Below are 450,885 nucleotides of genomic sequence, written 5' to 3' on the forward strand. Positions count from 1 at the left end.
CATCGGGAACCTGACGGCCGACCCGGAGCTGCGGTTCACGCCGTCCGGCGCCGCCGTCGCCAACTTCACCGTCGCCTCGACCCCCCGCACCTTCGACCGCCAGTCGCAGGAGTGGAAGGACGGCGAGGCGCTGTTCCTGAGGTGCAACGTCTGGCGCCAGGCCGCCGAGAACGTCGCGGAGTCGCTGACCCGCGGTTCGCGGGTCATCGTGTCCGGTCGCCTCAAGCAGCGTTCCTTCGACACGAAGGAAGGCGAGAAGCGCACCGTCATCGAGCTCGAGGTCGACGAGATCGGCCCCTCGCTCCGCTACGCCACGGCCAAGGTCACCCGCGCTGCCCGCTCCGAGGGCGGCGGCGGCGGTGGCTTCGGTGGCGGTGGCGGCGGCAACAGCGGCGGTGGCAGCTTCTCCGGTGGCGGTGCCAGCGACCCCTGGTCGACCCCGCCGGCGTCCTCCGACGAGCCCCCCTTCTGATCCACCTCCCTGTACTGATCTCTGGAGAACCCAGTGCCCAAGCCCCCCGTTCGCAAGCCCAAGAAGAAGGTCTGCCAGTTCTGCAAGGACAAGGCGACCGGCGTCGACTACAAGGACACGACCCTGCTGCGGAAGTTCATCTCCGACCGCGGCAAGATCCGTGCCCGCCGCGTCAGCGGCAACTGCAGCCAGCACCAGCGTGACGTCGCCGTGGCCGTGAAGAACAGCCGCGAGATGGCCCTGCTGCCCTACACCTCCACGGCGCGCTGACATGAGCGCGACGAAGCTGATCCTGACCCAGGAGGTCAACGGCCTCGGCTCTGCCGGGGACACCGTCGAGGTGAAGGGCGGGTACGCCCGCAACTACCTCCTGCCCCGCGGGCTGGCCATCGTGGCCACCCGGGGTGCCGAGAAGCAGGTCGAGAGCCTGCGCCGGGCGCGTGCCGCCCGGGACGTCCGGACCCTCGAGGAGGCCCAGGCGGTCGCCGCGCGGCTGTCCGGGCTCACCGTCACGCTGCCGGCCCGCTCCGGAGACGGTGGCCGGCTCTTCGGCCGGATCACCACCGCCGACGTCGCCGCTGCGGTCACCGCCGCTGGTGGCCCGGAGCTCGACCGCCGCCGGATCGAGCTGCCCAGCAGCATCAAGAGCGTGGGCACCCACACCGTCACGGTGCGGGTCCACCCGGAGGTCAACGTCCCGGTCACCCTGGACGTGGTCGCCGGCTGACAGCGCCAGCACTGCCCACGAGGGGCGTCGGACTCCGGTCCGGCGCCCCTCGTGGCGTTCCCGGGACCGTCCGCCGCCACCGGCGGCCACCGGCCGTCCACAGCCCTCGCGGGTCGTCTGCCCGCTGACCGGGCCGCCGGTCGACATGTCCACAGGCTGTGCAGATCGACGTGCACAGCGGCGGTGGACGGCGGCCGGGCCGGGGGGCCGCCGGCGCGGTGCGTGGGGCCGGTGGGACGACACGACACGCCCGGGCGCAGGCGACACGGGGGCAATCCAGGACTTTCCCGCGTCCACAGGGTGGGAGTGGTCGCCGCGCAGGTGGAGGCCGGGTTGCCGGGAGGTGTCCGGCGTCCGTCCCCCCGGCCCTCCACACGGTCACCGTGCTCGTCCACCGACATGTCCACATGTTGTGCAGAACCCTGCGCACAGGCGGTGTTGGACCTGGCCGCAGAAGCTTCCTAACGTCCACCCCGCTGCCACCGGGCGCGAACTGTCGGCGCCCGGTGGTAGGTACACGTCGAACAGTTGTTCGACAGGGACATGCGCCCACCCGGCCGGCACACCCGCCGGGTCCTGGGCGAAGAGGGAGGAACGTCAGTGGCGGTCGTCGACGACATCAGCAGGCCGAGGGCCGCGGCTCCGGAGTACGACCGCCAGCCCCCTCAGGACGTCGCAGCCGAGCAGTCGGTGCTGGGCGGCATGCTGATGTCCAAGGACGCCATCGCCGACGTGGTGGAGGTCCTGCACGGCGCCGACTTCTACCGCCCGGCCCACCAGGTCGTCTTCGACGTGATCCTCGACCTCTACGGGCGCGGTGAGCCGGCCGACGCGATCACCGTCGCCGCCGAGCTGAACCGCACCGACCAGCTGTCGAAGATGGGCGGTGCGGTCTACCTGCACACGCTGATCGCCTCCACCCCCACCGCGGCCAACGCCGGCTACTACGCCGCGATCGTCGCCGAGCAGGCCGTGCTGCGCCGGCTGGTCGAGGCCGGCACCCGGGTGGTCCAGCTGGGCTACGGCGCGGCCGGCGGCAAGGGCGACGTCGACGACATCGTCGACCGGGCGCAGCAGGAGATCTACGACGTCACCGAGAAGCGGATGAGCGAGGACTACTCCCGGCTGGCCGACGTCCTGCAGCCCACGATGGACGAGCTGGACGCGATCGCCTCCCGCGGTGGCGTCAGCCGCGGTGTCCCGACCGGCATCCGCGACCTCGACGAGCTGACCAACGGCCTGCAGGCCGGCCAGATGGTCGTCATCGCCGCCCGTCCCGGTGTCGGCAAGAGCACCCTGGGGCTGGACATCGCCCGCTCCGCGACGGTGAAGCACCACCTGCCGGCGGCGATCTTCTCGCTCGAGATGAGCAAGCACGAGATCACCATGCGCCTGCTGTCGGCGGAGGCGAAGGTGCCGCTGCACCACATGCGCGCCGGCACGCTGTCCGACGAGGACTGGTCGAAGCTGGCCCGTCGGATGGGCGAGATCGCCGACGCCCCGCTCTACATCGACGACTCGCCGAACATGACGATGATGGAGATCCGGGCCAAGGCGCGGCGGCTCAAGCAGCGCAACGACCTCAAGCTCATCGTCATCGACTACCTCCAGCTGATGACCTCGGGCAAGAAGGTCGAGAGCCGCCAGCAGGAGGTCTCGGAGTTCTCCCGTGCGCTGAAGCTGCTGGCCAAGGAGCTGGAGCTGCCGGTCATCGCGATGAGCCAGCTGAACCGCGGGTCCGAGCAGCGTCAGGACAAGAAGCCGATGCTGTCCGACCTCCGCGAGTCCGGCTCGATCGAGCAGGACGCCGACATGGTGATGATGATCCACCGCGAGGACATGTACGAGAAGGAGTCCCCGCGGGCCGGCGAGGCCGACATCATGCTGGTCAAGCACCGCAACGGCCCGACCGCGAACGTCACCGTCGCCTTCCAGGGCCACTACTCGCGCTTCGTCGACATGGCCAACTGACCGGCCCGTCCACCCGACCGCCGCGCGACACGGCCGTCCGAGGTCCCCGGGGAGCGCCGCTCGCGCGCCTAGCGTCGAGAGCCGACCGACTCCCCGGGGGCTCCACGTGAAACAGCGCTACGCCGCGCTCGCCGTCCTGGCGGTGCTGGCCACCGCCGGCTGCCAGCCCGGCGAGGTGGGCGCCACCCCGCCGGCTCCCGACGCGGTGTCCGAGGCCGCCGAGCAGGCCTCGGCGAGCGCCCCGGTCGCCGGGCAGGCCGCCACCGACGTCCTCGCGACGCTTGCGGTCAAGGGCCGCGCGCCGAAGACCGGCTACGACCGCGACCAGTTCGGCCCGCAGTGGGCCGACGTCGACCGCAACGGCTGCGACACCCGCAACGACGTGCTGGCCCGCGACCTGACCGCCGAGGCGTTCAAGCCCGGCACCCGGGACTGCGTGGTGCTCAGCGGCACCCTGGCCGACCCGTACACCGGCACCACCATCGCCTTCGAGCGAGGCGACGGCAGCAGCGTGGACATCGACCACGTGGTGGCGCTCAGCGACGCCTGGCAGACCGGCGCCTTCGGGTGGGACGAGGCCCGGCGGACTGCCTTCGCCAACGACTCGCTCAACCTGCTGGCCGTCGACTACTCGGCCAACCGGCAGAAGGGCGACGGCGACGCCGCGACCTGGCTGCCCGGCAACCGCGGCTACCGGTGCGCCTACGTCGCGCGCCAGGTGGCGGTCAAGGCCGCCTACGAGCTGTGGGTGACCCCGGCCGAGCACGACGCCATCGCCCGGGTGCTGGGGGACTGCCCCGGTGAGCCGGTGCCCGCGCCGACCACGCCGGCCCCGGCCCCGGCCCCGGCGGACGTTCCCGCGGGAACGCCGGCCCAGCCCTTCGAGAACTGCGCCGCCGCCCGCGCAGCGGGTGCGGCACCGCTGCACCGCGGCGACCCCGGCTGGTCCGACGGCATGGACGGCGACGGGGACGGCGTCGCCTGCGAGTGAGGCCAGGCGGCGCGAGTGGCTCAGTCGTGCAGGTTGAGCTGGTCGTGCTGCAGCGCGAACGCGTCGATCTCCGCGGTGGTCGGCGTCCGGCCGTCCGCGTGGAGCTCCAGCAGCCCGGTGAAGTACTCCTCCCGCGGGATCCCCGGGGTGAACAGGATGAGGAAGCGAGCCCCGACGTCCGGCCCGGCCGAACGGAACGCGTGCACCCCGGACCGGGGCACGTAGACGAGGTCGCCCGCGTGCGCCGTCGTCCACCCGTCGTCGGCCAGCACGTCCAACGAGCCCTCGAGCACGTGGAAGGACTCGCTGAACGTGCGGTGCAGGTGCGGGCCCGGGCCGCTGCCGCCGGGGGCCATGGTGACCTCGAACAGGCCGTAGTCGCCGCGGGTCTGGCTGCCGGTGGCGACGAACCGGGTGCGGCCGGCCGAGGGCTGGTCCGCGCGCCGGGAGAAGGTCGCCGGGTCGGGGAGGAACGTCATGCCAGGTGCCTACACCCGGCGGAGCACCGCCACCAGGAAGTCCCCGTCCGGGGCGTAGGGCCGCAGGTCCCAGGTCGACAGCAGGACGTCGGGCACCAGCCCACCGGCGCGGGCGTCGTCCAGGAACTCCTCGAACGGGTACCCGCGCCCGGCGCCGAAGCCGATCGCCGCCCGCCCGTCGGGGACCAGGTGCGCCGCGAACCGCCGCAGCACCTCCCGCCGGGTGCTGGGGGCCAGGAACGCCATCACGTTGCCGGCGCAGACGATGCCGTCGAACTGCTCGCCGAGGTCGAGCTCGGCCAGGTCGCCGACGATCCACCGCGGTCCGGGGTGGTCCTCCTCCGCGGCGGCGATCAGCACCGGGTCGCCGTCGACGCCCACCACGGTGTGCCCGGCGTCGGCCAGGACCGCCCCGACCCGGCCGGGCCCGCAGCCGGCGTCCAGCACCCGGGCGCCGCGCGGCAGCAGGGCGTCGACCAGCCGGGCCTCACCGGCCAGGTCGGCGCCCTGGGCGGCCAGCGTGCGGAACCGCTGGACGTAGGCGGCCGAGTGCCCGGGGTCGGCCTGGGTGATCTGCGTCCACGCGCTGGGTTCCGTCACGGGTCCATCCTCGCCTGCGCGCTCCCGTTGTACCGGCGGGGCATCATCGAGGGTCGGGTCCGGCGACGGCGGGACGGGTGACGGCGGGGAGGTGGGGACGGCGTGCGGCGCGAGCCGAGCATCATGCACCTCGACCTCGACGCCTTCTTCGCCGCCGTCGAGCAGCGCGACAAGCCCTCGCTGCGCGGCCGGCCGGTGGTCGTCGGCGGCACCGGCGGTCGCGGCGTGGTCTCCACCGCCTCCTACGAGGCCCGCGCGTTCGGGGCCCGCAGCGCCATGCCCACCGCCGAGGCCCGGCGGATCTGCCCACCCGGCACCGCCTTCCTCGGGCCGCGGTTCGCCGCGTACAAGCGCACCTCGGACGTCGTCATGACGATGCTGCGCGAGCTGTCCCCGCTGGTCGAGCCGGTCTCCATCGACGAGGCCTACGTCGACCTGGCCGCCGGCGACCACGACCTGTCCGTGGCCGGGGTGACCGCGCTGGCCGAGGACCTCAAGGCGCGGCTGGCCGTGGCCACCGGCGGGGTCACCGGGTCGGTGGGCATCGGCACCTCCAAGTCGCTGGCGAAGATCGGCTCGGAACTGGACAAGCCCGACGGGCTGACCGTCGTCCCGGCCGGCAGCGAGCTCGACGTGCTGCACCCGCTGCCGGTGCGCAGCCTCGGCGGGGTCGGCCCGGCGACCGCCGAGCGGCTCGCGCAGGTGAAGGTGAAGACCGTCGGCGACCTGCACCGGATGACGCTGGTCGACCTCACCACCCTGGTCGGCCAGGCGCACGGTGCCGGCCTGTACCGGCTGGCCCGGGCCGACGACGACCGCCCGGTGATCACCGACCGGGAGGCGAAGTCGGTCAGCGCGGAGGAGACGTTCGCCCGCGACCTCACCGACCCGGCCCGGCTGACCGCTGAGATCGACGCGCTGGCCGAGCGGGTGGGCTCGCGGCTGCAGCGGTCGGGCACCTCCGGGCGCACGGTCACGCTCAAGGTCCGCCGCTACGACTTCACCACGCTCACCCGCTCGCTCACCCTGCCCCAGCCCGTCGACGACCCCCGGCAGATCGCCGAGGTGGCCCGCCGGCTGCTGGCGGCGGTCGACCGCAGCGGTGGCCTGCGGCTGCTCGGCGTCGGCGTCTCCGGGCTCTCCCCGTACGCCCAGGGCGACCTGTTCGCCGAGGCGGTGGAGCAGGCGGAGGAGACCACCGAGCTGCCGGCCGAGCCGGTGCCCGCCGACCCGGCGCCGGGGCCCGCGGTCGTGGCCTGGTACCCCGGCCAGGACGTCGTCCACCCCGACCACGGTGCGGGCTGGGTGTGGGGCAGCGGGCTGAACCGGGTCACCGTGCGGTTCGAGGGTCCGCGGACGCCGCCGGGCCGGGTGCGCACCCTCGCCGCCGACGACCCGGACCTCCAGCCGGCCGACCCACCCGACTGGACCACCCCTGTCGGGGGGTGACCCCCCTCAGGTCGTGGGCGGACGCCCCTCGGCACGGCAGACTCCCTGCCGTGCCCGCACCCCGAGACGACGACGACCTGGACGTCGACGCACTGATCGACCGCGGGTGCGAGCTGGCCGACCTCGGCGAGCACGAGCAGGCCGTCGTCCTCTTCCGCCGCGCGGCGGTGGGCGGCGACCCGGTGGCCCTGTTCGACCTCGGCAACAGCCTGAGCGCCCTGGGCCGCTGGGCGGAGGCCGTGGAGGTGCACCGGGAGGCCGCCGACGCCGGTGAGGACGACGCCTGGCTGAACCTGGCCCACGACCTGCGCCGGCTCGGCCGCTGGGCGGAGGCCGAGCACGCGGCCCGCCAGGCGGTCGACTGCGGCGACCCGAACGGCTGGGCGGTGCTGGCCGACACCCTGCGGGTGCAGCGCGGCGCCGCGGAGGCCGAGCGCCAGCTCCGCGGGGCCGCCGGTCGCGGGAACGCCTCGGCGGCCCTGGAGCTGGCCTACGACCTGCGCGAGTCCGGGCGCCAGCTGGAGGCCTGGCACTGGGTGCAGGTGGCGGCGGACGCCGGTGACGACGTCGCGGCGGCCACCCTGGCCTGCTGGCGCTGGGACGAGACCCGCGACCCCTCGCTGGAGCCGCTGCTGCGCGCCGGCGTCGCCGTCTACGAGCACGCCCGCACCAGCCTGTCCCACCTGCTCCGCGGCACCGACCGCGTCGAGGAGGCCCGGGCGCTGCTCGAGGAGGGCGCGCTGCACGGCGAGGTCGCCAGCTGGCTGCCGCTGGGCAACCTCTACCGCGACGAGCTGGACGACGACATCGCCGCCGAGGCCGCCTACCGGGCCGGCATCGAGGGCGGTGACCTGCACTCCCACCACAACCTGGGCGTGCTGCTGCTCGACGCCGGTGACGTCGACGGCGCCATCGAGCACTTCTCCATCGCCGCCGCAGGCGGCGACGACCTGGCCGCCCGGGTGCTGCGCGAGGTCCTGGCCGAAGAGGACTAGCGCCTCAGGCCGGCCACCAGCCGGCGAAGTGGTGCACCGGGCCGTGCCCGGACCCCACCTCCAGCGCTGCGCCGGCGACCAGCGCGGCCTGCAGGTAGTCGCGGGCGCCCTCGACCAGCGGCGCCCACTCGGTCGGCTGGTCCGGCGCGGCCAGCCGGGTGCGGGCGGCCAGCGCCGCCAGCGCCGAGGAGAGCGTGCAGCCGGTGCCGTGGGTCGACGTGGTGTCCACCCGCGGCCGGCGGGTCTGCAGCACCCCGTCGGTGGTGACCAGCACGTCGACGCTCTCCGCGCCGCCGAGGTGCCCGCCCTTGAGGAGCACCGCGCCCGGGCCGAGGGCCAGCAGCGCCTGGGCCTGGGGCGCCAGCTCCTCGACCGTCGTCGCCGGCGCCACGTCCAGCAGCGCGGCGGCCTCCGGCACGTTCGGCGTGATCAGGTCGGTGACCGGCAGCAGCACCGTGCGGACGGCGTCGACCGCGTCCTCGGAGATCAGCCGGTCGCCGCTGGTGGCCACCATGACCGGGTCGCAGACCACCGGGCCGGACGGGCGGTCGGCGAGCACCGCGGCCACCTCGCGCACGACCTCCGCCGTCCCGAGCATGCCGAGCTTGGTGGCGTGCACGGTGACGTCGGCCAGCAGCGTGCGCAGCTGCTCCCCCACGAACTCCGCCGGGACGGCGTGCACCCCGGTGACGCCGCGGGTGTTCTGCGCGGTCAGCGCGGTGAGCACCGCGGTGCCGTAGGCGCCCAGCGCGCTGAAGGTCTTCAGGTCGGCCTGGACCCCGGCCCCGCCGCTGGGGTCGCTGCCGGCCACGGTGAGCGCGACGGCCGCCGTCACGCCGGCACCCGCTCCCCGGCGAGCGCGGCGCGCAGCGTGCGGGCGGCGGCCGCGGGGTCGGCGGCCGCGCAGACGTCGGAGACCACGCAGATGCCGTCGACCCCGGTCGCGGCGACCGCGGCGGCGGTGTCCGCGTGGATGCCGCCGATCGCCACCGACGTCAGCCCGCCGGCCCGGGCCCGGGCGGCGAGCGCGCGGGTGCCCTCCAGGCCCAGCGCCGCCCCGGTGTCGGGCTTGGTGGGCGTCGACCACACCGGGCTCAGGCCGACCAGGTCGACGGTGCCCGCGGGGAGCGCCAGCACGTCGTCCAGCTCGGCCGCCGAGCCCACCGACACCCCGATCAGCGCGTTCGGCCCGAGCAGGTCCCGCACCTCGGGCGCGGGCAGGTCGTCCTGGCCGACGTGCACGCCGTCCGCGCCGGTCAGCAGCGCGACGTCCACGGCGTCGTTGACGATCAAGCGCACCGACGGCGTCGCCGCGAGCACCGCCTGCACCGCGCGGGTGAGCGCCAGCAGCTCGCGGCGGCTCGCCGTCTTGTCCCGCACCTGGACGGCGGTCACCCCGCCGGCCACCGCAGCGGCCACCACCTCCGGCACCGACCGGGGCGCGCACAGCGCGGTGTCGGTGACCAGGTAGAGCGTCGGGTCGAACGGGCGGGACATCAGGACAGCTGGGCGCGGAGCAGGGTCTCGCCGTCCACGGCGTCCAGCGCGTCCAGCCAGCGGATCGCGAACGTGCCCGGCCCGTCGGCGAGCGCGGCCGCGGCCTCGGCCGCCAGCGCGACGTGCGCGTGGGCGGCGACCGTGGCGGTCACCAGGTCACCGGCGGTGGCGACGTAGGCGGCGACGATCGCGCCGAGCGCGCAGCCGGCGCCGGTGGTGCGGGTCAGCAGCGGCGAACCGCCGCCCACCCGGACGACGGTGTCCCCGTCGGTGACGACGTCGACCGGACCGCTGACCGCGACCACCCCGCGGGTGCGCCGGGCCAGCTCGCCGGCGGCCTCCAGCGCGTCGTCCGGGTCGGCGGTGCTGTCGACGCCCCGCCCGCCCTTGCCGGCACCGGCCAGCGCCAGCACCTCCGAGGCGTTGCCGCGGACGACCGTGGGGCGCAGCTCGACCAGGTCGGCGGCGAGCTCGGTGCGGAAGGTCAGCCCGCCGACCGCGACCGGGTCGAGCACCCAGGGGGTGCCGGCCTCGTTGGCCGCCCGCGCGGCCAGCCGCATCGCCTCGGCGGTGCGCTGCTGCACGGTGCCCACGTTCACCAGCACCGCGGAGGCGATGGCGGCGAACTCCCCGGCCTCGGCCGGGTCGTCGACCATGGCCGGCGCGGCCCCGATGGCCAGCAGCGCGTTGGCGGTGATGGTCTGCACCACCGTGTTGGTCAGGCAGTGCACCAGGGGTGCGGAGTCGCGCAGCGCCGTGGAGGCAGCACGCAGAGAGGTGGCGTCCATCGCCGGGCCATCCCTTCGCCAGTGTCAGCTGGAGCAGGTTCGACGGGTGTGATCTCAGTCCCCGGTGGGACACCCCGTGCCGGCCAGCGACGCTAGCACCGCTCGCCGTCACCCGGTCGGGTGATGCCCGGGCTCAACGTCGCGCCCCGACCGGTCGATGGGTGGGCGTGAGGTCCCGTCTGCGCCGCCACCGGCGGCCGCGCTCTGCGCGCACCGCGGCAGCCGTCGCCGCGGGCAGCTCGCTCGTGCTCGCCGCGGGGCTGGTCTGGCACTCCGCCTACGCCGGCTTCAGCGACTCGACCACGCCCAAGGCGCTGCCCACGGTCAGCACCGGCACCCTGACCCTCACCGACGACGACTCCGCGGTGCGGATGTTTACCGCCACCGGCCTCAAGCCCGGCGCCACGGCCACCGAGTGCATCGCCGTCACCGCCAGCGGGTCGCCGTCCACCGTGCGGCTCTACGGCACCGGCCGGAGCACCACCAACGGGCTGGCCGGCCAGCTGGCCCTCACCGTGGCCGTCGGCACCGGCGGCAGCAGCAGCACCTGCGCCGGCTTCACCACCTCCGGCGCGGCCGCCTACACGGGCACCGTGGCCGCCTTCCCGACCGACAGCTGGGCGGTCGGCGTCGGCAGCTGGACGACGACCGGCGGCGCCCCGACCACCCGCGTCTACCGGATCAGCTACACGCTGCCGGCGTCCACGCCGAACAGCGTGCAGAGCGGTACCGCCACGCTCACCTTCGTCTGGGAGGCCCGGACCCGGTGACCGCTCCCCTGCCCCCGACCTGGCGCGCCTCCCGTGCCGCCCTCGTGCTCAGCACGGTGGCCCGCGCGCTGCTGGGCACGCTGGCGTTGCTGCTGCTCGCCTCCGTCGCGCCCACCGCCGTCGGCTGGGAGACCAGCGTCGTGCTCTCCGGCTCGATGGAGCCAGGCGTCTCCCCCGGTGACGTCGCCGTCGTCCGGCCGGTGGCCGCCGCGGAGCTGGCGGTCGGCCAGGTGCTGCTCGTCGACGACCCGGCCGCGCCCGGCCAGCTGCGGCTGCACCGGCTCGTCGGCATCGAGGACGGCGGCCTGCAGCTGCAGGGCGACGCCAACGCGTCCCCGGACCCGCAGCTCGTCGACCCCTCCGCCGTCCACGGGGTCGGGGCCCTGCGGCTGCCCGCTCTCGGCCTGCCGGTGCTGTGGGCCACCGAGGGGCAGCTGCTGCCGCTGGCCGGCAGCGCCGCCGTCCTGGCCGCGCTCGTCGCCCTGGCCCTGCTGCACCGGGCACCCGAGGACCCCGACCGCCCGGCTCCCCCGGCACCCCGCGGTCGCCGGCGGCTCGGCCGGGCCGGCCGCGTCGTGGTGCCGGCGACGGCGCTGGGGCTCACCGCACTGCTGGGCGTGCTGCCCGGGCTCTCCGCCGCCGGGGCGACGTTCACCGCGACCACCGCCAACGACGCGAACACCTGGGCCGCCGCCCGGTACTTCAGCTGCACCTCCGCCGGCGCCAGCGCGCCCGCCTACCTGGCCCTGCAGGAGTCCGCCGGGCCGACCGCGGTCAACAGCGGGATCTACGCCGGGTCGGTGAACGGCTTCTACAGCAGCACCGGGGTGACCTACCGGGTGCCCGGGCCGGTCTGCGGTGGCGACGGCAAGGCGGTCCGGCTCAACGGCAGCTCCGGGTACGTGTACTCGACGTCGGCCGTCTCCAACCCGCAGGTGTTCAGCGTCCAGCTGTGGTTCGCCACCTCCACGACCAGCGGCGGCAAGCTCATCGGCTTCGGCAACGGCACCAACGGCGCGGCGTCCAGCCAGTACGACCGGCACGTCTACATGACCAACTCCGGCAAGCTGACCTTCGGCGTGTACGACGGCGACCACGAGACGACGACGTCGCCGGGCTCGTACAACAACGGCGCCTGGCACCAGATGACGGCGACCTTCTCCCCCGACACCGGGCTGCGGCTCTACGTGGACGGCGCCCTGGTGGCCTCCCGCCGGCAGGCGACCAGCGCCGAGGTCTTCACCGGGTTCTGGCGGGTCGGCTACGACACGATCGGCACCAACTGGGCGGGCACGCCGGACAGCCCGTACTTCGCCGGCTCGGTCGCGCACGTGGGCGTCTGGACGACGGTGCTCACCGCCGACGACATCGCCGCCCAGTACGCCGCGGTCGGCTGAGTTCCCGCCGTCGGCTGACGTCCCCGCGGTCGGCTGACGGTCCCGCGGTCGGCTGACGTTCCCGCGGGAACGCCCGGCGCCCCGCTGACCAGCGGTCCTGTCGCACCCCGGTCCTAGCGTCGGGCCATGGGAGCAGTCATGGCGTTCGACGGAGCACCGGCCGTGCGGTCGGTCGAGGAGCTGGGCCGGGAGATCAGGTCCGGTGCCGTGCGGCTGGCGGCGGCGACCGCAGCCTGGTTGGAGCTGGTCGCCGAGTTCGACGAGCGCGAGGGCTGGGGCGAGGTCGGCGTCCAGAGCTGCGCGCACTGGCTGGCCTGGCAGTGCGGGATGAGCCCGGGCGCCGCACGGGAGCACGTCCGGGTGGCCCGCTCGCTCCGCGGGCTGCCGGTCACCGCGGCAGCGTTCTCGGCGGGCCGGCTCTCCTACTCCAAGGTCCGGGCGATCACCCGGGTCGCCGATGCGGGCACCGAGATCGAGCTGGTCGAGCTGGCCACGCACGCCACGGCCTCCCAGGTGGAGCGGGTGGTCCGGGCCTGGCGCCGCTCCGACGAGGTGGACGAGGGCCGGGTCGCCGAGAAGCGGTCCTTCCAGTGGCACTGGGACGCCGACGGCATGCTGACCCTGCAGGTCCGGATGGACGGAGAGTCGGGTGCTGCGCTGCTGGCGGCGGTCGAGTCGCTGGCCGAACGGGACGCCCGCCGGGAACGGGCGGCTGCGACGCGGGCGGCGGCAACGGACCAGGCGCCGGTCGACGACTGCCCCGCCGACCCGGACGCGTTCCCGCGGGAACGGATGAGCGCCCGGCGCTGCCGGGCGCTGGGCCAGCTGGCCGAGGCCGCCGCCGACGCCGACCGGCGGGCGGGCGACCCGCCGCGCCGGGAGGTCGTGGTGCACGTGGACGCCGACGTGCTGGCCGACGACGCCGCCGCGGGGCGGGCCCACCTGGAGGGCGGTCCGGCGCTGGCGCCGGCCCAGGTGCGGCGGATGGTGTGCGAGGCGGCCCTGACGGTGATCGTCGAGCGGGACGGCCAGCCGCTCGCGCTGGGCCGGCGCCGCCGGCTGGCCACCAGGGCGCAGCGCCGCGCGCTGCTGGCGCGTGACGGCGGCTGCGCCCGCCCGGGCTGCACCGAGACCCGGATCGAGCGGTTGCACGCCCACCACCTGCGGCCCTGGCGGCTGGGTGGCCGCACGGACGTCTCGGGGATGGTGCTGCTGTGCGACGTCGACCACGGCCTGGTGCACGACGAGGAGCTGGTGATGACCCGCCGGGGCCGCGAGCTGGTGGTGCACGACCGCACCGGTCGGCGGGTCTGGGCACCGGCCGACACGGCCTTCCTCGACGGGGTCCCGGCAGCGGCGCGGGGTGCAGGCCCGCTGCTGACCCTGGTCCCGGGCCCGGCGAGCGGGACGGAGATGCCGGCCGGCGGGGAGCGGATAGACCTGCAGCACGTCGTCTGGGCGCTGCTGGTCCACCGGGACCACCTCCGGCGAACGGCTGCCTGAGGCTTGCGACGATGGGCGGGTGACCGCTGCACCCCTCCTGCGCGAGGCGCCCTTCACCGAGCTGACCCCGACCGAGCTCTACGGCATCCTGCGGCTGCGGGTCGACGTCTTCGTGGTCGAGCAGAACTGCCCGTACCCCGAGCTCGACGGGCGGGACACCGAGCCCACCACCGTGCACCTGTGGCACGAGGCGGCCGACGGCACGGTGCTGTCCACGATCCGGGTGCTGGTCAACGGCGAGGACCGGGCGATCGGCCGGGTCGCCACCGCCGAGAGCGCCCGCGGCCAGGGCCTCTCCGCCCAGCTCGTACAGCGGGGCATCGAGCTGTGCGCCGGCCGGACCATCGACATCGGCGCCCAGGCGTACCTGGAGCGCTGGTACGAGCGGTTCGGCTTCCGCCGCTCCGGCCCGGACTACGTCGAGGACGGGATCCCGCACCTGCCGATGCGGCTGGCCGGCGCCGCCCGCTGACGGCTCCGTCGCCCCCGCTGGCCGCTCAGTCGCTGCCGGTGAGCGACGTCGCCGGCAGCCAGTCAGCCTCGAGCAGCTCGGCGATCTGCTGCAGCCCGGCGGTGTCGCCGCCGGCGGTCGACCCGGTGACCGCCAGCCGCTCCACCATCACCCGGGCGACGTCCTCCTCGACCGTGTCGGAGGCGAAGGCGACCCGCCACGGGGACACCTGGTGGTCGCGGTGGGTGCGGCCGGTGACCTGGCGCGCGGCGATCCCGGAGAACCGCGGCTGGTGGAACAGCCCCACCCGCGGGGTGGTCGACGCGGTCTGCCCGCCGGGCAGCAGCTCGCCGGCGTGCAGGCTGATCGAGGCGGTCACCGTGAAGACGCAGACCGGCGCCTCGCCGGTCTGGAACCGCAGCCGCTCGGCCTCCACGTCGAAGCGGTCCCGGCCGTAGATGCCGGCCACCGCGATGCCGCCGTCCAGCAGCGCCTCGCGGATCGGGTCGGCCGCCGTCTCCACGAACTCCACCGAGACCGCCACCTGCCGATCGGCCTCCACCTGCGCCTTCACCCAGTCGACGGTGGCCGCCGCCCGGATCAGCCCGGCCTTCTGCCGGAACCGCAGCAGCGCTGCGCGGCCGCGGGCGGTCTCCCGCTTGCGCCGGGCCAGCTGCATCTCGGCGCGGAACTCCGACCACTCCGCCTCGTACTGCGCGCGCTCGGCCGGGGTCAGCTCGACCGGGGTGCCGGTGACGCTCACCGGTCCCCACGGCGCCGGCCGGTGCAGGGTCGCCGGCGGGTCGGTGTCGGCGAGCCAGCGGCGCAGCGTGGCCAGGTCGGCCCGGCGCTCGTCGGCGTCCTCGGTCCAGCTCCACCCGTAGCGCGCACGTTCCACGTGGAACCCGTGCGCGGCCAGCCGGGTGGGCAGGTCCGACCACTCCTTCAGAGGCTCGCCGTGCACGGCCGCGAAGTGTGGCGCCAGGTAGGGCAGCTCCAGCGGGGTGTGCGCCGGGGTCGCCGTGGCGAGCAGGACGAACGGGGCGTCCTTCACCCGGCCGGCCCCGGACACCGCCTTCCAGTGCTTCCAGCGCTGCGTCGTCGTGTGCCGCACCATGTGCGCCTCGTCGGCGATCACCACGTCGAACCGGGTGCCGGTCGCCTTCATCAGCCCGGCCACCTTGCCCAGCCGGTCCCAGGTGGTCACGCACCAGCGCAGCCCGCCGTCCCCGAACGCGGCGATCGAGCGCGCCCAGTGCGGCACGGTGATCGCCGCCGGGCGGTCGGCCACCACGAGCACGGAGCGCACCGGGCGCTGGTCGGCGACCTGCTGCACCGCGAGCACCGCGGTGCCGGTCTTGCCCACGCCCGGGTCGTCGCCGAGCAGGAACATCCGCCCCCCGGCGGCGGCGTGTGCGGCGATCACCCGCGCACCGGTCACCTGCTCGGCCCGGGGGGTCATCGGGCGGGCCGGCGGAACCGGGCGCGGCTCGGCGTTGAGCTCGTCCTCGACGAACCGCTCGTAGGAGTACGGGCCGGGGTCGTAGGGCGCCAGCGCGGCCGGCAGGGACGGGCCGACGTACACGTGCGCGGACAGCCCGGCGTGCCAGCTCGCGCCCGGCGCCGGGGCGCGGAACGGGACGGCGAGCACCCACACCCGCTCCCCCGCCCGGGCGACCGGCAGCTCGGCGCCCGGCTTGGCGGTGGGCTTGGCGGTGGGCTTGGTGGTGGGCTTGGTGGCGGCCTTGGTGGCCGGCTTGGCGGCCGCCCGGGTCCGAGGAGCAGCCTTCTTCGGTGCGGCCTTCTTCGCGGTGGCCGTGGTCGAGGCAGCGGACCGGGTGGTGCGGGACGAGCTGGACGAGCGCCGGCGGCGTCCGGGCACAGAGGTCTCCAGGGGAAGTCGGCGGCGTACCGGGAGGAGGCTAGGCGTGCCCACCGACGATCCCGGGGAGCGACATCGGCAGCGGCCGCGCGTCTGGTGGGATGAGGGCATGACCGACCCCATCCGGCTGGCGGCCCGCACGCTCGGCGACTCCGGGCCGCGGGTCGTCTTCGTGCACGGGCTGTTCGGTCAGGGCAGGAACTGGACGACGATCGCCCGACGGCTGGCCGAGGACGGCCACCGGGTCACCCTGCTGGACCTGCCCAACCACGGGCACTCGCCGTGGACCGACCGGGTCGACTACGGCGACATGGCCGAGTATGTCGCCGCCGAGCTGGCGGTGCTCGGTGACCCGGTGACGCTGGTCGGGCACTCGATGGGCGGCAAGGTCGCGATGCAGCTGGCGCTGCGCCGTCCGGAGCTGCTGCGCGCGCTGGTCGTCGTCGACATCGCCCCGGTCGACTACCCGGAGACCGGTGGCCGCACCGACGACCCGGACGAGGAGGCCTCGCCCTTCGCCGCGTTCATCGCCGCGATGCAGGCGGTGGACCTCGACCAGTTGCAGACCCGGGAGGAGGCCGACGCCGCGCTGCGCGACGCCGTCCCGAGCACGATGGTCCGGTCCTTCCTGCTGCAGAGCCTGGTGCGTGACGGCGTGGGGGCCGACGGCGGCTGGCGGTGGCGGCTGAACCTGGAGACCCTCGCCCGCGACCTGGGCGAGCTGCGCCGCTGGCCCGACCCGCCGCCCGGTGCGACCTTCGAGGGCCCGGTGCTGTGGATCGCCGGCGCCGGCTCCACCTACGTGCTCGACGAGGACCGGCCGCGGATGGACGCGCTGTTCCCGTCGACCCGGCTGGTGCGGGTCAAGCACGCCGGGCACTGGGTGCACTCCGAGCAGCCCGAGGTGTTCCTGGAGGCGGTCCGGCGGTTCCTCGCCCAGGTCGAGGGGTGACCTGGCCCCGGCCGGTCCCGCTCATCGGCGACGGCACCGCGGCCTCCGAGCGGGCCGCCGACCCGGCCGGCTGGGCGCTCCCCGAGGCCGACCGGGCGGGCCTCTACCGGGCGATCGGCGCGCGCCGGGACGTCCGCCGGTACCGCCCCGACCCGGTGCCCGACGAGGTGCTCACCCGGGTGCTCGCCGCCGCCCACCAGGCGCCGTCGGTGGGGCACAGCCAGCCGTGGCGCTTCGTCGTCGTCCGGGACGCCGCGCTGCGCGACCGGGCCGCCGTGCTCACCGACCGGGAGCGGCTGCGCCAGGCCGCCCAGCTGGAGCCGGAGGCCGGCGCGCGGCTGCTGGACCTGCAGCTGGAGGGCGTCCGCGAGGCGCCGCTGGGCGTCGTCGTCTGCTGCGACCGCCGGACGCCGGCGACCGGGGTGCTCGGCCGGGCGACCTTCCCCGACGCGGACCTGTGGAGCTGCGCCGCCGCGATCCAGAACCTCTGGCTGGCGGCCCGCGCCGAGGGGCTGGGTCTGGGCTGGGTGACCCTGTTCCGCCCCGACGAGCTCGCCGAGCTGCTCGGCCTGCCGGACGGCGTGGTCACCCTCGGCTGGCTGTGCCTGGGCTGGCCCGACGAGCGCCCGCCCGCGCCCGGGCTGGAGCGCGCGGCGTGGTCCCGGCGGCTCCCGCTCGCCGACGTCGTCCTGGCCGACCGCTGGCCGGCGGACGACGTCCCGGCTCCCCCGTCGCGGCTCCGGGCACCGGACCAGGCCAACGTGGTCGGCGCCCGGGACGACGCCGACCGGCTGCTCACCCCGCCGGGCTCGCTCGGTGTGCTGGACCGCGCCGTCGACCGGGCGGTCGCGCTCGGCCGGGCCGACCTGACCGGGGGCGTGCTGGTGCTGGCCGGTGCCGACCACCCGGTCGCCGCCGCCGGCGTCTCCGCCTACCCCGCCTCGACCACCCGGGACGTCGTGACCGCGGCCGTGGCGGGCGTGGCGCTGGGCGCGACGGCGGCCCGCTCGGCGGGGCTGGACCTGGTCGTGGTGGACGCCGGGGTGCTCGGCGGGCCGGTGCCCGGTGCGGTCGCGGCCCGCCCGCGGGACCCGCGCGGCGACCTGGCCGGCGCCCCGGCGATGACGGCGGCGGACGTCACCCGGCTGGTCGAGGCCGGGCGGCGGCTGGGCGTGGAGCACGGCGCCCGGGGGCTGGTGGCGCTCGGCGAGGTCGGCGTCGGCAACACCACCGTGGCGGCGGCGCTGGCCTGCGCGCTGTTGCACGTGGAACCAGCCGACGTCACCGGGCTCGGGGCCGGCGCGGACGCCGCGATGCTGGCCCGCAAGCTGCAGGTGGTGGCCGCCGCGGTGCACCGGGCGGGCACCGGGCTCGACCCGCGCACCGCCCTCGCCGAGCTCGGCGGCCCGGAGCTGGCCGTGCTGGCCGGGGTCGCGCTGGGTGCCGCGGAGGCCCGGGCGGTGGTCGTGGTCGACGGCTTCGCCACCTCGGTGGCCGCGCTGGTCGCCGTCCAGCTCGAACCAGCCGTGCAGTCCTCTCTGGTCGCCGGTCAGCGCAGCCGGGAGCGCGGGCACGACGCCGTCCTGCAGGCGCTGGGCTGCGAGCCGCTGCTGGACCTGCGGCTGCGGGCCGGGGAGGGCGTCGGCGCCGTGCTGGCCGCGAGCCTGCTGCTGCAGGGCCTCGCGCTGCGCCGCGGGACGGCCAGGGTCGACCGCTGACCCGCCCCAGGTCACCGGGTCGGGACGGATCCGCCAGGGGTCCATCGCCCGTAGCATGATCCGCGTGACCACGGACGAGGCAGGCGTGGTGCCGACCGACACCCGTCCGCTCCCGGTCATCACCCCGCTCCCGGCGGTCCCCGACCCCGCGTTCGAGCGCTTCGTCCGGCTGGTCCGCCGCCAGCTCGGCGTCCCGGTCGCGCTGGTGAGCCTGGTCGACGCCCAGGAGCAGGTGTTCCCCGGTGCCGCCGGGCTGCCCGAGCCGTACGCGTCCAGCCGGCGCACGCCGCTGACGCACTCGTTCTGCCAGCACGTGGTGACCGCGGGCGAGCCGCTGGTGGTCGAGGACGCCCGGGTGCACCCGCTGGTCCGGGACAACCTGGCCATCCGCGACCTCGCGGTGGTGGCCTACGCCGGGATGCCCCTGGTCGACGCGGACGGCGTCGTCGTCGGGTCGCTGTGCGCGATCCACGACCGGCCGCACCGGTGGTCGACCGACGAGCTCGCGGTGCTGGCCGACCTGGCCGACGCGTGCTCCTCGGAGCTGCAGCTGCGCACCATGCGCGACCGCGCCGACCAGGCCGCCCGCCGGGCCGCGGAGCAGTTCCGCCGCACGCAGGAGCTGCTCGAGGAGCGGTCCGGCGTCGCGGAGCAGCTGCAGCGGGCGATGCTCACCCGGCTGCCGCAGGGCGACGGGACGGCACTGGCCGCGCGGTACGTGCCCGCGCACTCCGGGGACGCCGTGGGCGGTGACTGGTACGACGCCTTCGGGACGGCGGACGGCGCGCTGGTGGTCGCGGTCGGCGACACGTCCGGGCACGACATCACCGCGGCGTCGGACATGGGCCAGCTGCGCACCCTGCTGCGCGGGTACGCCGTCGACCGCGACGAGCCGCCGTCGGAGACCGTCCGCCGGCTGGACCGAGCCATGGCGACGCTGTCGGTCGACACCCTGGCCACCGTCGTGCTGGGCCGCATCGAGCACCGCCCGGCCGGCGGTCACGTGCTGCGCTGGACGAACGCCGGGCACCCGCCGCCGCTGCTGCTGCACGCCGACGGGCGGGTCGACGTGCTCGGCACCCGGCCGGAGCTGCTCGTCGGCGTCCTCCCGGAAGCTGCCCGGACCGACCACCTGGCCGAGCTGCCGGCCGGCAGCACGCTGCTGTTCTACAGCGACGGCCTGATCGAGCAGCGCGCCGCCGGCCGGGACATCGACGCGGGCACCGCGCAGCTGGTGGAGGCGCTCGGCGGGCAGTCGCAGCTGCCCCTCGACGCGCTGCTGGACCGGGTGCTGGCGCGGGTCGTCGAGCCCCGGGACGACGACATCGTCGTCCTCGCCGTCCGGACCGACCCGCTGGCCTGACCCCGTGGGCAGCGAGTGGGTGGAGCACCGGGTGCACCCAGCGCTGCGCCGGTACGTCGCCACCGCCGTGGGCTACCGGCAGGAGGGGCTGGCGCCGGGGGTGCACCGCGGGCTGCCCTCGCCGCACCTGACCTTCGTGGTGACCTTGGACGAGCCGCTGGTGGTGGCCGCCCACCCCGATCCGCAGCAGGCGCCCGGCCGCTACGACGGCCTGGTCGGCGGGCTGCACACCCGGCCGGCGCTGATCGTCCACCCCGGCCGGCAGGTCGGCCTGCAGCTCGCGCTCACCCCGCTGGGTGCCCGGGCGCTGCTCGGCGTCCCGGCCGGTGCGCTGGCCGGCCTGGACGTCGCGGTCCCCGACCTGCTGGGCGCGAGGGGGGCCGAGCTCGTCGACCGGGTGCGGGCGGCGACGGACTGGCCGGGCCGGTTCGCCGCCGTCGAGCAGGTGCTGCTGCGCGGCGCTCACCCCCACGCCGCGCCCGCCCCCGAGGTCGCCGAGGCGTGGCGGCTCACCACGGCGGCCGGCGGCCGGCTGCGGGTCCGCGAGGTGGCCGACCGGGTCGGCTGGTCCGACCGGCACCTGGGCGAGCGCTTCCGGGCCGAGACCGGGCTGACCCCCAAGGCGGCCGCCCGGGTGGTCCGCTTCGACCGCGCCCGGCGGGCGCTGGCGGCCCGGGCCGGCGCCGGCCGAGCGCTGGACCTCGCCGGGTTGGCCGTGGCCGCCGGGTACGCCGACCAGGCGCACCTGACCCGCGAGTGGCGGGCGCTGAGCGGGCTGCCGCCGACCGGGTGGCTGGCCGCCGAGCTCGGGTTCGTCCAAGACGGGACGGCGGCCGGGGCGGCAGGGTCGGGCCATGACCACCTCTGATGCACCGCCGCCCACCGTCTGGCCCGCGTTCCGCGCCCGGGACGCCCGCGCGCTGATCCGGTTCCTCGTCGACGCGTTCGGGTTCGAGGAGACCGCCGTGTACGGCGAGGGTGACGCCGTGGCCCACGCCGAGCTGTCCTGGCCGCTGGGCGGCGGGGTGATGCTCGGGTCGGTGCGGGACGACGGCGCCCAGGGGTGGCACGTGCAACCGGGCAGCACCGGCTGCTACGTGGTCACCGACGACCCGGACGCGCTGTTCGCCCGGGCGGTGGCCGCCGGCGCGGAGGTGCTCCGGCCGCTGGAGGACACCGACCACGGCTCGCGGGAGTTCGCCGTCCGGGACCCCGAGGGCAACCTGTGGAGCTTCGGCACCTACCGCGGCGAGCCGAGGCGGGTCAGCTGAACAGGCCGCGGACGTCGTCGGCGGTCAGCGCACCGGAGGCCAGCGCACCGTCGCCGACGACCCGGGAGAACAGCGCCTGCTTGCGGGCCTTGAGCTCCATCACCTTCTCCTCGATGGTGCCGGCGGCCACCAGCCGGTAGACGATCACCGTCTTGTCCTGGCCGATCCGGTGCGCCCGGTCGACGGCCTGCGCCTCGCTCGCCGGGTTCCACCAGGGGTCGAGCACGAAGACGTAGTCGGCCTCGGTGAGGGTCAGCCCGAAGCCACCGGCCTTGAGGCTGATCAGGAACACCGGGGCGGTGCCGGTGCGGAACTCCTCGATCCGGGCGTCCCGGTCACGGGTGCGCCCGTCCAGGTACACCCAGTCGACGCCCTCGGCGGTCAGCCGGTCGCGGATGCTGCCCAGGAACCGGGTGAACTGGCTGAACACCAGCACCCGGTGGCCCTCGGCGACCACCTCGCGCAGCTGCTCCAGGAAGGCGTCGGCCTTGCTGGACCGGACGTCGGCGTAGGCCGGGTCGACGAGGGCCGGGTCGAGGCTCAGCTGCCGCAGCAGGGTGAGCGACCGGAAGATCGTCATCCGGTTCTTCGACATGTCCTCGACCAGGCCCAGGACCTTGGACCGCTCGCGCTGCAGGTGGGTCTGGTAGAGCTTCTCGTGCCGCGGGTTGAGCACCACCTCGAGCACCTGCTCCTGCTTGGGCGGCAGCTCGGCGGCCACCAGCTCCTTGGTCCGCCGGAGCATCAGCGGGCGGATCCGACGGCGCAGCACGGCGAGCTTCTCGGCGTCGCCGTCCCGCTCGATCGGGACCCGGTAGAACTCGGTGAACCGCTCGGGGTCGGGGAACAGGCCGGGGGCGACGATCGACATCAGCGCCCACAGGTCCATCACGCTGTTCTCCAGCGGGGTTCCGGTCAGCGCGAACTTCACCGGCGCCCGGAGCTGCCGCGCGCACTGGTAGGTGCGGGCCTGGTGGTTCTTCACGAACTGCGCCTCGTCGAGCACCAGCCCGCGCCACGGCAGCCCGGCCCACGCCTCGGAGTCGATCCGGAACAGCGCGTAGGAGGTGACGACGACGTGCGCGCCGGTCACCTCGCGGGCCAGCCGGGTGCCGCGCTTCCGCTCGGTCTCGGCCACGGTGACCACCCGCATCCCGGGGGCGAAGCGCGCGGCCTCCCGGGCCCAGGTCGACACCACGCTGGTCGGCGCGACCACCAGCACCGGGGCGTCGTCCAGCTCGCCGGCCTCGTGCGCCCGGCAGAGCAGGGCCAGCGTCTGCAGCGTCTTGCCCAGCCCCATGTCGTCGGCGAGCACCCCGCCCAGCCGGTGGTCCCAGAGGAAGGACAGCCAGCCGTAGCCCTCGCGCTGGTAGGGGCGCAGCTCGGCGGTGAGCCCGGCCGGCAGCGGGGGCGGCTCGGCGTGCTCGGCGTCGATCAGCCCGCGGACCTCGCGGGTCCAGCGCTCGCTCTGCTCCTCGACCACCCCGAGGCCGAGCAGCTGCTCCCACAGCCCGGCCTGGAAGCGGCTGACCTTGACGCCGTCGCCGGGGACGTCCTGGAGCGCCCGGGCCTCCTCGATCAGCAGCCGCAGCTGCTCGAACTCCGGCCGCTGCAGCGAGAAGTACGTGCCCGACAGCAGCACCAGCCGGGTGCGCCCTGCGGCGAGGGCCTGGAACAGCGTGGCGAACGGGACGTGCTGGCCGTCCATCGTCACGCTGACGCCCAGGTCGAACCAGTCGGACTCCCGGCTGTCGCGGGCGGTGAAGGAGATCTGCGGCGCCGAGGTGGTGTGCCGGTAGGCCGTCGGGGTGCCCACCACGGTGACGTCGACGTCCGGGTCGGCGTGCAGCGCGGGCAGCACCTCGGTGGTGAGGTCCATCGCCTCCGTGCCGGTCAGCTCGACGGTCGCGGCGAGCCGGCGCTCGGCCGTCCAGAGCTCGGGCAGCCCGCCGACCGGGCCGGGCAGCGCCTCGACCAGCTGCTGCTCGGCGGCGGCGTCGCGGCCGGGACCGGGTGCGGTGTCCAGCGCGAACACCCGGTCGGGGCCGTAGCGCACCGACCAGCTCAGGCAGACCGTGGCGTCGCCCGGGTAGCGCACCTCGACGGCCAGCCGCGGCGGCACGACCTCCGGCAGCTCCATCGAGCCGTCGGCGGAGATCACCGGCACCGCCTGCCGCAGCCCGGGGTACCAGTCGCGCAGGAACCGGTCGACGTCGCCGGCCGGGATGCCGATGGCCTCGCCGCGCGCCACCAGCCCGGCCAGCACCGGCGGCACCGGCCGGCTGAGCCGGGCGAGCACCAGGCCGGGCGCGCCGTCGGGCGCCTCGTCGCGGTCCGGCCCGTCGATCGTGACCCCGTGCGGGGGCACGCCGAGGAAGGAGAGCGCGGCCGGGTCGACCGCGCGGCCGCCGAGCCGCAGCACGGCGTGCAGGGCGGTGGAGCGGCCGTCGCGGCGCAGGTCGACGGCCACGTCCGCGTCGCCCTCGGCGAGCAGCACCGGCCGGGGAGCCCGGTCGGCGGTCATCAGCGGGACGCCGTCGGCCACTGCCTCGGCCAGCAGCCGCCACAGCCCCGGGCCGAACTCGTGCAGGTACACGTCGACCGGGGCGTACGAGTAGTACTGGTTGCGGGCGGCCTGGTGGGTGGCGTGCAGCGCGCGCATCGCGGCCAGGTGCAGCGGGTCCCAGGTGGCGCGGCTGGTGTCGTACTGCAGCTGCCGCCAGGAGACGCCGGTGCGCACCCACCGGCCCTGCCGGCCGGGGACGACCGGCCGGAGCCGGACCAGCCGCTGCCGCGTGCCCGGGGCACCGATCGACGCGCGCCCCCGCCCCGGCTCGGGCTCGACCAGCTCGAACTGCAGGCCGATCGGCACCGCGGCGCTCGTGGCACCGCCGGTGGCCGCGCTCACCAGCTCCTCGAGCTGCTCCTCCCAGCCGGGGGCCGCCGCGTGGCCCCGGAGGCGACCGCCGGGCGCGGCCAGCACCGACGGGCGCAGCGAGAGCAGCACGGCGACGGCGTGCTCGCAGTCGTCGCCGACCGGGCAGGTGCAGGCGCCGGCCCAGCCGACCCGGCCGCCGTCGGTGCGCACCACGATGGTCCGGTACGGCTCGGGGCCCTCGCCCTGCACCAGGCCGGTGAGCCGGCGGGCGTCCTCCGCCAGCCGGACGTCGAGCACGCTGCGCGCGACGAGGGGCCGGGCGCGGGCGAGCACCTCGGGCCCGACGGCGGCGGTCAACGCGGCGTCGGTGACCATCTCCCGCCAGTCCCCGAGCACCGGCCCAGGCTACGGCGGGGCACCGACAGACCGGCCCGGGTCGCGTCCAGCGGGGCGTCGGCGCGAAGATCAGCTCATGAGCTCCGATCGCGCCGGCCAGCCCGCCCAGCCCAGCGACCTGGTCGACGTCCCGCACCTGCTGACCGCGTACTACACGGTGCAGCCGGACCCGGCCGACGTCGCGCAGCAGGTCGTCTTCGGCACCTCCGGGCACCGCGGCTCGTCGCTGGACGGCGCGTTCAACGAGGCGCACATCCTCGCCACCACCCAGGCGATCTGCGAGTACCGGGCCGGCCAGGGCTACGACGGGCCGCTGTTCATCGGCCGGGACACCCACGGGCTGTCCGAGCCGGCCTGGGCCAGCGCGCTGGAGGTGCTCGCCGCCAACGACGTCACGGTGCTGGTCGACTCCCGCGACGGGTACACGCCCACCCCGGCGGTCAGCCACGCCATCCTCACCGCCAACCGCGGGAAGACCAGCGGGCTGGCCGACGGCATCGTGGTCACCCCGTCGCACAACCCGCCCCGGGACGGCGGCTTCAAGTACAACCCGCCCTCGGGCGGGCCGGCCGACACCGACGCCACCGGCTGGATCGCCCGCCGTGCCAACGAGCTGCTCGCCGCCGACCTGGACGGCGTCCGGCGGGTGCCCTTCACCCGGGCCCGCGCCGCCGCCGGCAGCTACGACTTCCTGGGCAGCTACGTCGACGACCTGCCGAACGTGCTGGACCTGGCCGCGGTGAAGAGCGCCGGCGTGCACATCGGCGCGGACCCGCTCGGCGGCGCCAGCGTCGCCTACTGGGGCGAGATCGCCGAACGGCACGGGCTGGACCTCACCGTGGTGAACCCGCTGGTCGACCCCACCTGGCGGTTCATGACGCTGGACTGGGACGGCAAGATCCGGATGGACTGCTCCTCCCCCAGCGCGATGGCCTCGCTCATCGGCCGCAAGGACGAGTTCGCCATCGCCACCGGCAACGACGCCGACGCCGACCGGCACGGGATCGTCACCCCCGACGGCGGGCTGATGAACCCCAACCACTTCCTCGCCGTGGCGATCTCCTACCTGTTCTCCCACCGCGACGGCTGGGACGCCGGCACCGCCGTGGGCAAGACGCTGGTCTCCTCCAGCCTCATCGACCGGGTGGTCGCCGACCTGGGTCGCCGGCTGGTCGAGGTGCCGGTCGGCTTCAAGTGGTTCGTGCCCGGCCTGCTCGACGGGTCGGTCGGCTTCGGCGGCGAGGAGTCCGCGGGCGCCTCGTTCCTCCGCCGCGACGGCGGGGTGTGGACGACGGACAAGGACGGCATCCTGCTCGCGCTGCTGGCCAGCGAGATCCAGGCGGTCACCGGGTCCTCGCCGTCCCAGCTGCATGCGTCGCTGACGGAACGCTTCGGGTCCTCCGCCTACGCCCGGATCGACGCCGCGGCCACCCGCGAGCAGAAGGCTGCGCTGGGCAAGCTCTCCCCCGAGGCGGTCACCGCCACCGAGCTGGCCGGCGAGCCGATCACCGCCAAGCTCACCCGGGCGCCGGGCAACGACGCCGCCATCGGCGGGTTGAAGGTCACCACCGAGAACGCCTGGTTCGCCGCGCGCCCCTCCGGCACCGAGGACGTCTACAAGGTCTACGCCGAGTCGTTCCTCGGGCCCGAGCACCTGGCCCGGGTGCAGGCCGAGGCGCAGGAGGTGGTCAGCGCTGCCCTGCAGGGGTGAGCCCGGCGGCCTGTCGGGTGTCTCCGCCGTCCACCGGTTGGCAGACTCCCGGCCGTGACCGAAGGCGGGCAGTGGCAGCAGGGGCAACCCCCGGAGTGGCAGCCGGCGCAGCCGCAGTACGCGCAGCCGCAGTACGGCCAGCCGCCGTACGGGCAGCCGGGGTACGGCTACGCCCCGGCGTACGCACCGGGCTGGCCGCAGCAGCCGCCGGTGTGGCCGCACGGCCCGGGCCGGCCGGGCCTGGCCACCGCCTCGGCGGTGCTCGGCATCGTCACCGGCTCGCTCACCGTGCTGGGCGGGCTGGTCTTCCTCGTCGCCGGCCTCACCGACGACGGCGACCCGTCGACCTGGCTGCTCTCCCTCGGCGTGCCGGTCGGGGTCGCCCTGCTGGTCGGCGGCATCGGGCTGCTCGGACGGCGGCGGGCGGCGCTGGTGCTGTGGTCGGCGGTGGCCGCCGCGGTGCTGCTGCTGGCCAGCCTGGTGGCGGGGCTCGCCTGGTACTCCGACGACGAGGACGCCGTCCAGGCGCTGCTGGGGTTCACGGTCTTCGCCTGGGTGCTGCCGGTCGTCACCGCGTCGCTCGCCGCGCAGCGGGTCGTCCGGGAGTGGGCGGCGAGCGACCCGGCACCTCGCTGGTGATCATCGGCGTGTGACCGGCTCCGCCGGCGTGGCGGGCAGCCCCACGCCGATGATCAGCGCAGCGTGGGCTCAGCTGACGTCGTCGTCGACCCAGTCCAGCGACTTGGTGACGGCCTTCTGCCAGTTGCGGTAGTACCGCTCGCGCTCGTCGGACGCCATGGTCGGCTCCCAGCGCTTGTCCTCGGCCCACTTGGCGGTCAGCTCGTCCAGGTCGGACCAGAAGCCGACGGCCAGGCCGGCCGCGTACGCCGCGCCCAGCGCCGTCGTCTCGGCGATCTTCGGCCGGATGACCGGGACGTCGAGCAGGTCGGCCTGGAACTGCATGAGCAGCTCGTTGCCGACCATCCCGCCGTCGACGCGCAGCTCGGTCAGGTCGACGCCGGAGTCGGCGTTCATCGCGTCGAGCACCTCGCGGGTCTGGTAGGCGGTCGCCTCCAGCACGGCCCGGGCGAGGTGGCCCTTGTTGACGAACCGGGTGAGCCCGACGACGGCGCCGCGGGCGTCCGAGCGCCAGTGCGGGGCGAACAGCCCGGAGAACGCCGGCACGAAGTAGGCACCGCCGTTGTCGTCGACCGACTTCGCCAGGTCCTCGATCTCCGGCGCGTTCTTGATCATGCCGAGGTTGTCCCGCACCCACTGCACCAGCGAGCCGGTGACGGCGATCGAGCCCTCGAGGGCGTACACCGGCTTGGCGTCGCCGAGCTGGTAGCACAGCGTCGTGAGCAGGCCGTTCTTCGACGGGACGGCTTCCTCGCCGGTGTTGAGCAGCATGAAGTTGCCGGTGCCGTAGGTGTTCTTGGCCATGCCCTTGGTGAAGCAGACCTGGCCGAAGGTGGCCGCCTGCTGGTCGCCGAGCGACCCGGCGATCGGCACGCCGGCGAGGAAGCCGGACTTGCGGCCGACGCCGTACTCCTCGGAGTTGGAGCGGATCTCCGGCAGCATCGAGACCGGGATCTTCATCTCCTCGGCGATGCTCTCGTCCCAGGCGAGCTTCCGGTAGTCCATCAGCATCGTCCGGGAGGCGTTGGAGACGTCGGTGAGGTGCTTGCCGCCGTCGGTGCCGCCGGTCATGTTCCAGATCAGCCAGGAGTCGATGGTGCCCATGACCAGGTCACCGGCCTCGGCCTTCTCCCGGGCGCCCTCGACGTTGTCCAGGATCCACCGGACCTTGGGGCCGGCGAAGTAGGTGGCCAGCGGCAGCCCGACCCGGTCCTTGTACCGGTCGGCCCCGCCGCCCAGGGCGCCGAGCTCCTCGCAGATCTTCCCGGTGCGGGTGTCCTGCCAGACGATCGCGTTGTAGACCGGCTCGCCGGTGGTCCGGTCCCAGACCACCGTCGTCTCGCGCTGGTTGGTGATGCCGACGGCGACGATGTCGGCGTTGTTGGCGTTGCCCCGGGCCAGCGCCTGGGCGACGACCTCGCGGGTGTTCCCCCAGATCTCCATCGGGTCGTGCTCGACCCAGCCGGCCCGCGGGAAGATCTGCGCGTGCTCCTTCTGGCCGACCGACACGACGGCCCCGTCGTGGTCGAACAGCATGCAGCGGGTGCTCGTGGTGCCCTGGTCGATGGCTGCGACGTACTTCGACATCGGAGTTCCTCTCGGTTCGGTGCGGTCAGAGGGAGACGTGGGAGAACGCGCCGGCCAGCACGGCGCCGATGATCGGTCCGACGATCGGGACCCAGGCGTAGCCCCAGTTGCTGCCGCCCTTGCCGCGGATGGGCAGGACGGCGTGCGCGATGCGGGGGCCGAGGTCGCGGGCCGGGTTGATGGCGTAGCCGGTGGGGCCACCGAGGGAGGCGCCGATGCCGACGACGAGCAGCGCGACGGCCAGCGGGCCGATCTCGCTCGGCGTGTCACCGAACCGCAGGATGATGTAGACCAGCACGAACGTGCCGATCGCCTCGGTGACCAGGTTGTCGACCGTGCTCTTGATGGCCGGGCCGGTGGAGAAGGTGCCCAGCTGCGTGCCGGCCGCCTCGGGGTCGTTGTAGTGCGCGCGGTAGGCGGCCCAGGCGAGCACGGCGCCCAGGAAGGCGCCGACCAGCTCGCCAGCGAAGTAGACCAGCGTGCTGCCGAGGGTGACGTCGACGCCCGGTGCGTACTCGTCGGCCCCGCTCACCAGCAGGCCGACGGTGACCGCCGGGTTCAGGTGGGCCCCGGACGACGCGGCGGCGTACACGCCGGCGAAGACCGCCAGCCCCCAGCCGAAGATGATGACGATCCAACCGCCACCGTTGCCGAAGTTCTTCGGCAGCGCGACGTTCGCGACGACCCCGACCCCCAGCAGGATCAGGATGCCGGTGCCGGTCACTTCGCTGAAGAAGACGGTCCAGAGACTCGTCGTGTCCACGTGTGGTGCTCCTCCGGGAGGGGCCCGCTGCTCTGCGGGCCGTTCGTGCGGACCGTAGGAGCCCCGGTGTGACCCGGACAACACACGCGGTGCGACATGGTCGGACTCGGGGTCAGGGCGCCCCCCAGGCGATGCTGAGCTGCACCGCCCGCTCCCACTTGGGGTACTCGTCGGACAGCGCCCGCGCCCGGGCCGGGGTCGGCGTCCACTGGGCGGCCCGGTGCCAGTTGCGCCGCAGCGCCTCGATGTCGCTCCACACGCCGACGGCCAGCCCGGCGGCGTAGGCCGCACCCAGCGAGACCGTCTCCCCGACCATCGGGCGGACCACCGGGGTGTCCAGGGCGTCGGCGATGAACTGCATGAGCAGGTTGTTGGTGGTCATCCCGCCGTCGACCCGCAGCGCGGGCAGCGACAACCCGGAGTCCGCGGCCATCGCCCGGACGACGTCCCGGGTCTGCCAGCCGGTCGCCTCCAGCACCGCCCGGGCCAGGTGCCCCTTGGTGACGTAGGAGGTGAGCCCGGCGACCAGCCCGCGCGCCTCGCCCCGCCAGTGCGGCGCGAGCAGGCCGGAGAAGGCCGGGACGACGTAGCAGCCGCCGTTGTCGCCGACCGTGCGGGCCAGCGTCTCCACCTCGGCCGCGGACCCGATCAGCCCCAGCCCGTCGCGCAGCCACTGCACCAGCGCGCCGGCGACGGCGACCGACCCCTCCAGCGCGTAGTGCACCGGCTCGCCGGCGAGCTGGTAGGCCACCGTGCTGATCGAGCCCGACCGGGTGTGCACCAGCTCCTCGCCGGTGTTCTGCAACAGGAAGCTGCCGGTGCCGTAGGTGCACTTGGCCTCGCCGGGGGCGAAGCAGGCCTGCCCGAACAGCGCCGCCTGCTGGTCGCCGAGCGCGCCGGTGATCGGGATGGCCGGTGACAGCGCGGTGGCGACCCCGAGCAGGCCGACCGAGGGGCGGATCTCCGGCAGCATCGCGGCCGGGATGCCGAAGAAGGCGAGCAGGTCGGGGTCCCAGCGGCAGGTCCGCACGTCCATCAGCAGGGTGCGGCTGGCGTTGGTGACGTCGGTGACGTGCACGCCGCCGTCCGGGCCCCCGGTGAGGTTCCAGATCAGCCAGGTCTCCATGGTGCCGAACAGCAGCTCACCGCGTTCGGCCCGCTCGCGGGCGCGGGGCACCGAGTCGAGGATCCAGCGCAGCCGCGGCCCGGAGAAGTAGCCGGCGATCGCCATCCCGCTGCGCTCCTCGACCAGCGCGGCGTCGGGCCGGGCGGCGAGCTCGGTGACCAGGTCGGCGGTGCGGGTGTCCTGCCAGACCAGCGCGCGCAGCACCGGCCGGCCGGTCTCCCGGTCCCAGACGACGGTGGTCTCCCGCTGGTTGGCGATGCCCAGCGCGACGACGTCGCCGGCCGAGCCGATGTCGCCCAGCACCTGCGCGGCCGTCCGCTGGGTGTTCGCCCAGATCTCCATCGGGTCGTGCTCGACCCAGCCCGGCCGCGGGAAGTACTGCCGGTGCTCGCGCTGCCGCACGGCCACCATCCGGCCGCCGCGGTCGAAGACCAGCGAGCGGGTCGACGTCGTCCCCTGGTCGACGGCGAGCACGTACCGGTCAGCCACCGCCGTGCCCCAGCTCCCGGGAGACGGCGTGCGCCGCGTCGGTGACCATCGCCAGCACCAGGCTGCGGGGCACCCCCTTGGGGTCCAGCAGGGCGCTCTGCGGGCCGCTGATGCCCAGGGCGGCGACCACCAGCCCGCCGGCGCCGCGCACCGGGGCGGCGATGCCGGCCATCCCCGGCTCGACCTCGCCACGGGCGGTCGCCCAGCCGCGGGCGCGCACCTCGGCCAGCTCGGCGGCGGCCAGCGTCGGGCGGTGCCCGGAGCGGTGCCCGGTGTGCGGGTGGCTGTGCGCGAACAGCACCTTGCCCAGCGCGCTGGCCGGGCTCAGCGCGGTGCCGACGTCCAGCGTCTGCGCCGAGTCGTCGGGCCGGAAGACGTGGTGGACGACGACGACCTCCTCGCCGGTGAGGGTGGCCAGCCGCACCGCGTGGCCGCTGCGGGCGGCCAGCGCGTCGGCCCAGTTCGAGGCGCGCGCCCGCAGCTCGTTGACGTCGAGGTGGGAGCCCAGCCGGAGCAGCCCGGAGCCGAGCGCGTAGCGGCCGGTGGCCCGGTCCTGCTCCACGAACCCGACCAGCAGGAGGGTGCGCAGCAGGCTGTGCGTCGTGGTCTTGGCCAGCCCGACGGCCTCGGCGATGTCGGTGACGCCGAGGGTCCCGCCGGAGCCGGCGACCACCTGGAGGATGGCCGCCGCCCGCTCGATGGACTGCACGCTGCCCGGCACGGCGCGACCGTAGGCCATCCGCGGGCCCAGCGGAGATCCCCCGGCTGTGCGACATGGTCGGACGGCGCACCTCGTCGGGGACCCCGCACCCGACCTACCGTGGAGTCCAGAGGCCACATCGAGGTGCGCCGGCCCGGCGCGAGGAGTCCACCCATGACCGCAGTACGCCCGCTCGGACCCGCGCAGCGCGCCCAGGCCTGGGCAGACCTGGCCGCCGGTGAGTACGAGGTCCTCGTCGTCGGCGGTGGGGTCACCGGTGCCGGCGTCGCCCTCGACGCGGCGACCCGCGGCCTGAAGACCGCGCTGGTCGAGGCGCGCGACTTCGCCAGCGGCACCTCCTCCCGCTCCTCCAAGCTCTTCCACGGCGGGCTGCGGTACCTCGAGCAGTTCGACTTCGGGCTGGTCCGCGAGGCGCTGCACGAGCGCGACCTCTCGGTGAACCGGATCGCGCCGCACCTGGTCAAGCCGGTGCCGTTCCTCTACCCGCTGACCCACCACGTCTGGGAGCGGCCCTACGTCACCGCCGGGCTGGCGCTCTACGACGGCCTCGCCCGGCTGGGCGCGCTGTCCGAGCCGATGCCCGGGCAGAAGCACCTCACCCGCACCGGCGCCCGGCGGCTGTTCCCTGCGCTGAGGCCCGACGCGCTGGTCGGCGCCGTCCGCTACTACGACGCCCAGGCCGACGACGCCCGGCACACGCTCACCGTGGCGCTCACCGCCGCCGCCTACGGCGCGACCGTGCTCAACTCCGCCGAGGTCGTCTCCTTCACCCACGCCGGCGGCCGCGTGGTCGGCGCCCGGGTGCGCGACGTGGAGACCGGGCAGGAGGTCGACGTCCGCAGCGAGGTGGTGGTCAACGCGACCGGCGTCTGGACCGACGACGTGCAGACCCTGGTCGGCGGCCGCGGCCGGTTCCACGTGCGGGCCAGCAAGGGCGTGCACATCGTCGTCCCGCGCGACCGGATCAACGGCGAGACCGGCCTGATCCTGCGCACCGAGAAGTCGGTGCTCTTCGTCATCCCGTGGGGCAGCCACTGGATCGTCGGCACCACCGACACCGACTGGGCGTTGGACAAGGCGCACCCGGCGGCCAGCAAGGCCGACATCGACTACATCCTCGAGCACGTCAACCGGGTGCTCTCGGTGCCGCTGACCCACGACGACATCACCGGCGTCTACGCCGGGCTGCGCCCGCTGCTCTCCGGCGAGGAGGAGTCGACCAGCCAGCTGTCCCGGGAGCACGCCGTCGCCCGGCCGATGCCCGGCGTGATCGCGGTGGCCGGCGGCAAGTACACGACCTACCGGCCGATGGCCGCCGACGCGGTGGACGCCGTGGCCGAGGACGTCACCCGGACCGTGCCGCCCAGCGTCACCGAGAACATCCCGCTGGTCGGCGCCGAGGGCTACGCGGCGATGGTCAACTCCCTCGACGGGCTCTCCGAGCGCTGGGGCATCCCGCGGTTCCGCGCCGAGCACCTGCTCAACCGGTTCGGCTCGCAGACCCCCGAGGTGCTCGCGCTCGCCGCCGATGACCCGGCGCTGCTCCAGCCGGTGCCCGGCGCCGAGGAGTACCTGATGGTGGAGATGGTCTGGTCGGCCACCAACGAGGGCGCCCTGCACCTGGACGACCTGCTCGCCCGGCGCACCCGGATCTCCATCGAGACCGCGCACCGCGGCGTCGACTCCGCCGAGGCCGTCGCCCGGGTGGTCGCGCCGGTGCTGGGCTGGGACGCCGAGCGCACCGCCAGCGAGGTCGACAGCTACCGCGCCCGGGTGGAGGCGGAGCGGCGGTCGCAGGAGGCCGCCGACGACCAGGAGGCCGACGCCGCCCGGGTCGCCGCCCCCGACACGCGCGCGGTCGCCGTGGGGCGCGCCCTGCAGTAGCGGTCCCGATGCAGGGCTGCATCCAATACAGTCCTGCATCGTGACCGACGTCGACCTCGAGCGGCCGAAACGGCGGCGCGAGGTCACGGTCGAGCGGCTGCTGGACGCCGCGCTGGAGACCTTCGCCGAGCAGGGCTTCGCCGCGGCGAGCATCGAGGACGTCTGCAGCCGCGGGGGCTTCACCCGCGGCGCGTTCTACTCCAGCTTCGCCAGCAAGGACCAGCTGTTCGCCGCCCTCTACACCCGCGAGGCCGGCCGCGACCTGGCCCGGGTCGAGGAGCTGGTGGCCGGTCTCGCCGCCGAGCCCGACCCGCTGGCCTTCGTCGTCGAGCGGTGCATCGCGCTGTTCCGGCACGACCGCGCCTGGTCGATCGTCGCTGCGGAGTACGCCCTGCACGCCGCCCGGCACCCGGCCGCCGCCGAGCTGCTGCGCCGGCACCAGAGCGGGTTCCAGGCCCACCTGGTCACGTTGATCGAGCGTGCCGTCGCCGACACCGGGCTGCAGCTGGCGGTCACGCCGGCCCAGCTGGCGCGTGCCCTGTGCGCCCAGCACGACGGGGTCACCCTGCGCGGGCTGACCGACCCCGCGCACGCCGACGACCTCGAGCGCTCGGCCCTCCGCCTGCTGCTCAACGGTGCGGTCGCCGGCCGCGCCGCCGACTGACGCCTCCTGGAGCACCCCGATGTCGACCCTGCTCCACCGGATGGGCCGCGCCGCCTACCGCCACCGGGTGGCCGTCTCGGCGGCGTGGGTCGCGGTGCTGGCGCTCGTCGTCGTGCTCTTCGTGACCGTCGGCGGCGAGTTCGACGACGAGTTCACCATCCCGGGGTCGGAGTCCCAGGCGGCGCTCGACCAGCTGCGCGAGGCCTCCCCGGCCGCCGCCGGGGCCGGCGCCGACCTGGTGTTCATCGCGCCCGACGGCTCCGCGGTCACCGAGCCGCAGTACGCCGCGGCGATCGGGGACGTCGTCGCGGCGGCGGGCCGGGTCGACCAGGTCGCCGCCGTGCAGGACCCGTTCACCACCCAGCAGGTCAGTCCCGACGGCCGGGCCGCGCTGGCCACCGTGCAGTACGGCGTGCCGGCCGAGCAGCTGGACGCCGACGCCCTGGAGACCCTGCAGGCCGCCACCACCGCGGCCGCGGACGCCGGGCTGCGGGTCGAGGTGGGCGGCGGCGCGTTCGCCACCGGCGCGGTCACCGTGGGCCCGACCGAGCTCGTCGGCGTCGTCGTCGCGGTGCTGGTGCTCGTGCTGACCTTCGGCTCGCTGCTGGCCGCCGGGATGAACCTGCTGGTGGCGCTGGTCGGCGTGGCCATCGGGCTGGTCGGGCTGCTCGCGCTCTCCGGGGCGATCACGCTGTCCTCGACCGCGCCCACGCTGGCGCTGATGATCGGCCTGGCCGTCGGCATCGACTACACGCTGTTCATCCTGTCCCGGCACCGCTCCCAGCTGGCCGCCGGCATGGCGCCGGAGGAGTCGGCCGGCCGGGCCACCGGCACCGCCGGGTCCGCCGTGGTCTTCGCCGGGCTCACCGTGGTGATCGCGCTGTCCGGCCTCTCCGTCGTCGGCATCCCGTTCCTGACCGTGATGGGCCTCGGTGCCGCCGGCACCGTGCTGGTCGCCGTGCTCGTCGCGCTCACCCTGGTGCCGGCGCTGATGGGCTTCGCCGGTGCCCGGCTGGTGCCCGCCCCGGGCTCGCGCGCCGCCCGCCGCGAGCAGGCGCTGGCCGAGCACGCCGGGGCACCGGCCCGAACCGGCGGCGCCCGCTGGGCCGCGCTGGTGACCCGCCGCCCGGCGCTCACCGTCGCCCTCACCCTCGTGGCGCTGCTCGTGGTGTCGATCCCGGCGCTGCAGCTGCGGCTGGCACTGCCCGACGCCGGCACCGCCGCCGAGGACAGCACCGAGCGGCAGGCCTACGACGCGGTCAGCGAGTTCTTCGGCCCCGGCGTCAACGGGCCACTCGTGGTCCTCGTCGACGGGCTCGACCCGGCCACCGCCGAGCAGACCGCCGGCGCGGTCGCCGCCGCGATCGGCGAGGTGGACGACGTCGTCTACGCGGTGCCCCAGCTGCTGGCCGACGGCAGCTCGGCGATCGTGCAGGTGGTGCCGGAGAGCGGCCCGCAGGACGAGGCCACCAGCACCCTCGTCGGCGACCTCCGCGACCTCGCGCCCGACCTCGAGCGGCAGACCGGCGTCGCGGAGATCGCGGTGACCGGGCAGACCGCGGTGGCCATCGACGTCTCCGACCGGCTGGCCGGCGCGTTGCTGCCGTTCGCGCTGGTCGTCGTGGGGCTCGCGCTGGTCCTGCTGCTGCTGGTGTTCCGCTCGGTCCTGGTGCCGGTGAAGGCCGCGCTGGGCTTCCTGCTGTCGGTCGGGGCCAGCTTCGGCGCCGTCGTCGCGGTGTTCCAGTGGGGCTGGCTGATGGACGTCCTCGGCGTGCCGGCCACCGGCCCGGTCATCAGCTTCATGCCGATCCTGCTGATGGCGGTGCTGTTCGGCCTGGCGATGGACTACGAGGTCTTCCTGGTCTCCCGGATGCGCGAGGAGCACGTGCACGGCGGCGCCCCGCGGGCCTCGGTGGTCGCCGGCATGCGGCACGCCTCGCGGGTGGTCGTCGCCGCGGCGCTGATCATGTTCGCGGTCTTCGCCAGCTTCGTGCACATCGAGGACGTCACGGTGAAGGCGATCGCGTTCGGGCTGGCGGTCGGCGTCCTGGTCGACGCCTTCGTCGTCCGGATGACCCTGGTGCCCGCGGTGCTCGCGCTGCTCGGCCGGTCGGCGTGGTGGCTGCCGCGGTGGCTGGACCGGCTGCTGCCCGACCTGGACGTCGAGGGCGCGAAGCTCACCCCGCCGGCGCCCGCCGGGCGGACGCTGGAGGCGGCCGGGCAGAGCTGAGCGCGTTCCACGTGGAACCAGGGGGATGATGCGGGCATGAACGAGTTCGACCTGGTGCTGCCCACGGCGGTCGACGTCCGTGAGGTCGGGATGCGTGACGGGCTGCAGCTGGAGGACCCGCTGCCGCTGGCCGTCAAGCTGGGGATGCTGGAGGCGCTGGTCGCCACCGGTGTCCGGCGGATCGAGGTCACCTCCTTCGTCTCCCCCAAGGCGGTCCCCGCCCTCGCCGACGCCGACCAGGTCGCCGCCGAGCTGCACCGCTTCGACGGCGTGCACTTCTCCGCGCTGGTCGCCAACCCCCGGGGCGCGGTCCGCGCGGTCGACGCCGGCATCGCCTCCCTGGAGTACGTGGTGTCGGCGTCGGACTCGCACAGCCGGGCCAACGCCGGGCGCTCCACCGCCGAGGCGGTCGCCGCCGTCGGTGAGATCGCCGAGCTCGCCCACGGCGCCGGCGGCTCGCTCGAGGTGATCGTCGCGACCGCGTGGGACTGCCCGTTCGACGGCCGCACCCCGATCGCCCGCACCGTCGACGTCACGCGGGCCGCCGTCACCGCCGGGGCCGACCAGCTGTGCCTGGGCGACACCATCGGCACGACCACGCCGGTGCGGGTGGTGCGGCTGCTGGACGCCGTCCGCCGGGCCACCCCGGGCGTGCCGCTCGGCGTGCACTTCCACGACACCCGCGGCACCGGCCAGGCCAACGCGCTGGCCGCGCTCCAGGCCGGGGTCACCCAGCTCGACGCCTCGGTCGGCGGGCTCGGCGGCTGCCCGTTCGCCCCCGGCGCCAGCGGCAACATCGCCACCGAGGAGCTCGTCTACTGGCTCGCCGACGCCGAGGTCGCCACCGGCATCGACCTGGACGCCGTGCTGGCCGCCGCCGCGGTCACCGAGCGGGCCGTCGGCCACGAGCTGCCCAGCTCGCTGCACCGGGCCGGGGGCCGCAACGTGCCGCGCGGGGCCGTGATGGGATCGGCGGTGTGAGCGCAGGAGCACCCGACGTCCCACCGCAGGTCGTCGACCCCCGGGTCATGCGCGACGTCCTGGGCCACTTCGTCTCCGGCGTCACCGTGGTGACCGCGATGGGCGCCGACGGCCCGGCGGGCTTCACCTGCCAGTCGTTCAGCTCGCTGTCGCTGGACCCGCCGCTGGTCGCCTTCGCGCCGTCCCGCACCTCGACCACCTGGCCGCGGCTGCGCGAGGCCGGCCGGTTCTGCGTCAACGTGCTCGCCGAGGACCAGCACGGCCTGTCCGGGCAGTTCGCCCGCTCGGGCACCGACAAGTTCGCCGGGGTCGGCTGGGCGCCCAGCCCGCACGGCTCGCCGATGCTCGACGGCGGCGTGGCCTGGATCGACAGCGAGCTGTGGGCCGAGTACGACGGCGGTGACCACACCATCGTCGTCGCCCGGGTGCTCGACCTGGGCGCCGACGCCGCCCGCTCGCCGTTGCTGTTCCACCGCGGCGGCTACGGCCTCCGGGCCGCGGGCTAGCCGAAGCGGAGCGCGATGACCGCGACGTCGTCGCGGCGGTCGGGGTCCGAGCCCACCGCGTGCACGCAGAGGTCGGCCGGCGTGGCGTCGACCGGGGCGCTCTCCAGCCGGGCCGCCAGCGAGGCGATCCCGGAGTCCAGGTCCTCCCCCGGCCGCTCGATCAGCCCGTCGGTGTAGGCGACCAGCGTCGACCCGGCCGGCAGCTCGACGGTGACCGACGCCCGGCGGTGCAGCGCGTCGACGCCGATGAGCAGGCCGGTGACGCCGTCCAGCAGCTGGACCGAGCCGTCGACGCCGCGCAGCAGCAGCGGGGGGTGCCCGGCGTTGCCCAGGGTCAGCCGCCACGGCCCGCCCTCGGCCGCGGGGCGCTCGGCCCGGCCGTAGACCATCGTCGCCATCGGGGCGACGTGCAGCCCCTGCACCAGCCGGTCGACCCGGCCGAGGACCTCGCCCGGGTCGTTGTCGGGGGCGTCCCAGGCGCAGGCGCGCAGCAGGCCGCGCAGGTGCCCCATCGCGGCGGCCGCCGCGACGTCGTGACCCACCACGTCGCCGATCGCCAGCCCCACGGCGCCGTCGGGGAGGTGCAGCAGGTCGTAGAAGTCGCCGCCGACCTCGGCCGCGGTGGACGCGCTGAGGTAGTGCGCGGCAGCGGTGATGCCCGGGATCTCCGGCAGGTCGGGCAGCAGCGAGCGCTGCAGCGTCTCCGCGACCGTGTGCTCCTGCTGGTACAGCCGCACGTTGTCCATCGCCATCGCCGCCCGGCGGGAGAGGTCCCGGGCCAGGTCGACGTCGTCGGTGGTGAACCGGCGGCGCTCGTCGGTCATCACCAGGGCCATCGCCCCGAGCGTCCGGCGGCGGGCCACCAGCGGCACGGTGATCGCCGACGCCCCGCCGAGCGACCGGAAGAGCTCGGCGGTCGCCGGCAGCGGGAACACCCGGTCGATGTCCTCCGGGGTCAGCTCCGCCATCAGCACCGGCTCGCTGGTGGTCAGCGAGCGACGGGTGGGCGAGCCCTCGGGCAGGTTGGCCGCGTGCAGCACGGCGAGCTCGGCCAGCTCCTCCTCGCGGCCGTCCTTGTGCCGGTGCGCGGTGTCGTGCACGACGCCGTTCTCGTCGACCAGGGTGAGGAACACCCAGTCGGCCAGCAGCGGCACGCACAGCGAGGCGAGCCGGTCGAACAGGTCGGACATGTCCAGCGTGGCGCTCAGCGTGCTGGTGGCCTCGGCCATCAGCGCCAGCCGGCTCTGCGCCCGCTCGGCCTCGACCCGGGCGGCGTCGGCGGCGGCGTGCGCCTCCTCGGCGTCCCGGCGCGCGGCCTGCTCGGCGGCGAAGGCGGCCTTCCGGTCCTCCTCCACCCGCACCCGCTCGGTGACGTCGGTCTGCACGCCGACGAAGCTGACCAGCTCGCCCGCGCCGTCGAAGACCGGCGTGACGGACAGCTGGTTCCAGAAGGCGGTGCCGTCCTTGCGGTAGTTCAGCAGCGTCGTGGTGACCGGCCGCCGGTCCTGGAGCGCCTGCCGCAGGTCCGCGACGGCCTTCTGCTCGGTGGCCGGCCCCTGCAGGAACCGGCAGTTGCGCCCGACGCTCTCCTCGTAGGGGTACCCGGTGATCCGCGTGAAGGAGGGGTTGACCCAGACCAGCGGGTCGTCCTCCTGGCGCGGGTCGGTGATGGTGAAGGCGATGTCGGTGGCCACCACGGCCCGCTCGCGCAGCGCCTGCAGCTGCGCCTCGGGGTCGACCTCGGCGCCCGGCTTGTCCAGCTCCAGGAACACCACGAGGGACAACCGCTCGGGCCCGCCGTCCTGGGAGAGCGGGAAGCCGGTCACCCACAGCACCTGGTCCGACCCCGGGTCGGCGTCCGCGGCGCGCAGCTCGTCGGAGCTGCGCCGCGGCTGCAGCCGCACCGCCTCGCCGGCCACCGGCCGCCCCTGGGCGACCAGCGACAGGGGGCTGGAGGTCCGCGCCAGCGGGGCGTTGTTCAGGTCGGTCAGCCCGGCCGCGGCGCCCCAGGTGTCGACCGGCACCGGGAGCCGGACGTTGCCGGCGAGCTCGATGGCGGCGGTGTTCGCGTAGGTGACCGTGCCGGCGGCCTGGTCGATGACCAGGACGGCGACCGGGACGTCGGACAGGACGCCGGGCAGCGCGGCGCGCGCGCCGCGCTCGTCGGTGCCGGAGACGACGGCCTCGGCGGCGCCGACGATGTTCGCCTGCCGCTGGACGGTCGCGGGCTCGTGGTCGACGGTCACCTGACCCCCGGCGAGGGCTGCGGTGGCCTCGGACGGGACGGTGGCCACAGGCGTCTCACCTGGGTGTCGCTGGGACGGCACCCCGACGATCTTACCGGCCGGTTCGGTTGCGCACCATCGAGAGGGGGTGGCGCGGCCTCCGCGCCGGTGCGTCGGCGCTCCCGCGGCGGGGTAGGGGCAGGGACGTCGCCACGAGAGAGGACGCGCCATGGGACTGCTGAGCCGGCTCTTCGGCCGTGACCGCGGGCAGCGCTCGCCGTACGGCCCCGGGTACACCGACCCCTACGCCGACCAGGGCTACGGCTACGCGGCGCGCCCGGAGCCCGCTCCCCGGGCGGCCCGGCCCGCGCAGAGCGAGGACGAGCGCGCCATCGAGCGGTACCGCTACCTGCTGCGCACCGCTCCCCCGGACCAGGTCGAGGCGGCGCACGCCGAGGCCTTCGGCAAGCTGACCCCGGAGCAGCGGCGGCAGGTGCTCGAGCAGTTGTCGGCAGCGGTCCCGGCCGGTGAGCGACCGCGCGGCGACGACCCGCAGAGCCTGGCCCGGGCCGCGACCCGCGCCGAGTTCCGGCAGCCGGGCTTCCTGGAGCGCACCTTCAGCGGCGGCGGCACCGGCGGCGGGTACGGCGGCGGCTACGGGCCCGGGGGCTACGGCCGCGGCGGGGGCGGCTTCGGCATGGGCGGCGGCATGGGGATGGGCAGCATGATCGGCGGCAGCCTGCTGGGCACGGTCGCCGGCGTGGTGGTCGGCTCCGCCGTCGCCGACGCCCTCTTCGACACCGGCATGGGCGACGGCGGCCTGTTCGGTGGCGGTGACGAGGAGGCCTACGCCGAGGGCTACCAGGACGGCGCGCAGGACGACGCCGGTGGTGACGCCGGTGGTGACGCCGGTGGTGACGCCGGTGGTGACTACGACGCGGGCGGCTACGACGGCGGGGGCTTCGACGGCGGGGGCTTCGACGGCGGCGGGTTCGACGGCGGGGGCTTCGACGGCGGCGGGGACTTCGGCGGGGAGTTCTAGCCCCTCCGGTCGGCCACCTCGGACTGGTGCCGCAGCCACAGCAGGCCCAGCACCGGCAGGGCGAGCGGGATGAACCCGTAGCCCTGCCCGTAGCCCGACCACACGGTGTCGTCGGGGAAGGCGGCGGGGTCGGCCAGGCTCAGCGTGCCGACCACCAGCACGCCGGCCAGCTCCACCGCGCAGGCCACCAGCGCCGTGCGGCGGCCGCCCCGGCCGCCGCGGGCCAGCCCGATCGTCGCCGCCACGTAGACGACGGCGGCCAGCGCGGAGAGGAGGTAGGCCAGCGGCGCCTCGTCGAACTGCACGGCCAGCTGGACGGCGGCCCGGGCGCCGGCGGCCAGAGCGAACACCCCGTAGACCGCGACCAGCACCCGGCCCGGCCCCCGGGCGGTGTCCGCGGTGGCGCTGGTCGGCTCCGGCGGCGGGCCGCCCAGCGCGTCCTGGTCAGGCACCGGTGACCTCCCACAGGTCGAGCAGCCGCCACAGCATCACCGCGACGGCCAGCCCGGCGACGCCCACCACCGTGCCCGCCCAGCGGGTCGGCTCGGTGCGGGCCCACAGCAGGCCGGCGACCGGCAGCAGCACCACGCTGACCAGGTAGGCGAGGAACGTCGCCAGCTCGGCGGGGCGGTGCCCGCCGGCCATCGCGACGACCGTGACGACGGCCTGGGCCACCAGCAGCAGCTCCAGCAGGCCGACCCCGGCCAGGTGGGCCGTGCCGATCCGCCGGCGCAGCGCCGTGCTCAGGCCGCCGAGCACGGCCAGCGCGACGGCGACGACGGTCGCCGCGACGACGAGCGGGGTGCTCACCCCTGGGAGGGTAGTGAGCGGCTCACCGGTGCACGGAGGACATGTCCGGGTAGCGGTCGCCGACCGCGGCCCCGGCCGGTGCGGCCTCGTCCAGCGCGCGCAGGTCGTCGTCGGTCAACTCGACGTCGGCGGCGCCGGCGTTCTCCTCGAGGTAGCTGACCCGCTTGGTGCCCGGGATGGGCACGATCGACGGGTTGCCCGCCCGGCCGGACTGCGCCATCACCCAGGCCAGCGCCAGCTGGGTGGCGGTCACGCCCTTGCCCTCCGCCAGCTCGCGCACCCGGTCGACCAGCTCGAGGTTCTTGCCGAAGGCCTCGCCCTGGAACCGGGGGTTGTGCCGGCGGAAGTCGTCCGGGGCGAGGTCGTCCACCGAGCGGATCTGCCCGGAGAGGAAGCCGCGGCCGATCGGTGAGTACGCGACGAAGCCGATGCCCAGCTCCGCGCAGGTGGCCAGCACCCCGTCGTCCTCGGGGTCGCGGGTCCACAGCGAGTACTCGGTCTGCACCGCCGTCACCGGCTGGACGGCGTGCGCCCGGCGGATGGTGTCGGGGGCGGCCTCGGAGATCCCGGCGTGCCGGATCTTGCCGGCGTCCACCAGCTCCCTGAGCGCGCCCCAGGTCTCCTCGACCGGCACCGCGGTGTCGACCCGGTGCTGGTAGTAGAGGTCGATGACGTCGACCCCGAGCCGCTGGAGCGAGGCGTCGCAGGCGCGGTGCACGTACTCCGGCCGGCCGTTGATGCCCAGGAACGAGCCGTCCTCGCCCCGCTCGTTGCCGAACTTGGTGGCCAGCGTGACCTCGTCGCGACGGCCGGCGATGGCCTGCCCGACGAGCCGCTCGTTGGTGAACGGGCCGTACATGTCGGCGGTGTCCAGGAAGGTGACGCCGAGGTCCAGGGCGCGCTGGATCGTCCGCTCGGCCTCGGCCTGGTCGCCGGTGCCGTAGAACTCGCTCATCCCCATGCAGCCCAGGCCCTGGGCGGAGACGGTCAGGTCGCGCAGCGTGCGTGTGTCCATGCCCCTCCCCTGCCCGGGGCTGCTCCCGGTCAACCGGGGTGGTGGCCGGCCACCCGGCGCACCGGGCAGACGACGGGCGTCCCGGTGGTCGGGTCCGCCAGCACGACGGCCTCGACGCCGTACAGCTCGCGGACCAGCTCGGCGGTGACCACCTCGGCGGGTGTCCCCTCCGCGACGACCCGGCCGTCGCGCATCGCGACGAGGTGGTCGGCGTGCCGGCAGGCGGTGGAGAGGTCGTGCAGCACCAGGACGACGGTGCGGCCCTGCGCCGCGAGGTCGTGCACCAGGTCCAGCACCTCCAGCTGGTGGCCGAGGTCCAGGGCCGACGTCGGCTCGTCGAGGAGCACCACCGCCGTCTCCTGGGCGACGACCATCGCGATCCAGGCGCGCTGGCGCTGGCCGCCGGAGAGGGTGTCCAGCGGCCGGTCGGCGAGGGCGTGCAGGTCGGCGGCGGCCAGCGCCCGGTGCACCGCGGCGGCGTCCTCGGGCGACCACTGCCGCAGCAGTCCCTGGTGGGGGTGCCGGCCGTAGCGGACCAGGTCGCGGACGGTCAGCCCGTCGGGCGCCTCCGCCTGCTGCGGCAGCAGGCCGATCCGGCGGGCGGCGTCCCGGGTGCGCATCGTGGCGAGGTCGCGGCCGTCGAGCAGCACCGCGCCGCCCTCCGGCTGGTGCACCCGGGCCAGCGCGCCGAGCAGCGTCGACTTGCCGCAGCCGTTGGGCCCGACGACGGCCGTCACCCGGCCCGGCGGCAGGCGCAGGTCCAGGCCGTGCACGACCCGGGTGCCGTCGTAGCCGAGGTCCAGCCGCTCGGTGGCGAGGTCCGCCGGGTCGGCGGGGCGCTGCTCCCGGGTCGGCGGGGGTGCGTCCACGGTGCTCACGGGATCCTCCTGGTCCGGGTGGTCAGCAGCAGCCAGAGCAGGTACGGGCCGCCCACGACCGCGGTGACCAGGCCCGCGGGCAGCTCCAGCGGGGCGGCGACGGTGCGCCCCAGCAGGTCGGCGAGGAGCACGACCAGGGCGCCGGCCAGCGCCGAGCCGACCACCGGGACACCGCGGGGGCCGGCGGCCCTGCGGGCGATCTCGGGAGCCAGCAGCGCGACCAGCCCGAGCGGGCCGGCCACCGCGACGGCGAGCCCGGCGGTGACGACGGCGGTCGCGATCACCGCGAGGCGGACCCGCCCGACCCGCGAACCCAGCCCGATCACCACGGCGTCGGCGAGCCGGAGCAGCCGCAGCTGCCGGCCGAGGACGACGGCCACCGGGAGGGCGACCGCCAGCCCGACGGCGAGCACGGCGACCGACGTCCCGGAGCGGCTGTTGAGGCTGCCGATGGTCCAGGGGAACGCCCGGTTCGCGCTGTCGATGTCGGCCCGGGCCAGCATCAGCTGGGTGAGCGCGCCGAGGGCCGCGCCGACGCCGAGGCCGACGACGAGGAAGCGGTGACCCTGCCGGCCGGCGCCCCCGGCCAGGCCGAGGGCGAGCGCGGCCGCGGTGGCCGAGCCGACCAGCGCGAAGGCCGACGGGGTGACGGTGGTGGACACCGCCACGACGCTGGCCACCGCGAAGGCGGTCGCACCGTCGTTGAGGCCGATCGTGTCCGGGGTGGCCAGCCGGTTGCGGGCCAGGGTCTGCAGCAGCACACCGGAGACGCCCAGCGCCGCGCCGACGGCGAGCCCGGCGGCCACCCGCGGCAGCCGCAGCTGCTGCACCAGCAGGACGTCGCGGGGCTCGCCGTCGCCGAGCACCGCGGGCAGGGTGTCGGCGAGCGGGAGCGGGATGGTGCCGACGGAGAGGCTGACCGCGACCGCGAGGAGCACCAGCGCGCCGAGCACGCCGGCGGCCAGCACCGCCCGGCGGTCGAGCAGCAGCGAGCGGCCGAGCAGCGCCGGCCGCCAGGTGCCCGGTGGCGCCGGCGCGGTGCCCGGGGCCGGAGCCGGGAGAGCCGGGTGCGCGGTGGCGGTCACAGCGCGGGCAGCCGGTTCGAGCGGACCACCGCGACCAGCACCGGCGCGCCGATCAGCGCGGTGACGACGCCCAGCGGCATCTCGTAGGGCCGCACCAGCAGCCGGGAGGCGACGTCGGCGAGCAGCACCACCGCCGGCCCGAGCACCAGCGCGACGGCCAGCACCCGGCGGAGGTCCGGGCCCACCAGCGCGCGGGCGACGAACGGCACCACCAGCCCGACGAAGGCGATCGGCCCGGCGGCGGCGACCGCGCCGCCGACCAGCAGGGCGACCGCGGTCATCGCGGCGGCCCGGGACCGGGCGGGGCGGTGGCCCAGGCCGACCGCGACGGTGTCGCCGAGGGCGAGGGCCGACAACGGGCGGCTGGCGAGCACCGCCACCAGGAGGCCTGCCGCGAGCACCGGCCCGACCTGGCCGAGGGTCGCGACGTCCCGGCCGGCCACCGAGCCGACCGTCCAGAACCGCACCTCGTCGGCGGTCCGCTGGTCCAGCAGCAGGACGACGGAGGTCGCCGCACCGAGCAGCCCGGACAGCGCCGCGCCGGCGAGCACCAGCCGGACCGGGTCGTCACCGGTGCCGCGCAGCCGGGCGGCACCCAGGGCCAGCGCGCACCCGGCGCCGGCGCCCAGCACGGCGGCCCACGGGCCGAGGGTGGCCGCGCTCGCGCCGGAGGCGATGACCAGGACGACGGCGAAGGACGCGCCCGCGCTCACCCCGAGCAGCCCCGGCTCGGCCAGCGGGTTGCGCGCGGCCGTCTGCAGCACGGCCCCGGCGACCCCGAGCGCGATGCCCACGGCGACGGCGACCACGGTGCGCGGCAGCCGCAGGTCCAGCACGGCGAAGCGCGCGTCGGCGTCCCCACCGCCGGCCAGCACCGGCAGCGCGCGGGCCGGACCCACCTCGCCGGCCCCGAGCACCAGGCTGAGCAGGACGGCGACCGCGAGGACCGCTCCTGCCGGCACGAGACCGCGCAGCAGCACCTGGCGCACGGACGTCCTCCCCCACCGCGGGCCCTCGGCAGGCCCTCGTCGACCACGAGTCAGGTGAGGCTAACCTACCCTCCCGGCACCGACGGACGGTGCCGTTCCTGATCTTCCCGGAGGACCTCCGTGACCCATCTCCCCGCGCTGCGCCGGCGCCCGGTCCTGTCGACCGCCACGGTCGCCGCCGTCGCCCTCGTGCTGACCGCCTGCGGTGGCGGGAGCGACGACTCCACCGCGGATCAGCCCTCGGCGGGAGCTGCCGAGGAGGTCACGGTCAGCACCGCCTACGGCGACGTGACCGTGCCGGCCGACCCGGAGCGGGTGGTGACGCTGGCCGAGAACGCCCTGGACGTCGCCCTCTCGGTCGGCGTCACCCCCGTGGGGACGACGGCCAGCCGCGGCGGCAACGCCGCCCCGGCCTACCTGGGCGACGCCGCCGCGGGCATCCCGGTCGTCGCCACCGTGGCCGAGCCCAACCTGGAGGCGGTCCTGCAGGCCGAGCCGGACCTGATCCTGGCCGCCGCCGGGCTGGAGCAGGACCAGTACGACCAGCTGGCGGCGATCGCGCCGACGGTCGTCCCGGACACGACGACGGGCGGGGACTGGCAGGAGCCGCTGCACGTCTACGCCCAGGCGCTGGGCGCGGACGACGAGCTGACCGAGGAGCTCGACTCGATCACCGACCGCGCGACCGCGCTCGCCGACCAGGGCGCCCTCGACGGCTCCGCGGCGGTGCTCCGCTGGATGGCCAACGGTCCCCTGGTGATGAACTCCGCCCTCATGCCGGGCGCGCTGCTGCAGGCCGCCGGCGCCGACCCGGTGCCCGCCGCCGACCTCGGCGGCAAGCCGCACAGCGACCCGCTGTCCCTGGAGAACCTCGCCCAGGTCGACGCCGACCGGTTGTTCGTCGCCGCGTTCGGGGCCGACGGCACGGGGGCGCTGGCCGCGGCCCGGACCCAGCCGGCCTTCACCCAGCTGACCGCGGTGCAGAGCGGGACGACGACCGAGGTCGACGGCTCGGTGTGGAGCAGCGCCTCCGGCCCGATCGCGGCCGACCTGGTGATGGACGACATCGAGGCCGCCGTCTCCTGACCACCCGTCCACGGGCCGGCCGGTTCCACGTGGAACCGGCCGGCCTCGCCCTGACCGGGACGCCCGCGCGCCGGACACCGGCATGGAGCGCGGAGACCCCGCCCCGACGGGGCGCTGCGCGCCCTGGGCTGACCCGGTCGGGCATGCTCGCCGCGTGCCGCTGCCGAGCCGGGCCCTCCCCTACGCCGCCGCCGCGGCCGGCGGGGTGGTCGGCGCGCTGGCCCGCTGGGGCGTGGCCGAGGCCCTCCCCTCCCCCGCCGGGGGCTGGCCGTGGGCCACGCTGCTGGTCAACGTCACCGGCTGCGCGCTGATCGGGGTGCTGGTCGCGGTGCTGCTGGCCCGCGCACCGACCCACCCGTGGCTGCGCCCCTTCCTGGTCACCGGCGTGCTCGGGGGGTACACCACCTACTCCACCTTCACCGTCGACGTCGTCCGGCTGGTCGACGCCGGCGCCGTGGCGACGGCGGTCGGCTACCTGCTGGCCTCCGTGCTGGGTGGCCTGCTCGCGGTCGTCGCCGGGCTGGCCGCCGGGCGCGCCCTCGTGCGCCGGCCCGGGGCGGCACGGTGACGGCGCTGTGGGTGGCGCTCGGCGCGCTGGTCGGCGCACCGCTGCGGCTGCTGGCCGACCGCACCGCGGCCGCGCGCCGGGGCCCGGGCAGCGTGCTCGGCACGCTGGCGGTCAACGTCGCCGGCAGCGCCGTCCTCGGGGTGCTGCTCGGCCTGGGTGACGCCTCCCCCGCCGTGCTCGCCCTGGTCGGCACCGGCTTCTGCGGCACGCTGACCACCTTCTCCACCTTCGGCTGGGACGTCGTCCGGCTGGTCGAGGAGCGGGCGGTGGGCCGCGCGGCGGCCTACCTGACCGGCAGCCTGGTGCTCGGGCTGGCGGCCGCGGCCGGAGGCTGGCTGGCCGTCCGCTGAGCAGCGGGTGAGCGCAGCGGGGCCGCCGTCGCCTAGGGTCGGGGAGCAACGGACGACGTCGACGGCGACTGGAGGTCATCAGGTGGGGGCGGACAGCCCGGTGGTGGTGGTCGCCAACCGGCTCCCGGTCGACCAGGTGACTGAGCCCGACGGCACGACCCGGTACCAGCGCAGCCCCGGCGGGCTGGTCACCGCGCTCGAGCCGTTCGTGGCCGGCCGCGGCGGCGCGTGGGTGGGCTGGTCCGGCGCGGCGGGCGATGCGCCCGAGCCCTTCGAGTCCGGCGGGATGCACCTGGTCCCGGTGGCGCTCTCGGAGGAGGAGGTGGACCGCTACTACGAGGGGTTCTCCAACGCCTCGCTGTGGCCGCTCTACCACGACGTCGTCGAGAAGCCGGAGTACCACCGCACCTGGTGGGACACCTACGTCCAGGTCAACAAGCGCTTCGCCGACCGGGCCGCCGAGGTCGCCGGCGAGGGCGCCATCGTGTGGGTGCACGACTACCAGCTGCAGCTGGTGCCGGCGATGCTCCGCCAGCGCCGTCCCGACCTGACCATCGGCTTCTTCCTGCACATCCCGTTCCCGCCCTACGAGCTGTTCACCCAGCTGCCCTGGCGCTCGGCGATCATCGAGGGCCTGCTGGGCGCCGACCTCATCGGCTTCCAGCAGCCCGCCGGCGCGACCAACTTCGTCAACCTGGCCCGCCGGCTGCACGAGCTGCCGACCAAGGGCAGCACGGTCAGCTACGAGGGCCGCACCGTCACCGCCAAGGCGTTCCCGATCTCGATCGACGTCGCCGCCTTCGACGAGCTCGCCCGGTCGCCCGAGGTGCTCGCCCGCGCCGCGGAGATCCGCCAGGAGCTGGGCGAGCCGGAGAAGATCGTGCTCGGCGTCGACCGGCTCGACTACACCAAGGGCATCGGCGTGCGGCTGGAGGCCTTCCAGGAGCTGCTGGAGGACGGCGCGCTCGAGGCCCCCTCGACCGTGCTGGTGCAGGTGGCCACGCCCAGCCGCGAGCGGGTCGAGCACTACGTGACCATGCGCGAGACGATCGAGCAGCAGGTCGGCCACATCAACGGCGTCTACGGCTCGATCGCCGGCCCCGCGGTGCAGTACTTCAACCAGTCGATGCCGCGCGAGGAGCTGGCCGCGCTGTACCGGGCGGCCGACGTCATGCTGGTGACCCCGTACCGCGACGGCATGAACCTGGTCGCCAAGGAGTACGTCGCCGCGCGCGGCGACCTCGGCGGGGTGCTGGTGCTCAGCGAGTTCGCCGGCGCAGCCGCCGAGCTGAAGCAGGCGCTGCTGGTCAACCCGCACGACATCGCCGGGGTGAAGTCGCAGCTGCTGCGGGCGCTGCGGATGGACCCGGCCGAGGGGGCCAGGCGGATGCGGGCGATGCGCCGGCACATCACCAAGCACGACCTCGACCACTGGGCCACGTCGTTCTTCGACTCCCTGCAGCAGCAGGTCTGAGCGTGCTCGACGAGGCGCTCGCCGCGGCGCTCGACGAGCTGGCCGCGCACCGGCCGCTGCTGCTGGCCAGCGACTACGACGGCGTGCTGGCCCGGCTGCGCGACGACCCGGCCGCCGCCGTCCTGGAGCCCGGCACCGCCGAGCTGCTCGGCCGGCTGGCCGCGGTCGACGGCGTGACCGTCGCCCTGGTCAGCGGCCGCGGGGTCGACGACCTGCAGCGCACCAGCGGGCTGAGCGGGCCGTTCCGCTGGGTCGGCAGCCACGGCGCGGAGTTCGACGGGCCGCTCAGCGGTGAGCTCGCCGTCCGCCGCGACCAGCTGGCGGCCGCGCTGGCCCCGCTCGTCGACGCCGTCCCCGGTGCCCGGCTGGAGGTCAAGCCGGCCAGCGCGGCGGTGCACGTGCGCACCGTCGCCGACCGCGCTGCGGCGCAGCGGCTGCTGGACGACGCCGCCGCCGGCCCCGGCGCCGCCGCCGACCTGACGGCCAAGCCGGGAAAGGACGTGCTGGAGCTGGCGGTCACCGACGCGGACAAGGGGTCGGCGCTGGTCCGGCTGCGCGACGAGCTCGGCGCCCGCGCGGTGCTCTACCTGGGCGACGACGTGACCGACGAGGACGGCTTCCGGGCGCTCGGACCCGGCGACGTCACCGTGAAGGTCGGCGACGGCGAGACCGCCGCGGCCCACCGGCTGGCCGACCTGACCGGCGTCCGCGAGCTCCTCGACCGGCTGGCCACCACGCTCTCCCGCTGACCTGACCTGACCGGTCACCGGTTCCGTCGCTGACGGAACCCGCGTCGACCCCTCGCTGCACGGCCGCACCCCGCGCCCCCGCCGACCTCATCCGTCGCAGGCGCCCCACCAGCGCGTTCGCCTCACTCACCCCCCACTCCCCCGGCGGGCCGCCGTCACGGTGCCCGGAGCCGCTGCCGATCACCTGCTCACACCGGTGCCTCGGGCCCTGTCCCGAGCCGGCGGTGGCGACGAGGAATTGTCGACATGTGCATGAAGAACCATTTATCGCACATGGCCGACAATTCCAAGAATTGTCGGCGCGCATCGTTTGTTCACCTGCAGTGGTGCGAGACGGTGCCGAAGAACCAATCGCTGTGCGGGGCAGGCCCGTCACGGCATCAAGGGGATGAGGCAGGCGTGGAAGGTCTGGACGACATCGTCGAGGAGTTCCTCGTGGAGAGCCACGAGAACCTCGACCAGCTGGACCAGGACCTGGTGGCCCTGGAGCAGGACCCGCGGTCGCGGGAACGGCTCTCGAGCATCTTCCGGACCATCCACACGATCAAGGGCACCAGCGGCTTCCTCGCCTTCAACAAGCTGGAGGAGGTCGCGCACGTCGGGGAGAACCTCCTCTCCCGGCTGCGCGACGGCGCCCTGGACCTGACCCCCTCGCGCACGAGCGCGCTGCTGCTGATGACCGACACGATCCGGGCACTGCTCGCCGAGATCGAGGCCAGCGGTGGCGAGGGCTCGACCCCGGTGGCCGACACGGTCGTGGTGCTCAGCGCCGCGCTCGAGGACGCCCCGGCCGAGGCGGCCGTCGAGGCCGCCGCAGCCGTGGTCGAGGCAGCCGAGGCGGTCGTCGAGGCCGAGGCCGAGGTCGTCGCCGAGGCGCAGGCCGCCGCGCCGGCGCCGGTGAAGAAGGCCGCGGCCAAGAAGCCGCCGGCGAAGCGCGCCTCCCGCGCCAAGACCCCCGTGCCGGCACCGGCCCCGGTGCCCGCCGTCGAGAACGTCCCCGTGCCGTCGCCGCCGGTCGCCGCCCCGGCGCCCGTCGCCGAGCTCCCGCAGGAGGTCCCCGTGCCCGAGGTCCCCGCCGCCCCGGCCGCGCTCGCCCCCGAGCCCGGCACGCCGGAGGCCCAGCCGAAGGGCCGCGGCGTCGCCGACAGCACCATCCGGGTCGACGTCGACCTGCTGGACAACCTGATGCTGCTGGTCGGCGAGCTGGTGCTGACCCGCAACCAGATCGTCCAGTACGTCGGCCGGCAGAACGACCAGGACCTGATCCGCGCGTCCCAGCGGCTCAACCTGATCGCCAGCGAGCTGCAGGAGAGCGCGATGAAGACGCGCATGCAGCCCATCGACCACATCTGGTCCAAGCTCCCCCGCGTCGTCCGCGACCTGGGCCTGCAGTGCGGCAAGGCCGTGCGGCTGGAGATGGAGGGCAAGGACACCGAGCTGGACAAGACCCTGCTCGAGGCGGTCAAGGACCCGCTGACCCACCTGGTCCGCAACTCCGTCGACCACGGCATCGAGGACACCGCCGGCCGCGCGGCCGCCGGCAAGCCCGCCGAGGGCGTGCTCACGCTGCGCTCCCGGCACGAGAGCGGCCAGGTCGTGGTCGAGGTCGCCGACGACGGCGCGGGCATCGACCCGGCCAAGATCGGCCGCAAGGCGGTCGAGAAGGGCCTCATCACCGCCGACGCGCTCAGCCGGATGAGCCCCCAGGACCTGCTGCAGCTGATCTTCCTGCCCGGCTTCTCCACCGCCGCCGCGGTCACCAACGTCTCCGGGCGCGGTGTCGGCATGGACGTGGTCAAGACCAACATCGAGGGCATCGGCGGCACCATCGAGGTCGAGTCGGTCGCCGGTCGCGGCACCTGCATGCGGCTGCGCATCCCGCTGACCCTCGCGATCGTCCCGGCGCTCACCATCGAGTGCGCCGGCGACCGCTACGCCATCCCGCAGATCAGCCTGCAGGAGCTCGTGGCGCTGGACGCCGAGAAGGCCGCCGCGGCGGTCGAGGACGTCGGCGGCGCCTCGGTCTACCGGCTGCGCGGCGAGCTGCTGCCGCTGGTGCACCTGGCCGACGTGCTCGGCCTCACCTCCGACCGGCACGACGGCCACGTGGTCATCGCCGTGCTGAGCTCCGAGGGGCGCCGGTTCGGCCTGGTGGTCGACCGGGTCATCAACACCGAGGAGATCGTCGTCAAGGCGGTCAGCGGCCAGCTCAAGCAGATCGGGCTGTACTCCGGCGCGACCGTGCTCGGCGACGGTGCGGTGGCGCTGATCCTCGACGTCCAGGCGCTGGCCCGCCGCGCCCTGCGCACCGAGACCACCGACCGCCAGGAGCACCGCCTCGCCGCGGCCGCGGCGGCCGCCTCGGTCTCCGAGCGCCAGCGGATGCTGCTCGCCGCGATCGGCGGCGGCCGGCGGGTCGCGATCCCGCTGGACACCGTCACCCGCCTGGAGCAGGTGCGCAGCGACACCGTCGAGCGGGTCGGCTCCCGGGAGGTCGTGCAGTACCGCGGCGCGATCCTGCCGATCGTCCGGCTCGACCGGCACCTGGGCGCCTTCGGCGACTCCGACCGCGAGGTGCTCGAGGTCATCGTCTACGCCGACCACGGCCGCAGCGTCGCGATCGTCGTCGAGGAGATCCTCGACATCGTCGACGGCGAGGCCGCGGTGCAGAGCGACATCGACGACCTGGGCCTGCTCGGCTCCGCCGTCATCGGCGACCGGGTCACCGAGCTGCTGGACGTCCGCGCGGCCATCCTCGCCGCCGACCCGGCGTTCTACTCCCCCGCGCCGGGCGCCCTGCCCGGCGGCCTCGGCTCGATGCCCGACATCGACACCAGCGCCTTCGGCTTCGAGGGCACCTCTTCCCCCCTGATGGAGGTCTGACGTGAGCAGCGCCACCGCCACCGCCACCCGCACCATGCCGGCGACCAGCCAGCTCGCCACCTTCTGGCTGGACGGCGACCTGTTCGGCGTCGAGGTCGAGCACGTCCAGGAGGTGCTGCGCAGCCAGAGCATCACCCGGGTGCCGCTGGCCCCGCCGGCGGTCGCCGGCCTGATCAACCTCCGCGGCCAGGTCGTCACCGCGATCGAGCTCCGCGAGCGGCTCGGCCGCAAGCCGCGCCCGGAGGGGCAGGAGGCGGTCGTCATCGTCGTCCGGCTGCACGGGGAGGCCGTGAGCCTGCTCGTCGACAGCATCGCCGACGTCGTCGACGTCGACGTCCGCGACTTCGAGGCCCCGCCGGACACCCTGGACGGCGTCGGCCGCGACCTGATCCGCGGCGCCTACAAGCTCTCCGGCCAGCTGCTGCTCGCCCTCGACGTCAACCGCGCCGTCGGCACCTGAGCACGACCCGGTCACCCCCGACCCCGGTGACCGGCCGCACCCCCACGACCACCGCCCCGGTACCGCCCCTCCCCTGGAGACCTTGACCATGAGCAGCACCGCACTCCCCTCCCGGCGGCTCGGGTGGTTCACCGACCGGCCCATCGGCGTGAAGATCGGCGCGGCCATCGCCCTGCTGGTCATCGTGGTCGCCGGCACCAACGTGCTGTCGATCAGCCGGATGCGCGACATGCGCGCGGTCCAGGAGCAGATCTACACCGAGAACCTCAAGCCGCTGAACTCGCTGGCCGCCATCCAGCGGGCCGTGGCCGCCTACCGGTCGCGGGTGCTGCAGTACCCCGTCTACTCCGTCGCCGACCGCCCGGAGATCCTCGCTCAGGCGCAGGAGAAGCTGGCCGACCTGCAGGCCGCCTCGGACGAGTACGAGCCCTACGTGGTGAACCAGGCGGCCGTCGACACCTTCGAGGCGTCCTTCGCCCAGCTCGTCCAGCTCAACGAGACCCGGATGGTGCCGGCCGCCGACGCCGGCGACCTGACCACCTTCGGCCTGCTCTACAAGGACACCGCCGCCGAGATCATCAGCACCTTCTCGCAGGCGATGGAGGACGAGGGGCTCGCGCAGTCGGAGGTCGCCGCTGCCCGCAACGCCGAGGCAGCCGCAGCCGTCGACCGCGCCGTCACGACCCTCCTCGTCTCCGCCCTGCTCGGCATCCTGGTCGCCGGCGGCCTGGCCTTCCTGGTCGTCCGCCGGGTGCTGGCCACCGTCCGCTCGGTCCAGACCTCCGTGCAGGCGATGGCCGACGGCGACCTGACCGTGCTGCCCACGGTCCGCGACCGCGACGAGATCGGCCAGATGGCCGAGTCGCTCGCCGCCGCCCAGACCAACCTGCGCTCCGTGATGGCCTCCGTGGTCGCCTCGTCCGACGCGGTGGCGGCTGCCTCGGAGGAGCTGTCGGCGTCCTCGGCGCAGATCTCGGCCTCGGCCGAGGAGACCTCCGCGCAGTCCGGTGTCGTCTCTGCTGCTGCGGAGGAGGTCTCCCGCAACGTGGCCACCGTCGCCGCGGGTGCGGAGGAGATGGGTGCCTCGATCCGGGAGATCAGCCAGAACGCCAACGAGGCCGCCCGGGTCGCCGCCCAGGCCGTCGCCGAGGCCGAGACCACCAACGCCACCGTGGTGAAGCTGGGCGACTCCTCGCGGGAGATCGGCAACGTGGTCAAGGTGATCACCTCGATCGCCGAGCAGACCAACCTGCTGGCGCTCAACGCCACCATCGAGGCGGCCCGGGCCGGCGAGGCGGGCAAGGGCTTCGCCGTCGTCGCCAACGAGGTCAAGGAGCTCGCCCAGGAGACGGCGCGGGCCACCGAGGACATCGCCCGCCGGGTCGAGGCGATCCAGGGCGACACCTCCGGTGCCGTCGACGCCATCGGCCGCATCTCGGAGATCATCGGCTCGATCAACGACTTCCAGCTGACCATCGCCTCGGCGGTGGAGGAGCAGACGGCCACCACGAACGAGATGTCCCGCTCGGTCCAGGAGGCCGCCGGCGGCTCCACCGAGATCGCCACCAACATCACCGGGGTCTCGACCGCGGCGTCCTCGACGACCCAGGCGCTGGGCCAGACCCGGCAGGCCGTCGACGAGCTGTCCCGGATGGCCAGCGACCTGCGCACCACGGTGGCCCGCTTCTCCTACTGAGAGGACCCCCTCGCCCCCCACGCCTCGCTCCGCTCGACGCGGGACCCTGCGAGGGGGCCGTTCCAGCCAGTCACCATCGACCCCCACGGCCGCTGCCTCGTCCCCTTCCCCGGGCGAGGTGGCGGCCGTGGTCGTTTTCCCGGGCCATTCCCGCCGCCCTATCAGCGTCCTTTCTGGTACCGATTGCACGACACGCCGCGAAAAGCGGTAATCGCAGTTTCCGCAACCCCCACCATGACTCCTGCACCACCGGTGCCACGCCATTCCGGCAGGCGCCGGCAGGGCGACCCAGGCCACTCCGCGAAACCGTCGTCGTCGACTCGGGGAATGGTCACCACCCCCCGTTCCGCACCCACCGGCGATCCGCTGATCGACCGCCCTGCCCGACCCGCCGCCTCCCAGGAGACCCGCCATGCGCTCCCCCGCCTCGACCCGCCGCTCCGGCTGGTTCGCCGACCGGCCCCTCGCCGTCAAGTTCGGTCTGCTCGTCGGCGTCGTCGTGCTGACGTTCGCGGTCCTGCTCGGCACCCTGCTCAGCTCCAACGCCGACGTGCACGAGGCGGAGGTGGACAGCGGGCACCTGAACCAGGCGCAGAACCTGGCGCTCCAGCTCGACACCCGGGCCAGCGAGTTCAAGGTCGACGCGTTCCGCGCGCTGGTCCGCCCCGACCCGGCCGCCGAGCTGCCCAACCTGGCCGACGACGTGGCGACCGCGCAGGGCCTGCTCGACGAGCTCGCCGCCGTCCCGCTCACCGGGGAGTCGGCGGTCGCGGTGGCCGCGCTGCAGGACAGCTTCGCCACCTACACCGACTCCATCGCGGGCATCGTGAACGCGGCCGTGGGCAACCAGCTCCAGGCCCGGGCGTCCTACGAGACGATCCAGACCGCGAACGACGTCACCGACGCCGCGGTCAGCGAGGCCAAGGACGCCCTGGCGGCCGACTACGCGGCGGCCGACGAGCGGATGGAGTCCGCGATCAGCCGGGCGAACACCCTCGGCACGGTCGTGGTGGTCGTGGGCCTGCTGCTCATCGTCGGGATCAGCCTGCTCACCCTCCGCTCGCTGCGCGGGCCGATCACCCGGGTGAAGGCGTCGCTCGAGGCGATGGCCCGCGGCGACCTCACCGTCGACTCGGCCGTCACCGCCCGGGACGAGGTCGGCCAGATGGCCACCGCCCTGGGCACCGCCCAGCAGCACCTGCGCACCGTGGTGGCGGGGGTGGCGGCGTCCGCCGACGCGGTGGCCGCGGCGTCGGAGGAGCTCTCGGCGTCCTCCGCGCAGATCTCCTCCTCGGCGCAGGAGACGTCGGCGCAGTCCGGGGTGGTCTCCGCCGCCGCCGAGGAGGTCTCCCGCAGCGTGGCGACCGTCGCCGCCGGCGCCGACGAGATGACCGGGGCCATCCGGGAGATCTCGCAGAGCGCCAACGAGGCCGCCCGGGTGGCCGCCCAGGCGGTCACCGAGGCGCAGGCGACGACCACGACGATCACCAAGCTGGGCACGTCGTCGCAGGAGATCGGCGCCGTGGTGAAGGCGATCACCAGCATCGCCGAGCAGACCAACCTGCTGGCGCTGAACGCGACCATCGAGGCGGCCCGGGCGGGGGAGGCCGGCAAGGGCTTCGCCGTGGTCGCGAACGAGGTCAAGGAGCTGGCCCAGGAGACGGCGCGGGCCACCGAGGACATCGCCCGCCGGGTGGAGGCCATCCAGGGCGACACAGCGGGCGCCGTCGACGCCATCGGCCGGATCAGCGAGATCATCGGCTCGATCAACGACTACCAGCTGACCATCGCCTCCGCGGTGGAGGAGCAGACGGCGACGACGAACGAGATGTCCCGGTCGGTCCAGGAGGCCGCCAGCGGGTCGACGGAGATCGCCACGAACATCACCGGCGTCTCCACGGCCGCCGCCTCGACCACCCAGTCGCTGGACCAGACCCGCCAGGCCGTCGACGAGCTGTCCCGGATGGCCAGCGACCTGCGGGGGAGCGTCGCCACCTTCACCTACTGACCTGCGCCCGGCCCGACGGCCGCCACACCTCCGACGACCGGGGGAGTGGCGGCCGTCGCCATGTCCGGTCGCCATTCCGGCGGCCATTCTCGGTGTCCGGCAGAAATGGTCGCGATGTCGACATGCGGACTCCGGGAAACGGTAGTCCGACGTTTTGGGACCGATTCCAGCGACACGCAGGTGATGTGGTACCCGCCGCTTCCGGAACCACTCACCATTGCCCTGCACCGGGACGCTGGAACAGCACCGGTCGCCCTCCGCTCCACCATTCCTCCCGCTCGTCACACCCTGGAGAACGACCATGGCACGTACCGCCGCTCCCGCCCGGCCCACCGCGTGGTGGGGAGACCGCAGCGTGCGGGTCAAGGTGCTCACGACCGCCGGGATCGCCGGGGCGGTGGCGGCCGGCATCGGCGTGCTGGGCCTCACCGCGCTCAGCGACGCGGCCGGCTCGGCCGACGCGCTGTACGAGAAGAACCTCATCGGGGTGGCCGCGGCCGCCGACATGGACGGGCTGCTCGGCGACATCCGGGTCAACGTCCGCGACACCATCCTGGGTGCCGACCCGGCCGCCGCCGCGGCCGCGGAGGAGACCCTCGCCGCCGACATGGCCGACGCCATCGCGGTCTACGCCGACGGTGGGCTGGAGCCGGAGAAGCAGGCGATCGTCGACGACATCGAGACGCAGCTGGCCGACTACGTCGCCTTCCAGCAGCAGGTGCTGCTGCCGCTGTCGGCGAAGGCGGACTACGGCACCTGGATCACCCAGAACGCGACCACCGGCGCGCCGCTGGCCACCGCGATCAGCGACGGCATCCAGCAGCTGCGCGACATGGAGGCCGCCGAGGCCGAGGCGGCCGCCGCGCAGATCCGCGGCGACTACGAGTCCCAGCGCACCACCTCGCTGCTGATCATGCTGGTCGGGATCGCGGTCGCGCTCGGGCTCGGCTGGCTGGTCGCCTCCGGGATCGCCCGGTCGACGGCCAAGGTCAAGGCGGTGGCCGAGGGGCTCGCCGAGGGCGACCTGACCCGCACCTCCGGGCTCACCAGCCAGGACGAGCTCGGCCAGATGGGCCAGGCGCTCGACTCCGCGGTCGTCGGCCTCCGCTCGGTGATGGCCTCCGTGGTCGCCTCGTCCGACGCGGTGGCGGCTGCCTCGGAGGAGCTGTCGGCGTCCTCGGCGCAGATCTCGGCCTCGGCCGAGGAGACCTCCGCGCAGTCCGGTGTCGTCTCCGCCGCTGCGGAGGAGGTCTCCCGCAACGTGGCCACCGTCGCCGCGGGTGCGGAGGAGATGGGTGCCTCGATCCGGGAGATCAGCCAGAACGCCAACGAGGCCGCCCGGGTCGCCGCCCAGGCGGTGGGGGAGGCGGAGGCCACCACCCAGACGATCACCAAGCTCGGCGTCTCCTCGCAGGAGATCGGCAACGTGGTCAAGGTGATCACCTCGATCGCCGAGCAGACCAACCTGCTGGCCCTCAACGCCACCATCGAGGCGGCCCGGGCCGGCGAGGCGGGCAAGGGCTTCGCCGTCGTCGCCAACGAGGTCAAGGAGCTCGCCCAGGAGACGGCGCGGGCCACCGAGGACATCGCCCGCCGGGTGGAGGCCATCCAGGGTGACACCGGCGGCGCCGTGTCGGCCATCGGCCGGATCAGCGAGATCATCGGCTCGATCAACGACTTCCAGCTGACCATCGCCAGCGCGGTGGAGGAGCAGACCGCGACCACCAACGAGATGTCCCGCTCGGTCCAGGAGGCCGCCGGCGGCTCCACCGAGATCGCCGCCAACATCACCGGCGTCTCCTCGGCGGCCAGCAGCACCACGCAGGCGCTGGGCCAGACCCGGCAGGCCGTCGACGAGCTGTCCCGGATGGCCAGCGACCTGCGGGGGAGCGTGGCCCGCTTCACCTTCTGACCCCAGCAGCACGACCCAGCAGCACGACCCAGCAGCACGACCGAGCCGCGCGGACCCCTGGTCCGCGCGGCTCCGTCGTTCCCGGGCCGGTGACCGCCCTTGTCGACACGTCGCCAGCTGCGCGCGGTCACCGGTGTTTCTGCAGGTGGGAGGCGCGACACGCCTTGCGCCTGCGCGTCGGGGAGCCGGCGGCTGCCGCACGATCTGTGCCACCACGCCGGTCCCACCGGCCCCAGCAGTCCCAGGAGGCACGTCCCGTGAGCGCACCATCCGTCGTCGCCCGGTTCCGCGACCGCGGCATCATGGCCAAGATCGTCGCGGCCGTCCTGGTGGCCGTCCTGGTGGCCGTGGGCGTCGGGCTGGTGGGCCTGCGCAGCCTCGGCAGCTCGGCCGCGGCGACCGAGAGCATGTACACCGACGAGCTGGTCGGCACCGTCGACGTCGAGGCCGTCCGCGCCGAGCTCTACGCGCTCCGGCTGTCGTCGGTGAACTACGCCGTGGCCACCGAGCAGTCGGCCAAGCAGTCCTACATGGGCGACCGCCAGGAGGCCTACGAGGGCCTGGCCAAGGCCGCCTCGCACTACCTGGCCACCCACCCCACCGCGGAGAGCCGGGAGCTGATCGACCACGCGCTGGGGCAGGTCAACCACTACAAGCAGGCGATGCCCGCCCTCGACGAGCTGGCCGACGCCGGCGACCTGACCGCCTGGTCGGAGATGCGCGAGACCGTCGTCGCACCGATCGCCGCCTCGATCATCTCCGACCTCGACCGGCTCGCCACGCTGCGCCAGGAGGCCGCCGCCGGCAGCGCCGACGAGGCCAGCGCCTCCTACGACCGCACCCGCTGGGTGCTGATCGCCGTGATCGCCGCCGGCGCGCTGGCGGCGCTGGGCTTCGGGGTGCTGGTGGCCCGCCGGATCACCGGCGCGCTGCGCCGGGTGCAGTCGGCGGCCGAGGGGCTCGCCGAGGGCGACCTCACCCGCACGGCCGGCGTCACCACCCGCGACGAGGTGGGCCGCACGGGTGCCGCGCTGGACGGCGCGATGGCCGAGCTGCGGGCGGTGATGAGCTCGGTCGTCGCCTCGGCCGACGCCGTCGCCGCCTCGTCGGGGCAGCTGTCGGCCTCGGCGGCGGAGATCTCCACCTCGGCGGAGGAGACCGCGGTGCAGTCCGGCGTCGTCTCCGCGGCCGCCGGGGAGGTGTCGCGGAACGTGGCCACCGTGGCGGCCGGCGCGGAGGAGATGGGCGCCTCGATCCGGGAGATCAGCCAGAACGCCAACGACGCCGCCCAGGTCGCGGCCCGGGCGGTCACCGAGGCCGAGCAGACGACCGCCACGATCACCCAGCTGGGCGTCTCCTCCCGGGAGATCGGGGCGGTGGTCAAGACCATCACCAGCATCGCCGAGCAGACCAACCTGCTGGCGCTGAACGCCACCATCGAGGCGGCGCGGGCGGGGGAGGCCGGCAAGGGCTTCGCGGTCGTCGCCAACGAGGTCAAGGAGCTGGCCCAGGAGACGGCGCGGGCGACCGAGGACATCGCTCGCCGGGTCGAGGCGATCCAGGGCGACACCACGCGGGCGGTGCAGGCGATCACCGGGATCTCCACCGTCATCGGCTCGATCAACGACATCCAGCTGACCATCGCCAGCGCGGTGGAGGAGCAGACGGCGACGACGAGCGAGATGTCCCGGTCGGTGCAGGAGGCCGCCAGCGGCTCGACGGAGATCGCCACGAGCATCACCGGCGTCTCGACGGCCGCGGCGTCCACCACCCGGTCGCTGGGGCAGACCCGCCAGGCCGTCGACGAGCTGTCCCGGATGGCCGGCGACCTGCGCGGCAGCGTCGCCCGCTTCACCTTCTGAGTGACCCGGTTTCGACTCTGGGTAGTCGGGTACTGACGCTGTGATCTGAACACGCGTCCGTCGTCCGTTCGCTGTCCTGCGAGCGGGTGACGGCCGCGTGGCACATGGTGGTCGGTGCGCCCACGATTGCCTGACCACTTCCCTGGAGGCGACGTGCCCTACTCCCTGGTCAGCGCAGCGACGCTCGGCTTCGACCTGGTCCGCCTGCCCGCGGGGCGGCAGGTCGCCGACGTGCTGCTCACCGGACTCGGTGCCGACGCCCCGACCCTGCACCGCCTGGCCGCCGGCCACCCCGCCGCCGGCCGCTCGGCCACCGAGCGCGCGGCGCACGCCCTCCGCGCCCGCCGGGCCCACGAGCTGGCCGCCGCCGGGGTCCCGCAGCTGCGGGACATGTCCGACGCCGGGAGCGAGGGCGAGGGCGAGGACCGCTCCGCCCGGCTGGTCGCCCTCCTCGAGCGCGGCACGATCGGCAGCACCCCGGCCCTCGAGCGGCTGGTGCGCGACGACGTCCTGGGCCCCGAGCACCCCGTCGTGGCCGACCTCGACCCGGCCGTCGCGACGCTCGCCGCCGACGTGCTGGCCGATGCCGCCACCGGCTGGTGGGCCGCCGAGGCGCTGACCGACCCGGTGCGCACCGAGCTGACCGGGCCGTACGCGACCGTCGCCGCCTGGGAGCCCCTCGCCGGCCCCGACCTCGGACCGGCCGCCCCCGCCCTGGACGAGCTGCTCGGTGAGCTGCGCGGGCTGGAGGAGGCCGGTCGCCGCCGCTGGCGGCTGGCGGTCGACGCCACCCGCGCCCAGCGCCGCCCGTGGGCGGCGGCCATGCACGGTGCTGCCTGGGCAGCGCACGTCTCCGGCCGCACCCGGACGCTGGCCGCGGCGCAGCTGATGGCGGTCCAGGCCTTCGCCGACAGCGGGTTCTCCTCCCGCGACGGCGCGGAGGGCGTCTGGAACGCGCTGGCCGGCTGCGTGCAGGGCCTGGCGATGAGCGACCTGCTCGACGAGGAGTCGCTGACCGTCCTGGGCACCCCTTGGCAGATGGTGACGGGCAGGTCGCTCCCGCTCGTGCGGTGATGCCCACTGATCCACCGCGATAGCGCTCAACTTGTCCTCGGCGGATGCCGATGAGGTTGTGAGCGGCCCAACCGGCCGGACCATCGGCTGCGGGGGAACGCGTGGAACAGATCAAGGTGATGGTCGTCGACGACTCCGTCGTCGTCCGCAAGATCGTGACCGACGTCCTCTCCGAGGACCCGATGATCACCGTCGTCGGCACGGCGCCCAACGGCCGGCTGGCCGTGACCAAGCTCGAGCAGCTCAAGCCCGACCTGGTCACGATGGACATCGAGATGCCGGACATGAACGGCATCGAGGCGGTGCGCGCCATCCGCGCCACCCGCAGCCGCGTGCCGATCATCATGTTCAGCACGCTGACCGAGCGCGGGGCGTCCGCCACCCTGGACGCGCTGTCGGCCGGCGCCAACGACTACGTGACCAAGCCGGCCAACGTCGGCAGCGTCGCCCAGTCGATGGAGAGCGTGCGCCAGCAGCTCGTCCCCAAGATCAAGGCCCTCACCGGCCGCCCGATCAGCAGCGGCCCCGCGGCCGCCCCGGTCGCGGCCCCGGTCGCCGTCCGCCCCCCGGTGGCGCGCACGGGCCCGGCCAAGGAGCCGGCCGTGCTCGTCATCGGCTCGTCCACCGGCGGGCCCGAGGCGCTGACCAAGGTGCTGCCGCTGCTGCCGGCCTCGCTGCCGGTGCCGGTCCTGCTCGTCCAGCACATGCCGCCCGTCTTCACCCGCCAGTTCGCCCAGCGGCTGGACCGGCTGTGTCCGCTCACCGTGGTCGAGGCCGGTGACGGCACCCCGCTCGCGCCCGGCACGGTGCACATCGCCCCCGGCGACTTCCACCTGACCATCGGCACCAGCGGTGCCGCCCGGCGGACGGCGCTGAACCAGGCCCCGCCGGAGAACTTCTGCCGCCCCGCCGTCGACGTGCTCTTCCGCTCCGCCGTCGCCGCCTACGGCGGTGCCGTGCTGGGCGTCGTCCTCACCGGCATGGGCTCCGACGGGCGCATCGGCGCCGGCCAGATCCGCGAGGCCGGCGGCACCGTCATCGCCCAGGACCAGGCGACCTCCGTCGTCTGGGGCATGCCCGGGGCGGTCACCCAGGCCGGCTTCGCCGACGAGGTCCTCCCGCTGGGCCGGGTCGCCGAGGCGATCATCCGGCTCCTGCCCACCCCCCGTCCCGCGGCCGCCTTCGCCGCAGCCCGCACCGGCGCCGCAGCCGGAATCGGAGGCACCCGGTGACCCTCACCGCCACGAGCTTCGACTGGGTGCGCCAGCTGGTGCACCGCGAGAGCGCGATCGTCCTGCAGCCCGGCAAGGAGTACCTGGTCGAGGCCCGGCTGCTGCCGATGGCCCAGCAGCTGGGCTGCGCCGGCGTCAGCGAGCTCGTCGAGTCCGTCCGCAGCCACCCCGACCCGGCCAAGACCCGGCGGATCGTCGAGGCGCTGACCACCAACGAGACGTCGTGGTTCCGCGACGGCGACCCGTTCACCGCCTTCACCGGCACGGTGCTGCCGCAGCTGCTGGCCGCCCGCCGCCCGGACGAGCGGCTGCAGATCTGGTCGGCCGCCTGCTCCAGCGGGCAGGAGGCGTACACGATCGCGATGCTGCTGTCCGACGCGCTGCCGAACGCCGCGACCCGGGTGTCGATCACCGCCACCGACCTGTCGCGGCAGATGGTCGAGCGCACCCGGGCCGGCCGGTTCAGCCAGCTCGAGGTCAACCGGGGCCTGCCGGCCTCGATGCTCGTGCGGCACTTCACCCGCGCCGGCAACGAGTGGGAGATCTCGCCCACGCTGCGCCGGATGGTCACCGCCAGCGAGTGCAACCTCGCCGCACCGCTGCCGCGGCTGGGCCCGTTCGACGTGGTCTACCTGCGCAACGTGCTCATCTACTTCGACCTGCCCACCAAGCAGCAGATCCTGACGCGCGTGCGCCAGATCATGCGCCCTGACGGGTGGCTGTTCCTGGGCGCTGCCGAGACCACGCTCGGGGTCGACGACAACTGGGAGCGGGTCGTCCTCGGCCGCGGCTCCGCGTACCGCCCACGGAAGGGAGCCTGACGATGAGAGCTCTGGTGATCGACGACTCCCGTGCCATGAGGCGCATCGTCGGCACGATCCTCAAGGACTTCGGATACGAGGTGCGTGAGGCCGGCGACGGCCGCCAGGCCCTCGACGTGCTGGAGGAGGGGTACGTCCCCGACCTCTGCTGCATCGACTGGAACATGCCGGTGATGGACGGCCTGCAGTTCGTCTTCGCCGTCCGCGCCAACCCGGCCTACCGGCAGGTGACGCTGATGATGGTCACCACCGAGAGCGAGACCGGCCAGATCGTCAAGGCCCTGGCCGCCGGCGCGCACGAGTACCTGATCAAGCCCTTCACCGCCGACGCGCTGCGCGACAAGCTGGCGCTGCTCGGCCTTCTCCCCGAGGAGGTGACCGCGTGACCCTGTCCCCCGCCCAGCCCATCACCGAGCTGCTCGACGCCGAGACGGTGCAGAGCATCGCCGACGAGGTGTGGCCGTCCTTGGTCGGCGACGGCGAGGCGTTCGTGCCCGTCCCGGTGCCGCCGCCGGCCGACGTCGTGAGCGCGTGGGTCGACATCGTCGGCCCCTGGACCGGCTCCGTCGTCCTCACCTGCGCCCCGGCCACGGCCGAGGCGCTCACCGAGAGCGTCCTCATGACCCGGCCGCCGACGGTCGTGGACGACGAGGACGTCGCCGACGCGCTGGGCGAGCTCGCCAACGTGCTCGGCGGCAACATCAAGAGCGTCCTGCCGGGTGAGTCCAAGCTCGGCCTGCCGCAGATCGGGGCGGCCCCGCCCCGGGGGCGGCTGGACGACGTCCGTTCCCTCGTCGGCCAGTGGCGAGGGAACTTCCTGACCATCACCGTGCAGGGTGCCGCTCCGGCACCGCACGCCGAGCGGAACGAGGTGCCGCTGTGAAGATCCTGGTTACCGACGACAGCCGTGTCATGCGGCAGATCGTCATCCGCACCCTGCGCCAGGCAGGCTACGACGACCACGACATCATCCAGGCCGAGAACGGCCGCGAGGCCTTCGAGATGGTCGGTGCCGAGAAGCCCGACCTGGTCCTCTCGGACTGGAACATGCCCGAGATGAGCGGCATCGAGTGCCTCGAGGCGCTGCGGGCGTCGGGCCAGCAGGTGCCCTTCGGCTTCGTGACCTCGGAGGGCTCCCCGGAGATGCGGGAGAAGGCGGCCAACGCCGGCGCGCTGTTCCTCATCGCCAAGCCGTTCAACGAGGACACCTTCAAGGACGCCCTGGACGGGGTGATCGCGTGACCTCCGTGCTGCCGGCGCTGCTGCCGACCGCCAAGGACGTCCGGGACATGCTCGAGGGCCTGTTCGGCAAGGACGTCACCGTCTCCCCGGGTGACCCGGTCTCGCTCAACGACAAGCCGGCCGTGGCCGTCTACGTCGACCCGACGATGGCCACCACCGCGCTGTGCCTGCTCGACATCCGGCTGGCCGCCTGGTTCGCCGGCGCGCTGGCGCTGCTCCCCAAGGGCGGGCTGGAGGACGCCATCGACGAGGGCGAGCTCTACCCGATGCACCTGGAGGCCGTCTACGAGGTGGTCAACATCGCCGCCTCGATGTTCAACGGCGAGGGCCGCAACCACTCGAAGCTGCACGCGCTGCACGCTCCGGGCGAGGCCGTCCCCGGCGACATCGCCGGCCTGGCCGCCGCCTTCAACCGGATCGACCTGGTGGTCGACGTCGACGGCTACGGCAAGGGCAACCTGTCGATCGTGATGGCGCACTGAGCACCAGCTGACAGCAGCACCCGGACGGGGGAGGAGGACCGCAGCGCGGTCCTGCTCCCCCGTCCGTCGTCCCGGGCCCGCCGGCTCACCCCGCAGGGGGACGCCGACCGGCCGGCCGGCCGACGGTCGGCGGGGATGCGCCGGGCATGCGGCAGAGTGGGGGCATGACCCCGGACGGCGCGGCGCCGCCTGCCGACCTGCTGGTGCAGGCCGTGCAGGGCATGGCGCGACCGCTGTTCGTCCTGGACGGGGAGTGGCGGTTCAGCTACATCAACCCGGCCGGTGCCGCGGTGCTGGGGCGGACCGTCGACGGCCTGCTCGGCCGGGGCATCTGGGCCGAGTTCCCCGAGGCGGTCGGCACGCCGTTCAGCGAGCACTACGAGGCCGTCGCCGCGACCGGTGAGCCGGCGGTCTTCGAGGCCTGGTTCGAGCCGCTGCAGACCTGGTTCCAGGTGCACGCCTTCCGCACCGGGGCCGGGCTGGTCGTCACCTACGACGACGTCACCGAGCGCCGGCGGGTGGAGCAGGCCCGCACCGAGGCGGTCGCCGCCCGCGAGGAGGCCGCCGAGCGCGCCGCGGCCGCCGCCGGCGCCGCTGAGCTGGCCGGGCGGCACCTGATGCTGCTGGGCGACATCAGCCAGGCGATGACCTCCACCCTGGACCCCGACGAGGCGGTGCAGCGGTTCGCCCAGCTCGTCGTGCCGCAGCTGGCCGACTGGTGCCTGGTCAGCGTGGTGGAGCACGGCCGGCGCCGGGACGTCGGCCGCGCCCACCGGGACCCGGAGATGGTGGCGGCGATGCACCGCTACGCGGACCTGCGGGCCACCACCAACCAGTCGACCGCCCCGGTGCCGACCGCGCTGCGGGAGGGTCGGCCCGTGGTGATCCAGTCGCTCACCGCCGAGCAGGTCGAGGCGATGACCACGCCGGAGGCGCGCGCCGCGCTGGAGCCGCTGCGGCCGACCGCGGTCGCCACCTTCCCGCTGCTGGCCCGCGGCGAGCTGTTCGGGGCCATCACCCTGGTCACCGGACCCGACCGGGGGCCGTTCACCGACGCCGAGCTGCGCACCGCGGACATCGCGTCCCGGCGGGCGGCGCTGGCGATGGACAACGCCCGGCTGGTGAGCGCGCAGAGCCGGGTCGCCGAGCGGCTGCAGCGCAGCCTGCTGTCGGCCCCGGTGCAGCCGGACAACCTCGAGCTGGCCGTGCGCTACCGGCCGGCCACCCAGGACGTCTCCATCGGCGGCGACTGGTACGACGCCTTCCTCCAGCCCGACGGCTCGACCGTGCTGGTCATCGGCGACGTGATGGGCCACGACCTCGAGGCCGCCGCGGTCATGGGGCAGCTGAAGACGCTGGTCCGGGCGATCGCCTACGACCGGCAGGACGCGCCGGCCGACGTCATGCGCCGGGTCGACCTCGCCGTCGTCGGGCTGGACGTCGCCACCCTGGCCACCGCGCTGGTCGCCCGGATCGAGCAGGACGACGACGACCGGGTCGCGGGGCTGCGCCGGCTCCGCTGGGCCTCGGCCGGGCACCCGATGCCGATGCTGCTGCAGGCCGACGGCAAGGTGGTCGACCTGGAGTCGCCGGTCGGGCCGCCGCTGGGCATCGGCTGGTCGGGGTTCCGCTCGGACGGGGTGGCGGTCATCCCGCCGGACAGCACGCTGCTGCTGTTCACCGACGGGCTCTTCGAGCGGCGCACCGGCGACCTGGACACCGGCCGCGAGGCGCTGCGGGCCGTCGTGGCCGACCTGGCGGGGGAGTCGCTGGAGGAGCTGTGCGACGGGCTCCTGGCGGCGCTGCTGGCCGACGGGGCCGAGGACGACGTCGCGGTGCTCGCCGTCCGGGCGCACCCGGTGGACGCGCCCCGGCCGCTCGCGGCGGGGCCGCGCTCGCTGCCGCCGGCCCTGCCCAGCCTCGGCTGAGCCTCACCGGGACCGCTCGGCGGCCTCCCGGACGGCGGCGGTGACCGCCTGCACGCCCTGGTCGGACCAGAGGATCGACCAGTGGTCGGTGCCGGGCACCTCGCGGGCGGTGACGTGCGCGTCCTGCAGGCCCATCCCGGCCAGCCGCACCTCGTCGTAGAGGCCGGGCACCTGGCCCTGCATGCCCCGGGTCGCCCACAGCAGGGTCGCCGGCACCGGCAGGTCGGTGGTGGCCTCCAGCACGGCCTCGTTGCGCAGCATGTCCGCGCCGTCGACCCGGACCGCCTCGTACACCACCGCGCTGCGCAGCTCGGGCGCCTCGCCGGTCAGGTCGCGGGCGAGGAAGGCGGCGACCGCCGGGTGGTCGACCCAGGGCCCGACCGCGGGGTGCCCGGACCAGAAGGACCGCACCGCCGGCAGGTCCGGGAAGGTCAGGTCCAGCCGCTCCAGCGACGGGCCGAGGAAGACGGCGAGCATGTCGTCGGTGTCGGCCGCCGGGGGGACGGCGAAGGGCAGGCCGCCGTCGACCAGGACCAGCCCGTGCACCAGGTCGCGGGCGCTGCCCGCCGCGGCCAGGGCGGTGACGAACCCGCCCATCGAGTGCCCGACCAGCACTGTGGCGTCCGCGCCGCCCTCCGCGTCGGCGCCGAACCGCTCCAGCAGGGCGGTCAGGTCGGCGGCGTGCGCGGACAGCCCGTAGGGGCCGGGCAGGCCCGCGCTGCGCGCCCGCCCGCGCAGGTCGGGGGCGACCACCTCGCACCCGCCGGCCAGCGCCGCGGCGATCGGCGCCCAGGCCATCGCGTTGCCGGTGATCCCGTGCACCAGGACGACGAGCGGGGCGGCCGGGGCGTCGGCGGCCCAGTACAGCGCGGCCAGCTCACCTCCCTCGACCGGGATGCGGATCTCCTCGGGGGTCACGACGTCCTCGGCGGGGCTCACGCCGCCACCCTGCCCCGGGACGCGCGACGTTGCACGTGGAACACCGTCGGCGGGCGGCTGACGTGCGTGCGTCCGCCGGGCGGCTGGTCCCCGGTTGACCAGCGTCCGCGTTGCACGCTCTTCGTTCCCGTTGCTCGCGCTGCAGCGCGGGCGGTGCGCACGAAGGACGTGCAATGCAGCAGCGTCGACGGCGACCGAGCTACTCCGTGGCGTGCCGCAGCAGGTAGCGCCCGAAGTGCGGCACGGTGAAGGCGATCTGGCCGCGCTCGGCGGAGTAGACCAGCCCCTTCTTGATCAGCGAGTCGCGGGCGGGGGAGAGCGAGGCGGGCTTGCGGCCCAGCGAGACGGCGACGTCGGAGGTGCCCACCGCCGCGCCGGCCGGGCCGCCCAGCTCGGCCATGGCGTGCATGTACTCCCGCTCGGCCGGGGTGGCGCGGTCGTAGCGCGAGCCGAAGAAGCCGACGGCGAGCTCGGCCTCGGCGGCCGGGGCGGCCATCGCGACGTCGGCGGCGGTGATGGGGGAGGAGGCGGCGACGTCCCAGGTGACCTTGCCGTAGGCCTGCACGAAGTAGGGGTAGCCGTCGGCGGCCTCGTACAGCGCATCGAGCGCGTCGGTGTGGAACTCGACGTCCTCCCGCTCGGCGGGGGCCAGCAGCGCCCGGTCGGCGGCGGCCCGGTCCAGCCGGTCGATCCGCAGGTAGCGGAAGAGCCGCTCGGAGTAGCTCTTGGAGGCGCTGAGCACCGCGGGGAGGTGGGGGAGGCCGGCGCCGACCACGATCAGCGGCGCGCCCTGCTGGGAGAGCTCGTGGCAGGCGGCGCAGATGGCGGAGACGTCGTCGGCCTGCACGTCCTGCATCTCGTCGATGAACAGCGCCACGCCCTTGCCGACGTCGGCGGCGATGCCGGCCACGTCGGTGAGCAGCTCGACGAGGTCGATCTCCATGTCACCGGAGTCGGCCCGGCCGGTGGTGGCCGGCACGTCGATGCCCGGCTGCCAGCGGTCGCGGACCTTCGCGTCCGCGGGCGCCTGGCGCTGGGCGAAGGCCTTGAGCGTGCCGAGGACCGCGTCGGTGGACTCCTGGTCGGGGTGCCGCAGCTCGCGCAGCGCCATGTGCAGCGCGGCCGACAGCGGCCGGCGCAGCGACTGGTCGGGCCGCGCCTCGATCTTCCCGGTGCCCCAGCCGCGGCTGATCGCCGCCGAGCGCAGCTGGTTGAGCAGCACGGTCTTGCCGACGCCGCGCAGCCCGGTGAGCACCAGCGAGCGCTCGGGTCGGCCGCGGGCGATGCGCTCGAGCACCACGTCGAAGGCGGAGAGCTCCGTGTCCCGGCCGGCGAGCTCGGGCGGGCGCTGACCGGCGCCGGGGGCGTACGGGTTCCGCACGGGGTCCATGTCGAGCAGGTTATGCGCTCGTCTAGCTCCGGCGATAGACATGCGTAGACCGAGGCATGGAGCCGCGACTCGACCCTGGTCTCAGGCTGTCTAGCCACAGCACTAGACAGCGGCAGACTCTCTCAGAGGAGTAGCTGGGCCTCCCTGGTCGACGTCGTCCACGCTAGCACAGCAGTCGAACACGTGTTCGAACAACCGCCTGGCCGCGGACAGCGCAGCGCCCCGTCGGGAGATCGTCCCGGCGGGGCGCGCGATGGCCGGCCCGGCAGCCGCCTCTCGGCGAGTGGTCGCTCGGAGCGACGAAGGGGTGGAGCCCGGGGGTCTGTCCGGGCCGGCATGCTCTACAAGCACCGTAGCCCCGCGGTTGTTCCCGGAGGGTCAGCCGGCGAGCTGCTCCAGCGCGCCGGGCAGCTCGGTCCGGCTGTTGATGCCCAGCTTGCTGAACGCCGACTGCAGGTAGCTCTCCACGGTGCGCACCGACAGGTGCAACGCGGCCGCGATCTCGGCGTTCGACTGGCGCTGCGCCGCCCGCTCGGCCACCTCGCGCTCGCGCCGGGTGAGCGGCCCGGCGGCTGCGTCACCGGCGCCGGGCGCGGTGGGTCCGGCGAGCTGCCGCCGGGCGAGGTGCAGCACCTTGGCGGCGCTGCGCACCGTCTCCCGGCCCGCGTCCGGGACGTCCAGCGCGGCCGTCGCGGCGTCGACGGCGAACCCGGCGTCTCCGGCGGCCAGCAGCCCGTGCGCCGTGCGCGCCAGCAGGTCGGCGTCCCCGGTGGCGACCCCCTCGGCGTGGTCGCGGGCGGCGCGCATCCACGGGCCGGGGGAGTGCATCGGCATGCTGCGCAGCAGCGCCACGGCGTCGGCGGAGCCGTGCCGGGCGGCCTGGGAGAGCACGACGGCGGCGTTGCCCAGGTGCCCCCGCTCCAGCAGCACGCGCCCGCGGGCCACCACCTCCTCCCGCACGTCGTCACCGAGCGCGAGCCGGGCGCCGGAGAGGCTCAGCTGCGGGGTCACCGGGCCGTCGTAGTCCAGCCACATCGTGGGGGCGTAGCGCGAGAGCTCGGCGCGGGCGGCCGCGGTGTCGCCGGCCAGCGCCTCGGCCCAGGCCAGTGCCGCGCGGGCGAGGCCCTCGAGCCGGTGCGGGTCGCGCAGCACGAAGCCGGCCAGTGCCGAGCGGAGCAGCGGCCGGGCGCGGTGCCCGTTCCCGCAGAGCACGTGCACCAGCCCGAGCCCGAAGTCGTCGGAGGTGCCGTTGCGGGCGTCGCGGTGCGGCCCCGGGAGCGCGAGCTGGTCGCGCACCACCGCCCACTCGCCGCAGGTCAGCAGGGCGACGTTCAACCCGGAGAGCACGACCATGCTGAGGTCCGGCGGCAGCTGCCCCTGGTGCCACACCTCCGCGACGTCGGCAGCCACCGCCCGTGCCTCCTGCTGGCTGCCGAGCGCCGCCAGGGCCGCCGCCAGCAGGGAGCCGCTGACCGCCCACCGCTCGACGCCGGCCGACGTGCCGGCCCCGTGCACCGGGCGCAGCCGCTCGACGAGCTCGGCGTACCGGCCGCCGGAGAAGGCGAGCGAGGCCCAGGCGATGTCGAGCATCGCCTCCGGGTCGGCGTCCGTCACCGGGCCGTCGGTGCGCAGGGAGTCCAGCACCTCCAGGGCCGTCTCGCGGACCGGCGTCGGGGCGTAGCGGGCGGTGTCGGCCCGCTCGATCGCCCAGAGCACGCGCTCGCCGGCGGGCATGGCCGGCCAGCGGCGGGCGCGCAGCTCCTCGAGGACGGCCACCGCGTCGTCGGTCCGGCCGAGCATCCGCAGCGCCTGGGAGCGCAGCACCGTCGCCAGCGCCTCGTGGTCGCCGGCCGGGACCGCCTCGGCCAGCCGCAGGGCCAGCGGGGCGTCCTGCTGCAGGAGGGCGGTGCCGGCGGCGCGCAGCGCCAGCGCCGGGTCCAGCACGGCGCCGGTGTCCAGGGTGAGCGCCGCCAGCCCCAGCTCCTGCGCCGCGCTCGGGTCGCCGTCCCCCACGCCGAGCTCGACCGCCGTCTGCAGCACCGCCCGCCGCCGGGCCCAGGGCACCTGCTGGCCGATGGCCCGGGCCAGCGCCGGGCTGGCCAGCCGCGCGGTGGGCGGACCGGCGACGCCCCCGGCGCGACCGGGCTCGACCACCACGACCCCGGCCCGCTGCAACGCCTCCAGCTGGTCGGGCGGCAGCAGCCGGTCGACCGCGGTCAGCGGCACGTGGTCGGTCAGCGCGACCAGCTCCAGCAGCCGCCGCTGCGCCGCCGTCCAGCGGGCCAGCGGCGCGTCGAGCAGCCCGCCGGCCTCGGGGGCGGACCAGCGGAAGGCGTCGACGGTCCAGCTGCCGTGCGAGCGCACCAGCCCGCCGCTGTGCACGCCGAGCTCGAGCAGGTGCCGCAGCAGCATCGGGTTGCCGTCGCTGGACTCCCGCAGGTGCCGGCGCACCCCGGCGCTCACCTGCCCCCCGAGCCGGGCCTGGACAGCGGCGTCCACCTCCTCGTCGCTCCAGGGGTGGACGACGACGGCGCCGAGCAGCCCGTCGCGCCAGAGGTCGACGATCGCGTCCGGGCCGGTCGTGACGTCGTCGGCCACCACCAGCAGGCGCAGCGCGCCGGACCCGGCCAGCGCGCCGAGCACGCCCGCGCTGTGCTCGTCCACCAGGTCGACGTTGTCGACCACGACGAGCGGGGCGGTCGCACCGCCGAGGCCGCGCAGGCGCTGCTGCAGCACCCGGGTGACGACGAGCGGACCGGGCGGCCCGTCGCCGAGGTCGTCGGGCAGCCCGTCGAGGTAGGGCGACAGCGCGCCGTAGGGGTGCGGGGCGGCCAGCGCCGTCCCGCGGACCAGCAGCACGGCGCTCCGTGCGCCCACGGCGACGCCGACGTGGGTGGCCAGCGTCGTCTTGCCCGAGCCGGCCTCGCCGGTGACGGCGATGCCGACCACCCCGGGGCGGGCCAGCTCGGCGAGCGCCTGGGCCACCAGGCCGGCGCGGGGCCGGACCACCCACTCACCCTGGGGCACGCCGCGGAGCGTAGGGCAGCTGCCACCCCTCAGCCAGCCCCGCGGAGCCGCAGCCCGGAGGCGAGCGCCAGCCCCGTGCCCAGCAGCTCGGTCACCGCGCCGAGGGAGGGTGGGCGGTCCCGCAGGACCCAGACGCCGAGCGCCTCCCCGCGCACCGCGTACCGCATCGGCACCGGGCTGCCGGTCAGCCGCACCCCGCCGGGCGGGGTGGGGGCGTACGGCCCGCCCACCAGCAGCGCCGTCCGGCCACCCCCGGCGGGCAGCGGCGCGTCGGTGTGCAGGGCGATCCGGGCGGTGCTGGTGGCCGGACCCACCGGCAGGGCGCCGCGCAGCACCGCCCAGGCGCGGCCGGGCACCGGGGTCGTGGGGAAGGTCCGGTGGTAGGCGTCGGGGTCCTCCAGCTGCATGTCCAGCCGTCGGCTGAGCCGGTGCACCTCCTCCAGCAGCGGTGAGGGGGGCCACGGGCACCCGGTCGCGGTCTCGGTGGTCGGCCAGGCCACCGCCGGCAGCGGCCGGGCGAACGGCGCGGGGGTGTGCAGCGGCGCGCAGACCTCGGCGAGCGCCGCCGCGCAGACGTCGAGCGCCGCCAGCAGCTCGTCCACCCCGGCCGGACCCGCGTAGCCGTTGCGGCGCAGCACCAGGACGCCGTGCCCCCAGGCCAGCTCGAAGAGCGCGAACCGGGACCCGGCCGCCACGACCGCACCGAGCGGGCCGGCCAGCAGGCGGGGGAGCAGCCCCGGGACCGGCTGGGCGGCAGGGGCATCGGGGTCAGGGGCGCCGAGCGTGAAGGGCGCCAGCAGGGCCGCCTCCGGGACGGCGACCGCCGCGGCGGTGACCGGCACCCCGACGAAGCGCCGCCCGCCGGCCCGGGGCAGGCCGCGCAGCGGGGACTGCACGGTGAGGTCGTGGTGCGGGCGGCCGCGCAGCGTGGGGCCCTGCGGTCCGTCCGCCACCGGCACCGGCTCCCGCCAGTGCCACAGGCAGCAGTCCCAGCCGCCGGGGGTGGTGCCCCGCACCACGTTGGCCTGCAGCTCCGGCTCGCCGGGCAGCACCCCCGCCCAGCCGCCGGCGTTCGCGCTGCCGTGGGCGTCGAAGCCGCGGTCGGCGGCCCAGGCCGTCAGGTCGACGTCGGGACGCCGCCGACGGGCATCGGCGACGTCCCGGACGTCCCAGGCGGCCCAGCCGACCACCGCGCGGGCGGTCCCTGGCGTGCCCATGGCAGCGCGGTCAGCCGAGGAGGGTCGGCAGCAGCACCGCGAGCGCGGCACCGCCGGCGAGCACCACCCCACCGAGCAGACCGGCGGGGGTCGGCCCGCGCAGCCCCAGGCCCGGTCGCGGGGCCGCCGTCCGGAGGGGCACCCGGTCCAGCGGCGGCAGCGCCCCCTCGCCGGGTTCGTGCCGGGCCTCGGCCCGGGCGGCGGCCAGCGCGTCGGCCGGTGGCGTCGCCACCACCACGACGTCGGGCTGGGCCGGGTCGGGCTGCGACACGACGATCACCGAGCCGGGCTGGAAGGACGGGAGGGTGACCACGTCGAGGACGGCGCGGGTGGTGGTGGCGTAGGCCGGCCCGGTGCCCTGGCGGAGGGTGCCCGGACCGACGACCACGGTGAGCTCGCACTGCGGTTGGTCGTTGACCTCGAGGCCGGTCCGGGCGATCGACTCCACCCGGGCGAGGGCCAGCCGGCCTCCCGGCGGCGGGGCACCGGGCAGCGCCCGGTGGACCGCCCCGAGGACGCGGGCCAGGGTGACCAGCAGCCAGAGCGTGAAGCCGACGCAGAAGGCGACCACGTACCAGCCGCGCGGGTCGGCCAGCATCCCGGCGAACCCGCCGGCCGCGGCACCCGCCCCGGACCAGTGCAGGGCCCGGCCGAACGGGGTGGCTCTGCCGGCCGGGGTCGGCGGCCGCTCGCCGAGGGCCGGGGCGGGGGTGACCGTGGCGCTCACTCCGCCACGCCCTCGAGCGAACCGGTCAGCGGCTCCATCGTCCGGCCGGTGGCGTAGCAGAGCGCGGTGCGGTCGCCGTCGGCCCAGCTCTCCTCGGTGGGGTACACGACGGAGAACATGTTCACCGACTGGTCGACCGGGATGCCGACGAAGTCCTCGAAGCCGGTCGTGCAGTCCCGCTTGGTGTGGTCCTGCATCTCGGACGTGCCCGGGAAGGACGGGCCCAGCTCGTCCAGCGGCACGGCCAGGTAGACCTCCGCGTCGTGCTCCTCGTCGCAGTCGATGGAGGGGAGGCCGGCGGCGGGCGTCTCGTACCAGATCGTCTCGGCGCAGTCCCCGACGGCCAGCGGCTCGTCGGGCGCGTCCGGCTTGCCGGACACGCTCTCGGCCCACTCCTCGACGGCGGCCTCGACGTCCTCGTCGCTGGTGCCGACGGCGTCCTCCACGGCTGCGGCGACGGCGTCCTCGTCCGGCACGTCCGAGCCGCTGCCGCCGCAGGCGGCCAGGGTCAGGGCGAGCCCGGCGGCGGCCACGAGGCCGGAGACGGTGGACGCGGGACGGCGGGGCGGACGCGGGGCGCGGTGCTTGCCACGGCGGCGGGTCAGGGTGGTCACGGGGTGCTCCAGATCAGTGCGGCCGGGGTCGTCCCCGGCTCCAGCAGGACGAGGTCAATGCTGGAGACGCGCTGGTCGGGCGGGCACCGTACCGGCTACGGGATTGCGGCCGCGCACTACGGCACCCCGCTACGGCACCGCGGTACGGGAACGCCGGGCAGCACTCTCTAGGCCTGTCTGCCGACGACGCGAGAGCGGGTTAGACGACGCGAGCCACGTGCTGCTGATCTTCGGGCGCTAGCCTCCGCGCCGTGGCCACGATCGGGAAGTTCGCCGTACGCGTCGTCGTGCTGGCGGTGATCATCTACGCCGTCACCCGGCTGGTCGACGGGATCAGCGTCGACACCGCGGGCGGCCGGTACGGCGAGGCGGGCACCTACCTCTGGGTGGCGCTGCTGTTCGCGCTGGTGAACTCGATCGTCGGACCGGTCGTGCGGCTGCTCGCGCTGCCGTTCGTCGTCCTCACGCTCGGGTTGTTCCTGCTGGTGATCAACGCGGCCATGCTCGGCCTGACCGCCGCGCTGTCGGACCGGTTCTCCGTCGACGGCTTCGTGCCGGCGGTGCTGGGCGGCCTGCTGATCGCCGTCTTCAGCTGGATCGCCGAGCTGCTGCTGCCGCTGAAGGTCCGCGCCTGACCTGCTGACCGCGGCGTGCCCCCGACGGCGCGCCGATGTACGTGCGGGGCGGCACCCGGGTGACTAGCGTGGCCGGACATGGTCGGCACGGAAACCCTCTCGGACCGCATGCTCGACCGGGCGGCTGACGTCCCGGTGGACATGGCCTCGCTGGAGGCCGCGCAGGACGAGAAGCGCCGCCTGCTGGACGACGCCGCCGCGGCCGCCGGCGGGCTGATGACCGGCGGCGCCGCCCTGCCCGCGGGGGTCCGTGCCGAGGACGGCGCCGCGCTGATGCACCGGTTCTACGCCGGCGAGCCGGCCGCCGAGGTGGTCGGCCACGAGCCCGCCGAGCTGGCCGCCCTGGCCCTGGACCACCTGCGGCTGGCCGCCCGCCGCCGGCCCGGCACCCCGGTGGTCGACGTGCACCGGGGCGAGGGTGGGCGCGCGGTGCTGCGCGTGGTCGTCGACGACATGCCGTTCCTGGTCGACTCGGTCACCGCCGAGGTGGTCCGGCAGGGGATCGTCGCCCAGCACGTCGTCCACCCGATCGTCGTGGTCCGCCGGGACGCCGAGGGCGAGCTGATCGCCTTCTGCGACAGCGCGGACGCCGCCGCCTGCGGCGCCGACGCGCTGGCCGAGTCCTGGATGGCCGTCGTGCTGGCCGGTGCGGTCGACGACGAGGCCGCCGAGGACCTGGTCGCGGGGTTGGCCACCGTGCTCGCCGACGTCCGGCGCACCCACGAGGACGCCGACGCCCTCACCGCCCGCGCCCGGGAGGTGGCCGACGCGCTGGACCGGGAGCCCGCCGCGGCGGACGCCGGTGAGCACGCCGCCGACGACCCGGCCGAGGCGGCGGCGCTGCTGCGCTGGCTGGCCGACGGGAACTTCCTCTTCCTCGGCGCGCGCACGGTCGAGCTGGTCGGCGACACCGCCGACCCCTCCGTGGTCGAGGGCTCCGAGCTGGGCCTGCTGCGCGGTTCGCCGCAGCGCACCACCTCCGTCGCCCCGGCCGCGCTCGCCGCCCCCGGCGCGGTGGGCAGCCGCCGGGTGCTGGTCACCAAGGGCGACGCCCGCTCCACCGTGCAGCGCCCGGCCTGGCTGGACCTGGTCGTCGTCGACCTGCCCAGCGACGTCCCGGGCAGCCGCGGCCGGCAGCACCTGCTGGTCGGGCTCTTCCCGAACGAGGCGTACACCAGCAGCGTCCGCGACGTGCCGCTCGTCCGGCGGACGGCCGACGCGGTGCTGGAGCGCTCCGGGGTGCCGGCCGACAGCCACTCGGGCAAGGAGCTGCTCGACGTCCTGGAGACCTACCCGCGCGACGAGCTCCTCCAGGTCGACGTCGACGAGCTGCTGCCGGTCGCGCTGGCCGTGCTGCACCTGCGCGAGCGCCGGCAGACGCGGCTCTTCCTGCGCCGCGACCCCTTCGGCCGGTTCTTCTCCGCGCTGGTCTACCTGCCCCGGGACCGGTACACGACCCAGGTCCGGCTGGCGATGCAGCGGCTGCTGCTGGAGCAGCTCGGCGGCACGAACGTCGAGTTCACCGTCCGGTCGAGCGAGTCGGTGCTGTCCCGGCTGCACTTCGTGGTGCGGGTGCCGGTCAGCCGGCGCAGCGGCGCGACGCTGCCCGAGGTCGACGTCCCGGCGCTGGAGGCCTCGCTCGCCGCCGCCGCGCGCAGCTGGACCGACGACCTCGCCGACGCCCTGGCCGCCCGGTACGGCGACGACGCCGCCCGGATGCTGGCCCGGGTCGCCGACGCGTTCCCGGCCGCCTACCAGGAGGACTTCCCCGCCGCGCTCGCCGTCGAGGACCTGGCCCGGCTGGACCGGCTCACCCCCGGCGGGATGGACCTGCGGCTGTGGGCCACGGCCCAGGGCCCGGAGGGCGAGCGCCGGCTGACGATCTACCGGGTGGGGGAGCGGCTGCTGCTCTCCGACGTGCTGCCGGTGCTGCAGCACATGGGCGTCGACGTCCTGGACGAGCGGCCCTACGAGATCGATCGGATCGGCGCGCCGATGGCGTGGGTCTACGACTTCGGGCTGGCCTCGCCGACCGGCGAGGTGCCCTTCGCCGGCACCCTGCCCGAGCGGTTCACCGACGCCATCACCGCGGTGTGGGCCGGCCGCGCGGAGGACGACGCGCTCAACTCGCTGGTGCTGCTGGCCGGGCTGACCTGGCGGCAGGTGGCGGTGCTGCGGGCCTACGTGCAGTGGCTGCGGCAGGGCGGGCTGCCCTTCGGCGAGGGCTACGTGCAGGAGACGCTGGCCGCGCACCCCGGCATCGTCGCCCGGCTGGTGGCGCTGTTCGAGACCCGGTTCCACCCCGACCGCCAGGCCGGCCGGGAGGCCCGCACCACCGCGCTGGTCGCCTCCCTGGTCGAGGCGATCGGGTCGGTGGAGTCGCTGGACGCCGACCGGGTGCTCACCTCGCTGCTCGCCGCCGTCCAGGCCACCCTGCGGACGACGGCCTACACCGCGGGGGTCTTCACCGGCGGCGCCCCGCTGGCGATCAAGCTCGACCCGCACGCCGTCCCGGACCTGCCCGAGCCCCGGCCCGCCCGCGAGGTCTGGGTGAGCTCGCCGCGGGTGATGGGCGTGCACCTGCGGTTCGGCGCGGTCGCCCGGGGTGGGTTGCGCTGGAGCGACCGCCGGGAGGACCTGCGCACCGAGGTGCTCGGCCTGGTCAAGGCGCAGACGGTGAAGAACACCGTGATCGTGCCGACCGGTGCCAAGGGCGGGTTCGTGGTGCTCCGCGGGCCGGGGGAGGGGGCCTCCCGCGATGAGTTGCTGGCCGAGGGGAAGGCCTGCTACACGCTGTTCATCGGGGCGCTGCTCGCGCTCACCGACAACCTGGTCGAGGGTGCCGTCGTCCCGCCCGAGCGGGTGGTGCGCCACGACGGCGACGACACCTACCTGGTGGTCGCGGCGGACAAGGGGACGGCGACCTTCTCCGACCTGGCCAACTCCGTGGCGATCGAGCGCGGGTTCTGGCTCGGCGACGCCTTCGCCTCCGGCGGCTCGGTGGGCTACGACCACAAGGCGATGGGCATCACCGCCCGCGGCGCCTGGGAGTCGGTGACCCGGCACTTCCGCGAGCTCGGCGTCGACGTGCAGAGCCAGGAGGTCACCGTCGTCGGCATCGGCGACATGTCCGGCGACGTCTTCGGCAACGGGATGCTGCTGTCGGAGCACCTGCAGCTGGTGGCCGCCTTCGACCACCGGCACGTCTTCGTCGACCCGACCCCGGACGCCGCCGTCTCCTTCGCCGAGCGCCGCCGGCTGTTCGAGCTGCCGCGCTCCTCGTGGGCCGACTACGACCGGTCGCTGATCAGCGCCGGGGGCGGGGTGTGGCCGCGGACGGCGAAGTCGGTGCCGGTCTCCGAGCCGATGCGGGTCGCGCTCGGCCTGGCCGAGGACGTCGACGCGCTCAGCCCGGCGGAGCTGGTCCGGGCGGTGCTGCTGGCCCCGGTCGACCTGCTGTTCAACGGCGGGATCGGCACCTACGTCAAGGCGTCGTCGGAGAGCGCGCTGGACGTCGGCGACAAGGCCAACGACGCGGTGCGGGTCGACGGCGAGCAGCTGCGGGTGCGGGTGGTCGGCGAGGGCGGCAACCTGGGGCTGACCCAGCGCGGCCGGATCGAGTACGCGCTGGCCGGCGGCCGGGTGAACACCGACGCGATCGACAACTCCGCCGGCGTGGACACCTCCGACCACGAGGTCAACATCAAGATCGCGCTGAACCGGGTTGTCGACGAGGGGCGGCTGGACACCGGCGGCCGGGCGCGGTTGCTGGTCGAGATGACCGACGAGGTGGCCGCCGACGTGCTGTCCGACAACTACGCGCAGAACGCCACGCTGGCGTCCGAGTCCTCCGCCGCCCGCGGCCTGCTGGACGCCCACCAGCGCTACCTGCGGTCGCTGGAGCGGGCCGGCCGGCTGGACCGCGCGGTCGAGGCGCTGCCCGACGACCGGGCGCTCGGCGAACGGCGCCGGGACGGGCAGGGGCTGACCAACCCCGAGCTCAGCGTGCTGCTCGCCTACGCCAAGATCGAGGCCAGCGACGCCGTGCTGCACTCCGGGCTGCCCGACGACCCGGCGCTGGCCGGGTTGCTGCAGGACTACTTCCCCGCCGCGCTCCGCCGCCGGTTCCCGACCGCGCTGACCAGCCACCCGCTGCGCCGGGAGATCGTCGCGACCGCGCTGACCAACCGGGCGGTGAACGTCGCCGGGGTCACCGGGTTGTTCCGGCTGGCCGAGGAGACCGGCGCCCCGCTGGCCGCGGTGGTGCGGGCGCACGCGGTGGCCCGGGCGGCGTTCGACGTCGACCGGCTCTGGGACGCCGCGCGCGAGCTGGACAACCGGGTGCCGGCCGCGGTGCAGGTGCACCTGCGCACCGAGGCGACCCGGCTGGCCGAGCGGGCCACCCGCTGGCTGCTGCGGGTGCCCGAGCTCACCGCGGAGCCGGCGGCCACGCTGGGCGCCGTGACGGAGCGGTTCGCCGCACCGGTGGCGACGGTCCGGGCGGGGCTGCCCGGCTGGCTGCTGGGTGCCGACGCCGAGGCCTACGCCGACCGGTCCGCGGAGCTGCGCTCGGCGGGGGTGCCGCCGGAGCTGGCCGCCGAGGTCGCGGCCGCGCCGCTGCTGCCGACCGCCCTCGACCTCACCGTGGTCGCCGAGCGCACCGGTGCGCCGATCGCGCTGGCCGGCCAGGTGTCGCAGTGCCTGGCCGAGCGGCTGGGGCTGGTGCCGCTGCGCGAGCTGGTCACCGGCCTGCCGCGGGACCGGCGCTGGCCGTCGATGGCCCGGGCGACGCTCCGCGACGACCTGGCCACCGAGCAGGCGACGCTGACCGCGGACGTGCTCGGCCTGCGCAGCTCCGACGAGGAGACCGCCGGTGAGCTGGTGGCCCGCTGGGTCGACGCGTGGGACCTGTCCCAGCAGCGGTCGGCGGCCCAGCTGGCCGAGCTGGCCGGTGGTGACCGGCACGAGCTGGCCGAGCTGCTGGTCGCCGTCCGCACCCTGCGGGGGCTGCGCTCGCGCCGCTAGCCCTGCTGCCAGCGGACCTGGGCCAGGGTGCGGAGCCGGGCCCAGCCCGACGGCACCCCGGGTCCGCCGGCGTCCGCCCCGACGGTGGCCGGCAGCCGGTCGACGGCGGCGAGCTGGTCCAGGTCCAGGCCGGTGAGCGCGGCGACGTCGGCGACCGGCACCTGGAAGGTGCGGAACGGCCCGAGCGGCGGGGCGTCGTCGGTGGCGGCCGTGCCGGGCAGCTCGCCGACCAGCGGCGTCTGGTCGAGCAGGTAGCCGGTGGCGGCCAGCTCGCCGCGGTGCACGAACGCCGCCACCTTGACGAACCGCAGCGGGACGCGGATGCCGCGGTAGGGCGGGTCGGCCGGGTCGAGCACCGGCGCGGTGAGGACGACGAGCTTCCGCTGGGCCGTGGCGGCGTTGGTCAGCAGGTACTCCTCCAGGCCGAGCCACAGCTGCTCGCCCTGGTTGAACGAGGCGGCCTGCGGCGCGGCGTTGGTGTAGTGGAAGGTGTCCTCGTTGCCCTGCTGCGCCTCGGCGAGGGTGGTGCCCCAGACGGCGTCGGCCCGGCGGACGAGGTGGCCGCGGTCCAGGTCGTTGCGGGTGTAGACCTCCGGCCCGGTCTGCTGGCCGGCGGGCAGCCGCGGGTCCAGCCGCCACTCGATGCCCTCGCGCGGCAGGTCCTGCAGCAGCGCCCCGTCGATGCCCACCCCGGTGACCGCGGCCAGCCGACGGTCCGGGCGGTGCAGCACGCTGAAGTGCGTGTAGTCGAGCCGGACCGTCGCCGGCCCGTCCCGCAGGGCCGGGAGCCGGACCGGGACGCCGAGCAGCTCCTCGTCCAGCCCGGTCCGGCCGGCCAGGTCGTCAGCGGGGGTCGTCATGCCCCCATGCTGCGGGGAGGGTCCGACGATCGCCCCGCCACGCCCGTACCGCGTGGTTCCGCATGGGCGACCACCCGGCGGGGCACAACGGGTCCATGAAGACCGTCGCCATCGCCGTTCTCGGCGGCCTGCTCACCCTCGCCGGCATCGGGCTGCTCGTCCTGCCCGGCCCCGGCTTCATCGTCATCTTCGCCGGTCTCGCCGTGCTGGCCACCCGCTTCAGCTGGGCGAAGAAGCCGCTCGACTACGCCCAGGACAAGGCGCAGCAGGGGATCGAGGAGGTCGGCAAGAGCCCGCTGCGGGCTGCCGGGGCGCTGCTGGCCGCGCTGGCCCTCATCGCGGTGGGCGTGCTCACCCTGGCCGGGCTGGACCTGCCGTTCCTCAACGCCTTCACCGCGGTCATCCTGATCCTGTCCGGCCTGTTCCTGGTCGGCAGCGTCGTCATGGCCCGCCGCCAGGAGAAGCGCGAGGAGGCCCGGGCGCACCTGCCCGCCGCCACGCCGGGCACCGCCGGCGCGTACCGCGTCGCCGGCCCCGAGGCCGACTGACCCTCAGCCGAGGTCGGGCCGGCGCCGGCCGAAGCCGGTGGCCTGCTCGAACGCGTGCCCGACCTCCAGCACCCGCCGGTCGGCCCGGGGCGCCGCGACGACCTGGAGCCCCACCGGCAGCCCGTCGGGGGTGAACCCGCCGGGCACCGACAGCGCCGGGCAACCGGTCGCCGAGACCAGCGTGCAGGAGCGCATCCAGCCCAGGTAGTCGTCGAACTCGACGTCACCCACCGAGGTCGGGTACTCCTGCTCGACCGGGAACGGCAGCACCTGCGTGGTCGGCGCCAGCAGCACGTCGAAGCGGTCGAAGAAGGCGACCACCCGCTCGTACAGCGCCGTGTGCGCCACCTCGGCCCGGCCGACGTCCGCGCCGGTGAGCTCGGCGCCGCGGGCGGCGTTCCACCGGATCGTCTCCTTGACCCGGTCGGGGTTGCGCCGCACCAAGTCGCCATAGCTGGCCTCGAACAGCCACGCCCGCAGGACGCCGAACGCCTCGTCGGCGCCGGTCAGGTCGGGGCAGTCCTCCTCGACGGTGGCGCCCAGGTCGGTGAAGACACCCAGGGAGGCCTCGAGGACGGCGGTGATCGCCGGGTCGACCGGCACCCGCCCGCCCAGCGTGGGGGCCCAGGCCACCCGCAGCCCGGTGAGCTCGGTGGGCAGCGGAGCGGCGAAGGGCGCACCGGGGTCGCCGAGCGAGATGGGCACCCGGGGGTCGGGGCCGGCGAGCGCGGACAGGCCGAGCGCGACGTCGGCGACCGTGCGGCCCATCGGGCCCTGCACCGACAGCTGCGACCAGCCGATCGCGGCGGGGTGGGTGGGCACCCGGCCGGGCGTGGGCCGCAGGCCGACGACGTTGCAGAACGCGGCCGGGTTGCGCAGCGAGCCGCCCATGTCGCTGCCCTCGGCGATCGGCACCAGACCGGCGGCCAGCGCGGCGGCGGCACCCCCGGAGGAGCCGCCGGCGGACAGCCCGTGCCGGTAGGGGTTGTGGGTGGCGCCAAACAGGGTGTTGAAGGTGTGCGAGCCGGCCGCGAACTCCGGCACGTTGGTCTTGCCGAGCCGGATCGCCCCCGCGGCGCGCAGCCGGGCGACCACCAGCTCGTCGTGCGCCGGCACGGTGTCGGCGTGCAGCGGCGAGCCCCACGTCGTCCGCATGCCGCCGGTGGCATGGGTGTCCTTGTGCGCGATCGGCAGGCCGTGCAGCGGTCCGACCGGCTCGCCGGCGGCCAGCCGGGCGTCGGCGGCGTCGGCCTCGGCCCGGGCGCCCTCGGCGTCCAGCGTGACGATGGCGTTGAGCGCCGGGTTCAGCCGCTCGATCCGGTCGAGGTGGGCGTCCACCAGCTCGCGGGCCGACACCTCGCGGTCGCGCACCAGCGCAGCCAGCTCGGTCGCCGGGCGGGTGCACAGGTCGTCGTCCACACCGCGACCGTAACGGCTGTCTCAGCGCTGAGGTATCGCGGCGGCCGGGACGACGAGGGTCAGCTCGGTGCCGCCGGCATGTTCCACGTGCAACCCCGCCCGCCGAAGCAGCGCCCGCAGCCGGACGACGGAGTCCGGCTCACCGGTGGTGGTCGCCAGCAGCCGGGCCAGCCGACCCTTGTGCGCCTTGTTGAAGTGCGACACCACCGCCCGCGTCCCGTCCGGCCGCTCGCTGAGCACCTGCACGGTCACCGCACCGGGCACCGGGGCCAGCTCGGCGTACGCGCCCGACCGCAGGTCCACGACCAGGTCGTCGATACCGGCCAGCACGTCGGTGAGCACCGGCTTCCACAGCGACCGCAGGGTGGGCAGCCCGGGCAGCGTGCTGCCCGCCGACAGCCGGTAGCCCGGGACGGCGTCGTCCGCGCGCAGCACGCCGAACAGCGCCGAGCCGACCGCCAGCCGCTGGTCGGCCCGGCGCCGCTGGGCACGGGTCAGCGACCGGACGTCGAGGGCGTCGTAGAGGACGCCGGTGTACCGCTCGATCGCCGGCATCGTCGGGCTGGTGCGCAGCGCGGCGTTGCGGGCGATCTCGTCGTCCTGCTTCGGCGACAGGTCCAGCGCGGCACGGGCCGCGGGGACGTCGGCGGACAGCGACACCACGGCGTCCACCAGCTGCTCGCGCAGCGGGGTCAGCTCGGGTGCCGCGAGGGTGGTCAGGTCGAGCGGGGCGCCGTCGCCGCCGGGGTGCTTGGTCTCCGAGGGGGGCAGCAGCACGAGCACGACAGGGCACGGTACGTGCTTCCTCATCTGCCCCATCCGGCACGTCTCGGGACCGTTCGGGAGCACCGCGCAGCCGCGTCATCTACCGTCCCCTGGATCGGTGCACACGCGCACCGGCGGTGGGGTCAGGAGGTGGGAACGGTGTTGGTGCTCGACAGCGCGGCCGTCTCCACCCGCGGACCGCGCCCGGACAACCAGGACTCCGCGGTCGGCGGACCGCTGCTGATCGCCATCGCCGACGGCGTCGGCGGCAACGTCGGCGGGGCCGTGGCCTCGTCGCTGGTGGTCAACTGGCTGGCCCCGCTGGCCTCCGGCAGCCTCGGCGACGGCGCCGACGACCCGGTGCGGGTGGTGGCCAGCGCGAACGAGCGGATCCGCGCGGCCTACACCGAGCGGCCCCGGCTGCGCACGATGGCGACCACGCTGTCGGCGTTCCACGTCGACGCCGAGGGCATCGCGCTGCTGCACATCGGCGACTCGCGCGCCTACCTGCTGGCCGGTGACGAGCTGACCCAGATCAGCACCGACCACACGCTGGTGCAGGCGCTGATCGACGCCGGCTCGCTGACCCCGGCCGAGGCCCGGGTGCACCCGCAGCGCTCGGCGGTCTACGCCGCCCTGCACGGTGCGGACGACGACGTCGCGGCGCTGGACGTCATCCGGCTGGACGCCCGCCCCGGCGACCGGCTCATGGTCTGCTCCGACGGGCTGTCCGACGTGGTGCCGCCCAGCGTGATCCGCGACCTGCTCGTCGCCGGCCCGCCGGCCCAGGCCGCCGCGGCGCTGCGGGACGCCGCCCTCGCCGGGCCGCCGACCGACAACATCACCGTCGTGGTGGCCGACGTCCGGGAGACCACCCGCGAGGACACCCCGGCGCGGATCTCCACGGTGGGCGCCGCGGGGGAGCTGCGCGAGGAGACCGCCGAGGCGCTGGAGGCCGTCTGGCCCGGGCCCGTGCCGGTCGGCCTGGTGCAGCACCGCCCGCGCTGAGCCCTACGTCCAGTAGAGGACCCGCGCGGTGGGCAGCCGATCGGCGAGCGCCGTCTCGAACCAGCCGCGCAGCTCGGCCATCGTCTCCCTGGGGTAGACGTGCTTGACCGAGCCGAACTTGCCGCGCTTGGTCGTGCGCGCCGCCTCGTCCATCTCCAGCTTGGTGCGCGGGTACCAGTCGGTGAGCGTCGCCTTGCTGCCCGGGGTGAAGCGGTGGGTGATGCACTCGACGGTGAGGTCGGCGCCCGGCGGCAGGGCCGCGGCCACGGCGTCCAGCAGCTCGCCGTACTCCTCCCGCCACCCGTCGGTCGGCATGATCGGCGCGATGGTCAGCCCCACCGGGTAGCCGGCGGCGGCCACCGCGGCCAGCGCGGCGACCCGGCCGGCGACCGGTGAGGTGGCGCCCTCGAACCGGCGGGCCACCGAGGCGGCGTTGACCGAGAAGCGGAGCCGGGTGCGACCGCCGTGCGGCAGGTCGAGCAGGCCGGCGACGTCGTCGAACTTGGTCGTCGCGCGCAGCTGCACCGGCCCGGGCCAGGCGTGCGTGCCGAAGAACTGCACCGCGGTCGCCAGCCCGCCGGTGAGGTGCTCGAGGGCGAGCGGGTCGGTGTAGCAGGACGCCTCGAACGTCGTCCCCTCGTCGCCGCGGGCGGCCGTGCCGGAGGTGACGGCGCCGCGGCCGACGTAGCCGGCCAGGTCACCGAGCACCTCGTCCAGGTCGGCGAAGACCCGGGTGATCGGCGGGCCGGACAGCGACCCGGCGAGGTAGCAGTACTGGCAGTGCGCGGGGCACCCCTCGGCGAGGTCGAAGCGCCAGTCGGCGGACGGCGGGATCGGCTGCAGGCGGCGCTTGGACGGCGGGGGGACGACGACGGCCAGCGTCTGCTTGGCGGCCATGAACGCCGCCCGGTCGCCGTCTCCGCGCAGGTTGGGCAGCCGGTCGCCCGGCAGCAGCTCGACGGCGTCCACCCCGGCGGCCTCGAGACGGGCCAGGATGCGCTGCCCGTGCGGGCGCTCGGCGGCGGAGCGGGTGACGAGGACGCGGGACGGGGTCCAGAGGCGGGTGGGTGCGGGGACGGCGGGTGCGACGGCGGCGAGCGCGGTGGTCATCGCCTGGTGCAACGACCCCGGCTGCGCCGTCCTTCCGGCTCGTGCGCGCGTCGGGGAGCTAGTCGGCCAGCTCGACGACGACCGGGGCGTGGTCGCTGGCGCCCTTGCCCTTGCGCTCCTCGCGGTCGATCGAGGCACCGGTGACCCGGCGGGCCAGGGCGGGGGAGCAGAGCGCGAAGTCGATGCGCATGCCCTCGCGCCGGGGGAACCGCAGCTGGGTGTAGTCCCAGTAGGTGTAGACGCCGGGTCCCGGCGTGTAGGGCCGGACGACGTCGGTGAACCCCGCCTCGACGACGCCCCGGAACGCGGCCCGCTCGGGCTCGGAGACGTGCGTGGAGTGGCTGAACACCGACATGTCCCAGACGTCGTCGTCCTGGGGTGCGATGTTCCAGTCGCCGACCAGGGCCACCGGCGCCTCGGCGTCCTCGGTCAGCCAGCCGGCGGCGCTCACCCGCAGCGCCTCGAGCCACTCCAGCTTGTACTGCAGGTGCGGGTCGGTGAGCGTGCGGCCGTTGGGCACGTAGAGGCTCCACACCCGCACACCGCCGCAGGTCGCGCCCAGCGCACGGGCCTCGGGGGCGGGCTCCACGCCCTCCTTCGACGACCAGGAGGGCATGCCGGGGAAGCCCACCTGGACGTCGGTGAGCCCCACCCGGGAGAGCAGCGCCACGCCGTTCCACTGCGAGTGGCCGACGTGCACGACGTCGTAGCCCAGCGCCCGGAAGCGCTCCTCCGGGAACTGCTCGTCCTTGCACTTGGTCTCCTGCAGCGCCAGGACGTCGACGTCGCTGCGCTGCAGCCAGGCCTCCACCCGGTCGGCTCGGCTGCGGATGGAGTTGACGTTCCAGGTGGCCAGGCGCACGACTGCGACCCTACGAGCGTGCTGGAACGGCCATCCTGCAGGGGCCCGCCCCGAGCTTGCGAGGGTCGGGGGGCAGGGTGGTCCTTCTACTGCGGGAGCGGCGTCAGCTTCTCGTCCATCCGGGCCTGCATGCGGGCGCGCATCCGGTCGCGGCTCTCCACGAACTTGGTCGCCTGCGCGTCCAGGCCCACCATGAACTGGGCCAGCTCCTCCCGTGCCTTCTCGCCCTCCGGGCCGAGGTCCGTGCGCTCGAACACCTTCCAGGCACGCAGCACCGGCGAGATCACGTCGTCGTGGTGCAGCCGCAGGTCGTAGATGCCGGCCTTGGCGATGATCACGGAGTTCTTGCGGAAACCGGCCATCGAGGCGCCGGGCATCTCGAACCGCATGACCTCGTCGGCGACGGCGCGCATGGTGGCGTCCGGCTCGATCTCGAAGGCCGCCGAGACGATGTTCCGGTAGAAGACCATGTGCAGGTTCTCGTCCTTGGCGATCCGGGTGAGGAGCTTGTCCGCGATCGGGTCGCCGGTGGCCTTGCCGGTGTTGCGGTGGCTGACCCGGGTCGCCAGCTCCTGGAAGGAGACGTAGGCGACCGCCTCGAGCGGCGTCTTGTCCCCCGAGTCGTAGCCCTCGATCATGTAGTCCATCCGGGCCCGCTCGAGCTCGACCGGGTCGACGCCGCGGGTGACCACGAGGTAGTCGCGCAGCGCGATGCCGTGCCGGTTCTCCTCCGCCGTCCAGCGGCCGACCCAGGTGCCCCACGCGCCGTCCCGGCCGAACCGGGTGGCGATCTCCCGGTGGTAGCTGGGCAGGTTGTCCTCGGTCAGCAGGTTGGTGAACATCGCCGCCTTGGCGGTCTCGTCCAGCCGGGACTGCTCCGGGGACCAGTCCTCACCGCCGAGGAAGGCGAAGTCGCGCCCCTCCGACCACGGGACGTAGTCGTGCGGGTGCCACTCCTGGGCGAGCTTGATGTGGCGGTCGAGGTTCTCGGCCACGACCGGCTCGAGCTCGGTCAGCAGCGCTGCCTCCAGCGGCGTCCGGGACACGATGGCTCCTCTGTTCGGTACCTACGGTGTCGTAACCTACGGTGCCCTGACCCACGGGCCGTGGCAACGGCGCTGCCGGACGGCGGTTCCGGGTCGCCCGCCGGTCAGGACGCCGTCAGGGGTGGCTCCCCCGTCGGGTACCCAGCAGGTGCGGGTCCAGTCGCCCGGAGGTGACCCGGGTCACGAACTGCCGAGCCGGTCCGGCTGTGGCAGGCTGGTCGTGACGGTCAGAGTCACGACACGTTCGCACGGTGACCACCGCCCGTGGGTGGCGTACGGCCCGATCAGTGCGATCATGGCCTGATGACCGGCTTCCGGGACCGAGCGTCCGCCGCGTGAGCGACGGACGCACGCCTGGGCAGGGTCGGCACGTGTGGTCCCCGGGCGACACGGAGTGGATCGACCCGACCGCCGTCCGTGACTACACCGGTCTCCCGCTGGCGGGGGAGTCCCGCGGGAGCCGCCGCACCTACGGCCGGCACGCGGCCCCGGGCTTCGGCTCGGCCCTCGGCTACACCGTGCTGGGGGCGCTGCTGCCCGGCACGGCCTTCCTGGCCAGTGGCCGCCGCCGGCTGGGTGCCGTCGTCCTCACCGTCTTCCTGCTCCTCCTGGCCGGAGGGGTCTGGCTGGCCACGGCCGGCCGGGGCGAGGCCATCCGGCTCGCCGTCGACTCGACCGCGCTGGTGGTCGCCATCGGCGGGGTCGTCCTGCTGGCGCTGGCCTGGCTGGTCGTCGTGGTCGGCGGCTACCGGGCGGTGCTCCCCCGCGGTGCCCGCGGCTGGCAGCACGCGCTCGGCGTGCTGGTCGTGCTCCTGCTCTGCGCCGGCGTGGTGGCCCCCGCCGCGAAGGTGGTGCAGATCGCCTCCGCCCAGCGCGACCTGGTCGACACCGTCTTCGCCGACGAGGACAGCGCCACCGTCACCGCACCGGTCGACGAGTCGCGCCCCTTCGGCGACAAGGAGGAGGTCAACATCCTCCTGCTCGGCGGCGACGGCGGGTCCGACCGCGAGGGCGTGCGCACCGACACGGTCATCGTCGCCAACGTGCAGACCGACACCGGCGCCACCACGCTGTTCAGCCTGCCCCGCAACCTCGAGGACCTCCCCTTCCCGGCCGACAGCCCGCTCGCCGCGGTGTACCCCGACGGGTTCGACGCCGGCAGCGAGAGCGAGAGCCTCCTCAACGCGGTGTACCGCAACGGCCCGGCCGCGCACCCGGACATCCTCGGCCCCACCGCCGACCCGGGCGCCGACTTCCTCAAGCTCGGCGTCGGCGAGGCCCTCGGCCTGCACATCGACTACTACGTGCTGGTCAACCTCGACGGCTTCAGCCGGCTCGTCGACGCGCTCGGCGGCATCACGGTCAACGTGAACTACTACGTGCCGATCGGCGGCGAGCCCACCCTCGGCACGCTGCCCGACGACTACATCGCGCCGGGGCCCGACCAGCGGATGGACGGCCCGACGGCGCTGGCGTACTCCCGGGGCCGGTTCGGCCTCACCGACTACCAGCGGATGGACCGCCAGCGCTGCGTGCTCAACGCCATCGTGAAGGCGGCGAACCCGGTGACGCTGCTGACCCGGTTCCAGGAGCTGGCCGCCACCACCCAGGACATCGTCTCCACCGACGTCCCGCAGGACCTGCTGGGCGACGTCGTCGACGTGGCGATGAAGGTGAAGGACAACGCGATCCGCAGCGTCGTCTTCGACGACACGGTGATCCGCCCCGCCTACCCGGACTACGGCCTGATCCGCACGCTGGTGCAGCAGGCGCTGGCCCCGGCCACGGACACCGGGAGCACGGCGTCCGCGCCGGCGCCGTCCTCCTCGTCGGCGGCCCCCGCGCCGCCCGCGCCGAGCACGCCGGCCGGCAACACCGCGGCGGGTTCGGCCGACACCGTCACCGACGCGTGCGCCTACGACCCGGTGCAGGCCCAGGCAGCGCTCGCGGCGGGCGAGCCCCCGACCCGCTGATGCTCCCCGGCGCGGGGTGACCCGTCAGCCGGCCAGCACGACCACGAGGGTGCGGGGCCCGTGCACGCCCTCGACCCGCTGCAGCTCGATGTCGCTGGTCGCCGACGGCCCGCTGACCATGGTCAGCGGGCGCAGCGGGTCGAGCCGGGCCAGGCCCTCGGGCACGCTGCCCACCACCTGGTCGGCGGTGACCACGCAGACGAGGCAGTCCGGCAGCAACGACAGCGCCCGCCGTCCGCAGGCCGCGGAGCCGTCCAGCACGAGCGTGCCGGTCTCGGCGATGCCGACCGCGACCGCGGTCACCGAGGCGGCGCGGTCGGCCAGCTGCACCGCCGGGCGGTCGTCGTCCACGTCGCAGCCCGCCGGGCGCCACGCCTCGGCCAGCCCGGGGGCGACGACGACGTCGCCGGCCGTCCAGCCCGCGCCGAGCCCCTGGTCCAGCGCGGCGCGGACGGTGGCGCCGATCGCCGCGGGCGAGCAGCGCAGCACGGTGGCCCGGTAGTCCTCGACCCGGTCGACGAGCAGCTCCAGCAGCGCCGGGTCACCCGCGGGCCGGCCGTCGGTGAGCCGGTAGTCGCGGGTCACCTCGGCCGGGGTGGCCCGCTCCGGCCCGAGCGCCTGGCGGATCCGGCCGAGGACGTCGTCCCGGGCGCTCACCGCCGGCCACCGCGGTCGCACGTGGGACCTCGCCCGGTCACGACCGGCCCCCGCGGTGCTCCCGCGTCCACTGCTCGACGAACGTCTCCCGCGGCGGGGTGGGCAGGTCGCGGCTGCGGGTCCAGGCCGAGACCGGCGGCGGCAGCGCGTTGGGCAGCGTCGGCCTGCCCCGGGACAGCAGCCGGCCGAGCTTCCCCGCCCGCTGCGCGAGGTGCCAGAGCCGCGGGTTCGACATCGCCCGGGCCAGCGCCTTGAACGCCACGCCCTCCGCCGTCGGCCGCTGCTGGGCCTCGACGTGCTCGGCGCGCAGGTGGACCAGGATCGAGGGGATGTCGATGGCCACCGGGCAGACGTCGTAGCAGGCGCCACAGAGGGAGGAGGCGTAGGGCAGCGAGGCGTTGTCCTCGACCCCGGTCAGCTGCGGGGAGAGGATCGCGCCGATCGGGCCGGGGTAGACCGAGCCGTAGGAGTGGCCGCCGGCGCGCTCGTAGACCGGGCAGACGTTGAGGCAGGCCGAGCAGCGGATGCAGTGCAGCGCCTCCCGGCCCACCTCGTCGGCGAGCACCGCCGTCCGGCCGTTGTCCAGCAGCACCAGGTGGAACTCCTGCGGCCCGTCGCCGGGTGTGACCCCGGCCCAGGTCGACGTGTAGGGGTTCATCCGCTCGCCGGTGGAGGAGCGGGGGAGCAGCTGCAGGAAGACCTCGAGGTCGCGCCAGGTCGGCACCACCTTCTCGATGCCCATCACGGTGATCAGCGTCTCGGGCAGCGTGAGGCACATCCGGCCGTTGCCCTCGCTCTCGACCACGGTGAGCGTGCCGGTCTCGGCGACGGCGAAGTTCGCCCCGCTGACCGCCACCCGCGCGCGCAGGAACCGCTCGCGCAGGTGGGTGCGGGCGGCCATCGCGAGCTTGCGCGGGTCGTCGGTGAGGCCGGGGTCGACGCCGGGGATGGTGCGGGCGAAGATCTCCCGGATCTCGGCCCGGTTCTTGTGGATCGCCGGCACCAGGATGTGGCTCGGCTGGTCGTCGCCCAGCTGCACGATCAGCTCGGCCAGGTCGGTCTCGAAGACGTCGAGCCCGGCGGCCTCCAGCGCCTCGTTCAGCCCGATCTCCTGGGTGGCCATCGACTTGACCTTGACCACCTCGGACGCGCCGGTGGCCAGCACCAGCCGGGTGACGATCTCGTTGGCCTCGTTGGCGTCCCGGGCCCAGTGGACGACGCCGCCGCGGGCGGTCACCTGGCGCTCGAGCTCCTCCAGGTGGTCGTCCAGCCGGGCCATCGTGGCGGCCTTGAGCGCCCGGCCGGCCTCGCGCAGCTGCGCCCAGTCGGGCAGCTCGGCGACCACCCGGGCGCGCTTGCCGCGGATCGTGCTGGTCGCGTGGCCCAGGTTGGCCCGCAGCTGGCCGTCGCGCAGCGCGCCCCGGGCGGCGTCCGGGAAGGACTGGTCGCCGCGCAGGTGGCCGACGCCCCGGGGTGCGGTCGGCAGGCCCAGGAAGGTCGGTGCCTTCGGGGGCACGGTCGCGGTCATGCGGTCACCGCCGGCTTCGTGGACTGCTGGGGGGTCACGGCTTCCTCCGTGGAGGCGAGGATCTCGGCCAGGTGGACCGTGCGGGTGCCGGCGCGCAGCCGGGAGAGGCCGCCGCCGATGTGCATCAGGCAGGACGCGTCGCCGGCGGTGCACACCTCGGCGTGCGTCGACAGCACGTTGGCCATCTTGTCGGTGAGCATCGCCGTCGAGGTGTCGGCGTTCTTCACCGCGAAGGTGCCGCCGAAGCCGCAGCACTGCTCGGCCCCGGGCAGCTCGACCAGCTCCAGCCCGCGCACCGCCCGCAGCAGCTGGTACGGCCGGTCGCCCACCTGCAGCAGCCGCAGCGAGTGGCAGGTCGGGTGGTAGGTGACCCGGTGCGGGTAGTAGGCGCCGACGTCGGTGACGCCCAGGACGTCGACCAGGAGCTGGGACAGCTCGTAGGTGCGCCCGGCCAGCTCCTCGGCCGCCCGGGCCAGCCCCTCGTCGCCCGCCCGGCGGGCCACGGCGGCCTGCTGGTGGTGGATCGAGGCGACGCACGAGCCGGACGGCGCGACGATCGCCTCCGCGCCCTCGAAGGCCCGCACGTGGTTGGCCACGATGGACACGGCCTCCCGGCGGTAGCCGGTGTTGACGTGCATCTGCCCGCAGCAGGCCTGCCCGCGGGGCACCACGACCTCGTGCCCCAGCCGCTGCAGCAGCGAGGCGGTGGCGTGGGCCACCGACGGGGTCAGGGTGTCCACCAGGCAGGTGGCGAACAGCGAGACGCGCATCACGCCATCTTGCTCCTCCCACCGGCCGGGGGCAGGCGGGACGGTTGCCGGTCAGCCGGCGGTCACATGGCGACGAGCTGGATCAGGTTCCCGCAGGTGTCGTCCAGGACGGCGGTGGTGACCGGGCCCATCGCGACCGGCGGCTGGGTGAAGGCCACGCCTGCCGCGGTCAGCCGCTCGTACTCGGCCTGCACGTCGTCGACGGCGAACGCGGTGAACGGGATCCCGTCGGCGACCAGCGCCTCCGTGTACGGCCGGACCGCGGGGTGCCCGGCGGGCTCGAGCACCAGCTCCACGCCGTCGGGCGCCTCCGGGGAGACGACGGTGATCCACCGGTGCTCGCCCATCGGGATGTCGTGCTTGGTCACGAAGCCGAGCACGTCGGTGTAGAACCGCAGCGCCCTGTCCTGGTCGTCCACGTGGATGCTGGTCATGGCGATCTTCACGGCGGGCCCTCCGGGGGCGTCGGGGGCCAGCGCTCGGCGATGGCCCGCAGGGGTGTGGTGTCCAGGTGCAGGAACGTGAATCGGCCCTCCCGGCGGCGGTGCACCAGGCCGGCGTCCTCGAGCACGTCCAGGTGCTGGGAGACGGCCTGACGGCTCGAGCTCAGCCCGTGCCGGCTGGCCAGCCGGGCGCAGAGCTCGAACAACGTCTGGCCGTCCCGTTCCTGGAGCTCGTCGAGGACGGTCCGCCGGGTCGGGTCGGCGAGGGCCTTGAACACGTCGCCCACGCCGCCACCATAGGCAAGTGGTCACTTGCCTGACAAGGGGGCAAGACCATTGACAACATTTCTTGTCAATGCCACCGTGGGCCCATGCAGGACGTCGAGGTCATCGAGGACGCGGGAGCGGCCGCCGCCGCGCTGGACCCGGTCCGGGCCCGGCTGCTCGGCGAGCTGGCCGTCCCGGCCTCCGCCGCCGGGCTCGCCGCCCGGGTCGGGATCCCCCGCCAGAAGGTCAACTACCACCTCAAGGCGCTCGAGGCGCACGGCCTGGTGGAGCTGGCCGAGGAGCGCCGGCACGGGGGGATCACCGAGCGGGTGCTGCAGGCGTCGGCGGCGTCGTACGTCGTCTCCCCGGCCGTCGTCAGCGCGTCCGCGGCCGACCCGGGCGCCACGGCCGACCACCTGTCGGCGGGCTACCTCGTCGCGCTGGCCGGCCGGCTGGTGCGCGAGGTCGGTGCGCTCGCCCGCCGCGCCGGCGCGTCCGGCGGGCGCCTGCCGACGCTGACCATCGACACGCAGATCGGCTTCCGGTCGGCCGCCGACCGGGCCGCCTTCGCCGACGACCTGACCGCCGCGGTGCTCGACCTGGCCGCTCGGTACCACCACGACGACGGGCGCCCGCACCGGCTCGTCGTCGCCGCCCACCCCCTTCCCGAGGAGAAGCCATGAGCACGACCACCGACGTCCCCTACCGCCTCGAGTTCAGCGTCGAGGTCCCCGGCACCCCGGAGCAGGTCTGGCAGGCCATCGCCACCGCCCGGGGCATGAGCGCCTGGTTCCTGCCGACCGAGCTGGAGGAGCGCGAGGGCGGGGCCCTGCGCTTCAGCATGGGCCCCGAGATGGGCTCGGACGGCCGGGTCGTCCGGTGGGACCCGCCGCGGCGCATCGTCTACCAGGAGGACTGGGCCGCCCTGATGGGCAAGGACCCGGCCGAGCTGAGCTCGCTGACCTCGGAGTTCGTCGTCGAGGCGCGGTCCGGCGGCACCTGCGTCGTGCGGGTCACCAGCAGCGGCTTCGGCACCGGTGCCGCCTGGGAGCGGGAGTGGTGGGAAAGCATGGGCCCGAACTGGATGCCGTACTTCGACAACCTGCGCGTGTACCTCTCGCACTTCCCCGGTCAGCAGGCCACGCAGCTGGAGGCCACCGCCTCGCACGCCGTCGACGCGAAGGTGGTCTGGTCGGCCCTGCACGACGCGCTCGGGCTGGGCGACGAGGGCTCGACGGTCGAGGTGCGCGGCGCCGCCGGGACGGTCGAGCGCGTCGGCGAGCGGCAGGCGCTGGTCCGGCTCACCGCGCCGGTGCCCGGGATGCTCACCGCCTTCACCTACGGCGAGGACGAGGGCATGGACGAGGGCACGGCGACGGCCGGCGTCCGGGCGTACCTGTTCTCCGCCGACGCGGCCGGCTACGTGCAGCGCGAGCAGCCGGCCTGGCAGGCCTGGCTGCAGGAGCTCTCGCTCCCCGCCTGACGTCGGCCCGGTCAGGCGGTCTCGCGCAGCACCAGCTCGGACGGGAACAGCGTCCGGGCGCCCGGGACGACGCCCAGCGCGATCCGGGTCGCGGCCGTCGCGATCTGCTCGACGGGGTGGGTCGCGGTGGTGAGCCCCGGGCCGCTGAACTCGGCGGCCGGGATGTCGTCGAACCCCATGACGGCGACGTCGCCGGGCACCTGCCGCCCCGCCGCGCGCAGCGTCTGCAGCGCGCCGAGCGCCACCTCGTCGCAGATCCCGTAGACCGCGTCGGTGTCCGGCCAGCGGCGGAGCACCTCGGCGGCGCCGGCGCGCCCGTGCCGGGCGCTGAAGTCGCCCGGGACGACGTGCGCGGGCAGGCCGGCGGCCCGCATCGCAGCGCGGTAGGCGGCCACCGGGCGCTGGGCGCAGGGCATCCAGGCGGGTCCGGCGAGCAGCGCCACCCGCCGCCGGCCGGTGGTGAGCAGGTGCTCGGTGATCCGCCGGGCGACGGTCAGCGTGTCGACGTCGACCTCCGGCACCCCCGGACCGCCCACCCCGATCGACGCCACCCGGCCGGCGAGGTCGCGCGGCAGCAGCTGGAGGGTCAGCTCCGTGGTGTTGACCAGCAGGACGCCGGCCACCGACCGGTCGCGGGCCAGGTCGTCGAGCACCGCGCCAGGGCTGTCGACCGGCACCCAGCGGAGCGCCACCCCCAGGCCCTCGGCGGCGCACACCTGCGCGGCCGCGGAGACCACCCGGGACGTGTACGCGCAGTGCTCCACGTCGTCGGGGCACTGCGCCGAGGCGGCCACCACGAGCCGGGTGCCGCGCCCGCTGACCAGCGCGCGGGCCACCGGGTCGGCCACGTACCCGAGCTGGACGGCGGCCTCGAGCACCTGCCGGCGGGCCCGCTCGCTGGCCACGCCGGAGCCGGTGAGGACCCGGGACGCCGTCGCCCGGGAGACGCCGGCGGCCAGCGCCACGTGCTCGAGGGTCACCGCCGGTCGGCTGCGCATGGGCACCGTCCTACCACCGGAGGACCGTCCCTGGGCGCCTGCGCACCACTGGAACCGCTCCCAGTGCGCCGTCGTAGGGTCGCCGCATGCCCTCACCCGAGCCCGGCAGCCCCCTGGCCCGCCGCGAGCGGCTGGTCGGCCTGCTCGTGCTGGGCATCGCCGTCGTCCTGCTGCTGTCGTCGGTGACCTGGTTCGGCAGCGACCGCAGCGGTGTCGGCATCGGCCAGGTCGCGCTCGGCCTGGTGCTCGCGGCGGTCGGCGGCTTCCTGGTGCGCCGGGCGCAACCGCGCTGACCTCCGCCCTCCTCGCGCCTCGGCCGCGAGCTGCCGCATCGCGGTCACCGACGCCGGCTCGACGGTCACGAGCCGAGCTCGCGGACCCCGACCTCGGCCAGCACGGTTCCGTCGGCACCGCGGAACCGTGCGGCGGTCGCCGTCGACCCCGTGGTGCCCACGCCCGAGCCCGCGCTGAGCGGCACCGTGGCCAGCGGCGCGCCGTCGGCACCCAGCAGTTCGGCAGACACCGCGTCCGCGGGGCCGCTGAGGGCGACGCGCCCGCCGAGCGGGACGGCCAGCACCTGGTCGGGCAGCGGCGTCCCCGCGGGCTGGGTGCCCGTGTGGGTGCTGACGCTCGACTGGTCCGACGTGACCGCCGAGCTGCCCACCGACAGGAGCGTTGCGCCCGAGGGGAAGGTCAGCCCGACCAGCACGGTCCCGCCCTGCCCGTCGCTGGACGGCGCGGCGGCGAGCAGCACGGGCGTCGACACGTCGGTGTCGATCCCGTAGAGGCTGACCGCACTCCGGAGGGTGGACTGCAGCAGCTCCTCGGAGACGCGCCCACGCAGCCCGCGCGGATCGGCGAGCGGCTCGACGGGGGCCTGGACGAACGCCTCGGCGCGGTCGGTGAGCGCGTAGCTCATCGAGCTGAGCTCCTGACCGCCCCGGAGGACGGCGACGCGCGGCCGGCCCGCCAGGGCGCGCGGGTCGCCGATCGCACCGGCCGCCGCGCCGTCCGCCCCGGGCAGCTGCCGCCGGTCCACCTGCTCCGTGCCCGCCGCGGTGACGGTGGTGCCGGCCACGTACTCGACGGTGTCACCGGGCAGGCCGACGACGACGAGGAGGCCGGACGCTCCGCCGTCCGGGGCGTCGACCAGCGTCAGCGGCTGGTTGCGCAGGACGCGGTACGCGCCGGTCGCCTGGGTCATCCCGCCCGGCTCGGCACCGGCGGGGCCGGTGAACCACGTGCCGCTGAGCCGGCCGTCCTGGTCGCCCAGCACCAGTGCGACCCTGCTCCCGGCCACGTCGCCGGCCCAGGTCACCCGGTGGCTCCCGACCGGCGGGGAGGTGCCCTCCTCCAGCTCGTCGGCCCGCCACGGGAGGGCGGCGACGCCCTGCAGCCAGGCCGCGTCACCGGCCAGCGACCCCCGGGTGGGCAGCTCGTACAGGCTCTGCGTCGCCACCCGCGGCGGAGCTGCGGCGTCGTCCGCCGTCCCGACGTCGGGCAGGGCGGCGCGCAGCACCGGCACCGACCCGAAGAGCAGGGCGACGGCGAGGCCTGCCCCCGCGACGGCGGCCTGGTGCCGGCGGCGGCGCCGGTGCAGCACCCGGGTGCGCTCCACCAGGCCCTCCGGCGCGCGCGGCGCCGGGCGGGTGGTCAGGTGCGAGCGCAGTTCGCTCTCGACGTCGAGCAGGTCCATGTCAGTGCTCCTCGAACGCGGGGGAGGGCAGGGTGTCGCGCAGCCGGGCGAGGCCGCGGGTGGTCTGGCTCTTGACGGTGTTCACCGAGCAGCCGAGGACCGCGGCGGTCGCGGCCTCGCCGAGGTCCTCGCCGTAGCGCAGCACCAGGACGGCGCGCATCCGCGGCGGCAGGGTGGCCAGCGCGGTCGCCATCCGGTCGCGTTCGGCGAACACGTCGGTCTGGTCGGGCTCGGGGGAGTCGTGCGGCGGGAGGGCGACGATCTCCTGCGTCGTCCGGCGGCGCCGCCAGCTGGCCGCGCTGGTGACCAGCACCTTCCGGACGTAGGGGTACGGGTCGTCGCCGGAGATGCGGCCCCAGTGGCGGTAGGCCTTCAGCAGGGCGGTCTGCAGCAGGTCCTCGGCGTGGCCGCGGTCGCCGCTGAGCAGGAAGGCCACCCGCAGCAGGTCGTCGGAGCGCGCAGCGACGAACGCCTCGAACGCCGCTTCGTGCGCTGCTCTCACCGGTCGCTCCCCGTCACACCCTCTATGACGCGGTGGCCCGCCCGGGAGGGGTGCGTCCGTGACCGGATCGAGATCTCTGGCGCTGACCGGGGCGAACGGGCACTGTGACCGCCAGCACACCGAGGTCGGGAGGGACCGTGCACATCGAGCGCGCGAAGCTGGTGCAGCTGCTGCACACCGAGGGCGACAACGCCACGGCCGAGAAGGTCGAGGCGCAGCTGCCCGAGCAGATCGACACCGACCGGGACGGCGACGCGCTGGCCGCCGTCGGCCTGGACCGCACCCAGCTGATGGCGAAGCTGGCCGGCGGCTCCTTCGGGGGCACGCTCACCCCCTGACCGAGCCGCCGGCCGGTGCTCAGCCGGCGAAGGGGCGCTCCCGCGCCAGCTCCTCCTTGGCGACCCCGCGGATGTGCACCGCGTCGGGGCCGTCGACGATGCGCAGGGTGCGCGCGCTGGCGTAGAAGCGGGCCAGCACGGTGTCGCCGCTGACGCCGGCGCCGCCGTGCAGCTGGATGGCCCGGTCGATGACGTCGAGCGCCACCCGCGGGGCGGCGACCTTGATCGCGGAGATCTCGGTCTTGGCGCCCTTGGCGCCGAACCGGTCGATCAGGTCGGCGGTCTGCAGGACGTAGAGCCGGGCCTGGTCGATCTCGATCCGGGACAGCGCGATCGACTCCCGCACCGTGCCCTGCTCGGCCAGCGGCCGGCCGAAGGCGACCCGCGACTTGGCCCGCTCCACCATCAGCGCGAGCGCCCGCTCGGCCATCCCGATGGCGCGCATGCAGTGGTGGATGCGGCCGGGGCCCAGCCGGGCCTGGGCGATCATGAAGCCGTCGCCCTCGCCGGAGAGGATGTTGGACACCGGCACCCGGACGTCGGTGAAGCGCAGCTCGGAGTGCCCGTGCTGGTCCTGGTACCCGAACACCGGCAGGTGCCGGACGATCTCCAGGCCGGGGGTGTCGCGGGGCACCAGCACCATCGACTGCTGCCGGTGCGGCGGGCCGTCGGGGTCGGTCTTGCCCATCACGATGAAGATCTCGCAGCGCTCGTCGGCGGCACCGCTGGTCCACCACTTGCGGCCGTTGATGACGTACTCGTCGCCGTCCCGCACGATCGAGGTCTGGATGTTGCGGGCGTCGGAGCTGGCGACGTCCGGCTCGGTCATGGCGAAGCCGGAGCGGATCTCGCCCTCCAGTAGCGGCTCCAGCCAGCGGGCCTTCTGCTCCTCGGTGCCGAAGAGCATCAGGGTCTCCATGTTCCCGGTGTCCGGGGCCCCGCAGTTGGTCACCTCCGGCGCGATCGTCGGCGACCAGCCCATGATCTCGGCGATCGAGGCGTACTCGAGGTTCGTCATCCCGCCGAGCTCGTGGTGGAAGAGGTTCCACAGGCCGCGCCGGCGCGCCTCGGCCTTGAGGTCCTCCAGCACGGGCGGGTGGGCGTGGTCGTCGTGGCCGCGCGCGGCGCGCCACTCCTCGTACACGGGCTCAGCGGGGAAGACCTGCTCCCGCATGAAGTCCCACATCCGGCCACTGACGTCCTCGGCCTTGGCGGAGAGGGTGAAGTCCATGTCCGGACGTTAGCGCCGGACGTGACCTGCACCGCACCGGGGTGCGGACGTGCGACCGCCCCGGACGCCAGGGGCGTCCGGGGCGGTCGGTGGTGCAGGGACCAGCGGTGCGGGGTGGGTCAGCCGTTGCGCAGCGAGACGTCGGGGCCGCGGCCCGTGGCGACGGTCTTCACCGGGCCGAAGGCGATCGCCGCACCGACGATGGCCGTGACCAGGTGCAGGATGTTGTCCGCCCAGTTCAGGTTGAGGAAGTCCCACTCCTCGTCGATGGCGATCAGGCCGTAGACGAAGGCCGCGCCGTAGCCCACGAGCAGCAGCAGGCCGTAGGTGCGGGCGCCCTTGAGGGTGCGGGACAACGCGATGCCGGCCGCGCCGATGAGGATGTGCACCACGTTGTGCATCGGGTTGATCATGAACCCGAGCAGGGTCTCGTCGTGCTCCATCGGCATGCCGTTCGCGTTGCCGAAGAAGTCACCGAACCCGGTGATGAAGAACCCGATGATGCCGATCAGCAGGTACACGACGCCGAAGACGAGGGCGAGGAGCTGAGGCCAGCCGCGCTTGCCGGCGCCGGGGAGATCTGCAGTGGACACGTTCGTGCCTCCATGTCGTTCGTGCTCGCTGTTGTCTCAGCGGCAGCGCATGGATTGCCCACAACCGGACGACGGAAACGCCCCGTCACCCTCTCGGGTGACGGGGCGTCCCGTGGTCCGGCTGCCCGGGCTCGGCTCAGGCCGGGCGCGGTGTCGCCTTCGGCCGGCGGACGACGAACGGGCCGATGGCCAGCAGGTCGACCGGTGCCGACCCGAAGCACTCCAGCGCGTCCCGGGGGTCGTCGACCATCGGCCGGCCGGCGGTGTTGAGGCTGGTGTTGACCACGACCGGCAGGCCGGTGCGCCGCTCGAAGGCGGAGATCATCCGGTGCACCAGCGGCTGGGTGTCCGGGTCGATGGTCTGGATCCGCGCCGTCCCGTCGACGTGCGTGACGGTCGGGATGCGCTCCTTCCACTCCGGGGCGACGTCGTGGACGAAGAGCATGTACGGCGAGGGGATCGGCCCGCGGCTGAAGATCTCCGGCGCCTTCTCCAGCAGCACCATCGGGGCCACCGGGCGGAACTGCTCGCGGCCCTTCACGTCGTTCATCCGCTCGAGGTTGGCCTCGAACCCGGGGTGCGCCATCAGCGAGCGGTGGCCCAGCGCGCGGGGGCCGTACTCGCTGCGCCCCTGGAACCACGCGACGATGCCGTTGTCGGCCAGCACCTCGGCGACCGCCTCCGCGACGTCGTCCGGGCGCTCGTAGTCGATGGCCGCGGTGACCAGGACCTGCTCGATCTCGTCGTCGCTCCAGCCGCGGCCCAGCGCCGCACCGGGCATCGGCTGGGTGTCCTCGCCGAGCTCGCGGGCCACGTGCAGGGCGGCACCGAGCGCCGTCCCGGCGTCACCGGCGGCGGGCTGCACCCAGACCTGCTCGAACGGGCTCTCGGCCAGGATCCGGGTGTTCGCGACGCAGTTGAGCGCGGTGCCGCCGGCCAGGGTCAGCACCTTGTCGCCGGTCTGCTCGTGCACCCAGCGGGCGAGGTCGATGAGCACCTCCTCCAGCCGCTGCTGGACGCTGGCGGCCAGGTCGGCGTGGTCGGAGGTCCAGTTGTCGCCCTTGCCGAGGCGGGGGGCGAACTCGGTGAAGTCGATCTTCTCCGTGCGGAAGCCGCCGTCGTCGGTCGCCCGGATGAGCTCGGTCAGGTCGCCGACGAAGCGCGGCTTGCCGTAGGAGGCCATCGCCATGACCTTGAACTCGTCGGAGCTGCGCAGGAACCCCAGGTGGTCGGTGAGGTCCTCGTAGAGCAGGCCGAGGGAGTGCGGCAGCGCCTGCCCGGCGAGCACCTCGAGCTGGCCGTCGACGTAGCGGCCGGCGAGGTGGCTGTGCGCCTCGCCGCGGCCGTCGAGGACCAGGACGGAGTTGTCCCGCCGGCCCGCGTGACCCGGGGCGGCCAGGCCGGCCGAGGCGGCGTGCGCGACGTGGTGCTTGACGAAGCGGACCTTCGCCGGGTCGAGCCCGGGGAGCGCGTGGGCCAGGAAGTCCGGCGCCATCTCGGCGTACTTCTTGCGCATGACGTCGCCGTCGTCGAACAGCCCGGACTCCTCCGGGGTGCCCATCAGCGCCGGGTCGAAGGAGTAGGCGACCGCGTCCAGCTCCTCCGGGCGGATGCCGGCCTCCCTGAGGCACCACGCGGCGGACAGCTCCGGCAGCTCCCAGGCGCTCCACGGCAGCGGGCGCTTGCCGTGCTTGCGCCGGCTGAACCGCTCCTCCTCGGCCGCGGCCACGACCGTGCCGTCGACGATCAGCGCCGCCGCCGGGTCGTGGTAGATGGCGTTGATGCCCAGGACCTTCACGTGCGCACTCCTCCCGGCCGGGCTCCAGTGGCCCGGTCCACAGTCGATGATCAAGCCTCTTCGGCGCTCCCGCACGGCGAGTCGGACGTCGTGGTGCCGGGTCACACCCCGCGGGGACCCGGCCCGCGGGCGCGTCAGGGAGCCGGACCGAGCAGGACCTCGGTGCCGTCGGGTCGCCAGGTGCGCCATCGACCGCCGGGATCTCGTTCGATGCGGAACCCGTGGTGCACCTTCGTGTGGTGGCGTTCGCACAGGAGCCCGGAGTTGCCCAGGCTGGTCTCCCCGCCGTGCAGCCAGTGGACGAGGTGGTGGACGTCGCACCACCAGTGCGGGGCGTCGCAGCCGGCGAACACGCACGCCCGGTCCCGGCGCACGACGGCCTTGCGCAGGCCCGGGGTGACCACCCGGTGGTCCCGGCCGAGCTCCAGCGGGACTCCGTCGGGGCCCATCACGATCCGGGAGATGCTGGCGTCGCAGGCCAGCCAGCGGGCGCGGGCGGCGGAGATCTGCGCGCCGAACCCGGTCTGCGCCGCGCCGGGACCGGTGGCCGGGTCGACCACGTCGTCGAGGTCGACGCCGAGGACCACGTGCGGCTTGACCGTGCGCAGCGTGGGCAGGGTGCCGGCGGCGAGCTGGTTGTCGCACAGCTGCACCAGCGCGTCCGCGTTCTGCTGCCCGCGGGTCCGCTCGTCACCCTTCGGGCGGGAGGCCTGCACGATCGACTCGATCGCCGCCTGCACCTTCTCCCCACCCACCGCGTCCAAGTCGAAGCGTCCGGTCACCGAGCCGTCGGCGTGCCGGGCGATCGACAACCGCCGGCCCTCGGTGGGATCCGGCTCCACGCCATCGGGGTCCAGCGCGGCCTCGAACGCCTGCACGGCGGTGATCAACGTCGAGTGCGGTGACTCGACAGCGACCGCCGTCCAGGCCTCGTCGAACGGCGCCAGCTCTACGCCCTGCTCCGCCGCCTGCGCCCGTTCGCGCTCGCCCACCGCGCCGGCGACGACGTCGAACTGTGCCGCGGTGACCGCACCCTCGGCGAACCCGGCGGCCAGCGCCGGGAAGTGCTCCAGCGCCCGACCCGACCGCACCACCCGCGACGCGTCGGCCGGGGCCAGCCGGGCATGGCCGATCAGCCACGACCGCATCGACGTCAGCCCGTCGTGCTCCGCGGCCTGCCGGACATCGGCATGCCGCACGGTCCGGGTCAGCTCGGCAGCGACCCGGTTGCCCACCGCCACCAGCAGGGCGACCCGCTCCAACACCTCACCGTCGGCCAGCTCGTGCAGGTCGGCGCCAGCGAGCGCATCCAGGACCGACCGCAGCTCGCTCACGACACCTCCCGACCGACCCGAACAGGTGTACGAAGTCTAGCCGAGCAGGAGTGTCACGACCACCCGTATCCCCAGGTCAGAGCCCTGTCCACAGATGGGCGGCAGGCCTTGACGTGGCGTCAGCCGGCGCGCTCGCGGAGCAGGTCGTGATCGATGACCGCCTGCAGGCCGAGGGTCTTGTAGCCGACCTCCTCGAACAGCACGACGATCCGGTCCTCCTCGTGGCGCATGACTATCCCCAGGCCCCACTCGGTGTGCTCGACGGCGGTGTCAACGGCGAACGGGTGGTCGCCGTCGACGACCGGTGCGGCGTGCTCGTAGGCCGACCCAGAGGTGCAGGTGTCGCAGTTGCCGCAGGGCTCGTCCAGCTGCTCGCCGAAGTAGCCGAGCAGGAACTGGCGGCGGCAGCCGGTGGTCTCGGCGTAGCCGCGCATCATCTCGATCCGGCTCTCGTCGACCTTGGTGTGGTGCTCGGCCAGCTCGCGGGCGGCCGCGGCGGCCTCCCCAGGGGCGGGGCCATCCGGTGCGGGGGCGGCCGCGCCCTCGTCGTCCAGCACGACGGCGCCCGCCTGCTCCAGCAGGTTCAGGTCGCGGACCAGCGGCGTGGCGGCCAGGCCGGTCTCCTCGCGCAGCTCCCTCACGTCCACGCCGTCCATGCCGGCGGCGGCACCGGCGCGCACCAGCCCGGCCACCTGCTGCAGCTCCTCCTCGGCCGGCGCCCCGGCGGCGAAGAACTTGCGGATGCCGAGGTCCTCGGGCCGGTAGACCAGCACGGCGATGGCCGGCTCGCCGTCCCGGCCGGCGCGGCCGATCTCCTGGTAGTAGCTGTCGACGGAGTCGGCGGGCTCGGCGTGCACGACGAACCGGGTCTGCGGCTTGTCGATGCCCATGCCGAACGCGGTGGTCGCGACGACGACGTCCAGCTCGTCGTCCATGTACGCCCGCTGCACCTCCTCGCGGTCGCTCTTCCGCAGCCCCGCGTGGTACGCCCGGGCCCGCAGCCCGCGCTCGGTGAGCGCCGCGGCGAACTCCTCGGTGCCCTTGCGCGTCGCGCTGTAGAGGATGCCGATGCCGTCGGCGGTCAGCGCGGTGACCCGGTCCAGGACGGCGGTGTGCTTGCCGTGCGCGTCCGCGTGCTGCTCGACCTCCAGCCGGATCTCCGGCCGGTCGAAGCCGGCGACGATCACCGCCGGGTCGGTCATCTCCAGCCGCTCGACGATCTCGGCGCGCACCGGGGGAGCGGCGGTGGCGGTCAGCGCGAGCACCGTCGGGTGGCCGAGCTGCTGCACGACCCCGCCCAGCCGCAGGTAGTCCGGCCGGAAGTCGTGGCCCCAGGCGGACACGCAGTGCGCCTCGTCGACGACGAACAGCGCCGGTGCCGACGTCCGGATGGCCTCGACGACCTCGGTCTTGGCCAGCTGCTCGGGCGCGAGGAAGCAGAAGCGGACCGTTCCGTCACGCATGCCGTCCAGCACTGCCTGGTGCTCGAGCACCGACAGGCTGGAGTTGAGCACCGCGGCCCGGCCGACGGCGTCCTCACCGAGCTCCTCCAGGCGCTGCACCTGGTCGCGCTGCAGGGCGATGAGCGGCGAGACGATGACGACCGGACCGTCCAGCAGCAGCCCGGCGACGGTGTAGACGGCGGACTTCCCGGCGCCCGAGGGCAGCACGGCCAGGGTGTCCCGGCCGGCGGCGACGGACTTCATCGCCTCCTCCTGGCCGGGCCGGAACTCGGTGTACCCGAGGACGTCGCGGGCCGTCTCGCGGATGCGCCTGGTGCGCACGGACGCCGAGCCGCCCGCCTTCGTGGTGGGGTCGGCAGGGCGCTGGTCGGTCGCGGTCACCGACGCCGTCTGCCCGGGCCCCGAGATCGGCAAACGACCCACGGGGTCGGGTCGCCCACCCCGTGCCGGGTACGTATGGTGCACAACCTGGTGCGTGCGCCGAGCCGCATCTGCGGGACCCGAGCCCGTTGATCCTCCGCACCTGCGGCCGTACGGTGCCCCTCGTGCCCACCTCCTACCGGATCGCCGAGGCCGCTGCGCTGCTCGGCGTGAGCGACGACACGGTCCGCCGCTGGATCGACAGCGACCGGCTGCCGGCCACCCGGGAGGCCGGACCGGCGCAGGTCGACGGCGTCGACCTGGCCCGGGTCGCCACCGAGCTGCACCCGGCGCCGCAGCCGGGCACCACGCGCTCGTCCTCGGCCCGCAACCGGCTGACCGGCATCGTCACCCGGGTCGTCCGGGACACGGTGATGGCCCAGGTCGAGCTGCAGGCCGGGCCCTTCCGGCTGGTCTCGCTGATGTCCCGGGAGGCCGCCGACGAGCTGGGGCTGGAGCCGGGCGTCCGCGCCGTCGCCACGGTCAAGGCCACCCAGGTCAGCGTGGACATCTCGTGAGGCGGCTGGTCGCTGCCGCGGCGGTGCTCGCCCTCGCCGGCTGCGGAGCCTCCGACGACGGCGGATCGGGCGACGAGCTGAGCGGCACGGTCACCGTCTTCGCGGCCGCCTCCCTCACCGACGTCTTCACCGAGCTCGGCGCGCGGCTGGAGGCCGAGCACCCCGGCCTGACCGTGCAGTTCAACTTCGCCGGCAGCTCCGCGCTGGCCACCCAGCTGACCCAGGGCGCGCCCGCCGACGTCTTCGCCCCCGCCGACACCGACCAGATGGACGTCGTCACGAACAACGGCATCGTGTCCCGGGCGCCGGTGCTGTTCGCCACCAACCAGCTGCAGATCGCCGTCCCGCCGGGCAACCCCGGGGGCATCACCGGCCTGGCCGACCTCGCGGACCCGGACAAGACCATCGCGCTCTGCGCCCCGGAGGTGCCCTGCGGCGCCGCGGCGGAGGAGGCGTTCGACGCCGCCGGGCTGACCGCCGCGCCGGACACCCTGGAGGAGGACGTCAAGGCGGCGCTGACCAAGGTGCAGCTCGGCGAGGTCGACGCGGCGCTGGTCTACGTCACCGACGTCCGGGCCGCCGGTGACGCGGTGGAGGGCATCGCGTTCCCCGAGGCCGCCGAGGCGGTGAACGGCTACCCGATCTGCACGCTGACCGACGCCCCCAACCCGGCCGGCGCCCTCGCCTTCGCCCAGCTCGTCACCTCCGAGGAGGGCCGCGAGGTCCTCGACGCCGCCGGTTTCACCAGCCCGTGAGGCGCCGGGACGCCGGGGTGCCCGCGCCGCTGCTGGTCCCGGCGCTGCTGGCCGTCGCCTTCCTGGTCCTGCCGCTGGTCGGGCTGGTCGTCCGGGCGCCGTGGGGCGACCTCGGCCCGCAGCTGAGCCGGCCCGGGGTGGGGGACGCGCTGCGGCTGTCGCTGGTCTCGGCGACCCTGGCCACGCTGGTCTCGCTGCTGCTCGGCGTCCCGCTGGCCTGGGTGCTCGCCCGCTCGCGGGTCCGCGGCCGGTCGGTGCTCCGGGCGCTGGTGACCGTCCCGCTGGTGCTGCCGCCGGTGGTCGGCGGCGTCGCGCTGTTCCTGGTGCTGGGCCGGCAGGGGCTGGTCGGCGAGTGGCTGTACGAGACCACCGGCTTCGCGCTGCCCTTCACCACCGCCGCGGTGGTGGTGGCCGAGACGTTCGTGGCCATGCCGTTCCTGGTGATCAGCGTCGAGGGCGCGCTGCGCGCGGCGGACGCCCGCTTCGAGGACGCCGCGGCCACCCTGGGCGCCGACCGGTGGACGACGTTCCGCCGGGTCACCCTCCCGCTGGTGGCCCCTGGGATCGCCGCCGGCGCGGTGCTCTGCTGGGCCCGCGCGCTGGGGGAGTTCGGCGCCACGATCACCTTCGCCGGCAACTTCCCGGGGACGACGCAGACCATGCCGCTCGCCGTCTACCTGGCCCTGCAGCGCGACCCGGACGCCGCGATCGTGCTCAGCCTGGTGCTGCTCGCGGTCTCGCTGGCCACCCTGCTGCTGCTCCGCGGCCGGTGGCTGGGGCAGCGCGGGGTCGCGGCGTGAGCCTGGACGCGCACGTCGTCGTCCAGCGCGGGTCGCTGGCGGTCGACGTCCGGCTGGCCGTGGGCGATGGCGAGGTGCTCGCCGTGCTCGGCCCGAACGGCGCCGGCAAGTCCACGGTCTTGCGGGTGCTGGCCGGCCTGCTCGCCCCGGATGCCGGGCAGGTAGTCGTGGACGGCGGCGAGGTCTGGGACTCCGCCGACCGGCACGTGCCCGCCCACCAGCGGGCCCTGGGCATGGTCTTCCAGGACCACCTGCTCTTCCCGCACCTGTCGGTCACCGAGAACGTCGCCTTCGGGCTGCGCACCCGCGGGATGAGGCGGCCCGCGGCCCGGGCGGCCGCGGGGCAGTGGCTGGACCGGGTCGGGCTGGCCGGGCTGGGCGACCGGCGCCCCGGCGAGCTCTCCGGCGGCCAGGCGCAGCGCGCGGCGCTGGCCCGCGCGCTGGTCGGCGACCCGCGGGTGCTGCTGCTCGACGAGCCGCTCTCGTCGCTGGACGCCCGCACCCGGCTCACCGTCCGGGCCGAGCTGCACCGGCACCTCGCCGACTACGCCGGCAGCGCCGTGCTGGTGACCCACGACCCGATCGACGCGATGGCACTGGCCGACCGGGTGGTCGTCGTCGAGGACGGGCAGGTCGTGCAGTCGGGCACCGCGGCCGAGGTCGCCCGGCGGCCGCGCACCGACTACGTCGCCCGGCTGGTCGGCCTGGTGCTGCTGCCCGGCACGGGAGCTGGGCAGCAGGTCGCGCTGGACGGCGGCGGGGTGGTCGCGGTCGCCGAGGAGGCCGCCGGGCCGGTGTTCGTCGCCGTCCGGCCCGAGTCGGTCTCGCTGTACCTCGAGCGCCCGGCGGGCAGCCCGCGCAACGTCTGGCCGCTGCGGCTGGTGGCGGCGACCCCGCACGGGTCGGTGGTGCGCTGCGACCTCGCCGGGGAGGTGCCGCTGACCGCCGACGTCACCGCCACCGCCTTCGCCGAGCTGGGGCTGGCCCCCGGCGCAGCGGTCTGGGCGTCGGTGAAGGCGTCGGAGATCGCCGTCTACACCCGCTGAGGCCGCACCCCGTCAGACCCCCGGCCGGGTCGGGCGGCGGGTGTGCAGCGCGCGGCGCAGCGGCCAGCGGAACGGCGGCGTGCCGGCCTCCACCGCCTCGCCGGGCTCGGGCCGGGCGGCCCCGGGTGGACGTCGGGTCCCTCGTTCGGGCTCGGTCATCGCGATCCCCTCTCCTGTGCTGGTGTGCCGCTGACCGTACTAACTTGCGTGCGTGCACGCAAGCAAGTTGCCCCAGGGCCGGTGGCACAGTGACCCCGTGGCGGAGCAGGACGGACGGCGGACGCAGCTCGAGCGGCGCACCGAGGCCGAGCGGCGGGTCATCGACGCCGCGGTCCGGTTGATCGCCCGGAAGGGGTCGCGGGCGGTCACCCTCGGCGAGGTGGGCCGGGAGGCGGGCTACAGCCGCGGCATCGTGCACCACCACTTCGGCAGCCGGGAGCAGCTGCTGGACGCCGTCGTCCGGCACGCCCAGCGCTTCGACGTCCCGGCCACCGAGGGCACCGCGCTGGACCGGCTGACCGCGGTGGTGCGCGCATACCTCGACATGGCCATGAGCCGCACGCCGGCGACCGGGGCGTTCCTGCTGCTCTGGGCCGAGTCGGTCGCCGCCGACCCGGTGCTCGAGCCGCTGTTCGCCGAGCGCGACACCGCGTTCCGCGCCGACCTGGCCGACGTCGTGGCGCAGGGCGTCGCCGACGGGTCGATCCGCGCCGACGCCGACCCGACCGCCACCGGCGCCATGCTGGTGGGCCTGCTCCGGGGGCTGGGCATGCAGCTGCTGTCGTCCACGGGGACGTCGTTCGACGACGGTCTCGCCGACCGGACGGCGGCCTTCGTCCGGGCCGCGCTGGCCGGCCCGACCCCGCCCGGTGGCAGGGTGGCGCCGTGACGTCGGACGCCCCGGTCGCCGGGCTGGTGCTCGCTGCCGGAGGGGGTCGCCGCTACGGCATGCCGAAGGCGCTGGTCGAGTTCGAGGGGAGCCTGCTGGTCGAGCGGGCGGTGCGGACGGCGGCCGCGGTCTGCGACCCGGTGCTCGTCGTGCTCGGTGCCCAGGCGGTCGAGGTGTGGCGCAGCGCCGACCTGTCCGAAGCTGTCGTCCTGGCCAACGCCGACTGGGAGACCGGGATGGCCTCCAGCCTGCGCACCGGCCTCGACGGGCTGCGCGGCTGGCCGGGCCGGGTCGACGCGGTGCTGGTGCAGCTGGTCGACATGCCGGGCATGACGCCGGCCGCGCTGGCCCGGATGGCCGAGCACGCCGCCCCCGACGCGCTCGCCGTGGCCGCCTACGACGGCGTCCGCGGGCACCCGGTGCTGCTCGGCCGCGAGCACTGGGCCGGGGTGGCGGCGACGGCCACCGGTGACGAGGGCGCCCGGCGCTACCTCGCCGACCACGACGTCCTGGAGGTCGACTGCACCGGGCTCGCCGACCCGACCGACCTGGACGTCCCGCCGGCCGGGTGAGCGCGCGTACCTTCACCGCCGTGGACACGCTCTTGGCCCGGGTCACCGAGGAGCCGCTGTCGGTCGCCGAGCACGAGGCCGCTGTCGCCGACAAGGCGGCCGGGGCGGTCGTCTCCTTCTCCGGGGTCGTCCGCGACCACGACGGCGGGCGCTCGGTCACCGAGCTGGAGTACGTCGGCCACCCCACGGCGCCGGACCTGATCGCCGAGATCGCCGCCGAGTTCGCCGCCCGGCCGGACGTGCAGTCGGTCGCCATCTCGCACCGGGTCGGGCTGCTGGGCATCGGCGACGTCGCGCTGGCCTGCGCGGTCAGCGCCGCGCACCGCGGCCAGGCGTTCACCGTCTGCGCCGAGCTCGTCGACGAGGTCAAGGCCCGGCTGCCGATCTGGAAGCGCCAGGTCTTCGCCGACGGCGAGGAGGAGTGGGTCGCCTGCCCGTGACCTGTGGGTCCGCTGTGACCACGGTCCTTGCCTCGGCTCACCACCCGTGGCATAACTGAACCGGCTCGACTCCAGAACCGGGGCGAGCGCTCCTCCGGTGTGCCCGCGGTGAGCGATGGCGACGGGAGCCCGCGACGTGCCGGACGACCACCTGTTCGACTCGGTCCCGATCGGCGTGCTGAAGGTGGACGCCGACTGGCGGGTCAGCTACCTGAACCCGGCCGGTGCGGCGGTCGTCGGCTACACCGCCGAGCAGCTGGTGGGCCGGGACTACTGGACTGCGTTCCCGGCCAACGCCACGAACGAGTTCGGCCGCGCCTACCGCGACGCCGTGGCCACCGGACGGCCGTGCACGCTCGAGGGCTTCTACCCGGCCCCGCTCAACGCCTGGTTCGAGGTGCAGGCCGTCCCGGAGGGCGGCGGCCTGGCGATGTACTTCTCCGACGTCACCGAGCGCCGCACCGCCCAGGAGCGGCTGGCGATGCTCGCCCGGGTGAGCGCCGAGCTGGCCGGCACGCTGGACGTCGACACGGCCGCCACCCGGGTGCCGCGGCTGATCGTGCCGGTGATGGCCGACTGGTGCATCCTCACCGTCCTGGACGACGAGGGCCGCCCCGCCGACGTCGGCTGGTGGCACACCGACCCCACCCGCCGCGCGCTGGTCGAGCGCTACGCCGGCGTGCGGCTGGACGCGATGCCGGTGACGTCGCCGGTGGTGCGGGCGCTGCTGGGCGAGACGGTCGCCGCGGACACCGCCGAGGTGCTCACCGTGATGGCCGTCGGCGAGGCCCGCGAGCTCCTCGAGCTGCTGCACCCCACCGCCGCGATCACCATGCCGCTGCGCGGCCGGGGCCGGACGCTGGGTGCGCTGACGCTGTACTTCGAGGGCGACCGGTGCCTGAACGAGGCCGAGCAGGCCACCGCGCAGGAGATCGCCGACCGGGCCGGCCTGGCCCTGGACAACGCACGGCTGTTCTCCCAGCAGCGCCAGCTCGCCGAGGAGCTGCAGCGCAGCCTGCTCACCGGTGCCTTCACCCACGACCACGCCGAGGTCGTCGTCCGCTACACCCCGGCGGCCGAGGCGGCCCGGGTCGGCGGCGACTGGTACGACTCGTTCACGCAGCCCTCCGGTTCGACCATGCTGGTCATCGGCGACGTGGTCGGTCACGACACCGCGGCGGCCGCCGCGATGGGCCAGCTCCGCTCGCTGCTGCGCGGGATCGCGTCCTACAGCGACGGGGGACCGGCCGAGGTGCTCCGCGGGTTGGACGCCGCGATGCACCAGCTCGAGGTGGGCACCTACGCGACCGCGGCGGTGGCTCGGTTCGAGCAGACCCACGAGGAGCGCAGCCGGGGGGTCACCCGGATGCGGTGGAGCAACGCCGGGCACCTGCCGCCGCTGGTGATCAACCCCGACGGCTCGCTGGCGGCGCTGGCCGACTGGCGGGGCGAGCTGCTGCTCGGCGTCGACCCGGCCACCCCGCGGGGCGAGCAGGTGGTCGTGCTGGACCGCGGGACGACGGTGCTGCTGTACACCGACGGCCTCATCGAGCGCCGCGGCGGTGACCTCGACGAGGGGATGGCCCGGCTGCGCCAGGCCGCCTCCGAGCTGGCTGGCCTGCCGCTGGGCGAGCTGTGCGACCAGCTGGTCGACCGGCTGGTGCACGGCCAGCCCGAGGACGACGTCGCCCTGGTCGCGATCCGCCTGCTGCCGCAGGGCTGACCGCGGGCGGTCGGCAGGGGCGGTCAGCCGGTCGGGTCAGCGGGCGCCGGCCAGCCCGTCGTCGTCGGGGTGCCGCTCGGCGCGCTCGGCCTGCTCCTCCTCGGCCTCGCCCTCCAGCCGGCGGGCCTCGCCGTCCAGCGTCGCCGCGGCGTCGCCGTGCGACTGTCCGTAGACCTCCTCGGCGTGGCCGAGCAGCTCCTCCGCCTTGGCCTTGGCCTTCCCGAACAGGCTCATCGTGCTCTCCTCATCCGCCGTGCACTGGGTCGGCTTCCGCGCCCCGGTCCGCTCCTCGCTCGTTCCTCGCTGCGATGCTCCCGGGGCTGTCAGCCTCCGGCGAAGGGCGGCAGGACGTCCACCACCGCGCCGGGCGCCAGCACCAACGCGCGGTCGCGGGTCGTGGTTCCATCCACCAGGAACGAGCAGGCGGTGAGCACCCGCTCCAGGCGGTCGCCGTGGGCGTCGACGAGCTGGCCGACGAGCTCCTCGAGGCTGCCGGCCTCGCGGGTCTCGGTGTCGACGCCGACCGCGGCGCGGGCGCCGGCGAAGTACCGCACGGTGACCGTCGGGGTGGCGGGCTGGGTGGACGACACCGTCAGCCCCCGATCGCGGACATCGGCCGGGACGGCTGCAGGAAGCTCGGGTCGTCGATGCCGTGCCCGGGCAGCTTGTTCAGCGTGGCGATCCGCCAGCGGTCGGCGATCTCCTGGTCGGTGGCGCCCTCGCGCAGCGCCGTCCGCAGGTCGGACTCCTCGCGGGCGAACAGGCAGTTGCGGATCTGCCCGTCGGCCGTCAGCCGGGTGCGGTCGCAGGCACCGCAGAACGAGCGGGTCACCGACGCGATGACGCCGACGGTCAGGCCGGTGCCGTCGACCAGCCAGCGCTCCGCCGGGGCGGCACCGCGCTCCTCGACGTCCGGCACGAGCGTGTGGGCGGCGGTCAGCCGGGCCAGGATGTCCTCGGCGGTGACCATCTCGCCGCGGGTCCAGGCGTGGTGGGCGTCCAGCGGCATCTGCTCGATGAAGCGCAGCTCGTAGCCGTGCTCCAGGCAGTACTCCAGCAGCGGGACGGCGTCGTCCTCGTTGATCCCGCGGAGCAGCACGGCGTTGACCTTGACCGGGGTGAGGCCGGCGTCCTTGGCCGCCTGCAGCCCGGCGAGCACGTCGGGCAGCCGGTCCCGGTGCGTCAGCTGCTGGAAGCGCTCGCGGTCCAGGGTGTCCAGGCTGACGTTGATCCGGTCCAGGCCGGCCGCGGCCAGCGCCGGGGCCATCCGGGACAGCCCGATGGCGTTGGTGGTGAGCGAGACCTCCGGCCGGGGGCGCAGGGCGGTCGTCGCCGCGACGATGCCGGGCAGCCCGGGGCGCAGCAGCGGCTCGCCGCCGGTGAACCGGACCTCCTGGATGCCCAGGTGCTCGACGCCGATCCGGACCAGCCGGACGACCTCCTCGTCGGTGAGCTGCTCGACCTTGGGCAGCCACTGCAGGCCCTCGGGCGGCATGCAGTAGGTGCAGCGCAGGTTGCAGCGGTCGGTCAGCGACACCCGCAGGTCGGTCGCGACCCGGCCGTGCCGGTCGACCAGCCCGCCGGAGCCCGGGCTCACGGCGCCCACCTGCGGGCGGACCGTGGGGTCGGGCAGCGGGCTCGGAGTCGTCACAGCCCGAATGTAGTGCGCGATCGCCCCCGGCGGCCCGACACCGGACGCAGCGAGGGGGCGACCGGGGCTCCGGTCGCCCCCTCGCGGTGGGCAGGTCAGCCGATCGGCGTCGGGGACGTCGGGTCCGGCGGCACCGGCAGCGAGCCCTGCACCCGGTTGCGGGCCTGGCAGTCGCTGGTGCAGTTGGTCGCCCCGGCGGAGAGCTCGATCGCGTCCTCGCCGAGCACGCCGCCCATCCGGCCGACGGAGGTGACCGTCCAGCGGGTGACCGTGGCGGTCTGCTGGGTCCTGGTGGCGACCTGCGGGCTGTCCTTGCCCAGCAGCATCTGGTGCGTGGCGTCGCCGGCCACCCCGTTGCCGAAGTTCACCTTCCCGGTGAACTCGTTGACGAAGTAGAAGAGGCCGGCGCCGAGGGTGTGCACGAACTCGACCGGGCCGCCGAACTCCTGCTCCATCTGGAAGATCCCGCCCTGCGGTGCGTCCTTGGACTGCACCTTGAGCGTGCCGGCGGCGGTGCTGAAGGTGACCACGAGCGTGTCGTCGCGCAGCCGCAGCTCGCTGATCCGCACCCCGGAGAGCTGGGCGGGGGTGAGCACCGGCACCTTGGAGGCGAAGACGACGGTCGGCGCGGTGACCATCCGCTGCGCGTCCGGCGCGCCGGACAGCGTGTAGTCGTAGACGCCCAGCGTGGTCGGGTCGATGCGGTAGCTCACGTGCCGGCCGGTGACGACGACCGGGGACGTCGGGGTGATGTCCTGCACCCGGTGGTCCTTGCCCGGCGCCGGGTTCGAGGTGCGGCCGTTGACCGTGACGGCGAAGTCGCCGCTGACCGAGCCGCCGCCACCGCCGTCCTCGACGGTGCCGCCGTCGTCGCCACCGCCCTTGGCCTGGGCGAGGCCGGGGACCAGCAGGACGGCGGTGCCGAGCGCGAGGGCGGCGAGGAGCCGGCGCGGGGTGCGGTGGGACACGGGGTGGGCCTCCGGGGTCAATCTGATCACCGTGCGTGTGCAGCGGCTCACACATTGATCCATGAAAGTTCATGCAAGTCCAGCCGAAATGCGCGTGGCGGAGCCCGGCCCGGCTGTTACCGTCGCCGTGCCACCCGAGGGTCCGGCGGGCATCCCCGCACTCGCCTGTGGCCAGGAAGCGCGAGAAGCAGCTGTGTCACCCCGCACCGTCCTCACCCCGTACACCGATCTCTTCGCCGTCCCGGGCGCCCGCGCCTTCTCCTCCGCGGGCCTGCTGGCCCGGGTGCCGATGTCGACCGCCGGGCTCGGCTCGGTGCTGCTCGTCGAGGGCGAGAGCGGCAGCTACGCCCTGGCCGGCGCCGTCGCCGGCACCAACGCCCTCTCCTTCGCCATCGGCAGCCCGCAGTGGGCCCGGGCGATGGACCGGGTGGGCCAGAGCCGGGTGCTGCGGGCCACCGCGGTGCTCTCCCTCGTCGTGGGCCTGGCCTTCGTCGCCGCGGTCGTCTCCGGCGCGCCGCACTGGACCTGGTTCGCCCTGGCCGCGCTCGCCGGCGGGACGGCGGCCAACGTGGGCTCGGTCGTGCGCAGCCGGTGGGCCAACGTGCTGCCCGAGCAGGGTCAGCGGCAGACGGCGTTCGCGTTCGAGTCGGTCGCCGACGAGGTGGTCTTCGTCGTCGCGCCTCCGGCGGTCACCTTCCTGGCCGCGCTGATCGCCCCGCCGCTGGGCTTCCTCACCGGCATGCTGATCGGCGTCGTCGGCGCGCTGGTGCTCTCCCGCCAGGAGGCCACCGCCCCGCCGGTGGCTCCCCGGGTCGCCGGCCAGCCGCGCACCCGCTCCCGGGTGCTCACCCCCGGGCTGGTCGCCATCGGCATCACCTACCTGGCGGTGGGCACGGTCTTCGGTGCCGTGGACGTCGTGGTTGTCGGGTTCGCCGAGGACGAGGGCGCTCCCGCCGCGGCGGGCATCGCGCTGTCGGCCTACGCCGCCGGCAGCCTGCTCGCCGGGCTCGCCTACGGCATCGTGAAGCTGCCGGGCACCCTGGTCACCCGGTTCCTGGGGGCGGCCCTGCTCTTCGCCGCGGCCGCCCAGACGCTGCACCTGGTCGGCTCGCTGACGACGCTGGTCGGGTTCGCCTTCCTGGCCGGGCTGGCGATCGCGCCGGTGCTGATCGCCGGGATGTCGGTGGTGGAGTCCCGGGTGCCGCGCGCCTCGCTGACCGAGGGCCTGACCTGGACCTCCACCGGCCTCACCGTGGGCCTGACCGCAGGCTCCGCGCTGGCCGGCATCGCGGTCGACCACTGGGGTGCCGAGTCCGCGTTCGCCGTCCCGGCCCTCGGGGCCGCTCTCGCCGGGCTGCTCGCCGTCGCCGCCTGGCTGGTGCTCCGGCGCACGCCCGCCCCCGCCGGCTCGCCGGCCGAGGCCGAGGTGGACGCCGGGGCCGACGCCGGGGCCCCCGCGTGACCCTGACGGTGCGCGCCCTGGCCACCGACGAGCTGGCCGGGGCCTGGGAGCTGGGCCGGCTGGCGTTCGGCGGCCCCGCCGAGGCGCCGGCGTCCGCGCTGCGCGACGTCCCCGGCGTCACCCGGTTCGGCGCCTTCGACGACGCCGGCCGGCTGATCGGCAAGATCACCGACCTGCCGCACGAGCACTGGTGGGGCGGCCGGCGGGTGGTGTCCGCCGGCGTCAGCGGGGTCGCCGTCCGGCCGGAGAGCCGCGGCGGCGGCGTGGCCCGCACGCTGCTCGGCGCGCTGCTGGCGCACGCCCGCGAGCGCGGCGCCGCGATCAGCACGCTGCACCCGACCGTCTCCGACGTCTACCGCGCCGCGGGCTGGGAGGTCGCCGGCACGCTGGACGCCGTCGACCTGGACACCGCCGGGCTGCCCCGCCCCCGGGGCGACGGGGCGGTCGACCTGACCCCGGGCGGGCCGGCCGACCTGCCGCGGGTCACCGACCTCTACCAGCAGGTGGCTCGGGTGCACGACGGGCTGCTGACCCGGCGGGGCGGCTTCTTCGACGAGCCGCACGAGGGCCCGCTGCCGCGCGACGTCGACGCCGTGACCCTGGCTGAGGTCGAGGGCGAGCTCACCGGCGCGCTGCTGCTGGGGCGAGGCCGCGGCTACGGCACCGACGCCCGGCTCGACGTCCACACCCTGCTGGCCCGCGACCCGGCCACCGCCCGGGCCCTGGTCGGCGTGCTCGCCGGCTGGCGCACGGTCACCCGCACCGTCCGGGTGCCGCTGCTGGCCGGCGACGCGTTCTCCGCCGTCCTGCCGCTGGAGCGGGCCGACGCCCGCTCCGGGCAGCCGTGGATGCACCGGCCGGTCGACGTGGTGCGGGCGGTCGGCACCCGCGGCTGGCCGGCGCACGTGCGCGGCCGGGTGGCGTTCCGGCTCACCGACGCGCTGGCCCCGTGGAACGACGGCGCCTGGGAGCTGACCGTCGAGGACGGCGCGGGCACGCTGGCCCGGGCGGCCGCCGAGCCCGACCTCACCCTCGACGTCCGCGGCTTCGCCGTCCTGTACTGCGGGGCGGCCACCGGCCGGGCGGCCGCGCAGGCCGGGCTGGCGGGAGGAAACGGCGACCCGGCGGCGTTGGACCTGCTGGCGAGCGGGCCCCCGGCCCGGTTGCTCGACTACTTCTGACCGATCCCCGCCGTACAGTCGCGGGGTACACCGGTCCCACCCGAGGAGATCCCGCACGTCCATGAGCAGCCCTTCGAGCACCGTCTCCGCCGTCGCGGCCGAGGTGCTCCCGCAGGCGGCGCGGCGGCGCACCTTCGCCGTCATCAGCCACCCGGACGCCGGCAAGTCGACCCTCACCGAGGCCCTGGCGCTGCACGCGCGGGTCATCGGGCAGGCCGGCGCGGTGCACGGCAAGGCCGGCCGCCGCGGCACGGTGTCGGACTGGATGGACATGGAGAAGGCCCGCGGCATCTCCATCACCTCCGCGGCGCTGCAGTTCGAGTACCGCGACGCGGTGGTCAACCTGCTCGACACCCCCGGGCACGCGGACTTCTCCGAGGACACCTACCGGGTGCTCACCGCCGTCGACGCCGCGGTGATGCTGATCGACGCCGCCAAGGGGCTCGAGGCGCAGACCATGAAGCTCTTCGCGGTCTGCCGGCACCGCGGCATCCCGGTGATCACCGTGGTCAACAAGTGGGACCGCCCGGGCAAGGACGCCCTGGAGCTGATGGACGAGGTCAGCGAGCGCACCGGGCTGGTGCCCACCCCGCTGACCTGGCCGGTCGGCATCGCCGGCGACTTCCGGGGCGTGCTGGACCGCCGCGACGGCAGCTACCACCGGTTCACCCGCACCGCCGGCGGCGCGACCATCGCCCCCGAGGAGGTCCTGCCGGCGACGGCGGCCGCCGCGCGCGAGGGCGACGTCTGGGGCCAGGCGGTCGAGGAGTCCGAGCTGCTGGACGCCACCGAGGCCGACCACGACCAGGAGCGCTTCCTGGCCGGTGAGACGACGCCGGTCATCTTCGCCTCGGCCGTCTCGAACTTCGGCGTCGGCGCGCTGCTCGACGTGCTGGTCGACCTGGCGCCCGCGCCGTCCGGCCGGCCCGACGCCGACGGCGCCGTGCGCAAGCTCGACGACCCGTTCAGCGCCTTCGTGTTCAAGGTCCAGTCCGGCATGGACGCCGCGCACCGCGACCGGCTCGCCTACATCCGGATCTGCTCCGGGGTGTTCGAGCGCGGCATGGTCGTCACCCACTCGACCTCCGGGCGGCCGTTCGCCACCAAGTACGCCCAGCACGTGTTCGGCCGCGACCGGGAGAGCGTCGACGTCGCCTACCCCGGCGACGTCGTCGGCCTGGTCAACGCCAACGCGCTCAGCGTCGGGGACTCGCTCTACGTCGAGTCCAAGGTGGCCTTCCCGCCGCTGACGACGTTCGCGCCCGAGCACTTCGCGGTGATGCGGGCCCGCTCGACCGCCACGTTCAAGCAGTTCCGCCGGGGCATCGGCCAGCTGGGCTCCGAGGGCGTGGCGCAGATCCTGCGCTCGGACCGCCGGGGCGACCAGGCCCCGGTGCTCGCCGTGGTCGGGCCGATGCAGTTCGAGGTCGCCCAGCACCGGATGGAGAACGAGTTCGGCGCGCCGGTGGAGCTGGACCACCTCTCGTACACGATCGCGGTGCGCACCGACGCCGCCTCGGCGCCGGCGGTCGGCGCGGCCCGCGGGGTGGAGGTCATGGAGCGCGAGGACGGCGAGCTGCTGGCGCTGTTCCGCGACAAGTGGGACCTGCGCACGCTGCAGCAGCGCAGCCCCGAGCTCACCCTCGAGCCGCTGGTGGCCGCCCAGCTCTGAGCCCCCGGTCGATGTCGGCCAGGTGGTGCCGGCCCTCGTGCGCGGCGTTGCGCAGCAGCCAGCGCACGGTGCGCTCCTCACCGGGCAGCCGGGCGACGCGGCGGTCCCAGCCGTCGGGCTCGGTCCGGCGCACCTCGTCGGCGACCCCGCCGACCGCCGCCGCCAGCTCGTCCAGCACGGCCGCGACGTCGCAGTCGGCGTAGCGGAAGCGGCGGGCCCGCAGGTCGTTGAGCATCGGCTCGACCACCGGCAGCTCCTCGGTGCGCGCCCGGTGCAGCCGGATCGTGGTGGTCACCTGCACGTCGCGCAGGTGGCAGAGGTACTCGACCGCGGACCAGGTGCCCGGCTCGGGACGGCGGCGCAGCGCGGCGTCCGGCCGGCCGGCGACCGCGGCCCGGGCCAGCCCGGGCACCGCGGTGACGAGCGCGGCCGCCGTCGCGACCGGCAGGGCGGCGTAGGCCAGCCCGCACGGCGGGCAGACGTGGTCCTCGGCCGGCAGCGCCGGGACGGCTCGGGCCATCCCGGCATCTTCCACCCGGTGCGCCGTCGGGCAGCATGAGGCCATGGGCAACGGGGAGATGGAGCTGTACGACCTGCGGGTGGTCGTCGACTCGATCGGCGGCCGCTCGGTGTGCGGGCTCGCCGTCGGCGACTCCTTCGAGCTGGTGAACTCCGCCGAGCTGCGGATCCCCGACGGCAAGCACTTCTGCGTCTACGCGCTGCAGTCGGTGCTGCCGCTGCTGCCGGCCAAGCAGCGCCGGCTGGCGGCCACCGACTGGCTGGAGCGGGACAACCTGGTCGCCTGCCCGGACCCGGAGGAGCGGCTGGTCATGCGGATCGAGCGCACCCGGACGGTCCGGCTCGACCCGGAGGACCTCACGTGAGGACCGAGATCGGCCTGGGCCTGCAGTCGGACAAGGCGCCCGGCGACTACGCCCGGCTGGCCGCGGCCGCCGAGGAGCACGGCGTCGACGTCCTGTCGGTCTTCGGCGACCTGCTCTACCAGCCGCCGGTCGTGCCGCTGCTGGAGATGGCGCGGGCGACCTCGCGGGTGCGGCTGGGTGCGGCCTGCTGGAACCCGTACACCACCCACCCCTACGAGCTGGCCGGGCAGTTCGCCGCCCTCGACCGGGCCTCGAGCGGCCGGGCCTACCTGGGGCTGGCCCGCGGCACCTGGCTGGGCGCGCTCGGCGTCGCCCAGCCGCGGCCGGTGGCGCACCTGCGCGAGGCGGTGGCGCTGGTCTGCGCGCTGCTGGCCGGCGACACCGGCGGGCTGGACGGCGAGCTCTACCCGCTCGCGCCGGGGACCGCGCTGCGCTACCCGCTCCCCGAGCAGCCGCCCCGGGTGCTGCTGGGCACCTGGGGCCCGACGACCGCCGCGCTGGCCGGCGAGGTGGCCGACGAGCTGAAGGTCGGCGGCTCGGCGAACCCGGCGATGGTCGCCGTCATGCAGGAGTGGACGGCGGTCGGCGCGCGGCGGGCGGGCCGGCCCGAGGACGCCGTCGGGATCGTCGTCGGCGCGGTCACCGTGGTGGACGAGGACGGCGACGCCGCCCGGGCGCGGGCCCGCACCGAGGTGGCGATGTACCTGGCGGTGGTGGCCGGGCTGGACCCGACGGTGACGCTGCCCGAGGGCCTGCTCGACGAGGTCGCGGCCCGGGTCGCCGCCGGCGACGACGCCGGCGCGGGCCGGGCGGTGCCCGACGACGTGCTGGACCTGTTCGCCTTCTCCGGCACCCCGGAGCAGGTCGCCGCCCAGGCGCAGCTGCTGGTCGACGCGGGCGCCGCCCGGGTCGAGTTCGGCACGCCGCACGGTCTGACCGACGCCCGCGGCGTGGAGCTGATCGGCACGCGCGTGCTGCCGTTGATCGACAGGGAGCCGACGCCGTGACCACCCGCCGCCTGCCGAACGCCCGCCCCGAGCCGCCCGCGGCGATCCGGCCGGCCGCTGCTCCTGCTCCGCTGGACGCCGGCACCCGTGCCGAGCGCGCCGCGGCCAACGAGGGGCTGCCCACGGTCGAGTTCGCCGAGGCCACGCCCTACGAGCAGTACGTGGGCGTGCGGCAGCTGCAGGCGCTGGTGCGCCCGGTGACCGACCACCCGGCCGAGCCGGCGTTCCTGGTGGTCACCCAGGTCATGGAGCTGTGGTTCACCCTGCTGCGGCGGGAGTGGGAGCTGGCCCAGCAGCAGCTGCGCGCCGACGACCTGGACGGCGCGGTGGCCTCGGTCCGCCGGTCGGTGCACCACCTGCGCTCCCTGGACGCCAGCTGGGGCTCGCTGCTCTGGCTGACCCCGGCGGAGTTCAACGGCTTCCGCGACTCCCTGGGGGAGGCGTCGGGTTTCCAGTCCTACGAGTACCGGCACGTGGAGTTCCTGCTCGGGCTCAAGGCGGAGTCCGTCGTCCGGCCGCACCGGGGCCTGCCGGTGGTGCACGCCGACCTGCAGCGGGCGCTCGCCGGGCCCTCGCTGGAGGACGACGTGCTGGCGTACCTGGCCCGGCGCGGCCTGCCGGTGCCGGCGGCCGTGCTGGACCGGGACCGGTCCGTCACGCACGAGGCCGATCCCACCGTGACGGAGATCTGGGCAGCGGTCTACCGCGACCCGCGGCCGGGGAACGAGCTGTTCGGCCTCGGTGAGGCGCTCACCGACGTCGCCGAGGTGTACACCACCTGGCGCCAGCGGCACGTGCTCGCCGTCCGGCGCTCGATGGGCGCCAAGCCCGGCAGCGGCGGCTCCGCCGGGCTGGCCTGGCTGGAGCGCAGCGCCGCCCGCGTCGTCTTCCCCGACCTGTGGGCCGCGCGCACCGTGCTCTGACCGGTCAGCGGCTGCCGGCCGCCACGGCGCGCAGGGCCAGCACCAGCACCGCCACCGAGCCGAGCCCGGCCAGCACCAGCAGCCAGCCGCCGGCCCCGACCGAGGAGCGGCCGTCCTCCTGGGTCACCGCGCTCACCACGTCGGCGACCAGGTACACCGCCGAGCCCAGCACCATGCCCGCGCCGGTGGCGAGCAGCGCCGCGCCCACCGGCCTGCCCCGGCCGGCGAGCAGCACGACCGCACCGGCCACCAGCACCCCGCAGGCGAGCAGCAGCGCCAGCCCGTGTGCGAGGAAGAGGGAGTCGCCGCCGAAGTCGGGCCCGGTGAAGCGCTGCTGCCAGCCGGAGTACTCCAGGAAGCTGCCGTCGGTGATCTCGACCCGGTAGAAGGGCAGCAGGGAGGCGACCAGCGCGACCAGGGCGACGGAGGCGCCGAGCACCGGCAGCACCGGGCTGCGCCGTCCGACGGGAGCCGCGCCCGGGCCCGGTGACCAGCCCGGCTGGGGCGCCCAGCCGGGCGGCGGGGCTCCCCACGGCTGCTGCGGCGGGCCGGCCTGGGGTGGCCGGGCCTCCCAGTCGGTCCCGTTCCACGACGGCTGCTGACCGGTGCTCCACGGCTGGTTCGGGTTGCCCACGGCGACAGTCTGCGGCACTCAGAGGCGGGGGAGGACCTGCTCGCCGAGCACGGTCACCGCGGCGACCGGGTCCGGGCCCAGCGGCGGGCCGAAGGAGAGGTGGGTGGCGCCCTGCTCCTGCAGCCACCGGCAGCGGCGGACCACCTCGTCGGCGTCCCCGGCGATGCCGAGCTGCAGCATGGCGGGGGTGACCAGGTCGGTGGCGCGCTCGGGCTCCCCGGCGGCGAGCGCGGCCTGGATGCCGGCGAAGTCCTCGACCGCCAGCCCGGCGCGGGACAGCAGGTAGGGGGAGAACGAGGCGCCGTAGTAGGCGATCTTCTCCGCCAGCGCCCGCTCGGCGCGGGCCGGGTCGTCGTCCACCGAGACCCAGAAGGCGGCCGCGACGTCGACGTCGGCGGGTGACCGGCCGGCGGCGCGGGCACCGTCGTGCACCAGGTCGCGGGCGACCGGGAAGTGCTCGGGCGGGTAGAGCAGCGGCAGCACGCCCTCGGCCTCCGCGCCGGCCATGGCCAGCATCTTCGGGCTCATCGCGCCGACGTACACCGGTGCCGGCGCCCCGCCCGGGAAGCGCAGGTGCCCCTCGGGCAGCCAGCCCTCGCCGGCCCCGGGGACGTCGGCCGGGCGGTCGCCGCGCACCAGCGCCCGGACCGCCCGCACGGCCTCGCGGGTGCGGGTCAGCGGCAGCGGCCGGGGGATGCCCGCCCAGCCGAGGAACTCCTCCGCGCCGGCTGCGACCCCGAGCAGGAACCGCCCGCCGGAGAGCTCCTGCAGGGTGGCCGCGAGCATCGCCAGCTCGGCCGGGTGCACCGAGTACGGGTTCATGATCCCGATGCCCAGCCCGATCCGGGTGGTGCGCACCGCGGCGGCGGTGACCATGACCGGCGCCGAGCGCAGGAACAGGTCGTCGGAGACCCACACCTGGTCGAAGCCCAGCGCCTCGGCGGTGACCACCAGGTCGACGTACTGGGCCACGGTGAGGTCGTTGTTCAGCCGAAGGCTCGTCGTCACGACGTGGCCCCGGTGCAGGCGTCCAGCTCGACCTCGACCAGGAAGCCCTCGCCGACCAGGCCGGCCACGAACAGCGTGGTGTTCGCCGGGGCCACCTCGCCCAGCACCTCGGCGTGGGCGCGCGCCGCGCCGCGCCAGTCGGCGCCGGGCGCCAGCAGCAGCCGGGTGCGCAGCACCTGGTCCGGCCGGGCGCCGAGCGTGCCGGCCGCGGTCAGCGCCCGCTCCAGGCAGGCCCGGGTCTGGGCGTGGGTGTCGCCGGGGTGCGCCGCGGCGCCGTCCGCCCCGGTGTCGGTGGTGCCGCTGACGGCGACGCAGCAACCCGAGCGGGCCGCCCGGCTGTAGCCCGCCTCGGCCTCCCAGCCGGTGCCGTCGACCACCCGTCGAGCAGCTGGCATGGGGTGCCTCCTGGGCCGGCGGGGGAGTGGGAATGGCTACCGTACTGGCGCCGGGGGGCACCCCCGGCGCCAGTACGGGGCGGAGCCCCGCCCGGCCCGTCCGCACGTCCCGCAGGAGGCCTCGATGAGCGCATGGGACGACGTGCAGGCGCTGGGCGCGGAGATCTGGGCCTGGCGGCGGCTGCAGGCACCGCGCTCGCGCGACGACATCCCGCGGATGGAGCGGCCCCCGTCCTGGGTGCCGCGGTTCGCCGCCGCCGATGTCGAGGCAGCCCGGGAGACCCGCGCCGGGTTCGCCGACCGGCTGGCGGCGCTGGACCTGGCCGGCGCGGACGTCGCCACCCGGGTCGACGCCGCGCTGCTGGGCTCGGTGCTGGCCCGGGTGCACTGGGAGCTGGACGTGCTGCGCTCGTGGCAGCGCGACCCGTCGTTCTGGGTCGACCAGACCCTCGGCACCGTCTTCGACGCGCTGGTGCAGCCGCCGCCGTTCGACGAGCCCCGGGTCGCGGCGCTGCGCACCCGGCTGGAGGCGATCCCGGGGCTGGTCGACACCGCGCGCGAGGTGCTCGCCGGGCACGCCGAGCGCGAGCTCGCCGGGGTCGCGGTGAGCATGCTCGGGGACGCCGGCGGCCGGCTGACCACCGCGATCGGCGCGCTGCCCGGGCCGGCCGCCGCGGCGCTCGGGCCCGCCGCCAGGGAGGCCGGTGCCGCGCTGGACCGGTTCACCGGGTGGCTGACCGCCGAGGGCCCGGGGATGCCGCCGTTCCGGCCGGTGGGCCGGGAGGCCTTCACCGCCTTCCTGCGTGAGGTGGCGCTGGCGCCGGAGCCGCTGGACTGGATGGTCGACGCCGGGCGCACCGAGTTCGCCCGCGCGGTGACCATGGAGGCGGTGGCGACGGCTGCCGCCGCGGGGGTGCCCGAGCCGCCGCTGCCGGCCACCGTGGCCGACCACGTCGCCGACGAGGTGCGCGCCGAGGCCGACGTCCGCGCCTGGTACGCCGAGCGCGGGCTGCTCCGGATCCCGGCCGGGCTGGGCGCCTACACCTTCGCGCCGCGCCCGCCCTGGCTGGCACCGCTGGTCGGGCTGGGCGTCACCGACGACCTGCTCTCGCCGTCCCGGGTCGGCGAGGACCCGGTCAGCTACGCCCCGGACCCGGCGCCGGACCTGCCGTTCTTCTACCGGGCCAACATGCTCGACCCGCGGCTGGGCGTGGCGCACGAGGGCGTGCACGCCGTCCAGCTGGCCTGGTCCTGGACCCACCCCGACCCGATCCGCCGGGAGTACGTCGACAGCCTCGCCAACGAGGGCCTGGCCTTCTACGACGAGGAGATGCTGCTGGACTCCGGGCTGTGGTCCGACGCGCCGCACAGCCGGGTGGTGATCGCCCGGTTCCTGCGGCTGCGCGCGCTGCGGGTCGAGGTCGACGTCCGGCTGGCGACCGGGGACATCTCCGTCGACGAGGCCGCGCAGCTGCTCGAGGAGCGGGTGCCGATGGACCGCGAGACGGCGCAGGAGGAGGCGGCGTTCTTCGCCGGCACGCCCGGCCAGGCGCTGACCTACCTGGTCGGGAAGCTGCAGATCCAGGCGCTGCTCGCCGACCTGGTGGCCGCCCAGGGCGAGGCGTTCGACCTGCGCGCCTTCCACGAGCGGCTGTGGCTGGAGGGCAACGTGCCGCTGGCCCTGCAGCGCTGGGAGCTGCTGGGCACCGAGCCGTCCTTCGTCGGCTGAGCGTGCCGCATTCCCATCAGCGCGGTGAGATCCCTCGCGGGTAGCACCGGGCCGGCCGGGGTAGGCCAGGGAGCAGGTCGGTCGCGCGCCGCTGCGCCGCGCGCCGCCTCCCATCCGTCCCACCCCCTGGAGGACCCCGCATGGCCACCGTGCCCACGATCACCCTGAACAACGGCATCGAGATCCCGCAGCTGGGGTTCGGCGTCTACCAGGTCAAGCCCGAGGAGACCGCCCAGGCGGTGCAGACCGCCCTCGAGGTCGGCTACCGGCACATCGACACCGCGGAGATGTACGGCAACGAGGCCGGCGTCGGCGAGGGGATCCGCAACTCCGGCATCCCGCGCGAGGAGGTCTTCGTGACCTCCAAGCTGAACAACGGCTTCCACGCCCATGACGACGCGCTGCGGGCCTTCGACGGCACGCTGGAGGCGCTCCAGTTCGACCACGTCGACCTGTTCCTCATCCACTGGCCGCTGCCGGGCATCGACGTCGACTTCGTCGAGACGTGGAAGGCGATGGAGGAGATCTACGCCTCCGGCCGCGCCAAGTCGATCGGCGTCTCCAACTTCAGCGCCCACCACCTGCGCAAGCTGCACGGCGAGACCCAGGTCATCCCGGCGGTGAACCAGATCGAGGTGCACCCCTACCTCGCCCAGGACGAGCTGCGCGCGTTCAACGCCCAGCACCAGATCGCCACCGAGGCCTGGTCGCCGATCGCGCAGGGCAAGGTGCTCGACGACCCGGCGATCCTGCGGGTGGCCCAGCGCGTCGGGAAGACCCCGGCCCAGGTCACGCTGCGCTGGCACGTCCAGCGGGGCGACATCGTCTTCCCGAAGTCGGTGACCCGCAGCCGGATCGAGGAGAACTTCGCGATCTTCGACTTCGAGCTCTCCGAGGACGACCTGCGCGAGATCACCGCGCTGGACCGCAACGAGCGCACCGGCCCCGACCCGGACACGTTCAACTACATCCCGAGCTGAGCAAGGACCCCCTCGCCCCCTGCGAGGGGGCCGTTGCACCACCTCGCGTGCGGCCGCCGTCCCCTCGGGGACGGCGGCCGCCGTCGTCCTAGGGCGCCTCGGTGACGAAGTCGATGAGCTCCTCCACCCGGCCGATGAGCGTCGGCTCCAGGTCGGTCCAGGTGGAGACCCGGGCGAGGATGCGCTGCGCCCAGACGTAGCCGGTGTCGTCCTCCCAGCCCAGCCGCCGGCAGACGCCGGTCTTCCAGTCCTCGCCCTTGGGCACGGTCGGCCAGGCCTTGATCCCGACGACCGAGGGCTTCACCGCCTGCCAGATGTCGATGAACGGGTGGCCGACGACGAGTGCGTGGGCGCCGGTCACCTGAGCGGCGATCCGGGTCTCCTTGGAGCCGGTGACCAGGTGGTCGACCAGGACGCCGAGGCGCCGGCCGGCCGAGGGGCGGAACTCGCGGACGATGCCGGGCAGGTCGTCGACACCGTGCAGCGGCTCGACGACGACGCCCTCGATCCGCAGGTCGTGGCCCCAGACCTTCTCGACCAGCTCGGCGTCGTGCTTGCCCTCGACGTAGATCCGGCCCTCGCGGGCGACCCGGGCGCGGGCGCCGACGACGTAGGTGGACCCGGAGGCGCTGCGCTGCGGGCCCGAGGGCGCGTTCTGCTTGGGTCGCACGAGCACCACCGGCCGGCCGTCGACCCAGAACCCGGGGCCCAGCGGGTAGGCGCGCACCTTCCCGAACCGGTCCTCCAGGTGGACGACGTCCTTCTCGCACCGGACCACGGCGCCGACGAACCCGCTGCTGGGGTCCTCGACGACGACGTCCTTGAGCGCCTCGACCTGCGGGCTCGGCTTCTTCTGGGTGCGCGGGTGGACCAGGTCGTCGTACGGCGAACGAGGAGGCACGCCTCCATGCTCGGCCGGACCGGCTCGCATCCCGGGATGCGACACGCCCGGGGTGCACAGGCTCCTGGCGGGCGCGGCGTGTCGTACCGGTCCGTCCCGGCGGCGTGTCCGGCACCGATCCCCGGTCTGACCTGCGAGGACGGAGAAGTCGATCTCCGCGCCCCCGACGGCGTCCATCACCGAGAGTCAGATCGATCATGAACTGCCCGTTTCCGGATGTGCGCGACGGGCATGTCCTGAGGCGAGCGACCTCACATCCCCCGAGCAGAGGAGCGCAACCATGATCGGCACCGACACCCTCGACCGCGTGATCGGCGCAGACGTCATCGACGCCGACGGCAACAAGATCGGCACGGCGTCCGAGGTGTTCCTGGACGACCAGTCCGGCAACCCCGAGTGGGTCACCGTGAAGACCGGTCTGTTCGGCACCAAGGAGACGTTCGTCCCGATCCGGGACGCGGACCTCACCGGCGATGGCCTGCGCGTACCCGTGAGCAAGGACGCCGTGAAGGACGCCCCGAAGATCGACAGCGACGGGCACCTCTCCCCGCAGGAGGAGCAGGAGCTCTACCGCTACTACAACATGGGCGGCACGACCGGTCAGACCTCCGACTACACCCGCACCGGCGTCGCCGAGACGACGACGAACACGGGCATGGGCGCCGGGATGACCGACACCACCGGTGACACCCAGGCGACCACCAACGCCGGCTACACCGACACCGACGTGAACCGTCACGGCACCAAGGGCCACGACACCTCCGGCCCGACGACCGACGACGCGATGACGCTCTCCGAGGAGCGCCTCAACGTCGGCACCCAGCAGGTCGAGGCCGGCCGGGCGCGGCTGCGCAAGTACGTCGTGACCGAGAACGTGACCCAGACCGTGCCCGTGTCGCACGAGGAGGTTCGGGTCACCCGCGAGCCGATCACCGAGGCCAACATGGGCAACGCCATGGACGGGCCGGCGATCTCCGAGGAGGAGCACGAGGTGACGCTGCACGCCGAGCGCGCCGTCGTGGAGAAGGAGGCCGTGCCGGTCGAGCGCGTGCGCCTGGACACCGAGACCGTCACCGAGCAGCAGCAGGTGACCGACACGGTCCGCAAGGAGCGCGTCGAGACCGACGGCGACGGGATCACCGACACGCGTCGCTGATCTCCGGAGCCCCGGCTCTCGCAGTCCCCACAGCACCCGCCCCGGCCGTTCGGGGCGGGTGCTGTGCTGTCCGGGGCCGTCGGTGAGGATCAGGGCATGGCTGCAGCGGGGGTCGTCGTCGTCGGTGCCGGGATCGTCGGGGCCACGGCGGCCTGGCAGCTGGCCCGCCGGGGCGTCGACGTCGTCCTGGTGGAGTCCGAGGAGCCGGGGCGGGCGACCTCGGCCGGCGCGGGCATCGTGCAGCCGTGGCGCCCGGCGGCCACCGGCCCGTGGGCGCGGTACAGCGACCTGGCCGGGGCCACGTACCCGCAGCTCGCCGGCCAGCTGGCCGAGGACTCCGGCCGCGACCCCAGCTACGCGACCGTCGGCGGCCTGACCGTCAGCCGCGACGTCACCGCCCTGCGGGCGATGGCCGCGGAGCTGGAGGCCGCCCGCACCGCCCGCGGCTGGACCGGCCTGGGCCCGGTGGAGCTGCTCGAGCCCGGCCGGGCGGCCGAGCGCTTCCCGGTGCTGGACGAGGGGTTCGGCGCGGTGTGGAGCGCCGGCGCCGGGCGGGTCGACGGGCGGCTGTTCCGCGACGCGGCCGTCGCCGCCGTCGAGCGGGCCGGGGCAGTGCGGCTGACCGGCCGGGCGGAGCTGGTCGCCGACGCCGGGCGGGTGCGCGGCGTCCGGGTGGCCGGGGAGCAGCTGGACGCCGAGGCCGTGGTGCTCGCCGCCGGTGCCTGGACCACCGCGCTCTGCGCGCCGCTGGGGCTGGCGCTCGACCTCGCCCCGATGCGCGGCCAGATCGTGCACCTCCAGCTGCCCGACGACGGCACGGCGGACTGGCCGACGGTGATGACCCTCGCCGAGGAGCACGGGCACCACTACCTGCTCGCCTTCCCCGGCGGCCGGGTCGTCGTCGGGGCCACCCGCGAGCCCGACGCCGGCTTCGACCACCGGGTCACCGCCGCCGGTCAGCGGCAGGTGCTCGACGCCGCGCTCACCCTCGCCCCCGGGCTGGCCGCGGCGACCGTGCTGGAGACCCGGGTCGGCTTCCGGCCGGTGACGCCGGACGGGTTCCCGCTGCTGGGCGCCGTCCCGGGCTGGGACGGGCTGGTGCTGGCCACCGGCCTGGGCGCCAACGGGCTGACCTACGGGCCGCTGATGGGCGTGCTGGCCGCGGGCCTCGCCCTCGGCGAGCCGGCCCCCTTCGACCTGACCCCCTTCGCCCCCACCCGCTGAGCCTGCGAAGCGTGGGGGGAACGACGTCCGGCGGGTTCAGGCCTCCAGGGGGAGGGTGTCGCCGGGGCGGGGCATGACCGGGGCACCGGCCTCCTCCTCGAGCACGTCGGCCGCGGAGCCGACGATCAGCGGGTCGGGGCGGCCGACGGCGTCGCGGTCCTTGTCCTCGTAGTCGAAGCGGTGCAGCACGTGCCGCATCGCCTCGAGCCGGGCGCGCTTCTTGTCGTTGCTCTTGATCACCGTCCACGGGGCGTGCCTGGTGTCGGTGTGCAGGAACATCGCCTCCTTGGCCTCGGTGTAGGCGTCCCACTTGTCCAGCGAGGCCAGGTCGGTGGGGGAGAGCTTCCACTGCCGCACCGGGTCGATCTGCCGCACGATGAACCGGCTGCGCTGCTCGCCCTTGGTCACCGAGAACCAGAACTTGACCAGGTGGATGCCGCTGTCGACGAGCATCCGCTCGAACTCCGGCGCCTGGCGCATGAACAGCAGGTACTCGTCGGCGGTGCAGTAGCCCATCACCCGCTCCACGCCGGCGCGGTTGTACCAGGACCGGTCGAACATGACGATCTCGCCGGCGGCCGGCAGGTGCTGCACGTAGCGCTGGAAGTACCACTGGGTCCTCTCGCGCTCCGACGGCTTGTCCAGCGCGATCGTCCGCGAGCCGCGCGGGTTCAGGTGCTCGGTGAACCGCTTGATGGTGCCGCCCTTGCCGGCGGCGTCGCGGCCCTCGAACACCAGCACCAGCTTCTGCCCGGTGCCCTTGACCCAGCCCTGCAGCTTGAGCAGCTCGATCTGCAGCTTCCGCTTCTCGATCTCGTACTCGCGCCGCTCCATCCGCTCGCTGTACGGGTAGCCCTCGCGCCAGGTGTCGACCCGGTTGCCCGCCGGGTCGAACAGCTCGCGGTCGTCGTCCCAGTCCTCGTCGGAGTTGGTGTCGGGCAGCGCGTTGAGCCGCCACTGGCTGAGGTCGAGGACGGGGGAGGGGGTGCCCTCGGGGGCTCGATCGCGCAGGTGCTGGGACACGTTCACTCCGGACGTCACAGGGGCTGCCGGGTCCGATCCTGCCGCCGCGCGGCCGACTCCGCCTCCTCCAGGCTGCCGCCGCGCTCGAGCACCTCGCGGCTGGCCGGGACGCCGCGGGAGTCGATGATCGACCCGGTGCCCGGTCGCATCGCGACCTCCAGCTCCTCGTCGTCGCCGGGCACCACGTCGGAGGCCTTCGGCGCCGAGCGCAGCGCCAGGCCGAGGAGCGCGACGAGGCCGAGCACGACCGCGGTCATGACGACGGCCGACACGGCCGTCGGCGGGGCGGTGGTGAGCAGGTAGGCGACCGCCGCGACGGCGGCGGCCGCCGGCAGGGTGACGACCCAGGCGACGGTCAGCCGGCCGAACACCCGCCAGTTCACGGTGGCGCCGCGGTTGGCGGCGCCCACGCCGGTGACGGCGCCGGCCACGGTGTGCGTGGTCGAGACCGGTGCCCCCAGGGCGGTCGAGCCGAACAGCGCCACGGCCGCGCTGGTCTCGGCGGCGAAGCCGCTCACCGGGCGCAGCTGGGTGATGCTCGAGCCCATCGTGCGCACCAGCCGCCACCCGCCGGACATCGTGCCGGCCGCGATCGCGACGTAGGCGCTGATCGCCACCCAGTCGGGGATGGGCAGGTCGCCGTCGATCGGGGCGTCCAGGTGCCCGGTGCTGACCAGCAGCGCGGCGATCACGCCCATCGTCTTCTGCGCGTCGTTCCCGCCGTGGCCCAGCGAGACGGCGGCCGAGGAGACCAGCTGCAGGGCGCGGAACCGGCGCTCGGTCCGCGGCACGTCGGCCCGGCGCAGCAGCACGCCGAGCAGCGCCATCACCAGCGAGCCGAGCAGCAGTCCGGCCACCGGGGAGACGACGATGAACAGCGCCGTCTTCTCCACGCTCTCGCCCTTGATCGCCGACAGCCCACCGGCGGTCAGCCCAGCCCCCACGAGCCCGCCGACCAGCGCGTGCGAGGAGGACGTGGGCAGCCCGAGGTGCCAGGAGGTGAAGTTCCAGACGACGGCACCGAGCAGCGCCGCGAAGACGACGGCCGGGCCGAAGTACTCGGTGTGCACGGTGGAGCCGACGGTGTTGGCGACCGCCGTCCCGACGAAGAAGAACGCGACGAAGTTCCACCCGGCCGCCCAGGCGACGGCCCAGCGGGGCCGCAGCACCCGGGTGGCCACCACGGTGGCGATCGCGTTGGCCGCGTCGTGGAAGCCGTTGGTGTAGTCGAACAGCAGCGCGAGCGCGATGAGCCCGACGAGGGTCAGGGTGGTGACGTCCACGGCGAGCACCGTTCCCCTTGCGGGAGGCAACCAGTTCGGCGTGCGGGTGAACGGTGCGTGAACTCAGGCGGGGACGGCGTGGCGCAGCCGCTGCAGGTGCCCGATCAGCTCGTCGCCGACCCGCCCCCACGTCCGGCTCTCCACCGAGGGCCGGGCCAGCGCCGCGGCGGCCCGCACCGCGGCCGGGTCGTCGCGCAGCCGGGCGACCGTGGCGGCGAGCACCTGCGGGTCGTCCCCGGCCCACAGCCAGCCGTTCTCGCGGTGCCGCACCAGGTCCAGCGGCCCGCCCGACGCGGCGACGACGGCCGGCACCCCGGCCGCCAGCGCCTCCTGCACCGCCTGGCAGAACGTCTCGTCGGCGCCCGGGTGCACGAACAGGTCCAGCGACGCCACGACGGCGCCGAGCTCGGTGCCGCCGAGCTGGCCGAGGAAGCGCGCCCGCGGCATCTCGCGGGTCAGCGCCCGGCGCTGCGGCCCGTCGCCCACGACGACCAGCTGGACGCCGGGCAGCTCGCTGAGCGGGGCGAGCAGCTCCAGCCGCTTCTCCACCGCCAGCCGGGCCACCACCCCGACCAGCAGCTCGCCGCCGGGGGCCAGCGCCGCGCGCAGGCCGTCGTCCCGGCGGCACGGCGCGAACTGCTCCAGGTCCACCCCGCGCGGCCAGAGCGCGACCGGGCCGATCCCGTGCCGGGCCAGCTGGGCGGCGCTGGCCGAGGACGGCGCCAGGGTGAGGTCCGCCGTCCCGTGCACCGTGCGCAGGTACCGCCACGCCGCGGCGGCGCCGCCGGGCAGCCGGTAGCGCTGGGCGTAGGCGGCCAGGTCGGTCTGGAAGACGGCGATCGACGGGATGCCGAGCGTGCGGGCGGCCCGCGCGGCGGCCAGCCCGAGCACGGCGGGCGAGGCCAGGTGCACGACGTCCGGGGCGAGCCGGCGCAGCACCGCGGTGAGGTCGCCGGCGGGCCGGGCGAGCGCGAGCTGCCGGTAGCGGGGCAGCCGCATCGCCGGCACGGTCACCACCTGGACCCGGGCTCCGCAGCGGGACTCGTAGTCGGCACCCGACGGCGCGACCACCACCGGGTCGTGACCCCGGACGGCGAGGTGGTCGACGAGCCGGAGCACCGAGCCGACCACGCCGTTGACCGCGGGCAGGAACGTCTCGGCGACGACCGCCACCCGCATCGGGCCGACCGGGTCAGGCAGCACGCGCAGCACGGTGACCGGTGACCGGCCGGCGGACCCGCACCGGGGCCGGGACCCGGGGGCGGCGGGGGTGGGCGGTGACCACCGGCGGCCGGGCCTCGGTGACCTCGGCGACCGCGTACTCGGCCAGCGCGGCCAGCTCGCGCCGGTCGGCGCCGGCGGGGTCCAGGGCGGGGAGCAGGTGCACCTCGACGACCAGCCCGCGGGCGGCCACGATCCGGGCCAGGGTGCGCGGCAGCGGCTCACCGCCGAGGTAGGCGGCCACGGCGCTGGCCGCGCCGCCGTCGACCCGGTAGCGCACGGCGACCGGGCAGACCGGGGCGGCGGCGTCCACGGCGGCCTGGAAGAAGGCGGGCCGGAACCGGCCGAGCTCGACGCCGCACGACGTCGTCCCCTCCGGGTGCACGGTGACCGGCGTGCCGGCCCGCAGCAGGTCGGCGACCTCGGCGACCGTGCCGGGCAGCGCCCGGAGGCGGCCGCGCTCGACCAGGACGACGCCGGTGCGGCGGAGCAGCCGGCCGACGACCGGCCAGTCACCGATCTCCCGCTTGGCCACCGGGACGCCGGGGACCACGGTGAGCAGCGCGAGCCCGTCGAGCCAGGAGACGTGGTTGGCCACCACCAGCGGCGCCGGCCCGGTGCGCGGCCAGGCGACCGGCGAGGCGTGCACCTCCACCCGGACGCCGGCCGCGGTGAGCAGCCGGGCCGCCGCGCAGACCACCAGCCGCCGCCGGCCGCGGGTGCCGGCCAGCGGGGCGCGCAGCGCGGCGACGCCCGCCCCGGCCAGCGCGCCGGTCAGCCGCCGCCAGCGGTGCCGCTGCAGGGTGGCGTCCACGGTCGGCACCGGGTCGGCGGTGCAGCGCGGCGTGCAGGCGGAGCGGGGGACCCACGGGCTGAGCGTCTGGGCAGCTGTCACGGCGACACCTCGGGTGTCGGGAGGCCCCTGGACGAGGCCCGGACGCTGCCAGGTTCGACCGGCGAGGTGGCCGTCCGGTGGCCGAGGACTGGCGCGTCCCCGTCGGGACGGCGAAACGTGACCCGGGTGTCGCCCGATCAGGCGGCGATGCGCCCGGCCAGCTCCTCGGCGTAGCTGCGCGCGGCGTCGGCCTCGGCGGCGGCCTGGCCGCGCAGGTCGGCCATCGCCGGCACCCGGTCGGCCAGGGTCAGCTGCAGGGTGATCACCGAGACCTGCATCCCGAACGACCGGCCGAGCACCAGCTCCAGGGGCGGCACGGTGTGGTCCCAGCTGGCCTGCTCGCCGCCGGAGTCGTAGCTCGCGCCGCGGCTGGAGACCACCACGGCGGGGCGGCCGGCCAGCGGCCGCGCCTCGAACTCGCCGAACGGGACGGTCGTGCCCAGCACGTGCACGTGGTCGACCCACGCCTTGAGCGTCGAGGGCAGCGACCAGTTGTACATCGGCGCGCCGAGCAGCAGGACGTCGGCGCCGAGCAGCTCGTCGAGGTAGCCCTGCTGCAGGGCGGCGGCGGCCGGGTCGACGGTCTCCGCGTCGGTACGCAGCCGGGGCGCCCAGTGCAGCGCGGCGTCGGGCAGGTGCGGCGGCGGGTCGGTGTGCAGGTCGCGGGAGGTGACCGTGAAGTCCGCGCCCCGCTCCTGCCACCCCCGCACGAACGCGGCGGTGACCTCGCGCGACGCGGAGGTGCGCGGATCGGCGGACGAGTCGAGGTGCAGCAGGTGCGGCATCGTGGGCCTCCCGGGTCGGGTGTGCGCGGGGTCACCGCACACCCCCACCCAAGCAGGGCGCCCCGAGCGGCCCGCCACCGGCCGTATCGTGCTCCGGTGATCACCCGGGACGACGTCCTCGCCGCGCAGCACCGCACCGCCGGCCACGTCCGGCGCACCCCGCTGCTCCAGGTCGGCGCGACGTCGTGGGTCAAGGCCGAGTTCCTGCAGCACACCGGGTCGTTCAAGGCCCGCGGCGCCTTCAACCGGCAGCTGGCCGCGGCCGAGCGCGGCGAGCTGGACCCGGCCGTCGGCGTGGTGGCGGCGTCCGGGGGCAACGCCGGCATGGCGCACGCCTTCGCCGCCCGGTCGATCGGCGTGCCGGCCACGGTGTTCGTCCCCGAGCCGACGCCCGCGGTGAAGGTCGACCGGCTGCACGCCTACGGCGCCGATGTCCGGCTGGTCGGCGCGGAGTACGCCGAGGCGTACGCGGCGGCGGTGGACTTCGCCGACGCGCGGGGGGCCGTCTTCTGCCACGCCTACGACCAGCCGGAGATCGCCGCGGGCGCCGGGGTGCTCGCCGAGGAGGTGCTCGCCGACCTGCCGGACGCCGACACCGTGGTGGTCGCGGTGGGCGGGGGTGGGCTGCTGGCCGGGGTGCTGGCCGCGCTCGACGGCCGGGCCCGGGTGGTCGCGGTCGAGCCCGTCGGGGCGCCGACGCTGCACGCGGCGCTGGCCGCCGGCGAACCGGTGGACGTCGAGGTCTCCGGGGTGGCCAAGGACTCCCTGGGCGCCCGGCGGATCGGCGCGATCGCCTTCGCCGCGGCGCAGGCCACGCCGGACCTGGTGAGCCTGCTGGTGACCGACGAGGAGATCGTCGCCGCCCGGGCGGAGCTGTGGAGCGAGGCCCGGATCGCCAGCGAGCACGGTGCCGCGACCGCCTGGGCGGCGCTGACCTCCGGCAGGTTCGTGCCGGCTCCCGGCGAGCGGGTCGTCACCGTGGTCTGCGGCGCCAACACCGACCCGGCCACGCTGGCCCCGGCCCCCGCCGAGCCCTGAGCCGATGTTCCACGTGGAGCATCTGCGTCAGGCCAGCGCGACGCCGTTCAGGTAGCGCCACTCGCCGTCCTCGCGGACGAAGCGGCTGTTCTCGTGCTGGGTGCCCGCCGCCCGGTCGACCACCGAGTGGGCGCGGAACTCCACGGTGCCGTCCGCGGCGAGCAGGCCGCCGCCGGTGGTCGCCAGCACCTCCAGGGCGGTCCAGCGGATCCGCGGGTCGAGGTCGACGTGCGCGGGGCGGGTCGTCGAGTGCCAGGTGCGCCGCAGGTAGGCGGGATCGCCGACGGCGAAGGCGCTGAACCGCGAGCGCATCAGCTGCTCGGCGGTGGCGGCGGTCGCCGTCCCGTCGTGCAGCCGGCCGCAGCACTCGGCGTACGGGAGACCGGTGCCGCACGGGCAGCGTCGGGGAGCCACCCGGCCAGTCTCCCAGGCAATCCAGTTGACCCCGGCTCGACGCTGGACGGGTGCGGATGACCTTCCGGCGGATGGCCGACCGGCGCCCGGTGGAGACCCGGGTGGAGCGCGACGACGGCGTGGTCTTCGAGATGCGCGGGGCCGGCGGCGGTGCCGACCTGCCGCACGACCTGGTGCACGCGCTGGTCGAGCAGCAGCTGCGCGTCCCCGACGGCATCTGGGGGTGCGTGGCCGACGGGGTCGTCTGGCAGAGCATGCGGCACGTCTCGGGCCGGCAGCCGCCGCACGCCGCCGAGCGCTCCGCCCGGCTCAAGCGCGAGCGGGCGGCGGAGATCCAGCAGGCCGAGGGGCTGGCCGACCTGGTGCGCCGGCTCTCGGTCGGGGCCGAGGTGCTGCCCGGCGAGGTCGCCGGCGCGGGTCACTCCTCGGAGCAGCTGCGGGCGGCGGCCGCCGAGCTCGCCCGGGCGGGACGCCGGTGGGCCGCGCTGGACCCGGGGGAGACCTGGGTGGTGGAGTGGGCCTCCCGGAGGGGGTCCCGGCGCTGACGACCCGCCTTTGCATGGTCATGCACAGACATGCATAATCGTCGTCGTGTCCAAGGTGCTCACCTCCCTGCCCGTCGGCGAACGCGTCGGCATCGCCTTCTCCGGGGGGCTCGACACCTCCGTGGCGGTCGCGTGGATGCGCGACAAGGGCGCGGTGCCCTGCACCTACACCGCCGACATCGGGCAGTACGACGAGCCCGACATCGGCTCGGTGCCCGGCCGGGCCACCGCCTACGGCGCGGAGATCGCCCGGCTGGTCGACTGCCGCGCGGCGCTGGTCGAGGAGGGCCTCGCGGCGCTCACCTGCGGGGCGTTCCACATCCGGTCCGGCGGTCGCAGCTACTTCAACACCACCCCGCTCGGCCGGGCCGTGACCGGCACGCTGCTGGTCCGCGCGATGCTGGAGGACGGCGTCCAGATCTGGGGCGACGGCTCCACCTACAAGGGCAACGACATCGAGCGGTTCTACCGCTACGGCCTGCTGGCCAACCCCTCGCTGCGCATCTACAAGCCCTGGCTGGACGCCGACTTCGTCACCGAGCTCGGCGGCCGCAAGGAGATGTCGGAGTGGCTGGTCGCCCACGGCCTGCCCTACCGGGACAGCGCGGAGAAGGCCTACTCCACCGACGCCAACATCTGGGGCGCCACGCACGAGGCGAAGGCGCTGGAGCACCTGGACGCCAGCGTGGAGATGGTGCAGCCGATCATGGGCGTCCGGTTCTGGGACCCCGAGGTGGAGATCGCTGCCGAGGACGTGACCATCGGGTTCGAGTACGGCCGGCCGGTGACGATCAACGGCAAGGAGTTCGCCTCGGCCGTCGACCTCGTGCTGGAGGCCAACGCGATCGGCGGCCGGCACGGGCTGGGCATGTCCGACCAGATCGAGAACCGGATCATCGAGGCCAAGAGCCGGGGCATCTACGAGGCGCCCGGCATGGCGCTGCTGCACGCCGCCTACGAGCGGCTGGTCAACGCGATCCACAACGAGGACACGCTGGCCAACTACCAGAACGAGGGCCGCCGGCTGGGCCGCCTCATGTACGAGGGCCGCTGGCTGGACCCGCAGGCGATGATGCTGCGCGAGTCGCTGCAGCGCTGGGTCGGCATGGCGGTCACCGGCGAGGTGACCCTGCGGCTGCGCCGCGGCGAGGACTACTCGCTGCTGGAGACCTCCGGCCCGGCGTTCAGCTACCACCCGGACAAGCTGTCGATGGAGCGCACCGCAGACTCCGCGTTCGGGCCGGTCGACCGGATCGGGCAGCTGACCATGCGCAACCTGGACATCGCCGACTCCCGCGCCAAGCTGGAGCAGTACGCGCGGATGGGCATGGTGGGCGGGGCGACCCCCACCTCCATCGGTGCAGCCCAGGCGGCCTCCACCGGCCTGATCGACGCCTCCCAGGCGGGCGGGGCCGAGGCCATCGCCTCCCGCGGCACGGTGTCGGCCACCGACGAGCTGCTCGACCGCGCCGCGATGGAGTCCGGCACGGACTGACCCCGCCGGTGCATCCGGAGCCGGGGGTGGCTGCGAAGAGAGTGCGTGGAGTCGCGCGCTCGGGAGCAGCAGCAGTGGGTGGTGCAGCCGTTGATCGAGGCGGGCGTGGAGCTCGACCAGGTCCGCGAGCTGGTCTTCCGGCTGGCCTTCGAGGACATCGTGAGCGAGGGCCGGGGCACCCTGGCCTGCGTCGCCGAGCTGGTCGCCGACCGGTCACCGGAGGTGCAGCAGGCGTGGGCGCAGACCATCGCCCGGATGCTCACCCTGGAGTTCCCGCCCTGACGCCCGTGGCTCCCTGAGCGCGCGCCGCGCTCAGCCGGCAGCGGGGCCGGCGGACCCCGCCGGGTAGTCCAACAGCGGCACCTCCCCGGCGGACCACGCCGCCAGGATCGGCTCGACGATCCGCCAGGACTCCTCGGCCTCGACGTCGCTGATCGACAGGGTGCGCTCGCCGCCGAGCATCTCCGCCAGCAGCAGCCCGTACGCCGACAGCGGGGTCGGCGGCAGGTCGATGTCCAGGGACCGGCGCTCCAGCTCGAACGGGTCGTCGGCGCCGTTGAGGTTGATCTCCAGGCTGATGTGGTCGGGGTCGAAGCGCATCCGCAGGACGTCGGGCTCGGCCTGGCCGCGGCTGCCGAAGGCCAGGTGCGGCACCGGCTTGAACCAGATGGCGATCTCCTGGCGGTCGGTGCCCAGCGCCTTGCCCGTGCGCAGCCGGAACGGGACGCCGGACCACCGCCAGTTGTCGATCGTCACCGTGTACTCGGCGTAGGTCTCGGTCTCCCGGGCCGGGTCGACGCCCTCCTCGCTCGTGTAGTCGGGCAGCGCGCGACCGTCGACCGTGCCGGCGGTGTAGCGGCCGCGCACGGTGTCGCGGGCCATGTCCGCCGGCGACCGCACCGCGCGCAGCACGTCGGCCTTGCGGGCGGAGAGGCTGGCGCCGTCGATGGCCTGCGGCGGCTCCATGGCGATGAGGGCCAGCTGCTGCAGCAGGTGGTTCTGCAGCATGTCGCGCAGCGCGCCCGCGGTGTCGTAGTAGCCGGCGCGCCCCTCCAGCCCGAGCGTCTCGTCGAACACGATCTCCACCCGCTCGATGTGCCCGGCGTTCCACACCGGCTCGAACAACCGGTTGGCGAAGCGGAGCCCGAGCAGGTTCAGCACGGTCTGCATGGCGAGGAAGTGGTCGGTGCGGAAGACCCGCTCCTCCGGGACCAGCCGGTGCAGCACGGCGTTGAGCTCGCGGGCGTCGGCCTGGTCGCGGCCGAAGGGCTTCTCCACCCCGATCGTCGTCCCCTCGGGGAGGTCCACCTCGGTCAGCGCCTGCAGGGTGCCCAGGAACACGGTGTTGGGCAGCGCGAGGTAGACGACCGGGCGGCCCGCGGCCCGGTCCAGCGCCTTGCGCAGGTCGGTGGCGGCGGTGACGTCGCCCTGCTGGTGGGCGAGCCGGCCGACCAGCGCGTCGCGGACGTCCTCGGCGACGTGCCCGGCGTGCTCGGCGAGCCGGGCGCGGGCCCAGTCGCGGTACTCCTCGTCGGACCAGTCCTGCTGGCTCACCGCGAGCAGTGCGACGTCGCCGTCCCGCGCGCGGGCGTCGGCGGTGAACAGCTCGGCCAGCCCCGGGAGCAGCAGGCGACCGGTGAGGTCACCCGTCCCGCCCAGCACCACGAAGGTCGTCTGCACAGTCGTCCGTCCCACCCGTCGGGCATGGAGCCCGGGTCTGGGGCGCCGCTCCGACGACCTGCCCACCGCTGCCCCGGCTCAACCCCCCGGCGGGTCGACCAGGGTGAAGACGGTGGTCAGGCCGGTGATCTGCAGCGGGCGGAGCACCGCCCGGGTGGTGCCACAGCGCATCCGCAGCACCCGGCCGGCGGCCTCGGCTGCCCGGTGGACGCCGACCAGCGCCGTGAGCCCGGCGGAGTCCAGGAACGTCACCTGCCGCAGGTCGAGCTCCACGGTCGTGGCGGCGGGGTCCTGCAGCAGCTCGCGCAGCCGGTCACCCAGCACCGGCGCGCTGCGGGTGTCGACCTCCCCGCTGACGACCACCGTGCACCCGTCGGAACCGGGCACGGTCCGGATGTCGAGGTCCCCGGCATCGGGGTCTACGGGCGGTGCGGTCATCGGGGTCTCCGGCGGTCGCCGTTCACGAGTCGAGCCGTTTACAGCGTAAACCACTTCCGATCTTGCTGGGCAGCCGGAGGCCACGCCGGCGCCCGCCGCCTACGGTGCACGGCGTGACCACCTCCGTCCCGGACACCGCTCTCGTCCTCGCCGGCGGGGGCGTCGCCGGCATCGCCTGGGAGCTCGGGGTGCTGCGCGGGCTCGCCGACGCCGATCCCGCGCTGGCCGACCGGGTGCTCGCCGCCGACCTCGTCGTCGGCACCTCGGCGGGCTCCGCGGTGGCCGCCCAGGTCACCAGCGGCGTGCCCCTCGACGAGCTCTACGCGGCCCAGCTGCGCCCGGAGACCGCCGAGATCGAGGTGGACGTCGACCTCCCCGCGCTCGTGGCGTCGATCAACGCGGCGATGGCCGGCGCCACCGGGCCCGAGGACGCCGGCCGCCGGATCGGTGCCCTCGCGCTGGCGGCACCGACGACCGACCCGGCCCCCCGGCTGGCCGCCATCGACGCCCGGCTCCCGGTGAAGACCTGGCCGGAGCGCCGGCTGCTCGTCGCCGCCGTGGACGCCCGCTCCGGGGAGCTCGCCGTCCTCACCCGCGACTCCGGGGTCGCCCTCGTCGACGCGGTGGCCGCGAGCTGCGCGGTGCCCGGGGTCTGGCCGCCGGTCGTGGTCGACGGGCGGCCGCTCATCGACGGCGGCACCCGCTCGATGGCCAACTCCGACCTCGCTTCCGGGGCCGGTCGCGTCCTCGTGGTGCTGCCCGCCCTGGAGGGCGCGCCCGCCCTGTGGGGCAGCAGCCTGGACGCCGAGCTCGCCGCCCTGGCGCCGTCCGCGGTGCACGTGGTGTACGCCGACCAGGCCTCGATCGACGCCTTCGGCACCAACGCGCTCTCCCCGGCGACCCGGGCGGCCTCGGCCCAGGCGGGCCGGGCGGTCGGCGCGGCGCACGCCGAGGCGGTCGCGGCGCTCTGGGGCTGACCTGCCGATGAGTTCTGCGGCCCGGCGGCGTCCTACCGCTGAGCCCACCGACCGGAGGAGTCAGACCAGATGTCGTTCCAGGCCTACCTCGACGCGATCGAGCAGAAGACCGGCAGGACGCCGCGCGAGCTGCTGGCCCTGGCCGCGGACCGCGGCTTCACCCCCGGGACCAAGGCCGGGGAGGTCGTGTCCTGGCTGGCGGAGGACTTCGGGCTGGGCCGCGGTCACGCGATGGCCCTCGTGCACGTGCTCAAGAACGGCCCGGAGATCAGCGACCGGCACGTCGGGACGACCGGCACCCACCGCGACGAGTCCATCGTGCTGCACCTGGACGGGAAGGCCGCCCGCGGCGAGGCGGGCTGACGTCAGTCGGTGAGGCAGGCGGTCAGCGCGTCGACCATCAGCGGGACGTCGAGCGCCGACGCCAGCTCCCGGCAGGAGTGCATCGCCAGCATCGGTGCGCCGACGTCGACCGTCGGGATGCCCAGCCGGGTCGCGGTCAGCGGGCCGATCGTGCTCCCCGACGGCAGGTCGGCGCGGGTGACGAACCACTGCACCGGCACGCCGGCCGCGGCGCACCGCTCGGCGAACCAGCCGCTGGAGGCCGCGTCGGTGGCGTAGGCCTGGTTGGCGTTCACCTTCAGCACCGGGCCGCCGCCCAACTGCGGCCGGTGGGCCGGCTCGTGCCGGTCGGACCGGGTCGGGTGGACGGCGTGCGCCATGTCCGCCGACACCAGCCGGGACTGCGCGATCGCCCGGGGCAGCGCCTGCGGGTCGCCGGCGTCGACGACCGCGACGAGCCGGCGGACGACGTCCTCGAGGAAGCTGCCGCGTGCACCCGACATCGAGCCGCTGCCGACCTCCTCGTGGTCGTTGCAGACCAGCACCTGGGTGCGCGGCCCGGCGGTCGCGGCGATCAGCGCCGTGAGCCCGGAGTGGCAGCACGCCTGGTCGTCCAGCCGTGACGCGGCCACCCAGCTGCCGTCGGCGCCGGCCCGGGCCGCGGGCTGGGTGTCGGCCAGCACGAGGTCGTGCCCGACGACGTCGTCCGGGCCCACCCCGGCCGCCTCGGCCAGCGCCGCGGTGAACCCGGGCTCGGAGTCGAGGTCGCGGGACCAGACCGGCACCAGCTCGCGCTGCGGGTCGAGCGTCAGCCCGTCGCGGACGCTGCGGTCCAGGTGGATGGCGAGCGACGGGAGCCGCAGCGGCGCCCCGGGCAGTTGGACGAGCTCCGTCGTCCCGCCCCGCAGCGCGACCCGGCCGGCCACCGTCAGCTCGCGGTCCAGCCAGGTGTGCCACAGCCCGCCGCCGTAGGGCTCGACGCCGATGAGCCGGTAGCCGGCCTGCCGGACGTCGGAGTGTGGGCGCACCTTGAACGTCGGGGAGTCGGTGTGCGCGCCGACCAGCCGCAGGCCCGCCTCGGCGAGCGGCGCGCTGCCCACCCGGAAGGCGATCAGGCTGCCGTGCCGGACGACGAAGTGCTGCCCGCCGGGCGTCAGCGACCAGGCGTCGGCCTCGGCGAGCTCGGTGAACCCCGCGGCGCGGAGCCGGCGGGCCAGCTCGGCGACGGCGTGGAACGGCGAGGGGGAGGCGTCGACGAACGCCCGCAGGTCGTCACCGAGGGAGAGGTCCGGCATGCCGCCATCCTCTCCCGCGGCCCCTCGGCCCGGCCCGCTCAGGTCTCCAGCCAGCGCATGCCCGAGGGCGAGTAGCGCTCGCCGGCGGTGATGCCGACCGGTCCGACCTCCTCGATCGCCGCCAGGTCCGCGGGCGTCAGCTCGACGTCCAGGGCGGAGACGTTCTCCTCCAGGTTGGCCACCCGCCGGGTGCCCGGGATGGGGACGACGTCCTCGCCCTGGGCGAGCACCCACGCGAGCGCCAGCTGGGTCGGTGTCACGCCCTTCGCCTCGGCCAGCGCGACGACCCGGTCGAGGACCTCGAGGTTCTTCGCGAAGTTCTCGCCCTGGAAGCGCGGCGAGCTGCGCCGGAAGTCGTCCTCGGCGAAGTCGTCGACCGAGCGGATCTTCCCGGAGAGGAACCCGCGGCCCAGCGGGGAGTAGGGCACGAAGCCGATGCCGAGCTCCCGCACCGTCGCCAGCACCCCGTTGTCCTCGACGTCCCGGGTGAACAGCGACCACTCGGTCTGCACGGCCGACAGCGGGTGGGTGGCGTGCGCCCGCCGGATGCTCGCCGGGGAGGCCTCGCTGATGCCCAGGAACCGGAGCTTGCCCTCGGCGACCAGCTCGCCCAGCGCCCCGAACGTCTCCTCCAGCGGCACGGCCGGGTCGACCCGGTGCTGGTAGTAGAGGTCGATCACGTCGGTGCCCAGGCGCTGCAGCGACCCGTCGACTGACGCCCGCACGTACTCCGGCGTCCCGTTGACCGCCCCGGTGCGCCGGCCCTCGGCGTCCAGCTCGTTGCCGAACTTGGTGGCCAGCACGACCTCGTCGCGGCGGGTGGCCAGCACCTGCCCCAGCAGCCGCTCGTTGGTCCAGGGTCCGTAGACGTCGGCGGTGTCCAGCAGCGTCACGCCCAGGTCGAGGGCCCGGTGCAGGGTCTGCAGGTTCTCCGTGTCGTCGAAGGCGCCGTAGTAGGAGCTCATGCCCATGCAGCCGAGCCCCTCCGCCGAGACGGTGAGGCCCTGCGCGCCGAGTGCTCGTGTCCGCATGACCTGATCCTGCGCCTCGCCGCAACAGCAACCGGTGGTTGCGCATCTGGCGTCGGCGCCCTACGGTCATCAGCAACCGACAGTTGCGCGTCCGGAGGAGTGGTCATGGAGCACGGCAGCATCGAGCGCGAGTTCACCGTCCAGGCCGCACCCGAGGTGGTGTTCGACGTGCTCAGCAGCCCTGAGCACATCGCCCGGTGGTGGGGCGCGGACGCGGTCCTCGACCCGACGCCCGGGGCGGTGGGCGAGCTCGCCTGGAACGACCGGGCGCACGTCACCCCGCTCACCGTCGTCGAGGCCGACCCGCCGCGGACCTTCTCCTTCCGCTGGGCCTACGACGACGAGAGCCCGAGCCCCACCAACTCCTTCTTGGTCACCTTCACGCTCCGGCCGACCGAGGGCGGGACCGTCGTCCGGCTGGTCGAGACGGGCTTCCGCGAGCGCGGCTGGGCCGACGCCGTGGCGCAGGCCCACCACGACGACCACGTCCAGGGCTGGGACCAGCACCTCGCCACCCTGCGCGGCTACGTGACCCGGCTGGCCACCGCCCGATGAGCGTCGCCGTCGACGACGACCTCTGGTCGGCGATCGGGGACCCGACCCGGCGGCGGCTGCTCGACCTGCTCCTCGCCGACGGCGACGGCACGGCGACCACGCTCAGCGAGCAGCTGCCGGTGACCCGCCAGGCGGTCGCCAAGCACCTCGGGGTGCTCGACCGGGTCGGGCTGGTGCACGGGACGCCGGCCGGGCGGGAGCGCCGGTACCGGGTGGACGACGCGCAGCTGGCCCGGGCCGTCGCGCAGCTCTCCGCCGTCGGGGCCACCTGGGACGCGCGGATCCGCCGGATCACCGAGCTCGCCGAGGCCGTCCAACGACGTCAGGAGCGGTGACCACCGTGGACACCGCCGCCCCGCGCGGCCCGGGCGTTCGACCCTGGGGCGCGCGGGTAGGTCGGGGGCATGGCCGACGACATCGAGATCGACGCGCAGGGCGAGAACACGTTCCTGGTGGTCCAGCCCAGCGAGCTGGAGGACGTCCGCACCTGGTTCACGGTGAGCCCCGAGGTCATGGACCGGCTGGGTGCCGACGACGAGGAGGACGTCGTCCGGCGCACCGTGCTCTTCCTCCGGAAGCACCAGGAGGTGGCCGACTTCCCCGAGACCGTCGACCTGGAGGACGTCGTCTCCAGCTACGACGACTACCTCGAGGCGATGGCCACCGACTGAGCTGACCGGGAGGTGGGATGCTGCAGACGTGAGCCAGCCCACCCTCCCCGCCGACCCGGCCGCACTCGGCACCGCGCTGGAGGGCACCGGGTACCTGCCCGACGAGGGCCTGGCCACCGCGGCCTACCTCGCGCTGGTCATGCACCGCCCGCTGTTCCTCGAGGGCGAGGCCGGCGTCGGGAAGACCGCGCTGGCCCGGGCGCTCGCCGAGGTCACCGGCCGGCCGCTGTACCGGCTGCAGTGCTACGAGGGCCTCGAGGCCAGCCACGCCCTCTACGACTGGGACTTCGGCCGCCAGCTGCTGCACCTGCGCGCCGCCGAGGCCGCCGGCACCGCCGAGCGCACCGAGGACCTGGAGGCCTCGCTGTACGACCGGCGGTTCCTGCTGGCCCGCCCGCTGCTGCAGGCGCTGGAGGACTCCCCGTCGGTGCTGCTGGTCGACGAGGTCGACCGGGCCGACGACGAGTTCGAGGCCTTCCTGCTCGAGGTGCTCAGCGACTTCACCATCTCCATCCCGGAGCTGGGCACGGTGCGCGCCGAGACGCCGCCGCTCGTCGTCCTCACCTCCAACCGCACCCGCGAGGTGCACGACGCGCTCAAGCGCCGCTGCCTCTACCACTGGCTGGAGCACCCCGACTTCGAGCGCGAGGTGGCCATCCTCCGGCGGCGGCTGCCCGACGTCACCGAGACCCTCGCCCGGCAGGTCGCCCGGGCGACCGCCCAGCTGCGCACCCTGGACCTGCTCAAGCCGCCCGGGGTGGCCGAGGCGATGGACTGGGCGACCGCGCTGCACGCCCTGGGCGCCCGCGAGCTCGACCCGGACGTCGCGGCCCGCACGCTGGGGGCGGTGCTGAAGTACCGCGAGGACACCGACCGGGTGCACGCGCTGGCCCGGGGGGCGCTCTTCGGTGGGTGACAACGGGGCAGCGCCGGGCACCCGGGACGTCGTCACGACGGTCCTCGGGTTCGCCCGCACGCTGCGGCACGCCGGCGTCGCCGCCTCCCCCGACCGGGTCGAGGCGATGCTGGACGCCGTCGGGCACCTCGACGTCCTCGACCCCAGCGCCGTCTACTGGGCCGGCCGGCTGACCCTGTGCGGCAGCCCGGACGACCTGGACCGGTACGACGCCGCCTTCGCCGCGTACTTCGGCGGCGAGGCGCCCCGGCCCCGCCGGGCGAGCGGGGCCGAGCAGCCGCGGGTCGCGCAGACCGCGTCGCTGGGCACCGGCGAGGGCAGCGAGGAGGGCGGCGAGCCCAGCGACCTGGCCACCCGGGCCAGCGGCGAGGAGGTGCTGCGGCACCGGGACGTCGCCGAGCTGACCCTCCCCGAGCGCGAGCAGCTGCGCCGGCTGTTCGCCCTGCTCGTCCCGGCCGCCCCGATGCGCGCCTCCCGCCGGCGCAGCCCGTCGGCGCACGGCTCGATCCACCGGGCCCGCACCGTGCGGCGGGCGCTGCGCGACGGCGGCGAGATCACCCGGCTGGCCCACCACCGGGCCCGCCCCCGGCCGCGCAAGGTCGTGCTGCTGGTCGACGTCTCCGGCTCGATGAGCCCCTACGCCGACGCGCTGCTCCGGTTCGCGCACGCCGCCGTCCGCGCCCGGCCGGCCAGCACCGAGGTCTTCACCATCGGCACCCGGCTGACCCGGGTCACCCGGGAGCTGCGGCTGCGCGACCCCGACCGGGCGCTGGCCGCCAGCGGCTCGGCGATCCCCGACTGGTCCGGCGGCACCCGGATCGGCGAGGTGCTCAAGGCGTTCCTGGACCGCTGGGGGCAGCGCGGCACCGCCCGCGGCGCGGTCGTCGTCGTCTGCAGCGACGGCTGGGAACGCGGCGGCGCGGACCTGCTGGCCGAGCAGATGGCCCGGCTGCAGCGGCTCGCGCACGCCGTCGTCTGGGTCAACCCGCACAAGGGCCGGGACGGCTACGAGCCGCTCACCGCGGGCATGGTCGCGGCGCTGCCCAGCGTCGACCACTTCGTCGCCGGGCACAGCCTGGCCGCGTTCGAGGAACTGGCAGGAGTGATGACGCGTGCATGAAGGACCCCGGTCCCCTCATCACTCGCCAGCTCGCGACGAGCCTCTGACCGGGGCCGGAGGAGGAGCAGTCGGATGAGAGATGTGCTGGACGACCTGGTCGGGTGGTGGCAGGCGGGGGAGACCGTCGGCGTGGGCACGGTGGTGGGCACCTGGCGCTCGGCGCCCCGCCCACCCGGCGCGTCCATGCTGGTGGGCCCGGACGGGACGGCGGTGGGCAGCGTCTCCGGCGGCTGCGTCGAGGGGGCGGTGTACGAGGAGGCCACGGACGTCGTGGCCAGCGGTGAGCCCACCCTGCAGCGCTACGGCGTGAGCGACGACGACGCCTTCGCCGTGGGCCTGACCTGCGGCGGGATCCTCGACGTCTACGTGGAGTCGATCTCCCGGGAGTCCTTCCCCGAGCTCGGCGAGGTGGCCGCGTCGGTCGGCGCGCACGAGCCGGTCGCCGTCGTCACCTGCGTGAAGGGCCCGGCCGACCGGCTGGGCCGGCGGATGGTGCTGTGGCCGGACCGCGCCTCGGGCTCCTTCGGCGAGCAGCACCTGGACGACGCGGTCGCCGACGACGCCCGCGGCATGCTGGCCGCCGGCCGCACGGCCACCCTCACCTACGGCCACGACGGCGAGCGCCGCGGCGACGACATCACGCTGTTCGTCTCCTCGTTCGCCCCGCCGGCCCGGATGGTCGTCTTCGGCGCGATCGACTTCGCCGCCGCGGTGGCCCGGGTCGGGTCGTTCCTCGGCTACCGGGTCACCGTCTGCGACGCCCGCCCGGTGTTCGCCACCGCCCGCCGCTTCCCCGACGCCGACGAGGTGGTCGTGGAGTGGCCGCACCGCTACCTGCAGGCCGAGGCCGACGCCGGGCGGGTCGACGAGCGCACGGTGCTCTGCGTGCTCACCCACGACCCGAAGTTCGACGTCCCGCTGCTGGAGGTGGCGCTGCGGCTGCCGGTGGCCTACGTCGGGGCGATGGGCTCGCGGCGCACCCACGACGAGCGGCTGGACCGGCTGCGCGAGGCCGGGCTCAAGGACGACGAGCTGGAGCGGCTGTCCTCGCCGATCGGGCTGGACCTGGGTGCCCGGACGCCGGAGGAGACCGCGGTGTCGATCGCCGCGGAGATCATCGCCGGCCGCTGGGGCGGCACCGGCGAGCGGCTGGCCGAGGTGGAGGGACCGATCCACCGCACCGCCGACCGCTGATCCCCACCCCGACCGCTGTTCCCCACCCCGGACCCCGGAGATGGCCATCTTCGGGGGTCAGGGGTGGGTGGGCCAAGGGGCGCCGGGTTCGCCGAGGTCCCACCACAGCCCGGCCATGAGCTGCAGCGACTCCCGCACCAGCGCGGTGGGCAGGTGCTCGTCGGGGGCGTGCTGGGCGCAGCCGGGGTAGGAGTGCGGCACCCACACGGTCGGCAGGCCCAGGGTGAGCGCGAACGGCTCGTTGGGCAGCGAGCCGCCGAGGTTGGGCAGCAGCGCGGGCGTCACCCCGGTGCTCCGCTCGAGCGACGCCAGGGTCCAGGCCACCCACGGGTCGTCCGGGTCGGTGCGGGTGGCGGCCATCGTGTGCTCGACCTCGACCTGCACCGACGGGAACCCGGCGGCGTCCAGGTGCGCGCGCAGCAGCTCCGGCACCCGGGCGTGGTCGGTGCCGACGACGAAGCGCAGCTGGCAGTGCGCCCGCGCGGACGGCGGGATGGCGTTGACCGGCGCGTCCGGGTCGCCGGCGGTCATCGCCAGCAGCTCCAGGGTGTTCCAGGCGTACAGCCGCTCGCTGGGCGACAGGCCCGGCTCGCCCCACCCCGGGTCGACGGCCGGGCTGTCCGGGCCCTGGTCGACGTCGATCCGGCGCAGCGCCGCCCGCACCGGCTCGGGCACCGGCGTCGGCCGCAGCCCCTCGACGAGCAGCCGCCCGGCGCCGTCGACGAGCGAGGACAGCGCGTTGACCAGCACGGTCGCCGGGTTGCTCAGCACCCCGCCCCAGTTGCCCGAGTGGTGGGCGGCCTCCCGGGCGGTGACCCGGAAGGTCAGGTTCATCGAGCCCCGGGAGCCGAGGAAGACCGTCGGCCGGTCAGCGGCGACCCGCGGCCCGTCGGACCCGATCAGCAGGTCCGCGGCGAGCTCGTCGGACGACGAGGCGCACAGCTCGGACAGTCCCGGCGAGCCGGACTCCTCGCCCATGTCCAGCAGCAGCGTGACGTCGTAGCCCAGCCGGCCGCCGCGGGCGGCGATCACCTGCTCGAGCGCGACCAGGTTCACGGTGTGCTGGCCCTTGTTGTCGGCCACCCCCCGGCCGTACCAGCGGTCGCCCTCGACGACGACGCGCCACGGGTCCAACCCGGCCCGCCACTGCTCTGGGTGGGCGGGCTGGACGTCGCCGTGCCCGTATGTGAGCACCCGCCGCCCCGCCCCCTCCGACCGGTGCGCGACGAGGAACGGGTGCCCGGGGGAGACCGGGTTCTCCACCACCCGCGCAGTGAAGCCCAGCCCCTCGACGTCAGGTACCAGCTCCGCGGTCAGGTACTCCCGCAGGTCGCCGGCGCGGCGGGGGTCGGCGCTCTCGGTGCGGTACGCCACCCGCCGGGCGAGCACCTCGAGGAACGCCCCCGAGTCGAACTGGGCGGTCGCGGCGTCGAGGGCGGTCTGGCGGTCCACGCCGTCCACCGTGCGGGGTCGGCCGCAGGCGGGCAAGCGCGCGGGATGATCGACCCGTGAGCGAGGACCTGCCGTACCGGTACGACGTCGAGGTCGTCGGCCTGCTCGCCTCGCCGGAGCACCGCTACGACGGCCGGCCGGACGACGCGGTGGCCGCGCTGCCGGTGGAGCGGCGTGACCGGGTCGAGGTGCGGGCCGGCCTGGGCATCGTCGGCGACCGCTACTTCGGCAGGCCGGCGCACCGGGACGCCTCGGTCACCGTGATCGCCGCCGAGGCGCTGGACGCCCTCGCCGCCGAGCTGGGCAGCGGGCCGCTGGACCCGCTGGCCACCCGGCGCAACGTCGTCCTGCGCGGGGCGGAGGTCGAGGCGCTGCGCGGGCAGCCGTTCAGCCTCGACGGCGTCGTGCTCGCCGGTGGGCGGCCGGCCAACCCGTGCGCCTGGCTGGACCTGGTGCTCGCCCCCGGCGCGCACCGGGGGATGCGCGGTCGGGGCGGCGTGCGCTGCGCGCCCCGCACCGACGGCGTCCTGCGGCTCGGGCCCGCGGTGCTGCGCTCGGCCGTCCCGCTGGACCCGGCGCGGGCCGGGGACGCCGTGACGCCGGTGCGGCGACCCCGCTAGTCGAGCAGGGCGCGGACGGCGGCCGGGGCCTGGGACGGCCGGTGCAGCGCCGCCGCGCGGCCACCGCCGGCCGCGGCCAGCGCGGTGCAGTTCTCGACCGACTCCGGCTCAGCGGACAGCCCGAGCACGTGCAGCCGGGCGCCGCTGCGGGCCAGCGCCGCGGCCGCCGGCCGGGGGTCGGCGCTGTCGGTGGGCATCCCGTCCGACAGCAGCAGCACGTCGCGGGCCGCGGTCCGGGCGCGGGCCAGCTGCTGCCCCGCGGTGCGGAGCGCCAGGTCCAGGTCGGTCGTGCCGCCGCCGCGCAGGTCGAACAGCCGGTCGACGACGACGTCCGGCCGGGTGCCCGCGCTCAGCGGCTGCAGCACCACCGCCGTCGACCAGAACGCGACCACGGCGAGCTCGTCGTCCGGCCGCATCCGCTGGGCCAGCGCGGACGCGGTGAGCACCGCGGCGGCCAGCTCGTCGCCGGCCACGGACCCGGAGGCGTCCACCACCAGCACGCAGGCCCGGCCGGTCGCCCGCCAGCCCCGGGTGTGCAGGTGCTCTGCCCGCCAGTGCGGCTCGGCGCCGCGGGCGGCCAGGGTGGCGTCCAGGTCGACGTCGGCGCCGGTGGGGTCGCGCCGGGTGACCACCCGGCGGCTCCCCGCCCGGTCGGGCACGCCGGTGCGCGGCACGGTCACCGGCAGCCGCGCGGCCAGCGCCCGGGCCGCGCGACGAAGCCCGGGGTCGAACGCACGCCCGAGCGCGGAGAGCAGCCGGGCCGCGGCGTCCGGGTCGCGGCCGGCCAGGTCGGCCAGCGCCTCCTCGTCCAGCTCACCCGGCTGCGGGCTGACCTGCTGGAACTCCGAGTGCGCGCGGCTCAGCTCGTCGCGCCCGGCGCGCCGGGCCTGCCGGTCGCGGAGCAGCTCGGCGACCTCGCCCGGCTCCTGCACCACCGACGGCGCCTGCGGCCGGCGGCCCGGTGGCTCGGCCAGCCCGCCGCCCGGTGGAGGGAGGCCCTGCTCACCCCGGGGCTCGTCGGCCTCGGGGGTCAGGGTTTTCCCAGCTCCTCACCCGCCCGCCGCCAGATGTCGGTGATCACGGCCTCGACCGGCCGGGTGAGTCCGTCGGCGACGGTGACCTTGCCGGTGAGCGCGGCCAGCGCGGCGTCACCGCCGGTGCGCTCGTCGACCTCGGCGGCGCCCCGGACGACGGCCAGCTCGGTGGCGATCAGCACCGTGTCGATGGCGCCGCGCACCGAGGCGCCGATCCGCAGCTCGGCGTGGTCCCGGGTGATCCGGACCGCGCGCACCGCGCGGTGCACCAGCCCCTCCGGGCCGCCGGTGGCCGCGGCGACCACCGCCCGCTCGGCGTCCTCGTCCTGGTAGCCCATCGCCACCCGGCAGGACCGGTCGTACAGCGCCGGGGTGATCCGCGCGGTGCCCACGGCGTCGAACGGGTTCATCGCCGCCACCAGCCGGAACGTCGGCCGGGCGGGCACCCGGCCGAAGCGCGGCACGTGCATCTCCCGCTCGGAGAGCACCCCGAGCAGCACGTTCATCGTCTCCTCGGGGACCCGGTTGAACTCCTCGACGTAGAGCAGCGCGCCCTCGGTCATCGCCCGGGTGAGCGGGCCGGGCACGAAGTTCTCCGGCCGGTAGTCCTCGGTGAGGACCCGGGAGGCGTCGTGGTGCCCGACCAGGCGGGTCGGGGTCAGCTCGGCGTTGCCCTCGACCAGCACCAGCGGGACGCCGGTGCCGTCGGCGAGCGCCCGCAGCAGCGTCGTCTTGCCGGTACCCGGCGGGCCCTCCAGGACGACGTTGCGGCCGGCCGACAGCGCCGCGGCCACCACCTCCGCCTCGCCCACCCGGGCGACGACCCGCTCGCGCGCGGTGCGGACCATCCCCACCGCGTCCAGCCGTGCGGCGTCCGGGCGGGCATGGCCCCCGTGCAGGGGCTCGGGGCGAGCCTGCGAGTCCAGGGGGGCACGGGGGTCCTTCGTCATCGGCTCCTCGTCGAGCAGGTGCGGACCCCGGGGGCCGGTCGGGTGACCGGCCCCCGGGGGGTGTGGCTCGCTGTCCCTCGGCCCCGTCCAGGGCCCCGCCCTGAGCTCGCGAAGGGTGGGGAGGACGGGGTCCTTCCTCAGTCGTAGACGATGACGCCGCGGATGTTCTTGCCCTCGTGCAGGTCCTCGTAGCCCTGGTTGATGTCGTCGAGCTTGTAGCGCGTGGTGATCAACTCGTCGAGCTTGATGGTGCCCTCCTGGTAGAGGCGCAGCATCTTCAGCATGTCCGAGCTGGGGTTCTGGTCGCCGAACAGGGCGCCGCGGATCTCCTTGGTGAACAGCGCCAGCATGCTGGGGTTGATCGGGATGCCGACGTCGGTGAGGTCGCCCAGGCCGGTGATCACCACCCGCCCGCCCTTGCCGATCGCGTCGAAGGCCTGGGCCACGTGCTCGCCCTTGAGCACCCCGACGGTGACCAGCGCCTTGTCGGCGCCCTGACCGTTGGTGACGCTGCGGGCGAAGTCGCCGGCCTCCTCGATGCTCGCGAAGCTGTGGGTCGCGCCGAGCTCCATCGCCTTCTCGCGCTTGAACGCCACCGGGTCGACGGCGATGACGTGGCTCGCGCCCGCGTTGGCCGCGCCCTGCACCGCGTTGATCCCGATGCCGCCGATGCCCATCACGATGACCGTGTCACCGGCGCGGACCTCGCCGGCCTGGACCGCCGTACCCCACCCGGTGCCGACGCCGCACCCGACGAGGCAGGCGACGTCCAGCGGGATGCTCTTGTCGATCTTCACGGTCGAGCGGACGTCGACCGTGGTGATCTCGGCGAAGGTGCCGAGCCCGCACATCTGCCCGACGTCCTCGCCGTCCGCGGTCTTGACCCGGAAGCTGGTGGCGTCGTCCCACCGCGAGCCGATGAGCAGGTTGGCGCCGGAGTCGCAGATGTACTGCTGGCCGTTGGCGCAGTACCGGCAGCGGCCGCAGCCGGGCAGGAACGAGAAGACGACGTGGTCGCCCTCCTCGAAGCCCGTCACGCCCGGGCCGACGGCGGTGACGACGCCGGCTCCCTCGTGGCCGCCGAGGAACGGGTACTTGCCGACCTGCATGTCGCCGGTGGCGATGTGGTCGTCGGAGTGGCACAGCCCGGAGGCGGCCAGCTTGACCTGGAGTTCGCCGGCCTGCGGGTCGTCGACGACGAGGTCGACGACCTCCCACGAACCGGGGGCCTGGCGCAGGATCGCGCCGCGGGTGTTGACGGGCACTGGGCTCCTCCTCCTCGCCCTCACCGTTGAGGGCATGGGTGGCGTGCGCTCGGACGCGCCCTGGCACCGTATGACACCGGTCACAGCGGCGGTAGGGGGCGATCCGGTACCGGGTGGCGGGCCGGGCGGGGCGCTGCTCGGATGGGTCGACCCGGTGGTGCACCGCCCGGCCGGGCCGTGACGAAGGAGTTCCATGCCGTCTCTCACCGCTGCCGTCGGCGCGGCCACCGCCGCGTACTCCGCCGCGCTCGTCGTCTCCCCGCGGATCCTGATCCGGCCGGTCGGGCTGGACGACTCCCCCGGCACCCGAGCGCTGGTCCGGTCCCTCGGCGCCCGGGACGCCGCCCTCGGGCTGGCGATGGTCGCTGCACCGGCCGGCCTGCTCCGCCGGTCCGCCGTCGCGGCGCGCGTGCTCGCGGACTGCACCGACGCCGCCTCCTTCAGGGTCGGGCTGGCCGGTCGCCCGAGCCGGGTGCCGGTCGCGGTGGGTGCTGCGGCCTGGGGTGCCCTGTCGCTGCTGGCCGGGGTCCTGGACGAGCGCGCCGGCCGCTGACCCGTCGGGTCACCGACGTGGCCCTGGTGCCGGTGATGGTCGGCGCGGTGCTCGACCGGGCCCGCGGGGTCGCCCCGGACGCCTGGCGCCGGGCGCTCACCGCCGTCCTCGACGGGTTCCGGCCCGCCGGGGCGGGCGCCCTGCCGGGTGCGCCGCTCACCCCGGACCAGCTCGAGCAGCTCATGGCCGCCGGTGGGCCGCGCCGCGCCCGGCAGGGCTGAGCTCAGCCGGGCAGCACGACGTCCAGCGTGAGCAGTTCGTGCGCGACGGTCCCGGTGCCGGTCAGGCCGGCGAGCTCCCCGGTGCCCGACCCGGCGACCACCCGGGCCCACTGGACCGTCGCCACGCCCTCGCCCATCGAGGCGCCGTGCTCGAGCACGAAGCTGCCGCGGCGCCCGGCGAGGGTGCCGGTGACCCGCTCCTGCGCCACGTACGAGGCGCCCCGCTCGCCCTGGCAGGTGAGCGCGTGCCCGGTGGCGGAGCCGCTGAGCGCCTCGCCGGTGTAGGTCTTGGCCAGCTCCACCCGGCCGGTCGGCGGGGCGCCGGGCTCGCTGGGCGCCGGGTCGGGGACGGCGTCCCAGGTGTCCAGGGTGAACGGGGCGTCGAGGTGCAGCTCCATGGCGGCATGCTGGCCTCCGGCGCCCGCGCGGTCTTGGACATCCGCGACAGGCAGACTCGACCGGTGACCGTCGTGGTGGTGGGGGCCGGGCCGGTCGGCGTGACCGCCGCGCTGCTGCTCGCCCGCCGGGGTCTGGACGTGCTGGTGGTCGACCGGCACCGGGCCGCCTACCCCCAGCCCCGAGCGGTGCACCTGGACGACGAGGCGCTGCGCGTGCTGCAGGCCGCCGGGGTCGCCGACCGGTTCGCCGCGGTCAGCCGGCCGATGGCCGGGCTCCGGCTGCTCGACGGCGCGCACCGCACGCTGGTCGAGTTCCCGCGTGGCGACGGTGCGCACGGGTGGCCGCAGGCGTCGATGTTCAGCCAGCCCGACCTGGAGCGGGTGCTGCGCGAGGCGGTCGCCGCCGAGCCGCGGGTCGAGCTGCGCGGCGGGGTCGAGCTGGTCGGGCTGGCCGACCGGGCCGGACCGGTCCGTCTCACCGTGCGGGACCGGGAGACCGGGGTCGAGGAGGAGCTGCTCGCCGACGCGGTGCTGGGCTGCGACGGCGCGAACAGCACGGTGCGGCGGCTGATCGGGGCCTGGATGCACGACCTGGGCCCGACCGAGCGCTGGCTGGTCGTCGACCTGGTGGCCGCCGTCCCGCTCGACGTCTGGCCCGGCGTGCACCAGGTCTGCGACCCCGAGCGGCCGGCCACGTTCATGCCGGTCGCCGGGTCGCGGTACCGGGCGGAGTTCCGGCTGCGCGACGGCGAGGGAGCCGCCGACCTCGACCTGCCCGCGCAGCTGGCCCGGTTCGGTGCCGCCGGGTGCACGGTCACCCGCGCCGCCGAGTACACCTTCGCCGCCCGGGTGACCGACCGGTGGCGCAGCGGGCGGGTGCTGCTCTGCGGCGACGCCGCCCACCTGACCCCGCCGTTCATCGGCCAGGGGCTGGGCCTGGGGCTGCGCGACGTGCACCAGCTGAGCTGGAAGCTCGCCGCGGTGCTGGCCGGGGCGGACGACGCCCTGCTCGACACCCACCAGGCCGAGCGGGCGCCGCACGCCCGGTCGCTGGTCCGGCTCGCCGTGCTGCTCGGCCGGCTGATGACCGGGGGCGGGGAGCGGGCCGCGCTGGTGCGCCGGGTGGTGCTCACCGGGGTGCGGCGGCTGCCCCGGCTGGCCGCCTTCGCCTCGTCCAGCCGCACCCCTCCGCTGCGGCCGGGGCCGCTGGTCCGGCGCTCGCGCTTCGCCGTCGGCTCCCCGGTGGGCGGGCTGCTGCCGCAGCCGCCGGTCGACCGGCCGGGCCGGCTGGACGACGTCCTCGGGCCGGGCTGGGCGGTGCTGACCACCGGCGGCCCGGTGCCCGCGGACTGGCCGGGCCCGGTGCTGCGGGCCGACCAGCTGGGCTCGCCTTGGCTGGTGCGCTGGCTGGCCGGCCGGTCGGTGCTGGTGCGCCCGGACCGGATCGTCGCCGCCGTCGCGCGGTAGCCGAGCCCCCGCCCTCGGCGATCATGGCGCCGGGACGCCGACGCGCCGGGGTGTCGCCGTCCGGGCGCCATGATCGTCGGGAGGGCGCGCCGAGTCCCCGCTAACGTCAGCCGGCGATGACTCTCGACGTCGCGGCCGTCCGCGCCTCCTTCCCCGCCCTGTCCGCCGGCGCCGCCCACTTCGACGGCCCGGGCGGCTCGCAGACACCCAGCGAGGTGGCCCAGGCGATGGCCGCGGTGCTGCTCGCGCCGATCGCCAACCGCGGGTCGGTCACCGAGGCCGAGCGCAACGCCGACGCCGTCGTCGTCGCCGCCCGGCAGGCCGTCGCGGACCTCACCGGCGGCGACCCGGGCGGGGTGGTGTTCGGCCGCAGCGCCACGGCGCTGACCTACGAGCTGTCCCGGGTGCTCTCGGCCGGCTGGGGGCCGGGCGACGAGGTGGTGGTCACCCGGCTCGACCACGACGCGAACATCCGCCCCTGGGTGCAGGCGGCCGAGGCGCGCGGCGCGACGGTGCGCTGGGCCGACTTCGACCCCGCGACCGGCGAGCTGGAGCCGGCCGTGGTCGGGGCGCTGCTGTCGCCGAGCACCCGGCTGGTCGCCGTCACCGGCGCCTCCAACCTGATCGGCACCCGGCCCGACGTCGCCGCGATCACCGCGCTGGCGCACCAGGCCGGAGCGCTGACCTGGGTCGACGGCGTGCACCTCACCGCGCACGCGCCGGTCGACGTCGCGGCGCTGGGCGCGGACTTCTACGTCTGCTCGCCCTACAAGTTCCTCGGCCCGCACTGCGGCTGCCTCGTCGCCGCGCCGGCCCTGCTGGAGACGCTGCACCCGGACAAGCTGCTGCCCTCGACGAACGCCGTCCCGGAGCGGTTCGAGCTGGGCACCCTGCCCTACGAGCAGCTCGCCGGCACCACCGCGGCGATCGACTTCCTGGCCGGCATCGCCGGGCCCGAGGGCGACCGGCGGACCCGGGTGACCGCCTCGATGGCCGCGCTGGAGGAGCACGAGGACCGGCTGCGCCAGCGGATCGAGGAGGGGCTGCGCGGCCTGCCCGGCGTCACCCTGTGGTCGCGGGCCGCCCGGCGCACGCCCACGCTGCTGCTCACCCTGGACGGGCGGGACGCCGCCGACGCCCACCGCTTCCTGGCGCAGCGCGGGGTCAACGCCCCGGCCGGCTCCTTCTACGCGCTCGAGGCCTCCCGGCACCTGGGGCTGGGCGACACCGGCGGCCTGCGGGTCGGGCTCGCCCCGTACAACGACGACACCGACGTCGACCGGCTGCTCGCCGGGCTGGCCGAGTTCCTGGGGCATCGACGGCCGTGACCGAGTGGGCCTGGGAGGAGTCCCGCCGGGCGTACGCCGACGCCGCCGGCTGGTTCGTGGGCACGGTCCGGGCCGTCGGTGACCGCTGGAGCGCCCCGGGGCTGGGCGAGTGGGACGTCCGGGCACTCGTCGGCCACACCGGCCGGGCGCTGCTCACGGTCGAGACCTACCTCGCGCGCCCGGCGTCCGAGGTGGCCGTCGGCTCCGCCGCCGAGTACTACCGGGCCACCCGGGCAGCCGCGGCCGACCCCGCGGTCACCGCGCGGGGCCGCGAGGCGGGGGTGGCGCTGGGAGGCGACCCGGCCGCGGCCGTCGCCGAGACCGCCGGACGGGTGCTGCGGCTCGTCGAGGGGTGCGACGGCTCGGAGCTGGTCAGCACCCTCGGCGGTGGCATGCGGCTGGCCGACTACCTGCCCACCCGCACCTTCGAGCTGGCCGTGCACACCGCCGACCTCGCCACCGCGCTCGGGCTGCCCGCCGACGTCCCGCCGACCACCGCCGCGCAGGCGCTCGGCCTGGTGGGCGACCTCGCGGTCGCGGGGGGCCTGGCCGGGGCGCTGCTGCTCGCCGCGACCGGCCGGGCCCCGCTGCCTCCGAGGTGGTCCGTGCTCTGACGAGGGCCTCAGCCGGCCTCGGCGATCCGCTTGATCGCCGCCAGCGTCGCCGGGATGCCCTCGCGGGCAGCCCGGGTCCGGTCGGCGACCTGGGCCTCGGCCTGGTCGCCGTAGCGCTCCCGGAAGACGTCGTGCCCGGCCGGGAGGAACTCCCAGCTCTCGGTCAGCCGGGTGCCGCCGGGCACCGGCTCCAGCGTGTAGCCCCACCGGACGACGCCCGCGCCGACCTGCCAGGCGAACTCGCGGCCGCGCTCGGCGGCCACCACCTGGCTACGGGTCTCCCAGGTGCGCGCCGGCGTCTCGTTGCGCCCGGTGAACCAGTCGCCGACCTGCCCCGACGCGCCCTCGTCCCACCAGCACGCCCGGCACACCGGGCTCCACTCGCCGGTGCGCGGCACGTCCGACACCAGGTCGTACAGCTCCTCCGGAGTCACCCGGACGACGATCGAGTCGGAGTGCGTGCGACTGCCCATGCAGAAGTCCTACCGCGTCGGGTCCAGCTCGACCGCGTAGGACGTGATCTCGGTCAGCACCCCGTCGGCGAAGCCGTAGACGTCGCACGAGGAGACGACGCTGACCTCGCCGTCCGTGGCGACGTACCGGGCGATGACGTCCACCGCGGCCGCGTCCCCGTCGGCGATAACGACGAACCGGGAGAACTCCACCGCCGTGCCGACCAGCTCGGCACGGGTGGCCTCGCAGGCGTCGACGACCGCCTGCCGGCCGGTGAGCGTCCCCTGCCCGGCGGTGGTCCACCGCACGTCAGGGGCGAGCGCCGGGTAGGCGTCCTCGAAGCGGTGGCCGGAGAAGGCCTCGGCGGTCTCTCGGGGGGTGAGCATGACGGGGTCCTCTCGCCGGCGGTGGCTCTCGGTGGAGCAAGGACCGACCGCCGGCTCGCTCCTCATCGCCGACGGAGCAGAAAGGAAGCGTGCGACGGAAACCGACGGGTACCGGAGGTCCAACGACCCCCGACCGCAGGAGCTCACTCATGGCCCGCAACACCGTCTCCCGTTCCCTCCACGACGTCGGCCTCGCCGCCTGGTTCGGTGGCACGCTCGCCAACGCCGTCTCCCTCAACGCAGCCGCGTCCGAGGCCGGCAGCGACAAGGCCACCGGCGCGGTGGCCAACGCCGGCTGGGACCGGTGGACGCCGGTCAACGCCGCCGCCATCGGTGCCCACCTGATCGGCAGCGTCGGCCAGCTCGGCGCCAACAAGGACCGCGTCGCCCAGCAGCAGGGTGTCGGTGCCATGTCGGCGGCCAAGACCGTGCTGACCGCGGCGGCCCTCGGCGTGACGGCGTACTCCCGGGTGCTCGGCAAGATCGTCTCCCAGGCCGGCGCCACCCCGTCGAAGCGGGGCACCAAGCCCTCGAAGCGCGCGCGGGCCGACATCGCCGCGGCCCAGACGCGGCTGGACCAGCTGCAGTGGGTCATCCCGGCGATCACCGGGACGCTCGTCGTGATCAGCTCCTACGCCGGCGAGCAGCAGCGCCCCGGCGAGGTGCTGCGCGGCACCACCGAGAAGAGCTCCACCGTCTGACCGGCAGGGACCGGACGTGGGGGTCGGGGCCTGCGGTGCGCAGGCCCCACGTCCGGTCCCCGGGTCAGCTGAACGCCGGCTGCCGGGGCGGCTGCGGCACCTCCGCCGGCCGGAACCCCTTGACGATCAGCCAGCCGGCCAGCGCCATCTCCCACGCGGCCACCGGCACCGCGGCCAGCCCGCCGAGCGCGGAGAGCTGCTCGTACGCGCCGAACAGCACGGCCGTCGACGAGGCGAAGACCAGCGGCCCGCCGACCAGCCCCAGGACGGCGATGGGCCGGGGCACCAGGCGGGACCGGTACACGAGCACCGCCAGCAGCAGGCTGTTCACCCCGATGACCAGGCCGGGGCCGACGAGGAACGTCCAGTCGTGCACGGCGACCAGCGCCCGCGCGGCGGTCACCAGCGCGTCGGCGTCCGCACCCGAGCCCGCCGCGGCGTCCTGGCGCAGGGTGACGACGGCCAGCAGGCTGACGATGCCCACCGCGATCACCGCGGCCTCCAGCGTGCGGCCGGCGGCATAGCCCAGGGCGAGGCCCGGCCCGTGCTCCCGGAGCACCGGGTACAGCGCCACGCCGGTGCCGATGACGCTCGCGACCAGCACGGCCTCGAAGAAGCCGCCCAGCAGGACCCGGGTGTCCGCACCGCCACCCAGGACGTACCCCGGGTCGTCGAGCACCGGCGCGTACAGCGCCAGGCCGATCACCGCAGCCACCGCGGCGACCACGAAGAACACCCCCGTGACCACTGCCGTCGTCCTCGTCGAGCGCATGACCGTCCACCTCTCCCACCGAGGTGTACGGCGTACACCTGTGGCCGAGGACGGTAGGTGTACGGTGTACACCTGTCAAGGAGGGACGATGACCGAGCGCGGACGACGGGTGCCGCTGAACCGCGACCGGGTGCTGCAGGCCGCGGTCGCCCTGGCCGACCAGGTGGGCGTCGAGGCGCTCAGCATGCGGCGGCTGGCCCAGGAGCTGGGCGTCGTCCCGATGGCGCTGTACAAGCACGTCGCGAGCAAGGACGAGCTGCTCGACGGGATGGTCGACGCCGTCCTGGGCGAGGTCGAGCCGGTCGACCCGGCGCTGGACTGGCAGGACGCCGTCCGCCGGCGCGTGCTGTCCGCCCGCCGCGCGGTCCTCCGGCACCCGTGGGCCCGCCGGGCGATCGAGTCGCGCACCCGCCGGACGCCCACCGTGCTGGGCTACATGGACGCGCTGGCCGGCGAGTTCCGGGCCGGCGGGTTCTCCGTGGACCTGACCCACCACGTCATGCACGCGCTGGGCAACCGGATGTGGGGGTTCAGCCCCGAGCTGTTCGAGGAGCCGCCGCGCGAGGACCCGGCGCCGGCCGACCCGGCGGAGCAGGAGGCGGTGGTGCGCGCCTTCGGGCAGCGGTACCCGCACGTCCTGGAGATCGCGACGGCCGCGACCGGGGGCGACCTCGGCCGGGTCGGCGAGGGGTGCGACGAGCAGTTCGAGTTCGAGTTCGCCCTCGACCTGCTGCTGGACGGCTTCGGCCGGCTCCAGCGGCAGGGGTGGGCGTCACGGGCTCAGCGCAGCGGCGCGACCAGCCCGGGGGCGTCTGCCTGACCCGGGAGCAGGTCGGCGAGGGTGAGCAGGGCGAAGAACGCGACGAGGACGACGACGGTGAGCACGGGGCACCTCCGGGTTGGGCGTGACCCCACCGTCGTCCCGGCGTCTGGACGCGGGCCGGGTCGTCGCTGTGAGCCTGCTGCGAGGGCGGCTCAGCCGGTGGCGGCGCGCTCGGCGTCGCTGCGCAGGAGGCAGAACTCGTTGCCCTCCGGGTCGGCGAGCACCACCCACCCGGTGCCGTCGGGACGGCGGAGGTCGTCGACCACCTGCGCCGCCAGTGCCAGCAGCCGCGCCAGCTCCTCGTCCCGGGTGCCCTCGGCGGGGACCAGGTCCAGGTGCAGCCGGTTCTTCACCGTCTTGGCCTCGGGCACCTCGATGAACAGCAGCCGCTGGTCGCCGGTGGGCGCGAGCAGCAGGCACTCCTCGTGGCCGGGCTCGTTCGGGTCGTCGGGGTCCTCGGCGTAGCCCAGCACCGCGGCCCACCACACCGACTGGGCGTGGGCGTCGCGGCTGTCCACGGTGGTCTGCCAGACCCGGGCCGTCATCCGGTCAGCCTCACCGCGCGCCGGCCGGGTGTCCACGGGTTTCCGCGGGGCGGTCAGCGCAGCGAGGGGAACCCGCCGGCCAGCTCGTCGAAGGCCTGGTGCAGCGCGGCCCCGAGGGTGATCCGGCCGTCGGCGAGCCACACCTCGAACGCGGTCGTGGCCGCCGCGCGGGTGCTGATCGCCACCAGCCGGGGCACCAGCGCGTCGGGCTGCACCCCCGTCCGCCGGGCCACGTGCGCGGCGACCACCCGGTCGACGGCGGCGTAGCGCACCTGCGAGTGCGCCTGCAGCGCCGGCTCGGTGAGGATCAGCCGCATCCGCTGCCGGAGCATCGGCAGGTCGGCCTCGGCGTAGTCGTTGACCTCCACGTAGGCGGCGCAGATGGAGGCGAGCACCGACTGGTCGCCCGCGGTGGCGGCCAGCATCGCCTCCAGCCGGAGCACGTGGCTGTCGAAGTCGCCCCAGACGGCGTCGGCCTTGCCGGTCACGTGGCGGAAGAACGTGCGCCGGCTGATGCCCGCGGCATCGGCGATCTCGTCGGTGGTCACCCGCTCGAAGCCGTGCTCGGTGAACAGGCCGAGGGCGGCGGCCTCGATCCGGGTGCGGGTGTCCTCGCGTGCCTCGGGGGAGACCACGGTCTGGGTCATGCCCCCATCCTGCCCTGCCCCGGGGGCATCCGGACCGGGATCGGCCGTCGACACCACCCGTCCTCGGGGTGTCCGGACCGGACGTGCGCAGCAGGGCTTGCCCGTGGCACTGAGTGCCACTAGCGTCCGGGTCGTTCCGTGACCCAGCTCACCCCGGAGGAAGCGTGCCCGAGACGACGCAGGACGAGGTCCAGGCCCCGGCGATCACGGAGGCCCCGGCCACCGAGGAGGCCCTCGTCGAGGAGTCCCTCGTGGAGGAGGTCTCCATCGACGGCATGTGCGGGGTGTACTGATCGACGCCCCGTCGATGGACCAGGCGCTCGTGACCGACTCCCCGGCCGGCAGCACGCCGGTCGCGGGGTCGGTCACCGTCCCCGCTGACGAGGCGCCCTTCGACCCGGGCGTCGGCTGGCGGAAGTCCCGCTCGGTCGCCCTGCGCCCCGAGCCGTTCGGCGCGCTGGTCTACCACTTCGGGAACCGCAAGCTGTCCTTCCTGAAGTCGATGCCGCTCGTCGCCGTCGTCAAGGCGCTCGAGGAGCACCCCGACGTCCCCAGCACCCTGGCCGCCTGCGACGTGCCCGCGTCGCAGCACCGTGCCTACGTGACCGCGCTGGCCACCCTCGCGCGCTCGCAGATGATCGAACGCCGCCCCGAGGAGTCCGCGTGACCGCAGTGCTGCCGTCCCGTCCCACCACCCAGCGCCCCACCGGTGGGCGGCTGATCGACCAGTTCGAGTACGGCCTGGACGCCCCCATCTGCCTGACCTGGGAGCTCACCTACGCCTGCAACCTGGCGTGCGTGCACTGCCTGTCCTCCTCCGGGCGGCGCGACCCGCGGGAGCTGTCCACCGCCGAGGCCGAGGCGGTCATCGACGAGCTGCAGCGGATGCAGGTCTTCTACGTCAACGTCGGCGGCGGCGAGCCCACCGTCCGCCCGGACTTCTGGCACCTGCTCGACTACGCCGTCGGCCACGACGTCGGCGTCAAGTTCTCCACGAACGGCATCAAGCTGGACAAGACCCGCGCCGCGCAGCTGGCCGCCACCGACTACGTCGACGTGCAGATCTCCCTGGACGGCGCCACGGCCGAGGTCAACGACGCCGTCCGCGGCACCGGCTCCTTCGCCACCGCCACCCGCGCGCTGGAGAACCTGGCCGAGGCCGGGATGAAGGACTTCAAGGTCTCCGTCGTCGTCACCCGGGAGAACGTCTCGCAGCTCGACGACTTCAAGGCGCTCACCGACCGCTACGGCGCCCAGCTGCGGATCACCCGGTTCCGCCCGTCCGGCCGCGGCGCCGACGTCTGGGACCAGCTGCACCCGACCCAGGCCCAGCAGCGGGAGCTGTACCAGTGGCTGCTGGCCAACGGCGACAACGTGCTCACCGGCGACTCGTTCTTCCACCTCTCCGCGTTCGGTGAGGCGCTGCCCGGGCTGAACCTCTGCGGTGCCGGCCGGGTCGTGTGCCTGATCGACCCGGTGGGCGACGTCTACGCCTGCCCGTTCGCCATCCACGAGAACTTCCTGGCCGGCAACGTGCGCTCGCCCGGTGGCTTCCAGCAGGTGTGGCAGCACAGCGAGCTGTTCGCCGACCTGCGCAACCCGCAGACCGGTGGCGCCTGCACCAAGTGCCAGCACTTCGACTCCTGCCGCGGTGGCTGCATGGCGGCCAAGTTCTTCACCGGCCTGCCGCTGGACGGCCCGGACCCGGAGTGCGTGCAGGGCTACGGCGAGACGGCGCTGGCCGCCCGCGACCAGGCGGCGGTCATGCCCAAGAGCCACCTCGACCACAGCCACAAGGGTCCGGTCCGCGGCCAGCCCACGCTGCTGGGCATGCCGGCCGTCCCGCCGGCGAAGATCTGCGACGAGTCCCCGCTGGCCGGCCTGCAGCTCGGCTGACCGCACGTCCACCGGCGCGACCAGGGAGGGGAGCACGTGACCGTCGTCGACTGCCGCCGACCGCTCCCCGCCCTGGCCTCCCTCCAGCTCTCCCGTCCCTGGTACCTGCGCGGCCCGGCGGCCTGGCACCCGCGAACCGGGCGGCCGGCGGCCGCCGCCCCGACCGGGGCCCGAGCGGTCTGACCCCCGGGGTCCGACCGCGTCCAGGTACGTCCACAGCGGGGGACCACAGGAGAGGAACAGCACCATGGGCAAGCTCGAGGGCAAGGTCGCCTTCATCACCGGTGCGGCGCGCGGTCAGGGCCGCAGCCACGCCGTCCGGCTGGCGCAGGAGGGCGCCGACGTCATCGCCGTCGACCTGCTCGACCAGGTCGGGTCGGTGGGGTACCCGCTGGCCACGCAGGAGGACATGGACGAGACCGTCCGGCTGGTCGAGGCGCTCGACCGGCGGATCGTCGCCAGCAGGGCCGACGTCCGGGACACCGCCGCGCTGAAGGCCGCCGTCGACGAGGGGGTCGCCCAGCTGGGTCGGCTCGACATCGTGCTGGCCAACGCCGGCATCGCCAGCTTCGCCCCGGTCGAGGACCTCACCGACGAGCTGTGGGACGACATGATCGCCATCAACCTCACCGGCGTGTTCAAGACGGTGCGGGCCGCCGTCCCGCACCTGCGGGCCGGTGGCAACGGCGGGGCGATCGTGATCACCAGCTCCACCGCCGGCATCAAGGGCATGGCCAACCTGGCCCACTACGTCGCCGCGAAGCACGGCGTCGTCGGGCTGATGAAGACGCTGGCCAACGAACTGGCGCCGGACATGATCCGGGTGAACACGGTGCACCCGACGTCGGTGGACACGATGATGATCCACAACGACCAGACCTACGGGGTCTTCCGGCCGGACAAGCCGGCCTCGGAGATCACCCGCGAGGACGTCGGCGAGGCCTTCCAGGGGCTGAACGCGCTGCCGGTCCAGTGGGTCGACCCGGTCGACATCAGCAACGCGATCCTGTTCCTGGTCAGCGACGACGGCCGGTACGTCACCGGCGTGCAGCTGCCCGTCGACGCGGGCTCGGTGATCAAGTGATGGCCGGTCGCGTCGAGGGCAAGGTCGCGTTCATCACCGGTGCCGCCCGCAGCCAGGGCCGCAGCCACGCGCTGCGGCTGGCCCAGGAGGGCGCGGACATCATCGCCGTCGACATCGCCGGCCCGGTGGAGTCGATCCAGATGTACCCGCCGGCCACCGACGAGGACCTCGCGGAGACGGTGCGCCAGGTCGAGGCGCTGGACCGGCGGATCGTCGCCACGAAGGCCGACGTCCGGGACACCGCGGCGCTCCGGGCGGCGGTGGACGACGGCGTCGCCCAGCTCGGCCGGCTGGACATCGTGCTGGCCAACGCCGGGGTCTTCGAGATCCAGCCGGCGCTGGAGGTCACCGACGACGCGTGGCGCGAGATGATCGACATCAACCTCACCGGCGTCTGGAACACCTGCAAGGTGGCCCTGCCACACCTGATCGAGGGCGGCCGGGGCGGGGCGATCGTGCTCACCAGCTCCACGGCGGGCCTCAAGGGGACGCCGAACACGATCCACTACACCGCCGCCAAGCACGGCGTCGTCGGGATCATGCGGACGCTGGCCAACGAGTTCGCCGCGCACTCGATCAGGGTCAACTCGGTGCACCCGACCGGGGTGGACACCGTGATGATCCAGAACGAGAAGACCTGGGGGCTGTTCGCGCCGGACGACCCGGCGCCCAGCCGGGAGAAGGCGGAGCCCATCTTCCAGTCGACGAACGCGCTGCCCGTGCCGTGGGTGGAGCCGGTCGACATCTCCAACGCGATCCTGTTCCTGGTCTCCGACGAGGCCCGCTACATCACCGGCGTGACCCTCCCGGTCGACGCCGGCTACACCGTCAAGTAGGCCGAGGCGCCCGGTGCCGGCTCCGGCACCGGGCGCCCCGATCGAGGAGTGCGCCATCAGCCAGGACGACGTCCGCGACAGCGACCCGCTGGTCACCGGCAGCCGGGTCACCGGCGACGACGGGGCCTCCGTGCGCGCCGTCCGCGGCCGGGTGGCCCGCCACCTGGTGGGCCGGGCCCGCGAGCTGGACCTGCTGCTGGCCGCGGTCGCCGCCGGCCGCGACGTCCTGCTCGAGGGGCCGCCGGGCACCTCGAAGTCGACCCTGCTGCGCTCGATCACCGCCGAGTGGGGCATCCCGCTGGTGTTCGTCGAGGGCAACGCCGACCTCACCCCCACCCGGCTGGTCGGTCACCACGACCCGGCCCGGGTGCTGCGCGAGGACTACTCGCCGGGCAACTTCGTCCCCGGTCCGCTGGTCGAGGCGATGCGCACCGGCGGCTTCCTCTACGTCGAGGAGTTCAACCGCGCGCCCGAGGACACCCTGAACACCCTGCTCACCGCGATGGCCGAGCGCCGGATGGCCATCCCCCGGGTCGGTGTGGTCGAGGCGCTGCCCAGCTTCCGGGTGATCGCCTCGATGAACCCCTACGACAACGTCGGCACCACCCGGCTGTCGACCTCGGTGCACGACCGGCTGTGCCGGCTGGCCATCGGCTACCAGGACGCCGAGGCCGAACGCGGCATCGTCGGCCGGCGCACCGGCGTGGAGTCACCGCGGCTGGTCGCCGACGCGGTGGCCCTCACCCGGGCCACCCGGGAGCGGGACGACGTCCGGCAGGGCAGCAGCGTCCGCGGTGCGATCGACACCGCCCTGGTGGCCGCCCAGCTGGCCGCCATGCGCGGGGTGCCGCTGCCCGACGAGCCGTCGGTCGCCCCGCCGCGCGGGCTGCCGGAGGAGTACACCGACGTCGTCCTGGACGCCGTCCTGCTGGCGCTGTCCGGCCGGATCTTCCTGGACGAGACGCTCGAGTCCACCCCCGAGGCGGTCCTCCGGCAGATCTGGGAGGACCACTTCCTGCTCCAGCCGGCGGCGGCCGAGCCGGGTTGAAGAGCCGTCGAGGCGGACTCGCCGGTCACCCGGCGGGACCGCCCGGGCGCCGTGCGGGGCATGCGCCCGCTGCGCCGCCGGCCCAAGCAGCTCACCGAGCAGCCGTCGCTCTACGAGCCCGCGCGCGGCGGGGGTGGGCTGGCGCTCTCCTCCGGTGACCGGCGGCGCGCCCGCGCGGCGGCGACCCGGGCCGGCGGCACGGCGTCCGGCACCACGGACGAGCCGGCCGACCTCGTCCCGCTGGCCGACCTCGCCACTGGGAGCGCGGCCGACCAGCTCACCCGGGCCCGCGCCCGGCAGATCGCCCGCCGGCTGGCGGTGCCGCGTCCGCAGCGCGACCGGCGGTCGCGGCGCGGGGCCGGTGAGCTGACCAGCACGCCGTGGAGCGGCGGGTCCGACGAGCTCGACCTGGAGCGGACCCTGGAGGCGATCGCCGGGGAGCCGTACCCTCAGGCGACCGACGTCGTCGTGCGCGAGCGGGTCCGGCAGCGGCGATCGGTGGTGCTGGTCGTCGACGTGTCCGGGTCGATGCGCGGTGAGCGGGTGCGCACCGCGGCCGCCACGGTCGGCGCGCTGGCCGGGGAGCTGGCCCGCGACCGGCTGGCCGTCGTCGCCTTCTGGTCCGACGCCGCCGTCCTGGTGCGGATGGGCGAGCAGGTGGCGCCGCTGGCCGTGCTGGACCTGCTGCTCCGGGTGCCCACCCAGGGGCTGACCAACGTGACCTTCGCCCTGGAGACGGCGGCGCGGCAGCTGGCCGGCGTCCCGGCCCGGGACGCCCGGGTGCTGCTGCTGTCCGACTGCGTGCACAACGCCGGGCCCGACCCGCGGCTGACCGCGGCCCGGTTGCCCCGGCTGGACGTGCTGCTGGACACCTCCGGCGAGGACGACGTCGAGCTCGGCCGCGACCTGGCCCGGGCCGGCCGCGGGCGGCTGCGGCTGGTGCGCGACCACCGCGACGTGGCGGCCGCGCTCAGCGCCGTCTTCGCCGGCTGAGGGTCAGCGCAGGTCGACCTCCTCGTTCTCGCTGCCGTCGTGGGCCGTGCACCGGCGGGCGGCACCCCGTCTGGCAGGGTCCCCGGGCGTGAGGTTGACCGACGCCACCTGGCCCGAGCTCGAGGGACGGGCGCCGCTGGTCGTCGTCCCGCTCGGCTCTGTCGAGCAGCACGGCCGGCACCTGCCGCTGACCACCGACACGGTGGTCGCCCAGGTGGTCGCCGAGGACGCCGTCGGCCGGCTGGACGGCGCGGTGCTCGCCCCGGCCCTGGCGTACGGCGCCAGCGGTGAGCACGAGGACTTCCCCGGCACCATCTCGATCGGCACCGAGGCGCTGACCGCGCTGCTGGTGGAGTACGGGCGGTCGGTCGGCCGCTGGGCCGGCCGGCTGCTGGTGGTCAACGGGCACGGCGGCAACATCGAGGCGCTGCGCACCGCGGTGCCCCGGCTGCGCGCCGAGGGGCGGGACGTCGCCTGGTTCCCGTGCGGGGTGCCGGGCGCCGACGCGCACGCCGGGCGCACCGAGACGTCGATGGTGTTGCACGTGGAACCAGCAGCCGTGCGCGAGGCGCTGGCGGCGGCCGGCGACACGACCCCGATCGGCCAGCTGCTGCCTCGCCTGCGGGCCGAGGGGGTGCGGGCGGTCAGCCCGGACGGCGTCCTCGGCGACCCGGCCGGCGCCTCCGCGGCGGAGGGGGCGGCCCTGCTGGCCGACCTCGGTGCCCGGCTGGTCGCCGCGGCCGGGGCCTGGGACGTCGACGCCGCCGGGCGGTTGCTGCCCTGAGGCAGCCCGCCCGGCGGCGCCGGGTGGTGCGTCGGCCGGGCGTGCCGGCCGGGGAGGTCAGCCGAGCGCGTCGGCGAACAGCGGGACGGCGTTCTCCAGGGCGTACTGGATGCCCTGCGGGGTGCCGATCGAGAACGCGCTGACCAGGGTCTCGTCCTCCAGCACGATCCCGTGGCCGGCCTGCACCGAGGGGATCGCCTGCCACAGCGGGTTGCTGGTGATCTCGCTGGCCTGGACGAAGATCGGGAAGGCGACCGTGAGGCCGGCGTCCAGCAGCGGCAGCTGCTCCTCGCTCACCGAGACGAAGAAGCTGTCGGTGGCCAGCTCCTGGATCGCGGGCTTCAGGGTGAAGCCGAGCTGCTCCATGAAGTCGACCCGGGCGTCACCGCGGACGTAGGCGCCGAAGCCCTCGGAGCTGTAGGCGGCCACGGCCACCTCGGTGCCCTCGAACGCCGGGTTCGCCGCGGCGGCGTCGGCGAAGGCCTGGTCGATCTCGGCCTGCAGGTCGGCGGCCTCGTCGGCCTTGCCCAGCGCCTGGCCGATCATCTCCAGCTGCTGCGCCGACCCGGTCAGGTACGGGTCGGCACCCTCGGGCTGGGCGATGGTCGGCGCGATGGCGCTGAGGGTGTCGTAGCGCTCCTGGGTGGCCGGCGACTTGGTGTCCAGGATCAGGTCGGGCTCCAGCGCGGCGATCGCCTCGTAGCTGGGCTCCAGGGTCTCGATGATCTCCGGCGCCTCGTCGTAGAGGCCCTCGGCCCACGGGCCGACGCCCTCGCCGCCGAAGGCGAGCCAGTCGCTGGCGCCGACCGGCTGGACGCCGAGGGCGAGCGCGGTCTCGGCGTCGCCCCAGCCGAGGGCGACCACCCGCACGGGCTCCTCCTCGACGGTGACGTCGCCGAAGGCGGTGGGCACGGTGACCGGGAAGGCGTCCGACGAGGCGCCGGAGGCCTCCCCGCCGCCACCGCTGCCGGCGGCGTCGTCGTCGGCGTCGGAGCCGCAGCTGGTGATCACGAGCGCGGCCGCGAGGAGGGCGGCGCCGCGGAGGGCGGGACGGGTGCGCATGGAGGACTCCTGGTCGGTTCTGGTGGGGGAGGGGGTCAGGCGGCCGCGGAGAGCGCGGTCAGGTACTCGTCCAGGCCCCAGGTCATCGAGAGCACGGTGGGCGGGGAGACGGCGGCGATCAGCTCGTCGCCGACCAGCACCGCGTGGTGGCCGGTGGCGACCTGCGGCATCGTCTGCGCGTACGGCTGGGCGGCGAAGGCGTCCGCCTCCTCCTGCGTGGAGGCGTAGCTGAGCAGGACGTCGCTGGTCAGCCCAGCGACCTGCTCGTAGCTCAGCGTGTAGTAGAAGGTCGACTCCCCGGTGGACAGCTGCTCGACGCTCGGCGCCACCTCCAGGCCCAGGTCGGTCAGGAACTCGACGCGGGGGTCGGCGGCCTCGTAGACGTAGAAGGTGCCGGCGGTGTCCCAGACGGCGGCGACGGTCTTCCCCTGCAGCTCGGGGTGCTCGGCGGCGGCGTCGGCGATCGTCTGCTCGGTGTCGGCGACCAGCTCCGCGGCCTCCTGCTCCTTGCCCAGCGCCTGGCCGACGGTGGTGACGACGTCGCGCCACGGGGTGGTCCACGCCTCGCCCGGGTAGGCCACGACCGGGGCGATCTGCGACAGCGTCTCGTAGTCCTCGGCGGTGATGCCCGAGTAGTTGGCCAGGATCACGTCCGGGTCGGCGGCGGCGATCGCCTCGAAGGGCACCTCGTCGCCCTCGGGGAGGACGGTCGGGGTCTCGACGCCCAGCTCGTCGAGCTCCTCGGCGATCCAGGGCAGCAGCCCCTCGTCGTCGCCGCCGTAGGCCTGGAACGGGATGGCGACCGGGACGACGCCGAGCGCGAGCGCGGCGTCGGTGCTGCCGAAGCCCCAGGTGACGACCTTCTCCGGCTCCTGCTCGATGGTCGTCTCGCCGAAGGTGTGCTCGATGGTCACCGGGAAGGCGTCGGACGAGCCGCCGGACGTCGCGGCGTCCGCGGTGTCCCCGTCGGGGTCCGAGCCGCAGCTGGTGATCACCAGCGCAGTGGCCAGCAGGGCGGCGCCACGCAGGGCAGGGCGGTACGGCACGTCAGCACTCCTCGGTCGGTCAGGTGAGGCTCACCTAACCATTGCGAGATCACGAAACGGTCACCGGGTCGGGCGACCGTGGTCACGCCGGTGGGCTCGGGAACAACGACGGCGTCGGTTTGTTGTCCGTACCGACGCGATCAGCCCGCCCCACTGGGGGTGGACGTCCCGCGCAGACCGAGAGGACCAGCCATGCGCACCGGAATCCACCCCGAGTACCGCACCGTCGTGTTCCAGGACACCTCGACGGGCGAGACCTTCCGGACCCGTTCGACCGTCCAGACCAGCCGCACGATCGAGCTGGACGGCGAGACGCTGCCCGTGGTCCCGGTCGAGATCAGCGCCTCCTCGCACCCGTTCTGGACCGGCAACCAGCGCGTGCTCGACACCGCCGGCCGGGTGGAGAAGTTCAACCAGCGCTACGGCGCCCGGAACCGCACCCGCTGAGCGCCCGCACCACCTGACCGCGCCGGTCGGTCCCCTCGGGGGCCGGCCGGCGTCGTCGTCCCCGGGTCAGGCCGGGCCGAGCAGGTCCCAGCGGTTGCCGGCCAGGTCGCGGAAGACGACGACCCGGCCGTAGGGCTCGGTCCGCGGCTCGGACACGAACTCCACGCCCGCCGCGACCATCCGGTCGTGGGTCGCGGCGAAGTCGTCGACCCGGAGGAAGAAGCCCACCCGGTCGGCCACCTGCTCCCCGACCACGTGCGCCTGGTGCAGGTCGGCGCGGGCCAGCAGCAGCCCGGTCTCCGCCCCGGGCGGCCGCACGACGACCCACCGCTCGGGCCGGCCGTCGTTGGTCGTGGACGGGGAGTCCTCGACCAGCTCGAAGCCGAGGACGTCGACGAAGAACCGGATCGCGGGGTCGTACTCGTCGACCACGAGGGTGACCAGCGGCAGGGGCACCCCGGCAGCCTGCCACCGTCCGGTCGGGCGCCGGCCCGGCGCACCACTAGGGTCCGGCACCGGGAGCGGGGCTCGAGCACCCCGCCGGCGAGGACGGAGCACGGCGATGGCGCACCAGGTGACCGGGGAGTCGGGCGCTCCGACGGGCGCCCCCACCCCGCGGGTGGCGGTGGAGACCAACGGCATCAACGTGATCGCCGAGGCCGAGCGCAAGGGCACCCCCCGGCAGCTGTTCTGGCCCTGGTTCGGCGCCAACGTCAGCGTGCTGGGCCTGGCCTACGGCGCCTTCGTGCTCGGGTTCGGCATCTCCTTCTGGCAGGCCGTGGTCGCCGGCGTGGTCGGGATCGTCGTCAGCTTCCTGCTCTGCGGGTTCGTCGCCATCGCCGGCAAGCGCGGCTCGGCGCCCACCCTGGTGCTCAGCCGGGCCGCCTTCGGCGTCACCGGTGGCCGGGTGCCCGCCGTGCTCTCCTGGGTGCTCACCGTCGGCTGGGAGACGGTGCTCACCTCGCTGGCCACCCTCGCCACGGCCACCGTCTTCACCGAGCTCGGCTGGGGCGGCGGCACGACCACCCAGGTCGTCGCGCTGCTGGTGGTCGCCTCGCTCGTGGTCGTCGGCGGCGTGCTGGGCTTCGACCTGATCATGCGGATGCAGGCGGTGATCACCGTCGTCACCGGCGTGCTGACCGTCGTCTACCTGGTGCTGGTCGCCGACGAGATCGACTGGTCGGTGGTCGCGGACCTGCCCGCGGGCTCCACCCAGGCGTTCATCGGGGCGCTCGTCTTCGTGATGACCGGCTACGGCTTCGGCTGGGTCAACGCGGCCGCCGACTACTCCCGCTACCTGCCGCGCACCTCCTCCACCCGCGGCGTGGTGGGCTGGACGACGTTCGGCTCCGCGCTGGCGCCCGTCGTCCTGCTGCTGGTCGGGCTGCTGCTGGCCGGCTCGTCGGGCGACCTGTCCGCCGCCATCGGCGCCGACCCGATCGGCGCGCTGTCCAGCCTGCTGCCGACCTGGTTCCTGGTGCCCTTCGCGCTGGTCGCGGTGCTCGGCCTGGTCGGCGGCGCGCTGCTGGACATCTACTCCTCGGGCCTGGCGCTGCTGGCCGCCGGCGTGCGCATCCCGCGCCCGGTCGCCGCCTCGATCGACGGCGTGCTGATGGTGCTCGGCGCCGTCTGGGTCGTCTTCCTGGCCGAGGGCGACTTCTTCGTCCAGTTCCAGGGCTTCCTGATCACCCTCGGGGTCCCGGTCGCGGCCTGGTGCGGGATCGTCCTGGCCGACCTGCTGCTCCGCCGCCGCGACTACGCCGAGGCCGACCTCTACGACCCGCGCGGCCGCTACGGCGCGGTGCCGCCGGTGCCGCTGCTGCTCCTCGCCGCCGGCACGCTGCTCGGCTGGGGGCTGGTCACCAACACCTACGCCAGCTGGCTGACCTGGCAGGGGTACCTGCTCGAGCCGCTCGGGCTGGGCGGCAAGGACGGCGACTGGGCGTTCGCGAACCTCGGCGTCCTGGTGGCCCTGGTCGTCGGCTTTGCCGGCACCCTGCTGCTCCGCCGGGGCGCGGTCCGGGCGCAGGAGGCCGGGTGACCGACGGGGTGCTCGTCGTCGTCGACGTGCAGCACGTCTTCGCCGACGCCGGGTCGCCGTGGTGCGTGCCCCGCTTCGCCGAGGTGCACCCGGCTATCCGGCGGCTGACGGCGGCCTTCGCCGGCCGCGTCGTGCACACCCGGTTCGTCGCGCCCACGGAGCCGGCCGGGGCGTGGGTGCCCTACTACGAGCAGTTCCCCTTCGCGCTGCAGCCCGCCGACGCCCCGCTGTACGAGCTGGTCGACGACCCGGGGAGCGACCCGGTGGTCACCGCGACGACGTTCGGCAAGTGGGGGCCGGAGCTGGCCGGGCTGGTCGGCGGCGGGCCGCTGGTGCTGGCCGGGGTCTCCACCGACTGCTGCGTGCTGTCCACCGCGCTCCCGGCCGCCGACGCCGGCGTGCCGGTGCACCTGGTCACCGACGCCTGCGCCGGGGCCACCGACGCCGACCACGAGCGGGCGCTGGCGGCGATGGCGCTCTACGCGCCGCTGATCACCCCCACCACCACCGACGCGGTGCTCGCCGGGCGATGAGGCTGCCCCCGCCACCGGCCGACCGGCTGCCCGACGGCTTCGTCGTCCGGCTCGCCCCGGGCACCCAGCGGCGGGACGGCGGGACGACGCTGCTCGGCGGTTCCCCGTTCCGGCAGCTCCGGCTCGCCCCGGCGGCCCGGCCGCTGCTGCGCGGCGACCGGCTGCAGGTCGACGGGCCCCGCAGCGCCGCGCTCGCCGCCCGGCTGCTGGACGCCGGGATCGCCGACCCCGAGGTGGCCCCGGCGCCCTTCCCCGAGGTCACGGTGGTCGTGCCGGTCAAGGACCGCACCGACGGCCTGGCCCGGTTGCTCGCCGCGCTGCGCGCCGACCCGGGGACGGCGGGCTGCCCGGTGGTCGTGGTCGACGACGGCTCGGCCGACCCCGCCGCGGTGGCCGAGGTCGCCGCCGGCGCGCGGCTGCTCCGGCACGAGCAGGCACAGGGCCCGGCCGCCGCCCGCAACGCCGGGCTCCGGCAGGCCGGCACCGACCTGGTCGCGTTCCTGGACTCCGACTGCGTGCCGGAGCCCGGCTGGCTGGAGCGGCTGGCCGGTCACCTCGCCGACCCCCGGGTGGCGCTGGTCGCCCCCCGGATCACCGCGCTGGCCGGCGGGGGCACGAGCTGGGTCGCCCGCTACGAGGCGGTCAGCAGCGCCCTGGACATGGGGCCCACCGCCGCCCGGGTCGCACCGCTGACCCTGGTCGCCTACGTGCCCAGCGCCGCGCTGCTGGCCCGCCGGGCCGCGCTCGGCGACGGCTTCGACGAGTCGATGCAGGTCGCCGAGGACGTCGACCTGGTCTGGCGGCTGGCGGCGGCCGGCTGGCGGGTGCGCTACGAGCCCACCGCCCGGGTCGCCCACGACCACCGGGTCGCGCCGGCCGACTGGCTGCGCCGCCGGGCCTTCTACGGCACCGGCGCGGCGCTGCTGGCCCAGCGGCACGGGCCGGCGATCGCCCCGGTCGTCGTCTCGCCGTGGTCGGCCGCGGCCTGGGCGCTCGCGCTCACCGGCCGGCCGCTCGGCGCGATCGCGGCCGCCGGGGTGCTGGGCACGGCGTCGGCGAAGCTCGCCGTCCGGCTCGCCGCCCCGGGCGCCCGGCCGCCCTACGCCCTCGCGACCGCCCTGGTGGTGCGCGGGTCGGCCGCCTCCGGGCGGACGCTGGCCCGCACGGTGACCCGGCACCACTGGCCGCTGGCCGTCGCCGCCGCGCTGGCGTCCCGGCGGGCGCGCCGGCTGGTCGCGGCGGTCGCGGTGGCCGACGCCGTCGACGGCTGGTGGCCGCACCGCCGGGAGCTCGACCTGCCCACCGCGGCGGCCGGCCGGCGGCTGGAGGACCTGGCCTACGGCGCCGGCCTGTGGCTCGGCGCGCTGCGCGCCGGCGACGCCCGGGCGCTGCTGCCCGCCGCCCCGCCCCCGATCACCCCGCCCGGGCCGACGTCGGGTCAGCCGCCGACGCGGTAGCGGACGTGGGTGACGCGCGGGGACGAGGTGACCGCCAGCTGGGTGAGCCCGGGGTCGCCGACGCCGTCGAAGAGGCGCTCCCCGCCGCCGAGCAGGACCGGCACGACGTCGAGCACCAGCTCGTCGACCACGCCGGCCGCCAGCGCCTGGCGCACCGTCGAGGCGCCGCCGGCCACGGTCACGTCCGCCCCGCCCGCCGCCGCCCGCGCCCGCGCGAACGCCGCGTCGAAGCCCTCGGTGACGAAGACGAACGTCGTCCCGCCGGCCATCTCGACCGGGTCGCGCGGGTGGTGGGTGAGCACGAACACCGGTGCGCGGTACGGCGGCTCGTCGCCCCACCAGCCGCGCCAGTCCTCGTCCCACCCGCCGCGCACCGGGCCGAACATGTTGCGGCCCATCACGAACGCGCCGCGGGGGCGCAGCAGGTCGGCGCGGGCGGCGGCGTCGGCCTCGGGCAGCGGCTCGTCGGCGAACAGCCACTCGTGCAGCCGCTCGCCGCCCGCCCCGAGCGGCTCGTCGCGCGTCTGGTCCGGGCCGGCGACGTGGCCGTCGAGGGAGATGGACACGTGGCAGGTCGTGCGGCTCATGAAGGCAGGACCCCCAGGGGCGGCGCCGCTCATCGGTCCCGCCCCAGGTGACCACCGGGTGAACTCCGGCACCGGGTGGAATGAGCAGGAGCCGTGCCGCCTTGTCCCTCCCCGTACCGCGGTAACGGCCAGCGTGGGCCCCGCACCACCGCTCCACCAAGGGGACCCATGACCGCCATCCAGGACAGGACCGCCCGCTCGGCCACCGTGTCGCCGACCGGGGTCTCGTTGCCCGACCCGCGGCCGGACCGGCCGCGGACCGCGCGCACCGCGCTCACGCTGGGCGCCTTCGTCGCGCTCGGCCCGCTCACCATCGACATGTACCTGCCGGCGCTGCCGACGATCACCACCGAGCTCGAGACGACGTCCGCCGCCGTCCAGCTGACCCTCACCGGCACGCTGGTCGGGCTGGCGCTCGGGCAGCTGGTGCTGGGGCCGCTGTCGGACACCTTCGGCCGCCGCCGCCCGCTCATCGCCGGCACCGCCCTGCACGTGGTCGCCTCGCTGCTCGTGCTGCTGGCCCCGAACATCGCCGTGCTCGGCGCGCTGCGCGTGCTGCAGGGCGTGGGCACCGCGGCGGGTGCGGTCATCGCCATCGCCGTCGTGCGCGACCTGTTCGACGGCCGCGCGGCCGCGACCATGCTCTCCCGGCTGTTCCTGGTCATCGGCGCCGCACCCGTGCTCGCGCCCACCATCGGCGGGGAGGTGCTCCGCTTCACCTCGTGGCGCGGGGTCTTCGTCGTGCTCGCGGCCTACGGGCTGGCGCTGCTGGCCGTCGGCTGGTTCCTGCTGCGCGAGACGCTGCCGCCCGAGCGCCGCAGCACCAGCGGCGTCGCCGGCACGCTGCGCGGCTACCGCGCGCTCTTCCGCGACCGGGCCTACGTCGGCCTCGTGCTGGTCGCCGGGCTGACCATGGCCGGCCTGTTCGCCTACGTCTCGGGTTCGTCGTTCGTGTACCAGGACGAGTTCGGCCTCGACGAGCAGCAGTTCGGCCTGCTGTTCGGCGCCGGCGCGTTCTGGCTGATCGCCGCCACCCAGCTCAACCCGGTGCTGCTGCGCTGGTTCTCCCCGGCCCAGCTGCTGGTCGCGGGCACCGTGGCCGGCGCGGCCTCCGGGGCGCTGCTGCTGGTGCTCGCCGTCACCGGCACCGGCGCCCTGCTCGCCGTCGCGCTGCCCCTGTGGGCAGTGCTGTTCGCCTGCGGCCTGGCGCTGCCCAACGCCCCGGCGCTCGCGCTGTCCCGGCACGGGAACGCGGCCGGCACCGCGGCCGCCCTGCTGGGCGCCGTGCAGTTCGGCGTCGGTGCCGCGGTCTCGCCGCTGGTCGGCCTGCTGGGCAACGACGCGGTCGCCATGGGCACCGTGATCGTGGGGTCGCTGACCCTGGCGATCGTCGTCCTGGTCACCGTCGTCCGGCCGTGGGAGCTGGCCGAGCCCGACCCCGAGGCCGCGCCGGTCGCCGTCCACTGACGCCCGTCAGGCCTGCCGGGCAGCCACCAGCGGTGCACCGGCGGGCGCGGGGGCCGGGCGTGGCCGGCGCCGGCCGCTGCTGAGCAGCACGCCGGCCACCACCACGGCGCCGCAGGCCAGCTCGACGAGGTAGACCCGCTCGCCGAAGGCCAGCCAGGACGCGCCGACCCCGACGACCGGCACCAGCATCGAGAACGGCGCGACCGTGCTCGACGGGTGCCGGCTCATCAGCGTCGTCCAGATGCCCGACCCGACCACGGTGGCCACGACCACGGTGAACGCCAGCCCGCCGAGGGCCAGTGCCCCGCGCGAGGTGCCCAGCGTGGTCAGCGAGGTGCCGATCCGGTCCGGGCCCTCGGTGAGCAGCGAGACCACCAGCATCGGCAGCGGCGGCACCACGGTCATCCACAGGGTGAGGCGCAGCGGCTGCGGTGCCCGGGCCTGCCGGCTGGCCAGGTTGCCCAGCGCCCAGCCCAGCCCGCCGCAGAGGGTGAGCACGACGGGCAGCAGGTAGGCGCCCTCGGCGAGACCGGCCCGGTGCACGGCGATGCCGCCCAGCCCGGCCACCGCGAGCGCGACGCCGAGGGCCTGCCGGCCGCTGAGCCGTTCGCGCAGCAGCGCCGCCGCCAGCACCACGGTGAACGGGGCGGAGGACTGCAGGACCAGCGAGGCGAGGCCGGCGGGCATCCCGGAGTCCATGGCCAGGTACAGGAAGAGGAACTGCAACACGCCGAAGCCGGCGCCGTAGCCCAGGACCCAGCGCCAGGGCACCCCGGGGCGCGGCACGAACAGCAGCGTCGGCACGGCCAGCAGCAGGAACCGCAGGGCCACCAGGAAGAACGGCGGGAACTGCTCCAGCGACAGGTGGATCGCCGGGAAGTTGAGGCCCCAGATGAGGGCGACGAGCCCGGCGAGCAGCCGGTCGCGGGGTGGCATGCCCTCACTCTGCGGTCGGTGACCGTCCAGCACCATCGATCTCTTGCACCATGACCTTGTAGCGTCGCTTCATGGACGTCCGCGCGCTGGAGACCCTGCGGGCCGTGCGACGCCAGGGCGGGGTGACGGCGGCCGCCGCGGTGCTGCACCTCACGCCGTCGGCGGTCTCCCAGCAGCTGGCCGCGCTGTCCCGGGAGATGGGCGTGCCGCTGACCGAGCGGGCCGGCCGCGGGCTCCGGCTGACCCCGGCCGGCGAGGCGCTGGCCGAGGCGGCCGTCGACGTCGCGGTGGCCGTCGAGCGCGCCCGGGCCGCCTGCGCGGCCTTCGCCGACCGGCCGGTCGGCACGGTCCGGGTCTCGGCCTTCCAGAGCGGGGCGCGGCTGCTGCTGCCCCGCCTGCTCGACCGGGTCGCCGGCCTGGACGGCGTCACCGTCGAGTGCTCCGACGAGGACGTCGCGCAGGCGGACTTCCCGGCGCTGACCGACCGCGTCGACGTCGTCATCGCCCACCGGCCCGACGACGACGCCGGCTGGCGGGACACCGGTCTGCGGGTGTTCCCGCTGCTCCGCGAGCCGCTGGACGTCGCCGTCCCCCCCGGGCACCGGCTGGCCGACCGGGCGGAGGTGCGCCCGGCCGACCTGGTCGACGAGGACTGGATCGCGGTCAAGGTCGGCTTCCCGGTCGCGCAGCTGCTGGACGCCGTCGCGGCCGGCTCCGGCACCGTGCCGCGGGTCGTGCACCGGATCAACGACTTCGGCGTCGTCGAGGCCCTGGTCGCCGCCGGGCACGGCATCTCCCTGCTCCCGCGGTACACCGCGGGGCGGCAGCCGGGGGTGCGGCTGGTGCCGCTGGCCGGGGTGCGGGCCGGCCGCCGGATCGACGCCCTGGTGCGCCCGGACCACGCCGAGCGGCTGGTGGTGCGCCGGGTGCTCGACGAGCTGGTCGACCTGGCCGCCGGCCTCTGACCTCCTGGCTGCCGGCTCAGCCGACGAGCACGGCCGCGGTGGTGCCCACCTGCACCAGCCGGGTCACCCCGGTGCTGGCGCTGGTCACCTCCTCCTCGAGCCAGAAGACGTAGTACGCGCCGGAGGTCAGCCCGGTGACCGTCACGCTCACCGGCACGCAGCCCTCGGGCTGGGCCGCCGCCTGCACGACGGGCGCCGGCTGCGCGCCCCCGACCAGCTGCTGGCTCACCGCCTGGACCCGGTAGCCGAGCACCTCGGGCCGGGCGTCGGCCATCCAGTCCAGCGTCGCCTGACCCCGGCCCGGGACGACGCCGGGCACCATCCGCCGCGGGGTGGTGCCCCCACCGCCGCAGGCGTCGGGGCGCTGGCGGTAGGTCGGCGGGGTGCCCACCGCGGCGTTCGGCATGATCGTGATCCGCCCGGGGCGCGGCGGCTGCGGCACGGCGAGCCCGCCCTGCTGGGCGACCGAGGCGCGGGAGGCCGCGACGTCGTCCAGGGTGTCCACCCCCTGGGCCTCGGCCAGCACGGGCGTCGGCTCGGCCGACGGGGTGGGCGTGGCCGGCTCCTGCGGCGCCGGCTCCTGGAGCGCCGGCGCGTCGGCCAGCGTCTCGGTGGCGGCGGTCGCGTCGACCACCACCGGGGTCAGCTGCGGCACCAGGACGACGGCGCCCGCGGTCGCCGCCAGCAGCGGCACCAGCCAGCGGGTGTGGTCGCGCCGGCGGCGGGCCGGGGCACGCCGAGGGACGGCGGGGCGGCTGCCCGTCGCGCGTCGTCCCTGCTGGGTCACGGCGGCCCCCTCCCCGGTCTCGGTGTCGGTCGCTCAGACACCATCGGCACCACCGGACCCGCACTGCAGCCGAACCCGCCCCCCGGGGGGAATGGTCCCGGGACGCAACGTCTTGGCTGTCGCTGTGAGTGCAGCCCCCGCGACGACGACCCCCGCCCCACCGGTCCCGGCCACCCGGACGGCGGTGCTGGCGATCGGCGCCCTGGCGCTGGGCGGGTTCGCGATCGGCACGACGGAGTTCGTGACGATGGGGCTGCTCCCCGACATCGCCGAGGGCATCGACGCGAGCATCCCCTCGGCCGGCCACCTCATCTCCGCCTACGCCCTGGGCGTCGTCGTCGGGGCGCCGGTGATCGCCGCGCTGAGCGCCCGGCTGCCGCGCCGGCCGCTGGCGATGGCCCTGATGACGGCGTTCGTCGTCGGCAACGCGCTGAGCGCGCTGGCCCCCGGCTACGGCACGCTGGTGCTGGCTCGCTTCGTGGCCGGGCTGCCGCACGGCGCCTACTTCGGGGTCGCCTCGCTGATCGCCGCCTCGCTCGTCCCCGACCGGCTGCGCGGGCGGGCGGTCAGCTCGGTGATGCTCGGGCTGGCGGTGGCCAACGTCGCCGGGGTGCCGGCCGCGACCTGGCTCGGGCAGCACCTGGGCTGGCGGTCGGCGTACTGGGCCGTCGTCGCGATCGGCGCGGTGACGGTGCTCGCCGTGCTCACCGTCGTCCCCGCCACGCCGGGCCGGTCGGAGGCGACGATCCGCTCCGAGCTCGGCGCGCTCAAGCGGCCGCAGGTGGTGCTCACCCTGCTGGTGGCCACCGTCGGCTTCGGCGGGATGTTCGCCATGTACAGCTACATCGCGCCGATCGTCACCGAGGAGGCCGGGCAGCCGGCGGGCTTCGTCCCGGTGGTCCTGCTCGCCTTCGGCGTCGGCGGCGTGCTCGGGACGGCGTTGGGCGGCCGGCTCGCCGACCGGGCGCTGTTCCGGTCGCTGGTGGGCGCGACGCTGGCGGTCGGGCTGCTGCTCGCCGTCATGCTGGTCGCGGCCGGCGACGTCGTCCCGCTCACCGCCACGGTCTTCCTGATCGCGGCGGCCGCCTCGACGATGGTCGTGCTGCTGCAGCTGCGGCTGATGGAGGTCGCCGGTGACGCGCAGATGCTCGGCGCCGCGCTCAACCACTCCGCGCTGAACGCCGCCAACGCCCTCGGCGCCTGGCTCGGCGGGCTGGTGATCGCCGCCGGCCTGGGCTACCGGGCGCCCAGCGCGGTGGGGGTCGGGCTCGCCGTCCTCGGGCTCGGTTTCCTGCTCGCCTCGGCTCTGCTGCGCCGGCGGGAGCTCGCCGCCGGCTGACCTGCGGTCGCCCGGCGGCAGTTCGAGCCCGCTGCCAGGAAACTCGGTGTGGCCAAACAGATGTGTCCGTTGACACACTCACGCCGAGGCCGGGGTGACCCCGGCCACACCTGCCCTGCAACGGAGCGGAGGACTCGGTGACCCAGATCAACGTGCGGGTCGACGGGGCGTCGTACAGCGACGACGTCGAACCACGGACCCTGCTGGTCCACTACCTGAGGGAGCAGCTCGGCAAGGTCGGCACGGTCGTCGGTTGCGACACCAGCAACTGCGGCGCGTGCACGGTCCACCTGGACGGCCAGGCGGTGAAGTCGTGCTCGGTCTTCGCGGTCCAGGCCGACGGCAGCCAGGTCACCACGATCGAGGGGATCGCCGGGGACGGCGTCGGCGGCGCGCTGCACCCGGTGCAGCGGGCCTTCCACGAGATGCACGGGCTGCAGTGCGGCTTCTGCACCCCGGGGATGATCATGGCCTCGATCGACTTGCTCAAGGAGAACCCGGACCCGACGGAGACCGAGGTCCGCGAGGGCATCGAGGGCAACCTCTGCCGCTGCACCGGCTACCAGAACATCGTCAAGGCGGTGCGGCACGCGGCCGCCGAGATGCGGGGCCAGGCACCCGGTGACCCGGAGGCCTCGCCGGCCGTCGTGGACACCGCCGCCGCGGAGCACGTGGTGGCGCAGTCATGACGGCCGTGGAGGACCCGGCCGCGCCGGAGACCCCGGTCGAGCCGGCCGCGGCCAAGGAGGTCGGTCAGGCCCGCCGTCGCAAGGAGGACGCCCGGCTGATCACCGGCGAGACGCAGTGGACCGACAACATCGTGCTGCCCGGCATGCTGCACATGGCGATGCTGCGCAGCCCGGTCGCGCACGGGCGGATCACCCACCTCGACGTCAGCGCCGCCAAGGAGCGCCCCGGCGTCGTCGCCGTCTACACGGGTGCGGACCTCGCCGAGGAGCAGGGCTCGCTGCCCTGCGCCTGGCCGGTCACCCCGGACATGGTCAACCCCGGGCACCCCTCGATCGCCGTCGAGCAGGTCAACCACGTCGGTGAGGCCGTGGCGATCGTCGTCGCCCGCAGCCGCACCGCCGCCGCCGACGCCCTCGAGGCCATCGACGTCGACTACGAGCCGCTGCCCGTCGTGCTGGACATGGAGCAGGCCGTCCAGGACGGCTCGCCCCTGGTCCACGACTCCACGAGCTCGAACACCAGCTACCACTTCGTCTTCGACGCCGGGGACGCCGGCACCGGGGCGGACACCGAGCAGGCCTTCACCGACGCCGAGGTCGTCGTCAGCCGCCGGTTCGTCCAGCAGCGGCTGATCCCGGCGTTCATGGAGCCCCGGTCGGTCGTCGTCCAGCCCTCACGGGACAACTACACGATGTGGTCGGCGACCCAGATCCCGCACATCCTGCGGGTGATGGCCGCGATGGTCACCGGCATCCCGGAGCACAAGCTCCGGGTCATCGCCCCCGACGTGGGCGGTGGGTTCGGCGGGAAGCTGCAGGTCAACCCGGAGGAGATCCTGGCCCTGCTGGTCGCCCGCCGGCTCGGCAAGCCGATCAAGTGGACCGAGACCCGCGGTGAGTCGCTGATGACCGCCCACCACGGCCGCGACCAGGTGCAGTTCATCGACGTCGCCGCCGACCGCGACGGCACGGTGCGCGGCCTGCGGGTGCGGCTGCTCGCGGACATGGGGGCCTACCTGCGGCTGATCACCCCCGGCGTCCCGGCGCTGGGCGCGTTCATGTTCCCGGGCATCTACAAGTTCCCGGCCTACCGGTTCGAGTGCGACGGCGTCTTCACCAACAAGGTGCCCACCGACGCCTACCGCGGGGCGGGCCGGCCGGAGGCGACGTTCGCGGTCGAGCGGATCATGGACGAGCTCGCCGTCGAGCTCGGCATGGACCCGCTGGAGCTGCGCCGGAAGAACTGGATCAACGCCGACGAGTTCCCGTTCACCACGGTGGCCGGTCTGCAGTACGACAGCGGCGACTACGCCCAGGCCACCGACCAGGCGCTGGAGCTGCTGGGCTACGACGAGCTGCGGGCCGAGCAGCAGCGGCGCCGGGAGACGAACGACCCCGTCCAGCTGGGCATCGGCTTCTCCACCTTCACCGAGATGTGCGGGCTGGCCCCCTCCCGGGTGCTCGGCTCGCTCGCCTTCGGTGCCGGTGGCTGGGAGCAGGCCTCCATCCGGATGCTGCCCACCGGCAAGGTCGAGGTGGTCACCGGCTCGACGCCGCACGGCCAGGGGCACGAGACGGCGTGGAGCCAGATCGTCGCCGACCAGCTGGGGGTCCCGTTCGAGGACGTCGAGGTGCTGCACGGCGACACCGCGATCTCCTCGCGCGGGCTGGACACCTACGGCTCCCGGTCGCTGGTCGTCGGCGGCACCGCGGTGGTCAAGGCCGCGGAGAAGGTCGTGCTGAAGGCGCGGAAGATCGCGGCCCACCTGCTGGAGGCCAGCGAGGACGACCTGGAGTTCGCCGGCGGGAAGTTCGCCGTCCGCGGGACGCCGGGCGCCTCGATCGGCATCCAGGAGGTCGCCCTGGCCATCTTCGCCGCGCACGACTACCCCGAGGGCATCGAGCCCTCGATCGACGCCGAGGCGACCTTCGACCCGGAGAACTTCTCCTTCCCGCACGGCACGCACATCTGCGCGATGGAGATCGACACCGAGACCGGGTTCGCCAAGATCCGCAAGTACGCCTGCGTGGACGACGTCGGGACGATCGTGAACCCGCTGATCGTCGAGGGGCAGGTGCACGGCGGCCTGGCCCAGGGCATCGCGCAGGCGATGTACGAGGAGGCGATCTACGACGCCGAGGGCAACCTGACCACCGGCAGCTTCGTCGACTACCTGGTGCCCGCCGCCTCGGACCTGCCGCACTTCGACACCGGCAACACCGTGCACGAGGCGACCAGCAACCCGCTGGGCGCCAAGGGCGTGGGGGAGGCCGGCTGCATCGCCAGCACCCCGGCGGTGGTCAACGCCGCGATCGACGCCGTCCGGCACCTGGGCGTCACCGAGCTGCGCATGCCGCTCACCCCGGAACGGGTGTGGCGGGCCATCCACCACGGCGGTGACGGCGGCGACCGGGCCGCGGCCGTGTCCAACGCCCAGGGCGTCACCTCCAGCGGCGCCGCCGACGCATCCACCGGAGGAGCCCAGTGATCCCCGCAGCGTTCGCCTACGCCCGGCCCAGCACGATCGACGAGGCGCTGCAGGCCATCGCCGACGGCGGGGACGACGTGAAGATCCTGGCCGGCGGTCAGTCGCTGATCCCGGTCATGCGGCTGCGGCTCGCCGCACCGGAGACGGTCGTCGACCTGACCCGGGTGGAGGGCCTGCGCGGCGTGCGGGAGGAGGGCGACCAGCTGGTCGTGGGGGCGATGACCACCCACGCCGACGTCCTGCACGACCCGCTGCTCGCGCAGTACGGGCAGCTGCTGGTCCAGGCGACGGAGACGGTGGCCGACCGGCAGGTGCGCCGCCGGGGGACCTTCGGCGGCGCGCTGGCGCACGCCGACCCGGCCGGCGACCTGCCGGCCGTGGCCCTGGCCCTGGACGCCGAGTTCGTGATCGCCGGGCCGTCGGGACGGCGGTCGGTGCCGGCGGCGGAGTTCTTCGTCGACTACCTGACCACCGCGCTGGAGGAGGGGGAGATCCTCGTCGAGATCCGCCTCCCGAAGCTGGCGGCGGCCGACGGCTGGGGTGTCCGCTACGAGAAGTTCAACCGGGTCGCGCAGGCCTGGTCGATCGTCGCGGTGGCCGCTGCGGTGCGGCGGGAGGACGGCCGGATCGCGGAGGCGCGGATCGGGCTGACCAACATGGGGCCGACCCCGCTGCGGGCCGGCGCCACCGAGGCCGCGCTCGTCGGTGTCGACGTCAGCCTGGAGACGGTCACCGCGGCCGCCGCCCAGGCGGCCGAGGGCACCAGCCCGAGCAACGACCTCAACGCCCAGGCCGACTACCGGCAGCACCTGGCCCAGGTGCTCACCCGGCGGGCGCTGGCGGCGGCGGCGGGTCTGTAGCGAGCCGGCACGCCGGACCGGTCCGTCACGGCCGGTCCGGCGCGCCGTGCCCCTCCCGCCTGCGCCACCGGCGCGGGCGTGATCGGATGTGCGTCGAGGGCAGTCGCGGCGCGGTAGCGTCGCCGCGACTGGCCAGATCACCGCACGTCCCGGCCCGGCTGAGCCGTCGGCGCCGCACCCCCTGGCGCGGCGCCCGGGTCGCACACACTCGGAGGTCCTGCAGTGCAGCTGGAGAACTCGTTCACCGTCCCGGTGCCCATCGATGAGGCCTGGCGGGTGCTCATGGACATCGAGCGGATCGCCCCCTGCATGCCGGGGGCGGCGCTGGACTCGGTGACCGGTGACGACTTCACCGGCCGGGTGAAGGTGAAGCTGGGCCCGATCAACCTGACCTACCAGGGCAAGGCGTCGTTCATCGAGCGCGACGAGGCCGCCCACAAGGCCGTCATCGACGCCCGCGGCAAGGACCAGCGCGGCAACGGCACCGCCGCCGCGATCGTGACCGCCACGCTGGCCAGCGAGGGCCAGGTCACCCGCGTCGACGTGCTCACCGACCTCAACATCACCGGCCGTCCGGCCCAGTTCGGCCGCGGGGTGATGACCGACGTCGGCAACAAGCTGCTCGGCCAGTTCGCCGACAAGCTCTCCGCCCAGCTGGCCAGCGGCGACGCCGGCGTGGCCCCCGGGCTGGTCGACTCCGCCGCCGCCGAGCAGTCGCAGGAGCCCACCGTGGCCGCGGCGGCCACCGGTGCGGCGGCCAAGGCCGCCGCGACGGCGGCCGGCGTCGTCGAGGAGGCCGCTGCCTCCCTGGACAGCGCACCCGAGCCGGTGAAGAAGGCGGCGGCGGCCGCGAAGAAGACCGCTGCGGCAGCAGCCGACAGCGCCGCCACCGTCGAGGCATCCGCGGCCACCGCGCCGGCCAAGGCCGCACCGGCCAAGGCCGCCAAGAAGGCCGCGCCGGCCAAGGCCGCCCCGGCTGCGGCGACCGTGCCGGACCCGACGGTGCCGCCCGCCAAGTCGGCCCCGGCCGCGGCGGACACCGCCCCCGCCACCGACACCGTCTCGATCGAGGCGCAGCCGGCCCGCGGGGCCACCGACACCGTGTCGATCGAGGCCCAGCCGGCGCCCTCCGCGGCCGACACCGCGCCCGCGGCCGAGAGCGCCGCCCCGGCGCCGACGCCGATCAGCGCGGCGAAGAAGGCCCCGAGCAAGCCGCCGACCGGCACCACCGCCCCGCCGAACCGCCCCGCGGGCGGGGGCCCGGCGAAGAGCACGCCGTCCTCGGCGCCGCGGCAGCTGAACCCGGTCGAGCCCGAGCCGATCGACCTGCTCGAGGTCGCCGGTGGTGCGGCGTTCACCCGCTACGCGGCCCCCGCGGCCGGGGCGGGCGTGCTCCTGCTGCTCATCGCACTGGTCGTCCGGCGCTTCCGGCGGTGACCTGCCGGACGTAGTGCTCTGCGTACCCGGGGTACGCAGAGCACTACGTCGCCCGGACCCCCTCCGGGAGCCGGCCCAACCACGACACGGTGGCGTCGGCGACGGCGGCCGGGTCCTTCTTCAGCGCGTGGTCGCCCGGGACGGCGGCGACCGCCCCGGCGTGCCCGGTCAGCGCCGCCCGCACCTCGGCCGGTCCGCCGAAGGCGTCGGTCTGCCCCTGCACGACCAGCAGCGGGGCCTCGACCAGGTGCAGCTCGGCGGCGCGGCTCTTCTCCGGCCGGCCCGGCGGGTGCAGCGGGAAGGCGAGCGCCAGCACGCCGGCCGCGCCCTGGGCGGTCGCCGTCCGGCAGGCCACCCGGGCGCCGGCGCTCCGGCCACCCAGCACCAGCGGGCCGGTGATCCAGTCGGAGCGCACGGCGTCGAGCACCGCCGTCCAGCCCTCGTCCAGTCGCGCGGGCGCCGGCGCGATCCGCCGGCCGGCCACCCGCCACGGCTGCTCGACCAGCAGCACCGCCCAGCCCGCTGCCGGCCCGGCCGCGGCGAGGGCGGACAGGTCGGCGGAGTCGACCCCGCCCCCGGCGCCGTGGCCGAGCACCAGCGTGCCGGCGACCGCCCCGTCGGGGGCGTGCCGGTGCACCCGGGCGGGGCCCAGCGGGGTGGCGACCTCCCGGGGGACCCCCGGGCTCACGCCTGCGGGGCCGGCGCCCGCTGCAGCGGCGGGAGGGCGAAGCCGTCGGCGACGGCGGCGGAGAGCTCCAGGTAGGCCCGGCGGGTGGTCGGCGCGATCCGCTCCAGGTCGATCAGCCCGCCGGTGACCAGGTGCGGGTCGTAGGGGATCTCGATGACCGCGCGGCAGCGGGCCGCGAAGTGGTCGCGCAGCACCTGCATGTCGACGTCGCCGGTGTTCGGCCGGACGCTGGAGATGACCGCGACCGAGCGGGCCACCAGCTCCTCGTGGCCGTGCGCGATGAGCCAGTCCAGCGTCTTGCTGGCCCGGCTCGCGCCGTCGACCGAGGGGGCACCGACGACGACGAGCGAGTCGGCGATGGCCAGGGTGCCCGACATCGCCGAGTGCAGCAGCCCGGTGCCCGAGTCGGTCAGGATGATGTTGAAGTAGCGGGCCAGGATGTCCGCGACGGTCGTGTACTCCTCCTCGCTGAAGGCCTCGGAGAGCGCCGGGTCCTGGTCGCTGGCGAGCACCTGCAGCCGACCGGCCAGCGAGGTGTACGCCGAGACGTCGGTGAACGAGCGGATCGAGCCGACGTTCGCGAGCAGGTCGCGGACGGTCACGTCGGTGACGTTGGTCAGCCGCTCGGCCAGCGTGCCGGCGTCGGGGTTGGCGTCGACGGCCACCACCCGGTCGCCTCGGTGGTGCGCGAGGGTGAGGCCCAGGCAGGACGTCGTGGTGGTCTTGCCGATGCCGCCCTTGAGCGAGACGACGGCGATGCGGTTGCTGCCGCGCACCGGGGTGGTCACCCGGGCCACCAGGGCGCGGTGCTCGACCTCGGCCTGGGACAGCCCCGGGTTGTAGGCGCCGCCGGTGGCCTTGTGCACGAACTTGCGCCAGCCGGTGCGCGGGACGTCGTCCTGCTGGCGGAGCAGCGTCTGGCTGGTGAGCGAGACCGGGCCGGCCGGGCGGCCGTTCTGCGGGCCGTAGGGGGACGGCGGCGGTGCCTGCTGCGGCCCCGCAGGGCCCTGCGGCTGACCCCAGGGCTGCTGCCCGCCGGCCGGGCCCGGCTCGGCCGGTCGCCAGCTGGGAGCGGGCTGGGCCGGAGCGGGCTGGGAGGGAGCGGGCTGGGAGGGGGCGGGCTGGGACGACGTCGGCGGGTCGGCCTGGCGGTGCGCCGGCTGGCGGTCGGCAGGCTGCTCCGGCGCCGGCGGGGCGCCCCAGGAGGGCTGCGCCGCGGAGGGCTGGGCGGCGGAGGGCTGCGGGGCCGGCGGGGACGCGGGCGGCGCCCACGGCTGGCCGCCGGTCGCCCAGCTCGGCTGCTGCCAGCTCTGCGCCGGCGGGGTCGCCGAGGTCGCGGTGGAGCCGGTGGGCGCGCCGTTCCCGGTGGGCTCCTGCGGCACCTCCCAGGACGGGCGCTGCCCGCCGTCGTCGTCGGCCTTCGGCGCACCGGCCGACCAGCTCTCGACGCTGGCGTCCCAGCGCTCGCCGTCGGTGCGGCGCACGGGCTCGGCCGACCACGGCGCGGCGGCGGAACCGTCGCCCTCGGGTCGCTGCTCGTCCTCGCGGTCGGACTGGCGGTCGGACACGGGATGGCCCCCATCTGGCTCGCGCGGCATCGGATCGCCGCCGGTCGGGCGATCACGCTAGTGCAGGGCGTGCGGCGCGGCCCGTCGGTTCACCCGTGCGGGGGCCCCGCGACCGGGGCAGCGACCACCGCGACGCGCGCCGGGGTCAGACCTCGTCGCGCTCGTCGACCGGCAGGTCGGCGCCGGCGTCCGCGGGCCGCCGGAACCCGCCGGTCAGCTTCTTGTAGAGGAACCAGCCGACGCCCAGCACGACCGCGGCCACGACGGCGTAGTCGAGGTAGTGCAGGTTCTGCTGGACGAAGTCGCCCGCCGCGACGCCCAGCCCGATCAGCACGCTGTTCCAGATCAGGCTGCCGGCCGTGGTGAAGAGCAGGAACTGCGGCAGCGGCATCTTCACCACGCCGGCGGGCACGGAGACGAAGCTGCGCACGATCGGCACCATCCGGCCGAAGAAGACCGCCGACCGGCCGTGCCGCTCGAACCAGGCGAACGTCCGGTCGACGTCCTCGGTGGCGACCAGCGGCAGCCGGTCGAGGAAGGCGTGCGAGCGGCGCGGGCCCAGCGCCCGGCCGACCCAGTAGAGGACCAGCGCCCCGACCACCGAGCCCAGGGTGGCGAACAGCACGACCGGGACCACGTCGAGCCGGCCGTCGTTGATCAGCACCCCGGCGGCGCCGAGGACCGCCTCGCTGGGGATCGGCGGGATGACGGTCTCGATCAGGATCGTCAGGCCGACGCCGACGGCGCCGAGCTTGTCGACCAGGTCGAGCAGGAAGCCGGTGATCCCGCCTTCGTCGGACGCAGCGGCGGCGAGGACGGACATGGCCCCACGGTATCGGCGCCGCCTGTGTGCCGCCCTGCTCCACGCCCGGGACGACCGTAGGGTCGCGGGCATGGTGCACCGCTTCACCGCCCGCGCCGCCGTGGTCGGGGACCGCGCCGGCACCGTCGTCCCCGATGCCGTGCTCGACGTCGAGGACGGCGTGATCAGCTGGGTCGGCCCGGCGGCGGACGCCCCGTCGCTCGCCGCGGACGCCGAGGTGACGCGGCTGCCGGGCGTGCTCACCCCCGGCATGGTCAACACCCACTCGCACGCGCCGATGGTGCTGTTCCGCGGCCAGGGCGAGGGGCTGCCGCTGGACCGCTGGCTGCGCGAGGTCATGTGGCCGCGGGAGGCCCGGCTCACCCCCGAGGACGTCGAGGTGGCGATGACCGCGGCGTCGGCGGAGATGCTGCGGCACGGGGTGACCACCAGCGTGGAGATGTACTTCCACCCCGACCGGATGGCCGCCGCCGTGCACCGGACCGGCGCACGCGGGCTGATCACCCACCCGCTGATCGAGCTGCCGGGCATGGGCACCTTCGACGAGCAGCTCGCCCGGGCGGTCGACTCGGCCGGCGCCGGCGACGACCAGGTCGAGTACGGCATCGGCCCGCACTCGGCGTACACGGTGCCGCTGCCGGTGCTCACCGCCGCGGCGCAGGCGGCCCGCGAGCACGACCTGCTGCTGACCGTGCACGTCGCGGAGACCGCCACCGAGGGCGACGAGCTGCTGGCCCAGCACGGCCTCAGCGTCCCGGCGCTGCTGGCGTCGCACGACGTGCTCGGCGGGCGGGTGCTGGGCGCCCACTGCGTGCACATGGACGACGGCGACCTCGAGCTGTGGCGGGAGTACGACGTCGCGGTGGCGCACTGCCCGGGCAGCAACACCAAGCTGGCCAGCGGCACCGCCCGGCTCCGCGACATGCTCGACCTGGGCATCCGGGTCGGCATGGGCACCGACGGCCCGGCGTCCAACGACAACCTCGACCTGTTCGAGGACCTCCGGCTGGCCGCCCAGCTGGCCCGGCTGCGCGAGCGGGACGCCACCGCGCTCACCGCGCCGGAGGCGTTCTGGCTGGCCACCGGGGGTGCGGCTGCGGCGATCGGGCGCGACGACCTCGGTCAGCTGACCGCCGGGCGCCGGGCGGACCTGGTGCACGTCGACACCGAGGACATCGCGTTCGTGCCGGTCGGCGACGTCACCGACCTGCTCACCCACCTGGTCTGGTCGGTGGGCTCGCGGCACGTGCGCGACACCTGGGTCGGTGGCCGGCAGGTGGTCGCCGCCGGGGCCTCCACCACGGTCGACGAGGCCGAGCTGCGGGCCGACGTGCAGACCCGGGCGATGCGGCTCGCTGGCCGTCGAATCAGCCTATAGCTCTGACCCACAAGGGCCCAGGGTGATGGACTCGTCGGCTTTCGGGGCGAGGACCGGATCCACCTGGCCAAGAGGCGACTGCTCCGAAGGCCAGATGGCCGCGCCGAGCCTGAGCTGATCAAATACCGTATCGACGGCATTAGGAGTGTCGGGTGCAAAAGCGGACCCGAGCTCAAGCATCCGCCTGGCCGCCCAGTGAACAGCCTGCTGGTAGCTCTGAGTAAAAGTCTGGTCGGACAGTCTCGAGCTCCTGCCGCCGTGAGCCACCGAGCTTCGGACCCCGTAAAGGTCCAAGTACTGCGCCCTGCGATCCAAGCGCTTGACGGGATCTCGCTCCAGTAGTGCAAATCTGTCCGCCATCGCGCCGCCGGGGACGGCGCTCCTTCCCGAAAGTAGGGCATCCATTGCGACACCCAGCGCAAGCGAGGAGTCGTCTGCCTCCGACGTAAAGAAGGCCTCACCAAACCATCGAGCCGATGTCCGTATGCGTGGTCCAATGACCCACGGTTTCATGGCCGTCTCAACGGCATTGAGGGTGTCACTAGACAGGAGTGCAGCGTCGAGAGGTAGTGGGTCTGCCGAGTACCAGTGTGTGGTTTGACTACTCGGATGCAGATCTGTGACCGTGAGCGGTTGTGCTACTAACTCCATGCGGCTCGAACCAGGAAGAAACTCGGTGACGGCTGACCGATCGAGCACGAGTCCACGAACACCCGGGCGGTTGACTTCAACGCTGCTAGCTCGGTAAGAGGATAGTTCGCGCGTCATGAGAAGGCATAGGTCCACCAGCTCCCCTGCCGCGCGCTGTGCCGCTCGGAACGCGCCGTCGTCCTGCCTGTGACTCCATGTGGCCACCGCAACTGGCGAAAGCCCGTCAACAGCGGGTCTGGCGAGCACGCGGTCTCGCAGCCAGGCTTCAGCGGCTTCACTTCCAACCGTGCACCGTTCGCCCGCCCGCCTGTTGACGAGCTCGAAGAAGTCCCGATCAGCTTTCCCAACCACGGCATCACCGATGGCAAGTGGTTCACTGTCCCATCTGACGTTGGCGAGGAGCACGATAGTGACCGCTTGTCGAGCGGACATCACCCTAGACAGTGCGCGTTCGATGAATTCGGAGACGTTCGCCGCTTCGGATGCCGCAACGGTCATGGTTGCGATCAGAGCCCACAGATTCTCCTCACTCCAGCGCGTCTTGATCTTCTGCTCGTGAAGTAGAGCTTCCATGGCGTCTTCGAGTGCATCAATGCCGTCGGGCGTAAAGGTCACCGAGCCTCTCGGACTCGGGAGGGAGGCCATGCCTGATCGACGGTACGACAGAACCGACCAGCCGTACACCCACGGTTCCTGCGCAGGGGAGGGGTGAACCGTGGATGCTGCGGTCACCAGTGAGCGGATTGCTTCGTTGAGACGTCGAGGCACCTCTCAAGCTTGCCCGTTACAGGCGACAGTTGCGATGGCAGTGAGTTCGGTCTGCCGATGAGACGTGCGGACCGTCACGAGGCGCCTGGACTGCTCCTGGGGTGAAAGTTGTCTCCCGTTGGTTAGTGACAGGAGCGATGTGCCGACCCGGGCGATGCGGCTCGCCGGCCGCTAGCCGCTCAGCCGGCCGCCTCGGCCTGCAGGTCGTCGGCGGTCCAGGTGTAGAGCTGGCCGTCCAGCACGACGGTGACCCACCCGTCGCACAGCTGGGCGGTGTCACCCAGGTCGGGCCACGAGCCACCGCCGTCGAACGGCATGCCCACGCTGGGCAGCGCGGTGCAGTCGGCCGGCGGGGTGGTGCCGGGCACCAGCTCCATCGTGGCGCGGACGCTGCCGCTGTCGTCGCCCGCGGCGTCCCCGGGGCGGACGACGGTGACGGCGGAGCCCACGTCGCGGGTCCAGTCCGGCACCAGCCCGGCGGGGGCGGCGTCGGCGGTGCGGTAGTCGCGGGTCTCGGTGTGCCCCTGCAGCTCGGCCAGCATCGCGCCGGGGCCGTCGACCCCCGACGGCATGGTGACCGCCACCCCCGCCGCGGCGGCCGCGGCGACCCCGGCCACCGCCGTCACGGTCCCGGCCACGACCTTCCTCGTGCTGACCACGCTGGTCCTCCCTCGTCCGGCCACCGGGCGGTGGCGGTACGAGCATCGGTCAGCGGGCCCTGCCCGGGCGTCGCCCGGCGGGACGATCTGCGCAGCTCAGCGGGTCATCCCCGGGGATGATCACGCGCGCAGCGAGACGGTCTGGCCCCGGCCGACGGTGCGGATCTCGCCGGGCGCGCGCCGCTTGGCCACCTCGGCCAGGAAGTCGCCGAGCGGGCTGCGGAAGACGGTGTAGTCGTCGTAGTGCACCGGCACGGTCACCGGCGGCCTGAGCAGCTCGACCAGGTCCGCGCCCTGCCGGCCGTCCATCGTCACCAGGATGCCGGGCGGGATGCGGGTGCCGCCGAGGTGCGGGATGAGCACGTCCAGCGGGCCGCAGCGCTCGAGCACCTCGCCGAGGGCCGGCCGGAACAGGGTGTCGCCGCTGATGAACCCGCGCCAGACCACCTCGCTGCCGGCCACGCCGCCGCGCACCAGCTCCAGCACGCTGCCCATCACCTGGGGCAGCAGCCGGGCCAGCGGGCCGGGCCCGTGGACGCCGGGCACGCTGGTCACCCGCAGCGTCGACGTGCCGCTGGTGAGCTCGTGGGTCTGCCAGGGCCGCAGGTCGGCGGTGCCGGTGAACCCCCGCTTGGCCAGGCACCGGGCGGCCTCCGGCGTCGTCACCACCGGGACGTCCTTGGGCATCGACCGGGTGGCGATCCGGTCCCAGTGGTCGCCGTGCATGTGCGACAGCAGGACGGCGTCCAGGGCCGGCAGCTGGGTCGGCTGCAGGGCCGGTTCGGTGAGCCGCTTGCTGCGCAACCCGTAGCCCAGGTGGGCGCGCTGGCCGCGGTGCAGGAAGTTCGGGTCGGTCAGCAGGGTGAACGGCCCCAGGCGGAGCAACGTCGTCGCGTTGCCGCCGAAGGTGAGCGTGACGTCGTCTGCGGTGTCGGGGCTGTCGCCGGCCATGCCTGCGGCTACCCCTCAGCTGCCGGTCTGCAACCCCGGCAGCCGGGTCTGCTCGGCGGGCCGCGGCAGGGTGCCGGTGGCCAGCACCTGCTCGTGCACCTGCTCCAGCGCGGTGCGCAGCGCGGGGAGCAGCGCCGGGTCCAGGCCGTCGAAGAACATCCGCCGGACCAGGGCGGCGTGGCCGGGCGTCGCGTCTCGCAGCGCGGTGAGCCCGGCGTCGGTCAGGACGGCGTCGGTCGCCCGCCGGTCGGACGCCGACGGGCTGCGCTCGACCAGCCCGCGGGCGTCCATCCGCTGCAGGTGGTGGCTGAGCCGGCTGCGCTCCCAGGCGAGCCGGGTGGCCAGCGTGGTGAGCTGCAGCCGGTGGCCGGGGGAGTCGGCCAGCGCGTTGAGGACGTCGTAGTCCGGGAGGGACAGGTCGCTGTCGGTCTGCAGCTGCCGGTTCATCTCGTAGCCGAGCCGCAGCATCACGCGCATGTAGGCGAACCAGGTCTCCTGCTGCTCACCGGTCAGCACCGGTTCGCCCGCTGAATCACGTGACATGTCATGTAACTTCCTGTCCGACGGCCTGGTCAGTGTCGACGCCCGGGTCGCCGCCGTCGAACACAGTCGAGAGGAACCACCGTGACCGAGCCCGTGCAGCCCGTGCTGGAGCCCACCGCCCAGGCGTTCGCCGACGCGAACTCCACCCCGCCCTTCCTGTACCAGCTCTCCCCGGAGGAGGGCCGGAAGATCGTCGACGGCGTGCAGTCCGACCCGCCGCCGGTCCTGCTGGACGCCGACGTCTCCGACCTCACCATCGACGGTGGCCCCACGGGATCGGTCCGGGTGCGCATCGTGCGCCCGGCCGGTGCCACCGGCGTGCTCCCGGTGGTCCTGTACGTGCACGGCCTGGGCTGGGTCTTCGGCGGCCCGCAGACCCACGACCGGCTGGTGCGCGAGCTCGCCGTGGGGGCGCAGGCCGCCGTCGTCTTCCCCGACTACGACCTGGCGCCCGAGCACCAGTACCCGACGCAGATCGAGCAGGTGTACGCCGTCGCCGACTGGATCGCGATGAACGGCGCCGACGAGCGGCTGGACACCAGTCGGATCGCCATCGCCGGGGACTCGGTGGGCGGGAACATGGCCGCCGTCACCACGATCCTGGCCAAGCAGCGGGGCGGGGTCTCCTTCGCCGGCCAGCTGCTCTTCTACCCGGTCACCGACGCCTCGTTCGACACCGGCTCCTACCACCAGTTCGCCACCGGCTACTTCCTCGAGCGGGCCGGCATGCAGTGGTTCTGGGACCAGTACACGACCGACCCGGCCCAGCGCGCGGAGATCACCGCCTCCCCGCTGCGCGCCTCGCTCGACGAGCTCGCCGACCTGCCCCAGGCGCTGGTCATCGTGGGCGAGGCCGACGTGCTGCGCGACGAGGGCGAGGCCTACGCGGCCAAGCTCCGCGCGGCCGGCGTCCCGGTCACCGCGGTGCGCTACGGCGGGATCGTGCACGACTTCGTCGGGCTGAACCCGCTGCGGCACACCTACGCCGCCGAGGCCGCCGTCAACCAGGCCGTCGCGTTCCTGCGCGGCGTGCTCGGCACGGACTGACCGCCGTGCCCACGGTGGCCGAGCTCCTGGAGCGGATGCTCGACGGCGTCTTCAACGAGCCGGACCCGCAGCGGCGGGCGGCGGTGATCGCCGAGGTGTTCAGCGAGGACGTGGTCTTCGTCGACGACGAGCAGGCGGTGACCGGCCGGGACGCGCTGGCGGCCACGGTGACCGGCCTGCTGGCCCAGGGCCCGGGCTTCGTCTTCACCCCGGCCGGCCCGTTCCGCGGGGTGGGCGACCTCGGCATGCGGCCGTGGTCGCTCGGGCCTCCGGGAGCCGCGCCGGTGCTCGGCGGGCTGGACGTGGCGCAGGTCGTCGACGGCCGGATCGCCCGGCTCTGGACGGTGCTCGACCGGTGAGACCGCGGGGCGGGGACGGCGGCGCGCGTCCCCGCCCCGACGCGGTGGTGTCGACGGAATACGTGACTTGTCACGCTGTTCTCCGACCGAGCGGTGCACCGGGCGCCGCCGGTCAAGAGAGGCACGACGATGGGACAGCTCGACGGCAAGACGGCCCTGGTCACCGGAGCGACGTCCGGGATCGGTCTGGCGGCGGCCCAGCGGTTCGCCGCGGAGGGGGCGCACGTCTTCGTGACCGGCCGCCGCCAGGACGCGCTGGACGAGGCGGTCGCCTCGATCGGCCACGAGGCGGTGGGCGTGCAGGGCGACGTCGGCGAGCTGGCCGACCTGGACCGGCTGGTCGAGGTGGTCGGTGCGGCCGGGCGGGGGCTGGACGTGCTGTTCGCCAACGCCGGCGGCGGTGAGTTCGCCGCCCTCGGCGAGATCACCCTCGAGCACTACACCGGCACCTTCGACCGCAACGTCCGGGGCACCCTGTTCACCGTGCAGAAGGCGCTGCCGCTGCTCAACGCCGGGGCGTCGGTCGTGCTGGCGGGCTCGACGGCCACCCTGCACGGCACGCCGGCCTTCGGTGTCTACGCCGCCTCCAAGGCCGCGCTGCACTCGTTCGCGAAGACCTGGGCCGTCGAGCTGGCCGACCGGGGCATCCGGGTGAACACCCTGGTGCCCGGCAGCACCGCGACCCCCGGCCTGGTGGGGCTGGCCCCCGACGCCGAGGCCGCCCAGCAGATGCTGCACGGCATGGCGGCGGGCATCCCGCTGCGGCGGGTCGCCCGCCCGGAGGAGATCGCCGGCGGCGCGCTGTTCCTGGCCTCGGACCAGAGCAGCTTCATGACCGGCAACGAGCTGGTGCTGGACGGCGGCCAGGACCAGGTCTGACCGGCGCCCGTGCGCTGCGCGCGGGGGTGCGCAGCGCACGAGCTTCCCGCCGGCGCACCCGCTGGCGCAGACTTCACGGCGGCCACCGACCCACGAGGAGCACCCATGGACCAGATCGACCCGAGCGTCCCGCCGAGCGGCACCGGCTGCGTCGAGTGCGACGCGAGCGGCAGCTGGTGGCTGCACCTGCGCCGCTGCGCGGCCTGCGGGCACGTCGGCTGCTGCGACTCCTCGCCGAACCAGCACGCCACCGCCCACGCGACGTCGAGCGGCCACCGCGTCGTGCAGAGCTTCGAGCCCGGCGAGGGCTGGTTCTGGGACTACGTCGAGGGCGAGTTCGCCGAGGGCCCCGAGCTCGCGGCCCCGCACGCCCACCCGGCCACCCAGCCGGTGCCCGGTCCCGCGGGCCGGGTGCCCGCCGACTGGATGAAGCACCTCCACTGACCGGACGTCGCACCGTGGAGGACCGACCGTGGAACTGACCGCGGAACTGGTCGCCCTGGTCATCGCGGTCGGCGTCGTCGCCGGCCTGTGCAACCGGTTCGGCCTGCCCACCCCGCTCGTGCTGGTGGTCGTCGGGGCGGGCGCGTCCTTCCTGCCGTACGTGCCCGAGGTGCAGCTGGACCCGGACGTCGTCCTGTTCGCCCTGCTGCCGCCGCTGCTCTACGCCACCACCGCGCGGACGTCGCTGTTCGACTTCCGGCACAACAAGGCCAGCATCGTCGCGATGTCGGTGGTGCTGATCTTCTTCACCGCCCTGGTCGTCGGCTGGGTCACCTGGTTGCTGCTGCCCGGCGTGGCCTTCGCGGCCGCGGTGGCGCTGGGCGCGGTGGTCGCACCCCCGGACGCCATCGCCGCCTCGGCCCTCGGACGGCGGCTGGGGCTGCCCCGGCGGGTGGCCACCCTGCTCGAGCACGAGAGCCTGGTCAACGACGCCGCAGCGCTGATCGCGCTGAGCGTGGCGGTCTCGGCGCTGACCACCGAGCCCTCGCCGTTCGAGGTCGCCGGCGACTTCGCCTGGGCGGTGGTGGGCGCGGTGCTCGTCGGCGGGGTGGTCGCCGCGGTGCTCGCCGTCGTCCGGGCCCGGGTGCAGGACCCGGTGCTGGACACCCTGGTCTCCTTCGTCGCCCCCTACCTGGCCTTCCTGGCCGCGGAGGAGGTGCACGCCTCGGGCGTGCTGTCCACCGTCGTCACCGGGCTGGCGCTGGCCCACGTGTCCCCGAAGGTGCAGACGGCGACCGCGCGGGTGACCGAGGCGATCACCTGGCGCACGGTCGCGTTCGTGCTGGAGAACGGCGTCTTCCTGCTCATCGGCATGCAGCTGCCCGGGCTGCTGTCCGGCGCCGCCGACAGCGGTCTCGGCGCCGGCCGGGTCGCCCTGGTCTGCGCCGGGGTGCTGGTCACCACGATCGTGGCGCGCTTCGTCTTCGTGTTCGGCCTCGCCGGGCTGCTCACGGTCGGGACGCCGGGCATGCGCCGACTGGCGTGGAGCCCCGGGGTCGCCGGGCTGGTCTCCTGGGCGGGCATGCGCGGGGTGGTCACGCTGGCCGCGGCCCAGGTGCTGCCCGAGGACCTGCCCGACCGCGAGGTGCTGCTGCTGGCGGCGTTCACCGTCGTCGTCGGCAGCCTGCTGGTGCAGGGCTCGACCCTGCCGTGGCTGGTGCGCAAGGTCGGCCTGCCGGCCCCCGACCCGGCCGAGGACGCGCTGCAGGCCGCGGTGATCGGCGACGCCGCCAACGCCGCGGGCCTCCAGCGGCTCGCCGAGCTGACCACCGGCGAGGAGCCCGAGGGCGTCGTCGACCGGCTGCGCGACCGGTCGATCGCGCGGTCGCACGCGACGTGGGAGCGGCTGGGCCGTCCGTTGGCCGACCAGCAGACGCCCTCCAGCATCTACGCCCGGCTGCGGATGGCGATGCTCGACGCCGAGCGGGACGTCGTGGTGCGCGCCCGCGACGCCGGCACCGCCCCGGCCGAGGTGCTGGAGGCCGCGCTCAACGCCATCGACGTCGAGGAGTCGCTGCTCGACCGGCACGAGGAGCTGGAGTCGCTGGACCGCGAGCGCCCGCTGGCCCCCCGGCCCAGCGACGAGCACTGCGCGCACCTGCGGCTGGCGCCGGTGGGCGTCGCGCACCCGGAGTCGGCGTGCGAGGACTGCCTGCGCGAGGGGACGACGTGGGTGCACCTGCGCACCTGCATGACCTGCGGGCACGTGGGCTGCTGCGACTCCTCGCCCCGGCGGCACTCCCGCGCGCACTTCGGCGCCGAGGGGCACCCGGTCGTCGTCAGCGCCGAGCCGGACGAGGCGTGGCGCTGGTGCTGGATCGACAGCGAGCTCGGCTAGGCCCCACCCCACGATCGCGCCCTGGAGCACCTGTCCGGCCCGGGACGGGTGCTCCTCGGCGCGATCGCGGGGCGTCGGGGGCGGCTGGTAGACACGACCCGTGGCACAGACCCGTTCCGTCGACGAGTCCTTCCTCGCCCTCCCGCTGTCCGCGCTCGCCGAGGCCGCGCTGACCCGGGCGGTCGACCTCGGCTGCGAGCACGCCGACCTGCGGGTCGAGCGGATCCGCACCCAGTCCATCCGGCTGCGCGACGCCCGGCTCGAGGCGCTCGGCGACGGGGAGGACCTGGGGCTCGCCGTCCGCGTCGTGCACGAGGGCACCTGGGGCTTCGCCGCCGGCGTGGTGCTCACCGCGGCCGAGGCGGTCCGGCTCGCCGAGGAGGCCGTCGCCGTCGCGCAGGTCTCCGCGGCGATGAACACCGACCGGGTCGAGCTGGCCCCCGAGCCGACGTACCCCGACGGGGAGTGGGTCTCGGCCTACGAGGTCGACCCGTTCGCCGTCCCGGACGCCGAGAAGACCGCGCTGCTCACCGAGCTGTCCGAGCGGCTGCTGGCCGCCGACGGCGTGGAGCACGTGAGCAGCAGCGTCATGCAGGTCAAGGAGCAGAAGTTCTACGCCGACACGGCCGGCACCCGCACCCGCCAGCAGCGGGTCCGGGTGCACCCGGAGTTCACCGCGCTCACCGTCGACCGGGCCACCGGCACCTTCGAGTCGATGCGCACGCTGGCCCCGCCGGTGGGCCGCGGCTGGGAGTTCGTGGCCGGCGACGGCTGGGACTGGCGAGGTGAGCTCGCGGAGATCCCGGAGCTGCTGCGGGAGAAGGTCAAGGCACCCTCGGTCGACCCCGGCCGCTACGACCTGGTCGTCGACCCGTCGAACCTGTGGCTGACCATCCACGAGTCGATCGGCCACGCCACCGAGCTCGACCGCGCGCTCGGCTACGAGGCCGCCTACGCCGGCACCTCGTTCGCCACCGTCGACAAGCTGGGCACCCTGCAGTACGGCTCGCCGCTGATGAACGTCACCGGCGACCGCACCGCCGAGCACGGGCTGTCGACCGTCGGCTGGGACGACGAGGGCGTGGCCGGCCAGCAGTGGGACCTGATCCGGGACGGCGTGCTGGTCGGCTACCAGGTCGACCGGAACATGGCCCGTCTGCGCGGGATGGAGCGCTCCAACGGCTGCGCCTTCGCCGACTCCGCCGCGCACGTGCCGGTGCAGCGGATGGCGAACGTCTCGCTCCGGCCGGCGCCCGACGGGCCCTCGACCGAGGAGATCATCGGCGGGGTCGAGCGCGGCATCTACGTGCTCGGCGACAACAGCTGGTCGATCGACATGCAGCGCTACAACTTCCAGTTCACCGGTCAGCGCTTCTACAAGATCGAGAACGGGCGGCTCGCCGGGCAGCTCCGCGACGTGGCCTACCAGGCGACGACGACGGACTTCTGGGGCTCGATGACCGCGGTCGGCGGCCCGCAGACCTACGTGCTGGGCGGTGCCTTCAACTGCGGCAAGGCCCAGCCCGGGCAGGTCGCGCCGGTCAGCCACGGCTGCCCGACGGCGCTGTTCGAGCAGACGAACATCCTCAACACGAAGCAGGAGGGCGGGCGGTGAGCACCGTGACCCCGCAGGAACTGGTCGAGCGGGCGCTGGCCGCCTCGACGGTCGACGGCCAGATCACCTACGTCACCGAGAGCTCGGAGGCCAACCTCCGCTGGGCCAGCAACAGCCTGACCACCAACGGGGCGATGCGGTCCCGGCAGGTCGTCGTCATCTCCTTCGTCGACGGCGGCGCGGGCATGGCCACCGGCACGGTGGCGCGCACCGGCTCCCCCGACATCGCCGAGCTGGTGGCCAGGAGCGAGCAGGCCGCTCGTGACGCCGGCCCGGCCGAGGACGCCGTGCCGCTGATCAGCGAGGCGCCGGCCGGCTCGGGGAACTGGGACGCCGAGGCCGCCGAGACCTCGATCGGCGTCTTCGCCGACTTCGCGCCGGCCCTCGGAGAGGCGTTCCAGGCCGCCCGCGGTCGCGACGAGCTGCTCTTCGGGTTCGCCGAGCACCAGCTGGCCACCACCTACCTGGGCAGCTCGACCGGGCTGCGGCTGAGGCACGACCAGCCCACCGGCCGGGTCGAGCTGAACGGCAAGAGCACCGACTTCGGCCGCTCCGTCTGGGCCGGGGTGGGCACCCGCGACTTCACCGACGTCTCGGTGGCCGACCTCGCCGCCGAGGTGCAGCAGAAGATGGCCTGGTCGCAGCGGCGCATCGAGCTGCCGGCGGGGCGCTACGAGACGCTGCTCCCGCCGTCCACCGTCAGCGACCTGATGATCGTCGCCTACTGGTCGATGGAGGCCCGGGACGCCGACGAGGGCCGCAGCGTCTACGCCCGGCAGGGCGGGGGCAACCGGATCGGCGACCGGCTGGCCGCCCTGCCGCTGGACCTGCGCAGCGACCCGAACGCCCCCGGCCTGGAGACCTCCCCGTTCCAGGTCGTCGGTGGCTCCTCGGGCAGCGCGTCGGTGTTCGACAACGGGATGCCCACACCGGCGGTCGACTGGATCTCCGGCGGCGTGCTGACCAACCTCGTGCGGCCGCGGGCCTGGGCGCTGAAGACGACCGCGCCCGCGACGGCCGCCGTGGACAACCTGGTGCTGGAGGACCCGAACGCCACCGCGTCCCCGGCCGAGATGATCGCCGGCACCGAGCGCGGGCTGCTGCTCACGACGCTCTGGTACATCCGCGAGGTCGACCCGCAGACCCTGCTGGTCACCGGGCTCACCCGCGACGGGGTCTTCCTGGTGGAGGGCGGCGAGGTGACCGGTGCGGTGAACAACTTCCGGTTCAACGAGTCGCCGGTCGACCTGCTGGCCCGCGCCACCCAGGCCAGCCGCACGGAGCGGACGCTGCCCCGGGAGTGGAACGACTGGTTCACCCGCGCGGCGATGCCGATGCTGCGGGTGCCGGACTTCAACATGAGCTCGGTGTCGCCCGCGAGCTGACGCCCCCGGGAGCATCGACCGAGCTCTGCGAGGGAGGAGCGGACCGGGGGCGGAAGCCGCGGAGCGGTGTCGCGAGCTGACGCCGCGGATCGGCATCGCGAGCTGACGACGCCGGGTGGGGACGCGGCCGTGCCGCCTGCCCCGGGAGGGGCAGGCGGCACGACCTCCGGTGGAACGGCTCGCCGCCTCGGGTCAGGCGACGGCGAGCCGGGACTCAGACCTCCTGCAGCTCGCGGCGGCGACCGGCGACCATGAGGCCGGCCCCCGCAGCGAGGACGACCAGGCCGAGGGCGGCCGGGACGCGGACGTCGCTACCGGTGTAGGCCAGCTCCTGCGAACCGCTGGAGGCGGCGACGGTGCTGTGGTGGCTGGCCGGGGTGTAGCTGCTGGCCGGGGAGACCGCCGCCGCGTGGACGGGGGCCGAGGCCGGGGCGGTCACGACGACCACGGTGTGGACGACCGGGGCCTGCGCCGCCGGAGCGGTGCCGGCCGGGGCAGCCGGGGCAGCCGGGGCAGCCGGCTTCACCGGGTGGGTCGGCTGGACGGGGTGCTCGGCCTTCGTGCAGTCCTCGCCGTGGTGGTGCCCACCGTTGCCGCTGCCGGGGGTCTGGCCGTGGTGCCCGCCGTGGTGCCCGCCGTTGTTCCCGCCGTTGTTCCCGCCGTTGTTCCCGCCGGGGGTCTGGCCGTGGTGGCCACCGGTGTTGCTGCCGTTGCCGGAGTTGGCGCCGGTGTTGGAGCCGACGTTGCCGCCGGTGCCGGTGCTGTTGCCGCCGGTGGCGTTGCCGCCGGTGGGGTTGCCGCTGTCGATCACGTTGCCGCCGTTGGCGCTGCCGGTGTTGGTGACGTTGCCGGTGGTGGTGGTGGCCGAGCAGTTCACGTCGCCCTTGACCGAGAAGCAGAAGACGTAGGTGACGTTGCCGCCGGTGTTCCCGCCCTGCTTGATCGTGCCGCCGTTGCCGCCGAGGACGGCACTGTTGCCGGCGGAGCCCCCGGTGGTGGTGGTGTCGCCGCCGGTGCCGCTGCTGGAGTTGCTGCTGCCAGCGTTGGCGTTGCCGGAGGCGATCGCGGCGTAGACGGCGCTCCACCAGGCGGGGCTGCCCACGCTGGTGTCGACCTGGTTGCCGGAGTTGGCGCCGGTGTTGGAGCCGACGTTGCCGCCCGTGCCGGTGCTGTTGCCGCCGGTGGCGTTGCCGCCGGTGGGGTTGCCGCTGTCGACCACGTTGCCGCCGTTGGCGCTGCCGGTGTTGGTGACGTTGCCGGTGGTGGTGGTGGCCGAGCAGTTCACGTCGCCCTTGACCGAGAAGCAGAAGACGTAGGTGACGTTGCCACCGGTGTTGCCGCCCTGCTCGACGGTGCCGCCGTTGCCGCCGGCGACGATGCCGTTGCCGGCGGAGCCCCCGGTGGTGGTGGTGTTGCCGCCGGTGCCGGTGGAGGTGTTGTCGCTGTCCGCGTCCGCGTCACCGGACTCGGTCTCGCTCTCGGCGACACCCGAGCCCGAGCCGGAGCCGGAGGTCGTGCCGACCCGGTTGCCGGAGTTGGCGCCGGTGTTGGAGCCGATGGTGCCGCCGGTGCCGGTGCTGTTGCCGCCGGTGGCGTTGCCGCCGGTGGGGTTGCCGCTGTCGATCACGTTGCCGCCGTTGGCGCTGCCGTCGTTGGTGACGTCGCCGGTGTCGGTGGTCGCGTCGCCGTCGGCGTCGCCGAGCACGCTGCCCGAGCCGCTGCCGGTCTCGTTGCCACCGGTGTTGCCGCCCTGCTCGACGGTGCCGCCGTTGCCGCCGAGCACGGCGCCGTTGCCGGCCGAGCCCCCGGTGGTGGTGGTGTCGCCGCCGGCGCCGGTGGAGGTGTTGTCGCTGTCGGCGTCCGCGTCCCCGCTGGTGACGTCGGAGCCGGCGTAGGAGACCGACGGGCCGGAGCCCGAGCCGGAGCCCGAGCCGCTGGTCGTGGTCACGTGGTTGCCGGAGTTGGCGCCGGTGTTGGAGGTGATGTTCCCGCCGGTGCCGGTGCTGTCGCCGCCGGTGGCGTTGCCGCCGGTGGGGTTGGCGCTGTCGATCACGCTGCCGCCGTTGACGCTGCCGGTGTTGCTGACGTTCCCGGTCGAGGTGGTCGCGGTGGCGGACGAGTCGCCGAGCAGGCTGCCCGAGCCGCTGCTGGTCTCGTTGTGGCCGGTGTTGCCGCCCTGCTCGACGGTGCCGCCGCTGCCGCCGGCGACGACGCCGTTGCCGGCCGACCCGCCGGTGGTGGTGGTGTCGCCGCCGGTGCCGGTGGAGGTGTTGGTGCTGGTCGCCGTCGCCTCGCCGGACTCGACCGCGCTGCCGGCGTAGGACACCGAGGGGGCGCTGCCGGAGCTGGAGCCCGAGCTGCTGGAGGTGTCGGTGGCGTTGCCCGAGTTGGCGCCGGTGTTGGAGGTGATGTTCCCGCCGGTGCCGGTGCTGTCGCCGCCGGAGGCGTTGCCACCGGTGGGGTTGGCGCTGCCGGTCACGCTGCCGCCGTTGGCGCTGCCGGTGTTGCTGACGTTCCCGGTCGTCGTGTCCGCGGAGGCCGACGAGTCGCCGAGCACGCTGCCCGAGGAGGCCGTCGTCGTGTTGCCGCCGGTGTTGCCGCCCTGCTCGACGGTGCCGCCGCTGCCGCCGGCGACGACGCCGTTGCCGGCCGACCCGCCGGTGGTGGTGGTGTCGCCGCCGGTGCCGGTGGAGGTGTTGGTGCTGGTCGCCGTCGCGTCGTCGGAGGTGACCTCACTGCCTGCTGCGCTCACCGCGGGAGCCGCCTGGGTGGTGTCGGCGTTGGCCGCCGTCTGCCCCAGGAGCCACATGCCCCCGGACATCGCCACGATGGCGAGTCCGTTCCTCACAGAACTTCTCATCACTGGGTTCCCTGTCTGCTGTGCGCGTCATCGCGCTGGGAGAGATGGACTGACTGACCTGCGGGGCGGCCGCGCTGCTCGGTGTGCCCCCCGTGGCACACCAGGGGCTGCGACGGACCGCGAGCGGCCGGATCAGTCGGGTCGGGAACCCGGGTCGCTCGTCGTGCTCACGACGAGCTCAGCGCCCGGGCGCAGCAGCGCCTCGGACGTCGGTGCCGCGTCGACCCGGAGGTCGGCGCAGAGGACGGCAGCGGGGGAGCCGGCGGAGCCGGACGCCGTGCCGAAGCTGATGCCGCAGGAGCCGACGGGCACGACCACCGTCAGCGGCTGGACGGGGGCCGGGAAGCCGGGGAAGCCGGGGAAGGTCGGCGCGGGGGACGTGCCGGGTGCACCGGCGGCGTCGGCCGCGCCCGAGGTGGCGGCGAGGGCGACCGGGTCGCCGACGGCCGCCGGGGCGGCCCGCTGGGCGGTGCCGCGGGCGCCGTGGCCGCGGGAGGCGGTGCCCGACCGGTCGTCGCCGGCGTCGACCCGGTCGAGGACCTGGAGCGCGCCGCACGCCTGGAGTGCCGGGGCGAGCGTGGCGGAGTCGGTGCTCGCCGGGCCGATCTGGGTGCCGGCGGTGAGGGCGGGCGTCGCGGCGGACGCGGTCGCCGTGCCGGTCGCCGCTGCCTCGGCCGCGCTCGCGGCGTCGTTCGCGGACGGCGTGGTCGTCGAGGTGGTCGTCGAGGTGGTCGCCGGCGTGGAGCCGGTGGTGGTCCCGGGACCGTCGGTGCCCTCGGCGTCGGTGCCGTCGGGGTCCTCGGTGCCGCCGGTCGGGGGAGCCGGGTCGCTGCCGGGAGCGGGGGTGCCGGTGCCCGTCGTGGCGCCGCCGGTGCCCGTGCCCGTGGTCCCGCCGGAGGTGCTGCCGGAGCCGCCCGTCGTCCCCCCGCTGGTCCCGCCGCTCGCCCCTGCAGAGCCCTCGGTCGCCGGCTCCGGTGTGGTGGCGGGCGGTTCCGGCGTCGGCTCCTGGGCCGGTGGCTCCGCCGGCGGAGGCGGCTCGGTGACGTCGTCGACGGCCGTCGTGACCGCCTCGACGACGGGTTCCCCCACGGGGTCCACGACGGCTTCCACGACGGCTTCCACGACGGGCTCGACCACGGGTTCGACGACGGCCGTCACCTCGCTGAGGAGGGTCTCGGCGACCACCGGTTCGGCCGGCGCGTCCTCTGCCCGGGCGACGTCCGCGGTGATCAGCAGACCGGCGTAGACGCCGACCCCGAGGAGCACCGTCCGGAGCCCGCGGCTCACCCGCTGACGGCCTGCCGCAGGCGGCTGGCCGCCCTCGACGTGACCGGCGGTGAACACGGAGCGAAAGCTAGGAACGTCTTGTGTCCCAGGCCACACCCGGTCCAGAACCGGGGCAGAATGGCGGCGTGTCGGGGTTCCGGCTCAACGGGCGGCGCTCGTGGGAACACGGAGCGTCACCAGAGCCGGCACCGAAGTGTTCTTGGTATCAGCGTGATACCGACCCGAGGGGTTGGGCAGATGGCAATGACGCTGCGCCTGACGGCGAGCGAGACCGAGGCCCTGCGCCGGCGTGCCCGGGCCGAGCACCGCTCCATGCAGGAGGTGGCCAAGCGCGCGCTGGACGAGTACATGGACGCGCACGACCCGTCGGCGCCGCTCGACGTCCTGCTCGACTGGCAGCTCACCCGGTACGCGGGGGCCCTCGAGCAGCTCGGGCGATGGCGGGACTGACGCCGGAGGACCTGGTCCACGTCGCCCGCCGCTCGGTGGGGGACGACGTGAGCGTCCGGGACCCGGGGCTGCTCGCCGCCGCGCTGGCCAGGGTCGAGGCGTGCGTCTTCGGCCAGGAGGTCTACCCGACGGTCCGGGAGAAGGCGGCCGCGCTGCTGCACTCCCTGGTGACCACCGCGCCGCTGCGCGAGGGCAACCGGCCGTTCGCCCTCGCCACCACGCTGGTCTTCCTCGCCCAGCACGACGAGCAGCTGACGCTGTCCGACGCCGACGCGGTGGCGGTCGTGACCGCGATCGTCACCGGCCGGCTCGAGTCGGTGCACGAGATCGCCCTCGCGCTGGAGCACGGCCTCGGCTGAGCCCCCGCGGGGGCGTCAGCGCTGGTCGCGGCCGGTCTGCCCCGGGTCGGGGGTCGAGGTGGCGATCGCCGGGTCGACCGGGTCGCCGGTCGGCTCCGGGCCCACCTGGGTCGGGTCCGGGGTGCGGAACGGGGGGTCGGCGTCCGGTGCCCCGCCGGAGCCCTCCCCGGTCTCCTCGGGGCGGTCCGGCTCCTCCCCGCCGACGCCGAACCCCTCGGCGGGCGGCGGGGCGCCGGTGCCGGCGTCGGCGGCGGGGATGCCGTCGTCCTGGGTGGGCTGGACCGGGTCGAACGGTGCGCTCATGGACATGAGGGGTCCGGTACCCCGCCCGGCGACGTCCGCACCTCGCGCAGGTGACCGCCCGGTGATCAGCCGTCGACGACCTCGGTGTTCTGCGCCGCGACCAGCAGCCAGCGGCCGTCCTCCTTGGCCATCACGTAGGTCGGGCTGCCCGGGTTCACGCCCGGGAGCGGGACGCCGTCCCGGCCGACCGGCGTCTGGCGCACCTTCACCGCGACGACGTCCGGCCGGATGAACACCACGTGCTCGACCTCGTAGGTGGCGGTCGAGGCCGCCATCGCCCCCGGCAGCACCTGGTGGGTGAACGCCGAGATCGCGTCGCGACCGAGGAGCCGCCGGCCACCGCCGGTCGTCCAGATCGCGTCGTGCCGGAAGAGCCCGGCGAACTCGTCGGGCAGCTCGTTCTGCTGGGCGTGCTCCAGGGTGGCGACCACCGCGGAGATCGCGCGCAGCTCGTCGGTGAGGTCGTCGGCCGGCATCAGGGTGTCCATGCCCGGCACCCTGGCGGCTGCAGTGGACTGGAGGTCAAGGGGTCGCACAGCGGCCCGTCCGGTCGCTACCCTCTGCCCGGGCCGTGACTGGCGCATCGCAGGTGGACGACCACCGGGGAGCGGCCCCGTCGACCCGACGTCCGCCGCGCGCCTGGGCTCCCGTTCGACCGAGGAGCGCCCGTGACCAGCACCGTCAGCCGCGAGTCCACCGCCTTCACCAGCGCGCTGGACGTCATCGCCCGGGTCGAGCCGCGGGTGGCCGCCGCGATCGGGCAGGAGCTCACCGACCAGCGGGAGAGCCTCAAGCTGATCGCGAGCGAGAACTACGCCTCGCCCGCCGTGCTGCTGGCGATGGGCAACTGGTTCAGCGACAAGTACGCCGAGGGCACCCCGGGCCGGCGGTTCTACGCCGCCTGCCAGAACGTCGACACCGTCGAGCGGCTGGCCGCCGAGCACGCCCGCGAGCTCTTCGGCGCCGACCACGCCTACGTCCAGCCGCACTCGGGCATCGACGCCAACCTGGTCGCCTTCTGGTCGATCCTGGCCGCGAGGGTGGAGGCCCCCGCGCTGGCGGCGGCCGGGGTGGCGAACGTCGACGCGCTCGGCGAGGACGACTGGGCCCGGGTGCGCCGCGCGCTGGGCGACCAGCGGATGCTCGGCATGTCGCTGGACGCCGGCGGCCACCTCACCCACGGCTTCCGGCCCAACATCTCCGGCAAGATGTTCGAGCAGTCCAGCTACGGCACCGACCCGGAGACCGGGCTGATCGACTACGCCGCGCTTCGCGCCCGGGCCCGCGAGTTCCGCCCGCTCGTGCTGGTGGCCGGCTACTCCGCCTACCCGCGGCTGGTCGACTTCGCCGCGATGCGGGAGATCGCCGACGAGGTCGGCGCCACGCTGATGGTCGACATGGCGCACTTCGCCGGGCTGGTGGCCGGCAAGGTGCTCACCGGCGACCTCGACCCGGTGCCGCACGCCGACGTCGTGACCACCACCACGCACAAGTCGCTGCGCGGGCCGCGCGGCGGGATGGTGCTGTGCACCGACGAGTTCGCGCCGTTCGTCGACCGCGGCTGCCCGATGGTGCTCGGCGGCCCGCTGCCGCACGTGATGGCCGCCAAGGCCGTCGCGCTCGCCGAGGCCCGCCGTCCGGAGTTCGCCGGCTACGCGCAGCAGATCGTGGCCAACGCCCGCGCCCTGGCCGACGGCCTGCTGCGCCGGGGAGCCCGGCTGGTCACCGGCGGCACCGACAACCACCTGGTGCTGGTCGACGTCAGCAGCTTCGGGCTGACCGGCCGACAGGCCGAGGCCGCGCTGCTGGACGCCGGCCTGGTCACCAACCGGAACTCCGTGCCGGCCGACCCGAACGGGCCCTGGTACACCTCCGGCATCCGGCTGGGCACCCCCGCGCTGACCACCCGCGGGCTGCGCGAGGCCGAGCTCGCCGAGGTCGGCGACCTGCTCGTCGACGTGCTGAGCAGCACCCAGCCCGACGGTGACTCGAAGGCCCGCTACCGGCTGGACCCGGCGGTGGCCGAGCGGGTGCGGGCCCGGGCGGCCGAGCTGGTCGGCGCCCACCCGCTCTACCCCGAGGTTGACCTCTCCGGCCAGGGCTGACCCCCTCGGCTCCGCCGTTGCGCACTCGTCGGGGCACCGCCCCCGCGGGAGACCCCGACGAGTGCGCACCGGGCAGTGCGGAGTCGGGCACGCGGCGGTAACCGGGCGCGGTCGCGGTGCGGTCTTCGTAACGACAACTCGTTCCGGGCGTCACCACGGGGAAACCGCCGGCGACGAGCGTTCTCGCCATGACGACGAGCGCTCCGGGGCGGGTGCACGACGCGCACCGGCACCTCGGGGTGCTGCCCGCCCACCCCTTCTACGGCGGCCCGCCGGTCAACCCGGACACCACCGCCCGGGCCACGATCGACCAGCTCGTCGCCGACCTGGACCGCGAGGGCACCGAGCGCGCGCTGGTCATCCCGAACTACGGCGTCCCCGACCCGACGGCGTCCTTCGCGCTCAACGAGCTGGTCGTCGAGGCGGCCCAGCGCGACGACCGGATCCGGGCCGGCCTGTGGACCAGCCCGCGCCCGCAGGACGCCGTCGCCACGGAGGAGGCGCTGGCCCTCGCCGGTGAGGACGGCGTCGCCGCGCTGAAGCTGTCCTTCCTGCTCGGCGGCGGGGTCGACGACCCGGCGTGCCGGCCGCAGCTCGACGCGGTCTTCGCCGCGGCCCGGCAGCACGACCTCGTCGTGCACGTGCACACCAGCCCCGGCGCGGCCAGCGACCTCGACCAGGTCGGCCGGCTCGTCGACCGGTACGCCGACGACGTCGCCGTCCACCTGGTGCACATGGGCGGCGGGATGAGCGGCCACATCAAGCTCATCGGCTCGCGGTTCTTCGACTGGGTCGCCGCCGGCAAGCGCGTCTACACCGACACCAGCTGGGCGATCGGCTTCGCCCCGCGCTGGTTCGCCACCGAGATCGAGCGGCGCGGCACCGGCGCCGACCGCGTGCTGTTCGCCTCCGACCAGCCCTGGGGCGACTTCGAGGGCGAGTACGCCCGGCTGCTCGCCGCGACCGGCGGGGGCGAGCTCGCCGACCTGTTCTTCCGCCGCAACTTCGAGTCCCTGCACGGTTCCTGACACCGATCGAGAGGCACTGAGATGACCCAGACCCTGCCCGCCACCACCGGCACCCCGCTGATCAGCGACGCGGACCTCAAGGCCGCCCAGGACACCAGCCGCGGCGAGATCCAGCACCCCTCGCTGCCCAAGGGCAGCAACCTCTACGGCTCGACCAAGATCTTCCCGGACTACCAGGCCGGCGAGGGCGAGAGCTACTTCACCCTGGTGCACGGGATCGCCCACGAGTCCTCGGTCGCCTTCGTCGCGTGCCTGCAGGCGCTGCGCGCGCTGCGCAAGGGCTACGAGTCGGTCCTCTACTTCTACGGCCCGGGCGCGATGAACGCGATGGCCACCCGCGGCTTCCCGACCACCGGCGACAACGGCTTCCCGGGCGAGCAGAACATCAACAGCCAGATCGAGCGGTTCATCGAGGAGGGCGGCACGGTCTACGTCTGCCGCTTCGGCCTCTCGCTGCACGGGCTCCGCGAGGAGGACCTGATCGCCGGCACGATCCCCTGCCACCCCCTGGACGTGCAGGACGCGCTGATCCACTACGCCCGCAAGGGCGCGATCATCAACTCCACCTACAACCTCTGAGGCCGGGGTCGTGACCTCCGCTCCGACGAGGGCCTCGACCCGGGTGGACGTCGCGATCCTCGGCGTCCGGGTCGACGCCCAGGTCACCCGGCGGGCCGGGGCGGGCCCCAGCGACGACGGGCACGTGCTGCTCGGCGGGCACGGGGCCGCCCTGCCGCTCAACCCCGACTCGCCGTACTCGATCAGCGGCGGCCGGCTGCTGCTGGACGGCGCCGACCTGGGGCTGGACGCCGAGGCGGTCGAGCGGCCGCGGTTCTACGACCTGAGCACCGCGGACGGCGTGCCCTACGAGAAGCTCGCCCGGCTGCACGGCCGGGACGTGCTGGCCACCACGGTGGTGCAGACCTGCGTCCGGTACGCCGAGGCCGAGCGCTGCCGGTTCTGCGCGATCGAGGCCTCGCTGGCGGCCGGGGCGACCACCGCGGTGAAGAGCCCGGCGCAGCTGGCCGAGGTCGCCGAGGCGGCGGTCCGGCTCGACGGCGTGCGGCAGATGGTGATGACCACCGGGACGACGAACGGCCGCGACCGCGGCGCACGGCACCTCGCCCGGTGCGTGCGCGCGGTCACCGAGGCGGTGCCCGGGCTCCCGGTGCAGGTGCAGTGCGAGCCCCCGGCGCCGGAGGACCTGGCCGCGATCGGCGAGCTGAAGGCCGCCGGAGCCACCGCGATCGGGATCCACGTCGAGTCGCTGGACGACGACGTCCGGGCCCGCTGGATGCCGGGCAAGGCCACGGTGCCGCTGGCCCAGTACCGCGCGGCGTGGGCCGAGGCGGTGCGGGTGTTCGGCCGGAACCGGGTGTCCACCTACCTGCTGGTCGGGCTGGGCGAGGACCCCGACGAGCTGGTCGCCGGTGCCCTCGAGCTGGCCGAGGCCGGGGTCTACCCGTTCGTCGTCCCGTACCGGCCGCTGGCCGGGACGCTGGCGATGGCGGATGGGGTCGGGGCCCCCGACCCGGCGGTGCTGCAGGACGTCACCGACCGGGTGGCGGCCGGCCTGCGCCGGCTGGGCATGCGCGGTGCCGACCAGGGCGCCGGCTGCGCGGCGTGCGGCGCCTGCAGCGCCCTCCAGGCGGCCGGCGGATGAGGGCCCCCACCCCCGAGATGGCCATCTCCGGGCTCCAGAACCCCCAGAAGATGGCCATCTTCGGGGGACCGGACGCCCCGGAGATGGCCATGTCCGCGGAGGCGGAGCGGGCGAGCCTGGACCGGAACGTGCTGCTCGTCGACTTCCGGACGCCGCCGACCACGGGCTCCTGGCAGGTCGAGGAGGCCGACGCCGCCGGGGCGGCTGCCCACCGCGCGCTGCGGCAGGCGGCGTTCGTCGAGGCCCAGGGCCTGTTCGCCGGCACCGACCTGGACGCCACCGACGACGACCCCCGCGCCGTGACCCTTGTTGCACGTGGAACATCTGGGGCGGTCCTCGGCGGCGTCCGCCTCGCCCCGGCCGATCCTGGTGGCCCGGACGTCGGCTGGTGGACCGGTTCCCGGCTGGTCGTCACCCCCGACGCACCCCGCGGCCTCGGTGCGGCCCTGGTCACCGCCGCCTGCGCCCGCGCCGAGCAGGCCGGCGTCCTCCGCTTCGACGCCACCGTGCAGCAGCGCTACGCCGGGCTGTTCGGCCGGCTGGGCTGGCAGCCGACCGGGACGGCGGAGATCGGCGGCCGCCCGCACACCACGATGACCTGGCCGATCGGCCGCATCGCCGCCCTCGCCGCGGCCACCAAGCAGCCGCTCGGCGACCTGCTCGGCGGGTTCCACCTCGGCGGCGCGGGCTATGTCGGCGATGACGGCGCCCCGGTGCCCGGCACCGACGTGATCGCCGCCTGCGACGCGATCCTGCCCTCGATGGTCGAGCGCGACCCCGGGTGGGCGGGCTGGTGCGGCGTGCTGGTCAACGTCAACGACCTGTCGGCGATGGGAGCGGCGCCGCTCGGGCTGCTGGACGCGGTCGGTGCCCGGGACGCCTCCTTCGCCGCCCGGGTGCTCGCCGGGCTGCGGGAGGCCAGCCGGGCCTGGGGCGTGCCGGTGCTCGGCGGGCACACCCAGCTCGGCGTCCCGGCCTCCCTCAGCGTCACCGCGCTCGGCCGCACCGACCGGCCGGTCCCCGCCGGCGGCGGTCGCCCCGGCCAGCACGTCTCGCTCACCGCCGACCTCGGCGGGGGGTGGCGGCGCGGGCACACCGGCCGGCAGTGGGACTCGACCAGCACCCGGACGACGGCGGAGCTGCAGCTGATGGGCTCGGTCGTCGCCCGCACCGCCCCGGCCGCGGCCAAGGACGTGAGCATGGCCGGCCTCGTCGGCACGCTCGGGATGCTCGCGGAGGCCAGCGGCTGCGGCGCCGTGCTCGACGTCGCCGCCGTCCCCCGGCCCCCGGCGGCCAGCGTCGGCGACTGGGCCACCTGCTTCCCCGGCACCGCGTTCCTCACCACCGACGCCCCCGGCCGCGCCGTCGCCCCCGCCGGGCCGGCCACCAGCGCCGTCTGCGGCGAGCTCGTCGCCGGCTCCGGCGTGCAGCTGCGCTGGCCCGACGGCTCGCTCACCCCCGCCGTCCCCGGGCCGGTCACCGGCCTGGGGTGCGCCGACACCCCTGGAGTGACCCGATGACCATCTCCGTCGCCGCCGTCGCGGCCCCCTTCGGCCGCGACCTGGAGGCATCGTTCGCGCTGATCGCCGACCTGGTCGAGCGCGCCCGCGCCCAGGGCGTGCGGCTGCTCGCCCTGCCCGAGGCCGCGCTCGGCGGCTACCTCGCCGACCTCAGCGGCGAGGGGGCGCCCGACCTCCCGCCGGCGCTGGACGTCGACGGCCCCGAGGTCGCCCGGCTGGCCGCGATCGCCGGCGACCTGGTGGTGACCGCCGGGCTGTGCGAGTCCGACGGCGCCCGGCGCTACAACACCGCCGTCGCGGTCACCGGGGACGGCGTCCTGGGCGTCCACCGCAAGGTCCACCAGCCGCTCGGCGAGCACCACTCCTACGCCGCGGGTGACGGGTTCCGCGCCTTCGACTCACCGATCGGGCGGATGGGCATGATGATCTGCTACGACAAGGCCTTCCCCGAGGCGGCCCGCACGCTGGCCATGGACGGCGCCGAGGTCATCGCCTGCATGTCCGCCTGGCCCGCGGCCCGCACGCAGAGCTCGCCGGACCTCGCCGAGGACCGCTGGACCCGCCGCTTCGACCTGTTCGACCAGGCCCGGGCGCTGGAGAACCAGGTGGTCTGGCTCTCGGCCAACCAGAGCGGCACGTTCGGGCAGCTCCGCTTCGTCTGCAGCGCCAAGGTCGTCGGCCCCGGCGGCGAGGTGCTCGCGACGACGGGGGTCGAGCCCGGGATGGCGGTGGCCCGGGTCGACGTCCGGGAGCTGCTGGACGGCGCCCGGCGGTCGATGGCGCACCTGCGCGACCGCCGGCCGGACTCCTACGGCGTCCTCGCGGGGGTCTGACCGTGACGACCGCCCAGACCGACCGCCCGGTGACCACCCGCGCGCTGCCCGAGCGGGTGGCGGTCGCCGTCGTCGGCGGTGGCCAGGCCGGGCTGTCGATCTCCTGGCACCTGGTGCAGCAGGGCATCGAGCACGTCGTGCTGGAGCGGGACACCATCGCCCACGAGTGGGCCGACGCCCGCTGGGACACCTTCTGCCTGGTCACCCCCAACTGGCAGTGCCAGCTGCCGGGGTGGCCCTACCGCGGCGAGGACCCCGACGGCTTCATGCTCCGCGACGAGATCGTCGAGTACGTGCGCGGGTACGCGGCCTCCTTCGGCCCGCCGGTGCACGAGGGCGTCGCCGTCACCCGGCTCGCGCCGGCGCCGGACGGCGGCTACCTGCTGACCACCAGCGCGGGGGAGGTCGCCGCCGAGCAGGTCGTGCTGGCGGTCGGCGGGTACCACCTGCCCGTCGTCCCGGCCTACGCCGGCGGGCTGCCGGCCGACGTCGTCCAGCTGCACTCCCAGCAGTACCGCAACCCCGACCAGCTTTCCGCCGGTGACGTGCTGGTGGTCGGCACCGGGCAGTCCGGGGCGCAGATCGCCGAGGACCTGCACCTGGCCGGCCGCCGGGTGCACCTGGCCGTGGGCAGCGCGCCGCGGATCGCTCGCCGCTACCGGGGCCGGGACGTCGTCGCCTGGCTGCACGACATGGGCCACTACGACATGCCGGTCGAGCAGCACCGCGACGGCGAGGCCGCCCGGATGGGCACCAACCACTACGTCACCGGTCGGGACGGCGGGCACGACATCGACCTGCGCCGCTTCGCCCTCGAGGGGATGCAGCTCTACGGCTCGCTCACCGGGCTCGCCGACGGGCGGTTCAGCTTCGCGCCGAACCTGACCGAGCACCTCGACGCCGCCGACCGGGTCAGCGAGAACTGCAAGGACCTCATCGACGCGCACGTCGAGCGGGCCGGCATGGACGCCCCGGTGGAGCCGCGGTACACCCCGGTCTGGACGCCGGACGCCGAGCCGGCCTCGCTGGACGCGGCCGCGATCGGCAGCGTCGTGTGGGCGACCGGGTTCCGCGCCGACTGGAGCTGGGTGCGGGTGCCGGTGTTCGACGGCGCGGGCTACCCGACGCACTCCCGCGGGGTGACGGCCGCGCCGGGGCTCTACGTGCTGGGCCTGCCGTGGCTGCACACCTGGGGCTCGGGCCGGTTCTCCGGGATCGCCCGGGACGCGGCGTACCTGGCCGAGCGGATCGCCGAGCTGGCCGGGGCGCCGACCGGGCTGGGCCGCTCGCTGGCGGTGGCCGCTGCGTCGTCCGCGGCGCGCATGGCGTGACCACCCGACCGCTCGCACCAGCTCTCGGCGCCGAATGCTGGTCGTCGGGGCGGGGCGCGTGAGGATCGCGGCCGTCTCGGCGCACTTCGGCCGGGACGTCGAGCAGTGCCTGGCCAAGATCGAGGGGATCGTCGCCGACGCGCGCGCGCAGGACGTGCGGCTGCTGGTCTTCCCGGACGCGACGATCGGCGGCTACCTCGGCGACCTGGGCCGCGGCGACGACACCGGGCTGCCACCGGCGCTGGACGCCGGGTCGCCGGAGCTCGCCCGGGTCGCGGCCGCCGCCGGGGACATGGTCGTCTGCGTCGGCTACCGGGAGAGCGCGGGCGGCCGGCACCACAACAGCGCCGTCTGCGTCACCGGGGACGGCGTGCTGGGCCGGCACCGCAAGGTGCACCAGCCGGTCGGCGAGCTGCCGGCCTACGCCGCGGGCGACGCCTTCACCGCCTTCGACACCCCGGTCGGCCGGATGGGCATGCTCATCGACTACGACAAGACCTTCCCCGAGGCCGCCCGCACGCTGGCCGGCCGCGGCGCGCAGCTGGTCGCCTGCCTCTCCGCGTGGCCGGCCAGCCTGACCAACCGGGCCCCGCGGCTGGTGCAGGACCGCCAGTCGCGGCTGTTCGACCTCTACGACTGCGCCCGGGCCGCGGAGAACCAGGTGGTCTGGGTGTCGGCCAACCAGACCGGGACGATGGGCCGGCTGCGCTTCCTCGGCCAGTCCAAGGTCGTCGGCCCGGGCGGTGACGTGCTGGCCCGCACCTGGGCGAAGGCCGGCCTGGCCCTCGCCGAGCTCGACGTGCCGGCCGAGGTCAGCCGCGCCCGGCTGGTGCTGGACCACCTGCGCGAGCTCAAGCCGGAGGCGTACGCGTGAGGGTCGCCCTGCTCACCTACTCGACCAAGCCGCGCGGCGGCGTGGTGCACACCCTGGCGCTGGCCGAGGCGATGGCCCGGGCCGGGCACGAGGTGAGCGTCTGGTCGCTCGGCCGGGGCGGCGACGCCGCCTTCTTCCGGCCGGTCGACCCCGCGGTGACGCTGCGGCTCGTGCCGTTCCCCGACGTGCCGGGCGAGGACGTCGGTGCGCGCATCCTCCGCTCGATCGAGGTGCTCGGGAACGCCTTCCGCGACGACTCCTACGACGTGGTGCACGCCCAGGACTGCATCAGCGCCAACGCCGTCCCCGGCTGCGTGCGCACGGTGCACCACCTGGACACCTTCAGCACCCCGGAGCTGGCCGCCTGCCACGAGCGGGCGATCGTCCGGCCCCGGGCGCTGGTCTGCGTCTCCGCCGCGGTCGCCGCCGAGGTGGCCGGAGGCTGGGGGCGGACGGCCACCGTGATCCCCAACGGAGTCGAGGCCGACCGGTTCGCCGCTGCCGCCGGGCCGGCGGGGGCGGCCGGCCGCCGGGCCTGGCGCGACCGGCTGGGCCGCTACGTGCTGGCGGTCGGCGGCATCGAACCGCGCAAGGGGACGCTCGACCTGGTCGAGGCGTTCGCGCTCGTCCGGGCGCGGCGGCCGGAGCTGCAGCTCGTCGTCGCCGGCGGGGAGACCCTGTTCGACTACCGCGACTACCGGGAGCAGGTGTTCGCCCGGGCGACCGAGCTCGGCGTGGCCCCCGTCGTCCTGGGGCCGGTGGCCCACGCCGACCTCCCCACCCTGGTCGCCGCGGCCGACGTCTTCGCCTTCCCCTCGACCAAGGAGGGGTTCGGGCTGGCCGCGATGGAGGCGCTCGCCGCCGGGGTGCCGGTGGTCACCCGGGACCTCCCGGTGCTGCGCGAGGTGTTCGGCGGCGCCGCGTCCTTCGCTCCCGACCCGGCCGGGCTGGCCGCGGCGCTGCTCGCCGAGGTGGGGGAGGACCGCAGGTCAGCGGGGCGCGCGCTGGCCCAGGGGCACAGCTGGGACGCCGCCGCGGCGGCCCACCTGGGGCTGTACGGGACCCTCGGGGCGGGTGGGGCGCCCGGGGCCGGTGGGACGGTTGTGCGCAGCTTTTCGGCCGAACCGCGTTTCATGCCCTCCTGACACGGACATGAAACCCGGTTCGTGTCTACTTCTCCTCGAACGCCGACGACGACCCCCTGCCTCCGCGGCAGGACGGCGAGGGGAGCACGACATGTCGTACCAGAAGCCTTCGATCTTCCAGCTGGGCAAGGTGCACGAGAACGGTCCGTCGGTGATCGTCTCCGGGTGGGGCCTGGGCATGTGCGCCTCGGCCTGCCGCTGCCACCGCAACCCCGCCGACGGCCAGCTGGCCCTCGCCGAGGACCAGGCCGGCGGCAGCCTGGGGCTGCAGAGCTTCACCGCCACCGGCAGCTGCGACTGCTGCGAGGCGTGGACCTCGGCCGAGCTGGCCTCGATCCTGCGCGACGTCGCCGCCCTCGAGGCCCTCGACGCCTCGGAGCCCGCCGCGGGCTGACCCGCACCTGCGCACGACGAGCCGCCCACCGGTCACCGGTGGGCGGCTCGTCGGCGTCTGGGCACCCGGTGCCGCGGGTAGGTGGGCTCGCATGTGGGCGCGCGCAGCACTACGTGGAGCAGTGGCCGGCCTCGCCGGCGTCGCGGCGATGACGGCGGGGGAGAAGGTGGAGCAGCGGTTCACGCACCGCCCGGACTCGTACGTGCCGGCCAGGACGCTGACCGCGCTGACCACCGGGCGGCGGCTGCCGGAGTCGGCGAGGCCGCCGGTGCGCAACCACCTCATGCACTGGGGCACGGGCGCAGCCGTCGGTGCGCTGCGGGGCATCTGGGCCGCGGCCGGGCTGCGCGGCTGGCGGGCGAACGCCTGGCACACCTCGGTGCGGCTCGCCGTCGACCAGACCCTGGAGAACGCCACCGGGGTCGGCGCCCCGCCGTGGACGTGGTCCCGGCAGGACCAGGTGGTCGACGTGGCCGGCAAGGCCGTCTACTCGTTCGTGACCGGCGCCGTCGCAGACCGGCTGGTCGCCCCGGCGCGGGGCAGGAGTGGCTCGCGGGGCCTGTGGGACTGAGGTCCACTGTGGACCGATCGGTCCCGGCGCGCCGCGCGGCGTGCCAGCGTCACCGTCTCCCTACCGTCCGTCGAGACGCGCGCGGAGTCCGTCGCCCCTTCCCCGGGCGCGACGTGCGCAGACGGAGGCCCAGTGACCCGATCGAGCACCCGGCGGTGGACGCGCGCTGCCGCTCTCGCGCTGACCGTCGGCGTCGCCGTCGTCCTGACCCCCTCGGTCGGGCAGGCCGCCCCGGCGACCGCGGGCGAGGCGCGCCAGGCCGTCGCCGACACCGCGCAGAAGCTGAGCGCGCTGGACGAGCAGGTGCACGAGGCGACCGCGGCCGCCGAGCAGCAGGAGGCCGCCGCGGCCGCCGCCGCCGGTGCCGCCGCCCAGGCGCAGGCCCAGCTGGACGCGCTCGAGCCGCAGCTGCGGGCGATCGCCCAGACCGGCTACGTCGGCACCACCCGCGGCCGGCTCGCCGCCTTCCTCACCAGCGGCTCGGCCGACGACCTGATCCAGCAGATGAACACCCTCGACCAGCTGGCCTCGCACGCCGACGGCATCGTCGCCGCGGCGGCCGCCGCCCGGACCGCCGCCGAGCAGGCCCAGCAGCAGGCCGCCGCCGCCGCGGCGACCGCCGCCGAGGCCGAGGCCGCGCTGCAGGCGCAGAAGGACCAGCTGCAGGACGAGCTGGCCGGCTACCAGTCCGACTTCGCCCGGCTCTCCGCCGTCGACCAGGTGCGGGTGCTCAACGTCGTCTCCGGCCCCGACGTGGTCGCCGCACCGGCCGCCGCGCCGAGCGAGGCCGCCGGGATCGCGGTGGAGACCGCGCTCGCCCAGGTCGGCGACATGTACGGCATCGGCGCCAGCGGCCCCGACTCCTTCGACTGCTCCGGGCTGACCCAGTACGCCTACGCCGCCGCCGGGGTCTCGCTGCCGCACTCCAGCCGGGCGCAGTCCACCATGGGCGTCCCGGTGTCCCGCGCCGAGCTGCAGCCCGGTGACCTGGTGTTCTTCTACAGCCCGATCAGCCACGTGGGCATGTACATCGGCAACGGCCAGATGGTGCACGCCAGCGTCTCGGGCAAGCCGGTCGCGGTCACCAGCGTGGACAAGGGCGGCTACGTGAGCGCCCGCCGCGTCACCGGCGGCTGATCACCGCGGCAGCGGCTGGGCGGGGCGGAACAGCCCCTCCGGGTCGCGGTCCCGGGTGACCTGCTGCAGCCGGGCCAGGACGTCGGCCGGCCACGCGTCGGTGAGGTCCTGACCTCCGGCGAAGTTGTGCTGCAGCCCGGACCGCCACGGCGACACCGCGTCGACCACGCCCCGGACCGCCGCCGGCACCTGCTCGGCGACCGGTGGCACCAGCATCCCGAGCGCGAACACCGACCACCCGGCGTCCCGGCCGCCGACGGCGTCCGGCACCGCCGGCGGGGCCGCCGACGCGCCGCCGAGCTGGCGGACCTCGGCCACCAGCAGTGGGGTCTGCACGTCCGGACCGGCGACGGCGAGCAGCGCGTCGGCGGCCTCGGCCGGGAAGTCGCGCAGCAGGCAGCCGGCGTCGAGGGCCGGTGCGGGGTCGGCCGGGTCCATGTGCACGGCCCCGATCTGGCTGTAGGGCATCGGGCCGACCATGTTGATCATCGGTGGGGCGGCGGTGAGCATCGGGGCCAGCAGCGCGGCGCCGTCCTCCGCGGAACCGGTCGAGGCGACCCGCAGGTGCACCACGAACTGACCGCGCAACGGGGCCGGCACCTGCGGCAGGTCGGGCAGCCGGAGCAGCGCGATCGAGGTGGTGACCTCGGTGGGGAGCGTCGGCGCCCACTCCCGCCAGGCGTGCAGCACCGCCGGGGCGGCGGCACCGGGGAAGAAGACCGGCCCGCCCCAGAACCCGGCCAGCTCGACCAGCCCGGTGGTCATCGAGGTGACGACGGCGACGCCCCCGCCGCCACCGCGCAGGGCGAAGAAGAGGTCGGGCTCGCTGTCGGCGTCCACGTGCCGCTGCTCGCCGTCGGCGGTGACCACCTCGAAGCTGCGGACCCGGTCGGCGGCCCAGCCGAGCGACCGGACCAGCGGGCCGATGCCGCCACCGGTCGTCGCCCCGACCACGCCGACGGTCGGTGCCGCCCCGGCGACCAGGGCCAGGCCGTGGGCCGCGGCGACGGCGGTGACCTGGCCCGCGGTCGCCCCGGCGCCCAGGGTGGCGGTGCGGGCGTCCGGGTCGACGGTCACGTCGTCCAGCCCGCCGGTGCGCAGCAGCAGCGTGTCGGGTCCGGCCGCCCGGCGGGCGCCGTGGCCGGTGTTCTGCACGGTCACCCGCAGGTCGTGGGCGGCGGCGTACCGGACGGCGGCCGCGACGTCGTCGGCCGACCGCGCCTCGACCACCAGCGCCGGGGCGTGCACCACCGCGAGGTTGTAGCCGGTGACGGCGGCCGGGTAGCCGGGGTCGCCGGGGCGGTGCACGGTGCCGGTGAGCGGGCTCTGGGTGGTGGTCACGGAGGGGCCTCCCGGGATGGTCCCCGTGTCGGTCCCGCTCGGGTGCGGGCTGCGGCACTTCCTAGCGGCTGGCCGTGCCCGCCGGAACCCCTGCCGGCGCGGCTCCGGCGTCACTCGTAGGTGCGGCGACCCTCTGCGAGCTGCTGCACACAGGCAGCGATCCGACGGGCCCGGGTCTGCGGCGTCGCCGCGGTGTGCACCCGGAACAGCACGGCGAACCGGTTGGTCTTGTCCAGGCCGGCGAAGAACTCCTCCGCCGCCGGTTCGGCGGCCAGCGCCGCGGCGAGGTCGTCGGGGACGGTGATCGTCGCCGAGCCGGCGTAGGCGCGCTCCCAGCGGCCGTCGGCCTGTGCCGCCTCGACCTGGGCCATCCCGGCCGGGCGCATCCGGCCGTCGGCGACGAGGCGCGCGACGGTCTGCACGTTCTTCTGCGACCACACGCTCCTCGGCCGCCGCGGCGTGTACCGGACGGTGAACCAGACGTCGTCCACCCGGTTGCCGCGCCCGTCGATCCACCCGTGGCACAAGGCCACCTCGACCGCCTCGGGAGCGGTGATCGACGGGATGCCGGACGCCTTCTTCGCCATCTTCAGGAACAGCCCGGGCGCCCGGTCGTGCTCGGCGGCGAGCCACGCGTCGAAGTCGGCGGGCGTCGCGAACGCCCGGGTCTCGAACAGCGTCTCGTCGGCCACCGGCCCATCGTGCTGACCACCGCGGCCGGCGTCCAGGGCCGGCGGTTTCGCGGGCGCGGTGATCGGCTACGGCAGCCCGGACGGCCCCGAGCAGCGGGGCCACGACGGACGGACGACGATGCCGCAGTCACCGGGGCCCACCGCGCTGTGGCTGGTCCGCCACGGCGAGAGCCTGGGCAACCTCGCCGACGCGCAGGCCCAGGAGCACGGGCAGGGCCGGCTGGAGCTCGACGTCCGGGACCCCGACGTGCCGCTGTCGTCGACCGGCGAGGCCCAGGCCGAGGCGCTGGGCGCCTGGCTGGCCGGGCTGCCCGCCGACCAGCAGCCCACCACCGTGCTCAGCTCACCGTTCGCCCGGGCCGCCGGCACCGCCGAGCGCGCGGTCGCGGCCAGCGGGCTGGACCTCACGATCCGCTTCGACGAGCGGCTGCGGGAGCGCGACTTCGGCGCCTTCGACGGCATGACCCGCGAGGGCATCCGCGCGGAGTTCCCGGACGAGGCCCGCCGCCGGGAGCTGCTCGGCAAGTTCTACTACCGCCCGCCGGGCGGCGAGAGCTGGGCCGACGTCGCCCTCCGGGTGCGCAGCCTGCTGGCCACCGAGGCGCTGCGGCACGACGGCGAGCGGCTGGTCTGCGTCTCGCACCAGGCCGTGATCATGGTCTTCCGGTACGTGCTGGAGGAGCTGTCCGAGGCGCAGCTGCTGGAGATCGACCGGCACGAGCAGGTCGCCAACACCTCGGTGACCCGCTACGAGCTGACCACCGGCGGTGCCTTCGCGCTCGCCGGCTTCAACGGGGTGGAGCACCTGGCCCACCCGGACGACGCCCCCGTGACCGAGGAGAACGATGTCCCGTCCCCAGCCTGACGCCACCCTGGTCACACCCCCGGTGCTGCGCCGCTGGCGGCTGCCCGAGCCCACCGGCGGCAAGGAGTCCCGCGGCTCGATCCTGGTGGTCGGCGGCAGCACCGAGACGCTGGGCGCGGTGACGCTCGCCGCCGAGGCGGCGCTCCGCTCCGGCGCGGGGAAGCTGCAGGTCGTCGTCCCGTCGAAGGTCGCCCCGCACGTGTCGATCGCGCTGCCCGAGGCGCTGGTGCGCGGCGTGCCCTCGACCGAGGAGGGGGCGATCCGCGCGTCGTCCGCCGAGCTCGTGCTGGACCTGGCGCGGAAGGCCTCGGCGGTGCTGGTCGGCCCGGGGATGGCCGACGAGGCGGAGACCCGCGGGTTCGTCGAGGCGCTGCTGCCCGAGCTGGAGGCGGCGGTCGTGCTCGACGCGCTCGGCCTCGCCGCCGTCACCGCCGACCCGTCGTGCCTGCACCACCTCGCCGGCCGGGTCGTCCTGACCCCGAACCCGACCGAGCTGGCCATCGCGCTGCACGTCTCCCCCGACGAGCTCGAGGACGACCCGGCCGGGTCGGCCCTGCGGCTCGCCGAGCAGGCGCACGCCACGGTGGGGCTGGGCGGCGCGACCAGCTGGGTCGCCGCGCCCGACGGGCGGCTGTGGGAGGACGAGAGCGGCGGCGCGGGGCTCGGCGTGTCCGGGTCCGGTGACGTGCGGGCCGGGATCACCGCCGGGCTGCTGGCCCGCGGTGCCGAGCCCGAGCAGGCCGCGGTCTGGGCCTCCTACCTGCACGGCCGGGCCGGCGAGCGGCTGGCCGCGACCGTCGGCCGGCTCGGCTTCCTGGCCCGCGAGCTGCCGCCGCAGGTCCCCCGGGTGCTCGCGGAGGTCGACCTCTGACCCCTCGTGGTCAAGTGTGCTTGACATGCGGTGGCGGGACTGGTGGACTGCGCCCCTCTGTCAAGCACACTTGTCACAGGAGTCGGCCATGCGCCTGCGCCACCTCGCCGCCGTCGTCACCGGGCTGGTCATCGCCGCGGGCATCGGGCTGATCGCTGGGAGCACCGAACCCGAGCAGTTCTGGCTGCGGACGCTGGTCTTCGCGGCGTGCACGCTCGGCCCGGCCTACGGGGTGGGCTGGCTGGCCTTCGTCCTCCCGCGGACGGCGGACGCGCCGCCCCGGCGGGTGGAGGAGTCCGTCGAGCACGACTGGTGGCAGCGGAGCGCCTCTGGGTCGTTCCTCGACGTCCTGACCCTCGCCGGTCTCGGCGCCTGCGTCCTGGCGGTCACCGGGATGGAGCTGGCCGCCTCGACGGTGCTGGTGGCGCTGGTCCTGTTCGCCTTCGCCGACGTGGGGGTCCGCTGGACCGTGCTGCGCCGGCGCGCTGCCTGAGTGCGCAACGACCTGGCCGACCGCCGGCACCAGCGGGGCTGGTCCCAGGGCCAGCTGGCCGAGGAGCTGGGCGTCTCCCGGCAGACGGTCATCTCGCTGGAGAAGGGGCGGTTCGACCCGAGCCTCCCGCTGGCGTTCCGGATCGCCGCGCTGTTCGGCTGCCGGATCGAGGACGTCTTCACCCCCGACGAGGACTGACGGCTGACGTGCGGCCGGCGGTAGGCCAGGCTGGCGGGGTGACCGGAGCAGAGGGAGTGCAGGAGCAGCGCGCGGCCGACGTCTACGAGGCCGCGCTGCAGCCGCGGCGCGGGGGGCGGGTGCTGCGCAGCGCCCGGCTGCTCGCCGCGTTCGCCGCCGAGCTGGCCTGGGGGCTGCTGCCGCAGCCCTCGCTCAGCGACGTCGTGGTGACCCGGCGGGAGGACGGGCGCGAGGTGCTGCGGGTGGCGGCGGGCGACCCCAACGTGCCCGGCGAGATGCTCGCCCTCGTGCACCAGCACCTCGCCGACCTGACCCCGGCCGCCTTCCTCGCCGAGTGGGGCGCGGAGGAACCGGTGTGATCTGCTGCGACCCGTGCCGCGGGACCAGCTCGCGGCCTGGTGAGGGAGTGCAGCAGCGTGGCTGACAGCTACATCGGGGAACTCGACTTCGGCGCACCGGACATCCACGAGCTGGCGTTCGTGGCGCCCACCGCCGTCGTGGTCGGCAAGGTGACGATGGGGCCGCGGGCGAGCATCTGGTACGGCGCGATCGCCCGCGCGGACGCCGAGGTGATCGAGATCGGCGAGGACTCCAACGTCCAGGACGGGTCGACGCTGCACAGCGACCCGGGCTCCCCGCTCGTGATCGGCCGGGGCGTGACGGTCGGCCACAACGTGGTGCTGCACGGCGCCCGGGTCGACGACGACGTGCTGATCGGGATGGGCAGCACCGTCCTCAACGGCGCCCACATCGGCTCGGGCTCGATCGTCGCCGCCGGGGCCGTGGTCATGCAGGGCGCGGAGATCCCGCCGAACTCGCTGGTCGCCGGCGTCCCGGCCAAGGTGCGGCGCGAGACCACCGAGGACGACCGCGCGGCGATCCGGCTGAACGCGACCAGCTACACCGACCGGCTCGACCAGCACCGCGCCGTCCGCCGGGTGCAGCGCTCCCGATGACCTCGGCGGCCGAGCAGGAGCTGCGCCGGTCGGTCGGCTGGACGGTGACCGACCCGTCCCCGGGCCGCCGGACGGGCCGGGTGCTCGGTGGGCTGCTGCACGCGGTCTCCACCGTGGTCACCCTCGGTGCCGACGCCGCCCAGGGCGCCCGCCGCCCGACCTGGGAGGCGCCGGCCGACCCCGACGGGTACCTGGACCTCGGCCCGGTCGAGCTGCGGTTCCCGGCCTCCGCCCGGGCCCGGGAGGTGCGGGCCACCCGGCACGACGTGTGGACGACGTCCGCGGGCGCCCCGCCGTCCCGGGTGCCCGTCCGGGACTGGCAGGTGGTGGCAGCGGTGCCCGCGGACGACGCCGCGCACCGCGACGCGGCCGCGGGGTGGCAGCTGACGGTTACCGACGGCAGCACCACCGGGACGCTGTCGGGGGCCTGGCTGGCGCTGGCCTGGATCGGGCAGCTCGCCGGCTGGCCGGAGCCGGCCCCGGCGCCGTGAGCGCCGGGGGCTTCGAGGAGTTCGTCGCGCCGCGGGCCACGTTGCTGCTGCGGACGGCGTACCGGCTCACCGGCGGCCGGCGCGCGGCCCGGGACCTGCTGCAGGCCGCGCTGGTCGCCGGCCGGCGGCACTGGGACCCGGCCCTGGACGAGGCCGCGGCGACGGCGCTGCTCCGGCGCGAGCTGGTCGCCGCCCACGTCGGGTGGGCCAGCCGGGTGCACGTCGGCGGCCTGATCGCCGACAGCCCGCTGCTGGCCGGCACCCGCGGCCTGCCGGGCTTCGGTCACCAGCCCCCCGACGTCGGCCCGCGCGACGAGCTCAGCGTGGCCCTCTCCCAGCTGCCGCCGCGGCTGCGGGCGGTCCTGGTGCTCCGGTACGGCGAGGGCCTGCCCGACGCCGACACCGCCGACGCGCTGGGCACCGCGGTCGCGGAGGTGCCGCAGCAGGCCGACCTCGCGCTCGCCCGGCTGCACGCGTCGTTCGCCGGCAGCGCGGGTGGCAGCACGACCGGCGACCTCGCCGAGCGGTTGCGCCGGGAGCTCTCCGCGCGCGGCGACGACGTCACGGCCGACCCCGAGGACTACCTGGCGCTCGTCCGGGAGGGCACCCGCGCGCGGCGCCACCACCTGGCCGGGCTGCTCGCCGTCGTCGGGTTCGTCGTCCTCGTCGTGCTGCTGGTCGTCATCACCGTCTAGGAGGACCGGTCGGGGTCCTCCATCAGTTGCGGACCGACGCCACCAGCGGGCAGGTGAACGGGTCGCGCTCGGCCAGACCGACCCGGTTCAGGTACCGGACGACGATCCGGTAGGAGCCGACCAGCGACGTCTCGGTGTAGCTGATCCCGTGCTTCGCGCAGTGCTCGCGCACCAGCGGCTGGACCTTCTTCAGGTTCGGCCGCGGCATGCTCGGGAAGAGGTGGTGCTCGATCTGGTAGTTGAGCCCGCCCATCATGAAGTCGGTCAGCACGCCACCGCGGATGTTGCGGGACATCAGCACCTGGCGGCGCAGGAAGTCGACCTTGGCGTTCTTCGGCACGATCGGCATGCCCTTGTGGTTGGGCGCGAACGAGCCACCCAGCAGCAGGCCGAAGACCGCCTGCTGGACGACGATGAAGCCGATGCCGATCAGCGGCGGCATCACCAGGAAGACGGCGGCGACGAACACGCCGAGCCGGACGCCGATGATCGCCAGCTCCAGCCGGCGGTGCGGCATCGACTTCTCCCGGGCCAGCGTGGCGATGCTGTTGGCGTGCAGGGCGAGGCCCTCCAGGCACAGCAGCGGGAAGAACGCCCAGCCCTGGTGCCGGGTCCACCAGCCGCGCAGCCCGGACATCCGCTGCTCGGCGTCGTCGGGGGTGAAGGCCAGCACCGCGGACTCGATGTCCGGGTCCTTGCCCATCTGGTTGGGCGCGTTGTGGTGCCGGTTGTGCTTCTGCATCCACCAGCCGTAGCCGATGCCGGCGAAGCCGCAGGACAGCACCCGCGCCGACCACTCGTTGGCTCGGTGCGAGCCGAAGGCCTGCCGGTGGGCGGTGTCGTGGCCGAGGAACCCGAACTGGGTGCAGACCAAGGAGAAGACGACGGCCAGGGCCAGCTGCCACCACGAGTCGCCGAGCGCCACGATGGCCACCCAGGTGCCGGCGAAGGCGGCCACGGCCAGGGCGATGGAGACGACGTAGTACGGGCGCCGCCGGTTCAGCAGGCCGGCGTCCTTCACCTGCTGGGACAGCTCGGCGTAGACGCTGACGGACCGGTCGCGGGCTCGCGCGGGGCGGGGGGCCCCGGCGGGGGGAGGCGTGGTGCCTTCCAGGGTCGAGGTCATCTGTTCTCTCTGGCGGGCCCCGGGCTGCTCCGGGTGGTGCCGGGTGGTGCCGGTGCGACCGGCGACGACGGGGGACCGCGCTACGTCTGGATGGAGCACCGCGTGCGCCCGACGGTAGGTGACGCTGCGCGAGGCTGCCATCCGAGGCCCACCTGGCGGGACCGGCTAGGACGCCAGCAGCTCGCGGACCAGCACCCCGACCGCCTCGGTCTCCAGCAGGAACCCGTCGTGGCCGTAGGGCGAGGGGACCACCCGCAGCGGGACCCCGAGGGCGTCGGCCACCTGCTGCTGCTGGGCCAGCGGGTAGAGCCGGTCGGTGTCGACGCCGGCGACCACCGCACGCGCGCTGACCCGGGACAGCGCGGCCGGCACGCCGCCGCGGCCACGGCCGACGTCCCAGCCGTTCATCGCCTCGGTGAGCACCACGTAGCTGCCGGCGTCGAACCGGGCGGCGAGCTTGGTGGCGTGGTGCTCCAGGTAGGAGGCGACGGCGAACCGGCCGTCGTCCTGCACGTGGTTGCCGAACCGCGCCCCGAGCTCGAGGTCGCTGCGGTAGGTGAGGTGCGCGATCCGCCGGGCGATCCCGAGGCCGGACACCGGTCCGGGGCCGGGCGCGTAGTCGCCACCGGCCCACGCCGGGTCGCTGCGCACGGCCGCCTGCTGGGTGGTCTGGGTGCCGATCTGGTCGGCGCTGGCCACCGCCCCCGAGGCGAGGAAGAAGAGCCCGGCCACCCGCTCCGGCCGGGACACCGCCCACTCCAGCGCCCGCATCCCGCCCATCGAGCCGCCGAGCACCGCCCGCCAGCGGCCGATGCCCAGCGCGTCGGCGACGGCGGCCTCCACCGCGACCTGGTCGCCGACGGTCACCGCGGGGAACCGGGAGCCCCAGGGAGCACCGTCCGGGGCGGCCGACGACGGGCCGGTCGTGCCCTGGCAGCCGCCCAGCACGTTGGCGCAGACGACGAAGAGCTCGTCGGTGTCCAGCGGCGCACCCGGGCCGACCAGCGAGGGCCACCAGCCGGCGGTGGCGTGCCCGGGCCCGGCGGCGCCGACGACGTGGCTGTCGCCGGTCAGCGCGTGCTCGACGAGCACCGCGTTGCCGGCGTCCGGGGCGAGGGTCCCCCACGTCTCGTAGGCGACCCGGACGCCGGGCAGGGTGCCGCCGCGCTCGAGCTGCAGCGGGCCGAGGTCGAGGAACCGCCGGTCGCCCACCGGGTCGCCCTCGAGCCAGCCGCCGGTCCGGGACGCGGCGGCCGGAGCCGGTCGCGCGTCCCGGACCGACGTCACCTCAGGAGGCCTTCGCGGCCCGGAAGCCGGACTCGAGGTCGGCCAGGATGTCTTCGATGCCCTCCAGGCCCACGGCCAGCCGGACCAGGCCCGGGGTGACGCCGGTGGTGGCCTGCTCCTCGGGGGTCAGCTGCGAGTGCGTGGTGGACGCCGGGTGGATGACCAGGCTGCGCACGTCGCCGATGTTGGCCACGTGGCTGTGCAGCTCCAGCGCCTCGACGAAGCGCTGACCCGCCTCCTTGCCCCCGGTGATCTCGAAGGCGAGCACCGCCCCGGCGCCCCGGGGCGCGTACTTCTGCTGGGCGGCGTGCCACGGCGAGGACGGCAGGCCTGCGTAGTGCACCGACTCGACCTCGTCGCGGGCCTCCAGCCACTCGGCCACCCGTTGGGCGTTGGCGACGTGCCGCTCCATGCGCAGCGACAGCGTCTCGATGCCCTGCACGACCAGCCAGGCGTTGAACGGCGAGATGGCGGGGCCGAGGTCGCGCAGCAGCTGCACGCGGGCCTTGAGCGCGTAGGCCGGCGCGCCCAGGTCGGCGTAGACGACGCCGTGGTAGGTCGGGTCGGGCTCGGTGAAGCCGGGGAACTTCCCGCCGGTCCAGGAGAAGTTGCCGCCGTCGACGATGACACCCGCGATCGCGGTGCCGTGGCCGCCCAGGTACTTGGTGGCCGAGTGGACCACGATGTCGGCGCCGTGCTCGATGGGGCGGATCAGGAACGGCGTGGCGATCGTGTTGTCGACGATCAGCGGGACGCCGTTGCGGTGCGCGACCTCCGACACCGCCGAGATGTCCAGGACGTCGCCCTTCGGGTTGCCGATCGTCTCGGCGTAGAAGGCCTTGGTGTTCTCCTGCACCAGCGACTGCCAGTTCTCCGGGTCGTCGGGGTTCTCGACGAAGGAGACGGTGATGCCCATCTTGGGCAGCGAGTGGTGCAGCAGGTTGTACGTGCCGCCGTAGAGCGAGGCGGAGGCGACGACGTGGCTGCCGGCCTCGGCGATGTTCAGGATCGCCAGGGTCTCCGCCGCCTGGCCGCTGGCCACCGCGAGCGCCGCCACGCCGCCCTCGAGCGAGGCCACGCGCTGCTCCAGCGCGTCCTGCGTCGGGTTCATGATCCGCGTGTAGATGTTGCCCATCTCGGCCAGCGCGAACAGGTCGGCGGCGTGCTGGGTGTCGCGGAACTGGTAGCTGGTGGTGGCGTAGATCGGCAGCGCCCGGGCGCCGGTGGTCGGGTCGGGCGCGGCGCCGGCGTGGATCTGCCGGGTCTCGAAGCTCCAGCCGCTGGGTTCGGTCATCTGCCAGTACCTCCTGGGTCGCCGGAGCTCCACGGCGCGGAGGCTCCGTCCTTGCCGGGCGGCGGGCGCCGTCCAGCCAGCTCTTCCCCTGGAGCACCTCAGACGGAGTTGAGGTTGCCGGGCAGCCAGCCAGGTGCTTGTCGCTGCCTCTCGTGAGCCACCGCCGATCCTAGGACGCCGACCGGACGACTGCACAGGCCGGTGTCCCGGGGGTCCGCCGCGCTCCGCCGGTGAGCGGGCCGGCCCGGGACCCTGCTCTGCCGCGACTCGAGCTCTGCCCACCCTCGTAGGCAGACCTCGACTCTCCCGGGACCCTGCTCTTCCGCGACTCGAGCTCTGCCCACAGCTGTGGGCAGAGCTCTACCCGGCCGGGACCTGCTCCGCCGCGCCGGCCAGGGCGGCGATCGCTGCCCGGGCCTCGGGCACGGGCAGCGCCGTCGTCGCGTCGCCGACCGGCAGCTCCACCCGCTGCACGCCCGGGTCGGCGGTCGGGGTGGCCCGCTCCCACGTCCACAACCCGCCCTCGGCCAGGCGGCGGGCCGCCGCGGCGAACTCGTCGGCGGAGGTGCGGAGCAGCAGGTGCAGCATCGGCGTCTGCGGCGGGTCCGGGACGACGGTGACGCCGGGCAGGTCGCGCACCGCGGATGCGATCTCCCGCGCCCGGTCCAGGTAGCCGGGGAACAGCGGCAGCCGGCGGCGCAGGCAGCTCAGCGCCGACGCGGCGCCCGGCCAGAGCCCGAACAGCGTCCCGCCCAGCCGGCGCCGCCACTCGCGCACCTCGTCGACGACGTCCGCGGGCCCGGCCAGGCAGCAGCCGGCCAGCGCGCCGATGCCCTTGTAGAAGCTGACGTAGGTGGTGTCGAACAGCGCCGCGACCTCGGCCGGCGCGCGCCCGTACCCCGCCGCCGCCTCCCACAGCCGGGCGCCGTCCAGGTGCGCCGCGGCCCCGCGCTCCCGCGCCCAGGTCACCTGCGCGACCAGGTCCTCCCACGACGGCAGCTGACCGCCGAGGTCGCGCTGCGGCAGCTCGACCAGCAGCGCAGCGGGCTGCTCGGCGACGGCGTCCAGGTCGGTGCGCAGCAGCAGCCGGTCCCGGCTCCCGGTCGGGCGGCCGACCATGCCGTGCAGCCGCTCCAGCGGGTGGCCCTCGTGGACGTCGAGGTGGCTCTGCGGGTGGTAGACCACGGTTGTCCGCCCGCGGCGCTCGGCGTGCACGCGCAGCGCCGCCTGCTGGGCCATGATGCCGCTGGGCAGGTACGCGGCCGCCGGCTGCCCGAGCACGTCGGCGACCTCCCGCTCCAGCTCGGCGACCACCCCGCCGTCGCCGTACCGGTCCACGGCGGTGTCCGGCGGGATCGTCGCGAGCAGGTCGGCGGCCGACTGCGGGCCGTGCCCGGTCAGCGCGCGGTCGCAGGCCCGGCGGAGGGCGTCGAGGTCGTCCACCCGGTCAGTCTGCCGGGGGGCCGGGGGCGGGCGCCGGTCCACCGGCGGCGCGGAGCCCGGACAGCAGACCGAGGGCCAGCCCGGCCCGGGCCGGCGGGGGCAGCGCGGCGGTGAACTCGGCGTCCAGGGCCGCGACGACCTCCCGGCCGGTGGCCAGCAGCTCGTGCCCGCGGTCGGTGACCTCCAGCAGGGCCGCTCGGCCGCGGCCGCCCCCCGGCTCCCGGACGGCGCCCAGCTCGGTGAGCGTGCCGACCGTCGCGTGCATGCTCTGCACGGTGACCCGCGCCCGCCGGGCCAGGTCGGTGTAGGAGAGCCCGGGCGTGCCGGCGAGGTGGCCGAGGGCGCCGAGGTGCCGCAGCGAGAGCCCGTGCGCCCGCAGCGCGGTGTTCAACCGGGCCTCCCAGGCCCGCCCGGCCAGGATGGCCAGCATCACCGGGCTGTCCGCCGGTGGCCCCCCGGCGGGCGGCTGCTCGGTCATGGGCCAGGGACAGTAGCCCGGCGGGTCAGTCCGGCGGTGCGGGGCTGGTGGCGGCGGTCCGGCGGAGGGCCAGCAGGCCGCCGATCCCGGGCACGAACGTCAGCGTCCGTGCCTGCCGGGGCAGCGGCAGCAGGAACGCCGTCGCGATGGTGGCCAGGTAGGCGCACCCGTGCACCGGCCCCATCAGCGAGGCGACGGCCTCGACGTGCGCCGTCCCGAGGTTGACCAGCAGCACGACCAGGGAGACGGTCTCGGCCCAGGAGGCGAGCCGCAGCCAGCGCAGGTCCACGGTCAGACCCCCGTCGTCGAGCCGGGCCGGGCGATCATCAGCACGACGACCGTGGCCCACAGCAGGTTGAACACCCCGGCGCCCATCGCCAGGGCGCGGACGTCGACCCGCTGGTCGCCGGCCCCGGCGTCCAGGACGGCGCGCACCTGGGCCTGCCGGGGCAGCACGACCAGGGCGAGCAGCAGGCCGGCGATCGCGGTGAGCAGCATCGAGACCAGCAGCCAGGCATCGGTGAGCACGTCCAGGGCCAGCGCGGTGGCGATGCCGAACACCGGCACGACCAGGGCCAGCACCGCGTAGACGCGGGTGATCCGGTGCAGCAGGTGCACGGCGGGCAGGGCGCCCGGGGCGCCGGCGCCGGCAGCCTCCCGGGCGTAGCGGGGGAACAGGCTGACCGCCACCGTCACCGGCCCGATGAACACGATGGCGGCGATCACGTGGACGCTCAGGAGCAGCTCGTTCATGGGTCCTCCGGGTCGTTGGTCCGCCGACGGTATCAGTCAGGCTGAAACCGATGGCGCGGAGCATCGCAGCGGTCCGGCCGATGGCTCAGCCGCGCTCGGTCGCCAGCCGGGCGCCGAAGCCGAGCAGCGCCACGCCGGTGACGGCGTCCAGGCTGCGGCGCACCCGGCGGCGGGCCAGCACCCGCCGCGCCCGGTCCATCAGCAGCACCAGCGCGACCGACCAGGCCAGGCCGAGGACGGCGTGGCTGAGCGCGTACCCGGCGAGCAGCCCGACGCCCGCGCCGGGGGAGAGGAACTGCGGCAGCACCGCCAGGTAGAAGACCAGCACCTTCGGGTTGGTGACGTTGGACAGGAAGCCCTGCCGCCAGCCGGCCCAGGCCACCGCAGCGCCGGCCGGGGCGCCGTCGAACGCGGCGTACTCGCCGCGGACGGCGGACCGGATCGACTGGACGGCGAGCAGCACCAGGTAGCAGATGCCCGCCCAGCGGATCGCCTGGAACAGCGGCTCCACCCGGAGCACGAGAGCGCCCAGCCCGGCCGCGGCTGCCGTGCCCTGCACCGCGTTGGAGGTGGCCACGCCGACGGCGCACCACAGCCCGCGGGGCCGGCCGCCGGCCAGCGTGTTCCGGACGACGACGGCGAAGTCGGGCCCGGGCACCGCGACCAGCACCGCGGCGACGAGCAGGAAGGTCCACCAGCCGGTCGACTGCACGCCCCATCGTGGCAGCCTCTCGGTCGTGCGCGCGCTGGTGTTCGAGGAGTTCGGTGGTCCGCTGGCGGTCCGGTCGGTGCCCGAGCCGGACCCCGCGCCCGACGGCGTGGTCGTGCGGGTCGGCGCGAGCGGGATCTGCCGCAGCGACTGGCACGGCTGGTCCGGCCACGACCCGGACGTCGTCCTGCCGCACGTCCCCGGGCACGAGTTGGCCGGCACCGTGGCCGCGGTCGGCGACCGGGTGCGGAACTGGGCGGTCGGTGACCGGGTGACCGTGCCGTTCGTCTGCGCGTGCGGGCGCTGCGCCCCGTGCCGGGAGGGCGCCGGCCAGGTCTGCCTGGCCCAGACCCAGCCGGGCTTCACCCACTGGGGCTCGCTGGCCGAGCTCGTCGCGCTGGACGCCGCCGACGTCAACCTCGTCGCGCTGCCCGAGCAGCTGCCGTTCGGCACCGCGGCCAGCCTGGGCTGCCGGTTCGCCACCGCGTTCCGCGCGGTCACCGGCGTCGGGCGGGTGCGGCCGGGGGAGTGGGTCGCGGTGCACGGCTGCGGCGGGGTGGGGCTGTCCGCGGTCCAGGTCGCCGTCGCCGCCGGCGCTCGGGTGGTCGCCGTCGACGTGACCCCCGGCGCGCTCGCCCTGGCGGCTGCCTGCGGCGCCGAGCACCTGGTCGACGGCTCGGCGACCGACGTGCCGGCCGCCGTCCGGGAGCTGACCGGCGGCGGTGCGCACCTCTCCCTCGACGCCCTGGGCGCCGCGGTGACCTGCGTGGACTCGATCCGCAGCCTGCGCCCGCGGGGCCGGCACGTGCAGGTGGGGCTGCTCCCGCCCGCGGTCGGCCGGACCGAGGTGCCCATGGAGCTGGTCATTGCCCGCGAGCTGGCCGTGCTGGGCAGTCACGGCATGGCCGCCGCCGACTACCCGGCGATGCTCTCGCTGATCGCGGCCGGGCGGCTGCGCCCGGAGCTGCTGGTCACCCGCGAGCTGGGGCTGGACGACGCCGGTGCGGCGCTGGCCGCCGTCGGGCGGGAGCCGGGCATCGCCGTCGTCACCTCGTTCTGAGCCGGGATCAGCTGGTCGGCGCGCTCGACTCCGCCGACGGCTCCTCGTCCTCCTCCGACGGCTCGGCGCTGGTCGCCGGTGCCCGGCTGGTCGTGGTGGCGCGCGAGGAGGCCGGTGCGCTCGAGCTCGGTGCCCGGGTGGTGGTGGTCGGCGTCGTGGTCTCCTGCTCCTCCTGCTCCTCGGTCGTCTCCGGGGCCCGGCTGGTCGTGCTCGGGGCCGACGTCGCGGGGGCCCGGGTGGTGGTCGGGGCGGTGGTGCCCGGCGTGGGCGTGGGCGTCGGCGTCGGGGTGGCGGTGTCGCAGGACACGTAGGAGCAGGGCACCTCGACCGTCCGGCCGTCCGAGGTGGTGACGGTCGTCGTCTGCCCCTCGTCGCGAGGCAGCGCGGCGTTGAGCGCGAACAGCAGCACGAACAGGCAGCCGATCACCACCGTCGACGTGCGGGCCCGGCCGATCCGGGCCGGCACGTGCTGCCAGATCCCGGTGCGCCGGGTCGCCGGTGCGGTGCTGACCGCCGGCTGCTCGACGGTCTGCTGGGGGATGACGGTGGTGGGCTGCTCGTCCGGCTTGCTCATGCCATCCCCCCGCTGCGTGCCCGGTCCTCGGCCAGCGCCTCGTCCTGGACGTCGACCTCCTGCGCCGACGTGGCGCGCAGCGAGACCCCCTCGCGGGAGAGCGCCAGCGCCACCCGGGCGCGCAGGTCACGCCCCACCTCGAACTGCTTGCCCGGCAGCGTGCGGGCCACGATCCGCAGGTTCACCTCGTCCAGCGCCAGGCTCTCCACGCCCATCACGCTGGGCGCATCGAGCAGCAGCCGGTGCAGCCGCTCGTCGGCGAAGGCGCGCTGGCCGACCTCGCGGAGCACCTCCTGCACCCGGTTGACGTCGGCGGTGGCCGGGACGGGCACGTCGACCACGGCGCGGGCCCAGTCGCGGGACAGGTTGACGACCTTGACGATCTGCCCGTTCGGGACGATCACCACCTCGCCGTTCACCGACCTCAACCGGGTGATCCGGAGCGTGACGTCCTCCACGGTGCCCTCGGCGGGGTCACCGCCCCCGACGACCTGGATGGAGACGACGTCACCGAAGCCGTACTGCCGCTCGGTGATCAGGAAGAACCCGGCGAGCACGTCGCCGACGACCCGCTGGGCACCGAAGCCCAGGCCCACGCCGAGCACCGTCGCCGGGGCGACCAGACCGGTGACCGGGACGCCGAGGCGCTCGAGCACGAAGAAGATGGTGATCGACCAGATCATCACGATCGCCGCCCAGGTCAGCACCTGGGTGAGCGAGTGCCGGTGCTTGGCCGCCTCGGATCGCACGAGGGCGTCGGAGCCGGTCGCGGCGGCGTCGATCCGGTCGGTGATCCGACGGCCGACCCAGCTCACGAACCGGGCGAGCAGGACGGCGCCCAGGATGATCAGGAGCGCCTCGAGGCCGGGACCGCGGAGCCAGTTCAGGAAGTCGTCCATCGCCGTCCAGTGTCCCGCGCCGCCCTGTCCGGGCCGGGACCGGGGGGCCCGCAGCCGAGACCGTTCCGTGATCATCCCGGTTTGCGAGGCAGCGGTGCGGAGCGCACCGTGAGGGATCCGGACCGCCCTCCAGCCTCGGGGTCGGCGGTCCGCTGCCATGCACGCTGAACGGAAGGGGGGAGGCGCCGGGCGACCGGGGCCGCATCCTGCTGTGTCTAGTTCTCCTACTGCACCACCCGGCCGCGGACGCCGCGAGTCGATCACGAAGCGTCTCAACCCGATCCCCAGCCGTCACCCGGCGCTCGCCCAGCCCCCGGTCGGCGAGGCCGAGGGCACCGGCCGGCTGGACACCGTGGTGTTCGGCGTCGCGGCCGTCGTGGCCCTCGCCTTCGTCGCCTGGGGGTTCCTCGGCTCGGACAGCCTGAGCAGCGCCAGCGGTGGGGCGCTGACCTGGATCGAGACCAACCTGGGCTGGCTGTTCGTCGTGCTGGCCTCGGCCTTCGTGGTCTTCGTCCTGTGGCTGGCCGCCAGCCGCTACGGCCGCATCCCGCTGGGCCGCGACGACGAGGCGCCGGAGTTCCGCACCGTCTCCTGGGTCGCGATGATGTTCAGCGCCGGGATGGGCATCGGGCTGATGTTCTACGGCGTGGCCGAGCCGCTGGGCCACTACGTCTCCCCGCCGCCGGGCACGGTCGAGGGCGAGACCGCCGACGCCGCGCGGACCGCGATGGCCACCACGCTGTTCCACTGGTCGCTGCACCCGTGGGCGATCTACGCCGTCGTCGGGCTGGCGATCGCCTACGGCACCTTCCGCCGCGGCCGCCCCCAGTTGATCAGCGCCGCGTTCGCCCCGCTGATCGGCCGGCGTCGCGCCGAGGGGCCGGTCGGCAAGGTGATCGACGTCCTGGCGATCTTCGCCACGCTGTTCGGGTCGGCGGCCTCGCTGGGGCTGGGCGCGCTGCAGATCGGCAGCGGGATGGAGATCCTCGGCTGGGCCGGCGACGTCGGCAACGGCGTGCTGGTGGCGGTCATCGCCGTGCTCACCGCGGCGTTCGTCGCGTCCGCCGTGTCCGGGGTGGCCCGCGGCATCCAGTGGCTGTCCAACACCAACATGGTGCTGGCACTGGTGCTGGCGGTGTTCGTCTTCGTCGTCGGGCCGACGGTCTTCATCCTCAACCTGGTGCCCGAGGCGATCGGCGCCTACTTCTCCGACCTCGGCGAGATGGCCGGGCGCACCGAGGCCTCCGGCGGCGACGCGATGGCCGAGTGGCTGCGCGGCTGGACGGTCTTCTACTGGGCCTGGTGGATCAGCTGGACCCCGTTCGTCGGCCTGTTCATCGCCCGGATCAGCCGCGGCCGCACCATCCGGCAGTTCGTCACCGGCGTGCTGCTGGTGCCCAGCGTCGTCAGCCTGGTCTGGTTCGCCGTCTTCGGTGGGGCCGGCATCGCCGCCCAGCGGGACGGCGCGGACGTCGCCGGTCAGGCCACGTCCGAGGGGCAGCTGTTCGGCGTCCTCGAGCAGTACCCGCTGGCCACCGTGATGACGGTGCTGGTCATGGTGCTGGTGGCGATCTTCTTCGTCTCCGGCGCCGACGCCGCCTCGATCGTGATGGGCTCGCTGTCCGAGCGGGGCACGCTGTCGCCCAGCCGCGGGATCGTCGTGTTCTGGGGCGTGGTGATGGGCGCGGTGGCGGCGATCATGCTGCTGGTCGGCGGGGACGACGCCCTGACCGGGCTGCAGAACCTGACCATCATCGCGGCGCTGCCCTTCGCCCTGGTGATGGTCGGCCTGGCCGTCTCGCTGGCCAAGGACCTGCGGTCGGACCCGATGGTGCTGCGCCGGGCCTACGCCACCGAGGCGGTCGAGCAGGCCGTCGTCGACGGCATCACCCGGCACGGCGAGGACTTCCAGCTCGTCGTCGAGCCCGCCGCGGTCGACCCGGTCCCCAACGCGGTGGCGCCGCTGCCGGCCGAGGACCGGGTGCGCGACGAGGCACCGGCCGGGCGTCCGCGGGACCCGCGCGACTGAGCCAGCCGCCCCCCTCGCCCGACCGGCGAGGGGGGCGCTGCCCGGGCGGCGTGTGACGGGTGGGGCGTGGTGCGGGACACGTCCGGATCCGGCTTGAGAACGGGCGGGGTCGGGACGATGCAGGGGGTGCACACCTCCGTTGACCCGTGCAACCCCGAGCCCAGGAGCCCCCGCATGCCGTCCACCCCGCCGTCCGGCGCCGCCCCCGACGCGCCCGTGCGCCAGGCGGCCTGGTGGGGTGACCGGTCGGTGGCCACGAAGGTGCTCACCGCGGTCGGCGCGGCCTCCGCCGTCGCCGTGGTCATCGGGGTCACCGGGCTGAGCGCGCTGGAGAGCGAGGCGGCCGCCAGCCAGCGGATCTACACGCAGGACGTGCTCGGGATCGACGGCATCTCCGCGCTGGTCAACGACCTGCAGAACGTCGCGGTCGCCCAGCGGGACGCCGTCCTGGCCGGCACGCCCACCGAGATCGGCACCGCGCTGGACCGGGTGCAGCAGGCGCGCGCGGACTTCGACGCCGACCTGCAGGCCTACCTCGCCCTGGAGCACCCCGCCGAGGCCGAGGAGGCGATCGGCGAGATCCAGGCGACCTTCGCCCAGGCCTCCGAGGTCGAGGACCGCCTGCTCACCTCGCTGGCCCAGGCGCACGACCAGGCCGGCTGGCTGGCCGTGCACGAGAGCCAGGTGGCGCCGCTCGTCACCGACGCGCTGACCGGGCTGCTGGAGCTGGAGGAGCTGGAGAGCGCGGACGCCGGGGCGAGCGCCCAGGCGGCCGCCGACGAGAGCGCCCGGCAGCGCACGTTCTCCCTCGTCGTCCTGGTCGTCGGCGTCCTGCTGGCGCTGGCCGTCGGGCTGGCGGTCGCCCGCAACCTGGCCGCCAACGTCCGCCGGGTCGAGCGGGTCGCCGAGGCGCTCGCCACCGGCGACCTGACCCGCACCAGCGGGCTGACCACCCGCGACGAGCTGGGCCGGATGGGCGCGGCGATCGACGAGGCCATGGGCCGGCTGCGCACCGTGATGTCCACCGTCGTCGCCTCGTCCAGCACCGTCGCCGCCTCCGCCGAGGAGCTCTCGGCCTCCGCGGCGCAGATCTCGGCGTCCGCCGAGGAGACCAGCGTGCAGGTCAACGTCGTCTCCGGCGCCGCCGAGGAGGTCTCCCGCAGCGTGGCGACCGTCTCCGCCGGTGCCGAGGAGATGAACGTGGCGATCATGGAGATCGCCCGCAGCGCCAACGAGGCGGCGCAGGTGGCCGCCACCGCCGTCGCCGAGGCCGCCACCACCAACGCCACCGTCGTCCAGCTGGGCGACTCCTCGCGGGAGATCGGCGAGGTCGTCAAGGTCATCACCTCGATCGCCGCGCAGACCAACCTGCTCGCGCTCAACGCGACCATCGAGGCGGCCCGGGCCGGCGAGGCCGGCAAGGGCTTCGCCGTCGTGGCCAACGAGGTCAAGGAGCTGTCGGAGGAGACGGCGCGCGCCACCGAGGACATCGCCCGCCGGGTCGAGGCGATCCAGGGCGACACCGGCGGTGCCGTCGACGCGATCAGCCGGATCTCGGAGATCATCGGCTCGATCAACGACTACCAGCTCACCATCGCCTCGGCGGTCGAGGAGCAGACCGCGACCACCACCGAGATGTCCCGGTCGATCCAGGAGGGCGCCCTGGGCACCACCCAGATCGCCGAGAACGTCTCCGGGGTGTCGCAGGCCGCCGAGCAGACCAACCAGGCGCTCAGCCAGACCCGGATCGCCGTCGACGAGCTCTCCCGGCTGGCCACCGACCTGCGCGCCTCGGTGAGCCACTTCTCGTTCTGAGCCAGGACGCCCGGAGCGGGCAAGCTGGCGGGGTGACCGACGCCGTAGCCCGTGCCCGCGCGCTCGCCGAGGAGCTGCTCTTCCCCTCCGCCGCGGTGGTCGACGCCGCCGGCGCCGTACCGCGCTCCCACCTCGACGCGATCGCCGACGCCGGGCTCTACGGGCTGACCGGCCCGGCCGACGCCGGCGGGCTGGACGCCGACCCCGGAACGGTGGCCGCGGTGGTCGAGGAGCTCGCCTCCGGCGAGCTGTCCACGGCGTTCGTCTGGCTGCAGCACCTGGGGGTGGCCGGGGCGCTCCGCGACGGTCCGGAGCCGCTGCGCGAGGCGTTCCTCGCCGACCTCTGCGCCGGCCGCCGGCGCGGGGGAGTGGCCCTGCAGGCCGCGCTGCGGCCCGGGCCGGCAGCCGTCCGGGTGCGCACCGACGGAGACGGGCTCGTGCTGGACGGCACGGTGCCCTGGGTGACCGGCTGGGGGCACGTGGACCTGCTGCTGGTGGCCGCCCGCGACGCCGCCGACGACGTGGTCTTCGCGCTGGTCGACGCGGTCGGGTCCGCGACCCTCGCCGTCGCGCCGCAGCGGATGGTCGCGGTCACCGCCAGCGCGACGGTCGAGCTCCGGCTGGACGGCCACCGCGTGCCGGCCGGCCGGGTGGTGGGCACCGTGCCGCTGGCCGACATCCGGGCCGGTGACGCGGCGGGCCTGCGGCCCAACGGCTCGCTGGCGCTCGGGCTGGTCGCCCGGTGCGCCCGGCTGCTGGGCCCCTCCCCGCTGGACGGCGAGCTCGCCGGGGCCCGGGCCCGGCTGGACGCGGCGACGCCCGAGGAGCTGCCGGCCGCCCGGGCCGCGGCCTCCGCGCTCGCCCACCGGGCCGCCGGCCTGCTGGTGGTCAGCACCGGCAGCAGCGCCGTGCACTCCGGGGCGCACGCCGAGCGGCTGGCCCGGGAGGCGCTGTTCCTGCTGGTGTTCGGCTCGCGCCCGGCGATCAGGGCGGCCCTCGTCGCCGAGCTGGGCGGCTAGCGCAGGCGGCGGACCGGCACGACCATCGGCGTGCCGGTGACCGGGTCGGGCACCACCCGGGCCTCCAGCTCGAACACGTCGGCGAGCAGCTGCTCGGTGAGCACCTCCTCCGGGGTGCCCGCGGCGACCAGCACGCCGTCCTTCATCGCCACCAGCCGCTGCGCGTACCGGGCGGCGAGGTTGAGGTCGTGCAGCACCACGACGACCGTGCGGCCGCGCTCGGCGTGCAGCCGGCCGACCAGCTCGAGGACGTCGACCTGGTGGGCGAGGTCGAGGTAGGTCGTCGGCTCGTCGAGCAGCAGCAGGTCGGTGCCCTGGGCCAGGGCCATCGAGATCCAGGCCCGCTGGCGCTGCCCGCCGGACAGCGCGTCGACCGGCGCGTCGGCGAGGTCGGCCATGTCGGTCCAGGTCAGCGCCTCGGTCACCACCGCCTCGTCGTCCGAGGACCACTGGCGCAGCCAGCTCTGGTGCGGGTGCCGGCCGCGGGCGACCAGGTCGGCGACGGTGAGGCCCTCGGGTGCCAGCGGGGTCTGCGGGAGCAGCCCGAGCACCTTGGCGACCTCCTTGGTCGGCGTGGAGGTGATCGCCCGGCCGTCGAGCAGCACGGCGCCGGCGGTGGGCCGCAGCAGCCGCCCCAGCGCGCGCAGCAGCGTCGACTTGCCGCAGCCGTTGGGTCCGACGATCGCGGTGAACGAGCCGTCGGTCAGCTGCAGGTCCAGGTCGTGGACGACGACCTTATCGCCGTAGGCCAGCCGGACGCCCTCGGCGGCCAGCCGCACGGGGGCCACCGGTTCGACGCCCGGGACGGCGGGGGAGTGGGTGGGTGCGGTCACAGGGTGGTCAGCCGCCTTCCGCGGACCAGGAGCCAGAGCAGGTAGGGGGCGCCGATGACGGCGGTCACGACCCCGACGGGGAACGTGGCGGGCAGCACGGTGCGGGCGACGAGGTCGCTGCCCACCACCAGCAGCGCGCCGAGCAGGCCGGAGGCCAGCAGCGGCGGGCGGGAGCCGCCGGCCAGCCGGACGGCGATCTGCGGCACGACGAGGGCGACGAACTGGATCGGCCCGGCCGCCGACACCGCGAAGGCGGCGAGCGCGACCGCGACGACGACGGTGACCGCCTGGGCCAGCGGCACCCGCACGCCCAGCCCGCGGGCGGTCTCGTCGCCGAACTGCAGCACCCCGAGCACCCGGCTCAGCGCCACCGAGGCCGGCAGCAGCACCACCAGCGCGACGGCCAGCGGCAGCGCCTGGTCCCAGCCGCGACCGTTCAGCGAGCCGGTGATCCAGACGTTCGCGGCGGCGGCGTCCTGGATGTCGCTGCGGGTGAGCAGGTAGCTGACCACGGCCTGGGCCATCGCGGACAGGCCGATGCCGACCAGGACGAGGCGGTAGCCGTCGATGCCCTTGTTCCACGCCAGGCCGAACACCAGCAGCGCCATGAGCAGGCCGCCGGCCAGCGCCGCGGCGGGGAGGCCGAGCCCGCCCAGCACCCCGGTCGCCGAGGCCCCGCCGAGCACGATCACCGCGACCGCGCCGATCGAGGCGCCGCCGGTGACGCCCAGGACGTCCGGGCTGGCCAGCGGGTTGCGGGCGAAGGTCTGGATCAGCGCCCCGGAGACGCCCAGCGCGATGCCGACGAGCACGGCGACGGCCACCCGCGGGGCACGCAGCTCCAGCACGATGAACCGCTGGGTGTCGTCGCCCAGGCCGACGAGCGCCCGCAGCACGTCGACGACGCCGATCGGGTAGTCGCCGCGGCCGAGGCTCAGCGCGGCGGCCAGCACCAGCACGACCAGCACGAGCACCGGCACGACCAGCTGGCGGCGGCGGTAGGTGGTGGACAGGCCACCGATCCGCACGGTCCGCCGGGGCCGCGGCCCGGGGGCCGGCGCGCGGGTGGGCGCCATCGCGGTCACAGCGAGACCAGCTTCCGGCGGCGCACCAGGGCGATGAAGAAAGGGGTGCCGACGACGGCCAGGACGATGCCGACCTGCAGCTCGCCCGGGCGGGCGACGACTCGGCCGAACACGTCGGCGAGCAGCAGGAACACCACGCCGAGCAGCCCGGAGTAGGGGATCAGCCAGCGGTGGTCGGGGCCGGTGATGGTGCGGGCGACGTGCGGTACGACCAGCCCGACGAAGGCGATCGGCCCGCAGGCGGCGGTGGCGGCGCCGGTGAGCAGGGTGACGGAGAGCAGCCCCACCGCGCGGGCCAGCCAGATCCGCTGGCCGAGGCCCCGGGCGACGTCCTCGCCCAGCCCGAGCAGGTTCAGCGCCGGGGCGTTGACCAGCGCCAGCACCAGGCCGACGACGACGAACGGGGCGACCTGGACGGCGACGTCGGAGTCGCGGCCGGCGAGCGCGCCGACCACCCAGAACCGGAAGGAGTCCAGCGCCTCGGTCTCGCGGATGGTGATCGCCTGCACCAGCGCGTAGATCAGGTAGCTCAGCGCCGAGCCGGCCAGCGCGAGGCTCACCGGGGTGGCCCCGCCTCGGCCGGAGGACCCGATCAGGTAGACCGCGACGCTGCCGAGGAACGCGCCGAGGAAGGCGAACCAGACGTAGCCGGAGGGCGAGCCGAGGCCGAGCAGCCAGATGGACAGGACGACGGCGAGCGAGGCGCCCGCGGTGACGCCGAGCAGGCCGGGGTCGCCCAGCGGGTTGCGGGTGTGCCCCTGCATCAGCGCCCCGGAGATGCCCAGCGACAGACCGGCCAGCAGGCCGAGCAGCGTGCGCGGCACCCGCAACTCGCGGACGATGACCGTCTCGTCGCCGGGGGTGCTGCCGTCGACCAGCGCCTGCCACACGGTGCCCAGCCCGATCGACCGGGTGCCGACCGCGATGCTCAGCGCGCAGGTGAGCACGACGAGGGCGACGAGCAGCCACAGCCCCAGGACCCGCGAGCCCGCGCCGCGCAGCAGCCCGTCGCGGGAGGGCGCCGCCTCCTCGGGAGGCCGGGTGGCCGTGCGCTGCGCCACGTGCGGCTCCTGGGGACGACGGGCCGGTCGGCCGATGGTCTGGTTAGCCTGACCTTACCTGGGCGTCCGCGCCACCCGTGCCCGCGTGACGGGGCACCTCAGGCATAGAGGCCGTCCCGTACCGCCAGGGCCGCGCGGACGGCGCCGGGCGAGGCGTTCGCCAGCGGCATCCGGACGTCGGGGGTGGGGATGCGGCCCTCGGCGTGCAGCACCGCCTTGATCACCGCCGGGCTCGGCTCGGCGAACAGCGCGAGGGTGAGCGGCAGCAGCGCCTCGGCGTGCGCCCGCCCCTCCGCCAGCCGGCCGGCCAGGCCGTCCTCGACCATCGCCACGAACCGGCGCGTCTGCAGGTTCGCCGAGGCCGCGATCGCGCCGGTGGCGCCCATCAGCACCAGGGGGAAGAGGTAGGGGTCGTCGCCGCCGAGCACCGCGAACCCGTCGGGCGCCCCGGCCAGCACGGTGAGGGTGTCGGCGTCGACGGCGCCCACCGCCTGCTTGAGCCCGGCCACGTCCGGGGTCGCCGCCAGCTCCAGCAGGGCGGCCGCGCCGAGGCCCCGGCCGGTGCGGTACGGCACGTTGTAGGCGACCACCGGCACCGGCGAGCGCTCCGCGACCAGCTGCAGGTGCGCCACCACGGCCGGCTCGGCGGGCCGCACGTAGTAGGGCGTGACGGCCAGCGAGGCGGTCACCCCGGGGACGTCGGCCAGGGCCTCGTGCCGGGCGATCGTCGTCCGGGTGTCGTTGGTGCCGGCGCCGACGAGCAGCTGGCCGCCGAGGTCGCTGCACACCCGGCCGCAGAGCGCCAGGACGGCGGCCCGCTCGTCGTCGTCCAGCGAGCTCGGCTCCCCGGTCGTCGCCAGGGCCACGATCCCCGTCGCGCCGGCCGCCAGGCAGTCGGCGACCAGCCGTTCGAGCGCGTCCAGCGAGACGGCGCCGTGCTCGTCGAACGGGGTGACGACCGGGACGTAGGTGCCGCGCAGGCGCAGGGAGCTGACCACGGGTCGAACGTAGGGGGCGTCCCCGCTCAGCGGGGTGCGGTGCCGGCGACGACCAGGTCGGCGAGCTCGCGGTAGGCGGCGGCGTCGTCCAGGCCGGTGACCGCGGTGATCTCGCCGCGGTGGATCGCGCCCATCACCGACGCCACGGCCGCACCGACGAAGGAGGCGTGCACGGGGCGGATCGTGCCGGCGGCCAGCCCGTCGGCGACGAACTGCTGCACCCGGGCCGCGGCCGAGCGGGTGTTGCGCTCGTAGATCTCCCGGGCCGGGGCGAAGGCGGCGACGTCGGCGAAGAACGCCGGGGAGGCCGGCTGCAGCTGCTCGGAGACGGCCAGCAGGTAGGCGCTGATCCGCTCGCGGTGGTCGTCGGGGACCGCGGCCCGCTGCTCGACGGCGGCGGTGGCGCGCTGGAAGAACCGCTTCACCACCGCGACGACCAGCTGCTCCTTGCTCGCGGCCAGCCCGTAGAGCGTGCTCTTGGAGCAGCGCAGCCGGCGGGCCAGCTCGTCGAGGGTGAAGGCGGCGAAGCCCTCGGCCAGCACCAGGGCGACGAGCTCGTCGAGCAGCTCCGCCCGGCGGGCCGGGCCGCGGGTGCTGCGGGTGTCCAGCGTCGTCATCACCCCTCCTCGGACTACCGGACAGTAACAACGCACCGTCCATCGGTACTGCGTACAGTCCCTGGGTACCGATAACAGTCCGGGACGACGTCGTCCCGGCCGCACCGGAGGTGCCCCGTGCCCGTCGCCCGCCTGGTTCCCACGCAGGAGGCCGCCGACCTGCTCGAGCTCACCCGGGCCCTCGCCCGCGAGGAGCTGGAGCCCCGGGTGGCCACCGCCGAGGCCGACGAGGTCTTCCCGCGCGACGTCTTCCGCACCCTGGGCCGCGCCGGGCTGCTCGGCCTGCCCTACGGCGAGGACGTCGGCGGCGGCGCGCAGCCCTACGAGGTCTACCTGCAGGTGCTCGAGGAGCTCGCTGCCGTCTGGGCCAGCGTCGCGGTGGGCGTGAGCGTGCACGGGCTGTCCTGCTTCGGCCTGGCCACCCAGGGCACCGCAGAGCAGCAGCAGCGCTGGCTGCCGGAGATGCTCGGCGGCGAGTTGCTGGGCGCGTACTGCCTGTCCGAGCCGCACGCCGGCTCCGACCCGGCCGCGATGCGCACCACCGCCGTCCGCGACGGCGACTCCTACGTGCTCACCGGCGACAAGGCCTGGACGACGCACGGCGGCCAGGCCGACTTCTACAAGGTGATGGCCCGGACGTCCGACGACCGGTCCCGCGGCATCTCCTGCTTCCTGGTGCCCGCCGACGCCGCTGGCCTCGTCGCGGACCCGGCCGAGCGGAAGATGGGCCTGACCGGCTCGACCACGGCGACCATGCGGTTCGAGGGCGTGCGCATCGACGCCGACCGGCGGCTGGGCGCGGAGGGCCAGGGGCTGGCCATCGCGCTCGCCGGGCTGGACGCCGGGCGGCTGGGCATCGCCGCCGTCGCGACCGGGCTGGCCCAGGGCGCGCTGGACGACGCGCTCGCGTACGCCAAGGAGCGGGAGACGTTCGGCGTCCCGATCATCGAGCACCAGGGCCTGGCGTTCCTGATCGCCGACATGGCCGCCGCCGTCGAGACCTCGCGGGCGATGTACCTGGCCGCGGCGCGGCTCAAGGACGCCGGCCAGCCCTACTCCCAGCAGGCCGCGATCGCGAAGCTGGTGTGCACCGACAACGCGATGAAGGTGACCACCGACGCCGTCCAGGTGCTCGGCGGCTACGGCTACACCAAGGACTTCCCGGTCGAGCGGTACATGCGCGAGGCCAAGGTCATGCAGATCTTCGAGGGCACCAACCAGATCCAGCGGGTGGTGATCAGCCGCGCGCTGGCCCGCGGCGGCGCCGAGCGGACCACGGTCACCGGCGAGCCCGGCTTCGCCCTCGCCCGCTAGCCCCCTCGATCCCGGAGATGGCCATCTCCGGGGCCCGGACGGGCTGACTTCCGGGCGGGGCGCTCCTACGCTGCCGGGCATGTGCCGGAACATCCACGTGCTGCACAACCTCGAGCCCGCGACGACGTCGGACGAGGTGCGGGCCGCCGCGCTGCAGTACGTGCGCAAGGTCAGCGGCTCGGCCAAGCCCTCGCAGGCGAACCAGGCCGCGTTCGACCGGGCGGTCGAGGAGATCGCGCACGCCACCGAGCACCTGCTCGCCGATCTGGTCACCACCGCGCCGCCCAAGGACCGCGAGGTGCTCGCCGCCCAGGCCCGCGCCCGAGCCGCCGTGCGGTACGCCCGCTGACGGCTTCACTTTCCGCGCGGAAGGTGAAGCCGCTAGACGAGGAAGCGGTAGGCGGTCGTGCCGGGGGCCAGGTGCTGGATCTTCAGCGGGCCGCGCTCGATCCGGTCCAGCAACGGGGCGAGCCCGTCGACGCTGCCCAGCTCGATGCCGGTCAGCGCCGCGCCGGTCTCCCGGTTGTCGCGCTTGACGTACTCGAACAGCACGATGTCGTCGTCCGGACCGAGCACCTCGTCGAGGAACCGGCGCAGCGCGCCGGGCTCCTGCGGGAACTCGACCAGGAAGTAGTGCTTGAGCCCGCGGTGCACCAGTGACCGCTCGACGACCTCGGCGTACCGGCTGACGTCGTTGTTGCCGCCCGACAGCAGGGTCACCACCGTCTGACCGGGCTCGACGACGACGGCGCCGCTGGTCAGTGCCGCGCTCGCCAGCGCCCCGGCGGGCTCGGCGATCACCCCGTCGACCTGGTACAGCTCCAGCATCTCGGTGCAGACCTGCCCCTCGGGCACGGTCACCAGCTCGGCGCCGGAGTCGCGCACCAGCGGGAACGTGACGTCGCCGGCCCGGCGCACCGAGGCGCCGTCGACGAAGGTGTCGATCTCCGGCAGCTCCACCGGGTGCCCGGCCGCCAGCGCCGCGGCCATGCCGGCAGCGCCGGCCGGCTCGACACCGACCAGCCGGGTGCCGGGCGCGTGCTCGCGCAGCCAGGTGCCGCAGCCGGCCAGCAGCCCGCCCCCACCGACCGGCAGGACGAGGACGTCGGGGGCGCTGCCCAGCTGGTCGAGCAGCTCGGCGGCGACGGTGGCCTGCCCGACGACGGTGGACAGCGCGTCGAAGGCGGGCACCAGCGTCGCGCCGGTCAGCGCGGCGTGCTCCGCGGCGGCTGCGGCCGCGTCGTCGTAGGTGTCGCCGTGGACCACGAGTTCCACCATGTCCCCGCCCAGCGCCGCGATCCGCTGCCGCTTCTGCCGCGGCGTCGTCCCGGGCACGAACACCTTGCCGCGCACCCCGAGCACCCGGCAGGCGTAGGCCACGCCCTGCCCGTGGTTGCCGGCGCTCGCGGTGACCGCGCCGGCCGCCCGCCGGACGTCGTCCAGCTGGCTGATCGTGTTGTAGGCGCCGCGGACCTTGTAGGAGCGCCCGACCTGCAGGTCCTCGCGTTTCACCCAGACGGCCGCGCCGGTCAGCTCGGAGAGCCGGGCGTTGCGCTGCAGCGGCGTCCGCTCGGCGACGCCGGCCAGCCGCCGGGCGGCGGCGGAGACCTCGGCGGAGAAGCTGGTGCGCACGTCGGTCACAGGGTCATCCTGCCCGCCGCGGACAACCGGCTCCCGCGCGAGTCGAGCTCTGCCCACAGTCGTGGGCAGAGCTCGACTGTCCGCGGAAGGACGTCCACCGCCACGAGATCGAGCCCTGCCCACAGTCGTGGGCAGAGCTCGACCGTCCGCGGGAGGACGTCCACCACCACGAGATCGAGCCCTGCCCACCGTGGTGGGCAGGGCTCGACTGTGCGGGGGAGGTGGCCCGGCGGCGGTCAGATGCCCCGGTAGGTGCCGCGGGTCGACTCCTTCTCGGGCACCGGCGCGAACACGTTGCCGGTGGTCGGCGGCACGGCGTCGCGCGCCATCCCGAAGACCTTGAGCAGCGGGCCGACCAGGGCGTCGAACACCGGCGGGAACAGCCGGAACCCCGTGATGATCAGCGGGTTCGCGAAGCCGGACTGCTTGAGCCGGCGCGGGGCGTCGATCCGCGACACGACCGCCCGGGCCACCCGCTCCGGCGTGTAGACCGGCGGCGGCGGGTGGCCGGTGTTGCCGAGCACGGTCGCGGCCTGGTCGTAGATGGGCGTGGTGACCCCGCCGGGGGCGACGGCGGAGACGTGCACGTCGGGCAGCTCGCGCAGCTCCTGCTGCAGGGTGCGGATGAGCCCGAGCTGGCCCCACTTCGCCGTCACGTAGGCGCCCATCGTCGGCGCGGTGATCGAGGCGAGCAGCGAGCTGACCACCACCACGTGCCCGCGCTGCTGCGAGCGGAGCACCGGCAGCGCCGAGCGGAAGACGTGGAAGGTGCCGAGCACGGCGGTGTCCACGACCCGCTCGAAGACGTCGGCCGGCACGTCCTCGATCCGGCCGTAGGCCATCACGGTCGCCGCGTGGACGACGACGTCCAGCCGGCCGAAGGTCTGCACCGCCCGGTCGACGGCGGCCTGCACGGCGTCGGGGTCCAGCACGTCGGCGGGCACGCACTCCACCGCAGCGGCCCCGGCAGCGCGGCAGTCGGCGGCGGCGTCGGCCAGCGTGGTGGCGCTGCGGGACACCAGCACCAGCGAGGCGCCGCGTTCGGCGAACTGGATGGCGCTGGCCCGGCCGATCCCGCTGGAGGCGCCGGTGACCAGCACGACCTCGCGGAGGGCTCGCGCGGACGAGACGTCGCTTGCCGTGGTCTCTGCAGTCACGACGGGGGGCTACCCGGCAGAGCGCCGGGCACGCATGTTGCGCGCAACGGAAAAGGAAGCGGTGGGTGGACAGGACGAATGAGACGAATCACGGGACCGGGGGCGGCCGGTCCCGATACGGTGCGGGTCCACGCCCGAGACGGGCCGGACGCTGGGAGTGCCTGTGTTCGAGAAGGTCCTGGTCGCCAACCGCGGCGAGATCGCCGTGCGCGCGTTCCGCGCCGCCTACGAGCTGGGCGCCGGGACGGTCGCCGTCTTCCCGCACGAGGACCGCAACTCGGTCCACCGGCTCAAGGCCGACGAGAGCTACGAGATCGGCGAGCCCGGGCACCCGGTGCGCGCCTACCTCGACGTCGACGAGATCGTCCGCGCCGCCCAGCGGGCCGGCGCCGACGCCGTCTACCCCGGCTACGGGTTCCTGTCCGAGAACCCCGACCTCGCCGAGGCCTGCGCGCGGGCCGGGATCACCTTCGTCGGCCCGTCGGCGCAGGTGCTGGAGCTGACCGGCGACAAGTCGCGGGCCATCGCCGCAGCCCGGGAGGCTGGGCTGCCCGTGCTCCAGGGCACTGCGCCCAGCGACGACGTCGACGTGCTGCTGGCCGCGGCCGGCGAGATCGAGGGCCCGGTGTTCGTCAAGGCGGTCGCCGGCGGTGGCGGGCGCGGCATGCGCCGGGTCACCGACCGCGACCAGCTCCGCGGGGCCATCGAGGCCGCCATGCGGGAGGCGGAGTCGGCCTTCGGCGACGCGACCGTCTTCCTCGAGCAGGCGGTCATCGAGCCGCGGCACATCGAGGTGCAGGTGCTGGCCGACGGCGAGGGCAACGTCATCCACCTGTACGAGCGCGACTGCTCGGTGCAGCGGCGCCACCAGAAGGTCATCGAGATCGCCCCGGCGCCGAACCTCGACCCCGAGCTGCGCGAGCGGATGTGCGCCGACGCCGTCCGGTTCGCGCGGCAGATCGGCTACAGCTGCGCCGGCACGGTGGAGTTCCTGGTCGACCGCGAGGGCCGGCACGTCTTCATCGAGATGAACCCGCGCATCCAGGTCGAGCACACGGTGACCGAGGAGGTCACCGACGTCGACCTGGTGCAGAGCCAGCTGCGGATCGCGTCGGGCGAGACGCTGGCCGACCTGGGCCTCACCCAGGACGCCATCGTGCTGCGCGGCGCGGCGCTGCAGACCCGGATCACCACCGAGGACCCGGCCAACGGCTTCCGCCCGGACACCGGCCGGATCACCGCCTACCGCTCGCCCGGCGGCGCCGGGGTGCGGCTGGACGGCGCGGCCACCCTGGGCGCGGAGGTCGGCGCCTACTTCGACTCGATGCTGGTCAAGCTGACCTGCCGCGGCCGCACCTGGGACATCGCGGTGGCCCGGGCCCGGCGCGCGGTCGCCGAGTTCCGCATCCGCGGCGTCTCGACCAACATCCCGTTCCTGCAGGCGGTGCTCGACGACCCGGACTTCCAGGCCGGGCGGGTGACGACGGCGTTCATCGAGGAGCGCCCGGAGCTGCTCACCGCCCGGTCCTCGGCCGACCGCGGCACCAAGATGCTGGCCTACCTGGCCGACGTCACGGTCAACCGGCCGCACGGCGAGCGGCCGCACCTGGTCGACCCGGTGGAGAAGCTGCCCCGGCTGGACATGGCGCTGCACCCGCTCGACGGCTCCCGCGACCGGCTGCGCGAGCTCGGGCCCGAGCGCTTCGCCGCCGACCTGCGCGCGCAGAGGGCCCTCGCCGTCACCGACACCACCTTCCGCGACGCCCACCAGTCGCTGCTGGCCACCCGGGTGCGCACCAAGGACCTGCTGGCCGTCGCCGGGCACGTGGCCCGGGCGACCCCGCAGCTGCTGAGCATCGAGGCCTGGGGCGGGGCGACCTACGACGTCGCGCTGCGCTTCCTGCACGAGGACCCGTGGGAGCGGCTGGCCGCGCTGCGCGAGGCGGTACCGAACATCTGCCTGCAGATGCTGCTCCGCGGCCGGAACACCGTGGGCTACACGCCCTACCCGGAGGAGGTGACCACGGCGTTCGTCGCCGAGGCCGCCCGCACCGGCATCGACGTCTTCCGGGTGTTCGACGCGCTCAACGACGTCAGCCAGATGCGCCCGGCGATCGACGCCGTCCGGGAGACCGGGACCGCCATCGCCGAGGTCGCGCTCTGCTACACCGCCGACCTCTCCGACCCGGCCGAGCGGCTGTACGACCTCGACTACTACCTGCGGCTGGCCGAGCAGATCGTCGAGGCCGGCGCGCACGTGCTGGCGATCAAGGACATGGCCGGGCTGCTCCGCCCGCCGGCGGCCGCCACCCTGGTCACCGCGCTGCGCGAGCGCTTCGACCTGCCGGTGCACCTGCACACCCACGACACCCCCGGCGGCCAGCTGGCCACCCTGATGGCGGCCTGGCAGGCCGGGGTCGACGCCGTGGACGGCGCCAGCGCGGCGCTGGCCGGCACGACGTCGCAGCCGGCGCTGTCGAGCATCGTCGCCGCGACCGACCACACCGAGCGGGCCACCGGGCTGGACCTGCGGGCGGTCAACGACCTGGAGCCCTACTGGGAGGCGGTGCGCCGGGTCTACGCGCCGTTCGAGTCCGGGCTGCCCGCGCCCACCGGCCGGGTCTACACCCACGAGATCCCCGGCGGGCAGCTGTCCAACCTGCGCCAGCAGGCGATCGCGCTGGGGCTGGGGCAGAAGTTCGAGGAGGTCGAGGCGATGTACGCCGCGGCCGACCGGCTGCTGGGCCGGCTGGTCAAGGTCACCCCGTCGTCCAAGGTGGTCGGCGACCTGGCGCTGCAGCTGGTCGGGGCCGGCGTCGCCGTCGCCGACTTCGCCGGGGACCCGGCCCGCTTCGACCTGCCCGACTCCGTCGTCGGCTTCCTGCGCGGCGAGCTGGGCGACCCGCCCGGCGGCTGGCCCGAGCCGTTCCGCAGCCGGGCGCTGGAGGGCCGCCGCGCGGCCGAGCCGCCGGCCGAGCTGACCGACGAGGACCACGACGGGCTGGCCAAGGAGCCGCGGACCACGCTCAACCGGCTGCTGTTCCCCGGGCCGACCAAGGAGTTCCAGGCCCACCGGGACACCTACGGCGACACCTCGGTGCTGCCCAGCAAGGAGTTCCTCTACGGGCTGCGCACCAACACCGAGCACTCGGTCGACCTGGAGCCCGGCGTCCGGCTGCTGATCGGCATCGAGGCGGTCTCCGACGCCGACGAGCGCGGCATGCGCACGGTCATGTGCACGCTCAACGGCCAGCTGCGGCCGGTCAGCGTGCGGGACCGGTCCGTCTCGGCCGACGTCCAGCCCACCGAGAAGGCCGACCGGAGCGACCCGGACCAGGTGGCCGCGCCGTTCGCCGGGGTGGTCACCCTCTCGGTGGCGGAGGGCGACGAGGTCGCGGCCGGTGCGCAGGTCGGCACCATCGAGGCGATGAAGATGGAGGCCTCGATCACCGCGCCCAAGGCCGGCACGGTGAAGCGGGTGGCGATCAGCGCCGTCCAGCAGGTCGAGGGCGGCGACCTGCTCGTCGTCCTGGGCTGAGCCCGGCCGCCGGGGGGCGTTTCCCAGGCGACACACAGGCGAGGTAGGAAAGTCCGCGTGAGCGCACCTGCACCACGGACCACCACCCGGTCGGCGTCCAGCCACCTCATCGCCCAGCTGTCCGCGCAGGCCCGGCGGGTGCTGCAGACCGAGGCGGCCTCCGCCGGGCTGCTCGTCGCCGCGACCGTGCTGGCGATGGTCTGGGCCAACTCGCCCTGGGGCGACTCCTACGACCGGTTCTGGCACACCGAGCTGTCGCTGAGCTTCGGGTCGACCGGCGTCGCGATGGACCTGCGGCACTGGGTCAACGACGGCCTGATGTGCTTCTTCTTCTTCCTGATCGGCATGGAGGTCCGCCGCGAGCTGCAGATGGGCGAGCTGACCCAACGCAGCCGGCTGTCGGTCCCGGCGATCGCGGCGCTGGCCGGCCTGGTGCTGCCGGCGGCCGTCTACCTCGCCTTCAACGCCGGCGGGCCGGGCGCCAACGGCTGGGGCATCCCGATCGCCACCGACACCGCCTTCCTGCTCGGTGCCCTGGCGCTGGCCGGTCCGCGGGCCTCCACCCAGCTGCGGGTCTTCCTGCTCTCCCTGTCGGTGGTCGACGACATCGGGGCGCTGACCGTGATCGCGGTCTTCTACTCCGAGGAGATCGACCTGACCGCGCTGGCGATCGCGGCGCTGTGCATCCTCGCCTTCCAGGTGCTCGCCCGGCTGCAGGTGTGGCGGGGGCCGGCCTACTTCGCCGTCGGCGTGGCGATGTGGCTGGCGATGAACGCCTCGGGGGTGCACGCCACCATCGGCGGTGTCGTCCTCGGCCTGCTGGTCAGCGCCTACCCGCCGCGGCGGGAGGAGGTCGAGTCGGCCGGGGTGCTGGCCCGCGCGTTCCGGCAGTCGCCGCAGGTCTCGCTGGCGCGGCAGGCGAAGCTGTCGGTGGAGCGGGCCATCTCGCCCAACGAGCGGATCGGCGCGCTGCTGGTGCCGTGGAGCGGGTACGTCGTCGTCCCGGTGTTCGCGCTGGCCAACGCCGGGGTGCACTTCAGCAGCGACCTGGTCGCCCGCGCGGTCACCTCGCCGGTGACCATCGGGGTGTTCCTCGCCCTGGTCGTCGGCAAGCTGGTCGGCGTCGGTGGTGCGGCGACGCTCGCGGTCCGGGTGGGGATGGGCAAGCTGCCCCCGGGCGTCCCGCTCAGCAGCGTGTGGGGTGGGGCGGCGCTGTCCGGGCTGGGCTTCACCGTCTCGCTGTTCGTCGCCGACCTGGCCTTCCCGGACACCGACCTGCGCGACGAGGCGATGGTCGGGATCCTGGCCGCCGCCGTGGTCTCCGCGGCGCTGGGCATGGGCCTGTTCCGGCTGCTGGCCCGGCGCGACCCGGTGCAGCAGCCGATGGGCGCCCGGCGGCTCGACCCGCCGGTCGACCCGGAGCGCGACCACGTCCGCGGCCCGGTCGACGCCCCGCTGGAGCTCGTCGAGTTCGGCGGCCTGGAGTGCCCGTTCTGCGGCCGGGCCACCGGCGTCGTCGAGGAGCTCCGCCACCGCTTCGGCGACGACCTGCGCTACGTCTTCCGGCACCTGCCGCTGCCCGAGGTGCACCCGCACGGCGAGCTGGCCGCGGAGGCGACCGAGGCCGCCGGCGCGCAGGGCGCCTTCTGGGCGATGCACGACCGGCTCTTCGCCCACCAGGACCAGCTCGAGGCCGGTGAGCTGCTCGACCACGCCGCCGCCCTCGGCCTGGACCTCGGCCGGTTCGCCCAGGACCTCGGCGACGGCACCTTCTCGGCCCGGGTCCGGGAGGACGTCGCCTCCGCCGAGGCCAGCGGGGTGGGCGGCACGCCGACCTTCTTCGTCAACGGCGTCCGGCACACTGGGCCCACCGACACCGACGCGCTGGCCGCCGCCCTGCTGGACAGCGACCCGCGCGGCCCGCGGCACCAGGAGCTGCCGGCCCCGGTCGACGAGCCGGGTGCGCGGACGACGGTCGTGCTGTCGCCGCCGGCCCGGCTGCCGGGGATGACCAAGGTGCCCGGCCAGCACTTCGAGGAGTCGCCGGACGACGGCTCGACGCCGCGGCTGAGCGAGGAGCACCTGCGGGAGTTCGCGCGGGTCGGGCGGCGGGTGCGCACCCAGCCCGGGCAGGTGCTGCTGCGGTCCGGGGCGGCCGAGTACGACTTCTTCGTGGTCCTGTCCGGGTCGATCGCGATCGTCGAGGGACCGCTGGAGGGCGTGGACGGCGCGGCACCCCGGGTGATCGCGGTGCACGGGTCGGGCCGGTTCCTCGGCGGGCTCAACCAGCTGGCCGGGCAGCGGCCGGTGCGGTCGCTGGTGGCCGCCGAGGCCGGCGAGGTGCTGGTGGTGACCCTGGAGCGGCTGCGCTCGCTGCTGGCCCGCAACCGCGAGCTGGGCGACCTGGTCACCCGGTCCTTCCTGCTCCGGCGGGCGATGCTGATCGGCCAGGCGAGCGGGCTGCGGGTGGTCGGCGACCGGCGGTGGCCGGCCAGCGTCGAGCTGCGCGCCCGGCTGGAGGAGGACGGCATCGCCCACCAGTGGCTCGACCCGGCCGACGACGCGGTGGCCCGGCGGCTGCTGGTCGAGGCCGGGGCCGACGCCGGGGAGGCCCCGATCGTGATCCGCGCCGACGGGCGGGTGCTGGTCGACCCGACCCGCGAGGACCTGCTGCAGGCGGCCGGCGCCGCGACCCGCGACCTCACCACCACCTGACGTGCGCGCCCTCGACGAGGAGCTCGCCGACCTGGTCGACCACTACCGGTGGTTCGCCGAGGTCGAGGCGGCACAGGTGTCCCCGCGCTACGCGGAGCTGGCGGCGGCCGTCGCCGGGGACGCCGGCGTGCTGGCCTTCCTGGGCACCCTGCCGCGCCCCAAGCGCCAGGCGAACCTGCTGCTCGGGGCCCTGTCGTACCTGCACGGCGGCCCGCCGCGCGACGGCGCCGAGCTGCGCGACCGGGTGCTCGGCGACACCGGCCGGCTGCGGACGACGATGCTGGCCCGGGCCACCCAGACCAACGAGGCGGCCCGCTGCGCCGCGCTGCTGCCGGTGCTCGCCGGCCTGCCCGGGCCGCTGGCGCTGGTCGAGGTCGGCGCGTCGGCCGGGCTGTGCCTGTACCCGGACCGGTACGGCTACGACTACGACGGCGTCCGGGTCGGGCCGCCCAGCGCCGTCCAGCTGCGCTGCCGGGTGACCGGACCAGGGCCGGTGCCCCGCGCCGTGCCGGAGGTCGTCGCCCGCGCCGGGATCGACCTGAACCCGCTGGACCCCGCCGACCCGGACGACGTGGCGTGGCTGCAGGCGCTGATCTGGCCCGGCATGGACGAGCGCCGCGACCGGCTGACCGCGGCCGCCGCGATCGCCGCCCGGGAGCCGGCCACGCTGGTGCGCGGCGACCTGCTGGCCGAGCTCCCCGCCCTGGTCGCCGGCCTGCCCGCCGGCTGCACCGTCGTCGTGCTGCACACCGCCGTGCTGGCCTACCTGCCGGCCGACGCCCGGGACGCGTTCGTCGAGCTGGTCACCGGGCTGCCGGTGCGCTGGGTGTCGCAGGAGGGGGTCGGCGTGCTGCCCGGGGTCCGCGGCCGGCTGCCGGAGCCGCCCGCCGACGACGAGTCGCGGTTCCTGCTCGCCCTGGACGGTCAGCCGCTGGCGTACACCGCCCCGCACGGCGGCACGGTCGACTGGCTGCCCGCCGCCGCTGCGCTGCGCTGAGCGGTCAGGCCGACCAGGTGGTGTTCGGCGGGCGGACGTAGTCGATGGTGTGCGGGACGAAGAAGGACAGGTCGTCGGTGATCAGCCCGTCTGACTCCCGGATGCCCAGCCCGGCCGCCTCGCCGTCGACCACCCACGTCCCGAGCACCGGGTGGTGCGGGCCGTCGGGGCCGGCGAAGTCGGGCAGCGGGGCCAGCTGCTGCACGATCCAGCCCTCGGCGCCGTAGCGGCCGCCCAGCGCGGCCAGCGTCTCCCCACCGGGCGCGATCAGCTCGACGTTGTTGCCCTCGCGGCCGAACAGCGGCTTGCGGGCGAAGCCGACCTCGGCCAGCTCGCCGGCCCGCGGGTCGTCGGCGAAGAACGCCGGCAGCAGGTGCCGGGAGATCACCGGGTCGTGCTCGTACCGCTGCCACAGCACCGGGAGCAGGCCCTTGTTCGACCAGAGCATCTTCCAGATCGGCTCGACCCACGTCGTCCCGCCCGGCCGGCGGATGTCGGCGATCACCGACGGGCCGTACTCGTCCTGGACCAGCCACTCCCAGGGGTAGAGCTTGAAGACGACGTCGAGCCGGTTGCCCTTGGGGTCGTAGAACCGGGCGTCGCCGGTGTCCAGCCCCAGCTCCTCGGTGGTCAGCACGATCGCCTCGTAGCCGGCCCGCTGCACGCAGTCGGCCATGTAGGCGACGGTCATCCAGTCCTCGCCGCTGGTGTCGCCCTCGGTCCAGGCCAGGTGCACCTTCGGACGGCGCCGGTAGTGGGCCTCCCAGCGCGACAGGTTCCGCTGCCAGGCGGCCACCAGCCGGTCGTCGAGCTGGTTCCACTGGTCCTTGCCCTGGCCGGTCTCCAGGTGCCAGGCCCACTGCACGACCGCGGCCTCGACCAGCGACGTCGGGGTGTCTGCGTTGAACTCGAGCAGCTTGGGCCGGCCCGTGCCGTCCCACCGCAGGTCGAACCGCCCGTAGACGCTCGGCGGCTCGTAGTCCCAGGTGGCCCGGATGACGTCGCGGGCGTCGTGCGGGATCCGCATCCGGTCCAGCAGCCGCTCGTCGGACAGCGCGAGCTCACCGGCCTCCACGCAGGCGGCGAAGAGCTGGTCGGTTGTCTCGGCCAGCTGGTCGACCTCGGCGCTGGTGAAGTCGTAGAAGACGTCCTCGCGCCAGTAGGACCGGCTGTCGCCGCCGGGCAGCGTCGTCTTGTTGTAGACCAGGCCCTGGGACTCGATCTCGGCCTCCCAGCCGAGCCGGGCCTTGCCGTACAGGCGCCTCACGAGCCGCCGCCGCCTCCGCCGGAGCCGATGCCGCCGGAGATCCGGCTGCCCGACGCCACCCGGCCGCTGCTGGGCAGGCCGGAGCGGGACCGGGCGCTGCTGTCCGAGGGGTTCACCCGGGTCGCCGCACCGGTGTACTGGCCGGGGATGGTCTGGCCGACCGAGTACCGGTTGCCGCCGAAGCCGCCGAGCAGGAAGAAGAAGGGCACGCCGCCGACGAAGCCGCCGTTTCGCTCGGCCTCCTCGCACATGTCGTCGTCGACGACCTGGTCCTGCTCGTCGACGCAGTAGACCTCGCGGGCGTCGTTCTCGTCCTCGCCGCTGGTGCCGCAGGCGGTCAGCCAGCCCATGGCGGCGCCGGTCAGGCTGACCGTGCTGAACACGGCCTTGACCCGGTTGCTCCTCGACGTGCTCACCGTCAGCGCTCCTCACCTCACCGGCCACCAGAGGCGCGGCTGTCGCACATGCTGTCGGACCGGGGTGGCGTCTGACCACCCGGGCCCCCGTCCGATCATCCCAGGTCCTGGCCGGTGGCCGGTGGCGACGGGCGGCCGGCGGAGCGGGGCACCGATGACTTCCGCAGGGGCGGGCGGTCTGGTGGGCTGAGGGGACCCGCTGCGGTCTCGCCCGCCGGCCCGGCCGGCCCGTCCCGAGGAGTCCACCGTGCGCCACATCTTCGTCAACCTGCCGGTCACCGACCTCGCCCGCGCGAAGGCGTTCTACGGCGGCCTCGGCTTCGCCTTCAACGAGCAGTTCTCCGACGAGCGGACCGCCTCGGTGGTGATCGAGGAGAACATCGTGGTGATGCTGCTGACCCGGGACCGCTTCGCGGACTTCGTGCCCGGCACGGTCGGTGACCCCGCGCAGGCCACCTCGGTGCTCAACGGGCTGTCGGCGTCCAGCCGCGAGGAGGTCGACGAGCTCCACGCCCGGGCGATCGCCTCCGGCGGCAAGCCGTGGCAGCCCGCCCAGGACCACGGGTTCATGTACGGCACCAGCTTCACCGACCCCGACGGCAACGTCTGGGAGGCCATCTGGATGGACCCGGCCGCGGTCGCCGGCTGATCAGCGCAGCGGGATGTCCGGCTCGCCGGGCTCGCGGGGCCCGGTGAGCCGCCGCTCAGCGGCCGTGATCAGGACGTCGTCGATGCTCGCCTCCCGCCGCCGCATCAGGCCGTGCCCGTCGAACTCCCACAGCTCGTTGCCGTAGCTGCGGGTCCACTGCCCGGCCGGGTCGTGCCACTCGTACTGGAAGCGGACGGCGATCCGGTCGTCGGTGAACGCCCACAGCGACTTGCGCAGCACGTAGTCCAGCTCGCGCTCCCACTTCGCGGTCAGGAACGCGACGATCTCGGCCCGCCCGGTGACGAAGGTGTCCCGGTTCCGCCAGACCGAGTCCTCGGTGTAGGCCAGCGACACCCGTCCCGGGTCGCGGCTGTTCCAGGCGTCCTCGGCGGCCTGCACCTTCTGGGCCGCCGTCGCGGCGGTGAAGGGCGGCAGCGGCGGGCGGTCGGTCACGCGATGAACCGCCAGATGACCAGGGCGATGCCGATGCCCAGCGCCGGCCAGGCCAGCGGCTCCTTCTTCTGCACCGCCTGCACCGCGACGATCGCCGGGATGAAGGCGAAGACGATGTAGTCGGTCGTCGCCGCGATCAGCACGCAGACCAGCACCAGCCCCAGGGCGATGAGGCTGGCGGTGTTGCGCTTGACGAAGCTCTGCGGCCCTGCGGGCTCCGCCGCAGGGGTCCACGGCTGCGACCCGGTCGCGCCGGCGCCCCACTGCTGGCCGGTGGGCTGGCCGGTGGGCTGGGCGGCGCCCCACGGCTGGGCGGGAGCGGCGTCCCACGGCTGGCCGGGGGCGGCGACCGGCTGCTGCGCGGGCTGCACCTGGTCGCCCCAGGAGGCGCCGTCCCACCAGCGCTGGCCGCCGCTGCCGGCCGGGTCGGGGTACCAGCCGGCGGGGGTGGTGGTCATCGGGCGCTCCTCGTGGTCGATGGACCGCGCAACCAGTGCGGCCGGGTAGGAACGTAGGTCATCGGCCCGCACGGGGTGCGCTGACGCGGCGCCCGGGGGTCAGGAACCCGGCCGGGGCGCACACCGGTCAGGCGGGGAGCACCGCCTCGATCGCCGCGCGGACCTCCGCGGCGTCGGGCTCGGTGGCGGGGCGGAACCGGCCGACGACCGAGCCGTCGGCCGCCAGCACGAACTTCTCGAAGTTCCACTGCACCGGCCCCGCCTCGCCCGCCGCGTCGGGTGCCCGGGTGAGCTCCCGGTAGAGCGGCGCGGCGCCCGCGCCGTTGACCTCCAGCTTCCCGGTCATCGGGAAGGTGACGCCGTAGGTGGCCGAGCAGAAGGTGCTGATCTCCTCGGCCGTGCCGGGCTCCTGACCGGCGAACTGGTTGCACGGCACGCCGACCACGGTGAAGCCGCGGGCGGCGTACTCCTGCTGCAGCGCCTCGAGCCGGCCGTACTGCGGGGTCAGCCCGCACCGGCTGGCCACGTTCACCACCAGCGCGGCGCGCCCGCCGGTGAGGTCGCCGAGCGTCGTCGGCTCGCCGTCCAGGGTGGTCAGGGGCAGGGCCAGCAGGTCGCTCACGGGGCTCCTCGGGGCAGGCGTAGGTGGGCTGGCTCAGTCCGCGGACTGATCGCCGAGGGACGAGAGGTCGTCGGGGACGTCGACGGCGTGGCTGCGCAGCGCCTCCAGCGGGATGACGTCCAGCGCCTTGGCGTTGGTCGCGGCGAGCACCACCCCGGTGGGCACGCCGGCCTGGAGGGCCTGCAGCCAGCGCACCGCGACGACGCACCACCGGTCGCCGGGCCGCAGCCCGGGGAAGTCGTACTCCGGCCGCGGGGTGCTCAGGTCGTTGCCCAGCTGGCGCTGCACCTCCAGGAACTCCGCGGAGACGACGGCGCAGACGGTGTGGCTGCCCAGGTCGTCGGGGCCGCTGCGGCAGGAACCGTCCCGGGTGAAGCCGGTCATCGGGTCGACGCCGCACGGTTCCAGCGGGCCACCCAGCACGTTCCGTTCCTCGCCGGGGGTCGCCATGCCCTGATCATCGCGCCGCGCCGCGCCCGGCGCCGGATGGATCGTGCACTTCCGGGTCGCGCGCGGCGGTCAGTACCGAGAGGGTGGGGGTGTGCGAGTACTGGTCACCGGGGCGTCGGGGTTCGTGGGCGGCCGGCTGGCGCCGGCCCTGGAGGAAGCGGGGCACGAGGTGCGGGCGATGACCCGCAACCCCGACCGGTACTCCGGCGCCGGGACGGCCGTGGCCGGGGACGTCGGCGACGAGGCCTCGCTGCGCACCGCGCTGGAGGGCTGCGACGCCGCCTACTACCTGGTGCACTCGCTGGACTCGGCCGACTTCCAGGAGCGCGACGCGAGGGCGGCCCGCTCCTTCGGCCGGGCCGCCGCGGACGCCGGGGTCCGCCGGATCGTCTACCTGGGCGGGCTCGGCGACGACTCCGACGACCTCTCCGCGCACCTGCGCAGCCGCCGCCAGGTCGAGCAGCTGCTCGCCGAGGGCGGCGTGCCGGTGACGGTGCTGCGGGCCGGGATCGTGGTCGGCCACGGCGGTGTCTCCTGGGAGATGACCCGGCAGCTGGTGGCGCACCTGCCGGCGATGATCACCCCGCGCTGGGTGCACACCCGGACCCAGCCGATCGCGGTGGCCGACGTCGTCCGGTACCTGGTCGGCGTGCTGGAGGCGCCGGAGGCCGAGGGCCGGGTGCTGGAGGTGGGCGGCCCGGAGGTGCTCGAGTACCTGGAGATGCTCACCCGGGTCGCGGAGATCCAGGGCCGGCGGCTGCTGATCGTGCCGGTGCCGCTGCTCAGCCCGCAGCTCTCCTCGCGCTGGCTGTCCCTGGTCACCAGCGTCGACCTGCAGACCGGCCGGTCGCTGATCGACTCGATGACCAACGAGGTGGTGGTCCGGGACGACGCGATCCGCCGGATCGTGCCGTTCGAACCGATGTCCTACGACGAGGCGGTGCTCACCGCGCTGGGCGAGCGCGCGGAGGCCCGGCGGGCCGCTCGCGCGGAGAAGGCCACCGCGGGGCGGGCCCGGTGACCCGCGACCGGCGCCGGCTCGGGGAGGCGCTGATCTCCGACGACGGGCTCAGCCGGCTGCTGGCCAAGGCGCCGTCCTGGCTGGTGGACAAGGTGCCGCGCGACCACCACGAGTCCGATGCCGCGTTCCGCCGGCGGCGGCGGGTGACCGCCGGGGTGTCGGTGGCCGGCGCCGGGCTGCTGGGCGTCTCGCTGTCGCAGAAGCCGGACTCCCCGTCGTTCTACGCGCTCACCCTCGGGGTGGCCGGCACCTGGGTCGCCGGCGGGCTGGCGTCCGGGCCGCTGCACCTGGGCTGGGTGCAGACGCCCAAGGCCACGCTGCGCCGGCCGCTGCTGACCCCCGTGGCGGGGGGAGCCGCGGCGTTCGGGCTGTTCTACGCCGCCGCGCTGGTGGCCAGGAGGATCCCGCCGCTGGCGGCCGCCGTGACCCGGGTGCTGCGGTACGCCCAGCAGGGCAACCCGGCGCTGGTCACCACCACGACGCTGGCCAACGGCCTGGCCGAGGAGGTCTTCTTCCGCGGGGCGCTGTACGCGGCGGTCGGCGTCGACCACCCGGTGCTGAAGTCCTCGGCGGTCTACACGCTGGCCACGGTGGCCACCCGCAACCCCGCGCTGGTGCTCGCCTCGGTGCCGATGGGCCTGCTGTTCGCCTTCCAGCGGCGGGTCACCGGCGGCATCCAGGCACCGGCGCTGACCCACCTGACCTGGTCGGTGCTGATGCTGCGCTACCTGCCGCCGCTGTTCGCCGACCGCCCGTCGATCGACGCACCGGTGCCCGCCGAGCCCTGAGGCTCAGCCGTCCAGGAACGCCACCAGGTCCTCGGCGGCCGACCGCTCGTCGTAGCCGTCGAGCTCGTCGGCGCTGTCCACCTCGAGCTGGACCAGGCCCCGGGCGTCCTCGTCCAGCAGCGCGGCCGTGAACCGGGTGCCGGCCGCCGGGTTGGTCGGGAAGACGGTGCGCACGACGACGACGGTCCGCCCGTCGACCTCGACCTCCTGCTCGGTCTGCTCGTTGCCCCGCTGCTCGACCGCGCCGGTGCCCTCGACGAGCTCCGCGAACAGGTCGTCGTCCGGGGCCTGCGCGACCACCACCTGCACCGGGGTCTCCTCGTACCACTCGCACAGCACCGCCGGCACGTCGCCGCCGAGCCGCACCACGCCGTGACCGGACACGTCGGAGACCTCCTCGCCGGCCAGCGTCACCTCGTCGCGCAGCGGGCACGGTCCGCCGCTCTCGACCAGCGCGGTCGACCCGATGCCCGGCTCGTCGGCCAGGGCCTCCTCGACGGCGGTGTACCAGCGCTCGGGCACGCCGGCCGCGGTGCGGTCCTCCGGCTCGCCCGAGCACGCGGTCGTGCCGACCAGCACGGCGAACGTCGTGGCGAGGGTCCTGCGGCGCATGGGCTTCCTCTCGTGGGCGCGGGGTGGTCAACGTACGGGCCGGCGGACGGCGGCCCTGCCGGGCGTCCCTGACCGCCCGCTCAAGCTCCTCCGTCCACCGGCCGATGCTGAACGGGAGAGGGCAGCAACCCACGCGGTCCTCAGCTGTGCCGGGCCACCACCCGGCTCGCACCCGCGAGGAGAACCACCTGTGCCCACCGCCACCGAGCCCCGGCCAGCAGTGCTGACGGCGGTCGACGAGGCCGCCCGCCTGCGCGCGCTGGAGATGCTCGACGTCCTGCGCAAGGGGCCCGAGGAGCGCTTCGACCGCATCACCCGGATGGCCCAGCAGCTCTTCGGTGTCTCCGCCGCCGCCGTCACGCTGGTCACCGACCGGGTGCAGGTGCACAAGTCCCAGCACGGTCCGATGGCCCTCGGTGACGGCCCGCGGGAGACGGCCTTCTGCGACCACACGATCCGCGACTCGGAGACCCTCGTCGTGGAGGACGCGACCGTCGACGAGCGGTTCGCCCACTACCCCTCCGTCGTGGGTTCACCGCACATCCGGTTCTACGCCGGGCACCCCCTCGTGGGCACGGGCGGGCACCGGGTCGGCGCGCTGTGCCTGGTCGACGAGAACCCGCGCTCCTTCGGGGAGGCCGAGCAGGCCCTCCTGGCGGAGCTCGCCTCCTGGGTGCAGCGCGAGCTCGACCGCACCGCCGAGCTGGACAGCGCCGCCCGGGTCCAGCAGGCCCTGCTGCCCCGCTGCGTCCCGGAGGTCGCCGGCTACGAGGTGGCCGGCATGTGCCTGCCCGCGGGCAGCGTGGGCGGCGACTTCTTCGACTGGTACCACGCCGCCGACGGCCAGCTCGTCCTGACGCTGGCCGACGTCATGGGGAAGGGGCTCCCGGCCTCGATCATCATGGCGACCGTGCGCGCGGTCATGCGCTCGACCACCCGCCACGCCGATCCCGGGCAGGCCCTCACCCAGGCCGCGCTCACCCTGCACGAGGACCTGGAGCGCACCGGGCGGATGGTCACCCTGTGCCACGCGCGGCTCGACCCGGAGCGCGGCGACCTGCACTACGCCGACGCCGGCCACGGCCTGATGCTGCTGGTGCGCGCCGACGGCTCGGCGCACCGGCCGCGCGGCGGCGGTCTGCCGCTGGGCGTGCTGGCCGACCAGACCTGGACCGAGGAGGTCGTCCACCTGGGGCCCGGTGACACCGCGCTGGCCTTCAGCGACGGGCTGCTCGACCTCTACGACGGCACGATGGACTCCCTCGACCAGATCGCCGAGGTCGTCCGGGACTGCGTCGACGCCACCCACCTGGTCGACCGGTTCACCGTCCTCGCCCGTCGCCTGGGCGTCCGGGTCGACGACGTCACCGTGGTGGCGATCAGGCGCACGGCGTGAGCCGGCACCGCGCCCTGCGCGCCGTCTCCCCCGTGCGGCGGTTCCTCATCCGGGTGCTCGTCGTGCTCACCGTCGTCAGCGGCACCAACTACCTGGTGTGGCGGTGGATGGAATCGATCAACTGGCAGCACTGGTGGATCGGCGTGCCGCTGGTGCTGGCCGAGACCTTCAGCCTGGTCGACGCCTTCCTGTTCGGGCTCACCACCTGGCGGATCCGGCAGCGCACCGACGCGCCGCCCGCCCCACCGGACGCGACCGTCGACGTCTTCGTCACCACCTACGACGAACCGGTCGACCTGGTCATGGCCACCGCCCTGGCCGCGCAGGCCATCCGGCACCCGCACCGCACGTGGGTGCTGGACGACGGAGCCCGCGCGGAGGTGCGCGCGGCCGCGGAGCAGGCGGGCATCGGGTACCTCACCCGCAGCACCGACTGGGCGGACCGCCCGCGGCACGCCAAGGCCGGCAACCTCAACAACGCGCTGCTGGTGACCGAGGGCGAGTTCCTGCTGGTCCTCGACGCCGACCAGGTGCCCTCGCCCGACATCCTGACCCGCACGCTGGGCTGGTTCGACGACCCCCGGGTCGCGCTGGTCCAGACCCCGCAGTGGTTCACCAACGTCGACGAGGCCGACGTCCTGGGCAGCCAGGCGCCGCTGTTCTACGGACCGATCCAGCAGGGCAAGGACGGCTGGAACGCCGCCTACTTCTGCGGGTCCAACGCGGTGGTGCGGCGCGAGGCCCTCATGCAGCTGGGGATCGTGGGCTACGTGCGCGACGTCGAGCGCGGCGTCGCCCGGGCGCTCCGGGCCGCCCGCTCGGTGGTGGCCGGTGCTCGCCGGGAGGCAGCGCAGCAGGGTCCGGCCGTGGTGGCCGCCCTGGACGCCGTCGACGTCGCCGTCGCCCGGGCCCGCACCGAGCTCGCGGCCGGGCAACCGGTCTCCGAGATCACCCACCGCTTCCAGCAGCGGGTCGACGACGCCGGCCGCGGCGTCGTCTCCGACGACCTGGCCCGGCTGCAGGCCGACCTGGCCGAGATCGAGGCGATCCCCTCGCCGGTCCGGGGCGGCTCGACCGCGACCCTCACCGATGACGTGGTGCTGACCCGCCTGGCGCACCGCTCGTGGTCACCGCTGGGCGCGCTGGAGTCGATCAAGGCGCTGGTCGCGGCCGTGGAGGTGGACCGGGCCGACGAGGCGCAGCCGGTCATGCCACTGGCGACCATCTCGGTCACCGAGGACATGGCCACGGCGATGCGGCTGCACGTGCTGGGCTGGCGCACCGTCTACCACCACGAGGTGCTCGCCCGCGGTCTCGCCCCGGAGAGCCTGGGCGCGATGCTGCAGCAGCGGCTGCGCTGGTCGCAGGGCACCCTGCAGGTGATGCTCAAGGAGAACCCGCTGGTGCAGCGGGGCCTCAGCGTGGGCCAGCGGCTGATGTACCTGGCCACCATGTGGAGCTACCTCGCCGGCTTCGCCGCCCTCGCCTTCCTGGCCGCGCCGGTGCTGTACCTGGTCGCCGGCGTGCAGCCCGTCGTCAGCTACGGCGACGAGTTCTGGCTCCACCTGGTGCCCTACCTCGTCGCCAGCCAGCTGCTGTTCCGCGCGGTGGGGCACGGCCTGCGGACCTGGCGCGGGCAGCAGTACAGCCTGGCGCTGTTCCCGCTGTGGATCCGGGCCTGCGTCACCGCGGTGGGCAACGTCTTCTTCTCCCGCGAGCTGGGCTTCGTCGTGACGCCCAAGACCGGTGGGGACAGCGGCCCGACCTGGCGGCTGATCCGGCCGCAGCTGGTCGCGATCACCGCGCTGGCCGTCGCCGCCGTGGTCGGCGTCGTCCGGCTGCACCAGGGGCTCGCCACCCCGGAGGGCACGTACGTCAACCTGGCCTGGGTCGCCTACGACCTGCTCGTCCTCAGCGTGGTGCTGCGGGCAGCGCGCTACCGGGGACCCCGGACGAACGAGAGGACCGGACGATGATCGAGCTGGACACGACGCAGGCCGCCGACGTGGCGGTCGTCCGCCCGCTGGGGCGGCTGACCATGGTGCACGCGGCAGACCTGCGCGAGGTGGTCAACGGGGCCGTCGAGGACGGCCGCACCCGCATCGTCGTCGACCTCGGCGACTGCGAGTTCATGGACTCCTCGGGCCTGGGCGCGGTGATCGGTGGGCTCAAGCAGGCCCGCCAGGCCGGCGGTGACCTGCGCATCGCAGCGCTGCAGCCCCAGGTCATGACCGTCCTGCAGCTCACCAACCTCGACCGGGTCCTCCGCCCGTACGGCAGCGTGGCCGAGGCACTCCGTGGTGACTGAGCCGCCGCACAGCATCTGCGGCCCGGCGGTGCCGGCATCGCTGGACCTCGTGCACTCGCTGCTGGCGGAGGTGTGGGCCAGCCACGACGACGTGCAGCCCGAGGACCGGATGCGCTTCGAGCTCGGCGTCACCGAGATCGCCGGCAACATCGTCGAGCACGCGGCGGCGCCGGCCCCCATCGACTTCCACCTCGGCGTGGAGGTCTTCGACGACCGCCTGGAGGCGCGGTTCCGCGACCCCGGTCGCCGGGTGGAGATCGACTTCGACCGGGCGACCATGCCCGACGCGATGGCCGAGTCGGGCCGGGGACTGGCGCTGGTGCTGGCCGTGGTCGACGAGCTCACCTACCGGCACGACGGCTCGGACAACCACTGGCTGGTCGTGCGCCGGCGCACCCCCGCCTGACCTGCACGCCCTGACCGCCGCGGTGGTCAGGGCGTGCAGTGCGGCAGGTCGTCGGCCCACCGCGCCCAGCCGGGCAGGTCGGCGGTGACGGCGCTGCGCAGCGCGGGTTCGCCGAGGGCCCGCCAGTCGACCTCGGCGTCGACCTCGGCCTCGTGCTTGTCCCACTCGAACCAGTTCACCATCGCCAGCTGCGGCAGCGCCCGGTGCAGCTCCGGGGACAGCACCTGCCGCCACCAGCCCTGCTTGACGGCCAGCTCGTCGGCGCCGCCACCCCCCGGCACGTACAGGGCCGCGGTCTCCGGGATGGCGACGGGCTTGCCGTACCCGACGCCGTAGACGCCGTGGAAGTCCGGCACGGCCCGGTCGTCGCCACCGAGGCCGGCGTACTCGCCGGTCAGCTGGGCCACCAGCTTCCCGGCCTCCGGCACCTCGTTCTCCCCCCACGGGGCGGTGTCGCCCCAGTGGTAGAGGGACATCCCCACCCAGTCGACGGCGTCGGTGCCGGGCCAGTACGGGGCGTAGGGGTCGTCGAGTGCCGTGACGGTGCCGTCCCCGTCGGTGTCCAGCGCCGCGGCGTCGGGGCTGCCCGCCGGGGCCTGGTGCGGGCCCCCGGTGAACGGGTACCCACCGCCGTAGTTCGGCGCCCACATCGTGGCCGAGCCCGGCGCGGTCGCGTGCACCGCCGTGGCCACCCTGCGGAACGCGGCGACGTAGGCGGCGGGCTGCTGCGCCCACGCGTACCAGGAGCCGTTCATCTCGTGGGCGAACCGGACGACCACCGGCACGCCGGCGCGGTTCCAGCCGTCCAGCCGCTCGGCCAGGTCGGCGGCGACCGCGTCGGTGACGGTCGCCAGGCCGCCGGACGGCTCGAGGGTCAGCAGCAGGACCCCGCCGTCGGCCCGCACCTGGTCGACCGCTCCGGCGACGTCCTGCAGGTCCTGGGCGGTCATCGGGAGGTCGGTGAAGCTGACCGCGACCGCTGGTCGGTGGCCCAGCGCGGCGCTGTACTCGGCCAGCGTCTGGTCGCCCCAGTCGACGTTCGCGCCGACGAGGACGCCGTCCGCCGGCACCAGCTCGCCGCGGGGCACCGGCACGCACTCCGCCGCTGCGTCGGCGGCCGCCTCCGACCCGGCGCACCCGGCCGTCGAGGCGACCAGCGCCACGCACAGCAGGACCGGCAGCGGGGGGGGGTCGCAGACGCACCGGACCACGATCGGTCACCGGCAGCCGCCGGCCCCCGCGACGCGCCGCGCAGCGGTCGGGAGTGGCAGGCTCGGAGCGTGAGCGCTGACACGGGGGGCGGACCGGAGGTCCTCTGGCGTCCGACGCCGGAGTCGATCGCGGCCAGCCGGCTGGGCCGCTTCGCCACCTGGGTGGCCGGACGCCGCGGGATCGACCTGGGCAGCCCGCCGGACTACGACGCGATCTGGCGCTGGTCGGTCGAGCACCTCGACCAGTTCTGGGCCGACGTCGCCACCTGGGCCGACGTCTTCCCCGACGTCCCCGACGACCGGGTGCTCACCCGGCGCGCGATGCCCGGCGCGGAGTGGTTCCCCGACGTCACCGTCAACTACGCCGAGCAGGCGCTGCGGCACGCCCCCGACGCCCACCCCGCGCTGATCGCCGTCGCGGAGGACACCGACCCGGTCGAGACCAGCTGGGCGGCGCTGCGCGGGCAGGTCGGCGCGTTCGCCGCCACGCTGCGCCGGCTCGGGGTGCAGCGCGGCGACCGGGTGGCCGGCTACCTGCCCAACGTGCCGGAGGCGGTGGTCGCCTTCCTGGGCGCGGCCTCGATCGGCGCGGTGTGGTCCTCGTGCGCCCCGGACTTCGGCACCCGCAGCGTGCTGGACCGCTTCGCGCAGATCGAGCCGGTGGTGCTGGTCGCCGTCGACGGGTACCGGTTCAACGGCCGGCCGCACGACAAGCGCGAGGTGGTCGCCGAGCTGCGGGCCGCCCTGCCGAGCGTGCGGACGACGATCGCCGTCCCCCGGCTGTTCCCCGACGAGCTGCCGGACGGCGCGCTGCCCTGGGCCGACGCGGTCGCCGACGTGCAGGACCCGGTGTTCGAGCCGCTGCCCTTCGACGCACCGCTGTGGATCGTCTACTCCTCGGGCACCACCGGGCTGCCCAAGGGGATCGTGCACGGGCACGGCGGGATCGTGCTGGAGCAGCGCAAGCAGACCGGCCTGCACATCGACGTCGGGGTCGGCGACCGCTTCTACTGGTACGCCTCCACCGCCTGGATCATGTGGAACATCGCCACCTCGGCGCTGCTGTCCGGTGCCACGGTGGTCGTGCACGACGGCGCTCCGGCGTACCCCTCGGTCGACGCCCAGTTCGCCCTGGCCGCGCAGGTCGGGATCACCTACCTGGGCACCAGCGCCGGGTACCTCTCCGCCTGCGAGAAGGCCGGCGTCCGGCCGGGGGAGGCCCACGACCTCTCCGCGCTCCGGGCGATCGGGTCCACCGGCTCGCCGCTGCCCGCGTCGGCCTACCGCTGGGTGCACGACGCCGTGGCGCCCGACGTCCCCCTCGGGTCGCTGTCCGGCGGCACCGACGTGGCCACCGGGTTCATCGGCAGCTCCCCGCTGCTGCCGGTCACCGCGGGCGAGCTGCAGCGGCCGATGCTCGGCGTCGCGGCGGCGTCCTGGGACGAGGACGGCCACCCGGTGGTCGGCGAGCTGGGCGAGCTGGTCGTCACCGAGCCGATGCCCTCCATGCCGCTGTTCTTCTGGAACGACCCCGACGGCAGCCGCTACCGGGAGGCCTACTTCGAGCCGTGGCCGGGGGTGTGGCGGCACGGCGACTGGCTGGAGGTCACCGAGCGCGGCACCTGCCTGATCACCGGCCGGTCGGACTCCACGCTCAACCGCGGCGGCGTGCGGATGGGCACCGCGGACATCTACGCCGCCGTCGAGGCGGTCCCGGCCGTCGTCGACTGCGTGGTGCTCGGCGTCGAGCAGCGCGACGGCGGTTACTGGATGCCGCTGTTCGTGCAGCTGGCCCCCGGTGCCGAGCTGACGCCGGAGCTGACGGCGGAGATCACCGCGGCGATCCGGGCCGGCGCGAGCCCCCGGCACGTGCCCGACGAGGTCGTCGTCGTCCCCGGGGTGCCGCACACCCGCACCGGCAAGCGGCTGGAGGTGCCGCTCAAGCGGCTCTTCCAGGGGGTGCCGCCGGAGAAGGCGCTCAACGTCGGGGCCGTGGACGACGCCGCGGTGGTCGAGCACTACGTGGAGCTCGCCCGCGCCCGCCAGGCCGAGGCGTGACCTCGGACGACGAGGTGCGGGCCGCCACGAACGCGGTGGTCACGGTCATCGACCCGCCGCTGCCGCACGCGCCGGACGGTCCGCTCGCCGGGGTGCGGGTCGGGCTCAAGGACAACATCGACACCGCCGGCGTGCTCACCACCTGCGGGTCGGCCTTCTTCGCCGACCGGGTGCCCGACGTCGGCGCCGAGGTGGTCGCCCGGCTGGCCGCGGCGGGCGCGCTGGTCGTGGCCAAGCTGAACCTCAGCGAGTTCGCCATCGGCCTGACCAGCCAGAACTCCGCCTCCGGACCGGTGCGCAACCCCTGGGACCTGCGGCGGGTGCCCGGCGGGTCGAGCGGCGGCAGTGCGGCCGCCGTCGCCGCGGGCCTGGTCGACGTGGCGCTGGGCACCGACACCGGCGGGTCGGTGCGCGTCCCGGCCGCCGCCTGCGGGGTCACCGCGCTGCGCCCGGGCGTCTCCGTCGTCCCGGACGCGGGCACCTTCCCGGTCTGCGAGCTGGTCGACACCGTGGGCCCGCTGGCCCGCGACGTCGAGCTGCTGGCCCGCGCCTTCGCCGTGCTCGCCGGCCACGAGCCCCGGGACCTGCAGCCGGCGCCGCCGCGGCGGATCGGCGTCCCCGCGCTGTGGTTCGACGACCTGGACCCCGGCGTCGCCGAGGTGGTGGCCGCCGCCGGGCAGGTCTTCGCCGACGGCGGCGCCGAGCTCGTGCCCGTCGAGGTGACCGGCGTGGCCTCGGCGCAGCACGTGCTCTACACGATCGTCTACGCCGGGATGGCCGAGCTGCACCAGCAGCGGCTGGCCCGACCCGAGCTCTTCCAGCCCGACACGCTCACCCGGATCCGGGTCGGCATCGGGGTCTCGGAAGGCGACCGGGCGGAGGCGCTGGAGGCCCGGGCGGAGTTCCAGCGCGGGCTGGACGACGTCTTCGGCTCCGTCGACGCCCTGCTCACCCCGACCCTGCCGGTCGACGTCCCGGCGGCGCGCACGGACGACGACGTCCTCGCCGTCTCCCGCCGGCTGGCCCAGCTCACCGCGCCCTGGTCGCTGCACGCCGGGCCCACGCTGTCCCTCCCGGCCGGGCGGCACCCGGTCTCCGGCATGCCCGTCGGGCTGCAGCTCACCGCCGCCGTGGGCGGGGAGGACCTGCTGCTCGACGCCGGCGCCTGGTTCCAGCAGCGGACGCCGTGGCACACCCTGCGCCCGCCGTGCGCCGTCGGCTGACCGGTGTCGCGTCGGTCACGTAGGGGTGCGACCGGGCCCTCGTCACCGGAGAGTAGGTCCGAGTCCGGACCGCCGACCCAGGAGGCACCGACGATGACGTCGACCGCCAGCCGCTCCGCCGGGACCACCGACCCCTGGCTCCCGCAGCCACCCGCGCTGCTCCCGCCGTGGCACACGCCGGCCCGGGCGGAGCTGCAGGAGCAGGCCCGCCGGTTCGCGATGGACGAGGTGCTGCCGGTCGCCAACGAGCTGGACCCGCAGAAGGGCGAGATCCCGCAGCGGCTCCTGGAGCGGCTCGGCGAGCTCGGGTACTTCGGCATCACCATCGCGGCCGAGGACGGCGGGTTGGGCCTCGGCGTCTTCGAGTACTGCACGGTCAGCGAGGAGCTGGCCCGGGCCTGGATGAGCGTGGCCAGCATCCTGGCCCGCTCCCAGGGGATGGGCACGTCGGTCGCCGACCCCGCGCGCCGCGCCGACCTGCTCCGCCGCAGCGCCGCGGGCTCCTGGATCGGCGCGGTCGCGCTGTCCGAGCCCGAGGCGGGGTCGGACCTGGCCAACGTGCAGACCCGCGCGGTGCGCGACGGCGACGAGTGGGTGGTGACCGGGCGCAAGCGCTGGTGCGGGAACGCCAAGGCCGCCGACTTCATCCAGGTGCTGGTGCGGGTCGCCGACCCGCAGCCCGGGGAGTCCCGCTCCCGCGGGCTGCGCAACCTGCTGCTGGTCAAGGAGCGCGGCACGTTCCCGCCGGGGCTCAGCGGCCACCCGATCGACAAGGTCGGGTACCACGGCTTCCTGACCTGGGACCTCACCTTCGACGGCGTCCGGGTCCCGGCCGAGGACCTCATCGTGGGCCCCGGCGAGGCCGGCGATGACCCGGGCGCCGGTTTCCGCGAGGCCCAGGCCTTCCTCAACACCGCCCGGGTGCACACCGCTGCCCGCGCGGTGGGCCTGGCCCGCGCGGCGGTCGAGGACTCGGTGCTCTACCTGCAGGAGCGGGAGCAGTTCGGCCACCCGATCGGCGACTTCCAGGCGCTGCGGTTCGCGCTGGCCGACATGGCCGCGCAGGTCGAGCAGGCCCGGGCGTTCTACCGCCAGGTGGCCCACCTGCTCGACGAGGGCCGGCCCTGCGAGCGGGAGGCGGCGATGGTGAAGCTGCAGGCCACGGAGATGGCGGTGCGGGTCACCAACCAGGCGATGCAGCTGCACGGCGGAAACGGCTACACCACCGAGCGCCAGGTCGAGCGGCACTGGCGCGACGCCCGGCTGACCACGATCTTCGAGGGCACCAGCGAGATCCAGAAGCGGATCATCAGCAACACGATGCTGCCCCGCAGCCCGCTGGGCTGAGCTGCCCGGCCGCTGCGGTCAGCGCAGCGGGTGGTCCGACCGGATGCCGGTCAGCGCGAGGTCGCGCTCGAGCTGCTGCACGGCCCGGGTCAGCGGGTCGAGCGCGAGCGCCTGGAGCTGCTCGGGCGTGTGCCGGTTGGAGTGCGTGCCGACGTTCATCGAGCCGAACACCTCGCCCGAGGGCCCGTGCACCGGGACGGCGATGGAGGTGACGCCCTCCTCCAGCTCCTGGTCCACCAGGCTCCAGCCGCGCTCGCGGGCCTGGGCGACCCGCTCGCGGAGGACGGTCGGGTCGGTGATCGTCCGGGCCGTGCGCGGCACCAGCGCGGCCTGCTCCAGGTAGGCGTCCAGCTCGTCGTCGGTCAGCCCGGCCAGCAGCACCCGGCCGTGCGAGGAGGCGTAGGCGGGCAGCCGGGTGCCGACGGTGATGCCGGTCGCCATCACCCGGCGACCACCGGACCGGGCGACGTAGACGACGTCCGGCCCGTCGAGCACGGCCACGCTGGCGGTCTCGTGCAGCTCCTCGGACAGCCCGACCAGGTAGGGCGTGGCCAGCTGGGGGAGGGTGAGCGTCGTCAGGTAGGTGAAGCCCAGCTCCAGCACCGTCGGGCGGAGCCGGAACCGGCGGTCGCTGACCGCCACGTAGCCGAGGTCGACGAAGGTGAGCAGGAACCGGCGGGCAGCCGCCCGGGTCATCCCGGTGCGGCGCGCGATCTCGCTGAGGGTCAGCTCCGGCTCGGCGGCGGAGAACGCCTTGATGACGGCGATCCCCCGCTCCAGGGACTGCACGAAGTAGTCGCCGCGGGGGGCCGCAGCCCGGCCGTCGGCCGGCTCCTCGGCTCCGTGGTCCATCCGTCCCCGATCCTGCTCCGTGGTGCCCGCGCCGGGCGGCGACGACGGCCGGCGTCCTGCCCGCGTCGTCGGTCGACGCTACCCGTCGGCCCTGGTCACGGTGATCTCACCGCGGTCGGCGTCCACCCGCACCCAGTCGCCGGTGCGGACGGTGGTGAGCGGGTCGGCGTCCAGGTCGGTGATCGCCGGCACCCGGGTGACCACCACGCCGAGCGCGATCTTGGTGTTCATCGTGGTGAAGACCATCGCGGCCGGTGCGGTGCCCATCAGCCGGGACATGTGGAACATGCCCGACCACCCCGACGACCCCTTGGCGCCGGGGAAGACCAGCACCTTGCCGGCGAAGGACTGGCCGACCAGCTCGTGCCGCAGTTCGATGACCCGCCCCCGGCGGGGCTCGACGCCGCCCCAGCCGGACAGCGCCTCGCTGGTGACCAGGGCCTCGCCCTCGGCCACGCCGCCCACCAGGCCACGGCCGTGCAGGGTGAACGCGCTCATCGCAGCGCCCCCTGCCAGGTGCCGGTGACCGCGGCGTCGACGCAGTCGCGCAGCGTGCCGAACCAGCCCTGCACGTCCATGATCGCCGGCAGGTAGTGCACCTGCTTGGCCGAGTCGGTGGCGATCACCCGGGTGCCCTCGGGCAGGAACTGGCCGATCGCCGGGCAGGTGTCGCTCATCAGCCGGGCGCCGGCGGCCTCCAGGGCGCGCGCGTAGCCGTTGGCCTCGGCGACCTCCCGCAGCGCCCGCGGGGTGAACACCCACAGCTCGCTCTCCGCGTGCACCCGCCGGCCCTCGAGCAGCCGGACGACGTCGCGGATCTGGCCGAGGGTGGCGTGCGGGCAGCCGATCATCACCAGGTCGACGTGGGTGTCCCGGCCGGTGGAGTTCAGGTGCTCGTAGGTCTGCTGCCGCTCCGCCGGCCCGTAGTGCAGCCGCTCGGCCGGCCGGGCGCCGTCGAAGGCCTCCTCGACGGTGCGCGCCTCGGCCGTGATCCCCGGGACGTGGTACAGCTCGACCCCTCCCGAGGAGGCCGCGGCCGCTCCGAAGTGCTTGAGCTTCACCAGGTCCGGGGTGGTGGTGATGCCGTCGAGCACCGGCACGCCCTCGGCCACCTGCTCGCCGATCCAGTACCCGAGCAGCCCCCAGTCCAGGGTGTCGGCCACCGGGACGCGGACGTCGACGAGGTGGCTGCCGAACCGGTTCTCCGGCAGGTGGTAGCCCCAGTAGGGGATCTTGCCGGTGAGCATCGCGGCGCCGGTGCTCTCCCGGCCCTCCACGTTGGTGCGCGCCCCGAGCACGGAGTTGACGTAGACCACCGCCGAGGACTCCATCCAGGCGCAGTGCTCGCCCTTCACCGGCACGTTGCCCACCTGGTACGGCGTGCAGGTGTTCATCAGGTGGATGCCGTGCTCGGCGCTGTACGCCTCGCTGGCCACCACGGCGTCCCGCTCCTCCGGCGAGACTCCCTGCACCTCCCAGTTCCGGGTGTCCATCGGGCCGATGAGCTGGTAGCTCTGCGCCCGCACCGGCGGGATGGGCAGCGCCACCGGGGCGTCGAGGCTGTGCTCGGAGAACGCGGCGTCCAGGCCGGGGGAGCCGCAGACCATGGTGTGCCGGGAGCCGAAGAGGTTGGCGCCGCAGACGTTGTCGGTGTCCACCAGCCGCTCGGCGCCCAGCACCTCGCCGTACCGGACGAGCAGGTCCATCGCGGCCTGCACCGCCTCGCCCTGCTCGCCGTCGAGCATCGCCTGCTCGTCGGGGGCCAGCCTCATGCGCCGTCCTCCCCGCCCAGCCACGCGCCGTCCTTCTCCAGCCGCCGCTGCAGCTCCGGCACGTCGATGTCGCCGACGGCGACCCCGGCGGCCAGCGCCAGGTCGGCGGCGGTGCCGGCGGCCTGGCCCATCTCGAAGCACGGCCCGGTCACCCGGGCGCTGGACTGCCCCTCGTGGGTCATCGAGGCGCACCGACCGGCGACGTAGGTGTTGGTCAGCAGCTGCGGCACGATCATCCGGAACGGCAGCTGGTTGTAGCCGCGGTTGTCCTCGCCGCGCTGCCAGCGCAGCTCGACGTCACCGGCCACGTGCGCCTCCACCGGCCAGCCGTTGACGCCGATCGAGTCCTCGAAGTCGACGCAGTCGAGGATGTCGTCCTCGGTGACCTGGTACGCGCCGACGATGCGGCGGGTCTCCCGGATGCCGATGGACGGCGCGATGTCGACGACGTAGGAGTCGGCGAAGCCCGGCACCGACTCCTGGAAGAACGGGAAGACGTCGCGGACCTGGCGGCGGCCCTGCAGCTCGCCCCGGCTCAGCTGCCGCACGTCGGTGCCGTCGATCGCGCTGCCGTCGGGGTTGCTCAGCTGGGTGATGTTGGCCCGCCACTCCAGCGGGTTGCGCTGCGGCCGGACGATCGGCCGCTTGCGCGGGAAGGCGTAGCGGCCGGACCGCTCGGCCTCCTCCATCAGCTCCGGGATCAGCCGCTGGGCGCCGGCCGCGGCCGCGGCGTCCACGCCGTTCACCCGGAACATCAGCGAGGGGTAGAGCATCCCGTGCGCCGGGTCGGTCTTCTCGTAGGGCGCCCCGGCCCACGCGGCCAGGTCGCCGTCGCCGGAGCAGTCGATGAACACCTCGCCGGTGACCGCGCCGCGGCCGGACTTGGACTCGACCAGGAGCGCCCCGACGGTGTGCTCGTCGCGCATCAGCACCCCGACGCCGAGGGCGTGGAAGAGCACGTCGACGCCGGACTCCACCAGCATGTCGTCCAGGGCGATCTTGTAGGCGGAGATGTCGTAGGCCTGGGCCATGATCCGGTCGGCGAAGCTCAGGTGCGGCGGGTTCAGCCCACCCAGCCGGTCCACCCGCTCGAGCACCTCGTCGGCCAGCCCGTGCACGACCTGCTTGTGCTCGCCGTGCACGTTGGCGTGCAGCCCGCAGAAGGTGCTCAGCCCGCCCGCGCTGCCCGCGCCGCCGCTGTAGCCGTAGCGCTCGACCAGCACCGTGGACCGGCCGGAGCGGGCCGCGGCCACCGCCGCGGTCACCCCGGCGGGGCCGCCGCCGACGACGACCACCTCGTAGGAGCCGAGGACGGGGGTGCTCCGGGCCGGCTCGTCCAGCGACCTGGGTGTCGGGTTCACGGGGTGCTCGTCTCCTGGGGGGTCGGGCCGGCGGGGCCGCCGGTCCGGGTGTGCGGGGGAGGGGTCAGCACGGCGCCGGCCGCGACCGGGGAGACCAGCTGCCGGTAGATCGACAGCCAGCCGGTGTCGGGCTGCACCTGGGTGCGCTGCGCCCAGGCCGCCGCCCGGCGCTCCAGCTCGTCGGCGGGCACCTCGAGGTCGACCCGGCGCCGGACCAGGTCGATCACGATCGGGTCGCCGTCCTCGACCAGGCCCAGCGGGCCGCCGACGGCCGCCTCCGGGTTGACCTCGCCGACGACGGTGCCGGTGTTGACCAGGCCGGACATCTGCCCGTCGGTGACCAGCGCGACGGTGTCGCCGAGCCCGGCGCCGTCCAGGGCGAAGACCAGGGCCGAGCCCAGCGCCATCCCCGGGCCGCCGACCGGGCCGAGACCGCCGAGCACGACCACGTGCCCGGGCCGGATCTCCCCGGCCGACAGCCCGGCCAGCGCCTCGTCGCGGGTGCCGTAGCAGATCGCGGTGCCGCGGAAGACCTGCGCGCCGGTGTCGTGCACCGGCCGCTTCACCACGGCGCCACCGGGGGCGAGCGAGCCGTGCACCATGACGATGCTCGGTCGTTCCCCGAACGGCCGGCTGACCGGCCGGACCACCTCGGGGTCGGCCACGGTGACCCCGGCCAGCACGTCGCCCAGCGTGCCGCCGGCCACCGTGCGGGCCGACAGGTCGAGCAGGTCGGCGAGCTGGCTCATCACCGCGAGGGTCCCGCCGGCGGCCTCCAGGTCCTCGATCGAGTCCGGGCCGTTGGGGCGCACCGAGCAGAGCAGCGGCACCCGGTCGGCGAGCTCGGCGAAGAGCCCCGGGACGTCGACGTCGCAGCCGGCCTCGTGCGCGATGGCCTGCAGGTGCTTGATGCTGTTCACCGAGGCGCTGGTGGCGAGCATGACGGTCACCGCGTTGGCGAAGGCCGCCGGGGTGAGCACCTCCCGGGGCCGCACCCCCTCGGTGACCAGCTCGACGATCCGGGCACCGGCCCGCCGCACGCCGTCCCACATGGCCGGGCTGTTGGCCAGCACCGGGGTGGTGCCCGGCAGCGCGATGCCCAGCGCCTCGCAGGCCATGTGCATCGAGTTCGCGGTGCCCATGCCCGCGCAGACCCCCGGCCCGCGGATCGCGTTGTCGCTCATGCCGGTGAGGTGCTCCAGCGTCATCCGGCCGGCGGCCACGTGCCCGGCGGCCAGGAACACCTCCTCGATGTCGACGTGCTCGCCCTCGTACCGGCCGCTGGGCTGGTAGCCGCAGCCGACGATGATCGTCGGGATGTCCAGCCGGGCGGCGGCCATCACCTGCCCGGGGGCGGTCTTGTCGCAGGAGGCGAGGCAGACCATCCCGTCGAGCTGGGCGCCCTCGACGGCCACCTCGATGTCGTTCACGATCAGGTCGCGGCTGGGCAGGATGTAGCGCCCGTCGCGGCCGGCGCTGGTGATGAAGTCGCTCGGCGCCGCGGTGCGCACCTCGAACGGCAGCCCGCCGGCCGCCCGGATCGCCTCCTCCATCGGGCCGACGACGTCGTCCAGGTGGCTGAAGCAGATGGCCAGCTTCGACGAGGAGTTGACGATGGCGATCTTCGGCTTCGTCATGTCCTCCTCGGCGATGCCGAGCGCCCGCCACTGGGCCCGGCGGACCGCCCACCGCGAGCTGCCGACCGCCAGGTTGCTCCGCAGCACGACCGGCTCCGGCGTCACTGCTGTCCTGCGACGGAGTCGTGCCAGGGGATGACCAGGCGTTTGGTGGTGGTGACGGCGAGATACAGCAGGGAGCCCATCAGGGCGAGCAGGATGATCACGGCGAACAGCTGGGGTGCATCGAGTGCGTTGAGGCTGGAGACGACGAGGTGGCCGAGGCCTTCGCTGCCACCGAGGTACTCCCCGACGATGGCGCCGATGACGGCGAAGACGATGGCGACCTCGGCGCCGGCGAACACGTAGGGCAGCGTGGAGGGCAGTTCCAGGTTGCGGAAGGTGGCCCAGCGGGTCGCACCCAGCCCGCGCATGACGTCGCGGTGACCGCGGTCGACCGACCGGACCCCGAGCATCACGTTGAGCATGATCGGGAAGAACGCCAGGATCGCCGCCATGATGATCTTGGAGGTGGTGCCGAAGCCGAACCAGATCACGAAGATCGGGATGAACGCGACCTTGGGCACGACCTGGAAGGCGACCATCGCCGGCTGCACGGCGCGCTCGAGCCAGACGACCCGGCCCAGCACCGCGCCGATCGCGACCCCGGCGATGAGTGCCACGGCGAAGCCGATGAGGACCTCGGTGAGGGTGATCCAGATGTCGTGGTAGACCGCCGACCCGGACAGCAGGGTGACCAGGGAGTCCCAGACGGCAGAGGGGGCGGGGAGGATGAACTCCGAGACCCCGACCACCGAGACGGCGAACTGCCAGCTGCCCAGCAGTAGGAGCAGCAGGATGGGGCTGGAGATCCAGGGCAGCACCTTCATCAGCCGTTCCCGGTCCCCGAACAACCCCGACCTGCGCGCGCCACCATCGGTGGCGCTGGCGGGGGTGGCGTCTTCGCTGATCGGGTGGTTGCTGGTGGTGGTCATCAGTCCTCCTCGTCCAGCTCGCTGCGCAGCACCCGGACGACGTCTTGGAACTCCTGGCTGGTCTCGGTGACCAGCGAGCGGGGGCGGGCCAGCGAGACGGGGGTGACCGACCGGATCCGCCCGGGTCGGGGGGTGAGCAGCACCACCCGGTCGGCCAGGAACACCGCCTCGGGGATGGAGTGGGTCACGAACACCACGGTGGCCCCGGCCTGGGCGTGGATGTTCTGCAGCTCCAGGTTCATCTTGTCCCGGGTGAGGGCGTCCAGGGCGCCGAAGGGCTCGTCCATCAGCAGGATGGTCGGGTCGTAGGACAGCGCGCGGGCGATCGCCGCCCGCTGCCGCATCCCACCCGACAGTTCCCGGGGGTAGGCGTTCTCGAAGCCGGGCAGCCCGACCAGCTCGCACAGCTCCCCCGCCCGGGCCAGGCGGGCCTTCTTGCCCATCCCGCGCAGCTTCAGCGGCAGCGACACGTTCTCCGCCACGGTGTACCAGGGGAACAGGTTGGCGTCCTGGAACACCAACCCGAACTGCTTGAACGCCTCGTCGTTGCGTTTGCCGTTGCGCCAGATGCTCTCCCCGTCGGCCTCCACCACCCCCGAGGTGGGGGGCAGCAGCCCGGCCAGGATCCGCAGCAACGTCGTCTTCCCGCAGCCTGAGCGGCCGACCAGGGAGATGAACTCCCCCCGCCCGATGGTCAGGTTCACGTCGCTGAGGGCGTGCACCTCACCCCGGCGGGCCTGGTAGGTCTTGTTCACCCCGCTCACCTGGAGCTGGGCCGGGAGGTCACCGGCCGGGCCGACAGCGGTGGCGCCGGGCCGTGCGGCGGGCTCCTCGCCCGCGCGCACGGCCGGTGCCGGGTCGACCCGGTCGGCGTCCGTCGCGCCGTGGTGGGTCAGCGCGGTGTGCGTCCCCGTCCCGGGGGCCGGGGTGGTCCCGGGCAGCCGCATCAGTTGCTCCCGGGCTGGAAGTCGTTGGAGTACCACTCGGACGGGTCGAGGCCGTCCTCGATGAAGCCGGAGTCCACCATCTCCTGGTAGACGGCCTCCCACTGGTCGGGAACCATCGTGCCGATCTCCTCCTCGCCGGCCGCGGTCCACGACTCGACGTAGGTCGACAGGCTCTCCTTGGCGATCTCGGGCGTCGCCAGCGCCGGGATCTCGACGGAGGAGAGGCACTCGAGCGTCTCGGCGAAGCCGTTCGCCTCGTCGGCGATGATGAACTTCAGCGTCTCGTCGATCGCCGCGAGGTACTTGCGCAGCTGCTCCTGCTTCTCCGGGTCCTCGGTCTGCTCCTGCGAGGTGACGTAGACCTGGCCGCCGCTGGAGATGGCGTCGTTCGGGGCGTAGACGACCGCGTCGGGCTGCTGCTGCTCCAGCGCGACCGCGGTGTCCAGCGAGACGATGTACCCGCCGATCCGGCCGGAGGAGACCAGGTCGAACACGCCCGGGGCCAGGCCGACCACCTGGGTCTGCACCTCGTCGGGCTCGATCCCGGCCGAGGCCGCGACGAGCTTGAGCAGGATCTCGCTGGTGCCGCCCTCCGACGGGGTGCCCATCAGCCGCCCCTCGAGGTCCTCGGCGCTCTCCAGCGGGTCGTTCTCGCCGGAGATGAAGCGGATGGTGCCCTGCTTGGTGGGCTGGCCGACCGCGACCAGCGGGGCGTTGCGCTCGGCCACGGCCAGCTGGGTCTCCAGGTCGCCGACCCGGGTGATGAGCGCGGAGCCGGCGAGCACGGTCTGGATCGCCTGCGCCGAGCCCTGGGTGGTCTCGAAGCTGACGTCCAGCCCCTGGTCCTCGAAGTAGCCGCAGTTGTCCGCGACCAGCTCCGGGGCGAAGGAGAGGCTCTCCAGCGGGAGGATGTTCAGGAAGGTGACCTCCTGGACGGCGTCGCTCCCGCCGCCTCCCTCGGTGCTGCCGGAGCCGGCGGACCCCTCGTCGTCCGAGCCGCCGCAGGCGGCCAGCAGGACTGCGGCGAAGCAGAGCGAGAGCGGGGCGCGGACCGCGCGGAGCGGGGACCGGCGCGCTGCCGGGCGGCTGCTTCGGGTGCCTGCGTTCATGGACGATCTCCTCGGGGTCGAGCGGATGGGTGGGCAGGAGCAGGGGCGGCCGGGGTGGCCCGGTCGATCCAGGGCGAGTCGACGTGCGCGACGACGACGGCGCAGCGGCCCTCGGCCACGGCGGCCAGGCCGCGGCGCAGGGCGGGCACCAGGTCCGCGGGGGCGGTGACGTCCTCGCCGAAGGCACCGCAGGAGCCGGCCAGCAGGGCGGCGTCGGGCGGCTCGGGGAACAGCGTCCCGACCACCTCGCCGCTGCGGGCGGACGCGCCGTCGGGGAAGAGGTCGAAGACCGGGCGGCGGCTGGCCGCGTAGCCGCCGTTGGCCAGCACCACGATCAGGAACGGGGTGCCGGCGTCCCGGGCGGTGAGCAGCGTCGCGGTCGGGCCGGAGAACAGGAACGTCCCGTCACCGACCACCGCGACGACCCGCCGGTCGGGCGCGGCGAGCTTCGCCCCGATCGCCCCCGGCACCGCCCAGCCGAGGCCGGAGCCGCCGCACTGGAAGGCCGTGCCGGGCAGGGTGCGGGCCAGCCCGGTGCGGACGGTCTCGATGTTGGTGACCGACTCGTCGAGCAGCAGGTCCTCGGGCGCGAGCAGCGAGTCGAGGGCGGCGACCACGGCGGCGGTGCTCAGCGACCCGGCCGCCGGCGGGCCCGGCGGCGGGACGGCGGCCGGCAGCGCGCGGGCGGCGAGCGCGCCGGTGTCCACCAGCCGCTCGAGCTCGTCGGCGAGCGCGCGCAGCCCGAGCCGGGGGTCGGCCTGCAGGCACAGGTCGACCGGGAAGTCCCACCCGGGCATGGACAGCTTGAGCGGGTCGGCGTCCAGCTGGACGACGGTCGCCGAGGCCGGCGGTGCGGCGACCGAGGGCACCCACGGGACGTCGCAGTCGACGACCAGGACGGCGTCGGCGGCCCGCAGCAGCTCCGCCGTCCGGCGGGTGTCGGGCACGGAGCAGGGGTGGCCGGAGGGCAGGTTGACCCGTTCCCGGCGCTCGAGCACCGGGGCGCCGAGCAGCTCGGCCACCCGGGCCAGCTCGGGGACCGCTGCCTGGTCGCGGCCCAGCCGGCTGGTGACCACGACCGGGCGCTCGCCGCGGGCCAGCGCCGCGGCCGCCTCGGTCACCGCGGCCGGGTCGGGTGCGGTCCGGGCGGGGACGGCGCGGCGCGGCGCGGGGGCGGGAGGTGCCGGCACCGGCTCCATGAGCACCTCGCGGGCCACCGTGACGTACACCGGGCCGGGCGGTGTGGCGCTCGCGGCCTGGAACGCGCGGGCCAGCTGCTCGTCGGCGGTGGCGGCGCCGTGCAGGTCCGCGGACCACTTCACGTACCCGCGGACGATGCCGGCCTGGTCGGGGACGTCCTGCATCCAGTGCACCAGCGTGTCGCGCCCGCCCGGCACCTGCCCGCTGCTGGTGCGCGGGGTCAGCCCGGCGATGACGACCACCCCGGCCTCCGCGCGGGCCGCGTTGTGCAGCATGGCGCCGAGGTTCTGGGTGCCGACGTCGACGTGCACCATCACCACCTGGGGGCGGCCGCTCACGGCGAAGTGCGCGTGCGCGGCGGCCAGCGCGACCGCCTCGTGCCGGCAGAGCACCACCCGCGGGGTGGGCCGGCCGGCCTCCCGCAGCGCGACGACCGCCTCCTGCACCGGGGCGGTGTCGGTGCCCGGGTTCAGGAAGACGACGTCCACCTGGTGCCGGACCAGCGCGGAGACCAGCAGCTCGGCGACGTTCCCGGCCAGTCGGTCGGCCGCGACCTCGTCCGGACCGTCGTCGAGGGACACGTGCGGCGGTGCGGTCACGGTGTCTCCCGGTGGTTGGACGGCGGTGTCCGACGGTGGAGCGAGGCACCGTGTGCGCTATCCGTACACGTGTGCTTCTTCCGTACATGTGTAGGGGGTCACAGTGCCGCCTGTCAACGGTCAGGTCCACGGGCGGGAAGCCCGGCGCGGGCAGCGGCCACCCGGGCCGGGTGTCCCGGGGGCGTGCAGGGGTGACCGGCGGGCGCGCGGACGGCGCCCGGGAGGGTCAGGCGGGGGGTGCGGTGTCCCCGGCGCGGGGCACCCGGATGGTCACCGTGGTGCCCGCCGGGCTGGGGACGGCGCTGATGTCGGCGAACGCGCTCATCAGCGTCGAGCCCCGGCCGCGGTCCATGCTCGGCACCCGCTCGCGCCACTGGCCGTGGTCGCGGACCGTGATCTCGACCCGGCCGCCGCCCACCTCGGCGGTGACGTCGACGAAGGGCTCGGTGGGGTCCTGGGCGTGCTCGACGGCGTTGGTCGCGGCCTCGCAGGCGGCCAGCAGCAGGTCGTAGGCCTGGTCCTCGTCCAGCCCGGCGGTGGCGAACAGCCGGCGGAGCGCCCGGCGCAGCGCCGGGATGGCCTGCGGGGTGGCGGGGAAGCGCCAGCGCTCGTAGTGCACCTGGGCCGGCGCCGGCGGCGGTGCCACCGCGGGCGGCCGGCTGGCCGGCACCAGGGTGCGCACGGAGGCGTCCGGTCGCGGCACCGGGGGCACGGTGACCGGCCCGGTCGGCACGTCGAGGGCTGCTGCCTCGCGCCGGCCGGTCGCCCGTTCGATGGCCACCCGGACCCGCGCGATCAGCTCGGCGGACTGGAACGGCTTGGCCAGGTAGTCGTCGACCCCGGCCGCGAAGCCCTCGACCGCGGCCTCCTGCCCGGCCCGGGCGGTCAGCATGATGACCGGGACGTCGCGGGTGGTCTCGTCGGCGCGCAGCCGGCGGAGCAGCTCGAACCCGTCGATGCGCGGCATCATCACGTCGGTCACCACGACGTCGGGCCGCTGCTCGGCGATGCTCGCCAGCGCCTCCTCGCCGTTGGCCACCGTGCGCACCTGCCAGACGGGGGCCAGCAGCCGGGTCAGGTAGGTGCGCATGTCGGCGTTGTCGTCGACGACGAGCACGGAGGTCGTGGTGCCCTCCGGCGCGGCCGGCTGCTGGCGCGGCGCGACGTCCTGCTCCCACGCCTCGGCGGTGCCGCGTGCGGCCTCGGAAGGGGCGGCCGGGTGCTCGGCGTCGCCCTCGGCGTCCGGGCTGCCGTAGGGGACGGAGACGGTGAAGGTGCTGCCGGCGCCCGGCTCGCTCGCCACCGACACCGAGCCGCCGTGCAGGCCGACCAGCTCGCGCACCAGGGCCAGGCCGATGCCGGTGCCCTCCCGGTGCCGGCCCAGCGAGCCGGGCACCCGGTGGAACCGGTCGAAGACCAGCGGCAGCTCGTCGGCCGGGATGCCGATGCCGGTGTCGGAGACGGTGAGCACGACCGCGTCGTCCTGACCGCGCAGCGCCACCGAGATGGTGCCGACGAAGGTGTACTTCACCGCGTTGGACAGCAGGTTGAGGACGATCTTCTCCCACATCCGCGGGTCGACGTGGGCCGGCCGGGATAGCGGCGGGCAGTCGACGGCCAGCCGGAGCCCGGCGCGCTCGGCGGCGGCGCGCAGCACGCCGGCGAGCTCCGCGGTGAAGGCCGCGACGTCGGTCTCCACGCGGACGGCGTTGGCGCGGCCGGCCTCGATGCTGGCGAAGTCCATCAGGTCGTTGACCAGCCGCTGCAGCCGCTGGCCGTTGCGCATCGCCAGGGTGAGCTGGTCGCGCGTCCCGGCCGGGAGCGGCTCGGCGGTGTCGGCGAGCACGTCGCTGATCGGCCCGAGCAGCAGCGTGAGCGGGGTGCGCAGCTCGTGGCTGACGTCGGAGAAGAAGGCGGTCTTGGCCCGGTCCAGCTCGGCCAGCGACTCCGACCGGCGGCGCTCGGCCTCGAAGGCGCGGGCGTTGCCCAGCGCGCCGACGAACTGCCCGGCCACCAGCTCCAGGAAGGTGCGGTACTCCGGGTCGAGCTCCCGGTTGGGGCTGACGCCGGTGACCAGCACCCCCAGCCGCTCGTCGCCGGCCGACGCGGTCAGCGGCAGCAGGACGGCGTCGGAGACCGGGTCCTGCCAGAACCCGCCGACCAGGCCGAGCTCGGGCACCTGCCCCGGCAACCGCGCGGCGTCGTCCAGGGTCGCCGGCAGCCGCTCCGCGGGGCAGCCGACGACCGCCGCCCGCCGGAGCCGGCCGCCGTCGTCGTCGAGGTAGACCGCGGCGAAGGGCACGTCCAGGGGGTCGGTGGCGAGGGCCTCGCAGAGCGCGGCGAGCACGGCCGGCTCGTCGCCGAGCACGGCGCCCGCCGTGGAGAGGTCGTGCAGCAGGCGCTGCCGGCGTTCGCCGAGCACCTCCCCGGTGACCTCGGTGCAGACGGCGTGCATGCCGGCCACCTGGCCGTCGTCGCCGAAGGCCGGGGCGTGGGAGACGGTGAAGTAGGTCTCCTCGCGGTACCCGGCCCGTTCGAGCAGCAGCGGCAGCCGGGGCAACCAGGACGCCTCGCAGGTGGCCATCGCGTGCTCGACCGGCCCCTCGAGCGCCGCCCAGCCCTCGGCGAGGGTCACCCGGATGTCCTCGCCGATCGCCGGGTGCTTGGCGCCGATGAAGGGGGCGTAGGCGTCGTTGTAGAACTGCAGGTACTGCGGCCCCCAGGTGAGCACCATCGGGAACCGCGAGGCCAGCACGGTCCGGACGGCGAAGCGCAGGCTCGCCGGCCACGACCCCACCGGCCCGACCGGGGTGGCCGACCAGTCGTGGGCGGCCATCAGCCGGCCCGCCTCGCCCCCGCCGGCGAACAGCTGCGCAGCGTCGGTGCCGTTGCCGGAGCCCGAGGGGAGATCGGGGGCCACGCACACCTCCAGCCGGTCCGTCCGCACGAGCGTGGTCCGTGCCGCGGCGGTCCGGACCGTGGCCGGTCCGCCGGACCGCCCGACGGTGCAACCTACCCGGGCCGGGTGTGCGGTGTGCGGTCGAGTCGTGGGCGGCGGTCGGGTCGGCCGCCGTCCCGGTGTTGGATGGGGCGCAGCCCCGCCGGGAGAGCCCCGGCGGCGAACCGAGGAGAGTCCCGTGGCAGAGCTGACCCGCCCCGACGTCGAGCCGCCCACCGGCCCCGCACCCGACGACCTGGTGATCGAGGAGCTGGTGGTCGGCGACGGCCCCGAGGCCACCGCCGGCAGCCTGGTGAGCGCCCACTACGTCGGCGTCACGCACGACGGCGGCGAGCAGTTCGACGCCTCCTGGGACCGCGGTGACCCGCTGGAGTTCCGGCTCGGCGTGGGCATGGTCATCCAGGGCTGGGACGAGGGCATCGCCGGCATGAAGGTCGGCGGCCGCCGCCGGCTGACCATCCCGGCGCACAAGGCCTACGGCGACCGCGGCGCGGGCGGCGTCATCAAGCCCGGCGCGACGCTGGTCTTCGTCGTCGACCTGGTCGGCGTCCGCTAGGACGGGTGACCCCGCTGCCCGCTCGGCAGCGGGGTCCGCTCCTCAGGCCGCGGGCTGGCTGTAGAACGCCCGCGGGTCGGCGGCCAGCGAGGCCTTGACCCCACGGCTCCAGTCGTCGACCAGCACCTCCCAGTCGCCGGCCTGGACGCCGTCGAGCGCCACCCGGACGACGTCGGCCGGGTCGGTCATCGGGCCGGTGTAGCCGGCCATCATGTCGGTGTCGGCCGCGCCCAGCACCACCCCGGTCACCTGCGTGCCCTGGCCGGTGAGCTCGATCCGGACACCGTTGGTGAGGCTCCACGCCGCCGCCTTGGCCGCCGCGTAGGCGTTCGCGCCGTCGGTGGAGAACCAGGAGAGCGCCGACAGCACGTTGACGATCCCGCCGCCGCCGTTGCGGGCCAGCACCGGCGCGAACGCCCGGACGACGCCCAGCGTGCCGTAGAAGTGGGTGTCCATCTCCCGGCGGACGTCCGCCAGGTCGCCGGTGACGAGGTTGGCCCCCGTGGTGATGCCGGCGTTGTTGACCAGCAGGGTCACGTCGCCGGCGGCGGCCGCCGCGGCAGCGACCGACGCCGGGTCGGTGACGTCGACCCGCAGCACCTCGACGCCCGGGACGTCGACCAGCTCGGGACGCCGGGAGGTGGCGTAGACCCTGGCGGCACCGCGTTCGAGCAGCTGCTGGGCGAAGTGCCGGCCGAGGCCGCGGTTGGCGCCGGTGACGAGGGCCACCGATCCGGTGATGTCCATGGTGTTCTCCTTGCGCTCGGGATGTGCTGTGCGGGACGCTAGGACCTGACGTTGACGTCAGGGTCAAGTGTGAGCCCGAACACCAAGGGGGTCCGGTGCTGCGCATCGGTGAGGTCGCTGCCCGTGCCGGCGTGAGCGTGCGCGCGCTCCGCTACTACGAGGAGCAGGGGCTGCTGGAGGCCGCGCGGACGCCCAGCGGGCAGCGCCGGTACCCGGAGAGCGCGGTGGGGCGGGTCCGGTTCGTGCAGCAGCTCTACGCCGCCGGGCTGAGCAGCAAGGACGTCCTCGAGGTGCTGCCCTGCGTGCACACCGGGGTGGCCACCCCGGCCATGCTGGCCCGGCTGACCAAGCAGCGCGACGGCATCGACCGGCAGATCGCCGAGCTCACCGCGGCCCGCGAGCGGCTGGCCGAGATCATCCGGATCGGGGAGCAGCACGTGCCGGCACCGGCGTGACGCCGCCTGGCAGCGGAGAACCGTCGGTGGGCTGCGGCAGGCTGCCGCCGTGCCCCCGATGATCGGTGTCGCGACCTGCGCGGCCGTGCCGGACCTGGACGAGGACGGCGGCCTGCTGCTGGCCGCGCTGCACGAGGCGGGCGCCCGCGCTCGGCCGGTCGTGTGGGACGACCCGGCCGTCGACTGGGCCGCCTTCGACGCCGTGCTGGTGCGCAGCACCTGGGACTACCCGCTGCGCCACGCGGAGTTCCTCCGCTGGGCCCGCGGCTGCCCCCGCACGGTGAACCCCGTCGACGTCCTGGCCTGGAACACCGACAAGCGGTACCTCGACGACCTCGCCCGGGCCGGGGTGCCCACGGTGCCGACCGTGCTGGTGCCCCCGGGCACCGCCTGGACGGCGCCCGACGGCGACCACGTGGTCAAGCCCACCGTCAGCGGCAGCGCCGCGGACACCGGGCGGTTCCGCGACCGCGGCGACCCGGAGGCGGCGGCGCTGGTCGCCCGGCTGCACGCCCAGGGCCGCACCGCGATGGTCCAGCCCTACCTGCCCGGCATCGAGGCCGAGGGGGAGACCAGCGTGGTCTTCCTCGGCGGCGTCCTCTCGCACGCGGTGCGCCGGGCGCCGCTGCTCACCGCCACCGGGGTCCGCGCGGCCGTCGGCGTGGCCGACGTGCTGGCGGAGCTGCGCGCGGTGCCGGTCACCGGGGCCCAGCGCGCGGTGGCCGAGGCGGCGCTGGACGCCGTGCCCGGGGGGCGCGACCGGCTCAGCTACGCCCGCGTCGACCTGGTGCCCGGCCCCGCCGGGCCGGTGCTGCTGGAGCTGGAGGCGACCGACTGCTTTCTCTTCCTCTCCGTCGCCGCCGAGCCTGCCGCGGTGGCCCGGATGGCCGCGCACGTGGTGACCGAGGTCGGCTGAGCGGCGGGGTTGCCGATCAGCTGCGCGGGGAACCGGTCGGTGCATGACGCAACCTGCCCCGGCGCCCCAGCACGCGCTCGTGGAGGAGGCCCAGGGCGGCGGTGGGGGCGGGGAGTCCACCGGCACCGTGGTGGTCGCCGGCCTGGCCAACCTCGCCATCGCCGTCGCCAAGCTCGTCGGCGGCATCATCAGCCACTCCTCGGCGATGCTGTCGGAGGCGGCGCACTCGCTGGCCGACACGGTCACCGAGGTGCTGCTGTTCATCGCGCTCAAGCGCGGCAACCGGGCGGCCGACGCCCGGCACCCGTTCGGCTACGGCCGGGAGACCTACTTCTGGGCCTTCCTCGCCGCGCTGTGCACCTTCGGCGTCGGCGCGGGGTTCTCGATCTACCAGGGCGTGACGACCATCCTGGAGGGCGAGGAGCAGGGTTCGCCGACCATCTCCTACGTCATCCTGGCGGTCTCCTTCGTGCTGGAGGGCAGCTCGCTGCTCAAGGCCGTGCGGCAGGTGCGCAGCGCCGCGCGCGAGCACGGGACGACGCCGCGGCGGTACCTGCGGCACACCACCGACACCACGGTGAAGGCGGTGACCTTCGAGGACAGCGCCGCGCTCGTCGGCCTGGTGCTCGCGGCGCTCGGCCTGTTCCTGGAGGACGTCACCGGCGACCCGGTGTGGGACGGAATCTCGGCGATCCTGATCGGCGTCCTGCTGATCGCGGTCGCGGGCTCGCTGGCCCGGGCCAACATCTCGCTGCTCATCGGCCAGTCCGTGCCCGGCACCACCCGGCAGGACCTGCAGGACGAGCTCGCCTCGCTGGACCAGGTCAGCGGGGTGCCCTTCCTGCTGACCACGGTGATCGGCCCCGGTCAGCTGCTGGTCGCGGCCAAGGTCGACTTCGCCGACACCGCCACGGTCGCCGACATCGAGCGGGCCTCCGACGAGGCCGAGCGCCGGCTGGTCGCCCGGCACCCCGGTGTCCGCTACGTCTTCCTCGACCCGACCCCCGGCGACGGCCGGGCCCAGGTGGCCGCCCCGCCCGCGGAATGAGCGGCGCCCGCTCCCGGTTGGGTCGGTTCATGCAGGTCGAGGTGTGGTCCGACGTCGTGTGCCCGTGGTGCTACGTCGGCAAGCGCAAGCTGGAGACGGCGCTCTCCCGGTTCGCGCACGCCGACGAGGTCGAGGTGGTCTGGAGGTCGTTCCAGCTCGACCCGAGCGTGCCGGAGGGGCACACCGAGCCGACCCTCCCGGCGCTGGCGGCGAAGTACGGCCGCAGCGTCGAGGAGATGGCCGGTCAGATGCGCCGGGTCGAGGAGGTCGCCGCGGCCGAGGGGCTGCAGTACGACCTCGTCCAGGGCGTCAGCGGCAACACCCTGCTGGCCCACCAGCTGATCCACCTCGCCGCCGAGCACGGGCTGGGCGGGGCGATGAAGGAGCGGCTGCTGCACGCGCACTTCGAGGAGCACCGCTCGGTGTTCGACGTCGACGCGCTGGTGCCGCTGGCCGTCGAGGTGGGGCTGGACGAGGCGGAGGTGCGGGCCGCGCTGGGCGACCGCCGGTTCCTGCCCGCCGTCCACGAGGACATCCGGACGGCCCGCGCGCTCGGCGCGACCGGCGTCCCGTTCTTCGTCGTCGACCGCACCTACGGCGCCGCCGGCGCCCAGCCGGCCGAGCAGCTGCTGCAGCTGCTCGAGCGGGCCTGGGCCGACAGCCACCCGCTGGTCACCGTCCCCGCGGCCGAGGGCTGCGAGGACGGCACCTGCTCGGTCTGATGGAGGACCCCGTCCCCCTCACGCCTCGCAGGCTCGGCGCGAGCCCCGGGACGGGGCCTGGTCAGCGGACCAGGCGCCCCGCGCGCTGGAGCGCCTTCTCGGCGTCGGCGGTCAGCCGGCGGACGACGTCGGTCGCCGACTCCTCGGTGGTGACCAGCCCGACGGACTCCCCGGCGTAGACCGGCGCGTTCTCCAGGTCGCCCTCCGCGCGGGCCCGGCGCACCAGCTCGGTGGCCGCGGTGTCGCCGCGCAGCTCGTCCTCCCGGCCGTGCCAGGTCTCGGTGAACTCGTTGGCCAGCGCCCGGCCCGGCCAGCGCGCCGGCCACGGCAGGCCCTGGGCGATGTCGAAGGCGCTGGTCAGCACGGTCCGGTCGCCGCCGGCGGCCCGCACCCGCTCGCGCGCCGCCGCGGAGTTCGTGGCCTCGGGGCAGGACAGCAGCGGGGTGCCGATCCACCCGCCCGCGGCGCCGGCGACCAGCACGGCGGCCAGACCCGCCCCGGTCGCCACCCCGCCGGCCGCGAGGACCGGCCGGTCGGTCGCGGCGAGCACCTCCTGCAGCAGCGGGAGGGTCGCCCGGTGCCCGGTGTGCCCGCCGGCCTCGGTGCCCTGCGCGACGATCACGTCGGCACCGGCTCCCAGCGCCCGGTCGAGGTCGGCCAGCGTGTTGACCGGGGTGGCCACGGCGATCCCGGCGTCGTGCAGCGGCCCGACGAACGGGGCGGGGTCGCCGAACCCGACCGAGACCAGCACCGGCTCCGCGGCGATCGCCGCGGCGAGCAGCTCGGGTCGCAGCTCCAGCGCCCAGGCCATCAGCCCGATGCCGTAGGAGACGTCCGCCTCGGCCGGCACCCGCGCCTGCTCGACCACCCACTCGGCGGGCGTCTCCGAACCGACGCCGATCATCCCGAGGCCGCCCCCGAGCGAGACCGCCCGGGCGAGCTCCCCGCCGGCCACCCCGGCCATCGGTGCTCCGAACACCGGGGTGTCGAGGTCGAACCAGCGGGTCAGCGGGGTCGTGATCACGGCGCCATCGTCCTCTGGCCGCTGCCGCCCGGCGCGGTCAGCGGCGCGTGACGTCGGCGGTGAAGGCGCGCAGCCGCCGGTGCAGGCCCGCCACCTGCTCCTGCACCGCCAGCGCCTGCAGCTCCTCGTCCAGGTGCTGGGCCGACGGCGGCACCGCCCGCACCTGGTGCGCGCAGTCGAGGTCGGCGCAGATGTAGGTGCCCACCGTGTTGCCGTTGCGCCCGGCCTCGCCGGTCCGCCGGGCGGTGAACAGCGAGACCTCGGCGGCCGACCGCACGGTCTGGCACAGCAGGCACATCGCCGAGCGGCGGCTGGACATCCGCGTGTCGGCAGCCCGCAGCGCGAGGCCGACGACGGCGCCGTCGGCGTCCTCGTGCACCAGGTACCCGCGCAGCTCCGCCTTCGGGTCGCGCCAGCCGAGCACCTCCAGCGACGCCCAGTCCAGCTCGTCGAGGTCGCGCGGCGGGGTCAGCGCGGCGGCCTCGCTGCGGGAGCAGTTGACCAGTGAGCGGCGGATCGCCGCCTCGGTCAGGGCGTGCACGACAGGCCTCCGGGGCGTCGGGACGGGTGGCCCGCAGAGGTTACGGAACGCACCCGGCCCGGCGCAGCCGGGTTCCTGGCCGGGCTCAGCTGGTCGCCGGGCCGCCGTGCTCGGTGCCGGCGAGCTGCCGGAGCATCTCGTGGCAGCGCTGGGCGCGGTCGCTGTCCTGCTGCATCACCTCGCGGAAGAACGAGGCGACGTCGTCCAGGCCCGCGTTCTCGGCGTCCCGGACGTACTGGCCGTAGTCGTGCCCGGCCTTGAGCGAGTGGTACTGGACCGAGATCAGGTCGAAGGTGACGTCGGCGAAGCCGGTCTCGCCGGTGGCCATGGGTGCCTCCTCCACGGGAACGGGTGTGACCCACGCCTCATTCCCGCCTGCGGGGGCGTGAAACGGACCGGTCCGGCTCAGGTCCGGTCGGCCGTCGGCGCCTCGCCGACCGCGCCGGCCGCGCCCCCCGTGACGTCCCCGCCTCCGGCCTCGTCGGCCTCGGTCCGGGACGACGCCAGCTCGTCCTCGCCGGTGCTGGTCGGGTCGTCCTCGGTGGACGCGAGGTCCTCGCCCTGGCCGAGCGCGCCGGGGTCTGCCTGCAGGGTGCGCGGGTCGTTGAGCGGGTCCGGGACGTCGGGATCGGTGACGGTCATGGGTCGACCGTGCCCCGGTCGTGCGCCGTCCGAACGTGCGTAACTGGACGCTTACGTAAGCTGTCTGTTACACATGACGGCATGGAGGCCCTCGCGGCGCTGGCCGACCCGACCCGGCGGGAGATCGTGGCCCTGCTCGCCACCGGTGAGCAGGGCGCCGGCGAGCTGGCCGGGCACTTCGCGGTCACCCGCCCGGCGATCAGCCGGCACCTGCGGGTGCTCCGCGAGGCCGGGTTGGTGCGCGTCCGGGCCGAGGGGCAGCGCCGCGTGTACGCGCTGGACCCCCGGCCGCTGTCGGAGATCGACGCCTGGCTGACCCCCTACCGGCGGCTGTGGGCGCAGCGGCTGGACGCGCTGGACACCGAGATCGCCCGCGGACGGCGGGCCCGAGCACAGGAGGACGGTCGATGACCGCACCGGACGAGCGGCTGGGCGAGGTCACCGAGGTGGCCGACGGCGTGCGGCTGCAGTTCCGCCGCAGCTGGCCGGACCCGGTCGAGGACGTGTGGGCCGCGCTCACCGAGCCCGACCGGCTGCTCCGCTGGATCGGCAGCTACGAGGGCGAGCGCCGGGTCGGCGGCTCGGGCACCTTCACCATGACCCACGAGGAGCAGCCGGTCGGCGAGCCGATGCGGATCGTCGAGTGCGACGCCCCCCGGCGGCTGGTGGTCGAGTGGGACACCGAGGAGGGCTGGCGGGTCCAGCTGGACCTGACCGAGGAGGACGGCCGCACCGTGCTGCTGTTCACCCAGCTCTTCGCCGCGGGCACGGAGGTCACCGACTACGTGCTGGGCTGGCACTGGTACCTGGACAAGTTCGCCGCCGAGGTCTCCGGCGGCACGCCCCCGGGCCACTGGGACGCGTTCTACGCCGAGCTCGGCCCCGCCTACGGCCGGCAGCCGGGCTGAGCCCGCCGCCCGCCTCCCGGGCCCCGACCAGAGGCTCGCCCCGAGCCTGCGAGGGGGAGGGGGTCGGGGTCCTCGTTCAGGCGCGGGCGGAGTCCACGGTGCGCACCGGGTCCGGGCCGGTCCACGGGCCGAGCCGGTGCAGCAGCCGGTCGCGGGCGGCCAGCCGCGGGCCGGCCTGCACCGGGTAGGTGTCGTAGGAGCCGCCGGTGAGCTCGCGGGCCGCGTGCAGGGCGAAGTTCGGGTCGTCCTGCGCCTCGCGGGCCACCGCGACCAGGTCGGCCTGGCCGGTGGCGACGACCGCCTCGGCCTGCTGCGCGTCGACGACCAGGCCGACCGCCATGGTCGGGATTCCGGCCTGCTCCCTGATCGCCGCGGCGAAGGGCACCTGGTAGCCGTAGCCGATCGGGTGCTCCCAGCCGGCGCCGATGCCGCCGCCGGAGACGTCGATCGCGTCGACGCCGAGCGCCTTCAGCTCCCGGGTGAACGCGATCGTCTCCTCCAGCGTCGTCCCGTCGCGCTGGGCGTCGACGGCGGACACCCGCACGACCAGCGGCAGCTCCGCGGGCCAGGCGGCGCGCACCGCCTCGACCACCTCGAGCGGGAAGCGCATCCGGTTCTCCAGCGACCCGCCGTAGGTGTCGGTGCGCAGGTTGGTCAGCGGGGAGAGGAACTGGTTGAGCAGGTAGCCGTGGGCGGCGTGCACCTCGACGACCCGGAAGCCCGCGGCCAGGGAGCGCCGGGCGGCGGCCACGAAGGCCTCGCGGACGCCGGCCATCTCCTCGACGGTCAGCGGGTGCGGGGCCGGCCAGCCCTCGCCCATCGGCACGCCGCTGGGGGAGACCGTCGTCCAGGGCTCGTCGCCGGGGCGGGCGTTCTCCGCGGTCACCGGGCCGTGGCCGTCCCAGGGGCGCAGCGTGCTCGCCTTGCCGCCGGCGTGGGCCAGCTGGATCGCCGGGACGCTGCCGTGCTCGGTCAGGAAGGCGGCGACCCGGGCGAGCCCGGGCACCTGCGCGTCGTCCCACAGGCCGACGTCCGCCGGGCTGATCCGGCCGTCGGCGGTGACCCCGGTGGCCTCGACCATGACCAGCCCGAAGCCGCCCAGGGCGTACCGGCCCAGGTGCACCAGGTGGTAGTCGCCGACCACCCCGTCGGTCACGGAGTACTGGCACATCGGTGCGACGACCAGGCGGTTGGGGAGGGTGACCCCACGCAGGGTCAGGGGCTGCAGCAGCTGGGGCTCGGTCACGCCCCGGGCAACGACCGCAGCGGCCCCCGGCATCCCCGAGGGACGTACGTCACACTGCAGGTAGACGTCCTATACGAGTAGTCTGACGCGATCCCCCCGGCCTCAACGACGCGGCCGGGGCGGGCCTTGCCAGTCAGCGCCAGTGCCGGTGTCGCACCCCGCACTGCCGCACGCAGAGGAGGAGACGCCGTGACTTCCGTGGCCATCCCTGGTCTCGAGAACGCCCCCACCACGCACGCCCGACTCCTCGCCTGGGTGCAGGAGATGGCCGAGCTGACCATGCCCGACCAGGTGGTCTGGGTCGACGGCACCGACGCCGAGTGGGAGCGGCTGACCACGAAGCTCGTGGACGCCGGCACCTTCACCCGGCTGGAGAAGAAGCCCAACTCCTTCCACTGCGCCTCCGACCCCAGCGACGTCGCCCGCGTCGAGGACCGCACCTTCATCTGCTCGGTCGACGAGGCCGACGCCGGACCCACCAACAACTGGATGGACCCGGGCGAGATGAAGGCGATCATGACCGAGCTGTACCGGGGGTGCATGCGCGGCCGGACGATGTACGTCATCCCGTTCTGCATGGGCCCGGTCGAGGCCGAGAACCCGATGTTCGGCGTCGAGCTGACCGACTCCGAGTACGTCGTGGTCTCGATGCGCGTGATGGCCCGCATCGGCAGCCAGATCCTCGAGGCGATGGGCACCGACCGGCCGTTCGTGCCGGCCATGCACTCCCTCGGCGCCCCGCTCGAGCCCGGCCAGACCGACGTCCCGTGGCCGTGCAGCGACACCAAGTACATCGTGCACTTCCCGGAGGACCGGGCCATCTGGTCCTACGGCTCGGGGTACGGCGGCAACGCCCTGCTGGGCAAGAAGTGCTACTCGCTCCGGATCGCCTCGGTGATGGCCCGCGACGAGGGCTGGCTCGCCGAGCACATGCTGATCCTCAAGCTGACCAGCCCGCAGCAGAAGACCTACTACGTCGCCGCCGCGTTCCCCAGCGCCTGCGGCAAGACGAACCTGGCGATGCTCGAGCCGACCATCCCCGGCTGGAAGGTCGAGACCCTCGGCGACGACATCGCCTGGATGCGCTTCGGCGAGGACGGTCGGCTCTACGCGCTCAACCCCGAGTACGGCCTGTTCGGCGTCGCGCCGGGCACCGGCTGGGACACCAACCCCAACGCGATGCGCACCATCGACCAGGGCAACTCGGTGTTCACCAACGTCGCGCTCACCGACGACGGCGACATCTGGTGGGAGGGCATGACCGACGAGCCGCCGGCGCACCTGACCAGCTGGAAGGGCGAGGACTGGACGCCGGGCAGCGACGAGCCCTCCAGCCACCCGAACAGCCGGTTCTGCACCCCGATCACCCAGTGCCCGATCCTCGCGCCGGAGTACACCGACCCGAAGGGCGTGCCGATCTCGGCCATCCTCTTCGGCGGCCGCCGGAAGACCACGATCCCGCTGGTCAGCGAGGCGCGTGACTGGAACCACGGCGTGTTCATGGGCGCCACGCTCTCCTCGGAGACGACCGCCGCGGCCACCGGCGCGGTCGGCGTCGTCCGCCGCGACCCGTTCGCCATGCTGCCGTTCATCGGCTACAACGCCGGTGACTACTTCAAGCACTGGGTCGAGACCGGCAAGGCGCACGACTCGACGAAGCTGCCGCGGATCTTCTACGTGAACTGGTTCCGGCGCGACGAGGACGGCGGCTTCCTGTGGCCGGGCTTCGGCGAGAACAGCCGGGTGCTCAAGTGGGTCGTCGAGCGCCTCGAGGGCACCGCCGCCGCCGAGGAGACCCCGGTCGGGCACGTCCCGACGCCGGACTCCCTCGACGTCTCCGGTCTGGGCATGACCCGCGACCAGGTCGAGCAGGCGCTTCGCGTGGACAGGGCCGAGTGGCAGGCCGAGGTCCCGCAGATCACCGAGTGGTTCGAGAAGTTCGGCGACAAGCTGCCCAGCACCATGTGGGACGAGCTGGAGATCCTCAAGAGCCGCCTCTCCTAGGACTGGGTCCAGCCGGCGGCAGCGTCGCCGCCGGACCGGTCCCGATGACGAGGTCCCGCCTCCCGACAGCGTGGTCGGAGGGCGGGACCTCGTGCTGTCGGGGCACCTCGGGTGCTCGGCCCGCGGGTCCCAGCCCGGTCGGTTAGCGTGGCCGAGGCACCTCTCTTCCCGTGACGGAGGCCTGTCCGCCCGTGCCCAACCCCTATCTGCACGTGCTGCGGACCCCGCACGCCCTGCCGATGGTGCTGGCGGCGTTCATCGGCCGGCTGCCGCTGTCGATGATCGGGCTGGGCAGCGTGCTGCTGGTGCAGGACTACACCGGGTCCTACGGCCTGGGCGGCGCGGTGGCGGCGGTCGGCGCGGTCGCCTCGGCGGTCTCCGGCCCGGTGATCGGGCGGCTGGCCGACGCCCACGCCCAGCGCCGGGTGCTGCTGTCGGTGCTCGCCGTCTTCGTCGTCTCCGGCTTCGTCTTCCTCACCTCGGTGCGCGAGGACTGGCCGCTGTGGACCGTCTTCCTCTCCGCCGGGGCCACCGGGGCCAGCCTGCCGCCGGTCGCCTCGATGATCCGGGTGCGCTGGACCCACCTGCTGCGCGGCACACCCCGGCTGCCGACCGCGCTGGCGATGGAGTCGGTGGTCGACGAGTTCGTCTTCATCGTCGGCCCGGTGCTGGTCACCTTCCTGTCCACCACCGGGCACACCACCTCCGGCGTGGTCACGGCGTTCACCCTGGCCGCGGTCGGCACGCTGCTGTTCGCCGCGCAGTGCCGCACCGAGCCTCCCCCCGTGGCGCACGAGCACCGGCGCGGGCCCTCGGCGATGCGGGTGCCGGGGCTGCGGGTGCTCTTCGTCGTCGGGGCCGCGGTCGGCGCCATCCTGGGCACCCTGGAGATCGCCCTGGTCGCCTTCGCCGACGAGGCCGGCGCCCGGTCGCTGAGCGGGCTGCTGATCGCCGGGCTGGCGGCGGGCTCGATGGCCGCCGGGATCGGCTGGGGCACCGTGCACTGGCGGGTGCGGCTGCGGCACCGGCTGGTCTGCGTGCTCACGGTGCTGACGGTGCTGACCGTGCCGCTGATGCTGGTGGAGAGCTACTGGCTGATGCTGCCCCTGGTGGTGCTCGCCGGGGTGGCCGTCTCCCCCTCGCTGATCAGCGCGTTCACCCTGGCCGAGGTGCTGGTGCCCCGGTCGACGGTCACCGAGGCGTTCACCTGGATCGGCACCTCGCTGGCGCTGGGCGTCGCGGTCGGGGCGTCGGTGGCCGGCAAGATCGTCGACCACGCCGGCGCCAACGCCAGCTTCGTGGTGGCCACCGTCTCCGCCGCCGCCGCGACGGTCGTCGTCGCGCTCGGCCAGCGGCGGCTGCACGTCCCCGCCGAGCACGCCCCGACCGCCGCCCTGGCGCACTGACCGGCATGGCCGTGCAGTACGAGGTCCCCGGCATGGTGGTGCGCGAGCACGCGCTGCCCGTGCCGCTGCACTGGGGCGCCGACGGCGGCGAGGAGATCCAGGTCTTCGCCCGGGAGCTCGTGCACCCGGACCGGCGGGACGACGACCTGCCGGTGCTCTGCTTCCTGCAGGGCGGCCCTGGTGGGAGGTCGCCGCGCCCGGTCGGCGGTGGTGACTGGATCGCCCGGGCGCTGCAGGAGTTCCGGGTGGTGCTGCTGGACCAGCGCGGCACCGGGCGCAGCTCGCGGGTGACCGCCCGCCGGATCAGCGCCTTCGACGACCCGCGCGCGGCGGCCGAGCACCTGCTCGCCTTCCGCGCCGACTCGATCGTCGCCGACGCCGAGCACGTCCGGACGACGCTGTACGGCGGCCGGCCGTGGACGACGCTGGGGCAGAGCTACGGCGGGTTCGTCACCCTCACCTACCTCTCGCAGGCGCCGCAGGGGCTGGCGCGCTGCCTGGTCACCGGCGGGCTGGCGAGCCTGCGCCCGGACGCGCGGGAGCTGTACCGCCGCACCTACCCGCGGGTGGCGGCGCGGACCCGGCGGTTCTACGAGCGCTTCCCGGACGACGTCGCCCGGGTGGCCGCGGTCGCCGACGTCCTGGCCGCGACCGACGTCCGGTTGCCCGACGGCGACCGGCTGACGGTCCGCCGGCTGCAGACGCTCGGGCACGGCCTGGGCACGAAGACCGGGCTGGAGCAGCTGCACTGGCTGTTCGAGGAGGCCTTCGAGGAGGGCACCGACCAGCTCGCCGAGCCCTTCCTGGAGAGCGTCGCCCAGCGCACCTCCTACACGGAGAACCCCCTCTACGCCGTGCTGCACGAGAGCATCTACGCCAGCGGGCCGGGCGCGACGTCGTGGGCGGCCGAGGCCGAGCGGGGCGCGGGGTTCGACCCGGGGCGGCGGCCGCTGCCGTTCACCGGCGAGATGGTCTACCCCTGGATGTTCGACGAGATCCGGTCGCTGCGGCCCTTCGGTCCCGCCGCGCGGGCCCTGGCCGAGGTCGGGTCGTACCCCCCGCTCTACGACCGCGCCGTGCTGGCGGCCAACGAGGTGCCGGTCGACGCGGCGGTCTACTTCGACGACATGTACGTCGACGCCGGGCTCTCGCTGGAGACCGCCGACGCGGTGGGCAACCTGCGGGTCTGGGTGACCAACGAGCACGAGCACGACGGGCTGCGCACCGGCGACGTCCTCGACCGGCTGCTCGGCTGGCGCACCCGCTGCTGAAGGACCCTCCTGCCCCCCACCGCTCGCACGTTCGCAGTGGGCCCCTGCAGGAAGGCCATAAAGTGCATCAACCTGATGGACTTGACGAACAATGCGGCGGCTGGTCTGATCCCTGGCGTGTCCTACTCGCTGGAGCTGCACCGCCGCTGCGCGGTCGACCTGCTCCGGGTCGCCAGCGCGCTCTGTCCGGCGCGCTGACCCCCTCCCGACCGACACACCTCGCGCGCCCCCCTCCCGGGGAGAGCTGCGCCCTGCACCGAGGAACCCCCGTGACCCTGATCGCTGAACCCGTCCTGCCCGGTGCCCCCGCCCGCCGGCCCAGCGGGGCGGCCGCCCTGGCCGTCGCCCTGACCCTGGCGACCGACCTGTGGGCACCCCTCGTCGAGTACCGCGACGAGAGCCGCTGGACCCACCTGGTCGACCCGGCCGACGCCGCCGCCGTGCTCGACCCGTCGCTGCACGCCGAGCTGGCCGGCGCCCAGGTGTGGCTGCTGTCCTGGCTGCCCGGCCAGGGCACCGACCTGCACGACCACGGCAGCTCCGCCGGCGCCTTCGCGGTGGCCCGCGGCACGCTCACCGAGCGCGTGGTGGCCGCTCGCCCCCGGGCGGCCGCGCACCAGAGCACCACCGACCTGGCCGCCGGGCGGGTGCGGTACTTCGGGCCGCACTACGTGCACCAGGTGACCAACTCGCTCACCGAGCCCGCGGTGAGCCTGCACGTCTACGCCCCGGCGCTGCGCTGGATGAACACCTACCGGGTCGAGCACGGCGCGCTCGTGCGCACCGGCACGGAGAAGGCGGGGGTGGACTGGTGAGCACGCTGAGCCCCGCCCGCCCGGCCGGCGCCCGCACCGTCGACGAGCTGCTCGCCGACGCCCGGTCGCGGCTGCAGCGGATCGGCCCGCTGGAGGCCGCCACCCGGGTGGCCGACGGCGCGGTGCTGGTCGACATCCGGCCCGCCGCGCAGCGGGCGCTCGAGGGCTCCGTGCCCGGCGCCCTGGTCGTCGAGCGCAACGTGCTGGAGTGGCGCTTCGACCCGGCCAGCGACCACCGGCTGCCCGAGGCGACCGGCTACGACGTCGAGGTGATCGTGCTCTGCTCCGAGGGCTACACCTCCAGCCTCGCCGCCGACGCGCTCCGCTCGCTGGGCCTGCACCGGGCGACCGACGTGGTGGGCGGCTTCGTCGCCTGGGTGGCCGTCGGGCTGCCCGCCGAGCTGCCCCGGTAGCCCGCACCCGGCCCGGTCGTCGTCCGACGGAGGGACGGCGGCCGGGCCGGGTGCGACCCTGTCGGGATGTCAGAGGACCACTCTTCCCCCCGTGCCTCGCACGCTCGGCGCGGGTCCCTGAAGGGTGGCCAGCCGGCCGCCGGCGGTGGCCGGGTGCTGGGCGTCGCGCCCGAGCGGCTGGCCCGCTGGCTGGACGGCGTGGCGCAGCGGCACGGCGAGTTCACCGACGTGCACGTGGACGACGGCGGCGCGGTGCACGTGCGGTGCGCGGACTCCACGGCGGTCGTGCTGACCGCGCCCTACGGCTGGACGCCGGGGCCGGCCCCGCTGACCACCCTCGGTGCTGCGGTGAAGGCACCGCACCGGACGGCGGTGCTGCTGGTGCGCCGCGGCCGCTGGGCGGTCGGGGTCTTCGACGGCCCGCAGCTCGTCGTCTCCAAGGTCGACGCGCGGCAGGTGCAGGGCCGCACCGCCGCCGGAGGCTGGTCCCAGCAGCGGTTCGCCCGGCGGCGCGGCAACCAGACCGACGCCGTCGTCACCCACGCGGCCGACACCGCGGCCCGGGTGCTGCTGCCGCACGTGGCCGGGACGGAGGCGCTGGCCACCGGCGGGGACAGGGGTCTGGTCGCCGAGGTGCTCGCCGACCCCCGGCTGCGGGCGCTGGACGCGCTGCCCCGGCTCGGCCCGCTGGACGTCGGGGAGCCGACCAAGGCGGTGCTGCTGGAGACCCCGGCCCAGTTCCGCGCGGTGCGGGTGCACATCGTCGAGCCCGGCGACCGGGGCTGACGGTTCAGCGCCGGTGGGTCCGCCGCGCGCGGGCAACGGCGGCCGGCCGGTCCCGGGCCTCCTGCGCCAGCTGGCGGGCGGCGACCACCGACGCGGGCTCGGGGCGGGCCGGGGGAGCCGGCTCGGCGGGGGACATCAGTAGCCCAGCTGGTCGCGGCACCGGGTGATCAGCGCCTCGGTCTCGGCGTCCTCGGCGGAGCTCAGCGGGCCCGTGCCGTAGGGGCCGCTGAGGATCTCCGAGGAGGTGCCGTCCGGCCCGATCCGGACCTGGAAGCCCAGCGGCTCCAGGCAGCCCGCCATCAGCTCGGCGAACCGGGCGGGGTCGCCGGTCTGCTGCTGCGGCGCGGGGACGGGCTCCTCGGTGAAGGGCGTCGTGGGGACCGCCTGGTCGACCCGCACGCCGTCCCGGAGAACGTGCAGCTCGCCCGCGCCGAAGACGATCGGGGTGGTCACCTCCCCCAGCGGCACGCCGTCCACGACCGGGAGCGCCGTGAAGGTGCGGGTGAGCACGCCGGCCGCGTCCCGGTCCAGGCTGGCGGAGTACTCCGCCTCGTCCCCGGGCCGGCTGAGCACCAGCAGCGGGCCGGTGGCGCTCCGGTCGTCGAGCAGGGCGATCGGCGTGTCGGTGCCGCCGCGGGCGGGCGGCGCCGCCAGCTCCAGGTCCTCCGCTGCAGCGCCGGCCGGGCCGACGTACCAGGCCCAGGCGTGCTGGGCGCCGACCTTGCCCATCACCACCGCCCAGCGCTGACCACCGGGGACGTCGCCGGCGAAGAGCACCCGCCTGGTGTCCTCCGCCGGGTGCAGGTCCGCGCCGTTGACCCCCAGCGGGCCCGACCACTCGAGGGCCCGGACGCCGGCCACGAACTCCTCGTCGCCGGCCAGCGAGCCCCGGGTCGGGGCGGCGTACAGGCCCACCGGCCCAGCCGTCGACGGCGCCGCCGTCTGGCCGGGGTCACCGCTGGCGGGCAGCACCTGCGGCACGGTCACGCCCAGGACCACCGCGGTGAGGGCGGCTGCCGCCCAGCCCGCGGTCCGGCGGCGCTGCCGTCGGCCGAGCGCGATGGCGCGCTCTGCGGTCTCCGGGCCGCGCGGGCCGGCGGCCCGGTCGGCGAGCTGGTCGAACGCGGTGCGGATGTCGCGGTCCAGGTCGGTCACGACGGCCTCCGGTGGGTGAGGTCTGCGGGGGTGGGGGTCGCCGGCCGCAGCTGGGCGCGCAGGGTGGCGAGCCCGCGGGTGGCGTGGGTGTTGACGGTGCTGGCCGAGCAGCCCAGCACCCGGGCGGTCTCGGCCTCGGTGAGGTCCTCGTAGAACCGGAGCACCAGCACGGCGCGGACCCGGGGCGACAGCGTCCGCAGCGCCTCGCGGAGCTCGTCGCCGATCGCGTGGGCGAGCTGCGGGTCGTCGCCGGGGCGCTCCGGGAGCGTCTCGATCACCTGCTCCGAGGTCATCAGCCGGCGGCGCCAGCTGACGTGCGAGGTGACCAGCACCCGGCGGACGTAGGCCAGCGGCGAGTCCGCCTGCTGCACCCGCGCCCAGTGCCGGTGCGCCTTGGCCAGCGCCGTCTGCACGAGGTCCTCGGCGTGCCCGTGGTCGCCGGCCAGCAGGTACGCGGTGCGCAGCAGCTGCCGCTCGTGCGCGACCACGAAGTCGGTGAACTGGTCGTCCACGGTGCTCAACGGGCCTCCTCCCTGTGCTCCCACCCAGGAGACGCGGCGGGACCGGCCGATCACCGACAGCGGACGATCACGTTTCGGCAACGGCGCCGCCGTGCACGACCGCGCGACGCGGGTAGGGGAGAGGCGTGCCAGCTCCCTCCCGCGCGGCGGACGGCCGCCTCGACGCCCGTCCCGTACCGGCCCCGGCCGGCCCACCACCACCGCCGGGCACCTCGGCGCTGGACCTCGGGCCGGGTGCCGACGTGCTCCTGGCCGTCCCGGCGGGGGAGGTGCGGGCACTGCTGGTCTTCTTCCACGGCGCCGGTGGGACGGCGGCCGACGCGCTGGGGGCCGTCGCCGACCTGGCCACCGCCCGCGGGGTGGCGGTGCTGGCGACGGGCTCGGCGGCCGCGACCTGGGACCTCGTCGCCGGCGGGCTGGGCCGCGACGTTGCCGCGCTGGACGCGGCGCTGAGCTGGGTGTTCGACCGGCTCCCGGTGCAGCGGGTCGCCCTGGGCGGCTTCTCCGACGGCGCGTCCTACGCGCTGTCGCTCGGCGTCGCCAACGGCGACCTGGCCGAGGCCGTGCTCGCCTTCTCACCGGGGTTCGTGGCCGCGCCGGGACGGTACGGCCGGCCGCGGTTCTGGATCGGTCACGGCACCGAGGACCGGGTGCTGCCGGTCGACCGCTGCGGACGGCGGGTCGCCGGTGAGCTGCGCACCGACGGCTACGACGTGACCTACGAGGAGTTCACCGGGGGTCACGTGATCACCCCCGACCTGGTCACCACCGCCCTGGGCTGGTGGCTGGCCGCCGGTCCCGGGTGAGCCGTCCCGGCACCGGCGGCCGGTCGCCTCAGAGGTGCGGGGTCGTGGTGGTGGTCAGCTCCACCTGCTCCTTGCGCAGCTCCTGGGTCACGGTGGTCTCCTCGGTGGCCCAGCCGGTGGCCAGCCGCACCCGCTCGACCGGCCGTCGCTCCAGCGTCACCGACGGCTCCTCGGCGTAGAGGGTCACCCACCCCGAGGTGCTGGTGGCCCGCTGGACGCCCGGCTCGGCGGTCTCACCGGCCGTGCGCGCGGAGTCGGTCGTGCTGAGCGGCAGGTACTCGATCCGGGCCTGCTGCCGGGTGATGGTCACCGGAACCAGGACCTCCTCGGTGACCTCCTCGATCCGCAGCACCGCCCGGGTCCAGGGCTCCACGACCGTGCTGACCGCCAGCCGCTCCTCCGTGCGGGTCATCGCCGAGTCCGCCGCCGTCCCGACGGTCGGCCCGTTCGCCGGCGGCACGGGCGGCAGCGTCGTCGTCCGCTGGGGTGCCCCGACGGCCGGGGTGCCGCGGTAGTGCGCCAGCAGGCGGGCCTCCTCGTCGGGGCTCAGCCGGTCGGCCTGGGACACCCGGGGCGCCGCGCGGACCGCCTCGGCCGGGACGCCCAGCCGCAGCCGGCCGTCGGCGTAGTCGGCGTCGGCGATCGGCGCGATCACCGGGACGTCGTCCGAGGAGGCGTGCAACCCGTCGGTCAGGCCGACCCAGGTGGGCTGCTCGGTCACGTCGTCGAGGAAGACGGTGGTGACCGTGCCGAGGGCGTTCCCGTCGCGGTCGTCGGCGATCGCCCCGATGACCGGGGGCAGAGCTGAGTCACTGGCCATGCCTGTGGATGATCCGGAACCGGCCGGTCTACACATCGGGACGGCCGCCCGGGAGAACTCGGTTGAGCCGGAACACGGTCACGCGTAGCGTCCTCCGACCGTGTCTCCCCCTGCTGCAGCACCCGAGACCACCACCCCCGATCCCGTCCTCGCCGCCGAGCGCGCCCACCTGGCGCGTGCGGCCGACTGCCTCACCCAGATGCGCACCGCCGCCGTGGCGGTCACCGACGCCGGCGTCGACGCCTGGGCCTCCGAGCGGCTGGGTGCCGCCCGCGCCGAACGGCTGGCCGCGCTGGCGCACGACCCCGGCGTGCCGGCGTTCTTCGGGCGCACCGACACCGCGCCCGACGCCGGTGCCGAGACCTTCCACATCGGCCGCCGGCACGTCCGCGACGCCGCCGGCGACCCGGTCGTCATCGACTGGCGGGCACCGATGAGCCGGCCGTTCTACCAGGCCAGCGCCGCGGACCCGCAGGGTCTGGCGCGTCGCCGCAGGTTCGGCTTCGCGGCCGGCGAGCTGACCAGCTACGAGGACGAGCGCCTCGCCGAGGGCGAGGACGACGGCGGCGCCGGCGAGCTGCTGCGGCAGGAGATCGAGCGGCCCCGCAGCGGCCCGATGCGCGACATCGTGGCGACCATCCAGCCCGACCAGGACGACATCGTCCGCGCCCCGCTGACCGAGTCGATCTGCGTGCAGGGCGCCCCGGGCACCGGGAAGACGGCGGTCGGGCTGCACCGGGCGGCCTACCTGCTCTACACGCACGGCGGGCAGCTGGCGCGCACCGGCGTGCTGGTGGTCGGCCCGAACCGGGCGTTCCTGCGCTACATCGAGCAGGTGCTGCCCGCGCTGGGCGAGGTGGAGGTCGACCAGGCCACCGTCGCCGACCTGACCGCGCGGGTGCCGGTGCGGGCCGACGACGACCCCGCGGTCGCGGTGCTCAAGGGCGACGCGCGGATGGCCGAGGTGCTGCGCCGGGCGCTGTGGGGCGGGATCCGCAAGCCCGAGGACTCGGTCCAGGTCGCGCTCTCGGGGCGGAAGTACCGGATCAGCGTGGAGCGGCTCAAGCGCTTCGTCGACGACCTCCGCCGGGCCGGCACCAGCGGGGTCGACGACCAGCAGCTGGTGCACTACGCCGCGGGACGGGAGCGGCTGGCGATGAGCCTGGCCGAGTACGCCCGGCGGCTCAAGGAGGCCGGCGGCGGGAGCCCGACCGACGCCGAGACCCGCCGGACCGCCCGGAGCGCGGAGGTGCGCGCCTTCTGCGACGCGGTGTGGCCCGCCGTGGACGCCGCGGGGCTGGTCTGCGCGCTGTTCTCCGATCCCGCGCTGCTGGCCCGGGCCGCCCGCGGGGTGCTCACCGAGGAGGAGCAGGCGCTGCTGAGCTGGCCGGTGCCGCCGCGCTCGGTGCGCGCCGCCCCCTGGACGCCGGCCGACGCGGTGCTGGTCGACGAGGTCGCCGGGATGCTCGAGCGCACCCCCGGCTACGGGCACGTGGTCGTCGACGAGGCGCAGGACCTCTCCCCGATGCAGTGCCGGGCCGTCGCCCGCCGGCTGGCCGCCGGGTCGCTCACCGTGCTGGGCGACCTCGCGCAGGCCACCAGCCCGTGGTCGGCGGCGGACTGGGCGCAGACCCTCACCGGCCTGGGGCGCCCGGGCACCACCGTGCGCCCGCTCACCCGCGGCTACCGGGTGCCCGGTGAGGTGCTCGACTTCGCCAACCGGCTGCTCCCGCTGATCGCGCCCGGGCTGCCCGCGGCCACCGCGGTGCGCCGGGAGCCCGGCTCGCTGCAGCTGCGGCCGGTGGCGGTGCTCGCCGAGCCGCTGGCCGAGGTGGTGCGGGAGCTGGCGGCGACCGAGGGCTCGACCGGGGTGGTCTGCGCCGACGCCGCAGTGGCCGACGTCGTCGCGCTGCTCACCGACGCCGGGCTGGACGTCGCCGCGCTGGCCGACGACGGGTCCGAGCCGACCCGGGTCTCGGTGGTGCCCGCGACGCTGGCCAAGGGGCTGGAGTTCGACCACGTGGTCGTCGTCGAGCCGGCCGAGATCGTCGCCGCGGAGCCGCGCGGGCTGCACCGGCTCTACGTCGTGCTCACCCGGGCGGTCAGCAGCCTGGTGGTGCTGCACCGCGGCGAGCTGCCCGAACTGCTCGCCGGGTGACGGGGGAGCCGTGCGCGCACCGGCCCGGGTGAACGCGACGCTGGTCCCCGGGGCTGCGGCGGTGCTGCGCGGCCGGGTGGCTGCGCCGGGCCGGGGTGCTGCGTTCGCCGCCCTGGTCGTGGTCGCCCTGCTCGCGATGCGGGTCCTCCCGGACGTGCCGTCGACCGCCGCCCGAGCCGGTCCCTAGGCTCCCGTCATGGCGGACTCCCTGCGTGACCTGCTGCGCACCCCGGCGGCGCCGGTGAAGCTCTCCGAGCTGGACCCCCGCGCCACCCCGATGGCGCCCGGCCAGAAGGAGCGCACCCGCGAGGTGATGATCGCGGAGGGGCAGCGGCTGGCCGAGCTGCAGGAGCGGCTCTACGCCGAGGGCGTCACCGGTGGTCGGCGCCGGGTGCTGCTGGTGCTGCAGGGCATGGACACCAGCGGCAAGGGCGGCGTCGTCCGGCACGTCGTCGGCTCCGTGCAGCCGCAGGGCGTGCAGTACACCGCCTTCAAGAAGCCCACGCCCGAGGAGCTGCGGCACTCGTTCCTGTGGCGGGTGCGGCGGGCCGTGCCCGGCCCGGGCCTGATCGGCGTCTTCGACCGGTCGCACTACGAGGACGTGCTCATCGGCCGGGTCCGTGAGCTCGCGACCCCGCAGGTGATCGAGCGCCGGTACCGGGAGATCGTCCGCTTCGAGCAGCAGCTGGCCGACGAGGGCGTCACGATCGTGAAGTGCTTCCTGCACCTGTCGCCGTGGGAGCAGAAGGAGCGGCTGCTGGCCCGGCTGGACGACTCGGCCAAGCGGTGGAAGTTCAACCCCGGCGACATCGACGAGCGCGAGCTGTGGCCGGCCTACAGGCGCGCCTACGAGACGGTCCTGGAGCGCACCGACAGGGACACCGCGCCCTGGTACGCCGTCCCGGCCGACCGCAAGTGGTACCGGAACTGGGCCGTCGGCCGGCTGCTGCTGGAGACGCTCACCGACCTGGACCCGCGGCTCCCGGAGCCGACCTACGACGTCGCCGAGCAGCGCGACCGGCTCATCGAGGAGCACCCGATCAGCTGACCGGTGCCGGTGCGGGGTCGCCCCGGCGCAGCCGCGCGTCCAGCGCCTCGGTGCACAGCCAGCCGGCGAGCAGCACCAGGTGCAGCAGGAACAGCCAGAACCCGACGGCGACCACCCCGCCGACCACGGTGAGCCCGCCGAACGGGGCCCCCAGCTCGAGCGGCAGGGACAGGAACAGCACGAACCCCTGCAGGAACCCCGACAGCGACGCCGCGGTGAACAGCGCACCGGCCAGCACCGCCCGCCAGCGCAACCGGCCGGCCGCGACCACCCGGAACACCCAGATCAGCGGCACGGTGAGCCCGAGGAGAACCGAGTAGTAGCCGGCGGCGAACCCGCCGATCGCCGCACCCACGCCCGGCCGCTCGGCCAGCTCGGCGAGCAGCCGCCCGACCAGCAGCAGCGGGTAGAGCAGCAGGGGCGCGACCAGCAGCAGCGGCAGCGACAGCAGCCTCCCCCGCCAGGCGGTGAACCGGTCGGAGGCCGGGCTGAACCGCAGCAGCGCCCGGCGGAGGCCCTCCCCGTAGAGCGAGATCGGCAGCAGGGTGAGCACCGCGCCCAGCGGGCTCAGCCCGGTGCCGGCCTCGGCGAGCCGCTCCAGCGCGTCGGGGGCGCCGAGCTCGGCCGGCAGCACGTCGGCCAGCCGCCCGGTGAGCTCGCGGACCGTGGCCGGGCTGGTGAGCCAGCTGGTCAGCCCCAGGGCCAGCACCAGGGCCGGGACGACGGCGATCCCGGCGTAGAAGGTGAGCCCGGCGGCGATCAGCGCGGTGTCCCGGCCACGCAACCGCTCCCGGATCGTCGCCAGCAGGCCACGCGCCTCCCTCGCCACCTGCACCCGGTCATGTGACCAGGTGCGGGCCGGTCGCGCGCGGCGGATCGCCGACAGCGCGCTCAGCCCAGCGCGCTGACCAGCAGCATGTAGCCGAAGACCAGCACCAGGACCAGCACGAAGACGGCGATCACCACGACCCGGAACCGGTTGCGGGGCAGCTGCCGCTGCGCGCGGGCCTCGCGGTCGTCGTCGGACGGCGTGCTCATGGGGCCTCCAGGGTCGGGCGGCACCCGTCCGCCGGGTGCACGATCAGGTCGTGCCCACTCCAGTCGTGCTCACGCCTCGCCGAGGCCGAGGAGGTGCTGGGCCGCGGCGAACCCGCCCAGCCCGCTGACGGCACCGCCGCGCACCGTCCCGCCGGAGGAGGCGGCGACCACCCGCGGGTGCGCCGTCGCGACGCCCCAGGTGCCGGCCTCGCCGTCGGTGCGGGCCACCGGCCAGGAGAGGTCGCCGTGGAAGATGTGCCCGCCCGGCATGGCCAGCGAGGCCTCGACGTCCAGCGGTGAGGACGCCTGCAGGCACGGCCGGCCCTCGGCGTCCCGGGCCAGGCAGTCGGCCAGCGGCTCGGTCAGGTGCTCGTCGAGCTGGGCGACCACCCGGCGCACCGCCTCCTCCCGGGTGCCCACCGGGTCGGCGGCGTACAGCTCGGCGGGGGTGTGCAGCCCGAAGAGGGTCAGGGTGTGCAGCCCGGTGCCGCCGACGATCGACGGGTCGGTGAGCGAGTGGCAGTACACCTCGAACGGGACGACGTCGGGCAGCTGCCCGGCGGCCGCCTGGGCGTACGCGGCGTCGATCCGGGCAGCGCCCTCGTCGACGTGCACCGTGCCGCTGAACACCTGGCGCGGGTCGGCGCCCGAGCGCAGCCCCGGGAGCCGGCGCAGCACCATGTTGACCTTCAGCTGCGACCCCGACGGCCGGGCGCCCGGCGCTGCCCCGACCAGCTCGTCGAGCACCGCGGGCGCCGCCCCGCTCACCGCGTACCCGCCGTCCGCGGCGGCCGCGGTGCCCTCGGCGTCGGTCCAGTGCACCGTGACGCCGTCGGCCCGGGTCTCGATGCGGGTGACCGTGGCGCCGGTGACCAGCTCCGCGCCGGCCGCCCGGGCAGCGGTGGCGAGCGCCCCGCTCACCGATCCCATGCCGCCCACCGGCACCCGCCAGCGGCCGGTCCCGTTGCCGACGAGGTGGTACAGGAAGCAGCGGCCGGCCAGCCCGTCGGCGGCGTGCACGTCGGCGAACGTGCCGATCAGGCCGTCGGTGAGCGCGATGCCGCGCACCTCGTCGTCGGCCAGGTGGTCGGCGACCACGTCGGCCAGCGGGCGCTCGCGCAGGTCGTGCCAGATACCCGGGTCGCGCAGCCGGGCCGCCAGCTGCGCCGCGCTGGGCAGCGGCTCGGTCAGCGTCGGGGCCAGGTCCTCGGCGAGGGTGGCCAGCCGGCCGTAGAACCGCTGCCACCCGGCCAGCTCGGCGTCGGAGCCGGTGAGCTCGCGGAACGACGCGGCGGTGGCCGGCCCCTCGTCCCGTTCCACCAGCAGCGTGCGGTGCCGGCCGTCGCGCACCAGCGGGGTGGCCGAGGCGACCGACCGGTCCAGCAGCCGCACCGGCAGGGCCAGGTCGCCGACGATCCGGTCGGGCAGCAGGCTGACCAGGTAGGAGTACGCGGACAGCCGGACGTCGACCCCCGGGAACACCTGCTGGCTGACCGCCGCGCCACCGAGCACGTCGCGCCGCTCCAGCACCAGCACCGACCAGCCGGCGCGGGCCAGGTAGGCCGCCGCGGTCAGGCCGTTGTGGCCGCCGCCGACGACCACGGCGTCGTACCGGGCGGCGGTCACGCCAGCTCCCGGGCGAAGAAGACCGCGTACGGGTCGTCGGCGCCGACGTAGTGCCCGAAGGCCTCGACCGGCCGGTAGCCCGCCGACGTGTAGAGCGCGACCGCCTCCGGCTGCCGCACCCCGGTCTCCAGCCGCACCGTCGTCCACCCCCGGCGCAGCGCCTCGGCCTCCAGACCGGCCAGCAGCAGGCGGGAGACGCCGCGGCCGCGCGCGGCCGGGACGACGTACATCCGCTTCACCTCCGCCTCGCTGCCGCCGAGGGGGCGCAGCGCACCGCAGCCGATCGGCGTGCCGTCGTCGTCCCGGGCCACGAGCACCACCGCGACGTCCGCGGCGGAGGGCGGCACGCCGGGCTCGCCGGCGCCGTCGTAGCGGAGGCGCACCTCGGCCTGCTGGGCGGCGGTCAGCTCCTGGACGGCGGGGTCGTCCCACGCGGCGGTGGTGAGGTGCGGCACACGCCCGATCATCCAGGGGCGGGGTGCACCTGCTGCAGCAACCCCCAGACGAAGCAGGCACGGGTGCCGTCGGGGAGGTGGACCTCCCAGCGGGTCACCACACCGGGGTCGACGTCGACCGCCCCGTCCAGCGCGGAGACGTCCTCGACGACGTGCTCCCACACCCGGAGCCCGGCACCCGCAGGCGGCACCGGTGAGCCCGGGGCGCGGACCAGCTGCTCGTGCAGCACCGGCCCCGCGGGGTCGGAGAGCACCTCCCACCACAGGTGCGGCCACAGCGGCAGCGGCCACCGCCGGACCTCGAGGTCCAGGTCGCCGAAGCGACGGTCCTCACGTTCTTCCGGCGGGCCGAGCACCGCGGTGCGCAGATCGACCCCGCGCGGCGCTCGCTGTGCGTGGTGGAGTGCTTGCCAACGAGTGTGGGCGGCATGGGCCTCGGCGCGGTCGGCACCCAGCCTGGGCAGCGCGTCCGCGACCAGGTCAGGTCGCGTGTCGGCCATCCGGCGCAGCAGCACGAGGCAGAACTCCCGCCGCGCCAGGCCACGCACCCGGCGAGCCTGTCACGCCGCGTGAGCGTGTCGGAGCACACGCCAGGAGTTTCTGCACAAATCCCACCGAGCCGTTTGTCATCTCCAGCTACCCCACCTACGGTGGGCGACGGTCCGGACGGGCAACGCAGCCACCCACCCGGGTGACGACCGTCAGGACCGCCGCCGAACCACACCGCCCCGCAGCGTCACCGCGGGCCGTGGACCGGGGACCCACCGCAGCACTGGGGTGAAGCAGCAGACCCTCCCAGGGGGGCGCGCCGCCGGGTGTCTTCCCACCCGAACCCGTCAGCTAACTCGGTAGGCGGCAGGTGGAAGAAAGGACACACCCGCCGAACATGGCGAGTTCGCACCGCTCTGCCCGTCGTGGCCGCACCGGCCGTCGGGCCCTCCTCACGCTCGCCGTCGCCGGCGGCGTCGTCCTGGCTCCGCTGCCGGCCGCTGCCGCGCCGGACCAGCCCACCACCTCGCAGGAGGCCGCCGCGCTCGTCGCCGAGCGCGCCCACGAGCTCGAGGTCGTGACCGAGCGCTTCAACGACGCCCGCGTCCAGTTGGCCGACGCGCAGACCGCCGCCGAGGAGGCCGGCCAGCAGGCCGAGACCGCCAAGGCCACCGTCGCCACCGCCCGCGGCCAGGTCGTCGAGGTGGCGCGCAGCGCCTACACCGGCGACAGCCTGAGCACCCTGCAGGCGATGCTGAGCAGCGACTCCGCCGACGAGCTGCTCGACCGGGTCGGCACCCTCGGCACCATCGCCGACCACAACAACGAGCTGCTCGCCGCGGCGCAGCAGGCGACCGAGGACGCCGAGGCGGCCGAGGCCGCCGCGGCCCGGTCGACCGCCGACGCCCAGGCCCTCGTCGACCAGGTCACCGCGCAGCAGGCCGACCTGAACTCCCAGATCGCGGAGTACCAGGCGCAGTACGACCGGCTCTCGGCGCAGGAGAAGGAGGCGGCCCTGGCCGCCGCCGCAGCCGCGCACGCCGCCGAGGCCGCCCAGGCCACCGAGCGGTCGACCCCGGCCGCCTCGCGGGCCGACCGCCCGCAGGCCGCCGGCTCCGCCCCCGCCCCGGCCGCCGCGGCTCCGGTCGTGGCCGGCAGCGGCGCCGCCGCCACCGCGGTCAGCACGGCGATGGCGCAGATCGGCAAGCCCTACGTCTGGGCGGCAGCCGGTCCGAACAGCTTCGACTGCTCCGGCCTCGTGCAGTACGCCTACGCCGCCGCCGGCGTCTCGCTGCCGCACTCGAGCCGGTCGCAGGCCGCCGCCGGTCAGGCCGTCTCCCGCGACCAGCTGCAGCCGGGCGACATCCTCGCCTTCTACAGCCCGGTCAGCCACGTCGGCATCTACATCGGCAACGGCCAGATGGTGCACGCCCCGACCTCCGGTGACGTGGTCAAGGTCGTCGACATCGACTACATGGGCTCGATCACCGCGATGCGCCGCGTCGGGTAAGACCCAGCACGTCGCACGTCGCACGGTGCCCCGGTCGCCCCTGGTGACCGGGGCACGGTGCTGCCCGGGGCGCGAGCCAGCTCACACAGGCCGGCCCGGCACCATGGACCCACCCCGCCGGACGCCTGACCGAGGAGCGCCATGCCCGCCGCCCTGACCGACTCGCGCACCGTCGCCCGGGTGTTCCGCGTCGTCGCGATCGCCGAGGCGGTGTCCTGGGTGCTCCTGCTGGCCGGGATGTTCGTCAAGTGGGTGCTGAAGACCACCGAGGTCGGCGTGCAGGTGGCCGGTCCGGTGCACGGGGCGGTGTTCGTCGCCTACGTCGTCGTCGCGCTCGTCGCCTGGCGGGTGCTCGGTTGGTCCCTCGGCACCGCGTTCCTCGCGCTCGCCGCCTCGGTGCCGCCGCTGTGCACCGTCTGGTTCGAGCGGTGGGCCCAGCGCACCGGCCGGCTCCCGGTCGGCGCGACCGCACCCGCCGCGGCTGGCTAGCCTCCGCGCATGGCCGAACCGGTGCTGCCCTCCACCGCGCGCACGCTGCTCGCCCGCACCGCGCGGGTGCAGCGCGACGGGCGCGCGCCCAGCCTGGTCGCCGGCGTCGTCCGCGACGGCGGGCTGGCCTGGTCCGCCGGGCGCGGGGACGTGGCCGAGCCGCACACCGACGTCCAGTACCGGCTCGGTTCGATCAGCAAGACGGTCACCGCCGTCGCGGTGATGCGGCTGCGCGACGAGGGCCGGCTGGGCCTCGACGACCCGCTCGAGGAGCACGTCCCGGGCACCCCGCTCGGCGACCGCACCGTCGGCCAGCTGCTGTCGCACCTCGCCGGCGCCACCTCGGAGAGCCCCGGCGGCTGGTGGGAGCGGGTGCCCGGCGGGTCGCTGGAGGAGCTGCGGCTCACCGGCGACGACGTGGTGCTGGGCGCCGCGCGCCGCTTCCACTACTCCAACCTCGGCTTCGGACTGCTCGGCGAGCTGGTGGCCCGGCACCGCGGGGTCCCGTGGACCGACGTCGTCCGCGACGAGGTGCTCGCCCCGCTCGGGATGACCCGCACCGACCCGCGGCCCACCGGCCGCGCCGCGCAGGGCTCGGCGGTGCACCCGTGGGCCGACGTCGTGCTGCCCGAGCCCGAGCACGACGCCGGCGTGATGGCCGCCGCCGGCCAGCTCTGGGCGACCCTGGCCGACCTGGGCCGGTTCGGCTCGTTCCTGCTCGGCGACACCGGCGACGTGCTGTCCCCCGCGACGCTGGAGGAGATGGCCGTGCCGGCCGGCGTCGACTCCTCGGCCCCCGGCTGGTCGGCCTACGGGCTCGGGCTGCAGGTGCTCCGCGTCGACGGGCAGGTGCTCGTGGGGCACGGCGGCTCGATGCCCGGGTTCCTCGCCGGCGTCTTCGTCGACCGGTCCGAGCAGGCCGGCGCGGTGCTGCTCGCCAACACCACCAGCGGGCTGGACCCGCTGCTGCCCGGGCTGCTCGCCGACCTGCGGGCCGCCGAGCCCCGGGTGGTCGAGGCCTGGACGCCGTCCCCGCCGCCGGTCCCGCTGGACGTGCTCGGCGTCTGGTTCTGGGGCCCGGCGCCGCACGTGCTGCGCGCGCAGGCCGGCGGGCTGCTGCACCTCGGGCCGCTGCCGGGGCGCGGCGGGCGGGCCAGCCGGTTCGCCCCGCGGGAGGACGGCACCTGGGTCGGGTTGGACGGCTACTACGCGGGCGAGACGCTGCGGATCGCGCCGGACCACCTGGACCTGGCCACCTTCGTGTTCACCCGCACGCCCTACGACCCCGAGGCCCCGGTGCCGGGCGGGGTCGACGAGCGCGGCTGGGCCTGAGCCGGGTACAGCCCGGCGGCGTACTGCTCGCCGTAGTACCGCTCGAGCTCCTCGAGGGGCTCGTCCGGCCGCTCCTGCCGCTGCGCGATCCGCGGGCGGGACGGCGCCGCGTCCGGCGTCCAGGTGCCGGCGTCCCACAGCCGGGACCGCATGAACGCCTTGGCGCAGTGGTAGAAGACCGACTCGATCTCGACCACCATCGCCAGCAGCGGCCGGGAGCCCTCGACGACCATCCGGTCCAGCAGGTCGGCGTCGCGCACCAGCCGGGCCCGGCCCTGCACCCGGAAGGTGTCGTCGCGGCCGGGCAGCAGGTAGACGAGCCCGACGTGCGGGTTGGTCAGGATGTTGCGGAAGCCGTCGGCGCGGCGGTTGCCGGCCCGCTCGGGCAGCGCGATCGTCCGGTCGTCGAGCACCACGGTGAACCCGGGCGGGTCGCCCTTGGGTGAGACGTCACAGCTCCCGTCGCCGTGCGACGTGGCCACCAGGCAGAACGGCGAGGCGGCCAGCCACTGCCGGTCGATGTCGTCCAGGCGCGGCCGGTCCTTGGTGGCGACCCGGGGGAGCGGCTCGCCGATGACCTCGCGCAGCTGCGCCTCGGTGGTGATCTCGTCCACCAGCGCAGTGTGTCAGCGGTCGAAGGCGTCCAACGTCGTCCGGACGACGGCGGCGTAGGCCAGGTGCGGCACGACGTCGCTGACCCAGTCGGTGGCCGACCAGGTGCGCGGGTCGGTGATGCCCAGCGCCGTCATGGGCCCGTTCGTCCCGACCAGCACACCGGCCGTGGTCAGCGCGGTGCCGACCAGCGGCGACGTGCGGAACCCGGCGGCCCGGGCGAGCCCGGCGAGCACGCCGATGCCCAGCCCGGCGGCGATGCCGGTGAGCGGGCCCAGGCCCTGCACCCGGTTCTGCCGCGTCTCGCCGTCGCCGGGGATCTGCACGTGCGCCTTCCCGGCGAGCGCCTCCACCGTCTGCTCGGGCGTGGAGCTGCTCGCTCGGCCGCGGCCGGCCATGTCCAGGTAGGTGACGGCGTTGAGCGCCGTGGTGCCCGCGGCCCCGGCAGCGGCGCCACGCAGGACCCAGCCGAGCGTGCTGATCGAGTTCCTCGCCATGCGCGCCGGGCTACCCGGGCGCCGCGCCCCGGCAAACGGTGTGCGGACCCGGAACGGTCCGTCACCTGGGCGCCCGGCCGCGCCGTGGGGGACGCTGGGGGCGTGGACGACGTCGGCACCGCGCTGGAGCGGACCATCGACGCGCTGCTGGACCAGCGCCGGGACGGCGCGACGATCTGCCCCTCGGAGGCTGCCCGAGCCGTCGACCCCGAGGGCTGGCGGGAGCTGATGCCGGCCGCCCGCGAGGCGGCGGGCCGGCTGGCGGCGGCCGGCGGGGTCGAGGTCACCCAGCGCGGCGAGGTCGTCGACGTGGCCACCGCCCGCGGGCCGGTGCGGATCCGCCGGCGCCGCTGAGCTCAGCCGACCGGGGCGCCGCGGAAGGTGCCGGTCAGCTCGTCCTGCGTCTCGTCCAGGTCCAGCTCCGCGAAGGGCAGCGACAGCGACCCGCGGGCGTCGCCGAAGCCGCCCTCGGCCACCGTCAGCTCGCCGTCGACCGGGACGTCCGCCGTCCAGGCGCACTCCGCCAGCGTCAGCCGCAGGTCGTCGCCGCCGAGCGCGTACGTCGCCGTACCGCCGGCGTCGCAGCCGATCGTGAGGTCGCGGGCGCCGTCCCACCAGGTGTAGGTGACGTTGCCCAGGGTGGCGTCGAGCACCGCGTCGACGGCGCCCCGCGCGTCGGCGTACCCGGCCGCGGTGGCCGGGGGGTTCGGGCCGTAGACGCCGGCGACCTCCCCGGGGCACACCGTCCGGCGCCCGGGCAGCCGGCCGGTGCTCAGCAGCTGCTCGACCGCCTCGTCGACGCACGGCTCGCCGCGGCCGTAGAGGACGTGCGGGCCGCCCTGCTGCACCACCAGTGCGGCGTCCCCGAGGGTCCGGGCGACCACCCGCTCCGCCTGCTGGGTGGGGGTGTTGGGGTCGCTGTCGGCGGTGAGCGCCAGCAGCGGGTAGGGCGGGTCGCTGGGGGTCGGTGGGGTGATCGGTGCCGCCCCGGTCTCCGGCCAGAACAGGCAGGGCAGGTCCTGGTAGAAGACGTCGTCCAGCCGGGCCTGGTCGATGCCGGCCGCCCGACCGGTCTCCAGCCAGACGTCGAGCTGGGCCCGGCCGGTGCTGCCGGCCGGGACGACGTCGTAGTCGGCGCACTGGACGGCGTAGTAGAGCGCGTCGGAGAAGAACGGGTCGTTCGCCACGGCGCCGGTGTCCGGGTCGGCGGCAGCGGCGGCGGACGCGAGCCGGGCGAGCGGTACCAGGTTCCCGGTGGCCGCGGCGTTGACCGCCTGCTGGAACTGCTGGCGCGACCACGGGTCGCTCATCGACCAGGTGGCGGCCTGCTCGAGCTCCTCCAGGGTGAGCTCCCGGGGATCCAGCCGGCCGTCGGAGAGCGGGAAGGCGTACGGCTGGGGAGCTGCGGCCAGCTGGCCGGCGAGCGCGTCGTACTGGGCCAGCGCGCTCCCCGGGGCGTCACGGGCGCAGGTCGGCTGCGCGTCGCAGGACGACAGGGTCGCCCCGAGCACGCCGCTGTAGGCCAGCGCGGCCTCCAGGCCGAAGGTCATGTCGTCGGTGGCCAGGTCGACCACGCCGTCCAGGACCAGGGCGGCGACCCGGTCGGGGTGGGCCGCGGCGTAGGTCTGCTGCAGCTGGGTGCCGTAGCTCTCGCCGTAGAGGACCAGCTGGTCGGCGTCGATCCAGTCGCGGAAGGCCTCCAGGTCCTCGGCGGCCTGGCGGGTGGCGTAGCGGCCGGCGTCGGCGGGGTCGACCCCGGCCTCGGCGAAGCAGTCCCGGGCCAGCTGCGCGCTCTCCCGGGCGAACTCGTCGCGCTCGGCGGCGGTCGAGGAGGTGTCCAGGGTCCCGCTCGTGTCGGCGGCGAGCGTCCGGTCGCAGCGGAAGGGCTCGGAGAGGCCGATGCCCCGCTGGTCGAAGAAGACGACGTCGTAGTGCTCGGTGACCTCGACCGGGAGCCCGGCGACGCGCAGGTCGGCCTCGGCGATGCCGCTGGCGCCCGGGCCGCCGGTGGCCACCACGAACACCCCGCGGCGCTCGCCCGTGGCGCGCTGCAGCGCGAAGGTGACGTCCCAGGTGGGCGACCCGGGGGTGAAGTGGTCGGCCGGCACCCCGAGGTCGATGCACTCGAAGGAGCTGCGGGGGCACGGCTCGCGCACCACCCGGCCCTCCGAGCCGGGCGGGGCGTACTCGGCCGACCCGGGCACCGTGGAGGTGCAGCCGGCCAGCAGCAGGGCGCCGACCAGGGGCGTCGTCCACCGGGTGGCGGGGGAGCGGCGCCGGGCAGCGGAGGGCACGGGGCACCCTAGAGCGCGGACCGCGCCGTCCCCCGGCAGCGCCGGACCGACCCGCCGGAGGTCAGCCCTCCGCGGGGCGGTCGGTGCCGGCGGCCCGTTCCAGCAGCGGGGTCATCCGGTGGTCGACGAACCGGCGCAGGGCCAGGTTGGTGTCGGTGCGCTGGACGCCGGGGATCGCCAGCACCTGCTCGGTGATCCGCCACAGGTCGTCGGCGTCGACGGCGACCACCTGCACCAGCAGGTCGGCCACGCCGGAGAGCCCGATGACCTCCAGCACCTCCGGGATGGCGGCCAGCGCGTCGCCGACGTCGGCGAGGCTGCGCTGCACCACCTGGACCGTCACGTAGGCACCGAGCCGGTAGCCCAGCGCCTCGGGCCGCACCCGGCGCTCGAACGGGTCGAGCACGCCGCCGGACTCCAGCCGGGCCAGCCGGGCCTGGACCGTGTTGCGGGCCAGCCCGAGCTGCTGGGCGAGGGAGAGCACCGTGGCCCGCGGGTCCTCCGACAGGGCGAGGAGCAGCCGGGCGTCAGTGGCGTCCAGGCGGTCCGGTGCGGCGGGCACGTTGCTCAGTCTGACATGCGAGGACGTCCTAGTACCGCTCAGACTGCGCAGTGACCGCTGGGGGTGTTGCGCAGATCGACCGGGTGGTGATCTGCTCCTGCAGCGGTTCCGCGTGCCACCATGTGTGAGTGGCGCCACACCCCGGCGCCGCGTGGACGTCCAACGACGGGCGCTCGGTGACCCCGGCACCCGCGAGACGGCGAGGAGATCGGCATGAGCGCGCTGTCGCAGACCACCGAGGTGGTCGACCCCGTACCCGGGGCCGACGCCCCCCACCTGCCCGGTCAGCCCGACCTGGTGCAGCTGCTGACCCCCGAGGGTGAGCGCGTCGAGCACCCCGAGTACTCCCTGGACGTCACCGACGACGAGCTGCGCTCGCTGTACCGGGACCTCGCGCTCGTGCGCCGGTGGGACGTCGAGGCCACCGCCCTGCAGCGCCAGGGCGAGCTGGGGATCTGGGCCTCGCTGCTGGGCCAGGAGGCCGCCCAGGTCGGTGCCGGCCGGGCGCTCGCCGCTGACGACATGGCCTTCCCCACCTACCGCGAGCACGGCGTCGCGTGGACCCGGGGCGTCGACCCGCTGCACGTGATCAGCCTGTTCCGCGGCGTCGACCAGGGCGGCTGGGACCCGGTCGCCACGAAGTTCAACCTCTACACCGTGGTCATCGGCGCGCAGACCCTGCACGCCACCGGCTACGCGATGGGCCTGCAGCGCGACGGCGCGGAGAGCGCCACCCTGGCGTTCCTGGGTGACGGCGCGACCAGCCAGGGCGAGGTCAACGAGGCGATGATCTGGGCGGCGACCTTCTCCGCGCCCGTGGTCTTCTTCTGCCAGAACAACCAGTACGCCATCAGCGTGCCGATCGAGCGGCAGTCCCGGGTGCCGCTGTTCCGGCGGGCCGCCGGCTTCGGCTTCCCCGGCGTGCGGGTCGACGGCAACGACGTCCTCGCCGTCCTGGCCGTCACCCGAGCCGCGCTCGCCGCCGCCCGCGACGGCCAGGGCCCCACCTTCATCGAGGCGTTCACCTACCGGATGGGCGCGCACACCACCTCCGACGACCCGACCCGCTACCGGTTGGCCAGCGAGCTCGAGGAGTGGAAGCTGCGCGACCCGATCGCCCGGCTCAAGGCGTACCTGTCCCGGTCCGGCATCGCCGACGCCGACTTCTTCACCTCCGTCGACGCCGAGGGCGACCAGCTGGCCGTGCGGATCCGGCAGGGCACGCTGGAGATGCCCGACCCGGCCGGCACCGAGATCTTCGACCACGTCTACGCCGAGCAGACCCCCGAGCTGGCCCGCCAGCGCGAGGAGTTCGTGGCCTACCACGCGTCCTTCGAGGGAGCCGAGTCGTGAGCACCGAGACCCTGACCATCGGCAAGGCGCTCAACCTCGGCCTGCGCCGGGCGATGGAGGACGACGCCAAGGTCGTGCTCATGGGCGAGGACATCGGCAAGCTCGGCGGCGTCTTCCGGATCACCGACGGCCTGCAGAAGGACTTCGGTGACGCCCGCGTCGTGGACACCCCGCTCGCCGAGGCCGGCATCCTCGGCACCGCGGTCGGCCTGGCGATGCGCGGCTACCGGCCGGTCTGCGAGATCCAGTTCGACGGGTTCGTCTTCCCCGCCTACAACCAGATCGTCACCCAGGTCGCCAAGATCCACGCCCGCTCCAAGGGCCGGCTGCCCATGCCCATCGTCATCCGCATCCCCTTCGGCGGCGGCATCGGCGCGGTGGAGCACCACAGCGAGAGCCCGGAGGCGTACTTCGCGCACACCGCCGGCCTCAAGGTGGTCGCCGTCAGCACGCCGTCCGACGCCTACTGGGGCATCCAGCAGGCGATCACCCACCCCGACCCGATCGTCTTCCTCGAGCCCAAGCGGCGGTACTGGGAGAAGGGGGAGGTCGACACCGACGCCACCCCGGACCCGCTGTTCGCCTCCCGGGTGCTCCGCGGCGGCGACGACGTCACGGTGCTCGCCTACGGCCCGATGGTGAAGACCGCCCTGCAGGCCGCCGAGGCCGCCGCGGAGGAGGGCCGCTCGCTGGAGGTCGTCGACCTGCGCACGCTCTCCCCGCTGGACCTCGAGCCGGTCTACGCCTCGGTGCGGCGCACCGGCCGCTGCGTCGTCGTGCACGAGGCGCCCACCACCCTCGGCCTCGGCGCGGAGATCGCCGCCCGGGTCACCGAGACCTGCTTCCACTCGCTGGAGGCCCCGGTGCTGCGGGTCGGCGGGTACGACACCCCCTACCCGCCGTCCAAGCTGGAGGAGGAGTACCTCCCCGACCTCGACCGCGTGCTCGACGCCGTCGACCGATCGCTGGGGTTCTGATGGCCGACCTGCGCCAGTTCAAGCTGCCGGACGTCGGCGAGGGCCTCACCGAGGGCGAGATCCTGTCCTGGCTGGTCGCCGTGGGCGACACGGTCACGGTGAACCAGCCGCTCTGCGAGGTCGAGACGGCGAAGGCCGCCGTCGAGCTGCCCAGCCCGTTCGCCGGCACGGTCACCGAGCTGCTGTTCGAGCCCGGGACGACGGTCGACGTCGGTGCCCCGATCATCACCATCGACATCGGCGGCGACGCCCCGGCCGCGGCCCCCTCCGCCGCCCCGGCCGCGGCCGCCGAGGCCACCGGTTCCGGGCTGATCGGGGAGACCAACGCCAACGGCCGCACCGCGGTGCTGGTCGGCTACGGGCCGCGCAGCACCGAGGCCCGCCGCCGTCCGCGCCGCAACGGTGCCGCCGCGGCCACCCGGGCCACCGCACCGCAGGTGCTGCCCGAGGCCGACTACGGCTCCGGCTCGGACCGCCCGCCGCTGCTGGCCACCGCACCCGACGCGACGGTAAAGCCGGTCCGGCACGGCGGGCTGGAGACCGGCCGCGCCGCGGAGGCCCACGCGACCGCCGCCGACGCCGCCCCGGCGCCGGTCACCTCCTCGGCCCCCGGTCGCGGCGCGCTGCGCCCGCTGGCCAAGCCGCCGGTGCGCAAGTACGCCAAGGACCTCGGCATCGACCTCTCCACGGTCACCGGCACCGGCGCGGGCGGCGTGATCACCCGCGCCGACGTCGACGCCGCCCTGGCCACCCCTACGTCCCCGGCTCCCTCAGGTTTCGGCGCCGAAACCGGGAACCGGGACACCCGGATCCCGATCAAGGGCGTCCGAAAGCACACCGCCGCCGCGATGGTGGCCAGCGCGTTCACCGCCCCGCACGTCACCGAGTTCCTGACCGTCGACGTCACCCGGATGATGAAGCTGCGCGAGCGGCTCGCCCTCCGGCCCGAGCTCGCCGGCGTCAAGGTCAGCCCGCTGCTGTTCGTCGCCAAGGCGCTGCTGCTCGCAGCAGGGCGGCACCCGATGGTCAACAGCTCCTGGGACGAGGCGGCGCAGGAGATCGTCGTCCACGGTGCGGTGAACCTGGGCATCGCCGCGGCGACGCCGCGCGGGCTGGTCGTGCCGAACATCAAGGACGCCGGCCGGCTGTCCCTCGCCGAGCTGGCCGGGGCGCTCACCGACCTCACCGCGACCGCCCGGGCCGGGAAGACGCAGCCCGCGGAGATGTCCGGTGGCACGATCACGATCACCAACGTCGGGGTGTTCGGCGTCGACACCGGCACGCCGATCCTCAACCCCGGCGAGTCGGCGATCCTGGCGTTCGGGGCGATCCGCGACATGCCGTGGGTGCACAAGGGCAAGGTCGTGCCGCGCAAGGTCACCCAGCTGGCGCTCTCCTTCGACCACCGGATCATCGACGGCGAGCTGGGGTCGCGGTTCCTCGCCGACGTCGGGGCGCTGCTGCACGACCCCGGCACCGCGCTCGTCTTCTGACGTCGTGGGCAGGCGCCGGGCGGCGATGGCCGCGCTGCTCGCGTTCGTGCTGCTCACCGCGGCCGCCATCGTGGTGAGCGGCAGCCGGCCGGGTCTGCAGCAGGGGGCGGCTCCCGTGGTGCTGCAGGTCGCCGGCCACCTCGCCGCGCTGGTCGGCGGGGTGCTGCTGCTCGGCGCGGCCCGCACGGCCGGCGTGGTCGTGCTGGGCGCCGTGGCCGTGCTGGTGACCGTGGAGCTGGTCACCTGGGCGACCGGCACCGGGGGTGGCGCGAACATCGGTGCCGGGCTGGTGCGGCTGGTCGCGCTGGTGGCCGTCGCGGTGGTGACGGTGCGGCTGGCGCCCACCGTCCTCGCGCCCCGTCGTCGGCCGTGACGGCGCCCGCTAGCGTGCCCTGGTGACCGATCTCGCCCGGCTGCTGTCCTTCGCTGCCCGTTCCCGGGTACCCGGCGGGTTCGGGTACGCCGGCGACGACGGCACGGTGCTGCCCGACCGCCCGGTGGAGACCTGGATCACCGCCCGGATGACCCACGTCTTCGGGCTGGCCACCATCCTCGGCGACCCCGGAGCGGCGGAGCTGGCCGCGCACGGCGTGGCCGAGCTGCGCGACGGCCCGCTGCACGACGCCGAGCACGGCGGCTGGCGGGCGGCCACCGACGACGACACCAAGGCCGCGTACGTGCACGCCTTCGCCGTCCTCGCCGGCGCCACCTCCACCGCCGCGGGCGTGCCCGGTGGCCGGGAGCTGCTGGACGAGGCGCTGGGCGTCTGGGAGCAGCGGTTCTGGGACGACGACGAGGGCCTGGCCCGGGAGTCGTTCGACCGCAGCTGGACGACGCCCGAGGACTACCGCGGCGCCAACGCCAACATGCACGGCGTGGAGGCCGCCCTGGCCGCGGCCGACGCCCTCGCGCCCACCGACCCCGGCACCGCTGCCCGGCTGCGCACCCACGCGCTGCGGGCGACCGAGCGGATCGTGCACGGTTGGGCCCGGGAGCGCGACTGGCGGCTGCCCGAGCACTTCACCAGCACGTGGGAGCCGCTGCCGGAGTTCAACCGGGACCGGCCCGCCGACCCGTTCCGGCCCTACGGGATCACCATCGGGCACCAGTTCGAGTGGGCCCGGCTGTGCCTGCACCTGGCCGCTGCGCTGGGCGAGCACGCGCCCGGTTGGCTGCACACCGACGCCGACCGGCTGTTCCTGGCCGCGGCCGAGCGCGGCTGGGCCGCCGACGGGCACGAGGGCTTCCCGTACACGCTGGACTGGGCGGACCGACCGGTCGTCGGCGCCCGGATGCACTGGGTGGTCTGCGAGGCGGTCGCCGCGGCGGCGGTGCGGTACGCGGTGACCGGCGACCCCCGCGCGCTCACCCTGCAGCGCCGGTGGGCGGAGCTGGGCGAGCGGCGGTTCCTGGACCCGGCCGTGGGCAGCTGGCACCACGAGCTGACCCCCGAGGGCGCCGTCGGCACCGGCACCTGGGCCGGCAAGCCGGACGCCTACCACCTGGTGCAGATGCTGCTGCTGCCCGGCCGCCCGGTCCGCGGCAGCGTCATCGGCGCCCTGCTCGCGGCCCCGCAGGGGGCCTAGCGCTCCGGGTCGGCGCCGCCCGTGGCCCGGCGCACCCGCGGTGTGTCGAGGGCAAACGGCCGGGTAGGGGCTCTGTGGAGCTACGAGACCACCGAGCAGAGGAGGACTCCCCATGGCGAACGTGGAGAAGTCGATCGACGTGGACGTGCCGATCCGGCAGGTCTACGACCAGTGGACGCAGTTCGAGTCGTTCCCGCAGTTCATGAACGGCGTCGAGCGCATCACCCAGCTCGACGAGCGGCGCACCCACTGGGTCACCAAGATCGCCGGTGTCGAGCGCGAGTTCGACGCCGAGATCACCGAGCAGCACCCCGACGAGCGGGTGGCCTGGAAGACGACGAACGGCGACACCCCGCACGCCGGCGTCGTCACCTTCCACAAGATCAGCGACACCACGACCCGGGTGATGGTCCAGCTGGACTGGGAGCCGCAGGGCGTGGTGGAGAAGGTCGGTGCCGCGGTCGGCGTCGACGACCGGCAGATCACCGCCGACGTGAAGCGCTTCAAGGAGTTCATCGAGAGCCGTGGCACCGAGACCGGTGCCTGGCGCGGCGACATCCCCCGCGAGGGCTGAGCACGCACCTCGCATGACCCACGGCGCCCGTCCCCTCCTGCGAGGGGGCGGGCGCCGTCGCGACGAGGACGGCGCCCAGCGCACCTGGCGCACGCGCTCACGGCGAGGCCCTGCCCGCCGGCCGGCCTGACCGGCCCCGGCGGTCAGACGAGCGGGAACAGCCAGGACAGGCTGCGCCGGGCCGCGGCGCCGTAGGCCGTCCGTCCGCTGCGCCGCGCGTAGGCGAGGTCCTCCAGCGCGGCACAGCGGGCGTACCAGCGGATCCGGGGGAGGTCCGGGGCGTCGGGCCCGTAGGCCGCCAGCAGCCCGGCCAGGAAGTCCGGGCCGAAGTCCCGGTACGGCCGGGCAAAGTCGAGCGCCGGGTCGGTGACGGCGGCGTCGGACCAGTCGATCACCCCGGTCAGCTCCGCGCCGGCCGCCAGCACGTGCTCGGCGCCGAGGTCGGCGTGGGCCAGGACGCGCTGCCCGGCCAGGGGCGGCACGGTGGCCTCCACCACCCGGAGCAGGTCCGCCGGCCCGTCGAGGTCGGCCAGCCACTCGACCGGGTCGTCGTCGTCGACCGGTGCGAGGCCGGTCGCGTCGATCGCGTGCAGCTCGCGGAGGAAGCGCCCGAGCGCCCGGGCGTGACCGGGCGCGGGGGTGTGGCCGAGCAGCGGGCGGCCCGGCAGGCCCGGGTAGGCCAGGACACCACCGGCCTCGTCGACGACGACCGGCGTCGGCACCGGGAGGGACACCCGGGGCGCCACGAGCTGCAGCAACCGGGCCTCGCGTGCGACGTCCGGCCCGTTGCTCACGCGCAGCACCAGATCGCCCGCGAGGTAGGCGGTGTTGTCCGTCCCGGACCCCAGCTCCCGCAGGTCGGCGTCGCCCAGCTCGGGGGCGAGTCGGCGCAGGCAGGCCACCGCGCGTTCCCTGCTGGTCGGCTCCACCCGGCCAGCGTGGCACCGGATCCCCAGGCCCGGGAGACGACGACGGCGCCCGCCCCCGTGGGGGACGGGCGCCGTCGTCGCGCTCCTGCTAGTCGGCGTCGAGATCGGCGGCGACCATGTCGGCGATCTGGCCGAGCACCGCCTCGTCGTCGCTGCTCACGGTGACCTCGGTGCCCTGCTTGGCGCCGAGGGTCATGATCATCAGGGGTGAGCCGGCGTCGATCGCGTTGCCGCCGGGAGTGGCCAGGGTGACCGGCACGCCGGACTTGGACACCGCCTCGGCGATGAGCGCGGCGGGCCGGGCGTGCAGGCCGACGGCGGAGCCGACGGTCACGGTCTTCGAGGGCATCGGTGCCTGCTTTCTGAGGTCGAGTGCTGTGATCATTGTGCCGGTCAGACGGCTGCCGGTCGCGCCGGCGTCGTCGTCCCGGGGCTGTGGGCGTGCGCCAGGTCCTCGGCGTCCTCGGGGACGCCGTCGCTCTTCCGGCCGCCGAGGCTCTTGGCCAGGGTGACGGCCAGCGCGCCGACGACCGCGCCGACGAGGACCGCGACGACGAAGAGCACCGCGTTGCTCATGGCGAAGAAGACGAACACGCCGCCGTGCGGCGCCCGCAGCTCGATGCCCGCGGTGGCCACGAACGCGCCGGTGGTGGCCCCGCCGAGCATCATCGACGGGATCACCCGCAGCGGGTCGGCGGCGGCGAAGGGGATCGCGCCCTCGGAGATGAACGAGGCGCCGAGCAGCCAGGCGGCCTTGCCCTGGTCGCGCTCGGCCTCGGTGTACAGCCGGGGCCGGATCGCGGTGGACAGCGCCATGGCCAGCGGCGGCACCATGCCGGCCGCCATCACGGTGGCCATGATCACCAGCGAGCCCCGGCTGGCGTCGGCGGTGAGGCCGGTGGTGGCGAAGAGGTAGGCCGCCTTGTTGACCGGGCCGCCCAGGTCGAAGCACATCATCAGGCCGAGGATGAGCCCGAGCAGGAACGCCGAGGTGCCGGTCAGGCCGTTGAGGAAGTCGGTGAGCCCGCTGAGGACGTTGGCCAGCGGGCGGCCCAGCACGGCGACCATCAGGCCGCTGGAGATCAGCGTGGCCAGCAACGGGATGATCACGACCGGCTGCAGGCCGCGGGCGAACGTGGGCAGCTTCCAGCGGCTGATCCACAGCGCGGCGAACCCGGCGATGATGCCGCCCACCAGCCCGCCGAGGAAGCCGGCGTTGAGGGTGACCGAGATGGCGCCGACGACGAAGCCCGGCACGATCCCCGGGCGGTCGGCGATCGCGTAGGCGATGTACCCGGCCAGCGCCGGCACCAGGAAGGTGAACGCCGCCTGCCCCAGCACGGTGCACAGCGCGCCGAGGTAGCCGAGGAAGCCGTCGTTGAGGCCCTCCAGGCTCGGGGCGTCGGGCAGGTTGAAGAAGCTGTTGTTGAGCGCCCAGTTCTGGGCGAAGCTCTGGCCCGCGTCGCTGCTGGGGTCGCCGTTGACGATCTGGTACCCGCCGAAGAGGAAGCCCAGCGCGATGAGCAGACCGCCGGCCGCGACGAACGGGATCATGTAGCTGACGCCGGTGAGCAGCCAGCGGCGGATCTCCGCGCCGGTCTTCGGGCGCTCGCCGCTCGCTGCCGAGGCGGCGCCGTCGGTGGCGGTGCCCGGCACCCGGCGGGCGGCCGGGTCGTCGGCAGCGGCCAGCGCCTCGCGGATCATCACCTCCGGCTCGTTCATCGCCCGCTTGGTGCCCGACTGCACGAGGGGCTTGCCGGCGAAGCGGTCGCGGTCCTTGACCCCGACGTCGACGGCGAAGATGACGGCGGCCGCCTTGCTGATCACCGACGGGTCCAGCGGCGTGGACCCGGACGAGCCCTGGGTCTCCACGTGCAGCTCGACGCCCATCTCCTTCGCCGCGGCGGTGAGCTTGTCGGCGGCCATGTAGGTGTGCGCGATGCCGGTCGGGCAGGCGCTGACGGCCACGAGGCTGCGCGCCGACTGAGCGGCGCCGGCCGCCGGTGCGGTGGCGGGGGCGGCGGCGGCCGTGGCCCCGGTGGTGGCGGCGACGGGTGCGGGGGAGACGACGTCCTGCACCAGCTGGACGACCTCCTCCGCGGAGCCGGCCGCTCGCAGCGAGGCGACGAACTCCGGCCGCACCAGGGCGCGGGCCAGCGCGGTGAGCAGGGTCAGGTGGTCGGCGTCGCCGTGCTCGGGCGCGGCGATGAGGAAGGCGAGGTCGGCGGGGCCGTCCGGCGCGCCGAAGTCGACCTTCGGGTCCAGTCGCGCGAAGGCCAGCGATGCCTGGGTCACCGCCGCCGAGCGGCAGTGCGGGATCGCGATGCCGCCGGGCAGACCGGTGGCGGCCTTCGCCTCCCGGGCCATCGCGTCGTCGTGCAGCGCCTCGGCGCCGGTCGCGCGCCCGGCGCCGGCGACGAGCCCGGCGAGCCGGCGGACGACGGAGTCCTTGTCGGGACCGAGGTCGGCGTCGAGCGCCACCAGCTCGGTCGTGATGAGTGCGGACATGGGTGGTTCCCCCGGGGTTCTCAGCGGGCGTCGGCACCGGCGGCCGGGACGGCCTCGGCGGGAGCTGGGTGGCCGGTCAGGCCGGGTGTCACGGTGACGGCGGCCGGGTCGGCCTGGGCGGGGGTCGGGACGGCGGACCCCGGCAGCGCGGCGCTGGCCGAGCCGTATGCGACGGCGTTCCGCAGCCGGCCGGCCGGGTCGAGGCCGGCCAGGTCGGCGAGCACGTACCCGGCCAGGCTGGAGTCGCCGGCGCCGACCGTGCTGCGCACGGTGATCTCGGGCGGGCGGGCCGACCAGACGCCCTCGGCGGTCGAGAGGACCGCGCCCTCGCCGCCCAGGGTGAGCAGCACCTCGGCCACCCCGCGGTCGTGCAGCGCGGCCACCGCGGCCAGCGCGGTGGCCGGGTCGCCGGTCACCGCCTCCTCGGGCAGGCCGGCCAGCTGGGCCAGCTCCTCGGTGTTGGGCTTGAGCAGGTCCGGGACGGCGTCGGGGCCGGCGGCGAGCAGGGCCAGCAGCGGCGCCTCGGAGGTGTCGACGGCGATCCGGGCGCCGGTGCTGCGCAGCGAGCGGACCAGCGTGGCGTACCAGTCCAGCGGCGCGCCGGGCGGCAGCGACCCGGAGAGCACGACCCAGCGGGCGCCGACCGCGTGCTCGTGCACCGCGGCCTCCAGGGCGGCGAGCGCCGTCGCGTCCAGCCGGGCGCCGGGCTCGTTGAGCTTGGTCGTCGTCCCGTCGGGCTCGGTGAGCGTGTAGTTGGTGCGCACCGGGGTGCCGATCGGCACGCTGGCCAGCCGCAGGCCGAGGGCCTGCAGCGCCCGGACGACCGGGTCGTCGTCGGCCGCGGGCAGCACGGAGACGACGTCGACCCCGGCGGCGGCGATGGCCCGGGAGACGTTGACGCCCTTGCCGCCGGGCTCGGTGTGGCTGGGCCCCAGGCGGGTCACGGTGCCGCGCTCCAGCGGCCCGGGCAGGTCCAGCGTGCGGTCCAGGCTGGGGTTGGCGGTCAGCGTGACCACCCACCCGCCGGTCCCGGCGGAGGACGTCCTCATGCGACGAGCACCTCGATCCCCTGAGCTTCGAGTTCGGCGACGACGGCCGGGTCGGCCTCGTCGTCGGTCACCAGGACGTCGACGTCCTCGACGGCCGCGAAGCGCACCAGGTGCTCGCGGCCGAGCTTGCTGCTGTCGCCGAGCACGACCACCCGCTGCCCGGCCCGGGCCATCGCCCGCTTCACCGCGGCCTCGGCCTCGTCGGGGGTGGAGAAGCCGTGCCCGGCGCTGATCCCGTTGGTGCCGAGGAAGACGACGTCGGCGCGCAGGTCGGTCAGCGCGGCCACCGTGGACTCACCGACCGCGGACTGGGTGATCCCGCGGACCCGCCCGCCCAGCACGTGCAGGGTGATCCCGGAGGCGCCGGCCAGCCGGGCGGCGATCGGCACCGAGTTCGTCGCGGCGACCAGGGCCCGGTCGGCGGGGAGCAGCTCGGCCAGCGCGGCGGTGGTGCTGCCGCCGTCCAGGATCACCGAGCCGGAGCTGCCCGGGAGCAGCGCGAGGGCCGCGGCGGCGATCCGGCGCTTGGCGTCGGTGCGGGTGCCGCGCCGCTCCCCGAGGCCCGGCTCGACCACGGTCAGCGTGCCGGCCGGGACGGCGCCACCGTGCACCCGGCGCAGCATCCCGGCACGCTCCAGGACGGCGAGGTCGCGGCGCACGGTCTCGGTGGTCACCCCGAAGTGCTCGGCGACGGCGGTGACGGCCACCCGGCCGCGCTGGGTGACCAGGCCGGCGATGGCCTGCTGGCGTTCTTCGGCGTACACGGTCACCTCCCTGGGCGGCGCTGCTCCGGGTCCGTCGGCGGTGGGCCGATCGCTGCGTCTCTGCTCCACGGCCATGCCCGATCGTGTGGGATCCGGGCTGTGTTCATGTTGTTCTACGTGGGATCAGTTGACAAGTCAAGGTGGAGTCGTGACTCTGGTCACCGGCACGCACCATCGTCGCTGCGCCGCTCCGCAGTCCGCACCACCAGCACGACCACCCAACGAGCCAGCCACGACGCCGCCCGTCCCCGGGCGGGCCCCGCCGGGTACGAGCAGACAGTGAGGCCACGCATGTCCACCACCCCGACCGGTACCCGGCTCTCCTCGGAGGGCCTGGCCGGAGCCACCGTGCTGACCGGGACCCCCGTCGTCCCCGGGGTGGCACTGGGGCCCGTCGTGCGCCCCGTCGGGGCCGTCGAGCTGCCGGCGACCAAGGGCCCGTGGATCCCCGAGGAGCAGCGCGCCGCCGAGAAGGACCGGTTCACCGCAGCCGCCGACGCCGTCGCCGAGCGGCTCGCCGGCCGCGCCGCCGCGGCCACCGGGGTGAGCGCCGAGGTGCTCAACACGACCGCGCAGCTGGCCCGCGACCGAGGCCTGCTCTCCACCGTCGAGCAGCGCATCGGTGACGGCGCCTCGGCCGAGGTGGCCACCGTCGGGGCCGCCGAGCAGTTCGTCGAGCTGTTCACCAGCCTGGGCGGCGTGATGGCCGAGCGGGCCACCGACGTCCGCGACGTGCGCGACCGGATCGTCGCCGAGCTCACCGGCCAGGGCGAGCCCGGCGTGCCGATGCCGGAGACGCCGTCGGTGCTGCTCGCCGACGACCTGGCCCCGGCCGACACCGCGGGTCTCGACCCCACCCGGATCGTCGCGCTGGCCACCCGGCTGGGCGGCGCGACCAGCCACACCGCGATCATCGCCCGCCAGCTCGGCCTGCCCTGCGTGGTCGGCGTCGGCGGGCTGTCCGACGTCCCCGAGGGTGCGGTCGTGCTGGTCGACGGCGAGCGCGGCACCGTGACCGTCGACCCCGACCGGGCCGAGGCCGAGTCCCGGGTGGCCACCTCCCGCGAGGCGGCTGCCTCGCTGGCCGGCTACCGCGGCCCGGGCGCCACCCGCGACGGCCACCCGGTGCAGGTGCTGGCCAACGTGCAGGACGGCGCCGGCGCGCAGGCGGCCGCGGCCGCGCACGCCGAGGGGGTCGGGCTGCTCCGCACCGAGCTGGCCTTCTTCGGCCGCACCGAGGAGCCCTCGGTGGAGGAGCAGGCGGGCATCTACGCCGGCGTCTTCGCCGCCTTCCCCGGCGGGAAGGTCGTGCTGCGCACCCTGGACGCCGGCTCGGACAAGCCGCTGCCCTTCGCCACCCCGCCGGACGAGGCCAACCCGGCGCTCGGCGTCCGCGGGCTGCGCACCGCCCGCCGCGACCCCGGCCTGCTCACCCACCAGCTCGACGCCGTGGCCCAGGCCGCCGAGGCCACCGGCGCGAAGCCGTGGGTGATGGCGCCGATGGTGGCCACCGTGGCCGAGGCCGCCGACTTCGCCGCGCAGGTGCGCGAGCGCGGGATGGTGCCCGGCGTGATGGTCGAGGTGCCCTCGGTCGCGGTGCTCGCCGACCGGTTCCTCGAGCACCTGGACTTCCTGTCGATCGGCACCAACGACCTGTCGCAGTACACGCTGGCCGCCGACCGGCTCTCCGCCGACCTGGCCGACCTCACCGACCCGTGGCAGCCGGCGCTGCTGGCGCTGGTGCAGGCCACCGCGGCGGCCGGGCAGCGAGCCGGGAAGCCGGTGGGCGTCTGCGGCGAGGCGGCGGCCGACCCGGTGCTGGCCTGCGTGCTGGTCGGGATGGGCATCTCCTCGCTGTCCTGCGCCGCCTCCTCGGTGGCCGGTGTCGGTGCCCGGCTGGCGACGGTGGACCTCGCGACCTGCCAGCGGGCCGCCGAGGTCGCGCTGGCCGCCGCCGACCCGGCATCGGCGCGCGCCGCCGTCCGCGAGGTGCTCGCCGGCGCCTGACCGCTCGAGCCCAGAGCCCCGCCGGTCGATGCTGACCGGCGGGGCTCTGCCACGTCCGGGCTCCTCGGCCCCGAACATGGCCTTCTCCGGGGTCCTGCAGCGCCCGGACATGGCCATCTCCGGGGTGAGGGAGCCGGGTGGTGAGGCGGGTCACTCCGGAGGTGGCCGTGAGGTGACGGATCTATGGCGACTACCCCCTCCGAGTGATGAATCCATCGGTGGCTACAGCGACACGCCCTGCGATCCGATGGAATATCTGCCGTCCCGCCTGCTTTAATACAGGCGTAACAACCACTCAGGACCACCGGAAGAAGGCAGTGACATGAGCAGCGTGACCTCCAGCTGGCGTCAGCGTCGGCAGGCGTCGCGTACGCGGCGGGCCCTCGCGGCCGCCGTCGCCCGCAGCAGCAGCCCCGCCATGCGCGACGACCTGCTGACCCTGGCCAACAGCAGCCAGTTCACCAACGTCATCCGCTGAAGAAGGACCCCTTCGCCCCCCACCGCTCGCACGCTCGCGGCGGGCCCCTGCGAAGGGGCCGTTCCAGGACGTGACCTGGGACCGCACCACGACGACCCCGCCCTCCGCTCGGAGGCGGGGTCGAGTCGTCCCCGGGGTGGGTCAGCCGCGGAGGCGGGTGCGGAGCGCGGCCTGCTCGTCGGCGCCGAAGCCGTGCGCCTCGAGCCAACCGATCGGCCCGCCCCAGCGCTCGTCGAGCAGGTCCAGCACCCGGCGCATCGTCTCGGCGCGCGGGGTGTGCACCGCGATCTCCCGGCCGGTCATGTCCTCGGCGTAGGTGGGGCTGGCCGCCAGCTTCGCGACGAGCGCCTCGATCACCTCGGCGGTCTGGGCGTAGTCGGCGATGATCGCCGCGGGCTCGACCCCGGCGACGGACAGCGCGAGCGCGCAGACGACGCCGGTGCGGTCCTTGCCCGCCGCGCAGTGCACGACCGCCGCGCCCGGCCCTCCGGAGGCCAGCGAGCGCAGCGCGGCCAGCACGTTCTCCGTGCCGTCGGTGAGGTAGCCCAGGTAGGAGCGGACCGCCGGCGGCTCGCCCTCGTCGCCCGCGGCCACCTGCCGCGGCAGGATCGACTCCGCCCAGTCGGCGGGCAGCTGCGCGCGGACCTCCTCGTCGGACTCCTCGGCGGCGAAGACGTCGGTGCGCATCCCGCGCTCGGGCAGCAGGGTGAAGTGCCGGTGGGTGACCCCGTCGACGTCGCGCAGCGGGCTGCGGCCCTCCATCAGGATCTCCGCGGTGGTGCGCAGGTCGACCACCTCGGTCAGCCCGACCTCCTCCACCAGCGTGCGCACGTCGGCCTCGCTGAGCGTCTGCAGGTTGTCGCTGCGCAGGACCCGGCCGAACTGCGTCTCACCGCCGTCGACGGTGGGCAGCCCGCCCAGGTCGCGGGTGTTCGTCGTCCCGTCCAGGTGCAGCCAGCGGTCGGTGCGGGTGGAGGTCACCTCCCGACCGTACGACGTCAGCCCTCGCCGAGCAGCTCCCGGCACACGTCGAGCAGCCGGACGCGGAGGGCCGCGCCGCGGGCGGCGAAACCGCGCTGCGCGGCCACGTACTCGGCCTTGCCCTCGGGGGTCTCGATGGCGACCGGCGTCCAGCCCAGCGCAGCCAGGTCGTACGGCGAGGCCCGCATGTCCAGCTCGCGGACGTCGGCGGCCAGGGCGAAGCAGTCGGCCAGCAGCTCGCCGGGCACCGCCGGGCTCAGCTTGTAGGCCCACTTGTAGAGGTCCATCGTGGCGTGCAGGCAGCCCGGCTGCTCCAGCTGCGCCTGGGTGTCCCGGGTCGGCGTCAGCGTGTTGCGCGGCGCGCCGGCGCGGGTGAAGAACCGGTACGCATCGACGTGGCTGCACTGCACCTTGTGCTGCTCGACGACCGCGTCGGTGCCGGCCTGGCCCAGCCGCAGCGGCAGCTGCTCGTGCCGCACCTCGCCCTCGCCGGGGCGGTAGAGCATCGCCCACTCGTGCAGCCCGAAGCAGCCGAACTGCGCCGTCCGGCCGGCCGTCGCCGACAGCAGGCCGTGCACCCAGCCGATGGCGACGCGGCGCCTGGCCAGGAACGCCTCGACGTCGACGGCGACCCCGCCGGGCACCTCCGCGTAGAACGGCCAGGCCAGCCGGGCGCGGGCGGCGTCACCGGTGAGCACCGTGCCCACGCCGGGGTGCCAGCGGCGCAGCCGCCCGGGCGGCTCGGAGTAGTAGGTGAAGAGGAAGTCCCAGACCGGGTGGGCGACGCCGTCCCGGCGGCGCTGCTGGTGCGGCACCACCCAGGCGTCGACCCGTGCCTGGTGGGCGGCCTCCCGCGCCGTCCACTCCGCCGGGGCCAGCACTGCGGGCGCGGGGGAGAGGACGGACGGCACCGGACCAGCGTAGGCGGGGCCCGTCGGCACCTCGGGGCCATGACACGTGTCATCGCCGACCCGTGCGGGCGGGCGGGGAAGAGGTGCGGCTGGACACCTGTGCCGGGGCCGCGGCGGCGGCACCGTGGGGAGTGCGTCCGGACGACCGGCCCACCCCGGGTCGGCGGCGCACCGAGGAGGCCGACCGTGCACCCCACCGCCCCGCCCGTCACCCGGGCGACCGAGACCGCGCCCGCCGTCGAGGTGCGCGACCTGCGCCGCAGCTACGGCGACTTCGAGGCGGTCCGCGGGATCTCCTTCGAGGTTCAGCCCGGCGAGGTGTTCGCCCTGCTGGGCGTCAACGGCGCCGGCAAGACCTCCGCCCTGGAGGTGCTGGAGGGCCTGGCGCCGGCCGGCGGCGGCAGCGTGCGGGTGCTCGGCGCCGACCCGGTGCGCGAGCGGGCCCGGGTGCGCCGGCACCTGGGCGTGCTGCTGCAGTCCAGCGGGCTGCCCGGCGACCTGACCGTGGCCGAGACGCTGCAGACCTGGGCGGGCACCCTGACCGCGCCGCGGCCGGTGGCGGAGGCGCTGGCCCAGGTGCAGCTCGCCGACCGGGCCGACCGCCGGGTGCGCAGCCTCTCCGGCGGTGAGCGACGCCGGCTGGACCTCGCCCTGGCGCTGCTCGGCCGGCCGCGGGTGGTCGTGCTCGACGAGCCGACGACCGGTCTGGACCCGGAGAGCCGGCGCCAGGTGTGGCGGCTGGTGCGCGAGCTGGTCGCCGACGGGGCGGCCGTCGTCCTCACCACCCACCACCTCGAGGAGGCCGAGGAGCTGGCCGACCGCGTCGCGGTGCTCCGCGCCGGGCAGATCGTGCTCGCCGGCACGCAGGCCGAGATCGCCGAGACCCAGCCGGCCACCATCCGCTTCACCCTGGACGACGACGCGCCGCAGCCGCCCCGGCCGGCCGCCGCCCAGGTCGTCACCGAGGGGCGGCGGATCGAGTGGCACACCCGCGCGCTGCAGCCGGTGCTGGCCGAGCTGCTGGCCTGGGCCGCCGAGCACGGGGTCGTGCTGCGCGCGCTGGAGGCGCGGGCCGCCTCCCTCGAGCAGGCCTTCCTCGCCGTGGCCGCCGGCACCGAGACCACCCCGTCCGCCTGACCCCGCTCTCCCGAGAGGACCACCCCCGTGACCACCACCCTCACCACCCCGACCACCACCGGCCCGAGCCGCGCCCGCCGCGTCGCCGCGCTGGCCCGCGGGGAGACCCGGCTCCTCCTGCGGAACCGGACCGCCGTCGTCAACTCGGTGCTGCTCCCGCTCCTGCTGGTGGCCGCCGTCCCGGCGATGGACCTCGGCGGCGACGTGCCGCTGGGCCCGCAGCTGCTGTCGACCGCGGTCGGAGTGACCCTGGTCTTCCTGACCTACTACAACCTCGTGTCGACCTACGTCGCCCGGCGCGAGGACCTGGTGCTGCAGCGGATGCGCACCGGGGAGCTGACCGCTCCCGAGGTGCTGCTGGGCACCGCCGTCCCCAGCCTGCTGATCTCGCTGGGCCAGGTCGTCGTCGTGGCGGTGGGTGTCGCCGTCCTCGGCGAGTGGAGCGCACCGGTGGAGTACCTGCTGCCGCTGGTCGCCGTCCTGCTGGGCACGGCCGTGATGACCGTGCTCGCCGCCGCCAGTACCCTGTTCACCCGGACGCCGGAGAGCGCGCAGATCACCACGCTGCCGCTGATGGTCGCGACCACCTCGCTGTCCGGCCTGCTGTACCCGATCAGCTCCTTCCCCGACTGGCTGTCCACCGTCGCCCGGCTGCTGCCGGTGACCCCGGTCATCGAGCTGCTGCAGCTCGGCCTGGCCGGCCGCACCTGGGACGGCGAGGTCGTGGACGCCGGCGGGGCCTGGGCCGCCGCGCCGCTGCCGCTGGCCGTGCTGGCCGGCTGGCTGGTGATCGGCGGGGTCGCCGCCCGGGGTTTCCGGTGGGCGCCCCGGCGGTGAGCCCGGCGCGGGTGGGTCGGTACGGCAGCATGACCGCCGTGCCGACCGTCTCGCGCTGGTGGAGCAGCCGCAGCGCCCCGCAGCGGATCGACCTCTACACCCGGTGGTCCTTCTACAGCTACCTCGGTGCCGGGCTGCCGTTGCTCGCCCTCGCCGTCACCGGCTCGGACCTCGAGGACGCCCGGGTGGCGGGCGTCCGGTCGTTCCTCGTCGGCTCGGTCGTCACCGCGGTCGCGGCGGTGGTGCTGGCGTCGCGCGGGCTGGCCGCGCACCGCACCGGTCAGCGGATCCCGGTCCGGACGCCGGGGCTCGCGCTCGGCGCGGCCGCGGTCACCGGCGCGCTCGGTGTGTGGGGGTTCAGCGCGGGGGCCGAGCCGGCGCCCGCGACCTCGTGGGCGATCGCGCTGCCGCTGGGCATGGTGCTCACCGCCGGCAGCACGATCTGGAGCACCCGCCAGCTCGCCGGGCCGTCGGTGCTGGTCGGGGTCCTGGCGGGCGCTGCCGCTGCGGTCGACGGCTCGGAGGCGGTCACCGCGGTGGTGGTCGGCGCGACCATCGCCGTCACGGTGTACGCCGTCGTCCTGGCCTTCCGGTTCTCCGTCTGGGTGCTCGACGTGGTGCTGGAGATGGACCGCACCCGCGGTGTGCAGCTGCAGCTGGCGGTGGCGGAGGAGCGGCTGCGCTTCGCCCGCGACCTGCACGACGTGATGGGCCGCAACCTGTCCGCGATCGCGGTGAAGAGCCAGCTGGCCGGCGAGCTGGTGCGCCGCGCGCGGCCCGAGGCCGCCGACGAGGTGGCCGACATCCACCGGATCGCCGAGGAGTCGCTGCGGGAGGTCCGCGAGGTCGTCCGCGGCTACCGCAGCACCGACCTCTCCAGCGAGCTGGCCGGGGCCCGCTCGGTGCTGCGCGCCGCCGGGGTGGCGTGCACGGTGCAGGGTGTGGACGACGCGGGCGCGCTGCCCGAGCCGGTGCAGGCCGCGCTGGGCTGGGTGGTGCGGGAGGCGGTGACCAACGTGCTGCGGCACAGCCGCGCGGCCGAGTGCGGGATCGTGCTCACCCGCGCCGACGGGGAGGTCCGGTTGACGGTGACCAACGACGGGGTGCCCGGCGACGCCGCCGGCACCGGGAGCGGGCTGGCCGGCCTGCGCGAGCGGCTGGCCGGGGCCGGCGGGACGCTGGACGCCGCGCGCCACGGCGACCGGTTCCAGCTCACGGCGACGCTGCCCACGGGGAGTGCCGGGTGATCCGGGTGCTGCTGGCCGACGACGAGAACCTGGTGCGCTCGGCCTTCGCCGCGCTGCTGGGGCTGGAGGACGACCTCGAGGTCGTCGCCCAGGCCTCCTCCGGGGCCGAGGCGCTGGCGATGGCCCGGGCGCACACCCCCGACGTCGCGGTGCTGGACCTGCAGATGCCCGACCGCGACGGGATCAGCGTCGCCGGGGAGCTGGCCACCGTGCTGCCGGGCTGCGGGCTGGTCATCGTCACCGGGCACGGCCGGCCCGGGCACCTCAAGCGGGCGCTGGAGGCCGGGGTGCGCGGCTTCCTGCCCAAGACGGTCAGCGCCGCGGTGCTCACCGACGTCGTGCGCACGGTGCACCGGGGCGGCCGCTACGTCGACCCGGAGCTCGCCGCCGAGGCGATCAGCGCCGGGGACAGCCCGCTCACCCCCCGCGAGGCCGACGTCCTGGAGCTCGCGGCCGGCGGCGCACCGGTCGAGGAGATCGCCGTCCGGGCGCACCTCTCGCCGGGCACGGTGCGCAACTACCTGTCCGCCGCTGCCACGAAGCTGGGCGCGGCGAACCGGCACGCGGCCGTGGAGGCCGCGCGCCGGCACGGCTGGATCTGAGTCAGCCGGCGGCGTTGCCCGGGCGGGTGACGTCCTCGTCCCGCTGCGCCTCGTCGTCGGTGACCAGGACGGTGTCCCGCTCGCCGCCGTCGCTGGCGTTGTCACCGGTCTGCCCGGCGATCAGGTTCTCGTCGGCATCGGCGGTGTCCGGGGACTCGCCGTAGCCGCTGGGGTCGGTGTCGCTCATCTGTCTCCTCGTGGCGGTGCGGTCAGTGGCGGTGCGGTCAGGACGGGTCGACGTCGACCTGCGGCCGGGTCGGTGTCCGGGCGGGCTGGTCGTCGGTGGCGTCGTCCCGGGCGATCGCCTCGTCGGCGGTGAGCGGGACGTCGGCGAAGCCGTCGGTGCCGCTGTCACCGTTGTCGCCGGTGCCCGAGGCGCTCGGGATGTCCTGCTGGATGCGGCCGCTGCCGCCGGGGTCGGTCATCGCTGGCTCCTCGTGGACGTCGTCCCCGGGCCATGCCCACCCACCCGCCCGACCATGCGATTGCGCCACGAAGGCCCGCTCCGGGGTCCGGAACGGGGCTCGATGGCGCAGTCGTGGGTCCTTTCTCAGAACGCGGCTTCGTCGACGTCCATCAGGGCGTTGTCGGTGTGCTCGACGATGAACCGCTCGCTGGTCAGCCGGGGCAGCACCTGGGTGCAGAAGAACCGGGTCGCGGCGAGCTTGCCCTCGTAGAACAGCCGGTCGGCCTCCGAGACCTCGCCGGACAGCGCGGCCAGCGCCACCTCGGCCTGGCGGACCAGCAGCCACCCGGTGATCAGGTCGCCGGCGGCCAGCAGCAGCCGGGAGGTGTTCTGGCCGACCTCGTAGAGCTTCCGGACGTCCTCCTGGGCCGCGGTGAGCTGGCCGAACATCGCCGTCAGCATGCCCTGGACGTCGGCCAGCGCGGTGGCCAGCAGGGCCCGCTCCTCCTTGAGCCGGCCGTTGCCGGCCTCGGCGGAGATCGTGCCCTGGACCTGCTCGGCCAGCCAGGTGAGCGCGACCCCGCCGTCCTTGACGATCTTGCGGAAGAAGAAGTCCTGGCCCTGGATCGCCGTCGTCCCCTCGTAGAGGGTGTCGATCTTGGAGTCCCGGATGTACTGCTCGAGCGGGTGGTCCTGCAGGTAGCCCGAGCCACCGAGGGTCTGCAGCGACTCGGCGGTGAGCAGCTGGGTGGCCCGCTCGGAGCCGAAGCCCTTCACGATCGGCAGCAGCAGGTCGTTGACCCGGGCGGCGAGCGTCGCCTCGGGGCTGCCGGTCGTGCCTGCGGCCTCGGCCTCGACGACCTCGTCGCGGAGGCTGGCGGCGTAGATGTACAGCGCCCGCATGCCCTCGGTGTAGGCCTTCTGCAGCATCAGCGAGCGGCGGACGTCGGGGTGGTGGGTGATGGTCACCCGCGGGGCGTCCTTGGCCGTCGCCGTGAGGTCGGCGCCCTGCACCCGCTCCTTGGCGTAGGCCAGCGCCTGCAGGTAGCCCGCCGAGAGGGTGGCGATCGCCTTGGTGCCGACGAACATCCGCGCGTACTCGATGATCTTGAACATCTGGGCGATGCCGTCGTGCACCTCGCCGACCAGCCAGCCCTTCGCCGGCACCGGGCCGTCGCCGAACGTCAGCTCGCAGGTGGTCGAGACCTTGAGCCCCATCTTCTTCTCGACGCCGGTGACGTACGCGCCGTTGCGCTCACCGAGCTCGCCGGTCTCGAGGTCGACGTGGAACTTGGGGACGACGAACAGCGAGAGCCCCTTGGTGCCCTGCTTCGCGCCCTCGGGCCGGGCCAGCACCAGGTGGACGATGTTGTCGCTGAGGTCGTGCTCGGCCGAGGTGATGAACCGCTTGACGCCGGTGATGTGCCAGGAGCCGTCGGGCTGCTGCACCGCCCGGGTGCGCCCGGCGCCCACGTCGGAGCCGGCCTCGGGCTCGGTGAGCACCATGGTGGCGCCCCAGCCCTTCTCGATCATCAGCTCGGCCAGCCGCCGCTGGTCAGGGGTGCCGAGGGAGTGCAGGGTGGCGCCGAAGGTCGGACCGGAGCCGTACATGAAGGCGGCCGGGTTCGCGCCCAGCACCATCTCGTAGGCCGCCCAGCGCAGCGCGACCGGCGCCCCGAAGCCGCCGAGGGACTCGGGGAGGTCCAACCGGAACCACTCACCGGCGGCCAGCGCCTCGTAGGAGCGCTTGAACGACTCGGGCAGCGTCACCGAGGAAGTGGCCGGGTCGAACACCGGCGGGTTGCGGTCGGCGTCGACGAAGGACGCGGCCAGCGGCCCCTCGGCCAGCCGGCGCACCTCGGCCAGCACCCCGCGGGCAGTCTCGGCGTCCATCTGCTCGAACGGCCCGGTGCCGAACCGGTCCTTGGTGCTCTGGAACTCGAACAGGTTGAACTCGAGGTCGCGGAGGTTCGCCGTGTAGTGGCTCATGGGGGAGTGCTCCCGTGCTCGGGCCGGTCGGACCACGAGCAGGTCGTACTCGCGGGTAACAAACCGTATTACCGACCGGTAACCACGGGCAAGCCTCCGCGCCGGGCGGTCACCCCGCGGAGCAGCAGCCAGGCCAGCGCGGCGCCGAGCACGGCGCCCACGGTGTTCATCGACCAGTCGTTGGTGTCGCAGGCGCGCCCCAGGGCGGGGGTCAGCGCCTGGACCGCCTCGACGAGCACCGAGGCGCCGGTGCCCGCGGCCAGCGCCAGAAGCGGGCGGCGGGTGGCCAGCGCGGCGAAGAGGACCACCGGGACCAGGAGCGCCACGTTGGCCAGCAGTTCCACGCTGCCCAGCGAGGGCAGGGAGAACTGGACGGCGCAGCCGACGCCGTCGCCGCGGCCCTTCGTCGACGGGACCAGGGTCAGCGCCACGACCGGCAGCGCGGCGAGCGCCACCAGGGTCCACAGCACCGGGCGGCTGCGCCGGGCCCGCAGCGCGAGGACGCCGACGACCGCGCAGGTCAGCACCACCAGCGCCAGGGCCAGCGGCACCAGGGCTGCGTGGTCGAGCAGGACGTCGGTGATCACCGGCCGGCCGGCGGCGGCGTCGGGTCGGCCAGCACGGCGGTCACCCTCTCACCGCGGCCGGCCCGCGGCGGCGTTGCACGCGTTCCCTGCGCGTCGCACGCGCTGCAGCACGGGCAACGCGCACGGAACGCGTGCAAGGGGAGCGGGGTCAGTCGTCCTGCGCGTCGGGCTCCGTCTCCTCCGGCGGGTAGACCGGGCCGGCCATGGCGTCCGCGTCATCGCCGTCGGGCGGGGAGAACTCGCTGCCCAGCGGGCCGGCCTCGTCCCGCGTGTCGGTCCGTGCGTCGTGCCGGGGTGTCGTCATGCGCCGATCCTGCCGCGCGCGGCGGACGGCGGCCAGCTCAGTCCGACAGGGCGGGGCCGGCCTCGTGGCGCGGGTGGCCGGCGGTGCGCTCGCGCTGCTTCATCCGGGCCTCGAGCACGTGCCGGTCGCCGTCGGAGAGATCGTCGCGGGCGCGCTGGTCGAAGGCGCGGAACGTCGTCCAGTACGAGGCGTCGAAGTCCTCGACGACCTGGAAGGTCCACCGGTCGGCGATCACGTTGCGGCCGACGAGGTCGCGCTCGAGGTCGTCGGCGAGCTCGGCGTGCCCGGCGTCGCGGAACTGCTGCACCGCGTCCTGGAGCAGCAGGTCGGCCTTGCCGGTGAGCTGGTGGAAGCCGTACAGCAGGCCACGGGCCTGCTCGACGGTCTCCAGGGACTCCGAGAGCTTGCCCAGGGCAGCCACGGTGTCGTCGTCGAGGTCGGGGCGGGAGCGGTCGGTCACGGGTCGATCCTGCGGGGGCGGGCGCCCGCCCGCACGGGGAGTCAGGCGGAGGCGGTGGCGGACGCGCCGGCGATGGCGGCGTCGATCAGGCGCTCGGCGAGCTGGCGGCCGTGCGAGGCGGGGCCGTCGGGGCCCAGCAGCCCGCCGGACAGGTACATGCCGTCGATGATCAGGTGCACCTGCGCGGCCAGGTCGTCACCGTGGCCCGGGACCAGCTGGTCGGCCAGCGACTCGAGGCGCGAGTGCAGCTCGAACTTGTAGTCGGCGGCGGCGCTGCGGGCAGGGTGCTGCGGGTCGTCGTACTCGCTGCTCACGTTGGTGAACGGGCAGCCGCGGAAGCCGGTGCGGGTGACGTCCTTCTCCACGGCGTCCACGACCGACAGCAGCGCCGAGCGCGGGTCGCCCTGCAGGCGCTCGAGGTCGGCGTCGATGTAGCCGAGCACGGTCGCGGCCTTGCGGGAGAGGTAGGCGCCGACGAGGTCGTCCTTGCTCTTGAAGAGCCGGTACACCGTCATCTTGCCCAGGCCGGTCTCGCGGACCAGCTCGTCCATCCCGACGCTGCGCGAGCTGCGGGCCGAGAAGAGCCGCTCGGCGGTGTCCAGGACGATCTCCTGGCGCTCTGCGCGGGAGCGGCGGGCCGGTGCGGACCCGTCCTCGGTCATGTGCAGGGGGAGAGCTGCGGCAGTCACGCGGCCGATGGTGCAGCACACCGTGACGGAGCGGTTCGCGGCACGCCGACCTTCCGACCACGCGTCGAGACCAAGCCGTTACGCAGGGAGAACCCCGGGACGGCGGGTGTCGGTGGTGCGCTTGGGGCGTCCGGCGGGCGACCCGGCTGGGGCTCCCGGGACGGGTCAGGCGCGGCGGACCCGTCGGGGGTTGGCGAGCAGCCGGATGACCGGCGGCTGGTCGGTGCGCGGCTCGCCGCCCTCGGGGCGGTGCGCGCTGTCGTCGTCCATCTGGTGCCGGCGGTCGTCGTCCTGCATGGGCCCAGCTTCCCCCTGGTCACCGGCTGTGAAACAGCCCCGGACAGGTGAACACCCGGGTGGGTGAGGAGACGTCGATCACGCGTCGGGCGAGCGGGGCGCACCCTTCCGGGGCTGGTGGGAACACCGACGCGGTCGTCGCCGCTCTCCGGGCGTGAGATCGTCGGTGGCGATGAACAGCCCTGCTCCCGGCCCGGTGCTGAGCCTGCACGGCGCCGGCATGTCCTTCGGCGAGCGGGTGCTCTGGAGCGGCCTGGACCTCGAGCTGCAGCCCGGTGAGTTCCTCGCCGTCCTGGGCCCCAACGGCGCGGGCAAGTCCACGCTGCTCAAGGCGGTGCTCGGGCAGCAGCCGCTCACCGCCGGCCGGCTGCTGATCGGCGGCCGCGACCCCGGGCGCGGGAGCGACCGGGTCGGGTACGTGCCGCAGCAGAAGTCGATGGACGCCGCCACCCCGCTGCGCGCCCGCGACCTGGTCGGCCTGGGCATCGACGGGCACCGCTGGGGCGTCCGCCGCCGCTCCGCCGACGAGCGCCGGCGGATCGCCGACGCCCTCGAGGCCGTGGGCGCCACCGGCTACGCCGACGCCCCGATCGGCCTGCTCTCCGGCGGTGAGCAGCAGCGGGTGCGGATCGCCCAGGCGCTGGCCACCGACCCGGACCTGCTGCTCTGCGACGAGCCGCTGCTCTCGCTGGACCTGCGCCACCAGCGGGCGGTCGCGGGCATGATCGACCGGCGCCGCCGCGAGCACGACACGGCCGTCGTCTTCGTCACCCACGAGATCAACCCGGTGCTCGACCTGGTCGACCGGGTGCTCTACATCGCAGGCGGCGGCCACCGGATCGGCCCGCCGTCGGAGGTGCTCACCTCCGCGACGCTCAGCGACCTCTACCGCACCCCGGTCGACGTGCTCAACGTGCGGGGCCGGGTGGTCGTCGTCGGGACGCCGGACGAGCCGGGTGGCTGCCAGCACCACGACCTCACCCCGGAGACCGCCGCACCGCGGGCCGGGGGTGCGGCCTGATGGACGGCCTCTTCGACTACACCGACTACGGCGCGCTGCTCGGGCTGGTGCACAACTCGCTGATCGCGGCCGCGCTGCTCGGCGTGGTCGGCGGCCTGGTCGGGGTCTTCGTGCAGGTCCGGGACATGCAGTTCGCGGTGCACGGGATCAGCGAGCTCTCCTTCGCCGGCGCCGCCGCGGCCCTGCTGCTGGGCGGCAGCGTCGCGCTCGGGTCGGTGCTCGGGTCGGTGCTGGCCGCGGCCCTGATCGGCGGGCTCGGCGTGCGCGCCCGCGACCGCAACTCGGTGATCGGCGTGCTGATGCCCTTCGGCCTCGGGCTCGGCGTCCTCTTCCTGTCCCTCTACGACGGCCGGGCGGCCAACAAGTTCGGCCTGCTCACCGGCCAGATCGTCGCCGTCGACACGGTGCGGCTGGGCTGGCTGGTGGGCGTCTCGGTCGTGGTGCTGGTCGGGATGGCCGTGCTGTGGCGCCCGCTGATGTTCATCAGCGTCGACCCCGAGGTCGCCGGCGCGCGCGGGCTGCCCGCCGGGCTGCTGTCGATCGCGTTCACGCTGCTGCTGGGCCTTGCGGTGTCGCTGGCCGTCCAGGTCGTCGGCGCGCTGCTGGTGCTCTCGCTGCTGGTCACCCCGGCGGCCGCGGCCTTCCGGGTGACCGCCTCGCCGGTGCTCGCGCCGGTCTTGAGCACCGTCTTCGCGGTGGTCTCCGCGGTCGGCGGGATCCTGCTGGCGCTGGGCAGCTCGATCCCGATCAGCCCGTTCGTGACCACGATCAGCTTCACGATCTACCTGGTCTGCCGGGTGGTGTCGGCGCGGCGGCAGCGCAGCGGCTGGGGCACCCGGCTCAGCGAGGACGTCCCGGCCGCGTCGCCGTCGCCGGCGTCGATCCCCTGAGGAGGCCGCTCGTGCCGATCCAGCCCGGCCGGACGTCGGTCCGGCCGCCCACGGCCCCGCCGCGCCGGCCGGGGCGGGACCGGTCCGAGACCGACCAGCAGGGGTCCGCGGAGCCGGTCACCGAGCCTGCACCCGATCCAGCCGAGGACTGATCAGGCGCCGGAGATCCGGTTCTCCGGGTCCACGCCCTCTGCGGCGGCCTGCTCGGAGCCCTCGGCGGGCTCGTCGGTGTGCGGCGTGCGGCCGCTCTCGTCCTGCCCGGGCGTGACGTCGCCCTCGGCCGGCTCGGTGGAGTGCGGGGTCTGGGACTCGTGCTCGCTCATGCCGTCCCCGTGCCCCGGTCGCCGGACCGGCAACCATCCCTCAGCCGACCGGGGTGGCCGCCGGGGTCCGGGGGAGCAGGGACCGCACCGCGTCGTCGTCGGGCAGCGCGCCGCGGGCACCCGGCCCCGTCGTCGACAGCGCCGCCGCGGTGACGGCGTAGCGGACCGCCTCGGCCAGCGGCTCGCCGCGGTCCAGCGCACTGCTCAGCGCGCCGCAGAAGCAGTCCCCGGCACCGGTGGTGTCCACCGGCTCGACCGGCGGGGGCGCCTGCAGCAGCACCGGCCCCTCGGCGGGGACGACGAGCGCCCCGCGCTCGCCCAGGGTCACCACCACCGAGCGGGCGGCCAGCCCGCGGGCCAGCGCGGCCAGCGCAGCGGGGCTCTCGTCGCCCCCGGGGTCGCCGGCCAGCCGGCGCAGCTCGTGCTCGTTGGGCACCAGCACGTCGACCGCGGCGAGCAGCGCGACCGGCAGCGGCTGCGCCGGCGCGGGGTTCAGCACGACCGTGCCCCGGGTCGCCTCGGCGGCCGCCTGCACCGTCTCCAGCGGGGTCTCCAGCTGGAGCAGCAGCACGCCGGCCCGGTGGACCGAGTCCACGTCGACGTCGGCGGGGGTCAGCCGGGCGTTGGCGCCGGGCACGACGACGATCAGGTTCTCGCCGCCCTCGGCCTCCACCGGGATCGTCGCCGTCCCGGTGGGCACCCCCTCGGTGCGGTGCACCCGGCCCACGTTCACCCGGGCCTCGGCGAGGGCGGCGAGCTGCCGGCCGGCGGCCGGGTCGTCGCCCACCCGCCCGACCATGTGCACGCCGGTGCCCAGCCGGCCCGCCGCGGCCGCCTGGTTCGCGCCCTTGCCGCCGGGCAGCACGGCGACCGCCGAGCCGATGACGGTCTCCCCGCGCCCGGGGAGCCGTTCGACGGTCACGACGACGTCCTCGTTGAGGCTGCCGACGACGGTCACGGACACAGCGCGTCCTCGGTGATCAGCACGAGGCCAGCCTAGGAGGACCGGTCGGCCCGCCTCCGCAGCGGCAGCACGTACCAGGTGGTCAGCGCGATGAGCACGATCGCCGCGCAGACGGCGACCGCCGGCGGCCGGCCGAGCACCACGTCCAGCACGAGCAGCACCGCGCTGGTGATCCCGGTCAGCAGCAAGGTCAGGCCGACCACCAGCGACCGGTCGGCGAACTGGACGATCGCCGCCTTCTGCCGCCGCCGGAACAGCATCCGGTGGAACGAGACGGGGGCGATGAGGACCACCGTGGCCAGGGCGGTGCTGATCATCGTGACCGAGTAGACCGTCGTCCCGAAGGTGCCCAGATCGGCGAAGCGGGACTGGAAGGGCAGGGTCAGCAGGAAGGCGAACAGCACCTGGACCGCGGTGATCGCCACCCGGATCTCCTGCAGCACCTCGCTGACGTTCCGGTCCAGCACCTGGTGCGTGGTCTCGCCGCGCAGCTCGGCGTTCAGCTGCACCAGGGCAGGGTCGCGCCGGCCGTTGCCCGGGCGATCAGCCAGCGGTTTCCCCACCATGCCCTGGAGGTACCGCGCAGCAGAGGACCCGACACACGGAGGAGCGCCATGGCCGGCACGGACGACGACGCCGACACCACCCGCCGGGAGTTCGCCGAGGCGGTCAACATGACCGCCGGCGAGCTGGAGGAGTGGCTGGAGACCGACGAGTCGAAGGCGGTGGGGCAGAAGAGCGGCGGGTCGGGCGAGTCGACCGGGCACGAGTCCGGGCGCCGGATCGTCGAGCTGCTGCACACCGGGAAGGCGGACCTCACCGACGACGACCTCGCGCACATGCGCAAGGTGCACGGCTACGTGCAGCGGCACCTGGCCCAGGAGCCGGCGAAGGAGGACGTCGAGACCTCCAGGTGGCGGTACTCGCTGATGAACTGGGGCCACGACCCGCTGAAGAAGTAGCGTCCTGCCGGTGCTCCGCAACGACCCGACCCAGTACGACGACCTCGTCGACGAGTGGTGGGAGCCGTCCGGGGGGTTCGCGATGCTCCACTGGCTGGCCGCGTCCCGCGCCCAGCGGGTGCCACCGGCCCCCGGCCCGGACGCGGTGCTGGTCGACCTCGCCTGCGGCGGCGGTCTCATGGCGCCGCACGTGGCGCGGCTGGGGTACCGCCACGTGGGGGTCGACCTCGGGCTCGCCGGGCTGCGGGTGGCCCGGGAGCACGGCGTCGCCCCGGTGGGCGGCTCGGTGCTCGCGGTGCCGCTGGTCGACGGGTGCGCGGACGTCGTCGTCGCCGGGGAGGTGCTCGAGCACGTCGAGGACGACGTCCAGGTGATCGCCGAGTGCGCCCGGCTGCTCAAGCCCGGGGGGACGCTGGTCATCGACGCCATCGCCCGCACCCGGCTGGCCGGCCTGATCGCCGTCCGGATCGCCGAGCGGCTGCCCGGCGGCCCACCGCCGGGCATCCACGACCCGGCGCTGTTCGTCGACCGCCGCCGGCTGCTGGCCGCCGCCCGCGAGGTCGGCCTCGACCTCCGCCTGGTCGGGCTGCGGCCCTCGGTCCGCGACCTCGTCGCCTGGCGGCGCGGTCGCCTGCCGGTGGTGCGGATGCGGGAGATCCGGCTCACCACGGTGCTCTTCGCCGGTCTGGGGACGCTCCGGTGACGACTTCGGTGGTGCACCGCCGAGCGGCGCGGCCCCGATCCCGCACGTACGGTCGGGACATGATCGAGCCGGGGTCCCGCTGGGCGAGCGCGCTGGGAACGGCCTGGTGACGGCGGCGGTCGTCACCGGTGCGGGGCACGCGCTCCCGGCCACCTACGAGCAGGGCGAGGTCTGGGACGGGTACTTCGCCGAGAAGTACGCCGGGCTCCGGGCCGCCGAGCGCGTGTTCCGGGCGGCCGGCACCCGGCGGCGGCACGCGGTGGTCAACCCGGTGGACGAGGACGTCTCGCAGTGGGGCACCGGCGCCCGGATGGAGCGGTTCATCACCGAGGCGATGCCGCTGGGCAAGCAGGCGGTCGCCGGGGCGCTGGACGCCGCCGGGCTCGCCCCGGGCGACGTCGGCCTGTTCGCCGTCGCCACCTGCACCGGGTACGCCACCCCCGGCCTGGACATCCGGCTGGCCAGCGACCTGGGCATGCCGTTGGGCCTGCAGCGGCTGCTGATCGGCCACATGGGCTGCTACGCCGCGCTGCCAGGGATCGCCGCGGTCAGCGACTTCGTGACGGCCCGGTCCCGTCCGGCTGTGCTGCTCTGCCTCGAGCTCACCAGCCTGCACGTCCAGCCCGCGGTCGCCGACCTGGAGCAGGTGGTCACGCACGCGCTGTTCAGCGACGCCGCCGCGGCGGTCGTGCTGGAGCCCGGGGCCGGGCGCGGGCGGCGGGTCGCCGGGATGGTGGCCCGCACCGACCACGCCACCGCCGACCACATGACCTGGGACGTCACCGACCTCGGGTTCCGGATGGGGCTGTCCCCCCGGGTGCCCGACGTGCTGGCCCGGCACGTCGGCGGTGTCGTCGAGGAGCTGCTCTCCGAGGCCGGCCTGCGCGTCGAGGACGTCGCGGGGTGGGCGGTGCACCCCGGCGGCCCGCGGATCCTGGACGTCGTCCGCGACCAGCTCGGGCTCAGCGAGGAGCAGATGGGCGCCTCCCGCCGGGTGCTCGCCGAGCACGGCAACTGCTCGTCGGCGACCGTGCTGCTGGTGCTGGAGGAGCTGGGCGACGTCGACGGCCCGGTGGTCGCGATGGCCTTCGGCCCCGGTCTGACCCTCTACGCCACCCTGCTGCTGCCCGCCTGACTGCCCCCCACCGATGAGATCGGGCGGCCGACCGGGTCCTCTCCTCGTGAGCGCGGCCACGAGGGCCGCCGCGGCGAGCCCGGAGGAACCACGGTGACCCAGTACCTGCTGTCCATGCCGCACGACTCGGCCGAGGAGCCCACGATGGCGACCATGGACCCGGCCGAGCTGGAGGCCGCGCTGGCCGCGGCCGGCGCCTTCATGGCCGAGCTGGAGGCGTCGGGCGCCCTGGTCTTCGCCGGCGGGCTGCACCCACCGTCGACGGCGGTCACCGTCGACCACCGGGGTGACGACCTGGCCCTCGCCGACGGGCCGTTCACGCACGCGCCGGAGTACCTCGGCGGCTTCTGGGTGGTGGAGGCGCCGGACCAGGACGCGGCCGTCGCCTGGGCCGCGAAGGCCTCCCACGCGCTCGATGCGCGGATCGAGGTCCGCGCCTTCCAGGAGGTGCCGGACTAGGGCGGGTCAGCCCAGGTGGGCCTGCTTGGGGGCAAGGCCGAGCAGCGCCTCGGCGGCCACCCGGTCGCGGCCGCCGCCGCCGGCGGCCACCACCGCGGCACCGACCAGCCCCTCGACCAGCGGGGCCGGGCTGAGCACCACCCGCTCCCGGACGTCGTCGTCCAGGAACTCCAGCGCCGTCTCGGCCGACATCACCGCGCTGCCCAGGTCCATGAACACCACGACGCCGTCGCCGGAGTCGGCCGCCCCGATCGCCGCGGAGATCGCGACCGCGTCGGTGCCCAGGCCGCCGTCCTCGGTGCCCGCGGCGACCTCGATCGCCAGCTCCCGCCCGGGCAGCATCTGCCGGGCCAGCTCGACCGCGGCGTCGGCCAGCGGGCGGCTGTGCGAGACGACGACCAGCCCCACCTGCGGCACCGGCGTCACCGCCCGCTCAGCGTCGCGACCGCGGCGTCCAGCAGCAGCGCCGTCGAGGTGGCGCCCGGGTCCTGGTGCCCGGCGCTCCGCTCACCCAGGTAGCTGGCCCGGCCCTTGCGCGCGACGAGCGGCACGGTGGCGTCCCGGCCGTCGCGTGCGGCCTGGGCGGCGGCCGCCAGGGCCTCGCCGAGCGGCTGCCCGGCGGCCAGCGCGGCGTCCAGGGCGTCGCAGGCGGGGGCGAGCGCGTCGAGCATCGTCTTGTCGCCCGGCTCGGCCTTGCCCCGGGCGATCACGCCGTCCAGGCCGGCCCGCACGGCCCGGCCGAAGGTCTCCGCGTCCGCCGGGTCCGGCCCCAGGGTGCCGGCCATCCGCAGGAAGAACGTGCCGTACAGCGGGCCGCTGGCCCCGCCGACCTTGCTGACCAGGGTCATCCCGACCTGCTTGAGCAGCGCCGCCGGGTCGGCCGGGGGCTTCTCCTCCAGCGCCGCCACGGCGGCGGACATGCCGCGGTCCATGTTCGCCCCGTGGTCCGCGTCGCCGATGGCCGAGTCCAGCTCGGTGAGCGCGTCCTTGTGCTCGGCGATCGAGCGGGCGAACTCCCGGACCCACGCCCCGAGCGCGGCGACGTCGAGCTGGTCCGCCACGCTCAGACCCCCCACCGCAGCCCGGCGGTGCGCACGGGCGCGTCCCACAGCCGCAGCAGGCCGTCGTCCACCTTGAGCAGGGTCACCGTGCAGCCGGCCATGTCCAGGCTGGTCATGTACGAGCCGACGAGCGACCGGGCCACCGTGACGCCGGCCTTCTCCAGCACGGCGGTGACCTCGGCGTACATCAGGTAGAGCTCGATCAGCGGGGTGCCACCAAGGCCGTTGACGAAGGCGATGACGCCGTCGCCGCCGGTGAAGTCCAGGTCGCTGAGCACCGGCTCGACCAGCATCTCGGCGATCTCCCGGGCCGGGGCCACCGGCACCCGGCGCCGGCCGGGCTCGCCGTGGATGCCGACGCCGATCTCCATCTCGCCCTCGGGCAGGTCGAAGGTCGGCTTGCCCGCCGCGGGCACGGTGCACGAGGTGAGCGCCATGCCCATGCTGCGGCCCTGCGCGTTGACCCGGCGGGCCACGTCGGCGACCTCGGCGAGCGGCCGGCCCTGCTCGGCGGCGGCGCCGGCCAGCTTCTCCACCAGCACGGTGACGCCGACGCCGCGGCGGCCGGCGGTGTAGAGGCTGTCCTGCACCGCGACGTCGTCGTCGGTGACCACCGAGACGACCTCGGTGCCGGACTCGGCGGCCACCAGCTCGGCCGCCATCTCGAAGTTCATCACGTCGCCGGTGTAGTTCTTCACGATGTGCAGCACCCCGGCGCCGCCGTCGACGCCCTGGGTGGCGGCGACCATCTGGTCGGGCACGGGGGAGGTGAACACCTCGCCGGCGCACGCGGCGTCGAGCATGCCGGGGCCGACGAACCCGCCGTGCATCGGCTCGTGCCCCGAGCCGCCGCCGGACACCAGCCCGACCTTGCCCTGCACCGGCGCGTCGCCGCGGAAGACGATCCGGTTCTCGTGGTCGACCCGCAGCTCCGGGTGGGCGGCGGCGATGCCGCGCAGGGCGTCGCTGACGACGTCGGCCGGGTCGTTGATGAGCTTCTTCATCGGTGCTCCTGTCGGTGGGGGCGTGAGCACCGTAGGAGTGATCCAGGTCGCACAGCAACGGAGCCGGTTCCGCATCGTCGGACTGCCCAGCTGCCACATGCGCGGGGGTGCACGCCAGCTGTGATCCGGAGCACACTCGGGCGCACTGTCCCCCAGCAGCGAGGAGCTCCCAGATGGCCGGCAACAGAGGCGTCGCGTACATCGAGCCGGGCAAGGTCGAGGTGCACGAGACCGACTACCCCAAGCTGGAACTGCAGGACGGGCCGGGGGTCAACCCGGCGAACGTGGGGCGCAAGCTCAACCACGGCGTGATCCTCAAGGTGGTCACCACCAACATCTGCGGCAGCGACCAGCACATGGTCCGCGGCCGGACGACGGCGCCGCCGAACCTGGTGCTCGGCCACGAGATCCTCGGCGAGGTCGTCGAGAAGGGGTCCGACGTCGAGTTCATCGAGGTCGGCGACCTGTGCTCGGTGCCGTTCAACATCGCCTGCGGGCGGTGCCGCAACTGCAAGGAGGGCAAGACCGGGATCTGCCTGAACGTGAACCCGGCCCGCCCCGGCGCGGCCTACGGCTACGTCGACATGGGCGGCTGGGTCGGCGGGCAGGCCGAGTACGTCACCGTGCCGTACGCGGACTGGAACCTGCTGCGCTTCCCGGACAAGGACCAGGCGATGGAGAAGATCCTGGACCTGACCATGCTCTCGGACATCTTCCCGACCGGGTTCCACGGTGCGGTGACCGCCGGGGTGAAGCCCGGGTCCACGGTGTACATCGCCGGCGCCGGGCCGGTGGGGCTGGCCGCCGCGGTCGGCGCCCAGCTGCTGGGGGCGTCGGTGGTGATCGTCGCCGACCTCAACGAGGAGCGGCTCGCGCAGGCGCGCAGCTTCGGCTGCGAGACCGTCGACGTGTCCAAGGGCGCCCCGCAGGACCAGATCGAGCAGATCCTGGGCGTGCCGGAGGTCGATGCCGGCGTCGACGCGGTGGGCTTCGAGGCCCGCGGCCACGGCGACGGGTCGGGCACCGAGGCGCCGGCGACGGTGCTGAACTCGCTGATGGAGGTCACCGCGGCCGGTGGGTCGATCGGCATCCCCGGGCTCTACGTCACCGGTGACCCCGGCGGCATCGACGAGGCCGCCAAGGTCGGCGCGCTGTCCCTGTCGCTCGGCACGGGGTGGGCCAAGTCGCTCTCCTTCACCACCGGGCAGTGCCCGGTGATGCGCTACAACCTCGGCCTGATGAAGGCGATCCTCGCCGACAAGGTGCAGATCGCGAAGGCGGTCAACGCCACCACCATCTCGCTGGACGAGGCGCCGCAGGGCTACGCCGAGTTCGACTCCGGCGCGGCCAAGAAGTACGTCATCGACCCGCACGGGCTGGTCGGCAAGCGCGCCGCCTGACCCGTCACCACAGGTCGCCCCGGCGCCAGTCGCACACCAGCCTCCCGGCGGTGTCCGGCGGTGCCGGGGTCGACGGGGTGGGCTGCACGAACACGCCCTCGTCCGGGGTGTCGACGACGCCGTCCGGGGTGAGCGCGGCCGTCGGGCCGGTCCACGCCGTCCAGCCCCGCCCGGCGTAGAGGGCGGCCGCCTCCTCGCTGGCCGAGAGCGCGCCGAGCTCGAAGCCGCCGGTGACCAGCCGCTCCGCCTCGGTCATCACCGCCGACGCCACGCCCCGGCGGCGCTGGTGGGCGGCGGTCGCGACCGCCTCCACGTACCCGGTGCGCAGCGTGCGACCGCCGGCGACCAGCTGCCGGACGACGACCGAGGCGTGGCCGACCAGCTCGCCGTCCACGGTCGCCAGCACGTGCACGCCGCCCAGCGCGTGCGACCAGTCGTCGTCGGCGAACTCCCCGGCGAAGGCGGCGTCGAGCAGCCCGCGCACCGCGGTGAGCCCGTGCGGGGCGAGGTCGGCGGTGGCCGCCGTCCGCAGGGTGACGGCCGGGGTGGTGCTCACGCCTCGGGTGAGCCCGCCGGGTCCGGCCCGGTGAGCAGCGCCTGCGCGCACGCCCGGAACCCGGCGACCAGCCGGCTGCGGTCGTCCGCGCGGGTCGCCACCACCACGTGGCTGGGGTCGACGCCGGCCAGCGGGACCGTGGTCAGGTCGGGCCGGAAGGACCCGCCCAGGATGCCGGCCGGCACGATGGCCACGGCCTGCCCGTCGGCGATGACCTCGAGCTTGTCCTCGACGGCGGCCACGAGCGGGCCGTCCGGCGCCGGCCGACCGTCGGGGCGGGGGTCGATGCGCCAGAAGGCGTTCCACTCCTGGTCGGGCAGGCGCGGCAGCGGCTCGTCGGCGATGTCGTCCAGGGTCACCTCCTCCTTGCCGGCCAGCCGGTGGTCGAGCGGCACCAGCAGCACCCGGGGCTCGTCGTACAGGACCGTCACGTGCAGCCCGTCGGTGGTGAACGGCAGCCGGGCGACCACCGCGTCGACCCGGTGGTCGTGCAGCGCCGCGGATACGTCGGCCCAGGCCAGGTGCAGGGCCCGCACCTCGGCGCCGGGGTGCCGCCGGCGGAGCTGCCGCACGGCCGGGGTGACGATCAGCCGCGTGGTGTAGCCGACGGTGAGCCGGCTCGGCTCGGCGGCGGCCCGGGTGGACGCCGCGGCCTCGGCGGCGGAGCGCAGCAGCGCCTCGGCGCGGGGCAGGAACACCTCGCCGGCCTCGGTCAGCGTGCTGCCCTGCGGGGTGCGGTCGAGCAGCCGGGCGCCGAGCTGCTGCTCGAGGCGGTGCACCTGCCGGCTCAGCGACGGCTGGGCGACCCGGAGCTCCGCAGCGGCGCGGCCGAAGTGCCGGTGCGCCGCGACCGCGGCGAAGTAGCGCACCAGCCGGAGGTCCAGGTCCACCGGCGGCTCGGTCATGACCCGACGGTAGCCCCCGTCGCCAGCAGCGGTCATGCCCCAGACGCATTGCCACGTGCGGAACAGGCCTTGGACGGGGTGCGGGCGCCGGCCGCACGGTGGGTGCACCACCCCGTCTCTCCACCGAGGAGCGCAGCATGCGCGTGTTCGTCACCGGCGCCACCGGCTACATCGGTTCCGCCGTCGTCCGTGAGCTCCTGGCCGCGGGTCACTCCGTCGTCGGCCTCGCCCGCTCCGACCCCGCCGCCGCCGCGCTGGTGGCCGCGGGCGCCGAGGCCCACCGCGGCGACCTCGACGACCCGGAGGGCCTGACCGCCGCCGCGGCCACCGTGGACGGCGTCGTCCACACCGCCTACAAGCACGACTTCTCCGACATCGCGGCCGCCGGTCGCACCGACCTGGCCGTCGTCCGGACGATCGGTGCCGCGCTCGCCGGCTCCGACCGCCCCTTCCTGGTCACCTCGGGCACGGCGGTGCTCCCGCCGGGCCGGCTGGGCACCGAGGCCGACCCCGCCGACCCCGGCGCACCCGGAGCGCACCGCAACGCCGCGGAGGCGGCCACCCTGGAACTGGCCGGCGCGGGCGTGCGGGCCTCGGTCGTGCGCCTCCCGCCGTCGGTGCACGGCGACGGCGACCGGCACGGGTTCGTGCCGACCCTCGTCGGCGTCGCCCGGACGACGGGCGTGTCCGGGTACGTGGACGACGGGGCGAACCGCTGGCCCGCGGTGCACCGGGAGGACGCCGCCCGGCTGTTCCGGCTGGCGCTGGAGCAGGCGCCGGCGGGGACCCGGCTGCACGGGGTGGGGGAAGAGGGCGTGCCGTTCCGGCAGATCGCCGAGGCCATCGGCCGGCAGCTGGGTGTGCCGGCGGTCAGCGTCCCGCGGGAGCAGGCCCCCGAGCACTTCGGCTGGATCGGGCACTTCGCGGCGATCGACAACCCGACGTCGGGCGCGGTGACCCAGGAGATGCTGGGCTGGCGGCCGGCCGGGCCCTCGCTGCTGGCGGACCTGGCGGCGGGCCGGTATGCGTGACCTGGCGGACGAACGGCCTGGTCAGCGGCGGAGAGCGGGTGACGAGAATCGAACTCGCACTGTCAGCTTGGGAAGCTGATGTTCTACCATTGAACTACACCCGCAGGGCCCGCCGACCGGCACGGCCAGAGGCCCTGCCACTCGGTGAGCGGTCTCGGAGATCGTACACGGGCGGTGTCGGACCAGGACCGCCAGGCGGGAGCCGGGGCGATGTCGAGAACCGGCACCCGGTTCCGTCCCAGGGTCGGAGACGGCCACGATGGGCCGTACCGGACCGAGGAGATCGAGATGGCCAAGTACCTGCTGCTCAAGCACTACCGGGGCGCGCCCGCGGCGGCCAACGACGTGCCGATGGACCAGTGGACGCCGGAGGAGGTCACGGCGCACGTGCAGTACATGCAGGACTTCGCCGACCGCCTGGAGGGCACCGGCGAGTTCGTCGACGGGCAGGCGCTCTCGCCGGAGGGCATGTGGGTCCGCTCCGACGGCGAGGGGCGGCCGCCTGTCACCGACGGCCCGTTCGCGGAGACCAAGGACCTGATCGCCGGCTGGATGATCATCGACGTGGACTCCCAGCAGCGGGCCGTCGAGCTGGCCGGTGAGCTGTCCGCGGCACCGGGCGCCGGTGGGGAGCCGATCCACGAGTGGCTCGAGGTGCGCCCGTTCTACGGCGAGCCGCCGACCGTCACGGAGTGACCACGGTGGACGAGGCCCTGCTGCGGGCGCTCACCCCCACCGTGATCGGGGTCCTCGGCCGCCGCGGAGCTGACTTCGCGGCAGCCGAGGACGCCGTACAGGAGGCCCTGGTGGAGGCGCTGCGGGTCTGGCCGGCCGGACCCGCCGCGGGACCCGCAGGGCTGGCTGGTCACCGTGGCCTGGCGCAAGTTCCTCGACGCCGTCCGGGCCGAGACCGCCCGCCGGGGTCGGGAGGTGCGGGTCGAGAGCGAGCCGCTCCCCGGGGCGGGCCCGGAGGTGGACGACACGCTCCAGCTGTACTTCCTCTGCGCCCACCCGTCGCTGACCCCGGCCTCGGCCGTCGCGCTCACCCTGCGCGCCGTCGGCGGCCTCACCACCCGGCAGATCGCCCGGGCCTACCTGGTGCCCGAGGCGACCATGGCCCAGCGGATCAGCCGGGCCAAGCGGACCGTCTCCGGCGTGCGGTTCGACTCCCCGGGCGACGTCACGACGGTGCTGCGCGTGCTCTACCTGGTCTTCAACGAGGGCTACTCGGGCGACCTCGACCTCGCCGCGGAGGCCGTCCGGCTGACCCGCCAGCTGGCGGCGCGCACCGACCACGAGGAGGTGGCCGGGCTGCTCGCGCTGATGCTGCTCCACCACGCGCGACGCCCCGCCCGCACCGCGCCCGACGGCAGCCTCGTCCCGCTGGCCCAGCAGGACCGCGGACGGTGGGACACCCAGCTGATCGCCGAGGGGGTGGAGGTGCTCCAGGCCGCGCTGGCCCGCGACCGGCTGGGCGAGTTCCAGGCCCAGGCCGCGATCGCCGCCCTGCACGCCGACGCCCGCAGCGCGGCGGAGACCGACTGGGTGCAGGTCGTCGAGTGGTACGACGAGTTGGTGCGGCTCACCGGCAGCCCGGTCGCCCGGCTCAACCGGGCGGTCGCGGTGGGCGAGGCCGACGGCCCCCGGGCGGGGCTGGCGGCGCTGGCCGGGCTGGACCCGGCCCTGCCCCGGCACACCGCCGTCCGGGCGTACCTGGTCGAGCGCGACGGCGACCCGGTCACCGCGGCGCGGCTCTACGCCGACGCCGCCCGGGCCGCGGCCGACCTCCGGGAGCGCGACCACCTGACCCGGCAGGCCGCCCGGCTCAACGCGGAGCTGCGCGGCCGGGCGGCGGAGGCCTGAGCGGACCGGTCAGAGCCGGACGCCCCGGCAGCTGGTGCTGCAGTCGACCGTCCAGAACGACGCGCCGAGCGAGCCGAACGCCGCCGACCGCACCAGCCGCTGGCCCTGGGGCCCGACGGTGGTGACCGGCGGGACGCCCCCGGCCGACCCGCCGCCCGCACCGGTGCCCGGGCTGCTGCCGCCCGAGCCGGTGCCGGGGCCGGGCGTCGACCCACCGCCCGAGCCGGTGCCGGGAGCCGCGCCCGCGCCGCTCCCCGGCGTGGACCCGCCGCTCGCGGCCTCGACGTAGGTCAGCGCGTCGGTGAGGACGACGGTGGAGGTGGCGGTCGCGTCGAAGACGTGGACGTCGTAGACGCCGGCGACCACCGCCGGCGCGACGAAGACCACCGAGGTGCTGCTGGAGCGGACGACGGTCGCGGCCCGGGAGTCGCCGATCCGCACCCGCACGCCGTCCGGGACGTTCGTGCCGGTGATCGTGACCTGGGTGCCCCCGGCCGTGCCGACCACCGCGGGCGAGATGCTGGTGATGCCGAACGGCCCGACCTCCGGGTAGGTGACGACGACGGGTGCGCCGGGCGTCCCGGAGTCACCGGTGCCCGGGCTGCCGGAGCCACCGGGGGGCGTCCCCGCGCCACCACCGGTGCCGGGCGTCGTGCCCGGGTCGGTCGTACCGGGGTCGGTCGTGCCCGGGTCGGTGGTGCCCGGGTCTGTGGTGCCCGGGTCGGTGGTGCCGGGGTCGGTGCCCGGGTCGGTGGTGCCGGTCCCCGGGGTGCTGTCGCCCGGGTCGACGGTGCCGGGAGCGGCGGGGTCGGTCGTGCCCGGGTCGGTGGCGCCGGACCCGGAGCCCGGGTCGCTGGAGCCGCTGCCCGGCGTGGCGCCGGACCCGGAGCCCGGGCCGGAGCCCGTACCGGAGCCCGTACCGGTCCCCGGCGACGAGCCGGAACCGGTGCCGGGGGTGCCCGTGCCGGGGGTGCTGTCTCCGCCGGAGCCGCCGGAGCCGCCGGAGCCGCCGGAGCCGCCGGAGCCGCCGGAGCCGCCGGAGCCGCCGGTGCCCGGGACGCCGACGTCGCCCACCAGCAGCGGTGCCGCGTAGCTGCTGCCGAAGGCCGCGCCGTCGCGGAGCAGCTGCACGCTGAGCGCGTACCGGCCTTCGAGCAGGTCGACCGTCGGGGACACCGTCACGCCGTCGGCGGTGGGCAGGGAGCCGAGGGGGACGGTGACCTGACCGGCGTCGTCCGTGGTCAGCGTCGTCCCGTCGAGCTCGACGGGGGTGCCGGCCAGCGCCCACACCTCGCCGCCGTGCTCCATGCCCAGCCCGACCGTGACGGCGTAGCTGCCGGCCGCGGCGGGCGCGCTGACCTGGACCTGCGGGGCGAGCTGCCCGGCCGGACCGGACATGCCGGTGAAGCGGTAGCCGACCGCCGTCGTGGCGGCCGGGTCGAGGTCGCTCACGTTCAGCCGGCCACCGCTGACCGACCGGCCCTGGAAGGCGACGATCGGGTCGACGTCGGCCAGCAGCGCGGCCCGCAGCTGGTCCGCCGTGGCGCTCGGCATGGTCTCCCGGTACAGCGCGAGGGCGGCCGCCACCTGCGGGGCGGCGATCGAGGTGCCCGAGGTGAGCCGGTAGCCGCCGTCGTTCCAGGTGGTCGCGACCAGCGTCCCGGGGGCGAAGAGGTCGACGGAGGTGGCGCCGTAGCCGGAGAAGTCGCTCACCGTGTCGCTCGCGGTGGACGCACCGACGGTCAGCACGTTGGCCTCGGTGAGGCTGGCCGGGTAGACGATGGAGCTGTCCCGGTTGCCGGAGTCGTTGCCGGCCGCGGCGACCACGAGGACGCCCTTGGACGCGGCGTAGGCCACCGCCGAGCGAAGCGTGGCCAGCGCCGAGCCGGTGATCGCGCCGCCCCAAGAGGCGTTGACCACCGTGGCGCCGTGGTCGGCCGCGTAGCGGATCGCCTGCGCGCCGAGGGTCACGTCGATGCCTTCGCCGGAACCGGCGACCAGCGGCATCACCGTCACCTCGGGAGCGACGCCGGCCAGGCCGGCCGCGTTGTCCTTGCGGGCGGCGATGACGCCGGCGACCGTCGTGCCGTGGCTGCCGCCGGTGCCGTTGTCGACGTCGGGGCTGTTCGTGGCGAAGTTCCAGCCGTGGCAGTCGCCGGCCAGGCCGTTGCCGTCGGTGTCCGCCCCGCCGCAGGCCTCGGCGGGGTTGGTCCACAGCGCGCCGGCCAGGTCGGGGTGGTCGGAGTCGTAGCCGGTGTCGACGACGGCGACCACCACGCCGGCGCCGGTGGCGGCGTCCCAGCCGTCGGAGCCGTCGATGTCGGCGTCGGCCCGCACCGGGCTCTGCTGGTACGCGTTGGCGCCGGTGTTCTCCAGGTGCCAGCCGTAGGGCGCGTAGAGCGGGTCGGACGCCGTGCCGAGCACCGGCACCGACGGCGAGGGCTCGACGGCGGCCACACCCGGGGCGGTGCGCAGCCGCTGGGCGGGCACGCCCGCCGTGGCCACCAGCGCGGTGCCGTCGAACAGGCGCTGGGCCGAGGCCACGCCGTCCAGCTCGGCCAGGGACGCCAGCAGTTCCGGCGTCGCGTCCCCGGAGGCAGCCGTGACGACGTAGCGGGTCAGCCCGTCACCGGTGCCGTAGCCGTCGGCCACGGCGAGCGCCGGGTCGGCCAGGGCGTCCACCGCGGCCGCGCCGCCGAACCCGGTCAGCGCAGCCGCCACCACCGCGACGGCACGCACCCGTCGCCCGCTCGCCAGCACACCCACGCGGTCCTCCTCCGGACGCGCCCACGCAGGGCGCTCGAACGGAGGGGATCGGCGTCCTCGGCGCCCCGCTGGAGCGGCCGCGGTGGGGTTCGCCCCATCGGGTGACCGCGGGTCAGCCGCGCATCGCCCCCAGGAACCCGGTCATCTCCGAGCGCAGCTTCTCCGCCATCCGGGACAGGCCGGTGGTGTCGTCGGCCGGGCCCAGCGACGCCGAGCCGTCGACCGCGGCCGCGATCCCGTCGACCAGGCCGTTCATGTCCTCGACCGTCGTCCCGACGTTGCTCATCACGTCGGCGACGTCGTCGCAGGCCGCCCGCATCGACTCGACCTGCTGGGTGATCCGGTCGGTGGCCCTGGCGGTCTCGTCGGCGAGGTCCTTGACCTCGGAGGCGACGACGGCGAAGCCCAGGCCGGCCTCGCCGGCGCGGGCGGCCTCGATGGTGGCGTTGAGGGCCAGCAGCCGGGTCTGCGCGGCGACCGAGTCGATCATCGCGATGATCTCCTTGATCTCCGCCGAGGAGCGGGTCAGCGAGGAGATCGTGCCGCGGGCGGTCTGCACCTCGGTGCGGGCCGCGGACGCCGCCTGGGTCAGGCCGGCCGCCGAGGCCGACAGCTCGGTGGACGCGGTGGCGACCTGCTCGCTCATGCCCAGGACGACCGACTCGAAGTCGTCCGCCAGCTGCAGCCGCGAGGTCTGCGCCTCGGCGACCCGGGCCGCCGACTCCCGCATGGCCCCGCGGGCGCTGTTGATGACCTCCGCGCCGCGCCGGTAGGCACCGGAGAGCCCGGTGAGCAGCAGCCGGCGGTGGAACCGGCCCTCCGCGGCCGAGGTCAGCGCGGCCCCGGCCTCGCGGACGAACGCGTCGGAGACGTCGAGCACCCGGTTGACCCCGTCGTGCAGCGCCACCAGCTGGGGCACCTCCTCGAAGCCGGGCACCGGGCGGCTGCGCGCCTCCAGGTCACCGGCGGCGGCCGCCTCGCAGGCGGCGGTCAGCTGCCGGACGACCGCGCGGTACAGCTCGAGCTCGCGGGCCGGGTCGACGTCCCCGCTGCCCTGGGTGCGGCGCCGCACGTTCACTGCTCCTCCCCGCTGACGACCGACCAGATGAACTCCTCGTAGGACGCCGCCTGCTGGGCGACGAGCTGGTCCAGCAACCGGCTGGACGCCTCCACCGCGGCCCGCCCGTTGCCGTGCCGGCGCTCCTCGGCCAGCAGCTGGGCGTAGAGCGGCCGGACCCGGGCGATCGCCCGGGGCGACGGGCTGCGCCGGTTGGAGTGGTAGCCGACCACCGTGCCGTCGGGCCCGTAGGACGGCGTGACGTGCGCCAGCACCCAGTAGTTGGCGCCGTCGGCGGCGAGGTTGTCGATGTAGGCGAACAGCTCGTGCCCGGCGGCCAGGGTGTCCCAGAGCAGCCTGAAGACGGCCTTGGGCATGTCGGGGTGCCGGATGAGGTTGTGCGGCTGGCCCATGACCTGCTCCAGGCCGTAGCCGCTGACCCGCAGGAAGACGTCGTTGGCGTAGGTGATGACCCCGCGGGTGTCGGTCTTGGACACGATCAGCTCGTCGGCGGCGAAGGTCCGCTCGACGCCCGTCGGCCGCACGGACTGCCGGCCCGGGCGGTGCGCCGGGGGAGCCTGTACCGCTGTGCTCATGCCGCTCCTCGTACGTGTTCCTGCCGTTCCGGCACCGCGCCGGGCAGGATCTGTCATCGGCAGCCGGGGGCCCGTCCCGGACCCCGGCCGGTGGGACGGGACGGACGCCGCAGGTGGCGGTCCCTAGACTCCGCGCCATGCTGCTGTCCGACCGCGACATCCGCGCCGCGCTGGCCTCGGGCCGGCTGGGCCTGGCGCCCTACGACGACGCGATGGTGCAGCCCTCGAGCATCGACGTCCGGCTCGACCGGTTCTTCCGGGTGTTCAACAACGCCCGGTACACCCACATCGACCCGGCCCTGCAGCAGGACGACCTGACCACGCTGGTCGAGCCCTCCGGCGACGACCCGTTCGTGCTCCACCCCGGCGAGTTCGTGCTCGGCTCGACGCTGGAGGTGGTGAGCATCCCCGACGACCTCGCCGCCCGGCTGGAGGGCAAGTCGTCGCTGGGCCGGCTGGGCCTGCTCACCCACTCGACCGCCGGCTTCGTCGACCCCGGCTTCTCCGGGCACATCACCCTCGAGCTGTCCAACGTGGCCAACCTGCCGATCACGCTGTGGCCGGGGATGAAGATCGGGCAGCTGTGCCTGTTCCAGCTCAGCTCCGCCGCCGAGCACCCCTACGGCTCGGCGGTCTACGGCTCGCGGTACCAGGACCAGCGCGGCCCCACGCCGTCCCGGTCGTTCCGCAACTTCAGCCGCGCCGACACCCGCCGTCCCGACGCCGCGGCTCCGCCCGCCTGACCAGCACCGCACGGTCGGGTGAACAGTCGTGCCCAACCGGAGTGACGCTGCGTGCAGTGGGGTAGGCAGCTCGTCATGGACCCCCGGGACACCGCTGTTCTGCTGCCCCCGCCGTCTGGCAACCACGTCGTCGACGGCTTCTTCGACTGCGCTGAGGAATCCGCGCACTACGCCTTCTCCGTCCAGCTGCTGCTGACCCAGTACGCCACCGTCGTGCCGTGGCAGACCGAGGGCGTCGCGGAGCTGGGCAGCGGTGACGCCCGGGCGATCGCGCACGTCGTCCGCGCCGTCCCCGGCCTCACCGTGCACGGCACGGACATCAGCGCGACCTCCGTGGAGCGGGCCCGGCAGACCATCGCCGGTCTCGGCGTCGAGGACCGCTACGACGTCGAGCTCGGCGACTTCTTCGCCTGGGCCGGCTCCGCCGCGGGCAGCCAGGTCTCCACCGTGATCGCCAACCCGCCCTACATCCCCGCCCCGGACGGCGACATCCTGATGCCGGAGCTGTGGGGTGGCTGGTACGGCAACGACCTGGTGCTGCGGCTGCTCAAGGCCGGCTTCGACCACCTGCTCGTCGCCCTGCCGAGCTACTCCGACCCGGCCGCCACCCTCGCCGTCGCGGGGGAGCTGGGCTACCAGGTGGCCAACTTCCTGGCGATGGGGCTGGAGTTCGGCGCCTACAGCCGCGAGCCGAAGGTCGCCGAGCACATCGCCCGGCTCACCGCCGAGGGCCACGGCTGGGCCGGCGACGACTCCTACGTCGTCGCCGTCGCGCTGCTCACCCGCTCGCCGCAGGTGCAGCGCGACCGCTCGACCGAGCTGCTGCGCGCCCTGCAGCTCCCGGCCTAGCGCTCCGGGACGGTCACGGCGGGCTCCGCGCCGGCCACCTCGACGTCGGGCTGGTCGGCCCGGGCGGAGCCGCCGCTGACCAGGCCGGGCACCTCGTCGTCGACGTACCGCTCCCGGCAGATCAGCCAGCCGGTGACCAGCAGCAGCCCCACGCCGGCGTACACGAGCACGAACATGCCGGTGTAGCCGCCGGTGAGCCCGCGCAGCAGGCCGACCAGCAGCGGGCCGACGCCGGCCAGGGCGTAGCCCCAGCCCTGGACGACGGTCGACAGGGCGCCCACCGACTCCGGGGTGCGCGCCCGCATGCCCAGCAGCGCCAGGATCATCGCGAAGGTGCCCATGCCCAGCCCGAGCAGCGAGACCCACAGCCAGGTGAGCGTCAGCGGGGCCAGCAGCAGGCCGGTCCAGCCGGCCAGGTAGCAGGCGACGAAGGCCAGCAGCATCGGCCGCTGCAGCCGCTGCCGGACCGCACCCAGCGGAACGACGGCGTTGAGCGGGATGACGATCAGCGCGTTCAGCCCGACCAGGGCCCCCGCGGCGTGCGCGGACATGCCCTCGTCGCGCAGGTACTGCGCCGTCCAGCCGACGATCACGTAGGCCTGCATCGCCTGCAGGCCGAAGAACGCGGCCATCGTCCAGGCCAGCGGGCTGCGGCCGAGCGCGCGCAGCCGCACCGCGGTGTGGGAGCCGCGCGAGGCGCCCGGGCGGGCGGGCACGAACAGCCAGGGCAGGGCGGCCAGCAGGGCGAAGACGGCCCAGATGCCCAGGCTCCAGCGCCAGCCGTCGGCGCCGACGGCCTCGGCGATCGGTGCGGTGGAGATGCTCGCGACGCCGCCGCCGATGGCCAGCGCCGTGCTGTAGGCACCGACCAGCAGCCCGGTGCGCTCGGGGAACCACCGCTTCACCAGGCCGGGCAGCAGCACGTTGCCCAGCGCCCCGCCGACCATGGTCAGCACGGTGCCGAACAGGAACAGCCACACGTTCGGCACGGCGACCCGGAGCAGCAGGCCGACGGTCATCACCAGCAGCGCGGCGGCGAGCACGTGCCCGTCGCGGTAGCGGGCGGCCAGCGGGGGCCCGGCGAAGCCGATCAGCGCGAAGCAGATCAGCGGCATGCTGGTGATCAGCCCGGCCAGGCCGGACGAGATGCCCAGCCCCTGCTCGATCTCCTGCAGCACGGGGCCGACGCTGTTCACCGCGGTGCGCAGGTTGAAGCCGGTCAGCACGATGGCGGCGCCGACGAGGACGAGCCCGCGGCGGTCCACGGTCGTCGGCGGGGGAGCGACGGTCACGTCCGCTCATGTTCCTCCAGCGGTGCCCCGGTCCCTCGCGGCGGGTCAGACCCGGGCGTGCCCCACCCGCTGCACCCGGGGAGCCACCCGGGGCACCCGGCGCCACAGCGCCCGTTGCACGGCCAGCGTGCTCGACGCGGCGACGAGGATGCCGGCCACGTTGATCCCGAGCTGGGCCGTCGCCTCCCAGAACTCGCGGGCGTCGCCGAGCGCGAGCCCCAGCGCCATCGCCCCGGCCGCCGGCACGGTGGTGACGGAGATGAACACGCCGACCAGGGCCCCCGACCGGGCGGAGGTCAGCGAGAGCACCCCCGCGACACCGGCCAGCACCGCCACGACCAGCGACCACCGGTCGGGGTGGGTGATGAAGTAGGTGGCGCTGCGCTCCTGGTCGAGCAGCGCGGGTCCGAACCAGCCCAGCGCCCGGCCGAGCGCCGCCGCGGCGGCGGTGAGGGCGACCGCGAGCGCGAAGCCGACGGCCAGCGAGACGACCGCCCGCCGGGCCATCGTCCGGCGCCCGTGCACCAGGCCCACGGCCAGCGCGGCCAGCGGGCCGAACTCCGGGCCCAACACCATCGCGCCGATCACCAGGATCGCCGAGTCGGTCACCACGGCGATCGCGGCCAGCAGGGTGGCGATGGTCAGGAAGGCGAGGAAGGACACCGACAGGACGGCGTCGGTGGCCGTCGTCCGGATCACCTGCTCCCACACGACGGCGTCCGACCCGTCGCCCGGCGCGCGCTGCTCGGCCTCCTCCGCCGTCCGGGAGACCGCGGCGTCCACGCTCTCCATCGCGATGCCGCCGTCCCGGTCGACGTGCAGCTCGCGCAGCCCGTGCACCAGCGAGTCGGCGGACTCGCGGGCGACGTCGACGAGGAAGAGGTCGCCGGCCGGGCGCACCGAGGCGCCCGGGACGACGGCGAGGTGCGCGACGCCGGGGCAGTCGTCCAGCAGCTCGTGGACGGCGGCGGAGCGGTCGGCCGGCACCGTGATGCGCAGGTGGAGGAGCACGGCGCCACTGTGCCGGGGCCGCCCGTACCCCGGGCTAGCGGGTGCCGCTCACCGTCACCGTCGTGGTGGCGACCTGCTCGGTCGTGCCGTCGTCGGCGACCCGCAGCACGGCCAGCTCGTGCGGGCCGTCGCCGGCCGGTGCGGCCAGCAGCAGCGTCGGGCTCAGGCACTGCTGCAGCTGCAGCGCGGGCCCGGCCGCCGTCGGGGTGTAGGAGACGGTGCTGCCGGCGTTGCCGCGCACCGGGGTGCCGTCGAGGGTGACGACGTACGCGGTCTCGTCCGGCCCGGTCAGCCGGTACCGCAGCGCCTGGCCGGCGGTCACCTGGCTGCTGGCGACGCCGATGGCCACCGTGTCGCAGTCGGCGGCGAGCGGCACGTCCTCGGCGCCGCGGCTGCCGGCGAAGCCGAGCACCGCCATCACCACGACCGCCACCGCGAGCCAGGTCCAGTTCCGGCTGCGGCGGATGGTCGGCCGGTCGTCGGCCAGCGCGCGCTGGTCGTTGACGTCGCGGGCGTAGTGCATCCGGGTGCGCCGGTTGCCGGCCACCAGCTCCGGGTCCTCACGGCCCCGGACGCCCCCGAAGATGAAGCTCACGCCGTCAGTGTGCCTCCGGCCCCGTCCAGAGGCTCACCCCGAGCGTGCGAGGGGTGAGGAGGACGGGGTCCTCTCAGTCGTGCTGGGTGGCGGCCGAGCCGGTGCCGGCCGGGTCGTCGGGCACGGTGCCCACGCCCGGTCCGGACTCGGTGCCCGGGGCGCCGGCCGGCGCCATCGAGCGCAGCAGGATCTGGCTGACGTCGAGCACCTCGACGTGCTCCTTCGCCTCGCCGGCCTGCTTCTTGCTGGTCACCGCGTCGCTGAGCATGGTGATGCAGAACGGGCAGGCGGTGGAGATGACGTCGGGATCGAGCTCGAGCGCCTCCTCGGTGCGCTCGACGTTGATCCGCTTGCCGATCTTCTCCTCCATCCACATCCGCGCGCCGCCGGCGCCGCAGCAGAAGCCGCGGTCTTTACAGCGGTGCATCTCCTGGGTGGTCAGGCCCTGCACCGAGTCGAGGATCTCGCGCGGCGGTGTGTAGACCTTGTTGTGCCGGCCCAGGAAGCACGGGTCGTGGTAGGTGACCTTGCGGTCGATCGGGGTGACCGGGGTGAGCCGGCCCTCCTCGACCAGCTGGCCCAGCAGCTGGGTGTGGTGCACGACGTCGTAGTCGCCGCCCAGCTGCGGGTACTCGCGGTTGATCGAGTTGAAGCAGTGCGGGCAGGTGGCGACGATCTTCCGCCGTCCGGCCGGGCGCTCCTCGAAGACGGCGTTGAGCGTCTCGACGTTCTCCTGCGCCAGCTGCTGGAAGAGGAACTCGTTGCCCATCCGGCGGGCCGGGTCGCCCGAGCAGGTCTCCCCGTTGCCGAGGACGGCGAACTCCACGCCGGCGATGTGCAGCAGCTCGGCGACGGCCTTGGTGACCTTCTTGGCCCGGTCGTCGATGGCGCCGGCGCAGCCCACCCAGAACAGGTACTCGACGTCGTCCTCGATCGCGCCGTCGACCTTCCGGACCTCGAAGTCCAGCTCCTTGGTCCACTCCTCGCGGACGTTGCCGCCCACGCCCCACGGGTTCCCGCGGTTCTCCAGGTTGCGCATCATCACGCCGGCCTCGGAGGGGAAGGACGACTCGATCAGCACCTGGTAGCGGCGCATGTCCATGATGTGGTCGACGTGCTCGATGTCGACCGGGCACTGCTCGACGCAGGCGCCGCAGTTGGTGCAGCTCCACAGCACGTCGGGGTCGATGACCCCGCCCTCCTCGAGGGTGCCGACCAGCGGCCGGTGCGCCTGGGCGTCGTTGGTGCCCTGGATGCGGGCGTAGCCGGAGGCCCACACCTGCTCGTCGCTGGGCTCGAGGGTGGTGAAGTCGGCGAAGTTCGGCGCCTCGTCGGAGGCCTTGGACGCGCCGGTGAGGTACGGGGCCTTGGCGTACAGGTGGTCCCGCAGGTCCATCACGACCATCTTGGGCGACAGCGGCTTGCCGGTGTTCCAGGCCGGGCACTGGCTCTGGCACCGCCCGCACTCGGTGCAGGTGGTGAAGTCCAGCATCCCCTTCCAGGTGAAGTCCTCGATCTTGCCGCGACCGAAGACGTCGTCCTCGCCGGGGTCCTCGAAGTCGATCGGCTTGCCGCCGGAGGTCATCGGCTGCAGCGGGCCGAGCGCGACCTTCCCGTCGTCCTCGCGCTTGAAGTAGATGTTGAAGAACGCGCTGAAGCGGTGCCACGCGACGCCCATGTTGAGCACCCGGGAGATGGTGATCAGCCAGGCCAGGCTGACCACGATCTTGACGAACGCGACGACCGACAGCAGGTCCGGGCTGGCCGGCACGATGTTCGCGAGCGCCCCGGAGACCGGGTGCGACCACGCCGGGGCGTCGGTCAGGTCGGCGGCCACCTTGATCGCGCGGATCAGCAGGATGCACAGGCCGATGGTCAGGACGACGGCTTCGACGAAGTAGCCGCGGCCCTCGTTGGACCCGGCGAACCGGCTGGCCCGGCCCTGCCGGCGCGGGTGGTCCTTCTGCCGCCGGTAGATCAGGTACAGGATGCCGAGCACGGTGCCGGTGCCGATCAGGTCGACGAAGAGGTTCCACAGCGCCCACTCGCCGATCAGCGGCAGGTGCCACTCCGGGTTCCACACCTCGCCGAACGCCTCGACCAGGGTGAGGAACAGCCCGTAGAAGCCGACGAACACGAACCAGTGGGCGGCGCCGATGGCCGACCACTTGAGCATCCGGGTGTGCCCGAGCGACTCGACGGCCAGCGTCTTCAGCCGCGGCCCCACCGGGCGCAGCCGGGTGGGGTCGGGCTGGCCGGCCTTGAAGATCCGCAGCATCGCGCGGACCGCCTTGGTGGCGTAGACCACCGAGACGACCAGGAGGACCACGGCCAGCGTGCCGAGGACGATCTGCAACGGGCCCATGAGCTCCCTCTCGTGCGTGCGCGGGCGTCGTCGCCCACCCGGCCACGGACACTAACCGGGGCGGCCACAGGCTACTCGCCAGTAACACGAGGCGCCGCCGTGCACCGCGGTGCGACGGGACGCGCGCTGGTGCCGCCGACCCCGCGCCACCGGGCGGGTCCGGCAGCGCGGGCGCGTGGTCGGTCAGCCGGCCCGCACCACGCCGCCAGCAGTCGGTCCCCGGTGCGGATCTCCACCTGGAGCTCGGGCGGCGGGAGGCCGGCGCCCGCGATGCGCAGCCGGCCGCGCGTCTCCAGCGGGGACTCGGCCCGGCTGTCCGCGAGCCCGACCGCACGGACGGTCCGGGCGGCGCAGGCGCAGCTGTGGACAGCCGGGTCGCGAGCCCCGCGCGAACGCCGCCGGACACGCGCTGCAGCGGGAGATCCGCAGCGTCGGCGCGTGGTCGGTCCGGGCGACACGCCGGGCGTCCTCGTCGGTGCGCACTACCGCGCATGGTGCACTACTGCGGACACCGTCACCGGACGGCGTCGCGGAGGAGGTGCGGTGGACGCCAGCCAGCTGCTCAAGGGCGTGCTCGACGTCGCGGTGCTGGCCGTCGTGCGCCAGGCCGACGGCTACGGCTACGACGTCGTCCGCCGGCTGCGGGCCGCCGGGCTCGAGGAGGTCGGCGACGCCTCGGTCTACGGGACGCTGCGCCGGCTGTACCAGGCAGGGGCGCTGACGTCCTACGTCGTGCCCAGCGACGAGGGACCGCACCGCAAGTACTACGCGATCAACGACAGGGGGCGTTCGGTGCTGCAGGACTCGGGCAAGACGTGGAGGACGTTCGTCGACTCCGTCGACGGCCTGCTCGCCGGGGCGTCGGCGTGAGCGCGCCGGCGCCGGCGGGGATCGCGCAGGAGGCGCGCGACTACCTGCGCGACGTGGAGGCCGAGCTCGCCGACCTGCCCGCCGAGGAGCGCGGGGCCCTGCTGGAGGACCTCGAGCAGCACCTGGAGGCGCTCGCCGAGGAGGGGGACGACTGCCCGGTGCTCATCCGGCTCGGCTCGCCGGCCGCCTACGCCGAGGAGCTGCGCGCCGCCGCCGGCCTGCCGGCCCGCGGGGCCGCCCGGTCGCCGGCGCGGACGGCGCAGCTGCGGCGGGAGGTCGACCGGCTGCGGGCGCACCCGCTCGCCGGTGAGGTCCGGCAGCTGCTGCACGAGCTGCGCCCGGGCTGGTGGGTGCTCCGCGGCTACCTGGTGGTCGCCGTGCCGTGCCTGGTCACCTACGGCTGGGTCGGCGTCCCGGTGCCCGAGCCGCTGGGCAGCCCGCTGCTCGGCTTCGTGCTCGTGCTGGCCGCGATCGCGGCCTCGGTCGCGCTGGGCCGGCGGCAGCTGCCCCGGCCGGTCGGCCTGCTGGTGAACGCGGCGGGGGCGCTGCTGGCGCTGGTCGGGCTGACCGCGGTCGGCGGCTCGCCGTCCTACGACGACGGCGGCGTCGCCTACGCGTCGTCCTACGACGTGGCCGTGGGCGACCAGCCGCTGGTCTCCCGGTACGGCCCGGTCACCGACGTGCTGCCCTACGCCTCCGACGGCACCCCGCTCGAGGGCGTGCTGCTCTACGACCAGGACGGCCGGCCGCTGCAGGTCGGCCTGCAGGAGTGGTGGGCCGACGGCTGCGCCCGGGTGCTGCGGCAGCCGCTGGCCGCCGACGGCGTGCCGGTGCCGCAGGCCTTCCCGCAGACCTACGTCGTCGACCCCTCGGGTGTCGACGGCTTCGGCAACCCGGCGCAGTGCGACGCCACGGTCGCCCGCCCGGAGGTGCCGCTGCCGGTCTTCCCCGCCCCGGCCACGGCCGGGCCGACGACGGCGCCCGGGTCGGGGGGCTGAGCAGGGCTGACGACGACGGCGGCGCCCCTCGGGAACACCGGCGCGAGGGCTGCCGTTAGGGTGGGCAGGAAAGTTGAGCGGACCCCGCGCAAGACACCGCAGCGCGCGGCGGCCCTCGGCTACCGGACCAGCACCACCCCGTCAGCAACGCACAGGAGAGTCCTTCCATGGCACGAGCAGTCGGTATCGACCTCGGCACGACGAACTCCGTCGTCGCGGTCCTCGAGGGCGGCGAGCCCACCGTCATCGCCAACTCCGAGGGTGCCCGCACCACCCCGTCGGTCGTCGCCTTCGCCAAGAACGGCGAGGTCCTGGTCGGCCAGTCGGCCAAGAACCAGGCGGTCACCAACGTCGACCGCACGATCCGCAGCGTCAAGCGCGAGATCGGCACCACCTGGAAGACCGGCGACATCGACGGCAAGCAGTACACCCCGCAGGAGATCAGCGCGCGGGTGCTGCAGAAGCTGAAGCGCGACGCCGAGACCTACCTGGGCGAGCCGGTCACCGAGGCCGTCATCACCGTCCCGGCGTACTTCGAGGACGCCCAGCGCCAGGCCACCAAGGAGGCCGGTGAGATCGCCGGGCTCAACGTCCTGCGCATCGTCAACGAGCCCACCGCCGCCGCGCTGGCCTACGGCCTGGACAAGGGCGAGACCGAGCAGACGATCCTGGTCTTCGACCTCGGTGGTGGCACGTTCGACGTGTCGCTGCTGGAGATCGGCGACGGCGTCATCGAGGTCAAGTCCACCGCCGGTGACAACAAGCTCGGCGGCGACGACTGGGACGAGCGGGTCGTCAAGCACCTGGTGCAGACCTTCAACGCGCAGAGCGGCATCGACCTGGCCAAGGACAAGCTGGCCATGCAGCGCCTCCGCGAGGCCGCCGAGAAGGCCAAGATCGAGCTCTCCGGCGCGCAGTCGACCAACGTCAACCTGCCCTACATCACCGCCGGTGCCGACGGCCCGCTGCACCTGGACGTCACGATCACCCGCGCGGAGTTCCAGCGGCTGACCCAGGACCTCCTGGACCGCACCAAGGCCCCGTTCAACCAGGCCATCCGCGACGCCGGCGTCTCCGTCGCCGACATCGACCATGTGGTGCTCGTCGGTGGCTCCACCCGGATGCCGGCCGTCAGCGACCTGGTCCGCGAGCTCACCGGCGGCAAGGAGCCCAACAAGGGCGTCAACCCCGACGAGGTCGTCGCCGTGGGCGCCGCGCTGCAGGCCGGTGTGCTCCGCGGTGAGGTCAAGGACGTCCTGCTCCTCGACGTCACCCCGCTGTCCCTGGGCATCGAGACCAAGGGCGGGATCATGACCAAGCTCATCGAGCGGAACACCACGATCCCGACCAAGCGCAGCGAGATCTTCACGACGGCCGACGACAACCAGCCGAGCGTGCAGATCCAGGTCTTCCAGGGCGAGCGCGAGATGGCCGCCTACAACAAGAAGCTCGGCATGTTCGAGCTGACCGGCCTGCCGCCGGCGCCGCGCGGCGTGCCGCAGATCGAGGTCGCCTTCGACATCGACGCCAACGGCATCGTGCACGTGTCCGCCAAGGACCTGGGCACGGGCAAGGAGCAGTCGATGACGATCACCGGTGGGTCGGCCCTGCCCAAGGACGACATCGAGCGGATGATGCGCGACGCCGAGGCCCACGCCGAGGAGGACAAGAAGCGCCGCGACGAGGCCGAGACCCGCAACCTCGCCGAGTCGCTGCAGTACCAGACCGAGAAGTTCCTGGCCGAGAACGGCGACAAGATCCCGGCCGAGAAGAAGGAGGAGCTGGGCGAGGCGCTGACCGAGCTGCGCTCCTCCCTCGGCGGCTCGGACATCTCCGCGATCAAGACCGCGCAGGAGAAGGTCGCGCGGGTCTCCCAGGAGGTGGGCGGTGCGCTCTACGCGCAGGCGCAGGCCGACGGGGCGGGCGCGGCGGGTGCCGGTGACGGCGGGTTCGACACCGGTGCCACGGGTGCCGGCGCGACCGGCAGCACCGCTGCCGACGACGACGTCGTCGACGCCGAGATCGTCGACGAGGACCCCGACAAGAAGTGACCTCGCCGTCCACGTGCGTGTCCACCGGCCCGGGTGACCGGGCCGGTGGACCCGGGGGGAGACGATGAGCCAGCAGGACGAGCAGGCGCCGCGGGTCGTCATCCGCGACAAGCGGCGCATCGACCCGACCAGCGGTGCGGCGCGGGTGCCGGCCGGTGACCAGCCGGCCGGCACCGCGCCGGAGCAGGGAGAGCAGATGAGCGAGCACGCACACGAGATGCCGGCGGACGTCGCCGACCAGCCGGTGGACGGCGTGGTGGTCGACGACGCCGCGCGGCAGCTGGCCGAGCGCACCGAGGACCTGCAGCGGGTCACCGCCGAGTACGCCAACTACCGGCGGCGGGTGGAGCGCGACCGGGTCCTGGTCGTCGACCAGGCCGCCGAGCGGTTCGCCGGCCAGCTGTTCCCGATCGTCGACGACATCGAGCGGGCCCGTGACCACGGTGACCTGACCGGTGCCTTCAAGGTCGTCGCCGACCGCGTCCTGGGGCTGCTCGACGGCCTCGGCGTGACGTCGTTCGGCGCGCCGGGCGACCCGTTCGACCCGGCGCTGCACGAGGCGGTGCTGCACGACACCTCACCGGAGGTGACCGAGCCGACCGCCACCACGGTGCTGCGCCCGGGCTTCCGGCGCGGCGACCGGGTGCTGCGCACGGCCATGGTCGGCGTCACCGACCCGGAGTCCCCGGCCCCCGCCGCGGCCCCGGTCGCCGGCAGCACCGCCGACGACCAGCCGGGCGCGGGCCCGGCCGCCGGCTGAGCACCACACCCGTCCGCCCGGTCCACCCTCCGCACCGCGGAGGGTGGACCGGCCCGTCAGCAGCCCAGCAGAGAGGAGGCGCCCGATGAGCAGCACCCGGGACTTCATCGAGAAGGACTACTACGCAGCCCTGGGCGTCGCCAAGGACGCCGACGCCGCGGCGATCAAGAAGGCCTACCGCCAGCTGGCCCGTGAGCTGCACCCGGACAAGAACCCGGGCAACACGCAGGCCGAGACCCGCTTCAAGGAGGTCTCCGAGGCCTACGACGTGCTCTCGGACCCGAAGCGGCGCGCGGAGTACGACGACGCCCGCCGGCTCTTCGGCTCCGGCGGCTTCCGCCCCGGTGCCGGCGCGCCCGGTGGCTTCCCGGGTGGTTTCCCCGCCGGCGCCCCCGGCGGCCAGCCCTTCGACCTCGGCGACATCTTCGGCGGCGCCGGTGCCCCCGGTGGTGCCGGCCGCGCGGGCGGGCTCGGCGACATCTTCGGCGGGCTGTTCACCGGCGGCCCGGCCGGTGCGGGTGCCGGCACCCGCGGCCGCCAGCAGGCCGCGTCCGGCCCGGCCCGCGGCCAGGACGTGGAGACCGAGGCGACGCTCGCCTTCGACGAGGCCGTGCTCGGCGTGACCGTGCCGCTGCGGATGCAGAGCCCGGGCACCTGCCCGACCTGCCACGGCAACGGGGCCCGCCCCGGCACCAGCCCGCACACCTGCCCGGTCTGCAACGGCGCCGGCGTCACCAGCCGCAGCCAGGGTGCCTTCGCCTTCTCCGAGCCCTGCCGCGAGTGCCGCGGCACCGGCTCGGTGGTCGACGACCCGTGCCCGGACTGCAAGGGCACCGGCGTCACCAACCAGACCCGCACCATCACCGTCCGGATCCCGGCCGGGGTCAAGGACGGCCAGCGCATCCGGCTGGCCGGCAAGGGCGCCCCGGGGCGCCGCGGCGGGCCGGCCGGCGACCTGTTCGTGGTCGTGCACGTCACCGGCTCGGAGCTGTTCGGCCGCAGCGGGAACGACCTCACCCTGACCGTCCCCGTCTCCTTCGCCGAGGCGGCGCTGGGGACGACGCTCACCGTGCCCACCCTCGACGGCTCGGTGTCGCTCAAGGTCCCCGCCGGCACCGCCAGCGGGCGCACCTTCCGGGTCCGCGGCCGCGGGGTGCAGACCAAGGGCGCCTCCGGCGACCTGCTGGTCACCGTGGAGGTCGCCGTCCCCGCCCGGCTCACCCCCGGCGCCCGGGAGGCGATCGAGAAGCTCGCCGCCGAGCTGCCCGACGACCCGCGGCCGGAGATCACGGCCGTCCTGCGTGACGGAGGTGCCCGATGACCATGCCCGACGCCGGTCGGTCGTTCGCCGAGGACGCACCGGTGTTCGTGATCTCCGTGGCCGCCGAGCTGGCCGGCATGCACGCCCAGACGCTGCGCCAGTACGACCGGCTCGGGCTGGTCAGCCCCGGCCGCACCCCGGGCGGTGGCCGCCGGTACAGCCCCCGCGACGTCGCGCTGCTCCGGGAGGTGCAGCGGCTGAGCCAGGAGGACGGCGTCAACCTGGCCGGCATCAAGCGGATCATCGAGCTGGAGTCGCGGGTGGAGGCGCTGCAGACCCGGGTCGCGGAGCTGCTCGACGAGCTCGAGCTCGCCGAGACCCGCAGAATCGCCGCCGAGTCCGCCGTCTCCGCGGCCTACCGCCGCGACCTGGTGCCGCGCACCTCGAGCTCCGCGCTGGTGGTGTGGCGGCCGGGCGGTCACGCGTGACCGGGAACGTCGAGCCCGCACCGGTCGTCTTCAACGGTGTGACCGTCGACAGCGCCCCGCGCGCCTCCGTGGACAGCGCCTCCCCGGGCAGTGCCGCCCCGCACGGCGCTGCGCCGGACAGCCACGCGGCCTACGTGGCCCTGGAACGGGAGATCGCGCTGCTGCTGCGCCGCTCCCGTGCCATCCAGGGCCGGCTGGCCGGCGAGCTGCACCAGGACCTGGACGGCGCCGCCTACGGCCTGCTGGTGCTGCTCGACGACGCCGGCCCGCTGCGGGCCAGCGACGTCGTCGCCCGGCTGGGCCTGGACAAGAGCACGGTGAGCCGGCAGGTCGCGTCGCTGGTCGACCTGGGGCTGGTCGACCGCGCCGCGGACCCCGACGACGGCCGCGCGCAGGTGCTGTCCACCTCCCCGGAGGGCCACCGCCGGCTCAGCCGGCTGCGGGACGCCCGCCGCGCCCGCTGGGAGGCCGACCTGGCCGGCTGGGAGACCACCGACGTCGCCACCCTGGCCACCCTGCTGGGCCGGCTCAACCGGCTCGGTGAGGCCCGCGAGGCCGAGGTCACCGGCGGCTGACGACCCACCCGCACACGCACGAACGGCCCGCCCCGGGAACCCGGGGCGGGCCGTTCGTGCGTCAGCTCAGGGGATCATCCAGCCCAGCACGTCGGTCGACTGCAGCACCACGATCACGCACATGAACAGCAGCAGGACCAGGCTCCAGCCGAAGACCTTCCGGAAGAGCTCGCCCTCCTTGCCGGCCATGCCCACGGCCGCGGCGGCGATGGCCAGGTTCTGCGGGCTGACCATCTTGCCCAGCACGCCGCCGGAGGTGTTGGCCGCGGCCAGCAGCACCGGGTCGAGCCCCGCGCCGGCGGCCGTCTGCACCTGCAGCGCGCCGAACAGCGCGTTCGCCGAGGTGTCCGAGCCGGTCACCGCCACCCCGATCCAGCCCAGGATCGGGGAGAGGAAGGCGAAGAACGCGCCGGTCTGGGCCAGCCAGGCGCCCAGCGTGGTGGTCTGCCCCGACTGGTTCATCACGTAGGCCAGCGCGAGCACCGCCATCACCGTGACGATCGCCCACTTGAGCTCGGCGTACGTGCGGCCGTAGGCCTTGAGCGCCCGGGCCGGCGACACCCGCAGCACGATCGCGGTCAGGATGCCGGCCAGGATCATCAGCGTCCCGGCGGCCGGCAGCCAGTTGAAGGTGTAGTTGGTCGAGGACAGCTCGGTGTCCGACCCGGGCCCGAAGACGTCCAGCCCCGGCCAGGCGAAGACCGTCGTCCACGGCGAGGCCGCCAGCGCCTCCTTGACCGCGCTGATGTTCGCCAGCGAGAAGATCACGATGATGATCAGGTACGGCGAGTAGGCCTTGAGCACCTCGCCGCGGGTGTCCGGCACGACCGGGCCGTCCTCGCGGCTGGCCGGCGCACCCGGGTCGCGCGGGCCCTGGCTGCCGGGCCGGTCGCCGAGCTCCTCGCCGACGGTGGCACCGGCACCGGTGCCGCCCCCACCGGCGGCCACGGTCTCCCGGGCCGGGCGGGCGAGGTCGGGCGACTCGGACGGCGTCCAGACCCGGAGCATCGCGACGATCGCGGCGGCGGAGACCAGCGCGGCGATGATGTCGGTCAGCGGCACCGAGATGTAGTTGGCGGCGACGAACTGGGCGATGGCGAACGCCAGACCCGAGACGAGCGCGACCGGCCAGGTCTGCTTCACACCGCGCATGCCGTCGACGACGAAGACCAGCACCAGCGGCACGACGATCGCCAGGATCGGCGTCTGCCGGCCGACCATCGCGCCCAGGTTGTCCACGGTCAGCCCGGCGTCGTCGTTCACGCCGGAGGTGACCGTGGCCAGGGTGACGATGGGGGTGGCCAGCGCGCCGAACGCGACCGGCGCGGTGTTGGCGATCAGCGCGACCGCGGCGGCCTTGATCGGGGCGAACCCGAGCGCCATGAGCATCACCACGGTGATCGCGACCGGGGTGCCGAAGCCGGCCAGCGCCTCGAGCAGGGCGCCGAAGCAGAAGGCGATGATGATCGCCTGGATCCGCTGGTCGGGGCTGACCTTCTCGAACGAGCGGCGGAGCACGTCGAAGTGCCCGGTCTCGACGGTCAGGTTGTAGACCCAGATGGCGTTCAGGACGATCCACAGGATCGGGAAGAACCCGAACGCGGCGCCCTCGGTGGCGCTGAGCAGCGCCTGGTCGACGGGCATCGAGTACAGCACCACCGCCACCAGCAGCGCCACGAGCAGCGCGGCGAGGCCGGCGATCCACGCCTTCACCCGCAACGCGCCCAGCAGGACGAACAGGGTCAGCAGGGGCAGGACGGCACAGAGGGCGGAGAGCCCCAGGGACCCGTTGACGGGGTCCAGCACCTGTTCGAACACGGTCTCACCTCGTTGTGAGCAGGGGTGTGGCGTGGGCAGAGGGTGGTCGAACTGGTGTCAGGCTGCAACCGGACGGGGGTCCTCTCAGTGCTGCGGGCCGAGGGTGCTGACCGGCAGCCCGCGGATCGACGCGTCGAGGACCTCGATGGTGTGCGCCAGCCCGATCCGGGTTCCCTGCCGCTCCAGCGAGGAGGACACCTGCATCAGGCAGCCGGGGTTCGCCGTCACCAGCAGCTCCGCGCCGGTGGAGGCGATGTTGCGGGCCTTCCGGTCGCCGAGCTCGCGGGCGGGCTCGGGGTTCAGCACGTTCCAGATCCCCGCCGAGCCGCAGCAGATCTCCGCCTCCGGGATCTCCTTCAGCTGCAGCCCCGGCACCTCGCGCAGCAGCGACCGGGGCTGCTGGCGGATGCCCTGGGCGTGCCCGAGGTGGCAGGCGTCGTGGTAGGCGATCGTCACCGGCAGCGGGTGCCGGGGGGCGACGCTGCCCAGCTCGGCGAGGAACTCGGAGACGTCACGCACCGACCCGGCGAAGGCCGTCGCGCGCTCGGCGTAGGCCGGGTCGTCGGCCAGCACCTCGGCGTACTCCTTCATGCTCGACCCGCAGCCGGCGGCGTTGACGACGACGGTCTGCACCCCCGCGGCCTCGAACGCGTCGATCGTGGCCCGGGCGAACCGCTCCGCCTCCTCCTGCCGGCCGTTGTGCACCGACAGCGCCCCGCAGCAGCCCTGCTTGCGCGGGATGACGACGTCGCAGCCCTCGGCGGCCAGCACCCGGGCGGTCGCGGCGTTGACGCCGGGGAAGAACTCGCCCTGCACGCAGCCGGTGAGCATCCCGACGACCGCGCGCCGCTCGCCCACCGCCGGCACCCGCTCGGGCAGCTTCTCCCGCTTCTCCAGGACCGGTGCCAGGCCCTCCATCGCGGCCAGCTTCGGCGCGAGCCGGTCCAGCAGCCCGCTCCGGCGCACCACGCTCGGCAGCCCGCTGGCCTGGTAGGCGCGCAGCGGCCCGCGCAGCGCCCGCAGCCGCCGCTTGTAGGGGAACAACGCGAAGATCGCGGCCCGCATCGCCCGGTCGCCGGGGCTGCGGGTGTGGTGCCGCTCGACCTGCACCCGGGTGGCCTCGATCAGCTTGTCGTACTGCACGCCCGACGGGCAGGCGGTCACGCAGGCCATGCAGCCCAGGCAGGCGTCGAAGTGCTGGACCATCGTGCCGGTCATCGGAGCGCCCTCGAGGCCGGCCTTCATCAGGTCGATCCGGCCGCGCGGGGAGTCCATCTCCTCGCCCCACAGCGTGTACGTGGGGCAGGTCGGCAGGCAGAACCCGCAGTGCACGCAGTCGCTGATCAGCTCCGCCGAGGGCGGGTGCTCGTCGTCGAAGGCGGGGCGCAGCGCCGGCGTCCCGACCGGCACCGGGCCGGCTGCCCGGACCCCGGCGGTGCGCGGGTCGTCCTGCGGGCCCTCGGCCTGGACGCTGGTGGGCTGTGCCATCAGATGCCTCCCACGAACCGGCCGGGCGCCAGGCGGCGCTCCGGGTCGAACTGGTCCTTCACGCGGCGCATCAGGTCGATCGCCGGCACCGGGCCCCAGACGTCGACGGCGGCCTGCACCGGGGCGGGTGCCTCGACGACCACGAGCGCGCCGCCGTGCTCACCGCAGACGGCGCGAGTGCGGGAGACCACGGTGGCGACGGCGTCGACGGGGGCGTCGGCGGGCAGCGCGCCGTAGAGGACGCCAGCGCCACCCGAGCCGCGCAGGGTCAGCGGCACCCCGGCGTCGGTGGCGGCGCGCTGGGCGACGTCGAGCACCGCGGTCAGCCCGGAGATCGCGCAGGTCAGCTTCAGGCCGGTGCCGCCGGCGGCGGTGTCGTGCCAGGGCAGCACCCCCCAGCCCGGTGGTGGCTCCTCGGCCGCCTCCGCGCCGGCGCCCAGCAGCTGCAGGGTGCTCGCCGTCCGGCTCTCCACCCCGGCGGCGGTGCCGCCGAGTCCGACGCCGATGGTGCCGGCGCCGTCGGGCCGCCACTCCACCTCGACCGCGGACGGCACCACCTGGGAGTGCACCACGGCCTGCACCAGCCGGCCGGCGTCCTCGGCGGTGCCGAACGGCGCGGTGACGAAGCGCCGGGCCGGCGGCACCGGGTGCAGCCGGAAGACCGCCTCGGTGACGACGGCGAGCGTGCCGAAGGAGCCGATGACCAGCTTGCCGAGGTCGTAGCCGGCCACGTTCTTGACCACCCGGCCGCCGGCCTTGGCGACCACGCCGTCGGCACGCACCACGGTGCAGCCGATCAGCAGGTCGCGGGCGGTGCCGACGCCGAACCGGCCCGGGCCGCTGGTGTTGGTCGCCAGCACGCCGCCGATCGAGGACCCCGGCACCGGCTCGTCCAGCGCCAGCCGCTGCCCGGCGGTGCCCACGGTCCGCTGGACGTCGGCGAGCAGCGCGCCGGCCTGGGTGTCGACGATCAGGTCGCCGGCGGCGTGGTCGAGCACGGCGGACATCCGGCTCAGGTCGACGACGAGGTCGGCGCGCTCGGGCGGCCGGCCCCAGCCGGACTTGGTGCCACGCCCGCGGGCGACGACGGTGAGCCCGTGGCCGGCCGCGGCGCGCAGCAGCTCGCCGGTCTCCGCGGTGGACGCCGGCCGGGCGACCAGGGCGACGGGCACGCCGGCGACGGCGTCGGCGGGGGTGCCCTCGGCGACGTCGGAGCAGGCGGAGGAGAGCGCGGTGCGAGCGGCGTCCAGGCTGACGGTGGTCATCAGAACGCGTCCGCGAGACCGGCCTCGACCAGCGGGTGCGCGTGCTTCCGCTTGCCGGGCACCTCCCCGCACAGCCGGGGGGTCGGGAAGATCTTGCCCGGGTTGGAGATGTTCCCCGGGTCGAAGGCGCAGCGCACCAGCTGCATGGTGTCCAGGTCGTCGCCGGTGAACATCTTCGGCATGTAGGCGGCCTTGTCCACGCCCACGCCGTGCTCGCCGGTGATCGCCCCGCCGTGGGAGATGCAGAGGTCCAGGATCGCGCCGCTGACCTTCTCCGCGGCCTCGCCGGCGCCGGGCTTCGCGTCGTCGAAGAGCACCAGCGGGTGGAGGTTGCCGTCGCCGGCGTGGAAGACGTTGGCCACCCGGACGCCGGAGGACGACGACAGCTCGGCGATCGCCCGGAGCACCTCCGGCAGCGCGGTCCGCGGGATGACGCCGTCCTGGACGATGTAGTCGGGGCTGATCCGGCCCACCGCGGCGAACGCCGACTTCCGGCCGCGCCAGATCAGCGCCCGCTCGGTCGCGTCGATGGCCAGCCGCAGCTCGAACGCGCCGTGCTCCTGGCACAGCCGCTCGACCTCGGCGTACTCGTGCTCGACCTCGGCCGCAGGGCCGTCGAGCTCGATGACGAGCACCGCGCCGGCACCGTCGGGGTAGTTGCAGTGGACGGCGGCCTCGGCGGCCTCGATGGCCAGGGCGTCCATCATCTCGATCGCCGCGGGCAGCACGCCGCTGCCGATGATCGCCGAGGTGGCCGCGCCGGCGTCGTCCGTCGTCCGGAACCCGGCGAGCAGGGTGCGCACCTCCTCCGGCAGCCGGACCAGCCGGACGGTGGCCGTGGTGGCGATGCCGAGGGTGCCCTCGGAGCCGACCACCGTGCCGAGGAGGTCGTAGCCGGGGGCGTCGGGGGCCAGGCCGCCGAGCTCGACGACGTCGCCCTGCGGCGTGACCAGCTCCGCGCCCAGCACGTGGTTGCTGGTGAAGCCGTACTTCAGGCAGTGCGCGCCGCCGGAGTTCTCGGCCAGGTTGCCGCCGATCGAGCAGATCTGCTGGCTGCTGGGGTCGGGCGCGTAGTAGTAGCCCTCCGGGGTGGCGGCCCGGGTGACGTCGAGGTTGATCACGCCGGGCTCGACGACCGCCCGCTGGTCGGCGCGGCGGACCTCGCGGATGGTGCGCATCCGGGAGGTGACCACCAGGACGCCGTCGGCGCGGGGCAGCGCCCCGCCGGACAGCCCGGTGCCCGAGCCGCGGGCGACGAACGGCACGCCGTGCTCGGCGCAGGCCCGGACGACGCCGGCGAGCTGCTCGGTGGTCTCGGGCAGCACCACCAGCGCAGGGGTGACCCGGTAGTGCGCGAGGCCGTCGCACTCGTAGGTGCGCAGCTGCGTCGGGTCCTGGATCACGCCGGTGTCGGGCATCAGCTCCCGGGCCACCCGGCCCACCGCCGCGATGCCCGCGCTGTTGCCGCCCGCCTCCCCGGTGGCCGAGGTGGCCTCCGGTGGGGTGTCGCCGAGGACCGGACCGGCCGTCGTCTCGGTGCCGTGCGTTCCGCTCATGAGGTTCCGCCTTCGTCGCCGGACCTGCAGGTGTGGTGCGCCCTCCGGGGCGGGGACCGCCGTCCCCGCCCCTGAGGGGGAGAGCTCAGGGCATGCGCTCGTAGGCGGGGACGGTGAGGAAGTCGTTGTAGTCGTCCCCGAGGGCCATCTCGGTGAACAGCGCACGCGCATCGTCCCACCGGCCCGAGGCGAACGCATCTCCCTTGGCGGCGGCGATGGCGGCCATCTCCTCCTCGATCACCCGCTGCACGAGCTCGGTGGTCACCGGCTGGCCGTCGGCGAGGGTGACGCCGTTGTGCAGCCACTGCCAGACCTGGCTGCGGCTGATCTCGGCGGTTGCGGCGTCCTCCATGAGGCCGTTGATGCCGGCGGCGCCGGAGCCCCGCAGCCAGGACTCCACGTACTGGATGCCGACGCTGACGTTGGCCCGCAGGCCGCCCTCGGTCACCTCGCCGGGGGTGGCCTTGACGTTGAGCAGGTCGGCCGCGCTGACGTGCACGTCCTCGCGCAGCTTGTCCAGCTGGTTGGGCCGCTCGCCGAGCACCTTGTCGAAGGCGTCCATCGCGGTCTGCACCATGCCCGGGTGGGCCACCCAGGAGCCGTCGAAGCCGTCGTTGGCCTCGCGGGTCTTGTCCTCGGTGATCTTGTTGAACGCGAACTCGTTCTTCGCCGGGTCCTTGCTCGGGATGAACGCCGACATGCCGCCCATCGCGTGCGCCCCGCGCTTGTGGCAGGTGCGCACCAGCAGCTCGGTGTAGGCGCGCATGAACGGCACGGTCATGGTGATCGAGTTGCGGTCGGGCAGGGTGAAGTCCGCGCCGCGGGTGCGGAAGGTCTTGATCACGCTGAACAGGTAGTCCCAGCGGCCGGCGTTGAGCCCGGAGGAGTGCTCGCGGAGCTCGTAGAGGATCTCCTCCATCTCGAACGCCGCCGGGTAGGTCTCGATCAGGCAGGTGGCCCGGATGGTGCCGCGCGGGATGCCGACGTGCTCCTGGCCGAGGACGAAGGCGTCGTTCCACAGCCGCGCCTCGAGGTGGCTCTCCATCTTGGGCAGGTAGAAGTACGGGCCCTGGCCGCGGTCGACCTGCTTGCGACCGCAGCTGACCAGGTAGAGCGCGAAGTCGACCAGGCTGCCGGAGGTCTGCTCGCCGTCGACGGTGATGTGCTTCTCCGGCAGGTGCCAGCCGCGCGGGCGGACGATGATCGTGGGCAGCTCGTCGTCGGGCCGCAGCGTGTAGCTCTTGCCGGCCTCGTTGGTGAAGTCGATCGTGCGGTCGATCGAGTCCATCAGGTTGAGCGGGCCGTTGACGACGTTCTCCCACAGCGGGGAGTTCGCGTCCTCCTGGTCGGCCAGCCAGCACTTGGCGCCGGAGTTCAGCGCGTTGATCGTCATCTTCCGGTCGGTCGGGCCGGTCATCTCGACGCGGCGGTCGACCAGCCCGGGGGCCGGCGGGGCGACCCGCCAGGAGTCGTCCTCGCGGACGTGCGCGGTCTCCGGGAGGAAGTCCAGCGTGCCGCCGTCGGCGAGGGCCTGCACCCGCTCGGTGCGGGCCTGCAGGCGCTCGAGGCGCCGGCCGTTGAGCTCACGGTGCAGCAGCGCGATCAGCTCGAGCGCCTGAGGGGTCAGGATCTCGTCGAACCGCGGCCCCATCGGACCGGTGATCTCCACGCCGTCGACGGTGCTCATGACTCTCCCTGGATGTCGGTGCCGTCCGGCGTCGACCCAGCGAGCCGGCGGACGGGCTGTGTCCCACGGGCAACCTTCCGTGAAGTGGAAGGTTCCATCTGTGATGTGGAAAACGTATCCTCGGTGCCCAGTCGGGTCAAGGCGAGCCGGGCGTCCCACACCCGGGACCTCCCGCCCCGTCCGGCGCAGGCCCAGAGGTGGGCGGACTGAGGAGAGTGGCGCGCATGGCCGAGACGACCGGCCCTGTCAGCAGTGCCGACGGCGGCGTCCAGTCGCTCGAGCGGGCCTTCCTGCTCCTGGAGCTCATGGCCGAGGACGGCGGCGAGGTCGCGCTGTCCCGCCTGGCCGTCGACAGCGGGCTGCCGCTGTCGACCATCCACCGGCTGGTGCGCACCCTGGTGGCCCGGGGCTACGTGCGGCAGCTGCCCTCGCGGCGCTACGTGCTGGGCCCGCGGCTGATCCACCTGGGCGAGAGCTCCTCGCGCACGCTGGGCACCTGGGCCCGGCCGCACCTCAGCGAGCTGGTCGACTCCACCGGCGAGACGGCGAACCTGGCGATGCTCGACGGCGACCGGGTGGTCTACGTCGCCCAGGTGCCCTCCCGGCACTCGATGCGGATGTTCACCGAGGTGGGGCGCCGGGTGCACCTGCACTGCACCGGTGTGGGCAAGGCGCTGCTCTCGCAGCTGCCGGCGTCCACCGCCCGCGAGCTGCTCGAGCGCGGCGGCATGCCCCGGCGCACCGCCAAGACCATCACCGACCCCGACGAGCTGCTGGCGCTGCTGCCGCAGATCGCCGCGCAGGGCTACGTGCTCGACGACGGCGAGCAGGAGATCGGCGTCCGCTGCGTGGCCGTGCCGGTGCCCGGCGGCCCGGCGCAGACCGCCATCTCCGTCTCCGGGCCCGAGGGCCGGGTGCCGTTGGAGAGCGTGCCGGAGATCGTGGCCCAGCTGCAGCAGACCGCCGCGGCGCTCGCCGCCGAGCTGCGCGAGGACGGTGCCCGCGCGCTCAGCGGCCGGTCCAGCTGACCCGTCCACGGTCGACGAAGGCCCGCACGCCGGCCCGGAAGTCCGCGCTGCCGAACACCTCGCGCACGATGTCGTCGCCGTCGGGCAGGTTCGCCCGCCGCAGCCGGGCCACCGCCTGGCCGGCTGCCTTCATGCTCAGCGGGGCGTGGGCCAGCAGCGTCTCCAGCAGCGCGGTCAGCGCCGGGTCCAGCTCGCCGTCGGGCACCACCTCGCCGACGAAGCCGGCGGCGTGCGCGTCGTCCGCGGACAGCAGCCTGGCCCGCAGCAGCATGTCCAGCGTGCGGCCCGGGCCCAGGTGGTGGACCAGCAGCGAGTAGCTGTTCATCGACAGGCAGTTGCCCAGCGTGCGGGCGATCGGGACGCCGAACCGGGACGACGCCGTGGCCAGCCGCAGGTCGCAGGCGGCGGCCAGCGCCAGCCCGCCGCCGACGCAGGCGCCCTCGACGGCGGCGACGGTGGGCACCGTGACGTCCTCGAGCCGGTTGACCACCCGCTCGATCCGCGCCTCGTAGGCGATGCCGTCCTCGCCGCTGGTGAAGTCGAGGAACTGGGCGATGTCGGTGCCGGCGACGAACGCCCGCCCGCCGGCGCCGCGGAGCACCAGCACCCGCACGGAGTCGTCGGTGTCGGCCCGGGCGCAGGCCTCCTCCAGCCCCTCGTACATGGCGAACGTCATCGCGTTGCGCGCCTCGGGGCGGTTGAACAGCACCGTCAGGACGGCGCCGTCCTGGCTGACCTCGAGCTCGCTCATGCCGGCTCCTCCCGGGGGCTGACGGCGTCGACGACCTCGGCGGGGACGCCGGACCGGGTGAGCACCGCGCGGGTGTCGGCGCCGAGGGGCGGGCCGGCCACCCCGCGGACGGCGGGGGTGCGGGAGAACCGCATCGGCGAGCCGATCTGCCGGACCGGGCCGAGCGCGGGGTGCGGGGCGTCCCAGAAGAAGCCGCGGGCGGCCAGGTGGTCGTCGGTGAAGACCTGCCCGTAGTCGTTGATCGGGGCGCACGGCACGCCCGCATCGCCGAGCGCGGCCAGCAGGTCGTCGGTGGTGCGGGTGCGGGTGCGCGACTCGACGACGTCCAGCAGCTCGCCCCGGCGGGCGTGCCGGCGGGTGGCGTCGGCGTAGCCCTCGTCGGCGAGCTGGTCGGCCATGTCCAGCGTCCGGCAGAGGCCGGCCCAGGTGTTCGGGGTGTTGGCGCCGATGGTGATCCACCCGTCGGCGGTCTGGAAGGCCTGGTAGGGCGCCTGGCTCTGGTGCGCCGAGCCCAGCGGCCCGCCGACCTCGCCGGTGGCGAAGTACTTGCCGGCCTCCCACACCGCGAGGCTCACGCCGGCCTCGAACAGCGAGACGTCGATGGACTGCCCGCGGCCGGTGCGGTCCCGCTCGCGCAGCGCCGCGGTCACCGCCAGCGCCAGGTAGAGGCCGCAGACCAGGTCGCACACCGGGACGCCGACCTTCACCGGCTCGCCGCCCGGGGTGCCGGTGATGCTCATGATCCCGCTGCGCGCCTGGGCCATGATGTCCAGCCCCGGCAGCGGTGCGAGCGGGCCGTCCTGGCCCCAGCCCGACCCGGAGGCGCAGACCACCCGGGGGTTGACCGCCCAGATGCCGGCGGGGTCGAGCCCCAGCCGGGCCATCGCGCCGGGCCGGAGGTTCTCGATCACCACGTCGGCGGCCTCGACCAGGGCGAGGAACGCCTGCTTGCCGGCCGCGGACTTCAGGTCGAGGGCGACGGACTCCTTGTTCCGGTTCAGCCGCAGGTACGGCGAGCTCTCGCCGTCCAGGAAGGGCCCGCTGGCCCGCACCGGGTCCCCGGAGCGCGGGTCCTCGACCTTGATCACCCTCGCGCCCAGGTCCGCCAGCTGCATGGCGGCGTACGGCGCGGCCATGAACACGCCGACCTCGAGCACGGTGGTGCCGGTCAGAGGTGGCTGGTCGGTCAGGTCGTCGGGTGCGCTCACAGCTGCCTCCGCGGGGGTCGTCGTCTCGTCGGGGTCCGGGCACGGCCGCGCCCCGGCGGCGGGTCGCCGTCCGGGGCGCGGTCTGCCACGTGCTGGTCAGCCGCTCACAGCCAGCCGGGCACCACCAGGACCAGCCAGGTGACCAGCGGGATGATCGCGACCATCGAGAAGCCCCAGATCATCAGCGTCCGGAAGGTCCGGTCCCGCTCCGCCTCGGTGGCGTTGGCGACCACGAGGGCGCCGCTGGTGGAGAACGGGCTGGAGTCGACGATGGAGCTCGACAGCGCCAGGGCGGTGATCAGGCCGATCGCGCCGACCGCGTCGTCGCCCTGGAGGAACGGCACCGCCAGCGGGATGAGCGCGCCGAGGATGCCGGTGGTCGAGGCGAAGGCCGACACGACGCCGCCGATGTAGCAGATCAGCAGGGCGGCGATCAGCGGGACGCCGAGGCTGGCCACGTTGTCCCCGAGCCAGCCGGGGACGTCCTGGTCCTGCATCAGCCCGACGAACGTGACGATGCCGCAGATCAGCAGCACGGTCGGCCAGGCGATCTGGCCCACGGCGCCCTTGGCCCCCCGCGGGGCGACCAGCGAGAGCAGGACGCCGACGGTGACCGCCATCAGGCCGATGTCCAGGTCGAAGGCGAGTGCGCCGACGACCAGCAGCGCGAGCCCGACCAGGGTGAGCGTGCGGTCGCGGTCCAGGGTGGTGACCTGGCCCTGCTCCTCGGGGGCCAGCGCGGTGGTCTGCAGCGACCGCTGGTCCGCTCGTTCCCCGGCCGTGGGGTGGCGGTGGCCGGGCTCGCCGTGGCGTGCCTCGGTGACCCGGCCGCCGGCGATCGCCGCACCCCCGGTGCCGGTGCTCCCCACGGCCGTGCGCGCTGCGGTGGAGCCGCCGGGGATGTCCTCGCCGGTGTCCTCGGTGGCGTCACCGGCGACGGTGGCCGCGACGAAGTCGTCGTCGTCGCGGGAGTTCACGTCGACCCGCTCGCCACCCAGCAGCTTGCGGCCGCCGAAGAGGAAGAAGACGCCGATCGACAGCAGGATGTTGATGACGATCGACGCGCCCCACAGGAACAGCGGGCTGCCGGCGAGGTCGTTGCTGTCGACGACGTCGTTGGTGATGACGCCGAAGACCGACAGCGGGGAGAACCCGCCGGCGGTGGCGCCGTTGATGATGAACAGGCCCATCAGCACCGGGTTGATCTGGTACCGGCGGGCGAAGGACATCCCGACCGGGGCGATGATCGCGACCACGGCCGGGACGACGCCGCCGATGGCGGTGAGCGCGCCGGTCACGGCGAACATGGCCCACGGGATGGCCGCGAGCCGCCCGCCGGAGGCCTTGACCGCGGCGTGGACCAGCCAGTCGACCGTGCCGTTGTTCTTGGCGATGGCGAAGAGGTAGGTCACCCCGACCAGGACGACGAACAGCGAGCCGGGGAAGAAGCCGAAGACGGCGTCGTCGTAGGGCAGGTCACCGTCCGTGCCGTAGATGAAGTAGGCGGCGACGAAGGCCGCCACCAGCGCGAGGGCGCCCATGTGGACGGGCAGCACCGTGGCGATGAGGAACACCGCCAGGAGGATCAAGATCAGGACGAGCTGTACGGACACCGGCGTCCCCTGAGGTCGTCGCGACGGACAGCAGCCCGCCCGATGGTGATTCCGCGATGCGGAAGCGTCGTTTCGCTAGCGGGGATTAGAAGCGGTGGGCGAGCCAGTGTCAAGGGTCACAGCCCGTCCCAGACGTCTGCTTCGGTCATCCACCAGCCGGTAGTAGCCTCCCGCATGGTGGACTTCGGGTGTCGCGCCCGAGGCCGCGTGACGAGAGGGTCTTGGCATGTCAGGGACGACGACGACCGGACGCCACTTCCTGCAGATCCCCGGGCCGACCAACGTGCCCGACCGGGTCCTGCGGGCCATGGCGGCCCCCACCATCGACCACCGCGGCCCCGAGTTCGCCGCGCTGGGCCTGGAGGTCCTGCAGGCGGTCAAGCCGGTCTTCGGCACCGCCCAGCCGGTGGTCATCTACCCGGCCTCGGGCACCGGGGCCTGGGAGGCCGCGCTGACCAACACGCTGTCCCCCGGTGACACCGTGCTCGCCTTCGAGACCGGGCACTTCGCCACCCTCTGGCAGGAGATGGCCACCCGGCTCGGCCTGCGGGTGGAGTTCGTCCCCGGTGACTGGCGGCACGGCGCCGACCCGCAGGCAGCCCAGGAGCGGCTCGCCGCCGACACCGCGCACGAGATCAAGGCCGTGATGGTGGTCCACAACGAGACCTCCACCGGCGTCACCAGCCGCGTGCCGGAGATCCGGGCCGCCCTCGACGCCGCCGACCACCCGGCGCTGCTGCTGGTCGACACCATCTCCTCGCTGGGCAGCATCGACTACCGGCACGACGAGTGGGGCGTCGACGTGACCGTCGCCGGCTCGCAGAAGGGGCTCATGCTGCCCCCGGGCCTGAGCTTCAACGCGATCAGCGAGAAGGCGCTGCAGGCGTCCAAGACCGCCGGGCTGCCCCGGTCGTTCTGGGACTGGCAGCCGATCCTGGCCGCCAACGAGCGCGGCTTCTTCCCCTACACGCCGGCGACCAACCTGCTCTACGCGCTGCGCGAGGCGCTGCAGATGCTCGACGACGAGGGCCTGGCCAACGTCTACGCCCGGCACACCCGGCACGCCGAGGCGACCCGGGCCGCGGTGCGCGGCTGGGGGCTGGAGGTGCTGGCCCTCGACGAGCGCGAGTACTCCGGCTCGCTGACCGCGATCTGGATGCCCGACGGCGGGGCGGACGCCGTGCGCGAGGTGATCCTGCGCGAGTACGACATGTCGCTGGGCGCCGGGCTGGGCAAGCTGGTCGACAAGGTGTTCCGGATCGGGCACCTGGGCCACTTCAACGACCTGACGCTGGTCGGCACCCTGGGCGGGGTGCAGATGGGCCTGGTCCGCGCCGGGGTGAAGGTCGACCCGAACGGGATCCAGGCGGCCCTCGAGCGCCTGCAGCAGGCATGACCGCCGCGCCGGAGCGCACGGCGGTGCGCGCGGAGGACCTGGAGCGGGAGCTGACCCGGGCGCTGGACGGCGAGGTCGCCTTCGACGACTACACCCGGCACCTGTTCAGCCAGGACGCCTCGATGTACGTGATGATGCCGCTCGGCGTCGCCTACCCGGCGCACGCCGCCGACGTCGCCGCCGCGGTGCGGCTGGCCCGCGAGGCCGGTGTCCCGGTGCTGGCCCGCGGCGCGGGCACCAGCCTGGCCGGGCAGACGGTCGGCCCGGGCCTGGTGCTCGACCTCTCCCGGCACATGCACCGGATCACCGAGCTGGACCCGGGGACCCGCTCGGCGCGCGTCGAGCCGGGCGTCGTGCAGGACGAGCTGAACAAGGCCGCCGCGGCGCACGGGCTGATGTTCGGGCCGGACACCTCGACGTCCAACCGGGCCACGATCGGCGGGATGATCGGCAACAACTCCGCCGGCAGCGGGTCGGTGCGCTTCGGCATGACGATCGACCACGTGCAGGAGGTCGACGTCGTCCTGGCCGACGGGTCGACGGCGACCTTCGGTGTGGTCGACGAGGCCGAGCGCGCCCGCCGGGCCCAGGGCGACACCCTCGAGGCGGAGATCTACCGCCGGCTGCCCGAGCTGGTCGCGGCGAACACCGAGGCGATCGCCACCGGTTTCCCGCAGTTCTGGCGGCGGGCCGGCGGCTACCGGCTCGACCGGCTCGCCGAGGGCCAGCCCTTCGACCTGGCCAAGTTCCTGGTCGGCTCCGAGGGCACGCTGGCGATCATCACCTCGGCGCGGGTCGGGCTGGTGCCCAAGCCGTCCCGGCAGGTGTTCGCCGTCGGCCACTTCGAGACCGTGCAGGGGGCGATCAACGCCACCGAGGACGCGCTGTCGCTGCAGCCGGCCGGGGTCGAGCTGCTGGACCGCACGATCCTCGACCTCTCCCGGCAGAAGATCGAGTACGCCGCGCTGGGCCGGATCCTGCAGGGCGACCCGGAGGCGCTGCTGTTCGTCTCCTTCACCGGCGACGACGAGGCCGAGCTGGTCACGTCGATGGACGCCCTGGTCGCGCTCTGGGAGCGCAACGGCCACGGCTACCACACGCTGCGGGCGGTCACCCCGGCCCAGCAGGGCGCGCTGATGAAGGTGCGCAAGTCCGCGCTGGGGCTGCTGATGGCCAACTCCGAGGGCGCCCGCCGGCCGCTGGCGTTCGTCGAGGACACCGCCGTCGACCCCAAGCACCTGGCCGAGTACACCGCCCGGTTCGCCGAGGTGCTCGACCGGCACGGCCTCGAGGCCGGCTTCTACGGGCACTGCTCCGTGGGCTGCCTGCACGTGCGGCCCTTCGTCGACCTGAGCAAGCCCGGCCAGGTCGACGTCATGCGCTCGGTCGCGGTAGAGATCAAGGACCTGGTGCGCGAGTACGGCGGGGTCAACTCCAGCGAGCACGGTGACGGCCTGGCCCGCAGCGAGTTCAACCGGGAGCTCTTCGGCGACGACCTCTACGAGGCGATGCGCCAGGTGAAGGCGATCTTCGACCCGCAGGGCACGCTCAACCCCGGCAAGATCGTCGACGCGCCGTCGATGACCGAGCACCTGCGCGACGAGCACCCGCCGCAGCCCGGCCCGCTGCGCACCCGGCTGCAGTTCGACGTCGTCGGCGGCATGTTCGGCGCGGCCGACCGCTGCATGAACATCGGCCTGTGCCGGAAGTCCACCACCGGCGCGATGTGCCCCTCCTACATCGCGACCCGGATGGAGGAGCACTCCACCCGCGGCCGGGCCGGTGCGCTGGTCAAGGCGCTCAGCGAGGGCGACCCGCACACCGCGCTGGCCGACGAGCGGCTGCACGAGGTGCTCGACCTGTGCCTGATGTGCAAGGCCTGCAAGAGCGAGTGCCCGCTGGGCGTCGACGTCTCGGCGATGAAGAGCGAGGCGCTGGCGGCCAAGCACGACGTGCACGGCACCCCGCTGCGCTCGCGGGCGTTCGGTGCGATCCGGACGCTGAACCGGCTGGGCTCGGCGACCGCGCCGCTGTCGAACCTGCCGGGGAAGATCAAGCCGCTGCGGGCGCTGATGGACTCCCGGCTGGGCATCGCCCGGCAGCGCGACCTGCCGGTGTTCCACCGGACGACGCTGATCCGCTGGTTCAAGGGTCACCAGGCCCCGGCCGGGGCGACGCAGCAGCCGGTGACCATGCTGGCCGACTCCTTCACCAGCTACACCGAGCCGGGCATCGGCCAGGCCGTGGTGCGGCTGCTCGAGGCCGCCGGGCACCCGGTGCGGCTGGAGAGCAAGGGGTGCTGCGGCCGCGCCAGCATCTCCAAGGGCATGCTCGACGACGCCCGGGACAAGGCGCAGAAGCTGGCCGCGAACCTCTGCGACGGCGTCGCGCCCGGCTCGCCGATCGTGGGCTGCGAGCCCTCCTGCATCCTCACGCTGCGGGCCGAGCACGTCGACCTGCTGCCCGACGACCCGAACGTCCGGGACGTCGCCTCGCGGGTGCGGCTGCCCGAGGAGCTGCTGGTCGAGGCGATCGACGAGGGTCGGCTGACCCTGCGCGAGGACAGCTGGCTGGCCGGGCGCACGGTGGTCTTCCACGGCCACTGCCACCAGAAGGCCGAGGCCGGCACGGCGGCCACGGTGGCGCTGCTGTCGCGCATCCCCGGCGTGACGGTGCAGGAGCTGGACGCCGGCTGCTGCGGCATGGCCGGGTCGTTCGGGTTCGAGTCCGAGCACTACGACGTCTCGCTGCAGGTGGGGGAGGACCGGCTGTTCCCAGCTGTGCGCTCGGCCCCCGCCGACGCGGTCATCGCCGCGACCGGCGTCTCCTGCCGGCAGCAGATCTTCCACGGCACCCAGCGCACGGCGTGGCACCCGGCGGAGCTGGTGCTGGAGGCGCTGCAGCCCTAGCGGCACGCACCGCAGAGGCACCACCGCGAGAGGCGGCGACGGCACCCCCGTCGCCGCCTCTCCGCGTCTGCGCGGGGAGAGGCACGTCACGCGGCTTCGCCGTTGCATACAGCAACCAACTGGTGCACGATGGTTGCTGTCTACATGTACCGGGCGCACCGAGCCCGGAACGAGCAACGGAGGACGGCGTGGAGATCTCCCCGGAGACCGCCCAGCGGCTCAGCGCCGGGGTCGCGCACCTGGTGCGCACCTCCAAGCACCTCGGCTCCCGCGTCGCCGCCGACCTCTACGGCGACCTGCCCTCGTTCGGCTGGGCGCTGCTGCTCCCGCTGGAGCAGGGCGGCGACCAGCGCTGCAGCGCGCTGGCCGCGCAGGCCGGTGTCGACGTCTCCGTCGTCAGCCGGCAGGTGTCGGCCCTGGAGCGCGCCGGGTACGTCCACCGTCGTCCCGACCCCGCCGACGGGCGGGCCAGCCTGATCGGCCTGAGCGAGGCCGGTGCGGCCGCGCTCGCCCACACCCGCGAGGTCCGGGGGCAGTGGACGGCCGAGGCCCTGGCCGACTGGACCGAAGAGGACGCCCGTCAGTTCACCGTGCTGCTGGAGGAGCTCGCCGACGGCCTCGACGCCGCCGGCCGCCGCCGCAGCCGCCCCACGGCGGTCGCCGGATGACCCCACCCGCTCCCGCCACCGCCGGCCCCACCCGAACCGCACCGCCAGGAGAGACGTCCATGAGCACCACCGCCCCCATCCGGGCCGCCGCGGGACCCGCCGCGGACCCGGCGTCGGTCGCCCCGGCCGAGCAGCAGGGAGGGATGACGCACCGGCAGATCCTGTCCGCCCTGTCGGGGATGCTGCTGGCGATGTTCGTCGCGTTCCTGTCCTCGACCGTCGTGTCGAACGCGCTGCCGACGATCATCACCGACCTGCGCGGCAGCCAGAGCCAGTACACCTGGGTGGTCACCGCGACCCTGCTCGCCTCGACGGCCTCCACGCCGATCTGGGGCAAGCTCTCCGACCTGTTCAGCAAGAAGCTGCTGATCCAGATCGCGATCGTCGTCTTCATCGTCGGCTCGATGCTGGCCGGCCTCGCGCAGTCGGTGCCCCAGCTGATCGGGTGGCGGGTGCTGCAGGGCCTGGGCCTGGGCGGCCTGCAGGCGCTGGTGCAGATCGCGATGGCCGCGATGATCAGCCCGCGCGAGCGCGGCCGGTACTCGGGCCTGCTCGGCGGCGTCATGGCGGTGGCCACCGTCGGTGGCCCGCTCATCGGCGGGGTGCTGGTCGACACCAGCTGGCTGGGCTGGCGCTGGTGCTTCTACGTCGGCGTCCCCTTCGCCGCGGCCGCGCTGGTGCTGCTGCAGCGCACGCTGCACCTGCCGGTCACCAAGCGCGACGTCTCGATCGACTACCTCGGTGCGGCGTTCCTGACCGCCGGGGTCTCGGCGCTGCTGATCTGGGTCACCCTCGCCGGTGACACCTTCGCCTGGGCCTCGCTGCAGACGGCGCTGTTCGTCGGCGGCGGCGTGCTCGCCATCGCGGCGTTCCTCGTCACCGAGCTCCGGGCGAAGGAGCCGATCGTCCCGCTCCGGCTCTTCCGCGACCGGACGACGACCCTGGCGATCATCGCCAGCGTCGCGATCGGTGTCGCGATGTTCGGCTCGACCGTCTTCCTCGGCCAGTACCTGCAGATCTCCCGCGGCTACTCGCCCACGGCGGCCGGCCTGCTCACCATCCCGATGGTCGGCGGCCTGCTGGTCTCCTCCACCGTCTCCGGCATCCTGATCACCCGCACCGGGCGGTGGAAGCGGTTCCTGGTCGCCGGCTCGCTGCTGGTGGCGATCGGCTTCGCCCTGCTGGCGACGATCGACCACGCCACCAACATGGTCCTGCTGGGCGTCTTCCTCGCGGTCCTCGGCATCGGCATCGGCATGACCATGCAGAACCTGGTGCTGGCCGTGCAGAACACCGTGGCCGCCACCGACCTGGGTGCGGCCAGCTCGGCGGTCGCCTTCTTCCGCAGCCTCGGCGGCACGATCGGCGTCTCGGTGCTGGGCGCGGTGCTGTCCAGCCGGGTGGGCACGCTCATCCAGTCGGGGCTGGCCGACGTCCCCGGTGCGGCGGGTGCCGCCGGGTCCGGCGACATCGGCCTGGCCCAGCTGTCCGACGCGCCGGCGCCGATCCGGGCGCTGATCCAGGTCTCCTACGGCGACGCGACCGGGCGGATCTTCCTGATCTCCGCGGCGCTGTCGGTCATCACGATCGTGGCCATCCTGCTCATCCGCGAGGTGGCGCTGCGGACGTCGTCCGGCGACGAGCAGCTGCGGGCCGCGACCGCGCAGGGCAGCACCGCCGCGGTGGACGGCGAGCTGGCCGCCAGCGCCGGCCGCCGCTGACCCCGCCCCCTCCCCGCAGGACGACCGAGGCCGCCTCCCCGTCGGGGGAGGCGGCCTCGGTCGTGCGGGGAGCGGTCAGGAGACGAGCGAGGCGTCCAGGGTGATGTCCACGGCGGACAGCGCCTTGCTCACCGGGCAGCCGACCTTGGCCGCCTGGGCCGCCTGCTGGAAGCCGTCGGCGTCCAGGCCGCCGACCTCGCCGCGGACGGTGAGCACGATCGTGGTGATCGTCGGGGCGCCGTCGACCTGCCCGAGGGTCACGTCGGCGGTCACCTCGAGCGACTCGGTGGTGCCGCCGGCCTTGCCGATCTCGCTCGACAGCGCCATCGCGTAGCAGGACGAGTGGGCCGCGGCGATGAGCTCCTCGGGGCTGGTGGTGCCCCCGGCCTCCTCAGCGGCGCGCTTGGGGAAGCTGACGTCGTAGGTGCCGACCTTGGAGCTGGAGAGCTCGACCTGGCCGGAACCCTCCTGCAGCGAACCGTTCCAGGCAGTGCGTGCGGTGCGCGTGGGCATCGGACCTCCTCCTCGGCAGGTGACCCGGGTCGCGGCTGCGACGCCCGTCGGTCACCGGGCCTGTCGGGCACAACCGTCGCGGGGTGGCGGTGTTCCCGCCACCCGACGACGGAGCGCCGGCGGAGGAGCTAGACCTGCGCGTTCTGCGGGGTCGTGGAGACCCGGTCGGTGATGGTGCGCAGCTGGCCCCGGAGCTCGGCGAACTGCTCCTGGTCCAGGGCGAGCGCGGAGATCATCTCGGCCGAGATGGCGCAGGCCGGGCCCTGCAGGGCCCGGCCGGCGTCGGTGAGCCGCACCGAGACCGAGCGCTCGTCGTCGGCCCGGCGGTGCCGGGTGACGAGGCCGGCAGCGGTGAGCCGCTTGAGCAGCGGGGAGAGGGTGCCGGAGTCCAGCGCGAGGCGCTGGCCCAGCTGGCCGACGGTCTGGCCGTCCTCCTCCCACAGCAGCATCAGCACGAGGTACTGGGGATAGGTCACGCCCAGCTCGTCGAGCATGGGCCGGTAGCGGGCGGTGACCGCCCGCGAAGCGGCGTACAGGGCGAAGCAGAGCTGGTCGTCGAGTGCCACGCTCGGCGACGGGGTGTCCGTCATGGACCCCAGAGTAGGGCGCGACCCGGCTTCGGGCCGCCGTGTCGTCCGTCTCCTCGCCCATTCGTGCCGGAGAGTCGCGCTCACCGACCCCGCCGCGTGGTCGCACTGGACGGCCCCGGGTTGAGTGGAACAGACTCAACTCCTGCTCCGTTGGACAGGCCAGACAGTCCCCGCACCGCAGGAGAGGACACCCGCACCGACCATGCAGAGCAAGCTCACCACCCGTTCGCAGGAGGCCGTCGCCGCCGCCCAGCGTCTCGCGGTCGACCGCGGCCAGGCCGCCCTGGAGCCCCTGCACCTGCTCGTCGCGCTGCTCGAGCAGGCCGACGGCATCGCCGGCCCGCTGCTGCAGGCGACCGGCGCCGACCCGGCCGACGTCCGCGCCAAGGCCGACGCCGCGCTGCGCCGGATGCCCAGCGTCAGCGGCGCCACCGTCGCCGCCCCTGCGCCGTCCCGCGAGCTGCTGCGGGCGATCAACGCCGCCGGCGAGCAGGCGAGCGCCCTCGGCGACGAGTACGTCTCCACCGAGCACCTGCTCGTCGGGCTCGCCACCACCGAGGGCGAGGCCGGGGCGGTGCTGACCAGCTCCGGCGCCACCCGCGACACCCTGCTGGCCGCCTTCCGCACCGTGCGCGGCAGCCGGAAGGTCACCACCCCCGACCCGGAGAACACCTTCCAGGCGCTGGAGAAGTATGCCGTCGACCTGACCGCGCGCGCCCGCATCGGCAAGATCGACCCGGTCATCGGCCGGGACACCGAGATCCGCCGCGTCGTCCAGGTGCTCTCCCGGCGCACCAAGAACAACCCGGTGCTGATCGGCGAGCCCGGCGTCGGCAAGACGGCGATCGTCGAGGGCCTGGCCCAGCGGATCGTCGCCGGCGACGTCCCGGAGAGCCTCAAGGGCAAGCGGCTGATGGCGCTGGACCTCGGCTCGATGGTCGCCGGTGCGAAGTACCGCGGCGAGTTCGAGGAGCGGCTCAAGGCCGTGCTGCAGGAGATCACCGACGCCGAGGGCCAGGTGATCACCTTCATCGACGAGCTGCACACCATCGTCGGCGCCGGCGCGAGCGGCGACTCCGCCATGGACGCCGGCAACATGATCAAGCCGATGCTCGCCCGCGGCGAGCTGCGGATGGTCGGGGCCACGACGCTCGACGAGTACCGCGAGCACATCGAGAAGGACCCGGCCCTGGAGCGCCGCTTCCAGCAGGTCTACGTCGGCGAGCCCTCGGTCGAGGACACGATCGGCATCCTGCGCGGGCTCAAGGAGCGCTACGAGGTGCACCACGGCGTCCGGATCACCGACGCCGCGATCGTGGCCGCCGCCACCCTCTCCGACCGCTACGTCACCGCCCGGTTCCTCCCGGACAAGGCGATCGACCTGGTCGACGAGGCCGCCAGCCGGCTCCGGATGGAGATCGACAGCCGGCCGGTCGAGGTCGACGAGGTGGAGCGGGTGGTGCGCCGGCTGGAGATCGAGGAGATGGCGCTGTCCAAGGAGGACGACCCGTCGTCGGTGGCGCGGCTGGCCGCGCTGCGCACCGACCTGGCCGACCGCCGGCAGGAGCTCGACGAGCTCACCGCCCGCTGGCAGCAGGACAAGAACGCCATCGGCCGGATCCAGCAGGTCAAGGAGGAGCTGGAGCGGCTCCGCCTGGAGGCCGAGCGGGCCGAGCGCGACGGCGACCTCGCCCACGTGGCCGAGCTCCGCTACGGCCGGCTCCCGCAGCTCGAGCGCGCGCTGGCCGAGGCCGAGGCGTCGGCCGCCGGGCGCGAGTCGATGCTCAAGGAGGAGGTCGGCGCCGACGACATCGCCGAGGTGGTGCAGGCCTGGACCGGCATCCCGGCGGGCCGGCTGCTCGAGGGCGAGACGCAGAAGCTGCTGCGGATGGAGGACGAGCTCGCCAAGCGCGTCGTCGGCCAGCCCGACGCCGTCCGCGCGGTGGCCGACGCCGTCCGCCGGGCCCGCTCCGGGGTCTCCGACCCCGACCGCCCGACCGGGTCGTTCCTGTTCCTCGGCCCCACCGGCGTGGGCAAGACCGAGCTGGCGAAGGCGCTGGCGGAGTTCCTGTTCGACGACGAGCGGGCGATGGTCCGCATCGACATGAGCGAGTACTCCGAGAAGCACTCGGTGGCCCGGCTGGTCGGCGCCCCGCCCGGCTACGTCGGCTACGAGGCCGGTGGCCAGCTCACCGAGGCCGTGCGGCGGCGCCCGTACACGGTGGTGCTGCTCGACGAGGTCGAGAAGGGGCACCCCGACGTCTTCGACGTGCTGCTCCAGGTGCTCGACGACGGCCGGCTGACCGACGGGCAGGGCCGCACGGTCGACTTCCGCAACGTCATCCTGGTGCTGACCTCGAACCTGGGCTCGCAGGTCATCGCCGACCAGTCGATCCCGGAGGACCGCAAGGCCAGCGCGGTGCAGGACATCGTCCGCGCGCACTTCAAGCCGGAGTTCCTCAACCGGCTCGACGACGTCGTCACCTTCCGGGCGCTCGGCTCCGACGAGCTGGCCGGCATCGTCGACATCCAGGTCGGCGTGCTCGCCCGCCGGCTGGCCGCGCGCCGGCTGACCCTGCAGGTCACCGACGCCGCGCGGGAGTGGCTGGCGCTCAACGGCTTCGACCCGGTGTACGGCGCGCGGCCGCTGCGCCGGCTGGTGCAGTCGGCCATCGGCGACCAGCTCGCCCGGGCGCTGCTGTCCGGTGAGATCCGCGACGGCGACGCGGTCGTGGTCGACTGGCCGTCCGACGTCTCCGCGGGCGACACCGGCTTGAGCGTCACCCGCGCGGCCGGCTGATCCCTGCCGCCCCGGGGCGGCCGCCGGCTGTGGACGACGGCAGCGGGCGGTCGCCCCGCCGCCCCGCTGGGTGATCACCCTCGGCCGGTGCTGGTGGGCGCTGCTGCCGCACCGGGACAGCCGGGAGTGGGTGGCGCCCGCAGAGCCCGCCGCCGCGGGACGATGAGGCGGCGGGCGTGTCCAGCAGGTGCCCGTCACCACCGGATGCCCGATGATCATCAGCGTCCGCACGATGAGGTGAGTCGAGGAGCGTCATGACGTCAGGACCGCAGGACCCGCAGCAGGGTGGCTACGGGCAGCAGCCGCCCTACGGTCAGCCGCAGCAGCCGCCGTACGGCCAGCAGCAGCCCGGCTACGGCCAGCAGCCGGGCTACGGCCAGCAGCAGCCCGGCTACGGCCAGCCCGGTGGCGGTCAGGGTGGCTACCCGGCTGCTCCGCAGGGCGGCTACCCGGCCGCACCGCAGGGCGGCGACTGGGGCGGCGGCGCGCCGGCCGCCCCCACCGAGCGCCCGACCACCGTCAAGGCCGGCATCGGCGCCTTCCTGGCCAACATCGTCATCGGCCTGCTCGGGCTGCTGCTCGCCTTCACCGACATGGACCAGTACCGCGCCGACCTGGCCGATGCGTCCAACCAGACCGGGCTCACCGAGGACGAGATCTCCTCGATCGTCAGCGTGACCATCGGGATCACCCTGCTGATCATGGCCGCGTTCGCCGTCGTGCTGTGGTTCGCCTGGAAGGGCCACAACTGGGCCCGGATCGTGCTGTGGGTGCTCGGCGGGATCAGCGTCCTGTTCGGCCTGCTGGGTGCCGGCGCGCTGGACTTCCTGTCCCTGGTCGGGCTGCTGCTCACCGCCGCCGGGATCGTCCTGCTGGCGCTCAAGCCGTCCAACGAGTGGTACCGGGCCGAGGGTCAGCGCCGGGCCCGGCGCTGACCGGACGCCTCGCGCACCGCGGCTGCGTGGGCCCTACCGGGTCCACGCAGCCGTCGTGCGGCTGAGCAGGCTGGCGACCGCCGCCGCGCAGAGCACGAGCACGAGCATCGAGGTCACCGCGATGCCACCGGTCACCAGCGTCGCGCCGAGGGTGATCAGCCCGAGCAGCCCGCCGGCCACCAGCCCGCTCCACCGCGCCCAGCCGCGGCCGCGGGCGAGGAAGAACGCGGAGACCGCCGACAGCAACCCGAAGACGACGGACTGGGCGAGGTTGACCTGCACCACGGTCACCGCCTCGGACCGGGACTGGTCCGACTGCGCGTCGACGATGGCGTCGACCACCGCGTCCCAGGCCAGGGTGGTCAGCAGCGCGCTCAGCAGCAGCAGCAGGGCCAGCGCAGCGAGCACCCCCACGGACACCCGCACGGAGGTCGGCATGGCGCCGGTGGAGGGGGAGGACGGTCGCGCGCTCACCCCGCCAGCCTGGCACGACGCGCTCCGCACCTGCGGTTCCCGCCGATCGGCGCGGCGCGGGGATGCCATGCTCGCGCGCAGTGCACCGCCCCACCCGGAGCAGGAGGAGACCACCGTGAAGGCCGCCCGGCTGTCCCGCGCCACCGCCCGCCTCGCCGTCGCGGCCGCCGTCCCCCTGCTGCTGGCCGGCCTGACGTCCTGCAGCTCGGACGACGCCGGCGACCCGGCCGACGCTGCCGGCAGCAGCACGCCCGAGGGCACGGCAGCGCCGACGTCGTCGTCCGCGCCGGTGGCGGCCGGTCCGTTCGGGCCCGGCTGCGGCCTGTTCCCCGTCGAGGGCCCCGGCAGCCTGGCCGCCATCGCCACCACCCCGGCCGGCGCCGCGATCAGCGGCGTCCCGGAGCTGGGCACCCTCACCCAGGCGGTCATCGCCGCCAACCTGGTCGACGTGCTGAACACCCGGCCGGAGGTGACCGTGCTGGCCCCCTCCAACGCCGCCTTCGACGCGCTGGGGCCCGACGCGCTCCCCGCCCTGCTCGCCGACGCCCCACGGCTGACGGCGGTGCTCACCCACCACGTGCTCAACGGCCGGCTGACCCCCGAGCAGCTGGTCGGCGAGCACACCACGCTCAACGGCGACTCGGTCACCGTCTCCGGGCCGGCCGACGCCCCGACGGTCACCGCCGAGCAGACGGTGCCCGGCACCGCGGCCGGCGCGGTGCTCTGCGGCGACGTGCCCACCGCCAACGCCACCGTCTACGTGGTCGACCAGGTGCTCACCCCGGCCGGCTGACCGCGTCCGGTGTGCTCAGTAGGGTCCCTCCCATGACGGCAGCCCCGGCCCACCACCCCGACCGCGACCGGCTGCGGGAGCTCATCGTCTCCCTCGCCGTGGTGCACGGGAAGGTCACGCTGTCCTCCGGCCGCGAGGCCGACTGGTACATCGACATGCGCCGGCTGACGCTGCACCACGAGGGCGCCCCGCTGGTCGGCCGGGTGATGCGCCAGCTCACCGGCGACCTCCGCTACGACGTGGTCGGCGGCCTCACGCTGGGCGCCGACCCGGTCGCCACCGCGATGCTGCACGCCGCCTCCGACGGCGCCGGCTTCCTGGACGCCTGCGTCGTCCGCAAGGAGGGCAAGGCCCACGGGCTGCAGCGGCGGATCGAGGGCCCGGACGTCGCCGGCCGCACCGTGCTGGTCGTCGAGGACGTCTCCACCACCGGCGGCAGCCCGCTCACCGCGGCCGAGGCCCTGCAGGAGGCCGGTGCCGAGGTGATCGGCATCGCCGTCATCGTCGACCGCGGCGGGCGGGCCGCCGTCGAGGCCGCCGGGTTCGAGTACCGGGCGGCGTTCGACCTCGCCGACCTCGACCTGGCCTGACGGAGGGCCCCCTCGCCCCCACCGCTCGCACGCTCGCGGCCGGCCACTGCGAGGGGGCCGGACGGGGCAGGGGCGATGGACGTACCGTCGGGGCGTGACCGCCCTCACGACGACGTGGGTCCGCGAGCTCCAGGACGCCCTGGGCCCGGACAGCGTGCTCACCGACCCCGACGTCACCGCCGCCTACGCCCGCGACCAGGCGATGCTCGCCGAGGCCGGGCTGCCGGCCGCGGTGGCGCTGCCGCGCAGCACCGAGGAGGTCTCCGCGGTCCTGCGGCTCGCCTCCCGGCACGGCGTCCCGGTGGTGCCGCGCGGCGCCGGCTCCGGGCTGGTCGGCGCGGCGAACGCCATCGACGGCGGCATCACCCTGGTGCTCACCCGGATGGACGCCGTCCTGGAGGTCTCCGCGGCCGACCGGCTCGCCGTCGTCCAGCCCGGGGTGGTCAACAAGACGCTGCGGGACGCCGTCCGCGAGCACGCGCTGTTCTACCCGCCGGACCCGGCCAGCTACGACTGGTGCACCCTCGGCGGCAACCTGGCGATGAACTCCGGCGGCTTGTGCTGCGTGAAGTACGGGGTCACCACCGACTACGTGCTCGGCCTGGAGGTCGTGCTCGCCGACGGGCGGGTGCTGCGCACCGGCCGCCGGACCGTCAAGGGCGTGGCCGGCTACGACCTGGCCCGGCTGTTCGTCGGGTCCGAGGGCACCCTCGGCGTGATCACCGAGGCCACCCTGGCGCTGCGGCCCGCGCCCCAGCCGCCGGTCACCCTGGTCGCCAGCTTCGGCACCAGCGCGCAGACCGGGCAGGTCGTCGAGCAGGTGGTCACCAGCGGCCTGGTGCCCAGCATGCTCGAGGTGATGGACCGGACCTGCATCCGCGCGGTCGACGACCTGATGCGGGCCGACCTGGACCGGGACGCCGCGGCCCTGCTGCTGGCCCAGTCCGACAGCGGGGGAGAGGTCGCCGCCGCCGAGATCGCCGCGCTGACCCGGCTGTGCGAGGCGGCCGGTGCCGACTTCGTGCACTCGACCGACGACCCCGCCGAGGGCGACCTGCTGATGACCGCCCGGCGGATGGCGCTGCCGGCGCTGGAGCGGCTGGGCAGCAGCCTGCTGCTCGACGACGTCGCCGTCCCGCGCTCGCGGGTGGCCACCTTCATCGACGGCTGCGACGCCATCGCCGCCACCTCGGGCCTGGTCATCGGCGTGGTCGGGCACGCCGGCGACGGCAACATGCACCCGACCGTCGTGTTCGACGGCGCGGACCCCGACCAGCGCACCCGGGCGTTCGCCGCGTTCGACGCCATCCTGGAGCTCGGGCTGTCGCTGGGCGGCACGATCACCGGTGAGCACGGCGTGGGCACGCTGAAGGCCGACTGGCTGGAGCGGGAGATCGGCCCGGTGTCGCTGTCGGTGCACCAGGCGGTCAAGGACGCGCTCGACCCGGCCGGGATCCTCAACCCCGGCAAGATGTTCCGCCGCGCCTCGGTCGGCGACCTGGCGGCCGTCGGCCGGCTGCCGGGCTCCTGACCCGCTCCGCGGTGGCAGGCTGCCGGTCATGAGCGAACGGCTGGTCGTGGTCGGCGGGGACGCCGCCGGGATGTCGGCGGCGGCCCAGGCCCGCCGGCTGCGGGACGCCGGTGACCTGGAGATCGTCGTCCTGGAGCAGGGGCAGGACGTCTCCTACTCCGCCTGCGGCATCCCGTACTGGGTCGGCGGCCAGGTCGGCGAGCGCAGCGACCTGATCGCCCGCACCCCGGCGGAGTTCGCCGCCCGGGGCATCACCGTGCGCACCGGCACCCGCGCCGAGGCCATCGACCTGGCCGCCGGCCAGGTGCACACCGCCGGCGGTGAGCGGCTGGGCTACGACCGGCTGGTGGTGGCCACCGGTGGGCGCCCGGTCCGGCCGCCCATCCCCGGGCTGGACGCCGACGGTGTGCACGGCGTGCACCGGCTGGACGACGGCGCGGCGATCCGGACCGCCATCGACGGGCTGCCCGGCGACCGGCCGCGGCGGGGGCTGGTGCTCGGCGGGGGCTACATCGGCCTGGAGATGGCCGAGGCGCTGCAGCGCCGCGGGCTGGAGGTCACCGTCGTGCTGGCCGACCCGCTGCCCATGCAGCTGCTGGACGCCGACATGGGCGAGCGGGTCTGCGCGGCGATGACGGCCATGGGCATGACGGTGCACACCGACCAGGCGGTGCGCGAGGTGCTGGTCGACGCGTCCGGCCGGGCGTGCGGGGTGCGCACCGACGTCGGCAGCTACGACGCCGACCTCGTCGTCCTCGGGCTGGGCATGGGGCCGGAGGCCCGGCTGGCCGCCGACGCCGGCCTGGCGCTCGGGCCGACCGGGGCGGTCGACGTCGACCGCAGCCAGCGCTGCCGCGACCACCCGGAGGTGTTCGCCGCCGGCGACTGCGCGCAGACCTTCCACCGGGTCACCGGCGAGGTGGCGCACGTGGCGCTGGGCACGCACGCCAACAAGCAGGGCCGCGTCGCGGGCTCGGTCATCGGTGGCCGGCCGGCGCGGTTCGCCGGGGTGCTGGGCACCGCCCTGACCAAGGTCGGCGACCTCGAGGTGGCCCGCACCGGGCTGTGCACCACCCAGGCCGAGGAGGCCGGCTTCGCCTACCGCACCGACACCATCGAGGGCACCACCCGGGCCGGCTACTACCCGGGGGCCGAGCAGGTGGCCGTCAAGCTGATCAGCGAGAGCGGCTCGGGGCAGCTGCTCGGTGCGCAGGTGGTCGGCGGGCCGGGGGCCGGCAAGCGGATCGACGTGCTCGCCACCGCGATCTGGGCCGGGATGACCGCCGAGGACCTGGCCGGCAGCGACCTCTCCTACGCCCCGCCCTTCTCGCCGACCTACGACCCCGTCGTGGTGGCCGCCCGCAAGGTCAGCCGGACCGAGCAGGGCTGAAGGACCCCGCTGCCCCCCACGCCACGCTTCGCGCGGCGCGGGCCCCTGCAGCGGGGCCGGAGGATGGCGCGATACTGACGCCGAGCAGAGCCGCCGGACCGACGTCAGGAGTGCACCGCATGCCCATCGCGACCCCCGAGGTCTACGCAGACATGATCAGCCGGGCGAAGGAGGGCGGTTTCGCCTACCCGGCCATCAACTGCACCTCGTCCGAGACGATCAACGCGGCCCTGCGCGGCTTCGCCGACGCCGGCAGCGACGGGATCATCCAGTTCTCCACCGGTGGTGCGGAGTTCGGCTCGGGCACCCGGGTCAAGGACATGGTCACCGGCGCCGTGGCGCTCGCCGAGTTCGCCCACGTGGTCGCCGAGCGCTACCCGATCAACGTCGCGCTGCACACCGACCACTGCCCGAAGGACAAGCTGGACAGCTACGTCCGCCCGCTCATCGCGATCTCCCAGGACCGGGTCGACGCCGGGCAGGAGCCGCTGTTCCAGTCGCACATGTGGGACGGCTCGGCGATCGAGCTGACCGAGAACCTGGAGATCGGCCAGGAGCTCATCGAGAAGTGCGCCGCCGCGAAGATCGTCCTCGAGGTCGAGATCGGCGTCGTCGGCGGCGAGGAGGACGGCGTCGCCCACGAGATCAACGAGAAGCTCTACACGGCCGACGGCGACTTCGTCCGCACCGCGGAGGCCCTCGGGCTCGGCGAGAAGGGCGTCTACCTGCTGGCCGCGACCTTCGGCAACGTGCACGGCGTCTACAAGCCGGGCAACGTCAAGCTCCGCCCCGACGTCCTCGAGCGCGGGCAGGCCGTCGTCGCCGAGCAGTTCGGCCTGGGCGAGGGCGCCAAGCCCTTCAACCTGGTCTTCCACGGCGGCTCGGGCTCGGACCTCTCCGACATCCGCGAGGCGATCTCCTACGGCGTGGTGAAGATGAACGTCGACACCGACACCCAGTACGCGCTCACCCGCGCGATCGCCGGGCACATGTTCAGCAACTACGACGGCGTGCTCAAGGTCGACGGCGAGGTCGGGGTCAAGAAGACCTACGACCCCCGCACCTACATGAAGCTCGCCGAGGCCAACATGGCCGACCGCGTGGTCCAGGCCTGCCAGGACCTGCTCTCCGCCGGCCAGTCGCAGGTGGGCTGACATGACCCACTCCCACAACCTGCTGGGCGAGCCGCCGGCCACCCTCCTGCCCGGCATCCCGGCCGCCGACGAGGCCCTCGCCGCCGGCACCGACCCGGCCGAGGTGGCCGCGGCCCACCCGACGTCCAGCGCCGCCTGGGCCGCGCTGGCGGAGGGTGCGCTCACCGGCGGCCGCACCATCGAGGCCTACGCCTACGCCCGCACCGGGTACCACCGCGGGCTGGACGCGCTGCGCCGCAACGGCTGGAAGGGCTACGGCCCGGTGCCGTGGTCGCACGAGCCCAACCGCGGCTTCCTGCGCTGCGTCACCGTGCTGGCCAAGGCGGCCGAGGCCATCGGCGAGGTCGACGAGCAGGAGCGCTGCACCCAGCTGCTGCGCGACTGCGACCCGTCGCTGGCCCCCTGACCGACCACCCTGCTGCCCCGACCGCGCGCCGGCTCGCGGCGGGCCGGGGGGTTGCGGCTCGCGACCGTCCTGATGCCGGGCGCGCGCGGCGTCGCTAGCGTCCGACTCCGGTCGACACCACCCGGGTGTCGCCTCGAGTGGAGGGGCAGGTCCATGGAGACGTTGCTGTGGATCCTGGCTGTCGTGCTGGTGGTCGCGGGCATCTTCGCGATCCTCCGCAAGCAGCTGCTGTGGGGGATCGTCCTGATCGTCGTGGGGCTGCTGGTCGGTCCGGGCGGGGTCAGCGTCTTCAACTGATCGACGGCCCGCCCCGTACGCGTCAGCGGTCGGGGTGGGCCGCCCGCAGGTGCCCGGTGAGCAGCGACAGCTCGTCGCCGCCGGCGACCAGCCGGGTCAGGTCCTCGAGGTCCACGTCCTCCCGGGTGAGGTCGCCGGCCACCCGGCCCCCGCCCAGCAGCAGGAACCGGTCGCCCACCAGGTGGGCGTACTGCGGGCTGTGGGTCACGAAGAGCACCGCCAGGCCGGCGTCCCGCGCGGCCACCACCGACTGCAGCACCAGCGCCCGCTGGGCCACCGTCATCGGCGCGGTGGGCTCGTCGATCACCAGCACCCGGGCGCCGAAGTGCAGTGCCCGGGCGATCGCCAGGCTCTGCCGCTCGCCGGCCTGCAGGGCGCTCGCGGGCTGCCCCGGGTCCAGCCCGGTGACGCCGACCCGGGCCATCTCCCGTCCGGCGATCTCCTCGGCCCGGCCGACGTCCAGCCGGCGGAAGGGCCACGTGCCCCGGGTGGGCTCCGCGCCGAGGAAGAAGTTCCGCCACACCGACATCAGCGGGGCGATCGCCAGGTCCTGCCAGACGGTGGCGATCCCGCGGCTGCGCGCCTGCTGGGGCGAGCGGAGCCGCACCGGCTGACCGTCGAGCAGCAGTTCGCCCTCCACCGGCCGCTGCAGCCCGGAGAGCACCGCGACCAGGGTCGACTTGCCCGAGCCGTTCTCCCCGAGCACGCACGTCACCTCGCCCGCGCGCAGCGCCAGGGAGACGCGGGACAGCGCGGCGACGCTGCCGAAGCGCACGGTCACCCCGCGCAGCTCGAGCACCGGCGCGCTTCCGGTGGGGTCCGCGGCGGTGCTCACGAGCGCGGCACCGCCCGCAGCCGGCGCCGGACGACGCCGTTGGCCAGCAGCGCGACCAGCAGCAGCACTCCCAGGAAGGCCTGGAACCAGCGCGGGTCCCAGCCGGCCAGCGAGATCCCCTCCCGGGCGATGGCGTAGAGCAGCGCACCGAGCGAGGCGCCGACGGTCGAGCCGTAGCCGCCGGTGAGCAGGCACCCGCCGATCACCGCCACCACGATGAACTCGATCTCCGCGCCCAGCGCCGGGTCGACCTGGACGCCGCCGAGCCGCACGAGCCCGAGCGTGCCGATCAGCCAGCCGGCCGCGGCGGTGCCCAGGAACAGCAGCACCGTCGTGCGGGCCACCGGGACGCCGAGCTCGCGGGAGGCCCGGGGAGCGCCCCCGCTGCCGAAGACGGCGTTGCCGAACCGGGTACGCCACAGCAGCCAGGTGGTGACCGCGGTCGCCGCCAGCCACCACAGCAGCGAGATGCGGAACCGGCCGTCGCCCAGCTGCGTGGTCGCGCCGAACACCGCCAGCGCCGAGTCCCAGCCCTCCGCGCCGGCCAGCCCGGAGACCCGGGAGGAGCCGGCGACCGCCGACGCCACCGCCAGCGAGCCGCCCTGCAGCACCAGGAAGGTGGCGAGCGTGACCAGGAAGCTGGGCAGCCCGGTGGTGACCACCAGCACGCCGTTGACCGCGCCGACCAGCAGCGCGCCGGCCAGCGAGAGCAGCAGCGCCGGCCAGAGGCCGAGCCCGGTCTCGGTGACCAGCAGCGCCGTCAGCAGGGCGCTGGTCACCGCGACGACCCCGATGGACAGGTCGAACTGGCCGGCCACCAGCAGCAGGGCGACCGCGACCCCGCCGATGCCGAGCGGGGCGGCGATGTCGAGGACCGTGGCCAGCCCGCCGGAGCTGAGCAGGCCGGGCGCCTGGAGGGCGAAGAAGACCCCCACGCCGAGCACGCCGAAGAGCGCGCCGACGCTGGGCCGGGCGAGCAGCCGGTCGAGCAGCCGGCGGCCGGCGGAGCGCGGCACCACGGCGACCGCGGGGCCGAAGGCGGGGAGCCGCTCGGTGCTCACCGGCAGCGCACCCGGCAGGGAGCGGGCAGGCGACGGGACGCGGACAGCGAGACCTCCTGGTGCGGCGGCGGTCCGTCCAGTGTCCACGATCCCGGGCGCCCTGAGGGGTGAGCTGGCACTCGGTGCCACGCTTTCAGGGGCGGAGCCGCCAGCGCACCCGGTCGTCGGCGTACCAGGTCCACCGGGTCACCTCGCGCTCGAACGGGACGCCGTCGGCCACCACCTGCGCCGGGGCGCAGGCGATCTGCAGCGCCCGGCCGGTGGCCCGCTGGGGGGTGCGCAGCGGCACCGTGACGACGGCGACGGAGAGCCGGTCGACCGCCGTCCAGTCCGGGCGGACGTCGATCCGGGCGATCTCGCCGTTGGCGACCCGGGCGTCGTCGCAGTAGGCCTGCGCGCCGAACCGGCGGCTGAGCACCCGCCGCTGCTCGCCGAACGCCGTCACCCGGCCGGCCGAGAGCAGCACCCCGCCGTGGTCGTCGCGGACCAGCGGCAGCTCCCGCTCGGCGCCCGTGCCGAGCCCCAGCGAGCGGGCCAACCCGGTCGACGCCGGGTCGTCGGCCGGCGCCCAGCTGACCGGTACGGCCGGCAGCCGGTCCTTGCGCCAGAGCCGGGCCAACACGGCGGCCAGGGCGGGCACCGGCCCCAGCACGTGCACCTCCTCGGCGTCGTCCACGACAGAGGCGACGTGCCGGCGCGACGGCGGCTGCTGGGCCGCCAGACCGCGCAGGTCGAACTGCACCGCGGGCATGCCGATACCCTGCCACCTGGCCAGCCGGGACCTGCCGGTGCGACGAACGAGGAGACCTCACCCATGCCCGCAGTCGTGCTGATCGGCGCCCAGTGGGGCGACGAGGGCAAGGGCAAGGCGACCGACCTGCTGGGTGGCCGGGTGCCGTACGTCGTCCGGTACCAGGGCGGCAACAACGCCGGCCACACGGTGATCACCCCGGACGGCGAGCGCTACGCGCTGCACCTGATCCCCAGCGGCATCCTCACGCCGGGCTGCACGCCGGTGATCGGCAACGGCGTGGTGATCGACCCCGAGGTGCTGATCGGCGAGCTGGCCGGCCTCGAGGAGCGCGGGGTGGACACCTCGCGCCTGGTGATCTCCTCCGACGCGCACCTGATCATGCCGCACCACCGGGCGCTGGACCGCGTCACCGAGCGCTTCCTGGGCCAGCGCAAGATCGGCACCACCGGGCGCGGCATCGGCCCGGCCTACGGCGACAAGGTGGCCCGCACCGGCATCCGGGTGCAGGACCTGCTCGACCTGTCGATCCTGCGGCAGAAGCTCGAGGGCACGCTGCAGGAGAAGAACCAGGTCCTGGTCAAGGTCTACAACCGCAAGGCGATCGACGTCGACGAGGTGGTCGAGGAGTACGCCGGCTACGCCGAGGCGCTCAAGCACCGGATCGTCGACACCCGGCTGCTGCTGGGCAACGCCCTCGACGCCGGCGAGTGGGTGCTGCTGGAGGGCTCGCAGGGCACCCTGCTCGACGTCGACCACGGCACCTACCCGTTCGTGACGTCGTCCAACCCGACCGCCGGCGGGGCGGCCGTGGGCGCCGGTGTCGGCCCGACCCGGATCGAGCGGGTCGTCGGCATCCTCAAGGCGTACACGACCCGGGTCGGCTCCGGCCCGTTCCCGACCGAGCTGCACGACCAGTGGGGCGAGTACCTGCGCAAGCACGGCGGCGAGGTCGGGGTGACCACCGGCCGCGACCGGCGCTGCGGCTGGTTCGACGCGGTGGTCGCCCGCTACGCCAGCCGGGTCAACGGGATCACCGACTACTTCCTCACCAAGCTCGACGTCCTCTCCGGCCTGGAGACGGTGCCGATCTGCGTGGCCTACGACGTCGACGGCGTGCGGCACGACGAGATGCCGATGACCCAGACCGAGTTCCACCACGCCACGCCGGTCTACGAGGAGATGCCCGGCTGGTTCGAGGACATCACCGGGTGCCGCCGGTTCGAGGACCTGCCGGCCAACGCGCAGGCCTACGTCCGCCGGCTCGAGGAGCTGTCGGGTGCCCGGGTCAGCGTCATCGGGGTCGGCCCCGGCCGCGACGAGAACGTCGTCATCCACGACCTGATCGGTTGAAGGACCCCGCTGCCCCCACCGCTCGCGAGCTCGCGGCGGGCCCCTGCAGCGGGGCCAGGGGGTCCCTCTCCGCTAGCGGCGGGGGCGGACCGGGGCCATCGCCTCGGCGGTGAGCTCGGCGCGGGCCCGGTGCGCGGTCTCCGGGGCGTCGGTGATCACGCCGTCCACACCGAGGGCCAGCAGCAGCCGCGCCTCGGTCTGCGCGTCGCCGATGCCGCTGGGGTCGCTGCCGCGGCGCAGGTGGCTGGGCAGGAAGACGTTCTCCGGCCGCAGCGTCCACGGCTCGACGGTCAGCCCGGCCCGGTGCGCCTGGGTGATCAGGTCCGAGACGCCGACCAGGGCGCCGTCGGCGCCGTGGAGCAGGATCCGGCCCTTGTGCGGGGCGATCCCGTCGGCGTAGGTGGAGATCTCGCGCAGCCCGGACGGCGTGATGAGCGCGTCCTGGACGCCCTCCTCCTCGACCAGCTGCACCAGCCGGGTCCCGTCGGTGCCCAGGTCGCGGCGCAGCGCGCGCAGCGCCTCGGGCTCGAACGCCATCACGACGACCGGGCCGTCGGAGCGGACGGCGTCCAGCCGGCGCAGCTCGGCGGCCAGCAGCTCGGTCATCGGCAGCCCCTGGGCGGCGAACCAGCCGGGGTTCTTCAGCTCGGCCTGCACCCGCACCGGGCGGCCGGGGGAGGACCGGCGGCGGACGAGCGCCACGATCTCGGCCAGGGTGAGGACGCCGAAGCGGCCGTCGTAGGCGGTGTTCAGCGGGCGCACGCCGGGCATCCGCTCCACCGCGCCCAGGGTGCGCAGCTCGGCGAGGGTGAAGTCCTCGGTGAACCAGCCGGTCAGCTCCTCGCCGTCGACCTCCTGGGTGCGCCGGCGGTCGGCGAACTCCGGGTGGGCGGCGACGTCGGTGGAGCGGGAGAGCTCGTTCTCGTGCCGGGCGACGAGCTCGCCGTCGCGGGTCACCACGAGGTCGGGCTCGATCAGGTCGGCACCCAGGTCGATGGCCAGCTCGTAGCTGGCGAGGGTGTGCTCGGGTCGGTAGCTGGGGGCTCCCCGGTGGCCGATGACGAGCGGCGTGCGCTCCCGGCGCGGCGAGTCGACGGCCTTCAGGCCGGTCTCGTGCATGTCTCCAGGGAACCCGGCCATCACGTCCCGGTGGTGAACACGCGCCGACGTCATGCCCACAAATCGGAAGACAGCTCCCTCACCAGCAGTCCAGCATCACCCGTGTGAGTGAACTCTCAGTCCCGACGGGCGCGGCGCCGCCGGACGTGCCTGCCGGCTGCGAGGTCGCCCGGGTGGCCCGGGTCGACCGCGGCCTGCTCACCGTGCTCACCGCGACCGGTGAGCACCGGGTGCGCCTGGGCGGCGCGCTGCACGACGAGTCCGCCCCCGCGGTCGGTGACTGGGTGGCGGTCCGCGGCGAGCTCGCCGTCCGGCTGCTGCCCCGGCGCACGGCCTTCGTGCGCACCGCCGCCGGGCGCGGCTCGGCCCCGCAGGTGGTGGCGGCCAACGTGGACCTGGTGCTGGTCGTCGACTCGCTGGTGGGCGATGCCCGGCTGCGCCGCGTGGAGCGGTACCTGGCGGTGGCCTGGGCCAGCGGGGCGACGCCGGTCGTCGTCCTGACCAAGGCCGACGTGTGCCCGGACGTGCCCGCCGCGGTGGCCCGGGTGGCCGAGGACGCCGTGGGCGTCGAGGTGCTGGCGGTCAGCGCGGTGAGCGGCGCGGGCCTCGGGGCGCTGCAGTCGCTGCTCACCCCGGGCAGCACCGCGGCGATGGTCGGCCCCTCGGGGGTGGGCAAGTCGAGCCTGGCCAACGCGCTGGCCGGCCGCCCGGTGGCCGCGACGGCGGAGATCCGGGAGGACGGCCGCGGACGGCACACGACCACCGCCCGCGAGCTGCACCTGCTGCCCGGCGGCGGGCTGCTGATCGACACCCCGGGGATGCGCGAGCTGGCGCTGCCCGGGGGAGAGGGGCTGGACACCACCTACGCCGACGTCGCCGGCTTGGCCGCCGACTGCCGGTTCCGGGACTGCGCGCACCGCACCGAGCCCGGCTGCGCGGTCGCCGCCGCGATCGACCGGGGCGAGCTCGACCCGGCCCGGTTCACCGCCTGGCGCAAGCTGCAGGCCGAGGCGCACCGGCAGGAGCTGCGCGCCGACGCCCGGGCGCGCGCCCTCGAGCACCAGCGGGTGCGGGCGCTGCACCGGGAGATGCGGGCCCGCCCCGCCCGCCCCCACCGCTGACCCGCCGCCCGCCGGCCCCGTCCAGGGCACCGCCCCGAGCGTGCGAGGGGTGGGGAGGACGGGGTCCTTCGACGGTAGCGTTCCTGCGGTGCGCGTCCTCGTGATCGGTTCCGGTGCCCGGGAGCACGCCCTGTGCGTGGCTCTGCAGTCCGACCCCGCCGTCACGGCGCTGGCCTGCGCGCCCGGCAACGCCGGCACCGCGGTCATCGCCCAGCCGTTCGCCGTCGACGCCGCCGACCCGATGGCGGTCACCGCGCTGGCCACCGAGTTCCGCGCGGACCTCGTCGTGATCGGACCGGAGGTGCCGCTGGTCGCCGGGGTCGCCGACGCCGTCCGGGACGCCGGCATCGCCTGCTTCGGCCCGTCCCAGCAGGCCGCCCAGATCGAGGGCTCGAAGGCCTTCGCCAAGCACGTGATGACCGCGGCCGGCGTGCCCACCGCGGGCTTCTGGGCGGTCGGCGGCCCGGCCGAGCTGGAGACGGCGCTGGACGAGGCCGGCCCGCCCTACGTGGTCAAGGACGACGGGCTGGCCGCGGGCAAGGGCGTGCTGGTCACCACCCACCGGGCGGCGGCGGTCGCGCACGGGCGCGCCGTCCTGGACGCCGGCCACCCGGTGCTGATCGAGGAGTTCCTCGACGGCCCCGAGGTGTCGCTGTTCGCCCTGTCGGACGGGACGACGGTCGTGCCGCTGCTGCCCGCCCAGGACCACAAGCGCCGGGACGACGGCGACGGTGGCCCGAACACCGGCGGGATGGGCGCCTACGCCCCGCTGCCCTGGGCGCCGGAGGGGCTGGTCGAGGAGGTGCGGGCCACCGTCCTGCAGCCGACCGTCGACGAGATGGCCCGCCGCGGTGAGCCGTTCAGCGGGCTGCTCTACGCCGGCCTCGCGCTCACCTCGCGCGGGGTGAAGGTGGTGGAGTTCAACGCCCGTTTCGGCGACCCGGAGACGCAGGTCGTGCTGCCGCTGCTGGAGACCCCGCTGGCCGGGCTGCTGCTCGCCGCCGCCACGGGCACGCTGGCCGAGCAGCCGCCGCTGCGCTGGCGCGACGCCGCCGCGGTCACCGTCGTCGTCGCGGCCGCCGGCTATCCCGAGCGTCCGCGCACCGGCGACCCGGTCACCGGTGCGGGCGGCGAGGGGGTGCTGCACGCCGGCACGGTCGTCGGCCCCGACGGGCTGGTGCACTCCGCCGGTGGGCGGGTGCTGGCCGTCACCGCGGTCGGGGCCGACCTGGCCGCGGCCCGGCAGACCGCCTACGAGCGGGTCGCCGCCGTCCGGCTGGCCGGGGCGCACTGGCGCACCGACATCGCCCTGGCCGCCGTCGAGGGGCGCATCACCGCCGGCTGACGGGCCGCTCCACCCCGGAGATGGCCATCTCCGGGAGTCCGCCGCCCCCGGAGATGGCCATCTCCGGGCTTCAGCGGGTGGTGACCAGGCGTCGGGCGCGCCGGGTGTCCGGCTGGGGTGGTCGCGGCCCCTCGTGGCGGCGGGACAGGTAGGTGCCCGCGACGTTGCCGCAGGCGATCACCGGGACGGCGATCAACGCTCCGAAGATGCCGCCGATCAGCAGCCCGGCCGCGATGCCCAGGACCACCGCCAGCGGGTGCACCGAGACCGCCCGGCCGAGCAGCAGCGGCTGCAGCACGTGCCCCTCCAGCTGCATGACCAGCACGATGATCCCGAGCGCGATCAGCGCCCGCACCGGCCCGACCGCCACCAGGGTCACCAGCACCGACACCGTGCCGGCCAGGAACGACCCGATGATCGGGATGAAGGCGCCGAGGAAGACCAGGGCGGCCAGCGGCACCACCAGCGGGGTGCCGAGGAACAGCAGCCCGACGCCGATGAAGACCGCGTCGAAGGCGGCCACCGCGATCGTGGCCCGGACGTAGGAGATCAGCGTCCGCCAGGAGCGGCGGGCCGCCTCGTCCAGGTAGGCCTGGGAGTTCGCCGGGGTCAGCCCGACGATCCACAGCCAGATCTGCCGGCCGTCCATCAGGAAGAAGAACAGGGTGAACAGGGTCAGCAGCAGGCCGGTGAGCACCTCGCCGACCGTGGCGGCCGTGGTGAGCGCCCCGGAGGTGAGCACGTCGCGGTTGTCGACGACGGCGTCGCTGGCGCTGTCGACCGCGTCGCTGATCTGGCCGTCGGTGATCGGGAAGGTCCGGGTGACGAAGTCCTGCACCTGGGTGAGGCCCTCGTCGACCTGCGAGGCCAGGTCGTCGTAGCCGGCGACGAACTCCTCGACGACCAGGGTGACGATCCCGGCGACCACGCCGAGCCCGACCACCAGCATGGTCAGCGCCGACAGGGCCACCGGCCAGCCGCGGCGGCGCAGGTACGCCGCGCCGGGCTGCAGCAGCGCGGCCAGCAGCAGCGCGACGATCACCGGGACGACGACGACCGCGACGTAGCCCGCCGCCCGCAGCAGCAGGTACAGGGCGAGGAGCACCGCGACCGCCCGCCAGGACCACGCGGCGGCGATCCGCAGCCCGTTGGGCACGTCGCGCTCCACCGACCGCGGGGCGGCCTCGGGGGCGAGCAGGCTGCCGCGGCTCCGGTCCCGGCCCGGCGTCGGGGGGGCGCCGCCGGGTGACGGCGGCCCGCTCACCCCGCCGGGGACGTCGACGTCCGGGGTGCCCGGCCGCGGGCTGCCCGGCGGGTGCTCCCCGCCGGCGTCGTCGGCGCCGGTGCCGGCCGGGGCGGGTGGGGTTACGTCGCCGTCCGCGGGCGGCTCCTCGACGTGCTCGACGACGGCGCGGCTGCCGTCCTCCAGCACCAGCACGGTGCCGTCGGGCCAGGCGTGCGGGTCGTGCTCGCGGGCGGCCCGGATGCGCTCGCGCGCTCGGGCGATCAGGGGTCCCGGCCGGAGCTGCATCGTCGTCCTCCGAGGGGGGCGGGTGCTCGCGCACGGAGTGCGGGAGGCGGAGCCGGTGAGCTCGTGCCCCCATGATCGACCGGTCCGTCCGGCCCGCGACGAGCCGGGGGCCGGGGTCAGTCCGCGGCCCAGGCCAGGTCGATGTCGCCCCTGGAGTCGATGACCTGCTCGCCGGACTCGAGCTCCTCGGCCCAGCGGGTCAGCCAGCCCTCGAAACGCCGGGTCTCGACCGAGCCGCCCTCCACCTCGTCGCGGAAGAGCACCTCGCCGGTGTCGGCGTCCAGGCACAGGCCATTCCCCGAGCCGTCCGAGGTGAACTCCACCCACGACGGCCGCCACCACCCGTCGTCCGGCGGGTTCCGCTCGCTGATCTCGCGCATCATCGTCCACTCGTCGGCGATGCAGGCGGCGCCGAGCAGCTCGTGCCCCTCGGTGAGGGTGGTGATCCCCTCGCCCTGGCCGTCGTGGCGTTCCAGCGAGCGGCGCAGCGGCGGCGGGACGGGCCTGCCGATCGTCTCCTCCAGCGCCAGCAGGGCCTCCTCGGTGGCCCCGGGCGCCAGCACGGTAACCCCGAGCGGGTGGTGCTCGGCGAACCAGCGCTCGATCCGCTGCCAGGCCGCATCGACCGCCGCGTCGCCCTCGACGTCGGGCTCGGGCCGGCGGTCGGGCGAGCTCCAGCGCAGCACGTACGTCGTCCCGGGCACGAGGCCCGCGGCGGCGACGTGCGCGGCGACGCCGTCGTGGGTCAGCTCGACCCTGCGGCCACCGCCGTCGACCTCGACCTCGAGGTGCAGGCACGACGAGACGAGGTGCTGCAGCATCGCGCCCACCCGCGGCCGCGACGCCTCGTCGAGGACCCCGGCTCCGGCGTCGCTCGGCACGAGCTCCAGCTGCTCGCGGCGGAGCAGGCCGCGCCGGACGGTCCGCACCGGCCAGTCGCCGGCCCGGCGGCGGACGACGTCCAGGAGGGCCTCGCCCGTGAGGCCGGTCAGGCTCGGGGCGCGCAGGACGACCTGGGTCATGGCCCGGGGCGCGTCGGGGAGGCGGTCACCGGGCGGACCGTACCGGGCGTCAGGCCCACCGGGGCCGTGCTCGAGGCTCGCTCCCGCCGAGGGGTCGGGCGCCCGCGGACGGCGGTGCGAGAGGATGGCGCCGTGGCGCGACGAGCTGACCAGTCCGAAGCGGTACCCGCATGATCGACCGGTACACCCTCCCCGAGATGGGGCGGGTCTGGAGCGACCAGCACAAGTACGAGCTGTGGTGCCGGGTGGAGACCCTGGTGCTGGAGGCCCACGCGGCGGCCGGGCGGGTGCCCGCCGACGTCGTGGAGCCGGTGCGCAACGCGCCGCCGCCCACGCCCGAGCGGGTCGCGGAGATCGAGGAGACGACGCAGCACGACGTCATCGCCTTCCTCACCGCGTGGGCGGACAACACCGAGCCCCGCTCGGCGGCGGCCTACGTGCATCACGGGATGACCTCCTCGGACCTGCTGGACACCGCCCTCGCCGTCCAGCTCACCGACGCGACCGACGTCCTGCTGGACAAGGCCGACCGGCTGGTGGCCGCGCTGCGCGACCACGGGCTGGCGCACCGGCACACCATCAAGGTCGGCCGCACCCACGGCGTGCACGCCGAGCCCGTCGTCTGGGGCCACCGGGTCGCCGACCTGGCCTTCGCCGCGGCGCGCAGCCGGGACCGGCTGCGCCGGGCGCGCGAGGCGGTCGGCGTGGTCGCCATCTCCGGCGCCGTCGGCACCTACTCGCTGATCGACCCCGCCGTCGAGGTGACCGTGGCCGAGGCGCTCCACCTGCGCGCGGCCGATGCGTCCACCCAGGTGGTGCTGCGCGACGGGATCAGCGAGTGGGTCTCCGCGCTGGCGGTCATCGCCACCGTCTGCGAGGCGGTCGCGCTGGAGGTGCGGCACGGGCAGCGCACCGAGGTGCGGGAGCTGTCCGAGGCGTTCGGCTCGGGCCAGAAGGGCTCCAGCGCGATGCCGCACAAGAAGAACCCGATCCGGTCCGAGCGGATCGCCGGCCTGGCCCGGGTGGTCCGCGCGGCGATCGTGCCGGTCATGGAGGGCATCCCGCTGTGGCACGAGCGGGACATCTCGCACTCCTCCACCGAGCGGGTGTTCCTGCCCGACGCCTCGATCACCACCGACTACCTGCTCGACCTGACCGCGGGGCTGGTGGAGAACCTCGTCGTCGACGCCGACCGGATGCGGGCGAACCTGGAGTCGACCGGCGGGCTGATCTACACCTCCGCCGTCCTGCTGGAGCTGGTCGAGAGCGGCATGGGCCGGGAGCAGTCCTACGCGCTGGTCCAGTCCGCGGCGATGCGCACCTGGCAGGACGGGACGCCGTTCCGGCAGACGCTGCGCGAGCGGGCGGCCGCCGAGGGCGTGGCGCTGGACGAGGCGAAGCTGGACGAGATCTGCCGGCCGGAGAACTACGTGGCCAACCTCGGCCCGCTGTTCGACCGCCTCGCCGCGCTGTCATGACCGTGCCGTTCGAGCTGGTCGCCCGGGGCAAGGTCCGCGAGGTCTACGCCGTGGACGCCGACCGGCTGCTGCTCGTCGCCAGCGACCGGATCTCCGCCTACGACCACGTGCTGCCCACGCCGATCCCGGACAAGGGCCGGGTGCTCACCGCGCTGTCGGTGTGGTGGTTCGAGCAGCTCACCCCGGTGCTCGCCGAGCACGGCGCCACCCACCACCTGCTGGCCGCCGGGCCGGAGCTGACCGCGGAGGGCGTGCCGGCCGAGCTGGCGGGCCGGGCGATGCTGGTCCGCCGGCTGGAGATGCTGCCGGTGGAGTGCGTGGCCCGCGGCTACCTGTCCGGGTCGGGCACGGTCGAATACCAGCGCAGCGGCGCGATCGTCGACGTCCCGCTGCCCGCCGGCCTGGTCGAGGGCTCGCGGCTGCCCGAGCCGGTGTTCACCCCGTCGACCAAGGCCGAGGTGGGCGAGCACGACGAGCCGATCCCGTTCACCGGGGTGGTCGACGCCGTCGGCGCGGAGCAGGCCGAGGCGCTGCGCTCGCTGACGCTGGCGCTGTACCGCCGCGGCGCGGAGATCGCCGAGGCGGCCGGGATCGTGCTGGCCGACACCAAGTTCGAGTTCGGCACCGCCGGCGGCGGGCTGGTGCTCGGCGACGAGGTGCTGACGCCGGACTCCTCGCGCTTCTGGCCGGCCACCACCTGGTCGCCGGGGGCCGCGCAGCCCTCCTACGACAAGCAGTTCGTCCGCGACTGGCTGACCGTCTCCGGCTGGGACCGGGTGTCCGAGCCACCGGAGCTGCCCGAGGACGTCGTGGCGGCCACCCGGGACCGCTACGTGCGCGCCTACGAGCAGCTCACCGGTCAGCCCTTCAGCTGACCTCAGTACAGCGCGGCGAGGCCGCGGGCGCGGGCGTTGCGCAGCGCGGTGAAGACGTGCGAGCGGATGAGGTCCGCGGCGGGCTCGGGCAGGTCGAGGAAGCGCAGCGACCACTCGTGCAGGTTGTCCTGCCGCGGCCGCCGGCGGACCAGCGCCACCTCGGTGACCAGCTCGTCGGAGTAGAGGTCCAGCCGCAGCCCGAGGGGCTGGCCGGGCTTGGGGAAGGGGACGGAGACGCCGAGGTCGCCGTGCGGGCGGAAGACGGCGAGCAGGCCGCCCTCGCTGAGGTCGACCGTGCTGCCGGTGAGCGTGGTCCGGTCCCACCAGAGCGAGACCGACAGCCCGATCGGCGCCCGGACGGCGTCCCGGCGCTGGATCCGGTTGGCCGGCCCGGTGATCCGCAGCCGCCAGGTGGCGTCGTCGGTGAAGGCCAGCGCGTCGGCCGGCACGGACCGGAGCCCGTCGTCGGCCTGCCAGGAGAGCTCGAGCATGTCCTTCTCGACGAAGGGCACGCTCTCGCCGATGCTGTTGCGGGGCGGGGAGATGTACAGGAAGTTCTCGGTCTCCCGGCGGACCCGGCTGGTCAGGGCCTCGTCCTGGCCGAGCGGCATGACGCTGAGCGCGGTGCTGGCGGCCGGGTAGTCGACGTTCGGTGTGCCTGCGACCATGCCGGTGCCCTCCTCCTGCTCCCGTCGCGGTCCCGTTGCCCGGGATCCGAGCGATCTCGTCCCGCACATCATCGGCAGCGCGTGCGGGTTGTCGAGCGCAACGCGGCGCCAGGTGCACCCGTCCGGGTGAGCGACGCACGGCACCCCTGGTCGTCGCGTTGCGTGCAACTGATCATCCGGGACCGCGCCGTGCCGGGCACCTCCGTGGTGCCGGTACCCTCGTCGCCGTGCCAGAGGTGGTCGTCGACGTCGTCCTGAAGCCAGAGATCTCCGATCCGCAGGGGCAGGCCGTCCTCGGCGCGCTCGGCCGGCTCGGCCACTCCGGCATCCGCAGTGTCCGCCAGGGCAAGCACTTCGTGATCGAGGTCGAGGGCGACCCCGACGAGGCGGAGCTGCGGAGCATCGCCGAGACGCTGCTGGCCAACCCCGTCATCGAAGACGTCGAGCTGCACCTCCCCACCGACTGAGAGAGTCCTCCGTGCGCATCGGTGTCATCACCTTCCCGGGTTCCCTGGACGACGTCGACGCCGCACGTGCGGTGCGGCTCGCCGGCGCCGAACCCGTCTCCCTCTGGCACGGCGACCACGACCTGCGCGCCGTCGACGCCGTCGTCCTCCCCGGCGGGTTCTCCTACGGCGACTACCTGCGGGCCGGCGCCATCGCCGCCCGCTCGCCGCTGATGGCCGACGTCGTGGCCGCGGCCCGCACCGGCCTGCCGGTGCTGGGCATCTGCAACGGCTTCCAGGTGCTGTGCGAGGCCGGGCTGCTGCCCGGTGCGCTCACCCGCAACAGCCACCTCCACTTCCGCAACCGCGACCAGGGGCTGCTCGTCGAGCGGGCCGACACCGCGTGGACCTCGTCGTTCACCCAGGGCCAGAGGATCGTCGTCCCGGTGAAGAACGGCGAGGGCCGCTACGTCGCCGCCGACGCCGACCTCGACCGGCTCGAGGGCGAGGGGCGGGTGGTCGTGCGCTACGTCGGCGGCAACCCCAACGGCAGCTCGCGCGACATCGCCGGGGTGACCAGCGCCGACGGCCGGGTCGTCGGGCTGATGCCGCACCCGGAGCACGCGGTCGAGGACCTCACCGGTCCGAGCACCGACGGCCTGGGCTTCTTCACCTCGGTGCTGACCAGCCTGGTGGGTGCCGCGTGACCACCACCGAGCGCGTCGACGACGGCCCCGCCGACCACGCCGCCCGGGTGATGCCGCAGCTGGACACCGTCGACCGGGCCGGGCAGACCCCCGACGAGCAGCAGCCCTTCGCCGAGCTGGGCCTCAAGGACGACGAGTACGCCCGGATCCGCGAGATCCTCGGCCGCCGGCCGACCACCGCCGAGCTGGCCATGTACTCGGTCATGTGGAGCGAGCACTGCTCCTACAAGTCCTCCCGGGTGCACCTGCGCCGCTTCGGCGACCTGCCGAAGAGCGACGCGCTGCTGGTCGGCATGGGCGAGAACGCCGGCGTCGTCGACGTGGGCGAGGGCTACGCGGTCACCTTCAAGGTCGAGTCGCACAACCACCCCAGCTACGTCGAGCCCTACCAGGGTGCGGCCACCGGGGTCGGCGGCATCGTCCGCGACATCCTCACCATGGGCGCCCGCCCGGTCGCGGTCATGGACTCCCTCCGCTTCGGCCGCGCCGACGCCCCGGACACCGCCCGGGTGCTGCCCGGCGTGGTGGCCGGCGTCGGCGGCTACGGCAACTGCCTGGGCCTGCCCAACATCGGCGGCGAGCTGCTCTTCGACGACTGCTACGCGGGCAACCCGCTGGTCAACGCGCTCTGCGTCGGCGTCATGCGGCACGAGGACGTCCGGCTGGCCAAGGCCGAGGGCACCGGCAACAAGGTGGTGCTCTTCGGTGCCCGCACCGGTGGCGACGGCATCGGCGGGGTCTCGGTGCTGGCCTCGGAGACCTTCGACGCCGAGGGCCCGGCCAAGCGCCCGGCGGTGCAGGTGGGCGACCCGTTCACCGAGAAGCTGCTGATCGAGGCGTGCCTGGAGATCTTCGCCGCCGACCTGGTCACCGGCATCCAGGACCTGGGCGGCGCCGGAATCTCCTGCGCCACCAGCGAGCTGGCCGCGGCCGGCTCCGGGGGCATGTCGATCGACCTGGACGCCGTCCCGCTGCGCGACAGCACGCTCACGCCCGCCGAGATCCTGATGAGCGAGTCGCAGGAGCGGATGTGCGCCATCGTCGAGCCGGGGAAGGTCGAGGAGTTCCTCGCCGTCTGCCGCAAGTGGGACGTGCTGGCCACCGTCATCGGTGAGGTCACCGACGGCGACCGGCTCACCATCGACTGGCACGGCGAGCGGATCGTCGACGTCCCGCCGCGCACCGTCGCCCTCGAGGGCCCGGTGTACGAGCGCCCGATGAGCCGCCCGGCCGACCTGGACGCGCTGCAGGCCGACGCCCCGCCGTCGTCCTCGGCCGACCTGCGGGCCGACTGGCTGGCGGTCGTGTCCAGCCCGGACGGCGCCGACAAGACCTGGGTCACCGAGCAGTACGACCGCTACGTCCGCGGCAACACCGTGCTCGCCCAGCCCGAGGACGCCGGCGTCCTGCGGATCGACGAGAGCAGCAACCGCGGCATCGCCCTGGCGCTGGACGGCAACGCCCGCTACGCCCGGCTGGACCCCTACACCGGTGCCCAGCTCAACCTCGCCGAGGCCTACCGCAACGTCGCCGTCACCGGCGCGCGGCCGCTGGCGGTCACCAACTGCCTGAACTTCGGCTCCCCGGAGGAGCCCGAGGTCATGTGGCAGTTCGCCGAGGCCGTCCGCGGGCTCGCCGACGGCTGCCGCGAGCTCGGCCTGCCGGTCACCGGCGGCAACGTCAGCCTCTACAACCAGACCGGCGAGACGGCGATCAACCCGACCCCGGTCATCGGCGTGCTCGGCATCCACGACGACGTCCGCCGCCGGGTGCCCACCGGCTGGCGGGCCGAGGGCGAGGCCGTGCTGCTGCTGGGCGAGAGCCGGCCGGAGCTGGGCGGCTCGGCGTGGGCCGCGGTCGTGCACGGCCACCTCGGCGGGCTCCCGCCCCGGCTGGACCTGCCCGCCGAGCGGGCGCTGGGCGAGCTGCTGGCCGGGTTCGCCGCCGACGGCCTGGTCAGCTCCGCGCACGACCTCGCCGACGGCGGCCTGGCCCAGGCGCTCACCGAGTCGGCGCTGCGGTACGGCGTCGGCGCCCGGCTGACCGTGCCCGGCGACCCGACGGCGGCGCTGTTCGGCGAGTCCGTGGCCCGCGTCGTCGTCACCACCGCCGACCCGGCCGCGGTGCGGTCCGCGGCCGAGGCGGCGGGCGTGCCGGTCACCGAGCTGGGGACGACGGGCGGCGACGCCCTGGTCCTGGACGGGCTGCTCGAGCTGCAGCTGGCCGAGCTGCGCGAGGCGTGGACGGCGACCCTGCCGGCGCTGTTCGGCAGCCCCGAGGTCGCCGTCGGCAGCGTCCCCGCGGGCACCGTCCCGACCAGCTGAGATGGCCGGGGTCGCACCGATCTCGGCCGAGGACCTGCGGGCCGCGCTCGCCCCGACCGTGCCGTGGCTGGCGGGGGAGGGCGAGCAGCCGGCCCGGGCGGTGCTCGGTGCGGCGGTGAAGACCTCGGCCCGCTGGCTGTCCCAGCAGGTGCCCGGCCGCTCGGTGGAGCTGCGGGTGCCGCCGTTCGTCGCCGTCCAGTGCGTGCCCGGGCCGCGGCACACCCGGGGCACCCCGCCCAACGTGGTGGAGACCGACGCGGCCACCTGGCTGCGGCTGGCCGGGGGCTCGATCAGCTGGGCCGAGGCCGTGGCGGCGGGGAAGGTCGTCGCCAGCGGCAACCGCGCGGACCTCTCCGAGCACCTGCCGTTGCGGCCGCTGCGCGGGAGCTGACGGAACGACAGCGCCCCCTCTGCCCGGGGGCGGAGGGGGCGCTGCGCGTTGCGCGGTCGGGTCAGCCGAAGAGCGAGCTGGCCGTCTTGACCGTCTGGTAGAGGCCGTAGGCCAGGGGGACGCCCACCAGGGCCCAGGCGAAGGCGATCAGGCCGACGGGGGTGGTGGACTGCTGCTGCTCGGTCATCGCGTGGCACTCGCTTCCGGGGTCGTCTCGGTGAAGATGGCGTCGGCCTTGGCCTCGTGCCACTTGCTGGCGACGGGCTTGACCAGCAGGTTGGCCACGAAGCCCACGGCGAGCAGGCCGACCATGATGAACAGCGCCGGCCGGTAGTCACCGGCGACCAGGCTGCCGGGCTCGCCCTGGGTGTCCAGGACCCGGTTGACGATCAGCGGGCCGGCCACGCCGGCGGCCGCCCACGCGGTCAGCAGCCGGCCGTGGATGGCGCCGACCTGGTAGGTGCCGAACAGGTCGCGCAGGTAGGCCGGGATGGTGGCGAACCCGCCGCCGTAGAAGGACAGGATCAGCGCGGCGAGGATCACGAACAGCCAGGTCGCGCTGCTGCCGACGGTGGCGAGCAGGACGTAGAGCACCAGGCCGACGCCCAGGTAGACCATGTAGATCGGCTTGCGGCCGATGTAGTCCGAGGTCGAGGACCAGACGAACCGGCCGGCCATGTTGAACAGGGAGAGCACGCCGACGAACCCGGCGGCCGCGGTGGCGGCCACCGTGGAGGTGTCACCCTCGCGGAAGAAGTCCTGGATCATCGGGGCCGCCTGCTCGAGGATGCCGATGCCGGCGGTCACGTTGCAGAACAGCACGATCCACAGCAGCCAGAACTGCGGGGTCTTGATCGCGTTGGCGGCCGAGACGCTGTTGGTGGTGACCAGCGCCTTCGCCTTGACCGTCGCCGGGTCGAAGCCGGCGGGCTTCCAGCCCTCGGCCGGCACCCGGACGATGAAGGCGCCGAACATCATGAAGGCCAGGTAGACGACGCCGAAGGTCAGGAACAGCTTGGCGACCGCGTCACCGCTGGCGAGGTTCGCGGCCGGGCCGCTGGCCACGTAGTCGGAGTCGTACCAGCCCATCAGCTGGCGGGACAGCGGGGTGGCGATGAGCGCGCCACCGCCGAAGCCCATGATCGCCATGCCGGTGGCCAGGCCCGGGCGGTCCGGGAACCACTTGATCAGCGTGGAGACCGGCGAGATGTAGCCGATGCCCAGGCCGATGCCGCCGATGACGCCGTAGCCCAGGTACAGCAGCCACAGCTGGTCGGTGGCGATGCCGGCCGAGCCGACGAAGAAGCCGACCGACCAGAAGCAGGCCGCGGTGAACATCGCGGCGCGGGGGCCGTTGCGGTCCACCCAGGTGCCGAAGAGCGCGGCGGAGAGACCGAGCATCACGATGGCGATCGAGAAGACGATGCCGATCGCGGTCAGGCTCGACTCGAAGTCCGCGACCAGGGCGGTCTTGTAGACGCTGGTCGCGTAGGCCTGCCCGATGCACAGGTGCACGGCGAGCGCCGCCGGTGGGATGAGCCACCGGTTGAAGCCGGGCTTCGCGATGATGCGCTCCCGGGCGAGGAAGCTGGGTACTGCCACGGAACGACCTCCGAGGTGACGTGACGGCGCGGCCGGTCGGACGCAGCCAGCCGCGCGGCTGTCACTTCCCTGTGAGCTGCGCCGCGGCCGGTCGGACGGTACGACGGTGTGACGTATCCCGCCCCTCAAGCACCACCCGACGGGGTCGTGCCGAGACCATTTCGTTGCATTCCGCACGGTGGCGTCTCGCTCGCTTCCACGGTGCGGGAGCGGAGCGCGGTCCGCGTGCGGGGTCCCTAGGGTGTGGGCATGCCGTACGAGGTCAAGGGCGTCGTCGCCCTCAGCAAGGGTGCTCCGGTCACGATCGAGACCGTCATCGTCCCCGACCCGGGTCCGGGGGAGGCGGTCGTGGACGTGCAGGCCTGCGGGGTCTGCCACACCGACCTGCACTACCGCGAGGGCGGGATCAACGACGAGTTCCCGTTCCTGCTCGGCCACGAGGCCGCCGGGGTGGTGTCCGCGGTCGGTGAGGGCGTCACCAACGTCGCGGTGGGCGACTTCGTGATCCTGAACTGGCGCGCCGTCTGCGGTCAGTGCCGCGCCTGCTCCGCCGGCAAGCCCTGGTACTGCTTCGCCACGCACAACGCCGCGCAGAAGATGACGCTGGCCGACGGCACCGAGCTCTCCCCGGCGCTGGGCATCGGCGCGTTCGTCGAGAAGACGCTGGTCCACTCCGGCCAGTGCACCAAGGTCGACCCGGCCGCCCCGGCGACCGCCGCGGGCCTGCTGGGCTGCGGGGTGATGGCCGGTGTCGGCGCGGCGATCAACACCGGTGGGGTCACCCGCGGGCAGTCGGTGGCCGTCTTCGGCTGCGGCGGGGTCGGTGACGCCGCGATCGCGGGCTCCCGGCTGGCCGGCGCCAGCACGATCATCGCCGTCGACATCGACGACCGGAAGCTGGAGTGGGCCCGGGGGATGGGCGCCACCCACACGGTCAACTCCAAGGAGACCGACGCGGTCGCCCGGATCCGGGAGCTGACCGGCGGCTTCGGGGTCGACGTCGCCATCGACGCGGTGGGCCACCCGGCGGTGTACGAGCAGGCGTTCTACTCCCGCGACCTGGCCGGCACCGTCGTCCTGGTCGGCGTGCCGAACCCGACCATGGAGGTCACCCTCCCGATGATCGAGGTGTTCGGCCGCGGTGGTGCGCTCAAGTCCTCCTGGTACGGCGACTGCCTGCCCAGCCGCGACTTCCCGATGCTGATCGACCTCTACCTGCAGGGCCGGTTCGACCTGGACGCCTTCGTGTCCGAGACGATCAGCCTGGACGCCGTGGAGAGCGCGTTCGAGAAGATGCACGCCGGCGAGGTCCTGCGCTCCGTGGTGGTGTTCGACAAGTGACAGCGCGCATCGACAAGGTCGTCGTCAGCGGCGTCTTCAGCCTCGACGGCCAGGACTTCGACGTCGACAACAACGTCTGGCTGGTCGGCGACGACGACGAGGTGCTGGTCATCGACGCGCCGCACCACGCCGCCCCGATCGTCGCGGCGGTGGGCGGGCGGAAGGTGCGGGCGATCGTGCTCACCCACGGGCACAACGACCACATCACCGCAGCGGTGGCCCTGCGGGACGCCGTCGACGCGCCGATCTGGTTCCACCCGGCCGACCGGATGCTCTGGGACGTCGTGCACCCGGACGCCAGCCCGGACGGCGAGCTCGCCGACCACGCCCGGTTCAAGGTCGCCGGCACGACGCTGGAGGCGCTGCACACCCCGGGCCACTCACCGGGCAGCACCTGCCTGCACGCCGCCGACCTGCGCACGGTGTTCACCGGCGACACGCTGTTCTGCGGCGGCCCCGGCGCGACCGGCCGGTCCTACAGCGACAAGCCGACCATCCTGACCTCGATCAACGCGCGGCTGATGAGCCTGCACGGCGACACCGTGGTGCACACCGGGCACGGCGACGACACGACGATCGCCGCGGAGACCGCGAACATCCACTGAGCTGGGCTTTCCGGACGACGTCGTCCTCCTGGGGTGAGCGGGGCCACCCCGGGAGGCGGCGCGCAGCCGGTAGTCTCGTGGGGTGCCTCGCGGTGACGGACGGCTGACGCACGACCTCGACCCCCATTCCCCTGGTCCCCAGGACGCCTGTGGCGTCTTCGGGGTCTGGGCCCCGGGTGAAGAGGTCTCGAAGCTGACCTATTTCGGCCTGTACGCCCTCCAGCACCGCGGTCAGGAGGCGGCCGGCATCGCGGTGTCCGACGGCTCCTCCGTCGTGGTCTACAAGGACCTGGGCCTGGTGAGCCAGGTCTTCGACGAGGCCACCCTGGGCAGCCTGCGCGGTCACATCGCGGTGGGGCACACCCGGTACTCCACGACCGGCGCCTCCACCTGGGAGAACGCCCAGCCGACGTTCCGCACCACGGGTGCCGGCACCGGCCTGGCGCTCTGCCACAACGGGAACCTGGTCAACACCGCGGAGCTGGCCAGCGCCGCCGCGGACGAGGGCGTGGCCGGGGCGTTCGCCGCGACCACCGACTCCGACCTGATCACCTCGCTGATCGCCGCCAAGCCGGACATGTCCGTCGAGGCCGCCGCGATGGAGGTGCTGCCGCGGCTGCGCGGTGCGTTCAGCCTCACCTTCATGGACGAGCACACGCTCTACGCCGCGCGTGACCCGCAGGGCGTGCGCCCGCTGGTGCTCGGCCGGCTCGAGCGCGGCTGGGTGGTCGCCAGCGAGACCGCCGCCCTGGACATCTGCGGCGCCTCCTTCGTGCGCGAGGTCGAGCCGGGCGAGCTCATCGCCATCGACGAGGACGGGCTGCGCAGCCAGCACTTCGCGGTCGCCCAGCCCAAGGGCTGCGTGTTCGAGTACGTCTACCTCGCCCGGCCGGACACCACGATCTCCGGCCGCACGGTGCACGCCGCCCGCGTCGAGATCGGCCGCCGGCTCGCCAAGGAGCACCCGGTCGACGCCGACCTCGTCATCCCGGTGCCCGAGTCCGGCACCCCGGCCGCCGTCGGCTACGCCGAGGCCTCCGGCATCCCCTACGGCCTGGGCCTGGTGAAGAACTCCTACGTCGGGCGCACCTTCATCCAGCCGAGCCAGACCATCCGGCAGCTGGGCATCCGGCTGAAGCTCAACCCGCTGCGCGACGTCATCCGCGGCAAGCGGCTGGTCGTCGTCGACGACTCGATCGTCCGCGGCAACACCCAGCGCGCGCTCATCCGGATGCTGCGCGAGGCCGGCGCGCTCGAGGTGCACGTGCGGATCGCCTCGCCGCCGGTGAAGTGGCCGTGCTTCTACGGCATCGACTTCGCCAGCCGCGCCGAGCTGGTCGCCAACGGGCTGGACATCGACGGCGTCCGCGCCTCGATCAACGCCGACTCGCTGGGCTACGTCTCGGAGCAGGGCCTCATCGCCGCGACCGAGCAGCCGGCCAACCGGCTGTGCACCGCCTGCTTCACCGGGCAGTACCCGATCCCGCTGGGCGAGCCGGAGGTCCTCGGCAAGCACGTGCTCGAGGGCATCGGCCGCCGGGCGATCGGCGAGGAGCAGGTCGCGGTCAGCGGCTGGACCGGTCAGCAGGCCGGCAGTGCGACCGTGCCGGGGGGCGCGGCCGAGGCGCTGGCGCGCCCGTGACCGAGACGACAGCGAGCGAGCACCGCAGGGAGCGCCAGCGACCGAGGAGCGGAACGAGCGCGGAGTCGAGCCGATGACCGACGGCGAGTTCACCTACGCGGCGTCCGGCGTCGACATCGACGCCGGTGAGCGCGCGGTCACGCTGATGCGGGCGGCGGTGGAGAAGACCAACCGCCCGGAGGTCGTCGGCGGGCTCGGCGGCTTCGCCGGCCTGTTCGCGCTGGACACCGCGAAGTACCGCAAGCCGCTCCTGGCCTCCTCGACCGACGGCGTCGGCACCAAGATCGCGCTGGCCCGGGCGCTCGACCGGCACGACACGGTCGGCATCGACCTGGTCGCGATGGTCGTCGACGACCTGGTTGCCTGCGGTGCGGAGCCGCTGTTCCTGCAGGACTACGTGGCCTGCGGTCGGGTGGTGCCGGAGCGGATCGCCGCGATCGTCACCGGCATCGCGGCCGGCTGCACCCAGGCCGGGGCGGCCCTGGTCGGCGGCGAGACCGCCGAGCACGGCGACCTGATGGACGCCGACGAGTACGACCTGGCCGCCACCGCGGTGGGGGTCGTGGAGGCCGACGCCGTCCTGGGGCCGGAGCGGGTGCGCGAGGGCGACGTCGTGGTGGCCATGGCGTCGTCGGGGTTCCACTCCAACGGCTACTCGCTGGTGCGCCGGGTGGTCGACCGGGCCGGCCTCGACCTGGCCGCCACCCCGGCCGGGCTGGACCGGCCGCTGGGCGACGCGCTGCTCGAGCCGACCCGGATCTACGCCCTGGACTGCCTGGCGCTGGTGCGCGAGCTCGGCGTGGAGACGGTGCACGCCTTCGCGCACATCACCGGCGGCGGGCTGGCCGGCAACACCGCCCGCGTCGTCCCGCCCGGCCTCGAGGCCGTGCTGGACCGCAGCAGCTGGGCGCTTCCGGCGGCCGTGCGGCTGTTCGAGGAGCACGGCGTGCCGCGCACCGAGTCCGAGCGGGCGTTCAACTGCGGCGTCGGGATGGTCGCCGCCGTCGCCCCGGAGCAGGCCGACCGTGCGGTCGCCCTGCTCACCGAGCGCGGCGTGCCCTCGTGGGTCGCCGGCACGATCGGGGCCACCGACGGCGAGCCCGCGGCCCGGCTGGTCGGCACCTACCGCTGACCTCGCCGTCGTGGTGAGGGTCCGTCGGAAGTCGAGCTCTGCCCACAGTGGTGGGCAGAGCTCGACTCTGCTGGAGACGACTCTGCTGGAGACGGCTCTGCTGGAGACGGCTCTGCTGGAGACGGCTCTGCTGGAGACGGCTCTGCTGGAGACGGCTCTGCTGGCGAGGGCGGAGCGGGGACCGACGTCCTTCACCAGGTCAAGGCCGGGGGGACCGCACGGATCGGCTCCCGTGCGGGGGCAAAGGGTCCCCAGCGCACGACAGCACCGCCGCCCCCAGAGGGGAGCAGCGGTGCGTTCGTGTGAGGAGTGCTGAGCCGTCAGGCCCAGGTCAACGGCTGGCTGCCCAGTCGTCGTCCTCGTCGTCCTGTGACCACGTGGCCAACGGGTCGTCCTCGTCGTCGTCCTTCGGACCCCGGCTGGGGAACGACGACGGCTGACCAGCGAGCTCACGCTGGAGGGCCGTGAGGTCGGTGTTGGGTGAGCTGTACTTGAGCTCACGGGCCACGCGTGTCTGCTTGGCCTTCGCTCGGCCGCGCCCCATGGCTCGACCCCCTCGTGACGGAGTGCGGGTCGTCCAGCACTGGGCTGGACGGCCCGTGTGGCGACCCCGACTGAGTGACTGTGTCCTGGAGCGAGCTTACGACACGGATCGGTCACGGGCACGCGTCGCACCCCTGAGCCCCCCCGTCCGGAGGTGTCAGGTGACCGGGGTCTCACCCTGAGGGCCTCCGGCGGGCCTCATCGCGGCAGCCGGATGGTCGCCAGCCGCCCCACCGAGCGCATCCGCTCCTCGGCGAGCCGGTCGGCGGCGACGGCGGGGGAGACGCCCTCGGACTCGGCCGCGGCGAAGACCCGCACCGCCACGTCGAAGATGGTCGTGGCCTTCGCCTCGGCCCGGGCGAAGGAGAAGCCGTGCCGCTCGTCCTCGACCTGGATGACGCCGCCGGCGTTGACCAGGTAGTCGGGCGCGTACAGCACGCCGCGGTCCTCGAGCAGCTGCGCGGTGCCCTCGTGGGCCAGCTGGTTGTTCGCCCCGCCGCAGACGATCTCGGCGGGCAGCACCGCGACGGTCTCGTCGTCCAGCGCACCGCCCAGCGCGCAGGGGGCGTAGACGTCGTGCGGCGTGCGCACCAGGGTCGCGGTGTCGGCGACCGCGCGGGCCTGCGGGTGCCGGGCCAGCAGCCGGTCCACCGCGGCGGCGTCCACGTCGGTGACGACGACGTCGGCGCCGTCCTCCACCAGCCGGTCGACCAGGTGCGACCCGACCTTGCCCACCCCGGCGACGGCGACGGTGCGCCCGGCCAGCGTGGGCTTGCCCCAGCGGTGCTGGGCGGCGGCGCGCATGCCCTGGAAGACGCCGAAGGCGGTGAGCACCGAGGAGTCGCCGCAGCCGCCGTAGACCTCGGAGCGGCCGTGGGCGAACCGGGTCTCCCGCGCCACGACGTCCAGGTCGGCGTTGTAGGTGCCGACGTCGCAGGCGGTCAGGTAGCGGCCGCCGAGCGCCTCGACGAACCGGCCGTAGGCGCGCAGCAGCGCCTCGGTCTTGTCGGTCCGCGGGTCGCCGATGATCACCGCCTTGCCGCCGCCCAGGTCGAGCCCGGCGAGGCTGTTCTTGTAGGCCATCGCGCGGGAGAGCGCGAGGGCGTCGGTCACCGCCGCCTCCTCCGAGGCGTAGGGGAAGAAGCGCGTGCCGCCCAGTGCCGGACCCAACGCCGTCGAGTAGACCGCGATCACCGCGCGCAGTCCCGACTCGGGGTCGGAGCAGAAGACGACCTGTTCGTGCCCGGAGGCCATCACGTCCACGGTCGGCAGCCTAGGCGCGGCGGAGGGGCGGTGACTGGTGCGCGCAGCACAGCCGCGGCCCTCCGGATGGGTGGCCGACGACAACGAGCTGGTATCGCTCCGGAGGCGGATGGCGGTGTTCCGGCTCGGGCCAGGCATGATCAGGGGCTGACGACAGGCGCCGGGTCAGCCCGGTGCCGCACACTCCCCTGCGGGTGGGCTCTGACACGAGGGCCACCCCGGAGGAGGAGACCGGCGGGGCAGCGCTGCGCCGTGGACACAGGAGGACACCCGACGATGGCCCGACGCACCCGGCTGCTCGCGCTCGCCCTGGCAGCCCCCCTGCTGCTCAGCGCCTGCTCCACCGACGACTCCGGCTCCGGCGACGGTGGCGGGGGCGACAGCGGCGGCAGTGCTGCCGCCGACGGCGACCTCAGCTTCGCCGTCGTCACCCACGGCTCCGCCGGCGACGCCTTCTGGGACGTCGTGCAGAAGGGCGCCGAGGCCGCCGGCGAGGACCTGGGCGTGAGCGTCGACTACCAGAGCGACGGCGACCCGCAGCGCCAGTCGCAGCTCGTCCAGGCCGCGGTGAACCAGGACGTCGACGGCATCGTCGTCTCGATGGCCAACCCCGACGCCCTGCAGGACTCGGTCGAGGCCGCGGTCGCCGCGGGCATCCCGGTCATCACGATCAACTCCGGCGCCGAGCAGTCGGCGCAGTTCGGTGCCATCGGGCACGTCGGCCAGGACGAGGCGATCGCCGGGCAGGGCGCCGGCCAGCGGCTCGCCCAGGACGGCGCGACGAACGTGCTCTGCGTCGTCCACGAGGCCGGCAACATCGGGCTCGAGCAGCGCTGCGACGGCGCCTCCCAGGGGCTGGGCAGCGAGGTGCGGCTGCTGCAGGTCGACATCAACGACCTGCAGGCCGCGCAGTCGACGATCACCTCGCAGCTGCAGAGCGACCCGACCATCGACGCCGTGCTCACGCTGAACTCCGGCGTCGCCTCGGTCGCCGCCGCGGCGGCCTCCGACGCCGGCTCCGAGGCCGAGATCGCCACCTTCGACCTCAATGGCGACGTGATCTCCGCGATCCAGGACGGCTCGATCTCCTTCGCCGTCGACCAGCAGCAGTACGAGCAGGGCTACCTGCCGATCGTGATGCTGAAGCTCTACGCGCAGAACCTGAACACCGTCGGTGGTGGTCAGCCGGTGCTGACCGGTCCGGGGATCGTCGACTCGACCAACGTCGACGAGATCGCCGACCTCGCCTCCGCGGGCACCCGCTGACGAGGCTGGAGAACCCATGAGTGCCACCCGGGAGGCGCCGGTCGAGCGGCCGGTGCGTGCCGACGAGCGGCTCGCCGCCGTCGGCATCTGGCGCCGGCTGCTGGTCAAGCCCGAGCTCGGGTCGCTGATCGGCGCCGTCGTCATCCTGGCGTTCTTCTCCGCCCAGTCCGACGTCTTCCGCGGGCTGAGCGGGATCGCGAACTGGCTGGACGTCGCCTCGACGCTGGGCATCATGGCGGTCGCGGTCGCGCTGCTGATGATCGGCGGGCACTTCGACCTCTCCGCCGGCGTGCTGACCGGCACGACCGCGCTGACCGTCGGCATCGTGGCCACCGAGCTGGACCAGAACATCTGGGTGGCGATCGGGGCGGCGCTGGTGCTGGCCCTGGCCATCGGCTTCGCCAACGGCTGGCTGGTCACCCGCACCGGCCTGCCCAGCTTCATCATCACGCTGGGCACCTTCCTGATGCTGCAGGGCCTGAACCTCGGCCTGACCAAGCTGTTCACCGGCACGGTCGTCGTCCGCGGCATCGCCGAGGCCCCCGGCTACCACTCGGCGGAACTGCTGCTGGCCTCCACGATCAACGTGTTCGGGCAGCCGTTCCGGGTGGCGATCGTGTGGTGGCTGCTGGCCACCGCCGTCGCCAGCTGGGTGCTGCTGCGCACCCGCTTCGGCAACTGGGTCTTCGCCACCGGCGGTGACGAGGTCGCCAGCCGCAACGTCGGCGTCCCGGCCCGGCGGACGACGATCACGCTGTTCATGACGACGGCGGCCGCGGCCTGGCTGGTCGGCTCGATCACCGCCGTCCGGCTGACCTCGGTGCAGGCCAACACCGGCACCGGTCAGGAGCTGATCTACATCGTCGCGGCCGTCATCGGCGGGTGCCTGCTCACCGGTGGGTTCGGCTCGGCGATCGGGGCGGCGCTGGGTGCGCTGGTCTTCGGGATGACCCAGCAGGGGATCGTCTACCTGGACTGGGACGCCGACTGGTTCTACTTCTTCCTCGGGGCGATGCTGCTGCTCGCGGTGCTCACCAACCGGCTGGTCCGCCGCTACGCCGAGGCGGCCCGGCGATGAGCACCGCGGTGGGCCGGTCCGACGACGCACCCCTGCTCGAGCTGCGCGGCATCGGCAAGGACTTCGGCTCGGTCATCGCGCTGGACGACATCTCCACCACCGTGCGGGCCGGTCAGGTCACCTGCGTGCTCGGCGACAACGGCGCGGGCAAGTCGACGCTGATCAAGGTGCTCTCCGGCGTGCACCGCCCGACCCGGGGCGAGCTGCTGCTCGACGGCCGGCCGGTCGAGTTCGACGCCCCGCGGGAGGCGCTGGACGCCGGGATCGCGACGGTCTTCCAGGACCTGGCGATGATCCCGCTGATGGCCATCTGGCGGAACTTCTTCCTCGGGTCGGAGCCGACGACCGGCTGGGGCCCGTTCCGGCGCTTCGACAGCGCCACGGCCAAGGACGTCACCCGCCGCGAGCTGGCCGCGATGGGCATCGACATCCGCGACCCCGACCAGCCCGTGGGCACGCTGTCCGGCGGAGAGCGGCAGTCGGTCGCGATCGCCCGGGCCGTGCACTTCGGTGCTCGGGTGCTGATCCTCGACGAGCCGACCTCGGCGCTGGGCGTGAAGCAGGCCGGCGTGGTCTTGCGCTACATCGCGCAGGCGCGGGACCGTGGTCTCGGGGTCGTCTTCATCACGCACAACCCGCACCACGCCCACCCGGTGGGCGACCGGTTCCTGCTGCTCAACCGTGGCCGCAGCATGGGCGACTTCGCCAAGGGCGAGCTGTCCCGCGAGGAGTTGACCACGATGATGGCCGGCGGTGACGAGCTGACCGAGCTCGCCGAGGAGCTGGAGCGCCCCACCGGTCGGTGACCGGTTCGTGTTGTGGTTGCGCCGCGTGTTGTCTTTGTGACTCACGGTGCGAGTGCGACTCTGGCTGAGCTCACCCGTCCATCCCTCTTCCCCAGGGAGCGACCATGTCGCAGCACCCGCTGCGCCCGTCACCGGTGCTCGCGCGCCGGAGCCGGAGGCCCGCCGTGCCCCGACGCCCGTCCCGGCTGCTCGCCGCAGCCCTCGCCACCGTGGTGGCCGGTGCGGTGCTGGCCGGTGGCGGCGTGGCGCTCGCTGCCCCGGAGAACCCCAGCGACCAGCAGCTCGGCGACGCCCGGGTGGCCCAGGACGCGGCCGCCGCCGAGGTGGGCCGGATCGCCGGGCTCGTCGCGGCGGCCCAGTCGCAGCTGGAGCAGGTGCAGGTGCAGGCCGAGGCGGCCGGCACCGCCTACCTGCTCGCCGAGGAGGCCCGGCTGGCGGCCGAGTCCGCCGCGGAGCAGACGGCGCGCGACCTGCAGGCGGCCGCCGACGCGGTCGCCCAGGCCCAGCTGCGGATCGCCGACTTCTCCCGGGACAGCTACATGAACGGCGCCACGCTGGCCGGCGAGATGGCCCTGCTGGACGCCGAGGGCCCGGGCGAGCTGGTGCGCAAGGCCGCGCTGCTGGACTACGTCGCCGACCACCAGGTCGACGTCCTCGGCCTGCTCGAGGCCGCCCAGCAGCAGCAGGCGGCCGCGGACGCCGCCGCCCAGGCGGCCCGCGCCGAGAAGGTGGCCACCGAGGCGGCCGCCGCCTCGGCGAAGGCGGAGGCCGAGGCCCAGGTCGCCAACCAGCAGGCCGCCGTCGCCCAGGTCACCGCGCAGAAGGCGGCCCTGGAGCAGCAGCTGCAGGCCGCCCAGGTGCGGCTGCTGGAGCTGCAGGGGGCCCGGGACGCCTACCAGGCCTGGCTGGCGCAGAAGGCCGCCGAGGAGGCCGCCGCCCGGCAGGCCGAGGAGCGGGCCCGGGCGCAGGCCGCCGCGGAGGAGCAGGCGGACACCGGCGGGCAGGGCTACGTGCGGCCGGCCCGGGGCGTGACGACCAGCTGCTTCGGCGCCCGCTGGGGCGTGACCCACTTCGGCGTCGACATCGCCGCCCCGATCGGCACCCCCGTCTACGCCGCGGCGTCCGGCGTCGTCCAGCGCGCCGGCACCGCGACCGGGTTCGGCTACGCCGTCTACATCCGGGGCGACGACGGGGCGGTCACCGTCTACGGGCACGTCAACGAGTACTACGTGAGCGCCGGGGAGCGGGTCTCGGCCGGCGAGCAGATCGCCGAGGTGGGCAACCGCGGCCAGTCGACCGGTCCGCACCTGCACTTCGAGGTGCACCCGAACGGCGCCATGTACAGCGGCCAGGTCGACCCGGTGCCGTGGCTCCGGGCCCGCGGGATCTCGATCAGCCGCTGCTGACACCGACGGCCCGGCGCCTCCTCGCGGAGGTGCCGGGCCGTCGTCGTCGGGGGATGGGTCAGCTCGAGGGCGCCGCGGCGCCGCAGTTGGCCGCGGCGTAGGTGCCGATGCCGGCCGTGGCGGTGGTGAGCTGCTCCTCGAGCCCGCCCAGCGAGGCCTGCAGCTGCCCGGCGGCCGCCGGGTCGGTGACGTCGATGTCGGAGGCCGCGCCGGCCAGCTGCTGGATGCCGTCGACCAGGGTGCCCCAGTCGCCGGCGACCTCGGGCGGCGCCTCGACGGCGGCGTACTGGTCGGCCAGCCGCTGGAGCGCGGGGCCGAGCTGGGTGGGATCGCTGGCGGCCTGCTCGACGCTGGCGTTGACCGACTCCTCGAGCGTCACGGCCTGGCTGCAGAAGGCGGCGACCTGCTCGCTGGAGGCGCTGCCCCCGGCGGGGGCGTCGCTCGAGCTGGGCGCGGTCGACCCGGCGGCGGCCGAGCTGGAGCTGCTGGAGCTGCCGGAGCCCGACGAGCCGGCCCGGGCCGACGGCTCCTCGTCGGAGCCGCCGCAGGCGGTGAGCAGCACGACCGCGGCGGCGGCGGACAGACCTGCCTTCAGCAGGGTGGCGGGTGCACGCATGGGCACCACGCTAACTGCCCGCGACGGCCCGGCTCCGCCGTGTGGTGGGTCCGGGCCGTCGTCGGGGCGTGCAGGTCAGGCGTTCTCGCAGTTCGCCGTGATGTAGGCGTCGACGTTGGTCTGCGCGTCACCGGCCTGGGCGCCCAGGTCGGTGACCGCCTGCTCCACGGCGGCCTGCCCCTCCGGGGTGGTGAGGTCCACGCTGTTGACCGCGTCGCGCAGCCCGGCGAGGGCCTGCTGCGACGCCGCCCAGTCGGCGCTGATCTCGGCGGGCGCCTCGATCTGGCCGATGGCGGTGACGGCGGTGTCCAGCGCGGCCGGCAGGTCGGCCGGGCTGGCGCCGGCGGCGTCCAGGGTGTCGCTGAGCTGGGTGAAGGCCGCCTCGGCCTCGGTGCAGAAGGCCTGCACGTCCTCGTCGGCGGAGCCGCCGCCGCCGCCGGCGGAGGTGGCGGCGGAGCTGGAGCTGGAGCTGGAGCTGGACGAACTGGAGGAGCTCGTGGACGCCTCGGACTGCTCGTCGTCGGAACCGCCGCAGGCGGTGAGCAGGAGCAGGGCGGCGGCGGCGGAGAGGCCGCCCTTCAGCAGGGTCGCGGGTGCTCGCATGACCAGGACGCTAGCGTCCGCAGCGGTGGCGGCGCCCGATCGGCCGCCGTCCTCACCCGTGTCGGTGACTGCCGGCGTACCGCAGCCGGCCGGGCCGCGGACGGCTAGCGTCCCCCCGGTGAACGCACCGGTGGACCCGCGCTCGGGGTGGGACCTGCCGGTCCCGGGCGGCATGCCGCGCACCGCGGAGCTCGAGCCCCTCGTCGCCCGGGTGCTGGCCCCCAACCCCTCGGGGATGACCCTGGACGGCACCAACACCTACGTCGTCGGCGAGCCCGGCAGCGGGCAGGCCGTCGTCGTCGACCCGGGGCCGGCGGACGCCGCGCACCTGGCCGCCGTCGAGGGCGTGCTGGCCGCCCGGGACGCCCGGGTGGTGGCCGTGCTGGTCACCCACCACCACGGCGACCACGCCGAGGCGGCGCAGCCGTGGGGTGCCCGCTTCGGTGCCCCGGTCGCCGCGGCCGCCGCGCACGTCGCGGGGCCGGCGGGCCGGGTGCTCGCGCCGGGGGAGCAGCTGCGCCTGGCCGGGACGACGATCGGCGTCGTCGGCACCCCCGGGCACACCGCCGACCACCTGGCGTTCCGGCTGGAGTCCGGCGCGGTGCTGGTCGGGGACCACGTGCTGGGCCGGGGGACGTCGGTGGTGACCCACCCCGAGGGCGACGTGGTGGCCTACCTGGAGTCGCTGCGACGGGTGCACGACCTGGGCCCGGCGGCGCTGTACTGCGGTCACGGGCCGGAGCTGACCGTCGACCCCACGGCGGTGCTGGACTTCTACCTCGCCCACCGGGCGTTCCGGGAGGAGCAGCTGCTCGCCGGTCTCGCCGCGGGCCCCCGCACCGTCGACGAGCTGGTGGCCGAGGTGTACGCCGCCGTCCCGCAGGCGCTGTGGCCGGCCGCCGCCCAGTCGACCCGGGCCACGCTGGCCAAGCTGGTCGCCGAGGGCCGGGTGGCGCCCCGCGCCGGTGACGCCGTCGCGCTGGCCGGCCCCGGGTGAGCACCGAGGAGTGGGACGTCGTGGTGGTCGGCGCCGGCTCCTCCGGGTGCGCGCTCGCCGCCCGGCTGGTCGACGCCGGCCGGCGGGTGCTCGTGCTGGAGGCCGGTGCGGACCACCCGCAGCCGGCCGACTTCCCGGCGACCCTCCGCGACGCCGCGACCCTGGGCGCCGCCACCCCCGGCCACCCGGCGAACTGGAGCTACACCGCCCAGCTGGCGGAGGACGTCAGCTACCCGGTGGTCCGCGGCCGGGTGCTCGGCGGCTCCAGCGCGATCAACGGCAGCTACTTCGTCCGCGGCGCCCCGGCCGACTTCGACGGCTGGGCCGCCGCCGGCAACGACCTGTGGTCGGCCGCGGCGGTGCTGCCCGCCTTCTGCCGGTCCGAGGCCGACGCCGACTTCGGGCACCGGCCGGGGCACGGGACCGACGGGCCGGTGCCGGTGCGCCGCAGCCGGCCCGACCACCCGGTCCCCGACGCGTTCGCCGCCGCCTGCGAGGAGCTGGGCTTCCCGGCCGAGCCGGACAAGAACGCCGGCGGCCCGGCCGGGCACGGCCCGATCCCGCTCAACGTCGCCGACGGGGTGCGGGTCAACGCGGCGATGGCCTACCTCTCGCCCCGGCGCGGCTCGCCGCTGCTCACCGTCCGGGGCGGCACCCGGGTCACCCGGGTGGTGGTGGAGGGCGGCCGTGCCGTGGGCGTGCAGACCGCGGACGGCGTCGTCCGGGCCGGCGAGGTGGTGCTCGCCGCCGGCGCGGTCGCGACGCCGCACCTGCTGATGCTCTCCGGGATCGGCCCGGCCGAGCAGCTGCGGGCGGCCGGGGTGCCGGTGCTGGTCGACGCCCCCGGGGTGGGCGCGGAGTTCACCGACCACCCCGACCTCTACGTGACCTGGCAGCCCGGCCGCCGGCTGCCCACCCCCCGCGGGATGCTGCCGCTGGCCACCGCGCTCAACACCGCGGCCACCGGGTCGGGGCAGGTCGCCGACCTGGAGGTGATGCCCTGGCTCAAGCCGTTCTCCAAGGTGCTGCTGGACCGGTCGTCGGGCGGGCCGCTGGCCGGGGTGGGGGAGGCGGTGCGCCGTTCGGCGGGCACGCTGCGCGCGCTGCGCGGCGCGTCGCTGCACCGGCTGCTCGACCAGGCCCGCCGGCGGGACGACCTCTACCTGGCGGTGGCCCTGCAGCAGGAGGAGAGCCGCGGCCGGCTGACCCTCACCAGCGCCGACCCCGGGGTGCAGCCGCGGATCGAGCACCGGTACCTGACCGAGGCCGCCGACCGGCGCCGGCTGCGCGAGGGGGTCCGGCTGGCGGCCGAGCTGCTGCGGACGGCGGCGTTCGCCCCGCTGGTCGCCGAGCGCACCGGGCTGCCCGACGAGGTGCTGGCCGACGACCGGGAGCTCGACCGGTGGACCCGCCGGCACCTGGCCACCGCCATCCACCTGGCCGGCAGCGCGCGGATGGGGCCGGAGAGCGACCCCGGGGCCGTGGTCGACCAGCGGCTGCGGGTCCGCGGCGTCGAGGGGCTGCGGGTGGTGGACACCTCGGTCATGCCGCAGGTGACCTCGCGCGGGCCGGCGGCCACCGCGGTGATGATCGGCGAGCGGGCCGCCGAGCTCTGGTGACCCCGCTGCGACGCTCCGCCCGGGGCGCGCGGAGAGCCGGTCCGTCGTCCGTCCGGGTGCCGTTGCAGCGGGGGAGCGCACCTCGGACGTGCGCGGGTCGTATCTTGACCGCATGAGGTCGACGGGTCCCCGAGCGCTGCCCCGCGCCCGGTGCCCGCTGGCCGGAGCCGGGTCGTGAGCACGCCGCACCAGCCCGACGCGCCGCCCGCCCCCGCCGTCCCCGCCGGGGGAGCGCTGCCCGGGCGCGCCGCCGCGCCGCACCTGGACCCCGCCGTCGCCGGGCTCACCGAGCAGCCGCCCACCGCACGCCGGCGCTGGCCGTGGCAGGGCCCGCAGGCCGAGCAGCCCAGCTCCGCCGACGTCGCGGCCTGGACCGCGACGCTGCAGACCCCGGTGCCCTCCCCGCGCCGGATCGGGGTGGTGGCGCTCAAGGGCGGCGTGGGCAAGACCACGCTGTCGGTGCTGCTGGCCGGCACGCTCGCCCGCGCCCGCCAGGACCCGGTGCTGCTGTTCGACGCCGACACGACCTTCGGGTCGCTGGCGCTGCGCACCGGCGTGCCGCTGTCGGCCAGCGCCCACGAGCTCGCCGCCGCCGGTGACCCGGGGCGCTTCGACGTGCTGGCCGGGGCGCTGGCCCGCTCCGCCGACGGCGCCTGGGTGCTGCCCAGCGGCCGTGACCCCGAGCAGAGCGCCGCGCTGACCGAGCAGGTCTACATCGGCGCGATGAACGCCGTGTTCCAGCACTTCGCCGTCATGGTCACCGACTGCGGTGCCGGGCTGGCCACCCCGCTGATGCGCCGGGTCGTCTCCGGCTGCCACAGCTTGGTGCTGGCCACCTCCCCGAGCGTCGACGGCATCCTCGCCTCGCACAACGTGCTGCGCTGGCTGCGCTCCAGCGGCTTCGCCGGGCTGGCCGACCGCAGCGTGGTGGCGCTGACCAACGTGCCCGCGGACGGCGCCGGGGTCGACGTCACCGAGACGGTGGCGCGGTTCGGGCCGCTGGCCGGTGACGTCGTCGCCGTCCCCGCCGACCGGCACCTGGCCCAGGGCGGCCGGCTGGACCTCGACGCGCTCTCCGGCCCGACCCGGACGGCGGCCGTCCGGCTCGCCGCCTCGGCGCTCGGCGCCGCGCTCGCCGCTCCCTGACCTGCCGGGCGGGGTCCACGCGGTCCGATAGCGTGCCGCCGTGATCACGGTCGTGGCCGTCGTGGGCGTCGCGGTGCTCGCCGGGCTGGCCGTCTTCCAGCTGGCGCTGGTCGCCGGAGCACCGCTGGGCCGCTTCGCCTGGGGCGGCCGGCACGAGGTGCTGCCGACCGGGCTGCGGGTCGGCAGCGTGGTCTCCGTGCTGCTGTACGCCGCGATCGCCCTGGTGCTGCTGGAGGCGGCGGACGCCTCCGAGCTGCTGCCCGCCGGGTTCGTCTCCGTCGCCGCCTGGGTGCTCACCGGGTACTTCGCGCTGGGCGTCGTGCTGAACGCGGCCTCCCGCAGCCGGCCGGAGCGGCTGGTGATGACCCCGGTGGCGCTGCTGCTGACCGCCGTCTGCCTGGTGCTCGCCCTGGGCTGAGGCGTCAGCCGGCGACGGCGGCCCGGACGTCGTCGCCGGTGAGGGTCTGCAGCTCCTCGACGGAGGGCTGCCGGCCCAGGCCGCGCAGCCGCTGGGACTGCACCTTGCGCAGCTTCTCGAACAGCTTGCGGGCCTCGCGGGCGTTGCCGAAGTCGGCACCCCGGGGCACCCGGGTGAAGTGCTCGAGCAGCAGCGGCTCGGCGTCGGCGGCGAGCAGATAGTCGCCGCCGGCGATCATCCGGGTGATGATCAGGGTCAGCTCGGTGGCGTCGTAGTCCTCGAACTCGACGGTCTTCACGAACCGCGACGCCAGTCCGGGGTTGGCGTCGAGGAAGTCGCGCATCTCCGAGGTGTAGCCCGCGGCGATGACGGCCAGCCCGTCGCGGCGGTCCTCCATCAGCTTGACGATCATGTCGATCGCCTCCTGGCCGAAGTCGGCGCCCCCGCCACCGGCCTGCCGGGACAGCGTGTAGGCCTCGTCCAGGAAGACCACGCCGCCCCCGGCGCGGTCGAACACCGCCGCGGTCTTCTCCGCGGTGTGCCCGATGTACTGGCCGACCAGGTCGCGGCGGGAGACCTCGACCAGCGGGCCGCCGGGCAGCACCCCGAGGGCGGCCAGCAGAGAGCCGTAGATCCGCCCGACCGTGGTCTTGCCGGTGCCCGGCGCCCCGGCGAACACCAGGTGGTGGCTCGAGCCGCCCACGGCCAGCCCGGCGCTGCGCCGCCACTCGTTGACCTGGATCTCGTCGATGATCGCGCGGACCTCGTCCTTGACCCCGGCCAGCCCGACCATCGCGTCGAGCTCGGCGAGCAGCTGCTCGACCCGCTCGGGGTCGCCGGTGGGCTGGTCGACCGCGCCCACCCCGGCCGCCGCGCTCGCCGGCGCCTCGCGCACCTGCACGGTCGCGCCGTCGGCGATGGACAACCCGGGCGGCGCCGTCCCCTCGGTGCGGCAGCCGTCGACCTCGCCGGAGGTGTCGGCGTCGAAGACGATGCCGACCCCGGCGGTGCCGCTGACCGAGCAGCGCCGCAGCACCGGGGCGCTGCCCTGGGAGACGGCGATGCCGGTGGACCCGCTGCCGGTGACCTCGCAGCCCTCCAGGGTGGGCTTGCCGAACTGGTAGACGTAGACGCCGCGGTGCCCGGCGCCGGACACGGTGACGTTGCGCAGCACCGGGTCGGCGCCCAGCCGCACGATCACGCCGTCGTCGGCGGAGTCGCGCACGGCGGTGTCGTCGACGGTGCCGGCGGAGTCCTCGATCACCAGCCCCTGGGTGCCGCCGGTGACGGTGCAGCCGGTGACCCGCAGCGCCGTCCGGCCGCTGACCTTGACCCCGGCGCCCGCACCGGCGCGCACCGTGCAGCCCTCCATGGTCAGCGAGGCGCCGTCGGCGTCGACCACCGTGGTGTCGGTGCCGGCCAGGGTGAGCCCGCGGAGGGTGAGCGCGGTGTCCCGGCAGCGCACGGTGGGCTCGAAGCCGCCGGAGCCGCTGACGACCACCTCGGCCCCCTCGGCGGCGGCGATGGTGGCGCCCTTGCCGCGCAGGTCCAGCGACTCGGGGTAGCTGCCGGCCGCGACCAGCAAGGTGGCGCCGTCGGGCGCGTCACCCAGCGCCTCGCCGATCGTGGGGTAGGCGCCCGGTTGCCCCGGGTCGACCTGCAGGGTCTGGCTCATCGCTCCCGTTCTCCTGCGGCCGGCTGAGGACGCCGCGACCCTACCCGGCACCTAGGCTGCCCCGCGTGGGAGCACCGACGCTGGCGACCCAGCTCGCCGAGGCCCTCGACGCCGGTGCGGTGGCGACGGCGCTGGCGCTGCTGCGCCCGGCCCAGCTCCTGCTGCCGCTCACCGAGGGCGTGGCCGCCGGCGACGAGCGGCCCGGGTGGGCGACGGTCACCGGCCCGGACCGGGTCTGCCTGGTGGCCTTCACCTCCGTCGAGGCGCTGCAGACCGCCACCGGCGGTGCGGTGCGGTCGGGCCGGGTGAGCTCGCTGCCCGAGCTCGCGGCCGGCTGGCCCGACCCGCGCTGGGGTCTGGTCGTCGACCCGGGGCTGCCCTCGCACCTGGTCCTGGAGCCCGGCACCGTCGCCCGGCTGGCCGCGCCGTCGCTGGCCGAGCAGGTGGCGGCCGAGCCGGACGTGCCCTTCCCGCTGCTCCAGCAGCTGGTGCCGCACGCCGAGCTGGCCGGGCGCCTGGCCGGCGAGACCCGGGTCTCCGGCTACGTCCACCAGCTCCCCGACGTGCTGCACATCGCCACCCCCGTCGTGCTCGTCGACGCGCTGGGCCGCTCGGCCGAGGCGGCCGCGCTGGTCGACCCGGACGGCGCGGTGCACCTGCTGCGCTGGCCCGCGGTCGGCCCGGAGCTGTACCGCAGCGCGCACGGCGGCACCGACGAGGCCGGCCGCGACGCCGTCGCGGGCTGGCTGGTGGAGGATCCGCCGTTCGTGGGCCTCGGCCTCGCCCCGAACGTCGACCAGGTGGTGCGCGAGCACCGCGTGCACGGGGTGGAGCTGCCGCACGGCGCGCAGCTGTGGCAGCTCGGCCACGACGGCGAGGAACGGCAGGTCGCCGTGCTCGACGGCGACCTCGGGACCTGGGTGACCGGATGAGGTGGTCCGGTCACCGGGCCCGCTGGCAGGGCACCGAGTACCGCTGCAGCCCCGAGCCGCGCCCGGAGGGGCTGTGGCTGCGGCTGCAGCGGCCCACCGCGGCGCCCGGGTTCGCCGAGGTGGCGCCGGACCGGCACGTGCGGGTGGTGCCGGCCGCGGAGTGCGACGTCCTGCTGGCCGCGGTCACGGTCTGCCGGTGGCGGGGCGAGCCGTGGGTGGTGCGCGACGAGCGGTCCGGCGAGCTGCTGGTCGAGCACACCGGCGGGTCGACGCCGCGGGCCCGGGAGCTCGGCGCCGTGCGGGTGGACCGGGGCGTGCACCGCCGGTGGGTGCCGCGCGAGGAGGTCACCGGGCTGCGCGAGGAGCTCACCGTGCTGGCGCTGCCCGGCTGACCGCTACCGCCGGGGTGGCCGCCGGTCGACCGCACCGATCAGCCAGCGCTCGACCGACGTCGGCGCGCTGGACCAGGTGCGCACACCGTGCCGGGTGACCGCACCGATCTCCTCGGGGTCCAGCCGGGACAGCGGCAGCTCCGCCTCCGGCCTGGCCAGCGCGGCGGCGACGGTGCGGGCCTCCGCGGGCGTGGGGGACTGCACCAGCACCAGGTCGGCGCCGGCCAGCAGGTCGCGGCTGTCGGCAGTGAGCTGGCCCAGCACGGTCAACGTGGTCGACCAGGACGCCGGGCCCCCGGCCGGGCCGGCGTCGTCGGGCACGTCGGCGGCGGGCTGACCGGGGACGTCGGGCAGCACGCCGTCGGCCACGACCAGGTGCGGCACGGTCGCCGTCCCGCCGCCCGGCACCGGGCGGGGCGTGAGCCGGACGTCGCCGCTGCTGCCGGCGCCGAGGTGCGCGAAGTTCGTCCACCGGGCGGGGTCGGCGGTCGACACCAGCACCCGGGCGCCCACGGCCATGCTGCGGAAGGCGACCAGCTGGGCCAGCGCGCGGCCGCCCAGCAGCACCACCGACGTCGGCTCCGGCCGGAAGAGCGGCACCGGCTGCGGGCGGCCGTCGGCGCTGCGGCCGAGCACCACCCCGGCACCGCCCAGCGGCACCAGCACCGCGTCCAGCGTGCCGGCGTCGGTCAGCGAGGTGCCCAGCGCGCTGCGCGCGGGCAGGCCGGTCGTCCTCATCGCAGGAACCCCCCGAGCGGCAGCGTGCCCGCGGCGCCCGCCGCCTGCTCGCCGGTGAGCCGGCGCAGCCGGGCGCCGTGCCCGTCGGCCAGCTCCGTCAGCGCGCGGTGCACCGGACCGAGGGCCGCCCGGGTGGGCAGCCCGGTGCGGACGGCGGCCTCCAGCTCGACGTCGTCGGTGCCCACCCGCCGGGCCGCGACCGCCACGGTGGTGGCCAGCACCGGCAGGCCGAGCAGGTCCTCGACCAGCCGCTGGCAGCGCGGGTCGGCCAGGTCGGGCCAGGCGGCGAACCGCCAGCTGGCCTGCGGTGGGCCGCCCGCGGTCCAGGTCGACCAGTCCTCCCGCACCGTGCCGGCCGGGGCGGCCTCGGCGCCGGCGACCTCCAGCAGGTCGGTCGGGAGCTGCTCGGGTGAGACCGGGGTGCCGGTCAGCCCCGCCTTGCGCAGCCGCCGCTGCACCCGCTGGACGGCGGCGGCCAGCACGGCGCGCTGCTCGGCGGCCGGGACGTCCTCGGCGGTGTGCTGGACCTGCAGGGCGACCCAGCAGCGGCGCCGGGCCGGCACCTGCCCGCCGGTCAGCTCGCGGTAGGAGATCGCCGCCGGGTCGTCGCCGGCCGGCAGGACAGGGGCGGGCACCGAGCGCACGAGCACCTGGACGGCGACCTCGGACTCCTCGTCGGCCGCCGGCAGCAGCAGCGACAGCGGTGGCAGCAGCCGGGCCTCGGCGCGCGACTCCGGCCCCGCCCCCAGCCGCACCTCGAGCACCGCGGTCAGCCCGCCGGCGTGCTCGAGCAGCGCGGCCGGCTCACCGTCCAGCGGCAGGGTGCCCAGCACCGCCCCGGGGGTGACGGCGGTGAGCACCGCGCCGGCCGGGTCGGCGCCCAGCGGCCGGCTGCGGCGCCGGGAGCGGAAGCGCAGCCAGGCGCCGACCCACTGGAAGAGCCACCGGCCGCGGGCCCGGACCGCGGTGAGGACGAGCAGCAGCAGCGCGGGCACGCCGACGGCGATCCGTGCCGGCCACGGCTCGCGGGCCAGCACGACGAGCGTGAGCACCACCAGCTCCCAGACCAGCAGCTGGCCCAGGTGCACGCCCCAGAGCCGGCCGGCGGGGCGGCGGGGGCGCGGACGGCCCGGTGACCCGGGGGGCAGCGGCCCGCCACGCGGGGGCACGGCACCGGCCCGGGCGGCCTGCGCCTCGCCGACGGCGACCGACCCCTCCTCGCCGCGCGCCACCGCGGCGGCCTGCCCGGCGGCGGTCGCCCGCGCGCGGGCCCGGCTCGCCCCGACGGTCTCCGTGCTCGCGGAGCTGACGACCTCGGCGGCCGGCTCCGCCAGCGGGTCGGCGGGAGCTGCGGCGGCCGCGGGCTGGGCGGCGACGAGGGGCGGCGCGGTCGCCACCGCGGCGCTGCCCGGCGGCGGCACCGGCGCGGGCGCGGTGACCTCCCACGTCACGTCCGGGCGGGGAGCGGCCGGCGGCACCGGGCCGGCCGGGGGCTGGGTGGGTGGCGGCGAGGGCGGTACGGGGGCGGCCGGCTCGGCGGACGGCGGGACCGCGCGCCCGGACCGGCCGCGCACCACGCCGGGCAGGTCGTCGCTCACGCGCCGTCCCGGCCCAGCGCGGGACCGGGCCGGGCCGCCGGGGTGCGCTCCGCCGGGCGGTCCAGCACGGGCGCGTTGCCGGTCGTGACGTCGAAGAGCTCGGCGTCACCGACCATCTCCACCGGTGCCTCCTCGACCCGCCGGGTCGTGCTCTCCTCCCGGGCCCGCTGGCCGGCCGGCCCGGCCGCACCCGCACCCTGCGGGCGACCGGCCCCGCCACGGGTGCCGGCCACCCCGCGGGTGCCGCCCACGCCGCCGGTCCCGGCTGCGCCGCGGGTCCCTGCACCGCTGCGGGCCGCCGAGCCCGGCCGGCCGCGGCCGTCGAGCCCCCGGCTGTCCACGCCGCGACCGTCGACGCCACGGCCCTCGACGCCACGGCCCTCGGTGCCGCGGCCGTCGAGCGGCCGGCCTCCCGGGCCACGCCCGTCCAGGCCGTTGCGCAGCGCGGCGCGGGTGCTCTCCGGGGTCTCCCCGGCGATCGGGCGGCGCGGGGTGGTGCGCCCGCCGAGCCCCGGGGAGCCGGGGCGGCCGGCGCCGCCGGGCGAGGGGGTGCCGGGCAGGCCCGGGCCGGCCGGGCCGCGGCCACCGGCGGCCGGGGTGCCGCGGGACCCGAGCAGGGGCCGGGCGGCGCCACCGGGCGGCAGGCCCGGGTCGGCGGGGCCACCGGTGCCGGGCAGGCCGGGGCGCGCCGGGGCACCCGGACCCGAGCGGGAGGTGC

Annotated in this window: 451 protein-coding genes, 1 tRNA gene and 4 riboswitches (2 of these 456 only partly in view); of the genes, 247 read left to right on the plus strand and 205 right to left on the minus strand. The window is 75.0% G+C overall.

The genetic code is table 11. The features are described from left to right. From FHX36_RS15685 to FHX36_RS15705, 5 genes are all read left to right on the plus strand, one after another. Positions 1-472 carry the 3' portion of a single-stranded DNA-binding protein gene (locus FHX36_RS15685; RefSeq protein WP_110552525.1) on the plus strand. Its footprint begins 26 nt before the window's first position, so the window shows 472 of its 498 coding nt (coding positions 27-498); its start codon lies beyond the left edge, outside the window; its stop codon occupies positions 470-472. Positions 473-505: 33 nt separating this feature from the next. Next, positions 506-742: a 30S ribosomal protein S18 gene (rpsR, locus tag FHX36_RS15690; RefSeq protein ID WP_110552524.1), complete on the plus strand. Its 237-nt coding sequence runs from the start codon at positions 506-508 to the stop codon at positions 740-742. Between the two features lies 1 nt (position 743). Next, positions 744-1,199: a 50S ribosomal protein L9 gene (rplI, locus tag FHX36_RS15695; RefSeq protein WP_110552523.1), complete on the plus strand. Its 456-nt coding sequence runs from the start codon at positions 744-746 to the stop codon at positions 1,197-1,199. Positions 1,200-1,799: 600 nt separating this feature from the next. Continuing rightward, the gene (gene dnaB, locus FHX36_RS15700; protein ID WP_181428780.1) at positions 1,800-3,170 is read left to right on the plus strand and encodes a replicative DNA helicase; all 1,371 of its coding nucleotides are present in this window, start codon (positions 1,800-1,802) and stop codon (positions 3,168-3,170) included. A gap of 106 nt (positions 3,171-3,276) precedes the next feature. Beyond that, entirely contained in the window at positions 3,277-4,161 is an 885-nt protein-coding gene (locus tag FHX36_RS15705) for an HNH endonuclease family protein (RefSeq protein ID WP_110552521.1), read from the plus strand. Between the two features lie 20 nt (positions 4,162-4,181). Here the strand turns inward: FHX36_RS15705 and FHX36_RS15710 are convergent, their stop codons facing one another. Continuing rightward, a complete protein-coding gene (locus FHX36_RS15710; protein WP_110552520.1) occupies positions 4,182-4,640 on the minus strand; it encodes a cupin domain-containing protein in 459 nt (152 codons plus the stop codon). Between the two features lie 9 nt (positions 4,641-4,649). Beyond that, the gene (locus tag FHX36_RS23045; RefSeq protein ID WP_110552519.1) at positions 4,650-5,240 is read right to left on the minus strand and encodes a class I SAM-dependent methyltransferase; all 591 of its coding nucleotides are present in this window, start codon (positions 5,238-5,240) and stop codon (positions 4,650-4,652) included. Positions 5,241-5,342: 102 nt separating this feature from the next. Between FHX36_RS23045 and FHX36_RS15720 the strand changes: the two genes are divergently transcribed. After that, positions 5,343-6,689 (plus strand): DNA polymerase IV, encoded by a 1,347-nt coding sequence (locus FHX36_RS15720; RefSeq protein ID WP_110552518.1) that lies wholly within the window; start codon positions 5,343-5,345, stop codon positions 6,687-6,689. Positions 6,690-6,739: 50 nt separating this feature from the next. Beyond that, the gene (locus FHX36_RS15725; RefSeq protein ID WP_183513888.1) at positions 6,740-7,684 is read left to right on the plus strand and encodes a tetratricopeptide repeat protein; all 945 of its coding nucleotides are present in this window, start codon (positions 6,740-6,742) and stop codon (positions 7,682-7,684) included. A 4-nt stretch (positions 7,685-7,688) separates the two neighbouring features. Here the strand turns inward: FHX36_RS15725 and thiD are convergent, their stop codons facing one another. The 3 genes from thiD to thiM form a co-directional block, all read right to left on the minus strand. Beyond that, on the minus strand, positions 7,689-8,519 hold the full coding sequence (thiD, locus tag FHX36_RS15730; protein WP_110552516.1) for a bifunctional hydroxymethylpyrimidine kinase/phosphomethylpyrimidine kinase: 831 nt from the start codon (positions 8,517-8,519) through the stop codon (positions 7,689-7,691). Further along, the gene (gene thiE / locus FHX36_RS15735) at positions 8,516-9,181 is read right to left on the minus strand and encodes a thiamine phosphate synthase (RefSeq protein ID WP_110552515.1); all 666 of its coding nucleotides are present in this window, start codon (positions 9,179-9,181) and stop codon (positions 8,516-8,518) included. The genes thiD and thiE overlap by 4 nt, the downstream gene beginning before the upstream one ends. Continuing rightward, entirely contained in the window at positions 9,181-9,969 is a 789-nt protein-coding gene (thiM, locus tag FHX36_RS15740) for a hydroxyethylthiazole kinase (RefSeq protein ID WP_110552514.1), read from the minus strand. The genes thiE and thiM overlap by 1 nt, the downstream gene beginning before the upstream one ends. Continuing rightward, a riboswitch (TPP riboswitch) is annotated at positions 9,963-10,056 on the minus strand. (Overlaps the previous gene by 7 nt.) Positions 10,057-10,136: 80 nt before the next feature. Here thiM and FHX36_RS15745 point away from each other — a divergent pair. From FHX36_RS15745 to FHX36_RS15760, 4 genes are all read left to right on the plus strand, one after another. Further along, positions 10,137-10,739 carry a hypothetical protein gene (locus FHX36_RS15745; RefSeq protein ID WP_146251610.1) on the plus strand — a complete coding sequence of 201 codons (603 nt, stop codon included), beginning with the start codon at positions 10,137-10,139 and terminating at the stop codon, positions 10,737-10,739. After that, positions 10,736-12,136, plus strand: coding sequence for a LamG-like jellyroll fold domain-containing protein (locus FHX36_RS15750; RefSeq protein ID WP_183513889.1), 1,401 nt, complete (start codon positions 10,736-10,738; stop codon positions 12,134-12,136). Before FHX36_RS15745 ends, FHX36_RS15750 begins: the two co-directional genes overlap by 4 nt. Positions 12,137-12,262: 126 nt before the next feature. Beyond that, a complete protein-coding gene (locus FHX36_RS15755; RefSeq protein ID WP_246405498.1) occupies positions 12,263-13,639 on the plus strand; it encodes an HNH endonuclease signature motif containing protein in 1,377 nt (458 codons plus the stop codon). Between the two features lie 19 nt (positions 13,640-13,658). Next, positions 13,659-14,111: a GNAT family N-acetyltransferase gene (locus tag FHX36_RS15760; protein ID WP_110553732.1), complete on the plus strand. Its 453-nt coding sequence runs from the start codon at positions 13,659-13,661 to the stop codon at positions 14,109-14,111. 25 nt (positions 14,112-14,136) lie between these two features. Here the strand turns inward: FHX36_RS15760 and FHX36_RS15765 are convergent, their stop codons facing one another. Then, positions 14,137-15,972, minus strand: a complete 1,836-nt coding sequence (locus FHX36_RS15765) for a helicase (protein ID WP_110553730.1) — start codon at positions 15,970-15,972, stop codon at positions 14,137-14,139. A gap of 109 nt (positions 15,973-16,081) precedes the next feature. On the opposite strand from FHX36_RS15765, the gene FHX36_RS15770 reads away from it, so the two are divergent. The 5 genes from FHX36_RS15770 (at position 16,082) to FHX36_RS15790 (ending at position 21,276) form a co-directional block, all read left to right on the plus strand. Beyond that, positions 16,082-16,924, plus strand: a complete 843-nt coding sequence (locus FHX36_RS15770) for an alpha/beta fold hydrolase (RefSeq protein ID WP_110553728.1) — start codon at positions 16,082-16,084, stop codon at positions 16,922-16,924. Next, on the plus strand, positions 16,921-18,642 hold the full coding sequence (gene bluB / locus FHX36_RS15775; protein ID WP_183513891.1) for a 5,6-dimethylbenzimidazole synthase: 1,722 nt from the start codon (positions 16,921-16,923) through the stop codon (positions 18,640-18,642). The genes FHX36_RS15770 and bluB overlap by 4 nt, the downstream gene beginning before the upstream one ends. A gap of 64 nt (positions 18,643-18,706) precedes the next feature. Further along, complete coding sequence (locus FHX36_RS15780) at positions 18,707-20,005, plus strand: PP2C family protein-serine/threonine phosphatase (protein ID WP_220036122.1); 1,299 nt, start codon at positions 18,707-18,709, stop codon at positions 20,003-20,005. Positions 20,006-20,009: 4 nt separating this feature from the next. Next, the gene (locus FHX36_RS15785) at positions 20,010-20,873 is read left to right on the plus strand and encodes a helix-turn-helix domain-containing protein (RefSeq protein ID WP_183513892.1); all 864 of its coding nucleotides are present in this window, start codon (positions 20,010-20,012) and stop codon (positions 20,871-20,873) included. Further along, positions 20,860-21,276, plus strand: coding sequence for a VOC family protein (locus FHX36_RS15790; protein WP_110554281.1), 417 nt, complete (start codon positions 20,860-20,862; stop codon positions 21,274-21,276). The genes FHX36_RS15785 and FHX36_RS15790 overlap by 14 nt, the downstream gene beginning before the upstream one ends. Here FHX36_RS15790 and FHX36_RS15795 read toward each other — a convergent pair. Continuing rightward, on the minus strand, positions 21,269-24,550 hold the full coding sequence (locus FHX36_RS15795; RefSeq protein WP_343056635.1) for a DEAD/DEAH box helicase: 3,282 nt from the start codon (positions 24,548-24,550) through the stop codon (positions 21,269-21,271). The two genes, FHX36_RS15790 and FHX36_RS15795, sit on opposite strands and share 8 nt — an antisense overlap. 76 nt (positions 24,551-24,626) lie before the next feature. On the opposite strand from FHX36_RS15795, the gene pgm reads away from it, so the two are divergent. Next, positions 24,627-26,261, plus strand: a complete 1,635-nt coding sequence (gene pgm, locus FHX36_RS15800; RefSeq protein WP_110551458.1) for a phosphoglucomutase (alpha-D-glucose-1,6-bisphosphate-dependent) — start codon at positions 24,627-24,629, stop codon at positions 26,259-26,261. Between the two features lie 54 nt (positions 26,262-26,315). Beyond that, positions 26,316-26,900: a hypothetical protein gene (locus FHX36_RS23600; RefSeq protein WP_110551457.1), complete on the plus strand. Its 585-nt coding sequence runs from the start codon at positions 26,316-26,318 to the stop codon at positions 26,898-26,900. Positions 26,901-26,969: 69 nt separating this feature from the next. On the opposite strand, the gene glpK (FHX36_RS15810) is transcribed toward FHX36_RS23600, so the two are convergent. The 4 genes from glpK (FHX36_RS15810) to FHX36_RS15825 all read right to left on the minus strand — a co-directional run bounded on the left by glpK (FHX36_RS15810) (position 26,970) and on the right by FHX36_RS15825 (position 31,586). Beyond that, the gene (gene glpK, locus FHX36_RS15810; protein WP_110551456.1) at positions 26,970-28,487 is read right to left on the minus strand and encodes a glycerol kinase GlpK; all 1,518 of its coding nucleotides are present in this window, start codon (positions 28,485-28,487) and stop codon (positions 26,970-26,972) included. A 25-nt stretch (positions 28,488-28,512) separates the two neighbouring features. Continuing rightward, on the minus strand, positions 28,513-29,250 hold the full coding sequence (locus tag FHX36_RS15815) for an MIP/aquaporin family protein (protein ID WP_110551455.1): 738 nt from the start codon (positions 29,248-29,250) through the stop codon (positions 28,513-28,515). Between the two features lie 112 nt (positions 29,251-29,362). Continuing rightward, positions 29,363-30,865 carry a glycerol kinase GlpK gene (gene glpK / locus FHX36_RS15820; RefSeq protein ID WP_110551454.1) on the minus strand — a complete coding sequence of 501 codons (1,503 nt, stop codon included), beginning with the start codon at positions 30,863-30,865 and terminating at the stop codon, positions 29,363-29,365. Next, positions 30,858-31,586, minus strand: coding sequence for an IclR family transcriptional regulator (locus tag FHX36_RS15825; protein WP_110551463.1), 729 nt, complete (start codon positions 31,584-31,586; stop codon positions 30,858-30,860). Before FHX36_RS15825 ends, glpK (FHX36_RS15820) begins: the two co-directional genes overlap by 8 nt. A gap of 153 nt (positions 31,587-31,739) precedes the next feature. Between FHX36_RS15825 and FHX36_RS15830 the strand changes: the two genes are divergently transcribed. From FHX36_RS15830 to FHX36_RS15850, 5 genes are read left to right on the plus strand one after another with little or no spacing between them, the layout of a single operon-like run. Then, complete coding sequence (locus tag FHX36_RS15830; RefSeq protein ID WP_110551453.1) at positions 31,740-33,470, plus strand: glycerol-3-phosphate dehydrogenase/oxidase; 1,731 nt, start codon at positions 31,740-31,742, stop codon at positions 33,468-33,470. A gap of 40 nt (positions 33,471-33,510) precedes the next feature. Further along, positions 33,511-34,134 (plus strand): TetR/AcrR family transcriptional regulator, encoded by a 624-nt coding sequence (locus tag FHX36_RS15835; protein ID WP_110551452.1) that lies wholly within the window; start codon positions 33,511-33,513, stop codon positions 34,132-34,134. Between the two features lie 19 nt (positions 34,135-34,153). Further along, positions 34,154-36,364: an MMPL family transporter gene (locus tag FHX36_RS15840; RefSeq protein ID WP_110551462.1), complete on the plus strand. Its 2,211-nt coding sequence runs from the start codon at positions 34,154-34,156 to the stop codon at positions 36,362-36,364. 36 nt (positions 36,365-36,400) lie between these two features. Beyond that, on the plus strand, positions 36,401-37,345 hold the full coding sequence (locus FHX36_RS15845; RefSeq protein WP_110551451.1) for a hydroxymethylglutaryl-CoA lyase: 945 nt from the start codon (positions 36,401-36,403) through the stop codon (positions 37,343-37,345). Then, the gene (locus FHX36_RS15850) at positions 37,342-37,851 is read left to right on the plus strand and encodes a flavin reductase family protein (protein ID WP_258372632.1); all 510 of its coding nucleotides are present in this window, start codon (positions 37,342-37,344) and stop codon (positions 37,849-37,851) included. Before FHX36_RS15845 ends, FHX36_RS15850 begins: the two co-directional genes overlap by 4 nt. On the opposite strand, the gene FHX36_RS15855 is transcribed toward FHX36_RS15850, so the two are convergent. Further along, positions 37,848-40,145 (minus strand): PP2C family protein-serine/threonine phosphatase, encoded by a 2,298-nt coding sequence (locus tag FHX36_RS15855; RefSeq protein ID WP_258372631.1) that lies wholly within the window; start codon positions 40,143-40,145, stop codon positions 37,848-37,850. The two genes, FHX36_RS15850 and FHX36_RS15855, sit on opposite strands and share 4 nt — an antisense overlap. A 160-nt stretch (positions 40,146-40,305) precedes the next feature. Here FHX36_RS15855 and FHX36_RS15860 point away from each other — a divergent pair, with 160 nt between their 5' ends. Continuing rightward, on the plus strand, positions 40,306-41,118 hold the full coding sequence (locus FHX36_RS15860; protein WP_110551448.1) for a hypothetical protein: 813 nt from the start codon (positions 40,306-40,308) through the stop codon (positions 41,116-41,118). Here the strand turns inward: FHX36_RS15860 and FHX36_RS15865 are convergent. Genes FHX36_RS15865 through FHX36_RS15890 form a run of 6 tightly spaced genes read right to left on the minus strand, consistent with a single transcriptional unit; the run spans position 41,115 to position 45,895 of the window. Continuing rightward, the gene (locus tag FHX36_RS15865) at positions 41,115-41,570 is read right to left on the minus strand and encodes a hypothetical protein (protein ID WP_258372630.1); all 456 of its coding nucleotides are present in this window, start codon (positions 41,568-41,570) and stop codon (positions 41,115-41,117) included. The two genes, FHX36_RS15860 and FHX36_RS15865, sit on opposite strands and share 4 nt — an antisense overlap. Continuing rightward, positions 41,563-41,928, minus strand: coding sequence for a hypothetical protein (locus FHX36_RS15870; RefSeq protein WP_110551447.1), 366 nt, complete (start codon positions 41,926-41,928; stop codon positions 41,563-41,565). Before FHX36_RS15870 ends, FHX36_RS15865 begins: the two co-directional genes overlap by 8 nt. A 22-nt stretch (positions 41,929-41,950) precedes the next feature. Next, positions 41,951-42,943 (minus strand): aldo/keto reductase, encoded by a 993-nt coding sequence (locus FHX36_RS15875; RefSeq protein ID WP_110551446.1) that lies wholly within the window; start codon positions 42,941-42,943, stop codon positions 41,951-41,953. Between the two features lie 29 nt (positions 42,944-42,972). Next, complete coding sequence (locus FHX36_RS15880) at positions 42,973-43,821, minus strand: ABC transporter ATP-binding protein (protein WP_258372629.1); 849 nt, start codon at positions 43,819-43,821, stop codon at positions 42,973-42,975. Then, entirely contained in the window at positions 43,818-44,906 is a 1,089-nt protein-coding gene (locus tag FHX36_RS15885) for a FecCD family ABC transporter permease (protein WP_220035864.1), read from the minus strand. The genes FHX36_RS15880 and FHX36_RS15885 overlap by 4 nt, the downstream gene beginning before the upstream one ends. After that, positions 44,903-45,895, minus strand: a complete 993-nt coding sequence (locus FHX36_RS15890) for an iron chelate uptake ABC transporter family permease subunit (protein ID WP_183513894.1) — start codon at positions 45,893-45,895, stop codon at positions 44,903-44,905. Before FHX36_RS15890 ends, FHX36_RS15885 begins: the two co-directional genes overlap by 4 nt. A 120-nt stretch (positions 45,896-46,015) precedes the next feature. On the opposite strand from FHX36_RS15890, the gene FHX36_RS15895 reads away from it, so the two are divergent. From FHX36_RS15895 to FHX36_RS15985, 19 genes are all read left to right on the plus strand, one after another. Further along, on the plus strand, positions 46,016-46,981 hold the full coding sequence (locus FHX36_RS15895) for an ABC transporter substrate-binding protein (RefSeq protein ID WP_110554120.1): 966 nt from the start codon (positions 46,016-46,018) through the stop codon (positions 46,979-46,981). A gap of 154 nt (positions 46,982-47,135) precedes the next feature. Then, complete coding sequence (gene crcB / locus FHX36_RS15900) at positions 47,136-47,549, plus strand: fluoride efflux transporter CrcB (RefSeq protein ID WP_258373039.1); 414 nt, start codon at positions 47,136-47,138, stop codon at positions 47,547-47,549. After that, positions 47,546-47,899 (plus strand): fluoride efflux transporter FluC, encoded by a 354-nt coding sequence (locus tag FHX36_RS15905; protein ID WP_110554122.1) that lies wholly within the window; start codon positions 47,546-47,548, stop codon positions 47,897-47,899. The genes crcB and FHX36_RS15905 overlap by 4 nt, the downstream gene beginning before the upstream one ends. A gap of 82 nt (positions 47,900-47,981) precedes the next feature. Next, complete coding sequence (locus FHX36_RS15910) at positions 47,982-49,373, plus strand: alpha,alpha-trehalose-phosphate synthase (UDP-forming) (RefSeq protein WP_181428942.1); 1,392 nt, start codon at positions 47,982-47,984, stop codon at positions 49,371-49,373. Between the two features lie 2 nt (positions 49,374-49,375). Then, positions 49,376-50,122 carry a trehalose-phosphatase gene (otsB, locus tag FHX36_RS15915; RefSeq protein ID WP_343056636.1) on the plus strand — a complete coding sequence of 249 codons (747 nt, stop codon included), beginning with the start codon at positions 49,376-49,378 and terminating at the stop codon, positions 50,120-50,122. 399 nt (positions 50,123-50,521) lie between these two features. Next, a complete protein-coding gene (locus FHX36_RS15920; RefSeq protein WP_110551706.1) occupies positions 50,522-53,005 on the plus strand; it encodes a chemotaxis protein CheA in 2,484 nt (827 codons plus the stop codon). A gap of 1 nt (position 53,006) precedes the next feature. After that, positions 53,007-53,465, plus strand: coding sequence for a chemotaxis protein CheW (locus FHX36_RS15925; RefSeq protein ID WP_258372656.1), 459 nt, complete (start codon positions 53,007-53,009; stop codon positions 53,463-53,465). A gap of 88 nt (positions 53,466-53,553) precedes the next feature. Further along, on the plus strand, positions 53,554-55,161 hold the full coding sequence (locus tag FHX36_RS15930; protein WP_110551707.1) for a methyl-accepting chemotaxis protein: 1,608 nt from the start codon (positions 53,554-53,556) through the stop codon (positions 55,159-55,161). Between the two features lie 412 nt (positions 55,162-55,573). Further along, positions 55,574-57,169 carry a methyl-accepting chemotaxis protein gene (locus FHX36_RS15935; RefSeq protein ID WP_110551708.1) on the plus strand — a complete coding sequence of 532 codons (1,596 nt, stop codon included), beginning with the start codon at positions 55,574-55,576 and terminating at the stop codon, positions 57,167-57,169. A 301-nt stretch (positions 57,170-57,470) separates the two neighbouring features. Further along, positions 57,471-59,081 (plus strand): methyl-accepting chemotaxis protein, encoded by a 1,611-nt coding sequence (locus tag FHX36_RS15940; RefSeq protein ID WP_110551709.1) that lies wholly within the window; start codon positions 57,471-57,473, stop codon positions 59,079-59,081. A 257-nt stretch (positions 59,082-59,338) separates the two neighbouring features. Then, positions 59,339-60,943 carry a methyl-accepting chemotaxis protein gene (locus FHX36_RS15945; RefSeq protein WP_309147302.1) on the plus strand — a complete coding sequence of 535 codons (1,605 nt, stop codon included), beginning with the start codon at positions 59,339-59,341 and terminating at the stop codon, positions 60,941-60,943. Between the two features lie 153 nt (positions 60,944-61,096). Continuing rightward, entirely contained in the window at positions 61,097-62,017 is a 921-nt protein-coding gene (locus tag FHX36_RS15950; protein ID WP_110551710.1) for a hypothetical protein, read from the plus strand. A gap of 101 nt (positions 62,018-62,118) precedes the next feature. After that, complete coding sequence (locus FHX36_RS15955) at positions 62,119-63,249, plus strand: protein-glutamate methylesterase/protein-glutamine glutaminase (protein ID WP_110551711.1); 1,131 nt, start codon at positions 62,119-62,121, stop codon at positions 63,247-63,249. Next, positions 63,246-64,070, plus strand: a complete 825-nt coding sequence (locus tag FHX36_RS15960) for a CheR family methyltransferase (RefSeq protein WP_110551712.1) — start codon at positions 63,246-63,248, stop codon at positions 64,068-64,070. Before FHX36_RS15955 ends, FHX36_RS15960 begins: the two co-directional genes overlap by 4 nt. A gap of 2 nt (positions 64,071-64,072) precedes the next feature. Further along, on the plus strand, positions 64,073-64,456 hold the full coding sequence (locus FHX36_RS15965) for a response regulator (RefSeq protein WP_110551713.1): 384 nt from the start codon (positions 64,073-64,075) through the stop codon (positions 64,454-64,456). After that, positions 64,453-64,953 carry a chemotaxis protein CheX gene (locus tag FHX36_RS15970; protein ID WP_110551714.1) on the plus strand — a complete coding sequence of 167 codons (501 nt, stop codon included), beginning with the start codon at positions 64,453-64,455 and terminating at the stop codon, positions 64,951-64,953. Before FHX36_RS15965 ends, FHX36_RS15970 begins: the two co-directional genes overlap by 4 nt. Then, positions 64,950-65,312 (plus strand): response regulator, encoded by a 363-nt coding sequence (locus tag FHX36_RS15975; protein WP_110551715.1) that lies wholly within the window; start codon positions 64,950-64,952, stop codon positions 65,310-65,312. Before FHX36_RS15970 ends, FHX36_RS15975 begins: the two co-directional genes overlap by 4 nt. After that, on the plus strand, positions 65,309-65,794 hold the full coding sequence (locus FHX36_RS15980; RefSeq protein WP_110551716.1) for a hypothetical protein: 486 nt from the start codon (positions 65,309-65,311) through the stop codon (positions 65,792-65,794). The genes FHX36_RS15975 and FHX36_RS15980 overlap by 4 nt, the downstream gene beginning before the upstream one ends. 164 nt (positions 65,795-65,958) lie before the next feature. Continuing rightward, positions 65,959-67,722, plus strand: a complete 1,764-nt coding sequence (locus FHX36_RS15985; protein ID WP_183513895.1) for a SpoIIE family protein phosphatase — start codon at positions 65,959-65,961, stop codon at positions 67,720-67,722. 3 nt (positions 67,723-67,725) lie between these two features. On the opposite strand, the gene FHX36_RS15990 is transcribed toward FHX36_RS15985, so the two are convergent. The 6 genes from FHX36_RS15990 to FHX36_RS16015 form a co-directional block, all read right to left on the minus strand. Then, complete coding sequence (locus FHX36_RS15990) at positions 67,726-68,661, minus strand: alpha/beta fold hydrolase (protein ID WP_183513896.1); 936 nt, start codon at positions 68,659-68,661, stop codon at positions 67,726-67,728. A 199-nt stretch (positions 68,662-68,860) separates the two neighbouring features. Continuing rightward, entirely contained in the window at positions 68,861-70,051 is a 1,191-nt protein-coding gene (locus tag FHX36_RS15995) for an ATP-binding protein (protein ID WP_110554360.1), read from the minus strand. A gap of 378 nt (positions 70,052-70,429) precedes the next feature. Then, positions 70,430-73,078: a LuxR C-terminal-related transcriptional regulator gene (locus FHX36_RS23995; protein WP_183513898.1), complete on the minus strand. Its 2,649-nt coding sequence runs from the start codon at positions 73,076-73,078 to the stop codon at positions 70,430-70,432. 29 nt (positions 73,079-73,107) lie between these two features. Next, entirely contained in the window at positions 73,108-74,295 is a 1,188-nt protein-coding gene (locus tag FHX36_RS16005; protein WP_183513899.1) for a hypothetical protein, read from the minus strand. A gap of 10 nt (positions 74,296-74,305) precedes the next feature. Continuing rightward, positions 74,306-75,022 carry a hypothetical protein gene (locus tag FHX36_RS16010; RefSeq protein WP_183513900.1) on the minus strand — a complete coding sequence of 239 codons (717 nt, stop codon included), beginning with the start codon at positions 75,020-75,022 and terminating at the stop codon, positions 74,306-74,308. After that, complete coding sequence (locus FHX36_RS16015; protein WP_146251662.1) at positions 75,019-75,636, minus strand: septum formation family protein; 618 nt, start codon at positions 75,634-75,636, stop codon at positions 75,019-75,021. The genes FHX36_RS16010 and FHX36_RS16015 overlap by 4 nt, the downstream gene beginning before the upstream one ends. 251 nt (positions 75,637-75,887) lie before the next feature. On the opposite strand from FHX36_RS16015, the gene FHX36_RS16020 reads away from it, so the two are divergent. Both FHX36_RS16020 and FHX36_RS16025 read left to right on the plus strand, forming a co-directional pair. Beyond that, positions 75,888-76,271: a phage holin family protein gene (locus FHX36_RS16020; RefSeq protein WP_110553295.1), complete on the plus strand. Its 384-nt coding sequence runs from the start codon at positions 75,888-75,890 to the stop codon at positions 76,269-76,271. 78 nt (positions 76,272-76,349) lie between these two features. Further along, positions 76,350-81,296: an NAD-glutamate dehydrogenase gene (locus FHX36_RS16025; RefSeq protein ID WP_183513901.1), complete on the plus strand. Its 4,947-nt coding sequence runs from the start codon at positions 76,350-76,352 to the stop codon at positions 81,294-81,296. Here the strand turns inward: FHX36_RS16025 and FHX36_RS16030 are convergent. Next, on the minus strand, positions 81,293-82,156 hold the full coding sequence (locus FHX36_RS16030) for a DNA/RNA non-specific endonuclease (RefSeq protein WP_110552725.1): 864 nt from the start codon (positions 82,154-82,156) through the stop codon (positions 81,293-81,295). The two genes, FHX36_RS16025 and FHX36_RS16030, sit on opposite strands and share 4 nt — an antisense overlap. A 95-nt stretch (positions 82,157-82,251) precedes the next feature. Between FHX36_RS16030 and FHX36_RS16035 the strand changes: the two genes are divergently transcribed. Further along, positions 82,252-82,704 carry a PGPGW domain-containing protein gene (locus FHX36_RS16035; protein ID WP_110552727.1) on the plus strand — a complete coding sequence of 151 codons (453 nt, stop codon included), beginning with the start codon at positions 82,252-82,254 and terminating at the stop codon, positions 82,702-82,704. Positions 82,705-82,707: 3 nt separating this feature from the next. Here FHX36_RS16035 and FHX36_RS16040 read toward each other — a convergent pair whose 3' ends face one another. Together FHX36_RS16040 and yaaA are read right to left on the minus strand one after the other, a co-directional pair. Beyond that, positions 82,708-84,123: an amidase gene (locus FHX36_RS16040; protein ID WP_110552724.1), complete on the minus strand. Its 1,416-nt coding sequence runs from the start codon at positions 84,121-84,123 to the stop codon at positions 82,708-82,710. Positions 84,124-84,144: 21 nt separating this feature from the next. Continuing rightward, positions 84,145-84,906 carry a peroxide stress protein YaaA gene (gene yaaA, locus FHX36_RS16045; RefSeq protein ID WP_110552723.1) on the minus strand — a complete coding sequence of 254 codons (762 nt, stop codon included), beginning with the start codon at positions 84,904-84,906 and terminating at the stop codon, positions 84,145-84,147. A gap of 141 nt (positions 84,907-85,047) precedes the next feature. On the opposite strand from yaaA, the gene FHX36_RS16050 reads away from it, so the two are divergent. Further along, positions 85,048-85,896 (plus strand): PP2C family protein-serine/threonine phosphatase, encoded by an 849-nt coding sequence (locus FHX36_RS16050; RefSeq protein WP_181428809.1) that lies wholly within the window; start codon positions 85,048-85,050, stop codon positions 85,894-85,896. Between the two features lie 3 nt (positions 85,897-85,899). On the opposite strand, the gene FHX36_RS16055 is transcribed toward FHX36_RS16050, so the two are convergent. The 3 genes from FHX36_RS16055 to FHX36_RS16065 form a co-directional block, all read right to left on the minus strand. Further along, entirely contained in the window at positions 85,900-87,006 is a 1,107-nt protein-coding gene (locus tag FHX36_RS16055) for an SPL family radical SAM protein (RefSeq protein WP_110552721.1), read from the minus strand. 58 nt (positions 87,007-87,064) lie between these two features. Continuing rightward, positions 87,065-87,868 carry an exodeoxyribonuclease III gene (locus tag FHX36_RS16060; protein WP_110552720.1) on the minus strand — a complete coding sequence of 268 codons (804 nt, stop codon included), beginning with the start codon at positions 87,866-87,868 and terminating at the stop codon, positions 87,065-87,067. A gap of 86 nt (positions 87,869-87,954) precedes the next feature. Beyond that, positions 87,955-88,914, minus strand: coding sequence for an acyl-ACP desaturase (locus tag FHX36_RS16065; protein ID WP_110552719.1), 960 nt, complete (start codon positions 88,912-88,914; stop codon positions 87,955-87,957). Positions 88,915-89,285: 371 nt separating this feature from the next. Between FHX36_RS16065 and FHX36_RS16070 the strand changes: the two genes are divergently transcribed. Further along, positions 89,286-90,887, plus strand: coding sequence for an LCP family protein (locus FHX36_RS16070; protein ID WP_258372804.1), 1,602 nt, complete (start codon positions 89,286-89,288; stop codon positions 90,885-90,887). A 24-nt stretch (positions 90,888-90,911) separates the two neighbouring features. On the opposite strand, the gene FHX36_RS24000 is transcribed toward FHX36_RS16070, so the two are convergent. The 5 genes from FHX36_RS24000 to FHX36_RS16095 form a co-directional block, all read right to left on the minus strand. Further along, positions 90,912-91,544 carry an LUD domain-containing protein gene (locus FHX36_RS24000; protein WP_183513902.1) on the minus strand — a complete coding sequence of 211 codons (633 nt, stop codon included), beginning with the start codon at positions 91,542-91,544 and terminating at the stop codon, positions 90,912-90,914. Between the two features lie 37 nt (positions 91,545-91,581). After that, positions 91,582-93,072 carry a LutB/LldF family L-lactate oxidation iron-sulfur protein gene (locus tag FHX36_RS16080; RefSeq protein ID WP_110551119.1) on the minus strand — a complete coding sequence of 497 codons (1,491 nt, stop codon included), beginning with the start codon at positions 93,070-93,072 and terminating at the stop codon, positions 91,582-91,584. Continuing rightward, positions 93,069-93,842 carry a (Fe-S)-binding protein gene (locus FHX36_RS16085; protein ID WP_110551124.1) on the minus strand — a complete coding sequence of 258 codons (774 nt, stop codon included), beginning with the start codon at positions 93,840-93,842 and terminating at the stop codon, positions 93,069-93,071. The genes FHX36_RS16080 and FHX36_RS16085 overlap by 4 nt, the downstream gene beginning before the upstream one ends. A 62-nt stretch (positions 93,843-93,904) precedes the next feature. Next, positions 93,905-94,276: a VOC family protein gene (locus FHX36_RS16090; RefSeq protein WP_221202922.1), complete on the minus strand. Its 372-nt coding sequence runs from the start codon at positions 94,274-94,276 to the stop codon at positions 93,905-93,907. A gap of 8 nt (positions 94,277-94,284) precedes the next feature. Then, the gene (locus FHX36_RS16095) at positions 94,285-94,572 is read right to left on the minus strand and encodes an ArsR/SmtB family transcription factor (protein ID WP_110551117.1); all 288 of its coding nucleotides are present in this window, start codon (positions 94,570-94,572) and stop codon (positions 94,285-94,287) included. Positions 94,573-94,656: 84 nt separating this feature from the next. Between FHX36_RS16095 and FHX36_RS16100 the strand changes: the two genes are divergently transcribed. Further along, the gene (locus FHX36_RS16100; protein WP_110551116.1) at positions 94,657-95,235 is read left to right on the plus strand and encodes an ArsR/SmtB family transcription factor; all 579 of its coding nucleotides are present in this window, start codon (positions 94,657-94,659) and stop codon (positions 95,233-95,235) included. Further along, entirely contained in the window at positions 95,232-96,035 is an 804-nt protein-coding gene (locus FHX36_RS16105) for an SRPBCC family protein (RefSeq protein ID WP_110551115.1), read from the plus strand. The genes FHX36_RS16100 and FHX36_RS16105 overlap by 4 nt, the downstream gene beginning before the upstream one ends. An 11-nt stretch (positions 96,036-96,046) precedes the next feature. Here the strand turns inward: FHX36_RS16105 and FHX36_RS16110 are convergent, their stop codons facing one another. After that, on the minus strand, positions 96,047-97,033 hold the full coding sequence (locus FHX36_RS16110; protein ID WP_110551114.1) for a LacI family DNA-binding transcriptional regulator: 987 nt from the start codon (positions 97,031-97,033) through the stop codon (positions 96,047-96,049). An 86-nt stretch (positions 97,034-97,119) separates the two neighbouring features. Between FHX36_RS16110 and FHX36_RS16115 the strand changes: the two genes are divergently transcribed. Continuing rightward, on the plus strand, positions 97,120-97,326 hold the full coding sequence (locus tag FHX36_RS16115) for a hypothetical protein (RefSeq protein WP_110551113.1): 207 nt from the start codon (positions 97,120-97,122) through the stop codon (positions 97,324-97,326). Positions 97,327-97,391: 65 nt separating this feature from the next. Here the strand turns inward: FHX36_RS16115 and FHX36_RS16120 are convergent, their stop codons facing one another. After that, positions 97,392-98,729: a hypothetical protein gene (locus tag FHX36_RS16120; RefSeq protein WP_110551112.1), complete on the minus strand. Its 1,338-nt coding sequence runs from the start codon at positions 98,727-98,729 to the stop codon at positions 97,392-97,394. Position 98,730: 1 nt separating this feature from the next. Then, a complete protein-coding gene (locus tag FHX36_RS16125; RefSeq protein WP_110551111.1) occupies positions 98,731-99,231 on the minus strand; it encodes a SigE family RNA polymerase sigma factor in 501 nt (166 codons plus the stop codon). A gap of 137 nt (positions 99,232-99,368) precedes the next feature. Between FHX36_RS16125 and FHX36_RS16130 the strand changes: the two genes are divergently transcribed. Then, a complete protein-coding gene (locus FHX36_RS16130; protein WP_110551110.1) occupies positions 99,369-99,569 on the plus strand; it encodes a hypothetical protein in 201 nt (66 codons plus the stop codon). A gap of 19 nt (positions 99,570-99,588) precedes the next feature. Here FHX36_RS16130 and FHX36_RS16135 read toward each other — a convergent pair whose 3' ends face one another. The 5 genes from FHX36_RS16135 to FHX36_RS16155 form a co-directional block, all read right to left on the minus strand. Beyond that, complete coding sequence (locus FHX36_RS16135) at positions 99,589-100,800, minus strand: acyl-CoA dehydrogenase family protein (protein WP_110551109.1); 1,212 nt, start codon at positions 100,798-100,800, stop codon at positions 99,589-99,591. A 119-nt stretch (positions 100,801-100,919) separates the two neighbouring features. After that, positions 100,920-101,393: a DUF4383 domain-containing protein gene (locus FHX36_RS16140; RefSeq protein ID WP_110551108.1), complete on the minus strand. Its 474-nt coding sequence runs from the start codon at positions 101,391-101,393 to the stop codon at positions 100,920-100,922. Positions 101,394-101,529: 136 nt separating this feature from the next. Next, positions 101,530-103,191, minus strand: a complete 1,662-nt coding sequence (locus FHX36_RS16145) for a carbamoyltransferase family protein (protein ID WP_110551107.1) — start codon at positions 103,189-103,191, stop codon at positions 101,530-101,532. 134 nt (positions 103,192-103,325) lie between these two features. Beyond that, positions 103,326-104,525, minus strand: coding sequence for an HNH endonuclease signature motif containing protein (locus tag FHX36_RS16150; protein ID WP_110551106.1), 1,200 nt, complete (start codon positions 104,523-104,525; stop codon positions 103,326-103,328). A 119-nt stretch (positions 104,526-104,644) separates the two neighbouring features. Then, on the minus strand, positions 104,645-106,369 hold the full coding sequence (locus tag FHX36_RS16155; RefSeq protein WP_258372613.1) for a RecQ family ATP-dependent DNA helicase: 1,725 nt from the start codon (positions 106,367-106,369) through the stop codon (positions 104,645-104,647). 164 nt (positions 106,370-106,533) lie between these two features. On the opposite strand from FHX36_RS16155, the gene FHX36_RS22460 reads away from it, so the two are divergent. The 4 genes from FHX36_RS22460 to FHX36_RS16170 are packed head-to-tail and all read left to right on the plus strand — an operon-like array spanning position 106,534 to position 109,527. After that, a complete protein-coding gene (locus FHX36_RS22460; RefSeq protein ID WP_220035832.1) occupies positions 106,534-106,926 on the plus strand; it encodes a TOBE domain-containing protein in 393 nt (130 codons plus the stop codon). Beyond that, positions 106,923-107,681: a molybdate ABC transporter substrate-binding protein gene (gene modA / locus FHX36_RS22465; protein ID WP_220035831.1), complete on the plus strand. Its 759-nt coding sequence runs from the start codon at positions 106,923-106,925 to the stop codon at positions 107,679-107,681. The genes FHX36_RS22460 and modA overlap by 4 nt, the downstream gene beginning before the upstream one ends. Continuing rightward, positions 107,678-108,481 carry an ABC transporter permease gene (locus tag FHX36_RS16165; protein WP_181428660.1) on the plus strand — a complete coding sequence of 268 codons (804 nt, stop codon included), beginning with the start codon at positions 107,678-107,680 and terminating at the stop codon, positions 108,479-108,481. The genes modA and FHX36_RS16165 overlap by 4 nt, the downstream gene beginning before the upstream one ends. Beyond that, positions 108,478-109,527 carry an ABC transporter ATP-binding protein gene (locus FHX36_RS16170; RefSeq protein WP_110551105.1) on the plus strand — a complete coding sequence of 350 codons (1,050 nt, stop codon included), beginning with the start codon at positions 108,478-108,480 and terminating at the stop codon, positions 109,525-109,527. Before FHX36_RS16165 ends, FHX36_RS16170 begins: the two co-directional genes overlap by 4 nt. Positions 109,528-109,539: 12 nt before the next feature. On the opposite strand, the gene FHX36_RS16175 is transcribed toward FHX36_RS16170, so the two are convergent. Continuing rightward, a complete protein-coding gene (locus FHX36_RS16175) occupies positions 109,540-109,686 on the minus strand; it encodes a hypothetical protein (RefSeq protein WP_181428659.1) in 147 nt (48 codons plus the stop codon). A gap of 97 nt (positions 109,687-109,783) precedes the next feature. Here FHX36_RS16175 and FHX36_RS16180 point away from each other — a divergent pair, with 97 nt between their 5' ends. The 4 genes from FHX36_RS16180 to FHX36_RS16195 all read left to right on the plus strand — a co-directional run bounded on the left by FHX36_RS16180 (position 109,784) and on the right by FHX36_RS16195 (position 113,151). Next, positions 109,784-110,416: a TetR/AcrR family transcriptional regulator gene (locus FHX36_RS16180; protein WP_110551104.1), complete on the plus strand. Its 633-nt coding sequence runs from the start codon at positions 109,784-109,786 to the stop codon at positions 110,414-110,416. Further along, complete coding sequence (locus tag FHX36_RS16185) at positions 110,413-110,988, plus strand: nucleotidyltransferase family protein (RefSeq protein ID WP_110551103.1); 576 nt, start codon at positions 110,413-110,415, stop codon at positions 110,986-110,988. Before FHX36_RS16180 ends, FHX36_RS16185 begins: the two co-directional genes overlap by 4 nt. 20 nt (positions 110,989-111,008) lie before the next feature. Then, complete coding sequence (locus FHX36_RS16190; protein ID WP_110551120.1) at positions 111,009-111,428, plus strand: molybdenum cofactor biosynthesis protein MoaE; 420 nt, start codon at positions 111,009-111,011, stop codon at positions 111,426-111,428. Positions 111,429-111,543: 115 nt separating this feature from the next. After that, entirely contained in the window at positions 111,544-113,151 is a 1,608-nt protein-coding gene (locus tag FHX36_RS16195; protein WP_110551102.1) for a SpoIIE family protein phosphatase, read from the plus strand. Between the two features lie 36 nt (positions 113,152-113,187). Here the strand turns inward: FHX36_RS16195 and FHX36_RS16200 are convergent, their stop codons facing one another. The 4 genes from FHX36_RS16200 to FHX36_RS16215 form a co-directional block, all read right to left on the minus strand. Then, positions 113,188-113,385, minus strand: a complete 198-nt coding sequence (locus FHX36_RS16200) for a hypothetical protein (RefSeq protein WP_110551101.1) — start codon at positions 113,383-113,385, stop codon at positions 113,188-113,190. Between the two features lie 89 nt (positions 113,386-113,474). Then, positions 113,475-113,741: a MoaD/ThiS family protein gene (locus tag FHX36_RS16205; RefSeq protein ID WP_110551100.1), complete on the minus strand. Its 267-nt coding sequence runs from the start codon at positions 113,739-113,741 to the stop codon at positions 113,475-113,477. Positions 113,742-113,743: 2 nt separating this feature from the next. Next, complete coding sequence (gene moaA / locus FHX36_RS16210) at positions 113,744-114,802, minus strand: GTP 3',8-cyclase MoaA (RefSeq protein ID WP_220035830.1); 1,059 nt, start codon at positions 114,800-114,802, stop codon at positions 113,744-113,746. Positions 114,803-114,897: 95 nt separating this feature from the next. Beyond that, positions 114,898-115,770: a hypothetical protein gene (locus FHX36_RS16215; RefSeq protein ID WP_110551098.1), complete on the minus strand. Its 873-nt coding sequence runs from the start codon at positions 115,768-115,770 to the stop codon at positions 114,898-114,900. 193 nt (positions 115,771-115,963) lie between these two features. Between FHX36_RS16215 and FHX36_RS16220 the strand changes: the two genes are divergently transcribed. The 3 genes from FHX36_RS16220 (at position 115,964) to FHX36_RS16230 (ending at position 120,085) form a co-directional block, all read left to right on the plus strand. Beyond that, on the plus strand, positions 115,964-117,232 hold the full coding sequence (locus tag FHX36_RS16220) for an MFS transporter (RefSeq protein WP_183513903.1): 1,269 nt from the start codon (positions 115,964-115,966) through the stop codon (positions 117,230-117,232). Further along, positions 117,229-118,413, plus strand: coding sequence for a GNAT family N-acetyltransferase (locus tag FHX36_RS16225; protein WP_343056638.1), 1,185 nt, complete (start codon positions 117,229-117,231; stop codon positions 118,411-118,413). Before FHX36_RS16220 ends, FHX36_RS16225 begins: the two co-directional genes overlap by 4 nt. A gap of 61 nt (positions 118,414-118,474) precedes the next feature. Beyond that, positions 118,475-120,085 carry a peptide chain release factor 3 gene (locus FHX36_RS16230; RefSeq protein WP_110553339.1) on the plus strand — a complete coding sequence of 537 codons (1,611 nt, stop codon included), beginning with the start codon at positions 118,475-118,477 and terminating at the stop codon, positions 120,083-120,085. Here the strand turns inward: FHX36_RS16230 and FHX36_RS16235 are convergent. Continuing rightward, entirely contained in the window at positions 120,051-120,605 is a 555-nt protein-coding gene (locus tag FHX36_RS16235; protein ID WP_110553340.1) for a DinB family protein, read from the minus strand. The two genes, FHX36_RS16230 and FHX36_RS16235, sit on opposite strands and share 35 nt — an antisense overlap. Before the next feature lie 43 nt (positions 120,606-120,648). On the opposite strand from FHX36_RS16235, the gene FHX36_RS16240 reads away from it, so the two are divergent. From FHX36_RS16240 to FHX36_RS16250, 3 genes are read left to right on the plus strand one after another with little or no spacing between them, the layout of a single operon-like run. After that, positions 120,649-120,969, plus strand: a complete 321-nt coding sequence (locus FHX36_RS16240; protein WP_110553341.1) for a TIGR04076 family protein — start codon at positions 120,649-120,651, stop codon at positions 120,967-120,969. Next, positions 120,966-121,976, plus strand: coding sequence for an LLM class flavin-dependent oxidoreductase (locus FHX36_RS16245; protein ID WP_110553342.1), 1,011 nt, complete (start codon positions 120,966-120,968; stop codon positions 121,974-121,976). The genes FHX36_RS16240 and FHX36_RS16245 overlap by 4 nt, the downstream gene beginning before the upstream one ends. After that, the gene (locus FHX36_RS16250; RefSeq protein ID WP_110553343.1) at positions 121,973-122,899 is read left to right on the plus strand and encodes a tryptophan 2,3-dioxygenase; all 927 of its coding nucleotides are present in this window, start codon (positions 121,973-121,975) and stop codon (positions 122,897-122,899) included. The genes FHX36_RS16245 and FHX36_RS16250 overlap by 4 nt, the downstream gene beginning before the upstream one ends. Positions 122,900-122,903: 4 nt before the next feature. Here FHX36_RS16250 and FHX36_RS16255 read toward each other — a convergent pair whose 3' ends face one another. From FHX36_RS16255 to FHX36_RS16265, 3 genes are read right to left on the minus strand one after another with little or no spacing between them, the layout of a single operon-like run. Next, a complete protein-coding gene (locus FHX36_RS16255; RefSeq protein ID WP_110553344.1) occupies positions 122,904-123,533 on the minus strand; it encodes a hypothetical protein in 630 nt (209 codons plus the stop codon). Positions 123,534-123,551: 18 nt separating this feature from the next. Further along, entirely contained in the window at positions 123,552-124,541 is a 990-nt protein-coding gene (locus tag FHX36_RS16260) for an LLM class flavin-dependent oxidoreductase (protein WP_110553345.1), read from the minus strand. Then, positions 124,538-124,936 (minus strand): Rid family hydrolase, encoded by a 399-nt coding sequence (locus FHX36_RS16265; RefSeq protein ID WP_110553346.1) that lies wholly within the window; start codon positions 124,934-124,936, stop codon positions 124,538-124,540. The genes FHX36_RS16260 and FHX36_RS16265 overlap by 4 nt, the downstream gene beginning before the upstream one ends. A gap of 124 nt (positions 124,937-125,060) precedes the next feature. Here FHX36_RS16265 and FHX36_RS16270 point away from each other — a divergent pair, with 124 nt between their 5' ends. Both FHX36_RS16270 and FHX36_RS16275 read left to right on the plus strand, forming a co-directional pair. Continuing rightward, positions 125,061-126,665, plus strand: coding sequence for a DUF885 family protein (locus FHX36_RS16270; protein ID WP_183513905.1), 1,605 nt, complete (start codon positions 125,061-125,063; stop codon positions 126,663-126,665). 140 nt (positions 126,666-126,805) lie between these two features. Continuing rightward, complete coding sequence (locus FHX36_RS16275; RefSeq protein WP_110553937.1) at positions 126,806-127,645, plus strand: aldo/keto reductase; 840 nt, start codon at positions 126,806-126,808, stop codon at positions 127,643-127,645. An 88-nt stretch (positions 127,646-127,733) separates the two neighbouring features. Here FHX36_RS16275 and FHX36_RS16280 read toward each other — a convergent pair whose 3' ends face one another. Continuing rightward, a complete protein-coding gene (locus tag FHX36_RS16280; RefSeq protein WP_110553938.1) occupies positions 127,734-128,546 on the minus strand; it encodes a DUF3097 domain-containing protein in 813 nt (270 codons plus the stop codon). Positions 128,547-128,826: 280 nt separating this feature from the next. On the opposite strand from FHX36_RS16280, the gene FHX36_RS16285 reads away from it, so the two are divergent. Together FHX36_RS16285 and FHX36_RS16290 are read left to right on the plus strand one after the other, a co-directional pair. Next, positions 128,827-129,702, plus strand: a complete 876-nt coding sequence (locus FHX36_RS16285) for a DUF2382 domain-containing protein (RefSeq protein ID WP_110553939.1) — start codon at positions 128,827-128,829, stop codon at positions 129,700-129,702. Between the two features lie 96 nt (positions 129,703-129,798). Further along, entirely contained in the window at positions 129,799-130,926 is a 1,128-nt protein-coding gene (locus FHX36_RS16290) for an NAD(P)/FAD-dependent oxidoreductase (RefSeq protein ID WP_183513906.1), read from the plus strand. A gap of 36 nt (positions 130,927-130,962) precedes the next feature. Here the strand turns inward: FHX36_RS16290 and ppk2 are convergent, their stop codons facing one another. From ppk2 to FHX36_RS16315, 5 genes are all read right to left on the minus strand, one after another. Next, complete coding sequence (gene ppk2 / locus FHX36_RS16295; RefSeq protein WP_110554011.1) at positions 130,963-131,949, minus strand: polyphosphate kinase 2; 987 nt, start codon at positions 131,947-131,949, stop codon at positions 130,963-130,965. Positions 131,950-131,963: 14 nt separating this feature from the next. Then, positions 131,964-133,232, minus strand: coding sequence for an inorganic phosphate transporter (locus tag FHX36_RS16300; protein WP_110554012.1), 1,269 nt, complete (start codon positions 133,230-133,232; stop codon positions 131,964-131,966). Between the two features lie 63 nt (positions 133,233-133,295). After that, entirely contained in the window at positions 133,296-134,435 is a 1,140-nt protein-coding gene (locus FHX36_RS16305; protein WP_221202935.1) for a glycosyltransferase, read from the minus strand. Then, positions 134,425-135,348 carry a 1-acyl-sn-glycerol-3-phosphate acyltransferase gene (locus FHX36_RS23065; RefSeq protein ID WP_183513907.1) on the minus strand — a complete coding sequence of 308 codons (924 nt, stop codon included), beginning with the start codon at positions 135,346-135,348 and terminating at the stop codon, positions 134,425-134,427. Before FHX36_RS23065 ends, FHX36_RS16305 begins: the two co-directional genes overlap by 11 nt. A 137-nt stretch (positions 135,349-135,485) precedes the next feature. Continuing rightward, complete coding sequence (locus FHX36_RS16315; RefSeq protein ID WP_110551799.1) at positions 135,486-136,133, minus strand: FMN-dependent NADH-azoreductase; 648 nt, start codon at positions 136,131-136,133, stop codon at positions 135,486-135,488. A gap of 96 nt (positions 136,134-136,229) precedes the next feature. Between FHX36_RS16315 and FHX36_RS16320 the strand changes: the two genes are divergently transcribed. Continuing rightward, the gene (locus FHX36_RS16320) at positions 136,230-137,171 is read left to right on the plus strand and encodes a threonine/serine dehydratase (RefSeq protein WP_110551800.1); all 942 of its coding nucleotides are present in this window, start codon (positions 136,230-136,232) and stop codon (positions 137,169-137,171) included. A gap of 27 nt (positions 137,172-137,198) precedes the next feature. Here the strand turns inward: FHX36_RS16320 and FHX36_RS16325 are convergent, their stop codons facing one another. Next, positions 137,199-137,585 (minus strand): YchJ family protein, encoded by a 387-nt coding sequence (locus tag FHX36_RS16325; protein WP_110551801.1) that lies wholly within the window; start codon positions 137,583-137,585, stop codon positions 137,199-137,201. Positions 137,586-137,635: 50 nt separating this feature from the next. On the opposite strand from FHX36_RS16325, the gene FHX36_RS16330 reads away from it, so the two are divergent. Genes FHX36_RS16330 through FHX36_RS16340 form a run of 3 tightly spaced genes read left to right on the plus strand, consistent with a single transcriptional unit; the run spans position 137,636 to position 139,907 of the window. Further along, positions 137,636-138,130 carry a hypothetical protein gene (locus FHX36_RS16330; RefSeq protein WP_146251565.1) on the plus strand — a complete coding sequence of 165 codons (495 nt, stop codon included), beginning with the start codon at positions 137,636-137,638 and terminating at the stop codon, positions 138,128-138,130. A gap of 46 nt (positions 138,131-138,176) precedes the next feature. Next, positions 138,177-139,625: an argininosuccinate synthase gene (gene argG / locus FHX36_RS16335; RefSeq protein WP_110551803.1), complete on the plus strand. Its 1,449-nt coding sequence runs from the start codon at positions 138,177-138,179 to the stop codon at positions 139,623-139,625. Between the two features lie 45 nt (positions 139,626-139,670). Continuing rightward, complete coding sequence (locus FHX36_RS16340; protein WP_110551804.1) at positions 139,671-139,907, plus strand: hypothetical protein; 237 nt, start codon at positions 139,671-139,673, stop codon at positions 139,905-139,907. A gap of 30 nt (positions 139,908-139,937) precedes the next feature. On the opposite strand, the gene FHX36_RS16345 is transcribed toward FHX36_RS16340, so the two are convergent. Both FHX36_RS16345 and FHX36_RS16350 read right to left on the minus strand, forming a co-directional pair. Then, on the minus strand, positions 139,938-141,320 hold the full coding sequence (locus FHX36_RS16345) for a glucose-6-phosphate dehydrogenase (protein WP_343056640.1): 1,383 nt from the start codon (positions 141,318-141,320) through the stop codon (positions 139,938-139,940). A 63-nt stretch (positions 141,321-141,383) separates the two neighbouring features. After that, on the minus strand, positions 141,384-141,743 hold the full coding sequence (locus tag FHX36_RS16350) for an STAS domain-containing protein (protein ID WP_110551806.1): 360 nt from the start codon (positions 141,741-141,743) through the stop codon (positions 141,384-141,386). A 113-nt stretch (positions 141,744-141,856) separates the two neighbouring features. Between FHX36_RS16350 and FHX36_RS16355 the strand changes: the two genes are divergently transcribed. Continuing rightward, positions 141,857-142,720 carry a patatin-like phospholipase family protein gene (locus FHX36_RS16355; protein WP_181428729.1) on the plus strand — a complete coding sequence of 288 codons (864 nt, stop codon included), beginning with the start codon at positions 141,857-141,859 and terminating at the stop codon, positions 142,718-142,720. Positions 142,721-142,789: 69 nt separating this feature from the next. Continuing rightward, positions 142,790-143,083 carry a DUF4287 domain-containing protein gene (locus tag FHX36_RS16360; protein ID WP_110551808.1) on the plus strand — a complete coding sequence of 98 codons (294 nt, stop codon included), beginning with the start codon at positions 142,790-142,792 and terminating at the stop codon, positions 143,081-143,083. 2 nt (positions 143,084-143,085) lie between these two features. On the opposite strand, the gene FHX36_RS16365 is transcribed toward FHX36_RS16360, so the two are convergent. Next, the gene (locus FHX36_RS16365) at positions 143,086-144,357 is read right to left on the minus strand and encodes a M18 family aminopeptidase (protein ID WP_110551809.1); all 1,272 of its coding nucleotides are present in this window, start codon (positions 144,355-144,357) and stop codon (positions 143,086-143,088) included. A 38-nt stretch (positions 144,358-144,395) separates the two neighbouring features. Next, the gene (locus tag FHX36_RS16370) at positions 144,396-145,388 is read right to left on the minus strand and encodes an aldo/keto reductase (RefSeq protein ID WP_110551810.1); all 993 of its coding nucleotides are present in this window, start codon (positions 145,386-145,388) and stop codon (positions 144,396-144,398) included. 105 nt (positions 145,389-145,493) lie between these two features. Here FHX36_RS16370 and FHX36_RS16375 point away from each other — a divergent pair, with 105 nt between their 5' ends. From FHX36_RS16375 to FHX36_RS16400, 6 genes are all read left to right on the plus strand, one after another. Next, positions 145,494-145,943: an SRPBCC domain-containing protein gene (locus tag FHX36_RS16375; protein ID WP_110551811.1), complete on the plus strand. Its 450-nt coding sequence runs from the start codon at positions 145,494-145,496 to the stop codon at positions 145,941-145,943. Further along, positions 145,940-146,278, plus strand: a complete 339-nt coding sequence (locus FHX36_RS16380; protein WP_110551812.1) for an ArsR/SmtB family transcription factor — start codon at positions 145,940-145,942, stop codon at positions 146,276-146,278. Before FHX36_RS16375 ends, FHX36_RS16380 begins: the two co-directional genes overlap by 4 nt. A gap of 69 nt (positions 146,279-146,347) precedes the next feature. After that, a complete protein-coding gene (locus FHX36_RS16385) occupies positions 146,348-146,614 on the plus strand; it encodes a hypothetical protein (protein ID WP_110551813.1) in 267 nt (88 codons plus the stop codon). 28 nt (positions 146,615-146,642) lie between these two features. Then, positions 146,643-147,530, plus strand: a complete 888-nt coding sequence (locus FHX36_RS16390) for an AAA family ATPase (protein ID WP_110551814.1) — start codon at positions 146,643-146,645, stop codon at positions 147,528-147,530. Continuing rightward, a complete protein-coding gene (locus FHX36_RS23610) occupies positions 147,523-148,650 on the plus strand; it encodes a vWA domain-containing protein (protein WP_110551815.1) in 1,128 nt (375 codons plus the stop codon). Before FHX36_RS16390 ends, FHX36_RS23610 begins: the two co-directional genes overlap by 8 nt. A 72-nt stretch (positions 148,651-148,722) precedes the next feature. Next, positions 148,723-149,844, plus strand: a complete 1,122-nt coding sequence (locus FHX36_RS16400; RefSeq protein WP_110551816.1) for an XdhC family protein — start codon at positions 148,723-148,725, stop codon at positions 149,842-149,844. A gap of 57 nt (positions 149,845-149,901) precedes the next feature. Here FHX36_RS16400 and FHX36_RS16405 read toward each other — a convergent pair whose 3' ends face one another. Further along, entirely contained in the window at positions 149,902-151,296 is a 1,395-nt protein-coding gene (locus FHX36_RS16405; RefSeq protein ID WP_110551818.1) for a M20 family metallopeptidase, read from the minus strand. A gap of 56 nt (positions 151,297-151,352) precedes the next feature. Here FHX36_RS16405 and FHX36_RS16410 point away from each other — a divergent pair, with 56 nt between their 5' ends. Next, complete coding sequence (locus FHX36_RS16410) at positions 151,353-151,916, plus strand: MOSC domain-containing protein (protein ID WP_110551817.1); 564 nt, start codon at positions 151,353-151,355, stop codon at positions 151,914-151,916. On the opposite strand, the gene FHX36_RS16415 is transcribed toward FHX36_RS16410, so the two are convergent. The 3 genes from FHX36_RS16415 to FHX36_RS16425 all read right to left on the minus strand — a co-directional run bounded on the left by FHX36_RS16415 (position 151,913) and on the right by FHX36_RS16425 (position 155,165). Then, a complete protein-coding gene (locus FHX36_RS16415; protein ID WP_343056641.1) occupies positions 151,913-152,851 on the minus strand; it encodes a vWA domain-containing protein in 939 nt (312 codons plus the stop codon). The two genes, FHX36_RS16410 and FHX36_RS16415, sit on opposite strands and share 4 nt — an antisense overlap. A 95-nt stretch (positions 152,852-152,946) precedes the next feature. After that, positions 152,947-153,900: an AAA family ATPase gene (locus FHX36_RS23615; protein ID WP_258373023.1), complete on the minus strand. Its 954-nt coding sequence runs from the start codon at positions 153,898-153,900 to the stop codon at positions 152,947-152,949. A gap of 137 nt (positions 153,901-154,037) precedes the next feature. Continuing rightward, on the minus strand, positions 154,038-155,165 hold the full coding sequence (locus tag FHX36_RS16425; RefSeq protein ID WP_110553947.1) for an NDMA-dependent alcohol dehydrogenase: 1,128 nt from the start codon (positions 155,163-155,165) through the stop codon (positions 154,038-154,040). 193 nt (positions 155,166-155,358) lie between these two features. Here FHX36_RS16425 and FHX36_RS16430 point away from each other — a divergent pair, with 193 nt between their 5' ends. Further along, positions 155,359-155,718, plus strand: a complete 360-nt coding sequence (locus FHX36_RS16430; protein ID WP_110553946.1) for a hypothetical protein — start codon at positions 155,359-155,361, stop codon at positions 155,716-155,718. Positions 155,719-155,735: 17 nt separating this feature from the next. Further along, complete coding sequence (locus FHX36_RS16435) at positions 155,736-155,939, plus strand: hypothetical protein (protein ID WP_110553945.1); 204 nt, start codon at positions 155,736-155,738, stop codon at positions 155,937-155,939. Between the two features lie 2 nt (positions 155,940-155,941). On the opposite strand, the gene FHX36_RS16440 is transcribed toward FHX36_RS16435, so the two are convergent. Then, the gene (locus FHX36_RS16440; protein WP_110553944.1) at positions 155,942-156,337 is read right to left on the minus strand and encodes a DUF3224 domain-containing protein; all 396 of its coding nucleotides are present in this window, start codon (positions 156,335-156,337) and stop codon (positions 155,942-155,944) included. Positions 156,338-156,400: 63 nt separating this feature from the next. On the opposite strand from FHX36_RS16440, the gene FHX36_RS16445 reads away from it, so the two are divergent. From FHX36_RS16445 to FHX36_RS16455, 3 genes are all read left to right on the plus strand, one after another. Beyond that, positions 156,401-157,804 (plus strand): bifunctional 3-(3-hydroxy-phenyl)propionate/3-hydroxycinnamic acid hydroxylase, encoded by a 1,404-nt coding sequence (locus tag FHX36_RS16445; RefSeq protein WP_183513908.1) that lies wholly within the window; start codon positions 156,401-156,403, stop codon positions 157,802-157,804. A gap of 116 nt (positions 157,805-157,920) precedes the next feature. Beyond that, positions 157,921-159,132 carry a cysteine desulfurase-like protein gene (locus tag FHX36_RS16450; protein WP_110554390.1) on the plus strand — a complete coding sequence of 404 codons (1,212 nt, stop codon included), beginning with the start codon at positions 157,921-157,923 and terminating at the stop codon, positions 159,130-159,132. Then, a complete protein-coding gene (locus FHX36_RS16455; RefSeq protein ID WP_183513909.1) occupies positions 159,129-159,746 on the plus strand; it encodes a maleylpyruvate isomerase N-terminal domain-containing protein in 618 nt (205 codons plus the stop codon). The genes FHX36_RS16450 and FHX36_RS16455 overlap by 4 nt, the downstream gene beginning before the upstream one ends. A gap of 8 nt (positions 159,747-159,754) precedes the next feature. Here FHX36_RS16455 and FHX36_RS16460 read toward each other — a convergent pair whose 3' ends face one another. Together FHX36_RS16460 and FHX36_RS16465 are read right to left on the minus strand one after the other, a co-directional pair. Then, on the minus strand, positions 159,755-160,219 hold the full coding sequence (locus FHX36_RS16460) for an SRPBCC family protein (RefSeq protein ID WP_110552611.1): 465 nt from the start codon (positions 160,217-160,219) through the stop codon (positions 159,755-159,757). Between the two features lie 9 nt (positions 160,220-160,228). Continuing rightward, positions 160,229-160,585 carry a nuclear transport factor 2 family protein gene (locus FHX36_RS16465; RefSeq protein ID WP_110552610.1) on the minus strand — a complete coding sequence of 119 codons (357 nt, stop codon included), beginning with the start codon at positions 160,583-160,585 and terminating at the stop codon, positions 160,229-160,231. A 149-nt stretch (positions 160,586-160,734) separates the two neighbouring features. Between FHX36_RS16465 and FHX36_RS16470 the strand changes: the two genes are divergently transcribed. Beyond that, entirely contained in the window at positions 160,735-161,286 is a 552-nt protein-coding gene (locus tag FHX36_RS16470; protein WP_110552609.1) for a hypothetical protein, read from the plus strand. Positions 161,287-161,350: 64 nt separating this feature from the next. Here FHX36_RS16470 and FHX36_RS16475 read toward each other — a convergent pair whose 3' ends face one another. Beyond that, entirely contained in the window at positions 161,351-162,058 is a 708-nt protein-coding gene (locus FHX36_RS16475) for a DUF4386 domain-containing protein (protein ID WP_110552608.1), read from the minus strand. A gap of 88 nt (positions 162,059-162,146) precedes the next feature. Between FHX36_RS16475 and FHX36_RS16480 the strand changes: the two genes are divergently transcribed. Next, complete coding sequence (locus FHX36_RS16480) at positions 162,147-162,878, plus strand: TetR/AcrR family transcriptional regulator (protein WP_110552607.1); 732 nt, start codon at positions 162,147-162,149, stop codon at positions 162,876-162,878. A 155-nt stretch (positions 162,879-163,033) separates the two neighbouring features. Here the strand turns inward: FHX36_RS16480 and FHX36_RS16485 are convergent, their stop codons facing one another. Both FHX36_RS16485 and mftR read right to left on the minus strand, forming a co-directional pair. Continuing rightward, entirely contained in the window at positions 163,034-163,426 is a 393-nt protein-coding gene (locus FHX36_RS16485; RefSeq protein ID WP_110552618.1) for a VOC family protein, read from the minus strand. Between the two features lie 53 nt (positions 163,427-163,479). Then, entirely contained in the window at positions 163,480-164,073 is a 594-nt protein-coding gene (gene mftR, locus FHX36_RS16490; protein WP_110552606.1) for a mycofactocin system transcriptional regulator, read from the minus strand. 164 nt (positions 164,074-164,237) lie between these two features. Between mftR and mftA the strand changes: the two genes are divergently transcribed. The 8 genes from mftA (at position 164,238) to mftE (ending at position 170,714) form a co-directional block, all read left to right on the plus strand. Further along, a complete protein-coding gene (mftA, locus tag FHX36_RS24005) occupies positions 164,238-164,366 on the plus strand; it encodes a mycofactocin precursor MftA (protein WP_220035970.1) in 129 nt (42 codons plus the stop codon). Between the two features lie 29 nt (positions 164,367-164,395). Next, positions 164,396-164,740 carry a mycofactocin biosynthesis chaperone MftB gene (gene mftB, locus FHX36_RS16500; protein ID WP_258372777.1) on the plus strand — a complete coding sequence of 115 codons (345 nt, stop codon included), beginning with the start codon at positions 164,396-164,398 and terminating at the stop codon, positions 164,738-164,740. Then, the gene (gene mftC / locus FHX36_RS16505; RefSeq protein ID WP_181428795.1) at positions 164,737-165,969 is read left to right on the plus strand and encodes a mycofactocin radical SAM maturase; all 1,233 of its coding nucleotides are present in this window, start codon (positions 164,737-164,739) and stop codon (positions 165,967-165,969) included. Before mftB ends, mftC begins: the two co-directional genes overlap by 4 nt. 247 nt (positions 165,970-166,216) lie before the next feature. After that, positions 166,217-167,053, plus strand: coding sequence for a mycofactocin-coupled SDR family oxidoreductase (locus tag FHX36_RS16510; RefSeq protein WP_110552605.1), 837 nt, complete (start codon positions 166,217-166,219; stop codon positions 167,051-167,053). Beyond that, entirely contained in the window at positions 167,053-167,889 is an 837-nt protein-coding gene (locus FHX36_RS16515; RefSeq protein WP_110552604.1) for a mycofactocin-coupled SDR family oxidoreductase, read from the plus strand. Before FHX36_RS16510 ends, FHX36_RS16515 begins: the two co-directional genes overlap by 1 nt. 13 nt (positions 167,890-167,902) lie before the next feature. Continuing rightward, the gene (locus FHX36_RS16520; protein ID WP_258372776.1) at positions 167,903-168,937 is read left to right on the plus strand and encodes an AAA family ATPase; all 1,035 of its coding nucleotides are present in this window, start codon (positions 167,903-167,905) and stop codon (positions 168,935-168,937) included. Positions 168,938-168,997: 60 nt separating this feature from the next. Beyond that, positions 168,998-169,930, plus strand: a complete 933-nt coding sequence (locus FHX36_RS16525; RefSeq protein ID WP_110552613.1) for a vWA domain-containing protein — start codon at positions 168,998-169,000, stop codon at positions 169,928-169,930. Between the two features lie 88 nt (positions 169,931-170,018). Beyond that, positions 170,019-170,714 (plus strand): mycofactocin biosynthesis peptidyl-dipeptidase MftE, encoded by a 696-nt coding sequence (gene mftE, locus FHX36_RS16530; protein WP_183513910.1) that lies wholly within the window; start codon positions 170,019-170,021, stop codon positions 170,712-170,714. A 57-nt stretch (positions 170,715-170,771) separates the two neighbouring features. On the opposite strand, the gene FHX36_RS16535 is transcribed toward mftE, so the two are convergent. Continuing rightward, positions 170,772-171,776: an iron-siderophore ABC transporter substrate-binding protein gene (locus FHX36_RS16535; RefSeq protein ID WP_110553553.1), complete on the minus strand. Its 1,005-nt coding sequence runs from the start codon at positions 171,774-171,776 to the stop codon at positions 170,772-170,774. Positions 171,777-171,811: 35 nt separating this feature from the next. Beyond that, complete coding sequence (locus FHX36_RS16540) at positions 171,812-172,822, minus strand: iron-siderophore ABC transporter substrate-binding protein (RefSeq protein WP_220036045.1); 1,011 nt, start codon at positions 172,820-172,822, stop codon at positions 171,812-171,814. Between the two features lie 192 nt (positions 172,823-173,014). Here FHX36_RS16540 and FHX36_RS16545 point away from each other — a divergent pair, with 192 nt between their 5' ends. Continuing rightward, complete coding sequence (locus FHX36_RS16545; protein ID WP_110553552.1) at positions 173,015-173,269, plus strand: type B 50S ribosomal protein L31; 255 nt, start codon at positions 173,015-173,017, stop codon at positions 173,267-173,269. A 66-nt stretch (positions 173,270-173,335) separates the two neighbouring features. On the opposite strand, the gene FHX36_RS16550 is transcribed toward FHX36_RS16545, so the two are convergent. Next, positions 173,336-173,725 carry a VOC family protein gene (locus FHX36_RS16550; RefSeq protein WP_220036044.1) on the minus strand — a complete coding sequence of 130 codons (390 nt, stop codon included), beginning with the start codon at positions 173,723-173,725 and terminating at the stop codon, positions 173,336-173,338. A 106-nt stretch (positions 173,726-173,831) separates the two neighbouring features. Here FHX36_RS16550 and FHX36_RS16555 point away from each other — a divergent pair, with 106 nt between their 5' ends. The 3 genes from FHX36_RS16555 to mftF are packed head-to-tail and all read left to right on the plus strand — an operon-like array spanning position 173,832 to position 177,300. Next, complete coding sequence (locus FHX36_RS16555) at positions 173,832-175,310, plus strand: purine-cytosine permease family protein (protein ID WP_221202942.1); 1,479 nt, start codon at positions 173,832-173,834, stop codon at positions 175,308-175,310. Then, positions 175,307-175,843 (plus strand): cysteine hydrolase family protein, encoded by a 537-nt coding sequence (locus FHX36_RS16560; RefSeq protein ID WP_110553548.1) that lies wholly within the window; start codon positions 175,307-175,309, stop codon positions 175,841-175,843. Before FHX36_RS16555 ends, FHX36_RS16560 begins: the two co-directional genes overlap by 4 nt. Then, on the plus strand, positions 175,840-177,300 hold the full coding sequence (gene mftF, locus FHX36_RS16565) for a mycofactocin biosynthesis glycosyltransferase MftF (RefSeq protein WP_183513911.1): 1,461 nt from the start codon (positions 175,840-175,842) through the stop codon (positions 177,298-177,300). The genes FHX36_RS16560 and mftF overlap by 4 nt, the downstream gene beginning before the upstream one ends. Here mftF and FHX36_RS16570 read toward each other — a convergent pair. After that, a complete protein-coding gene (locus tag FHX36_RS16570) occupies positions 177,282-177,887 on the minus strand; it encodes a dihydrofolate reductase family protein (protein ID WP_110553978.1) in 606 nt (201 codons plus the stop codon). The genes mftF and FHX36_RS16570 overlap by 19 nt on opposite strands. 168 nt (positions 177,888-178,055) lie before the next feature. Here FHX36_RS16570 and FHX36_RS16575 point away from each other — a divergent pair, with 168 nt between their 5' ends. Then, entirely contained in the window at positions 178,056-179,354 is a 1,299-nt protein-coding gene (locus tag FHX36_RS16575; protein ID WP_110553979.1) for a multidrug effflux MFS transporter, read from the plus strand. Between the two features lie 6 nt (positions 179,355-179,360). Here the strand turns inward: FHX36_RS16575 and FHX36_RS16580 are convergent, their stop codons facing one another. Beyond that, on the minus strand, positions 179,361-180,290 hold the full coding sequence (locus FHX36_RS16580) for an EamA family transporter (RefSeq protein WP_110553982.1): 930 nt from the start codon (positions 180,288-180,290) through the stop codon (positions 179,361-179,363). 71 nt (positions 180,291-180,361) lie between these two features. On the opposite strand from FHX36_RS16580, the gene FHX36_RS16585 reads away from it, so the two are divergent. Continuing rightward, positions 180,362-181,255 carry a LysR family transcriptional regulator gene (locus FHX36_RS16585; RefSeq protein ID WP_110553980.1) on the plus strand — a complete coding sequence of 298 codons (894 nt, stop codon included), beginning with the start codon at positions 180,362-180,364 and terminating at the stop codon, positions 181,253-181,255. A gap of 16 nt (positions 181,256-181,271) precedes the next feature. Here the strand turns inward: FHX36_RS16585 and FHX36_RS16590 are convergent, their stop codons facing one another. Continuing rightward, positions 181,272-182,042 carry a hypothetical protein gene (locus FHX36_RS16590; RefSeq protein WP_183513912.1) on the minus strand — a complete coding sequence of 257 codons (771 nt, stop codon included), beginning with the start codon at positions 182,040-182,042 and terminating at the stop codon, positions 181,272-181,274. A 124-nt stretch (positions 182,043-182,166) separates the two neighbouring features. Between FHX36_RS16590 and FHX36_RS16595 the strand changes: the two genes are divergently transcribed. The 5 genes from FHX36_RS16595 to FHX36_RS16615 all read left to right on the plus strand — a co-directional run bounded on the left by FHX36_RS16595 (position 182,167) and on the right by FHX36_RS16615 (position 188,856). Then, positions 182,167-183,381: an MFS transporter gene (locus FHX36_RS16595; protein WP_258372956.1), complete on the plus strand. Its 1,215-nt coding sequence runs from the start codon at positions 182,167-182,169 to the stop codon at positions 183,379-183,381. 137 nt (positions 183,382-183,518) lie between these two features. Further along, on the plus strand, positions 183,519-184,070 hold the full coding sequence (locus FHX36_RS16600; RefSeq protein WP_110553532.1) for a (2Fe-2S)-binding protein: 552 nt from the start codon (positions 183,519-183,521) through the stop codon (positions 184,068-184,070). After that, the gene (locus tag FHX36_RS16605; protein WP_110553530.1) at positions 184,067-186,559 is read left to right on the plus strand and encodes a xanthine dehydrogenase family protein molybdopterin-binding subunit; all 2,493 of its coding nucleotides are present in this window, start codon (positions 184,067-184,069) and stop codon (positions 186,557-186,559) included. The genes FHX36_RS16600 and FHX36_RS16605 overlap by 4 nt, the downstream gene beginning before the upstream one ends. Continuing rightward, the gene (locus tag FHX36_RS24010) at positions 186,556-187,419 is read left to right on the plus strand and encodes an FAD binding domain-containing protein (protein ID WP_110553529.1); all 864 of its coding nucleotides are present in this window, start codon (positions 186,556-186,558) and stop codon (positions 187,417-187,419) included. Before FHX36_RS16605 ends, FHX36_RS24010 begins: the two co-directional genes overlap by 4 nt. Before the next feature lie 222 nt (positions 187,420-187,641). After that, positions 187,642-188,856 (plus strand): SRPBCC domain-containing protein, encoded by a 1,215-nt coding sequence (locus tag FHX36_RS16615; protein ID WP_183513913.1) that lies wholly within the window; start codon positions 187,642-187,644, stop codon positions 188,854-188,856. A 43-nt stretch (positions 188,857-188,899) separates the two neighbouring features. Here the strand turns inward: FHX36_RS16615 and FHX36_RS16620 are convergent, their stop codons facing one another. From FHX36_RS16620 to FHX36_RS16630, 3 genes are all read right to left on the minus strand, one after another. Next, complete coding sequence (locus FHX36_RS16620) at positions 188,900-189,544, minus strand: alpha/beta hydrolase family protein (RefSeq protein WP_110554361.1); 645 nt, start codon at positions 189,542-189,544, stop codon at positions 188,900-188,902. Continuing rightward, positions 189,541-191,112 (minus strand): nucleotide-binding protein, encoded by a 1,572-nt coding sequence (locus FHX36_RS16625; RefSeq protein WP_221202945.1) that lies wholly within the window; start codon positions 191,110-191,112, stop codon positions 189,541-189,543. Before FHX36_RS16625 ends, FHX36_RS16620 begins: the two co-directional genes overlap by 4 nt. A gap of 145 nt (positions 191,113-191,257) precedes the next feature. Further along, positions 191,258-191,935, minus strand: a complete 678-nt coding sequence (locus tag FHX36_RS16630; RefSeq protein ID WP_110551897.1) for a DedA family protein — start codon at positions 191,933-191,935, stop codon at positions 191,258-191,260. Between the two features lie 70 nt (positions 191,936-192,005). Between FHX36_RS16630 and FHX36_RS16635 the strand changes: the two genes are divergently transcribed. After that, positions 192,006-193,313, plus strand: a complete 1,308-nt coding sequence (locus FHX36_RS16635) for an amidohydrolase family protein (RefSeq protein ID WP_110551898.1) — start codon at positions 192,006-192,008, stop codon at positions 193,311-193,313. On the opposite strand, the gene FHX36_RS16640 is transcribed toward FHX36_RS16635, so the two are convergent. The 4 genes from FHX36_RS16640 to FHX36_RS16655 all read right to left on the minus strand — a co-directional run bounded on the left by FHX36_RS16640 (position 193,308) and on the right by FHX36_RS16655 (position 196,885). Next, complete coding sequence (locus tag FHX36_RS16640; RefSeq protein ID WP_146251570.1) at positions 193,308-194,609, minus strand: hypothetical protein; 1,302 nt, start codon at positions 194,607-194,609, stop codon at positions 193,308-193,310. The two genes, FHX36_RS16635 and FHX36_RS16640, sit on opposite strands and share 6 nt — an antisense overlap. 302 nt (positions 194,610-194,911) lie before the next feature. Then, positions 194,912-195,391, minus strand: coding sequence for a hypothetical protein (locus FHX36_RS16645; RefSeq protein ID WP_110551900.1), 480 nt, complete (start codon positions 195,389-195,391; stop codon positions 194,912-194,914). 120 nt (positions 195,392-195,511) lie between these two features. Continuing rightward, positions 195,512-196,342 carry an MBL fold metallo-hydrolase gene (locus FHX36_RS16650; protein ID WP_110551901.1) on the minus strand — a complete coding sequence of 277 codons (831 nt, stop codon included), beginning with the start codon at positions 196,340-196,342 and terminating at the stop codon, positions 195,512-195,514. Positions 196,343-196,357: 15 nt separating this feature from the next. After that, on the minus strand, positions 196,358-196,885 hold the full coding sequence (locus tag FHX36_RS16655; RefSeq protein WP_110551902.1) for a MarR family winged helix-turn-helix transcriptional regulator: 528 nt from the start codon (positions 196,883-196,885) through the stop codon (positions 196,358-196,360). An 81-nt stretch (positions 196,886-196,966) separates the two neighbouring features. Here FHX36_RS16655 and FHX36_RS16660 point away from each other — a divergent pair, with 81 nt between their 5' ends. From FHX36_RS16660 to FHX36_RS16690, 7 genes are all read left to right on the plus strand, one after another. After that, the gene (locus FHX36_RS16660) at positions 196,967-197,932 is read left to right on the plus strand and encodes an alpha/beta hydrolase (RefSeq protein ID WP_110551903.1); all 966 of its coding nucleotides are present in this window, start codon (positions 196,967-196,969) and stop codon (positions 197,930-197,932) included. 14 nt (positions 197,933-197,946) lie between these two features. Continuing rightward, on the plus strand, positions 197,947-198,291 hold the full coding sequence (locus FHX36_RS16665) for a nuclear transport factor 2 family protein (RefSeq protein WP_220035910.1): 345 nt from the start codon (positions 197,947-197,949) through the stop codon (positions 198,289-198,291). A gap of 129 nt (positions 198,292-198,420) precedes the next feature. Continuing rightward, positions 198,421-199,170 (plus strand): SDR family NAD(P)-dependent oxidoreductase, encoded by a 750-nt coding sequence (locus FHX36_RS16670; protein ID WP_110551905.1) that lies wholly within the window; start codon positions 198,421-198,423, stop codon positions 199,168-199,170. Between the two features lie 105 nt (positions 199,171-199,275). Then, the gene (locus tag FHX36_RS16675) at positions 199,276-199,614 is read left to right on the plus strand and encodes a UBP-type zinc finger domain-containing protein (protein ID WP_110551906.1); all 339 of its coding nucleotides are present in this window, start codon (positions 199,276-199,278) and stop codon (positions 199,612-199,614) included. A gap of 28 nt (positions 199,615-199,642) precedes the next feature. Further along, positions 199,643-201,511, plus strand: a complete 1,869-nt coding sequence (locus FHX36_RS16680; RefSeq protein WP_110551907.1) for a cation:proton antiporter domain-containing protein — start codon at positions 199,643-199,645, stop codon at positions 201,509-201,511. Between the two features lie 100 nt (positions 201,512-201,611). Next, positions 201,612-203,126, plus strand: coding sequence for a TldD/PmbA family protein (locus tag FHX36_RS16685; RefSeq protein WP_110551908.1), 1,515 nt, complete (start codon positions 201,612-201,614; stop codon positions 203,124-203,126). Continuing rightward, complete coding sequence (locus FHX36_RS16690; protein WP_110551909.1) at positions 203,123-204,511, plus strand: metallopeptidase TldD-related protein; 1,389 nt, start codon at positions 203,123-203,125, stop codon at positions 204,509-204,511. The genes FHX36_RS16685 and FHX36_RS16690 overlap by 4 nt, the downstream gene beginning before the upstream one ends. Before the next feature lie 214 nt (positions 204,512-204,725). Here FHX36_RS16690 and FHX36_RS16695 read toward each other — a convergent pair whose 3' ends face one another. Next, complete coding sequence (locus FHX36_RS16695; RefSeq protein WP_146251571.1) at positions 204,726-207,359, minus strand: beta strand repeat-containing protein; 2,634 nt, start codon at positions 207,357-207,359, stop codon at positions 204,726-204,728. Positions 207,360-207,503: 144 nt separating this feature from the next. After that, a complete protein-coding gene (locus FHX36_RS16700; protein ID WP_183513915.1) occupies positions 207,504-208,715 on the minus strand; it encodes a hypothetical protein in 1,212 nt (403 codons plus the stop codon). A gap of 186 nt (positions 208,716-208,901) precedes the next feature. Between FHX36_RS16700 and FHX36_RS16705 the strand changes: the two genes are divergently transcribed. Both FHX36_RS16705 and FHX36_RS16710 read left to right on the plus strand, forming a co-directional pair. Beyond that, positions 208,902-209,108, plus strand: coding sequence for a ribbon-helix-helix protein, CopG family (locus tag FHX36_RS16705; RefSeq protein ID WP_110553358.1), 207 nt, complete (start codon positions 208,902-208,904; stop codon positions 209,106-209,108). Then, positions 209,096-209,467, plus strand: coding sequence for a type II toxin-antitoxin system death-on-curing family toxin (locus FHX36_RS16710; RefSeq protein ID WP_110553359.1), 372 nt, complete (start codon positions 209,096-209,098; stop codon positions 209,465-209,467). The genes FHX36_RS16705 and FHX36_RS16710 overlap by 13 nt, the downstream gene beginning before the upstream one ends. 15 nt (positions 209,468-209,482) lie before the next feature. Here the strand turns inward: FHX36_RS16710 and FHX36_RS16715 are convergent, their stop codons facing one another. Next, positions 209,483-209,770: a hypothetical protein gene (locus FHX36_RS16715; RefSeq protein WP_246405502.1), complete on the minus strand. Its 288-nt coding sequence runs from the start codon at positions 209,768-209,770 to the stop codon at positions 209,483-209,485. 65 nt (positions 209,771-209,835) lie between these two features. Next, positions 209,836-210,258: an SgcJ/EcaC family oxidoreductase gene (locus FHX36_RS16720; protein WP_110553361.1), complete on the minus strand. Its 423-nt coding sequence runs from the start codon at positions 210,256-210,258 to the stop codon at positions 209,836-209,838. 73 nt (positions 210,259-210,331) lie between these two features. Beyond that, positions 210,332-210,422, plus strand: a riboswitch (ZMP/ZTP riboswitch). A 16-nt stretch (positions 210,423-210,438) separates the two neighbouring features. Here FHX36_RS16720 and FHX36_RS16725 point away from each other — a divergent pair. The 12 genes from FHX36_RS16725 to FHX36_RS16780 all read left to right on the plus strand — a co-directional run bounded on the left by FHX36_RS16725 (position 210,439) and on the right by FHX36_RS16780 (position 222,371). Next, positions 210,439-211,875: a glycine hydroxymethyltransferase gene (locus tag FHX36_RS16725; RefSeq protein ID WP_110553362.1), complete on the plus strand. Its 1,437-nt coding sequence runs from the start codon at positions 210,439-210,441 to the stop codon at positions 211,873-211,875. Positions 211,876-212,063: 188 nt separating this feature from the next. Continuing rightward, a complete protein-coding gene (locus FHX36_RS16730; protein WP_110553363.1) occupies positions 212,064-212,903 on the plus strand; it encodes an amidohydrolase family protein in 840 nt (279 codons plus the stop codon). A 21-nt stretch (positions 212,904-212,924) separates the two neighbouring features. Next, on the plus strand, positions 212,925-213,482 hold the full coding sequence (locus tag FHX36_RS16735) for an MSMEG_0572/Sll0783 family nitrogen starvation response protein (RefSeq protein WP_220036031.1): 558 nt from the start codon (positions 212,925-212,927) through the stop codon (positions 213,480-213,482). Positions 213,483-213,492: 10 nt separating this feature from the next. Next, positions 213,493-214,566 carry an MSMEG_0568 family radical SAM protein gene (locus FHX36_RS16740; protein WP_110553364.1) on the plus strand — a complete coding sequence of 358 codons (1,074 nt, stop codon included), beginning with the start codon at positions 213,493-213,495 and terminating at the stop codon, positions 214,564-214,566. Next, positions 214,563-216,086 carry an MSMEG_0567/sll0787 family protein gene (locus FHX36_RS16745; RefSeq protein ID WP_246405503.1) on the plus strand — a complete coding sequence of 508 codons (1,524 nt, stop codon included), beginning with the start codon at positions 214,563-214,565 and terminating at the stop codon, positions 216,084-216,086. The genes FHX36_RS16740 and FHX36_RS16745 overlap by 4 nt, the downstream gene beginning before the upstream one ends. Beyond that, entirely contained in the window at positions 216,083-216,919 is an 837-nt protein-coding gene (locus FHX36_RS16750) for a carbon-nitrogen hydrolase family protein (RefSeq protein ID WP_110553404.1), read from the plus strand. The genes FHX36_RS16745 and FHX36_RS16750 overlap by 4 nt, the downstream gene beginning before the upstream one ends. A gap of 2 nt (positions 216,920-216,921) precedes the next feature. Continuing rightward, positions 216,922-218,250 carry an MSMEG_0569 family flavin-dependent oxidoreductase gene (locus FHX36_RS16755; RefSeq protein WP_258372934.1) on the plus strand — a complete coding sequence of 443 codons (1,329 nt, stop codon included), beginning with the start codon at positions 216,922-216,924 and terminating at the stop codon, positions 218,248-218,250. A gap of 58 nt (positions 218,251-218,308) precedes the next feature. Further along, positions 218,309-219,124: a carbon-nitrogen hydrolase family protein gene (locus FHX36_RS16760; RefSeq protein WP_220036036.1), complete on the plus strand. Its 816-nt coding sequence runs from the start codon at positions 218,309-218,311 to the stop codon at positions 219,122-219,124. Beyond that, the gene (locus FHX36_RS16765; protein ID WP_110553402.1) at positions 219,121-220,269 is read left to right on the plus strand and encodes an MSMEG_0565 family glycosyltransferase; all 1,149 of its coding nucleotides are present in this window, start codon (positions 219,121-219,123) and stop codon (positions 220,267-220,269) included. Before FHX36_RS16760 ends, FHX36_RS16765 begins: the two co-directional genes overlap by 4 nt. Positions 220,270-220,360: 91 nt before the next feature. Next, the gene (locus FHX36_RS16770) at positions 220,361-220,663 is read left to right on the plus strand and encodes a hypothetical protein (protein ID WP_110553401.1); all 303 of its coding nucleotides are present in this window, start codon (positions 220,361-220,363) and stop codon (positions 220,661-220,663) included. 121 nt (positions 220,664-220,784) lie between these two features. Then, a complete protein-coding gene (locus FHX36_RS16775) occupies positions 220,785-221,234 on the plus strand; it encodes a hypothetical protein (RefSeq protein WP_258372932.1) in 450 nt (149 codons plus the stop codon). Positions 221,235-221,366: 132 nt separating this feature from the next. Continuing rightward, positions 221,367-222,371, plus strand: coding sequence for a C40 family peptidase (locus tag FHX36_RS16780; protein ID WP_110553399.1), 1,005 nt, complete (start codon positions 221,367-221,369; stop codon positions 222,369-222,371). On the opposite strand, the gene FHX36_RS16785 is transcribed toward FHX36_RS16780, so the two are convergent. Together FHX36_RS16785 and FHX36_RS16790 are read right to left on the minus strand one after the other, a co-directional pair. Continuing rightward, a complete protein-coding gene (locus tag FHX36_RS16785) occupies positions 222,372-223,712 on the minus strand; it encodes an FAD-binding protein (protein WP_183513917.1) in 1,341 nt (446 codons plus the stop codon). It abuts the gene before it with no gap. A 110-nt stretch (positions 223,713-223,822) separates the two neighbouring features. Next, positions 223,823-224,404, minus strand: a complete 582-nt coding sequence (locus tag FHX36_RS16790; protein ID WP_110552571.1) for a YdeI/OmpD-associated family protein — start codon at positions 224,402-224,404, stop codon at positions 223,823-223,825. Between the two features lie 118 nt (positions 224,405-224,522). On the opposite strand from FHX36_RS16790, the gene FHX36_RS16795 reads away from it, so the two are divergent. The 8 genes from FHX36_RS16795 (at position 224,523) to FHX36_RS16830 (ending at position 228,973) form a co-directional block, all read left to right on the plus strand. Then, the gene (locus FHX36_RS16795) at positions 224,523-225,269 is read left to right on the plus strand and encodes a histidine phosphatase family protein (protein ID WP_110552581.1); all 747 of its coding nucleotides are present in this window, start codon (positions 224,523-224,525) and stop codon (positions 225,267-225,269) included. Next, positions 225,250-226,140 (plus strand): NAD(P)H-hydrate dehydratase, encoded by an 891-nt coding sequence (locus tag FHX36_RS16800; protein WP_110552572.1) that lies wholly within the window; start codon positions 225,250-225,252, stop codon positions 226,138-226,140. The genes FHX36_RS16795 and FHX36_RS16800 overlap by 20 nt, the downstream gene beginning before the upstream one ends. An 88-nt stretch (positions 226,141-226,228) precedes the next feature. Next, positions 226,229-226,633 (plus strand): hypothetical protein, encoded by a 405-nt coding sequence (locus FHX36_RS16805; RefSeq protein ID WP_110552573.1) that lies wholly within the window; start codon positions 226,229-226,231, stop codon positions 226,631-226,633. Next, complete coding sequence (locus FHX36_RS16810) at positions 226,634-226,831, plus strand: helix-turn-helix transcriptional regulator (RefSeq protein WP_110552574.1); 198 nt, start codon at positions 226,634-226,636, stop codon at positions 226,829-226,831. It begins immediately after the preceding gene. A gap of 38 nt (positions 226,832-226,869) precedes the next feature. Next, positions 226,870-227,190, plus strand: a complete 321-nt coding sequence (locus FHX36_RS16815; RefSeq protein WP_146251615.1) for a hypothetical protein — start codon at positions 226,870-226,872, stop codon at positions 227,188-227,190. Positions 227,191-227,247: 57 nt separating this feature from the next. Further along, positions 227,248-227,787, plus strand: coding sequence for a gamma carbonic anhydrase family protein (locus FHX36_RS16820; RefSeq protein WP_110552576.1), 540 nt, complete (start codon positions 227,248-227,250; stop codon positions 227,785-227,787). Then, on the plus strand, positions 227,784-228,278 hold the full coding sequence (locus tag FHX36_RS16825; protein WP_146251616.1) for a hypothetical protein: 495 nt from the start codon (positions 227,784-227,786) through the stop codon (positions 228,276-228,278). The genes FHX36_RS16820 and FHX36_RS16825 overlap by 4 nt, the downstream gene beginning before the upstream one ends. Next, complete coding sequence (locus FHX36_RS16830) at positions 228,275-228,973, plus strand: sigma factor-like helix-turn-helix DNA-binding protein (RefSeq protein ID WP_146251617.1); 699 nt, start codon at positions 228,275-228,277, stop codon at positions 228,971-228,973. The genes FHX36_RS16825 and FHX36_RS16830 overlap by 4 nt, the downstream gene beginning before the upstream one ends. 22 nt (positions 228,974-228,995) lie before the next feature. On the opposite strand, the gene FHX36_RS16835 is transcribed toward FHX36_RS16830, so the two are convergent. The 8 genes from FHX36_RS16835 to FHX36_RS16865 all read right to left on the minus strand — a co-directional run bounded on the left by FHX36_RS16835 (position 228,996) and on the right by FHX36_RS16865 (position 236,066). After that, entirely contained in the window at positions 228,996-230,099 is a 1,104-nt protein-coding gene (locus tag FHX36_RS16835) for a fatty acid desaturase family protein (RefSeq protein WP_110552578.1), read from the minus strand. A gap of 165 nt (positions 230,100-230,264) precedes the next feature. After that, positions 230,265-231,386, minus strand: a complete 1,122-nt coding sequence (gene metX / locus FHX36_RS16840) for a homoserine O-acetyltransferase MetX (RefSeq protein WP_181428790.1) — start codon at positions 231,384-231,386, stop codon at positions 230,265-230,267. Position 231,387: 1 nt separating this feature from the next. Next, positions 231,388-232,680 (minus strand): bifunctional o-acetylhomoserine/o-acetylserine sulfhydrylase, encoded by a 1,293-nt coding sequence (locus FHX36_RS16845; RefSeq protein ID WP_110552579.1) that lies wholly within the window; start codon positions 232,678-232,680, stop codon positions 231,388-231,390. A 42-nt stretch (positions 232,681-232,722) separates the two neighbouring features. Beyond that, positions 232,723-232,838, minus strand: a riboswitch (SAM riboswitch). Positions 232,839-233,040: 202 nt separating this feature from the next. After that, positions 233,041-234,123 carry a threonine aldolase family protein gene (locus FHX36_RS16850; protein WP_110552580.1) on the minus strand — a complete coding sequence of 361 codons (1,083 nt, stop codon included), beginning with the start codon at positions 234,121-234,123 and terminating at the stop codon, positions 233,041-233,043. 4 nt (positions 234,124-234,127) lie between these two features. Beyond that, on the minus strand, positions 234,128-234,601 hold the full coding sequence (locus tag FHX36_RS16855) for a MarR family winged helix-turn-helix transcriptional regulator (protein WP_183513918.1): 474 nt from the start codon (positions 234,599-234,601) through the stop codon (positions 234,128-234,130). Positions 234,602-234,626: 25 nt separating this feature from the next. Continuing rightward, a complete protein-coding gene (locus FHX36_RS22470) occupies positions 234,627-234,890 on the minus strand; it encodes a DUF3817 domain-containing protein (protein WP_110554348.1) in 264 nt (87 codons plus the stop codon). A gap of 2 nt (positions 234,891-234,892) precedes the next feature. Further along, positions 234,893-235,354: a hypothetical protein gene (locus FHX36_RS22475; protein WP_110554349.1), complete on the minus strand. Its 462-nt coding sequence runs from the start codon at positions 235,352-235,354 to the stop codon at positions 234,893-234,895. Between the two features lie 85 nt (positions 235,355-235,439). Continuing rightward, on the minus strand, positions 235,440-236,066 hold the full coding sequence (locus tag FHX36_RS16865; protein ID WP_110554350.1) for a LysE family translocator: 627 nt from the start codon (positions 236,064-236,066) through the stop codon (positions 235,440-235,442). A gap of 25 nt (positions 236,067-236,091) precedes the next feature. Here FHX36_RS16865 and FHX36_RS16870 point away from each other — a divergent pair, with 25 nt between their 5' ends. Then, on the plus strand, positions 236,092-237,123 hold the full coding sequence (locus tag FHX36_RS16870; protein ID WP_183513919.1) for a zinc-binding dehydrogenase: 1,032 nt from the start codon (positions 236,092-236,094) through the stop codon (positions 237,121-237,123). Positions 237,124-237,130: 7 nt separating this feature from the next. Here FHX36_RS16870 and FHX36_RS16875 read toward each other — a convergent pair whose 3' ends face one another. Continuing rightward, the gene (locus FHX36_RS16875; RefSeq protein ID WP_181428694.1) at positions 237,131-237,697 is read right to left on the minus strand and encodes a hypothetical protein; all 567 of its coding nucleotides are present in this window, start codon (positions 237,695-237,697) and stop codon (positions 237,131-237,133) included. Further along, on the minus strand, positions 237,694-238,596 hold the full coding sequence (locus tag FHX36_RS16880) for a mechanosensitive ion channel family protein (RefSeq protein WP_110551475.1): 903 nt from the start codon (positions 238,594-238,596) through the stop codon (positions 237,694-237,696). The genes FHX36_RS16875 and FHX36_RS16880 overlap by 4 nt, the downstream gene beginning before the upstream one ends. A 211-nt stretch (positions 238,597-238,807) precedes the next feature. On the opposite strand from FHX36_RS16880, the gene FHX36_RS16885 reads away from it, so the two are divergent. From FHX36_RS16885 to FHX36_RS16895, 3 genes are all read left to right on the plus strand, one after another. After that, a complete protein-coding gene (locus FHX36_RS16885; protein ID WP_110551474.1) occupies positions 238,808-240,625 on the plus strand; it encodes a BCCT family transporter in 1,818 nt (605 codons plus the stop codon). A gap of 174 nt (positions 240,626-240,799) precedes the next feature. Then, positions 240,800-242,440, plus strand: coding sequence for a methyl-accepting chemotaxis protein (locus FHX36_RS16890; RefSeq protein ID WP_110551473.1), 1,641 nt, complete (start codon positions 240,800-240,802; stop codon positions 242,438-242,440). A 32-nt stretch (positions 242,441-242,472) separates the two neighbouring features. Then, positions 242,473-243,459, plus strand: coding sequence for an acyl-CoA dehydrogenase family protein (locus FHX36_RS16895; protein WP_110551472.1), 987 nt, complete (start codon positions 242,473-242,475; stop codon positions 243,457-243,459). Here the strand turns inward: FHX36_RS16895 and FHX36_RS16900 are convergent. The 5 genes from FHX36_RS16900 to FHX36_RS16920 all read right to left on the minus strand — a co-directional run bounded on the left by FHX36_RS16900 (position 243,456) and on the right by FHX36_RS16920 (position 248,053). Continuing rightward, complete coding sequence (locus tag FHX36_RS16900; protein ID WP_110551471.1) at positions 243,456-244,292, minus strand: ABC transporter ATP-binding protein; 837 nt, start codon at positions 244,290-244,292, stop codon at positions 243,456-243,458. The two genes, FHX36_RS16895 and FHX36_RS16900, sit on opposite strands and share 4 nt — an antisense overlap. Beyond that, a complete protein-coding gene (locus FHX36_RS16905) occupies positions 244,289-245,368 on the minus strand; it encodes a FecCD family ABC transporter permease (RefSeq protein WP_110551478.1) in 1,080 nt (359 codons plus the stop codon). Before FHX36_RS16905 ends, FHX36_RS16900 begins: the two co-directional genes overlap by 4 nt. A gap of 5 nt (positions 245,369-245,373) precedes the next feature. Next, the gene (locus FHX36_RS16910) at positions 245,374-246,438 is read right to left on the minus strand and encodes a FecCD family ABC transporter permease (RefSeq protein ID WP_110551470.1); all 1,065 of its coding nucleotides are present in this window, start codon (positions 246,436-246,438) and stop codon (positions 245,374-245,376) included. A gap of 98 nt (positions 246,439-246,536) precedes the next feature. Beyond that, the gene (locus FHX36_RS16915; protein ID WP_220035867.1) at positions 246,537-247,436 is read right to left on the minus strand and encodes a dihydrodipicolinate synthase family protein; all 900 of its coding nucleotides are present in this window, start codon (positions 247,434-247,436) and stop codon (positions 246,537-246,539) included. A gap of 26 nt (positions 247,437-247,462) precedes the next feature. Further along, complete coding sequence (locus FHX36_RS16920) at positions 247,463-248,053, minus strand: TetR/AcrR family transcriptional regulator (RefSeq protein WP_110551469.1); 591 nt, start codon at positions 248,051-248,053, stop codon at positions 247,463-247,465. A 117-nt stretch (positions 248,054-248,170) separates the two neighbouring features. Between FHX36_RS16920 and FHX36_RS16925 the strand changes: the two genes are divergently transcribed. Both FHX36_RS16925 and FHX36_RS16930 read left to right on the plus strand, forming a co-directional pair. Then, on the plus strand, positions 248,171-249,367 hold the full coding sequence (locus FHX36_RS16925; protein WP_110551468.1) for an acyl-CoA dehydrogenase family protein: 1,197 nt from the start codon (positions 248,171-248,173) through the stop codon (positions 249,365-249,367). 79 nt (positions 249,368-249,446) lie between these two features. Beyond that, positions 249,447-249,716, plus strand: coding sequence for a DUF2277 domain-containing protein (locus tag FHX36_RS16930; RefSeq protein WP_110551467.1), 270 nt, complete (start codon positions 249,447-249,449; stop codon positions 249,714-249,716). A 32-nt stretch (positions 249,717-249,748) separates the two neighbouring features. On the opposite strand, the gene ilvA is transcribed toward FHX36_RS16930, so the two are convergent. Both ilvA and FHX36_RS16940 read right to left on the minus strand, forming a co-directional pair. Then, positions 249,749-251,008: a threonine ammonia-lyase IlvA gene (ilvA, locus tag FHX36_RS16935; RefSeq protein WP_110551466.1), complete on the minus strand. Its 1,260-nt coding sequence runs from the start codon at positions 251,006-251,008 to the stop codon at positions 249,749-249,751. Between the two features lie 236 nt (positions 251,009-251,244). Next, positions 251,245-252,165 (minus strand): SDR family NAD(P)-dependent oxidoreductase, encoded by a 921-nt coding sequence (locus tag FHX36_RS16940; RefSeq protein ID WP_110551465.1) that lies wholly within the window; start codon positions 252,163-252,165, stop codon positions 251,245-251,247. A gap of 163 nt (positions 252,166-252,328) precedes the next feature. Here FHX36_RS16940 and FHX36_RS16945 point away from each other — a divergent pair, with 163 nt between their 5' ends. From FHX36_RS16945 to FHX36_RS16955, 3 genes are read left to right on the plus strand one after another with little or no spacing between them, the layout of a single operon-like run. Then, entirely contained in the window at positions 252,329-255,703 is a 3,375-nt protein-coding gene (locus FHX36_RS16945; protein WP_110551464.1) for a pyruvate carboxylase, read from the plus strand. Positions 255,704-255,760: 57 nt separating this feature from the next. Then, positions 255,761-258,418 (plus strand): Na+/H+ antiporter NhaA, encoded by a 2,658-nt coding sequence (gene nhaA / locus FHX36_RS16950; RefSeq protein ID WP_183513920.1) that lies wholly within the window; start codon positions 255,761-255,763, stop codon positions 258,416-258,418. A gap of 1 nt (position 258,419) precedes the next feature. Continuing rightward, positions 258,420-259,415: a DUF2332 domain-containing protein gene (locus tag FHX36_RS16955; RefSeq protein ID WP_110551195.1), complete on the plus strand. Its 996-nt coding sequence runs from the start codon at positions 258,420-258,422 to the stop codon at positions 259,413-259,415. 4 nt (positions 259,416-259,419) lie between these two features. On the opposite strand, the gene FHX36_RS16960 is transcribed toward FHX36_RS16955, so the two are convergent. Then, a complete protein-coding gene (locus FHX36_RS16960; protein ID WP_110551196.1) occupies positions 259,420-260,682 on the minus strand; it encodes a glutathionylspermidine synthase family protein in 1,263 nt (420 codons plus the stop codon). Next, a complete protein-coding gene (locus FHX36_RS16965) occupies positions 260,679-261,098 on the minus strand; it encodes a hypothetical protein (RefSeq protein ID WP_110551197.1) in 420 nt (139 codons plus the stop codon). The genes FHX36_RS16960 and FHX36_RS16965 overlap by 4 nt, the downstream gene beginning before the upstream one ends. A 247-nt stretch (positions 261,099-261,345) precedes the next feature. Between FHX36_RS16965 and FHX36_RS16970 the strand changes: the two genes are divergently transcribed. Further along, positions 261,346-261,747, plus strand: coding sequence for a VOC family protein (locus FHX36_RS16970; RefSeq protein ID WP_110551198.1), 402 nt, complete (start codon positions 261,346-261,348; stop codon positions 261,745-261,747). Here the strand turns inward: FHX36_RS16970 and FHX36_RS16975 are convergent, their stop codons facing one another. The 4 genes from FHX36_RS16975 to FHX36_RS16990 all read right to left on the minus strand — a co-directional run bounded on the left by FHX36_RS16975 (position 261,748) and on the right by FHX36_RS16990 (position 263,730). Then, the gene (locus FHX36_RS16975) at positions 261,748-262,200 is read right to left on the minus strand and encodes a nuclear transport factor 2 family protein (RefSeq protein ID WP_110551199.1); all 453 of its coding nucleotides are present in this window, start codon (positions 262,198-262,200) and stop codon (positions 261,748-261,750) included. It lies immediately after the preceding gene. Beyond that, positions 262,197-262,658, minus strand: coding sequence for a DUF2510 domain-containing protein (locus FHX36_RS16980; protein ID WP_110551200.1), 462 nt, complete (start codon positions 262,656-262,658; stop codon positions 262,197-262,199). The genes FHX36_RS16975 and FHX36_RS16980 overlap by 4 nt, the downstream gene beginning before the upstream one ends. Positions 262,659-262,785: 127 nt before the next feature. Further along, entirely contained in the window at positions 262,786-263,280 is a 495-nt protein-coding gene (locus FHX36_RS16985) for a glutathione peroxidase (protein WP_110551201.1), read from the minus strand. A 33-nt stretch (positions 263,281-263,313) separates the two neighbouring features. Beyond that, entirely contained in the window at positions 263,314-263,730 is a 417-nt protein-coding gene (locus FHX36_RS16990) for a DUF2237 family protein (RefSeq protein ID WP_110551202.1), read from the minus strand. Positions 263,731-263,821: 91 nt separating this feature from the next. Between FHX36_RS16990 and FHX36_RS16995 the strand changes: the two genes are divergently transcribed. Both FHX36_RS16995 and FHX36_RS17000 read left to right on the plus strand, forming a co-directional pair. Then, the gene (locus tag FHX36_RS16995) at positions 263,822-264,751 is read left to right on the plus strand and encodes an NAD(P)H-binding protein (RefSeq protein WP_110551203.1); all 930 of its coding nucleotides are present in this window, start codon (positions 263,822-263,824) and stop codon (positions 264,749-264,751) included. Beyond that, positions 264,748-265,539 (plus strand): CPBP family intramembrane glutamic endopeptidase, encoded by a 792-nt coding sequence (locus tag FHX36_RS17000; RefSeq protein ID WP_181428666.1) that lies wholly within the window; start codon positions 264,748-264,750, stop codon positions 265,537-265,539. The genes FHX36_RS16995 and FHX36_RS17000 overlap by 4 nt, the downstream gene beginning before the upstream one ends. A 3-nt stretch (positions 265,540-265,542) precedes the next feature. Here FHX36_RS17000 and FHX36_RS17005 read toward each other — a convergent pair whose 3' ends face one another. Further along, positions 265,543-266,151, minus strand: coding sequence for a hypothetical protein (locus tag FHX36_RS17005; RefSeq protein WP_110551204.1), 609 nt, complete (start codon positions 266,149-266,151; stop codon positions 265,543-265,545). Between the two features lie 190 nt (positions 266,152-266,341). On the opposite strand from FHX36_RS17005, the gene FHX36_RS17010 reads away from it, so the two are divergent. The 4 genes from FHX36_RS17010 to FHX36_RS17025 are packed head-to-tail and all read left to right on the plus strand — an operon-like array spanning position 266,342 to position 270,261. Beyond that, positions 266,342-267,547, plus strand: coding sequence for a PP2C family protein-serine/threonine phosphatase (locus tag FHX36_RS17010; RefSeq protein WP_220035838.1), 1,206 nt, complete (start codon positions 266,342-266,344; stop codon positions 267,545-267,547). After that, entirely contained in the window at positions 267,544-269,523 is a 1,980-nt protein-coding gene (locus FHX36_RS17015; protein WP_220035839.1) for a glycosyltransferase family 2 protein, read from the plus strand. The genes FHX36_RS17010 and FHX36_RS17015 overlap by 4 nt, the downstream gene beginning before the upstream one ends. Further along, positions 269,520-269,855 (plus strand): STAS domain-containing protein, encoded by a 336-nt coding sequence (locus tag FHX36_RS17020; protein ID WP_110551205.1) that lies wholly within the window; start codon positions 269,520-269,522, stop codon positions 269,853-269,855. The genes FHX36_RS17015 and FHX36_RS17020 overlap by 4 nt, the downstream gene beginning before the upstream one ends. Then, positions 269,848-270,261 (plus strand): ATP-binding protein, encoded by a 414-nt coding sequence (locus tag FHX36_RS17025; RefSeq protein ID WP_181428667.1) that lies wholly within the window; start codon positions 269,848-269,850, stop codon positions 270,259-270,261. The genes FHX36_RS17020 and FHX36_RS17025 overlap by 8 nt, the downstream gene beginning before the upstream one ends. Positions 270,262-270,287: 26 nt before the next feature. On the opposite strand, the gene FHX36_RS17030 is transcribed toward FHX36_RS17025, so the two are convergent. Further along, entirely contained in the window at positions 270,288-271,424 is a 1,137-nt protein-coding gene (locus FHX36_RS17030; RefSeq protein WP_220035840.1) for a glycoside hydrolase family 26 protein, read from the minus strand. A gap of 117 nt (positions 271,425-271,541) precedes the next feature. On the opposite strand from FHX36_RS17030, the gene FHX36_RS17035 reads away from it, so the two are divergent. The 3 genes from FHX36_RS17035 to FHX36_RS17045 all read left to right on the plus strand — a co-directional run bounded on the left by FHX36_RS17035 (position 271,542) and on the right by FHX36_RS17045 (position 276,100). Continuing rightward, positions 271,542-273,530 carry an acetoacetate--CoA ligase gene (locus tag FHX36_RS17035; RefSeq protein WP_110551208.1) on the plus strand — a complete coding sequence of 663 codons (1,989 nt, stop codon included), beginning with the start codon at positions 271,542-271,544 and terminating at the stop codon, positions 273,528-273,530. Then, the gene (locus FHX36_RS17040) at positions 273,527-274,753 is read left to right on the plus strand and encodes an amidase (protein WP_110551209.1); all 1,227 of its coding nucleotides are present in this window, start codon (positions 273,527-273,529) and stop codon (positions 274,751-274,753) included. The genes FHX36_RS17035 and FHX36_RS17040 overlap by 4 nt, the downstream gene beginning before the upstream one ends. 93 nt (positions 274,754-274,846) lie before the next feature. Further along, on the plus strand, positions 274,847-276,100 hold the full coding sequence (locus tag FHX36_RS17045; protein ID WP_110551210.1) for an acyl-CoA dehydrogenase family protein: 1,254 nt from the start codon (positions 274,847-274,849) through the stop codon (positions 276,098-276,100). An 18-nt stretch (positions 276,101-276,118) separates the two neighbouring features. On the opposite strand, the gene FHX36_RS17050 is transcribed toward FHX36_RS17045, so the two are convergent. From FHX36_RS17050 to FHX36_RS17095, 10 genes are all read right to left on the minus strand, one after another. Next, positions 276,119-276,952, minus strand: a complete 834-nt coding sequence (locus tag FHX36_RS17050) for an IclR family transcriptional regulator domain-containing protein (RefSeq protein WP_110551211.1) — start codon at positions 276,950-276,952, stop codon at positions 276,119-276,121. Between the two features lie 78 nt (positions 276,953-277,030). Continuing rightward, positions 277,031-277,450 (minus strand): aconitase X swivel domain-containing protein, encoded by a 420-nt coding sequence (locus FHX36_RS17055; protein ID WP_110551212.1) that lies wholly within the window; start codon positions 277,448-277,450, stop codon positions 277,031-277,033. After that, positions 277,447-278,724, minus strand: a complete 1,278-nt coding sequence (locus FHX36_RS17060; RefSeq protein WP_110551213.1) for an aconitase X — start codon at positions 278,722-278,724, stop codon at positions 277,447-277,449. The genes FHX36_RS17055 and FHX36_RS17060 overlap by 4 nt, the downstream gene beginning before the upstream one ends. Then, on the minus strand, positions 278,721-280,085 hold the full coding sequence (locus tag FHX36_RS17065) for an FAD-dependent oxidoreductase (protein ID WP_110551214.1): 1,365 nt from the start codon (positions 280,083-280,085) through the stop codon (positions 278,721-278,723). Before FHX36_RS17065 ends, FHX36_RS17060 begins: the two co-directional genes overlap by 4 nt. Then, positions 280,082-281,809 (minus strand): dihydroxy-acid dehydratase, encoded by a 1,728-nt coding sequence (gene ilvD, locus FHX36_RS17070; protein WP_220035841.1) that lies wholly within the window; start codon positions 281,807-281,809, stop codon positions 280,082-280,084. Before ilvD ends, FHX36_RS17065 begins: the two co-directional genes overlap by 4 nt. Before the next feature lie 14 nt (positions 281,810-281,823). Continuing rightward, the gene (locus tag FHX36_RS17075; protein WP_220035763.1) at positions 281,824-282,696 is read right to left on the minus strand and encodes an ABC transporter permease; all 873 of its coding nucleotides are present in this window, start codon (positions 282,694-282,696) and stop codon (positions 281,824-281,826) included. Next, positions 282,696-283,643, minus strand: coding sequence for an ABC transporter ATP-binding protein (locus FHX36_RS17080; protein WP_183513923.1), 948 nt, complete (start codon positions 283,641-283,643; stop codon positions 282,696-282,698). The genes FHX36_RS17075 and FHX36_RS17080 overlap by 1 nt, the downstream gene beginning before the upstream one ends. After that, positions 283,643-284,752 (minus strand): ABC transporter substrate-binding protein, encoded by a 1,110-nt coding sequence (locus FHX36_RS17085; protein WP_110554369.1) that lies wholly within the window; start codon positions 284,750-284,752, stop codon positions 283,643-283,645. Before FHX36_RS17085 ends, FHX36_RS17080 begins: the two co-directional genes overlap by 1 nt. Continuing rightward, entirely contained in the window at positions 284,749-286,551 is a 1,803-nt protein-coding gene (locus tag FHX36_RS17090) for a thiamine pyrophosphate-requiring protein (protein WP_183513925.1), read from the minus strand. Before FHX36_RS17090 ends, FHX36_RS17085 begins: the two co-directional genes overlap by 4 nt. Positions 286,552-286,777: 226 nt before the next feature. Next, positions 286,778-289,471 carry an ATP-binding protein gene (locus FHX36_RS17095; protein WP_343056646.1) on the minus strand — a complete coding sequence of 898 codons (2,694 nt, stop codon included), beginning with the start codon at positions 289,469-289,471 and terminating at the stop codon, positions 286,778-286,780. A gap of 217 nt (positions 289,472-289,688) precedes the next feature. Here FHX36_RS17095 and FHX36_RS17100 point away from each other — a divergent pair, with 217 nt between their 5' ends. Next, positions 289,689-290,066: an FKBP-type peptidyl-prolyl cis-trans isomerase gene (locus FHX36_RS17100; RefSeq protein WP_110553086.1), complete on the plus strand. Its 378-nt coding sequence runs from the start codon at positions 289,689-289,691 to the stop codon at positions 290,064-290,066. A gap of 42 nt (positions 290,067-290,108) precedes the next feature. Here the strand turns inward: FHX36_RS17100 and FHX36_RS17105 are convergent, their stop codons facing one another. Next, positions 290,109-290,813, minus strand: a complete 705-nt coding sequence (locus FHX36_RS17105; protein ID WP_110553087.1) for an SDR family oxidoreductase — start codon at positions 290,811-290,813, stop codon at positions 290,109-290,111. 95 nt (positions 290,814-290,908) lie between these two features. On the opposite strand from FHX36_RS17105, the gene FHX36_RS17110 reads away from it, so the two are divergent. From FHX36_RS17110 to FHX36_RS17125, 4 genes are read left to right on the plus strand one after another with little or no spacing between them, the layout of a single operon-like run. Further along, on the plus strand, positions 290,909-291,268 hold the full coding sequence (locus FHX36_RS17110; protein ID WP_110553088.1) for a MerR family transcriptional regulator: 360 nt from the start codon (positions 290,909-290,911) through the stop codon (positions 291,266-291,268). A 58-nt stretch (positions 291,269-291,326) separates the two neighbouring features. Continuing rightward, positions 291,327-292,184 (plus strand): ATP-grasp domain-containing protein, encoded by an 858-nt coding sequence (locus FHX36_RS17115; RefSeq protein WP_220036007.1) that lies wholly within the window; start codon positions 291,327-291,329, stop codon positions 292,182-292,184. 43 nt (positions 292,185-292,227) lie between these two features. Continuing rightward, complete coding sequence (locus tag FHX36_RS17120; RefSeq protein ID WP_110553089.1) at positions 292,228-293,232, plus strand: cation diffusion facilitator family transporter; 1,005 nt, start codon at positions 292,228-292,230, stop codon at positions 293,230-293,232. Between the two features lie 29 nt (positions 293,233-293,261). Then, entirely contained in the window at positions 293,262-293,954 is a 693-nt protein-coding gene (locus FHX36_RS17125; RefSeq protein WP_110553091.1) for a DsbA family oxidoreductase, read from the plus strand. 61 nt (positions 293,955-294,015) lie between these two features. Here FHX36_RS17125 and FHX36_RS17130 read toward each other — a convergent pair whose 3' ends face one another. From FHX36_RS17130 to FHX36_RS17145, 4 genes are all read right to left on the minus strand, one after another. Beyond that, on the minus strand, positions 294,016-294,978 hold the full coding sequence (locus FHX36_RS17130; protein ID WP_183513932.1) for a nitronate monooxygenase: 963 nt from the start codon (positions 294,976-294,978) through the stop codon (positions 294,016-294,018). Positions 294,979-295,015: 37 nt separating this feature from the next. After that, positions 295,016-295,519 carry an FBP domain-containing protein gene (locus tag FHX36_RS17135; protein WP_110552012.1) on the minus strand — a complete coding sequence of 168 codons (504 nt, stop codon included), beginning with the start codon at positions 295,517-295,519 and terminating at the stop codon, positions 295,016-295,018. Positions 295,520-295,604: 85 nt separating this feature from the next. Beyond that, positions 295,605-295,847: an acyl carrier protein gene (locus FHX36_RS17140; protein ID WP_110552011.1), complete on the minus strand. Its 243-nt coding sequence runs from the start codon at positions 295,845-295,847 to the stop codon at positions 295,605-295,607. A gap of 77 nt (positions 295,848-295,924) precedes the next feature. Further along, entirely contained in the window at positions 295,925-296,161 is a 237-nt protein-coding gene (locus FHX36_RS17145) for a hypothetical protein (protein ID WP_110552010.1), read from the minus strand. Positions 296,162-296,242: 81 nt separating this feature from the next. Between FHX36_RS17145 and FHX36_RS17150 the strand changes: the two genes are divergently transcribed. Both FHX36_RS17150 and FHX36_RS17155 read left to right on the plus strand, forming a co-directional pair. Beyond that, positions 296,243-296,572, plus strand: coding sequence for an ArsR/SmtB family transcription factor (locus FHX36_RS17150; RefSeq protein WP_110552009.1), 330 nt, complete (start codon positions 296,243-296,245; stop codon positions 296,570-296,572). Then, positions 296,569-297,069 carry an SRPBCC family protein gene (locus FHX36_RS17155; RefSeq protein WP_110552008.1) on the plus strand — a complete coding sequence of 167 codons (501 nt, stop codon included), beginning with the start codon at positions 296,569-296,571 and terminating at the stop codon, positions 297,067-297,069. Before FHX36_RS17150 ends, FHX36_RS17155 begins: the two co-directional genes overlap by 4 nt. Before the next feature lie 76 nt (positions 297,070-297,145). Here the strand turns inward: FHX36_RS17155 and FHX36_RS17160 are convergent, their stop codons facing one another. Beyond that, complete coding sequence (locus tag FHX36_RS17160; protein WP_258372690.1) at positions 297,146-298,315, minus strand: NADH:flavin oxidoreductase/NADH oxidase; 1,170 nt, start codon at positions 298,313-298,315, stop codon at positions 297,146-297,148. A 198-nt stretch (positions 298,316-298,513) separates the two neighbouring features. On the opposite strand from FHX36_RS17160, the gene FHX36_RS17165 reads away from it, so the two are divergent. The 6 genes from FHX36_RS17165 (at position 298,514) to FHX36_RS17190 (ending at position 305,010) form a co-directional block, all read left to right on the plus strand. Then, positions 298,514-300,319 (plus strand): phosphoenolpyruvate carboxykinase (GTP), encoded by a 1,806-nt coding sequence (locus tag FHX36_RS17165; protein WP_258372689.1) that lies wholly within the window; start codon positions 298,514-298,516, stop codon positions 300,317-300,319. Positions 300,320-300,510: 191 nt separating this feature from the next. Further along, positions 300,511-301,725, plus strand: a complete 1,215-nt coding sequence (locus tag FHX36_RS17170) for an MFS transporter (protein ID WP_110552005.1) — start codon at positions 300,511-300,513, stop codon at positions 301,723-301,725. A 5-nt stretch (positions 301,726-301,730) separates the two neighbouring features. Beyond that, positions 301,731-302,996: an alpha/beta fold hydrolase gene (locus tag FHX36_RS17175; protein ID WP_110552004.1), complete on the plus strand. Its 1,266-nt coding sequence runs from the start codon at positions 301,731-301,733 to the stop codon at positions 302,994-302,996. A gap of 269 nt (positions 302,997-303,265) precedes the next feature. After that, entirely contained in the window at positions 303,266-303,811 is a 546-nt protein-coding gene (locus FHX36_RS17180) for a cysteine dioxygenase (RefSeq protein WP_220035920.1), read from the plus strand. After that, a complete protein-coding gene (locus FHX36_RS17185; RefSeq protein WP_258372688.1) occupies positions 303,808-304,224 on the plus strand; it encodes a rhodanese-like domain-containing protein in 417 nt (138 codons plus the stop codon). Before FHX36_RS17180 ends, FHX36_RS17185 begins: the two co-directional genes overlap by 4 nt. A gap of 153 nt (positions 304,225-304,377) precedes the next feature. Next, the gene (locus tag FHX36_RS17190; RefSeq protein ID WP_110552003.1) at positions 304,378-305,010 is read left to right on the plus strand and encodes an acVLRF1 family peptidyl-tRNA hydrolase; all 633 of its coding nucleotides are present in this window, start codon (positions 304,378-304,380) and stop codon (positions 305,008-305,010) included. 4 nt (positions 305,011-305,014) lie between these two features. Here FHX36_RS17190 and FHX36_RS23635 read toward each other — a convergent pair whose 3' ends face one another. From FHX36_RS23635 to FHX36_RS17200, 3 genes are read right to left on the minus strand one after another with little or no spacing between them, the layout of a single operon-like run. Next, entirely contained in the window at positions 305,015-305,146 is a 132-nt protein-coding gene (locus tag FHX36_RS23635) for a hypothetical protein (protein ID WP_258372687.1), read from the minus strand. Next, on the minus strand, positions 305,146-306,165 hold the full coding sequence (locus FHX36_RS17195) for a hypothetical protein (RefSeq protein ID WP_110552002.1): 1,020 nt from the start codon (positions 306,163-306,165) through the stop codon (positions 305,146-305,148). Before FHX36_RS17195 ends, FHX36_RS23635 begins: the two co-directional genes overlap by 1 nt. Continuing rightward, positions 306,162-306,677 (minus strand): SigE family RNA polymerase sigma factor, encoded by a 516-nt coding sequence (locus FHX36_RS17200; protein WP_258372691.1) that lies wholly within the window; start codon positions 306,675-306,677, stop codon positions 306,162-306,164. The genes FHX36_RS17195 and FHX36_RS17200 overlap by 4 nt, the downstream gene beginning before the upstream one ends. A 134-nt stretch (positions 306,678-306,811) precedes the next feature. Between FHX36_RS17200 and FHX36_RS17205 the strand changes: the two genes are divergently transcribed. Next, complete coding sequence (locus FHX36_RS17205) at positions 306,812-307,492, plus strand: alpha/beta hydrolase (RefSeq protein WP_110552000.1); 681 nt, start codon at positions 306,812-306,814, stop codon at positions 307,490-307,492. Between the two features lie 28 nt (positions 307,493-307,520). Here the strand turns inward: FHX36_RS17205 and FHX36_RS17210 are convergent, their stop codons facing one another. After that, positions 307,521-308,312 carry a YsnF/AvaK domain-containing protein gene (locus FHX36_RS17210; RefSeq protein WP_181428745.1) on the minus strand — a complete coding sequence of 264 codons (792 nt, stop codon included), beginning with the start codon at positions 308,310-308,312 and terminating at the stop codon, positions 307,521-307,523. Between the two features lie 100 nt (positions 308,313-308,412). On the opposite strand from FHX36_RS17210, the gene FHX36_RS17215 reads away from it, so the two are divergent. The 3 genes from FHX36_RS17215 to FHX36_RS17225 are packed head-to-tail and all read left to right on the plus strand — an operon-like array spanning position 308,413 to position 311,518. Next, positions 308,413-310,470, plus strand: a complete 2,058-nt coding sequence (locus tag FHX36_RS17215; RefSeq protein WP_183513934.1) for a helicase domain-containing protein — start codon at positions 308,413-308,415, stop codon at positions 310,468-310,470. Between the two features lie 10 nt (positions 310,471-310,480). Further along, positions 310,481-310,657: a hypothetical protein gene (locus FHX36_RS17220; RefSeq protein ID WP_181428951.1), complete on the plus strand. Its 177-nt coding sequence runs from the start codon at positions 310,481-310,483 to the stop codon at positions 310,655-310,657. Positions 310,658-310,666: 9 nt separating this feature from the next. Further along, positions 310,667-311,518 (plus strand): PPK2 family polyphosphate kinase, encoded by an 852-nt coding sequence (locus FHX36_RS17225; protein WP_110554190.1) that lies wholly within the window; start codon positions 310,667-310,669, stop codon positions 311,516-311,518. On the opposite strand, the gene FHX36_RS17230 is transcribed toward FHX36_RS17225, so the two are convergent. The 5 genes from FHX36_RS17230 to FHX36_RS17250 form a co-directional block, all read right to left on the minus strand. Then, positions 311,511-312,353 (minus strand): YhjD/YihY/BrkB family envelope integrity protein, encoded by an 843-nt coding sequence (locus FHX36_RS17230; RefSeq protein WP_110554189.1) that lies wholly within the window; start codon positions 312,351-312,353, stop codon positions 311,511-311,513. The two genes, FHX36_RS17225 and FHX36_RS17230, sit on opposite strands and share 8 nt — an antisense overlap. A 56-nt stretch (positions 312,354-312,409) precedes the next feature. Further along, on the minus strand, positions 312,410-312,556 hold the full coding sequence (locus FHX36_RS17235) for a hypothetical protein (protein WP_181428950.1): 147 nt from the start codon (positions 312,554-312,556) through the stop codon (positions 312,410-312,412). Positions 312,557-312,625: 69 nt separating this feature from the next. Then, a complete protein-coding gene (locus tag FHX36_RS17240) occupies positions 312,626-314,182 on the minus strand; it encodes an FAD-dependent oxidoreductase (RefSeq protein ID WP_183513936.1) in 1,557 nt (518 codons plus the stop codon). Further along, complete coding sequence (locus FHX36_RS17245; RefSeq protein ID WP_110554162.1) at positions 314,179-314,649, minus strand: GNAT family N-acetyltransferase; 471 nt, start codon at positions 314,647-314,649, stop codon at positions 314,179-314,181. The genes FHX36_RS17240 and FHX36_RS17245 overlap by 4 nt, the downstream gene beginning before the upstream one ends. Beyond that, positions 314,646-315,185 carry a hypothetical protein gene (locus FHX36_RS17250; protein ID WP_146251724.1) on the minus strand — a complete coding sequence of 180 codons (540 nt, stop codon included), beginning with the start codon at positions 315,183-315,185 and terminating at the stop codon, positions 314,646-314,648. The genes FHX36_RS17245 and FHX36_RS17250 overlap by 4 nt, the downstream gene beginning before the upstream one ends. A gap of 153 nt (positions 315,186-315,338) precedes the next feature. After that, a riboswitch (cyclic di-AMP (ydaO/yuaA leader) is annotated at positions 315,339-315,507 on the plus strand. Between the two features lie 16 nt (positions 315,508-315,523). On the opposite strand from FHX36_RS17250, the gene FHX36_RS17255 reads away from it, so the two are divergent. From FHX36_RS17255 to FHX36_RS17265, 3 genes are all read left to right on the plus strand, one after another. After that, positions 315,524-316,636, plus strand: coding sequence for a C40 family peptidase (locus FHX36_RS17255; protein ID WP_110554160.1), 1,113 nt, complete (start codon positions 315,524-315,526; stop codon positions 316,634-316,636). Positions 316,637-316,777: 141 nt separating this feature from the next. After that, the gene (locus FHX36_RS17260) at positions 316,778-317,125 is read left to right on the plus strand and encodes a DUF3817 domain-containing protein (RefSeq protein ID WP_183513938.1); all 348 of its coding nucleotides are present in this window, start codon (positions 316,778-316,780) and stop codon (positions 317,123-317,125) included. A gap of 9 nt (positions 317,126-317,134) precedes the next feature. Beyond that, a complete protein-coding gene (locus FHX36_RS17265) occupies positions 317,135-318,457 on the plus strand; it encodes a serine hydrolase domain-containing protein (RefSeq protein WP_183513940.1) in 1,323 nt (440 codons plus the stop codon). Here FHX36_RS17265 and FHX36_RS17270 read toward each other — a convergent pair. Both FHX36_RS17270 and FHX36_RS17275 read right to left on the minus strand, forming a co-directional pair. Continuing rightward, positions 318,403-319,071, minus strand: a complete 669-nt coding sequence (locus tag FHX36_RS17270; protein WP_220035940.1) for a pyridoxamine 5'-phosphate oxidase family protein — start codon at positions 319,069-319,071, stop codon at positions 318,403-318,405. The two genes, FHX36_RS17265 and FHX36_RS17270, sit on opposite strands and share 55 nt — an antisense overlap. Before the next feature lie 12 nt (positions 319,072-319,083). Beyond that, complete coding sequence (locus FHX36_RS17275; RefSeq protein WP_110552337.1) at positions 319,084-319,566, minus strand: hypothetical protein; 483 nt, start codon at positions 319,564-319,566, stop codon at positions 319,084-319,086. A gap of 102 nt (positions 319,567-319,668) precedes the next feature. On the opposite strand from FHX36_RS17275, the gene FHX36_RS17280 reads away from it, so the two are divergent. Beyond that, positions 319,669-319,920 (plus strand): DUF3253 domain-containing protein, encoded by a 252-nt coding sequence (locus tag FHX36_RS17280; protein WP_110552336.1) that lies wholly within the window; start codon positions 319,669-319,671, stop codon positions 319,918-319,920. A 2-nt stretch (positions 319,921-319,922) separates the two neighbouring features. On the opposite strand, the gene FHX36_RS17285 is transcribed toward FHX36_RS17280, so the two are convergent. Together FHX36_RS17285 and FHX36_RS17290 are read right to left on the minus strand one after the other, a co-directional pair. Next, the gene (locus FHX36_RS17285; RefSeq protein ID WP_110552335.1) at positions 319,923-321,860 is read right to left on the minus strand and encodes an alpha/beta fold hydrolase; all 1,938 of its coding nucleotides are present in this window, start codon (positions 321,858-321,860) and stop codon (positions 319,923-319,925) included. A 61-nt stretch (positions 321,861-321,921) separates the two neighbouring features. Then, positions 321,922-322,422 (minus strand): Lrp/AsnC family transcriptional regulator, encoded by a 501-nt coding sequence (locus FHX36_RS17290; protein WP_110552334.1) that lies wholly within the window; start codon positions 322,420-322,422, stop codon positions 321,922-321,924. Positions 322,423-322,635: 213 nt separating this feature from the next. Between FHX36_RS17290 and pdhA the strand changes: the two genes are divergently transcribed. The 6 genes from pdhA to FHX36_RS17320 all read left to right on the plus strand — a co-directional run bounded on the left by pdhA (position 322,636) and on the right by FHX36_RS17320 (position 328,405). Next, on the plus strand, positions 322,636-323,775 hold the full coding sequence (pdhA, locus tag FHX36_RS17295) for a pyruvate dehydrogenase (acetyl-transferring) E1 component subunit alpha (protein WP_110552333.1): 1,140 nt from the start codon (positions 322,636-322,638) through the stop codon (positions 323,773-323,775). Next, positions 323,772-324,752 (plus strand): alpha-ketoacid dehydrogenase subunit beta, encoded by a 981-nt coding sequence (locus FHX36_RS17300; RefSeq protein WP_110552332.1) that lies wholly within the window; start codon positions 323,772-323,774, stop codon positions 324,750-324,752. The genes pdhA and FHX36_RS17300 overlap by 4 nt, the downstream gene beginning before the upstream one ends. Further along, positions 324,752-326,245 (plus strand): dihydrolipoamide acetyltransferase family protein, encoded by a 1,494-nt coding sequence (locus FHX36_RS17305; protein WP_110552331.1) that lies wholly within the window; start codon positions 324,752-324,754, stop codon positions 326,243-326,245. The genes FHX36_RS17300 and FHX36_RS17305 overlap by 1 nt, the downstream gene beginning before the upstream one ends. Positions 326,246-326,249: 4 nt before the next feature. Next, entirely contained in the window at positions 326,250-326,618 is a 369-nt protein-coding gene (locus tag FHX36_RS17310) for a hypothetical protein (protein ID WP_146251594.1), read from the plus strand. Between the two features lie 22 nt (positions 326,619-326,640). Then, positions 326,641-327,831: an AGE family epimerase/isomerase gene (locus tag FHX36_RS17315; RefSeq protein ID WP_110552329.1), complete on the plus strand. Its 1,191-nt coding sequence runs from the start codon at positions 326,641-326,643 to the stop codon at positions 327,829-327,831. A 112-nt stretch (positions 327,832-327,943) separates the two neighbouring features. Then, complete coding sequence (locus tag FHX36_RS17320) at positions 327,944-328,405, plus strand: SRPBCC family protein (RefSeq protein WP_110552328.1); 462 nt, start codon at positions 327,944-327,946, stop codon at positions 328,403-328,405. Between the two features lie 143 nt (positions 328,406-328,548). On the opposite strand, the gene FHX36_RS17325 is transcribed toward FHX36_RS17320, so the two are convergent. From FHX36_RS17325 to FHX36_RS17345, 5 genes are all read right to left on the minus strand, one after another. Further along, on the minus strand, positions 328,549-329,334 hold the full coding sequence (locus tag FHX36_RS17325; protein ID WP_220035939.1) for a phosphotransferase family protein: 786 nt from the start codon (positions 329,332-329,334) through the stop codon (positions 328,549-328,551). A gap of 88 nt (positions 329,335-329,422) precedes the next feature. Then, positions 329,423-329,683: an HPr family phosphocarrier protein gene (locus FHX36_RS17330; RefSeq protein WP_110552327.1), complete on the minus strand. Its 261-nt coding sequence runs from the start codon at positions 329,681-329,683 to the stop codon at positions 329,423-329,425. Positions 329,684-329,727: 44 nt separating this feature from the next. Next, on the minus strand, positions 329,728-331,842 hold the full coding sequence (locus FHX36_RS17335; RefSeq protein WP_183513942.1) for a PTS fructose transporter subunit IIABC: 2,115 nt from the start codon (positions 331,840-331,842) through the stop codon (positions 329,728-329,730). A gap of 20 nt (positions 331,843-331,862) precedes the next feature. Next, positions 331,863-332,891 carry a 1-phosphofructokinase family hexose kinase gene (locus FHX36_RS17340; RefSeq protein ID WP_110554046.1) on the minus strand — a complete coding sequence of 343 codons (1,029 nt, stop codon included), beginning with the start codon at positions 332,889-332,891 and terminating at the stop codon, positions 331,863-331,865. Continuing rightward, positions 332,888-333,655: a DeoR/GlpR family DNA-binding transcription regulator gene (locus FHX36_RS17345; protein ID WP_110554047.1), complete on the minus strand. Its 768-nt coding sequence runs from the start codon at positions 333,653-333,655 to the stop codon at positions 332,888-332,890. The genes FHX36_RS17340 and FHX36_RS17345 overlap by 4 nt, the downstream gene beginning before the upstream one ends. 291 nt (positions 333,656-333,946) lie before the next feature. Here FHX36_RS17345 and FHX36_RS17350 point away from each other — a divergent pair, with 291 nt between their 5' ends. Together FHX36_RS17350 and FHX36_RS17355 are read left to right on the plus strand one after the other, a co-directional pair. Continuing rightward, positions 333,947-335,662 (plus strand): phosphoenolpyruvate--protein phosphotransferase, encoded by a 1,716-nt coding sequence (locus FHX36_RS17350; protein WP_183513944.1) that lies wholly within the window; start codon positions 333,947-333,949, stop codon positions 335,660-335,662. A 322-nt stretch (positions 335,663-335,984) separates the two neighbouring features. Beyond that, positions 335,985-336,140: a hypothetical protein gene (locus FHX36_RS17355; protein ID WP_181428958.1), complete on the plus strand. Its 156-nt coding sequence runs from the start codon at positions 335,985-335,987 to the stop codon at positions 336,138-336,140. A gap of 141 nt (positions 336,141-336,281) precedes the next feature. Here FHX36_RS17355 and FHX36_RS17360 read toward each other — a convergent pair whose 3' ends face one another. Next, on the minus strand, positions 336,282-337,121 hold the full coding sequence (locus tag FHX36_RS17360; protein WP_110554278.1) for a tyrosine-protein phosphatase: 840 nt from the start codon (positions 337,119-337,121) through the stop codon (positions 336,282-336,284). Between the two features lie 17 nt (positions 337,122-337,138). After that, complete coding sequence (locus FHX36_RS17365; protein ID WP_258373063.1) at positions 337,139-338,032, minus strand: 3-methyladenine DNA glycosylase; 894 nt, start codon at positions 338,030-338,032, stop codon at positions 337,139-337,141. A gap of 186 nt (positions 338,033-338,218) precedes the next feature. Here FHX36_RS17365 and FHX36_RS17370 point away from each other — a divergent pair, with 186 nt between their 5' ends. The 4 genes from FHX36_RS17370 to FHX36_RS17385 are packed head-to-tail and all read left to right on the plus strand — an operon-like array spanning position 338,219 to position 341,855. Beyond that, positions 338,219-339,169: an ATP-binding cassette domain-containing protein gene (locus FHX36_RS17370; RefSeq protein WP_183513946.1), complete on the plus strand. Its 951-nt coding sequence runs from the start codon at positions 338,219-338,221 to the stop codon at positions 339,167-339,169. Between the two features lie 27 nt (positions 339,170-339,196). Further along, a complete protein-coding gene (locus FHX36_RS17375) occupies positions 339,197-340,006 on the plus strand; it encodes an ABC transporter permease (protein ID WP_110550246.1) in 810 nt (269 codons plus the stop codon). 38 nt (positions 340,007-340,044) lie between these two features. After that, positions 340,045-341,253, plus strand: a complete 1,209-nt coding sequence (locus tag FHX36_RS24015) for a sensor histidine kinase (protein WP_181428586.1) — start codon at positions 340,045-340,047, stop codon at positions 341,251-341,253. After that, entirely contained in the window at positions 341,250-341,855 is a 606-nt protein-coding gene (locus FHX36_RS17385; RefSeq protein WP_110550244.1) for a response regulator transcription factor, read from the plus strand. Before FHX36_RS24015 ends, FHX36_RS17385 begins: the two co-directional genes overlap by 4 nt. A 1-nt stretch (position 341,856) precedes the next feature. On the opposite strand, the gene FHX36_RS17390 is transcribed toward FHX36_RS17385, so the two are convergent. The 8 genes from FHX36_RS17390 to FHX36_RS23640 all read right to left on the minus strand — a co-directional run bounded on the left by FHX36_RS17390 (position 341,857) and on the right by FHX36_RS23640 (position 346,587). Next, on the minus strand, positions 341,857-342,042 hold the full coding sequence (locus tag FHX36_RS17390; protein WP_110550243.1) for a hypothetical protein: 186 nt from the start codon (positions 342,040-342,042) through the stop codon (positions 341,857-341,859). Positions 342,043-342,079: 37 nt separating this feature from the next. Then, on the minus strand, positions 342,080-342,280 hold the full coding sequence (locus FHX36_RS17395; RefSeq protein ID WP_110550242.1) for a hypothetical protein: 201 nt from the start codon (positions 342,278-342,280) through the stop codon (positions 342,080-342,082). A 125-nt stretch (positions 342,281-342,405) separates the two neighbouring features. After that, on the minus strand, positions 342,406-344,250 hold the full coding sequence (locus FHX36_RS17400; RefSeq protein ID WP_110550241.1) for an acyl-CoA dehydrogenase: 1,845 nt from the start codon (positions 344,248-344,250) through the stop codon (positions 342,406-342,408). Between the two features lie 68 nt (positions 344,251-344,318). Then, entirely contained in the window at positions 344,319-344,837 is a 519-nt protein-coding gene (locus FHX36_RS24020) for a VanZ family protein (RefSeq protein WP_110550240.1), read from the minus strand. A gap of 148 nt (positions 344,838-344,985) precedes the next feature. Continuing rightward, positions 344,986-345,141 carry a hypothetical protein gene (locus FHX36_RS17410; RefSeq protein WP_181428585.1) on the minus strand — a complete coding sequence of 52 codons (156 nt, stop codon included), beginning with the start codon at positions 345,139-345,141 and terminating at the stop codon, positions 344,986-344,988. 37 nt (positions 345,142-345,178) lie between these two features. Continuing rightward, a complete protein-coding gene (locus FHX36_RS17415; protein WP_110550239.1) occupies positions 345,179-345,601 on the minus strand; it encodes a hypothetical protein in 423 nt (140 codons plus the stop codon). Positions 345,602-345,642: 41 nt separating this feature from the next. Next, entirely contained in the window at positions 345,643-346,290 is a 648-nt protein-coding gene (locus tag FHX36_RS17420; protein WP_110550254.1) for a TetR/AcrR family transcriptional regulator, read from the minus strand. Positions 346,291-346,455: 165 nt separating this feature from the next. Further along, on the minus strand, positions 346,456-346,587 hold the full coding sequence (locus tag FHX36_RS23640) for a hypothetical protein (RefSeq protein WP_258372545.1): 132 nt from the start codon (positions 346,585-346,587) through the stop codon (positions 346,456-346,458). Between the two features lie 172 nt (positions 346,588-346,759). On the opposite strand from FHX36_RS23640, the gene FHX36_RS17425 reads away from it, so the two are divergent. Both FHX36_RS17425 and FHX36_RS17430 read left to right on the plus strand, forming a co-directional pair. Then, complete coding sequence (locus tag FHX36_RS17425) at positions 346,760-347,608, plus strand: metal ABC transporter ATP-binding protein (RefSeq protein WP_110550253.1); 849 nt, start codon at positions 346,760-346,762, stop codon at positions 347,606-347,608. Next, positions 347,608-348,498 carry a metal ABC transporter permease gene (locus FHX36_RS17430; protein ID WP_110550238.1) on the plus strand — a complete coding sequence of 297 codons (891 nt, stop codon included), beginning with the start codon at positions 347,608-347,610 and terminating at the stop codon, positions 348,496-348,498. Before FHX36_RS17425 ends, FHX36_RS17430 begins: the two co-directional genes overlap by 1 nt. 152 nt (positions 348,499-348,650) lie before the next feature. Here FHX36_RS17430 and FHX36_RS17435 read toward each other — a convergent pair whose 3' ends face one another. Genes FHX36_RS17435 through FHX36_RS17445 form a run of 3 tightly spaced genes read right to left on the minus strand, consistent with a single transcriptional unit; the run spans position 348,651 to position 350,294 of the window. After that, the gene (locus FHX36_RS17435) at positions 348,651-348,821 is read right to left on the minus strand and encodes a hypothetical protein (protein ID WP_181428584.1); all 171 of its coding nucleotides are present in this window, start codon (positions 348,819-348,821) and stop codon (positions 348,651-348,653) included. A 40-nt stretch (positions 348,822-348,861) separates the two neighbouring features. Continuing rightward, positions 348,862-349,785, minus strand: coding sequence for a PfkB family carbohydrate kinase (locus FHX36_RS17440; protein WP_183513948.1), 924 nt, complete (start codon positions 349,783-349,785; stop codon positions 348,862-348,864). Positions 349,786-349,817: 32 nt separating this feature from the next. Next, complete coding sequence (locus tag FHX36_RS17445; protein WP_258372746.1) at positions 349,818-350,294, minus strand: DUF6328 family protein; 477 nt, start codon at positions 350,292-350,294, stop codon at positions 349,818-349,820. Positions 350,295-350,399: 105 nt separating this feature from the next. Here FHX36_RS17445 and FHX36_RS17450 point away from each other — a divergent pair, with 105 nt between their 5' ends. From FHX36_RS17450 to FHX36_RS17465, 4 genes are all read left to right on the plus strand, one after another. After that, positions 350,400-350,747, plus strand: a complete 348-nt coding sequence (locus FHX36_RS17450; protein WP_110552398.1) for a DUF3140 domain-containing protein — start codon at positions 350,400-350,402, stop codon at positions 350,745-350,747. Positions 350,748-350,757: 10 nt separating this feature from the next. Continuing rightward, complete coding sequence (locus FHX36_RS17455; protein WP_110552399.1) at positions 350,758-351,450, plus strand: methyltransferase domain-containing protein; 693 nt, start codon at positions 350,758-350,760, stop codon at positions 351,448-351,450. 106 nt (positions 351,451-351,556) lie between these two features. Then, complete coding sequence (locus FHX36_RS17460; RefSeq protein ID WP_110552400.1) at positions 351,557-352,585, plus strand: type III polyketide synthase; 1,029 nt, start codon at positions 351,557-351,559, stop codon at positions 352,583-352,585. A 93-nt stretch (positions 352,586-352,678) separates the two neighbouring features. Continuing rightward, positions 352,679-353,044, plus strand: coding sequence for a YciI family protein (locus tag FHX36_RS17465; protein ID WP_110552401.1), 366 nt, complete (start codon positions 352,679-352,681; stop codon positions 353,042-353,044). 6 nt (positions 353,045-353,050) lie between these two features. Here the strand turns inward: FHX36_RS17465 and dhaM are convergent, their stop codons facing one another. From dhaM to dhaK, 3 genes are read right to left on the minus strand one after another with little or no spacing between them, the layout of a single operon-like run. Then, on the minus strand, positions 353,051-353,461 hold the full coding sequence (dhaM, locus tag FHX36_RS17470; protein WP_110552411.1) for a dihydroxyacetone kinase phosphoryl donor subunit DhaM: 411 nt from the start codon (positions 353,459-353,461) through the stop codon (positions 353,051-353,053). 5 nt (positions 353,462-353,466) lie between these two features. Next, positions 353,467-354,105 (minus strand): dihydroxyacetone kinase subunit DhaL, encoded by a 639-nt coding sequence (gene dhaL / locus FHX36_RS17475; RefSeq protein ID WP_110552402.1) that lies wholly within the window; start codon positions 354,103-354,105, stop codon positions 353,467-353,469. Positions 354,106-354,107: 2 nt separating this feature from the next. Continuing rightward, on the minus strand, positions 354,108-355,109 hold the full coding sequence (gene dhaK / locus FHX36_RS17480; protein ID WP_110552403.1) for a dihydroxyacetone kinase subunit DhaK: 1,002 nt from the start codon (positions 355,107-355,109) through the stop codon (positions 354,108-354,110). Positions 355,110-355,282: 173 nt separating this feature from the next. Here dhaK and fdhA point away from each other — a divergent pair, with 173 nt between their 5' ends. Next, on the plus strand, positions 355,283-356,509 hold the full coding sequence (fdhA, locus tag FHX36_RS17485) for a formaldehyde dehydrogenase, glutathione-independent (protein ID WP_110552404.1): 1,227 nt from the start codon (positions 355,283-355,285) through the stop codon (positions 356,507-356,509). 4 nt (positions 356,510-356,513) lie between these two features. Here the strand turns inward: fdhA and FHX36_RS17490 are convergent, their stop codons facing one another. Together FHX36_RS17490 and FHX36_RS17495 are read right to left on the minus strand one after the other, a co-directional pair. Next, positions 356,514-357,065: a GNAT family N-acetyltransferase gene (locus FHX36_RS17490; protein ID WP_110552405.1), complete on the minus strand. Its 552-nt coding sequence runs from the start codon at positions 357,063-357,065 to the stop codon at positions 356,514-356,516. Then, positions 357,062-357,970: a LysR family transcriptional regulator gene (locus FHX36_RS17495; RefSeq protein WP_110552406.1), complete on the minus strand. Its 909-nt coding sequence runs from the start codon at positions 357,968-357,970 to the stop codon at positions 357,062-357,064. Before FHX36_RS17495 ends, FHX36_RS17490 begins: the two co-directional genes overlap by 4 nt. Positions 357,971-358,107: 137 nt before the next feature. Here FHX36_RS17495 and FHX36_RS17500 point away from each other — a divergent pair, with 137 nt between their 5' ends. Beyond that, positions 358,108-359,001, plus strand: coding sequence for an SDR family oxidoreductase (locus FHX36_RS17500; protein ID WP_110552407.1), 894 nt, complete (start codon positions 358,108-358,110; stop codon positions 358,999-359,001). Between the two features lie 33 nt (positions 359,002-359,034). Here FHX36_RS17500 and FHX36_RS17505 read toward each other — a convergent pair. After that, positions 359,035-359,105, minus strand: a tRNA-Gly gene (locus FHX36_RS17505). A gap of 184 nt (positions 359,106-359,289) precedes the next feature. Here FHX36_RS17505 and FHX36_RS17510 point away from each other — a divergent pair. After that, entirely contained in the window at positions 359,290-359,697 is a 408-nt protein-coding gene (locus tag FHX36_RS17510) for a YciI family protein (RefSeq protein ID WP_110552408.1), read from the plus strand. A gap of 174 nt (positions 359,698-359,871) precedes the next feature. Continuing rightward, entirely contained in the window at positions 359,872-360,864 is a 993-nt protein-coding gene (locus FHX36_RS17515; protein WP_258372750.1) for an RNA polymerase sigma factor, read from the plus strand. A 9-nt stretch (positions 360,865-360,873) separates the two neighbouring features. On the opposite strand, the gene FHX36_RS17520 is transcribed toward FHX36_RS17515, so the two are convergent. The 3 genes from FHX36_RS17520 to FHX36_RS17530 all read right to left on the minus strand — a co-directional run bounded on the left by FHX36_RS17520 (position 360,874) and on the right by FHX36_RS17530 (position 365,283). Next, complete coding sequence (locus tag FHX36_RS17520; protein ID WP_183513950.1) at positions 360,874-363,630, minus strand: S8 family serine peptidase; 2,757 nt, start codon at positions 363,628-363,630, stop codon at positions 360,874-360,876. 112 nt (positions 363,631-363,742) lie between these two features. After that, positions 363,743-364,708: a methyl-accepting chemotaxis protein gene (locus FHX36_RS24025; protein WP_221202951.1), complete on the minus strand. Its 966-nt coding sequence runs from the start codon at positions 364,706-364,708 to the stop codon at positions 363,743-363,745. Beyond that, positions 364,705-365,283, minus strand: coding sequence for a PAS domain-containing protein (locus FHX36_RS17530; protein WP_110552100.1), 579 nt, complete (start codon positions 365,281-365,283; stop codon positions 364,705-364,707). Before FHX36_RS17530 ends, FHX36_RS24025 begins: the two co-directional genes overlap by 4 nt. Before the next feature lie 137 nt (positions 365,284-365,420). Here FHX36_RS17530 and dcd point away from each other — a divergent pair, with 137 nt between their 5' ends. Then, complete coding sequence (gene dcd / locus FHX36_RS17535) at positions 365,421-366,026, plus strand: dCTP deaminase (protein WP_110552101.1); 606 nt, start codon at positions 365,421-365,423, stop codon at positions 366,024-366,026. 75 nt (positions 366,027-366,101) lie between these two features. Continuing rightward, on the plus strand, positions 366,102-366,875 hold the full coding sequence (locus FHX36_RS17540) for a class I SAM-dependent methyltransferase (RefSeq protein ID WP_110552102.1): 774 nt from the start codon (positions 366,102-366,104) through the stop codon (positions 366,873-366,875). On the opposite strand, the gene FHX36_RS17545 is transcribed toward FHX36_RS17540, so the two are convergent. The 4 genes from FHX36_RS17545 to FHX36_RS17560 form a co-directional block, all read right to left on the minus strand. Continuing rightward, positions 366,872-368,167: a CynX/NimT family MFS transporter gene (locus FHX36_RS17545; RefSeq protein WP_258372710.1), complete on the minus strand. Its 1,296-nt coding sequence runs from the start codon at positions 368,165-368,167 to the stop codon at positions 366,872-366,874. The two genes, FHX36_RS17540 and FHX36_RS17545, sit on opposite strands and share 4 nt — an antisense overlap. Positions 368,168-368,212: 45 nt before the next feature. After that, entirely contained in the window at positions 368,213-369,178 is a 966-nt protein-coding gene (locus FHX36_RS17550; protein ID WP_110552103.1) for a DUF389 domain-containing protein, read from the minus strand. Between the two features lie 34 nt (positions 369,179-369,212). Next, the gene (locus FHX36_RS17555) at positions 369,213-369,773 is read right to left on the minus strand and encodes a hypothetical protein (protein ID WP_110552104.1); all 561 of its coding nucleotides are present in this window, start codon (positions 369,771-369,773) and stop codon (positions 369,213-369,215) included. A gap of 73 nt (positions 369,774-369,846) precedes the next feature. Then, entirely contained in the window at positions 369,847-372,138 is a 2,292-nt protein-coding gene (locus FHX36_RS17560) for a (Fe-S)-binding protein (RefSeq protein WP_110552105.1), read from the minus strand. A 543-nt stretch (positions 372,139-372,681) separates the two neighbouring features. On the opposite strand from FHX36_RS17560, the gene FHX36_RS24030 reads away from it, so the two are divergent. The 7 genes from FHX36_RS24030 (at position 372,682) to FHX36_RS17595 (ending at position 379,141) form a co-directional block, all read left to right on the plus strand. Beyond that, positions 372,682-373,008: a PadR family transcriptional regulator gene (locus FHX36_RS24030; RefSeq protein WP_110552107.1), complete on the plus strand. Its 327-nt coding sequence runs from the start codon at positions 372,682-372,684 to the stop codon at positions 373,006-373,008. After that, complete coding sequence (locus tag FHX36_RS17570) at positions 373,005-374,006, plus strand: HAAS signaling domain-containing protein (protein WP_110552108.1); 1,002 nt, start codon at positions 373,005-373,007, stop codon at positions 374,004-374,006. The genes FHX36_RS24030 and FHX36_RS17570 overlap by 4 nt, the downstream gene beginning before the upstream one ends. 167 nt (positions 374,007-374,173) lie before the next feature. Further along, positions 374,174-376,057, plus strand: a complete 1,884-nt coding sequence (dnaK, locus tag FHX36_RS17575; RefSeq protein WP_110552109.1) for a molecular chaperone DnaK — start codon at positions 374,174-374,176, stop codon at positions 376,055-376,057. Between the two features lie 64 nt (positions 376,058-376,121). Then, positions 376,122-376,817, plus strand: coding sequence for a nucleotide exchange factor GrpE (grpE, locus tag FHX36_RS17580; protein WP_110552110.1), 696 nt, complete (start codon positions 376,122-376,124; stop codon positions 376,815-376,817). An 85-nt stretch (positions 376,818-376,902) separates the two neighbouring features. Then, entirely contained in the window at positions 376,903-378,138 is a 1,236-nt protein-coding gene (dnaJ, locus tag FHX36_RS17585; protein WP_183513952.1) for a molecular chaperone DnaJ, read from the plus strand. Next, on the plus strand, positions 378,135-378,566 hold the full coding sequence (locus tag FHX36_RS17590) for a heat shock protein transcriptional repressor HspR (protein WP_110550974.1): 432 nt from the start codon (positions 378,135-378,137) through the stop codon (positions 378,564-378,566). Before dnaJ ends, FHX36_RS17590 begins: the two co-directional genes overlap by 4 nt. After that, entirely contained in the window at positions 378,563-379,141 is a 579-nt protein-coding gene (locus tag FHX36_RS17595) for a MarR family winged helix-turn-helix transcriptional regulator (protein WP_110550979.1), read from the plus strand. Before FHX36_RS17590 ends, FHX36_RS17595 begins: the two co-directional genes overlap by 4 nt. A gap of 66 nt (positions 379,142-379,207) precedes the next feature. Here the strand turns inward: FHX36_RS17595 and FHX36_RS17600 are convergent, their stop codons facing one another. From FHX36_RS17600 to aceB, 5 genes are all read right to left on the minus strand, one after another. Further along, positions 379,208-380,959: an L-lactate permease gene (locus FHX36_RS17600; RefSeq protein WP_110550973.1), complete on the minus strand. Its 1,752-nt coding sequence runs from the start codon at positions 380,957-380,959 to the stop codon at positions 379,208-379,210. Between the two features lie 84 nt (positions 380,960-381,043). Beyond that, a complete protein-coding gene (locus FHX36_RS17605; protein WP_181428650.1) occupies positions 381,044-382,447 on the minus strand; it encodes a (Fe-S)-binding protein in 1,404 nt (467 codons plus the stop codon). Next, the gene (locus FHX36_RS17610) at positions 382,447-383,712 is read right to left on the minus strand and encodes an FAD-binding oxidoreductase (protein ID WP_110550972.1); all 1,266 of its coding nucleotides are present in this window, start codon (positions 383,710-383,712) and stop codon (positions 382,447-382,449) included. The genes FHX36_RS17605 and FHX36_RS17610 overlap by 1 nt, the downstream gene beginning before the upstream one ends. Further along, complete coding sequence (locus FHX36_RS17615) at positions 383,712-385,268, minus strand: FAD-linked oxidase C-terminal domain-containing protein (RefSeq protein WP_220035820.1); 1,557 nt, start codon at positions 385,266-385,268, stop codon at positions 383,712-383,714. Before FHX36_RS17615 ends, FHX36_RS17610 begins: the two co-directional genes overlap by 1 nt. A gap of 85 nt (positions 385,269-385,353) precedes the next feature. Then, positions 385,354-386,955: a malate synthase A gene (gene aceB / locus FHX36_RS17620; protein WP_110550971.1), complete on the minus strand. Its 1,602-nt coding sequence runs from the start codon at positions 386,953-386,955 to the stop codon at positions 385,354-385,356. Between the two features lie 224 nt (positions 386,956-387,179). Here aceB and FHX36_RS17625 point away from each other — a divergent pair, with 224 nt between their 5' ends. Further along, positions 387,180-387,983 carry an IclR family transcriptional regulator gene (locus tag FHX36_RS17625; protein ID WP_110550970.1) on the plus strand — a complete coding sequence of 268 codons (804 nt, stop codon included), beginning with the start codon at positions 387,180-387,182 and terminating at the stop codon, positions 387,981-387,983. Here the strand turns inward: FHX36_RS17625 and FHX36_RS17630 are convergent. The 3 genes from FHX36_RS17630 to FHX36_RS17640 form a co-directional block, all read right to left on the minus strand. Next, positions 387,964-388,734 carry an enoyl-CoA hydratase/isomerase family protein gene (locus FHX36_RS17630; RefSeq protein ID WP_110550969.1) on the minus strand — a complete coding sequence of 257 codons (771 nt, stop codon included), beginning with the start codon at positions 388,732-388,734 and terminating at the stop codon, positions 387,964-387,966. The two genes, FHX36_RS17625 and FHX36_RS17630, sit on opposite strands and share 20 nt — an antisense overlap. Further along, positions 388,731-389,942 carry a CaiB/BaiF CoA transferase family protein gene (locus FHX36_RS17635; RefSeq protein WP_220035819.1) on the minus strand — a complete coding sequence of 404 codons (1,212 nt, stop codon included), beginning with the start codon at positions 389,940-389,942 and terminating at the stop codon, positions 388,731-388,733. Before FHX36_RS17635 ends, FHX36_RS17630 begins: the two co-directional genes overlap by 4 nt. Positions 389,943-390,046: 104 nt before the next feature. Beyond that, complete coding sequence (locus FHX36_RS17640) at positions 390,047-391,555, minus strand: SLC13 family permease (protein ID WP_110550968.1); 1,509 nt, start codon at positions 391,553-391,555, stop codon at positions 390,047-390,049. A gap of 226 nt (positions 391,556-391,781) precedes the next feature. On the opposite strand from FHX36_RS17640, the gene FHX36_RS17645 reads away from it, so the two are divergent. The 4 genes from FHX36_RS17645 to FHX36_RS17660 all read left to right on the plus strand — a co-directional run bounded on the left by FHX36_RS17645 (position 391,782) and on the right by FHX36_RS17660 (position 398,249). Beyond that, positions 391,782-392,951, plus strand: coding sequence for a pyridoxal-phosphate-dependent aminotransferase family protein (locus FHX36_RS17645; RefSeq protein ID WP_110550967.1), 1,170 nt, complete (start codon positions 391,782-391,784; stop codon positions 392,949-392,951). Further along, the gene (locus tag FHX36_RS17650) at positions 392,948-395,860 is read left to right on the plus strand and encodes an FAD-binding and (Fe-S)-binding domain-containing protein (RefSeq protein ID WP_110550966.1); all 2,913 of its coding nucleotides are present in this window, start codon (positions 392,948-392,950) and stop codon (positions 395,858-395,860) included. Before FHX36_RS17645 ends, FHX36_RS17650 begins: the two co-directional genes overlap by 4 nt. Positions 395,861-396,048: 188 nt before the next feature. Next, entirely contained in the window at positions 396,049-396,528 is a 480-nt protein-coding gene (locus FHX36_RS17655) for a MarR family winged helix-turn-helix transcriptional regulator (protein WP_110550965.1), read from the plus strand. A gap of 59 nt (positions 396,529-396,587) precedes the next feature. Continuing rightward, on the plus strand, positions 396,588-398,249 hold the full coding sequence (locus FHX36_RS17660; protein ID WP_110550964.1) for an MDR family MFS transporter: 1,662 nt from the start codon (positions 396,588-396,590) through the stop codon (positions 398,247-398,249). A gap of 75 nt (positions 398,250-398,324) precedes the next feature. Here FHX36_RS17660 and FHX36_RS17665 read toward each other — a convergent pair whose 3' ends face one another. Continuing rightward, on the minus strand, positions 398,325-398,762 hold the full coding sequence (locus FHX36_RS17665; protein WP_110550963.1) for an OsmC family protein: 438 nt from the start codon (positions 398,760-398,762) through the stop codon (positions 398,325-398,327). A gap of 128 nt (positions 398,763-398,890) precedes the next feature. Then, positions 398,891-399,352: a MarR family winged helix-turn-helix transcriptional regulator gene (locus FHX36_RS17670; protein WP_110550962.1), complete on the minus strand. Its 462-nt coding sequence runs from the start codon at positions 399,350-399,352 to the stop codon at positions 398,891-398,893. 202 nt (positions 399,353-399,554) lie between these two features. On the opposite strand from FHX36_RS17670, the gene clpB reads away from it, so the two are divergent. Then, a complete protein-coding gene (gene clpB, locus FHX36_RS17675; protein WP_110550961.1) occupies positions 399,555-402,152 on the plus strand; it encodes an ATP-dependent chaperone ClpB in 2,598 nt (865 codons plus the stop codon). Positions 402,153-402,406: 254 nt separating this feature from the next. After that, positions 402,407-403,087: a hypothetical protein gene (locus FHX36_RS17680; protein ID WP_181428649.1), complete on the plus strand. Its 681-nt coding sequence runs from the start codon at positions 402,407-402,409 to the stop codon at positions 403,085-403,087. Between the two features lie 33 nt (positions 403,088-403,120). Here FHX36_RS17680 and FHX36_RS17685 read toward each other — a convergent pair whose 3' ends face one another. Then, a complete protein-coding gene (locus FHX36_RS17685) occupies positions 403,121-403,561 on the minus strand; it encodes a hypothetical protein (protein WP_110550960.1) in 441 nt (146 codons plus the stop codon). A gap of 115 nt (positions 403,562-403,676) precedes the next feature. On the opposite strand from FHX36_RS17685, the gene FHX36_RS17690 reads away from it, so the two are divergent. From FHX36_RS17690 to FHX36_RS17720, 7 genes are all read left to right on the plus strand, one after another. Then, a complete protein-coding gene (locus tag FHX36_RS17690) occupies positions 403,677-404,354 on the plus strand; it encodes a fasciclin domain-containing protein (protein WP_220035818.1) in 678 nt (225 codons plus the stop codon). Positions 404,355-404,386: 32 nt separating this feature from the next. Then, a complete protein-coding gene (gene pyrE, locus FHX36_RS17695) occupies positions 404,387-404,944 on the plus strand; it encodes an orotate phosphoribosyltransferase (RefSeq protein ID WP_110550959.1) in 558 nt (185 codons plus the stop codon). A gap of 94 nt (positions 404,945-405,038) precedes the next feature. Then, entirely contained in the window at positions 405,039-406,475 is a 1,437-nt protein-coding gene (locus FHX36_RS17700) for an FAD-binding oxidoreductase (RefSeq protein WP_110550958.1), read from the plus strand. A 28-nt stretch (positions 406,476-406,503) separates the two neighbouring features. Then, the gene (locus FHX36_RS17705) at positions 406,504-407,865 is read left to right on the plus strand and encodes an FAD-dependent oxidoreductase (RefSeq protein WP_110550957.1); all 1,362 of its coding nucleotides are present in this window, start codon (positions 406,504-406,506) and stop codon (positions 407,863-407,865) included. 119 nt (positions 407,866-407,984) lie between these two features. Beyond that, the gene (gene fbaA / locus FHX36_RS17710; RefSeq protein WP_110550956.1) at positions 407,985-409,019 is read left to right on the plus strand and encodes a class II fructose-bisphosphate aldolase; all 1,035 of its coding nucleotides are present in this window, start codon (positions 407,985-407,987) and stop codon (positions 409,017-409,019) included. Between the two features lies 1 nt (position 409,020). Next, positions 409,021-409,425, plus strand: a complete 405-nt coding sequence (locus tag FHX36_RS17715; protein ID WP_110550955.1) for a DUF3151 domain-containing protein — start codon at positions 409,021-409,023, stop codon at positions 409,423-409,425. A gap of 153 nt (positions 409,426-409,578) precedes the next feature. Beyond that, on the plus strand, positions 409,579-409,722 hold the full coding sequence (locus tag FHX36_RS17720; RefSeq protein WP_181428648.1) for a GPGG-motif small membrane protein: 144 nt from the start codon (positions 409,579-409,581) through the stop codon (positions 409,720-409,722). A gap of 22 nt (positions 409,723-409,744) precedes the next feature. Here the strand turns inward: FHX36_RS17720 and FHX36_RS17725 are convergent, their stop codons facing one another. The 3 genes from FHX36_RS17725 to FHX36_RS17735 form a co-directional block, all read right to left on the minus strand. Continuing rightward, entirely contained in the window at positions 409,745-410,557 is an 813-nt protein-coding gene (locus FHX36_RS17725; RefSeq protein WP_110550954.1) for an ATP-binding cassette domain-containing protein, read from the minus strand. Continuing rightward, entirely contained in the window at positions 410,554-411,618 is a 1,065-nt protein-coding gene (locus tag FHX36_RS17730) for an ABC transporter permease (RefSeq protein ID WP_343056653.1), read from the minus strand. The genes FHX36_RS17725 and FHX36_RS17730 overlap by 4 nt, the downstream gene beginning before the upstream one ends. Before the next feature lie 133 nt (positions 411,619-411,751). Continuing rightward, positions 411,752-412,369, minus strand: coding sequence for a hypothetical protein (locus FHX36_RS17735; RefSeq protein WP_110553999.1), 618 nt, complete (start codon positions 412,367-412,369; stop codon positions 411,752-411,754). Between the two features lie 63 nt (positions 412,370-412,432). Between FHX36_RS17735 and FHX36_RS17740 the strand changes: the two genes are divergently transcribed. After that, complete coding sequence (locus FHX36_RS17740; protein ID WP_110554000.1) at positions 412,433-413,722, plus strand: adenylosuccinate synthase; 1,290 nt, start codon at positions 412,433-412,435, stop codon at positions 413,720-413,722. A 72-nt stretch (positions 413,723-413,794) separates the two neighbouring features. On the opposite strand, the gene FHX36_RS17745 is transcribed toward FHX36_RS17740, so the two are convergent. Continuing rightward, positions 413,795-414,841 carry a glycerophosphodiester phosphodiesterase family protein gene (locus FHX36_RS17745; RefSeq protein ID WP_110554001.1) on the minus strand — a complete coding sequence of 349 codons (1,047 nt, stop codon included), beginning with the start codon at positions 414,839-414,841 and terminating at the stop codon, positions 413,795-413,797. 104 nt (positions 414,842-414,945) lie between these two features. Here FHX36_RS17745 and rsgA point away from each other — a divergent pair, with 104 nt between their 5' ends. Both rsgA and purD read left to right on the plus strand, forming a co-directional pair. Then, positions 414,946-415,962, plus strand: coding sequence for a ribosome small subunit-dependent GTPase A (gene rsgA / locus FHX36_RS17750; protein ID WP_183513954.1), 1,017 nt, complete (start codon positions 414,946-414,948; stop codon positions 415,960-415,962). 88 nt (positions 415,963-416,050) lie between these two features. After that, positions 416,051-417,307, plus strand: coding sequence for a phosphoribosylamine--glycine ligase (purD, locus tag FHX36_RS17755; protein WP_110554304.1), 1,257 nt, complete (start codon positions 416,051-416,053; stop codon positions 417,305-417,307). A gap of 70 nt (positions 417,308-417,377) precedes the next feature. Here purD and FHX36_RS17760 read toward each other — a convergent pair whose 3' ends face one another. Together FHX36_RS17760 and FHX36_RS17765 are read right to left on the minus strand one after the other, a co-directional pair. Further along, positions 417,378-418,838, minus strand: a complete 1,461-nt coding sequence (locus tag FHX36_RS17760) for an AI-2E family transporter (protein WP_183513956.1) — start codon at positions 418,836-418,838, stop codon at positions 417,378-417,380. Between the two features lie 116 nt (positions 418,839-418,954). Further along, positions 418,955-419,860, minus strand: a complete 906-nt coding sequence (locus FHX36_RS17765) for an SMI1/KNR4 family protein (protein WP_110551094.1) — start codon at positions 419,858-419,860, stop codon at positions 418,955-418,957. 170 nt (positions 419,861-420,030) lie between these two features. Here FHX36_RS17765 and purB point away from each other — a divergent pair, with 170 nt between their 5' ends. Then, a complete protein-coding gene (gene purB, locus FHX36_RS17770) occupies positions 420,031-421,338 on the plus strand; it encodes an adenylosuccinate lyase (RefSeq protein ID WP_110551093.1) in 1,308 nt (435 codons plus the stop codon). Beyond that, on the plus strand, positions 421,335-422,213 hold the full coding sequence (locus tag FHX36_RS17775) for a phosphoribosylaminoimidazolesuccinocarboxamide synthase (protein WP_110551092.1): 879 nt from the start codon (positions 421,335-421,337) through the stop codon (positions 422,211-422,213). The genes purB and FHX36_RS17775 overlap by 4 nt, the downstream gene beginning before the upstream one ends. A gap of 2 nt (positions 422,214-422,215) precedes the next feature. On the opposite strand, the gene FHX36_RS17780 is transcribed toward FHX36_RS17775, so the two are convergent. Further along, positions 422,216-422,881, minus strand: a complete 666-nt coding sequence (locus FHX36_RS17780; RefSeq protein WP_110551091.1) for a flagellar brake protein — start codon at positions 422,879-422,881, stop codon at positions 422,216-422,218. A gap of 227 nt (positions 422,882-423,108) precedes the next feature. Between FHX36_RS17780 and purS the strand changes: the two genes are divergently transcribed. From purS to FHX36_RS17800, 4 genes are read left to right on the plus strand one after another with little or no spacing between them, the layout of a single operon-like run. Beyond that, a complete protein-coding gene (gene purS, locus FHX36_RS17785; RefSeq protein WP_110551090.1) occupies positions 423,109-423,348 on the plus strand; it encodes a phosphoribosylformylglycinamidine synthase subunit PurS in 240 nt (79 codons plus the stop codon). 11 nt (positions 423,349-423,359) lie between these two features. Further along, the gene (gene purQ, locus FHX36_RS17790; protein ID WP_110551089.1) at positions 423,360-424,034 is read left to right on the plus strand and encodes a phosphoribosylformylglycinamidine synthase subunit PurQ; all 675 of its coding nucleotides are present in this window, start codon (positions 423,360-423,362) and stop codon (positions 424,032-424,034) included. Further along, a complete protein-coding gene (gene purL / locus FHX36_RS17795; RefSeq protein WP_220035829.1) occupies positions 424,031-426,358 on the plus strand; it encodes a phosphoribosylformylglycinamidine synthase subunit PurL in 2,328 nt (775 codons plus the stop codon). Before purQ ends, purL begins: the two co-directional genes overlap by 4 nt. A 1-nt stretch (position 426,359) precedes the next feature. After that, positions 426,360-426,749: a sterol carrier family protein gene (locus tag FHX36_RS17800; RefSeq protein WP_110551088.1), complete on the plus strand. Its 390-nt coding sequence runs from the start codon at positions 426,360-426,362 to the stop codon at positions 426,747-426,749. Between the two features lie 61 nt (positions 426,750-426,810). Here the strand turns inward: FHX36_RS17800 and FHX36_RS23645 are convergent, their stop codons facing one another. Both FHX36_RS23645 and FHX36_RS17805 read right to left on the minus strand, forming a co-directional pair. Next, positions 426,811-426,936 (minus strand): MFS transporter small subunit, encoded by a 126-nt coding sequence (locus tag FHX36_RS23645; RefSeq protein WP_258372612.1) that lies wholly within the window; start codon positions 426,934-426,936, stop codon positions 426,811-426,813. After that, positions 426,933-428,351: an OFA family MFS transporter gene (locus FHX36_RS17805; protein ID WP_110551087.1), complete on the minus strand. Its 1,419-nt coding sequence runs from the start codon at positions 428,349-428,351 to the stop codon at positions 426,933-426,935. The genes FHX36_RS23645 and FHX36_RS17805 overlap by 4 nt, the downstream gene beginning before the upstream one ends. Positions 428,352-428,600: 249 nt before the next feature. Between FHX36_RS17805 and FHX36_RS17810 the strand changes: the two genes are divergently transcribed. The 4 genes from FHX36_RS17810 to purM all read left to right on the plus strand — a co-directional run bounded on the left by FHX36_RS17810 (position 428,601) and on the right by purM (position 433,071). Beyond that, the gene (locus tag FHX36_RS17810; protein WP_110551095.1) at positions 428,601-429,692 is read left to right on the plus strand and encodes an S-(hydroxymethyl)mycothiol dehydrogenase; all 1,092 of its coding nucleotides are present in this window, start codon (positions 428,601-428,603) and stop codon (positions 429,690-429,692) included. Continuing rightward, positions 429,689-430,297, plus strand: a complete 609-nt coding sequence (locus FHX36_RS17815; RefSeq protein WP_110551086.1) for an MBL fold metallo-hydrolase — start codon at positions 429,689-429,691, stop codon at positions 430,295-430,297. The genes FHX36_RS17810 and FHX36_RS17815 overlap by 4 nt, the downstream gene beginning before the upstream one ends. A gap of 82 nt (positions 430,298-430,379) precedes the next feature. After that, entirely contained in the window at positions 430,380-431,939 is a 1,560-nt protein-coding gene (purF, locus tag FHX36_RS17820; RefSeq protein WP_110551085.1) for an amidophosphoribosyltransferase, read from the plus strand. Positions 431,940-432,012: 73 nt separating this feature from the next. Beyond that, the gene (purM, locus tag FHX36_RS17825) at positions 432,013-433,071 is read left to right on the plus strand and encodes a phosphoribosylformylglycinamidine cyclo-ligase (protein WP_110551084.1); all 1,059 of its coding nucleotides are present in this window, start codon (positions 432,013-432,015) and stop codon (positions 433,069-433,071) included. Between the two features lie 331 nt (positions 433,072-433,402). Here the strand turns inward: purM and FHX36_RS17830 are convergent, their stop codons facing one another. Further along, entirely contained in the window at positions 433,403-433,615 is a 213-nt protein-coding gene (locus tag FHX36_RS17830) for a DUF3073 domain-containing protein (RefSeq protein ID WP_110551083.1), read from the minus strand. Between the two features lie 197 nt (positions 433,616-433,812). Further along, on the minus strand, positions 433,813-434,868 hold the full coding sequence (locus FHX36_RS17835; RefSeq protein WP_110551082.1) for a Glu/Leu/Phe/Val family dehydrogenase: 1,056 nt from the start codon (positions 434,866-434,868) through the stop codon (positions 433,813-433,815). A 285-nt stretch (positions 434,869-435,153) separates the two neighbouring features. Here FHX36_RS17835 and FHX36_RS17840 point away from each other — a divergent pair, with 285 nt between their 5' ends. From FHX36_RS17840 to FHX36_RS17855, 4 genes are all read left to right on the plus strand, one after another. After that, positions 435,154-436,143 carry a sugar ABC transporter substrate-binding protein gene (locus FHX36_RS17840; protein WP_110551081.1) on the plus strand — a complete coding sequence of 330 codons (990 nt, stop codon included), beginning with the start codon at positions 435,154-435,156 and terminating at the stop codon, positions 436,141-436,143. Positions 436,144-436,159: 16 nt separating this feature from the next. Beyond that, positions 436,160-437,221: an ABC transporter permease gene (locus tag FHX36_RS17845; RefSeq protein ID WP_110551080.1), complete on the plus strand. Its 1,062-nt coding sequence runs from the start codon at positions 436,160-436,162 to the stop codon at positions 437,219-437,221. Then, a complete protein-coding gene (locus FHX36_RS17850; RefSeq protein WP_110551079.1) occupies positions 437,218-438,027 on the plus strand; it encodes an ATP-binding cassette domain-containing protein in 810 nt (269 codons plus the stop codon). The genes FHX36_RS17845 and FHX36_RS17850 overlap by 4 nt, the downstream gene beginning before the upstream one ends. A gap of 104 nt (positions 438,028-438,131) precedes the next feature. Then, the gene (locus FHX36_RS17855; RefSeq protein ID WP_110551078.1) at positions 438,132-439,433 is read left to right on the plus strand and encodes a M23 family metallopeptidase; all 1,302 of its coding nucleotides are present in this window, start codon (positions 438,132-438,134) and stop codon (positions 439,431-439,433) included. Between the two features lie 58 nt (positions 439,434-439,491). Here the strand turns inward: FHX36_RS17855 and FHX36_RS17860 are convergent, their stop codons facing one another. After that, positions 439,492-440,049 carry a hypothetical protein gene (locus tag FHX36_RS17860; protein WP_110551077.1) on the minus strand — a complete coding sequence of 186 codons (558 nt, stop codon included), beginning with the start codon at positions 440,047-440,049 and terminating at the stop codon, positions 439,492-439,494. Positions 440,050-440,124: 75 nt separating this feature from the next. Then, complete coding sequence (locus FHX36_RS17865) at positions 440,125-440,652, minus strand: hypothetical protein (RefSeq protein WP_110551076.1); 528 nt, start codon at positions 440,650-440,652, stop codon at positions 440,125-440,127. Between the two features lie 118 nt (positions 440,653-440,770). Here FHX36_RS17865 and FHX36_RS17870 point away from each other — a divergent pair, with 118 nt between their 5' ends. The 4 genes from FHX36_RS17870 (at position 440,771) to FHX36_RS17885 (ending at position 444,832) form a co-directional block, all read left to right on the plus strand. After that, positions 440,771-441,649: an MBL fold metallo-hydrolase gene (locus FHX36_RS17870; RefSeq protein ID WP_110551075.1), complete on the plus strand. Its 879-nt coding sequence runs from the start codon at positions 440,771-440,773 to the stop codon at positions 441,647-441,649. After that, positions 441,646-443,268, plus strand: a complete 1,623-nt coding sequence (locus FHX36_RS24035; protein ID WP_110551074.1) for a GMC family oxidoreductase — start codon at positions 441,646-441,648, stop codon at positions 443,266-443,268. The genes FHX36_RS17870 and FHX36_RS24035 overlap by 4 nt, the downstream gene beginning before the upstream one ends. 174 nt (positions 443,269-443,442) lie before the next feature. Beyond that, the gene (locus FHX36_RS17880) at positions 443,443-444,414 is read left to right on the plus strand and encodes a nucleotide-binding protein (RefSeq protein WP_183513958.1); all 972 of its coding nucleotides are present in this window, start codon (positions 443,443-443,445) and stop codon (positions 444,412-444,414) included. A 40-nt stretch (positions 444,415-444,454) separates the two neighbouring features. Then, entirely contained in the window at positions 444,455-444,832 is a 378-nt protein-coding gene (locus FHX36_RS17885) for a hypothetical protein (RefSeq protein ID WP_110554102.1), read from the plus strand. A gap of 4 nt (positions 444,833-444,836) precedes the next feature. On the opposite strand, the gene FHX36_RS17890 is transcribed toward FHX36_RS17885, so the two are convergent. Continuing rightward, a complete protein-coding gene (locus tag FHX36_RS17890) occupies positions 444,837-446,507 on the minus strand; it encodes a right-handed parallel beta-helix repeat-containing protein (RefSeq protein WP_110554103.1) in 1,671 nt (556 codons plus the stop codon). Positions 446,508-446,572: 65 nt separating this feature from the next. Between FHX36_RS17890 and FHX36_RS17895 the strand changes: the two genes are divergently transcribed. Together FHX36_RS17895 and FHX36_RS17900 are read left to right on the plus strand one after the other, a co-directional pair. Then, complete coding sequence (locus FHX36_RS17895; RefSeq protein ID WP_181428939.1) at positions 446,573-447,439, plus strand: SseB family protein; 867 nt, start codon at positions 446,573-446,575, stop codon at positions 447,437-447,439. Beyond that, positions 447,436-447,831: a hypothetical protein gene (locus tag FHX36_RS17900; RefSeq protein ID WP_110554105.1), complete on the plus strand. Its 396-nt coding sequence runs from the start codon at positions 447,436-447,438 to the stop codon at positions 447,829-447,831. Before FHX36_RS17895 ends, FHX36_RS17900 begins: the two co-directional genes overlap by 4 nt. Positions 447,832-447,834: 3 nt before the next feature. Here the strand turns inward: FHX36_RS17900 and FHX36_RS17905 are convergent, their stop codons facing one another. The 3 genes in view from FHX36_RS17905 to FHX36_RS17915 are tightly spaced (each overlapping or abutting the next) and all read right to left on the minus strand, a layout consistent with a single transcriptional unit that may run on beyond the window. Next, the gene (locus FHX36_RS17905; protein WP_183513960.1) at positions 447,835-448,569 is read right to left on the minus strand and encodes a hypothetical protein; all 735 of its coding nucleotides are present in this window, start codon (positions 448,567-448,569) and stop codon (positions 447,835-447,837) included. Beyond that, a complete protein-coding gene (gene eccE / locus FHX36_RS23115; protein ID WP_183513962.1) occupies positions 448,566-450,167 on the minus strand; it encodes a type VII secretion protein EccE in 1,602 nt (533 codons plus the stop codon). Before eccE ends, FHX36_RS17905 begins: the two co-directional genes overlap by 4 nt. Beyond that, positions 450,164-450,885: the 3' portion of a hypothetical protein gene (locus FHX36_RS17915; RefSeq protein ID WP_183513964.1), read on the minus strand. 1,393 nt of this gene lie beyond the right edge of the window; 722 of the gene's 2,115 nt are visible here — the last part of the coding sequence; its start codon lies beyond the right edge, outside the window; the stop codon is at positions 450,164-450,166. Before FHX36_RS17915 ends, eccE begins: the two co-directional genes overlap by 4 nt.

It is taken from the genome of Modestobacter versicolor (assembly GCF_014195485.1).
In the GTDB taxonomy this organism is placed as follows: domain Bacteria; phylum Actinomycetota; class Actinomycetes; order Mycobacteriales; family Geodermatophilaceae; genus Modestobacter; species Modestobacter versicolor.

Coding starts and splice junctions, on each gene's coding strand:
- FHX36_RS17400 (WP_110550241.1), bottom strand. CDS start 344,250: ATGAGCCACTACACGGCGAACCTCCGCGACCTCGAGTTCAACCTGTTC.
- FHX36_RS16875 (WP_181428694.1), bottom strand. CDS start 237,697: ATGAGCAAGCCGGACGAGCAGCCCACCACCGTCATCCCCCAGCAGACC.
- FHX36_RS17800 (WP_110551088.1), top strand. CDS start 426,360: ATGGCCGGGGTCGCACCGATCTCGGCCGAGGACCTGCGGGCCGCGCTC.
- FHX36_RS16475 (WP_110552608.1), bottom strand. CDS start 162,058: ATGCGCTCGACGAGGACGACGGCAGTGGTCACGGGGGTGTTCTTCGTG.
- FHX36_RS16100 (WP_110551116.1), top strand. CDS start 94,657: ATGCAGGACGTCGAGGTCATCGAGGACGCGGGAGCGGCCGCCGCCGCG.
- FHX36_RS16510 (WP_110552605.1), top strand. CDS start 166,217: ATGGGCAAGCTCGAGGGCAAGGTCGCCTTCATCACCGGTGCGGCGCGC.
- FHX36_RS17830 (WP_110551083.1), bottom strand. CDS start 433,615: ATGGGGCGCGGCCGAGCGAAGGCCAAGCAGACACGCGTGGCCCGTGAG.
- FHX36_RS23615 (WP_258373023.1), bottom strand. CDS start 153,900: ATGACGAAGGACCCCCGTGCCCCCCTGGACTCGCAGGCTCGCCCCGAG.
- FHX36_RS17745 (WP_110554001.1), bottom strand. CDS start 414,841: ATGCACGAGACCGGCCTGAAGGCCGTCGACTCGCCGCGCCGGGAGCGC.
- FHX36_RS23635 (WP_258372687.1), bottom strand. CDS start 305,146: ATGTCCCCCGCCGAGCCGGCTCCCCCGGCCCGCCCCGAGCCCGCGTCG.
- FHX36_RS16575 (WP_110553979.1), top strand. CDS start 178,056: ATGACCGCCATCCAGGACAGGACCGCCCGCTCGGCCACCGTGTCGCCG.
- FHX36_RS16705 (WP_110553358.1), top strand. CDS start 208,902: ATGACGCTGCGCCTGACGGCGAGCGAGACCGAGGCCCTGCGCCGGCGT.
- FHX36_RS17450 (WP_110552398.1), top strand. CDS start 350,400: ATGGCCGGCACGGACGACGACGCCGACACCACCCGCCGGGAGTTCGCC.
- FHX36_RS17610 (WP_110550972.1), bottom strand. CDS start 383,712: ATGACCACCGTCAGCCTGGACGCCGCTCGCACCGCGCTCTCCTCCGCC.
- FHX36_RS17060 (WP_110551213.1), bottom strand. CDS start 278,724: ATGAGGCTGGCCCCCGACGAGCAGGCGATGCTCGACGGCGAGCAGGGC.
- FHX36_RS17680 (WP_181428649.1), top strand. CDS start 402,407: ATGACGTCAGGACCGCAGGACCCGCAGCAGGGTGGCTACGGGCAGCAG.
- FHX36_RS15965 (WP_110551713.1), top strand. CDS start 64,073: ATGAGAGCTCTGGTGATCGACGACTCCCGTGCCATGAGGCGCATCGTC.
- FHX36_RS17850 (WP_110551079.1), top strand. CDS start 437,218: ATGAGCACCGCGGTGGGCCGGTCCGACGACGCACCCCTGCTCGAGCTG.
- FHX36_RS16515 (WP_110552604.1), top strand. CDS start 167,053: ATGGCCGGTCGCGTCGAGGGCAAGGTCGCGTTCATCACCGGTGCCGCC.
- FHX36_RS16005 (WP_183513899.1), bottom strand. CDS start 74,295: ATGGGCACGCCAGGGACCGCCCGCGCGGTGGTCGGCTGGGCCGCCTGG.
- FHX36_RS17080 (WP_183513923.1), bottom strand. CDS start 283,643: ATGCGGCTGCCCGGGACCACCCCGGCCCCCGGGACGGGGACGCACACC.
- FHX36_RS17330 (WP_110552327.1), bottom strand. CDS start 329,683: ATGCCCTCGAAGACCGTGACCGTCGGCTCCGCCGTCGGCCTGCACGCC.
- FHX36_RS17510 (WP_110552408.1), top strand. CDS start 359,290: ATGGCCAAGTACCTGCTGCTCAAGCACTACCGGGGCGCGCCCGCGGCG.
- FHX36_RS17540 (WP_110552102.1), top strand. CDS start 366,102: ATGGACCCCCGGGACACCGCTGTTCTGCTGCCCCCGCCGTCTGGCAAC.
- dnaJ (WP_183513952.1), top strand. CDS start 376,903: ATGAGCAGCACCCGGGACTTCATCGAGAAGGACTACTACGCAGCCCTG.
- FHX36_RS16845 (WP_110552579.1), bottom strand. CDS start 232,680: ATGACCGAACCCAGCGGCTGGAGCTTCGAGACCCGGCAGATCCACGCC.
- FHX36_RS17115 (WP_220036007.1), top strand. CDS start 291,327: ATGATCGGTGTCGCGACCTGCGCGGCCGTGCCGGACCTGGACGAGGAC.
- FHX36_RS16315 (WP_110551799.1), bottom strand. CDS start 136,133: ATGCCGCACCTGCTGCACCTCGACTCGTCCGCCGATCCGCGCACCTCC.
- FHX36_RS17660 (WP_110550964.1), top strand. CDS start 396,588: ATGAGCACCACCGCCCCCATCCGGGCCGCCGCGGGACCCGCCGCGGAC.
- FHX36_RS16655 (WP_110551902.1), bottom strand. CDS start 196,885: ATGTCACGTGATTCAGCGGGCGAACCGGTGCTGACCGGTGAGCAGCAG.
- FHX36_RS16110 (WP_110551114.1), bottom strand. CDS start 97,033: ATGCGCAGCCGACCGGCGGTGACCCTCGAGCACGTGGCGCTGGCCGCC.
- FHX36_RS17890 (WP_110554103.1), bottom strand. CDS start 446,507: ATGAGCCAGACCCTGCAGGTCGACCCGGGGCAACCGGGCGCCTACCCC.
- FHX36_RS16370 (WP_110551810.1), bottom strand. CDS start 145,388: ATGCGGACACGAGCACTCGGCGCGCAGGGCCTCACCGTCTCGGCGGAG.
- thiE (WP_110552515.1), bottom strand. CDS start 9,181: ATGTCCCGCCCGTTCGACCCGACGCTCTACCTGGTCACCGACACCGCG.
- FHX36_RS16135 (WP_110551109.1), bottom strand. CDS start 100,800: ATGGACTTCACCCTCTCCGCCAAGGCCGAGGACGTCAGTGGCCGGATG.
- FHX36_RS16585 (WP_110553980.1), top strand. CDS start 180,362: ATGGACGTCCGCGCGCTGGAGACCCTGCGGGCCGTGCGACGCCAGGGC.
- FHX36_RS16470 (WP_110552609.1), top strand. CDS start 160,735: ATGGCCCGCAACACCGTCTCCCGTTCCCTCCACGACGTCGGCCTCGCC.
- FHX36_RS17140 (WP_110552011.1), bottom strand. CDS start 295,847: ATGGCCACCGGCGAGACCGGCTTCGCCGACGTCACCTTCGACCTGATC.
- FHX36_RS16580 (WP_110553982.1), bottom strand. CDS start 180,290: ATGCCACCCCGCGACCGGCTGCTCGCCGGGCTCGTCGCCCTCATCTGG.
- FHX36_RS17255 (WP_110554160.1), top strand. CDS start 315,524: ATGGCGAGTTCGCACCGCTCTGCCCGTCGTGGCCGCACCGGCCGTCGG.
- FHX36_RS17845 (WP_110551080.1), top strand. CDS start 436,160: ATGAGTGCCACCCGGGAGGCGCCGGTCGAGCGGCCGGTGCGTGCCGAC.
- FHX36_RS17860 (WP_110551077.1), bottom strand. CDS start 440,049: ATGCGTGCACCCGCCACCCTGCTGAAGGCAGGTCTGTCCGCCGCCGCC.
- FHX36_RS17305 (WP_110552331.1), top strand. CDS start 324,752: ATGGCCGACCTGCGCCAGTTCAAGCTGCCGGACGTCGGCGAGGGCCTC.
- FHX36_RS16535 (WP_110553553.1), bottom strand. CDS start 171,776: ATGCGCACCCGTCCCGCCCTCCGCGGCGCCGCCCTCCTCGCGGCCGCG.
- FHX36_RS16640 (WP_146251570.1), bottom strand. CDS start 194,609: ATGGCCTCCCTCCCGAGTCCGAGAGGCTCGGTGACCTTTACGCCCGAC.
- FHX36_RS16825 (WP_146251616.1), top strand. CDS start 227,784: ATGACCTCGGCGGCCGAGCAGGAGCTGCGCCGGTCGGTCGGCTGGACG.
- FHX36_RS16710 (WP_110553359.1), top strand. CDS start 209,096: ATGGCGGGACTGACGCCGGAGGACCTGGTCCACGTCGCCCGCCGCTCG.
- rplI (WP_110552523.1), top strand. CDS start 744: ATGAGCGCGACGAAGCTGATCCTGACCCAGGAGGTCAACGGCCTCGGC.
- FHX36_RS17905 (WP_183513960.1), bottom strand. CDS start 448,569: ATGAGGACGACCGGCCTGCCCGCGCGCAGCGCGCTGGGCACCTCGCTG.
- FHX36_RS17145 (WP_110552010.1), bottom strand. CDS start 296,161: ATGACCGTCACCGATCCCGACGTCCCGGACCCGCTCAACGACCCGCGC.
- FHX36_RS16745 (WP_246405503.1), top strand. CDS start 214,563: ATGAGGGCCCCCACCCCCGAGATGGCCATCTCCGGGCTCCAGAACCCC.
- FHX36_RS17560 (WP_110552105.1), bottom strand. CDS start 372,138: ATGGGCCCGTTGCAGATCGTCCTCGGCACGCTGGCCGTGGTCCTCCTG.
- FHX36_RS16570 (WP_110553978.1), bottom strand. CDS start 177,887: ATGAGCCGCACGACCTGCCACGTGTCCATCTCCCTCGACGGCCACGTC.
- FHX36_RS16115 (WP_110551113.1), top strand. CDS start 97,120: ATGCCCTCACCCGAGCCCGGCAGCCCCCTGGCCCGCCGCGAGCGGCTG.
- FHX36_RS16230 (WP_110553339.1), top strand. CDS start 118,475: ATGAGCAGCCCTTCGAGCACCGTCTCCGCCGTCGCGGCCGAGGTGCTC.
- FHX36_RS23640 (WP_258372545.1), bottom strand. CDS start 346,587: ATGCAGGACGACGACCGCCGGCACCAGATGGACGACGACAGCGCGCAC.
- FHX36_RS17245 (WP_110554162.1), bottom strand. CDS start 314,649: ATGATCGGGCGTGTGCCGCACCTCACCACCGCCGCGTGGGACGACCCC.
- FHX36_RS16990 (WP_110551202.1), bottom strand. CDS start 263,730: ATGGCGACCCCCGGCGAGGAACGGAACGTGCTGGGTGGCCCGCTGGAA.
- FHX36_RS15940 (WP_110551709.1), top strand. CDS start 57,471: ATGGCACGTACCGCCGCTCCCGCCCGGCCCACCGCGTGGTGGGGAGAC.
- FHX36_RS17430 (WP_110550238.1), top strand. CDS start 347,608: ATGGACGGCCTCTTCGACTACACCGACTACGGCGCGCTGCTCGGGCTG.
- FHX36_RS17605 (WP_181428650.1), bottom strand. CDS start 382,447: ATGGCACAGCCCACCAGCGTCCAGGCCGAGGGCCCGCAGGACGACCCG.
- FHX36_RS17810 (WP_110551095.1), top strand. CDS start 428,601: ATGCCGTACGAGGTCAAGGGCGTCGTCGCCCTCAGCAAGGGTGCTCCG.
- FHX36_RS16270 (WP_183513905.1), top strand. CDS start 125,061: ATGAGCGCATGGGACGACGTGCAGGCGCTGGGCGCGGAGATCTGGGCC.
- FHX36_RS16930 (WP_110551467.1), top strand. CDS start 249,447: ATGTGCCGGAACATCCACGTGCTGCACAACCTCGAGCCCGCGACGACG.
- FHX36_RS17055 (WP_110551212.1), bottom strand. CDS start 277,450: ATGAGCGCGTTCACCCTGCACGGCCGTGGCCTGGTGGGCGGCGTGGCC.
- FHX36_RS17320 (WP_110552328.1), top strand. CDS start 327,944: ATGGCGAACGTGGAGAAGTCGATCGACGTGGACGTGCCGATCCGGCAG.
- FHX36_RS16880 (WP_110551475.1), bottom strand. CDS start 238,596: ATGGACGACTTCCTGAACTGGCTCCGCGGTCCCGGCCTCGAGGCGCTC.
- pgm (WP_110551458.1), top strand. CDS start 24,627: ATGAGCTCCGATCGCGCCGGCCAGCCCGCCCAGCCCAGCGACCTGGTC.
- FHX36_RS17865 (WP_110551076.1), bottom strand. CDS start 440,652: ATGCGAGCACCCGCGACCCTGCTGAAGGGCGGCCTCTCCGCCGCCGCC.
- FHX36_RS17045 (WP_110551210.1), top strand. CDS start 274,847: ATGACGTCGACCGCCAGCCGCTCCGCCGGGACCACCGACCCCTGGCTC.
- FHX36_RS15935 (WP_110551708.1), top strand. CDS start 55,574: ATGCGCTCCCCCGCCTCGACCCGCCGCTCCGGCTGGTTCGCCGACCGG.
- FHX36_RS15845 (WP_110551451.1), top strand. CDS start 36,401: ATGAACGAGTTCGACCTGGTGCTGCCCACGGCGGTCGACGTCCGTGAG.
- FHX36_RS15710 (WP_110552520.1), bottom strand. CDS start 4,640: ATGACGTTCCTCCCCGACCCGGCGACCTTCTCCCGGCGCGCGGACCAG.
- pdhA (WP_110552333.1), top strand. CDS start 322,636: ATGAGCGCGCTGTCGCAGACCACCGAGGTGGTCGACCCCGTACCCGGG.
- aceB (WP_110550971.1), bottom strand. CDS start 386,955: ATGAGCACCGTCGACGGCGTGGAGATCACCGGTCCGATGGGGCCGCGG.
- FHX36_RS17720 (WP_181428648.1), top strand. CDS start 409,579: ATGGAGACGTTGCTGTGGATCCTGGCTGTCGTGCTGGTGGTCGCGGGC.
- dnaK (WP_110552109.1), top strand. CDS start 374,174: ATGGCACGAGCAGTCGGTATCGACCTCGGCACGACGAACTCCGTCGTC.
- FHX36_RS16285 (WP_110553939.1), top strand. CDS start 128,827: ATGATCGGCACCGACACCCTCGACCGCGTGATCGGCGCAGACGTCATC.
- FHX36_RS16605 (WP_110553530.1), top strand. CDS start 184,067: ATGACGGCCGTGGAGGACCCGGCCGCGCCGGAGACCCCGGTCGAGCCG.
- FHX36_RS17435 (WP_181428584.1), bottom strand. CDS start 348,821: ATGAGCGAGCACGAGTCCCAGACCCCGCACTCCACCGAGCCGGCCGAG.
- FHX36_RS15995 (WP_110554360.1), bottom strand. CDS start 70,051: ATGGACCCCGTGCGGAACCCGTACGCCCCCGGCGCCGGTCAGCGCCCG.
- FHX36_RS17495 (WP_110552406.1), bottom strand. CDS start 357,970: ATGACCGAGCCGCCGGTGGACCTGGACCTCCGGCTGGTGCGCTACTTC.
- FHX36_RS16670 (WP_110551905.1), top strand. CDS start 198,421: ATGGGACAGCTCGACGGCAAGACGGCCCTGGTCACCGGAGCGACGTCC.
- FHX36_RS17715 (WP_110550955.1), top strand. CDS start 409,021: ATGACCCACTCCCACAACCTGCTGGGCGAGCCGCCGGCCACCCTCCTG.
- FHX36_RS16650 (WP_110551901.1), bottom strand. CDS start 196,342: ATGGCCGGCGACAGCCCCGACACCGCAGACGACGTCACGCTCACCTTC.
- FHX36_RS17275 (WP_110552337.1), bottom strand. CDS start 319,566: ATGGCGAGGAACTCGATCAGCACGCTCGGCTGGGTCCTGCGTGGCGCC.
- FHX36_RS16055 (WP_110552721.1), bottom strand. CDS start 87,006: ATGACCACCGCGCTCGCCGCCGTCGCACCCGCCGTCCCCGCACCCACC.
- FHX36_RS16080 (WP_110551119.1), bottom strand. CDS start 93,072: ATGACCGCGACCGTGCCCCCGAAGGCACCGACCTTCCTGGGCCTGCCG.
- purM (WP_110551084.1), top strand. CDS start 432,013: ATGACCGACGGCGAGTTCACCTACGCGGCGTCCGGCGTCGACATCGAC.
- glpK (WP_110551456.1), bottom strand. CDS start 28,487: ATGTCGAAGTACGTCGCAGCCATCGACCAGGGCACCACGAGCACCCGC.
- FHX36_RS16770 (WP_110553401.1), top strand. CDS start 220,361: ATGTCGTACCAGAAGCCTTCGATCTTCCAGCTGGGCAAGGTGCACGAG.
- FHX36_RS17410 (WP_181428585.1), bottom strand. CDS start 345,141: ATGACGACACCCCGGCACGACGCACGGACCGACACGCGGGACGAGGCC.
- FHX36_RS17670 (WP_110550962.1), bottom strand. CDS start 399,352: ATGACGGACACCCCGTCGCCGAGCGTGGCACTCGACGACCAGCTCTGC.
- FHX36_RS23645 (WP_258372612.1), bottom strand. CDS start 426,936: ATGACCGAGCAGCAGCAGTCCACCACCCCCGTCGGCCTGATCGCCTTC.
- thiM (WP_110552514.1), bottom strand. CDS start 9,969: ATGGACGCCACCTCTCTGCGTGCTGCCTCCACGGCGCTGCGCGACTCC.
- FHX36_RS17900 (WP_110554105.1), top strand. CDS start 447,436: ATGAGGTGGTCCGGTCACCGGGCCCGCTGGCAGGGCACCGAGTACCGC.
- FHX36_RS22475 (WP_110554349.1), bottom strand. CDS start 235,354: ATGAACGAGCTGCTCCTGAGCGTCCACGTGATCGCCGCCATCGTGTTC.
- FHX36_RS17855 (WP_110551078.1), top strand. CDS start 438,132: ATGTCGCAGCACCCGCTGCGCCCGTCACCGGTGCTCGCGCGCCGGAGC.
- FHX36_RS16555 (WP_221202942.1), top strand. CDS start 173,832: ATGGCGCACCAGGTGACCGGGGAGTCGGGCGCTCCGACGGGCGCCCCC.
- FHX36_RS16720 (WP_110553361.1), bottom strand. CDS start 210,258: ATGGACACCCTGATGCCGGCCGACGACCTCACCGACGAGCTGCGCGCG.
- grpE (WP_110552110.1), top strand. CDS start 376,122: ATGAGCCAGCAGGACGAGCAGGCGCCGCGGGTCGTCATCCGCGACAAG.
- FHX36_RS17260 (WP_183513938.1), top strand. CDS start 316,778: ATGCCCGCCGCCCTGACCGACTCGCGCACCGTCGCCCGGGTGTTCCGC.
- FHX36_RS16030 (WP_110552725.1), bottom strand. CDS start 82,156: ATGACGACCCCCGCTGACGACCTGGCCGGCCGGACCGGGCTGGACGAG.
- FHX36_RS16635 (WP_110551898.1), top strand. CDS start 192,006: ATGGTGCACCGCTTCACCGCCCGCGCCGCCGTGGTCGGGGACCGCGCC.
- FHX36_RS16120 (WP_110551112.1), bottom strand. CDS start 98,729: ATGGACCTGCTCGACGTCGAGAGCGAACTGCGCTCGCACCTGACCACC.
- FHX36_RS15985 (WP_183513895.1), top strand. CDS start 65,959: ATGACCCCGGACGGCGCGGCGCCGCCTGCCGACCTGCTGGTGCAGGCC.
- FHX36_RS16630 (WP_110551897.1), bottom strand. CDS start 191,935: ATGTCCGTCCTCGCCGCCGCTGCGTCCGACGAAGGCGGGATCACCGGC.
- FHX36_RS17175 (WP_110552004.1), top strand. CDS start 301,731: ATGGCCGTGCAGTACGAGGTCCCCGGCATGGTGGTGCGCGAGCACGCG.
- FHX36_RS17705 (WP_110550957.1), top strand. CDS start 406,504: ATGAGCGAACGGCTGGTCGTGGTCGGCGGGGACGCCGCCGGGATGTCG.
- FHX36_RS17530 (WP_110552100.1), bottom strand. CDS start 365,283: ATGAGCACAGCGGTACAGGCTCCCCCGGCGCACCGCCCGGGCCGGCAG.
- FHX36_RS17760 (WP_183513956.1), bottom strand. CDS start 418,838: ATGCAGCTCCGGCCGGGACCCCTGATCGCCCGAGCGCGCGAGCGCATC.
- FHX36_RS17735 (WP_110553999.1), bottom strand. CDS start 412,369: ATGCCCGCGGTGCAGTTCGACCTGCGCGGTCTGGCGGCCCAGCAGCCG.
- FHX36_RS15790 (WP_110554281.1), top strand. CDS start 20,860: ATGACCACCTCTGATGCACCGCCGCCCACCGTCTGGCCCGCGTTCCGC.
- FHX36_RS17265 (WP_183513940.1), top strand. CDS start 317,135: ATGGCCGAACCGGTGCTGCCCTCCACCGCGCGCACGCTGCTCGCCCGC.
- clpB (WP_110550961.1), top strand. CDS start 399,555: ATGCAGAGCAAGCTCACCACCCGTTCGCAGGAGGCCGTCGCCGCCGCC.
- FHX36_RS17340 (WP_110554046.1), bottom strand. CDS start 332,891: ATGAGGACGTCCTCCGCCGGGACCGGCGGGTGGGTGGTCACGCTGACC.
- dhaK (WP_110552403.1), bottom strand. CDS start 355,109: ATGAAGAAGCTCATCAACGACCCGGCCGACGTCGTCAGCGACGCCCTG.
- FHX36_RS16265 (WP_110553346.1), bottom strand. CDS start 124,936: ATGCCAGCTGCTCGACGGGTGGTCGACGGCACCGGCTGGGAGGCCGAG.
- FHX36_RS16195 (WP_110551102.1), top strand. CDS start 111,544: ATGGCGACGGGAGCCCGCGACGTGCCGGACGACCACCTGTTCGACTCG.
- FHX36_RS17355 (WP_181428958.1), top strand. CDS start 335,985: ATGAGCAGCGTGACCTCCAGCTGGCGTCAGCGTCGGCAGGCGTCGCGT.
- FHX36_RS17155 (WP_110552008.1), top strand. CDS start 296,569: ATGACCGCACCGGACGAGCGGCTGGGCGAGGTCACCGAGGTGGCCGAC.
- FHX36_RS17350 (WP_183513944.1), top strand. CDS start 333,947: ATGTCCACCACCCCGACCGGTACCCGGCTCTCCTCGGAGGGCCTGGCC.
- FHX36_RS16525 (WP_110552613.1), top strand. CDS start 168,998: ATGCGCCCGCTGCGCCGCCGGCCCAAGCAGCTCACCGAGCAGCCGTCG.
- FHX36_RS17395 (WP_110550242.1), bottom strand. CDS start 342,280: ATGACCGACCCCGGCGGCAGCGGCCGCATCCAGCAGGACATCCCGAGC.
- FHX36_RS16920 (WP_110551469.1), bottom strand. CDS start 248,053: ATGACGACGCTGGACACCCGCAGCACCCGCGGCCCGGCCCGCCGGGCG.
- FHX36_RS16365 (WP_110551809.1), bottom strand. CDS start 144,357: ATGCCGGACCTCTCCCTCGGTGACGACCTGCGGGCGTTCGTCGACGCC.
- FHX36_RS16380 (WP_110551812.1), top strand. CDS start 145,940: ATGAGCGTCGCCGTCGACGACGACCTCTGGTCGGCGATCGGGGACCCG.
- FHX36_RS16980 (WP_110551200.1), bottom strand. CDS start 262,658: ATGACCACCACCCCCGCCGGCTGGTACCCCGACCCGGCCGGCAGCGGC.
- FHX36_RS16835 (WP_110552578.1), bottom strand. CDS start 230,099: ATGACCTCGACCCTGGAAGGCACCACGCCTCCCCCCGCCGGGGCCCCC.
- FHX36_RS16750 (WP_110553404.1), top strand. CDS start 216,083: ATGACCATCTCCGTCGCCGCCGTCGCGGCCCCCTTCGGCCGCGACCTG.
- FHX36_RS17105 (WP_110553087.1), bottom strand. CDS start 290,813: ATGGACATCACCGGATCGGTGGCCCTCGTCACCGGCGCCAACCGCGGC.
- mftR (WP_110552606.1), bottom strand. CDS start 164,073: ATGACCCAGACCGTGGTCTCCCCCGAGGCACGCGAGGACACCCGCACC.
- FHX36_RS17335 (WP_183513942.1), bottom strand. CDS start 331,842: ATGTCCGCACTCATCACGACCGAGCTGGTGGCGCTCGACGCCGACCTC.
- purB (WP_110551093.1), top strand. CDS start 420,031: ATGATCGACCGGTACACCCTCCCCGAGATGGGGCGGGTCTGGAGCGAC.
- FHX36_RS17740 (WP_110554000.1), top strand. CDS start 412,433: ATGCCCGCAGTCGTGCTGATCGGCGCCCAGTGGGGCGACGAGGGCAAG.
- fdhA (WP_110552404.1), top strand. CDS start 355,283: ATGGCCGGCAACAGAGGCGTCGCGTACATCGAGCCGGGCAAGGTCGAG.
- FHX36_RS17085 (WP_110554369.1), bottom strand. CDS start 284,752: ATGAACGCAGGCACCCGAAGCAGCCGCCCGGCAGCGCGCCGGTCCCCG.
- FHX36_RS17075 (WP_220035763.1), bottom strand. CDS start 282,696: ATGACCACCACCAGCAACCACCCGATCAGCGAAGACGCCACCCCCGCC.
- FHX36_RS17590 (WP_110550974.1), top strand. CDS start 378,135: ATGACCATGCCCGACGCCGGTCGGTCGTTCGCCGAGGACGCACCGGTG.
- FHX36_RS16465 (WP_110552610.1), bottom strand. CDS start 160,585: ATGCTCACCCCCCGAGAGACCGCCGAGGCCTTCTCCGGCCACCGCTTC.
- FHX36_RS17225 (WP_110554190.1), top strand. CDS start 310,667: ATGGCGGACTCCCTGCGTGACCTGCTGCGCACCCCGGCGGCGCCGGTG.
- FHX36_RS16025 (WP_183513901.1), top strand. CDS start 76,350: ATGGTCGGCACGGAAACCCTCTCGGACCGCATGCTCGACCGGGCGGCT.
- FHX36_RS17125 (WP_110553091.1), top strand. CDS start 293,262: ATGCAGGTCGAGGTGTGGTCCGACGTCGTGTGCCCGTGGTGCTACGTC.
- FHX36_RS16905 (WP_110551478.1), bottom strand. CDS start 245,368: ATGGCGCCCACCCGCGCGCCGGCCCCCGGGCCGCGGCCCCGGCGGACC.
- FHX36_RS16235 (WP_110553340.1), bottom strand. CDS start 120,605: ATGGCCCGAGCCGTCCCGGCGCTGCCGGCCGAGGACCACGTCTGCCCG.
- FHX36_RS17625 (WP_110550970.1), top strand. CDS start 387,180: ATGGCCGAGACGACCGGCCCTGTCAGCAGTGCCGACGGCGGCGTCCAG.
- FHX36_RS16675 (WP_110551906.1), top strand. CDS start 199,276: ATGGACCAGATCGACCCGAGCGTCCCGCCGAGCGGCACCGGCTGCGTC.
- FHX36_RS16105 (WP_110551115.1), top strand. CDS start 95,232: ATGAGCACGACCACCGACGTCCCCTACCGCCTCGAGTTCAGCGTCGAG.
- FHX36_RS16805 (WP_110552573.1), top strand. CDS start 226,229: ATGCGCCTGCGCCACCTCGCCGCCGTCGTCACCGGGCTGGTCATCGCC.
- FHX36_RS16350 (WP_110551806.1), bottom strand. CDS start 141,743: ATGACCGCACCGCCCGTAGACCCCGATGCCGGGGACCTCGACATCCGG.
- FHX36_RS17630 (WP_110550969.1), bottom strand. CDS start 388,734: ATGAGCGAGCTCGAGGTCAGCCAGGACGGCGCCGTCCTGACGGTGCTG.
- FHX36_RS16485 (WP_110552618.1), bottom strand. CDS start 163,426: ATGACGGCCCGGGTCTGGCAGACCACCGTGGACAGCCGCGACGCCCAC.
- FHX36_RS16200 (WP_110551101.1), bottom strand. CDS start 113,385: ATGAGCCTGTTCGGGAAGGCCAAGGCCAAGGCGGAGGAGCTGCTCGGC.
- dcd (WP_110552101.1), top strand. CDS start 365,421: ATGCTGCTGTCCGACCGCGACATCCGCGCCGCGCTGGCCTCGGGCCGG.
- mftF (WP_183513911.1), top strand. CDS start 175,840: ATGAGGCTGCCCCCGCCACCGGCCGACCGGCTGCCCGACGGCTTCGTC.
- FHX36_RS16400 (WP_110551816.1), top strand. CDS start 148,723: ATGAGAGATGTGCTGGACGACCTGGTCGGGTGGTGGCAGGCGGGGGAG.
- FHX36_RS15875 (WP_110551446.1), bottom strand. CDS start 42,943: ATGGACACACGCACGCTGCGCGACCTGACCGTCTCCGCCCAGGGCCTG.
- FHX36_RS16360 (WP_110551808.1), top strand. CDS start 142,790: ATGTCGTTCCAGGCCTACCTCGACGCGATCGAGCAGAAGACCGGCAGG.
- fbaA (WP_110550956.1), top strand. CDS start 407,985: ATGCCCATCGCGACCCCCGAGGTCTACGCAGACATGATCAGCCGGGCG.
- FHX36_RS16730 (WP_110553363.1), top strand. CDS start 212,064: ATGACGACGAGCGCTCCGGGGCGGGTGCACGACGCGCACCGGCACCTC.
- FHX36_RS17020 (WP_110551205.1), top strand. CDS start 269,520: ATGATCGAGCTGGACACGACGCAGGCCGCCGACGTGGCGGTCGTCCGC.
- FHX36_RS17645 (WP_110550967.1), top strand. CDS start 391,782: ATGTCAGGGACGACGACGACCGGACGCCACTTCCTGCAGATCCCCGGG.
- FHX36_RS15860 (WP_110551448.1), top strand. CDS start 40,306: ATGGGACTGCTGAGCCGGCTCTTCGGCCGTGACCGCGGGCAGCGCTCG.
- FHX36_RS17775 (WP_110551092.1), top strand. CDS start 421,335: ATGACCGTGCCGTTCGAGCTGGTCGCCCGGGGCAAGGTCCGCGAGGTC.
- FHX36_RS15755 (WP_246405498.1), top strand. CDS start 12,263: ATGGGAGCAGTCATGGCGTTCGACGGAGCACCGGCCGTGCGGTCGGTC.
- FHX36_RS16430 (WP_110553946.1), top strand. CDS start 155,359: ATGCCGTCTCTCACCGCTGCCGTCGGCGCGGCCACCGCCGCGTACTCC.
- FHX36_RS16450 (WP_110554390.1), top strand. CDS start 157,921: ATGACTCTCGACGTCGCGGCCGTCCGCGCCTCCTTCCCCGCCCTGTCC.
- FHX36_RS17665 (WP_110550963.1), bottom strand. CDS start 398,762: ATGCCCACGCGCACCGCACGCACTGCCTGGAACGGTTCGCTGCAGGAG.
- FHX36_RS17050 (WP_110551211.1), bottom strand. CDS start 276,952: ATGGACCACGGAGCCGAGGAGCCGGCCGACGGCCGGGCTGCGGCCCCC.
- FHX36_RS17425 (WP_110550253.1), top strand. CDS start 346,760: ATGAACAGCCCTGCTCCCGGCCCGGTGCTGAGCCTGCACGGCGCCGGC.
- FHX36_RS17005 (WP_110551204.1), bottom strand. CDS start 266,151: ATGCGCCGCAGGACCCTCGCCACGACGTTCGCCGTGCTGGTCGGCACG.
- FHX36_RS17120 (WP_110553089.1), top strand. CDS start 292,228: ATGACGCAACCTGCCCCGGCGCCCCAGCACGCGCTCGTGGAGGAGGCC.
- FHX36_RS17615 (WP_220035820.1), bottom strand. CDS start 385,268: ATGAGCGGAACGCACGGCACCGAGACGACGGCCGGTCCGGTCCTCGGC.
- FHX36_RS16240 (WP_110553341.1), top strand. CDS start 120,649: ATGGGCAACGGGGAGATGGAGCTGTACGACCTGCGGGTGGTCGTCGAC.
- FHX36_RS16085 (WP_110551124.1), bottom strand. CDS start 93,842: ATGCGCGTCTCGCTGTTCGCCACCTGCCTGGTGGACACCCTGACCCCG.
- FHX36_RS16715 (WP_246405502.1), bottom strand. CDS start 209,770: ATGAGCGCACCGTTCGACCCGGTCCAGCCCACCCAGGACGACGGCATC.
- FHX36_RS17780 (WP_110551091.1), bottom strand. CDS start 422,881: ATGGTCGCAGGCACACCGAACGTCGACTACCCGGCCGCCAGCACCGCG.
- pyrE (WP_110550959.1), top strand. CDS start 404,387: ATGACGGCAGCCCCGGCCCACCACCCCGACCGCGACCGGCTGCGGGAG.
- FHX36_RS16460 (WP_110552611.1), bottom strand. CDS start 160,219: ATGGGCAGTCGCACGCACTCCGACTCGATCGTCGTCCGGGTGACTCCG.
- FHX36_RS16480 (WP_110552607.1), top strand. CDS start 162,147: ATGACCGAGCGCGGACGACGGGTGCCGCTGAACCGCGACCGGGTGCTG.
- FHX36_RS17835 (WP_110551082.1), bottom strand. CDS start 434,868: ATGGCCTCCGGGCACGAACAGGTCGTCTTCTGCTCCGACCCCGAGTCG.
- FHX36_RS16545 (WP_110553552.1), top strand. CDS start 173,015: ATGCGCACCGGAATCCACCCCGAGTACCGCACCGTCGTGTTCCAGGAC.
- FHX36_RS15770 (WP_110553728.1), top strand. CDS start 16,082: ATGACCGACCCCATCCGGCTGGCGGCCCGCACGCTCGGCGACTCCGGG.
- FHX36_RS16855 (WP_183513918.1), bottom strand. CDS start 234,601: ATGACCGAGCAGCCGCCCGCCGGGGGGCCACCGGCGGACAGCCCGGTG.
- FHX36_RS16175 (WP_181428659.1), bottom strand. CDS start 109,686: ATGACCGAGCCCGAACGAGGGACCCGACGTCCACCCGGGGCCGCCCGG.
- FHX36_RS17235 (WP_181428950.1), bottom strand. CDS start 312,556: ATGAGCACGCCGTCCGACGACGACCGCGAGGCCCGCGCGCAGCGGCAG.
- FHX36_RS16385 (WP_110551813.1), top strand. CDS start 146,348: ATGGCCGACGACATCGAGATCGACGCGCAGGGCGAGAACACGTTCCTG.
- FHX36_RS17150 (WP_110552009.1), top strand. CDS start 296,243: ATGGAGGCCCTCGCGGCGCTGGCCGACCCGACCCGGCGGGAGATCGTG.
- FHX36_RS16035 (WP_110552727.1), top strand. CDS start 82,252: ATGAAGACCGTCGCCATCGCCGTTCTCGGCGGCCTGCTCACCCTCGCC.
- FHX36_RS15930 (WP_110551707.1), top strand. CDS start 53,554: ATGAGCAGCACCGCACTCCCCTCCCGGCGGCTCGGGTGGTTCACCGAC.
- FHX36_RS16795 (WP_110552581.1), top strand. CDS start 224,523: ATGCCGCAGTCACCGGGGCCCACCGCGCTGTGGCTGGTCCGCCACGGC.
- FHX36_RS16090 (WP_221202922.1), bottom strand. CDS start 94,276: ATGACCAGCATCCACGTGGACGACCAGGACAGGGCGCTGCGGTTCTAC.
- FHX36_RS16735 (WP_220036031.1), top strand. CDS start 212,925: ATGACCCAGACCCTGCCCGCCACCACCGGCACCCCGCTGATCAGCGAC.
- FHX36_RS15830 (WP_110551453.1), top strand. CDS start 31,740: ATGACCGCAGTACGCCCGCTCGGACCCGCGCAGCGCGCCCAGGCCTGG.
- FHX36_RS15840 (WP_110551462.1), top strand. CDS start 34,154: ATGTCGACCCTGCTCCACCGGATGGGCCGCGCCGCCTACCGCCACCGG.
- FHX36_RS16275 (WP_110553937.1), top strand. CDS start 126,806: ATGGCCACCGTGCCCACGATCACCCTGAACAACGGCATCGAGATCCCG.
- FHX36_RS16890 (WP_110551473.1), top strand. CDS start 240,800: ATGCCGTCCACCCCGCCGTCCGGCGCCGCCCCCGACGCGCCCGTGCGC.
- FHX36_RS16290 (WP_183513906.1), top strand. CDS start 129,799: ATGGCTGCAGCGGGGGTCGTCGTCGTCGGTGCCGGGATCGTCGGGGCC.
- FHX36_RS17840 (WP_110551081.1), top strand. CDS start 435,154: ATGGCCCGACGCACCCGGCTGCTCGCGCTCGCCCTGGCAGCCCCCCTG.
- FHX36_RS16440 (WP_110553944.1), bottom strand. CDS start 156,337: ATGGAGCTGCACCTCGACGCCCCGTTCACCCTGGACACCTGGGACGCC.
- FHX36_RS17650 (WP_110550966.1), top strand. CDS start 392,948: ATGACCGCCGCGCCGGAGCGCACGGCGGTGCGCGCGGAGGACCTGGAG.
- FHX36_RS16800 (WP_110552572.1), top strand. CDS start 225,250: ATGTCCCGTCCCCAGCCTGACGCCACCCTGGTCACACCCCCGGTGCTG.
- FHX36_RS16375 (WP_110551811.1), top strand. CDS start 145,494: ATGGAGCACGGCAGCATCGAGCGCGAGTTCACCGTCCAGGCCGCACCC.
- FHX36_RS17765 (WP_110551094.1), bottom strand. CDS start 419,860: ATGACCCAGGTCGTCCTGCGCGCCCCGAGCCTGACCGGCCTCACGGGC.
- FHX36_RS17500 (WP_110552407.1), top strand. CDS start 358,108: ATGCGCGTGTTCGTCACCGGCGCCACCGGCTACATCGGTTCCGCCGTC.
- FHX36_RS17210 (WP_181428745.1), bottom strand. CDS start 308,312: ATGGCCAGTGACTCAGCTCTGCCCCCGGTCATCGGGGCGATCGCCGAC.
- FHX36_RS17390 (WP_110550243.1), bottom strand. CDS start 342,042: ATGAGCGACACCGACCCCAGCGGCTACGGCGAGTCCCCGGACACCGCC.